This is a genomic window from Lysinibacillus sp. BNK-21, from assembly GCF_048684915.1.
In the GTDB taxonomy this organism is placed as follows: Bacteria; Bacillota; Bacilli; order Bacillales_A; family Planococcaceae; genus Lysinibacillus; species Lysinibacillus capsici.
This window is the reverse complement of sequence record NZ_JBLQTS010000001.1, coordinates 1037001-1498373: the sequence shown is the minus strand read 5'-3', so window position 1 is coordinate 1498373 and position 461373 is coordinate 1037001. Positions and strand designations below refer to the sequence as shown.

The following is a 461373-nucleotide window of genomic DNA, read 5'->3' as shown; positions in this document are numbered from 1 at the left end:
TTTTGTTTACAAGGCTTTAATAGCTTTACACGTTTTGGCTTAGAAGGCATAAAAAAACGCCTTTAGGAAATTCCTAAAGGACGTAGATAAACGTGTTACCACCTTTTTTCGAGAGCTATTCACATAGCTCTCCTCAACAAGTACAGCCATAGCGATACTTTTGCAATGATTACGGATGCAACCCCGTCGTAGCCTACTATAGTTTCGGTACGCAGCTCCAAGATGTATTCACTTTAATATCCCCTTGCGCCTCTCAACAACCGGCTACTCTCTGTCAGTTCCATTAAAGTTACTCGTTCTTTTCGATGCCTTTCACTCTTATACTCCGAAATGCGAAAAACAAATCTTCGTTATGCAGATATTTACACTTATTATAATCGTATCTTGCTATTTGTCAATAAAAAGAAATGTTCAATAAAGTGTATTCACGTTGCATAGTGTTGTAAAACATTGCGAAAGGTGTTTTCTTTAGCATAGGATTCACAAAAAAATTTTATGAATAGTGCTTGAGACTAATTCTTTTTTATCAGCAATAAAAAAGAGAGATCCCTATACGAGATCTCTCTTTGATTATTTAACTGAATCCTGCTTTAAATTACCTGTTTTTTCGTCATAGAAGCGAAGTAAGTCTCCATTAATGATGGCATCAGAATTTTCTAGCTCCATTGTAGCACGATCAGCATAAGACTGACATGGCTCACCATCTATTTCTTCGCCAGTTGCTTTGTCATAGCAAGCTTCACCAGCATAGACGTATTTATCTGTAATAAAACGTCCATCACGGAAGACTACAAAGTCCTCATGCTCTGGAGAAAATAAATCTGCACCCATTTGCATATCTTTTGACGTTTCAACGCCAAGAAGGTGTAAGATCGTTGGACGTAAATCCATTTGTCCTGAAATCTCAGTCATTTCTTTTCCATCGCCCGCTCCTGGGATATGGATGAATAAAGGTACTTCTTGAAGCATTGCATTATCCATTGGTGTAATTTGATCTTTTCCTAAATATTGTGCCATTGCTTTATTATGGTTCTCAGAAATACCATAGTGATCCCCATACATCACAATAATAGAATTATCATAGACACCTTGATCTTTTAACTGTTGGAAGAAATCTTTTAAAGCCTCATCCATGTAACGTACTGTTTGGAAGTAACGATTTAATGTACCTGAATTTGAATCATATTCAGGAATCATAATATCTTCTGGATCCAATGTAAATGGATAATGGTTCGTTAAAGTAATAAGTCTAGAGTAGAATGGCTGAGGCATATCTTTCATTAAAGCAGCTGATTGCTCTAAGAATGGAACATCTTTCATTCCCCAGTTTACAGCTTGCCCCTCTTCCACAGTATATGAATCTATATCGTAGAATTTATTAATTTTTAACGATTGATACATCATGTCACGATTCCAGAATGATTTATTATTAGGGTGCATGACATTTGTAAAGTATCCATTTTCTCCAAGGCGTTCAGCCATTGAATTATACGTATTTCCACCATGCGTGAAGAATACAGCACCTCGACCTAAACCAAACAGTGAGTTTTCAACAATAAACTCCGAGTCAGATGTTTTTCCTAACCCTGTTTGGTGATAGAAGTTACTGAAATAATAGGTATCTTTATCTTTTGTTAAAGAGTTTAAGAATGGCGTAATTTCATGACCATTCATGTCATTATTAATGACAAAGTTTTGTAATGACTCCATCGATACCACAATCAGGTTACGACCTTTATATTTCCCAAACATCTCTGGATTTACAGCAGCCTGATTAGAACGTATATAGTTGTTCACTTCTACTAGTTCACTACCATCGGCTAACGCACGTTGTGCAGATGATTTAGATTGAATATAAATGTCATACAAGTGGTAATTGTACGTACCAATGTTTTTTACTAATAATTCGCGGTCAAAACTACGTGTTAGTAATTGTGGACGCTCAGTTTCTGCTAATCCTAAATTTAAGAATGTCATTGCTATTGCAAGCACAAAGAATGCACGACGGAATTCAATATTCACTTTAAATGCATCTTTCATTTTTGGTAAAAATTTATTCGCTAAGATTAAGATAACGACATCAACGAAATATAATACATCCCAAGGCTCAACAATGGCTGCTACTGATGTTCCTAAGTCACTAAAGTTACTTGTTTGGAATAATACTGGTAGCGTAATAAAATCATTGTAGAATCGATAGAACGCTACATTTCCGTATAAAACAATGGACAAAATAACGCTGACCGTAATCAAATAACGATTTCTAGCTTTTGCTGATTTAAAGAATAGTGATAAACCATACGTAAATAGCAAGAAGCTTAATGGATTAATAAATAAAATAAACTGTTGCATTGCATTTTCAATTTTCATTTCAAAGCTTGTGTGGTAAACAATGACCGTTTTGATCCAAGTTGCTATAATTGCTAGTATCATAAATGAATGTTTAGGCCACTTTATTGATTTCATTCCTAACATCCTCCCTACTTCCTTACAAAAAAATAATAATTTTTTACATTTTGTTACGGAAACAAAATATATCTTAATCCTTTTTTAACAGATAATCAACACATATCTTAGGGAAAATTTTTTCTCCCTGCTCTTTCTATGCACCAGATATCTATATATACGTTTTGCATTGTAAAAAGTTTCGTAAAAACATAAAAACAGCGGAAACCCACTGTTTTTAAGAATATTACATACATGTTACATTAATTTTACAATACCCAATTACATTATATTTCAAACATTACTTTTTATGCTCTTCCATACGAAGTCTTGTTGTTTCTTGTCGAATAAGCAGTAGAGCCATTTGATAATCTTTTATATCTAGTACATTCGCTTTATAGAGCTCACGTATTTCATCCTCCATCAACATCAAATCGCCAATAGGATCACGTGTATAAATATAGGTACCATATGTTTTCAAGAGTTCATAAATATCTAGCATTTTATCCATTTTCATTCGCTCCTCGTTGTGCAACACAGTCAATACGTTTTGTGGGCGTCACAATGATATCTACTGGGCAATCATGTGCTTCAGTAGGAACACAATCAATGATTTGCTCATCAAAGAGCAGCGACATCAGCTTACCCTTATTATAGTTTAATACATAGCGGTCATAATAACCACCGCCATAGCCGATTCGATAACCGTATGGATCAAAAACAACGCCTGGTACAACAATGATATCCATCTCATTTGCGTCAACAAACTCACTTTTTGCTGGAATGGGCTCACGCAAATGCATATATACAGTTTCAAGCTGTGCAAATGATTCAATGGCATAAAATGACATTTCTCTTGTTTTTGGGTGACATTTAGGAACTGCGACCTTTTTACCTAGTTTCCATAATTCCTCAATTATAAGAATTGTGTCGACTTCTGGCTTATTTGAAATGGTCATGCCAATTGTATTTGCTTCTATTATATATGGTTCCTGTAGCACCTTGTTTAACACAGCTAATGATTGACGATGATAGTCTTCATCCGTCATAGTTGCAAGGGCTTGGCGTACCGTGTTTCGTAAAGTTGTTTTATCCATCTAGGCTACCTCCTATATCGTAAAACTTCATATCCTCCTGGAATTGTTACATTGAATGATGTGATAAAATGTAGAAAGCCAAAACCACTTGTGGTTTTGGCTTAATGAGCGATTACTTAGTTTCACGGTGAAGAGTGTATTTCTTCTCGCGAGAGCAATATTTTTTAAGTTCAAGACGCTCTGGATTGTTACGCTTGTTCTTTTTAGAAATGTAGTTACGTTCGCCGCAATCTGTGCAAGCTAAAGTAATATTTACGCGCATCATTAACCCTCCCACTCTATATCAAGAATTTAAATTTGAGCATGATTTATACGACTAACCTATTATAACATAAACTGAAAAAAAATCTACCTTCATTTCATATTAAGTTTGCATATGGTAAAATATCTTATAATTACATACTACATTGAGGTGAAACTATTGGATTTATCCATCGTATTAATGAGTATTGGCATTTTTCTGATCATTGTTTCGTTCTTTTTCAAAAATAGCTCGAAAAAAATCGAACAAGATGTCGAAGAATTATCTATCTCCATCTTCCAAGAAACGAATAATTTAAAACGTCGCCTTAAGATTGTGGAGGAAGAACTTTTACTAGAGCCAGAGTTCCAAGTGAAATCAAAATCAAGTATCCCTCCAAAAGGTCAAGATCCTAAAGTGCACCAAGTCATGCAGGCCGTTCAACAGGCTGCACAGAGTTCAAAAGTTGGACAAACAACAGCACCAGCAAAACCGATTCATCAAATTATTATTAGTCAGGTACTTGAATTAAATAAACAGGGTCTTTCTGTAGCAGATATTAGTATTCGCTCAAATTTAACAGAAGAGCAAGTTCGGCAAGTGATTGCAAACGGGGGGCGTTGATTGATGAATAAGTCTGCCATTCGTGCATTTGGTATAGCCATTTTTCTTGTTGGGGCATTGCTTGCACTCGCAAACCGCTTCGATGTAAATATTGGTCTTCCTACTAAGGAATTTTCCAATCAACAACAGGTAAAAGAACTACAAAACAAACTAAGTAAGGCCAATCAAGAAATTGCCTCGTTAAAGGATCAATTAAAGCAAGTACATACGACTGAAAAAACTTCTACAACAGATGCATCTAAACAAGCTGATGAAGAAGCAGATACAGATGTAACAACGATGTCTCTGCAAATCTATAGTGGTATCACACCGTATAGTGTGGCCCAAAAACTTGAAGACGGTGGCATTATTACCAATAGTGTTGAAATGGAGTTACTACTTGCTAACCCTAAATATGCTAGAAGCTTACAAATCGGCTCCTATGAAGTCAATTCTGCCATGACATTAGAAGAAATAGCTAATTTAATTACAGGTAAGAAACAATAACATAAAAAGCTGTCGCCCATTCATATATGAGGCGACAGCTTTTTTATTACGCTATACTTTCTAGAAAGGCTTGCATCATCATACTGCCTTCTTTTGTGCCGATTGATTCTGGATGAAACTGCAGACCATAAAGAGGATATTCTTTATGTTGAATGGCCATAATCTCTCCGTCATCACCTGCTGTGGCGAGTATTTTAAAATCCTTGTGTAAAGTTTGTTCTTCAATAATAAGTGAATGATATCGCATAACCTCGATATCCCCATCTAATTGGGCAAATAAACCTGTTTGCTCGTATTGTAATGGGGACAGCTTTCCATGCATAATATTTTTTGCCTGTACTATATTTGCGCCAAAAGCCTGACCTATCGATTGGTGCCCTAGACAAATACCTAAAATAGGGAATTTTTGATAGAGTTCCTTGATGACCTCTATCGTTATCCCTGCTTCATTTGGCGTTCCTGGCCCTGGTGATAAAATGATGGCTTCTGGCGATAGTTTTTGAATTTCTTCTATAGTAATGACATCATTCCGTACAACCTTGACGCTTTTTCCAAGCATACTGATTTGTTGAAATAAATTATAGGTAAAAGAATCGTAGTTATCTATGATTAAAATCATTTTTTTACCTCCAATAGGGCACGTGCCTTATTCAGTGTTTCTTCATATTCTGACAATGGAATCGAATCATAAACAATACCTGCTCCTGCCTGTACATGTGCCTTTTGATCCTTAATGAGCATCGTGCGAATCGCGAGGGCCAAGTCCATATCACCAGTTGTCGAAATATAGCCCACTGCTCCCGCATACACCCCACGCTTTACTGGTTCTAATTCATTAATCAATTGCATGGCCCGAATTTTTGGTGCCCCTGACACTGTACCAGCAGGTAAACAAGCACGAAGTACATCCAGTACATGGAGGTCATCTCGCAATTCGGCAATAACCTCAGATACCATATGCATCACATATTTATAGCGCTCAATTTTCATGTATTTGGTTAGCTTGACAGAACCCACTTTTGCAATACGTCCAAGATCATTGCGACCTAAATCCACTAACATACGGTGTTCAGCTATTTCCTTGCTATCCACTAATAGCGCATTTGCGATGGCCTCATCCTGTTCTATTGTCGTGCCACGCGGCTTTGTACCTGCTATTGGGTTGGTTGTCACTTTTCGATTTTTTACTTTCACAAGACTTTCAGGAGATGTTCCTAAAATAATATAGTCACCATAATCCATATAAAACATATAGGGTGATGGGTTAGACGTGCGCAATTGACGATAGAGCGAGAACGGCGAACCTGTAAACGGCGCAGAAAAACGTTGCGATAACACAATCTGGAAAATATCACCACTCAAAATATGCTGCTTAGCACGTTCCACCAAAGCAACAAATCGTTCCTTTGAAATCATAGGCTTAAACTGTAGCTCATCCACCTTTAATACCTCAAAGGTCGTACCTGCACAAAGCTGTTGCTCCATCCTTGTAATAGCAGCTTCCATCTCCTCTAATGAACGCCCATCCTGAAATAGATCAATCGAAGCTAGTGTAATTTCCTGTGTTAGATGATCAAAAACAATAAATGTATCATAGAAAAAAACATGAACATCAGGCATAGCTAAATCATCCTGTAAATAGTCACCTATTTTTTCTGTGTAAAATGCTGTTTCATAGCCAAAGAAACCTATAGCTCCTCCAAAGAAAGCAAAAGGATAGCTTTCTTTATGAAAGGGTATTAGTTCTTTTAATCGATCAAGCACATTGCCCCTAGCCTTGTCATTTTCTGCTCCTTTTGAAAACACGAATTCTTCATTGTTTCCTTTTAGTTCAGCCACTGGATTGATGGCGATAAAGGAATATCGCCCACTTTCCTCATGTTTCGCTGAGGATTCGAACAACATTTTATGCTGCCCTTTCAGTGATTGATACACAGAGATCGGGGTCATCATATCCCCATGTAATACTTTCATAGCATACTTTCTAAGCTCAACTGTCATACTCTTCTCTCCTTCTCTAAGCTCTGCTCATCTACACCTCATCTATCTTTAGCAGCAGAAATCTGCTAAAGGCTTTCTCTTCATTCAGCTAAAACATTTGCCGTCTAAAGAAAAAAATATAAAAAGGCCTTTCCATCACAAAAGGACGGAAAAGCCGTGGTGCCACCTTCATTGGTCTCCTGATAGGAAAACCCTCTCTAAGCCTTGTAACGTAGGCATCCGCTAATCCGTACTTTTTTCAGGATTAGAGCTCCGAAGTCCATTCACTAAACATTTGTACTAGTTTTCACCAACCACTAGCTCTCTATAACAAATTGTACTAGCTACTACTCTTCATCAAAGCTGATTTCTTGGTAATATTGTAAAGCAAACTATCTTACAATTCAATTTATTTTTTATTTCGCAGACTTTCTTCTTCAGGATGGCTAGCTAATGTAATCGATAGCTCCTCCATTATTTGACGAATGGCAAATAAAATATCCTGCCGCACTTCCAGCATAACAGCGGTATCATTTGTGGCAACAAAGAATCGAACAAGCACGCGATACGAATCATGATGAAATTCATCTATAAATACATGAATCATGTCTTTCTCTGTTTTAGCATGTAAATAAATTTCCTTATGAATGGCCGTTAAAGCGCTACGTATGTCTTCCTCATTATTAGCAGCAGCGATATATAAAAATTGCTCACATTTCCGTTTTTCTCGTTTAGATAAATTATAAAGTGGGCGATTCACTAAATAGGAGTTCGGCACATAGACAAGTCCTTTGTCTCCTGTTTGAATTAACGTACTTCTTAAATTGATATCCTCAATCGTTCCTTCAATTTTTTGATCCTCTGTCGCAATCCAATCTCCTATTTGGAATGGATTATCTAAAGCTACGGACATGCCACCAAATACATGCGCTAGTGTATCGCGAATCCCAAAGGCAATCGCCACACCCGTTAAGCCGATTCCAGTTAAAAAGCCATTCAGATTAAAATCCCAAAAGGAAGCAATCGTAAACATAGCAAAAATCATGATAAGTACTTTACCGATTCGTAGAAAAAACGGTAGTAAAACATTCTGATCCTCTTCGCTTGTTAATTCAAATGGTTGTTTCGTATAAAAATTTAAAACATCATAAATCCCTTTAAAAGCAAAAAACACCATAATAGACAATACAAAATTCTTTGTTGATGGATGTGTAAATAAAGGGACTTTTATTAAATAAGATAAGCTTAGCACAATGACCGTCGTCATAAAGGCATAGCCAATTGCTTTACTAAATTGGGCCAGTACATTTGCTTGGAAATTGCGCTGACGATCTTTTAAAAATAGCACAACACGATGAATAATTTTTTTGATGATGAATCGTTGAATAAGCCACCCGACTAAACAAATAATGACAGCAATTAAGCCATCTAGCCAGGTTGGGACTGTAAATTTAGGTAATAACCAATGTAATGAATCCATGTATTTCTCCTTTATAACTACCTATGTATCGCCAGCAAAAAGGAGCCGACCTTCAGTAATGGTTAGCCCCGTTCTTGTTATTGTATGGCATCATCTGCAAAAAAAGCCTTACTAGCAAACCAAAATTGCTGTTTATTAAAGTTATGTTCACGCATGGCAATTACCGAAAATTCAGCATGATATTTTTGCTTCATTTCCTTTAGCATCATTTTTGCTTGCTTGCCAACGAGATGCTGCCCATCAATAGGTGCTCCTTCTGTAAAAATAATGACATCTGCTTCTGTACCTAATTGATTTTCCTGTAGCAATGCTTTCACAAATTGTAAAACAGGTAAAATGGCTGCCTCTCCCTTTGCCTTATATTCGATAAAACTTTTAAAATCAGCTAAATTTAAATGACCATTTTCAAAGCGGTAGTGGACATGAATTTGCCGATCATACGGTACAATGTATAAATCACGGCCTTCTCGATGTGCACTCATAAATAACGCTAAAATCATACTTTTACAAATCTCAGAATAAGCGGCCATTCCTGTCGTTTGTTCTAAACAAATAATCATCGGGCCAGGGTCTTGTTGATAATCATGAAAGGGTACATAGTAAATATTGCCGCTTTTCGTTGTCTGTTGCTTAAGCTTTTGACGTCTAAGCTCTAACCATTTTCGTTCATAATACTGGCGTTGCTCTTTGCCATTTGCTAAGCGTTCTGCCTTCTCAATAGCAGGAATATTCTCTTGGATTTCATGCATGATATCCGTCAATTCCAGAGCAAATGCTGCCATATTTCGTAATGGCTCACTCTTGAAAAAATAATCGATAAAATAATGTTGTTCCCCTTCACTTAACTCCTCTATATGTAGGTTTTCATAGAGAAAACGTAAATAGTCAAGTTGTTCTATTGTCAACTGCTTGTCAAATTGCTTGATGAGGGATTCAATTGCATCTTTCATGTAGCAGCACCTCCTAAGCACCACATTTTTTGGATAATGTCTATAGTATAACCAAAAAAATTTTTTGACAATACAAAAACGCTTGCTATAAAGACGTTACAGCCAAAGACAATGTTGCTGCCACAGGAGATTTTTTTCTACAAATGAAAAAAAGAGCTAAAACGCAGCTCTTCTTTCTTAATTATTTAATTCATAATGTTTGCCTTTTACTAAGTAAAATAGATGTTCAGCAATATTTGTAGCATGATCTGCAGAACGCTCTAAATAGCGGCATATAAATGTTAGGTGCGTAATCTGTGAAATATGGGAGGGGTTTTCTACCCCAGCACGGAGTAAAAGGGTGATCGTTGCCCCGTATAAATCGTCCACGTAATCATCTAACTCTGCAATCTCTTTAGCGCGTACCGTATCTTCCTCAGTAAAGGCCTTCATGATGCTCTCTAGCATTTCTACTGTTTTATTGCACATGGTTTGGAGATTTGTTATTGGAAATATCATCGGCTCCTTACCAATTCGAATTGCTTCTTTAGCTATATTAACCGCATAGTCCCCTACTCTTTCCATATCTGAAGCTGCCTTTACGAGAACCATGAGACGGCGTAAATCTGTTGCTACTGGTTGTTGCTTGGCAATCATTAGGATCACATGGTCATTAATTTCTTCTTCAAGGCGATTAATGATTAAATCGTCCTCCAAAATTTTCAAAGACTTTTCTAAATCCTGCTCTACCAATGCTTCAAAAGCTGTTTTTAATGCAAGGATACTGCTATTAGCAATTGCAAGAAATTGTCCCTGTACCTCTTTTAACTCTTGTTCAAAACGTTCACGTACGATCATTCATTGCTCCTCCTTAGCCGAAACGTCCCGAAATATAGTCTTCTGTACGTTGATCTGCTGGTGTTTGGAAAATAACATCCGTTTTATCGTATTCGACAACCTCTCCACTTAGGAAGAATGCTGTACGATCAGAAATACGTGCCGCTTGCTGCATATTATGTGTCACGATGACAATGGAATAATCCTTTTTCAGTTCTTGAACCAGCTCTTCCACTTTCAACGTAGAAATCGGATCTAAGGCAGATGTTGGCTCATCCATTAAGATGACATCAGGCTCAATCGCTAAGCAACGTGCAATACAAATACGTTGTTGCTGACCACCTGATAATCCGTAGGCATTTTGATTCAAACGGTCTTTTACCTCGTCCCAAATGGCTGCCCCTCTTAATGATTTCTCCACAATTTCATCGAGAATTTTTTTATTTTTAATGCCATGAATTCTTGGTCCATAGGCAATGTTATCATAAATAGATTTTGGAAACGGGTTTGGCTTTTGGAATACCATACCTACACGTGTTCTTAATTCCTCTACCGTATAGTTTTTATCTAAAATATTTCGCTCACGATATAAAATTTCTCCTGATGTACGTACGATTGGTACAAGTTCAACCATGCGGTTTAATGTTTTTAGATACGTAGATTTCCCACAGCCAGATGGTCCAATAATAGCCGTTACCTCATTTTCATAGATGCTTAAATTAACATCTTTTAAACCATGATGATCACCATACCATAAGTTTAAATTGCGTGTATCATAGACAATATTTTTCGCCACATCTGCTATAGGCTTAGTCGTTGCCTGGTTCCGTTTGACAATTGTTTTTTCCTCTTTAAAATCTACTACCATAAGGTCACCTCATTAATAACGTTTTTGGAATTTATTTCGGATATAGATGGCAATCGAATTCATTAGTAGCAGCACTGTCATAAGCACTAAAATACCTGCGGCTGCTACGTATTGAAAGGCTTCTTGTGGTCGTTTTGCCCAATCATAGATTTGCATTGGTAATGCTGTAAATTGACTCAGTAAACCATTCGGTAAAAACTGGAGGATAACTGGAATTCCAATTACAACTAGTGGAGCTGTTTCTCCAATGGCACGAGACAAGGCTAAAATACTTCCTGTCAAAATACCTGGAATGGCAGCTGGCAATACAACACGCAAAATCGTTTGCCATTTCGTTGCACCCATGCCATATGAAGCTTCACGTTGTTCGTTTGGCACTGCACGAATAGCCTCTTGAGCCGCTACAATGATAACAGGTAAAATTAACAAACTCATTGTAAAGCCAGCAGCTAAAATGCTTTTTCCTAGACCCATCATACGTACAAAAATAGTTAATCCAAGTAATCCAAAAACAATGGAAGGAACACCTGCTAGATTCGATATATTCATGCGAATAAAGTCATTTATTTTATTTTTCTTGGCATACTCCTCTAAATAAATCGCAGTACCAACTCCTAAAATAATCGATACTGGTGCTACAACTGCCATTAACCAAAGCGAACCGATTAAAGCAGCTTTGATACCTGCCTTATCCGCAAATCGTGATGCAAAATTCGTCAAGAAATCGATATTTAAGTAATCAATCCCCTGTGTCACAATGCGGTACAGTAAAATAGCTAAAGCAACAAGTGCAAACGTAGTAGCTAAGAAAAAGAGACTTTTCCAAACTTTATTTGCTGTAATACGCTTTGTCATTCGTTTCATGACGACTGTGTCATCCATATAGCGCATGCTAGTAAACCTCCCTGAAGCGTTTCGAAATATAGTGAGCAAGTAAATTCATTACTAGAGTAAAGATAAATAGTGTAAATCCTACTGAATAAATTGAGTAATAAATAGTTGTACCATAACCCGCATCACCAGTTGAAACCTGTACAATGTATGCAGTCATTGTTTGAATAGAGTCTGTCACATTGAGGTCAAATTTCGGTGTTGAACCACCTGCAAGCGATACAATCATTGTTTCTCCAATTGCCCGGGAAATAGCTAACACAACAGAAGCGACAATCCCTGAAAGCGCAGCTGGTAATACTACTTTGATTGCTACTTCAAATTTCGTCGCACCTAGAGCTAAGGCTCCTTCACGCATACTATTTGGTACAGATGACATGGCATCTTCTGAAAGAGATGTAATCATTGGTAAAATCATAATCCCTACAACAATACCAGGACTTAATGCATTAAATAGTTTGAGTCCAGGTACAATTTCTTGTAAAACTGGTGTGACAAATGTTAAAGCGAAGAAGCCATAAACAATTGTTGGCACACCTGCTAATACCTCTAAAATAGGTTTCACTGTACGTCGTGTTTTCTCACTTGCATATTCACTTAAATAGATAGCTGAAGCAATTCCAAATGGTACAGCTACTACAACTGCAATAAGTGTCACTTTTAATGTACCAGCGATTAATGGCAGTATCCCAAATAACGGTTCGTTACCTGAAAACGGTAACCATTTAGTACCGAAAAGGAAATCCGTAATCGACACACGTTTAAAGAATTCAAACGTTTCAAAAATAAGGGTGAAAACAATGCCAAATGTTGTTAATATCGAAATAATAGCTGCAGAAAATAATAGAGCTGGCATGGCTTTTTCCACTATTTTCTTTGTTTTTTGGTTGCGCGAATTTGCAATTAATTGCTGCACAGATGATGTCTTATCTTCCTTTTGAGAAACCATTGGGAGCTCCTTTCAAATAAGTGAGGGAAAGAGCATACATCTCTTCCCCTCTATGCATGTCTTCTTATTTTAAGCCTTCTAAAGTTTTTAAGCCTTCAGTATATTTTTCTTCAGGTAAACGAACATAGCCCACTGCTTCAGCCATATCGCCTGCGTTTTCAAGTGTAAATTTAATGAAGTCATATGCTGCTTCATTGTCCTTCATTGCACTATTTTTTACGTATGTGAATAATGGACGTGAAAGTGGTGTATATTCGCCACCTTCAATTGTTTCATTTGTTGGCTCTACGCCATTTACTTTGACAATGTTTAATTTATCTTTATTTTCAAGGTAGTAAGCATAACCGAAGAAGCCAATCGCATTTTTATCACCAGCTACACCTTGCACTAGCATATTATCATCCTCTGATAATGTTGCTGAGCTTACTAGATCTGCTCCATCTAAAATCACTTCATCAAAGTAATCGTATGTGCCTGAATCAGTACCTGGTGAATAGTAAACGATTTTTTCATCTGGCCATGATGGATCAATATCAGACCATTTTTTCTCTGTCCCATCTTCAATCCAAATTTTTTGTAGTTGTTCTACCGTTAAGTCCTTCGCCCAATCATTTTCTGGGTTCACGACTACTGATAAACCGTCATATGCTAAAGCTAGCTCTGTAAAATCAATGCCCGCTTCTTCTAATTTCGCTTTCTCTTCATCTTTTATATTACGAGATGCATTTGAAAAGTCTGTTTCACCTGCGATGAATTTTTCAAAACCACCACCAGTACCAGAAACCCCCACTGATACTTTGACATCTGGTTGTGTACCTGCATACTCTTCAACAACTGCCTCAATGATTGGTGCTACTGTTGATGAGCCATCTCCAGCTACAGACCCTTGTAGCTTTTCATCAGCAGCTTCTTGTCCTGAGCTTGCTGGTGCATTCGTTTCTGTATTGTTTCCGTTTTGTGCAGAATCGCTACCACATGCACCTAGCATTAATGCAGAACCCATTACCGCTGTCATCGTTAAGTACTTCCACTTTTTCATCTCATTTGCCTCCGTCATGAACTGTTTTATAGTTATTTGTCTTACAATCTTTACTATAATGACTGATTGTTGAAGTCGTATAAACGGTTCGTAAAAGAGATGTAAAGGAATGTAATGCTTTGTAAACGTTTGTAAAGATGAATTTACAATAGGGGAAACTTGCTTCCTATAGGAAAGGTGTTATAATAAGCAATTGTGTCAGGAAATATTTATTTTAATGATAAGGAGAGTTTGACCTTTGTCATGAAACATGCAAAAGTACAAAATGTCGATTATTTTAAAACATATTTATCATTAGTAATGGAACATCGGGACTACACACTTCAAGAGGCGATTGATTTTATGCTTGCTTCTTATTTCTATAACAATATAGAACTTTATGGGGTAAAACCAAGAGAGCAATTTGAATTAGCCATTCAGCAATTATCCGCATAAAGGCACTAAATATCTGAAAGGGGTGTTTTGCTATGCAAACGCCCCTTTCACTACTTAGTTAAGTTTAAATTTCACAACTGATTCAGTTCATCAGCAATTTTGACAAGTACCTCTGAATTGCGCATTTCGTATACATTCCATATTTACTTAAGAATTAGCTTAACATCATTCAAAATTCATAAAAAAGTAAAAATAAAACGGATTTGGAAAATAATTTTTCCAAATCCGTTTTGTATTAGCGCATATCCAATACCCTTTATTCCTGCTCATTCTCTCCAATTTTTTCTTCCGTAATCGCTGGTAAAATTGGCTGTTTTACATTGCTATCAGTTACTTTTTCAGCTTGATATTTTGCTTTTAATTCAAAATACTTATCTAAAGAACGTCTAGCAATGACATTATTTTGATAGTAGTGTGGCGCTAAATTTGTATTAACCCATGGGATCACAACTGCATAGGCAATTTCAGGATTTTCATATGGGGCAAAGCCAACATGCGTTAAATTAATCGTATTTGTGCCGTAGTGCTCACGTAACGGACCATAATACACTACCTCTGCTGTCCCTGTTTTCCCTGCAGCTGTATATGGAGTATCGGCAAATTGTGCTCGTGCTGTACCATGTGAACCAGTATATACACGACGTAGCCCTTGCTTTACATAATCGATCTCTTCTTTAGGATTATCAATTTGATTCAAAATAGTTGGACCTACTTCTGTTACTAACTGCCCTAATTGCTTCCCATCCTGTGATGGGTCTCGAACCTCTTTCACAACATGTGGCTGAATACGATAGCCACCATTGGCAACTGTTGAAATATATTGTGCAAGTTGAAGTGGTGTATACGTATCATACTGACCAATCGCCAAGTCAAGTGTTTTACCACCCATTGTTGGACCTGATGGACCACGCACTCCGCTAAATTCATTTGGTAAATCAATGCCTGTTTTCACACCTAAACCAAATTGCGCATAATTATTACGCATTTTTGAGAACGTATCGTCCTTTAAGCGTAATGGCATACCATAACTATAAGGGGTTCCATTAAGCAGCATCGCAATTTTAAACATATAGGAGTTGGAAGAACGTTCTAATGCTAACAAGTCATTCATCGGGATATATCCAGCCCTGTTAAAAATAGACGTTTTCGGGTCCGTGCCAGCTAATATAATCGGCTCGTCTCCCATTGAAGTACCCATCGAAATAACATCCTGATTGTAGCCAGTGAGGACTGTTGCTGCTTTAACAGATGAACCTGCCTCATAGGCTGTTGTAAACGATCCATATGCATAGTCAATGACTTCATTTTGCCCTGTCTCGGGATTTTTTTCTATTTTCTTACCTACCATCGATAAAATATCGCCTGTATTTGGATCCATCATAATAAGGAAGGCACGGTCTAATAAATAGGAGCCTGGAAGTGCCTTTAAGTTAAGCAGTTCTTCTTCAACAATCTTATCCGTTTCAGCCTGCAGCTCACTATCCAATGAAAGGATTAAGTCTTTACCTGGCTCCCCTTCATAGGTTGTGACTGTATCGACTACTTGACCTTTTTTATTGGTAATATTTTTGACGACTGTTTTTTGACCTTGTAGTAATTCTTCATATTGTGCTTCAATGTAACTTTCTCCCACACGGTCATTACGTGAGTAGTCACGTGCTAAATAGTAATTGAGCTTCTCTTTTGGTATCCCTTTTGTTGGGACCGTTGTACGTCCAAGAATAGATAAAGATGATAATTTGACACGTTTCCAGTCTGTTGTTGTATTAACACCTGGTAGTTCAGTTAAACGCTCAGATACACGAGCAAATTCATCAGCTGATACATTTTCACTTTTAATAATTTGAGGAGATAGATTATAGCCAGACACCATCTCACGATAAATCGCTAATACCTCTAAATCTGCCTCTGTTAATTGTAAAAGTTCTTCGTTTGTGATACGTTCCCGTACCAGTTTATCAATCTCTGCATTAATTTGACTTGTTGTAATATTTTCTTGTGCATTAATTTTTGTTTTTTCTGCCTCTGTGACTTTTTCATAGGCAGCATCGTGATTTTGTAATATCCAAAAATCCTGTTTATCACGCAATGTGACACGCTTTGTTGGCTGTTCAATTAACTGTGCCAGCTTTTTCGCGATATCAAGCATCTCCTCTGTTGTGGTCGTTTGCATTTTCGTATACGTAATGGCATTTTCCGGGTGATTATCCACTAAAATACGACCGTAACGATCATACATGCGTCCCCTTGGTACACTTGTGTTGACAGGAACTTCTTCTGTACGCTCTAAAATACGTACATAATCTTCCCCTTTGACGATTTGCATATAGCCAAGTCTAAAAATTAACATTGAAAATACGATAAATATTGCAAAGAAAAGGATATTCATACGAAATGTTAAGTTAGAATGATGTTTTGCTTTAACACTCGCCGCGCGATTTTTTCCAGGTGCTTTGCGCATATGTATTCCCCTCCTCATCTTCTGATCATTTCAATACACGATACCTAGTATACCATTCGAAGGTATGACAGAAAAGCACGCACTTTCGATTTCTTATGTAAAACATCATTTATTTGACGGTACTTTATGGAGAAAGGTTGCCCTATTTCACGCTCTCCTTATATTTCGTCTTCATTATCCTGATATTTTCAGATTCTATCCCTTAATTTGCTGTTTTATCCAACAAAAAAAGGCTATGCCTCCGTGATTGCTCACTTTAGGCACAGCCAATTATTCGTTATTATTTTGCAGCTTGGAATTTAGCTTCTACTACATCCCAGTTTACTACGTTCCAGAAAGCACCGATGTAATCTGGACGACGGTTTTGGTAGTTTAGGTAGTATGCATGTTCCCATACATCTAAGCCTAAAACTGGAGTTTTCCCTTCCATTACTGGAGAGTCTTGGTTTGGAGTAGACGTAACAGCAACTGAGTCACCATCAACGATTAACCAAGCCCAACCTGAACCAAAGCGAGTTGTAGCAGCTTTAGCAAATTCTTCTTTGAAAGCGTCGAAAGAACCGAATTTAGCATCGATTGCTTTTGCTACTTCACCAACTGGTGTATTTGAACCGCCTGGAGCGATTACTTCCCAGAATAATGTATGGTTAGCATGTCCGCCACCGTTGTTGCGTACAGCAGTTTGTTTGTCAGCTGGAAGAGCATCTAGGTTTGCGATTAAGTCGTTAATGTCTTTTTCTGCAAATTCAGTACCTTCTACTGCTGCGTTTAAGTTTGTTACATAAGTATTGTGGTGTTTAGAATGGTGAATTTCCATTGTTTTTGCATCGATATGTGGTTCTAATGCGTCATAAGCGTAAGTTAATTGTGGTAATTCGTAAGCCATTGTTAAGTTCCTCCCTAAAATAAGAAATAATTAGTACATCCTTAGATTATCAAAATTGGTCAAACCATTCAACGAAAAATACTTCAATTTGAAGATTTCAGCCTTTTGACCGAAATACCGATATGTTTACTATCTTACCCTTTTCTCTCACACACTAAACCTTAAAAGAAAGGCATTAAATGGCGATAAAAAATACAATAATCATAACAATTTGAATAACAGCCTTGACAACAGTAGATGTCAAAAAGCCAATTAAAGAACCTACACCACTTTTCACTGCCTCACTAAATGTACGTTTCTCAACGATTAGTTCCGCAATCACAGCCCCTAAAAATGGTCCAATTAAAATCCCTGCCACAGGGATCACAAATGGACCAATTAATAACCCAATGGTGCTCCCCCACATACCAGCATTGGAACCACCAAACTTTTTGATACCAAACGCATTTGCCACAGTATCTGCCCCAAATAACAACACGACAAATAGTATTTCAATGACCCAAAACCACCAGCTTAGCTCTGCGAATGAGAAAAATAAGCCATAGAGCAAAAACCCACCGACTAAAAACAGTACTCCGGGAATAATTGGATATACTAAACCAATAAATGAAATAATAAAGCAGGCAATCACTAAGATCCAGCCAACAACTTCCATAAAGATTCTCTCCTTTTAACGTGCATTGCCTTTCATACGAAATAACAAAGTGAAAAGTTTCATTAATGACGAATGCCTAAAATAGAATCTGCAATATTTACTGCATGGTCTCCTATACGCTCTAGGTTGCTAACGATATCCATATAAACAATTCCTGCAGCCCCACTACACTCATTTGTGTTTAATCGGGCAATATGCTTTTGACGTAGTTTATCTTCCATATCATCAATCAGGCTTTCTAACTCTGTTACTTCTTGAGCTAAACTTAAGCTAGCGGTATCTAATGCTTCTATACTTTTGCGCACTGCCTCTATGGCTAAACTAAACATACCTATTAAGTCCTGTCGCGCTGATTTACTTAAGCTTACCTCGTGGTGATCCTTGTACTGTAAAAGCTCTAATATATTTTCAAAATGATCCCCAATTCGTTCAAAATCCCTTACATTTGTCAATAAAGTATGATGTCTTACAGAGTCTGCACGGGAAAGAGGCTGCTTAGACACCATTACTAAATAATCAGTAATTTCATTGTCTAGATGATTTAGCCCGACTTCTAGCTGTAGCACCGTTGGAATATGCTCTGTCTCTCCAGATTTCATATATAAAAACGTTTCTTCTAACCCACGCAATGCATGTTCACCCATGCGTAATACCTCTTCTTTAGCTTGACCTAGCGCAATAGCAGGAGAGGAATCAATGAATGAAGGATCTAAATGCTTAGTTGTTACATTGATATGGCCATCATGTCCCGGCAATAGCTTTGTAACTAAGGCTGCGAGTCCAGCAATAAATGGTAGTTGGATCATCATATTAAAGACATTGAATGAGCCATGAGCAATGGCAATCTGCATGCGAGGCTCTAAATGAAATATGCCACTGATCCACTGTACATATTGCATAAACGGTGTGAACAATAACATGAAAATAATCGTTCCAATCACATTAAATAATACATGAGCCGCTGCTGCACGCTTAGCGTAAATAGAAGCACCAAGAGAAGCTAAAACAGCTGTAATGGTCGTGCCAATATTTTCCCCAAACAATATCGGTAAGGCACTATTTAAACCAATTAATTGTTCTGCATATAAACCTTGCAATACCCCCACCGTTGCGGTAGAGCTTTGCACAAGTAATGTGAAAATGGTTCCTAAAAATATGCCTAATATCGGTTGATTGCTTAAATGAAGCGTTAACGATGCAAAATCTGCAAGCTGGTGTAACGCCTGCATACTAGCACTCATCAACTCTAGCCCTAAAAATAAACCGCCAAAGCCAAATAGAATCTGACCAATATGTTGATACGTTGCTTTCTTTAAGAAAAATAAACAGGCTGCCCCAATTGCCAATAAAGGGTAAAAATAGAGTCCAATATTAATACCAATAATAAATGCTGTAATAGTTGTACCAATATTTGCCCCCATGATGACGCCGATTGCTTGACGCAGTGTTAAAAAACCAGCACTCACTAACCCTACAGTGATGACTGTTGTGGCAGAACTTGATTGTATGCAAATTGTTACAAATATACCTACCAGGACACCCATAACAGGGTTTGTGGTAAAGCGATTTAACCATTCACGTAACCGATCATCCGCTGATTTTTGAAGCCCATCCCCCATGAATTTAATGGAAAATAAAAAGACCCCTAGTCCGCCTAAAAACTGAAAGAGAATGCTTTGCCAATCTATTGTCAATTGTTTTCGCTCCAATTCCTACATCTCTACTACCCTCGTTCTAATCATTAAATGATTCCTAACAAAAAGTAAAGAAATCCTTTAACTTCTTTACATAATGTTAACATTTTAACATCAAGACCCTCCTCATTTATACTTCTTTCATATCTTGTCCTCATTGAACATGTTAAAATATCGATTGGAGGAGATAAAGCATGAAACACTCACAGCTTTTTATTGATAGTCTTATACATCCTAAAAAACTAGCAGCCTATCGTTTATTACCTATTGGAAAGGTTATTCAATATACTTTTCTACTGATTACCATTGTGTCCGTATTCTCTTTAGGTCGTTTTGCAGCAGGTATGTCCGTTGATACATTCGATATGGATAGTTTAACTGGTTTAACAGATTACATAGAGGACATTAAATGGCTCTTATATCCATTCACCTTCCTAATGCTTTTCGTCGTGACAACAATGCTTATTTTTGCACAAATTGCCCTTTATGCTTTAGCAGGTTTATTTATCTTGAAAGCGATGAAGCGTCGGGGTGAGTATCGCCATATCTGGAGAACAACTACCTTTGCGATCACTTGGGCTACGTTACTTTCGATGTTAGCAGACTATCTGCCCGTTAACAGTACTGTTATCACTGTACTATCTTTATTTTTAACCATCTCTCTATTAATTGTGGCCTTTACAAAATATCCAAAACAACCAAATATAAAATAATGTGCATGAATCCCCTCTCTTCTCAATATAGTGTAGAAAAGGAGGGGATTTTTTGCGAGCATTCATCTTAACAACTATCATCATTGTAATTGCCTTTGTCGTCAAAGTAGATTTAACAGAAGGGTCCATCCCACTTGCGGCTTTATCCACAAAGAGCTCAGAAAACGGACTTTGTGAACAACAGCGTGAGCCAAATTATATTACTGTACAAACGATTGAAGGAGATACCATTCATAGTTTATTTGCTCTACACCCTGCTAAAGTTCCCATGACCTTTCCAGAACGCTTACAACTTTTTTACAACTTAAACCCACACTTACAATTACAAGCACTAGTTCCAGGTGAAAATATCAAGCTTCCTCTCTCATTTGAGCTTGAAAACAAATGCGGAAAATGAAAAGTTAGCGTTTCTTCCTTGTCCTTATTTTCTTACACTGCTAAAATAAATGACAGTGACGGCTGAAAATAGTGGCCCGAAAAGGAGAGAAAGTTAATGAGTGAAATTTGTCACCGTTCAAATACACGTCCTGTGCGTGTCGGTAACTTAACAATTGGTGGTAGTAATGAATTATTCATTCAAAGTATGTGTACAACCAAAACACATGATGTAGAAGCAACAGTTGCAGAAATTCTTCGTCTTGAGGAAGCAGGCTGTCAAGTTGTTCGTGTTGCTGTACCAGATGAACGTGCAGCGGACGCGATTGCCGAAATCAAAAAACGTATTCATATTCCATTAGTAGCTGATATTCATTTTGATTATAGATTAGCATTAAAAGCCATTGAAAATGGTATTGATAAAGTACGTATTAATCCAGGTAATATTGGTCGTAAAGAAAAAGTGGAAGCTGTTGTTAATGCAGCCAAAGCAAAAGGTATACCAATTCGTATTGGTGTAAATGCCGGTTCATTAGAGCGACATATTTTAGAAAAATACGGTTATCCTACGGCTGATGGTATGGTAGAATCTGCTCTACACCATATTAAAATTTTGGAAGACTTGGACTTCCACGATATTATCGTATCAATGAAGGCATCTGACGTTAACCTTGCCATTGAAGCCTATGAAAAGGCGTCTAAAGCCTTTAATTATCCGCTACATTTAGGGATTACAGAATCAGGAACATTATTTGCTGGTACTGTAAAATCAGCAGCAGGTCTTGGAGCCATCCTATCAAAAGGTATAGGAAACACATTACGTATCTCCCTTTCCGCTGACCCTGTAGAAGAGGTTAAAGTAGCACGGGAACTATTAAAATCCTTTGGCCTCGCTTCTAATATGGCAACTTTGATTTCTTGCCCAACATGTGGACGCATTGAAATTGATTTAATTTCTATTGCAAATGAAGTAGAAGAATATATTTCAAAATTAAATGTACCGTTAAAAGTGGCTGTTCTAGGCTGTGCGGTAAACGGTCCTGGAGAAGCGCGTGAGGCAGATATCGGTATTGCTGGTGCCCGTGGTGAAGGCTTGTTATTCATGAAGGGGAAAACAGTCCGTAAAGTGCCAGAAGAAACAATGGTGGAAGAACTGAAGAAAGAAATTGATAAATTAGCAGCAGAAATGGAAGAAAAACGTGCAGCGGAAGAAGCTCAAAAAGCGAATGCCTAAGGAGGTGCTAGCATGAAAAAGCCCCGCTTTGGTATTGATATTGATGGGACTGTGACATGTCCAAGTACACTCATTCCACATATTAATAAACAGTACAATGTAAATATTACGCTAGATGATGTTTGTGAATATGATTTTTTATCTGCCTTCCCACACCCTATTGACCGAAGTGCCTTTAATACTTGGTTTAAGGAAAATGAACCTTATATGTACGAAGTCTCTGAGGTGGCAAAAGATGCAAAAAATATTCTAAGCGCTTGGAAAAATAATTTTGAGCTGTATTATATTTCTGCACGTGGTGAAAATGTAGCAGACATCACTGTCAATTGGTTTAAATCGCAAGCTATACCTTACGACCATATCGAGCTTCTCGGCAGCCATGATAAACTAGCTGCTGCAAAAAAACATCGTGTAGAAGCTTTCTTTGAGGATAAGCATGATAATGCGGTGATGCTGGCAGAGGAATTAAAAATACCTGTTGTGTTATTTGATACACCTTATAATCGTCTTGCCGTTCCTAATAATGTTGTAAGGGTTTATAACTGGCAGGAAGCGAATCAATTTATTACACAATTTTTCAAATAAGTATTAAGAGCTGTAGGCAAGGTTGGATGAAAATTTCACCTTGCCTACAGCTCTTTTAATTTAATATTGAAATTTAGCTAGTGCTGCCTGTAAAGAGTCCGTCATAGCTGTTAATTGTTGGGCTTTGCTATTGATGTCATGAACCGCTAAATTCTGCTGTTCCATCGTTGCCAATAACTCCTCTGTTCCTGCTGAGGATTGCTGGCTAACAGCTGTCATATTTTCCACTGCACGTACAACCTCCTGCGTCTCCCTTTGAATGACACTGGAGGCAGCTGTCACATTATCGATTTGCGCTACTGTATCGACAATATGGCGTAAAATCGCATCAAGTGCCTGCTTATTGGCATCAATATATTGCGTATTGTTTTCCACAGCTAAGACAACACTTTGCATAGCATCACTAGCCTTTGCTGCTTCCCTAACAACCATATCAATAATGGAGGCGATTTGGCTTGTTGATTTGGCTGATTCTTCTGCAAGCTTTCGTACTTCCTCTGCCACAATCGAAAAGCCCTTGCCGTGCTCACCTGCACGAGCAGCTTCTATCGCCGCATTTAATGCTAATAAATTTGTTTGACCTGCAATAGCATTAATGACTTGTAAAATACGATTAATTTCTGTTGATTGGTCGCTGAGCTGTTGGACGACCATAGCTGTCAGTGACACTTTTTCAGACATCACTTCCATCCCTTGAATAGACTGCTCTGCATGAATTAAACCTTGTTTAGAAGACGCTGTTGTAAGCTGAGATTCCTGAAGCATTTCTTCAATTGCCATTTGAATTGCTTGCAATTTATGCTCAACCTCTTGTGTAACGCCTAAAGTAGTAGAGGCCTGTTCGGCTTGTACGGTAGCACCTGTCGCCAACTCACTTGTTGTTGTTAGCACCTGTTCGATACTGATGCTCATATCATTGGTAGAAGCACGTAATTCTCCGCTGTATACATTCACCTGATTGGAAATATGTGTAGCCGCTTGTAACAGCTCACGCATATTGTCTGTCATATGATTCATTGCATGTGCAAGCTCGCCAATTTCATCCTTCGAACGAACCTGTAACGGCTCCACTGCTAAATTTCCACCAGCAATGGTTTTGACCTGTTCCACTGTCTGAACTACTGGTTTGACGATCCGTTGAGCTATCCAAGTAATGGCACCAACTAATACAATAATACCAATAATAGCTAGTAGTATTGATAACCACATTGCCTCACTTGCGGCTGCCATTACCTCATCAGATGGAATAATTACCTGCAATGCCCACGGTGTCGACGTTTGACCAATTTGGATAGGTGAGACAGCAATAAAAGAAGCTTCCTGTAAATAGGATGAATAATCCTCTACTAGATAGGGTTTGCCCTGTTCAACAGCAGACAAAATTTTATCCGTATTTTTATATTTTTCCATTTCAGTCACTGGTCTATTGACATAATCAGGAGATGGGTGGGAAACAAATGTCCCCTTATGAGACACAATGGCACTATACCCTGTATCATAGAGTACAATTTCATTATTAATGGCAACCAATGTCTCTAAGCTTATATCAATTCCCACAAGACCAACGACTTTTCCATCTATTTGAATAGGTATAGCTGTGGAAGTCATCAATACATCCTGACCGTCAACTGGGTAAGTTAACGGCTCTAAAATAACCTCTTGTTTCAACGTTTTAGGTAATACATAATAATCACTAGTTTCATAGTCTTCTAGAGGAGCAAGCGTCACACCATTGTTGCTGCGTGCCCAATATGGAAGGAAACGACCTGATGCATCATGCCCTTTCAAATTGGCAAAATGAGCATCTTGTCCATCAAAGGCATTTGGCTCCCAAATCGTCCAAACCCCTAGAAAGGTGTCATTGTGTTCGAGTAATTGTTTGAGCATCTCGTTTGCTAAATCACGATCTCCCTTATGATTGGCTACCATTGCTTGGAGATTAGAGGCTACTGTCCTTGCTGTATCCATCGCATAATCAAGTTCCATTTGCATTTTATATGCACTTTCGGACGCCCGCGATTGAGCAAGCTGTCGTGCATCCTCCACTGCTAATGTATTGGTTTTTACAATATTGACACTTAAAATAATGATGAACACAATCATCATTGTAGATAACGTTGTCAGTAAAATTTTATGTAGTAATTTCATATGTATCAGCTCCTGCCTATAGCAACTAAATAAATAATAGCATTTATGCGTCAATAAATAACTAAATATTCAGAAAAATATTTCTAATGGTAATTAACATACAATTTAGCCGTATGTCATCCCGTTGTACAGAAGATGACACGAAGCCTTAGTTCTCTACTAAAAATGGAATTTTGCTAGTGTTTGTTGTAAGGAGTTCGTCATACCTTATAAGCTTTATGCCATATTTTTTGAACCGCGGGATTTTGCTGCTCCATCGTTGCTAATAGCTCCCTTGTTTCTGCTGAGGATTGCTGGCTGACAGCCGTCATATTTTTCCACTGCCCGCACTACCTCTACCATTTCCTTTTAAATTAAAAGAGAGGCAGTTGTCACTTCCTCAATTTGCGCCACAGTAACAACGATATGTCGTAAGAAGACATCAAGTGCTTGTTTATTAAATTTTGAATCTGGTACGCGATATTAGATGTTTCTGCTTGTGCCATTTTTTGAGCTGTTTCTATCGTTAAATTTTTTGTTTGATAAATATTCACAGCTGTTAGAATTACGAATACCTACTGTTCCAATGACAGTTGTGAGAATTTTCCCCAATAAATTCATATGCATCATCCCCTTTAGATAGAAAGTAATAGATAGGTAACCAATTAAGCTAATTATAGCATCATTAGACATGAGTAAAGTATCTCGTTTAAGAGTAAATATGTATTTTTTATAGATAAAAACTCCTGTTTCCAGGAGTTTTTTAAAGTACAGCTCATTATATGTCAAGTATGCCTCGTAGCCAACGCTCCACAAAGTTTTCAAACGTAATCCCATAAGTATCATAAACAGCATGATAAACAAAATATGTTCCTAATCGATCAAGCATTTCATCATTAATTTTCATCACAAACCGCTCCCATTCTTTTGTTTTTTTACTAAATATTCAGACTTATATAATTCTCAAATGCCGAACAATCAAGTGGAGGTCGCATCGTTGCAAAACCGTCACAAACTACCGCCTTCATGCCCTTTCTTCATATTTTTCTTTTCGTTAAGATAGTTATAACAACTTACTAGACTGGAGGGACTACTTGTGAAATGGATGACAAAAGTTGCTTGTATCACATGCATCTGCGCACTACTTTCTGGATGTGGTGGTCGATTTTCAGAAATTAAAGATGCTGCCTCAGGCATCAATTCAGCTGCTAATTCCGCAGCTAGTGCAGTTAGCCGAGATGTCCATGCAATACGTGCACTAGACATTAACTATAAAGATACATCGTTTACGGTTAATGACCTATTTAAAACTATTTTACGTGACATACGCTGGGATTATGACCTTGAAAAAAATGAGCTACATGTGAGAGGTACTTGGCAGCCTCCACTATTTTCTGATCAGGCGTGGAGTGACGATATGAAAGAAAAGCTTACTGAATCAGGCTTTGTGACTGTTACCTGTCAAATAATTGACGACAAAATTGATAGCCAACAAACGAGCATAACACTTACATATAATGATGAAATTCTCTTACAAAAAAATGGTGAGGAAGCACTCCATCACCTATACGATACTTATTTACTTCCTTAAACCTAGGAACGTCTCTACCATTTAATCATGGTAGAAACGTTCTTTTTTTGTAAAAAATCTTATAATTTCGAAATATCAAAGGCTATCATTTGAATAAACTAAAACCATCACGTTATAATCAAAGTATCACGTGATGGTTTGGAGGTGTTTGCATTGGGACAGAAAAATTAAAGATTGGCGAGCTTGCAGAAAAAACAGGCATTACTAAACGAACAATTGATTACTATACAAATATTGGTTTGCTAGATGCAGAACGTTCTGCAGCAAATTATCGCTACTATGACCAAGCCATGATTAAACGGCTTCAATTTATTGAACAGCGCAAACAACAGGGGCTTTCACTTGTACAAATCCAACATGAGTTAAACATCACACCCTATGAAGAAATCGATGTACAGGTGCTTCGTTTAAAAATGCAAGATTTAGAGCATGATGTTACATCTCTGCTCGCACAAATGAACAAGCAAGATGATAAAAAAATTGAAACGATTAAGAAAAATGTTTCACCCGAAAGTATTGCATTAATGCAATCTTTATTATTACTCATTCATAATTAGGAGGTGACGTTCTGTTTTTACAGAACGACTATTTGGAGACCATAATAAACCTATCGATTTTTACCATTCTATTAGCTTTAACAGGCTTTTTCGTGGCAACAGAATTTGCCATTGTAAAAGTACGTTCCTCAAGACTCGATCAGCTGGTTGCAGAAGGCAATAAAAAAGCAGTTGCTGCTAAACATGTTGTTCAACACTTAGATGAATACTTATCAGCGTGTCAATTAGGGATTACTGTAACCGCTCTTGGTATCGGGATGGTTGGTGAAAAAACTTTTGAATTTATGCTTCACCCGCTATTCGAAATAATCGGCATTTCTGATAAATATATGACGATCTTTACAATTGGAACAGCCTTTGCCATTGCTACATTTTTACATGTAGTGGTCGGCGAATTAGCCCCAAAAACAGCTGCCATTCAAAAAGCTGAATCCATTACACTTCTTTTTGCAAAACCCATTATGTTTTTCTATAAGATCATGTATCCATTTATTTGGTTCTTGAACGGTTCTGCACGCGTGTTAGTTGGCTTATTCGGAATGAAACCTGCTAGCGAACATGAGCTATCTCATACAGAGGAAGAATTGCGATTATTACTGTCTGAAAGCTTTAAGAGTGGTGAAATCAATAAATCTGAGCTCAAATATGTCAATAACGTCTTTGAATTTGATGAACGTATTGCTCGTGAAATCATGGTTCCCCGAACAGAAATTATTGGAATTGAACAAAATGAATCTTTTACAAACATTATTCATTACATCGCTTCTGAAAAATATACGCGTTACCCGATCTATGATGGGGACCGAGATAATATATTAGGTTTCATCAATGCGAAAGAACTATTAACGCAGGGTCTACTTGAACAACTTACAGACGACTCCTTAGTTCTAGAAGATTTCATAAATCCTGTCATTCGCGTAATTGAAACAATGCCCATTCAAGAATTACTTGTACGTATGCAAAAGGAACGAATCCATATGGCTATCCTAATGGATGAATATGGTGGTACATCTGGTCTTGTAACGGTTGAAGATATTTTAGAAGAAATTGTTGGTGAAATTCGAGATGAGTTTGATGATGATGAAATTGCGGATATTCGAAAAATTACAGATCATCACTATTTATTAAATGCAAAAATGCTTGTGGAAGATGTAGAAAATCTATTAAACATTACCCTGGATGCTGAAGAAGTGGAAACATTAGGTGGTTGGTTCTTAACTGTGAATAACGGCATTAAAGCATCAAAAAATATTGAGCTAGGCTCCTATATTTTTAGCATCTATGAGCAACAAGGTCATCAAATTCATTATATAGAGGTTCGTCCTCTTCGAAAAAGTCCACCTCTTAAAACAGAGGTTCAATCGTAACAGTAGGAAACAGTATTCCTTATTCCATTATTAGCCATTTCACTATATAATGAATAGAGAAAATGATTTTAGTTGCAGGGGGCCATACACATGACATTATTTAAGCTATATCATTCAGATGGTATTCACATTATTACTGATGTAAAAAAACACAAAACAAATATTGAGTTAAAAACAATCACGGGAGAAGTTCTATTTATTATCGTGGTAACAGATGAAAATTACACAGTCTACGATGATCGGTTTGCAGGAGCTTCCAAGCAATTAAATTCAGTTGAAGCTTTCGATATTGATGGGAGTTTTCGTAGTTTAGATTTCGATAATATGCGCTCTCTATTTAAAGAATCTTTTACAAAGCTTTTACAAGAGATTGCTGTGTGTGTCAAAAATAAAGAGGAGCTTGTGGATATTGATACACTTCGCCATAAAGTCAGCGCACAGATTAAAGGCATCCACTTCAGGGTGATCTCGGATACGAAAAAATATGAAATCTAACATCCAACAGACTGTCCATTAGGGGCAGTCTGTTTTAATTTTACGCGACCTTTGCCACTTCCCAAGGTGAAAGAAAAACACGCTTCTTTACTTTCATGTATAATGGAACTTAACAATCTGAAAATAAGGGGTGTTAGGATGAATCGTGAACAATTAATCACACTCGTTTCAGAAAAACTGAAATTAATCCGTACAGAAAAAGCTTTCACACAGGATCAAATGAGTGATTTACTAGGATTATCAAAAAAAACACTTGTCCAAATTGAAAAGGGCCGTATACTAGCTGGCTGGACAACCACTGTTACAGTTTGCACATTGTGTAGAGACAGTACGATTTTACAGCATGAGCTTGGTGGTGATCCATTAGAGGTTGTAGATTTAATCGCAAATAATGGAACATTGCAGTCAAAAGAGAAAACAATGGGTGGATACATATGGTGGAAAAACATTCAGGAGTATGGTGGTTTTCGACTACAGCAAAACGTCATCAGTCAGCATTATCGCATTTTAGACAGCAATAATTTTCGCCTCATTTCAACATTTGATGAACAAATAGCTAAGCAAGCATGGGAAAAACTACAGATATAATTTTTAAGTCAAACAGTAGGAGCATTGCAATTTGCTTCTGCTGTTACGTTTCAAGCATTTCCCTCCTCTCATCACCCATCTTCTCTAGACAAATGAATAAAGCCATAAAAACATCCTTCATATGATAAACATAGTAGTAAGAGAATTGTTTCTTTAAAAATTCTATGAAAAAAGCTAGGAGAAGCTAGAAAAGTCGAAACTTGTAGAATAATTCTCTATACTTAAGGGTAAAGCTGTACTATTAGAAAGGATGCTCGTAAATGAACCGTATACTAGCAATTAGTGACATACATGGAGAATTAGGGCTACTGGAAGAATTATTATTAAAAGCAAACTATGACCCAATGAACGACCAGCTTTTTCTTCTTGGTGATTATATTGATAGAGGGCCCTCTTCTAGTGGTGTGTTAAATTTAGTGAGTGAATTACAGACAAAAGGTGCACGAGTTTTACTAGGCAATCATGAGGCGATCATGCTCAATGCATGCCGTTCAGGTCTTGCTAAGCCATGGAACCATTGGGTAGGGCTTTGTGGTGGTGAGGCAACATTAGCAAGCTATGGCTATCAGTTGGCAGACTTTGAGGAAGCCATCCAAAGTAATACTCTGCCTAGCTTTATTAAAACGCTCCCTAAGCTTGAAGAACATTTACAGTTAATCGAGACATTTGAAATATATATTGAGTTAGAGGATGCTATTTTCGTCCACGGTGGCGTTGTGCCAGGTGCTGCAATAGCCGAAACTGACCCCATGCGCTTACTTTGGATTCGTGATGAATTCCACGCAGGCTATCAAGGGGAAAAAACAGTAATCTTCGGCCATACCCCTACGTATAACCTGCATCATGATCCAACTGATTATCATGTTTATTTCGGAGAAAATAATATTATTGGCATTGATGGTGGAGCTGTGTTTGGCGGACAGTTACATGCATTCGAGTGGCCTAGCCGCCAAATCATTTCTGTCGACAATAAAAAACCAACAAGTAACGAGTAAACTTGTTGGTTTTTATTTTCGTAATTGTTTTCACACAACTTTATTTTTTTCAGGGCAATTTTTGAAAAATTAATATAACTTAAAAATAACTCCTACTAGCGAGTACACAATAACTGTTGAGAATAGTATAGTCATATGAAATAGGGAAAAAACAAACATTTTGGTAGCCCATTTCACTTGATCTTTATTACTATGATAACCGTAAATACTCATCACTAGCCAAGCAACACTTAAAATCAATGCCACAAGCATGATGCCTACACTTAGCGAGCCAAATAAAAAGCTTGATAGAATCAATAGTATTAAATAGAAATTGGTTTGATAATACGTTCGACGCATCCCTTTGATAACTGGTAGCATGGGTACACTGGCTGCTTCATAGTCTACACGTTTGCGAATGGCAATAGCATAAAAGTGAGGCATTTGCCAAATGACCATAACAAAAAATAAACCAAGTATCGCTGGGTGTGTAATATCTGTAGATACAGCAGACCAACCTATTAATGGTGGCACCGCACCACCAATACTACCGATTTCTGTATTATATATCGTACGACGCTTTGTCCACATTGTATAAGGGACTACATATAGGAATACACCTAATAATCCAAATGCCGCTGCTAAAGGTGAAGCAAGTGCCAGCACAGCTACGCCAATAATTAACATTACAACAGCTAATGATAAAGTAGATTTTGCTGACATTTCACCTGTTACAGTTGGTCTGCTTTGTGTACGAGGCATAATTGCATCAATATCACGATCATAGACATTATTAAAGGCCCCCGCAGCTCCAATGACAAGGGCGGAACCGATTGTTGAAAAAATAATTTCTGGTATATTGTCTACAAATGTCATTTTATTTTTGTACATGCCTAGCGTTAAACCAGCCCACATAGGTATTAAATTGGATTTGATAATCCCTGTCTTGACGGTTTGCGCTAAAATAGAAGAACGTGATGACTTCCCTCTTGTTTTTTCGGAGGATAGTGGTTTATGCTCCGTTTTCAGATTTTGTTCCATTCAGCTTAATTCCTTTTCTCCATAATTTCTACACGCTTTCATCGATAGAAAGCGACAAAATTTGCATCTAGCACATCAAATTATTATTTTACCCCTTTTAGTTCTGTTCTGTCTCTCTTTTCACATAAAGTACATGTTTTTCATCTAACAAAGCACGTTCATTCACAACATCTACTATGATACCACCGACTGACGTGAATTTGAACCTTCTTGCCTCGATTCTTCCAAACACTATTGGAGAAAAATAATTTGAATTACGATAGCCAAAAAAACCGAGACAAATTTTTGCCTCGGATTTCCTTTTATTGAATTTCTTCCTGTAGTTGCTGCGCTAAAAATGCTACTAGATCACGTAGATTATCAGGTGTTACACCATGTCCATCTGGGTATTGTTTAAATGTCACCGTGGCACCAAATTGTTCAAAGATCTCCTTGCTTTCCATTCCCCATTGAGAAGGTATTACATAATCATAATCACCGTGCGAAATAAAAGCATGTAAATGTTCTACAGAACGAATAGCATACTCCTCCGTCACAAACTTTGGCGTATAGCCACTTAATGCAACAATACCCGTCACTAAATTCCCCATCACAAAGGCAAGTGATTGTGCTAAAACCGCACCTTGGCTAAAGCCTAAAACAAATACTTTATGAGGATCGATTTGATATTCTTCAATAGCCTCTAATATAAATCGTTGCAATGCAATCAACACTTTATCGAAGATTGCACGATCTGGTTGCCCCACCTCTTGAATGGTAAAAAAAGCATAGCCGGGATGTTGCGTAATTGGCCCTCGTAAGCTAAATATGTGACATTGCTCTTGAAAATCCTGCACTAATTGTGGTAAATCATCTTCATGGCTGCCCATGCCATGAAGCAAAAAAATAGCAGGGTACTTCTTCGTAGGGTCCATATTTGTTGGTTGTGTATGGTTAAAAGTAAATGGTGTATTCATTTAATCAAATTCCTTTCGCGTGAAGCTTTGTAACAAAATTAGTGTAATTTTGTTTTATTAATTAATCCATCTGTATGGTAGGCAATATAGCCATTGACAATTCGTATCGTTTCTTGTGGATCTGCATCAAAGAGTATTTTTGATTGCTCTGGCGTGGATACAAGCACGGTTAATAAATCCATACGCATGGAATGCCCAGCAGAGCTATAGGCATAGTCATAAATAATCGCTTCCTCTGTCATGCCTTCTGTCTCATATTGCTTATGGAATAAATTCTTTGCAGCATCCAATTGCTCTGCCACTTGTTGACGAATTCGCATCTGATGCATTAATAATTCCTCTTCAAGAGCTGATGGCTTTAGCCACTCCTTAGCTTGAAGCATATTTAGAAATTCCTGCTCCCAAGCCTGTTCATTCTCAGTAAAATAAAGCATATTAATCATCAACATGTCCCAAAAGTCCATAGATGTTGGGGCTGATTGTTTCTGCATAGTAATTGTTTCTTTAAAATGCTCTTCCACTTTTGTAATATTCATATTGCGAACTAAATGATTACATACGTTTTCTATAAACTTATTTGCCGCTTCTTGTGCCATAAAAAATCCGTCCTTTATATCTACAAATCATTTTCTTTCTTATCATACCATGATTGTGAAATATGGCAACGAACCCCACTCACTAGATTTTTAAGTAAAAAGGATGGCTCCATATACTTTGGAGACATCCAATTATCTTATGAGAAAACATAGCTATCCATATTGTCGATTGTATTTTGAATAGCAGCTTTCAACGATTTTTGCTCTTCACCACAAGAAGCTAGCGCATCCTCCAATGTCAGTGCAGCATTCGCTATAAATGGGGCCATTTGCAAATCTTTTGCCAATTGAATAAGTACGAGGGCTCTATTCCATTTCCAACGAGGATTTGTTGGATCTAGCTGAATCGCTTGCTCCAAATAACCGAGGGCATCAAATGGCATCCAGCCAAAGCGGTGCATCGTCTGCCCTGTGATCCCCCAGTAGACAGCCTTATTTGGGTTTTCCTTTACTGCTTGCTGAAAACAGTGAACACTTTCATTGTAATGATGTGCGAATAAGAACAGCTCTCCTTGTGTAAAAAAGGATTGCGCTTTGTCAGCTGATGTTCCAGTTTTTGCGACTTCCTCCAATTGCTGAATACGCTTCGCAAATGCCTCTTCATCTTTTATTGCTCGTATTTCTACAACTAGATCTGATTCTGGATAGCTTTCATCAGCTCGTTCCACATGCTGTACTTCGATATGAGCAGTTGGCTTTGGATAACGATCATATTCATATTCTTCTAATAATCGAATATATTTTTGTGCCAATACTTTGTCCTCTTCGTTTGTCACCTGCTTCGCTAATTCATAGCATTTCATCAGTTCACCATTATAAAAATAATCATCCATTGACATTCATCATACCTCCAGTGTACAACTATTCAGTATTTTTAGTATACACTACAAAAACAAAAGAGACCGTATCTAAATAATTATGATACAGTCTCTTCCTTTTCTATTTATTTAACCGTATTTAAGAACGTTCGTAAATCTTCTTCTTTAAGAGCTCCTACAAAGCGATTTACTTCTTTACCATCTTCGAAACGAATAAATGTTGGTGTTGCTTCAATATTATACTTGTCTGTTAGATCATCGTATTCATAGACATTTAATTGTGCAATATCAACACCTAGCTCTTCTGCAATTGGCATTAACACTGGCGTGAAAGCTTGACAGTGTATACAAATCGGGCTGAAGAAATAAGCATTGACAGGCTCACCAGCTTTTATTTTTTCCTCTAACTTGTCTGGCAACATAATGTTTTGATAGTTTTTGTCATCTACTTGATCGATTGTTTCTTGTTTAAGCTCTTTATCGCCATAAAGTTTTTTTGCGATTTCTAACTTACTTTGATTTGAGACATTGGTAAGGACAATAATTGCTGCAAATAAAACAACAATCACTGAACCAATAATTAATAATTTTTTCACTAAAGTAGTGACCTCCTTTTTTACACTAAAAGCCCTAGTTTTAGTGCATTCGCGATTGATTATAAATTGTTTTGAAAACCTAGTAAACTAATTCGCCTTTAAATGAAGATATTTCACATTTATAACATAATTTCAAGTATATTTGGGAACATACATAGTGAGAGTTCATGCAAATTTGAATGTGGGGTGATTATGATGAAAAACTCGTTCCAGCATGTTTTTCAAATTTATACAAAAGATATCCGTAATATTGTCACAAACTGGGTCGTAGCTGTCATTATAGGTGGACTAATTTTTCTTCCATCTCTTTATGCTTGGCTAAATATTTATGCCTCCATGGACCCTTACGCTCACACCTCTAATATGAAAATCGCGATTGTCAATGAAGATACGGGAACCACGGTAAGAGATGAAGCAATTAATGTCGGAAATGAAGTAATTGAGACTTTACGTACGAATAAAAGCTTTACTTGGAAGCTCGAAACAGAGAAAAAAGCTAAGGAACAATTAAAAAATGGTAATTACTTTGCAGTCATAATCATTCCAAATGATTTTTCGCAAAAACTAACCTCTATTTTAACCGACCAACCAACGAAGGCCCATATTGATTATTATGTAAATGAAAAAAAGAATCCTATTGCCCCTAAAATTACAAGTAAAGGAGCGAGCGTACTTACACAGCAGGTTTCGAATGAATTTGTATCCACCGTCAATGGGACACTTTTTTCTATTTTTAATACAATTGGAATTGAAATGGAACGTGACATTCCTGATTTCCGCAAATTCGAAAATTATGTTTTTACTATCGAACAGCATTTACCTGATATTAATTCATTTTTAACGCAAGCCTCTACTCAAGGAAAGGAGGCAAATCAATTACTTAATCAGGCGCTGACACAAGTTCCACAGGTGGAACAACTAACGACAGATGGTTTAACTACCATTCAAAGGGGTTTACATTTAGTGAATGAAGCAGATGCTTTATTTAATGAACTATCCCCTATCATCAAAAAGGATGTCGCAACTGTTCAAAATATTGCCCAACATTTTACAGAAATCATCAATAAGCTCAATCGTATAAATTTTGACCCTGCCTCCATTACGCAAACGAAAGAGGCACTTAAAAATCAATTGTCAACTTCTAAAGACAACATAAACAAGAGTATTCAAACGCTTGAGGCACTGCAAAAATTAATTCAGGCAGATGCTTCTACTCGTAAGCAATTAGAAGACTCTTTAACAACCATTATTGGTTCTTTACAGGAAAGTAATGCAGAAGCGAATCAACCAATCATCGAACAGCTTACAGCCATTCTCGAAGCTTTGGAACATCCACCAAACTTCATTGATTCTACGTCAAATGCGCTTAACTCATTACAACAATTACAGACTCTACAAGACGATTTACTAAATAAAGTGGATCAATTAAAGCCAATTGATAAAGATGTTATCAAGCAAGACATTACAGCTATTCAGCAAATCGCACAAAATGCTACAGCTAATTTACAAAAATTCTTATCCTACTATAACGAAAGTCTAGAGCCACAAATTCGATCTACCCTTACCAGTGCGAAACAAACTTTAACTAACGCTTCTACCATGCTGACAAATGTAAAACAATTCATACCTCAGGCAACAGATAAATTGACACAGGCCAAAAACACGTTAGGAACAGCAAATCAAGCTATTCAAAAAATACAAACTGAATTTCCAACTTTAAGTGCTAAAATCAAAGAATTAGCGAATAAGCTACGAACTTTAGAAGAAGAAGCGGATCTAGCAGAGATTGTGCAATTACTAAAAAATGATGTCAACGCCGAACGTGATTTCTTTGAGGAGCCTATTAAATTAAAGGAACATCGCGTATTCCCTATTGCGAACTATGGAACAGCCATGACACCGTTTTACACAGTACTATCTATTTGGGTAGGCTGTTTACTGTTAATTTCATTATTGTCTGTGAATCTCCATGGAGATACATCTTATAGTATTCGAGAAATTTACTTTGGTCGACTCTTAACTTTTGCAACTTTCTCGTTTATTCAAACTCTCATTATTACAATTGGAGATATTTTCTTAGTAGACGGCTCCATTCAAGCACCTGCCTACTTTATCTTATTTGGACTTTTTATTAGTCTCGTATTTGTAACGGTTGTCTATACACTCGTATCCGTCTTCGGTAATGTAGGAAAAGCATTGGCGATTGTGATGCTTGTGTTACAAATTGCAGGCTCTGGTGGAACCTATCCAGTCGAGTTATTGCCGAGGTTCTTCCAAATAATCAACCCTTTTTTACCATTTACGTATGCGATTGAAATGATGCGTGAAGCTGTCGGCGGAATTATTTGGTCAACAGTCTGGATGGACCTCATCTTCCTATTTGGTTTCTGGTTCATTTTTATCCTGTTCGGATTCTTCTTAAAAAAATTATTGAGCGAGAAAATGGAACATTTCATGAACAAAACACGTGGATTAGATATATTTCACTGATTTTCAACGAGGCGTCTGTAAATGTTTATGAAAACGATGTTATAATGGAAGTATTGTAAACATGTAGGAGGCGCTATTTTTGAAGAAATCGATTACTATTTTTGTTGTATTGGCGTTACTGTTATTAAGTGCTTGTGGAGAAAATAAAAACAGTGCTGAAACTTCTCCTAAAGCAAATGACGCTTCACATGAAGGTCATGACCATGCAGAGGCATCTGGTGATATCCAAGAAGAAACAGCTTCTGCAGACGTCCTACCAACCTTTTTAGAGGGCAAGCAAGAAAATATACGCTTAGTCTATCAAATCGCTGGACAATCAACAGAGATTCTCGAATGGATGCCATGCTATTGCGGCTGCGGGGAATCTGCTGGCCATAAAAGTAATTTAAATTGCTTTATTCAGGAAAAACGTGAGGATGGTTCGATTGTTTGGGATGATCATGGGACGCGTTGTTTAGTGTGCTTAGAGATTGCTGTCCAATCAGCACAACTGCACAAAGAAGGCAAGAGCTTAAAAGAAATTCGTCAGTTCATTGATGACACGTATAAAGAGGGCTATGCAAAACCAACACCAACGGACATGCCTGCATAAAAAAGCAAAGTCGCACATTCGCGACTTTGCTTTTATTGTTTCAGTTGATTTTTCTTTCGTTTACGAAGGATGATATACAGGATAACTGCAATGACAAGGATGAGCCCAACAAATTCTGCAATTAAAACATAGGATATTTCACCTTTTTTAGCTACTTTCCCGTCTTCCTTATCAGTATTTTGATCAACGGCTACTACAAATTGCCCTTCTTTTGTTTCAATCGCAGCGTCTGTCTGTGAATTCGTCTCTTTCAAGTGAGCATAAAAGTTACCTTTTACAGAGGCATTTTCTAATGAATGAATCCATAATAAAGGCTCTTTAAGCTGCCAAAAATTTTTCGTTATGAACACATATTGGCCAATTGCCTCAGGTAAAAACCCTTGTGAGATAAGCTGCTCCGATGTGTGAGGGATTTTTGAGGATTGCTTGGCAAGCCATATTAGCTGTTCCATTTCTCCCATAAAAATGACTGTTTTTTCATAGTCATCATCCTAATTAAAAGTTATTTACCCATAACGAATTCCCGATTTATAATTATAGTATACAACAAATGGAATGGCTAAGTTTTTATATGAGTAATGTCACACATAATCTAGCCCTAAAATAAAAAAGATGCCCAATAAGTGTCTATAGACCCATTAGACATCTACATTTATTCAATCTAACCCAATTTCTTTGTATATATTTCTCTTGAAAGCAAAATTGTTATTACAATGAATGGAATAAACATACCAATTGTTTCAATTTTAATTTGCGTTATTTAACAAGCTTCAAAATGGTTTTAAAATGTTCATGATCTGCACGTTGTAGTAGTTCATACAAGATCATTTCGGTGCTAGTTGGGTAAATACCAAGCGCATGCATCTTTGTAAGCCCAATTTCTTTATTTGCCTTTGTTCGAGAAGATACTGCATCTACAACAACCTCTACTTCAAATCCTTGTTCTTTCAGGTGTCTTGCCGATTGGTACACACAAATATGTGTTTCGATACCTGTCACAATGAATTGAGTACGTCCATTTTCCTTCATCGCCTCTACAAATGCCTCTTCTTGGCACGCACTAAAGGCCATTTTAGGAATCGGTTGCCCTTCTAAATGCTGAGCAATCTCAAGAGCCGTTCCGCCTAAACGACTTGGATTTTGTTCTAGCCATAAAATAGGTACTTCCAGTGCCTGCATTGCTTGTACGAGCTTTGCCACATTTTCAATTACCATTTCACTGTCATCAACAATTGTTGCTAACTTTCCTTGCACATCTACAACTACTAAACAAGCTTTCTCTACTGTAAACATCCTGAACACCTCTTTTTCTTTTCTTTATAATACTATACAAAAACCTGCTTATCTCTCGTAAAGTAATAAGGAGTTTTCTCTAACAATCGATTTTAATGGTTTTGCTTTAGCCTGTAGGTTTCACACTCCCAAGAAGGAAATACCTGTAAATTAAAACACGAACATTATCGTTTTTATGGTAATAAAAAATATTTAATATACGGAAAATATCACTTAATTTCAATAATAACTTTCTATTTGTTCGTTTTTAATGAAAAATACCTGCTTAAATGTGTACATTTTGTTGCGAGTCTGTCTCCATTCTGCTCAAATATTAAGAATTTTATTTTTTCTCTTGAAAATTAGGTTATAATCCAGTAAAGTTCTGTTATTAACCAAACAAGGAGTGTACCACTTTGACACAACGTGCATACAATTTCAACGCAGGTCCATCTGCTCTACCACAAGAAGTATTAGAAAATGCTCAACAGCAATTAGTAAACTTCCGTGATTCAGGTATGTCCATTATGGAAATGAGTCACCGTAGTGCCATTTTTGATGAAGTACATAACGAAGCCATTACTTTATTAAAAAAACTTTATGCTATTCCTGAAAACTATGAGGTACTATTCTTACAGGGTGGAGCAAGCCTTCAGTTTACAATGGTGCCTATGAACTTCTTAACAACTGAGCAAAAAGCTAGCTATGTATTATCAGGCTCATGGTCTGAGAAAGCTTTTAAGGAAGCTAAATTATTTGGGACACCTGTTGAAGCTGCAAGCACAAAAGAAAACCAATACCGCAATATTCCTGCTTTAGAAGATATTCAATTCAATGAAGATGATGCATATGTTCACATCACATCCAATAATACGATATATGGTACGCAATGGAAAAACTACCCTGATACAGGAAATGTTCCATTAGTGGCAGATATGTCAAGTGACATCCTATCAAAACCAGTTGATATTGAAAAGTTCGGAATCATCTATGCTGGTGCTCAAAAAAACCTTGGTCCTTCAGGTGTAACGGTCGTAATTATTCGCAAAGATTTACTTGAAAAAGCCAATAAAAATATTCCGACGATGCTAAAGTATACAACACATGCTGATAGTAATTCACTGTATAATACACCTCCAACATTTGGGATCTATATGCTAGGCGAGGTGTTAAAATGGGTTGAAGCTAAAGGCGGCGTAGCAGAAATTGAGAAACATAATGAATTAAAGGCTAAAGTCATTTATGATGCCATTGACAATAGTAATGGTTTCTACAAAGGCCATGCCACACCAGAAAGCCGTTCTTTAATGAACATTACATTCCGTGTTGCAGATGAGGAGCTGGAAAAATTATTCCTTGTAGAGGCAAAGGCAGCAGGTTTTGTTGGGCTAAATGGACATCGTTCTGTAGGTGGTTGTCGTGCTTCCACTTATAATGCAGTGCCCCTTGAGGCATGTGAAGCTTTACGAGATTTCATGGTAGATTTCCAACAAAAACATCAATAAACTTCTATTTAAAAGATGAATCTTTACAGAAATGTAAAGACTCATCTTTTTTTCGCGCTTGTAGAAGGAAATAAGAAATCTATCCCCATACCATTAGCTTGATTAGATGTTTATAGCAATATCTCAGCTTAGGGCTTTACACATTGCAAAAGTTTTTGAGAAAAATATAGATTTTTAAGCAGCCTATCGGACATATCGCCAGCCTCTAGCTATGCACCAAACATAGATTATTACTGTAAGGGTTACCCTTACGAAACTAGAGGAAGGGAGGTCTAGACAATGGAAGATAAAAGATATATGTCACATATGAACTGGCAAGGCTGTAAATGTCCTAAAAAAGAGGAAAAATGCTGTCAACGTAAAGTTGAAAAATGTCATTGTAAAAAAGAAGAAAAATGTACACCAAGAATGAGCAGCAACTGTAGAGGCTGTATTTGTCACCAATTAAGAAAATTAGAGCTAGCTACTACACTAGATATCTTCTTATCTGGAGGTATTAGCTTCTTAGGTGTGACTTTCATTTCCTTCGATCCAAGAAATTGCTGTGCATACTTCCTTGAGCCAGGTGCAGCAGCTGCTTCTCCTTTAATCGTAGATTGCAATAAAATTGTTGCGATTCGTCGAGTGGCAGTAGCTTAATCCTTTTAGAGGGTAGCCTTCTATAGGCACCCTCTTATTACATAGAAAAAACTCTGTCAACATTTAATGTGACAGAGTGTCATGCTTACAATCAGGGCACTTACCATATATTTCAAACTTATGATTTTCAATTTCATAATCAGGCAATTTTTCACCTAACATTTCCATTGGACAAAGATTAAGCTCTTTGACGTTGCCACAGTCCATACAGATAAAATGATGGTGATGATGCGCAGATTCACAGTGCATACGGAAATTACGTTCCCCGGATAGCTCTGTTTCTTCTAATATCCCAAGTTTCACAAAAGTAGCAAGGTTACGATAAATAGTATCAAAACTCATTCCCGGAAAATCTTTTTTTAAAACATCCAATAAATCACGGGCTGTTAGATATTTATCTGTTGCTGCAAACATATCTAATATTAACTCCCGTTTATCTGTTTTTTTATAGCCATTTTCCTTTAATATTTCCCACGCTCTTGAAATATTCATTGCGCTACCTCCCCCTGCTTTGCAGCCATTTTAAGTGCTACTTTCTTCCCTAGGATTACAAGTAACAAAATCAGAATAGAAGTGACAACAATCGTGCCTCCTGGCGCTAAATCCATATAAAATGCGCTAATTAGACCAATTAGTACAGCTGTTTCTCCAAAAACAATGGCAAAAATGATGGTTTGTTTAAAGCCCTTTGCCAAGCGCATTGCTGCTGCAACAGGCAATGTCATCAGAGATGATACAAGTAAAATACCAACTATGCGCATACTTGCCGCAATGACAAGTGCTGTTACAATCATAAATAAAAGATGAACCCAACGAGCCGGAAGTCCACTAGCTTTTGCATATTCCTCATCAAAAGACAAAACAAATAATTCTTTAAAAAATAAAAACAAAAAGATAATCACAATGGCAGCAATGCCAATCACTACCCATAAGTCTTGACGAGATACAGCAGAAACCGAGCCGAATAAATAACTCATTAAATCTGTGCTAAAACCACTGGCAAGTGAAATAAAGATGGCGCTAATCCCAATACCACCTGACATGATAATTGGAATGGCAAGCTCCTCATAGTGCTTATACAAACGTCTTAAACGCTCAATCAAGACAGAGCCACTCACAGAGGCTAGTATTCCTAGATAAATAGGATTGAGCATTGCTAAGGCTGTCACTGATTGACTAATGTATAAGCTCCCAGCAATTCCTGCAAGTGTTACATGCGACAAAGCATCCGCAATCAAGGATAGCCTACGTACAACAATAAACACACCCAGCAGGGGCGCAAGTATGCCAATTAATAATCCAGAGAAAAAGGCATTTTGTAAAAATTCATAATGTAAAATTGCTTCAATCATATGCCTGCTCCTTCTAATGAATCTTTCTCACGGAATGGCCATACCAAGCGTCTAGCGCATCCTGAGAAATATTATCAAATTCATTTTTATAGCCGTGGAAGTGAATAGTTTGATTCAAACATGCCACATGGCTGATACGATTCGATACCGTATCGACATCGTGTGTGACAAGAATCATCGTAATTCCTTGTTCCCGATTTAATTTCGCCAGCATATCATAAAATGACTGCACATTCTCGTGATCAATGCCGACAGTTGGCTCATCTAAAATGAGCAATTTGGGATTACTGACTAAAGCTCTTGCAATAAAAACACGTTGTTGTTGTCCACCAGATAGTTCTCCAATGTTGCGATTCATATAAGCATCCATGCCAACTGCCTTTAAAGCTTCTTGAACTTTGTCTTTGGCATCTCGGCCAGGTCTTTTAAAAAGCCCTAATTTTTTCGTTAATCCACTTTTCACGACCTCTTGCACGGTTGCCGGGAAGCCAGAATTAAAGGCATTGGATTTTTGCGAGACATAGCCAATCCATTCACGGTGCTTAAAATTTGCACTTGGTTCACCAAATAATTTTATTTCTCCGGATAAAGGTTTCAGCAAACCTAAAATAATTTTTAATAATGTTGATTTTCCCGAACCATTTGGGCCGAGAAGTGCTAAAAAATCTCCCTCTTCTACACGAAAAGAAATGTTTTTTAAAACTTGCGTATAGTCATATTGAAATGACACATTTTCAATGTCAATAAGTGTTGTTTTCATGCATGATCGCTTCTTTCTAATTCAAAATCATTACGATTTACAAATTGTAAGTATAAAGGAAAGTGCAGTTTTTGTAAAGAAAAGAAGATGGATGCTTTTTCGAATAGCTGATTGCAAGTGTATAAATGATTTCGTGAAAATTAATGAGATAAAGGAGGATTGACTTTGAGTATTCAATTTTTACAGCAATTAGCACAAAGCACGGATAAGGAAATTGTCGCGATTGCTCGTGAAGAAGGCTTTAGCATTACGACTTCTGAAGTAAAAAAACTTCGACCTTATTTGGAGCAATTCTCATTTTCTTGGCTATTTTTAGGGATTCCTAAAGATATTCTTGTTGAAGTGGAGGCCGTTTTAGGAAGAAAGCGCTCTCGTCAACTCATCGCCTTGTTTACAAAATAAAAAAAGCCCGAAATCAGAACTAGCCTGATTTCGGGTTATTTCTGTTAGCCTTTTAAAGCTTCAATATGCTCAGGTTTAAAAGTACCACTTCGTAACATATCGATTTCCACTTTATACGGAGCTACCTTAGATTTAGCGTCACTCTTGAGAGGGACAAAGGGTGTTTCTAAAATTTTAGGAACATCCATTAATTGTGGATGGTGTACTACATAGTTAAGGGCATCAAAGCCAATATGACCAAAGCCAATATTTTCGTGACGATCCTTACCTGCACCGCGCACATTTTTGGAGTCATTGATATGCAATACTTTAATGCGTTCCACGCCTATAATTTTATCAAATTCGTTTAATACACCATCAAAATCTTCCACGATATTATAGCCAGCATCATGTGTATGACAGGTATCAAAGCATATAGAAAGTCGCTCGTTATTCGTTACACCATCAATAATTTTAGCAAGTTCTTCAAAGGAACGTCCACATTCCGTCCCCTTCCCTGCCATGGTTTCTAATGCAATTTGAACGGGATAGTCCTGAGATAATACCTCATTTAAACCTTCAATAATTTTAGCAATACCAGCATCAGCACCAGCTCCTACATGGGCACCAGGGTGTAAAACAATTTGCGTTGCCTCCAGTGCAGCAGTACGTTCAATTTCCGATTGTAGAAAATCTACACCGAGACGGAATGTTTCTGGTTTTTCCGTATTGCCAATATTAATAATGTAAGGTGCATGTACAACAATATTGGTCATCCCATGCTCTTTCATATGCAGGAGTCCATTCATAATGTTTAAGTCAGCAATGGCTTTGCGACGTGTATTTTGCGGTGCTCCAGTATAAATCATAAATGTATTGGCTCCGTATGACAGTGCCTCTTTACTAGAGCCAAGTAGCATTTCTTTCCCGCTCATCGAAACATGTGAGCCAAGTAACATGTAAAAGCCCCCTTATTTTTTACCGCGTGCCTTTAAGCGACGTTCACGTTTTTTAATTTTTTCCATTTCCCACTTCATATTACGTTTATAGCCAGGTTTTACCTTTTTAGGCTTACGTACCAACGCTTTTGCTTTCACATCAATTTCATTCTCTTGCTTCACACGATTTTTACGGGCATGACGCTCTTTTAACTCTGACCATTCGCCATCTTTTACATCTTTTTGTACAAAAGGAATGCCCATTTTTTCTACGCGAACTACTGCATCCTCATCTGATGGCTCAAATAAAGTAATGGCTGTCCCTTTATTGCCTGCACGCGCTGTTCGACCAACGCGGTGAATAAAGAATTCTAAGTCTTCTGGAATCTCGTAGTTAATAACATGAGAAATGCCTTGGATATCAATACCACGAGCAGCTAAGTCAGTTGCTACAATGTATTGGTAGTCAAGATCACGGATTTGCTTCATCATTTTTTTACGATCACGTGGACTTAAATCACCGTGAATTTGGCCACAACGGATACCATGCTCATTTAAATAGCCAGCAACGTGTTCTGCTGTCTTACGTGTGTTGGTAAAGATAACAGCTAAAAAGGGATTAATGCCCTCAATGACTTCTAATAAACGTTTATTACGAGATTTTGAGCGCACTGGTACAAGTACAAAATCGATACCTTCTGCCACTGGTCGTTTATCATTCATATGGACATGCACTGGTGCTTCCATGTATTTCTTTAAAAACGGCTGAAGTTTTTCTGGTATTGTTGCAGAGAAAACATACATTTCAAGCTTTTCGGGCATCTGTGAAGCAAATCCATCAATCTCTTCAATGAAGCCCATATCAAAAGCTAGATCCGCTTCATCGACAACTAAAATTGGTGCTGTATGCACAAATAGCGCTTGTGCTGAAACAAGGTCACGAATACGTCCTGGTGTTCCAACAACAATTTGTGGCTGTGTTTTTAATTTATCAATGGAGCGTTGTTTGTCCGTACCCCCAATAAATAGTTTTGCTTGAATAGCTGTTCCTTCTATTAATTGATTTAATGCATCAAAAATTTGCTGTGCTAACTCTCGTGTAGGAGAAGTAATAACGGCCTGTACTTCCTGTTTTTCTACATCAATACGTTGAACAATTGGAATTAAAAAACTATGTGTTTTCCCTGTTCCTGTATGTGCCTGTCCAATAGCACTTTTCCCTTTTAATAAAAGCGGAATAATTTCTTTTTGAATTGGTGTCGGTTCTGTAAAGCCAAGATTTGCAATGGCGTCCTGCAAAAATGGCTGAAAATTATAATCAGTATATTTTGACATCATTCGTTCCTCCTAACATCTTTTTCATTGTACCATGATTCGAACTTTAAGGTATATTTACGTCCTATTTCTTACTAGCATAAACATATTTTTAATGTTTTATTATCACCGTAACAAAGCCCTTATCAAAGGTACTTGAAATACGCAGAATATGCAATCATAAAAGCGCTGTAACAATGTTCGAAAACGCTTGTAATATGTAATTTTTATGTCAATTTATAGGGAACTAATGATTAGCAGATTCCCCACATGTTATGATAGAGCTGTAAGATATTATGGGAGGTTGGTAGATTATGAAAGCAGCAAGATGGTATAAAGCAAAAGACATCCGTGTAGAAAACATTGAAGAACCAGTCATCGCACCTGGAAAAGTAAAAATCAAAGTACATTGGACAGGGATTTGTGGCAGTGATTTACATGAATACGCAGCTGGGCCAATCTTTATTCCAGTGGAGCAACCTCACTATGTAAGTAAAGACATCGCACCTATTGTAATGGGACATGAATTTTCAGGTGAAGTAGTTGAAATTGGCGATGGTGTTACATCTGTTAAAATCGGTGATCCTGTAGTAGTAGAACCAATCCTTGCATGTGGCGAATGTGCTGCCTGTAAAAAAGGTAAATATAATATTTGTAAACATTTAGGTTTTCACGGTCTTTCAGGCGGTGGCGGTGGATTCTCCGAATATACAATGGTAGATGAAAAAATGGTTCACAAAATGCCAGAAGGGCTTTCTTATGAGCAAGGAGCACTTGTTGAACCAGCAGCAGTCGCTTTACATGCTGTGCGTCAAAGTAAATTAAAAGCCGGTGACAAAGCTGCCGTCTTTGGAACAGGACCAATCGGGCTACTTGTCATTGAAGCATTACGTGCAGCGGGCGCATCAGAAATCTATGCTGTAGAGCTTTCAGCAGAGCGTGCCGCAAAAGCTTTAGAACTTGGTGCAACAGCCGTCATTAATCCTAAAGAGGAAGATGCCGTTGCGCGTCTACATGAATTAACAAATGGTGGTGTAGATGTTGCCTTTGAAGTAACGGGCGTTCCTGTGGTATTACAACAAGCTATTGACTCAACAACTTTTGAAGGTGAAACAATCATCGTGTCGATTTGGGAGTCTACAGCTGCTATCCAACCGAACAATATCGTTCTATCAGAGCGAACAGTCAAAGGAATTATTGCCTACCGCGATATTTTCCCAGCCGTAATGGAGCTGATGACCCAAGGTTACTTCCCTGCAGACAAGCTTGTTACGAAACGAATTGCTCTTGATGAAGTGGTAACAGAAGGCTTTGAGGCATTAATGAAGGAACGTAATCATATTAAAATTCTTGTAAATTCTCAAGCATAAAATACGATCAGGTAGAGAATAAAGCATTTCTCTACCTGATTTTATAGTTATTATTCTTGTCTATTATCCATTTTTTTCATGATAGTTAAATTCGCCATTAGAACGTTCACTTTATTTTCTCCAAAGATTCCTAGTGTTCGTTTCTCCGTATTTTCTTCAATGATTTTTTCAATCTCTTCTTCTGAAAGACCGCTTGCTAGGGCAATGCGCTTCACTTGAATGTTTGCAGCCTTCACACTAATATGTGGATCCAGCCCTGAGCCAGAAGCTGTCATTAAATCTGCAGGTATATCTTGGCGTTTTACTGTTGGGTTTGCAAGTAGAAACTTCTTGATATCTGCTTCAATTCGCTTCTTCAATTCTGGATTAGATGGTGCATAGTTAAAAGTTCCAGAAGTCACACCACTATAATTTAACTGACCATTTTTGTCTGGTACCGTATCATCCTCAGTATAAACATTGTAATGAATGGCTGAAACACGTCCCCAGAAATATGATGGTGCTGAAAAGGATTGACCGATCAGTTCTGAACCAACAGCTTTACCATTGATTTCTAGTAAACTACCATTTGCTTGATGATGGAGTAATCCTTGAGCTAAAGCAGTCACCGCAAAAGGATAGATTAGCCCACACAGTATAAACATTGTTATTGTAATCAGAATTGCTTGCTTTAAGTTCATAAATAGTTTTCGCATGTACCTTCCTCCTATAGCCCAAAACTACGGCATAGTGGACCAACTAGTATGTCAATTAACTTAATCCCAATAAAAGGAGCTATAATACCACCTATACCATAGACTAATAAATTTTTATTCAAAAGTTTTGTAGCACTCATTGGTTTATACGTTACTCCCTTTATTGCAATTGGAATTAACAAGGGAATAATGACTGCATTAAAAATTAAGGCAGAAATAATCGCACTTGTTGAAGAATTAAGTTTCATTATGTTTAATGCGCTCATCTCAGGTACAGCCACCATCAACATAGCAGGTATGATGGCAAAATATTTTGCTATATCGTTAGCGATACTAAATGTTGTTAAAGCGCCACGTGTCATCAGAAGCTGCTTCCCTATCTCTACAATTTCAATAATTTTAGTTGGATTTGAATCTAAATCAACCATATTAGCTGCTTCTTTTGCTGCATTTGTACCTGAATTCATTGCAAGACCAACATTGGCCTGCGCTAACGCTGGTGCATCATTTGTACCATCACCAGTCATTGCTACTACCTTCCCTTGTGCCTGTTCATCCTTAATGACTTGAATCTTATCCTCAGGTTTGCTTTCTGCGATAAAGCTATCTACTCCAGCTTCCTTTGCAATGGCTGCTGCTGTAAGTGGATTATCTCCTGTACACATAATGGTTTTAATCCCCATTTCACGAAGCTGTTCAAAACGTTCCTTTAGTCCAGCCTTGACAATATCCTTTAGATAAATAACGCCTAAAATTTTATCATTCAGTGCTACGACCAGAGGCGTCCCCCCTACTGTAGATACTTGTTGAACCAGCAACTCTAGATTTGAAGGAATACTGTACCCTGCCTTCAAACTCTCTCTTTTTATCGTATCATAGGCACCTTTTCGAATTTTTGTGCCATCCACCCTATCCAAGCCACTCATTCGTGTTTGTGCAGTGAAGGGAATATGTTTACTTGTCTGGATAATGCTTTTTTCACCGTCCGTATTCACCCCTAATTCGCAAGCAAGCGATAAGATAGATTTTCCCTCAGGTGTATCATCTGTTAGAGAACTAAGCCATGCAGCTTGCATTAACTCTTCTCTGGCAACTCCTTTTACTGGTAGAAACTCAGCTGCCATTCGATTGCCATATGTTATCGTGCCAGTCTTATCTAAGATTAATGTATCCACATCTCCACAGGCTTCCACCGCTCTCCCAGACATTGCAATGACGTTAAATTGTGTTACCCTATCCATACCTGCAATACCAATTGCGGATAATAATCCACCAATCGTTGTAGGAATTAAACAAACTGTAAGTGCTATTAATGTTGCGATAGAAATTGGCACATTCAAATACATAGTCATTGGATAGAGGGACACTACCACTAACAGAAAGATAATTGTTAAACTTACTAGAAGTGTATTAAGGGCTATTTCATTTGGTGTTTTTTTACGGCTAGCCCCTTCAATTAGCGTAATCATTTTATCCAGAAATGATTCGCCAGGCAATGAAGTAATTTCAATCATCAACCAATCACTCGTAACCGTCGTACCACCCGTAACGGATGAAAAATCTCCACCTCGTTCTTTTACAACAGGGGCAGATTCACCTGTTATTGCCGATTCATCCACAGTAGCAATGCCATCAATGACTTCCCCATCATTTGGAATTACCTCTCCAGCTTGAACTAATACAATATCTCCTTTTTTTAGGTCATTGGCCTGTTTAAGGATTTCCGTACCATCATGAAGCAACACACGAGCCTTTGTCACTGTCTTTGTTTTTTTTAAAGTTTGAACTTGTGCTTTACCTCTTCCTTCTGCAATTGACTCTGCAAAATTAGCAAATAGAATTGTAACAAAAAGTAGGATAGCAACTATTCCATTGTATAATCGAGCGTGTTCTTCAACTACACTCCCAAACATATTTGGAAAAAGAACTAATAGCACCACAAACAAAAATCCTACTTCTACAACAAACATAACAGGATTTTTTAGCATATAAGTGGGACTAAACTTTTTTAAAGCGTCTATCATTGCATTTTTCAGCATCTTACTTGTCAAAAAACTCTTTCTTACTGTTTCCATATGCTCTCTCCTCCATTAAGAATAAAGTTGTAAATGCTCTGTAATTGGACCAAGTGCTAAAGCTGGTAAAAATGTTAGGGCACCAATCATTAAAACGATAGCCACTAGTAAAAAAGTAAAAGTAGTATTATCCGTTTTTAATGTTCCTATTGAATCACTGTGCCAAAATTTTTTGGCAAGTAGTGACGCAATCGCAAGTTGAATGATAATGGTTAAATATCGTCCAAAGAACATTGCAAGTCCTGTTGTTACGTTCCAAAATGTGGAGTTATCTGCTAACCCTTCGAACCCTGAGCCGTTGTTGGCAGAGGCTGAAGCAAATTCATATAAAACCTGTGATAATCCGTGAGCACCTGGATTCGTTATCCCTGCTATTCCTGTTGGTGTTACAACTGCTAGTGCTGAAAATAGCAAAATAATAGCCGGATGAATCAAAATGCATAGAGCAATTAATTTCATTTCTTTCTCTTCAATCTTTTTACCTAAAAACTGAGGAGATCGCCCAATCATTAAACAGGCAATAAAAATTGTTAGTAGAACATACATCATCATGTTCATCAGGCCGACCCCTTTACCACCAAACACAACATTTAGCATCATATTAAACATCGGTACTAGACCCCCAAGAGGCGTCAATGTATCGTGCATATTGTTAACAGATCCTGTTGTAAACGCAGTAGTGACAGTGGTAAATAATGCTGATTGTACTACTCCAAAACGCATTTCTTTTCCTTCCATGCTCCCTAGCTCCTGTGTTATACCGAGTTCACTTATAATTGGATTACCAGCCTTCTCTGCTATGTACACAGTCACTAATCCGAGTAGAAACAATATACTCATTGCTGCAAAAATAGCTAAACCTTGTTTTCCAAAAATAGTTTTCTTTTTTCTATAAGCAATCATCAAACTAAAGGCAACTACACAAGCGCCCGGCAATAGCATCATCGATAACATCTCCACTATATTTGAGAGAACGGTTGGATTTTCAAAAGGTGTTGTTGAATTGGCTCCGTTAAAGCCCCCACCATTCGTACCTATATGCTTAATCGATTCTAGAGAAGCAACAGGTCCAAGTGCAATATCTTGTAATTTTCCTTCGATCGTTTGTACTGTTTTATTTGCACTTAAGGTTTGTGGTGTCCCTTGAGATACTAAAATAATGGCAACAATGATGGAGATAGGCATTAAAATACGCGTAATAACACGAACAAAATCAATAAAGAAATTCCCAATAGTATCTGTTTTCGCAACAAGGCGACGACAGAACGCCATACAAGCTGCATAACCAGTAGCTGCAGATGTAAACATCATGAAGATAATGACTAGCATCTGTGATAAATAACTGAGTCCAGATTCACCGCTATAATGTTGAAGATTTGTATTGGTTATAAAAGAAATAATCGTGTTAAATGAAAGTGTAGCTTCCATATTGCTAATATTATTTGGATTTAAAAACAGGAATGATTGAATGCGCAACAAAAAATATCCAATAAAAACCATAATTGCATTTGTAAGTATTAATGAAAGTACATATTCTTTACCATTCATATCTACTTGTTTAATGCCACACAATTTATAAATTACTGCATCAACTTTGTCTAAAATAGGATCAAGCCATGTTTTTTGATGTAATGTTACCCGATATAGATAATGCCCAGTTAAGATAACGAGCGGTAAATAAATAATTAATACTATGGCTATTTGCCACATAGTGCATTACCTCCTAACAGCCTTTAATAATTTTCAGGACAAAGTAATGCATGCCCTAGATAACCAAACAAGAATACAAGTACAATCCCGATAAAAATCCACATTCCTATCTCCTCCTTATTGCTCATCCACTAGCTTGAAGCACCATGTAGTTAATGACAAAAGACTTCCGAAGCTTATCAGTAACAATACACCCATATAAAAGTCCATCAATAAAATACCCCTCCTTCATTTAGGTTGTTTTCATCATACTGACTTTCAAATTAATGTAGTGTTAGGAAATCTACTTTTCTATTAAGAAAGCATAAAGAGGCAAAATCTTTATACTTTCTTAATGGGAGTTAACGCTATAATACAAATGAGGTGAACGAGGATGGAAAATACACGTCCAACTCCTGAGATGTTTTTAGCAAGACTTCAACAGGAGCAACAAATTTTAGGGAATTTAAAAATCTTTCTCGGTTATGCTGCTGGAGTAGGTAAAACTTACGCAATGTTAGATGCAGCACATCAAGCTCAAAAATTAGGTAAAGATGTGGTGGTTGGCTATGTAGAACCACATCCTCGTCCAGATACGTTAGCTTTACTAGAAGGGCTTGAGCAAATTCCGACGAAAAAAATAACCTATAGAGGAAAAGCTTTTTATGAATTAGATATTGATGCCGTATTGCAGCGCAAGCCAGAAATTGTTCTTATCGATGAATTGGCACATTCCAATGTTCCAACAATGCGGCACAAGAAGCGTTTTGGAGATGTTGAAGAACTACTGTCAAAGGGGATTCATGTTTATACAACTGTAAATATTCAACATATTGAAAGCCTTCATGACTTAGTAGAAGAAATTACTGACATTAAAGTACGAGAGCGTATCCCTGATTACTTAATTGATCAAGCATCTCAAATAAAAGTTGTAGACATTGAACCAGATGAGCTAATACAACGCCTACAAGAAGGTAAAGTTTATGCAAAGCAACAAGCGGAAAAAGCACTGCATTCTTTTTTCCGTAAACAAAATTTAGTGTCATTACGAGAAATCGCATTACGTAGAGCAGCGGATACAATCAACTATAAACAAATAAACAACCATGAATCTGTCAAACACCCTGTACAAATTGAAGAACACCTACTAGTTGGTATCAGTAGTTCTCCTACAAATGCAAAAGTTATTAGAACCACTGCAAGACTTGCACAAGCATTACACGGTAAATTTACTGCTCTTTATGTGCAAAACCTGCAGGAGCAAGAAGGAAGTAGTGCAAATTCAGAACGATTACAACAACACATTAAACTTGTGGAACAGCTTGGCGGCCATGTCGTCATCGTTCAAGAAGACGACGTAGCAGCAGCCCTTGCTAATTATGCACAAATTAGTGGGGTCACGAAACTTGTTATCGGACGAACAAGTATGAGGAAAAAATGGTGGCGACCAAGCACAAAAATAAGTGACCGCCTGAATGAATTTGTTCCGAACTTAGCCTTACACATAGTACCAGATCAAGAAAATGAACCATTTTATTTTCCTAGTATAAGTAATAAATTATCATTTGAATGGCTTGATTTGTTCAAAATGTTTATCGTATTTTGCTTCATATCAATTGTCGGCTTATATCTATATTCAATAGGTATAAGCGAGTCAAACATCATTACAATTTACATTTTAGGGGTCCTCATCCTTGCTATTTGGTCAACTGGATCGATGATGAGTATTATTAACTCCATTATTGCTGTCTTACTTTTTAATTACTTTTTTACAGAGCCTCGATTTTCATTTGATGCTTATCATCGTGACTATCCAATGACATTTTTTATCATGTTTATCTCTGGCGTAATTACGAGTAGCTTAACAAAAAAGATAAAGGAGCAAACCATTATAGCCATTCGTAAATCTTATCGAATGGAGGTGCTCCTTGAAACAAATCGTAGGCTTCAACATGCTAAGTCTATTGAAGAAATAATAGTTGAAGGCATGTCTCAAATTGTTAAATTAGTAGAAAAGCCTGTACAATTTTTCGAAATAAGTAACCAGGTAATTGAGAAATCATCTTTCTTTCGTACTGAAACAATGTCTAGTAGTGAAAATCAAAAAATAGCTGTACTTTTCGATAATCCAAATGAATGTGGTGTTGTTAGTTGGGTTACAAATAATAGGCATGTAGCAGGTGTATCTACAGACATCTTTCCTGAAGTGAACGCTTATTATATACCTGTTATTTCTAATGGAGATGTGAAGGGTGTTATAGGTATTGCCCTATCTAAAGTCTCCCCATTGCCTGCATTTGAGCGCAATATTTTGCACGCCATTATTAATGATTTTTCATTCGCTTTGGATAAATGGTATTTACAGAAACTTAATGAGGAAGTAGCGCGAGAAGCTGAAATGGAACAGATGCGAGCTAACCTTTTACGTGCAATCTCTCATGACCTTAGGACACCACTCACTGCTATCTCTGGAAATGCAGATATCTTACTCAACAATGCACCACTAATACCAGAGATTGAAAAAAATAAATTGTATGAAGATATTTATAAAAATTCAAAATGGCTTGTACAAATGGTTGAAAATTTACTAGCTGTATCTAAGTTAGAGGATGGGCAATTTGCGTTAGAAATGCAAATTGAACTAGTAGAAGATATTATTCAAGAGGCACTTTCCCATGTTATTCGTCAAAACAATACACATAAAATATCTTATGAAATTAAACCTGAGTTTTTATTTGCTTTAATGGATGCTCGACTCATCATACAAGTTTTCATTAATATTATCGATAATGCATTGACTTACACCCCACCAGGTAGTGCCATTACGATCATAGTGAAAGAATCAGATGGATTCGTAAGTTTTAGTATTTCTGACAATGGGCCTGGAATCGATGACGCTTTAAAAAGTAGCTTGTTTGAACCATTTACAACTGGAAAAGTACAACGCAGTGATAGTAGACGTGGTCTTGGTTTAGGCTTAGCACTCTGTCAAACAATTTTAAAATTACATGGTAGTAGCATAAACGTTTCAGATAATAAACCACAAGGAACGATTTTTAACTTTTCGCTGAAAAAAGGAGTAATGAAATTTGATGAGTAAAAGAATTCTAGTAGTTGAGGACGATGTAGCAATTGCCAATTTAATTAAAATGACATTAGCGACAAACCATTATGAATTCGACATTGCACGTGATGGTAATAGTGCCCTTCAAAAGGCTCTTACCATAAAACCTGACGTTTTTATTTTAGATTTAGGTCTACCAGACATAGATGGCGTAGAACTAATCACAAAAATTAGAAGTTGGAATCAAACACCAATTATCGTCGTAAGTGCTCGTGGAGAAGAACATGATAAAATTAATGCTTTGGATGCAGGTGCAGATGATTATGTAACAAAGCCATTTAGTGTGGAAGAATTATTAGCAAGAATTCGGGTTGCCTTAAGAAGAATGGCCTATGAACAACCACTTGAAAAAGAGAATCCCATTTTCACAAATGGTTATCTTCAAATTAATTATGTTGATCATACAGTATTTGTAAATGGAAAAGAAATACATGTGACGCCGATTGAATATAAACTTTTAATTGTTTTATCCAAAAATGTTGGGAAAGTTCTAACACATAATTATATTTTAAAGGAAATCTGGCAAAACGCTCTTCAATCAGATGTTCCAAGTTTACGAGTTTTTATGGCTACACTTCGAAAAAAAATAGAAGTTAATCCAGCACAGCCCAAACTTATTCAGACACATGTACGGGTAGGCTACCGAATGCTTCGCTATCATGAAGAGGATGAATGAATATGGAGCCTAAGGTCTAGCTGTATTTGGACTTCTACTCTACAAATTCCATATTACATTTTGCTTTTATGTAGCTTTATTGAACCCTCCTATTAGCCTTTGCATATCATAGCTATAGTCAGGTATGTCATCAATGAAAAACAAGTAGAAAGGAGATCATTATGGTATTTCGACCACCTTATCCATACCCAATGTATCCGGGTGGCATGAGAATGCCCATGCCCATGCAAACACCTCCACAGATGTCGCCACAGTCCTTTTTCCCGCCTGGAGGCTTCCCTGTTCAACCACGAATTCCAGGCGGCTTTCCAATGGCTAATGGAATAGGTTCATTTGGAGGGCAAATGCCGATGCCACCTGTGCAAGAAGCTTCGAAAGTCGGTTCATTTTTACAGCAAGCCAACAGTTTATTTAATACAGCCAAAACCTATACCCCTTATATCCAACAAGCTATGCCGATGGTGAAAAATATTCCATCACTTTTAAAATTGTATAAAGGATTCCAAGGACTTCCTTCCGCTGGCGGTGGAGCAACAGAAGCAGCAGGAAGCGATAGTAAGGCTGCTGGAAGTAGACGGTCATCTAGGCAAAGTGCATCATTTACGCCTCCCGAGCCACTTCCATCTAAACCACGTATTTTCCAACCACCAATGTAAATGAACGTTTCTTTGTATTCACTGTCACTGTCCGTTATAATGTAGATAGGTAAGCTTGAAAGGAGTCACAACCACCATGCAAGTATTAAAAATTAATCCACGTGGCTATTGCTACGGTGTTGTGGATGCGATGGTGATCGCTCGTAACGCCGCACTTGATAAAACATTACCAAGACCTATCTACATCTTAGGGATGATTGTGCATAATAAACACGTCACAGATGCGTTTGAAGAGGATGGGATCATCACGTTAGATGGTGATAACCGCCTAGAAATTATTGAACAAGTTGAAACAGGTACTGTCATTTTTACAGCACATGGTGTTTCACCGGAAATTCGTGAGATTGCGAAGCGAAAAGGCTTAGTGTCCATTGATGCTACATGTCCTGATGTAACAGTTACCCACGATTTAATTCGTGAAAAATCAGCAGAAGGCTATGACATTATTTATATTGGTAAAAAAGGACATCCCGAACCAGAGGGTGCTATTGGCGTTGCCCCAGATCATGTCCACTTAGTACAGTCTTCTAACGATATTGATGCTTTACAATTAACGAATGATAAATTACTTGTCACAAATCAAACGACAATGAGCCAATGGGATGTCGCCCATTTAATGGATAGTTTAAAAGAAAAATTCCCACATATTGAGGTACACAAAGAGATCTGTTTAGCTACACAAGTACGTCAAGAGGCTGTTGCACAGCAAGCAGGTGAAGCGGATTTACTTATTGTTGTAGGTGATCCTAAATCCAATAACTCGAACCGCTTAACACAAGTTTCTGTAGAAATTGCAGGAACACCATCCTATCGAATTGCAGATGTTTCAGAGCTAAAAGTAGAATGGTTAAAAGGTATCAACATCGTTGCTGTAACAGCAGGTGCTTCTACGCCAACACCAATTGTAAAAGAGGTTATTAACTTCCTTGATCAATTTGATGAAAATGATCCATCTACACACGAGATTAAGCGTACAGTAACACTAGATAAAATTCTGCCAAAGATTAAGACACCAACACCTGTTGATAAAATCATGCCCTATTAGTTAATCACAAAAAATCCTGATTGTTATTATGACAATCAGGATTTTCTTTATTTACTAAAGTAATAGTTTATAGGACGACCAATGCCACCATAATGGACATCCATTGTGATTTCCTCTTGTTTTTCAAGGTAATCTAAATATCTTCTAGCTGTTACGCGGGCAATGCCAATTCCACTGGCTACTTCTTCCGCTGAGGCACCATCCACCGATTGTAAAAAGTGCACAACTTTTTCAAGTGTTGTACGATTAAAACCTTTTGGGAGATTTTTTTCGGATTTCAATGTAACAGATTGATCCAACATGGTTTGTCCATCACGATAATGAAATAACTGATCTAATTCTCCCTGTGTGAGCTCTCGTTCTGTTTGAGTTTGCTTGTTAAAGCGTAAATAATTGTCAAGTGTCCCTTTAACACGTTCAAAAGAAAAAGGCTTCATAATATAATCAAAAACACCTAGATGCAGTATCTGTTTCACTGTCTCCATATCATTTGCGGCCGTCACGGTAATAACATCTACTGGTAAATCGAGCTCACGTATTTTGCGTAAGCTTGTAATACCATCTTGCTCTGGCATAAAAATATCCATAAAAACTAAATCAGGCTTCAGTTGACAAATTTGCGTAATGCCTTCTAACCCATTAGGTGCCTGTCCAACCACTTGAAAATGCTCTACCTTTTCAATAAATTGACGATTTACCTCTCGTACCATTGGATCATCCTCAATTAATAATACTCTAATCTGTGCCACTGCTAGCCCTCCATCCATTATGAATAATAAAAGGTGATTAAAAAACTTGTTCCTTTGTTAGGCTCACTGATGACTTCGATGTCACCCTGCCCTTTTTCGACAATTTCCTTTATTAAAAATAACCCTATTCCACGGTAGTTTTTCTCTTTTGTAGAATAACCATTATCAAAAATGTGCTGCTTGACCTCTTCCGTCATGCCAACACCATTATCGGTTACTAATATGGCTAATACGTCATCATCTTCATCCACAGAAACATGAATCACCTTCTCCTCGACCTGTACATCCTTTAATGCATCAAACGCATTTTCTATCAAATTACCAAAGAGAATGACGAAATCATGATGATCCAAATTAGCTGGAAATGATGTAAATCGGCTTTCACGGTCAATTTCCAATCGAATTCCTTGTTCCTTCGCATAGGAAATTTTACTGAGCAATAGCCCAGAAATATTTTCATTTTTTATTCGTTCGTTTAAAAAGTTAGTGATTTCATCATGCTCTTCCTTCACTTGTGTTAAGTAAGAAAGTGCCTGTTCATGATGACCTAGCTGTAAAAGACCCGCTATCGTATGCAGTTTATTTTTATGTTCATGTGTTTGTACACGAAGGGCTTGGACAAATGCTCTAACGCCTGTTAATTCTTCGGCAAGCTTTTTCACTTCCGTACGGTCTTTAAACATGGCTACTGCCCCAACAGTTTCGCCATTAACCTGTATCGGAATTCGATTACTCATAATACTATGATTATTAATATACAGCTCACGATTAAATAACGGCTGATCCAGCTCTAAAATTTCAGGAAGTCGTGTATCTGGCAAGACATGAAAGATTTTCTGTCCAATCAATGTAGAGGGTTTTTCATAAACGCCTAAGATATCACAGGCTTTTTCATTAAAAATCGTAATGGTCAAATCATTATCGATAGCAATGATGCCTTCGTGCATGGCATTAAACGTTTCTGTACGTTCTACATACATTTTGGCAATTTCATGCGGCTCTAACCCAAACATTTGCTTTTTCATATGAAGCCCCAATGTTCGTGCTCCCCATACACTAAATAGTAACGATAATAGTACAGTAACCATTAGTTCGGTTTGCATTGTTTGCAGTAACTCCACTACCGTAAGAACACTGTACCCTACTACTGTAACACCTATTTGTTGTCCTTCATGGTTCATAATCGGGACAAACGCACGAACCATATTACCGTGTTCTCCACGTGCAATCGACGTATAGTAATGCTCTGAAAAAGCGGCGTTTAAATCTCCAGATTGAGATATTCGACCAAGTTCCTGGCTATTTGGATGGGAATATTTTCGTCGTTGCATATCAAGAACAACAATATATTTTGCCCCATTGATATCACGGATTTCCTCTACAACAGGATTAATATGCTGTACGGCATCATAGTAATTTTCACTAGCAATATATGTTTTTATTTCAGGAAGCTGAGAGACGGTTTTTGCTACAAGGAGTGCCTGATCACTTAGTTTGGTCTTTTGCTCATTCATGACAAAACCTAACAAAAAAGTACCGCCAATGCTAAAGGAAAGCATGAGAATAAAAAAAGTCAGAGACATAATTTTTCTCTGCATGGATAACTTCTGAAATTTCAACTGACCGCCTCCCTCCTACTATATTTTAGCTTACTCCATATGTTAGAATAACAAAAACATCAGAAAATACGAATTAATTGGGTGTATACAATGAAAAAATTTATTATTGGTACGATTATAACTGTGCTTGTGTTAATCCTCACTATCAGTGTTCAACAAGGATTACTATTCGCCAAGCCACTTCCCTATGATGATGAGCAAAAGGGTTTAGACACACAGATAACAATTCATTTAAGTCATGTCGTCGCTGAAAATACCCCTAAAGGCCAAGCTGCCAACAAATTTGCTGAGCTAGTAGAAGAAAAAACAAACGGGAAGGTCAAAGTACATGTTTACTCCAACTCCTCTTTATTTAATGATGAAAATGAATTTCAGGCATTGCAAAAGGGAGAAGTGGAAATGATCATCCCTACTTTTTCTAAAATGACGGCTTATGTTCCTAATTGGCAGGTGCTTGATTTACCCTTTCTATTTAATACAAATGAGGAAGTAAAGGAAGTCCTAACGGGTTCTATTGGTGAACAATTGGTTAATGAGCTAGAGCCGTTCCATATTAAAGGGCTTGGCTTTTGGTACAATGGGTTTAAGCATCTAACCTCTGTTGAGCAGCCTATTCATACTTTTGAAGATTTACAGGGCTTACGAGTGCGTACGATGCCAAGTAAAACATTAGAAAAGCAATTTGAAGTGGTCAAAGCAACACCTATACCTATTTCTTTTAGTGAGGTCTTTTCGGATTTAGAGAAGCATGCAATAGACGCACAAGAAAATACCGCTTCTAATATCTATTCAAAGGGTTTTTACAAAGTACAAAAGCATATGACTATCACTCAGCATGGGATTTTAGGCTATGCTGTGTTAATGAATGAAACCTTTTGGAATTCTCTACCTATCAAAATTCAGCATCAGTTGTTGGATGCTATGAAAGAAACAACCGATTGGCAATTTGAGCAGGCTGAACTTATGAATGAACAAGATATGGACAAGTTGAAACAGCTAGATGATTTTGATGTGTATACAATGAGTCCCCAAGAAAGACAGCGCTTTAAGGAACAACTTGCACCTGTTTATGATTTTTATAGAGCCCATATTCAAAACGATCAAATCTTAGCAGAGATTGAAAAAATCGTTGATCCCTAATACTTTTGTTCATTAATGAAAAATCCTTACAAAACGTAAGGATTTTTTCTATTGTATTATAATAGATTCGCGAATCTCATAACTACTATAAAACAGCTTAAAACCCTTGATATTACTAGCCTTAATACCCCTTTCTCTCAGAATGAACAAAATGAACAATACAACCATTACGGTCATAAACACTATTGTCGGAAAATTTCAGCTATGATAACCACATGAAAGCGTTCACACAATATTCATAGATGTTGTAGGGGGAGAACTATATGCGGATAAATTTTAAAAACTTAACAGTACAAGTATTGATTGCCATTGTACTAGGGATTATCGTCGGAGCAACATTCCCAGAATTCGGGGCAAAGCTCAAAATCTTGGCGGATATATTTATTAAACTTATTAAAATGTTAATAGCACCAATTATCTTCTTAACAGTCGTAATCGGCATTGGTAGCATGGGGGATGTCAAAAAGGTTGGTAAAATTGGTGGAAAAGCTTTAATTTATTTTGAAATTGTTTCAACTTTTGCCCTTGCAATTGGCTTAATCGTTGTCAATATTGTTCAACCAGGTAAAGGTTTTAATACAGATGCAGCAAGCGGTGCTGATGTTTCACAATATACAGACGCGGCGGCTGCAGAGCATGGTTTAGGTGCATTTATTATGCAAATTATTCCTGAAAATGTAGTTGGTGCTTTAGCAAATGGTGAATTATTACCAGTCTTGTTCTCAGCTGTTTTATTTGGACTAGCTGCGGCGGCGATTGGAGAACCAGCTAAACCTGTTATTAAATTTTTCGAGCAAGTTGCAGATATTTTCTTTAAAATCGTTAACATGGTGATGAAAATTTCTCCTATTGGTGCGTTTGGTGCCATGAGTTATACAATCGGAAATTTTGGACTTAAATCATTAGGAAACTTAGGATTTTTAATGCTATCTGTTTACATTACAATGTTCATTTTTATTGTTGTGATCATTGGATTGATTACCCATTACTTTGGCTTTAGTATTTTTAAATTTATCAAGTACATTAAAGATGAAATCTTTATCGTTATCGGAACATCTTCATCTGAATCTGCATTACCTTCCATGATGCGTAAGCTTGAAAACTATGGTTGTTCAAAGCAAGTGGTTGGGCTGGTGATTCCTACAGGCTATTCATTTAACTTAGATGGAACATCCATTTACTTATCAATGGCTGCTATCTTTATTGCGCAAGCCTATGGTGTGGATTTAGATGTTTGGCATCAAATTACGCTATTAGCCATCTTAATGCTTACTTCTAAAGGGGCAGCTGGTGTAACAGGCTCTGGCTTTATTACACTTGCAGCAACATTAGCAGCCTTCCCGATGATCCCAGTAGAGGGGATTGCCCTTTTAATCGGCGTAGATCGTTTCATGTCAGAAGCACGTGCAGTTACAAATCTAATTGGTAATGGTGTAGCTACAGTGGTCGTGTCAAAAATGGAAAAAGAATTTGATACAGAGCAGGAAAAGCGTGCTCTATCCGGTCATACCCAAATGTCATAAAATGAACAGGCTGCTGAAAGCGGAAATAATTTGCTACTTCAGCAGCCTGTTCTTTTATTTATAAAGAGGCAAGTAGATAAAAAACACCGTAGAGCTAGTTTCTTGAAACCTCATCGACTACCTACTCGTATAAATAATGACTGGAGGTTTCTTTATGACAACTTTTACACTTACCTATCCGAAGGGCTTTAAAAGCTTCACTGATATTCCAATCGTGAATGAACAGAACGAAACAGTATGTGTACTTCAAAAAATGGAGCGTACCTCTGCTGGTAAAGTACTGAATGCTGTCTTGCTGGTAGCTGCACAGCAAACATTACCGTACCGTTATGAGACACGAACTACTTTAGGTGCACCACTTTTTCAAGTACAATCTACCCTGTTAACAAAAGGAGTCAGCCATCAAATTGTTATGCCTGATGGCAGCTTGATACCCATTCAACGGAAAACAGTGCAATTATTAGAATCCTCTTATTCATTTACAATGGACGATTTAGAATTTCGTTTTGAAAAGGATTTTACCTCTACTGCTTATTTATATTGCAATGATGAAAAGATTGCGAGTGCAAGCTCTATTGAGACTGAGCTAGTACAGATAGGTATACAGTTTAAGCTTTTCCATGCGGATGATATGCGCTTTGTTGCACTCCTAGCAACTCTTTATCAAGCTCTCTTTGCAACAACTACATAGCTGCTTTAAACATGTCAAAGGCATCGAGCATTAAAATCTCGATGCCTTAATCCTATGTTATTTTTCTACACAGCTAATTTATTTTTTCTCGTTGGGCATTTAATATGTTAATAACATAGGAAGCATTTTGTGATGCTTTTGCTTGTACAATCTTCTTGATGGCTTCTTCCATCCTTAAAGCTAACTCAAGTGCCTCATGCGTAGCGCCCTTTATCGTTGTTTGTATGGTAATGGTTGTTCGATTTTCAATAACTAAATATTCATATACGTCAAAAGCTTCTAAGCCCGCAATTAAATCTTCCATCAAAAGGTTCATATCATCCCCCATTATCTTGTTGTTATCAAGCAAGGAGGTAAACTCCCATCTTTCAAAAACTATGGGATAGTCCTTTAAGGGAGACGTTTTTAAAGCATTTTTTGCTATGGATTCCATATCTTTTTTAATTGACTGGAAATAGTCTTCTCCGCCTACAACTTGGATTACTAATTCCTTTTCTTCCGTCGTTTTAACGTCAATGCCGACATACTTTTCAAGTAGCTTATCCTTCAATCGAACCAGACTCAACTCTTCATTTGTTATAAGCGATTGAGCCTCTTTATTTGCTTCTGACCTTTTCTCTCCTGCAAATCTATCAAATAGGACCAACATAGATATAATGACTACCAACAGTCCGATGACAAGCCCAAACCGTTTACCCATTGAATCCCTCCTGATAGGAAGGTATGTCCCCTTTTACTACAATATTCGCTTTTCTAGTTTGAAACAGCACATACTTTTCATATTAAAATGCAGTGTCCCTACAGTATCTCCACTTTTCATAATGGAATTTGTATCGCTTATTTTTCCCTATATATTCCGGGACGCGAAATAAATTTGCTTTGTTTTGTCCTTTCTGTGTCATGCTTCTCAAAAAGGAGTACACTTAAGAAGTAGTAATTCTATCATTATGGAGGGTTTTAAATGGCATCAAAAGCAGCGGATATTAAAAATATACTGACATTAAATCTGCTTGTACAAATCTTAGAGGAACGTGGCATTATGACAGATAAAGAACTAAAAGAGCGCCTCACCAATACAGTAAAACTATCTTCGATGGAGAATGATTTAAAGGAAAAAGTCCTTGAAGAAATCAAACATTAATGGATTTTACCTCATCAAAAAACGACCGCTTTCTGAAAGCGGCCGTCTGAATCAAAGCTTTAAGTTTAGGATCGAATTGTTTTCAAAGCAGTTGACCATGGCACAAGCTGATCTAACATTTGATGAACTGAATCTGCTTGCACCTCTTTTGGTTTAAAGACAGAGCCGTTTTCAAAATCAGTAAATAATGATAATGCTGGATGTACTCGAACATCTGCAACTAGCAATTCTCCAAGAATTCCTCGTAGATGCTCTGCTGCACGCGCACCTCCAACAGAACCATAAGAGACGATACCAGCAGCTTTATTGTTCCATTCAACTCGTAAATAATCTAATGCATTTTTTAATGCACCTGTAATGGAGTGATTGTACTCAGCAACAATAAAGACAAAGCCGTCACAAGCTGCTACTTTTTCTGACCATGCAGCTACCCCAGAAGTATCTCCACCTGGTTCCCCTAAAAATGGTAATTTAAATTCAGCGATATCAATTATTTCATATTCCGCATCACGACGTTTTTCCGCAACTTCCTTTACCCAAGCTCCAACTTGTGGGCTTACACGACCTTCTCGCGTACTTCCTAAAATAATACCGATTTTTAACATATGACGCCTCCTCTTATCATCCATTCTTGTGACTCCATCACGGTTTATCGTACGTGTTCGCCACTCGTAACCATTTTGGTCAGAAAAATATCCCTTTATTCATCACCCGTTAATTAGCTCTGAATAGTTAGAATTGAATTATCTCTAATTCAAGATTAAGGTATCATCAACCATTCTTTCCTGTCAAATATTTAATCTAGAGGGATAAAGAGGATTATTTTGTTTTAATGGGCTGCTCCAATGCCTCTAATTCCTCTTCAATAGAGGCGTATTGTCTTTCCACAACATACTTGGCATCTGACAAGGCAGCATTATAAATATAGGGGGCAATATGCTCCTTGATAAAATCTAACATACGTTCAGCTTCAAATTCACTAATGTCTTCATCACGCTGATTATAAAAAAAACGTTGAATATCAGCAAGAATCATTTCCTGCTGATCTTTAGATAAACGAATAAACAAGACAACTCTCTCCACTTCTGTTAATCAATTTTATCTACATCTTATCACTGTTCATAGATTCCTTGCATTCAAAAAGGCTGAAACACTAGTACTGCTAGCGTTCAGCCCCATCTCATTGTTTACATTCAAATGAGTAGCTAGTGGATAAAAAGTTTTTCTCCTTTGCTACAATTGCTTGTCCACCATCATCTTCACATTGCTGTGTCATTGCATCGATTTTCTTATCATTGACCATATTGGTCATCACCGTCATACCAATACCAAAAACAACGATGAATAAACCAATCATGATCCATAGCTTGCCTGCTTTATTACCAGCTGGTCTTTCATTAGCCATATTAGTTCCCTCACTTATACAAATAAAAATGGTTCTGTATGGATCGTTGATTGGATGAATTCAACCAAGTATTTTTTATCCTCACATAGTTCAGCCATTTTTTTTGCTACTCCTGCAATCATTACCTTTTCTACATGATGACCAGGATCTACTATTTGCAGATCAATGGCTTGTGCGTCCTGAGCTGTATGGAAGTACATATCGCCTGTTAAGAAAACATCAGCTCCTGCACGTTTTGCCGCATAGATATATTTATTACCATCTCCACCAACAAGCGCAACCTTGCTGACCTTCGATTGTAAATCACCCACTACACGCACAGCTGGCACATCTAGTTGCTGTTTAACGAATTCAGCAAATTGTTGTAACGTCATGTCCTTTGTTAAGTAACCTACACGCCCTAATCCCATCACATTTGTTTGCTGCTCAAGACGTATCACATCATAGGCAGGCTCCTCATAAGGATGGCTAGTAAGCATGGCCTTTAACACGCGGCCTTTAATGGATTCAGGAAAAACAACTTCTACCTTTACTTCTTCCTCCACATGTAATTCACTAACAGAGCCAACGAACGGATTAGCTCCTGCTAATGCACGGAACCGACCTTCTCCAGTCGTTGTATAACTACATGCTTCATAGTCGCCAATACGACCCGCCCCAGCTTTTGCAAGCGCCTCACGTAATGCTTGTGCATTAGCAGTTGGTATAAAGACTGCCAGCTTCAACAAATTCTCAGCATACGTTTCTTCTAATATTGAACGGTTTTTTAGCTGTAGGGCATCTGCTAATAAATCATTTACCCCACCTTCGGCTACATCTAAATTTGTATGAGCGGCATATACAGCAATATCGTGTTTAATGAGCTTTTCATATAAGCGCCCTGCTGGATGATCTGTGCGGATATTCGCTAGGCGTCTAAAGATTGGTGGATGATGTGCGATAATCAGCTCACAGCCTTTTTCTATTGCCTCATTTGCCACGGCTTCATTGACATCTAACGTCACCAAAACTTTACTTACAGGTTTGTTGAGGGTCCCTATCGCTAGTCCAATTGGATCATTGTCCATACAAGCTAGTTTTTTGGGCGACCATGCTTCGAACACTTGAATAACTTCTTGGCCATTTACCGTTTTCATCTTACAAAACTCCTTCTACTAAATGTATCAGAGCCGTTAACTCTGCACGCTTTTCTTCAATTTCAGGTGTTTGTTCTGCTCCTTCAATGGATTGTAGTACACGTTGCCAATTGTCTTTTTCACGCAACCATTTTTTCGTAAATGCTGGTGATTTACGCAGGCTTAGCTTAGGTCCAAACAAAATCTCTGCTGTAGAGAGCTCCATTTGCCCTCTTTGTAACACAAGGATTTCATAGATTTTATCATCTTCCTCTAAAATCTCTTCATCAAGAATCGCCCATTGATGTGCTAAAGCCCACTCACGGATAACCTTGGCGTGAATATTCGGCTGTAGGATTAGACGTGTGACACCTTGAAGCTTTTCTGGATGCTTCTCTAGAATGGAAACAATTAATGGTCCACCCATGCCAGCTATTGTCACCGTATCCACATGGTCAGCTTCTTCTATCGCTGCTAAACCGTCTGCAAGGCGTACTGTAATTTTTTCAGTTAAGTTTTCCTTCTGTACTTGTCCTACCGCCGATTCATAGGGTCCTTTTACAACTTCCCCTGCTATGGCATATGAGGCAGTCCCTTTGTGAATTAAATAGCATGGTAGATAGGCATGGTCACTACCAATATCCGCCATGACTGCTCCTGTAGGAACAAATTTCGCTACTGCTTCTAATCGCTTTGAAAGTTTTTGTGCGTTCATTTTTATACCGCCTATCTTCAATAGAGTCCATTAATAGTATGGATGATGTCGTGAAAAAAAACAAATGGAGTTGTCTCACATTTCTATGTGGACAACCCCATCTTCATGATGCTTAAATCTAAAAAGTAGCTGTACTATTTCAGTACAGCTACTTGTCAGTTTTACTATTCTAAAGTAGAAATGTATTCAGCGATTGCTTTTGCTTCCTCTTCAGTTTTCATGTTTGGTTGCATTGGAGTACCTTCGATACCCTTTGTTAAAACTTCTACGATATGTGCTTCATCTAAGCCATGTAGATTTGGACCCATACTACCAGTTAAGTCACCACCATGACAACCGATACAAGATTGTACTAGTGCTGAACCATCAGCTTCTGCATCTGTTGTTTCTGTAGTAGTTTCGCCACCACCCTCATGTTCAGCAGCAATTTCTTTCTTGTTATCTGCACCTTGTAAAGACATGAAGAAAATAAGACCAATACCAAATGCCAGAATTAAGATGTAAGGAACGACTGGATTGTTTTTCATAAGTTTCCCCTCCTCATTTTAAGTCTACTTCTATTATAATATAGAATCAGTCAACATCTAATATTGTACTTCATTAACAAAGAAACGAAAAGCCCTATTCGCTAAGTTTTCCTTTGTTTGTAACAAATTCGACATTTCTGTATCTATTGGATAAAATATGTCTTGCCAACATCCAAAATTGGTCAAATTTATCCTTTTATACAATTTCTTTTTCATTATATTTATGCTGTTATCATACCCTTTTCACTCATTGATATACCCAAAATTAAAAAATCTGTACGTTTTTAATTAGCGTACAGATTTTGAATCTTCTGAGGTAAAAACTTTAACATGATACTGACCCTATTATAGATAAATTGTCACAAATTATGGTTTTATATAAACACTAAAGATCAATTAAGTTTCTAACCTGATTTAGTAGATGGAGTTCCTTGTACATCGATAGAAATACCATTTGCTAAATCAGGATAAATTTATGATATAGTACCCAACTAGTGCTATTAATCCTAAAGCACCTGAGACTGTGAAATATAGAAGTTTCATTTTAATACCTGACAAAAGCCAAATGACACAATTTGCTGCAATCAAGCAAAATAAAACCGTATTATTTCCACTAAAATATGTAGTACAAATGCGGATCGACATACTAAATAACAGGATGGCCGCTAGTACATGAAAAATGGGAGCTAGTAGATGTTTTTTTCGAGCCATTTGCCACGCAGCAATAAATAAGATGCATGCACCTACTCCCACGATTACTGTAAAAATCAATGTTAAAGATTGCATTGTAAAATAGAGTGCCAAAACAGCCATTATGGCGATACATAGACCCACTACCAATAGGATCATTTTTCTTTTTTCTGATGGCAAGACCGCTTGTTTAGGATGTTGCACTGGTTCTAACTCCTCTATGTCAGCCCCCTCCGTATAAAGAGCTGCTAAAAAGTCACAATAGTGCTCAGGTAAAAGTTTATTTTGCTTCCAAAACAAAATTTCATTAAGGATTATTTTTTTGCGAGGATTTGTCATAGTGTTAGCTCCAAACATTGCTTAATAATGGTTGTATTACAATTTTATCTCACACTATTTGAAAACACATCTGTATAAAGTCGCAAATCTAGCATTTCCCTCATTCTAATTATCTATGATTGCATAGCATCGATAGGTGAATAGCAAGGCTAATTTCTTTTTGTTGACTTTTCAATTCTATAAAAAAGGAGCTATACCAATTAGTCATTTTCTCACTACTTGGATAGCTCCAGCTATTTTAAATTTTATTCTAAGAAGTCTTTTAAACGTTTACTACGAGAAGGATGGCGTAATTTTCTTAGTGCTTTCGCCTCGATTTGACGAATACGTTCACGCGTTACGCCAAAGACTTTCCCAACCTCTTCTAATGTACGTGTGCGACCATCGTCTAACCCAAAACGTAAACGAAGTACGTTTTCCTCACGGTCTGTTAACGTATCTAGTACATCTTCTAATTGTTCTTTTAACAGTTCATAGGCTGCATGGTCGGAAGGAGATTGTGCTTCTGAATCCTCGATAAAGTCTCCTAAATGGGAATCATCTTCTTCTCCAATTGGTGTTTCAAGAGATACTGGTTCTTGTGCAATTTTTAAAATTTCACGTACTTTTTCAGGTGTTAAATCCATTTCTTCTCCAATTTCCTCTGGAGAAGGCTCACGACCTAAATCTTGTAAAAGTTGACGTTGTACACGTATTAATTTATTAATGGTTTCGACCATATGAACAGGAATACGAATCGTACGCGCTTGGTCAGCGATTGCGCGTGTAATCGCCTGACGAATCCACCATGTAGCGTAAGTCGAGAACTTAAATCCTTTACGATAATCGAATTTTTCAACAGCCTTAATAAGACCCATATTTCCTTCTTGAATTAAATCAAGGAATAGCATTCCACGACCAACATAGCGTTTTGCAATCGATACAACTAGACGTAAGTTCGCTTCCGCAAGGCGTTTACGCGCTTCCTCGTCCCCTTGCTCAATACGTTCAGCAAGTGCAATTTCTTGCTCAGCAGATAATAAATCTACTCGGCCGATTTCTTTTAAATACATACGTACAGGGTCATTGATTTTAACACCTGGTGGCACACTCAAATCATTTAAGTCGAAAGTTTCTTCGTTCGCTTCTTCTTTCATTAGACTTTCTTCTTCAAATTCTTCTTTTCCAATGATTTGAATATCTTTATGCTTTTCAAGATCCTCAGCAAAATGGAAAATTTCTTCGTTTTCCAATTCATAAGGTGTTAGTTTCTCTGAAATTTCTTTCATTGAAATTTCACCCTCTGTTTTTGCTTTTTCTTGTAGGAATTTTTTTGCATCATCTAATGTAATTTCTACTTCTATCTCTTTTGAACGTTCTGACTTGTCCGCCATAAACCTTCCTCCTTCTAAACAACCGAATCGGGTTAAATCGCCGATAACGATTTTCTTAAATGAATAATCTGTTGGGCGATTTCAAGTGCACGTGCATACTCATGCATCTTCTCCGCTTCCTTTGACTCATGCATCTTTTGATAAATTTCTTGCTCAATTCTATATTTTTGAAGCTGACGGATAGAGTCCATAACCTCTGCCTCTGCTTGATCTGGATCTCGCTCAACTAAAGCCGCTTCCATGACAATTTTTCGTAATTCAGCGTCATCCAAAATTTCCACAAAACGTTGATAATCAGGATGACCATACTCCTCATAAAATCCAACTAAGCGAACAAAAACTGCCATATAGGCATCTCGTACAAATGGCTCTTTTTGCTCACTACGTAATACCCTGTCCACTACATCTATATTATGAAGCATATGAGCCAGTAATAAACGTTCGGCACGTTCGGCTGCGTCCATAGGCTTTTGTTGTTGCGTGACTGGCATTGAAGGTATCTGTGTAGGCATTTCTACTTTAGCAGAACGTACCTGATTAGCCTCCAGTTTTCGGAATTGGGCATAAATGGCTTCTTCCGAGATGTTTGTTTCATTTGATAGCTGTCGTATATACAAATCTCGTTCAACTGGTGAAGATCTTCCCACTAGCTGCTCAAGAACTTCTTGAATATATTGAAGCGTATCATTTTCAAATTGAAAGTTCTTATTGCGTCTAGCATGCATCATCATAAAAGCAATATACGCATGAGGTTTTTCCAAAATTTGTTCCTTAAATGCTTGTCCACCTAAAGTGTGAATGTATTCATCAGGATCTAATTTTTCTGGCAACACGGCAATATCGACTTTCAATCGCTCTGTATGCAGTAGCTGCGCCGCTCGTTTCGCTGCATCAAATCCAGCATTATCACCATCATAGCAAATCGTAATTTGCTCTACTAAGCGCTTTAGCTTTGTGATATGCTGATTTGTTAACGAAGTACCCATTGTCGCAACAACATTCATGACACCTACAGAGTTGGCTGCTAAAACGTCCATAAATCCTTCCATCAATACTACTTGACGATTTTTTCTGATAGAAGTTCGTGCTTTATCTAGGTTATACAGCACTTCACTTTTTTGGAAAATTGGTGATTCTGGACTATTTAAATATTTTGCTTCCTCACCATTGGATGAAAGGATACGTCCTGAGAAGGCAATAATTTTACCATTCTCATCTCGAATAGGAAACATGATACGTCCTCTAAAACGATCAAAATAACGCTCTTCTCCCTCTCTTTTGATGATTAAGCCACTTTCGGCAATTTCTTGTAAGTTATAACCTTTTCTTTCAAGCAATATTGTTAATGCATCAAAGCTTGGGAGAGACCAACCAATGTTATTAGATTCGATAAGTTCCCTTGTAAATCCTCTTTCTAGCAAATAATTTAAAGGTTCTTCACCATCTTCTGTATTCAACAGTAAATGATGAAAAAAATCTGCTGCAAAAGCGTGTGCTTCTTTCATCCTTTCTTCCGCTTTAGATATCTTTTTCGTTCCTCCAGGGAAACTTGGCTCAACATCTAAGTGTATGCCAACACGTTCCCCAAGTTTCACAACTGCATCAGGAAAAGAAATGCCTTCAATATCCATTACAAAAGTAATGGCATTGCCCCCTGCACCACAACCAAAGCAATGAAAAATTTGCTTGTCTGTAGATACAGAAAAAGACGGTGTTTGCTCTCCATGAAATGGACAGAGACCAAACCAATTTCGCCCACGCTTAGTAAGCTGCATGTATTCACTAATAACATCAACGATATCTGATTGTGTGCGAATCTGCTCAATTACTTCTTCTGGAATCTTCCCTGCCAAATCCATCACCATCTTTAATATTTGCGTTCTAGAAACACAATTCGCTATTCGTTTTAAAATTCCTTTATTTCTCGACAAAAAATTAGGATTTTTCTCTTATAAATATTTTTACCACAATTTTATTATTATAAAACAAAAATTAGTTTTTATCTATACCATTTTCAAAATCCACTCAAAAAAACCGCCTCTGCTAACCGAGGTGGTTTAAAATTCTATCCTTATTTACAGGTCAAAATATGTTCGATAATCGTATTTGCTGTCTCTTCAACAGCTTTATTTGTCACATCGATAACTTTACAACCTATTCTACCGACAATTTTTTCAAAATGCTGAATCTCATCAAGAATTCTTTCATGCTGTGCATAGATAGCATCATCATTCAAGCCGAGAGACATTAATCTTTCTTTCCGAATTGAGTTTAACTTTTCAGGGGAAATAATCAATCCAAAGCATTTTTTAGGGTCTATCTGTAATAGCTCTTCTGGTGGTTCTACCTCTGGCACTAAAGGTACATTCGCCACTTTATATTTTTTATGGGCTAAATATTGTGATAGTGGTGTTTTAGAAGTTCGTGATACACCAACTAGTACAATATCAGCCTGTAATAATCCTCTTGGATCTCTACCATCATCATATTTTACCGCAAATTCAATCGCTTCAATTTTTTTGAAATAATCATCATCCAGCAGATGAACAATACCAGGCGTTTCCAATGGATTTTCTTCCATAAAAGCTGCCATTGATTGTAAGGCTGGCCCTAAAATATCAACAGCCTGAATTTTTTCTTGTTCACATAAATCATGTAATAATTTACGCATTTCTTGGCGAACAAGTGTATAAACAATGAATGCTCGCTGTTGCGAAGCAAGAAAAACAATTTTACGGATAAGCTCCTCTGATTGAATATGTGGAAATCGACGAATCACAGTATTTTCAAGACCCGGTCGGAACTGGCTAATAACCGCTTTTGCAACTTGATCACCAGTTTCACCGACAGAATCAGATACAACAAATACGCGTAGTCTTTTCATGCAGCTCTCCTTCATTTAGACATTTTGTGCAAGAGATAAGAAAGCCCGTGTAATCGTTGTTTTTGTAAGACGACCAACAATCGTTAAACCACCCTCTTGCGGTTCAACTACTGGTAGTGAATCAACCTCACGTTCAATAAGTTTGTTCGCTGCAACAATTAAAGAATCTGATCTTTCACAGTACGAAATATTTGGCATACGCGTCATAATAATATGTACTGGAATTTTATTTAAATCCTGCGTGCCAATACTTGTACGCAGTAAATCTTTGCGAGATAGTACGCCTGTCAAAAACTCATTCTTATCTACGACAAAGAGTGTACCAACATCTTCTGAAAACATAAAGCAAATTGCATCATAAACCGTCATTGTTTCAGGGACAACTACTGGCCCTGAATGAAAATCCTTCACTTTTAAATTGTGAATACTATCTATTAATGTAACAGATGCCTTCTTACCTGAATAAAAATAACCAACCCTTGGTCTTGCATCCAGAAATCCTGCCATTGTTAGGATTGCTAAATCCGGTCTTAGAGTTGCTCTTGTCAGATTGAGACGTTCGGCAATATGTTCCCCCGTAATAGGGCCATTTTCTTTCACAATTTGTAATATGTCTTCCTGACGTTTATTGAGTTCGATTGGACTCACCGCCTCAAATCTAATAGTGTTATACTTATGCTCAATTATTATATACTATTTTAATAATTATTGCGAATTAAAGAACTACATGCTACAATATTGACACATACGCTTGCTCTATCAGTATTTTCGAGCAAATTGCGTTATACAGGCGATGATGGGAAAAAAGTATCTGTTCCATTCTATAGCGAGTAGAAGATGGTGAAAGTCTACACAGCAACAGAGAAAAGGCACTCCCTGAGCTAACTTTTTGAAAAGAGGTTTTAAACTACTCGTTTAAAACAATCAGGGTGGAACCGCGGGTATTAGCACTCGTCCCTGGGCATACAATGTGCCCGGAGACGGGTGCTATTTTCATTTAGTTGCAACTGAATGAAAAAACTATGGCGTTTTTACCGCTAAAACAACGTATTAAAAATTTAAAGGAGGCTATTTTATGGCTAACAAATCAATGGAAACCATCGTATCTTTAGCGAAGCATCGAGGCTTTGTCTTCCCTGGTTCTGAAATCTACGGAGGTTTAGCAAACACGTGGGATTATGGTCCACTAGGTGTCGAATTAAAAAATAATATTAAAAAAGCATGGTGGCAAAAGTTTGTTCAGGAATCTGAATACAATGTAGGTATTGATGCTGCTATTTTGATGAATCCAAAAGCTTGGGTTGCTTCTGGTCACGTAGGAAACTTCAATGACCCAATGATCGACTGTAAATCATGTAAGGCCCGCCACCGTGCAGATAAAATTATCGAAGACGCTGCATTAGCGAAAGGCGATGAAATCATTGTTGATGGTATGACATTCGACCAAATGAAAGAAACAATGATTAAATATGACGTAGTATGCCCTGATTGCGGAAAGGCTGATTTCACAGATATTCGCCAATTCAACCTCATGTTTAAAACATTCCAAGGTGTAACGGAATCCTCTACAAATGAAATTTATTTACGCCCAGAAACGGCACAAGGTATTTTCGTGAACTTTAAAAACGTTCAACGTTCTATGCGTAAACGTACACCATTTGGTATCGCACAAATCGGTAAATCTTTCCGTAACGAAATTACACCGGGTAACTTCACATTCCGTACACGTGAATTCGAACAAATGGAGCTTGAATTCTTCTGTAAACCTGGTGAAGACCTTGAATGGCATGCATATTGGAAAGAATTCTGTAAAAATTGGTTACTAAACCTAGGCATGAAAGAAGATTCGATGCGCCTTCGTGACCATGAGGATGATGAGCTATCTCACTACTCTAACGCTACAACAGATATCGAATTCAAATTCCCATTTGGCTGGGGAGAGCTTTGGGGTGTAGCAGATCGTACAGATTACGACTTAAAACAACATATGGAGCACTCTGGTGAAGATTTCACTTACATTGATCCTGTATCAAATGAACGTTATGTTCCTTATTGTATTGAACCATCATTAGGCGCTGATCGTGTAACATTAGCTTTCTTGTGTGATGCCTATGATGAAGAGGAACTAGAAGGTGATGATAAACGTACGGTTTTACGTTTCCACCCTGCTCTGGCTCCATTTAAAGCTGCTGTGCTACCACTTTCTAAAAAATTATCTGATGAAGCTACAGATGTTTGGGCTGAACTGCGTAAAGCCTTCCCTGTTGATTTTGATGAATCACAATCAATTGGTAAACGTTACCGTCGTCAAGATGAAATTGGTACACCATTCTGTATCACATATGATTTTGATTCAAAAGAGGATGGCCAAGTAACAGTACGTCATCGTGACTCTATGACACAAGTTCGTATGCCTATTGCTGAAGTAAAAGCATATATTGAAAAACACCTACAATTCTAATCACTTAAAAAAGAGGGGGTAGCCAGCAGGCAACTCCCTCTTTCTTATGCTTTAAATGTTGAAAATAAACGCTCTTGCATTTTTTCCTCGAATGAAAACTTTTTCATGCTCAAACCTATTAAGCTTACTAATAGCTCCTCAATATCCGCTAGTGAGTAATAAAGGAATGTACCTTCTCGCATTGGACGAACCCGTTTGTCAAAAGTTAGTTCATCTTCAATAAAGTAAGCGACATTAACATCACAATGTTCCATCAATTGTGTAATACGTTGATCATCACCTGGGTTTATAAAGAATGGCACAATTTTATCAATATACAAAATACTTTGAACAAGCTTAATGAAGAAATTTTCACGCAACGATGTCTCCACAACTAATATGGTCGTTTGCTCATGTTGATAATCCATATATAAAACGTTTAATTGCTCCTCTAGGAGCGTTTTTAAAATACCAATAGAATTGCGATACTTTGTCATATCCGTTTGGATTTCCCTTGTTAGTAAACGTAAAATACGAAAGGCTGGCAGAAAAATTTTTAAGACAATTTCTTTAGGATGTAAATGGTCAATTAATTTATTAAAATGAATTCTCAGATTATTTTCGTCACAGCGGATTAATTGCTCTACAAATAAGTTGAAAATCTCTTCAAAGCTATTCGCTCGATAGTCGATCATTTTCGTAATTCTCACACTATAGTTCAAAGGAAGATTCATTGATTTTTGCTCATCTAACAATCTTACTTTTGGTAATGTTGGAAATAAATCATAAACAAGTTCTACTTGTGCACTGCGATTATCGGATAACATAACAACAGAGTTTACTGGGTAAATCCCTAAACATTCTACAAATTTATGCATAAAGCTCTCATTATATAAATGTCGATCTCTGTATAAGACAGCTAAAGCATCTGTAGCACCATAGCCAACATGATAGACTCTCTTGGATGTCATCGCTGAATATACATCAACAATTTGTAATAATTGTACACCCTCACTCATATCATCCGCACAAAGTTGATTTGGATAGCCCTTTCCCGCAAAACGTTCATGATGATCTCTTGCCAAATAGGCAATGTCTTCCTCGTTATGTTCCATGAGTAGCTCGTAGCCTTTTGTTGTGTGCGTCTTTACAATATCGAACTCATCTTCAGAGAGTTTACGTTTCAGATTTAATATTTCTTGGGGTATAAAAACCTTCCCGATATCATGGAACAGGTAGCCCCTAGCTAATGTTTCAATATCTGTTAAACCTAGGTATCTAGCAAAAATTGTACCTAATACAAACACATCAAATGAATGGACAAATGAATACTCGTCCCATTCCTTTAAACGCATAAGTAGCTCATAGCGATGTTTTTTTTCCAAAATCTTTTCAAAAACACCTCTTACATAAGCCGTATCCTGTATGCTTTTAAGAATTTGTCCATAGCGTAATTCGTGCACGACATTCTCCAACGTTGTCATAAAAAGCTGACTAACTGTCTCTTTATAATCATCCACAGGATCTCTTTTTTCAATTAATGGGGCAAATAGATCTTCATATTCTCTTGTTCGTTGAGCACTTAAATCATGTACAACTCGAACTGAATTAGATGGCAAATAGACAGATAATTCATCTACTTTACGAAGTTTAAGTAAGGCAATAATTCGCTCCGTTAAAACTAAATCCTTTTTAGCCAATAAACGATACTCTGAAAAAATATCTTCTGCTAATATATCATTTGCTTCAACTTCATGAATACTTAAGGTTACTTTTCGTAGCATATATTTTGCCACATACGCAATGTACTAAGCACTATGTGACTCCCTCCTTCTTCCATAGGACTGCGCTATTCTGATAAACGTATAACAATACGTTTTGCTGATAGAGGCTTTTATATTTCATAGGCATGTCTAAAGTGATCTAGCGTACATCAGTTTCGATGGAGATTAAACGACTTAATTATATTTAAAAAATATAATTACCATTATCTATACCATTTACAATATCATAGGTTAAAATGCCTTTTCAACTAGTATATGGGTCTCGAATGAACAGTTTCTACCACTTATATAATGAAAACTAAACAAAAATACAAATCTTTTTACCTATTAAAATACTTATAAATATATAAATAAATAAAAATATAGATAAATAAGACTTCATATTATTCATTTAAAGACGGAAAAATAACAAATAAAATTAAATTTACGCAATAATTTTATTTTGTAAAAATTGAAATTTATTCATTAAAAAGAAAGGTAATCTAGTTGTATCCTCCTATAAAATCAAAGGTATTTCTTTTTATTTAAAAGATAAAATGAAGCGAGTTCTGTGCTATGCAAGTTAATTAGTTTTAGCTCCCCCTTTTTACATAAGGTATAATCGATTACCGAACAGTCATGATATGGATGAAATTCCCTCTATGCGTTGTTCCATCTTTTTGGTATAAATAAGTTATTATAGTTAGTATTAGCTGTTAAATAATGAATAATTGACAGGCTAAAGACACATCACCTTTTAACATTCATTCGTCCGGAAGTTTGAACTGATACATAGGAAGGTCTGACCAGAAATATATATACTATAAAATTTTCTATTGTACTTTTTGGAGGAATTTAATTGCAGTCTCAACGTTTATTTCAACTAGCTATGGCTTCTGCTTTAGCAACAAGTGCGATTATTATCGCACCACCCGCACACGCAGCATCATTTTTTCCTGATATCAACCCAACCAATGAAGAAGGTAAGGCTATTATTCAATTAGCAGAGCGTGGCATTATTTCAGGCTATATGGATGGGACATTTAAACCCGCTAATCCTATTACACGTACACAGGCTGCGAAGATTTTAGCAGGTATTTTAAAGTTAGATACAGTTCACGTAAAAAATCCCCAATTCAAAGACATCAAACCTGGCGATGAAAACTACGGAGCCATTGCAGCATTAGCAAATGCTGGCATTATTAATGGTGCAAATGGTTATTTCTACCCTACTCAAAATATAACTCGCGAGCAAATGTCTAAAATGATTGCGAAAGGCTTTGGATTAACAAGTACGAGTAACACACAATTACCATTTACAGACGTTAAAAAGGGGAATGAATTTGAGCCTCATATTAAAGCATTGTTTGCAAATGGGATTACCAAAGGAACATCTGCAACCACTTTCGGCCCAAAAAGCAATGTAAAGCGCTCTCAGCTGGCTGCTTTTGTTGTACGAGCTGAAAAGTTGCTAGGCAATGCAACCGTCTATGCAAGTCAATTTAAACAGGACTATATTTTTGCTTCTTATGGTGGTCTTGAGCCAGCAGAGGATATTTTCACATGGAATGAAGAGGAAGATATGACAGAGTCTATCACAATTACCCCTATAAAAGAAGGTACGGGTAAATTAGTGATTACTGGATTGACTGATGATTCAGAGGACTTTATTGACATTTTTTATTTAGTACATGTCAAAAATGTAAATGGTAAGCTGAAGGTAACACTTGAAGAAGTAGAAGAAGATGATTATATCGAAAATTTACCACTCGATTTGTCTGAGAGCAAATTACCATTCATACCAACAGAGGTGACGGTTCAAAACGCGAATGGACAGCCACTCGCTTCAAATTTCTATAACTTTAATCAACAAGATCAAACACTGTCCATTTCGCAAAATGGACAATACATTGTTAGATTTTCAGATGGGACGCAACAACAAAAGATGGCCGCAGATGTGTATTCCTATGATTTTGTTCGCAGCATTGATTTATATCATTTGACAGATGAATTAATACTGACAGCGCAAGAATTACCTTTCGAACCAACACATGTAGCACTCGAAAGCTTTGGTTTTGAGCCAGTGCCTGTAAAAGCGACAATTCTTGACGGGCAACTACATATTACGCCAAAAGCTGAAGGTCTAGCGATTCTCCATTTAACAGGTAAAAACAATGAAACATCATACCTTTATATTGAAAGTAAAAAAATTGCTGGACAGTGGGCCTTTTTAGTGACAGAGGATGAGGATGAATTTTAAATAACGTGAAATGCCAGATGAACATTATGATTCATCTGGCATTTTGTCTTTCGAGCGTATTTGCAGTTCAGGGGTACGTTCTAGTTGCTCTATAAATTTTCTCGTCTTAAACCGAATACCGGTTTGTTCTTCATAGATGGTTGTTATAATTTTTTTAATGAAATATTTTGTTTCTTTTTTTAGTTCTATTTTTCCAATTTGGTCGATAGGAACAGTGTAGAACATCCTGATAAGTTTCAGCTGTGTTGGCGTTAAGCGAATGATATAGGGGTCATGCTGATAACAGCGATGGCATAAGAATCCTCCTTGAGCAAAGGAAAAAGCGAATTCCCCATCTACTGCGCCACACGCAGCACAGGCATGTAAAATAGGTTGTACACCTGTATAGGGCAACATTTTCCATTCAACAAATAGCGTAATAGCTTCAGGATCGTAGCCATCCTCAATTGCTTGTAGTGCATGTAGTAAAACATCGAACGCAAATGGCTCTGGCTTTCCTTCTTCCACAACTCGCTCCACTAATTCCATAATATAGCTAGCATAAGCAGTAGCCATAATATCCTCACGAATATGGCGCATTGAATTTAAATGTTCTCCCTGTTGCAAAGTTCCCATGCCTGTATGATGTTGTACCATAAACATCCCATAGGTAAAGGGTTGCGTGATGGAAGCCAATCTACTAGAAGGTTTTTTTGCCCCTCTAGCCATCGTAGCCACTTTACCAGCTTCCCGAGTTAGCAAAATAACAATCTTATTAGATTCCCCATAAGCGCGAACCTTTAATACAATCCCCTCCCATTTATGAAGCATAATCCCCCTCCTTTCATAAAAGAACTATCCATGCAAAGAGAGCTGCCCAAAATAATTTTGGACAGCTCAAAAATAAAAATGATCAAATACTTCTAGATCCTTTTGTGCCTACAAGAAGAAGTTAACCTAAAACCGTCACGTCAAAATTTGGCGTCTATTCCTGATTCAACGGGCCATGTTCGTCAACGTTACAATTCATTGGCTAAGCCAGTAAAAACTTAATATTCATCATCACGGAATCCAAAATCACGTAAATGTGTAGCTTTATTACGCCAATCTTTTTGCACCTTTACCCATAGCTCTAAATAAACTTTAGACCCTAGAAGCATTTCGATATCCTTTCGCGCACGTGTCCCTACTTCTTTTAGCAAGGCTCCACGTTTTCCAATAACTATCCCTTTTTGAGAATCACGCTCCACAATAATTGTAGCCGCTACATGAATTTTATCCTCATTTTCTTCATCACGACGAATTTTATCAATTACCACCGCGATAGAATGGGGAATTTCTTCACGCGTTAAATGTAGGACTTTTTCACGAATAAGTTCAGATATGATAAATCGTTCAGGATGATCTGTCACTTGATCGGCTGGGTAATACTGAGGTCCTTCTGGTAAATACTTCGCCAATGTCACTAATAAATTTTCAACATTATTGCCTTGTAGCGCAGAAATCGGTACAATCTCCGCAAAGTCATAGCGCTCTTTATAGCTCTCAATAATTCCCATTAGTTCATCTGGATGAATGGCATCAATTTTATTGATGACCAAAAAGACAGGTGTTGGGTTTCCTGCTAGCATTTCTAGAATAAATTCATCACCTTTACCGAGTTTTTGCTCAGCATTAACCATAAACATAATAACGTCTACTTCACGCAATGTGTTTTTAGAAACCTTCAGCATGAAATCGCCTAGTTTATGTTTTGGCTTGTGAATACCTGGTGTATCAATAAAAATCATTTGGCTATCATCTGTTGTTAGTACGCCTTGTACTTTATTTCGTGTTGTTTGTGGCTTATCACTCATGATCGCAATTTTTTGGCCAATGACACGATTTAAAAATGTCGATTTGCCAACATTTGGACGACCAATGATGGAGATAAAGCCTGATTTATAGCCATTTTTAGTTTCCTGCATTCTCTAAATCCTCCGTCGTAAATGCAAACGGTAGTAATTCGCCCACTGACGTTACCGTCACATCACCTTTTAAATTCGTTAAATAAACAGGCATAGTTGGAGCACAAAACTCCATCATGACCTGGCGACATGCTCCACATGGGGCGCATGGTCCGTCTGTATCAGCTACAATGGCAATGGCCTCGAATTCGTAAATCCCCTCCGATACTGCCTTAAAAAACGCTGTACGTTCAGCACAATTTGTCATACTATAGCCTGCATTTTCAATATTACAACCGTGAATAACCTCTCCATCTTTAGTTAGTAGAGCTGCCCCTACTTTAAATTTTGAATAAGGAACATAGGCTTTTTCACGTGCCTTTTTTGATTCTTCTAATAATGCATGCATATCCATTGTCATCTATACTAATTCTCCCTCACATTTATGGTTTATTTTCAATTAGAAGACACTCATTTCCATTAAAACCATTTTGGCAGAAAGATGAGTAATCCGATTATAGCACTGAATAGCGCAAATACAAGCACTGCACCTGCTGCAATATCTTTTGCTTGCTTAGCAAGCGGATGTATCTCTGGGGAAGCTAAATCGACTACCCGTTCGATAGCTGTATTCATCATTTCCAGCGCAAACATTAGTGCTATTAATAGTAGCACAATATACCACTCCATACGAGATAAACCTGTCAAATAACTAGCCAGTATAACAATGATTGCACTTACTATATGTGATTTCAAATTTTGTTCTTTACTTGCAGTTATGATGCCTTCAAAAGCATAGCCAAAAGATCGCAAGTATTTTCGCAAATTCATCTAATCTCGACCTAAGCCAAAAGTTTGGAGAATCTCATCTTGCTTTGCAAACATCACTTTCTCTTCTTCTGGCTCCATATGGTCATAACCAAGTAAATGTAAAAAACCATGTACAGCTAAAAAGCCTAATTCTCGCTCAAAGGAATGATTATATTCCTCTGCTTGCTCTTTTGCACGATCAGTCGAAATAATGATATCACCTAATACACGTGGCATACCTTCAAAAGTTACTTCAATTTCCCCTTCACCTAGCTCCTCTAGTGCAAAGGAAATGACATCTGTTGGTTGATCTTTGCCACGATATTCACGATTAATATCTTGAATTGCCTTGTTCGTTACAAACGTCACCGAAACCTCTGTTTCTGGCTCAATATTTTCTACACTTGCAGCATGATGTAATAGCTTTTCAACAAGTTCGATATGTTGTGCTCCCACTTCATTTGTTTCATCCGTAAAATCAATTGTTAAAATCATAGATCCTCCTACTTATCTGCCTTTGGATATTCAATACGTGAATGGAATATCCCATTCAACGTTTCACAAAGTACTCTCTCTATACATTTTAACTCTTTTATTGAAATATCGCATTCATCAAACTGATTATCTTGGACGCGATCATCGATAATCGCTCGTACTAGCTTCTGAATTTTCTCTGCATTTGGCTCTTTCATAGAACGTACTGCTGCCTCGACACTATCCGCAACACTTATAACAGCTGCTTCTTTTGTTTGTGGTTTGGGCCCTGGGTATCGGAACTTTGCCTCATCAATATTTTTTCCTTCTTCCTTTGCTTTAAACAAGAAGAATTTTAACAAACTTGTGCCATGATGTTGTAAAGCGATATCAATAATTTCTTGGGGCATTTTATAACGTTTTAACATATTGGCACCATCTGTCGTATGGGCGATAATAATCTCTGCACTTGTTTCAGGTGGTAACGAATCATGCGGATTGATGCCCGACATCTGATTTTCGATGAAAAAGGAAGGTCGTTTGGTTTTACCAATATCATGATAATAACAACCTACACGCGCTAATAAACCGTCAGCACCAATCTCTTCACACGCAGCTTCCGCTAAGTTCGCTACCATCACACTATGATGATATGTCCCTGGAGTTTCCATTAATAATTTTTTTAATAATGGATGGTTGGGATTGGATAGCTCAATTAAGCGTAAAGACGAAAGCAAGCTAAACGCCGATTCAAAGAATGGTAAAAGTCCCATCGTTAATGCCCCTGAAAGCAAGGCTGATAACATCGCCGCTATTAAGTAAAATGCTAATTCTGGTAAGCCATAGGATGATTGTGTCATTAACAAATAAAACGCAATAAATGCCATGTTTACAAGGGAAATCACACCAACCGCATGTAAAATATGTGAGCGTTTTTCCACACTACGCAAAAAGAATAGGCTTGCAAACCCTCCGAATATGATATACAGCGTAATTTCCATTTGCATAACTGAGGAATAGCCTTCTTGAAAAATTACCCCTGCTGAAGCAGCCGTCATAACTGTAATTAATACGGCTGCTCGCTCATCTGCTAGCAATCGTACAAGCATCGTCGCTAGTGCTGTCGGAAATAAAAAGGCAATCGTCACATCAAAGCCACTAGAAACTAAGCTAATAAATTTCATTAGCAAAATAGACAAGCTATAAACAATCACTGTGACTAACAGTGCATTACGTTTTTTTCGTTCGTTCGTCTCCCAACGCTCAAATAAAATATACATAAACATCATTTGTAGTAGCGTTAAAATAATAAGCCCTGCTATCGGCTTAAAGGAGGCTTTATTACTAACCATCCCTAATAGCTCTAATTGTCTAAAAGCCTCATTGTCAATAATTTGGCCTTCTTGAACAATAATCTGACCTTGTAAAATTCGTGTCGGCTCTACACTTTCTTTGGCCTGCTGTTTTCGAATCTTTGTTTGTTCTTCGTTAATTGTTTCATTTTCAATAATGCTTGTACGTCCTATTAACACGACTGTATTGAATATTTTATCAGGATATCCTCTTTGTCCACGAATCTTTGTTTCAAAATCATTTTGTGCAACAAAGACGTTCTCTGGTCGGATGGATTTTTGTAAATATTCCTCTACAAATTTAGATAATTGCGTACTTGTTCTAGTTAAATCATCTTCACTTTGTACTAATAGACCTTCCAGCTGAGAATCTGTAAAAATTAACGGCATCTGGTCTTCGTCAATGGATTCAAATTTTTTTCGAAGCTGTGTAACCTGGTCTGCAATAGGAATAGGTTCCTTACTATTTGCAACATCTTTTTTCACTTCCAAAACATAATCAAATAATGATGTTACAATCGCTGCTCTTTGCTTGGCGACATCCTCCGAAAATTGATAGACTGAATCCACTGCATTGGCAGCTTTTTCTCGCTCTAGCTGTGTTTTATAAGTGTCTTCAATCGTTTTAGTAGATCGTACGGTTTCAGGCGCAAGCTGTAATGGTTTGAAATCATATGTAACTCCTTTAACATTGCCATACATGAACCCAAATTGTAGGCCACCTGTTAAAATGAGAATGATGATAAGAAAGTAGCGAAAACCGATAAGCTCTGTAAATTTTCGAAGTTGTTTCTCCATCTGGCACCTCCTCTATCTACCTACTATCATACCAATTCAACATACATTTTTCTCGAAAAATGTATAAGAAAGCAAAAAACAGCTATGCATCTTCGCATAGCTGTCACATTTTTTTCCATATTTTGATTAAATTCGTGGTTTAGGTTTTAACTATATGGATGTTTTAAACCTCGTTGCCCCTGTCGCTTCGCTTTCGGGGCAGACTTTAGAATTGCTACGCAATTCTAAAGTTGCTGTTCTTCGTAGGCTTGAATGATTTTGGCTACGATTGGGTGACGTACGACATCGCCTTGTTCTAGTACTTGGAAATGAATAGATTTAACATACTTTAATGTACGTTCTGCTACAATCAAGCCAGATTCTGTATTTTTGGGTAAGTCGATTTGCGTTTTATCACCTGTGATGACCATTTTAGAGCCGAAGCCTAGACGAGTTAGGAACATTTTCATTTGTTGATGTGTTGTATTTTGTGCTTCATCTAAAATAACAAAGGCATCATCTAATGTACGGCCACGCATATAGGCTAAAGGGGCGATTTCAATCGTTCCGCGTTCAATTAGCCGCTGTGTTTGTTCTGAGCCGTAGATGTCGTTTAAAGCGTCGTAGAGAGGTCGTAGATATGGATCGACCTTTTCCTTTAAATCTCCTGGAAGAAAGCCTAGAGACTCTCCAGCTTCAACAGCAGGGCGAGTTAAAATAATTCTCTTAACATGGCCGTTTTTAAGTGCCTGTGTTGCCATGACTACCGCTAAATACGTTTTCCCAGTACCGGCTGGACCAATACCGAAAACAACGTCTTTATGACGGATTGCTTGTATGTATTCTCGTTGACCAATTGTTTTTGCACGAATTGACTTACCTTTCGTCGTGCGTGCTATTTCTTCATCATATAGTTCTGCAAAATACTCGATTGTTCCTTTTTGTGTCATTTCAATAGCTGTTGTGACATCACGTTGATCAATATTAATTCCTTTGCGAATGACCTTCAATAAAGCATGCAGAAGAAATGTTGCCTGTTCCTTAGCATTTTCTTCACCCGCAAGTTGAATTTGTTCACCACGCGTAATGATATGAACATTAAGTGCTTCTTCAACTAATTTCATATTTGCATCGGAAATACCTAGTAGCATAACCGCTTCATTTGGATTATCCACCTGTAATACAGTTAACTGTTCTGACATAATCATTCTCCTTGTAGGCCTTGTATTGGACTTGCAATGTTTTCATTGACTAAAAATAGAACTTTCCCTTCAACTGTACCATTCCCCCACTTTGCCTGTAAAAGGTTTTCTTTCTTGATGATTGTTTTTGCAGGTAACGAACGTAATACTTTTTCATGCAATAAAGGAATCAGCAATGACTCAATTTTCGATTCATCCAACTCTACTTGCATCGTTTTCGTCTGTTGCTCCTCTACAATTGAAACATAGGGAGATAGCCAATTCGGTAAATCCTTTCTTTGTACATAATCCACCTTTTCCTCATGTATACCCTTTATCAACACTCGCCATTGCTTTTGCTGCAAGGTTTCCACGGTAATTTTTGTTGGAATTTTAAATGAACATTCAAGCCAATAGTCTGCATAAACCTCTCCCTTCGCCCCTACAAAAACTTGATCTGTGCCACTTTCTAATACACCACTTACGAGGACGTCACCCTCGTAGGCTGTATCATTTACTGAAATTTTTCGCTCGCCATGCTGTATATTAAAGTGTGTAATGACACCACTTTTCGTTGCTACTATATGGGAGGCTAATTTATCAGTTGTTTGCTCTGTTTGTTTAGGTGATTCTTGTGGTCTCAAAATTACTCGTCCGCCATGTTTATCAATATGAACCCATGATAGCTCTCGGTGTTGCTCTAACAGCTTTTGTCGTATAACCGTATTGGAAGGTAACTTTTTTTGAGATAAAGGGGTTTCTAATTGAAAGGTTTCATGAAAGGTCTTACCTAAACGCTGCTCTAGTTCTGGTGTTGCGGCTTCTATGTCCACTCGCCATATGACTTGTGCACAAAGAATTGGAATAGCAATCATAAAGGCTAAGCCCAATAAAGTCCAAATTTGCGCTCGAAAAACTTGAAGCTCATCTGCATAAAATACAGCCATTTTTAAGCGAAAACGTCTTCGTACACGGCGAATTTTTGGTAGATAATGCATCGTCGTTTCAAAGGAAACTTCCTGCTCACGAAAGACAACACGCTTTAATGGGACATGTTGAGCGTGCAATGCTTGAATAAAAGGATGAACATTTTCATGGCGCTTTATACGTATAATAATTGGCCGATTATTCCACATTTTTGCTCACACCCATATTCTTTGTCATTTTCATATGAAGCTCCTGTAGATTGTCAACAGTGAGATGTAGCATTTCTTCTTTGAGCGCATTGATTGTCACTGAATCCGCATTGACAGTAATATGATAATCTGCATAGACAAACGAACAGGTCGTCGCATCTGCATGAATAAAACGGTAGGGTCCAATAATTTTTAATGATTCGTATTCTAACAACTCAAGTAGTGGCGTTAATTGAAATAATTTTTTCATAAAAAATGCCTCCTTCTTCGGCAATATATGCATCGAAAAAGGAGGACATGCTAGTTATTTTCTTTTTGATTTCGGTGGCCCTAATATTTCAGCCATCACGATTGCTTGCATAAGATCATTTTTAGATTGAGGTAGTTGTAAAGTCGAATTTGTGCCAACTGATTGCACTTCTTTTTTTCCAGCAGCTAATCGTCCTCGACCTTCTCGATTAGAAGAACGGCTAGGGATATCTGCTGGAATGACAGCTGGAGCAACATAGCTTGGTATTTCCCTTTTCACTTGTTCTTCAACAAATTTTTTAGGCTCCTCGACTTTCTCATTTTCTGGAATCCAATCTCCTATAAATTCTCGTGCAAAATCTTCAAAACTCTGTGCTTTCCCAGTACGATGTGGTGCTTTCTCCGTAACTGGAGGCTCCACCACGGTGTCTTTATTAAAAGGAGGCATCTGCTTCTGAGGCTTTTTATTTTTTGATTTTCCGAAAATAGAGCTGACTATGGCAATTATGGCGAAGATTATTAACTGTTCCATATGTTAGTTTCGCTCCTTTCCGTTATTATTAAGCATTGGGTTCATTTTTTTCTGGTTTATCATTGCTTACTTTTGAGATAGAGTCGCGCATCGCTGTATCTGCTTGGATATTGCGATAGTTCATATAATCCATAATGCCAAGATTACCAGAACGTAAGGCTTCAGCCATCGCTTGTGGTACTTCCGCTTCTGCTTCTACTACTTTTGCCTTCATCTCTTGAACACGTGCAATCATTTCTTGCTCGTTTGCTACAGCCATTGCACGACGTTCCTCAGCTTTTGCTTGCGCAATGTTTTTATCAGCTTGTGCTTGTTCAATTTGTAATTCAGCCCCGATGTTTTTACCGATATCTACATCCGCAATATCAATGGATAAGATTTCAAAGGCTGTTCCTGAATCCAAACCTTTAGATAAAACCGTTTGTGAAATCATATCTGGATTTTCTAATACTTCTGTATGACTAGTAGCCGAACCAATTGTAGAAACGATCCCTTCCCCTACACGGGCAATAACTGTTTCTTCACCAGCACCACCGACTAAACGCTCGATGTTGGCACGCACGGTAATACGAGCCTTTGCTTTTACCTCAATCCCGTTCATTGCTACACCTGAAATGAAAGGTGTTTCAATAACTTTTGGATTAACAGACATTTGAACAGCTTCTAATACATCACGCCCAGCTAAATCGATTGCTGCACAACGTTCAAATGACAGCTCAATATTGGCACGGTGAGCCGCAATTAAGGCATTCACTACACGGTCAACATTACCACCTGCTAAATAGTGACTCTCTAACTGATTAATCGTTACAGGTAAACCTGCTTTATGTGCTTTAATCAACGGATTAACAATTCGAGAAGGGATTACACGACGCAATCGCATCCCAATTAATGTAAAAATGCTCACACGTACACCTGCTGCTAATGCAGAAATCCACAATGCAACGGGTACAAAGGTAAAGAATACCGCAAGCACAATGAATAAAATAACTAGTCCAGCAATAGGACCAATCAAAGCTAAATCAAAACCCATTTTCTATTCCTCCATCTCTTTATCTGTTTGTCTCACAACAATGCGTGAGCCTTCAACTTTAATAATTTCTACATGTTGATTGGCATCGATATAGCCACCTTCTGATACAATATCAATGCGTTCACTACCAAGTACCATTGTTCCAGATGGACGAAGTGGTGTAAGCGTTTTCCCAATTTTTCCTAACAGTTCTGTGCGATTCACATTGGATACATACCCTTCTTCTGTCGTGGTTGCATCCATTAACACAAGCCTGTTTAAGACATGCAGTTTTTTTCCGAAAAATTTCATCAGAATCACCATTCCTATCATCGCTATCACAAGCGCAATGAGAATTGCTACTATCATTTGCATCATATTTGCACCTGCCAGTATCAGACTTAGTACTATTAAGACACCACCTAAAATACCAACAATTCCACCGGGGACAAAAAACTCTGCAATTAAAAGGGCTAAGCCAACAATAAATAACAATAATGTTTCATATCCCGCAAAGCCGGCCACCATATGTCCAAAGAAAAATAAACCAAGTGCTGATAAGCCCATTATACCTGGAACACCAAATCCTGGCGAATAAAGCTCCATCACAAGTCCTAAGCTAGCGATAGACAATAGAATAGGTACAATGATGGGATTTGTAATAAAACGAGCTAACTTTTCAGAAAAGGTTGGTTCAATGGGAACAACATCACTACCATTCAAGTTGGTTACTTCTAAAAGCTCCTGAAAATCTTTAACCGTCCCTTCAGAATATTTAACCTTTGCTGCCTCTGAGGCTGATAGGGTTAACAAATTCTTTCCGCCAGCACGGTATTCTGGTAGTTCATAGTTGGTATCTGCCATTGCTAATGCATACTTAGGGTCGCGCCCTGACGTTTCTGCTGCTGCTTTCATTTGAGCAAGCCAAGCGCTATTGGCCTTTAGGTCGGCTGCATTACCTGCTGAATCGATAACTGCCGCTGCACCGATTGTTCCATTTGGAACCATGTAGATCTCATCCGCATGTAGGGCTAAAAACGCTCCTGCTGAGTGCGCATCCTTATTAATATAAGCAATCGTTTTTATTTGCGTTGCATCCATAAGCATGGCGATATCGCTTGCTGCATTCACAAAACCGCCAGGCGTATGTATTTCTAAGATAATCGCCTCAGCATTGTTTTCTTCAGCCTCTTTAAAAGCTCGTTCTAAAAATGCATGAAGTCCTCGCTCTACTTCATTATGAATCGGAACATGATAAACCTTATTACTGGCAAAAGCCGAAGTTAATGGAAACGCTAACAAAAAAGTCATCCATATCACTAGTAAATAGCTGAGGATTCTCCGTTTTCGCATCTTTTTCCCTCCCTTCTAACATGCCTCTCCTCTGTATATACGGTCAATCATGCGAAAAGTTTCACAAATCTTAAAAAATTTATTAATTATTTATCATTCGATCTAATGCCAATTACTAACACTTAGTATGTGCAAAAAAGCCGAATGAATCAAAGTGATTTCATTCGGCTTTTTCATATGTACGTAAAGTTGAGCAATGTAAAATACCTGAAATTAATCAAAAATGTGATTAATTTCAGGTATAACTTTGTCTGCTCAGTGAATCATACAATTGCGTGTTATGAACGTAGGGATTTTTAATGGGAAATTAAATTACCACTTACGTTTACGTGCAGCTTCTGATTTCTTTTTACGTTTTACGCTAGGTTTTTCGTAGAACTCGCGCTTTCTAACTTCTTGAATTGTACCACTTTTTGATACAGTACGTTTGAAGCGGCGAAGAGCATCTTCAAGCGATTCGTTTTTGCGAACGACAGTTTTTGACATCTCTCTTTCCCTCCCTCCGAACACACGTCAATACACAATTAGGCAAATCACCTTCTGTTGTGTACTAAAAAATTATATCGTATTGTCTAATAATGGTCAATAGAAAGTATGCGAAATTATCAAGTGAATTTTTGGTTTTATTTTTGCTCGAATTATTCACACACAATTCGCCCACAATAAAAATAATTACATTTTCTTAACAATTAAGGGGTTTACAAAAAATAGAATAAGGGCGTAGAATAATCACATTCAATTTCATATCGGCCAAATCTCAACTATTTGAGAACGGAGGAACCAATCTTTTGGGGTTAATTCTGCTTTAGCAGAAGGGATGAGAAAGCTCTTTCGCCATCCTACCCGTCAGCTAACTTCGTCGGCTAAAGCGAAGGAGGTCGTTATTGACCACCATTATTAGCATGCTTTCTACCCTTTTCATGCTCTAATCGTAGGTCTTTTTATTATGCCATCTAACAAACAGTTGTTTACTATTCAGAATTGAGGAAATATTAAATGAACAATTTTAAAAGAGCATTAAATCCTCCCAAAATTCTTGTACTGGGCTTTGCCCTTATCATTGCCATAGGTACGTTTCTTTTAACAATGCCATTTTCTACTGAGGATGGGAAGGGTTTGCCCTTTTTAGATGCTTTATTCACTGCTACATCAGCTACTTGTGTCACAGGTTTAATTGTAGTTGATACAGGTGATACCTTCTCTATTTTTGGCGAAGTGGTCCTTTTATTCTTAATCCAAATTGGCGGTTTAGGATTTATGACATTTGCCACATTATTATTTTTACTGCTTGGAAAGAAAATTTCATTAAAAGAAAGACTGCTGCTTAAAGAAGCATTTAATAATATCTCTATTGCTGGTCTTGTTCGATTAGTGAAAAGAATATTGCTCTTTACAGCATGTATTGAAATAATCGGTGGTCTAATTCTATCGATTCGTTTTTCTTTTGATATGCCTATTGGAAAGGCCCTTTATTTTGGATTTTTTCATGCCATATCCAACTTCAACAACGCGGGCTTCGATTTAATGGGTGGCTTTAACGGAATGACTGCCTATGTTGATGACCCCTTTGTTGTTTTCACCATCTGTGCTCTTATTACAATCGGTGGATTAGGCTTTATTGTGATGAATGAATTGTATGAATATCGTGTAACTAAAAGGCTTTCTGTCCATTCAAAAATAGTCTTAGTAACGACACTTTTGCTCACTGTTAGCGGAACCATTTTGATATTTTTGTTTGAGTATGGCAACCAAAAAACTCTTGGACCATTATCCGAATGGGGTAAAGTATTAGGTTCCCTTTACCAAGCGGTTACACCACGAACTGCTGGCTCCAATACACTGGCTATTGGGGACTTAACGCATTCTACATTATTTTTAATGATTCTTTTCATGTTTATTGGGGCAGGCTCTGGGTCGACTGCTGGAGGTATTAAAATCACAACCTTTGCTGTTTTAGTAGCTACTATGTGGTCACAAATTCGAGGAAAAGAAGATGTCGTTCTCTTTAAACGTAGAATTGTTACTGAAACTATCTTAAAGGCTTTGACGGTTACAATGTGTGGAGGATTAATTGTTGTAGTCGTGACGATTATTCTCAGTATCACGGAACAGCATCATAGCTTTATGATGTACTTATTTGAGGCTACCTCTGCGTTTGGTACTGTTGGTCTTTCGATGGGCCTAACTCCAGAGCTAACACCTGCTGGTCGTCTTCTTCTGATTATTACAATGTTCGCAGGAAGAGTAGGACCATTAACCATTGCTTTTGCCATTGCAAAACGAAGAAAAAAAGAGAGTTTCCGCCACCCAAAAGGAAATATTATGATTGGATAACCAAATGAGAGGAAGACAGAACGCTATGACCATTAAACAATACGCTGTGATTGGCTTAGGTAGATTCGGAACAAGCGTCGCTCGCAGATTGCATGAAGCTGGACAGGAAATATTAGGAATTGACATAAATGAAGAAAGAGTAGAGGATGCCGAACCCTATGTGACTCACGCTGTGGTTGCAGATACAACAGAAGAAAAAGCCTTAAAATCGATTGGTATTGGTAACTTCGATTGTGTTATCGTAGCGATCGGTAATGATATGCAATCTAGTATTTTAACCGTCTCTTTATTAAAAGAGCTAGGGATCAAAAAAGTGATCGCAAAGGCACTTGGTAAAAGACATGGGCAAGTGTTAGATAAAGTAGGAGCTGATTGGATTATTTACCCAGAAAGAGATATGGGTGAACGTGTAGCCAATCAACTCCTATCCCCAAATATGTTGAATTATATCGAATTATCAAAGGAATACAGCATTGAAGAAATTATGATTCCTTCCAAAATGGCCGGACAAAACCTTCGGGATTTAGACTTGCGCGCAAAATATAACGTCAGTGTAATTGCGATTGTGCGCGAAGGTGAAATTATTATCTCCCCTTCTCCTGAGCAAATTATTGAAAAGGAAGATTTATTAGTAATGATTGGTCATCGAAAAGATCTTAGCTTATTCTCAAATATTCAGTAACCGCAAAAAGGCTGTGTCAAGTTCACCTTGATACAGCCTGCCATTTTTGTCTTAGAAAACTTTCTTTTGATCTCTATCATCTTTTAAAATTTCAACAGCCTCTCTAAAGCGCTGGGAATGAACAATTTCCCGTTCACGTAAAAACTTCAAGCTATCATTTAAATCCGTATCATCTGATAAGTCAATAATCCATTGGTATGTGGCACGTGCCTTTTCTTCGGCTGCTATATCCTCATACAAATCCGCGATAGGGTCACCCTTTGCTTGAATATAGGTTGCTGTGAATGGTACCCCCGAGGCGTTTTGATAAAATAGAGCCCGATCGTGATTTACATAATGATCACCCAATCCAGCTTCTTTCAGCATTTCTGGTGTTGCATCTTTTGTTAGCTTATAAATCATCGTGGCAATCATTTCTAAATGTGAAAATTCCTCTGTTGCTATATCGGTCAATAACCCTACTACTTTGTCAGGAATCGTATAGCGCTGATTCATGTAGCGTAGAGCTGCTGCCAGTTCCCCATCCGCTCCTCCATATTGTTCAATTAAAAACTTTGCAAGCATTGGGTTACATGTACTAACTTTTACCGGATACTGGAGTTTCTTTTCATAATACCACAAAGATTTTTCCTCCTAGTCTTTTGTTTAGACTTGCCATGGCCATGGTGTATCAATCCAGTTAAAAGGATAATTCGAATAGCTTCTCCCAAAATTCATGAGTGGTCCATATTTTTGCTCAAAATCAATTTTAAGTTTCATACTTTTCTCTGTATTTTCATTAAATTGCTGAATGGCGTCATAATCGTGTGGATGAGTGTCTAAATAGAGGTTTAATTCAACAATGACGAAATCAATTGCTTGTATTTCTTCTAATTGCTTATAAAATTCGGGCGGCATCTTTTTAGTCATGCTTCCTCCCTCCTTTTAGGGGAAATGGGTATGGGCTAAACAACTGTGGCCATAGTGTTCCTGCCATTAGCGCTTCTCTTGCGGTTGGAAATTGTGGAAGTCCAGGTGGTTGAAAACCCATATATAGTTGTGGGGGTGTTGCATAATACTTAACTTCTATAGGCTTACAAGGATCAAAGGGGCTAATATAGGGCCTCCAAGACTTATACTGTGTAAACATGACATCCTCCTTTCTGTATTTACATTCATCAGTGGAGTATATGTGCATAGAAAATTATTATGCTGATTAAACACAAAGAAGCCATAAGCTCATGTCAATGTACACATGAGCTTATGGCTCTATAAAAAGATAATATTAATAGTTGGAGTCGGCAATTAAACCATTCATAATAGCTACACCAGAGCTAGCCCCAATACGAGTCGCACCTGCTTCTACCATTTTTTTCATGTCCTCTAAGCTACGAACACCACCTGATGCTTTTACACCAAGTTCTGGACCTACAGTTTTACGCATAAGCGCGATATCCTCTGCTGTTGCTCCACCAGTAGAAAAACCTGTAGATGTTTTCACATAGTCAGCACCTGCTGCTACAGCTAACTCACATGCCTTCACTTTTTCTTCGTCTGTTAGTAAGCATGATTCAATAATGACTTTTACAAGTGCGCTATCTTTAGCTGCTTCTACCACTGCTGCGATATCTGCTTGTACAAGGTCATAGTTTTTATCTTTTAACGCACCGATATTAATAACCATATCTACTTCTTTTGCACCGTTAGCAATGGCGTCTTTTGCTTCAAATGCTTTGACTTCTGGTGTATTGGCACCAAGTGGGAAGCCGATAACCGTACAAACTAACACGTCTGTACCCTGTAATAATTCACTGCTTCGCTTTACCCAAGTTGGATTTACACAAACAGAAGCAAAGTTAAATTGTTTAGCTTCAGCACATAATTTTTCAATTTGTTCTTTTGTTGCCTCAGCCTTTAATAATGTATGATCAATCATACGTGCAAAATTTTTTTCCATTGTTGAACGCTCCTTCATTAAACAAGATGTACGTACCTCTTCGAATCATATCATTTTTTCGCGATGGCGTCTAATTTCTTTCTATATAATGAACACCCAAATATAAACATTCCAGAACGAGTCATGTTTATCTGAAGTCCTCAAAAGATTATATAGAAAGTGATAACTTAATTATTTCACAAAAAAATCTTATATGTACTGATTTTATAAGGATTATGTTATCATAAATCACGTATCTAAAATATGTACAACGAAAAACTTATTAAATGTTTGGAAACACAAGGTAATGTGAATTGAAAGGATGATATATATCATGAGTAACGAGCGATCAAAAATCGTGAGTTTTCATACTCTAGGTTGTGGAGTAGTAAACATAAATATGATTGCGTAGGAATGCAGTAATATCAACGTCTCAACGCCTTGGATTTTTCCCTCTAAAATACCTCTTTTTACGACTAAATTGCCTCTCCAATCGTTTTTAATATCCCTAAAAACAGTGGAGACATTTGAATCAATACATAACCCAAACCGCAGTTCATTATTATTGACCAAGCCTTTTCGCCATTCCCAATCATGAACCAAAAGCAAGCTCCAACCATAATTACACTTGCAATCGGGAACGATATTGCGACTAATACCTGGACAACAGGATCAAGAATAGTAGCTATCATTTCTAACGACTTATCAGCAATAACTCCCACTGGTTGCCCTACGGCATTAACAGGCACAACAGAAGGTATTTGAGCAACCACTGGCTCTAATGTTGGCTGTTGAACTGGACTACTTACTGGAAGAAGCGTGGAGGTATAAGAGTCTTTGAAGTTGTTATACATAAGCATCCCTGTTCCAATTGCAGTTACGGTAGGTACAGCTCCAGCAATAGCAACATGTTTCAAGGTTGCATACTTTACATCACCTGGAAACCTCTCTGAAAAATCTGTGTACTCACTTGTTGGAACAACCTCGGTTTTAATTCTCTTTTTAAACATACACATTCCTCCTTAATTAATATCATTTAATGTATAAATTTTATAATTCGGTAATCCTCTACACGCCTCTACTAATTGACTTTTTCTTAATTCGGTTGTGGTCATCCATACTAGCACTGGATAATGACCCAACTGCAAAGCTAAGTTTGGCATTAGCTCTTTATATCTTGCTATCTTTAAACGATTTTCTTGCATCGTTTGTAAATGGTCCACTTCAAGAAAATGAGAAAAACCGCCCTTATTAAACATTGCATCTGCAATAACAGACGTACGTTTATTGTCTATTTTCAACTCGTTCTTCCAATCAGAAGGGCATCCATAATGTAACCACATGTCATTACGCATTATTGTGTGTTCAACATGGCTGCCCTTTTTCCTGACCTTTTCACAACCAACATACATCCTACCGACACGACTTAAATAATAAATACTTTGATAACCATTTCTAACGCATTGTAGATAATTAGATAAATCACTCAACACTCTATTTGTATTTCGTGTTGTACCAAGATTAAGGCATTTATTTATTTGATCTCTTGTAAGAAAATCAAACTTCTGTAAAAGTAACAATATCTTCTCTTGTCTTGTTGATAGAGGTTTCTTTTTCATTGAACTCCCCCTCTTTAATTAAGTGTGGAAGAATAATGGATTGTATTTCATCAGAGGTTATAAGAGGCGTTTGTAGTATTTCACGTTTATCAGCAGTTTGGTAAATAGCTCTGCCTTTAATCATTGGTAACGTTTCTGCTCCTTGTTCATCGAGCACGACCCTTGAAGCAATTGCAGACTGAACTCGAAACGATATTTTAGCATCTGAATTTTGTTTACACTGTCTTGGAATAACATCACCTGTAGGATATTGAGTAGCTAAGATTTGTCGGAAGCCTAACCCTGCCCCAATCCTAGCTATTTGAGACATAATTGATTGACATTGCAGCTTTAGCACTTTTTCCTCTCTTGTTACCGCTTCTAATGGGTTTAATTCACCTACTTCATCTACAATGACAAAATAGCGTTCTTTTATCCCAGCTTCTTGAACATTCTTCTTTCCCTTTTTCCTTAATGAGGTTTGTATTTTACGCATTTGATTATAAGCTAGTTGTAATGTTTGTAAGGCTTCTTCTGGTTCGTATGCTATTGATACGGTTTGCTTGATTTTTTCATAGTCACACAGCTCTACTCCGCCCTTTAAATCCACTAAGAAAAAATGAACATTATCTGAATTGCTATGTAATAAGCTACAAATTGTCGAATTAATGAGGTTACTTTTCCCATACCTTGTTGCACCTCCTAACACTACATGGGGCACTTTTTCAAAGTCATGGTATCTAAAGCTATTCTTTTCTCTTGCAACTCCTACAGGTACTTCCCAGCTCTCTCCTGCATGAAAATCGACTCTTTTAGGCAACGGTTTATCGTAGACCCTTATAATTAAAAATCCATCGAAATCTAATTCTATTTCTTTTTGCTCCGTTAATTTAGACTTCCTTAACTGCTGTAAATTTTTAATTACATCACCTTTCCAATCCATTGTTAATACATCATTAAAATTAATTTGCTTACGCCTATTGTTCAGACCATCTTCTAAAACATTTATTTTGGACAGATAATCATTAAAACTACGCCCTAATGGAATCCTGTATTTATATTCCCATCCCCATTCATATTTTTTCTTTTTCACTAATTGAGTGGTCAATGTATCTTTGCCATCTTTAACATTTAGACCACTCAATGACATAATTCGTTGAATTTTCCCGCTCTCATTTGTAGACAAATTTTTCTTCTTCATAAACGCATGAAATGCAATTCCACCAAACACTGAACTCGTAACCAATTCAAAAAGCATTCATTAACCCCCTCCTAAACTTTCTAAACTTCACGGTTATCTTACGAAGTAAGAGTTGCTGCAATCGAGAACAAATTTTAATGCCATAAAACCTTGCTACACTAAAAAGGACAACTTTCCTGATTAAAAAGTACACTAGAAGGAAATCTGGCATTATATCGAGAACTAATTCAAGAAGGTATTTTGTTTATTGATACATTGTTATGTCGATATTTAAGAATAAATTCCTAACTTGCGATATAAATTATTGATTAGGAGGAAATTTTTTAATGGAAGTACGTTTAAAATTAAAAATGATACTGTTCGAACGAGGAATTACACAAAGAGAATTAGCCGAGAAAACAGGGTTAAGGGAGAATGTAATTAGCGAGATGGCAAATAATCAGAGAAAGACATTTAACCGTGAACAAGTAGCGAGGGTAATTCAATACTTAGAAATCACAGATATGAATGAAATATTCGAAATTAAATAAAACTGATAACCACAGTTATTCTGGTCTGTTATTTTACATGTACATTCTGAATGTTATATTGTAAACTGAAATCACATTTTGGAAATGACTAAATAAACAAGGGGAATAATGGTATGGTGTTTCTAGGTAAAAGCGTTCGTTTCGTCGCAATTACTATAATGGTTATAGTGGCTGTTTGTTTGTGGATTGGTTTCTTTTGGGAGCCAGCATGGTACGTTCCAGGGGTTTTCTTCGGTTCGGTACTAATTATTCTAATCATTTCTTTTTTCATAATGTTTATCATTGAATTTATAGACAAAATAAAAAAAAGACCAAGACAACAATAAAGTTATCTTGGTCTTTTCTGTTATTTTACATTTTTATCATAATAACGTTTCAGCATTGTTGCCATCTGTTCACGAGTTAATGCACCACCAGGATTCATGCTTTTTCCATCACCCTTGATGATGCCCTCTTTAATAGCCCATGCCCAAGCTTCTTTATGGGATGCTCCTACATCCGCAGTAGATTGTAGATTCGCTTTCCCTCCTATAAGTTTTTTTATTTCAGCAAGATCCTTTTTTAATTGTTCATTCTCTTTTTTTAGTTCCTTATATTGGCTCATTGTTAAATCCTCCTCTAATTTAATTCCATTTTTTATATCTAGTTTGAATTGTTCTTCTGTAATACCCATACTTGCTAAATAAGAAAATGGGTCTCTATGATTAGTGCCACCTAAATTATCCGAAATCCAACGATGTGACTTTATTCCATTCCCATTACCATCTAATAAAACTGGGATTCTAGCTGCTTTTGCTAACTCTCTCAAAAGCCAAATATACGCAGCATAATCCTTTTTGAATTGCTCCTTATCAGAAGTTCTTGCTAGCTCTACCTGGGCATAACTATACGGATTCCCTTTTGGACCACAACCATATTGCAGTTTATTGACTGGTGCAACTTGTACAATACGACCACCATCACCTACCCAATGTGAGGTATATGCATTGTCCTTATTCCGATTCATATAGGCAATTTCGTTTTCTAATGCTTTAGGACCTGTATTGTTAGGGTTTCCTGATTCATGGGCAATTACATACCTTATTCCTTTTAATGCATAGTTTGGCAGCCCCGACATTATACGTTTTTCAATAACAAAATTCACTTTACATCACCCTTTGGTTTTTCATATTTTAATGCTTGTTCACTATCATTGACATCACTTGTTGTAGGGTCAACGACAATCCCTAATAAAATTAAAATGCTTAAAATGGTATTAAAAATAGCAGTAGCTTGTTCGCCAACTGCTTCAGGTAAACTGTATCCAAATGCTGCTGTTACTTGTTGAATCAGTAATAATAAAAATGCAAATAGTGATACTAAAAACGGTTTGTGTTTTAATCGTACTTTCCAATTAATTTTCATGATTATTTTCCCTCCACCTTATCTAATCGTTTGTGAAATGATTTTTGTGATTCTTCTACACGTGTAACACGTTCAGATAGCACCTGTACTTGTTTCTCATTAGCTTTAATATCAATCCGAATATCATCTACGCCTTTACTGATGTATTGAAGTTGTGCGCTGACCTCTGCTGATTGTTTTCCATCATCTTTAATACTTTTATTCTTATTAAGCTGATAGCCTTGCACAGCTACAATAAGCGATAAAACCGTTAATACAATACCTAATTCTACCGTCAATTGACATCACCTATCCTTTACATTTTTTAGCCACAAGAATCTCTCCATTCCACTTCTATTACTCTCATAGCCCATAATAAAAACACCTTCTAAATTGAAAGTGTCTAAAGTATCTATATAAACATAAATGGAGCACTCCAAGCGCTCCATTTATGGAAGGTTATATTAATCCGTTACCATTATTTCTGTTGTAATTTTTTCGCTTCTTGACGCTGTTCTTTTTCAACTGCTTTCAAATACTTTTCATAATCCTCTAGCATAATTATTGCTTTATCCAGATTATCTTTATTTAAAACAGCTTTGTCTAAGTCTTTAATAATAGCTTCTTCGGATTTATTTGGCTTGTCACCCTGGGCACGTGCAATCCTTGCCATATCTCTAAGTGCCGTATTAATTGTTTCAATATGGTCTTTTTTAATTTCCTTAGAGAATGATTGACCATCAGCATCTTTTATACGGTCATACATCATTGCATCACGGAGCTTCCTTAATGTTTTCATATCATCTTGTACTTTGCGATATAGCTTTAAATCTTCTGGCGGAGCATATCGAGTACCATTTGAAGCATAGTCCCTTTCTTTTTTATCAAGTTCCTCATAAAATTGTGTAATCGAATTTGTTCCCCCATCATTGATACTAGAAGTGAAGTAACGCTCTGTGTAACTTCGTTTCAATCCTTCTGTATCTGGCTTTTCTACTACACCTGTATTTACAAGTAATTGATCCGCACCCCATAGATAAAATTGTCCCATTTGCCCAAATTGTGCTTTGAAGGTTTCTTCAAGTGTCATTGGCGACTTATCTAACTTCTTCCCTAAAAACTTCATGATTTCTGAAGTGTTTTCGGTATATTGGTCAGGCTTTTGAAGCTTTTGCAGAGACATCGGCACAAATTCCCGTTTAAAATTCAGATTCTTTTCGGTTACGTAAGAATACCAAACGTTAGCAAGTGTCGGCATCATAGTTGGTGTCATTGTAGATAAAGCATTTCCATAGATTTTGTCCCAACTTTGTTTATCCTCACCTTTTTGAGCATCTAAATACTCGCCATATAACTTTTCAGGGATTGTTTTGAAAAGCACACCAATTTCAAATGGTATTGGAATTTTTGCAAATTCACCACCGCCCAGCGGTATTAACCAGTTCATATCCTTTTCCCATGAATCTAATTCCTGATATTCTTCATCGTCACGGTTCATTGCATAGAGTAAAAGCGTCGGTAATGTAAGAAGCGTAAGCGCACGTACAGAAGTACGCAGTTTGTGTTTTGCAAACGTTCGTGCAATATTATCAGGACCTTGCAGAGACACATTGAAGAATAGTGTGATTTTATTAAATTCTCGTGTAGCACTACCGAAACGTTTATAATCTACGTCAGCTTCACGAGAAGCCAGGGCAGCTTTTTGTTTACTACCTGTTTGTTTCTTTACAACTTGATATTCAGCTAACTTCAACGCTTGGTCTAACGTATCATTAAAAGTTTGTAATATCTTAAATGGAAAACTAACCGTTGATTTTGCTAAATACCAATTTAAAGCTTTTCGTTCTTTCCAAGTCCCTTGCCTCATACTACGAAGATAATGTTTAGCTTTCTTATTCAATGCGATTTTATCTAGCTCTCTGTTTAGATACTCTCTTTCTACTGCAATAAACGTAGATTGAGCACCACCAGATTTCCACCATTCAGAAACAGCCTTACTTTCAGGGATTTTTGAATTAACATCTGATAATACTGATTTCAAAACAGACCCCCAAGCTTTCGCTACACGTGCTGGGTGAGTAACATAATTTAACCCTGTAGCTTCTGTTTTAACTAAGATTTGAGCTAGTGAACGCCAAAATGTCCGTACAGTAAAATACGGACTCGCTGTAATACCTGAACGTATAAGGTTGTTTGATTTTTCAAATGGTTTGAAGAAAATTCCGAATGCTTCTGTAACTGCACGGTTATCGTAAGCAATTAAAGCATTATAAAGTAAATCATCATGGACTTTATAAAGTTTCGGTTTCCCTTCTTTCCAAACTAATATTTCGTTATTGGCCGCACTAGGCTTGAACATGGGTTCAAACACTTTGAACGTTTGTTCCATGTCCATATCTTCTAGCATATCCGCTTCTAAGCCTGCATCTAAAAGTGACTTTTGAATTTGCTTAATTTGTCCCTCATAAAGTTTCATTTTACTTGGAATTTCTTCTATGATATCCCTAGTCACCTCTGCGGCAAACTCACTATCAGGATTCGCTAACTCTCCCATTGCGTAGCCAACTGCATTTCGATCAGCTAAACCAAAATAGAGATGCGTGTTACGGATAATACTCTCGATAGGATTTATGATATTTCTTGCTGAACCCGCCTCTGACATACGTTTTATCCCTTGCTGTTGATTAGAAAATTGTTGGCTACTTCCTCCGCCAGAACCACCCTTGCCCTTTTCACCTGTTTCGGTCATTACACGATAAAATGGCACATAATATGGATAGGCTTCTTTCAACTTCCCTGGCAATTCTTCTGGGATTAGATTACCGTCCACTAATACTTGCAATAGGTCTTGTTGATACTGATAAATTCTTTCAGCATGTGCCTCATAACGGCTACCCGACTCTAAATATTGTTTCATTAATTCTGGACTTAAAGGTGTTTTTGATTTCCCCTTTTTTTCAATCAAGTACAGACCATGTTTTGCTACCAGGTAGCGTCCAAATGCTTCAACATCGTCAACATCCTTCAAAATACTTTCTAATGACTCACCTGTACGTTCACCAGTAACACTATTAAAGGTTTCTCTTTTTATAAATGTTGCAGCTCTTGCTACAGTACCACGAGTCAATACCGCCATTTCATAAGCATTGTAACGCCCTTCAAATTTTAGCCCTGTTTCCTTTTCTATTTGTTTTAAGGCACTGTATATTGGATGCTCTTTCTCAAAAACCCTAGAATACCATTTAGTAATAAATTGTTTGGCTGTCACCCGTTGCTTTTTCCCTTGTCCAATGGAAGATACAACCCCACGCAATTCTTGCTCCGCATCACGGTTCATCCAATCCATCATTTTACCCTGTAGACTCTCTAATGGTTTAGACCACTTGCTTTTCTTTAGTCCTTCTTCAACCTTTTGATGTAGGCGGTCACTCAATTCTTGATAATCTACTGTAGCTTCTGTTTCAGCATATAAGTATTGACGGAAATATTCTGCCACACCCTCTTTAGCTCTTTGCAAAGGTGTCATGGACTCTGGAAGTTCTAAATTCGCTTCTGCAAAACGAATCCATTCTTGCTTTAATTCAGGGTCGCTTGACCAACCATGACGAATATCAAAACGGTGTCCCAATTCATGAGCGATAACTTCAAAATCACCATAATCTTTTGTACGGATAATAGAAAATTTGTTCTTATAAATACCCTTTGCTTTTTGACGGAATTTCCCGACATCTAACCGCACTTGGAAATTATCTTTGATGTACTGAATAATTTCCGCCCTTGTTGTTTCACCAGGCTTTATTTTATCTTCTTTCCGTTTCCCTTGCCTTGCACTAACAAAGGTTTCTGTATTCGAACTTCTTCCGCTTGGTTCACTACTGCTACTCTCGTCACTAAACAAGTCCGTTTGCACTTCATCCGTTTCAGCACTAACTTTCTTTAGGACCGCTTCAAATAAGTCATCTTTTACAGGTGCATTTTCTTCAAAGAAACTTATTTGATTAGGATTCCCCGCATTTTGCAATACATCTGCATAAGCTTCTAATAAGCTCTTGTAAGCCTTTGTACTTTTTCTTGCTTTTCCTTCTATCACAACCCCTTTATCAAATAGCTGCAATAATTGTTTCGAAACATTAGAAAGACCATCATCAAATAAAGAAGCTTGATTTAAAAAGGTTTCGACTGTTACACCTTCCTTTCGTAACTCCGAAAACTTTTCTACAGCCGCTACAAAATCAGGTGATATATCTTCGTCGAAATAAGCTCCTGCATCTATGCTTTCTTTCATATTTGCGATAGTTGGAGCTGCTTGCAACATAGCATTCGTTAATGTTTTAACGTTGTTATCATTGGATTCAATCATTAATAACAAGGCATCATTATTACCATAGGCTTTAGCAAGGATTGCATTTTGGACACGTCTTAAACCGTCTTGGCTAAGATTACCGTCAGCAGTCATTAATGACCCTCGTTCGTTCTGCGGTACTACCGATTGTATAAATTGAGATATAAACGCTCGGTTACTCGCTACATTCAAATCACCGTTTTCCGAAGGACTGAACAAGTACATAACTTTATTAGTTAATTTTTTAGCATCCGCAATGGCTTGCTCTGTAGCACTCATAGATGCTACGTTAGATACGTTTGCTTCTTCAACAAACGATTGACGGTTTACATCGTTTGTACGGACACGTACCAAAACAGGTTGTTCCATTTGCTCAATCGCATTTTTGTCCAATCCATATTTTTTAGCATGATCTACTAGATAAGACTTATAATCATTTGCTGTATCATAATTTTCTTGATACATCTTTTGAATTGCAATAGTACGTCCATTTCCGCTTTCTACTGTATAGTCCTTTGAAACGATTGGCGCGCCATCCGAAGCCTTTGCCGATTCACCTACCAATTCAGGATTTAACTTTTGTGCCATTGTAGTAACTTGCTGTTTTGAAGCTTGACGACTTCTATCCCTCGGTTGTAACTCGGCAGGATAGTCAGGATTTGTACGTAAAGCTGTATCATGCGAGGCTATTAAATGTTGTGCATCTACTACTTCATAATTGAATTGAATTTCTGTACCCGCTTCTGTATATGCCTTTCCAGCATTGCCAACAACATTAGAAATCGAAGGTTCTTTTGAATCTTTCTTTACTTGTTGTTCTTTATAATCTAATGGATAAATATAACCAAAAGGCACTCCATTAATCTCTTGCTTACTTTGACTAATGCTAGTAACTTCTTCTTCAACAAAATTATCTTTGCTAATGTAACGCAAAATTTTGTCACCACGTTTAACAACAAATGGCTTCTGGTCAACTCGTTCGATTATAAATGTATCTCGATTGTTTTCTAAAGGCTTATCAATCGTTACTATCCGTGTAGCAACGCCTGTTGAACGTTCACTATCCTTAAAGCTGTTAGGCGGCAGTTGTTCAGATACCCCATCCAAATCCTCTAACCACTCACGGAATGATGATGCCTTTTTATCTCCACGGAAGAATGGTCCTTCAGACATGATAGCTACAATACGCCCACCTGGTTCAAGCAATTCATAAGCATGTCGCACGTGGTCAATATCTTGACCGTTTTCAAATGGAGGATTCATGATAATACGGTCATAGCCCCCTGTTTCATAAGCAAGGAAATCTTCACCGACAACATTGTAATTTGATTCTTTCAAGTAACTTCTTAACTTGCTGTTCCATTCCACTACATCTAACTGACCTTCAGTTAGTTCCTCCTGAATACGAGCAGCTATGTTCCCTTTCCCTGCACTTGGTTCTAAAACCTTCATGCCTGGTTCAATAGATGCCTCAATAAGCATTTGGTCCACAATAGGTTGTGGCGTTGGGAAAAAACCTTCTATTTTGGATTGCGTTAATTCAGCTTCTAGCTTGCGCTGTGCGTCCTTTTTCTTTTGCTCCACATTTTCTCCTACATCATCTACATAACGCAAAAATTCACGCATTCCTGAACGCAAAGAAGGAGTGGTATTAAGCTTCATAGCTTCTAATCGTTTTGTTGTATCAAAAGCAGCCTTTAACGTTTCAGCATAATAACGTTCGTTATCATTTTTTATGGCGAAATCGGCTAGTTTTAATACTTCTTCACGAACATTTGTCGCATTTGCATATTGGTTAGAAAAGTCACTATTAAATTTGTTTTCTTTCAAAAATTTATTCAAACGTATAGCTGCCTTACCAAGACCCTTTGTGCCAGTATTAGCTTGTATAACTTTGTTTAGCTGATATAGACTTATCTCTGGTTTCGGCAATTGAAGTGCATTTATTTCACTTTCTGTAATTGGTTCACTTGCAATTTTTTCACGTTCTGTTGGCGTCAAATAACTATTTGGATTATTTACTTTCAATTCTTTTTCCCTAGAGTCAATTCGATCTCGAATCATTTTGTTTTTAATACGGAGCAAGGTTTCAATATGTGTACGTGCTGTTATATTGTCTAAGAATGTGGCTTCCCCACTTGCAATAGCTTCAGCAATACGGAACATTATTTGTTGCTGACGTTCTAACATATCCGCTTCTTCTCGCATACTTGAATCAATAGCTGCACGTCTAGCCGTATTCGTCAAACGGTTATCGTCCCGTTTTTGGTCAATTGTTTTTTGCATTGCTTCAGCAGTATTACGTAATTTATCAGCTATTAATTGCGCTTGCGTTCCAGAATCATTAGCTATATCCTCGCTTGAATCCTCTTGAACAGAACCTTCAAGTTTTGAAGATGGGTCCGACTTGAACACAAATCCCTTTTTAAAACCACTCCAATAACCACCTAGACCCTTAATATCCTTACGTATCTCCGAAAATTCTTCTTTAGAGACTCTATCATTTAAACGAACAACCCAAATATCTGAACCATCTCTTGTATCAACGTCTTTAATAATTTTGAAATTACCTTTTTTTACAATCTCGTTATTGTTTTTATATGGCTTTTCTTTTTGTCTTTCCCTTTCTCTTAATGCTTGTAATTCATCGTACTTAGCTTGTTCTGTTTCTGTAAGCTTACGTTGTGATGATGCTCGTTGGAAATCTTCTATAGATTGAGGACTTTTAATAGACTCTCTAACCTTATTTTTGGAAGCAATGTGTTTGCCAATCTTGTCATCATCCAAACCATTAATTTTTTCTTCCAATTGCTGTGCTTTTGAAGGTCTTTTTTCTTTTAAGTCAAAAATATTACCGCCAGTATAAGTTATTACATCTGAATCAGCATATGCTAATCGCTCTAATGCCGCATTATAAATATCTTCAACTAATGCACGCTTTGTTTTTTCTTGTTTACGTTTATGTTTCGGATTTTCTTTAACTTGCTTGTAAATATCCTCTTTAATCGTCTCGGCATTATCTCTAAGCCAGATGAATTGATCTTTAATTTCCTGGGCTGTGTAATTTAAGTCATTCATTTTTTTACGCATCCATCCAATACGTTTTATCGTATCAGTAGGAATATCGCCTTTAGCTACGTTCTTTTCCTCTACAACAATCTCACCCTCTTTTATATTAGGTGAATTAACTTCATTAACATTAGAAGGTTGCTGTACATCTTCTACAATACTGTTATTAGTATCAATTTCTACGTCAGCAATTGGGTCAGCTAAAACATTAGCTTCACTTCTTCGCATGTTAATTTGTTCGATAGCAGTACGAGCAACCTTAATAGTTCGACCACTAGGAGTTTCCACTTGAACATGTTTTCCTCCGTCATCTTCTAAAACAGTATAAGTAGTATCTGCCCTTGTCCCTTTTAACTTCACTTCATCCCCTGTTTCTAAATTTTCAATCAATCCTCTAGGTTGCTTAGTGGCATTTTCTTTTAATTGAGAATTATCTTGTTCCTGTACAAGTGCATTTGCAGGGTTAGTTATTGCAGGGACATTTACATTACCAGTCTCTTGTTGTGGCATCTGCTGTTCGATTTGCAAGGGACTTGCTGTCGTTGCAGCAACGTCTTGTGAAGGGACTGTTTGATTATTATTTGGAGCTTGACGTAAAGCTTGTTGTAGCACCTGTAGAGGTGAAGTCGATTGCTGATTTGTAACATTAGGCTGCTGTAATGCCGCTTGCCTAGCACCTGGAATTTCGATTGCTTGCCCTTTTTCAGCTAAAGCAAATGGATTGAATTGATAGTTAGGTGATTCGTCAGCGAATGTATACTCCAATGTATTTCTTTTCTCTTGTTCCTTTAAATTACGTTCCATAGGCGAAACATTATTTAAAGCACCAGATTGACGCTCTAATTCTTTATCAATCATATAATCTCTTGCGCTTTGTCCAGTTGATTCTTGGACATCCTCATACTTACTAGCCATTTCTTCTAAAGCTTCAAGCTGAGCTTCATAAAACGACTTTCCACTTTGCCTTGCAGAATCAACTAACTCGTCAAATTCCGTTCTACGTTCGTCTGACATTGAGTTAATTGTCCGCTGTGTTATATCATCCAATGTATTTCTACTTGTTGCATTATTTTGTGTCCCTGCCTTTTCACCTGTGCCCTGTGAACCGTTAGACTGTAATAGGGACATACTTCCTGTACCTACCCCTCCAAGCAATCCACCGATGACCATTGACTCAACTGTGTTAGGATCAGTCCACTTAAATTCATCACCTAATGCTTCTGTAGATATTTTGTTTTGGAAACCTTCTTGGACACCTTCCGTTAATGCTCCCCCTGCTGTTGCTGCTCCTAATTGACCAACACGACCCAGACCAACTTTAGACAACCCCTTTGTTAAAGGAGTCATAGCAAGAGCTAATTCAAGCGCACTCGTACTTCCAGTTAAAGCTAAATTCTTTTTGAACGTTTCGTCTGCCGCTTCTTTTGCCGCCTTTTCACTCATTCCACGATTCTTTGCTTCTTCATATACTGAACCCGCTTCCATTGCGCTCTCTAAGGTTGTCATAGCTGTTGTACCACCCGCAACCCCCGCAATCGTTCTAGCGATAGTAGGTAATTTAGTTAATGCTGTCGCTCCTTTTATACCTAAACCAACACCACCACCAATAAAAATCGTTCCTAACTGCGGTAATTGTCTAGACACATTCGTTGCATAATATTCAGGGTCCAATAAATTCGACCAAGTAAACTCCTTACCATTTTTATAGGATTCTCCATAACCTTCGGAAATGTTTTCACCAAAATCAGAAACGTTTTTACCGACTTTATCAATACCTACATAATTTAATGCATCACCTATTTGTTTAATAAAATCGCCTGTACCTGCACGTAAGTTAGTTCCTACTTTCGCCTGAAGAGAATCGTTTTTATTACCTTGAACAAGAGTGCCCGCTAACAATGTGTCACTAGGTAAGTTCTCTGTTGTATCCTTCTTCGCAGCATTCCAACCATCGACCATACTTTCCCAAAACGTTTTCTTTTTTTCTTTTTTCTTTCCAGTTTTCTCGGTTTTTCCGATTTTCTCATTTTGTTCTGTTGAATGACTTTTAGAATCTTCCAATAAGGCTCTGGTGTTGGCAGCTCGCCCTCGCTCACCTGGCGTTCTTTCAATCGCTTTTGCTAACTGTCTAGCTGCATGATTTTCGTAAGTAGCATCTCCTAAACCTTGCGATAGCAATTGCGCCTTTGAACGAGTACCGTTCCATTCTTCAAACGAAGGCATCGTAGATGTTGTTGATGCTTTAATGCGTTGATTATCTCTTTTTTTCCATTCTTCATAACTAAATGCCATCCCTATCCCTCCTTCAAAAGAAAAAACGCTAGCAATTCGCTAACGTTTTAACATAGATAAAGCATCATTCAATTCTCTTTGGAAACGATTCTTAACACTATTTTTAATATTTTGTGGTGATGATTTAAAGTAGATATTTACTTTCATACGTTCATTGTAAACCTTCTTTAAAACATCCTCCCAAGACATCCCGCTTTTAACTCCTGCGTTTTTAAAGATTGTAAACGCTCCACCAGCTCCATGCTGAACACCAATAGACCATATCATGTCTTGGATAGCTGCTGGTGCTTTACTAGGGTCTATGCCCGTTGCCTTTTGGAATCTAGAAGCCGCAGGGTCATAATGTGTTTGTTTAGCATACTCATGTTGTGCAGCCTGGAACTTATCAGGATTATTAGAAGCTTCCGCTTTCCACGCTTTGTCAAATGCTGCTGTCCCTGCCTTTAACCCTTTTAATGCACCACCATATTGATTAGCAAACTTTTGAGCATGCCCACTTGCTGTTGTTAATTGATACGTTCCATACGACGCTCCACCTATATCGCCTTTTGTTCGTGCGACTGTACCTGGATTACCGCTAGACTCGTACTTAGCAGAAAGTGAACCTAAACCACTATGAGAGCCTCCGCTCGTGGCGGAGGACTTCTTAGGGAGTACCGTAAACAGAATTACTTGAACCAGAAGATGTGGCAGCGTCTTTAATTCCTGGGAACTTATACTCCAAAGAATCTAATACAGCTTTCACATTGACTCCATTTTGCGACCAGGTAGAAGCTGATTCAGCAATAAACGCTATTGCTTCACCTGCACTTTTTGCCTTTAACGCCTCACCAATGGCTGCATTAGTATTTTGTTCTGCTGTCTTAGCATTAATTTCAAGGTCCGCTAATTGTTGCTTGTACTGTACCTCTGATTGTGTAGCAAAGCGATCAATCTCAATGCGAGCTGCATCTAAATCTAAACCTCTTGATTTTAAATCAGCTTCAATCATTGCTTGCTGTTCCTCGAAATTCATTTTTCTATCAAATGAACTTTCTTCAAAATTCATTTTGCGGTCAAACGAATCACGTTCAAATGCTAATTGGTCTTTCTTCAATCCTAGCTCACTATTGAATTGTCGTGCCGCTTCAGTTTGGGTACTCATACGACTAGCATTAGCAGCCGCTTGTTGCGCTGTTACATTCGCACCGAATAACGCATCTGCATTAATGCCCATCGAGCTTAATTGAGCACGTAGTTGTTGTGCTCTATTTGAATTACCTAGTTTCTCACTCTTAGTGATACCACCTTTTTCATTTTCTTGTTTCAATCGTAGCAATTCGTTCACTAACGATTGAGCACCAGTAGGCGTATAACTACCTGTCATTTCACCAACAGCAAGTGCATTATTGGCTTGCATCTTCTGATTTTCCAAAGTATTCATTCCCGCTCCACCAAGACTGTTTAATGCATTCATAGCTTGGCGATACGAAGAATCAGCACCCAACATGCCAACATTCACGCCTTGTGAAACAAGCAACTGACGAGCTGCATTCGCATCGGCATTTGCCTTTTTACGTTGCTCTAATGGTGTACTAGGGTCCTCTGCTATTCGCTTAGCATTTAAAATGGCTTGTACTGCATCTTGCGCTCCTTGTGTTAGATATTTACCTGTAACCGCTGCTTCATCTAAAGCAAATTGTTTATCATACCGACGCTTATCTTCATCAAAACCTTTATCATAACGAAGATTATCTTCAGCAAAAGTTTGTTGGAACTGCCCTGCACTTATTACTGAATTTAATAGGTTTTGTAATGAAGCTGCATTTTGCGATTGTTTATTATTGAAGTTTGCCGCAAGACTTGGAATTGATGCTAATACCGCATCCGATGCCCCTTGTTTTATTTGTCCTAAACGGTCTGTAGTAACAGCACTATTTAAAATACCTCGTTCGTTAAGTAATTCCATAGCCTGTAATCCTGCCGCATCTGCTTGTTTCTGACTCAATTCAAGCATAGACTTATAAACAGGGTCTTGGTCTGGGTCATAGTATTGAGAGCCACTTGTAGCCCCTGCCAAAGCTTTTTGAATCATATCTGGTGTCATACCTAGATAATCTGGTATTGTCTGCTTAGATTGCCATCGTTCATTGACAGGCGGAGCAGTAGGGACAGGTTGGGCGTTTTGGTTAGGTAATGAGTTATTTATGGAGCTTTGATTATTTGACGATAAACCACTATTAGCACTATTCACTTGCGTTTGTGCCTTTTTTTCTTTAACTTCTTTAAACCTTTGTTGCGCAGCCTTTAAACTATTTTGGATTAACCCCGCATTATTAACGACCATTATGCTCACCTTCCTTTATAATCCTGCTTAAAAATAAAAATAACGCTAAGCATCTGCTTGCGTTTCTTCTTTGTTATCTATAATTGTTTCTCCCTGCACAACTTCACTTTCTTCAACTGTTTTGTCATCATATTCAGCATATTGATAACAACCACGGTTAATTAATATTTCATCATTAACAAGAGCAAACGCTTTTTTATTGATGTCGTTTGTTAATGTATCTAAAATTGTATCTGATTGAGCTGAAGTATAGAAAGGTGTATCTCTTACCACTATTTTAAAGTTTCGGTCAACCGTCTCCGCAATTGAATCCATTTTCACAACCGCAGCAATCAAATTTTTAACCATGCTCTTTTTACCTATTCTGACAGCAATAGATTCTGGTTTATTAATTAACGTTTCTAACATTTTTAAATTTACACCCATAACCTTTACTGGAGCACTATCGTTTAGCATCAATATAACATATTCTTCCATTTTAATAACTCTCCTTTTATGATAGTTTAACTGACCCAACTGTTCTTCCATTTACTTTTACGTATAAGTAACCTCCACCTGAATCTGAATAAGAGATACCAAGACCCGATGACTCTGCTCTTACAACACCCACTAAATTTGTAGTATATGGAATATTCAATGTGCCATAAATAGTGTTGTAGCCATTCATTTCATTGTTAGTACCATTTAATCGGACATTAAGTGAAGATAATTCTAAATAACTGCCGTTGTAGGTTATATTAGAACCCGAACCAAAGTTTACAGATTTAGTACCCCAACCACTATCTACACCAAGATTTAAGTTGTTCCCAATATAAGCATCTCTATTTATTCGAATATCTGTAGAACCTTCAATACTACCATGGACCATTACAGCACCAGTTAAATCAATATTTGCAGCTTGAATTTTAACTGAATATGCCGTCTGATTAATTAAAGATGCGATAGTGTTACCGTTGTAGTCCGTTTGGGACACCTTTTGACTAATTTGCCACGATTGTTGACTTATAGTTGATTCCGCACTACTTACACGTGTCCCTAAATTGGATATAGACGTCGATTGAGATGAAACAGTTGATCTTATTTCATCCGCTTTTTGGTTGACCATAGAAACGTTATAGTTAGTTGTAGCTATATTTCCGTTAATAGTTGTAACCTGTGCTTCAACTTCACTTCTAATGCTACTTGCTGTTTGAGTAATTTTAGATGATAAATTATTTTCTAAATCGACTACACTTGTCTTAATCTGGTTTGATTCAATTGTTAAAGTTGCTATCTGACCATTTATAGATTCTACACTTGCTGTAATTCTATCGTTCGTTACTTCAAACAGAGCACGAGTATCATAGCCATCTTCAAATTCCGTATCCGAACCAATCCTTATATGTTTAGCATTAATACGTCCTGCATTAATAACCTCTGCATTTAGCTCTTTAACATTCGAGGTATCTAACGATTGTAATAGCCAATTAAGCTCTTTCCGTTGCTTTTCTAAAGAATCAACAATTTCCTCTATGTTTGTACCAACAACAGGCGAAAACCCAGGAACAGGCATATTAACCCCCTCCTATTCCAAAACGGAACATTCTCGATTGTCGAGCTATTTCATGAATAACCACTTGCCCTTGCCCTTCAATCTTTATCCGTACCCAATTTGCATAAAAACTTTTATCAACTGGAATATGAATTGGCGTAGCTACAATAGCTGTGTTAGAACTTATTGTTTTAACTAAAGACCAATCTGTATCACCTTGTTCTTTGTTTGATATATATACATTCATGGTTGCTCCAATTGGCACATCTGCTACAATCCATAAGCGATACAATCGAGCATGGGCAGCTAGAGAGCCATATGAAAATGGTTTTGTCTCTAACATATATGGCGTTGCAATCCCTGCATCATTTGTACCGCCCATTTGCAACACCGCATTTTCCCTCACACCAATAACCATATTCCCTTGATTTCTGCCATAAGCAGTCGGAACATGCCCCACGTCCCACACATTCCAAATATCATAAGCAGGGTCATATTCCAGTGTTATGTTCGGTTCTGTTGCATTATCGAGTGGCAGACTAATATAATATCGCTCCCCATCTGTTCCAGCAGCTACAGCAGACCAAGCATTTTTATTAATACGATTTACTATCTCTTGAACTTTTAAAGAAAAATCTCTTTTTGGAACTGCGCCCCCAGCATAACGATAAATGCCGTCATGCGAAAGGAAAAACAAAATTCCTCCTACCATGACGGCACTTTGATGACATACGCATCCTATTTCTTCAGTTATTACTTGTAATCGAAAATTAATCGGTCCTGTTCCATATAATTCGTGCATTGAGTGAGGCAAAAATACAACAATTTTCCCTGTACCTCCTACTACACAACTTATATTCTCTCCACCCTTATTTTCAATTACAATTTGCCCTGATTGGTCTACCGTGTTCCAATCTGTAGGTTTTCTCAAAGCAGAATAATGCAGCTCATTTCTAACAGCACCATACAATCGGTTCTCATGACTCGTTACAAAGTTTAAGCCCGATGGTGCATTTTCTAAGTTAGATAGCGTCGCTCCATCATATACTTTCACGGGATCAATCCCATTGGATGCAATCAGAGCCACATCCGAAAAATTACCTTTGAAATTGGTGAAGCTCCATTTTGCACTACCATTAAGACCTGAAGCTAAATCATTCCATGATGAACCATTCCACCTCTTCCAAACACCACCTGAAATTACATTCAGTTGGTTTTCTTTATGCAAGCCAATCCCCATCACTGGGGCAACTAATGTTCCTAATTTAGTAAATCCAGCACGCACTTTAGCAGCAGGGACACCTTTGGAACTAATGTTTTTATTTTTGACCATTACATTATCATTCAAAGAAAAAGCATCACCTGAACTAAAGCCCCCAAAATGACGGATGATTTCTGGTGATTGAACCCCTTGAATTTCTCCCCAGGCACGTTGAGGATTAACCACCTCCGCCACCTCCTGACATTTCTGAACGATTTTTATATCTTTCTTGCGCCACACTTAATTGACCTCGATAGTCGTTAGCATAATTATTAGCCAGAGTTACATCATTCATTGCTTTAGCAATACGTTCACATAAACCTAATATATATGCATAATGAAACTCCGCTGGCGCATCTGGTTTTGCTGATAAATCGGTTGTTAAATAGATTGACTCCGTTTTTTTGCGATAATTAATTATTGCTTCAGCATTTATAGTTGGTCTTGGGAATAATGTTAATTGATGCGTGTCATCATCTAAATTCCAATAATTGCGACCAGGTTGCACTTTTTCATACTGGATTGATTCGTACATCACAGCTTGATTTCGAACACTCTCAACAGCATGACTTCTGATTGAAGCAGGTAATGCATAGGTGTCTGTTCCTCCATTAACCATGAAACGAAACACTTTCGGAATACGTACTATTTCAAAAAATTCTACGTTAATCTCATTCAACCAAGAAATTTTTTGAGCAGCATCGAACGGATTAGGTACTCGCACGTCTGCTTCCTTGATAATTTGTTGCAAGGTGAGCACTATCACACCCCCATTCTTTTATACATTCTTTATCAATCGTACTGTTATAGTTACAAAAAGTAACCATACGTAAATACTATGTTTGAACGCCATGCATAAAATACTGCATAAACATCACTTTTAACTAAGTTGCAAAACATTGATTTAACAACGTTTTAATAGCTGTTCTAGTTTACATAATTGTACTTTTGGGAAGCTGTATAGAATAAATATTCGCTATTATTCATTTTGAAATTCTATAAGGAACGATTAAACACCTCTAGTATTTGGGATTTGTTCAATATCTGCTCTAAAAGCATAAATTTGCGCAAGTACAAGGTTTTCATTTTCTTCGGATAGTTTATAGCTGTTTAAAACTTCTTGTATATCCGTTTCGCCTCTTGTGTAACGTGTAATACATGCGTTTGCAATAATTCTAACTTTGTAATCAGCTAATATCATCTCCGCCAACTCCTTTTATTTAAAGTACGATTAATTCAGCAATCATTAGTTCTAAGTCTGCTATACGTTGACTCATTTTATCTACATATACATACTGGTCTTTTAAATCAACGACCTCTGGAACTTCATCACCAACTACGTAGGTATTTCCTGCTGCATCCTTCATTGAGTAAATTCGTTGTGTATGATTTCCAATCTCCTCACCGTCATCATTTAGGATTTTCTCCACAACAATCTCTATATCTAGCGTGAGATCTTCTGTGATGATTATGCCAACTTCTTCATCTCTCCACCCTTCCACATAACCGCCAGCATATTCTAATCTGTTGCCATTTAACACAATTATATTGTCGTGAAAGTCATGGATAGTGCTGCTTTCTTTAAGATATAAAATTGCTACTGCCATCAGTGAGCCTCCTTCCTTATAAAATCTGACCACCATTGAGGGCTCGTGTTGGTGTCGTACCTGTGATTGACGATGCCCGTTTTCTACATATTGATAATTCTACGTCGATTCCAATTTTGTTACCCGAACCAGACACTGTATCTAGTACAACATTTGACCCATTATCTAGCTTGATTCCAGCACCAGATGTCTTGCTACTGTAAGTAGACATAGAAATCATACCAGATGATGCCAAGCAGTAGACCCCGTGACCATCCGTTCCATATGGGCTGTTGACATTTTGTATAGAAAAATTATTTACTCCTCGTAAATCAAGACCCATTACGGCATTGAAGTCCCTTAATTGTAGATTGTCAATATGTGAGAACATAACCCAATCTATCACTGTAGTTGCCCCAGCTCCTCTTACAGTAAGAAGCCCACCTCTATAATTAGAGAGGTTAAGGGTCGAATACGTACCTGCGGCTAGTGTTAGAGTCGTTTCATATCCTGACAATCTAGGTAATTTCCCCAGTGCATACCCTAAGGTCTTATATGCATCGGCTCCATTTGACCACCCTTTACCGTCTTCGTCTACGCCATTCACTGGATCAACATAGATGTTGTATAGAGTATCAGTTACCCTAGTCCATGGGTTCCAGTTACCGTTGGCGAATCCTTGTCTGAACCATGTAACTTCTGGTTTGTTTGAAGAACGGGCGAATTGAGTGACCGAGCCTTCACTATATCCACTCCATGCTATTACTTCTACTAGATATGAGGCTGGTCCTGTTGGCGGTAGATTTTTTGCTCCCCACGAGTGCGAACCGTTGTACCACCCAGATTTTTTTAGTAAATTATAGTCTCCGTTGTATTCAGTTGCCTTTCCGTTGACTATCATTTGCGAATTAATTATTTGCTCCAAATGTCCATTAACTACTTGTTGATTTTCATTGACCGTCCGTTGTAAATTTTCTATTTCTTGACTAACTTCTGTAAGGTCAGCGTCCTTACCTGGTGGTCCCTCTGGTCCTGGCGGTCCTTCTGGTCCTGGTGGTCCTTGTTCACCAGGCTCTCCTTTCTCACCAATCATGGTCTCTAACTTCCTTTGCAATGATGGTGAAAATTCGTCCCACGTTGTTTGATTGCCCTTCCATTTCATTCGTTCTTTCACTCCCTTTTTCTCAAATAAAAAAACGCTATAAATTAGCGTTTACGTAACAATATGGAACGATTATTTAGTTAGAGCAGCAATCTCTCGCTCTGCAATTTCTAGCACCACATAATGCTGAAGATCTTCTGGTTTAACATCTTCAACTGTACGTACTTCACCCATGACACTTGTAGCATAAGCTTTGACCAACCGTTTTTTCACTTCTGTTAATCCTTCAAGATGTTTTTCTTCCATCATTGTACAACCCCCAAGTCAGTTAACATGGTTAACATTTTAATTTCTAATTCGGCATTGGCAACTTCTTCAGGTGTAGGTTTTAATGATTCAAGCAATTGTTTTGCTTCACGTTCAGCCTTTTCTTCTTCCGACTCGCCTTCAATCCATTCTGAACCTGTCCATTTTCTTTTCCATAATCCACTAGGATAATCGACTGTAATAAAACCCTGCTTATCTTCATCTAAAATGTTTCCTTCGCTATCCACATCCGCTAAATAAACTTCTTTGAGAAATCCCATTTCGTCTATTTCATATACATGTTTTTTCATATTAAGCACCTACCCTGTAACTAAAATTGAACGATGCGAACGAACTAGCAGTAAGCCCCGAAATTATTAAATAACCATTGACCTGTACTGACATAGTTTTCATACCTACAGGGCTTGTAGTCTGAGGAACTACTACTTGTGTAGCTACTTTTGGTCTGTACCCTACAGGCATCGTAAAAGCTATCATACCTGAACCGTTTGCTTGTGCCTGTCCTTCAACATGTACTCTATCTAAACTGTCTTTGTAGTACGATATGGGATAAGTAGAGTCTTGTGTACCCATGTCTAAAACTGCTCGTATGAAGTTCTCCTGTACTTTGTTTGCTTTTCCAGCTACGTCTTTAAAAAGTGACACTTGTTGAGGGTCAGTGTTAGGTGCCACCTGTGGAGGCTGTAGCTGGAACTCAATAGAGTCTAAGACATCGAAAGCATTTCCGTTGACTGTCATGTATTCAATTTCTATATAAAGTGGTGCAGCAAACCTACGTTTAGTGATAGGTATAACAGGTTGAAAAGTCTGCTGAATAGTAGCTTGACCTAGGATATTGAAACGTGCACTCATATAGGTACTGTAATATAAAATTTCAGGCTCGTTTGGTTCTTGCGTGTTAGTACCAGCGTTCCTCTGAACTTGCAAAGAGTATTCAAAGCCTCCTAAGTCGGCTGAAGCTGGCGTGTTACCTATAGCTCCTCTAACAATAAACTGACCTCTTAGGTCTAAGTCGTCCATGACTAACCATAGCGACTCAGCCGTAGTGTCGTTAGCCCAACCACTAAACACAGGGAAACGTCTGATAGCGTGGTTAGGACTAATAGATTGAGTACCCCTAGCGTTTGCTTTACCGATTTCAATTTCTGACCAATCTGAGCCATTCTTAATTTCTAATTTATCATTAATGTAACGGATGTCATGTGCTCCATCCTCACTAGTTACACTTTGTCCCAAATGTTCAGTAACAACTTCCTGATTGTTTGATACAGTTTGCTGTAAATTTTCCACTTTTTCAGTTATCACTTGTTGATTTTGAGAAACAGTTTGTTCTAAATTCTTTACAGTTTCACTGTTTCCATCAACCTCATTTTTCAATACTTTCCCCATTTCAGCAGATAATACTTTATCAATCCCGCCATCAATTAGGTTATTAACAATTTCAATACTACTGCCATTATTTAAAGCATCTTTAACGTCCTGTCCAAGCTTTTCTAACCCAACCGAGTTAGGTGTTAATAATGCGCCTGAAATGCTCGCAGGAACTTCGCTAGGGGTATTTTTCAGCACGATTATTAATACATTGTTATCTTCAATTTTTAGAATAGGGTTTTCAGGAATTACTAGTGTATATCCTGTACCAGCGTCACCAGTGATTGTCCACGATTCATTGTCTAAGATTCCCCTATTATGGAACACCAGAAGCGAGTCTGTTGCTGCATCGTAACTATTTGCGGGTAAGTCCCATGTCTTTTGATTCTCGATTGTTGCAGATAGAGGATAAGGAATAAAGTAGCTATTACCTCCTGATTTTTTAATCGCATCCTGTACATCTTGAGCCAGTTTTGCAAGGCTAACTGATTCATTTGTTAATTGATCGCCAGACATTTCACCTAAATCGCTAGCAACCAATGTAACTTCCCCTGTACCATCAGGGATTTTTCCATTAACCTTTTGTACAGTACCTTGCTGAATATCTAACTCGACATTGCCGTTTTCATCTGGAAAATTCCCATTAACAGAGCTTACCGCTCCCGTACCATCTACACCTTTTTGAGCAAGACACGTCCAATCTTCTCCCTCTACTGGTACAACACCTTTGTTTGGTCGCAAAGCTTGCCATGTTGAGCCATTATAAGTCACAATATTGTTTTTTTCGTAATATTGTTCTTTATTCCACTGGCGTTTGTTACCCCAACCTTTAATAGATTCAGATGCTTGATTAGCTACCCCTGCTGCATCATTTGCATTTTTTATAGCAGTATCCGTTTGATTTATTTTTTCATTAACTGCATTACTTAAATTATCTTTTGCAGAAATTGCATCTTGTGCAGCTTGTTTTGCACTTGCTGTAGCTGTATTCGATTCACCTATTGCTTTATTGGCATCTTCTATAGATTTATCCAATAGACTTAATGATGAACTTACATTTTTAAGTACGGTTTCTGTTTTAACAACCGCTTCATTCGCTTGATTCACAGCCCTCTTTGCTTCATCTACAGCACCTTGCACATCCGACGCAGCTTCATTAGCCTTGTCAGCAGCACTATTAGCATTAGTTATAGCTTGTTGAACCTCGTCTACATTTAAATAAACGCCATCATACTTAGCTTTAAATTTCAAATATCCGTACATATTTCGATGGTCAATAGGTACACCAATAACACCGTTAGCATCTACTGGTATGGTCCATAATCGCATATAGTTTTCGGCTGGCTCTGTCTCTCCAATAACATAGCCTTTCTCATGCAAAAAGCCTACATAGTACGTTGTGTTGTATTTATTGATACGAAACTCTTTAATAAACGCTCTCCACAGTTGGTCATTTAAAGAAATAATACCCTCACTTAACAAAAGCTTATAAGCATCTACTTTATCAAACGTTAAATCCCCACCATAGATAACATAGTTGTCCAAGAAAAAGCCAAACGACTCTAATCTGACATCGTTTAAGTAACCATTATTTTGTTGATACCTTAGCAACTCTTGTGCTGATTTACTTGTAGCAGCAGCTACCTTTGTCATACTTCTCACCTACCTCCATACTCTTGTTTGTACAACTCTCTTTCGATTATTTGGTCGTAGCTTCTTTTTAGCTTCTTCTTGCAGCCCATACATTTGTTGCTGTATTTGCCCGCTTACATCTAAAAGCTGTAGTGATCGTGCCACTCGAAACGCTACACCATACATTAAAATCTCATGAAAGTCTTTTGGAAATTCAGGTTCTTCTTCTTGCATGTCTAATCGCATATCTCTAGGTTCAGGCTTATATACAATAAATACTTGCTTTTCTTTTACAGGCATAGGATAAAACCAAATGTTATCGTTAATCATCGTCCAACATCTACCTTTTACATCTTCGGTCATAGAAACATAGTCATACTCCAAATCATCAACTGTTACACTTAAAATCCTCTCCCTGGAACAATTATCAGGGAGAGGGTATATGTCTACATAAGGTTGTTGAGCAAAGCCGTAAGATGTATCTGGAAAGCCAAAATCACGATACAATTGCCGTTGCGTTTCATTGAGCCAACGCACTTTAATTTCGTCGCTAATGCTATTCGGAATCATCAAATTTACATCCAGCAAAATATCCTTCAACTTCATCTTCTCACCCCCTCCCTATAGCCAAGCATCTTTTGCAAACATGGATTTTGTTTCACTCGCTACAGCACGTAACCAGTTTTTATAATCCCGTTGCTTTTGTTTTTCGCTCATTTCTTCTTGCTGCTCAATACGTTCGAATATCTTACGCCCGTGTACTTTAATGTCATTGTCGTAAACGTGGTGTAACGTTCTTATATCTAATTCTTTATATGGTATGTTTGTTTGGAATGTGTCTTTAGGAGAAGCAATCATAGGGGCATATTCAAGGCTATGGATTTCAAAAGCCTTTTTTCTTTTATTGAATACAATAAACATATCTTTGTCGTATTCTTCAATGCGGCTAGATATATTGAACACATCATTTTCAATAAGAATTAGGTTATGGTCCTTAAATAATACCGCCTGTATTTGATTTCTTTTTTTCTCTTTCATCTAAAAGCACTCCCTTTGTCTTTCTTTTATGTACAAAATAAAAACGATTGAACATTTTAAGCTCAATCGTTTATCATTTCAGATTCTTTTCTTTTTCTACGTTCCCTTGCTAAAGTCGCAACAGAAATATTAGTCAATGCTTCAACTTCTTTGTAGCTATTGGTATCCAGGAGTTTTAATGCATGGTCAAGCTGCTTCTTTGTAAATTTCTTAGGTCTACCCTCTTTGAAGTCTGCTCGTTGTTTAGCTATTGCCTTACCTTCCTGCGTTCGCTCTATTATAAGATTACGCTCCATTTCTGCAACTGCCAATAGCGTAGTAAGGAAGAAGCGACCCATAGTTGTATTCTCTAGCAGCCCAACATTAAGGACGTGTACTTTCACATTCTTTGCAAATAACTTCTCAATTACCTCAATGCCCTCACGTGTATTACGTGCTAATCGGTCCAACTTGGTCACAACTAACGTGTCACCTTCATTCAACAGTGATAATAAATTGTTGAAAATGGGACGTTCTGTCGTAGTGCCAGTAAATTTCTCTGTGTGAATTTCCTCGCATCCTTCTTGTTGCAATGCTTGTATTTGCGCTTCTAAATCCTGATTAATTGTCGATACTCGACCATAACCATATTTAGTCATATAACCCCTCCCACTTATGATAATAAGTTATGATAACGTTTATACCGCTATCTTATCAGGTCGGAGGTTCATTGTCAAAACTATAAAGTTATGATAATGAGAATATGAAAAAAGGAGAAGGTTTCCCCTCCCCTTTCGCACAAAATTAAGCTTCAGTAATACCACTCATTTTAAATGAGCCAGCAGGCTTACTCATACCTAAATCCATATAGCGCGCCAATGTAGCTGACCATACTGGTTTATTTGAAACACGTGATAAAATTGCTCCATCCTCATCAAACCAAGTCCAATCCATAAGGTGGTACAACTTAAATGTTGACATGTCTAATCCGTATAACACTCCTTCAGGCGCATACTTACTTACAGTCATTGGAATATCGTTATAGAGAAGCGCACTATATCCTCCCTTCAACTTCATTACATCTGTTGTACGCTTAGTTGCAAGTAATAGTTCTTGATAAGCACGACGCACACCATATGATGTTGCCATCAAATCCACTTTTCCAGCAGCACGACGTTCCGCTTTATCAATTGCATCCTGGATTCTCACTTCACTAATCGTACCAACATTTTCGATAACTGTTGGATTGAACCACTTGTTTTTTGTACGGTCAATATTATAAAGGGTGTTGTTTGGTGTGAAAATAGCATCTAACCCTGTTAATTCTAACCCAAAATTCCCTGCACGAGTAACAATATCCGTGCTTGCTGTTGTAACAGGTGCACCTTCAATAGTAATAGTATTACTATCATGGTCAACAGATAGGATTTCTCGATTAGCAGCCAATACAAGCCCTGTTGTAGCTGTTACAATATCAATAATTTGCCCTTCAGCAAAATACTTTGCATCATCAACCTCAACCTCATTAGACGCTGTAGTAACTCCGCATGTCGCCATTTTACCTGTACCATCGCCAAATAATTGACGTTCAATATCATCTTTAGCATCATTCATTGCATCTTCTAATTCTGCTTCTAATAAAGATACAAATGCACCATCGCCACGAGAAGCACGCATTGTTTTGTCGGAAATTTGAATGTGTCCAAAAATATTCTTTGTTTTCCATGCAGCTTGTTTCGTTTGACGAGAGCGAGGTGTTGGTAAATCCCCATCATCAGCACGGTTACCAATCCCACCATGACGGCCATAACGTAAAGCCATACGAATTTCGTCACCGACTACTGATTTTTGGTCGCGATCCATTACTGCTAAAATAGGTGTTGCATTATTTAATTGGTATTGTATACCTGGTAAATAAAAGAGTTTTAAAGCATCTGTTGCACTTTTCATATTTAATACTGTCATTTTATCTTCACCTCTTAAATTATTTGTTTCCTAGATATTTCATGAACGCAGCAGATGCTTCAGCTAACGTCTTTGGACGTTTTTCTCCTAGACTTGTAGGAGTTTGAGACACTTGTTGCGCCATAACTATCGGCGGTTGACTATCCACTTTTGCTTGTTGATAGCTTTGTAAAATCATATTTCGAATTTGTTCATTTTGAATTATTTGTTGTTGGAAACTTGGGTCACTCAAAAGTTGCTCTGGTTGTGGAGCTGTTTGTGCAACACGTCCTTTTGCCATGAAGTACAGATTATCAATAGCGTTTGGTAGCTCTGCTAATTGAGGACTCTCTTGCAATAAAGCCTGCATTGTATCCGTATAATTATCGAAATCTTCATAGCGCTCCTTAGCTTCTGATACCTGTTGGTTAATTTCTCGCTCTTGTTGGATTGGTCCAACTACTTCATTTACCCGTTGTTGTACAAGCGCTTCAATTCGTTGACGCTCCATTTCTTGCACTTCTGGTTGTTCATTCCACCACTTATCCGCTTCAAACTTATTTTCATACATTCGCTCCTGGTATTCTTCATGGAGTTCTTGCATACGTACAGGGTCAATGGCTGTTTGTTGTTGCACTTCTGGTTGCTGTAACGGCTGTTGTTGTTGCATTACCGTTTGGTACTGTGCCAATAACTGGCGAGCTTGCTCTAATTCTTGCGATTGGTTTTGAACAGTTTGACTTAGTTGAGTGTAGTCTCGATGCAATTCCCTTACATCATCGCCATATGCTTTAATTTCATGATCTCCAAACTTCAACACTTCTTCTTGTGGTTGTTGAGATGGTGGTTGTTCTTGTCCGTCACCTAAAATTGGTTGTTGTTCACCTCCTTGCAATATAGGCGTTTCAACTGTTTGAACCTCACTAATCAAAGGATTAGGTTGCTCTGCGAATCGAGAAAATGTGCTACTTTCTTCAGCAGCAAATGGATGTGGCTCTGCTGGCGTAGGGTCTGCCGCAAACCGATGTCCCTCCCCGTCAGCAAAGTATTGTAAATCCAAGTCAAGAAGCGTTTTATAATATCTTTCTAACCAATCTGTTTTCATTGATTTTTACCTCCATTAGTAGTTGTTTGTGACTGTTGCACGGCTATTTGTTGTTGTAACTGTTCCATTTGCCGCATCATGATACGTTGTCTGTGCATTTCAATATGTTCCCTAAGCATTTGGTCAATCTCCATACCTTGGGGCGAATTTAAAATATCTTCATATTCCGCACTCATTCTTAAACGATTATGCATTTCGATATGTAGTACATCATCGTCATAATCATTTATCATAATTGGCTGCCCTTGCTTAAATCGCATATTTTCCCGCTTCGCCTTTTGTTCTTGCAGACGTTGCATCTCCATCATGCTACCTTCCCAGTTACCGTATTCGAGCATTTCAAGTATTTTTTCTCTAGTTGCATTGCTTATAGGGGATGTTTCCTCTTTGTTAAACAAGCCTGCTGTAAGCATGTCGAATACCATTTGTCTACGTTGTGCTGGCGTTTCGGCAAGTGCTGAACTATTTTCGATAATCACATCATCAGACTTCAATTGAGAAACGGTCCAATCGGACACTTCTACATCTCTATCTCGCCCAACTGTACGCAAGACACGTGGCTCTTTAACAAATTGACGATATAATCTCAACCATTGCTTACCCATTAGCTTTATACACTGTGCCAAATTTGAAGCAGTATTACTAATACGTGTATTATCTTGTTCATTAGCAATAGATAACGCCACACCTGACTTAACTCCACTTGGTGCTTGGGAATATCGTGAAAGCTCGGACACACCTGAAATAGCAGTAAATTCGTTTAAAAGTGTCTGTATTTCATTTTCAAAGGATGCTGGTAAGTTAGGGAATGATACAGGTTCAGGTTTTCCTCCATTTACTGGACGATAACGAATAATATTACCTGGTGAATTATCTAACTCAACATCTTCATCTAAAGAACCTTCAGGCTCGTACCATTGTCCCATTGCTACAAGATTTAGATACTCTGCTTTCCGATTACGTAGTGCGTTATAGCGTCGTTGTATAGGTATGATTCGTTCAAGGACTGAACCTCCCCAAAATTGAGCAGGCTTTTTTATTGATCTCGCTAAAACAAACGGAAAATCCCGCTTCCCATCGTCACCAACCTTGTAAGGTAGTTCACTCAAAGACAACACTTTGTTATTTGAGACCACAATAAAACGCCCGTTTGGATACTTCTTTGTCGGGCGTTCATAATATTCTTTTACTATTGCATGATTTTTCAACTGCATAGATTTCCCTCGATAACCACCTACACTATAACCAATACCACCAAGTCCTGCTTGTATCTGTTGCAATGTCATAACATCGACTTTTTCAGGTTCTACTTTGACACCCCATATTTCTTCAATGTCTTTTATGGCATATGCTTTTGCATGTATAACACTATGACACGCCTTTAATGACGATGCGAAATTGTTATCAGGGAAGAATTCAAAAGGCGAAACGACACATACATCCATATCTCCCTCTTTCAATTCAACATCCTCGTATTCACCTTCAAGCAACTGACTTGCATGTTCTGTATCTCCATTTGAAGCCTTATTTTCTTGTTGTTCTTTCGGCACTCTCATTATCATGACTGTTCGACCTTTATCTTTATTCCAGACATTTTTAATAAAAGCTGTTCCCGTTAGCTCCGTCCACGCACATAAATCATCCCAAATTACATCCATATCTTCTTCATGCCACGTTGATTGCAATAGGCTTGATGATACTCTTGCCGCAGAAATATCTCCGTCATCCTGTGACGCTGGACGCACTTTAAGCATCGGTATCGTTCTCGACAACTGCGCAACTCGTGTTTCGTAAATTGTTGCCATTTGATTAAATACTTCTCTTTCCTGATACCAGTACATTGTCGGTATCTCTTGAATAGAAACAGAAGTAGGGTCAATGTCTAAAAATTGATTACCGTTTAGAAATTCGATGTTAAGCCTCCATTGAAGCTCAAATGGCAAACGTCCTGATTTACGACTCTCATATTCTTGATTGACAAAGGCCGCTATTTCTTCGTCATACTTGTCCTCACGACTTTTATCCGTGCTTTTACTTCCAGTAATCATATTTTTAATTACACCTACTACCAATCATCACACCTCCCTTTGTTCTCCTTGTAAACGTTGGTATGATGTATCAATTCGCTTTTTTAGAATGTTAGTGCCTTGCTTTGTTTTGTCACCACTCTCGCCATTTCTAACACCTTTAGTAATGTGGTTATATTCATAGAGATCACGAGCCATTAATCGAGTATATAAGTCTTTCCGCTCTCGGCTATGAATAATCTCTTGTAGTAAGATAACAAGTACCAATACAATAATGACAATATAGTTAATCACCCACATCATCCCTTCATCTTTTTATTCAAAAATTGAATATGACATTCGTTTTAGGTTTACATAATAATGGTTTCAGGAAGTTAGGATTTCCACAAACGCTGTTATATCAACGTTCCTCAAACTACCTTTTTTATTGATTATGCAGGATTTTATACATTGTTGATTTGTCGGGCTTTATAAGCCTTACCCTAAATTATTTCCCAACTTTTAATGCATAAAATTTCTTGGTCTTTTTCACAAAACCAGAACATCATTCCAGCGTTTTTAATATTGCATCCTTCCGTGCTTGGACAGTTGCACCTTCTGCTTTAGTTTGTATTCCTTGCAAACCGTAATCTTTTACAATTTTATCTACTTCGGCATGAGTACGAGCATCCGCAACCGCTTCAGTTAAACCATTCACATCTACATCTGTACGGTTTGCTTCATCCTTTGCCATTTCCACAGGATATTGCTCATGTATTGACTGTACCAACTCACCTATGCACTTATCACATAACACATACGATACATTAAGTGGTGCATCTGGACGACCTACATATTTTGTTGCTCTTTCACCACATCCATATGTAGAGCAGCGATTTTTGTACCCTTTTTCAAATAGTTGAACTTGATTGACCTTCAATCCTAATCCCTCCTAAAACATAAAGAAACACACTAAATCAATCGCTTAGTGTGTTGTTTCCTGTTTTTAATTGCTTGTTTTTTTAGTTTGCTGACCTTACTTTCTTCTTGTGGTGCAGCCTTCGATTTTAATGGTCGAGACATAAGCGAGTACCTTGTTTCATCTACAGCGTGATCTTCTAAGGAGTCATCTAAGTCCTCTACATTTTTTTCATCATAAATCATCATAGGTAAGGTGCGTATTGTGTCTGCACAATTTTCAAAGACCATAAACCAAGGCTTTCCGTCTGGTGCATCTTTAAGATACTCCCTCAATCTTTGCCAACCAACAACACGAGAAATATCAGCTTTTTCTAGCGGTACACCATTTTGTAAAAAGGTTTCAGCAATAGATTCACCTTGTGCATTGTCATTACCTCGCTTCTGCCAGCAATCATGTCCCGCTACCGTATATCGAATTTTTTCACCTTTTGATAGCTCGACAACCTTTTTAGCTATATCAGATGCTAACATTTCACGGACGTACAATTGACGATATTTGTATACATGTCCATCTTCATCTGCCGCATACCAACCAACAGAACAGTTATCATTAAAACCCCAGTCCATAGAACGCCATCTACGCCAATGGTCAGGTATTTCAAACGGTTTAATGACATGTTTTTCACGCATCCATTCCGTAAAGTATTGACCAGAGAATATATCCCAATCCCCGTGCAAGAAAGCACGACGTTCATTTTCAGGCAAGTGCTCTAGTCGCTTTACGTAGTTAGGGTCATTCGCCATTAACACAACGTTGTCATATACAGAGGCAGGAATAAACTGCATTTTCCCGCCCGTAATTGGGTCAATTAGAATTTTTTCTCCATAGTTTGTCCCTAGTACAAAATCTTCTTTAACCCACGCATGACCACGCCCACCAGGGTTACACGTACCTCTAAAACGTGGCGGAAACCCTTTTGGAGAACGTAGACATGACAAAAGAATTTGAATCCAAGCTTTATCAAACTTTGTAAGCTCGTCTACTCCTACAAAATCCATAGAACGCCCTTGATACCTGTCAGCATCTTTCTTGCTACTAATAAATCGAAACATAACTTTTGTGCCATTGTAGAGAGTCGCTATGTGTTTCGATTCGTTATACTTATACAATTCGCTGGGCCACTTAGCTTTCATTTCACTGATTAAATTGGCTTCAAGGTCGTCATATGTCTCACGGAATAGGTATATTTTAGCTCCTGGATACTCAATACCATACGCTAATGCCTCCATGACAATAGCGCATGATTTACCACCACCCTTTGCACCACCATATACGAGTTGGTCAGCGTCAGACGCATGAAAAAGGGCTTGTTTTTCGTTTGGTTCATAATCAATGGTTATGGTTTGTGCCATCCTTTATCACCCCTTCTCACCCTTCTTAGGAGGTCTAGGGATGTTAAACACCACATCTATTGGGCCGCCACCTGAACCAGAAATTTCGTTTTGCTGCTTATCTCGCCATTTATCAGGCTTGCGGTTCTTTAACCAGAAAATTTGAGCTGTTACGTCAGGCGCAACTTCTTTTGTTTTTTCCTCCACCAATACACTTTTAAATTTCGATACGCTCATTTCAACAAGACGTATTTCTTCAAGGGTAGCTTCTGGATGATCTAACTTGTATTGATTAACAGCAACCTGTTTCCTTGCATAATGTTCTTCCTCGGACATTGCCACTTGTCCATACTTTCTCTCAATGTATTCGTAACCTAAAGCCCGCTTCAATAAGGAATTTTCTACCATTATATCAACAACTTCCTTACCTCTTTTAAGGGTGTCCGAAATGTCCGAATACTTCTTTTTCCACTCATTTAAAGTGGAGCGACTAATCCCCATGTTATGGGCAATTTGTTCATCCGTTAAGCCATTTCTAGCCCAACCTTCTATCTTCAATAAACCTTCTTTTGTAAGCCATTCAGTGTATTTACCTCTGGTCTTAACTTTATTCATTTTCCCAATGGCATCACCCTCTTTACGCTATTTGCTCTTTTACTATCTATCAAACGACATTGAGAGTAATCGAGGAACATGTAGGTGATACATTGTCCGTTTCTTTTACTCTCACAACATCACTTACAAATGATTTCACAAGACTAATCAACTAAATGCAAAAGACGGACAACATCATCGCTAGTATGACCATCCCAATTAGGAGCATTTTCCAATTCTTTCACATCAAACATATGCCAATGTTTCAGATGATAATGGTAAGTAAACTGTCCATTCGGTGTATCAATTCCAACAATAAAATAATTGTCGTACATGGTGTCATCATGATGCTTTTTAGATTTCCAACACATTGATTTATTTTTCTTGCAGATAACTGCAAACAAAATCATCCTATGATTGTATAACTCCGCAAACGAATGATAACCGTCAGATGTATATTGTGGCGCATTTTGTGCTGGAACTAATAATTGACCAACCGTTTTATACTTACCACACTTAGAACATTTCAAAATAGTTCTCTTGCCATTAAAAAGATTGATGGCATCTCCAAATATATTAGAGTCCCAATTATAGTCATGAGAACAGAATAATTGTTTAAGCACCTCTTACCCTCCCTTTCTAAATCTTTTGATACAAATTTTTATTTTCAAGAGTAAGTACCGAGTTATCAAGGTAAGGGGTAGACCTTGCTCAATACTCACTCTTCAAAATAAAAATAAAAAGCCATCATGAATGATGACTCTTAATTTCTAGCAATTGATGCATTTGCCCAAAACATAGCAGTTTCTAGATTAGTGATAGCAACTGATCTTTCACGACTGTTTGGACATACTTCTTCAATTAAATAAGCAAGCTCCTTCACCTTTGCACGAATAGCCTCATACTTTTCAGGTTGCCCCTCTTTTGGAGCATGGTACATAAAATTGTTTTCAAGTTGTTGGTTAATAGTTTTGTTTTGTTCTGGCATTATTCAACAACCTCCCAATCTTCAGCTAAAGAATCTGAAGTACTTGGAGACCATGTGGCAACATCATTTTGTGCTGTCTTTAATGCCAGATACTCACGATACGGTACATCTTTTCCACCGAATGCCCTTTTCATTACATCTGTACTTGGGGGATACGATGCAGCAGGTACATAATAAACAAACATACCTTTACCATTCCAACCTTTTCGAGCTACTTTCTTGCCCGACTTTAAAGCTTCAATCGCTTGACCAAAATTCATTGTATTTACCTCCGTTTCTTTTTTAGAACATAATAAAAAGCACTGCAACGAAATACTGTTACAATGCTTTTCTCACAACCTATTTAAGTAAATGAAGTAGACGAGGATTTGCACCTCGTATGGTTAACATCTCATTCGGTTGCGCCTCTCCTGTGCTTTGTATAAAGGTTTATTACCCTTTAAGTCACGTAAGATATTTGAATGGGCAAAAGCAAAGTTAACCTTACCGAACTGTCGAGAGTACTATGTTATCTCTCTAAGCGTCTACCTATTCCGCCACTACTCTTTTACATCAGCCTTACCGTGCTAGGGATAAGGCTTGTCTACTGCGGTAAAAATATTTAATTGTGGTTTGCTCTTTTCTCACAATAAGAGCTAGACATCCTTATTTTGTAAGAAGAAAAATTGTGTTCTTTTATAGTGTATTTCCGTACACTTGTTTCAATAGTAAGTTTAGTAAGTTGACTGAAATAAAATGGAAAGTAAACATAGTTCACATATCAACCACCCCTTTCAGTTTAAAAAGACTAATTTCCTCCGCTACCAGATATACACATTAGTCTTACACTATCATCATACTTTGTTAATAATGAAAATAAAATGAAGTGTTTTTGAAATGACATCTCATTGTTGAAATCGTAGACCATCAACCCCGAAAATCAATACTGTCAAGTCCTCGTAAGCTTTCTTAGCATCATTGTATACAGTTCTTTCGGTCAAAAACTGAAATTCACTTATTTCTGCATGAGTTTTTTTCTCTGGTGCGAGATATAAATGATAGATAGTTTGGTATCGTCTAGCTTCTTCTTCTGATTCCGCTTCCTCACACATCTCTTTATAAACGTTTAGCATTCGGTCCAAAAATTTAATTATGGATAATGTTCGCTTTTTAGAACGTTTTATTGCCTCTACAGCAAAATCATCTGTGTCTAGTTCATTCATAATAAGTTTGCGATCTAATTTCACAATGTCATTTTGTACATCTGAAGCATGTTTGACGAAACTTCGGTAATTACGTAACAATAGCTTCACATTACGTAATCTACGGTCATGTCTTTGTTTTTCTTGGTTTTGTGACTCTTGCTTGTACTGTTCGATTGCTACTACTGCGGCCGCCCTAGTAATAACTTCAATCACTTCAGTTGTTAAAAATGGTGTCTTTTGTTCTGTCATAGTTTTTCCCCCTATGAAACATTCAAATTCTTACCAAACTTTTATTTCAACTTAGATAACTACAACACTTTCTTTTTTATGCTATAATTATCTTGTGTATAGTTTGGCTGAGTAGTAGGTGACTGCTGCTCTTTTTTTATGCCCTTCTTGTTTCCTCATATTCCCTTTTTAATTTCTCGTCATCCAATTTCTCATAGTATTCTGGCACTAATCGCCCAAATGCCATAAGATACGCTAACATTTCTTCTCTTGTCACGCTTTCATTTTCCATAACACCCTACCTTTCTAAATATTGTTCACCCTATTTGTTTTTCTCTTAACTCAATTACTTCTTTCATCAAAAGTAATGTTAGTTGTTGAGAACGGTTATAGCCCTCTGTGATACCATTATTAGCTTGGCTTTTAATTTCACGTTCCAATGCTTCCTTTTCTTCCAAAGCAGCTTCCAGGCTCATTCTCATGTGTTCAGCATTTTGTTCAAGTTCACTTATTGCCTGTTCATATTGCAGATTTTGTGTAAGCAGCTTTTCATTTTCTGAAATCGATTCCTTTTCAAATTTTTGAAGGCGATGAAGTTCATCAAAAACTTTCTTTAAATCCGCTTCTGTTAAAACAGTTTGCGGCTTTGAATGTTGCACCTGGCTTTTTGAAAAATCTTTATTAGTATCCACTGACACACTTGTAGCTTCCTCTGCTTCCCCTTTTTCATTTTCCTTCCTGGACTTTATCAATCCATGCTTCCTTTTCCAATCATTAAAAACTTGGTTATTATAACCAAATTCAGTGATTATCTGTTTATCTGTTTTCCCTTTAGATTTTAATTCTTTATATCGCTCTACAGTCAGTGAAATTACCATTTGCGCCTCCTTCCTTTGCTGCGATAAATTCTCTAACTCTTTTCCAATTGCCAGCAATTCAAAATAATATGTGCAATCACTTTCTTTGCAGTTACCCAAATTCCATTTACTTGTTCCATCTATTTCAGCAGCTACGTTATGGTTCACCTTTAAAGCACAAGACTCACATACTTTTGAAATATCTTCTTCTCGCAATAATAGTCCCATACGTTTTTGGCGAATTTGTTTTTTATTCAACACCAACTTCACCCCGCTATTCATTGAAGCAAAGCGATCATTTGTTGTAAGTACGTGAATTTTGCTTTGACCATCTACGCTCCTTGCTAATCTGCTCTAATTCTTTGCCGATGTTTCTTAATTGCTTATACACCTTACAACCTCTGCATTTTTGGGAAGGTTTATATGCTCTACGTTTTGGACACCCTTTACATCCAAAATAGAAAATGTGGTCCTATTGATTTATCAATTCTGCTCTACGTTTTCTAACTTCTTTACGTATTGCGTTCAACCATCATCACTCCATCTCTATAATTTTGAACTATATGGTGCGCCATATATTTTTTCATAATAAAATTGAGCCATTTCATAATGATACTGAAGCACTGTTCTATGGTTTTTCAAATTAAATTTATCCTTCTTTTTCAAGTGCCAATTAAGAATCCAACCGTATTTTAACAATCGAATAAACTGTTTCATTCCTCCGCCACCTTACTACATATTGGATTATTGATTAAGTTAATAAGTTATATAAGTTATTAACGTATCTATGAAAGTTTTTTTGTAAGCACTCATATGGCGCATCATCCAATCAATATCTTTGTCACCAACTCTTAATTTAAAGAATCTTTTAAAATCCTCTTCACTCAAATTCAAACCGTATTTTTCAGCACATTTTTTAGTTTGACCGAAACACCAGTCTTTATTTTCATCAGTAGCTAATTCTGACTTTAAACGTGCGTAATCAATTTCTTTATGGAATTTGCCATTTCGAAACCACGTAGCTTCTGTGTATTCCCACGCTGCCATTGAAATTTCAATTGCTGATTTATCATTGTCAGCATCACCAAAATTTTTTAAATACTGTTCTAAATTAGGTACTATTTTCGCTAATGTTGCTAAATTTTCTTCGTTGTAGTCAACTAGCACATAGAAAAGTGTTTCTCCATCACCATCCGTTTCAATGATTTCCATACTATTTAATAGTTCTACTTTATCTTCACTTGATAACATTGTTATCTCTCCTTTGCTCAACAATTTATTTCATTTACTGAACAATATCTTTCACATATCCAATAGCTGCTACTGGTTGTCTTTAGCTTCATCGTAGCAATCTTCGTGATACCATAAAGAGTCAGTGTCTAATAATGAATTACCACAATCAATCATTAAATCTTCTTCACCTAACCGCCCACACCATTCACATCTTTGTTTAACTGATTCCATTTTGAACCCCCTAGTATTAATTTGATATTTGTTATTGGTCCAATGACGAATTATTACTACTGCACCTATCTTTCCAGTGATTTCACGCATGTTGTAATAAAGTTTCAAAGCATTCAATGCTGTAATCTTCAATATGGTCACAAATATCGCATTCTGCATAATAAGCGATAGATTGTCCATCACCATTTTCATCAATCTTTTGTACGTGGTGTTCAATAACCTCCTTGCATTGAGGACACTCAATATTTGAATGAAAATCCTCAAGTACTAAACTTGCCATCAGGATACGCCCCTCTCTTTAAGATTGTCTTGCTAAACAATATCTTTCTGAAACGAACACTTATTTTCTTAAATAGAATGAAATACTTCCCTTCACAATCACTTCTAAATATCCTAGTTCAACCAATTCGTTAATCGCTTTTTCAGCATTTGCATAACCACTTCTAAAATTTCGTTGCACCCTATTAGGACCAAAGCTATCCCCCGCATTTGGTGCAACTCGGTCCATAAATTCGATAACTTCTGCTTTTTCCAACTTGTCACCCCTTACAACACAGAATCTTCCTAATATAATTTTCCACCATGTTTATATGGTCGCGTTTTGTTATACGCCATCTTCGCCATGATGATTGATTCTAAGTCGATTCCTTTTGAACCAGCTAAATCGAACACCCTGATACATACATCAGCTAATTCTTCTTGGAATTTCTGTGATTCCCCTTTTCTGTCCGCTTCTAGAGCTTCGCTGACCTCACTGTGTACTAACGCTAAAATTGTGCCCGTCTCACGTTGTTCGTCATACCAGCCCTTTTGAATTGCTGTTTTGTGTGCTTCTTTACATAACCCATTGATTGTCATATCCATGTAAAATCTCTCCTTAAATTTTTCTAATGCTGAACAATATCTTTCAATAAACCACTACTTTTAATTTCCCTTTCTTTGCCATCTTTTGTTGTACTGCCATAAATTTCATAACCGCTTCTTGTTCTGTTTTAGCTGGCTCAATCAGTTTCAATTCAGCAAAGTATTTTGTTATGCTTTTATAGCAACGGATTACTTGATAAACACCCCACTGACCATTTACATTATCAACGACACGTAGCTGCTGTTCTTCAGGTGCTAAGGCTATCTTTATCCCTAGCACCTTTTCAACTTGGCGTACCTGTTCAAATTGTTCTTTCGATACAACAACTTTCACGTACTTTCACCCTCCCAAACTCTCTCATAATCCCAAAACAACTCGCCAGATGAAATTTTTCTCTTTTTCCGTAGACTATCCGAACATGTTTCATAGATTAAGAGACCATCAAAATCTTGATACCAAACTCGAATCAACTCTTTTGTAGCCTCATTTTCAAACAGACAGTTGAAAATTTTTTTAACCTCGATTTTCTCGCCTTTATAACTTAAAACAGGATTATCCATACTACTTCCTCCTGGTTAGTTACTTTCCGCTTCTTTTAAATATCCCAATGACATTAATAGCATTACTGATTAAAACCAATCTTTTTTCTAACGGTAAAGACAACCATTTAATTTTCATCTACTAAGCCTCCACCTTGTTATTGAATTGCATTGGGAACGGTAATTCATCCGGTAATATATTGATTGACATTAATTTCTCCGAAGTTTTCATTGCATCTTTTATACACCCTCGATATAACCCGCTTCCTGAAAACCACTTATCTTTAGCAATTATCTTGTTGCATTCTTCATGAAGATGGAAATTGTTACGCTGTTCATCTTCTTTGGCATTAACGTAAACAGCATTTACACCTTTTTCAATTTCTTCTTCACATCCAAAACACATATGCACCTTTCGAGTTGTAACAATTCGTTTGTCTTTAACCTGTAGCATTATTCCACACTCCCTTTTAATTATTTTTGATTTTCTTATTACGTTTCGATACATTTTGTGGTAATCCATATTTCTCTTTTACTTCTTGACGGGTCATTCCATGTGCTATACGACAATGCGCTTCAGTAATAACATTGCCAATATGGTTACAGTCCTTAACTGGACACTTGATATAACCACCGCCTTGTTTAGCACTCCAATATTCGACCATGTTTAATCAACTCCTACCGCTTCTAAATAGTGAACTGTATATATACCTGACTTAATACGAGGACAATGATCTCGGAAAAATTGAAGTGGTATGGATTTTGAACCACCTTGTTGTCCAGCTACCCAAGCAGTTTCTAATTGCTCAAATTTAAGTAGATAAATTTCAGGTTCGTTTTTCCCTTCTATCCAGAAGCAAATTAATAAAAATGCTTTAGCACCGTTTAAATTCCAAGAATGTAATTGCTCATATTGCTTCTTAGTTAAGTTGTTCAAAGGGAAATTAGTTCTACGACGGATTTCTTTTGCATCAAATATGATGGCTTGCCCTTTATACACACCGCTATAATCCACCCATGACGCACTACCAAATTTACCCTCAACATTTTTTCCTTCTGTCTCAACAATCCTCACTGGCGTTGGCACTTTACGGACGTCAGCAAAGTTGTTATTACGATATTGTTTATTTGTCCCGTCAATTAAATTTTCGAACACTTTCCCTCTGTTCGCATGGCTGCGTGAATAAGATTGCTTTTGTTTTCTCATTGCGCCTCAACCTCTCACTTGATTTTGTAGATTTACTTATTCATTAATTTTTCATTGATAAATTCATAGCATTTTTGTAATTTGAAAATGTTAAAGACTTCTTCAAATTCCGCTTCTTTGGCAACGACATAAAACTTCTCTGTTCGGCTAACTTGGATGTTTCCAATGCGCATGTTACTGCCAATTTGTAACGCCTCCAATTGTCGATAGACGTAATCGTTATTCCGCATATTTACTTCGCAGTCAAACATGCTTAGTTGAACAATTGACATAGCTAACAGCCCCTTACACGTACCTTGAATGCGGTCCATTAAATGAACCGCATTTTTGCTATCTAAGTTTTTTAATGCTCATGATGACGTAATCCTCTGGTATGTCATCCTCTCCACCTTCTTGAAGATAAGTGACTCTTACCTCAACAAATCTCCCCGTGTACACTTGATTGTCATAGTCAAATTCATTTATTTTTAGCTTGTCCCCTACTCGGAAACTTTGATTATTAAAGCCATACATAAAAGTTTTCAATCCTGCTTTTATTGCTTCGAATTGCTTGGAATAGCTGTCTAATTCATGAGTCATAGGTTTTTCCTTTTGCTCGGACTCAATGACTTCTTGCTGCATTTCTTTTGCAACGGCTGGCGTTAAAGGTTTACCTTCCTTAAATTCCTGAACCGCTTCTTGCTGCTGTTCTTCTGGCAACCTCGACATTTCGTAAGCCGTGGTAATATTAATCTTTTCTTCGCTAAATTCTTCTTTAAGTTCAGGTATTAACTTAGTGTTAATGCTGTCCATTCGAGCAATTTGCGTAGGGGAAACATTCATAAGTTGTGCAATGATGTCTCGTTTTCTTCCAGAGAACGGAACACCACTTTTCTTCAGTTCAGTTAGCAGTTCTTTTAGTCTGGCTGCTTGATACGTTTTCTCGTAATCTGTTAATTCACGAGTAGTTGAATTTGCCATAATTAATTGCAATTCAGCCTGTATGTCGTCCATTGATCTTTGAATTTTGCACGGTATACGTTTAAATTCCTCGTTACCTTCCTCATAAAGCTCTTGCATGGCTTTAAAACGTCTATGACCACTAAGTACCTCATAGCCATTTTCGACTTCTCTAACAACTAAATTTTGCTGTAATCCAGTCAGCTCAATACTTGCTTTTAGCTCTGTTATATCTTTAACAACGTACTTATTCATTTCAGATGGAAATAGCTTTTCAATCGGGATAAGGTCTATCTTGAATGCCACTCCGCTTTTTTCTGTCGCTTCTTTAGACTTGTCATTCATTAATTGTTTTAAATTAAAACCCATGTGTCCGCTCCTTTGTGTCCGAAACTATCACATATTTAGATACTCATTTACTAACTCACGATAGTCTTGTCCAGCAGTAGATTTTTTGTAATCTAGCAATGGCTTCCCTGCAAACGTCGTTTCATCTACTTTTACTGTTTTCCGAATCTTTGTGTGGAAAAGTGGATAATCTGTGGATGAAAACAAATATTCGCTTCCTTGCTTATTGACACTATTCTTTTGAAACATCGTTATAAAACACCCACGGAAAGTAAGATTGTCATTAAACTCCCTTACATCCTCTATTTGGTCTACAAGTTGCTTTAAACCATCAAAAGTGAACTGGTCAACTTTAATCGGCACTAACACGTCATCAGATGCAACAAGTGCATTAATAACCGTCATATTGATGTCAGGAGCATTGTCGATAATACAATAATCGTATTCATCATCTAGCTGCGCTAAAGCTTTGCGTAAACGTGTTTGCTGTGCACGTGAAACATCTAACAATATCTCTTTATTGGCACGTAACAGATTCATATTTGCTGTGATAATATCTAGTCCCTCATATTGCGTCTGCTGTATAACGTCCTTAATATCTAAATCACGTACAGTCAGTAATTCCGCAATACCGTCATTATTGTCACCATGTAAACGGAAGAATTTTGATGTGTTTCCCTGCTTGTCATTATCAATAAGCAGTACCTTTTTTCCATGTTCTTTTACAAGCGTATAAGCAATATTGATTGACGAAATGGTTTTAGCCACTCCGCCCTTTAGATTTATAATGCTGATTATTTTCATTCATTCGATCTCCTTTTTGTTTTATTGGTGAGTCTATCCGCTTCATTCGGACATACAAATACGCTCCACTTACAAAATCAGAAAATTGCACTTGCATGTCTTTGAATTGATAGCCTTTGTGCCATGATTCAAATGTTTCTTGCGCTGAAATTTCTTCCTTAGCAATCTTTTCAGCACGTCTACGTGTTAATTTAGTATCTGCAACTGTAACGGTTGGTTGTTTTAAATTCCTTGATGGTGTATACCGCTTCATAGTTTTGTTGCCTTTTTCTTTAGTGATATAGCGAGCCATTCCTTCAAAGCCGAAATCATCACCTTGTAGTCGTCGGGATTGAGTACGCCCCCCACAATTCCACAACTCTTCCGCAATGTCTCTGTCAGGAAAGTTCGTAACCATGTGATGGTGTGCCCTCACTTTATTTCCATCTCGTGTATGCTCTGTGACATAGATGTATTTCAGTTCAAACCCTTTGTACTGCTCCCGCTTTTTCAACCAATTTTTCATTCGTCTGATAAGGTTCGTCATATCCTTCTTTGCTTGCTCAAAATCTGCTGGCATTTTCCCTGGTGGGTATGTGTACGTTAGCCATAAATCCACAAAACTTCTGAAATTAGCGTTAATTAGCCTTGTTACATGTTTTTTTGTATTTTTATCATTCAGATTCTTTTGTGCTTGGCTACTTTCTTCACTCCTTTTTTTCCGTGACTGTGGTATTTTCCAAAACGGATATGCTTCCACTTCCAGAATTGGACCACTCTTAATCGTTTTCACTCGATACCCTGCTAATGAGTCCGAACGTAAACTCTCAATATGAGCTTCACTACTATTCTTTTTTTCTATTGCAAACGATTCCTCATAAGCTGCTAATACATATTTAACCTGGTTCTTTCTTTTACTCATGGCAACTCTCTCCCGTGATGTTGTTAATAATCTATTAGCCTTGTTAAATTTTGAGCATAGTCGTAAATATAATATCTATTACAAGGACGTAATTGACTGGTTGCCATGAAGGTTGCTATACTAGCGTTAAGGTATTTGGCAATAGTCAAATAAAAGCCGTACTTATATGAGGTACGGCACAGAGATTTAGATTGCTAGCTATGTGCAGTAGTTAGCAATTTTTTATTTTGTTGGAGCAGGCACTTTTTTGATGTGCCCCTTTTCTTTGTTTTTAATGTTCCAATACTGCTCGTCCGAAGATACAAATAGCCAGTTTTTACAATTCAGACGCATACTGCTTAGGTACATTTTTTCTGAACGAGTGAATTTTCGTGGACGTTTTACTTTCATAACAATGCTCCTTCCATTATTTTGTCATGCTTGATAGGTTATCCCATCAAGCAGCCTATAAATATTTAGCGCATCTTTATATGACACTTAAAGGGGGAGTTATAGATTTATAGACTGCTTGACGGAAGCGAGTAGACACTCGCACCGTTTCTTGATATACTGTTTTTATTGACTAAACAAATCAGTACATTTAAGCTGCTTGATCGCTCCAACGATTGAGCAGTTTTTTATTGGAGAAATAACCTAAACACCTAATGCGTTGTTTCACCGTCATGTTTTTCCACGCCCTAATTTTGATGCGCATTGAACTTTACCACCTTTGCTTGTACTCCTTTTTCTAAGAGGCTATCAGCAATGTCATAGAATCCTGTTCCGCACTTTCCCTTGATTTGTTTTTCCAAGCTCTCCATGTAATCAACACTGTTTTCTAGTGCCACTATTCGCTCACGAATCGAGTCATAATCTCCATTACGCAAATGTAAATTAATTACTTGCAATACATCCTGGCAACACGCTTTTTGATTTGCTAGTTCAAACTCGGATATTTTCTTTTCACCAGAAACATCTTTATTCGAAAAATCGACGAATACCAAATTTTCTAGCCCTTTGTTGTACGCTTCCTGTAATTGATTAAGCATCCTCATTCCTCCTATATCTTTAAATAACTGCATTGTTTACATTGCTGAAATATCTAACTGAAGTTTGTAAGTAACCAAAATCATGTCGCCAATATTGGATTCACAACTCAAAAAAATTCCCTCGTCTTTGCTATTAGTGATTTTTAAATTCAAATTTTCGAAAACTTGTGGTAATAAAGAAACCACTATCCCCTGCTCTTTCTGACTAATTGCATTTATACCAAGGGCTTCCGCTTCTTTAATTAATTCCGCTCGCAGGTTGTGGTATTCAGAAACAGAACTAAATAAATACATGTCTGTTTCTAATTCAAATAAATACTTAACCGTTTTTTGACTCGCAATTACTCTTTGAACAAATGCTTTAATTGCTTCAAGCGTCACATCATTTGGCATATTGATTCCCCATCTCTTTCCTAGAAGGAACAGGGGAAACCATACATCCAATGTTGAGTGGTGTCATATTTTTGACTGCTGCGTGTAACTGTTCCTCGTTAAAAATCCCATATTTCTCTAGTGCTTTCTTTATCTTTTCCATTTGTGATGTATCTGTACTAGACATTGCTTTTACCTCCTATAAAAATTGCAAAAAATTGACGTTGCTACCGTCTTATAAGCTATAAGTCCGAATTATTTATACCGTCATCGGCTCGGTATCACAGCGCTTCAATACTTTTTTGCTGAAAGTATTTACGAAACCACTTTTTCAACAATATCTTTCTTTTGTTCTTTTGCTTGTTGTTGAGTTAGATAGAATGCATTGGTAGCTCCAACAATAAACATTAATTGGTCGTTATCTAGCATTCTTAGTTTTTCTAGTACATTTGTAATTTCTTCTTCTTTCGCCATGTTTATCACCTCATTGCGTTCTCTTGGGAACAATATAACACCTTTTTCGTGTTCTTTCAAGAACAAAATAATTTTTTTCGGTATATTTCGTTCTTGCAGGAACAAACTATTTTTTGTACCATATAGGAAAGGCGGTGTTTATTTGATGATTGGGGAACGAATACAAGAAATTAGAAAAGAAAATGGGCTTTCACAGGAGGAATTCGGCAAGCGCTTAGCTGTTTCCAGAAATGTAGTTGCGAAGTATGAGAATGGGCTAGTTGAACCACCAGAACTATTCATAAACCATTTGTGTATTAAATTTGGAGTAAGTGAAAATTGGTTAAAAACTGGGGAAGGTGAAGTTTATAGTGCTATTAACGAAGAAGATCTCTTTTCTGAAAAGCTTGGGAAGATTCTAGCTTCAGAAAATGACATGATAAAGGATATTATTTCAAAGGCAAGTGAACTCGATGATGATTACTTATTGATGCTTCACCAGCTTATTGATGGTATGCTTGCTAAACAATTAAAAAAGTAGCTCTTATTCGTCAGAGCTACTTTTTTTTATTGCCGCTTTTACTAAATAAAACAACCTACGTATTAATTTTTCATCATTTAATTCTTCAATCATTTTTATTAAACTTTTCTTCACTCTTACCACCTCTTAGTACATTATACACCGAACTTATGTTCTTACCAATTATATTTTATGTATCTTAAAACAATCCAATAATGACAACATTCGACAATATTGGGTTAATCTTATTTTATATCCATATACCTAATTTTCATAATTATTTTGTACGACTAGCTTCGACATATGAAGAAATATTTTCCTCTATATACATTTCCTCCGTTACCAATTGACTATTTCTTGTCGAATTATGTAAAAATTTGCCAAAATGAAATTACTGTCATTTAACCATTTTTTCAAAGTTTTTACAGCATTTTGTTATAATTAAGCAATTACGTGAAAAAGGTTGAAATCTATTTCCTACCATGACTAATATACAAATATAAAGAGAATGTAAGAATTATGGCTCTTTTGAATGAAAGCGAGGAATTATAGTTGAAGAAAGCAGCTTTATATGTACGTGTGAGCACATTACACCAAATTGACAAAGATTCATTGCCCTTTCAACGCCAAGAGTTGGAAAATTACGCTAAATACGCTTTAAATATAGAAGATGTAGAAATATTTGAAGATGCTGGTTATTCAGCTAAGAATACTGACCGCCCAAAATATCAAGAAATGATGAAGCGTATCCGAAATGGAGAATTTACACATTTACTTGTTTGGAAGATTGATAGAATATCTCGTAACCTCAAAGATTTTTCGGAGATGTACGAAGAATTAAAAGAGTGTAAAGTCACTTTCGTTTCAAAAAACGAACAATTCGATACATCTACAGCAATGGGCGAAGCAATGTTAAAAATAATACTTGTATTCGCTGAATTAGAACGAAAGTTGACTGCTGAACGTGTATTCTCAATTATGTTATCACGTGCTGAAAAAGGATTATGGAACGGTGCAACTGTTCCATTCGGTTATGTATGGTCTGAAGAAGAAAAATTTCCAGTCATTGATCCTGAAGAATCAAAAATTGTTCAATATATCTATAATTTATACGAAACATTACGTTCCACATTGAAAGTGGCATACCGTTTACATGATGAAAATATTGCTACTAAACGTAACGGTCAATGGACAGCCAAGACAGTCCGTGATATTTTACGAAATCCTTTCTATATCGGGACATACCGCTACAACATGCGTGAAAGTGGAGGTAGCAGAAGGCTTAAAAACAAAGAGGAATGGATTGTTGTTGAAAATAACCATCCTGGCATTATCGAAAAGGAACAGTACGAACGAGTAAACAAACTGTTATCTGATAATTATAGAGGTTTAACCGATGTTCAGCGTGCAGATATTCACAAGCATATCTTTTCTAAAATGTTGTACTGTGGCAAATGTAATTCACTTCTTACTTCTGGATTAGATGTAGCACGAAAAGACGGCTATCGTCCTTCTCGATATACATGCGTTACATCGGGTGGTGCAAAACGATGCAGCAATTACGTTAGTGATATTATTATTGGGCCATTTATTTTTAATTATGTCTCTAACCTAATTAGACTACAAGAACGCATAACACCTAAACACTCTTTGCGTGACATGGAAAGAGCCTTACTACGTGGCAATCCTTTTATTGATGTAGTTGGTGTAGATAACGAATCTTTAAAGGAAACCTACTTTGCCCTAACAAACAATATGTCTGGACAAGAATACTCCATTAATACAAAAGATGAAATGGACATGCCTAACCTCGAAATTGAACGTTTACAAAAAGAGAAAGCTAAGTATGAGAGAGCACTTAAAAAATTAGAGGATTTGTATTATTTTGGTGAAGAAGAAGAAGCAATTAGCCAAAAGGATTATATTTTTAAAAAGCGTGATTTTCAAGAACGCTTAGAAGAAATTGACGAAGAAATTAATATATCGAAACAAAAAAGTGAGGATAAAACCAGTGATGTATTCATTGATTACGCACAACATTTTTTAATCACTAAAGAAATGCAACAAGCTCGACAAGTTGATTACCGTGAATTATCCGAAATTGTTGGCAGAGAAGCGTTATCTGATTTCATGCACACCATAATTGATAATATTGTAGTTATTGATAAACGTGTCCAATCCATTACTTTTAAAAATGGTATTACACATACATTTGCGTATAAATCACTTACGCAGAGCAAATCCTCTGCACCAGCTAAGATGCAGTACAAAAATTATGAAGGTGCGGTAATCGAGTACTTGAAAGACAACGGACCCACTTCACGTGCTGATTTGCAAAAGGCTACTAACATAACTCGTGATGGTATCTTTACTTTACTAAGCGAATTAATTGAGCGTGAGATTATTATAAAAACTGGGCAATCTACAGCTACACGTTATCATTACAACGAAAAACAACATAATTAGTAATATTATGTAAATAGTAAAGAGAAGGACAGAAAGCTTCTGACCCTCTCTTTACTTTTTTACTTATATGGACGAGTTTAAAGATTCTTTAAAGTATTGATTTTAAATAGTTTATGTTATCATAATTCAAGTATCGAATATACTCAAAAGTTATTTTAGCACAGTTACAAAGTGCAATTGAAAGGATGAATTAAAACATGAGTTACGAGCTTACGAAAACCGTATCTCTATATACGTTAGGTTGTAAAGTAAATCATTACGAAACAGAAGCAATTTGGCAGCTGTTTAAAGAAGAAGGCTATGATCGAACAGAATTTGATCAACAAGCAGACGTTTACGTCATTAATACATGCACAGTTACGAATACTGGAGATAAAAAATCACGTCAGGTTATTCGTCGAGCAATTCGCCAAAATCCGGATGCAGTTATTTGTGTAACGGGATGCTATGCACAAACATCCCCTGCAGAAATTATGGCAATCCCTGGTGTTGATATTGTTGTTGGAACACAAGATCGTACGAAATTACTTGGTTATATTGAACAATATCGTGCGGAACGACAACCGATTAATGCTGTACGTAATATTATGAAAAACCGAGTATACGAAGAATTAGATGTACCAGCATTTACAGACCGTACACGTGCTTCGTTAAAAATCCAAGAAGGCTGTAACAATTTCTGTACATTTTGTATTATTCCATGGGCACGTGGTTTAATGCGTTCTCGTGACCCACAAGAAGTATTACATCAAGCACAGCAATTAGTAGATGCTGGTTATCTTGAAATTGTCTTAACTGGTATTCATACAGGTGGCTATGGTCAGGATTTAAAAGATTATAATCTTGCTCAATTACTACGTGATTTAGAGGCCAATGTAACAGGCTTAAAGCGTCTTCGTATTTCATCCATTGAGGCTAGTCAATTAACAGATGAAGTAATTGAAGTACTACGTGAATCAAAGATTGTCGTGAATCATTTACACATCCCTATTCAATCTGGTTCTGATACAGTATTAAAACGTATGCGACGTAAATATACAATGGAGTTCTTCGGTGAACGTTTAACAAAATTACATGAGGCTTTACCTGATTTAGCTGTTACTTCTGATGTAATCGTTGGTTTTCCAGGTGAGACAGAGGAAGAGTTTATGGACACATATAACTTTATTCGCGATCATAAATTTTCTGAGCTACACGTTTTCCCATTCTCTCCTCGTACGGGAACCCCTGCTGCACGTATGGAAGATCAAATTGATGAAGACATTAAAAATGAGCGTGTGCATCGACTCATCTCTTTAAACGATCAGCTAGCAAAAGAGTATGCTTCTCGTTTTGAAGATCAAGTGCTAGAAGTTATCCCTGAAGAATTTGTGCATGATGGCAGTGAAGAAGAAGGCCTTCTAACAGGCTATACAGACAATTACTTAAAAATAGTTTTTGAGGGTCCAGAAAGTCTAATCGGACAACTTGTAAAAGTAAAAATTACACAAGCAGGCTACCCTCACTCAAAAGGACAATTTGTACGCGTTTTAGAAACAGTGAAATAAATAATGAAAAAAGGGTTGCCCATTTTATATGGCAACCCTTTTTCCTTTTAATGAAGCTAATCATTCACTTGTATCTGATTTTTCATAATATTGATAAATGCTTTTAAAGATTGACAGCTCCTATAAGAAAATTAGTAGTACAAACAAAATATCCATCTGTACTACCAGCTTTGTTAATATATTATAATATTCTACTGTCCTCTAAACTAGCATTTATCAAGGACTAGGAGGAGGTGTAAGTCCTAAAAGAACAGGCGTTATTACGCTACTGCCAGCACCAAGGCGGATTTGTTGAACTTGCAATACTTTTACAGTAAGTTCTAAGACAATTTTTTCACGTAATGTACTGAATGTCCCTTCAGGAGCCGCCATAATCGGTGAAAAATCAAGTTCAAAGAAGTTGGCAGCTACTAATTCACCAAATGGTTGTTCATTGTATTTAACAAGATTTTGGAAGAAAGCCTTATCTAATCGAGCATCCATTTGTGTTCTTTCGTTAAGGAAGTTCGCTTCAGCAAACTCGGAAATGCCTAAGATTGGTGTTGCGCCTCCAGGTGTTTGTGGGAAAATAAGATCTGTAAAACCAGAAAACGGAACGTCAGCAATTCTATCTCGAAGTGCCCCATTACATGCTGATGAAGCATATTCTATATTTTTCCGAATATGTCCTGCTACAAATAATTTAGCTCTTGTTACTCTAAAGAAATCAGTGCCACCAATACGTGCAAAGCTAACTGGTACAAGTTTCACTTGATTTAGGAAGACATTCTTTTTCACTCGTTTGATTTCTGTAGCAGCAGGGCTAAGTGTAATATCCGACTCAACAACGATTTGCAGTGTTGGTTCTGCCAATACAACTGGAACTTTGATAGTTGGCGTTGTAACTGGAGTAGTGACTACTGGTGTAATCTCATTCGTTAATGGAATTTGTTCAGTTGATGTTACAGGACAAGGTTGAAATTGGCTTTCTAATTGATCGCTCAAAAAATTCCCTCATTTCATTTTTTTAGTATTAGAGAGCTCTCCTATCGCTAGAATATGTAGCATTTAAATCTATACATGGACGTATATATTAGTTTTATATTCATTTTATTTGAATTAAGGGATAAATTTCTATAACCCTCCATTACCTTGCCAGTCAAACAGTACTTTAATTTTTTGTACTTGTAACATTTGGATAATTAATTCTAATACTATATTTTGACACAATCGATTGGGATGAATGGCTGACTTATTTTGCGTATTAGATACCCTATACTCAATATTATGCTGTATGTAGCCTTCTATAAATAAATTCCCCTTTAATACAGTTCTTGTTCCATTTCCCAATGACTGGGATCTATGAATAGGTACAAATCTACAATCGGATAGTACTACCTCATTTGTGATCTCTTTAACCTCTTCAATTCCTTTATCAAAAGCAATTTTTTCCTCCATACATATTTCTATTTTGTATTCCCCTAGCACAACAGGAACTCGTATATGTATAAAAGGCTCAGAGGAGTTAATTTCTCCTTTTTTAATTGCTTGTGAGTTATGTAAGGGAACTACTACTGATTTAAACGGATGCTGCTCACTACCATTTTTTTTATTAGTATCCGTTCTCATTAAAGAAATCATTTGATTAATGTTGGAGCTAACCAAACGACAATCTGGTTGTTCAGGGTAAATCGAAATCGTTTGGAGTAGCTTCGTCTGAAGTTGGGGAGATAGGTTATCATTTAAATCAAGAAAATCAAATATTGTATTTTGAACATTTTCACCATAAATAGGAGCATGAAGAAAATCGTTAATTTCTACATAAGTAGAAAAGGGACTTTTTTGGATAATGGTGCATACTTCTCCTTGTAAAGACTTTGCAATCTCTTTATTACGATTTGGAGGATTGTTTTTCTCCTTTTCTTCTATATCATCCAAATGCATATTATTTTCAGCCTCTGACAGAGCTCTATTGAAAGATTTTGGATTATTGTCTGATTGGGCTGTTGAATTTTGTTCTTCAAGGGAGTTCTCATCACTATCTAGTAGATGGTCAATTTCTACCTTTGTTGGACTGGGTACACTTTGATTGCATGCTATCTGGTCTAAAGTTAATTCCTCTACATGGTTCTCATCCATATGTCGGAAATTTTCTTCGTTCTCCTTAACATTCGCTTCTATAGGTATGGGTATGGACGCTAATTGCTCTATTAAGGTCACTTTTGTGTGACTCTCATCGATATCTAGAGGATGTTCGTTTTCTTGCTCAACATTTGTTTCTTTAGATATAGGTAGATCTTCATTAGATGCTAATAGCTCTGCTAAGCTAGCATCCTCCCTGAAGTTCTCAAAATTTGGGTGATGTTCGTTTTCTTCCTCAATAATCGGCTCCATAGGTTCGGGGAGCTCTTCATTAGAGATTATATGGTCTGTTAAAGTTGATTCCTCTGTAATTGGTTTATCTTCTATTTCATCAAGCAGATTATTATTTCCATTAAAAGTCTGTTCAAATGGAGATTCGTCATCTATTTTAGTTTGATACCTCCACTCAGTGTATTTATTTTGTTTAGAGGATATTTTTTTCATCTCTCTAAAATTAATCCATGGAGTTGCCATTCATTCACTCCCAAATAATGATTTGACAAAAAAAGCATAACAATCAATTTTTAATCCATTAGCTAATTCTTCTGATGCGATTATGTTAGGACAATTGAAAATCTACAATACTAATTACAATCCATATTATGCAATATTTTTACTTTTGTCACAGTCCCCACCAAGAGATACAATTGGAAAGCGCATGTCCTTATCTTGCCAAAAAAAAGCAGTTAAAAGTTCGAGTAAAAGTGAACTTTCAACTGCCCAACAACATATTTGATTTTATATCAGTATTATTGTTACAATTTTTGCTCCACTACATAAAAAAATTAACAAGGCTCAGTAGGCGGAATCATATCAGGAACAATTGGTGTTGCTGGTGGAGTAAGCCCTGGTAGAACAGGTGTTACTACACTACTTCCAGCGCCCAAACGGATTTGTTGAACTTGCAATACTTTTACAGTAAGTTCTAATACAATTTTTTCACGTAATGTGCTGAATGCTTCTTCAGGAGCTGCCATAATCGGTGAAAAATCAAGTTCAAAGAAATTGGCTGCTACTAATTCACCAAATGGTTGTTCATTGTATTTAACGAGATTTTGGAAGAAAGCCTTATCTAATCGAGCATCCATTTGTGTTCTTTCGTTAAGGAAGTTCGCTTCGGCAAACTCAGAAATGCCTAAAATTGGTGTAGCGCCTCCTGCTGTTTGCGGAAATATAAGATCTGTAAAACCTGAAAACGGAACATCAGCAATTCTATCCTGAAGGGCCCCATTACATGCTGATGAAGCATATTCGATATTTTTCCGAATATGTCCTGCTACAAATAATTTAGCTCGTGTTACTCTAAAGAAATCAGTGTTAGCAATACGTGCAAAGCTAACTGGTACCAATTTCACTTGATTTAGAAAGACATTCTTTTTCACTCGTTTAATCTCTGTCGCTGCAGGACTAAGTGTAATATCGGACTCGACAACGATTTGCAGTGTTGGTTCTGCCAGTACAACTGGAATTTTAATAGTTGGCGTCGTAAGTGGTGTAGTAACTAGTGGTGTAATCTCATTCGTTAAGGGTATTTGTTCAGTTGATGTTACTGGACAAGGTTGAATCTGATTAAATTGTTCACTCAAAAAATTCCCTCATTTCAATATAGTATTAGTGAGCTCTCCTATCGCTAGAGTATGTCGCAATTAAATCTATGTATGGACATTGAACTTGTTCTTTTACATATTTTATTTGGAATGTTTGAGGTTGTGATTTTCCCGGTTGATCTTACACAATGGGCTAAAACTCCATTTAAGCAGGGATTTAACGCAGACCCCCTTCAAATATGATTTACGTAAAAAAACCACTTAATAATATTAAGTGGCTTTCTCTAAGTTATGTTGATAATAAATTATACATAGCTGTTATTCAAATTCATAGGATATGGCAGACAGTGCGTATAATGGCGCTGTTTCTGCTCGTAAAATTCTCGGTCCTAATGACATCGTTTGAGCGCCTGCTTGTAATAGCGCTTCTGATTCTTGACGAGAAATGCCCCCCTCAGGACCAAAGATAATAAGCATTGATTTCGACTTCATATCATACACGTTTTTTAGCTTCTCCGCAAACCTTGTGCGCTTTTCAGCCTTTGCATCCTCTTCATCAGCAATAAAAACGGCATCGAAATGATCTATTTGTTGTACTAGCTGTTTAAATGATATAGGTTCAAAAACTGTTGGAATATGCGTACGGTGAGCTTGTTCCGCAGCTTCCTTAGCAATTTTCTGTAATCTTTCTTGCTTTTTTGCTCCTTTTTTCTTGTCCCATTTCACAATGGAGCGCTCAGCTTCAAAGGGTAATAAAGCAAACATTCCTAGCTCTGTGGCTTTTTGGGTAATAAGCTCCAGCTTATCACCCTTCGGTAAACCACATGCTACTGTTACTTGAATGGGTAACTCTGGGGAAGGGATTGTTTGTCCAGTCGCTTCAATGACAACCTCATCCCCTTCAAATCCTTCAATTGTGCATATATACGCAGTGTTTTGTGCAACAACTACAATGTTGTCGCCTTGCTTCATACGCATCACTCGTTCAATATGCCGTGCATCTTCTCCACTAATACGTGCATTTTCGATAGCTGTCTCAATAAAATAACGTTGCATGCCACACAGTCCTTTCTAGCAAGAAAGGAAAACGCCAAATCACAAGCACACGGCTCACGATTTGGCGCTTCCTCAGTCATGTTATAGTGGACGACGGGCAATAATGGCTACCCAATCTTCCATTAATAATACTTCTTCAATCACAAAGCCTGAAGCTTCTAGTGCTACTTTCACATCATCTCGTTTTGCACCGATGATGCCCGAAGTGACATATAATCCACCTGGTTTTACAATTGTATACGCGTCATCTGTGAAGGACATGATGATTTCAGCCAAAATATTAGCGACTACTACATCTGCTGGTTCTTTTACAGTATCCAATAAGTTACCATGGAACACTGCCACCTTATCTTCCACTTTATTTAATGCTACATTTTCTCGCGCTGAACGTACAGCTACCTCATCTAAATCAAGCGCATGCACACTTTTGGCACCAAGTAATGCTGCACCAATAGACAATACACCCGATCCTGTACCGATATCAACAACTGTATCCCCTTCTTTAATGACCTTTTCAAGTCCTTGTAAACACATTACCGTTGTTGGGTGGGTACCTGTACCAAATGCCATACCAGGGTCTAATTCAATAATTAGTTCATCTGTTGAAACAGGTGTGTATTCCTCCCATGTCGGTACGATAGTAAAGCGTTCAGAAATCTTAACAGGATGGTAGTATTGCTTCCAGGCCGTTGCCCAATCTTCTTCATTGACTTCCACAATGGATACCACATTTTCACCGATATCAATGTTAAAGTTCGTTAAATTTGTGATAGCTGCTTTTATTTCTTCGACTGTTTCATTTAAAAAACTAGACTCTGATAAATAAGCTTTAACAATCACGCCATCTTTCGGAAAATCATCTTCATTTAGCGCATAAATTTCACCATATTGATCTTCACGTGGCTTCGCAAACTCTGCAGAATCTTCGATGACAACACCACTTGCACCTGCTTCATGCAAAATATTCGAAATTGCTTCTACCGCATCATTTTTTGTATGAATGGATAATTCTGACCACTTCACGTAGCTCTTCAGCTCCTCTAATTATTCACCTTGGAATTTTTTCTTAATTTTATCGAATAGTGAACTACCTTGTTCTTCAGGGATATCGCCACTAATTTCTGCAAATTCTCGTAGTAATTGTTTTTGTCTTTCCGTTAATTTTTCTGGGGTCATAACTTTTACTGTCACATATTGATTACCCATACCATAACCATGAACATTTTTAACACCTTTATCTTTTAGACGGAATTGAGCACCTGACTGTGTTCCAGCTGGAATACGTAATTTTACTTTCCCATGGACTGTTGGTACTTCAATTTCATCCCCAAGTGCTGCTTGAGGGAATGTTAATTTCAACTCGAAGTAAATATCGTCTCCATCTCGTTCAAAATCCTTGTGACCTTGAACGCGGAACATAATATATAAATCCCCTGCAGGTCCACCGTTTATACCTGGTTCACCTTGACCAGATACACGAATTTGTTGTCCATCATCCACGCCTGCTGGAATCGTCACTTTAATTTTCTTACGTTTTTGGACTTTTCCTTCTCCACGACAAGTCGTACATTTTTCTTTAATAATTTTACCTGTTCCATGACATGTTGAGCATGTACGACGATTCATCATACGACCAAATGGTGTATCCACTGCTTGATTGATTTGACCTGCACCTTTACATGTCGAACATGTTTCTGGTTGCGTGCCTGGTTTTGCTCCTGAACCGTGACATGTTTCACACGTTTCATCTTTTGGGATTTCTATTTCTGTTTCTTTTCCAAAAATAGCTTCCTCAAATTGGATGTTCATACGATATTGCAGATCATCCCCTTTACGTGGAGCATTTGGATCTTGACGGCGACCACCTCCGCCAAAGAATGAACTGAAAATATCCTCGAAGCCGCCAAAGCCGCCCCCTCCAAAGCCACCACCAAAACCAGCATTCGGATCCTCATGACCAAATTGGTCGTAGCGTGCTTTTTTCTGGTCGTCACTTAATACTTCATATGCTTCAGCGATTTCTTTGAATTTTTCATCTGCACCTGGCTCTTTATTAAGGTCAGGGTGATATTGTTTTGATAATTTACGGTATGCTTTTTTAATCTCATCTTTTGTAGCCGATTTTGTTAAACCAAGCACCTCGTAATAATCGCGTTTCTCCATGATTCACACTCCGCTCTGTTTGCATAAAATCTATTGTAACATGCAGTTGAAAAAACTGCCTCATTTTTTCGATTAAAGGTTCTATAAGTTCCAAAAATGAAGATACCCACTTCCTAGCAGCTAACGTATGCAACTATCCCATAAATGGTGCATTTACGTGAAGTGACCTCACATCATGACAAAAGCCAAAGCCGCAAGCGGTCTTTGGCTTTTTCACTTTACTGTGTTACTTCTTATTTATCATCTTTTACTTCTTCGAATTCAGCGTCTACAACACCGTCATCTTTTTTACCAGCGCCAGTGTCTGCACCTGCATCGCCACCTTGAGCTGCTTGAGCAGCTGCTGCCGCTTGTTCGTAAACTTTCATCACTAGTGGCTGTAATACGCCCTCTAGTTTTTCTTTAGCTGCTTTAATACCTTCTAATTCACCAGCTTCAAGCGCTTTTTTCAATTCATCACGAGCATCTTCCACAGATTTTTTCTCGTCTTCAGTAATTTGCTCACCAAGGTCAGCAATTGTTTTATCCACTTGGAATACTAATTGGTCTGCTTCGTTACGAAGATCTGCTTCTTCTTTACGTTTAGCATCTGCTTCAGCATTAGCTTCAGCGTCTTTTACCATGCGTTCAATTTCTTCCTCTGATAAACCAGAATCAGATTGAATCACAATTGTTTGCTCTTTGTTCGTACCAAGATCTTTTGCTTTTACAGATACGATACCGTTTTTATCAATATCGAATGTTACTTCGATTTGAGGTACACCACGAGGTGCTGGTGGAATATCTGCTAATTGGAAGCGACCTAATGTTTTATTGTCAGCTGCCATTGAACGCTCACCTTGTAGAACATGAATATCTACTGCTGGTTGGTTATCAGCTGCTGTAGAGAAAACTTGAGATTTTGAAGTAGGAATAGTTGTGTTACGGTCGATTAATTTTGTGAACACGCCACCCATTGTTTCAATACCAAGTGAAAGAGGTGTTACGTCAAGTAATACAACGTCTTTCACATCACCTGTTAATACGCCACCTTGTACTGCAGCACCCATTGCAACAACTTCGTCAGGGTTAACACCACGGTGAGGCTCTTTCCCTGTTTCTTTACGTACTGCTTCTTGTACTGCTGGAATACGTGTAGAACCACCCACTAAAATAACTTGGTCAATTTCAGAAGTTGACAGACCTGCATCAGATAATGCTTGACGCACTGGTCCTACTGTACGATTTACTAATGGTAAAGTAATTTCGTCAAATTTCGCACGCGTTAAAGAAATTTCTAAGTGTAATGGACCTGCTTCTCCAGCTGTAATGAATGGTAGAGAGATTTGAGTTGATGTTACACCAGATAAATCTTTTTTCGCTTTTTCAGCTGCATCTTTTAAACGTTGCATCGCCATTTTATCTTTTGATAAGTCAATGCCATTTTCTTTTTTGAATTCAGCTACTAGATATTCGATAATTGCGTCATCGAAATCATCTCCACCTAGTTTGTTATCACCAGCTGTAGCTAGTACTTCAAAGACACCGTCACCTAACTCAAGGATAGACACGTCAAACGTACCGCCTCCAAGGTCAAATACTAATACTTTTTGATCTTGATCTTGTTTATCTAATCCATAAGCAAGAGCTGCAGCAGTTGGTTCGTTGATGATACGCTCTACTTCTAGACCTGCGATTTTACCAGCATCTTTAGTTGCTTGACGCTGTGCATCGTTAAAGTAAGCAGGAACTGTAATAACTGCTTTTGTCACTTTTTCCCCTAAGTAGTCTTCAGCATAGCCTTTTAAATATTGAAGAATCATTGCAGATACTTCTTGTGGCGTGTAGTCTTTATCTTCTACTGTTACTTTTTCAGCCGTACCCATTTTTGATTTAATAGAAATGATTGTGTTAGGATTTGTTACTGATTGACGTTTCGCCACTTCACCAACTTGACGTTCACCATTTTTAAAGGCAACAACAGATGGCGTTGTACGGTTTCCTTCTGGGTTTGGAATTACTTTTGGTTCTCCACCTTCAAGTACAGAAACGCAAGAGTTTGTTGTTCCTAAGTCAATACCAATAATTTTGCTCATTAAAATTTCCTCCTATTATGTCAACGCAAGGGATGCGTTTTCTAACTAATTTTAATTGACTAAATAGTGCAAAGACTATTCGTTCACAGATACCATTGTTGGGCGTAATACACGATCCTTTAAGATATACCCTTTTTGTAGTTCGCGTAAGACGATACCCGTTTCTTTTTCACTATCTTGTTCTTGCATAACAGCTTGGTGAATCGTTGGATCAAATTGCTCACCTTCAGCTTTAATCACTTGCAGACCTTCTTTTTCTGTTGCTTCAATTAAAGAGCGATACACCATTTCAATTCCTTTAATGATCGATGCAGTCTCTTCAGAAGTTGTCTCTACTTGTAAAGCACGTTCAAAATTATCAAGGACTGGTAATAGATCAGATAATAAGCTTTGGGCGCGATACTTTTCAGCTGCCTCACGGTCTAACTGATTACGACGACGCATATTATCGAAGTCAGCACGTAAACGTAGGTGACGATTTTCTTCGTCAGCCAGCTTTGCTTGTAGTTCAGCCAGCTTAGCCTCATACTGTTCTTCAATTGATAACTCTACTTCTTCCAGAACTTCTGTTTGCTCTACTTCCTCAGTTGTCGTTTCAGCTTGTACATCTTCTTGTACTAAATCTTTGTTTTCCGTTGTTTCCGTCACTTGAATCCTCCTCATTATCATTCACTACGATTCTTCATAAAGGCTTGTGTTAAATCCAAGCGCATTACGTCTAATAAAGCCACAACACGCTTATAATCCATACGTGTAGGGCCAATAATAGCAATGGCTCCCTGTTGATCATCACCAATAGAATAGGTAGTGGTAATGACACTGCAATTTTCCATTTCTAGTTGTTTATTTTCTGAGCCTATCCGAATATGAATACCTGATTCATTCGGATGGAAAAGTGACTGCACTTGGCTAGTCGTCTCCATTAAGTCCAAAATCATTCGGACTTTATTTAAGTCATGGAATTCTGGTTGGTTGAACATATTCGTTTTCCCACCATAGAAAATTTTACTTTCTGAATTATGCATTGTTGCTGTGATAAGTGCGCGAATAAAATCATCCGCTGATCGAACATGTTGCTGTAACACTGCTAGCACTTCAGCCTCAAGGCTTTTATGGAGATCTTCTAATGAAACTCCAATAAGGCGATCATTTAAGATATTTACCATTTTCTCTAAATCAGAAGCGGTAAAGTCAGGTGGTAGATTGAACATGCGGTTTTCTACATGCCCATTATTCGTCACGATAATCGCTACTGCTGTGTCGCTAGAAAGAGGGACAATTGAAAACCGTTTAACACGATGCCTTTGGACATCAGGTCCTAAAAGTATGGAAGTATACGATGTCAGCTCTGATAAAATGTTGGCTGACTTTCGGATAATATGCTCTACTTCTACTAGTCGATCATTAAAAATTGATTGAATTTGTTGAATGTCCTTGGAATTGATACCTTGAGGACTCAACAAATGATCTACATAAAATCTGTAACCCTTTTCCGAAGGCACTCGACCAGAGGAGGTATGCGTTTTTTCTAAAAAGCCTAATTCCTCTAAATCCGCCATTTCGTTTCGAATAGTGGCTGGACTAAATGTAATCCCTTGTTTTTTGGAGATTTGGCGAGAACCTACCGGCTGCGCAGACACAATAAAGTCGTCTACAATGACTTGCAATATCTGTAACTGCCGATTTGTTAGCATGATTATCACCTCTGTTAGCACTCAACTAAGAGGAGTGCTAATACTATTATTAAGTTATCAAATCCCACATTTTATGTCAACGATATCGCTCAATCTTCTAGCAAAAATTGTTGAAATACTTCATTGCCCACAAAACGCCCTTTTCTTGTCAAGCGAACACCAAGCTCATCCTGTTCTAAAAGCCCCTTTGACACTAGATCTTTTATTACCACGTCATAATGCGCAGACATAGGTGTTTTAAATTTCTCTTCATATATAGAGTGCATAACACCCTCTGTTTTTCTTAGCCCTAAAAACATTTGTTCTTCTCTTTTTTCCACTTGTGATACTTCATGTGCGTGGACAATTGGTAGCTCATTTCCCTCAACAGCTTCCATATACTTTTTTAATGGACCGTGATTAGAATAGCGTATACCTGCTAAATACCCATGAGCTCCTGCGCCAAACCCCGCATATTCATCATTATCCCAATAAATCTTGTTATGCTCTGAATGATACCCTGGCTTTGCAAAATTACTGATTTCGTATTGTTGAAGCCCATGTAAGGCCATTTGTTGCATCAGCACATCATACATATCCGCTTCTAAATCTTCTGTCGGTAAATACAGTTTCCCTTTAGCGTACTGATTATAAAAAATCGTTTTGGGTTCCACAATAAGAGAATAGGCAGAGAAATGTGGCAAATCAAGAGTAAAAGCTTTGGCTAATGAATCCTTCCATTGCGCCATCGTTTGCCCAGGTAAACCATACATTAAATCAATGCTGATATTACGGAAGCCAATTTTTCTAGCCAAGTCGATTGTTTCATAGACATGATCATTACTATGAGTGCGTCCAATCTTCTGTAGCAATCCCTGGTCAAAAGATTGTACACCCATGCTTAAACGATTAACACCACCGTCGAACAACACCTGCAATTTGGCTGCAGACAATTCATCTGGATTTGCCTCTGATGTAAATTCTGTCACACTATTCATTGGAATATACGTATGAATAGACGTTAGTAGTTTGTCCAATTGCTCAGGAGATAAGGCTGTCGGTGTTCCGCCACCAAGAAAAATCGTCTCGATGTTACGGAATGTTTCAGGATGTTTTTCGGTTGTCAGGGCCATTTCTTTTCCAAGTGCTTCTATATATTCATCCACTGGTTGATTTTTAAAATAAAATTTATTGAAATCACAATAATTACAGATTTGATGACAGAAAGGAATATGAATGTAAACACCTCGTGCCATAGCAATCCCTTCTTTCGCGTTAAGTCTTTTCCATTTCTACATTATAACGAATCGATAGAAGGAACGCTATGAAACCTCACAGGTACTTTTAATGAATATTGATTCTGTAATGACAAAACAAACTGCACCTCCGATTATTAGTTAGAATCTAACAATCGAAAGTGCAGATTTTTCATGTATAAAAAATGACGCCCACAGCAATTCCTAACAGCACCAATAAATAAGGCTGTATTTTCCATCGAATTAAACACCATAAAAAGACAGCTACTATGAAAATATCTAACGTGCTGATGATGGTTTGTGTCACAATGGGATGTACAAAAGCAGCGGCTAGAATGCCAACGACTGCCGCATTTGCGCCTGCCATCGCACCTCTAAGTCGTGCAATTCGACTTAGGCTAATCCAAAATGGTAGCGCTCCAACCACTAGCAAAAACGCTGGTAAAAATATTGCGAAAGTAGCAATAATAGCTCCCGGAACGCCAGCAATGACCATACCGATATATGCAGCAAATGTAAATAAAGGTCCTGGAACTGCCTGTGTCATACCATAGCCAGCTAAAAAATCTGAGGTACTTATTTGACCACTTTGAACAAATTGTGTTTCCAGTAAAGGTAAAACAACGTGTCCGCCACCAAATACTAGGGCACCTGCAAGATAAAACTTCTCTATCATAGAAATCCACTCATAATGCCATAAAGCGGCTAATATAGGTAAACCTAGGAGTAGCACGAAAAAAAGTACTAGTAAAACAATGCCCGTGGTTTTTGAAATGGGTATATGAACTAATTTTGAGGTATTACCCTCATCACTTTTTTTCAGTAGTTGAAAGCCTAAACAAGCAGCGATCAATATTGCTACGATTTGTGCCAATGGATTTAGCCATGTCAATACTGTTATCAATGTCAATAAAGCAATCAACCAATGCCATTTTGTCGAGAGCAGTTTTTTGCCCATATCAAAAATAGCATGAGCGACAATCGCCACTGCTACTAACTTCAAACCATGAATCCAATCCATCTTTAACTCTGTATACTTGGAGAAATAGGCAAAAAGTATAAGTATCAGAACTGATGGTAAGGTAAAACCAAGAAATGATAGAAAGCTTCCTAGTACTCCTCCTCTAAGTAAACCAACCCCCATCCCCACCTGACTAGATGCAGGACCAGGCAAAAATTGACTTAACATAACGAGTTGACCATAATCATGTGCAGAAAGCCATTTACGTTTCTGTACATATTCCTGTTGAAAATAACCTAGATGAGCTGTTGGGCCTCCGAATGAGGTACAGCCCAATTTTAAAGCAACAAAAAAAATCTCCCAAAGCCTTCGCAAACTCTCAACTACTTTCCATATCTTTTATTTCATCTTACACGGAAAGCAGTTTTTTTTAGATTAAGAGTTTGTAAAATTTACTTCATTATTCATCTCTCTTTATTTTAATTGCAGAACCTACTTTACTACCCTCTTTATTGATTGGAATTAAAGTGTATTTTTTTTCTGTTAGATAGAGTGCATCTACACGACTTCCCCACCTTGTACCCTCTTTATTTAATGGATAGGGTGCTGCAAAATCCCATGATTGTCCAGATTTTGATTGGATTTTAAAGTGTAACGCATCATTGACAACACTTTCCTCAGCATGAAAATAAATCGTTGTGGAAATAGGTGTGGAGACAACTTTGTCAATGGTTATTTCCTGCTGATCAACATGCTTCACTTTTTTATCAATGGAAAAGATTTCACGATCTTGTTGTAATTGCTCTTGTGAAGCATCTACCTGAAATTCCCATGGCTTCTCAATTGGTGTTTCAACATTCCAATCTTTATAACGAATAACTAATTCTAATTGTTCATCAGCCGGAAAATCATCCATTTTAATACTATTATATATCGTATAGACGTTGGCAGACTTTGCTATGGACTGTCCTCCATTACGAACCATATAATCTTGCCCATTGACAAGAATTTGCGGAAAGAAAAATACTTGATGGTCTGGCTTAAACTCTTTTCCAGGTTCGAAAGTTGCATTTAGTAAAATTTGATTGTCATCTATAATCACTTCATTTAATGTTAACCGTCCTAAGCTATTGCTAGCTGTTTTCCCTACATCCGTTTTATAGGCTTCAAAATTCACATCCTGATCCCACCACAAATACAGCGTCGATCCACTAGCAATCATTAATAAAAGGATCACAACAATAAGCCACTTCTTACTTCTCCGATTTTCCTTATCCAAATCCACAACTCGAATCATATCATTGGACAACCGTACACCTCATTTTTATAAAAATCATTATGATTCATTGTAGTGCTCAATCATGCATTATATAACCTTCTATGTTGAAGATTCATTTATGTATAAAAGGATATTACATCCCTTTATGTAGATGACGACCTTTATTGACTTCACGCATTAAATAGTCCACAAAGAGATCATCTCTTACTAGCCATGCTTGTTTATTTCGCTTTAAAAACCACTCCGCTTCATTAAAACTCGCAAAGGATTGTGTCAGTAGCATGTTATTTTTTTCAATTATCCAATCAACCTCATCGTTTGAATAGAGCATAAACATTTCATCTTGCTGATTTTTATAGAAAGTTCCAAACGTAGACCCTTTTACATTATAACGATTTCTTTTTGCATCCTCTGGAATAGGCTCTATATGGAATGTTGCCACTACATACTGCCTGTAAGCTTCCTCTGTTAATGAGCAGCCAGCAGCCTTTTGATGTCCACCTCCACCATATTTGGCAGCAATAGCTGACACATCAATATGATCATGGATTGTACGAAAGGATATCTTTTTACTGCCCATATTAATCATCGCAATATAATCAAGATGCGGATTTTCCTTTCCCAATTCATTGCCAAGCTCAGAAAGATAGGATTCTGCATAGACAACCCCAGCATAGTATTCTCCCAAAGTAGTTTGAATAAGCTCCCGTTTCTTACGCCGAATGTAACGCTCTGTTTTTTCTTCTTCCATGCTTAAAATTTTCTTTTCAAAATCATCAAAGTCAAAGTGATCACTTGTTTTTAAACGCTCAAGCATTTTCTCTTCAAATTCTTCAATAGACACTAGAAAAAAGAGTGCATTTAATCTTTGTGCTTGTAAATTGCCGTTCTTTTCCCATTCCCATGTATCGTATTGTCTTACTAACTCTACAAATTCAGAAACGGCTTCTGTTTTTTCTAATAGTCCATGGATAACCAGGTATTGATAATATAAAGATGTAGCTGACGTTAAAAAGCCTTGCTCATCCTCAATTAATACCTTTCCCCATTCATATTGATTGAAATGGAGTGCTGTCTTATGATGGTCCAACAATTGCACATTACCAGTCGCCTGATAATAATCATGAATCCTTTTTTCATTCTCTTCATTTGGAGAAAGATCTGTAATAAACAAAAATGTTTTCTGTTGATCATTCTCCAAAAAGAATTCGATTTCGCGATCAAGTGCTGTAATGGAATTGTAGCGTATCTTCACCTTATCGTTAAAAGCAAGCTTGGCTAAAATCCCACACCCTACTCCATCTAAATCGTTATGTGATAATAATTTATACATGTTCTCACCTCCATTGTAGTATGGGTATTTTTTTGGTATTCAAACAGCTAATGACGTTCAATACGTAACACCATTGATATTGTTTTTCAGATAACATACATTAAAACCATACATCTTTAGGATGAAAGGGAGGACACAGTGAATGAAAAGGAAACTAGCTTATAGTGGAATCGGATTTATTTTGTCTTTGTTTTAAACCTTTGTAATTGTAATTAAATTCTTTTATTCTTGCGAAATTTTCTCCAATTGGGCGATCACTTTATCGTATGTTGCCAATTTAATTTGTTCTAGCACTTTAATCTGAGCCTGTTGTCTTTCAGCTTCCATCATTATCAAAGTTGTTTCTACATTCATTTCCCTCTGCTCCTTCTACATTAAAATAGGTTATTTAGAATCTCTATTCAAAATCTCCTTGATTAACCCAAAATATTTCATCCAATGTCGCATTCACTGTATAGCAAATCAGTAAACAAAGCTTCAAGGATGGATTAAAACTCCCCTTCTCTATCCGTAGTACAGTCTGTCTTGATATTCCTACTGCATCGGCTAATTGTTGTTGTGTCAAATCTGCTTTGACACGTGCAATTTTTACATGATTTTTCATATATTAACCTCCATATATATGGAGTAAAATATAGTTTACTTTATGTAAATTATATATCACATATATTTTAAAAATAATATCTAATGTTACACCTATTTAGTAGAACAGAATATACTTCGTAGTATAAAAGAAAATAAAATAATTGGTATATTTATGGTAATTAAATATTTTTTATGTTAGAATTTTCCATGAATGGTTTTTGTATATCAACCGTTCCCGAAATATCAGAAAAGAATGGGGGTCTTAAATGAAAAAATCAGTCCTACTTAGAGTATTGGCATTTATAGCCGTATTGCTTATCCTTTTTTCAGATGGGATACAAACCTATGATTTTCTTATCCTATTGTTTGCTGTTTTCTTTATAGGTACCCCGTGGTACAAATTTTTCAAAAAAAAGTAAATTTAAATTTAGGAGGAATAGTAAATGAAGAAAAAATTGATCTTTTTTGTAATGGTTATGTTTTTAGCATTTCAACCCCTATCTGTAAATTTAGGTGCTTTAGCTAAAGAAAAAAATGAAACTACTGACACTACTGATTGTAATAGTTGCTCACAACAAGCACCTTTGCAAATTGAAAAGAATGGTTTCCTTAATGACTCAGTAGTTGTAAATGAAGTGAAACAGGATTTAGATATTGCAGAGAATTTCACACATAGTGAATACAGTAGAGAAGACTTTGATTGGCAAAATACTGAGTATATGGATTACGGTAAGAATAAAGATGGTTTGATGATTCCTTATAAAAAGAACAATGAAAGTTTTGATATTCGATTATTGACTACTTATGATAAAACCACTGGTGAAGTTGGCGAATTTATCATTATGAAATCAACTTTAGATATAGAGAATAATGAAATCAATGTTACTTATGCAACATTAAACAATGAAGACATGCTTGGTATGACTCTTGAAGTAGGTACAAATAAAGTAATTGATAAACAAGTTTATTTCGATGAAAATTCAGAAGTTTCCCTTTTATCAACTAATAGTGCTAAAGCAGGTTATTGGAGTGATTCATGGGAATGCTTAAAAAACTATTGGTATGATGCCCCTGAACTAACAAAACAAATTTGTAGTGCCGCATGTGCGTCAGTAATATTTGGTGGCAATGTTGTAGGTGCTGTTGCGTGTGCTAGTTGTTTAGGTTCTCATGTTATGGTATGTCTAATCCATTAATAGTTAATTAAAAATCCCCTTCTATGGACGTTTAAAAGGTAAACCGATAATAAAATTGTTTAATATTATTATAAAAATATAAGAGCCTTGCTACACTCTAGCGTGTAGTAAGGCTCTTTAAAGTTGTTTAATTCTTATTGAACTAAAGCACCCTGTTAGTTGAAGAACTAATTTTACGAAATAATTCCTTTATAATTGTTGTATAGTACTATATTATTCCGCATGTTCTTTCATTATTTTATCAAGTGCTTTAAGATAAGCATCTTTATTTTCCTTACTTAACTCATAAAGTGCATTATCCCAATTTTCCCCATCTACACCCGATAAATGTGGAGTACTTTTTAGTACAGCTTCTTGCATATTCGGTTTATCCTCTTTACTAGCGTCTTTAATAAGCTTTGTTGCTTTTCTTGCATCTGTAACCCCTACTTGTATGTCTTTGTGAATGTCTTTGTATTTAACAGGAACATTTATATATTCCATATTGTCTAAAATCTTATCCATCTTGATTGCTGTTTTTAAAATATCTTTTTCTTTTTCTTTGTCTTCCATAGCTTTCATCGAGTTTACTATGAATATCTTAAAAATATCACTCAAGCATTTGCCAACTACTCTAAGCAATCATGGAATATTGGCAAAATGGCTCAGATGAATAATCGTTTTTTAATTAGCCTGAGAAATAAGTTATTAACATTAACACCCCAAGTAATGATTCAAAAACAAGCACAGCATGTCTATAATTTTGAAACCACAAAATAAACAAACTATAACGAAATTCTTAAAATCTGCACTTTCTTTGAGCAGATTTTTTCTTTTAACTAGTCAAATAGATAAAAAGTAATAGCTCTTAAAGTTTTTCTTATAATAATATCATCATCCTTTTTCATTTTAAGATATTTCTTTAAAAATCAAGCTACAGTAACATAGTTAGAATTTGTCAATAAAACTTAGATTTTTCAGAAATGTCTATAAATATTTTTTCAGTAAAATATAATCACCATCTCTGCTAAAATATGCTATTATACTTTTAGTATAATGTCCTATTTTTATCAAAGTAAAAATAGAGGAAATATGAACTACAAAAGGATGATGAATATGCAAAATATCCAACAATTATTCCAGAGCGAAGATGGAAATATCCAACAAAGAGAGAATTTTTTGTCCCTATTAGAGAAAATTGTTTCCTCATTAGATGAATTAAAGAACCCAAATAAGACAACTCTTGGTCCAATGAAAGAGCGATCTGCTAATTTTTATCAAGAGCTTATGCAAGAGCATCAAGTGCCAACAACTGGGATCGGACTCGATCAAGTTGTAAAAGAATTGACACATTTAATGCAAGGACACCCTTATCATACACGTAACTTTGTAACAAATGTTTTACCGATGGCAAGTATTCCTGGAGTGTTAGGACAGTTTACAAATGCGCTATTGAATGGCAATAATTTATGGGATGTTTATGGTCCCGCTGCTGCTGAGTGTGAGGTTAAAGTAGTAGCAATGATGTCTAAATTAGTAGGCTATGATTATACGAAAAGTTTTGGCTATACTACATGGGGTGGACAAGGTGCTGTTTTTAGTGGACTTCGTCTTGCCATTGCAAAACAATTCCCTCAAGCAAAAGAAGATGGTGTTCCTACTAATTTATATTGCTTTGCTTCAGAGAATGCCCATTACAGTCTTTTAAAATCAGTAGAAGCCGTGGGTATCGGCAGTAAACATTTAGTGCGTGTAAAAGCAGGTAAAGATCATTCGATGGATGTAGAAGACTTACGTGCACGTATGACAGACGTCATCGAAAATGGCGGTATTCCTGTTTATGTAGTAGCGACAACAGGTGCTACTGATCAATTTGGTATTGATGATGTCCAAGCCATCAAAGAAGTCACAACAACCCTTGAGAAGAAATACAACTTACAACCAGTACATATTCATGCTGATTCGGCTTTAGGTGGTTTTTATGCCTTCTTTAATGATTATGATTTTAATAAAAACCCACTCCAATTCGAGTCAGAGGTTTTACAGGGATTAGCACAAATCCGTGAACGTATGCAACATCTAGCCATTGCGGATAGCCTATGCTTTGATTTCCAAAAGCTTGGCCAAACACCTTATTTAACTAGTCTATTTTTAATTAAGGAAGGTAAAAGTTTACAGCTACTAGATATTGAGGACTTTGATACGCCATATGTAGGCAATCGTGGTTATGGCTCTTATCATACTGGCTATACATTAGAATGCTCTCGAATGGGTAGCTCCATTGCTATTTTTGCTGCATTGCAGGCATTTGGTAAGGAAGGCTATCAACAACTATTAGCTAATTATGTACGTGTGAATTTAGCATTCCGTGCTCAATTAGCTGCGAAAACGCCAATGCTACAGGTGGTTAATGAATCCAATATTGGGCCAGTCACAGCGTTTCGTTTATATCCAGACGGCATGAATTGGCAAGCTGAACAAGCTGGTCACTATACACAAGACCAAATAGAACACATAAACGGTATCAATGCTTCATTCTTTGAAATTATTGGAGAAGGTCGAGACGAAGTATTCTTTGGTGACACAACGCGTGTTTGCACGGTTAGTACTAGTGATACAACACAACAAGTACCAGTTGCAGCGGCAAAATTTTTCTCTATCTCACCTTATACGGAGACAGAACACATCTCTAATATGATTCATTTCTTACAGCAAAAGCTTAAAGTACTGGAGGCGTCCCACATTGCGTATCGTCACTAAATTTAAGAGTTCTTTACTCTACAAATATATTGCCAGTTTCACCATTCCAATAGCAATTATTTCCTTGCTCTTTAGTATTGTGTTATTTGCCGTTTCTTACCGCATTATTGACAACTTTGTTATTAAACAATTTGAATCTACTTTAGAGATTACATCGACAACAATTTTTGAAGATATTGAGAAAAATGATGTAAAGGCAGCGGATAATGGTAGCCCTGACAAATACAAAAAGCTTTTAGATCAATTGAATGCAACGGTTAAAAAATATGATGTTGAAAACGCCTATATCCTTTCTAAAGCAAATGGTAAGGAACATATCGTCGCACTAAGTAATACCGACAATCATCAGCAAGATTATGTATTTAGTGAAGAAATGCATGAAGCCGTAGCTACTGGTAACACACAAACAAGTGATATTTATAAGGATGAGTATGGTATCCACAAATCCATCTTTATCCCATTTAAAGATACAGATATTATTTTCGGTTTAGATATGGATGCCTCCTTCATCGCTGAACTTCAAACGGAAACACTATGGATCTGTATTATTCTTACAGTTATATTTATTATTTTTGGCGTGATCGTTGCTTACTTTATTAGTGTAGGCATTACGAAGCCAATTAAAAAAATGACACGTTATGTTGGTCAAGTTGCACAGGGAGATTTGGCTGTTGAACCTCTTCACATAAAAGGTTCCAATGAAATTGCACAGCTTTCATCAGGCATTGAAAACATGACGGAAGATTTGCGTTCGTTAATTAAACAAATCGCTCAAAATGCTGAACAAGTGGCCGCAATGTCGGAGGAATTAACAGCAAGCTCTGAACAGACAAGTGCATCCATTCAGCAAATAACCTCTTCTATGCAAGAGGTTGCAGCAGGTTCAGAAAAACAAACTTCTTCGATTGAAGAAGTGGATAGTCATATTACAACCATCTCTAACAAAATGTCAGAGGTAGTGACAAGTGTAACCGATGTAACAGATAAGGCATTCCAAGCATCTGCTATATCAGAAAAAGGCAACACAACAATCCAAGATGCTACTGAAAAAATGGCCGTAACATCTCAGGCTATTCAAGAGTCAGCAGCTGTAGTAGAACGTTTAAGCACATACACAAATGAAATTGGGGATATTGTGACATTGATTACCCAAATTACAGATCAAACGAATTTACTTGCATTAAATGCTTCGATTGAGGCAGCGCGTGCAGGCGAACACGGTAAAGGCTTTGCAGTTGTAGCGGAGGAAGTCCGTAAATTAGCCGATCAATCTTTAGAGGCAACTAACAGTATTCGTACACGCATTGAAACGATTAAAGAAGAATCTGCACAAGCCGTCAAATCAATGGCTATCAGTAGCAGTAATCTTGCCGAAAGCTCAACAACATTCAATGCATCCGGAGAGGCATTTGCAGAAATCTATGCCCAAGTCACTGCACTGACGAGAGAAATGGACCATGTCAATAACGTGATGTCCAATATCAATGAAGGTGTTAGCAGTATTGCTAATTCTGTTGAACAAGTGGGGGTCGTAGCTGTTCAAGCTTCAGGCAATATTCAAAACGTAGCTGCTGCCTCTGAGGAGCAATCTGCAAGTATCGAAGAAATAACAGCTTCCTCTAATAACTTAGCTGAAATGGCTCAACAGCTCCGCAATATCATTCAAAAATTCCAGTTATAAAAATAACAAATCCGCTATGCACATTTTCGGCATAGCGGATTCTTCTTTCCATAAAAACTCTCCTACAAAAATGGTAAAAGTTTAGGCAATAATATTTTTCACAACTTTTGAAATAACGGCACCTTCAGCCTGACCTGTCAGCAATGGTTTTGCAATTTTCATGGCTTCTCCCATGTTCATTCCTTTTCCAACACCCGCTGCCACTAATTTCTCTGCAATTTCTTCTTCTGATAATTGCTTTGGTAAAAAGGATCTCAAAAGTGTCAATTTGGCTTCCTCTTTTTCAATCAGGTCTGCTCGCCCAGCCGTTTGTGCACCTTCTAAAGCCTGATTTGTTTGTTTGACCTCTCGATTAATAATAGCTATTTCTTCGTCAGCTGTTAAAGCCTCTCCCTTTTCTTTTTCAGCTGAATCTAATGCTGACTTTAAAAGAGATAATACACCCTTCGCTAACGTATCTTTTTCTCTCATTGCCGTTTTTAATTGTTCAAATACTTCTGTTTTTAACAATGATCTCACTCCTTCTAACCGTCTATATCAAAAAAATTATATCATAAAAATCATGAAGGATTATAGTTCGTTGCATCTGCTAACTTTACTTTATAGTGTAATATTCCCTTTAACTCACCTTCATAAGAAAAAATGCCTTGCTGAATTAATTGACGCAGACGATAGTCGATCCATTCAGCCTCTCTCAATTCTTCCATATGCCCCAGTACCTCTCCAATTAACCTAGCTGCAACTTCGTAATGAATTTCCTCTTGTTCTTCCTGTAAACGTTTAGCACAGGTAATGATCAAGTCATCCTCTCTATCCTCATTATTATTTCCCCAAAGTTCATGATATTTCCATGTATGTATGCAATCGTAATCATCCATTAACAGATTTAGCCCTTCTTTGCATAGGGAGTGCCTCAATGCTTCTTTTAATGGCCATCTTTGGAAATGTTCATAAAAGTAAAGTAAATCCTCTGTGCTGACCTCTCCAGTCGATCTTGGATAATGATCCTCTGCTAACTGTGGTAAAGTATATAACTCATGAAATAACTGAAAAGTATCTAATACATAGATATCATTTGTTTTCTGTTCGAGCATCGCCAAAACGAGTCGAAGCCCTATTTGCTCATGAGCATTTTGACAAGTCCAAATCAGTATATCCTGATGAGGGGGGATATTTTTAATTTTCTCTATTGCTTCCTTCATCTCCCGCTCACATATGATCAATCCATCATCTTCTATTAGATAGCGCTGTTCCAACCATTGAAAACGAGCTTCAATTCCGTCCCTTGTATGTACATCTTTTAAAGGACCAACAGAAAAATTACCTGGCACAACAATAATCTCCTCGGACTTAGCATAGTCAGGATTACGAAAGGCTGCTTTCAAGCTCCCCCCAGGTGAATGACCGAATACAATATGCACTGTTTGTACCGTTGAAGCATCCCGCTCCTCAGCTTGCTGTAATAAAAACTGTAACATGCTATCTCTTGACTGTTCATTTATTAAAGTTAAAAGAAGCATCGACTTCGCATCAGCTTCACTCAATCGTTGTATTGACTGTTTTAGTTGGTTGATCTTCTCCATCATCTGTACTCCTTTATTTAAAAACACCTAACCTTATCATACCTCTTTATTACCTCAAATTACTAATTTAGTTAGTTTTAAAGATATGTTACTACTATTGCTAGTGAATTCTTTAATCTGGGCGGAGGCTCACTTCTTTTGAGCGACTTGCTCACTTTTTGGAGCAGGACAATGTATGAACTATATTCTCCAGAGCTAAAAACACTCATGTCCCTATAAAAAAACATACTACACGTAGTAGCTCAACTACGACGGTAGTATGTTATTTAATTAACATTCGTTAAAAATACTTTTCCTTTTTTAGTTCCCTCAACAGCATCGATTGCCTTATGGATATCCAATAATGGAAAACGAGCATGTACATTCATCATTTTTAAGGAGCCTTCCTGTACAAGGTGTATAAGTTGTTGCATCGTTTGTTGCCATTTTTCAATTGACGTCTGACGTTGCCAATGGCGTAAATGAAACATCCTCGCTTGTACCTTTGCTTCCTTCACAATGTTTGTCCAATTTACCTGAATACCCGATAAAAGACCAATAGCTAAAAAAATACCCTCGGGCTTTACGCAGAAGGCAAGCTGATTGCCAGCCTCTCCACCAATCGAATCAATTGCTGCATCTGCTCCCCTACCATTTGTTAATGCCATAACGGTTTCGTAAAGTGGCATATGAGAGGTATCAATGACAAAAGCTGCACCAAGTTGCAGTAATTCTTCAGTATGCTGATTACTTCGTGTCACAGCAATAAGTTGATAGCCTAGCAATTTCGCAAGTTGAGCATAGAGATGTCCAATGGCAGAGCCACAAGCATTTACTAATAAGACATCGTTTGATTGTAAATTAAGTACCTCTGAGCATGTTACGAAGGCTGTAATTGGATTAATATACATTTGTGCTGCTGTAAAATCATTCATCGTGTCAGGAATAGTCACTGCAAAATCTGCTTGCGTTTTCACTACTTCCTGCCAAGTTCCCTCTCCCCGTAACGGTAATACGCGCTGACCAATAAGCCTTGGTGAAACAAGCGGTCCAACAGCTTCTATTATTCCTACTCCCTCATAGCCAGGGATAGTTGGTAAAGTGATTCTATGAGCATATTTCCCCCATATTGGTATTAAATCTGAGGGATTAATCGGTCTGGCTAGCATGCGAACAAGAATTTCTTGACCTTGAGGAGGCTCGATTGTTTTATTCTCTAGCCTTACAACCTCTTGTGGATTTCCAAATTCATAAATTTTTAGGCATTTTGCTTTCAACGATTCTAGCTCCTTTATTCATTCTGTATAGAACAACATCATACCAGGAGCATCTATTTCACGTTCCTTAAATCCAAGCTTCTGATAGAAAGGTTGTTTACCTTTGGCACAAAATAATTGAACCCATTTTATATTTTCTTTCTGACATTGCTCTAAAAGAGCATCCATCACCATTGTGCCAACTCCTTTTCGTTGATAATCAGGGTCCACCATCACATCACAGATAAATGTTTGATAGATACCATCAGAGATAATACGTCCATAGCCAATTAGATTGCCTTCATCATATATAGATGTACTGAACCAGCTATTACAAATAGCCTTGTATAATTGTTCATACGTATACTGCCCTTTTGCATTCCAGCCAGTTGTTTGGTGCAATGCTTTATAGGAGTCTATCGTCGGATTTGTTTCTTTGATTATATACATATAACACCCTCCTTATTTTGAATAAATATACAAAATAACATATATTTAATCAACAATAAGTTTATGATGTTAGAGTTGCAGAAGCTTTAATTGCCCTTCTTCATCCATATTTAATTGTAAAGCTTCGTCTATTTCAATACTAATCGGGCTGATAACTGCTTTCTTATCAGAAAAATACCACAGACGTCCACTTGGTCCTAATAGGATATTGGCTCCGTCTTCATAGTTTCCTAGAAAATTAAGGCCATCCAGTTGAATTTCCTTGTTTGCTATAGGGTTTATAGCATACTTCTTTAATTTTTTAGCAATTGTTTGAATGTCATCTGACGTTAAATTGATTTCTCCAATATGTAACACTTGCTCTACAGAAAAATTAACTTCAGCATGTTTCGGATTTATTTCCTGTCTTGCAATAAGCTCTACTATATTGCCTTCTGGATCGTAGAAATAGCATGCATATGCTTTTAAAAACTCAAAATAGACTTCATCCTGCCCCTCTGAATCCAGCAAGCCTACATGCTCTTCTGCCCAAATCTTTGCCTGTTGAAATAAGTTACTAGGAATATTTAATGCAAAATGATACTGCTTTGGCATTTTAGAAGGCATCTTTTCAAATGTCATCCTGCTTTCTCCCACGGCTATTGTAAAATAGTCAGCTGTTCTTTCTAACAAAGTAAAACCTAACAAATCAACATAAAATTGCTCCATTTTTTGCATATCATGAACATATAATTTTACCTTCGTAATCTTCATCTTTAAGCACCCCTTTACACTCCCTACTATACAAGTAGCTGATTAGAATGGCTTCATGCAAAAGAATGAAGTTTACTTTCGTATAGTTAGAGAAGCTCTCGATCTCCCCTGCTATTTGGCTGCGATATCACGAGGAATTCTACATCTTCTTGTGAATCATTTCGCATTTGATGTGGTAAATTTGGAGGTACTTCAATTCCCTCATGTTGCTTTAACTCAATTCTTTGGTCATTCAGTTCTATTGTAGCTGTGCCTGAAAGAACAAAGAAAAACTGCTGTGCATGATGGTGATAATGATTTACCTCAGCTGTTTGAGCAGGCATCCGCTCATGTATCACACTAAGCTCCCTATTTTGTACAAGATGCCAGCCATCACACTGTGCTCCCCATTGATAATGTTGTGCTAATGCTTTGTTAATTTTCATCCTTACACTTCCTTCCCTGCTTTAGAGGAGGGATATCCATCATTCTTGTTAATTTCCCTCATCCAATAAATTCAGCTAAGCTAATTTTCCTTTTTTGAAAATCTGCACGGATAGCTTGTAACTCAGCTTCTAACTTTAAGGCACCTGCTTCCACTCCCCTATAAATTACTAGCGGGGGCTGTTCTAAAGCCTTTCTCGCTTGTGAATAATCATAAGATAATAATTTTTTTAGCAACAATAATGTCTTTAGTTTATCTTTTCCTTCCCCAGTAATAGTTAGTTCATAGTACGCTACAGAACTTTCTTCAGGCAACATTTCTTCTAAACTAGGTGGAATCAGTACACTTTCAAGGAACAAAATTAAATTGTCATAAGCCATTGAAAAATGCCAATTGCCTGTCCCATGGGGAGCGGTAAAAACAGCCGTATCACCTCTTGATAGATCCAGACAATAGGGATCGCCTTCATCTGTTGCAATGACTAAATAATCATGTGGCCAATCCTCAATCATCTCATCTGTCACTGGATTATAATTATAGCCCTCCTGCCCACGTATTAAATCTCTTGCGCCATAGATATTTAGATTAATATAATCACCTGTAGCCCATGTAACCCTTTCAACAACATAATGTCTCAAAAAATAAACATACTCTGCTGGCAATGACCACCCACCATCCACAAATTGGCTAATATCCTCTTCTGATTGATGATAAAAAACCATGGGATAGGCTGACTCCCGCTCCTGAAGCTCATCAATAAAATCACGCATTTGCTGTAATACTGCATCGAGTTTCTTTTCTAAATCTTTCAATGGAATTCTCTCCTTTTGATGACCAAGTGTCTTTCTTGCATTTTAACATACCCCATCATTAACCAAATAAGGGGAACATGTTATAATCATTAAAATAGACTGGTAGTATGCATAACGTGAACAAAAATAACGGATGGGAGCGATCTGTCATGCAACATACTAATGAACAGATAATACAGCAAGCCAACACGGAATTTTTGAAAGCACTTCGCTATTTAGATTATGGCAAGGTAAAACAAGGGGAAGCATGTCTCAAACAAGCCACCCATTTGGCAAATCTGCTGAATGACCATATCACATTTATTCGTGCTGCCATTTGTTATGGAGAGTTGCTATGGCACGCTGAAAAATATGATGCCTCCGATCATTGGTTACAGCTGGCACTTGATCGATTGACCGCAGTACAGCAAGATATAAATGACTTACTAGATGTGGATGTGCAACGAGCTCGATCCCTACTAAACCACCAACGACATCCATTATAAGGAGCAAGCAATCATGAAATTACTTATTAGACGTCCAGAACAGTCGGACATCCAGGCGTTACACGAATTCTTTGATCTTGTCATTCGGGATACTTATAAAAAAGAAGGAATTGCCGAGCTAGTGGACGATCAACAGGATGAATGGGAAACGAAAAAACAGTATGTAGCAATGGACTTAGAAAGCCAGGGCAAAAAAAGATTTTTCTGGTTAGCTTTAAATGAAGAAACCAATGACATAATAGGCACTATCGAATGCGGTGAAGCCAACGAAATCATTCAACAAACGATCAAAGAGGAACTATTCAATTGTCTAGAAATCGGTACCGTTTTTATTCATCCTGACTATCAAAATCGTGGGATCGGCACCATGCTACTACAGAAAATGCTCCTAACGTTAGAAAATCGAAGGGTTCCTAGTTTTTGTTTAGATAGTGGATATAAACAAGCGCAAATGATCTGGCAGAAGAAATTTGGACAGCCTGATTTTGTCCTTGAAAACTATTGGGGAGCAAATAGTCACCATATGATATGGAAACGAACACTACCATTTCGAATATAGAAGTAAAAAATGCTCTATCAGATTACACAAGAACCTCAATGTAAAAAACAAATCTTTAGTCAATAACATGCTTTATGCATACAATATAAAACACTTTCCCAAATGATTTACAGGGTGTTATTAGGAATTACACATAAGGTTCGTGGTTTAGGGTATGACAAATTACAATGAATACTCAGTATGATTTCCACTTAGCTTTCAAGTGTTACCATCTAATGAAAATATCCTAATAACAATTTACGGGACTCTCGATATGTGGGATAAGACTCTAAAAAAGACTTTAGATCAGTATGATGATTGGTAAGCAATAAAGAGATTATAAATGCTAATACTTATTATGTTTGGAGGGGAATGAAATGTTAAAATTCATTGATGATTTAGCTGGTGCGGTTTTCGATGTTTTTATGTTGTTTTGTTATTTCTTTGCAGGCGTAATAATTGTAGGAGTCCCCATTTTTTTATTAGCCAAGTTTTTCCTATTGTTTCACTAAACTTCAAACAGGTTGGTCGCACTATAAAAGGAATCACTATAAATAGTGATTCCTTTTATGACGAATACACTCAATATTAGGCTAAATATTTTGCTGCTAGTTCTCAGGTACTTATGGGCGAGACAATGCTATTATTTAATAAATTTATCATAGAACCGTTTGAGCATCGTTGCCATTTGTTGTCTTGTGAGTGGATCTGTAGGATTCATACACTTGCCATCGCCTCGTATAACTCCCTCTTCAATGGCCCACTCCCAATCTTCTTTATGTGCTGGTGATACCATAGCATTTGATTTTATCCCAACTAATAACTCTTTCATTTCAGTAAGTTCCTGTTTTAGTTGTTTATTTTCTTTCTTTAATTCTTCATACTGAGACAATGATATTTCCTTCTTCTTATCAGTATCTGTGAACCAGGATAAAGACTTAGATCCATTTAATTGGTTTAAATCTACAGTTCCTTTAATACCTGCTACAATCCCTTTGTCTGTGTACTGCCATAAGTCACAGGCAAAGTTTGGCTTTAGTCCAGGTGAGCTAGAGCCACTATAGCGAGGAATCCATAGGAAATCATAATTTTTAACGGTATCCATCAGATAAGGTTTGTAAAAATGATGGCCTGTATATAGCCCGACTTTTACAGCCTTACTTTTTAAATAATCAATAAACACCTGTGTGCCTTGTACGATATTTTGGACACTAGCACCAAAGCTTTCTTCGATATCTACAACATAAAATAGCGGATTATAGTTTTTTGCTCTGTTATAGAAGTCTTTTGCTTGTTCCAATGCCTCAGTACCATTTTTAAAGGTAACATAAATATAAACCCCAAAAGGTACCTTGTACTTCATACATGCTTCTATATTTTGAACGTATTTACGGTCAATTGTGCTTGTACCATATTGTGTGCGGATGATAGCCAAATCAACATCTTTAACCGCTTCAGACCAATCAATATCTCCTTGATGATGTGAAATGTCTATGATATAACTCATACAATTTTCTCCTCCCTAAAAATAGTAAATAAATTATGAATAGCGACAAACCCATTGCTTCAAGCATTATTTAGAATCATTCATTAAATAAAGTTATGTAGATTATTTTAGTCCTTATAGGTTCTTCATTTACCGATTTTTAGTGGTCAGATAATTAATAAGACAGAGCACATTTCACATAGTCGAATTCACTCTAAAAAATTAGCGGCTTTATATCAAATATTTACTTTGTAATTAAGTGCTAATTCATCCCCAGGTAACCCTCTTATTCCCCAATTATGTTTAGGCGTTTCAAAAATTGTAATTTCAACATCTTGAGGTGAAATATTTAATTTGTTATTTATGCGTTCAAATAGTAGCTTTACTAATTGTTTTTTAGCTTGAATCGTTCTACCTTCAAACATACTAATTTCTATTATTGTATATGATTCAGTTCTTTCACTTGCAAAATAAAAATCCTCTTTGTCCATAGGAAAAAAGCGATGAAATTTCTTATCTAATGGATATTCAAGTGCGTCCACCATACAAGAATGGATAATATTCGATAATGTTTCCTTAATGGGATTTAACCTTCTCTTAACACCATAAATTTTAATTTGTCCCAACGACCTCTCACCTTTCTTGACTTACTAATCTAAACTCAACTACCAAATACTGTTCTATAACGATATTATAAAATTCTTCAACATGACCATCAAGCTAATTCTATGCTTGGTTTCATTTAAACAATCACCCAATTTATTCATGAAACAAATGTGAACTATTTAAACCAACAATTCCAAAATAATAACTCTACTTAACTGTGACCATAATTAACTGCAATACGCTGCAAGCTCAGATAGAAACAGTTATCCAAATAGTACACATTCTGTTGTTCCAATCTGATAAAGAAATAGATATAAAATATATTATCGTTGATGACAAACTAACGTTTGAAGTTGTGGGTGCCTATATACCTTAAAGCTCCAGGAAATGAAAGAGAGAGTGAGAGAAGCTCAGGACATACTGTTGCTTCGTTAGTTTCTACACCACTACATTTAAATAAATGAAAAGGAAGAACCTTAAATTACTAAAAATTAACTACTCAATTTTAAATGAGCACCTCATCTTTACTATTCAATTTCAAAAATGACCCAAACTTTATATCTACCTTCAATACTATTTTCTGTATAAACTCTACACTCTTTTATAGAAGCTAATCTAAAAGCAAGCGAATAGGCTATTTTGTAATCTGGTGTATCATATCCGTTATAAATTCTTCCATATATTTCATTTGCAATTGAATCTGCCCAGGTGTCAGCTTCATATAGAGTATCGAAAAGTATTTCTTCTCTGTTCCATTTAATAGTCATGTCATAAACTCCTACATAGTAATAGAAATAATCTAGATGAATGTATTGTTAGGGATTTGAATTCCATATTTCAAAGCAAGTAGCTACGGAGCGTTTCGAAAATCTTTATATTGCACTTTGATAATAATTTGATTTTTCCAAAAATTGAAGAGATTGCAATTACAAAGGGCTATTAATATAAAATTATATGAAAGTACTATAAAATTATTTCTAATATTGAGAAAAGGTGGAAGTAATATGATTTCAATATACAAATCATTCATATTAGCGGTGGTAATAGGGTTATACGTATATATAGCCAGTAAAAGTGAAAATAGCGTGCTTCTAAATTTTGTCATACTTTATATTATAATTTCAATAGTTTATTTATTATTTAGAAAAATTGAAAAAGAAAAAAGTAAGGAAAAATAACTTAATTAAAAGTAGGAGATTCGAGACCTTTGAAAAGATTCACTGTAAACTATCTGAAAAAAAGCAGAGGATAGTAGCCAAAACAAAAAATGCCCAAGTACTCAATAAAAACGAGTAACTGGGCATTATTATGACTAATTACTACGTTGTGTATGTATTATACCATTTCGAATAGTTAAATAAATGTTTTTTTGGAATCAAAGGAAGCACCAAATTTTATTCCGAAGTTCCTCATTCTTTAAATGCATTTATCATATTACCGATTACCATTTTAGATAAGCTCGCAGAAATGCTCATAATATTTTTCTTTATCTCTTAGTAGGCTCTGAACACTGTGACATGAAGGTGGAAGAAAACATTGAAGCCCCCCATAACAGAGTGGTCTTAATTGGCAGGTTTCTAAACATCATTTCCATGAATAATTCAAGATTTTTATCAAATTCTTTTATTAATTTATGACCTCTTTAAAGCCTATTCGATGTATGATAAGACGATAGCCAGAGTATCCTTCTTCGTCTAGAAACTCCTCAAATTCTCCATAGACAATTATAGGTGTATTGTTTTTATAAGCGTTCTGCATGTTTCTGATAATTTTTTCTTTCACGTCAGGGTTAGCGCTCTGAAAGTGACAATTTATAAGCTCAGAGTATTTACTTAGATAAAAAGATAGAGTGCCATCACTATGTTTTTCGAGTCCATCTGGAGGATTACCGGCTGTCCACAATAAAGTTTTACGCATTGCATAATAAGCTTTCTCCATTCCTAGTTCTGTAAGCATGACATTTATATATGTATCTTGCTCCTCAAAAGTAGAGTCCAGCTCTAACGTATCAAGACGTATTTCTCCTACGTTGTCATAATTTTCAAAACTAGAATCTTCTCCGTCTAAAATGTCCGACTCTTTAAGTTCTACTACAGTTGATTGATTTTCTCCGATAGCAGTATGCTCAGGTGGTGGAATCATATAAACTGAGCCGCCCCGTTCCTCTATTCTTTCTTTCGCTGCCTCCAGGCTGTCCTCACTGAACATAGACTCTACTAGTTCTTGCGTATGAATTTCCTTTTCAACTTCGCCCATAGACTCTTCTTCTGTCTCTGAACTACACCCTGCAATAATTACAAATAAAAGTGCGACAATTGTTATAATAACGCTTTGTATTTTCATATTACATACTCCTCCCTCTAGTTCAATTTTGTTCGAACTCTTTTAATAATACCTCAAATAAAGTTTATTTGGATAACTATTTCCATTTATTATAAAAGCCAATTCTCCAAATTAGGTCTATTTATATTTTTTGGAATACTATCACTTATATTTAATCAATTATTAAAAGTTACTGAACGTTTTTTATATGGGGTTTCTTTTATATGAAATGCATGATTAGACTTCATATTAGACCGCTTCCCAGCCTTGCTATAGGTTTGATGGGGAAAAATTTAAGACCACCCATTTTGGAGTGGTCTTTTATGGTGTATTTAATTAAAGCATTCCGTTAGTTGAATAAGTAAATCTGTCTTGCGTAGGAATCCCAATCTTTATTATCAGTATTTATTTCAATTGTAGGTATGATTGAATTTTCAGCTTGACTCCTATACTCTTGTTGTTGGTCTAATAATAATTCACACGCTAATTTCTTTTCTTGCATGGTTTTCCCTTCCCATTCATTGGGATTTCTACTACTTATTCTTTCCTCTAAATTCTCTGGTGATACAGTTAACAAAGTACATCTTGCTCCCATTCCAAGTAACTGGGCTTCTAATTCCTTAATTTCATCTGATATTGAATGAGAAAATGCTACTCGATGATTTAAATGAAACCTTTCCAAAATAAAGAATAAGCCTTTTGAACGTTGAGTTTGTCCAATTTCTCTTGACCAATTATTTAACATTTTCAACATCGTGACTCTTTCTCTTAAGACTTGTAAGTGTTCCTCTCGACTTAACGACTTTAATTCACCATTTACTTTGTGTAATACTTGCGAATAATGCTCACTGAGAACTATGACACTACGTTCGGCATCATCACTTGCGTGAAGTTGTTTCAACGCTTTTAAGACTGATGTTTTTCCAGCATTCGAATAGCCTTCTAAGATTATCCCTCTAAAATCACTCATTTTCTCCCCCTAATTAATGTAATCTCTATCTAAATAAGGACTGTAGAATTATTTACGGTTGTTAAACTAACCTGCTCCGTTTGCCATCCATGTAACACAAAATCAATACAACACCATAGAAAATGTAAGATTTTCACGTTCTTTCATTGGAGTTTAACAACACTTCTTTCTTTATGTATGACTCTCTGAAAAACAAAAATAACGGTAATGCCAGCGATAAACCAACTGTAAACAAAGTTAATAGACATATCCACTTTTCTTTAATGTTATACTTTCTTGACTCATTAAACATAAAGATTATAAAAACAAAGCATGAAATAAAAAAGTCAACAGCGAAGAAGGTCGATATCGAGTTTGCAAATAATAAATCTACTAATAACCCTAAATCAAATCCGTTTTTGTTCAAGAATTGCACCAAAAAATAATACGGGAATACTGTGCCGATAATCGCAAATAACAAGTACACTTTTCTCATTTAAATTAAACTTCCCCTCTTTATATGATTTTCACAAATAATATACTTCTTAATTAAACTCTTTCAGTTTAATCATACCTCATAAAAAATAATTTAAATATAAATATAAATATTTCCATTTACCATTCCAACCAATTGTCTTTTAACTATTCCTAAATGGTTAAATGATGCTGCTGAAAATGAAAATATAAATTTCTCTCAATTACTTCAGTTCGTCATAAAAGAACGCTTAGGAATCATTAGAAAAGAACAATAAACAAAAAAAGACCAGGTACTCACTTTCAAATGAGCGCCTGGTCTTTATTTTGGTAACTGATTAAAAATTATTCAACTTTTATATTAAAGGCTTTATTATGTTCTATTTGTTAAATATCCTACTACATTGATTTTTATTATAAACTCAAAAGCTATTTGCCTCTGATATTAGGGTCTCTACAAATTCGTTAATTTGCTCCATTTTCACTTTTAAACATAGTGCAGGCCCAGTTTCTGATGCACTATGATTATTTCTCTCCCCAGCATCTAACACAAAAATTAGTCTATAATAAGGTTCCCATTCGTCTCTTTCATGTTCAGGTACTTGAAGAAAACCATGTCCAGGGTAATAATAAGAACCAAATAGTGGGATATGATAAATACATAAACCAGGATCATGGGCCTCTAACATACTTAGATGTTTAGTATCAATTTGTCTTAGATCTTCTAATAATTTAAAAAAGTCTCTTCTCATACAAACTATTTCAGAACTTATTTCAGGAAAACTATGACCTGATCGAAATAGAATATTAAATTTCACACTAGATTCATTAACTAAAACTAAATTTATTTCAACTTCACAATTAGGTTGATCACTATAATCTTTTAATAAAGCCATAATTTAAACCCCTTTACACTATTAGCAATAGTTATATTAACTAAATTACAACAATCCACAGTGACTATACCATGGATTGTTGTAATGTTATATATGAATTACCTTTATACTGGATCTCCCGTAGTGCTTTTTTTACTTTATATCTCCTTTGTACTGCCAATTGCTTTTTAACCATTTCAATTTCTTTTCTTTTTGATTATATACTGTATCGATAACATCAGTATTTTTATTAAGTAGGACTGTCGTTTAAAATATAGTAAGTTTTATCAAAAGGATTCTGAACATGATTATGTATGTAAAAAAAAATGGCGAACATTGTACGCCAAGTGTAATTAAATATAATACTAGAAAAATAAGCGAAAAGTTAAATATTAGTTTTAACTATCATTCCTTACGCCACACACATGCTACAACTTTAATCGAAAATGGTACATCTGTTAAAACAGTACAAAAAAGATTAGGACATAGTCGAGCTACTGTAACAGAAGATCGCTATGTCCACCTCACTGAGAAAATGGCTAGAGATGTTGCGAACATCTTTGACTCATTTGCTCAAGATATATAAGAAAAGAATTTCTAACTTATTTTTTTATGGTGGGGAATTGGTGGGGAACCCCACCAAATTGATATAAAATCAATTATTAAAAACCCCTATAAACCCTGTTATATCAATATTACTTCGAATCATCCATCTTCAGCACAGCCATGAATGCCTCTTGAGGGACTTCGACTGAGCCTACTTGTTTCATACGTTTTTTACCTTCTTTTTGTTTATCAAGAAGTTTTCGTTTACGGGAAATATCTCCACCATAACATTTCGCTAATACGTTTTTACGGATGGCTTTAATTGTTGAACGCGCCACGATTTTTTGTCCAACTGCTGCTTGAATTGGTACTTCAAATTGTTGGCGTGGGATTAATTCTTTTAATTTTTCTACGATGATTTTGCCTCGATCGTAGGCAAAGTCACGGTGTACGATAAAGCTTAGGGCATCGACTTGCTCACCATTTAATAAAATATCCATTTTCACTAATTTCGATGGCTGGTAACCAATAAGTTCATAGTCGAATGATGCATAGCCCTTTGTATTTGATTTTAAATAGTCAAAGAAATCATAGACAATTTCTGATAATGGCATTTCATAAATAATACTTACACGCGATGTATCAATATAATCCATCGTCATGAAATTACCACGCTTCATTTGACAAAGTTCCATAACCGCTCCCACATAATCATTTGGTACCATGATTGTTGCTTTCACATATGGTTCCTCGACACGATCGATTTTTTGAGGGTCTGGCATAAAGGATGGATTATCGACTTTCAGCTCAGTACCATCTGTCATATGAACATTGTAAATTACGGAAGGTGCTGTTGTAATTAAGTCGATATTAAATTCACGCTCAATACGCTCCTGAATAATTTCCATATGTAGTAATCCTAAGAATCCACAGCGGAAACCAAAACCAAGTGCTTGCGATGTCTCTGGCTCATATTGTAGCGCAGAGTCATTTAACTCTAGTTTTTCTAACGCTTCACGTAAATCATTGTATTTGGCTGTATCGATTGGATACAAACCACAGTAGACCATTGGGTTTAAGCGACGATAACCAGCTAATGGCTCAGCTGCAGGACGGTTTGCATAGGTTACAGTATCCCCTACACGTGTGTCACCTACATTTTTGATAGATGCGGTTAAGTAACCTACATCACCCACTGTTAATTCAGCCTGTGGCACAACTTTTGGTGTATGTACCCCAACTTCAATAACTTCGAATTCCGCACCTGTTGCCATCATACGAATTTTATCGCCAGGCTTGACAGTACCATTGATGACACGAATCGAAATGATAACACCTTTATAGGCATCGTAAACAGAGTCAAAAATTAAAGCTTGTAGTGGTGCATCTGGATCACCAGTTGGCGCTGGTACCTTCTCTACGATTTGCTCTAAAATATCCTCGATACCAATACCTGCTTTCGCAGACGCTAATACTGCTTCAGATGCATCTAATCCAATAACGTCTTCTACTTCTTGACGTACACGTTCAGGGTCAGCTGCAGGTAAATCAATTTTATTGATTACAGGTAAAATTTCTAAATCATTGTCTAGTGCTAAGTAAACATTTGCTAGTGTTTGTGCTTCAATACCTTGTGCTGCGTCCACAACTAAAATGGCACCCTCACAAGCAGCTAAACTTCGTGATACTTCATATGTGAAATCGACGTGTCCTGGTGTGTCGATTAAATGAAATGTATACACTTCGCCGTCTTTTGCTTCGTACTTTAATTGAACTGCATTTAACTTAATTGTAATGCCTCGCTCACGCTCTAAATCCATTGAGTCGAGGAGCTGTGCCTTCATCTCACGGGAAGTTAAAGATTTTGTTTGCTCTAAAATACGGTCAGCAAGCGTTGATTTCCCATGGTCAATATGTGCAATAATAGAGAAATTTCGTATATTCTCTTGTCGTTTTAAACGTGCTTCTCGGTTCATCTTTTCCACTCCTAATTAAACTATAATGAATTATACTATGAACATAACGCAAAGTACAACAGCAACTAGACTTGAAAGCCTATAATATCAATACTTTCAGTGTTTCATGTCGTTTTTAAATTTTACAGTATTAAGTATATAAATGCAGACAAATCAGCTATAGTAGTACTCGATGTGTAGCAGTTGAAATGAAAATGCGTCTACTCGACATGAGGAGAGGTTCGATGGATGAATCTTCGCCTGATCAACCAAGAAAAGCACGCTATCTCCAAAAGATATCATCATCCATATTGCTAAAAAGCGTGAACACAATCCCATTTTTATAAACCTAAACTATGATTAGTAAAAGAAAGAATGGACATCGCACCATCTTCCATATAATGGAACAGATCAAATATCAAGCTTACCATACAGGAACAACTAATAGATGTAGAGCAAATAGCTCCCTTTCTAAGATATAGAAAAAGTCAGCTACGCAGATAAAACTGTGTATACTGACCTTTTTTATTTTATTTGTTTAAGGATTGTTGAATGAGCTTTGTTAAAACTTCTATCCCTTTTTTCTCTAAATGTACACCGTCAGGGGCAAAGTATTCAGGGTGATTGATTGCTGCTGCATGCCAGTCAATTAGTGTTATTCGCTCATGTTCCTGTGCTTTTTGCAGTAAAGCTTCATTCACCTTTGCTTCCCAAGATCGCGGCACACGTGTATTCACTAAATAAATATCGGCATTTGAAAAAGCTTCAAGGAGTGCATCCATTTGGTCAGTCGTAAAATAACCATTTGTCCCCAATTGTAGAATGACTGCATGATTAGGTTGATTAAAACTTGCATAATTTGGTGCAAGTTTTACAGCTTGCGAAACTTGACGGCCTATTTTTCCATCGATTGTAATAGTCGGATACATATTATGTAAGCTCGGTGCAATATCAATCATTAGGGAGTCACCAATGGCTAGTATGCCACGATAAAACTCATCCTTTTCAGGCTCTATAATGGTGTTATTTTCTTCTTGCTTAGGTGTTTCTATCTTCTGAACATCCTCTACTCCCTCATCCTTACTTTGAGAAGGCTTGTCGGTAGAGGCTTCAGCTTGTTTGTCCTGCTTGTTCAGATTGGCTGTAGGCTCTTCGCCATTAATTTTTATCGTTGTTGGCAGCGTTTTAGATGGGTTTTGCTGACTTTCACCCACTACACCCGTCATGCCTGTGAAAAATACAAGCAGAAAAAGAGGAACCATAACCGTTGATATTTTTCGTGGAAAAGTAAGGCTTCCCCACTTGTTTTTATTACAAATCAGATATTTTTGACAATAGACTCGGAACCCTTCTTTCCGGATGGGCATCTCAATGAAGCGATAGGATAGCTCTGCAATCATCAGGATTAGTAAAAGCTGCAGGAATATTCGCCAATAGGAAGGATTACCAATTTCATGAATGGGTGTCCCTAAAACCATGACAGGATAATGCCATAGATAAATGCCGTAGGAACGAGAGCCTATCCAACATAATGGCTTCCATGCTAATATTTTTCCTAGTATGCTGACCGGATGAGAAATACATGCAATCAAAACGACAGCATTCAAGCAAAATAAAAACATGCCTCCTCTATAAAGAAAGGATTGATATTCATCCACATACACTATGCTTACTAAAAAAATAGTAAGTGCAATGAAACTCATAATATTTAGTTTCTTCACATGGTTCGCTGATAATTTTTGAGAAGATAGTCGTTTCATTGGCCAAACGAGTGCTAGCCAACAGCCTATTAATAATTCAAAACAACGTGTGTCCGTTCCATAATAAACACGACTAGGATCAGCGCCTGGCTGATAGAGTAACGCCATTACGAATGCTGAACAAAGGGCACCACAAAAGATGATATTTGCTAGTTTATTTTGTTTTTTAACAACAAAAAGTCCAATCATTAAGAGCAATGGCCAAATCAAGTAAAATTGTTCTTCAATAGCTAATGACCATAGGTTTTTTAAAGGTGATGGAGAACCGAAACTATCAAAATAAGAGAGTTTATGAAAAATGAACCACCAATTACTTGAATAAAAAATGGAGGACAATGCATCCCCGCGCAAAGTATGGAGAAGCTCTTTATGAAAGAGCATTGCCCAAACAAATGATGTAACAATCATAACGTAGGCAGCTGGTAGTAGCCTTCTAAATCGTCCCACCCAAAATTTCTTTAGGCTGACTGTTAATTGATTGCCCTTTAAAGGTAAGATGGTAGAGGTGATTAAATAGCCCGATAATACAAAGAAGATATCTACTCCTAAAAAGCCACCTCTAGCCCAACTGAAGTTAAAATGATAAGCAATAACTGCTAATACAGCCAATGCTCGAATCCCGTCTAGTCCAGGAATATAACGATGATTTAATGACTTGCCTGACATACTATTCCTTCCTTCAATAATCTCTCAATTTCGTTTCGGTATAATGTGTTGGTTTTTTCTAGCTGTACAAAGTAGAAGTCAATCTAAAAGCGCTGTCACAATCTGTAATAACCGCACACGGCTTTGGTTAAATGATGTTAGTTACATCCAAATGCTACAAGGAGTATCGCTTTTTGAAGGTATTCCCTTCTGCATCAAGATAAAACCTGTTGTCACGTAATAGAACCTTTTGGATTGATAACCATCCCCTCTCTATTATTTTTGCTTATTCACTTATATGTTTGACGATTGAAATACGATAAAAGTTTGAGAGAAAAATGAAACGTTATCATTTTTAGTCTTCTAAAAATTCATATGTATATTTGCTATAGAGGCATCCCCAAAAATGGTATATACTCCAAAAGTAAGTTTGCTTTATTTGCATATGCCTTCATTTAACGTTTTATCATGAAATTCGCGAGCCAACTTGAAAATTATAAGACAAGAATGGAGCAATGGAAAGACAATTAATGAGAATTATTTCTGGAAATTTTATTATCATTCAATATAAAAAAAAGTGAGCCCACAAGAGTCCCACTTTTTAATATGATTAGTCTATTTTGTTGAATCATTGACAAACGCTTTTGATATTGCCTTACCAATTACAGCAATCGTACGATTAACCTCTTCCTCAGTATTACCAATTCCACCAATCTCAATAATCATCATTTGCTTTGCTAAATCCTGATTGTATCGCCCATCAACCCCATCACCACTTTTAGAAATAACCCCTTTAGAAATTTTTGGAACGATGGCATTTAGTGTGGATGATAAACTTTCAGCATAGGCTGTATTCCAACGGTAATTAGCATGTTCTGCCCCAACAACAATAGCGATTTTCGCATAATTTTCCCCATTATATGAGATCGTTGTAAGATCATGTTTTAATGAGTCACGATGTAAATCAACTATTAAATCATAATTATTTGTTTCTAAATGCTTACTTAAATATGGCCTCATCACATTATAAGATTCATGATAGCCTTTACCTTCTTCTTGTAATTTCTTCATAATATCTACATCAAGAACATCCGTCTTTAAACCATTTACATTAAAATGATTCACAATCTTATCCTTCAGGCTCATAATATTGACCGTTTCATGAGAAGTCGCTACCTTACCACTCACTGCTTTCACCATAGGTTCATATGCTTCATGCGTATGGGTAAATAACACTAACACTTTAAATGGGTCCGGGTCTAGGGCTTGATCTGGTTCAGGTTCTTTCGTTTGTTCCAGTACACTTTGTTCAGCTAAATTGGTAGCAGCAAACACGACTTGCTTATCTTCTGATTGTTTGATCGGAGTCGATGCTTGCTTGTTGAACGGAAGTTGCCCAGCAATGACAGGTAATACGAAAAAGAACAATAATATACCAAATGACCATTGTAGTTTTTTTAGCAAAGTCACACCCTCCTCCCCATATCGTATGGAGGGGGGATGTTAATTAGAACGAAAATAAATTTCTTGTTTTACGCATAAATAAGCGTGTTTTAGAAGGACTACTCTAAGCGTTGTTTCTTCATTATTTTATAAATCACTTGCCCAATTCATTAGCATAGAAGCCACTAATTTTGCATAGCGATCAATCCAATAGTCTGCTTCTTTTGGTGTAACCATCAGTTGTGTGTGGGAGCCAGCGAAGGTTTCCTCAAACAGCTGCTGCCGCTCCTCTTTCGTCCATGTCGCCCATTCTCCAAATATAGGTTGTACTAATGTCATATCCAGTTCCTTGTTGATATCTGGTTGCCATGAGGATAATGAAAGCTTCGATGACGGTTTACTGCGTTCAGCCACACGAGCAGCTATCGAACGGAGCATAGTTTCTACCGCATCCGCAATTAATACAGGTGCATCTACTACAGTAGGGATCCCTATTGCTGTTACGGGAATGCCAAGCATCTCATAGGAAATCTCTTGCCGTTGATTGCCTACTCCTGAACCTGGATGTATGCCTGTATCTGTTAATTGAATCGTTTTACAGAGTCGATTACTCGCTCTTGTAGCAAGTGCATCTACTACAATGATTAATTTCGGTTGCAGACGTTCAGCAATAGCAGCCACAAACTCACCTGTTTCGTAGCCTGTTTGTCCTGTTACACCAGGAGCATACATGACAAATTTTTCATCAATGACATCTAAACTATGCAAATGGTCAATTAAATAGGGACCTATTGCATCGGGTGTAATAGTGCGATTTCCTAAACCGACTATTAAAATTTTATCGTCTTCTTGCCAAGAAAGTGCGTCATGCATTTTTTTGAAATTTACAAGCAATTCTTTTTCAAGTTGTGCAAAGCCTTCTTGATCTTCTAATGTTAGTGTCGGGACAGAAAGGGTAATATATTGCCCTTCTTTTTTACCAATTTGCTTTTCCCCTTCAGCATCTACAAGAACATCTGTAATTTTTACTCTACCAGCATTCCGATCTTCAATTTGAATGCCACTTGATTGTTCAAGCTTTTCTTTTTGCTCTTTGGTCTGATGGACAACTACCTCTTCTGATTCATCGATTAAATCTGTTCGTTGCCAATTAAAATTTTGCATACAGTTCACCTCAAGCTGTAGTTTGTTCAAACTGTCAAGTAAATATTCTTTGCATTTATCTATTGCAATTTGGCCAAGCGTTTGTTAAAATGATTTTTGTTGTATTGACACAAGAAATCAATGAGAAGATATCATCTCGTACCTAATTTAGGAGGTGAAATATATGCCAAACATTAAATCTGCGATTAAACGCGTAAAAGTTAACGAAAAAGCTAACATTGCTAATTCTCAAGCTAAATCTGCAATGCGTACTACAGTGAAAAAAGCTGAAAACGCTGTTGCTGCTAACGCTGAAAACAAACAAGAACTTTTACAAGCAGCTTTCAAATCTTTAGATAAAGCAGCTTCAAAAGGACTTATCCACAAAAACGCGGCGGCTCGTAAAAAGTCTCGCCTTGCTAAAAAAGCGTAATTGTTTAAAGGATCAGATACTCTATTAGGAGTAGCTGATCTTTTTAATTTTATAGAGAACATAAAAAGCTGTCCTTATTGGACAGCTTTCTTTGCCTATAGTTGGCGCAATAAAAATAGCTCTAGATAGCGCTCTCGATTTCCACCAGACGATTTTAGCTGTAAATCAACCTCTGCTAATTGATATAATGCCCGTAGCAAATTTTCTTCTGAAGGCCGATGCCGTTGCTCAATCATAAGTTTGACGCGATACGGATGAATTTTTAAATTTTTAGCGATTTGTTGAGGGTGATAACCTTTTTTCAATAAATAAAAAACATTTGACATAGTACGAACATTGGATGCTAGCAAGCCCACTAACATAATAGGTTCTTGTTTTTGTCGCAATAAATCATGATAGATAGACAAGGCTCCGACAGAGTCATTTGCCAAATATGCGTTAAGCATTTTAAAGGCATCTTGCTCTAATGTTTTTGCCACCAAATCCTCCACTAAAGAAGTTGTAATTTCGCCACCATCACCTAAATAAAGGGTTAGCTTGTCAATTTCCATCTGTAATTGTAGCATGTTGGCTCCGACCATCGTAACAAGCAATTCAATAGCATCTTGTGTAATGCTATTACCTTGTGTTTTGACAATGCCTTGAATCCATAAGGCTAAATCCTGCTCTTTTGGTGTTTCTGCTTGTACAAATAATGCATGCTCTTTCATCATTTTAGTCACTTTTTTGCGCTCATCCAATTTTTCATAAGGAGCAATAAAAACCGTTACGGAAAAATCAGAAGGATTCGACAACCATGTTTCCAATCGTTTCACATCATGATCGATTTTTTCCTTCCCTTTCTCGGTTGCTTTTAAAAACGAAGCATTTTTAGCAATAATAAGCTTACGTTCTGAGAAAAAAGGAATGGTATCTGCTTCATCCATGACTGCATCTACTGGTACTTCTTCTAAATCAAATGTGGACATCTCCAGATCTTCTTCTGGACCCAATGCCTCTTTTAAACGTTTAATGGTTTCATCTATAAAATAGCTTTCTTCACCAACAAGCAAATATACTGGTGCAAGCTCACCTTTTTTTATTGTATTCCAAACCGTTGAAATCATAATTTCCCCTCCATCTAGCAATACTATTAGTATACATGATTTCATAGTCCTTTGTGTCTTTGACCGAATTGTGTCGATTCCTTGCCAGACGGGGAAATCACCTTTTCGATATAGCTTTTATGACCATGTTGTCTTATAATAAATAACAGAATTGGAGGGATAACAATGAATCCATTTGAAGGAAAAAACATACAATGTCGACGTAACGATGCCATCGATTCTGGTGTTGGCTTCGGTGTATCATTTGGCGTTTTCACGCTTATGTTTATTATTGCAACTATAGTAGAATTTGTATCACAGTAATTGGACTTATGCAGGAGAAGGGCCTTGGTCATTGGACAAGGCCCTTTTCATTTACGCTAACGGACCAGCGATTATCACGAATACGTATTTCGATTGATCCATTCACCCCTGTTGTCCATGTCACTAAATCTCTACTGACAAAACGTTGTACTACTTCTTCATGTGGATGACCATAACGATTATGGAGACCTGCACTAAAAACCGTTAATTGGGGCTGTAGCAGCTCGACAAAAGCTTCTGTGCTTGATGTCTTACTCCCATGATGCCCTGCCTTCAGCAATGTGAGATTGGCCAATAAAGGTCCATAACGCTTGATCAGCTGTTGTTCGCCATATTGCTCCAAATCCCCTGTAAATAACGCTGTAAACGCCTTTTGCTGCATGTACAGGACAAGAGAATCATCATTTCCCTCATACAAGGCGTCATCAGGCCATAAGTAATAAAAATCTGTATCCCCTACATGCCACGAAGTCCCCTTCATTTTTTCTTTAATAGGAATATGTCGCTTATTTGCTTCTCGCAATAAATCATCCATTAAAGGCTCATTCAATGAACCAGGTGTAACGTGTATTTCCTTCATGTTAATCTCTTGTAAGACTTCCTCTGCTCCTTCAATATGATCTGCGTCTGCATGCGAAGCAATAAAAATATCGATAGTTCGTATTCCCTTGCCTTTTAAAAATGGGACGACAACTTGCTTCCCTACCTCATATGGACTATCTGCTTTCTTCCACGATTCCTGCTCAAAGCGCAATACTCCACCTGTATCTATAACATAGACAGCTCGTCTAAAAGGCAATTCAATGACAATACTATCTCCTTGCCCTACATTTAAGAAGGTAATCTTTGTTTCGTTATACAACATGGGTGCCAAATGAATCCAAATAACAGGGATGACAAGGATCAAAATAGCTTTCCTGAATCTTTTTATTTCCAAATAATAGAAGCTCACTAAAACACTTAACATCGCCACGCAGCTCAGCCAAATAGATGGTTTGCCTGGTGACCATAATTGCCAAGGAAGCTCTTGCATATAAAAGATTACTTCGGTCAGCCAATTACGCAGCGGTTCATAGCCAGCAAATAGGACATTAGCAAGTGGTAAAGAAAGATAAGATAGCACAAAGGCAATCATGTTAAAGGGTAATATAATAAAGGAAAACAGTGGAACAAAAACAATATTGACAAAAAACGAGGATAAAGATAATTCATAAAAATGATGGAGTAATAGTGGGTAAACGAGCAGTTGGCACACGAATGTGATAAAAAAAGAACGACCTAGCCAAGTTCTTGTCTGCTTAAAAATAATACCAGAATAAAGAAGACTAGCGGTTGCTAAATAGGATAGCTGGAAACCAATTTGGAAAATAACACCTGGCTCAAGCAAAACAAAGCCTATAAAGCTAATAGCTAATGCATCATCGATCGAAAGAACCCACTTAAAAAAGCGCAGTAACATCATCAATTCTACTACAGAAACAGCACGCCATACGGAAGGTGCTCCCCCTGCAATAACTCCATAAACCGGTAAGAGGATCAATAGCACGATAGTAGCCATTTCCTTGCGAACTCTTATTCTAAGTAATCCTTCAAAAAAGAGCCAAGACATCAGCGCGACATGTAGCCCAGAAATCGCAAATAAATGGGTAATACCAAGCTTTTGATAGGCACGCTGCAGTTCATCCTCCATCTGATCTTGCACCCCTATTAAAAGTGCTTGAGCCTCTGCTACAAGTGATTTTGGAAAAGTCCTCTCTATATGCTTTTTCATTTTGTGTCTTACTTCGGCAAGAATAGTGAAGATGGAGGTTCGTTTTCCTACATAATGCCAATTCGTGATTTCAACAACGCCTGTTGCTCCTTTGCTCGTTAAATAGTTTGACATGGAAAAGGCATAAGCATGTGCAGATGGAGAGGGAGTCACGAGTTCACCTTTTGCAGAATACGTCATTCCAGTTAATGAGGTATTTTCATAAAAATTTTTCTCTTGTTCCGAGGAAAAAGTATAAACTACGTAAAGTTTTTGGCCATTTGTTGTTGTAGCAAACCCACGGAGTTTTTGCCCGTTTATTTTATAGTCACTTGACCAAGTTATAGGGAAGGTTGACGGTAAAGGGGAAGGTTCCGTCAGATGATTGATAGAAAGGAAAAAATAAGTTAGTAGACCACTAGTTAGCACAAAAATTGCAAGAAAACGTGACTCACCTTTTATGGTGAGCCACAGGACTAGTAGCAGTAAAAAAATGAGTAGCCATGCTGATTTGTATACTGCAATAGCAGCTATCAATACAGCAAGAGCTACCATAATCCATCTATGCTTTAAAGCTTGATGCCAAATAATGCACTCACCTTCTGTTCATATGGGAGCAATTTTTCAGCAGATACCCCACTCTCGCGAAGCTCGTGCAGCATTTCTGTATACAAAGCTAGTTTGTCATCTCGTAAAAAATCAATTTTACGTTCATCAAAGGGTACATGAACTACTTCCACTCCAGCTTTTGCAAATAACTCCTGTGCATATGGATTATTTTTATAATCCGTTGCGTAATACACACGTTCTATGCCAGCTTGAATGATAGATTTTGTACATGGTAAACATGGAAAATGTGTTACATACAAATCAGCACCTTTTGTCGGTGTTCCATATTTAGCACATTGCAGTAAGGCATTCATTTCAGCATGCACGGTACGGACGCAATGATTATCAACCACATAGCACCCTTTTTCGATACAATGCTCGTCCCCTGTAATGGAACCGTTATAACCACCTGCAATGATGCGTTTGTCCCGTACAACAGTTGCTCCTACAGCTAGTCTTGTACATGTACTACGTAATGCGAGTAAATGGCTTTGTGCCATAAAAAATTGATCCCAAGTAATTCGCTCCATATGACTACCTCCAAAAATTGTCTAACTAATTAACTTTCTCTTGCTTTTCTACTATAGTGTAGCCCTTTTAGAAAAGGGGCGTCAATATACCATCCTGTAAAAGCATTACTTTACAGTAATAGCATCCTTTAGCTTTTCAAATGTTTTATCACCAATACCACTAACATTTTTTAAGTCATCTATGGTTTGAAACTGCCCATTTTCCTCTCGATACGTAAGGATACTTTGTGCTTTAGAAGGACCGATTCCTGGCAATGTTGCTAACGTTGCTACATCAGCTTTATTGATATTAATCTTTTGCTCCTTATTAGTCTCAGTAGGTAACGTTAACAGAGAAGAGGATCCTTCCTCTAGCTGTTCGCCCATGATAGGAATATAGATTACCATTTCATCCTGTACCTTTTGGGCATGATTGATAAATTGTGTGTCAGCATTCTCTGTATAGCCACCAGCAAGCTGTACAACATCTTTTATACGTTGGTCTTGCTCAAGTTCATAAACGCCTGGATACATTACAGCACCCTTTATTTCCACAAATACCTGCTGCATAACCGCTTCCTCAGCAGATTCACTCAAATTTTTTTCTTCAATAGGTTGGATTGTTTCGATGAGCTCTTCTTGGGGAGGTGAAGAGTCAGAACTCGAAAAATAGAAGTAACAAAGTCCACTGACGACTAGTATGCTGGGGAATAACATACTTTTTTTGTACTTTTGCCATAAAGATTGTAGCACAGTACCATCCTTTCCTTGCGAAAGGTCATCATATGGAGTTATATATATCTTACACTATGGATGGGTGGTTGAAAATGATAAAAAAACGTCAGAAGTTTCAATTTACCTGTTGAAGAGAGCTATCTTCTTAGTTATATCCAGTTTTATCCGACAATTTAGCCTCTTTATCCGCCTGTTTAAATGTTCTATCCGCTACTTTAATCTTTCTATCCACTACTTTAGCTTTTCTATCCATCAAAAAAGCCACACTGCGTATTACACAGTGTAGCTCCCTTTTCTTTATTTCAGCGCACGAATAAAAATGCGTTCACTTTCCTCGTCAGGTGCCTCATCTGTAAAGTCTGCTGTAATTTCCACATGACTAAAACCGATGGCATGCAACCAAGCCATATACTGCTCGATAGTGTAAGTACGTTGCACGTGCTCCTCATCAAAGCGTTCATATAATTCACTTGCGTCATCTCGTACATAAAAGGTCATTTGATGAATAACCGAATGTTCAAAGTCGGCAGGCTCCGTATGCCATATATAACTAATGTCACCATCATCATATGTGAACGGACCATCTAAAAAAATCTCATTCATTTTAAATAACGAGTGAACATCAAAAAACAGCTGACCTCCATCACGCAACGCTGCATAGATACGTTCTAATGTCGTATAAACAGAGTGCTCCTCTACCACATAATTCAAGGAATCAATTGTGATTGTGACTACATCGATTTCCTCAAAGCCATCTAGTTCGACCATAGACATACAGTATAATGGTGCATGGTAGCCTGCACCAGCAAAGCGTTCTGCGGCAATGGACAGCATCTCTTCTGATAAATCGATTCCACTGACTTGATAACCAGACTTTGCAAATAACAAGCTAAGTACACCAGTGCCACAACCAATATCCAACAGTTTTGGGTACTGGCTGCTTGGTGCATGCTGTACAACCCAATCTACATAAAGATTGTAAGGAATATCCGTTTGCAGCTCATCATAGACATGAGCAAAGCGTTCGTAACTCACTTAGGCCTCTGGCATGTCTAGTTGCGGTGCATCGCCCCAAAGACGCTCTAAATTATAATAAGCACGCTCATCCTTATGGAATACATGTGCCACAACATCGCCTAGGTCAACTAGTACCCAACGAGCTCCATCAAATCCTTCGACACGGCGAATTTCATAGCCTTGTTGTTCAGCTACATCCTGTAATTCGCGTGCAATGGCTTGCACTTGGCGATCTGAGTTACCATGAGCAATAATAAAATAATCTGCTAAAAGGGAAATTCCTTGCATATTTAAAACGACAATATCCTCACCATGTTTGTCGTCAATTGCTTTGTACGCTGCTTGTAATAAAGTTGAAGTCATCCTTCACTATCCTCTCTGTTCATCATATCGTTATAACATTCTATAGATAAAGGATAAATCGGCTGCTTTGTGTCAATTAAAAATGCCAAAGTATGGCGTACACATGCACTCATCGCCTTATCCAAATTTTTTTGTGCTTTTTTGCGCAGACGATCAACTCCATCAAATCGACGGTTCGGTTCAATCATATCTGCGACAAAAATAATTTTTTCTAAACGGCTCATATTAGCCCGCCCAGTTGTATGGAAACGAATAGCATTCAACAGCTCTTCGTCTGTGATACCAAACTCACTTTGTGCTATATATGCACCTACTGGACCATGTAGTAATTCACTACCCCATCCAATTAGTCTTTCATCTAATTTTTCATCACGAACGATATTTTCCATCCACTCAATATCAGCATATTTAGCAATATCATGGAGGATAGCTGCTGTTTCAGCTTTTTTTACGTCCTCGCCATATTTATGAGCTAGGTTGATGGCCGTTTCCATCACTCCGACTGTATGAATATAACGTTTTTCAGGCATTCTTGGCTTAATCGCCGCTAAATACTGTTCGCGTTCCATAAAGACCTTCCTCTCGTATGAACGTCTCTACAGCTTCTGGTAGTAGAAATGTGACCGTTCCTCCTGTAGCCAGGCGTTCACGAATCAGTGTGGACGATAAATCGATTTGAGGTATTTCCACCATACGTATAGGGTACTCTGTTGCCGCGGCTGTCCCTGGACGCTTTACTCCGACAAACTGAACAAGTTTCACTAAATCATCTATACAATGCCATGTATGTAGCGAATCAATCATATCGCCACCGATGATAAAGTAAAATTTCACATTGGGCTCTCTTCTACACAATGTAGAAAGTGTCTCATAGGAATAGGATACGCCACCCTTCTCAAGCTCATACGACTCTACTGAAAAATAAGGAAATGGACGAATCGCACGTTTTACCATTTCAAGTCGTTCAACATTACTAGCATCAAAACGTGCATGCTTATGTGGTGGGATGGCATTAGGCATAAAGCGGATTTCATCAAGTTCTAGCGCATGAAATACTTCATTTGCCATTAAAAGATGACCCATATGTGGTGGGTTAAATGTACCTCCAAGTAAACCGACCCTTTTCATCGTCTCACCTTATTTCGTTACTTTTGGTAATACAATCTTTTTATGATTGCGTGACTCTTTATATAAAACAACTGTCAGACCGATTAATTGGACAAGCTCCGCATGAGCGCCTGTGGCTAATGCTTCTGCGACTTCATGTTTATCCTCTTCACAGTTATCTAAAATACGTACTTTAATCAATTCACGTACTTCTAATGCCTCGCGAATTTGCTTTGTCATTTCATCATTAACGCCACCTTTTCCCACTTGGAAAATAGGTGTTAAATGGTGTGCTTCTGCACGTAAAAAACGTTTCTGTTTACCTGTTAACATAAAAATTAGTTTCCTCCTAATTGCGCCTTCAGTTGCGCAATCATTGAATTTGTATTTGGATAGTTTCCTAACCAGTGTTCAAAAGCGATGGCTCCTTGATGGACAAACATTCCTAAGCCAGTGACAATCGTTGCTCCTTTTTCTTCAGCCGCTTGTAAAAAAGGCGTCATTAATGGATTATACACAATATCCGCAACAATTGCTTCTTTCATCAGCCGATCTAATGAAAATGGCATTGAAAAATTGCCCGTGGAAAGGCCAGCTGATGTCATTTGCACAATAATGCTGAAATCAGCTAGCGTTTCTTCCGCTTGTTGTAATGAAATGGCACGTCCCATACCCATTTCATCAATAATCATTTGTGCATTCGTCACCGTACGATTGGCGATGGTTACATGACGATAGCCTTGTTGCTGCATAGCAAAGGCAATGCCTCGAGCAGCACCTCCAGCACCAACAAGTAATACAGGCTTGTCTTTATGAGAAAACCCAACGGCTTCTTCCAGTGATCGAACAAATCCAATACCATCTGTATTATAGCCTTTCAGCTTTCCTTCTGTTGTTCGTACGACTGTATTCACTGCGCCCATTTTTTGTGCCAGCTCATCTAGCTCGTCTAGATACGGAATGATTGCTGTTTTATGAGGAATGGTCACGTTCCAGCCACTTGCCCCTAATGTCTTCAAACCAGCAACAGCAGATTCTAATTGATCAGGCGTTACATGTAAAGGAATATATGTCGCATCAATTGACATGTCCTCAAACCAAGCATTGTGCATGGCAGGTGATTTTGAATGTTCAATTGGATCACCCATAACTGCAAACCATTTCTTCATTTCCTAGTCCCTCTCTCTACTATGTCCTCCATTTAGATCAGCGAAGGACGAATTGAAACTTGTACACCTTTTGGTGCGTAAGCTGCTACTACTACATTCGCATGTTGAACGGTAATCCAGCCAAGCCCAGAAAATACTACATCTGTTTTCGCTTCTTTGATGGAAAATTCGTGACGAACCAATGGCGGTAACTGGTCAATAAAGTCCGCAGTTGGGGGTGCCAATAATTCTCCTTTATGCTCTTCATATAACGCATCTGCCTTCTCAAGCTTTGTACGATGAATTGGTAAATCATTTGCCACATGGATGGTAAAGGCAGAACGATCACCCTGAATAAAATCAAATCTTGCTAATGCACCAATAAATAGAGTTTGCCCAGCATTTTGTTGATACACTTTCGGCTTAATTTCTTTTTTCGGCATAATATATTTTAATTCACTGGCATCAATATGATGAGCCATTTGATGATGATTAATAATACCTGGCGTATCATATAATGCACTACCATCATCCAATGGAATATCAATCATGTCTAAAGTAGTACCTGGGAAATGTGAGGTTGTAATCACTTCACCCTCACCTGTTGCCTGCTTAATAATTCGGTTAATGAACGTAGATTTCCCAACATTTGTACAGCCAACAACATATACATTTTGTCCTTTACGATATTCATCGATGGCTTCCATTGCTTCTGCCATCCCTTTGCCTTTATGGGCACTGACTAATAGGACATCGACAGGCTGTAGTCCAAGAGCCTTTGCTTCACGTTTCAGCCAGTTGATAACTTTTTTTGGCTTCACAGAATTTGGTAATAAATCAGCTTTGTTGGCAATCAATAGGACAGGATTCTTCCCTACAAAACGATGAAGCCCTGGTAGCCAACTTCCATTAAAATCAAATATATCAACAATTTTTACGATTAAGCCTTGCTGTGTGCCAAGACCATTTAAAATACGTAAAAAATCGTCATCTGTTAACGATACTGGTTGAATTTCATTGTAATTTTTCAAACGGAAGCAACGCTGGCAAATGACCACATCCTTTTCTAATGATGATGGGGGTGCATACCCAACTGCTGTTTTATCTTCTGTTTGAATTGTTGTACCACAGCCAATACAATTTGGCATTTCAATCATTCTTGTTCCTCCCAAGTTATAATTCCTTTTCGTTTCAAATCATTAAATACGCGACGTTCAATGAAACGATTCAATTTTGTTACAAGCCCATCTGATTGTGCAACAGGCTTCACGAGCACTGTGTGTAAGCCTAAGCGATTTGCGCCCATTACATCCGTAAGGAGTTGATCTCCTACCATTACTACTTCATTTGGACGTAAGCCTAGTTGAATCAGTGCATTATAAAAAGCATTACGAAGTGGCTTTTTCGCCTTGTGAATATAAGGGATACCTAACGGCTCAGCAAAATGCTTTACACGAGCTTCCTTGTTATTTGACGCAATAATAACACGAATACCTGATTCTTTCATAATGCGTAACCAAATGATTAGCTCTTCTGTTGCATCTGGACGATCCCATTCAACAAGCGTATTATCTAAATCCGTAATGATTCCTCTAATCCCTAATTCTTGTAACTTTTCCGGCGTAATTTCAAAAATATTCGTCACAAATTCGTTCGGTAATAAAAAATTATACAAAATAGCGACCCCTAATCTTAACGTATTATTCGACCATTATAGCATATTTGCAAAGGCTTCACCCATTCGAATTGGGCTTCCTTTTACAACATTATCCGTAAATTTAATTGTATCCTTTTCAAACAGCATAACAACAGTGGAACCAAATGAGAAATAACCAACTTCCTGCCCTTTCTGCCATTTCGTTGTTGTATTGGTAAGTACAATGGAATTCACAAAGGTTGCACCTACTTTGATAAATGCAACATGCTGATTATTTGCTGCTTTCAGCTCAGTCACTAAACGATAATTATGAGAAATTGGTTTTTTACCGTATGTAAGACCTAACTGATTCACAGGATAAGATTTCTGACCAAGTGTATATTGTCGTAAGACTTCTCCATCTATCGGGCTATGGATACGATGGTAATCAGCAGGACTTAAATAAAAAACAATAAAATGTCCGTCTGCATATTGTGCAGCTCGTTCTGTATTGCCGAGTAAATCTTGTAATGCATAAGGCTTACCCTTCACAAGAAATGTCATATCCCATTCAATACGTCCAAAGGATTCCACTTTTGCGTCCACTGGGCTGGCATAGACAGTTGGATTTTTTTCAATAGGTCGAGCTTCTTCAATAAGTTCTCTTGTAAAAAAATCATGTAAACATGAAAATTGTTGTTGTTTTTTTGAAACTTCTTCAAGGTTAATATCGTATAACTTCATGTAGCTTGGTATTATACGTTTACTCCACTTCGCTTTTGCTATTGTCTGCAAAAGATGGGAAGATTGCTTACCATTCGTTAGTTCTATCAAGCGTTGATATAGTTTTTCTTTCATACAGTAAAACCCCTATCCATTAATTTAGACTGTCAATTTTTTCGCATTCGAAGTATAATGGTACAATATCTTAAGTGCAAAGGAGTGATCCCCCTTGTTTTTTTATCACAAGTTGGTGGATACCACGGTTAAGAAAATGAAATCGCACGCAGCTAACTTCATAACAATTAGTAATATGTCCTTTGGAGGCGCGGCTATTATGGCCACTCTACATGAATACTATAGCTATAGTGTCTTGTTTATCTTTATAGCAGCTCTTCTTGATCGCTACGATGGTAAGGTAGCGAGAGCGCTCGGACAAGTGTCAGAATTAGGTAAACAATTAGATTCTATGAGTGATATTATATCATTTGGTGTGGCGCCTGCATTATTAATGTATGAAGTTGTTCTAGTTGATTTTGGTTTTGTCGGCATGATGATGGCCGTATTATTTATCGTCTGTGGCGCGATGCGTTTAGCTCGCTTCAATATTAGCGAAGCGAACGGTTATTTCACAGGTTTACCAATTACAGCCGCAGGTACGTTCTTAACTTTAACGTATTTCGCAGCTTATACGTTCCATCCGGCATTTTATCTTTTCCTTTTCCCCATTTTAGCTTTACTCATGATTAGTACATTTACGTTAAAAAAAGTGTAACAGCACATTTGCTGTTGCACTTTTTTCATTTCCCACGGCTTTTAAACATATACTGTCGAAAAATGGGGAAAGGATGAAATCATTCAATGAGCGGAATTTTTACATCGATGTTGCAGTTATGGCTTGAAATCCCTGCGTTGCTTGGCTATTTAAAGGGGCAAACATTCCATAAACCCTTTTCAAAAGAAGAGGAAGCTGCTTGTATTGAACGATTTTTAGGTGGCGATGAGCAGGCGCGTCTTGATCTAATAGAACGTAATATGAGGCTTGTCGCACATGTCGTTAAAAAATTCCATCCAAAACATGAGCAACTCGATGATTATATTTCTATTGGAACAATTGGACTAATGAAAGCCGTTGAGAGCTATACCCCTGATAAAAAAACTAGACTTGCCACATATGCAGCTCGTTGCATTGAAAATGAGATTTTAATGCATCTACGCACCCAAAAGAAAGTGCAAAAAGACGTTTCGCTATTTGAGCCGATTGGAACTGATAAAGATGGGAACGCACTGCAAATTCGCGATTTACTTCAGTGTGATGAAGAAAGTGCCACAGAGAAGCTAGAGCATAAAGAGCATGTAGCACAACTATACCACTATTTGCATATGCTCGATGAACGTGAGCTCGAAATTGTGACACTCCGTTATGGCTTAAATCAACAGGATGCACTTACGCAAAAGGAAATTGCAGCACGCTTAAATATTTCACGTAGCTATGTATCTCGCATTGAAAAACGGGCACTTATTAAACTCTATCAACTATATAAACGAGACCAAAAAACTATTGAATAATATATTGTAAAATGGTTATGAAAAAAATTCAATCCTTCAATGACGGAAGAATATGCCTATTTCATGGCATATAAAAAGCTCCCCTGCGACATGACTATGTCGCAAAGGAGCTTTCCCGTCATACTAGTGTGCTGATTCAGAGAGTTCTGCTGAAATCAACGTACCTATTAAAGTTGTAATAATCACTACACCTGCTGTTAAAAATAACATCATGAATGCCTCCCATTCTATTATGAAGAGATTTATTAATGTCAGTGTAGCATTTGTTTTTTGTATCAACTGTGATTTTTCTCACAGAATAAACCACACATTTTGACCATTCTGTGTAGTTTATAGTGAGGAAATTGCTTTTAATACGACTTGTGTCGAATGTTTTGCAGCAACTGGTAAAAATTCATCAAAGCTAATATTCGATTCTTTACCTGCAATATCTGATAATGCACGAATGACTACAAAAGGTGTAGCAAATTGATAACAAACTTGTGCAACTGCAGCCGCTTCCATCTCTACAGCTTTCATTTGAGGGAAATGGCGACGAACAGCCTCTACACGTTCAGGATCATTCATAAAAGCATCCCCAGAGCAAATTAAACCAACGCCATACTGGTGCTCTCCAACTGCCTTTACAGCCTCCTCAGCTACCTTCATCAATTTCTCATCTGATTTATATGCTGCTGGCATACCGGCCATTTGTCCAATTTCATAGCCAAAGATTGTGACATCCACATCGTGGTGACGAACTTCATCAGAAATAACGACAGCGCCTACCTCAAGAGCTTCATCATATCCACCTGCAGAGCCTGTATTAATGACAACATCTGGTTTAAACTCATGTAAAAGAATTGTCGTAGACATAGCAGCATTTACTTTACCAATACCGCTTTTTAATAATACGACTTCCTTGCCTTCAAAAGTTCCTGTTGTATACTCACTACCTGCAATCGTTGTGCTGTGTGCATCGTCTAATGCTGCTCTTAGAAGCTCCACTTCCTCTTCCATTGCGCCAATTACTGCAATTTTCATGTACTGTTACTTCCCTTCTTTTATCAACTCTATTAAAAATAATCAAAAGAGTGATTTTCGTCAATAGGCGCCTTCTAATGTATTTAGTTGCTCTAGCTTCACAGGCTTCCACCCTTCATTATCAACCCATTCCATGCTTACACGATACATTTGAGATTTATCATTGGTCGAAACAGTTGCAATGGATGAATTAGGACCACCATTATTTTGCATACGCCAGATGATCATATTGCTTTGGTCAATACCTGTCACAGTAGATACTGTTGCTACTTTCTCAGCCCAGTCTACAGACGTGTCGTCATATGAAGACACATGCTGACCTGTTTGAGTTGTAGGTGTTGGTTGCCAATTTTTATTCGTGATGACCTTCTCAACAATAGGATTATCTGATGCTGATTCTTCTGCTGTGCCTTGTTCTTCCTGGGATGTCTCAGGTTCTGATTCTTCTTCTGAAGGTTTATCTTCTTCTACAGCAAGATCTTCTTTTTCTTCATCCGTCGGTTCTTTTTCTACTTCTTTTTCATCATCACCGCTCTGTTCTTCTTGAACGGGTTCCTCTTTCACTGCTTGATCTGCATCATCTTGCCATTTAAACACATAGGTTGCTGTGATAATAATGAGTACAACCACAACACCAATTAGAACATTCAATAGTTTATCTAGCTTTTTATTACGAGATGGCTGCAAATGACGACCACTTCGAGTTTGTCGTTCACTCATAATGTCTCCCCCTCTCTAGGCAATATTCTATCAAGTTCGACAGCACTTGCAAAATAATTCTACTCACTATTTTACTACATAGTTTTCACGCTAAAAATGGTACAAGCAGTCAGCCAAAGGCTAACTGCTTGTACATATACATATTATTTAATTGAGACAATTTTCACTTTCATTTCGCCGCCAGGTGTTTGAACGACAACCTCTTCACCTTCAGCACGACCAAGTAGACCTTTTGCAATCGGTGATTCATTCGAAATACGGAATTCCATAGGATCTGCCTCAGCAGAACCAACAATTGTATAAGATTCTTCATCTGTTGATGGCTTACCATTGATGATTTCTACGAATGTAACCGTTTTCCCTAGTGATACTACACTGTTATCTGTCTCGTCTTCAGAAATAATCACTGCATTGCGAATCATTGATTTTAATGTTGAAATACGACCTTCTAAAAAGGCTTGTTCTTCTTTAGCAGAATCGTACTCAGCGTTTTCAGAAAGATCTCCAAAATCACGTGCTATTTTAATGCGTTCAACGATTTCTTTTCGTGTTTCAGTTTCTAATTTTACTAATTCTTCTTCTAATTTACGTTTTCCCTCAGCTGTCATAGGGTACTGTTTTTCATTTGCCAAAGTCCTTCACTCCTTGTTTCTTCAATATAAAAACATAAAACTCGACTAAATGCACGGAAGATGCATTTAATCGAATTTTATTATTTTTAAACGTTTTCAAATTACGCTTTGACCTAATAGTATGCATGCTTTTTCAAAATATGCATGTAAATATTGTCAATACCACTCTATCTTATTACAATACGTTGTCGGTTTCAAGAATAGTTTTAATTTTCGTTACCATTAAATCAATCGCCACCTCATTATCCCCACCTTCAGGAATAATGATATCAGCATAACGTTTTGTTGGTTCAATAAATAAATTATGCATCGGTCGAACCGCTGATAAATACTGCTCAATCACCGAATCCGTTGTACGTCCACGCTCTTTAATATCACGCATAATACGGCGAATAATACGTAAATCTGAATCTGTATCCACAAATAATTTAATATCCATTAAATCACGTAAATCAGCATCCTCAAGGACTAGAATACCTTCTAGTATAATAACATCTACTGGTTCAACATGTATAACTTCTTCTGCCCTTGTATGCTGGACATAATCATACACAGGTTTTTCAATTGGTTGACGCACTAGCAACTTTTTTATGTGCTCAATTAATAAATCATTATCGAAAGCTAACGGATGATCATAGTTAGTTCCTAAACGTTCTTCAAATGTTAAATGACTTTGATCCTTATAATAAAAATCTTGTTCAATTACCACAACAGAATGCTCACGGAAAACATCATAAATGGCGCGCGTCACACTCGTTTTTCCCGAGCATGAGCCACCTGCGATTCCGATGACAACAGGGCGCTTCACTGCCATTAGTTATTCTCCTTTCGCATCATGTTATGCGGCTTCAATGGTGTATCACATTTAAATTTTACAATTTGTAATGGATGACGAGCTGCATCTAGGCTATTGCCATCCTCGTCCCAAATTTCACCCATTGTTAAACTGAAATTCTCAATTTCAGGACCAAAGAATTCTACTTCGTCACCAGGTTTAAAATAATTACGCTGTTGCATTGTCACTATTTTTGTCTCTGGATCATGCTCTAAAATAAGTCCAGCAAATTCATAGGTTGTTTTACGACCATGCACACCAAACATCTGCTCCTCAAAGCCAGGTGCATCATGGAAGAATGCTTCAGCCGTATCACGGTTAGCACATTTGTCTAATTCCTCTAGCCATTCACGTTTAATTTTAAAGTTATCAGGATCTGCACAATAAGCATCAATCACTTTACGGTACACAGAAACAACTGTCGCTACATAGTGAATGGATTTCATACGACCTTCAACTTTTAACGAGTCGATACCTAGCTCAATCATATGAGGAATCGCTTCAATTAATTTTAAATCTTTTGGACTCATCGCAAATGGTGCATGACTCTCATCGAAAAGTGCTTTTTCTTCCCCATCTTCTAATTCATATAGATCGTAGTCCCAACGGCATGATTGGCAGCATCCCCCTCGGTTTGAGTCACGAGCCGTCATATGATTAGAAAGAACGCAACGACCAGAGTAGGCAATACACATTGCTCCATGAACAAAGGCCTCAATTTCAATGTCGACCTTTTCCTTCATCAGCTTCATTTCTTCTCCGCCCACTTCACGTGCTAATACAACACGATGTAAACCTTCTTCTTTCCAGTACTGCACGGCCTTCCAGTTGGACAATGATTGCTGAGTAGAAAGGTGAATTTCAAGCTTAGGTGCTGCTGTACGACATGTTTCAATAATGAGCGGGTCTGCTACAATAATACCAGTTACGCCCACTGATTCAATATCCTTTAAATAACGCTCTAAGCCATCCATATTTTCATTGTGGGCAAAAATATTTGTTGTTACATATATTTTCGCACCATATTGATTGGCAAATTCTACACCTTCACGCATCTCTTCAATTGAAAAGTTATCCGCATTCGATCGTAGACCAAACTCTCGCCCACCGATAAATACAGCATCTGCTCCGTAATGGACAGCTATTTTTAATTTCTCTAAGCTACCAGCTGGTGCAAGTAGCTCTGGTTTTTTTGTAATGACACGTTTACCGTTGACAATCTCACGGATTTTGTCATTTTGCTCTAACGCTAATGCCATGTTATTGTCCCCTCCTAGTAAACTGTTTCCTTGAAGATAAAGCCCGTATCTAATGGTCTAATAGCTGGTTGAATATCTTCAATTTTTGCTAATAAATCGTCTTTTATTTCTTCATATGCCTCTTCTGATTCGTCAAAATACGTATCGATCGCTTTTCGATAAGCTTCTGTTACCGCGACTACATAGTCTGGCGTTTGAAGTACACCTTCAATTTTCAGAGCATCGATGCCACCTTCAAATAATTCGCCTAGTTCATCAATAATACACATATCATTTGGACTGAAAATATGTGTACCATTTACATCTTCATATATTGGATATTTGTTATTTCGTTCATCATCATGTAGGAACATATTACGATTTTCCTGGCGATTTTCAATAGCCATTACTTTATCTTGATATAAGAAATAATGGCCGAGTAATGGACGTTTTGATTGGAACATACATGTCATGCCATGTACTTGTACTTCAATTTCCATTTCGGTATTTTCTTTAATTTCTAATACTTCATCAAGAGAAAGCTCACGCGCTAACACTGCACGCGTTGCACCACGTTTCCCCCAGTAATTAGCCGTAAACCAGTTTGTAGCTGTCGTTTCTGGATTCCAATGTAACGGAATCGTAACACCTTGCTCTCTACGAATAATGAGAACCGCTGGATCACCGTAGATTAAACGGTCCACACCGATACGTTGCATTTCATTTAAATAATCAGCAAGTGCCTCTAGCTTCTCATTATGGAAAAGTGCATTGACTGCAACATATACCTTTTTACCCGCTTCATGAATAAGCTTTGTCGCTTCTTCTACTTCTTCAACGGAGAACTCTCCTGCTAGACGTAGACCAAATTGTTGTTCACCAATAACAAAAGCATCTGCTCCAGCGACTAAAAGTGCTTTTATATGTTCTAATGATTGTGGTGTCACAAGCAATTCTGGTTTTTTCATAGTAGTCACCTCTTCAAACATAGTAATAAACCATCACCGACTGGTAAAAAAGCACTTGTATAATCTGGGTGCTGCATAATCCAATCCGTGAAGTTTTTTAAATTGCGAATCATTGTTCGCTTACGACGTGGAACATCCTTCAACTCTAAATCAGACAAACCATGCATGTACATATTATCGATATACAATACCCCACCTGATTTTACTAAAGGTGCATATTTTTCAAAAAAGCGTTGGTATTGTCCCTTCGCAGCATCAATAAAGACCGCATCGAATGTTGTGTTAATGGCCTCGTCATCCACTTCTAAAGCGTCACCCTCAATGACCGTAATTCGATCGGATACAGTCGACCGTTTAATATAGGCTTTTGCCCTTGCTACACGATCTTGATCACGTTCAATTGTAACAATTTGGACATAAGGCAATGCCTCTGCCATACGAATAGCAGAGTAACCAATTGCTGTACCTATCTCTAAAATTTTTGACGGATTTTGAATACGCAACAGTTGATTTAATGCATCAATACCTGCCAGCTGCATGATCGGTACGTGATGCTCCTCCGCAAATGCTTCCATTTCTAAAAGCAATTCATTACGTGGCTGTATAAATGATTGTATATATGCATCTGATAATTCCATTGTTTCCACCCTCATTTAAAAGGCAACGAGCGTTTGCCGTTGTCTGTACTTCATCATTTAACAACAAAAAGAAAAAGACCAAACGTGATGTCTTGGTACTTTGCCATACAAAAATGAGCAATTGCTTCGATATGCTCAAACAATTGCCACCACGCATATTTGTCCCGCATAAATGAACGGATTGATCAAAAATCACACTTTATAATAGCATGAAAATAGAAGGAAAGCTATTTTTCTTTCCTTCTATCCATCTGTTTGCTATATGATTTTTGCTCTCTTCCTATACGTTTACTCTTCTTTTCGTAAATATTTTTCTACCTTCTGCAAATGCTCATCATAGGTTTTTGAGAAGTGGTTGACACCCTCTTTATCTGCTAGGAAGTAGAAATAATCTGTTTGACTTGGATTTAATGATGCCTCAATCGAAGTTTTACCTGCACCTGCTATTGGACCAGGTGGTAGACCTTTATTTTTGTAAGTGTTATAGGCATTATCCACTTCTAAATCTTCATATAGAACACGATCCTTGTGATCACCCAGTGCATAGAGCACGGTTGGGTCTGTTTGGAGTGGCATCCCTTCATTGATTCGATTATAGAAGACACTTGCAATAGTCTCTCGATCCGTTTGAGCAGTCGCTTCTTCTTCCAATAATGACGCAAATGTTAACAGCTGATGTACGGACATTTGTTTTTCAGCTAATACATCACTATAGTTCTTCACTACATTGTTCATGGCTGCTATCATCTCTTCTACAATCGCTTGTAAAGATGGTTTTTCTTCATAATAAGAATACGTAGCTGGATATAAATAGCCCTCTAAGTCATAGCGAATATTGTCAGCTAAAACAGCCTCTGTAACTAGCTCAGGATAATTAGCCATCATTTGCTGAACAAATGTGTCACTCGTCACAAGATCCATAAATTCTTTTTGTGTGTACGGTGTTTTCTTTTCAATCACTTTCCCAATTTGTTCAAGTGTTAAGCCTTCTGGGACTGTCATCGTAAAGACAGGCTTACGATATACCTTCCCTGTTTTCAAGCTTTCAATGAGTTCATCAAATGTCATTGCCTGTGTTAAATCATAATTTCCCGCTTGAAATTGTGATTCATTTTTAAATTTTGCATAGTATTTAAAAACACGTGCATCTTTTATGACACCTTTTTTCTCTAGTAGTGTTGAAATGGAGGACAAACTAGAGCCAATTGGTACTTCTACTGCAATTGTTTTCGTTGCATTAGGGTCTAATGGTTTTAAAGCACCTTTTACATAATTGTACCCAAATAAACCAACAACTCCAATTATTAGTACGAAAACAATGGCAATAATTGCGACGATTTTTCTCACCATTTTTACCTCAGATTTTCTTTCTTGCATTTTTGAAAACATTTCTTGTTTTTTTGAACCGTTATCCACGGGTTTCCCCCCTATCACTATTCAATATCATACTAGAAATCAACTTTCACGACAAACAGAAATCGACAATTCAGTAGAAATTACATATGTAAAAAATCTGCCAACAACTTTCGTTAGCAGATTTTTGAGGATTCTAGAAATAGTTTATCCTATAAAGTGTTTAATACTTCTTCTACAAATTCCCATTCTTCATCTGACTCAATCGGGTATAACTCTTCAATCTGGCCTTCATTTCCAGCTATATATTGGGCTGCAAAAATATCACGCTCATCAATCGGTTCATCTGTTGCTGGCACATATAATACATACGATTTACTGAATTGCTCAGATGAAAATGTATGAATGACTTCGCACACTTGATCTTTTCCTTCTTCGTCTGTCACAGTAATTAGCTGTGGTTCTTCTTCAAATTCATCAAGTAATGTTAACACCACTTCATTAATCATTTCCCATTCGGCATCTGTTTCAACAGGCTGTAAATTTGTCATCTCACCTGTATTGTCATCATAATCAAAAGTCATCGCAGAAAGGTCTCCTGGAATTTCTTGACCGGTTTCATCTAGAAGGGAAAATAACACATAGGACTTGTCCTCCGCATCAAAGGTAAAGACCACACGACACTGCTGTTCCTTACCATCTTTCCCAATGATCATAAATTCTTGCGTTTCTTCATTCATTCTGTTTCCTCCTTTATGACAATTTGATGTCATTTATTAAATCGTTTTTTTGAGGTTAGACACTTTAGAATAGCTTCTCCTATTTTGAGCAAGTTTTCCCTGCATTTCTTCTCTACCTTTGAGCAGGTTCTCGATGTTTGGAGTGGGGCTTGGAGGTTACACTCTATTTCTAAACGAATCCACAAACTTTATGAACGTTTCCCAACAATTGTGGATCAAATTCACACATCTACAATGCATTCATTCTTCAATTTAACAATCCTTCTACATTAGAAAAGCTTCAATAAAAAAGGAACAAGGACTGCAAGCTGCGATCCTTGTTCCAAGCTTTGAGTTAGAAGATTAGTCTTCGTTTTCATCCTCTAAAGCGTTTAAAACGTCCTCTACCATATCCCACTCTGCTTCAGTTTCGATTGGTGTTAATTCACCATCTTCACCATTTTCAGATGGTACAAATGAAGATACAAAGATTTCAACTGAGCCATCTTCATCTTCCTCTGCGCCTACCATTGAGTAAAACACATATGATTTGCCAAACTCTGGAGATTCATGAACGTGAATCACTTCACAAAGCTGCTCGTTTCCGTTTTCGTCAATCACTGTAATGTGTTGAACATGTAATTCTTCTTCATGGTTATGCTCGTGTGCCATGCATAGTCACCTCATCAATTAATTTTTGCTATCTAAGTAGCCTTGTAAAATCATCACAGCTGCCATTTTATCAATGACCTGCTTGCGCTTTTTGCGACTCACGTCCGCTTCGATCAGCATACGTTCAGCAGCCATCGTCGTTAAACGTTCATCCCATAATTTGACCGGTAGTGAGAAATGCTCTTCTAATAGCTTTTTATAGTTCTCAGAAGCCTCTCCACGCGGTCCAACCGTATTATTCATGTTTTTTGGAAAACCTACAACAAATTCTGTTATAGTATATTCCTTTACTAGCTCAGCGATACGGTCAATACCGAACTCACCATTAGCTTCATCAATTTTTACGGTTTCAATACCTTGGGCGGTCCAACCAAGGGCATCACTTACAGCAACACCCACAGTTTTTGACCCAACGTCTAATCCCATAATTCTCATTTCTAGTCCTCGTTATTCTTTTTGATATAAAATTTAACAAGCTCCTCTAGAATTTCGTCACGCTCAAGCTTGCGAATTAAATTACGAGCATCCTGATGGCGAGGAATATACGCCGGATCACCAGAAAGTAAGTAACCAACAATCTGATTGATAGGGTTATATCCCTTTTCCTCTAATGAAGAATGAACTTTCAACATTACCTGCTTGACTTCCTGTTCCATTGATTCTTCTGGAAAATTAAATTTCATCGTTTGATCAAATGAACTCATGACCAGCACCTCGCTTTCAGAAATAAGGAGATGTGCAAACAAGCTCATCTCCAATTTCTCTTTATTATAACATGTTTTGGTGAATTAATTAAATGGATTTAACATAATCATACACAGAAAGTAGTGCTTCATCAAGTTTTGATGCATCTTTTGCACCTGCCATCGCCATATCTGGACGACCGCCACCTTTACCACCACATGCTTCCGCAACCATTTTCACAATATTCCCTGCATGGTAATTGCCACCAACTAATTCTTTTGAAACACCAGCACATAACATAATTTTTTCACCATCAACTGCTCCAAGAACAATGACTGCTTTTGGCATTTTTGCTTTCAGGTCATCCATCATTTGACGGAGTTGATTGTTATCCTTCGCTTCCACTTTTGTAGATAGCACTGTCACATCTCCAATTGTTTGAGCGGCATCAACAACTGCCCCTGCCTGTGCATTGGCGATTTTTTGAGATAATGCTTCGTTTTCACGTTGTAATTCTTTGTAGTCTGCTTGTAATGCCTGTACTTTTGTGACAATATCTTTAGCATTTGCTTTTAATAATGTCGCTGCATCATTTAATAATGCTTCTTCTTCTTTTACTGCTTCATAAGCAACTTTTCCTGTAACAGCTTCAATACGACGAGTACCTGCACCGATACCACCTTCTGAAACAATTTTAAAGAAGCCAATTTCAGAAGAGCGTTTAACATGGATACCACCACATAGCTCAATCGAATAATCTCCGATGGATACTACACGTACAACATCTCCATATTTTTCACCGAATAATGCCATAGCACCCATTGCTTTTGCTTCATCAATACCTTTTTCTTCAATAACGACCTCTATATCATCCCACACTTTTTCATTTACAATACGTTCAATTTGCTGTAGTTCTTCTTTTGTAACTTGACCAAAGTGAGAGAAATCAAAACGTAAACGATCAGGTCCTACATATGATCCAGCTTGGTTCACATGATCACCGAGCACATCTTTTAATGCACGTTGCATAATATGTGTTGCCGTATGGTTTTTAATGATTAAATTACGGTCATCACGATTGACCACTGCTTGCACTGCATCTTCCACATGCATTTCCCCAGATTCAACTACTACTGTATGAAGCGGTTGACCATTCGGTGCTTTTTGAACATCTTTTACAACAGCTGTAAAGCTATCATTTGAAATAGTACCACTATCAGCAATTTGACCACCCATTTCAGCGTAGAATGGTGTCTTCGCTAAAATAACCAATGCTTCCTGACCTTCCGAAGCGACTTTCGCAACTTGACCATTGACGATCATTGCAGCGATTTCAGTATTAACACTTAACGTATCATAGCCAACAAATTCACTTGCAACCGTTAAGTTTGCTAATACTTCATTCTGTACTTGCATCGAATCAACATCTTGTCGTGCAGCACGCGCGCGTTCACGTTGCTCTTCCATCGCTGCCTCAAAACCTTCATGATCTACTTTCATGCCTACTTCCTCTGCATATTCTTCCGTTAGCTCGATTGGGAAACCATAAGTATCATATAAACGGAAAGCATCTGCTCCTGGGATGTAATCATGACCAGCTGCTTTTTGAGATTCCACTACTTCATTAAAGATAGCTAAACCACCATCTAATGTTTCATGGAAACGAATTTCTTCATTTTTAATGACACGTTGAATAAATTCGCATTTCTCTGTAACTTCTGGATAGAAGTCTTCCATAATTTTACCCACAGTTGGTACAAGTTCAAACATAAATGGTTTTTCAATACCAATTTGTTTAGCATAGCGAACGGCACGACGTAGTAAGCGACGTAATACATAGCCACGGCCTTCATTTGAAGGCAGGGCACCATCGCCTATAGCAAATGCTACTGTACGGATATGGTCTGCAATCACTTTAAATGGTGTATTAATATCTTCATCTGAGCCAAAGATTTCATTTAAGTCTACTTCGCCAGGTCGTTTATATTTACGATTGGCAAACTCCTCGATTTTTTCAATAATTGGCATAAATAAATCAGTATCAAAGTTTGTTGGTACATTTTGCACGACGGACACAATACGCTCTAAGCCCATACCTGTATCAATATTTTGCTTTGGTAGTGGCGTGTAAGTGCCATCAGGATTATGGTTAAATTGAGAGAACACAAGGTTCCAAATTTCTAGGTAACGCTCATTTTCTCCTCCTGGATACATTTCAGGGTCATTTTCATCTGAGCCGTATTCTACGCCGCGATCATAAAAAATCTCTGAGTTCGGACCAGATGGGCCTTCTCCTATATCCCAGAAGTTCCCTTCTAAACGGATTAAACGTTCTTCTGGAATACCGATTTCCTGATGCCAAACATCATATGCTTCCTGGTCTTCTGGGTGAATCGTGATGGATAATAACGCTGGATCAAAGCCCATCCATTTTTTATCTGTTAAAAACTCCCAAGCATAATGAATTGCTTCTTTTTTAAAGTAGTCACCAATAGAGAAGTTTCCTAACATTTCAAAGAATGTATGGTGTCGAGCTGTTTTCCCAACGTTTTCAATATCGTTGGTACGAATCGATTTTTGTGCATTTGTAATACGTGGATTATCAGGGATAATACGGCCATCAAAATATGGTTTCAAAGTTGCAACACCTGAGTTGATCCAAAGAAGTGATGGATCATTTATTGGCACAAGTGGTGCTGATGGCTCATGATGATGCCCCTTTTCTTTAAAAAATTCCAAATACATACGGCGAATATCTACTGCTTTCATTGGATAAATTCCTCCTATTTTATATTGTAAAATTACGATACGAATCCTGCGATTTACCGAAGAAAATAAAAAAAGCCCTCATCCCCAAAAAGGGACGAGGACTTGTCATTAGTCTCGCGGTACCACCCTAGTTGTAAGTAAAAAACCTTACTTACCTCTTTAGCACTTGTAACGTCAGTGAACGGCAGGGATTAGCTGCACTCTGGAGTAGCTTTCGGCATTTGCTGTTGTGAGGATTTTTTCAGCCTAGAAATCCCTTTCTTGTGCACACACAAATACGTACTTTTTCCATCATCGTTTTTACTTTTTCTATCGAAAATTATAAAAAAAATCTATTGCGCTGTCAATTAGTACTAGTCTGACTAACACTAACTAAGCAATCATTTTTTTGAAATATATCCACATACCCCATGTAAAGATAACTAAGAAGGCGCTAATTGCAATAGTTGTATAAGGGGTATCTTGATAAGGTAAAGGCACATTCATTCCAAAAAAACTAGTAATTACTGATAGTGGTAACATAATTGTCGAAATGACCGTTAATAAATTCAGCTTTTCAATGGATTTCCCACTGATAATTGAAAAATACGTATCAAGCGTGCTGTTCACTAAATCGCGATATGTCTCTGTGGAGTCGACAATACGCTCTAGATGGTCATTCAAATCTTTATAGAATGGAATATTTTCTTCTTGAATATCAAATTTCCACTGGCCATTGATTGTAGAAAAAATTCTTCTTTGTGGCATAATGGCCTGACGAATTAAAATAATTGTCCGCTTCAATGCAAGAAATTCCTCTGTCACCACTTTTGGTTGATAATCATAAATTTCTTCTTCTAGTTCATCTATACGTGCGCGAATTCGTTCTAATACTGGGAAGTATTCGTCAGTAATACCGTCAATAATTGTATGCAATAAAAAATCAGTACCCTTTTCCAAAAATCTTGGGCTATTGACACAAACATTTTCCATTTTTCCTAGCCATTGCAACTTTTGTTTATGCACAGTCACAATATAGTTTGGTCCCATAAAAATATTTAACTCAACGGTTGTAATTTCATTGTTACTTTTCTCATTATAAATTGGTGCATGGAGCACAAAAAATTTATAATCACCATAACTATCCATTTTTGGACGTGAGCCTTCATGTAAGCAATCTTCAACTGCTAGTGGATGAAAGCCAAATACATCAGCTATATTATTCAATTCATTATAACTATAGGCATATAAATCTACCCATAATAAATCTTCGTTATGAATAGGGAGTTGTAAATCAATCATATTGAAATCATGTTGGGCTGTCTTGCTGCTGCTATTATAATAGTGGATTTTAATCATTGCATTTCACCTCGTGTTTGTTATTGAGGGAAACAAAAGGTCATCCTTAATCACCCTTTGTCTGCATCGGTGATCAGAAATCGATGACTTTTTATGTGTTTCCCTTTGCCTAAATGATACTTATTCGGTTCAGGACTACTATCCATTTCTCATCACCTTCCTTCCATAACAAAAACACGCCTTCTACGAATGAAGGCGTGTTGAATACACATATCAAAAAAATAGCAATAAAATACATTGCATGCTTGTTACCTTCAAACGTTGAGTTTTAGCACTATGCGGCATAGGAATATGTCCAGCTACGTTAAAAAACACCTTATTTCGATGATTTCTGTTGACCCATTGGCGTCTCTCGACATTTTTGGGTAGTAGCGTATCTCCAGCATAGGAGCCTCACCTAACGAAGGGAGTCTTATTTTTTTATTCCTGTAAATGATAACGGATAGTTTCACAATTGTCAAACTTTCTATCAATCATTTTTCAAAAAGTCTTCCACTCTTTGCACTAAATGCTCTCGTTGATAAGATTGATAGAGTAAGCTAGATAAACGTACAGGATCACCAAAGAAAAAGCGTTCATACAATGTCTGTCTTGTGCCAAAACTACTCATTGTTAAATCCCAAGCTAAACGGAATTTCTTTACTCGCTCTTCCCCTTTGTCTTGAAATGATTGCAGATAATGATCAAGATCCCCATCATCCGTTGCAAATGCTTTTGCACTCGGTATGGACATTAATCCACTTGCTCCCAGTTGCTGGATGATATCTGTAAAGGTAGGATATACTTTCGGGAAGATATGAATAGCGACCTGTAATGTGGATTGGTCTGGTCTGATAAAGCCAAAGGAATCCCTTTGTGCCTCAATTTCTGATTTTAATTGCAATGCTTTCATCGTTTCTAATGCTACGATGACATCTACCACTTTTTGATGGACATGTTGGTAATCCCCAATATTTATGGAATCCACAATCATTTGTACAACCCCTAGGATGAATTCCGTCTTAGCAATTTGACGTGACAGCACATGATGCAAAGTATACGCTTGGAAGCCACTAACATTCATAAATTGATTGGCCACTTCAACATTTTCGTAATAAAATACTCGTTCCCACGGGACAACTACATCCTCAAACACAACGATTGCATCCATTTCTTCAAAACGTGCACTTAACGGATAATCAAAGGTAGAATCTCCCCCTACAAATGATTGCCGACATAAAAACTTTAAGCCTTTCGTGTTACTTGGAATAGAAAACCCGAAACCTTTTCCTTCATCATAGCCATTTGTTGATAAAACAAGAAGCTCATCTGTTATGCCACCCTGTGTCGCTAGTAATCTTGCCCCTTTAATGACTAAGCCCTCACTTGTTTTCCCAATGATTTTAGCTGCAATGGTTACTTCTTCATCCTCATAGTAAAAGCGCTTGCGATTTACCTGTGGTTCGATAAAGGTATGTGTCATCGTAATATCATTCTCGCGAGCATACTCATAGAACTTCAGCAAATGCTCTGGGAAACAATTTGGCTTCTCTTTTAAAAAATCTGACGCTGATGCAAGGGCCATTAATGTTGTATTCATATAATCAGGGCTTCTCCCCATAAAGCCTTGAGAAGATAATGCCCATTCCCTTGCCGCTTGGCGCCTTTTCACAAGATCTTCTGGCGTCAATACTTGAAGAAATGACATGCCAACTTTCTGTTTACTAATTGGCGATTCATAGGTCATTTTTTCAAGAAGTGCCTCTTGATGTTGTAAATCAAAAAGTTTCGCTTGACTCTGGATAATTCCTTTAAAGGCAGGATGTTCTGACACCTTTCCTGTCACGACTTTCCCATCTATCGAAATATACGTTTTTAAAGCATCAATTCGTTCAATATACTGCTGCCCTGTCATTATTGGCATGCTGTCACCCCTATACATTCCCTATGTTTTTGTACTCATCTAGTATATGAAATGTCCAAATATTAGGTGACGATACATCAATTAGAAAAAACCGATTAGACAGTCTAATCGGGAATATATATTTTAGTCATCCAAAAAATCATATGGAGAGACATCATTCATACCAATCATTGGATGAATATAAGGGGCTGTTTCTACTGTTAGCTTTGGTTCAACGGAAACCGGCTCCTGCATCCCTTCATTTTCTACTGGCACTGCCTCGACTTCCACAAGTTCTTCCTCAATTTCCATTGGGTTAAGTCTTGCACGTAAAGAGGTGAAACGCTGAAGGTCATCTGTACGTTGTAAACCATCCGCAAGCACATCTGGTTCACCGCATAAAATCAAAAAGTTTTTAGCACGTGTAATACCTGTGTATAAAAGGTTACGCCGTAACATTTTGGAATACCCTCTAACCACTGGCATAATGACCGTTTGAAACTCAGAGCCCTGTGATTTATGGATGGAGCAACAATAAGCTAGTGTCAATTGATTGAGGTCGCTTCGTTGATAGGTCACTTCAATGCCATCAAAGGATACGATCAGTAAATCTTGTTTTTCGATCGTCTCTTTCGCCTTAATAATACTAATGACCTCACCCATATCTCCATTAAAGACATTGCTTTCAGGTTGATTGACAAGCTGAAGAACTTTATCCTTTATTCGATAGGTGACATCCCCAAAGACTAGCTCTTTTCGTGTGCCAGTATCATTTGGGTTAATAAGCTCTTGAATCATTTTATTTAATTTATCTATACCAGCTGGTCCTTTATACATGGGCGCCAACACTTGAATATTACGGATTTCCTGGCCCTTTGCGACAGCACTTTTGACAACTTGAGTAACAACGTTGGCAACTTGGTCTGCTGAAGCCTTAATAAACGAACGATCAGAGGTTTTAGCTGTTAACTCTTGTGGAATCGTTCCTTTTTTTATTTGATGCGCAAGTTCAATAATCGTTGAGCCTTCTGCTTGTCGGTAAACATCTGTTAGCTCGACAGTTGGTAGCTGCTTGGATGCTAATAAATCCTTTAACACCTGTCCTGGACCTACTGGTGGAAGCTGATCCTGATCTCCAACAAAGACAACTTGAACATCTTCATGTAAAGCTTTTAATAATTGATGGGCAAGCCATGTATCAACCATTGACATTTCATCCACGATAATCAGCTTACCTGTTACTTCCCGCTCTGTTTCTTCCTCTTTTTCTTGCCCTGTAAAACCGAGCAGTCGATGGATGGTCATCGCAGGAAGCTCTGTTGATTCGGCTAATCGTTTAGCAGCACGTCCAGTCGGCGCACAAAGAATAATCGGAAAAGGCTCCTCTTTTTGAGCATACTCTTTTGGATTTAAGGATAGCCCATGAAGCTTTGCATAAACTTCTACGACCCCACGTACAACAGTGGTTTTCCCCGTACCAGGACCACCCGTTAAAATCATAACAGCTGAATTTAAAGCCTGTTCGATGGCATTCGCTTGTGTTTCTGCATAGGTAACATTGAGTAGCTCCTCTGTTTCTCCAATGGCTTTTCGAATTTCATCTTTACTAAAATGTTCAGCCTTATTATTCCGCTCGATAAGCGATAAGATTTTCGATGCAATCCCTACCTCTGAAAAATAGAGTGATGGCAAATATAACCTTGTCTCTTCACCACAAATTTTGCCTTCTTCACGGAGTCTGATACAGGCTTGAGAAATATCCTCGAATGGTATCTCCTGTCGTTGGCTTTGTTCAAGCATTTCCTTAACGAGCGGTAAAACCTGTTCTGCATCTAGATAAACATGTCCATCCGATAAAGCTGCTGTATTTAAAATATGTAAAATCGCTGCTTTGACACGATCAGGATGTTTACCAGTTATACCTAATTTCGCACCTAGCTCGTCGGCTCGAAAGAAACCCACTCCTTCCACATCTTCAATCAAGCGGTATGGATTTTCTGTCAGTAATTCAATGGCTTCTGTTCGATAGGTTTGATAAATCTTCATCCCAAGCTGTGGACCAAATCCCCACTCATTCAATTGAATCATGACCCGCTCTAAGCCTAAGTTTTGCTCAATGGTGCGGTGAATGACTTCTTTTTTTTCAGCGGATAGACGCGGAACAGCATCGAGGGCACTAGGATCTTCTAAAATAACACGGAGTGCATTAGCACCTAGTTTTTCAACAATCGTTTCAGCTGTTTTTTTCCCGATCCCTACGAAGAGGTCACTAGATAAATAATGAATAATTCCTTGCTCAGTTGCAGGTACCTCTTTTGTAAATGTCTCAATTTGAAATTGAGCACCGTATTTAGGATGCTGTTTTAAAATACCAGTAAATCGATATTGTTCATCCATTTGTAGTGGGGGAAAATAACCAACAACAATAATCTCTTTATCTTCATATTGCAAATTCGTCTCTTGAATTTTCACACGTACAATCGAATACATATTTTGCGCATTATGAAAGATAGAGACGATCGGACGTCCGAGTATAAAAAATTTATTGAGTTCAAATAAATCTAAATGATCTGTCATGTTCGGTCCGTCCTTTCTTATAGTTTTCAATCTTTTTATTTTACCATAGCCACATGAAAATATCGCAGACAAAAATATATCCACTTTGTTATTTTTACATTATTTTGACAAATGACAATTCTCTGCCTTTATCCTCCGTTCCATGCTATGATTAATATGAATTAGTTGCACGGAAGGATTGTGAAATTATTGGAATTTAGACCTTGCATCGATTTACACGATGGCAAAGTAAAGCAAATTGTAGGTAGCACTTTGGGATATACAAATCAAGCAGTTGTAGAAAACTTTATTTCTCAACATGACGCTAGCCACTATGCACAAATGTTTGCCCAAGATCGTTTAACAGGTGGACACGTTATTATGCTAGGCTCTGGTAATGAAGAAGCTGCCCTATCCGCTTTAACAGCCTATCCTCAAGGCTTGCAAATAGGTGGCGGCATTACGGCTGACAATGCTCAAAAGTATATTGACGCAGGCGCTTCGCATGTCATTGTCACATCCTATATTTTTCATGATGGTCAGCTCGATTTAGCGCGTTTAAAGCGCTTAAATCAATTAATTGGTAAAGAACACCTTGTTATCGATCTCAGTTGTAAGATGCGTGACGGAAAGTGGTTTGTCATGACAGATAAATGGACTACATTTAGTCATTTCGAAGTCAATGCTGCGTCGATTGCCTATATTGAAGACTTTTGTGATGAGCTGTTAATACATGCTGTCGATGTTGAAGGAAAAAAGGGTGGTATGCAGGAAAGCTTGGTACAGGATTTAGCTGCCTGGACATCTATTCCAACTACCTATGCAGGTGGCGTTCGTTCAATCGAAGACTTAGAAAAATTTAATCAATTAGCCCACGGAAAACTTCATGTAACCATTGGAAGTGCGCTCTCAATTTTTGGTGGCGATTTACCTTATACAGATGTAGTCGAATATTGTAAAAAAGGCGGGATCTTGTGAAGCTCATTTATAAAGATTATGTTTTTCCATTTCAAGAAACTAATTTAGAGAGAATCATAGATGGTAAGTATTTTAAAGTGAATAAAAAGGATCATTCTCTTGCAATTCATGTACAACTTGACAACGAACAAATGTTATTGGAATTTTCAAAATCACTAAAGGCAACATGTGGGTTCTTACGCGATCAAGAAACAGAGCCTTATATTGGAACCTATATTGATTTACAAATTTTCGTTGATGAGTTTAATAAGCGCTATAACTTAAATGCTGAAATTATTAGTTAAAACAAGGGGACAAATGGTTCCCTTTGTTTAACCTCAAACCCTCTTCTGCATTTCTTCCTTGCCCCTATTTCTGAAACCTTTTCATTGTCATGTGAGTTATATATTGTATAGCATAAACCACAGGGGGCTTTCATGACTAAACTACATATTTTTTTCCTACCTTATTTTTATGCTTTCCGCTCTTCTTATAGAGATGATCACCGTGATCCCCTATGGTGTAGGCTTTCATAGTGGATACAGAACATGGTGGATAACTTTTGGTCCGTTTAATTTTTATATAGCTCGTATTAGTTTGCCTATATTAATTGTTTATTTATGGAAGCTTTCAATCAATAAAAATTTATCATTGACGATAGGATTGAAGTTCCTCATAGAAGGTATATTATTAATGAATCAGATGCAGGGCAAATCATTACGTTTGCTTGTGCATCAAACATTCTTTTATGGAGAGCTATAGAAAATTCCATTTGGAAGTATCTCGTTGCCCATCACAGCTATACAAAAAATAAAAATCGAATAAACCGTAAAAGAAAGGATTTACAAACGATGAAAACTGAACTAGAAGTAAACACTTTAAAATCTTTTCAAACTGAATTAACACGCTTCTTTTTAGCTTACAAATTTGCTCTACAGGAAGTGGAAACGAAAATTAATATATTACAAGAAGAATTTAAGTTAATTCATGAATATAATCCAATTGAGCATGTTTCTACACGTGTAAAATCACCTAAAAGTATTTTAACGAAGATGATGAAAAAAGAGCTTCCTCCATCAATAGAGGCCGTGCGTGAAAATATCCGCGATATAGCTGGTGCTCGCATCACCTGTTCCTTTGTGGAGGATATTTACAAGGTAAGTGCCATGTTACAAGCACAGCATGACATGGAAGTTGTTGAGGTGAAGGATTATATAGCCAATCCAAAAGAAAATGGCTACCAAAGCTTACATCTTATTATTAAAATTCCTATCTTTATGTCAGACCATATGGAAAAGGTCTATACAGAGATCCAAATTCGTACAATTGCAATGGATTTCTGGGCAAGCTTAGAACACAAAATTTATTATAAGTATAACAAAGAAGTACCTGAGCATATTCGACATGAATTAAAGGAAGCCGCACTACAAGCAGCTGAATTAGATCGAAAAATGGAGCGACTGAATAAGGAAATCAATATTTTAAAAGAAAATGAAGCCGAGCCTTCATTGCTAGACAGTACCCCCATCGCACATTTAGCGAAATACTTAACGGAACTACCTGGCAATCAAATAATTGATGACACTCTATTCAAAAAGTAAATTTATTCTATGGTTTAGTTGTCAAATGAAAAACCCACCTCACACGCTGCTTGATCACAGAATGTGAGGTGGATTTTACTTTTTATTCACTATTGCGCTTTCCTTGTAGATTTCGTTGCTACAAAAAAGGAGAAAATAAGAGCACCAATAGCAAAAATAAAGGTAGCTATATATACATAACTGACGCCATTCGCAATAGTATCCTTTAAAAAGCTTACTTCTTCTAATTTAAACCCACCTTTTGCAAATTCACCATTTAATTGAATTTCACCTTTTCCTAATGAAGCCATTTTTTCACTCGTTGCCAGGTTGAAAATCATACCAAATAGCGCTGCACCAATCGCTTGGCTAAATGTATTTGTAAAAGAGTTCAAACCAATTGAAATACCAAGTTGCTTTGGATCTGCCACCTTTTGTATGGAAATCATCAACATCGGCATAATAAAGCCCATCCCTAGCCCTATTAACGATGATGCGAAATAAACGCTGAAATCACTAGAATCTGAAGATAGTCTTGCCAACAATAGTGTACCCGTAACAAGTAAAATCGTACCCATTTGGATAATGCGTTTATTTGTTAAACGACCGATTAAATAACCTGCCATAATCGAGTTCACCGTCCAAAAAATAGACATTGGTGTTAATAATAAACCAGCCTGCGTTGCATTTTTGCCTAAAACACTTTGAGCAAATATAGGAATATAAACGGTTACACCAATGACAATAGACATACCGCTTAAAGTTAATGCATTAATGACCATTAGTCGTCCATTTTTAAACAGTGTTAACGGAATAATTGGCTCCTCTGCTCGTAACTCCACCCAGATAAAAATACTTAAGAATACAAGAGCAACACCATACATTAGCAGCGATTGACCTGATAACCAGGTTTGTGTTTTACTGTTTTCGATAATAACAAACAGTAACGCAACCATGCCAATTGTAAAAAACACTGCACCTAGGTAGTCAATTTTACGCTTCACTGCCTCTAGTTGTTCTTTATAATGTTTAGCAATTAAATAAATAGAGGCTAAACCAAACGGTACATTAATGAAGAAAATAAAATGCCAAGATACTTGGTCAACTATAAAGCCTCCAAATAACGGACCTACTACACCAGAAACGCCCCATACCATACTTAAATAGCTTTGTCCTTTGGCACGCTCTTTTTCAGTCTTAAACAATTCACCAACCATTGTTAATGTAATCGGTAAAATTGAACCTGCGCCAATACCTTGAATTGCTCGAAAAACAATTAATTGCTCCATGGATTGAGCTAAACCACATAACATAGAACCTACTAAAAAAATAATGATACCAGTAATAATCATCCGTTTACGACCAAATAAATCGGCTAATTTACCAAAAATAATCGCCGCTATGGCTGAAGCTAGTAAATAAGCAGAATAAATCCAGCTTATTAAGTCTACACCTAATAAATCAGCCGTAATACTCGGAATAGCAGTACTAACAATAGTTCCCTCAATTGCAGCAAGTGCTGTTACAAGTAATAGTGCAATAAAAACTTTATTCATTCTGTCACCTTTTCCTTTCCTGCATGACATACATTACCAAGTTTGAACTAGAATTAAAAGAGAAAGAGATTCAATTTATGAAAAAATAAACAATTTTTTCTGTATTACTAGATAAAATCAATAAAAAAGCAGCAAGAATGTTAATCAACATTCACTCGCTGCTTATTATCTATCAGTTAAATCGTTGAGCAATCATATCGTAAATATAACGTGCTTGGTCATATTCAGGTTGTAAGGTAAAGGCTTGTTTCAAATGATACATTGCATCCTCTGTTTGTTCGGTAGACACGGCATATAGTACGCCTAAATTATAATGTGCATCTGCATTATTCCAATCCTGTTCAATTAAGAGATCTAGTTCCTTCTTCCCTTCCTCAAACATTTCTAATGCACATAACACTATCGCATAGGCTAAACGAATCTGTGTATCCTCTGGAGCAATTTCTACCGCACGTTGTAAATATGGTAATGCCAATTTTGAGTTATCCAACCGTTCAAAGCATTTCCCCATCATATAATAGACATCGGCACCTTCAATATGATGTTTTAGCGCTTGCTCATATAGCTTCACGGCCTCGGCATAGCGTTCAGCATTGTAATATAAATTCGCTAGACCGTAATAGGCTGTAGCTGCTGATTCATCTACAGTGATTGCCTTTTGGAAGAAACGTTCTGCACGTTCAGTATCCTCTAATACGGCTAATAAATTGCCGAAATTTACATACCCAATAGCATTTTCAGGCTCTGCCTCTATTGCTTTTGTAAATAGTTGAGCAGCATCCTCATAACGTTTTTCTTGAAATGCTTGGATGCCCTGTTCATTATAATTCATTTGTTCTTCACCTCTATGTAGCGAAAGACTGCTTTTAGGAAGCCAAGAGGCCATAAAAGCAGTCTTAACGCAATTTATCCAACATATGTTAGTTTTTCATTACTTTTAAAGACTTCATCAATCGTTCCGCCACCCATACATTCTTCTCCGTTGTATAGCACTACAGCTTGGCCAGGTGTAATTGCACGTACAGGTTCTGCAAATGTAATGTGTGCACGGCCATCTGGTAAAATTTCAACTTCTACTGGTGTATCAGTTTGACGATAACGGAATTTTGCTGTGCAAGAAAATTTCCCAGGCAATTTTTTTGTCGAAGTATAGCTCATTTTCACAGCTGTTAATGATGTTGAATACGAATATTCATTGTCAAAGCCTTGTCCGACAAGTAGAACATTACGCGCTAAATCTTTTCCTAGCACAAACCAAGGCTTGCCGTCCCCACCAATACCAAGCCCGTGTCGTTGACCAAGTGTATAGTACATTAAACCATCGTGTTGGCCCATTACAACGCCATCCATTGTTTCCATTTTCCCAGGTTGCGCTGGTAAATATTGACTCAAGAACTCCTTGAAATTACGTTCACCGATAAAGCAAATGCCTGTTGAATCTTTTTTCTTTGCCGTAGCAAGGCCAGCTTCTTCTGCAATTTTTCGTACTTCTTTTTTCTCTATATCACCAATTGGGAACATTACATGCGCCAATTGCTCTTGGGATAATTGATTTAAAAAGTATGTTTGATCTTTATTATCATCAACGCCACGTAACATTCTAACTTCACCATCACCACTACGATCAATTCGTGCATAGTGACCTGTCGCTAAATAATCAGCACCAAGGTTCATGGCATGCTCTAAAAATGCTTTAAATTTAATTTCTTTATTGCACATAACATCAGGATTTGGTGTACGCCCTGCTTTATATTCTTCTAAAAAGTATGTGAAAACCTTATCCCAATATTGTTTCTCGAAATTGACAGCATAGTATGGGATCCCAATTTGATTACATACTTTTATTACATCGTCATAATCTTCCGTTGCCGTACAAACACCGTTTTCGTCTGTATCATCCCAGTTTTTCATAAAGATCCCGATTACTTCATACCCTTGTTGTTTTAACAAGTATGCCGCCACCGATGAATCTACCCCACCTGACATGCCGACAACAACTCGAATTTGAGAGGGGTCACGTGTTTCTTTCATTGTGGTCACCTTTTCTTTTATCTAATTACAGTTTATGTTTCAATATTTTAACGAAACATAACATAAGTATTTTGCAAATTATTTTTTAGCTAGTTTTTTCACAATTTGAGCCGTTTTTTCTGCTGCATCTTGTATATCCTTTTCCGTTAAACCCTGCCCAAAGCTGAATCGGATTGAATTTCGTAGCTCCTCTGCACTTTGTCCAAACATTGCTACTAACACATGAGAAGGATCAATCGATCCTGCAGTACATGCCGAACCACTCGAAACATAGATACCTGCCATATCAAGGTTCACTAAAAATGATTCTACCTCCATGCCTGCAAAGCTAATATTTAAGACATGAGGCAACGAATCCACCTCATCACCATTTACATGGAATGCTAGCTTTTCCTGTGAAAAAACAGCAAGCATAATTTGCTTAAAGTGATTGTATAGTGAACGCTTTTCTTCACGCAACTCATTTGCAACTTGCACTGCAGTCGCAAAAGCAATAATGGCAGGTATATTTTCAGTACCTGCACGACGTTTTTTCTCTTGTGCGCCCCCAAGAGCATAACTTGCTAACGGTGTTCCTGCTTTTTGATAAAGGAATCCAACACCTTTTGGACCGTTGATTTTATGAGCAGATACACTCAATAAATCCACCTGTAATTCATTTACATCAATGGACTCTAAGCCATAAGCCTGAACCGCATCTGTATGGAATATGGCACTATGCTCACGCAATAGCGCGCCAATCTCAGCAATTGGCTGTATCGTTCCAACTTCATTATTTCCATACATAATTGTCACTAAAATGGTATCATCACGAAGGGCTTTTTGGACATCCTCAATCGCGACACGCCCTTTTTGATCAACAGGTAAATAGGTCACCTCAAAGCCATCACGTTCAAGTTTTTCACACGTATGTAATACTGCATGATGCTCTACTTGCGTTGTTATGATGTGTTTTCCTTCATTTGCACGGGCATAGACAGTTCCTAAAATTGCCATATTGTCAGCTTCTGTGCCACCACTTGTGAAAATAATTTCCCCTGCTTGCGCACCAATTGATTTCGCCAATAGCTCACGTGCATCATCTAGATATTTCCTTGCTTCTCGACCTGCTTTATGAATACTCGATGCATTGCCAAATACCTCTTGCATAGCAGTCGTCATCGCTTCTATTACTTGGCCATTCATTGGAGATGTGGCCGCATGATCGAGATAGATATATGAATTCATGTTGAAAACTCCTTTTTAAACTCTGTGACATCCGCCAGAGGCTTTCGCTTGATTCAGTTAATGCTTGCAAAAAAATAAAAGTGTTCTTCGCTCCTCTATAAGTGGGGAGTCTCCCGTACTTAGTGGTTCATTTTAGTACAAAACATTTGCTGAATCGAGATAAAAGCACAAAACCCACATCACTCATCGTAAAAATAGCCATTGAGATGTGAATAGTTCACAATCTCCCAAAAAAATGAAGTGAATGCAGGAGTAGCGCTTTAGCTTAAACTATTTTAAATATAGAACATGTAGCCTTCCACTACATTTTCTTCTGTATATTGTGCTAAATCTTCAATTGTCGTTGTATCTAACACGTTTTTTACTGCATCACGAATACGTAGCCATAACTCACGTTGCGGGGCTTCTTCATTTTCAATACCCTCTACTGGTTGAATCGGCCCTTCTAGCACACTAATAACATGGGCTGCTGAAATTTCGCTAGGTGGATTTGCTAGCATATAACCACCATAAGCACCACGTACACTTTTTACTAAGCCTGAATTACGAAGCGGAGATACTAATTGCTCTAAATATGCCTCTGAAAGTTCCTTTTCCGCCGCAATTTTACGCAAGGGAATTGGCCCTTCCCCATAATGCTTTGCTAATTCAATCATAATTGTAAGCCCATAACGGCCCTTTGTTGAAATTTTCATTTTATCACCCTCAATTAGTCTAGTCAAAATACTACCAACAGTATATCATAATCTCCTCTTGATGAACTCGGAAATACACCTAGAAGGATATGATATACTAATTAAAGCGATTCATAGTCGTTCAAAATCCATATGAGTGCTTTATTTTAGCGTAAAAAAATGTATGAAGCAAAAAATGACAACGACAGAAAGGGGAAGTTATTTTGCACAATGAACCACTCGCTTTTCGAATGCGACCTTTAACCCTTGATGAGATTGTTGGTCATCAGGATTTCATTGGTCCCAACACAGCCCTTTATAAAATGATTCAAAATGAACATGTCCCTTCCATGTTGCTATATGGAGAACCTGGTATCGGTAAAACATCCATTGCCAATGCCATTGCAGGAAGTTCCAAGCTCCCTTTCTTCGCACTTAATGCTACACGAGCTGGCAAAAAAGATGTGGAAGATATTGTACAAGAAGCAAGAATTTCAGGGAAAGTAATACTTTTCCTAGATGAAATTCATCGTTTCAATAAATTACAGCAAGATACACTGTTACCACATGTAGAAAATGGATCAATTGTATTAATTGGTGCCACGACAGAAAATCCCTATCATGATGTTAATCCAGCGATTCGTTCACGCTGTGGCGAAATTTACCAGCTAAAACGCTTAACGAAGGAAAATTTAATCGAGCTAGTTGAAAAAGCACTTGCTGATGAAAGACGCGGACTAGGTAAATATCATTTTGCCTTAACACCATCACAAATTGAACAAATTGCAGCCGCAGCAAATGGAGATGCACGAAAGGCGTTAACTTTGCTAGAATCCATTTACTATGCCAGTGATGAGGTGGATGGACAAACGGTTGCTGCCGACCATGTCATTGAACATCTCATTAGTCGAATTGGTGTGTATGGCGATAAAAAAGGATCACATTTTTATAATTTACTATCAGCTCTGCAAAAGTCTGTGCGTGGCAGTGATACCAATGCTGCTCTGTATTATCTAGCGCATTTATTGGAAACAGGCGATTTAGTGGCTGTCAGCAGACGCCTACTTGTTATGGCCTATGAGGATATTGGTCTAGCTAATCCCGAAGTCGGACCTCATATATTAGCTGCTATTCAAGCAGCTGAACGACTAGGATTACCAGAGGCACGTATCCCACTTGCCAGTGCTGTCATTGAAATGTGCCTTGCCTCAAAATCCAACTCAGCCATTGTGGCAATTGATGCTGCCATTAAGGCTATTCATGAAGGCAAAACAGGTGATATACCTCATCATTTGCGAGATGCTCATTACGAGGGTGCAAAAGATTTAGGACACGTTGGCTATCAATATCCTCATAACACACCGATCGGTACTTTTGGTGGTTGGGTAGACCAGCAATATTTGCCAGACGAACTTGTAGGAACTGAATTCTACAAACCTGTTATTGCTGGTGAGGAAAAGCGCATGGCTGGCATCTACGACAAACTAAAATCATTTCAAGATAAGAAATAATAAAACAAAGCAAAGTCACTATCTTAAGTAATTGAAATGACTTTGCTTTTTATATAACAACAGGATAGGCTACTCTAGCAATCATCCTGTAAAGCTCGGGTTATTTGTTGTATATCGTTCTTGGTAAAACAAATTTAATGGTTCTGCCAAATGTCGAAGTGATGGCAAAATGGACTCTTTCACATCTCCTTCATTTGCCTTACTATGCAAAAAAACAATCAAATTATACGACTGATACAACAAGCTGGCGAACTCTTGATTGTTTTCTCTTACCTCAAAGCGAATTGCTTTTACAGCAATTGCTTGTGCAATTTTTTGTTCTCTTGTTTCACAGGAGGGCTCCTTACTTAATTCATCATCCGACACTCTGTATAACCGTTTTAATGCACCATATACCTCTTTATTTCCACTAAATCGATCTTTTAACCATTGCAAGACAAATTGCAAAAGAATAACTGCATAGATAAGGGAAAGACATTCATCGCCACGTGATTTTTTTGCTAAGCGTTGGAAATATTCTGCTTGTGTGACTAGTTCAAAAAGAATTAAACGTATTGGATAAAGCATGGCATGACCGCTATTGACGTAAAGCTTTTCTCGATCTCTATACATAGCCAACCAAATATCTTTGACCAATGAAATAGATTTCCTTGTTGAGAGCGCTAATTGACATTGAATAAGCTCCTGTTCAATTGTCGGTTGGATAAGCTGTAGAAATAAAAGTTCATCTTCCTCACTAACTAATAAAAGCGGCTTTTCCAAATTCGCCAAATCTATTTCTATTCCATTTACAATCATTGCTTAGCCCCCTTCCAATAAGTTCTTTCAGCTAAGTTCTTACAGCGTGAGCACATATATTACCAATTTTCTAACTATAATTCGACAAAAAAACATAAATACCTTTCAAGAAAATATGCCTTTTTACTTTCGTCACAATAAAAAAGAACCCACGCTACTAAAAGAGGCAAATAAATCACTCTCTTTCCACATCGAACATTGTAGAAAAAACTGATTTAAATCCCAATAAGTTACGTAGATTCTTGACGTATAGGCTATTTTCAGAAAATAGATAGTCTATTATTGTCTAAGGTTTATGCAGGAAGTTCTTGTTCCACAAATAATTTAAATTGTTGAAGACATTGCTTCACTTCACCTTTTTGTGACAGTACTTCGTTGCGTATGTTTGTTGCTTTTTCTTCATCTTCTAGCACTTCAGTTAAAAGAGCCATGATATCTTCTAATAATTGCTCATTCTCTTCCTGCTCAATACTCGGTAAGGAATAGGCTGCTATTTTTAATAAATGCTCTACTTTTTCAGGCGTTTTTTGCAAAGCATTCGAAGAATAATAGGTCGATGCAGCTAAAAAGTAGCATAATTTTGCACAACAATCGATAAATAAATGCCAATACGTATTTGCTTTCGGTAATTCCCCTGCCCGCTGATTAACATATTCCTTATAATAGGTAGTGACTTGTATATATAAAGGATTCAATTCTCTCATGGCTTTCGGATAGTTGTTGGATGTATCCAAATAGTCAAATACAATGGCATTCATTTTCTCTTGAAGTTTAACAATATCTAAATGATCACGAATTACTTGAATTTCCATTTTCCCACTCTCCCATATGTCATTTGCTGTTTAGCTTTCTGGCTATTCACTGAGTAGCACCAAGCATCTCAAACAAACTGATCGATTATCTAATGGATGATTCAAATTATAGCAATAAACCATATGAAGTAGTGTGGACATGAAAAAAATAAGACAATTTCGTGAATTAATAGCATTTTATGTACATAAGAGGAACTATTTTGGTAAAATTATACCCTTTGTACATAATCATCAAATAAGCATGGTTCGTTTGCTCGATCGATAATTTCAATAATACTTCCATGCACATATTTTTTAATGCGCTTTTGAGGTATATAAAAATAAGCATTGTTCATAATTAACCATTCACTTAATGTTAAATCACTACCTGATTGTTGATTCGTTAAGATTTTTTTGTGTCGCAGAACATCAGCCATTTTATAAAAACCATCTGACAATTCGTAGGCTGATACATCAAAATTAAAAATGGGGCTGACAACCTGTCCAACATCAAAAATATGTATAGTTTGGTTTTCTTCATCTATAGCTAACTCTACTGTGCTAATCTCGTCGAAAAGATTTAAACCTCTATACTCCATTTGATAAATTTTTTCCATTTGTATACGCCTCCTTTTTTACAACGGTCTAATTGTAACATAGAAAAAGTAGCTACCTCTAAATACAATTAAGGCAGCTACTTCTACGAAAATGAACATTTATGCTGTTTTTTGACTATTACCAAAGCACCGTATTTGGTATTAACCTTGTACGCGCGTAATTTTCACATCTTTTAGGATGGTATTGACTACCCAGCTTGCTGCAATTAAACCTGCTACTGACGGTACAAAAGCGTTAGATGAAGGTGGCATCTTTGCTTTTCGAATTGCTGCATCCGGCTTACCTACATGTTCGACAACATCTGGACGTACGACAATTGGACTTTCATCTGAAAATACAACCGTAACACCCTTATGAATACCTTCTTTACGTAGCTTAGTACGAATGATTTTAGCCAATGGGTCTGTATGTGTTTTTGAAATATCTGCAATTTGGAAGCGAGTAGGGTCCATCTTATTTGCTGCACCCATGCTTGAAATAATAGGAATATTACGCTTTAAACATTCCTTCATTATATGAATTTTATACATCACTGTATCACTTGCATCGATTACATAATCAATGCCTTGTGCAAAAAATTCTTCATAAGTTTCTTCCGTATAAAACATGTGCATGTCAATCACTTCACATGCTGGGTTAATATCTGCAATACGCTCTTTCATGACAGCTGATTTTGATTGACCAACTGTTGATAAGTATGCAACAAGTTGTCTGTTGACATTTGTGATATCTACATTGTCCTTATCGACTAGAATAATACGGCCGATTCCGCTTCGTGCACATGCCTCAGCCGCGAATGAACCGACACCACCCACACCAAGAATGGCAACCGTTGTATTTTTTAATTTCTCGAGACCCTCTGTTCCTATTGCGAGCTCGTTACGTGAAAATTGATGTAACATCCTGACACTCTCCATCTATGAAATTTTATTAGTAAACCTAGTTATATACTAAGATAAAATCAAAACCTATCTTACATTTTATCATGTTATTGTTCAAGATAAAAATATAAAGAAAAAGTCAAAATTGTCTACTTCAATCCTTTGAGATAATAATCCATAAAAAAATTCCATCCAATTCTGCTATATATGGTAAAATGGCACATTAAAATTAGTTCATTATTCAGGTAAATCTTATATAACATTATGCTCAACCACATAAAGAAAAAGAGATTGATGACTCAATCTCTTTCTCACTCTTCTTTACTTTGTAAAACCAAATGATGCCCATGGTTGAATGCATGTTAATAAAAATAGTTCTTCCTCGACAATGCTAGCTACGACATTACTCGATCCTGTATTCGGAATGTCCTTTAGCACAATCTGTAGCTCTCCCTTATAACGAACATCTAAATTATTATCAATCGTGACATTTCCTCTTTTTAATGGCCGTATATCATGCACAGGAAAATCTCCATTTTTATATTTGACGCGAGATTGGGTGCTCCGAATCACGTATTCAGACACATCACCCCGATTAAAATGAGGCTCTTTATAAAGAATCGTCTCCTCTAAAATGCTTGTGTCTTCAGACTGGACAACCCTTAACTCAAGCTTATTACGATTTAATTGTCCTAATGCACGTAGTTCTTCCTCAGAAGCAAACATATTGCCAATAATACAATCGTCAATTAACCCTGTATGCCATAAATCTTTCGCCTGTACAGTGATTGGGAGATAACGGTGTTCCTCTAATGTAGGTAACCCGTGCTCTGTTTGCTCCCAAGGTCCATATTGACCATGTTGTGAGGAGATCATTGCTGCTGTTCTCACATTGTGCGCTTTAAAGTGTTGTGACGTTTGTAAAAAATGCTGACGAGATAGCCCCGTAAATCGTTTTGGATAAAAATTATGACAGCCGATAATGTTCTCTTTATTGGGCTGATAAGAGATAATATTATCTACATACTTCGTACCATTACTAATGTTTAATTCTATTTTTAGATGACTTGCATCGAGTGACATCAACGCTTCTTCTTGACCTGAAAATCCCATATCTAAACGTAAGGCTGCCAAATAATAATGTTCTTTTAAATAGCCAATATCCCTATAAGTTAAGCCTAAATCATCAAAAACACCTGGTGCAATATCGGCGGATATGTCAAAGCCGAGGCGTTGCGCAAATTCGTTGATTTGTTGTAATTTTTGACGCTCCTCATCCTGTTTTAAGGACATTAGGCATGTGAATATACGATCAAAGCCATTATCATGAGCCACCTGAACATAGCGCTTCATCTCCTCTAGCGTACTATGCTGCGGATATAGCGAGATTCCTAATCTTTTCACTTCAAACCCTCCGTTAATTGATGCTTATACTTCCACTTTTTGTCCTCTGGATTCCACTACAGATTCCTCACTCTGTGCCGCTAAAGCAGCTTTTTGCTCATTCTGCCTTGCCATACGGTTCGCCATCGAGATAAATGGCAGATAAATACAAACAGCAATGATAATTAAGACCATACTCAAAACAGCACCACGCCAAGATTGAGTTGCTAAAAAGCCATTAATAATCGGCGGTGTTGTCCAAGGCGGTGAAACGGTAGCGGCTGGCACCCAGCCCCATTTCGTTGCAAAGAATGCAATTGTTACGTTTATCATTGGTGTCAAAATGAACGGAACAAATAAAACCGGATTTAATACAATTGGTAACCCAAAAAGTAATGGCTCATTGATATTGAAAATCCCAGGTGCTGCGGATAATTTCCCAACTGTATTATATTGCTTATTCTTTCTCGCAAATATGAAAATCGCAATAATAAGTGCTATTGTTGTACCAGAGCCTCCCATATTAATAAAAGCATCAAAGAATGGTTTATTGACAATGTAAGGCGCAACTTTACCAGCAGAGATTGCTGCAACATTTTCATTAATAGCTGGTAAATTAATCGTTTGCATGAATGGTTCGATGATATTTGCTCCATGTACGCCAAGTGTCCATAAAAATGTAGGTATAAATGCCAAAATTAAAGCAGCAAGCCATGTATTTGTAAGACCCATAAATGGCTCTTGAATCGCAGAGTAGAAGGACCCGACAATATCTGGTATATCAAAACCTGCTGAAATAATTGTACGTACTAAAGCAAATATTCCAATCGTAATAATGGCAGGAAGTAACGCAGCAAATGATTTGGCAACAGCTGGTGGTACACCAGTTGGCATTTTGATTAGTAGTTTAGGATTGCCAGACAATCTACAAAACAATTCTGTAGAAAGTAGTGCAACAATCAGAGCAATAAATATACCACCCGTGCCTGTTGTTAAGCCGGTTAATCCGCCTTCCCCGAAAGTCCCAAACGTCATGTAGCTTGATAAACTAATTACTCCAGCAGACAGACCATCTTTTTGATAACTTTTAGCAAGATGATAAGCAACAGTAAAGGCAAGTAGCAGTGAAATGATATTAAATGTAGCACTCCAAATATTACCGCCAAATTGAGTCCATGTCTCATGTTTCCAGATGGCATCGAGTGTATTTTGATAAAATTTGATAGGCAAATTGTTAATAAGTACAGCCAAAGATCCCACAATCGTTAAAGGCATAATCGTAATAAATCCGTCACGAATGGCAACTAAATGACGCTGATTCCCTACCCTAGCAGCAACCGGTACAAACTTTTCTTCTAAAAAACGGAACACTCACATACACTCCCTTTGCTTTTTATTGATAACATCAAAATTTGATGTTACTCCCCTTGGATTCGTTCATATAGCTCAATCATTTCCTGTGCTAAATCTCGAAAAGTAATAGCATTCATTAAATGATCCTGGGCATGAATTAATAACATCGAAACCTCTACCTTTTCTCCCCTTGCTTCTTGAGAAAGTAACCCCGTTTGAGCATGATGCGCTTCAATTAATGACTCATTCGCTAATTTGATTTTTTCTTTTGCTGCCTCAATTTGCCCCTTTTTTGCTAGCTGAATAGCTTCCATACACTCACTTTTCGTATTTCCACTATGCACAATCAGTCCCATAATGGATGCCATTAATGCTGTATCTTCCATTCCCCATTGCCCCTTCTTTTATCCAATTAGTTGTAGAGCCTGTTTCAGGACATTTTCACCGTTCATCATGCCGTAATCCGCCATATTGATCACATCGATTGGAAAGCCTTTATCCTTATATTTTGTTTCAAATGAACCTTTCAAATAACGAACCTGTGGGCCTAATAAAAGAACATCAGCCTTCTTTGTCGCTAAGATCTTTTCCACCTCTCCTTCAGCAATGGCGTAAATATCGGCGTAAATATTTTGCTCTTGCGCTGCTTTTTGCATCTTCGACACTAATAAACTAGTACTCATACCTGCTACACACACTAACATGATGTTTTTCATTCGATACACTCCTTTTATTTTCTTCGATTGTGTAATCGCTTACTTATTTTGAGAATAGCACCTATTGGTATATACCACAATATAAATTTTACATTAAATTTATTTATATCAAGTTATTTACAAAATTGGGCTATATCAATTTTGTCGTGAAATTAATGATTATAATCAACTGGTATAGTCCAGAAAAAAAGCCAAAAAATTTTTAAATTTTCTTATTATTCAATACCTAGAAATACTCATAAAATGCTGGCTTTTCAGTAGGGATTGCCCATTGCCACTGTTCGATCACCTTTTCTACCGTAGGTTGATTAGCATAGACAACTGTTTCTTTGACAGAAAGATAACCTACCATCATCGCAGAAAAAAGATTAATTGGTAGTGTTAACATATGCTTGTCAGAGACTGAACTTGTCTCAATTATTGCGACCTGACCATTTTTATTTATTTGATAAATATGCTCATTCCAGAGACAAAATGGATCTTCAATACGAATCGTTAATGTTTCTTGAATATCCTTCCACGGATACTGCTGCATAAATGCATAAACATCTACTACTCTAATCATCACATCCTGTATGACTTCCCTTTTGAATTGTGGCTCCTTGAAATAAAAGCCAAAAGGATAATGATTACTAGTAACTCCCGTTATGCTACTGACACTTGCTGCATGAGATGTCATATAACGCCACATAGCTTGTTCAGCTAAGAGATTTGCTACAATAAAGTCTTGGATAGTAAATGTCCCATCTCGAATCGTATAACGAATATAGCCTTCTATGTTACTGCCTTGAAAATAGGCAGCAAAGTGACTATCTGGACTCCTTCTTTCAAGTCTTTTCCACCATCCATCATCCCTTACCATGCCACCATTTCGAATGATTGCCTGTGCATTATGAAAATCCTTAATCATCTGAAAGAGCACAGGATCTAACCACTCAAAGCTCATCCTTTTCATGTCGTCTACTTGTTTCCCTAAAGAGGGAAACATAGTTTGAGGGATTGTATAATGGAGCTTCTCAAAAAATAATTCCCAGCCAAAATAACGATAGAAGGACACAGAAAATGGCGCTAATACTGAAATCGTTTGTCCATTGTCTCGCATTTTTTGCAGCGCTTCTGTCATAAGCCTTTTGATAATACCCTGTTGTCGATACTCAGGATACGTTGCAACAAAGCCAATGCCTCCCATTTTAAATGAAACTCCATGCACTGTAATATTTAGCGGTAATATTAATAGCTGCCCAACAATTTTTTTGTCATCATAAGCACCTAAGGTCGTGCTTTGCTCAATCCAATAATGAAAATCCTCTCGACGAGCCCCTGAGTACTTATTTGGAAAGCAATAGTCTCTCAATCGATGAATCTGCCCATAATCATTAGGCGAGACGATGTGAATGTCCATTTAACCACCCCTTAAATTCCCAATATTCAGATAATTATTCATAAGATTCTTTTACAGTGGCATAATCACAACCACTGCAAGAATCTTTTATCCCTCTTGCCATTCTTCTCCTATTGCTTTAGACAACATGACTTCAGTAATAGTTTGAAATAATGTTGCTACATCTGGCCCATCTGCTGAAATTTCCACTACACTTCCTTGTTTAACACCTAATGACATCACGCCCATAATAGACTTTAAATTAACGAATTTTTCTTCGTATGTTAATTTAATATCACTTTGAAATGGTGTCACTGCAGTTACGAGTAATGCAGCCGGTCTGGCATGAATACCTTCAGTAGATGTAATTTTATACATTTTCTTCATTTACATACCTCCACTCTTTCACGTGAAATTAATCCGATGTTGATATTTGGCAATCATTTTCTCATTATGTGACCAATCCGAATCAACATTATTGCTGACAAAAATCGGTAACTCTATTGAGGACTTTGCTAGTGTTTCTATGATTTCACTGAACAAAGCATTTAATAGTAATGAACCAATAACAGTAGATGCTGGCGCATACTGTATGTCATGTATAGTTAGTACACCATCACCAATCGGTATATGGGTATTAATTACAAAATCTACCACATCTTCTAGCCGCAGCCCACTGTGATGACGTGTAGTCTGTTCCTTATAGTGGAGCGATTGGAGGGATAGCACAAATATCCCTGAGTCCTTTGCTAATAAAGCGGCGTCAATAGGTGCTGCATTTCTCCCTGAGGTTGAAATGACGATGCAAACATCATTTTCACGAAAGTCAAACTGTTCCTTATGCTGTTCAATAATAGTTGAATCTTTCTCATTGATTGAAGAAGCTAATGCTCCAGCATGTAAAGCTAATGGTTCAATAAATATAGGACGGACAGGTACTAAACCACCTGCTCGATAAAATGCCTCCTGTGCCAATAGCTGTGAATGACCACAACCAAATAATTGAATTATCCCACCTTTTTGGAGACGTTGGACAATGATTTGAGCCACATCACTTATATGTGATGCCTCCTTTTCCTTCACAACCTGGATAAGCTTTTCGATTTCAGAAAAATATGCATGCATAAAATCACCTTTTAATTTCACTTATGAATTTATAACGATCAGCTCGATACGTACTGCGTACAAGCTCAAAGGGCTTACCATCTGATAAATAACTTGTACGTTTGATAATTAAAACTGGTGCTGTTTGATTAATTTGTAGAAACTTACTGTCCTCTTTCGATACGATGGCTGCCTCCATCTGTTGTACCGCATTTCCTATTTTTTGATGGAACTTTGCTTCGATTAAGGCATAAAGCGAGCCCATTATTTGCTTCTCATCCAACTCCGGATAAATTTTAACTGGGATATATGTTCTTTCGATTGCCATTGGTTGCGCATCTGCATTTCTTATGCGCACTACAAAAAATACTTCTTCGCCAGACTCTATCATCAAATCTCTTGCAATATCCACCGGTGGTATGATTTTCTCAAATCGTAATACCTTACTGCTTGGTTCCATTCCTCTTGCCCGCATATCTTCCGTGAAACTCGTTAAGCCTTTTAACGGTTGCTCTAATTTTGGATTTGCAACATACGTTCCTCTCCCTTTTTCTCGATATAATAGACCACTATTTACTAGATTGGTAATGGATTGACGAACAGTCATTCTACTTACATCAAATTGTGCAGAAAGCTCTCGTTCTGATGGGATAGTCTCACCAATTCTGTATTCTTCTAAATAAATTCGTTGTTTAATAATCTCTTCTATTTGTATATAAATAGGTATATGAGAATTTTTCTCTAACAATTCTTGCACCTTCCTTATCGCCTTTATGATTTCTCCATACAACTTTACCTCGTTAGATCGGTTTTTGTATTTCGCATGATTAAACAAAGCTAAATGATATCCACTATAACAGTGTGAAAAGGACATATTTACTCGTCGCTTGATGTGGTAACTTTCTCACTATCATTGTAGCATCTGAGCTCAATCATTGTACCATTATATTCTCAACTGACTAATCATCGTCTCGTAATTTTGATCCAATTTGCCTTCTTTTCAATAGGCTCTTCCCTCATGTGTTTTGTATCAATCACAATTAAAACGCTTTCAAAATCATTTAAATAAAGTGTTTATCCTCGTAATATCTGCCTAAAGATATAATGTATCTTTTCCTTTAGCGGATATAGCTTCTCAAAAGGTATAGTTGTCTATACCAATTATATGCTGCTTCATCAGAAATAAAAAGTAATTTTTCATATTTTCTAAACATTCACTTAAAACCTCTACTAGTTCTTGTTTAATTCTATGTAAAAAAAGGAGCTATTAATAAGCTCCTCTCAATCCTATGTATAGGACGAATCCCAATTGTGCCGTAATGCCAAGAAACATTCGTTTTGAACCCGCAATTTGCAGGTGGGTGCCCGCTTTGCAACTTTAAACGTCCCGCTTTGTTAGGGGCATGTTTGCGACTACAAAATGAAGGCTCCCGATTCTATAATGTTCGGTCAAAACTGTGAAGTAGAGTTAGCAGTTAGACAAACACATCAGGATTCGTATTACAGTTATCATAACACCACTTTTCTGATAATTCAAACGATTTTCTCTAATAATCTATAATTTCTTACGAAAACGCAAAAAATACCTAGATTCCCAACAGTATTTGCTAGGTAATCCAGGTATTTTGAATTATACATTATTTTCTAAATGGTTTGATAGCCAGGCTTAGTTCACTTAGTTGCTCAGGAGATACTTCGCTTGGTGCTTCTGTCATCAAGCAGCTTGCACTAGCTGTTTTAGGGAATGCGATTGTATCGCGTAAATTAGTACGACCTGCTAATAGCATAACGAAGCGATCAAGACCAAAGGCAAGACCTGCATGTGGTGGTACGCCGTATTCAAACGCTTCTAATAGGAAGCCAAATTGTGCTTGTGCTTCTTCTTCTGAGAAGCCAAGTAATTCAAACATTTTCTCTTGTAGGTCACGTTCGTAAATACGTAATGAACCACCACCAAGTTCATAGCCGTTTAAAACGATATCATATGCTTGTGCACGTACTGCTGCAGGGTCTGTGTCCATTAACGCTATATCTTCATCAAACGGGCGTGTGAATGGATGGTGTGCTGCATAGTAGCGTCCATCTTCCTCAGAGTATTCGAATAATGGCCAATCAGTAATCCAAAGGAAAGCAAATTGTGATTCATCGATCAGATTTAAATCTTGTCCTAATTTTGTACGAAGAGCACCTAATGAAGCTGCTACAACATCGGCTTTATCTGCTACAAATACTAGAATATCGCCAACTTCTGCTCCCATACGCTCGATTAAGGCTGCTGCTAATGCCTCGTCAAAGAATTTCGCAATTGGTCCGTTTAAGCCTTCTTCTGTTACCTTTAACCAGGCAAGACCTTTTGCTCCGTAAATCCCAACGAATTTTGTTAACTCGTCCATGTCTTTACGAGAATATTTGTCAGCTGCACCTTTAATATTGATACTTTTCACTTGTTTTCCTTGTGCAACCGTATCTGCAAATACTTTGAAATTACAGCCTTCAAAAATATCATTTAACGCCACAAGCTCTAATCCAAAACGTACATCTGGCTTATCTGAACCATAACGATCCATTGCTTCTTGGTATTTCATGCGCTGGAATGGTGCAGGAATATCAATTCCTTTTACTTCTTTCATAACCACTTGAATTAAGCGTTCGTTCATTTCTAATACTTCTTCTTGTGTTAAGAAGCTCGTTTCAATGTCCACCTGTGTAAACTCTGGTTGACGGTCAGCACGTAAATCTTCGTCACGGAAGCAACGCGCAATTTGGAAGTACTTTTCAAAACCAGCAACCATTAATAATTGCTTAAATAATTGAGGTGATTGTGGTAAGGCATAAAATTCACCTTCATGTACACGTGAAGGAACTAAATAGTCTCGAGCACCCTCTGGCGTTGATTTTGTTAAAATTGGTGTTTCAACTTCTAAGAATCCTTCATTTTGTAGGAAGTTACGAATTGTACGTGTCACATCAGAACGCATTTTGAAAGTATCGAACATTACGGGACGACGTAAGTCTAGATAACGATATTTTAAACGTAAATCTTCTGATACATCTGTACGATCTTCGATTTGGAATGGCGTTGTTTTTGCCGTATTAATTACGACTAATTTTGTAGCTTCCACTTCAATTTTACCGTTTGGTACATTCGGGTTGATTTGATCCTCTGTACGAAGGATGACTGTGCCTTCCACTTCGATCACATATTCACTACGCACTTTATCCGCTAATGCGTGTGCTTCTGCAACATCTGGACTAAACACAACTTGCGTAATACCTGTACGGTCACGCAAATCAATAAAAATTAAACCACCAAGGTCACGACGACGCTGTACCCAACCTTTTAATACGACTTTTTCGCCTTGTAACGCTTCTGACAGCTCGTTACTAGCATGTGTTCTTGTAGCCATTGTTAAATTCCTCCAAAATATCTTCAATTTATGTAGCATTTCCTAGAAATGCCCTCTGTCTATTTTTAAGCTTTTTGTGTTAAATAGTTCACTAGCTCTGAGAACGCCACTTTGTGCTGCTCCCCAGATTCCATATGTTTTACAGCCGCTGCTTGCTCTTCAAGTTCTGTTTCGCCAAGAACAAGCGTATATTTTGCACCTAGTCGATCCGCTGATTTCATTTGAGCTTTCATTTTACGGTCTAAATAATCCATCTCTGTCGCAAGTCCCTTCGCTCGGAAAGTGCTTGTCAGCTCAACAGCCTTTTGCTTCGCTTCATCGCCCATTGCAATAATGTAAACATCTAGCCCTGAAGCTGTGTCTAATTCAACACCCTCCGCTTCAAGTGCCAGCAACAAACGCTCAATACTTAATGCAAAACCTATACCTGGTACATCTGGACCGCCAATTTCTTGCACTAATCCATTGTAGCGTCCACCACCACATAATGTTGTAATAGCACCAAAGCCTGATGCTGTGGACATAATTTCAAAAGTTGTGTGATTATAATAATCAAGTCCTCGTACAAGATTTGGATCGACCTCATATGAAATACCCAATGTATCTAAGTATGATTTCACTTGAGCGAAATAAGCAGCTGACTCTTCTGTTAAGAAATCAGTTAACGCTGGAGCCGTTTGCATTAATGGATGCTCACGATCTACCTTACAATCTAAAATCCGCAATGGATTCTTTTGTAAACGATTTTGACAGTCTGAGCAAAATTCATGAATATGTGGCTCAAAATGCTGTAATAAAGCAGTACGATGTGTATCACGTGTTTCTTTATCGCCAAGAGAATTAATCACTAATTTTAAATCCTTTAAACCCGCTGATTCGTAGACGTCCATAGCAAGAGCAATGACTTCTGCATCAATCGCAGGATCTGCTGAACCAATTGCTTCTACTCCAAACTGTACAAATTGACGATAACGACCAGCCTGTTGGCGCTCATAGCGGAACATTGGTCCTAAATAAGAAAGCTTAACCGGCTGATCAGGAGCACCAAACATTTTATGCTCCACATAAGCACGTACGACACCAGCCGTATTTTCTGGACGTAGTGTTAATGAACGCCCTCCACGATCTTCAAATGTATACATTTCCTTTTGTACAACATCAGTTGTTTCCCCAACACCACGTGCAAATAGATCCGTTTGCTCGAAAATTGGTGTGCGAATTTCGTTATAGCGATAAACACGACAAATATCACGAATAATCGCTTCAACTTTTTGCCATTTTTCAGATTGACCTGGCAAAATATCTTGTGTCCCTCGTGGCACTTTAAAACTCATGTAATTCCCTCCTATATTGATTGCTTATGATAGAGCAGCTGTAGTCCCACTTTGAGCGAATGCATGCTTTGGTTGAGCAAATTTTTGTCCGGTTGGAGCGGGTTACAGCCTTGATGAGCGCTTTTCATACTAATTAGAGCGCCTTCCCCTCTTTTCTGAGCAAAAACAACAATCCCTCTTAAAAAACTCATTACTTTTTGAACAACAAAAAAGCCCTCGTCCCTTGCAATAGCAAGGGACGAGAGCTGTATAAGCTTCCGCGGTTCCACCCTAGTTGACACAAATGATTACATGTGTCCTCCTCTTAATCGGATAACGGCCGATTCCGTTTTTTCCTACTAGGCACTGCTTTTCAGAAAAAAGCCTCTCAAGTGTTATTCACGTAATACATTTTTGTAGGAAAGATTGCAGCCTAAGTCTTTCCCTCTCTTTTCCAATAGTGGTATACGCTACTTGCTTGGTCATAAGCGATTAATCATTTTTCGATTACCCTTTATGTTAGTCACTAGCCAAAGCAATGTCAACTATTTTTGTATTTTTCATCAGTCTATGTTGAAAATAACTAATTCTGTTACCATTTTACCACGAATTTTATGATAAAAGCATGGTAAAATAGCACAAGGAATAGGAGGAATCTGATGAGGACAAAAATTTTACATAGTATAATCATCTTCGTACTAATGGTAACGATGGCGATGCCAAATAAGAACTTTGTTCAAAGAGCTTCCGCTGACACCAGTGATCTAAAAGTCGCTGGAACGATTCTTCATTTGCGAGAGGGTCCTGGATTGTCTTATCCCATTATTACGACTTTAGAAGAAGGTGACCCTTTAACCTCAATCGGTCGAGAAGGTGATTGGTACCAAGTCAAAGCAGGTAATTACGAAGGATGGGTTGCCTCTTGGCTGACAGCACCTACTAATGCTAAACAAGTGATCGACAAAACCGTCATTTCACAAGTTGACCGTTTAAATATTCGAACAGAGCCAGATATCTCTTCAGCTGTTCTTGGTCAACTTTCTACTGGTAACCAAGCAAACCTTGTTGAAGAAAATGGAGAATGGGCAAAAGTCGATTGGAATGGACTAACAGGATGGGTATCAAAGGATTATGTCACGATCAACGATAACCCTAAAAAAGAAACAGAGCCCAAAGAAGATGCTGTAGAAGTAACCACTACAACCACGGCACCCGCTAACAAAGATACAACCTTCACCATTTTAGTGGACACCCTTAATGTTCGTAAGAAGCCAGATTTGAATGCTAAAAAAATCGGCACAGCAACAAAAGGACAAGCCTTTAAAGTCCTCGCACATGAGCATAATTGGGTACAAATTCAGTACAATGATAAAAAAGTAGGTTGGGTCTATAGTTTTTACGGTACATTCTCCAATAAAGTAAAAAGTACCTCAAAAACATCAACTTCCAAAGAGTTAGAGTCTGTTACGATTATTTATAATGGGACAAACCTACGAACGGATGCCTCAACAGCAGCAGAAGTGGTTGAACGTGTAGATGCTGGTGTAAATTACCCGATAGTAGGCGTTAAAAATGATTTTTATGAAATACAAATAGACGACGAAAAAACAGCTTTTGTCGCGAACTGGGTGGTCACAACAAGTTCCAATAAAGCGACAAGTCCACAGAAAGAAAAGGAAGAGCCTCGCAAAAAAGGTACTTTAACTGGGTTAACGATCGTTGTTGATGCTGGTCACGGTGGAAATGATCATGGCACAACTGGTCAACGAGGTACAGAGGAAAAGGGCATTACTTTAAAAACGGCTACTTTGCTTGCTTCCAAGTTAAGTGCTGCTGGCGCAAACGTTGTCATGACGAGAGAATCGGATGAATATGTGGCATTGCGTAAGCGTGTATCGATTGCCCATCAATATGAGGCAGATGCCTTTATTAGCCTTCATTATGATGCGACAGATGATAGCTCCATTAACGGCTTCACATCCTATTATATGAATAGCAATCAAAAAGGGCTTGCTGAAGCAATTCATGATGGTCTTTCCAGTAAACTAGATTTAAGAGACCGTGGTACACAACAAGGGAATTATTTAGTTTTACGAGAGAATCGTCAAAAGGCCGTCCTTATTGAGTTAGGCTTTTTAAGTAATTCCAGTGAGGAGCGCGTCATTACAACAGCTAAATTCCGTGAACAAGCGACTCTTGGTATTTATCAGGGAATTCTCAACTACTTTAATGAACAAGATGAATAAGCAAAAAAAAGCTGCGGATGATGATAACATCCACAGCTTTTTTATATTTTAAGATATTCCTAATGCTACCGCAGCAATTAGCGCCAGACAGGCAATCAATGCCCACCCAAGAATCATCTTCCAGATAAACTTAATCCACTTTTCATATGGGATACCTGCAACAGCTAGATACGCCATTAATGCAGACGAAGTAGGAATAATAGAGTTCGTTAAGGAATCCCCATATTGGAAGGCTAAAACAGCCACTTGTCGCTCTAATCCTAGTAAATCAGTGATTGGAATCATAATCGGCATTGTTGCAGCTGCCTGTCCACTACCAGATGAAATAAATAAATTCAAAAGAGCTTGGATAAATAACATGCCGATTGCACTGATAGCATGTGGCAAATGTCCAATTGTTTCTGATGCTGCATAAACGATTGTATCAATAATTTTCCCCTGCTCTAAAACAACTGTAATAGCACGGGCAAAACCTACAATTAAAGCACCAAATGTTACGGCCTTGGCTCCCTCAATAAAGGAATCAAAGATAGTAGCAGGTTTTAAACCACCAATTAATCCTGCAATTAACCCCATTATTAAAAAGGATGCAGTTAGCTGCGTTAAGAACCAGCCCCAGTTAAAGACACCATAAATATTAAAGCCAATCCCACAAGCCATGACAATAAATACGAATTTATGCTTGCCTGTTAATGCAGGAATGTCAATCGCTGAAACATTGGATTTAGCTTTTTGCTCAATATCGTAAATAACGCTTGCTTGAGGATTCTTTTTCACCTTAAAAGCATAGCGAGATACATAAAAAATAGCAAAACTTAATACAAAAACATAGACAACAGCACGGAAGCCAATCCCTGAGAATAATGGTACATCCGCTAAGGATTGTGCTACACCTACCGTAAAGGGATTAAGCATTCCTCCAAAAAATCCACTGGCGGCACCAAGTGTAATCATGGCTGTTCCTGTTACAGCATCAAAGCCCATCGCGCGTGCAATGGCCACACCAATTGGTACGAAAATAATAGTTTCTTCCGCCATCCCCATTGTAAAACCACCAACAGAGAATAAAATCATCGATAAAGGAATCAGTAATTTCTCTCTGCCCTCTAAAGCTTTTACTCCTTTATAAACACCAGCCTCAATAGCACCTGTAGAACGAATAATACCAAATACACCACTGACTAAAAAAATGTAGAAAATAATTTGAGCCCCTTTTTCGAGACCCATTGGAACCGCTGTAAACATTTCAAAAAAGGAAACTGGCTCACTCTCAATATGATGATAGCTTCCATCTACAACGAGCATTCGCCCTTCTTCATCCTCTACACGTTCAAACTCACCCGCTGGTATAATATAGCTTGCAATACCTGCTAAAAAAATAATAGCAAAAATAATCGTATATGTATGAGGTACTTTCAACCAGCTTTTCTTCTTGACCCCCTGTTCATTTTCCATTAAATCACGCTCCTTTTTCTGATTTAGACATTAGCAGTATATTGTCGCTATTTGTCGCTAATTGAAAATAAATATACATGAGTTTAAATTTATTGTAAAGTATTAATTTTCTATTATTTCTGAAAGCACACGCTATCTTTCCTAATTAAACCTCTTGTTCCTCTTCTATAAACATGGAAAATTTTATACACATACTCAAATAATAATGGGCATTTTCAACGTTATTTTTTGTTTTCCAAAATAATAATTTCATCGTATATGACGAATTGTTTTTATTAAGGCAGGAGCAATATGCAGCGGTGTTAGAAATGATAAAGTTTGTATGGATTGTCCTTAAATGCTTTTTATTCATGAACTTCATAAAGATCCCCTTATTACTGGGATGAAAGACATCAAAGGTTGTAAGTAGAATGGAAATCGTAGGTTAACTATCCATGAGGAATCAAATGGACTTTCTTACATATCGTTTATATTTTTTTAAAAAAATAATATTCAAAGAGTAGAAACTGTTTTAATAGTTTTTATCTCTTCGAAATAAATTTGCTATTTAGGTATTTTTATTTGCCCTAAACAAATAAAAAAACCTTCTATCATTTATTATGATTTGAAGGTTCATATTTTCTCATTTTTTTGTAGTTTCCAATGTAACCCATACAATTTCCTCCATCCGAATGAAGAAAGGCGTACGATTTTTCTCAAGAACCATATGGTCAGGTAGTATGGATAATAAAATACCTTGTTGAATATTTTTTTCTGTTTGCACAACTACTGCCTGACCAATCATCATGTTAAGAGTTTCGTATAAATATGGATTTGTTATACTTCTCGTCTGCGTCATGTTTAAGACACTCCTTCCTATAAAACTAACCATACTCTTTAGTATATGAAGGAATTATAGGAAATGTTCCATTATTTTGACTCTAGAAGAATTGTGACTGGACCATCATTAATTAGTGCTACATCCATCATGGCACCAAAAATACCTGTTTCCACATGTAAGCCCTGCTCGCGTAAAGCTTGATTAAAAGCCTCCCACAGTGGCTCAGCTGCTTCTGGTCTAGCTGCATTGATAAAACTTGGACGATTCCCTTTTTTTGCATCCCCATACAATGTAAATTGTGAGACGGATAAAATAGCGCCCCCATGCTCTAAGATCGAATGATTCATTTTTCCATCTGCATCTTCCCAGAGACGTAAATTGGCTACTTTTTTTGCTAAATAGGCAACATCCTCTTGTGTGTCTTCATGTGTGATTCCCACTAAAAGAACATAGCCGTGATCAATGGCTCCTGTAACAGTTCCGTCCACTGTTACAGAGGCAGCTTTACTGCGCTGTAATACTACTTTCATGTACTAAACCCCAATTCTATATTGCCTATCAATTAGTTAATGACACGTTGCACCGAATAAATATCAGGTGTTTGTTTAATTCGCTCAACTACTTTATGCAAATGTGAAATATTCGAAATAGAAATTGTTAAATGAATTGTTGCCATTTTATCACGGTCAGCACGACCACTTACTGCTAAAATATTCGTTTTCGTTTCACTAACAATTTGCATGATTTCATTTAAAATGCCAGGTCTATCAAAAGCTGAAACCTCAATATCAACAGGGTATTCCTTTTTCTCAGGAATGACACCATGCTCCCATTCTACTTCAATTAAGCGCTCCTGCTCATCCTCAATTTGAATATTTGGACAGTCCTCACGATGGACAGAAACACCTCTACCCTTCGTAATAAAACCTACAATATCATCACCAGGAACGGGCGTACAGCAGCGAGAAAGTCGAATGAGCATATTATCAATACCCTTTACAATAACACCCGATTCCGTACGTTTTTGTGGAATTGGATTTTTCATTTTTTGTTCAATTTTCTCTAGTGCTTCTTCCTGCTCACGTTCTTTACGACGTTTTTCAGCTAAACGATTTACGACCTGTTGCGCAGTAATCCCATTCACACCAACTGCAGCATACAAATCTTCTTCATTCGTATAGTTAAATTTGTCGCATACCCGTTTTAGGTTTTCGGAGGACATCGTTTCCTTTAAATCGAAATCCTGAGCACGGATTTCTTTTTCTATCATTTCTTTACCTTTGACAATATTTTCTTCACGCAGGTGTCGTTTAAAGAATTGCTTTATCTTATTCTTCGCCTGCGAGGATTGAGCTATTTTTAGCCAATCGCGACTCGGACCAAAGGATTGTTTAGAAGTTAAAATTTCAATGATATCGCCCGTTTTTAATGGTGTATCAAGCGGTACCATCTTCCCATTGATTTTCGCTCCAATCGTACGATTTCCCACTTCGGAATGAACACGGTAGGCAAAATCAATAGGAACAGAACCTGCTGGCAATTCAATGACATCACCTTCAGGTGTAAAGACATAAACCATATCAGAAAATAAATCAAATTTTAAGGATTCCATAAATTCTTCTGCGTTGGAAGATTCATTTTGAAATTCTAAAATTTCACGGAACCACGTTAATTTTTGGTCGACATTCTGCTTTTGATGATCAACGTTTTTGCCTTCTTTATATGCCCAGTGCGCCGCAATCCCGTACTCTGCAATTTTGTGCATTTCCTTTGTACGAATCTGTACCTCCAACGGATCACCATATGGTCCAATAACAGTCGTGTGTAGGGACTGGTACAGGTTTTGTTTTGGCATAGCAATATAGTCTTTAAAGCGTCCTGGCATTGGTTTCCAAAGTGTATGCACAATCCCTAATACGGCATAGCAATCTTTAATACTATCGACAAGAACACGAATGGCTAATAAATCATAAATTTCATTAAACTGTTTCTTTTGTAACACCATTTTTCGATAGATACTGTAAATATGTTTTGGTCGACCATAGACATCTGCGTCAATTTCAACCTCATTCAGTTGTGATTTCATCTCAGCCATCACATTTTCTAAATAAGCTTCACGTTCATCACGTTTTTTCTTCATCAGACTGACAATACGATAATATTGTTGTGGGTTTAAATAGCGCAGTGCTGTATCTTCAAGCTCCCATTTTACAGTCGAAATTCCAAGACGATGAGCAAGTGGTGCAAAAATCTCGAGCGTCTCTTTTGAAATGCGTCGTTGCTTTTCAGCAGGTAAATGCTTTAACGTACGCATATTATGAAGACGGTCTGCTAGCTTAATGAGGATGACACGAATATCTTGCGCCATAGCCACAAACATTTTCCGATGATTTTCTGCCTGCTGCGCCTCTTTAGATAAATATTTAATTTTCCCTAGTTTGGTAACACCATCAACAAGCACGGCCACCTCTTCGCCAAATTCACGTACCAAATCATCCCGTGTAAAATCCGTATCTTCGACAACATCATGTAAAAAACCTGCCGCTACAGTTTCTGGGTCCATTTGTAATTCAGCTAGAATACCTGCTACTTGTACTGGGTGAATAATATACGGTTCACCAGAGCTACGGAATTGCTCAATATGGGCATCCCTTGCTAATTCATATGCTTTTTTCACGAATGCGACATTTTCATCATTCATGTAGGATTTGACTAACTCAAAAACGTCCTCAGGAGTCAAAATTTGCTCTTTCGCCATAACATGTCCACCTTGCTCGTCAAATTTTTCAGATTAGATATAAACTTAATTGTATAAAATATTGTGGTCTATTGTAAAGAGACTGTATCATTTAGTTTAGTTAATCTCGTGAACAGTTCGAAAAATGGAAAAAATATTCTTCTTTTTAATAAAAAAGACCCTCTGCGACTTCACGTCACAAAGAGTCCTTGTTTCGACAAATTGATTAATGTAATTGATTGTAAGCTACAGCAATTTTCGCGCCGACTACTGCATTGTTTTTCACTAATGCAATGTTGGCATCAAGACTTTTACCTTCTGTTAATTCTTTAACTTTGCCAAGTAAGAATGGTGTAACATTTTTACCTTGAATGCCATTCTCTTCAGCTTCAACTAAAGCTTTTTCAATAATGTTTGTAATAAATGCATGCTCTAATGCTTCAGACTCAGGAATTGGATTTGCGATGACAGCCCCACCTTTTAAGCCTAATTGCCATTTCGCAGATAGCATTTCTGCAATTTCTTCTGGCGTATCTAATTGGAAGTTTACATCAAATCCACTTTGACGTGTGTAGAATGCTGGTAATTCATTCGTACCATAACCAACCACTGGCACACCTTTTGTTTCAAGATATTCTAATGTAAGACCGATGTCTAAAATAGATTTTGCACCCGCACAGATAACGGCAACATTTGTTTGTGCTAATTCTTCTAAATCAGCAGAGACATCCATTGTTGTTTCCGCACCACGGTGTACACCACCAATACCACCTGTAACAAAGATTTCAATACCTGCAAGCTCTGCACAGATCATTGTCGCTGCAACTGTTGTAGCACCTAATTTTTTCGTTGCTAGTAAGTAGCCTAAGTCACGACGTGAAGCTTTTGCAACACCTTGAGCATTACCGAACATTTCTAGTTCTTCATCTGATAGACCAATTTTAATTTTTCCATCAATTAATGCAATTGTTGCTGGGACTGCACCATTATCGCGAATAATTTGCTCAACTTCACGCGCAGTTTGCACGTTTTGTGGGTATGGCATACCGTGTGAAATAATTGTTGATTCTAACGCAACGATTGGTAGACCTTTTGCTTGTCCTGCTTTTACTTCTTCTGATAATACGATGAATTCTTTCATGTTGTTATTCCTCCATTTCATTTTTCAACAAATCTACTGATAATTCAGGTCTTACTGTATAAGGAGATGCCAATGTATTTTTTGCATTGGTTAATCCAGCATCAATACATGTCTCAAAAGATTGTCCAGTCAGCCAACTGTGAATAACAGCGCTAACAAAGGCATCTCCTGCTCCTGTCACATCTTCAATTTTGTCAATCACTTTAGCGGCAACATGACAAGGGGCAATCGTTGTAGATGCTGCATAAACGCCCTTGCTACCAGCCGTGATAATGACATGCTCCGCACCTAATTGTAGGAGCTGTTGTAAAGCTTTTTCATAATGGGTAGCGTTTTCAATTTTATGTCCAACAATCGTTTCCGCTTCATCTGTGTTACAAATAAACCAAGTTACGCCTTGTAATGTTTCAGGTAGTCGATTCATTTTTGGCGAAGATACTGGCACAATGACAAGTGGAATATCACGAGCAAGGGCTACTTGCTGGATATACGCCACTGTTTCTTTTGGACAGTTTAAATCCAAAATAAAACAGCCCGCGTTTACAAGCATTGTTTCATGTTTTTTCAACAAGCTCGGTAACAGAAGGTCGTAAACTTCCATATTTGCTACAGCTAGTGCTAGCTCACCCTGTTCATCCATGATGGCAGTATAAGAACCTGTGGAAGCCTCTGCAAGCTGCTCTACATAACGTAGATTCATAAAGGATTCCGAAGCCTCTTGGATCACTTGCCAATCAGCATCCTTACCTGCCGTTGTCAGTAACGTCACTTGGTGGTTTAATCTGCCTAAGTTTTCAGCAATATTTCGACCAACGCCACCTACACTAAAGGAAGAACTGGCAGGGTTAGATGTTCCAAATTGAACATTGCCCTTGACATGGAATTTGCGGTCTAAATTAGCTCCACCGATGCAAATAATTTCATTTTCCTCGGGTAATATATAAGCACGACCTACAATTTTCCCTTGCTTCGTTAAACTAGACACTAAATTAGCAAGCACAGGACGCGACAGATTCATTGCATCTGCCATTTCTTGCTGAGACATAAACGGATTCTGGCGAATTAAAGCAAGCACCGCCTGTTCTCTTTCATTCATAGCATCACCTTTTATTATATTTGTTTATATTATAAACTTTTGTTTGTGTTATGTCAAAAGATTCTTTATTAAAAAAGTTGAACCTCATCTTACTGAGGTTCAACTTTTTTTGTTTATGCTTGCTGAGGTGTTTGTTTTTTAACAATGATGACGAATAAACTGGCCATTGCACAAAACATTCCTGCAAGAAAAAAAGCCCATGTATAAGAGTTAAAAAATTTATAAATTAACCCTCCACCATACGCTGCAACCGCCGCTCCTGCTTGATGTGAAGCAAATATCCACCCATAGATAATACTGCTTTTTTGCATACCAAATATTTGTCGTGTAATACTGATGGTTGGTGGCACTGTAGCAATCCAATCTAGTCCGTAAAAGATCGTGAAAATCGTTAATAAAACAAATGATCCTTGTGCAAGTGCATAAGGGAGCAATAATAGAGATGCGCCTCTTAACAGGTAATACCAAAACAATAACCACCGATTATCGAAGCGATCAGATAACCAGCCAGACGCAGTTGTGCCTAATAAATTAAAAATGCCCATAAAAGAAAGGAATGAGGCGGCAGTGACTAAAGGAACGCCAAAGCTAATACAATAAGAAACAAAATGAGTACCAATTAATCCGCTTGTCGATAGCCCACAAATAAAAAAGCTACCTGCTAAGAGCCAAAATGCTTTAACCTTAATCGCCTCAAATAAACCTTTAAAAGCCATAGCTATTGGATTCTTCTTTTGCTGTATTTGTTGTTCCTCTATAGCCTCCTCTTGTCCATAAGGAGTTAACCCCATATCCTGAGGTCTATTTTTTATAAAAAGCGCAATCATGAAAAACATTATGATACTAAGGAGTAGCATTAATGTGATAGCCCATCGCCAAGAATAGTGTTCAATAATGATAGCTAGAACTGGTAATAAAATTAACTGGCCCGTGGCTGTACTTGCCGTTAAAATACCAACCGCTAATCCTCTGCGTTTTACAAACCAATGATTCGCAACATATGGGCTAAGGACAGTTAAAAAAAGACTTGCTCCAAGACCAATAATGCCCCCCCAAATAACGATTAGCTGCCAGGATTCACTCATCAAAAATGTTAAAGTCATTCCTAATACTAAAGTTGCCATAGCACCTAGCATCATTTTCTTTAAGCCAATGACTTCAAGCAACGCAGCCATAAATGGTCCAGATATGCCATATAAAAACAAACTTACAGCAAAGGCTAAAGCAATGGTTGAACGATCCCAGTGAAATTCTTTTTCAAGAGGGTCGATAAACACGCCAGATGATGACATTGTAATTCCTGCGACAATTATCGAGAAAAATGTGACGATTAAAATAAACCAACTATAATGAACACGCTTCACCTCAACACCTTCTTTTCTTTGATAGACTACAAAACATGTATATACATGTTTAAGTCTGCTTATTTCATTTATATGTATATACATGTATAATCATAGTAATCGTTCATAAAGCTGTCAAGAAGGAATTTCTAGTTATTGGGTGTATACTTATAATTAGTAGAATCCCCTTAAAGGAGTACTGTCGATGAAGAATCAACTTAAAAATATTGATTATACACAAATTTGTGTTTGTGCAAACCTTAGAAAAAAAACAAGGGTTGTCACACAATTATATGATAAGCTGCTACAGCCTACAGGTTTAAAAGTTACACAATATTCAATGCTTGCACATATTGACCTTCAACAAGCTGTCTCAATCAGCCGTTTAGGTGAAATTTTACAACTGGATCAAACCACTATAACACGTAATATTAATCTATTAAAGCAACATGGCTATGTTGAGTTAAAGCGAGATACCAATGATGCTCGTACCAAAAAAATAACGCTCACTGAAAAAGGTTTAGAAAAGCTGCATGAAGCAGCACCTATTTGGCAAGGCATTCAAGATAGAATTATCGAGGATATTGGAACCGAAAAATACGCAGATTTCTACGATACCTTGCGAACAATGCAAAAAATTATTCAAGCCTATGACGAAGTATAAAAAAAGCGCCCACAGTATAGGGCGCTTTTTGCCATGCTCTTAATATTGAATAAGTGTTTTAATATTTAAATCGCCAAGCTTTTCGCGACCATTTAATTCTAGAAGTTCAATCAGGAATGCACAGCCTACTACCTGACCACCTAATTGTTCTACTAAACGAACCGTTGCTTCAACTGTACCACCAGTCGCTAGTAAATCATCACAGATTAAAACTTTTTGACCAGGCTTAATTGCATCATGATGCATTGTTAACGTATCTTTACCATATTCAAGACCGTAGTCTGCACTAATTACCTCACGTGGTAATTTACCAGGTTTACGAACAGGGGCAAAGCCGATTTCAAGTGCATAGGCAACTGGACAACCGATAATAAAACCACGTGCCTCAGGGCCAACAATAATTTCAGCGCCCACTTCTTTTGCATATTCTACGATTTGGTCTGTTGCATATTTGTATGCAGGACCATTATCCATAATTGTTGTAATATCTCTGAAGGTAATGCCCTCTTTCGGCCAATTTTCAACCGTTGTAACGTATTGCTTTAAATCCATGTTATTGCGCCTCCTACGAAACGTTATTCGTCCGCTGATGTTAAACGTTCATCAAACCATTGTTTTAATTCTATATAAGGAGCATAGACAAGCTTTTGCTCCATTTCAATCTGTTCTGAACGTTGTTTGTAAGACGGTGCCTCTGTTAGTGCTTGTTTTGGAGCATTCACGTTGACAGTCGTCAGTCCACTCTCCATTTTAACAAAATCAAGCTCAAAAAACACCTGTGTCATAAATTTTAGTGTATCTAATGGCCACCCCGTATGCTTCGCTAAATCTGCGATATGCATATCAAGCGGAAAGGCTGGTCGATTTTTCAAGAACTTATAATACCAAGCAAATTGCTCACGAGTAGGTAGACCACTGAAGTATTGCGAGTCAGGCATATAAAAATGAGCATAAATACGTGAAGGGGCTGTCTTCTGTAAAACGTCCTCTAGCTTTTGAACATTGTGTGGCAAGTCTAAGAGCACGATGTAATCACTTTGTTCAATATTTGAAAGGGCTGGGTCAACCAGTGTAATAGGTTCACCGATTAATGATTGATAATAGGTCATCGTTTCTGGACGAAAGGCGATAAACCGGGCCACGTCCTTCGGTACCGTATTCAGCCATCGAGCTGTTTGACGGATACCACGAATATCAAATAACTGCCATTCTGTAGTTTGGACATCCTCGATCATAAATTGGGCTTTTTTACGTCCCTGCCATTCGTTAATTTGCAAATCGCCTATAAAGGAAACTTTGATGCCATACGTTAATTCATCATGTAAATGCCCTTTGTTAAAACCAACACTATCCAATTTATCATAGCCGTTTGTTATTTCCATTTTAATATGATTCTCGCCCGCTCCAATTTTACGCATGGAGGCGATTTCTACATCCTCCAGCACATACACAGGCTTAGGGAAATCTGTGCCAAATGGTCCTAGTGTTGAAATTTCCTCAATAGCATCCGCTGAAATTTCATCTATGCTGAGCGGTATATCAATATGCACTACAGGTGTTAATTGCTCCTCTGTTAAACAGGCTCTTGCCTGAGCATCTAAGCGAGTACGTAGTTCATCCACATGTTCTAATGATAAGGTCATACCTGCAGCCATAGGATGTCCACCAAAATGCGGTAAAATATCTCGATTTTTAGCTAGTTCATTATATAGATGAAAACCTTCAATACTTCGAGCAGAACCTTTTGCTATGCCCTTTTCGGGATCGAGTGACAGCACAATCGTTGGACGGTAATACAGTTCAACGAGACGTGAGGCTACAATTCCTACAACACCTGCGTTCCAGCCCTCGCCAGCAACAACAAGAACTAAGGAATTGCCGATTTTTTCATCTGCTTCAATCAGTGCGATGGCTTCATCTGTAATACTTTTCACAATATCTTTGCGCTCGGTATTGCAGGCATTTAGCTTTTTTGCCAATGCGGTTGCTTTAGCATTATCCTCCGCCATTAATAATTCGACACCAGGAGCTGCTTCACCTAGACGACCAACAGCATTCAATCGTGGACCAAAATAAAAGCCAATCGTTTCTTCTGTAATTTTCATCTGCTCTGTACTGGCTATGTCACACATCGCTTGTACCCATGGACTAAGGGAACGACGCATTTCTTGTATGCCCCTCTTCACGAGATAGCGATTTTCATCCACCAACGGAACCAAATCTGCTACAGTGCCAATCGCCACAAATTCTATTAGATGGCTTGGTAGTTCACCATAAAGAGCATGTGCCAGCTTAAAGGCTACCCCTACTCCTGCTAGCTCGCCAAATGGATATTGCCCTTCTGGTATTCGGGGATGAAGAATAATATCTGCTGGTGGTAGCTCCTCACCTGGCTCATGGTGATCTGTCACAATGACATCCATACCAAGCTCCTTTGCTACTCGAATAGGCTCAATACCAGATATACCATTATCCACTGTAATGATTAACTGTACACCATCTTCATAGGCCTCCCGAAATAGGGCTTCATGCGGGCCATAGCCATGGATAAAACGATTCGGAATTTTAAAGGAGACGTCTGCTCCAAGATCTAGTAAAACATGTAACATAACGGTTGTGCTTGTCACACCATCCGCATCATAATCACCATACACTAAAATTTTCTCACCATTTTCTAGTGCTTGTTCAATTCGTGCTACCGCTTCAGCCATACCATGCATAAGAAATGGGTCATGGATATTTGCCTCAGTCATATTTAATAAGCTTTCTGCCTCAGCCGTTGTTTCGCAGCCTCGTGCTGCTAAAATTTTTGCTGCAATCGCAGAAAGTTGTAAGTCATTTTGTAATGCTTGTACAAGTGTTGCGTCAGGACGCTCCACCTGCCATCTTTTTTTCGATAGAATCATCTGCTCACTTCCTTACGAAAGCTATTATACCGAATTTCTATAGGTTGCGCACTATCCGTTAGATTGATAGTTTTATCCATCGATTTTTAATTTCTATTCGTCACTTTTCCATTTCTTTCATCATCAAAAAAGCCTACTCTTCTAAAGAGTAGACTTTTCTAACATACCTTTCGAGGCGGCTACTAATGCTTCCACCGTTGCCAAATCTCCTTGATGCAATGCCGTCACAATGGCACTACCGACAATTACACCATCTCCCAAAGCCCCCATCTTTTTCACTTGCTCTGGTGTTGAAATACCAAAGCCTGCAAGCACAGGGATTGGACTTGCTTGACGTAAGCTTGCAAAATGCTGTTCTAAATTATCAGCAAAACGCGATCTTGCTCCTGTGATCCCATTAACGGTCACTGCATAAACAAAACCCTGACTAGCTGCTGCGATGCGTGCTATACGCTCTGGAGGGCTTGTCAATGAGATAAGCTGTACCACATCAATGCCATATGGATTTAATGCATCACGTAACAACTCGCTCTCTTCCAAAGGGACATCTGGTACAATTAATCCCTTAACTCCTCCAGCTACACAGGCTTGCGCAAAAGACTTTAAGCCATATGCTAATACTGGATTGAAATAAGTCATGACTACGAGAGGCACTGTTATTTCATCTCTAAATGACGCGAGTGTTTGCAACACTTTTCTTAATGTCACACCAGCTTTGAGTGCACGTTCTCCTGCTCGTTCGATTGTTGGACCATCGGCAACAGGATCTGTAAAAGGAATCCCTACTTCAATAGCAGTTACCTCTAATTGCTGCAGTTTTAAAATAGTTGGCTTAATGGTCTCTAGCCCTCCGTCACCTGCCATGATATAAGGTATAAAAGCTTTATGACCTTCAGCTTTTGCCTGATCGATCGCTTGCTGTAAAGTTGTCATTTTACATCCCCTCCTAGTGCTGCTCGAACTGTGTGAACATCTTTATCTCCTCGACCAGATAAGCACACAACAATGATCTGATCTTTTGACATGGTCTTTGCAAGTTTTGCCGTATAAGCAATGGCATGAGAACTTTCAAGTGCAGGCAGTATCCCTTCTGTTCGGCTTAATAATTGTAGTGCCTCCAGTGCTTCAGCATCTGTGATGGAGTCAAATTGAGCTCGACCAATATCATGTAAATAACAATGCTCTGGTCCTTTCCCTGGATAATCTAACCCAGCTGAAATAGAATGTGCTTCTTGGACAAAGCCGTTTTCATCCTGTAATAAATACATATAGGCGCCATGTAATACACCTAATTGTCCACCTGCGATGGCCGCAGCATGCTTCCCAGTTTCAAGACCACTTCCTGCTGCTTCAACACCGTATAAGGCAACTGATTCATCATCAACGAATGGGTGAAACATACCGATTGCGTTACTGCCACCTCCAATACAGGCAACAACTGCATCAGGTAAACGCCCCTCTTTTTGCACGATTTGCCTTCTTGTTTCTACTCCAATGACACGCTGAAAGTCCCGAACAATTTTTGGGAATGGGTGAGGACCTAAGGCAGAGCCTAAAATATAGTGGGTATCCTCAACATTTGTCACCCAGTAACGTAGGGCAGCGTTCACAGCATCCTTTAATGTTTTAGAACCACTTTCCACTGATTGAACCTTTGTGCCAAGCAACTCCATACGAAAGACATTTAACTGCTGACGTTTTATATCTTCTGCTCCCATAAATACAACACATTCTAGATTTAATAATGCACATGCAGTAGCTGTTGCCACACCATGCTGCCCAGCTCCTGTTTCAGCAACGATTTTCTTTTTACCCATGCGTTTGGCTAGAAGTGCTTGCCCAATCGCATTATTAATTTTATGTGCACCTGTATGGTTTAAATCTTCACGCTTTAAATAAATCTTTGCTCCATCTAGCGCCTTCGTTAAATTTTCTGCGTAATAGAGCGGTGTTTCGCGGCCAACATAGTCTTCTAAATAATAGGACAGCTCCTCTGTAAATGCAGGGTCTAGTAATGCTTGCTCATAAGCAGCTTCTAATTCAAGCAAGGCTGTCATTAATGTTTCGGGCACAAACCGACCACCAAATTGTCCAAAACGCCCTTCTTTTGTCGGTACACTATTTGCTATTGATATTCCCATCATCTGCTCCCCCTCTTTACTGCCTGTAAAAAAGCTTGTATTTTGGTAGAATCCTTGCTTCCATCTGTTTCTACACCACTTGAAACATCCACCATAAAAGGCCCTACATCCGTAATAGCCGCTTCAATATTGTCTACATTGAGACCACCCGCTAATAGTAATTTTTCTTTGGGAATCCCTACTTGCTCAAGGAGTGTCCAATCAAAAGTGTGACCACTCCCGCCTTTAAACTCTGTACCAGGCGCGTCAAATAAATAATAATCTACCTGATAGCTAGCAGCCGCTTGAACATCCTCTTTTTCTCGTATCGATAATGCCTTTATGGCGGGATAACCTTGCTCCTGAATAAATGCTGGCGTTTCCTCCCCATGATATTGCACATAATCTAAGGGCACTCGCTCTACTGCTTCCTTTAATTCGGCTGACGTTGGATTCACAAAGACACCTATTTTTAAAACGCCTTGTGGTACATGCTTCGCTAACTGTTGGGCTTGCTCAATGGATACACGGCGTTTACTCGGTGCAAAAACAAACCCTATAGCATCTGCACCAGCATGAACAGCTGTTTTGACATGTTCTTGCTCCTGTAGACCACAAATTTTGACCTTTGTCATACCGATGCCCCCTCTTTACTTACTTGCAAATCTCGTAGTGCTTGCCCCGCATCTCCACTCCTCATCAAAGCTTCACCTACCAGGACACCACTAGCCCCCATCGAGGCTACTAGCTTCGCATCGTCCTGCGTCCATATACCGCTCTCACTAATTAATACTCGATTCTCATCAAATGGAAACACATTAGCAATTTCTCTGGTACGCTCTAGGCTTACTTCGAAGGTACGTAAATCACGATTATTAACGCCAATTAACTTTGCATCTACCGCAAGAGCGCGTTCAAGCTCTTCACAATCGTGTACTTCCACTAAAACCTCTAGGCCTAAGCCCGTTGCATAGCTATATAAATCACGTAAGGCATCGTCTGTTAGGGCTGCCACAATTAATAAAATAATGGATGCACCTGCCGCCTTGGCAAATCGAATCTGCACTCGATCAATCATAAAATCCTTACAAAGAAGTGGGGTATCTACAGCAGCAGCAACTGCTGCTAAATCTTCAAAGGAGCCTTTAAAAAATTCCTTGTCTGTTAAGACCGAAATAGCTGCTGCTCCTGCTAGTGCATAGACTTTTGCTTGAGCAACTGGGTCTGCTCCGCCAGCTATTAACCCTTTTGAAGGGGAAGCACGCTTCATTTCCGCGATGACTTGCAGTGTATGAGCTTGACACAATGATTCAATGAACGAGCGACGTGGCGTTTCTGTAAAGTTTGCTAAAGGATCTGGCTGCTCTAATAAAGCACCTACCTCAATCTTTTTTTGCAGTAATATTTTATTGAGTATATTCATTACCCTACCTCCACTTCTTTAATTTGCATGCTATATGTTACAACCGCCTCTAATTTTTGTTGTGCTCTCCCGCTAAAAATACTTTCCTTTGCCATAGCTACACCCTCTTTGATGGTTTCCGCTTGACCATAGCCAAATAAGCCGATGCCAGCATTTAATAGTACTGTATCTAAATAAGGACTCCGTTCCCCAGCCAATATTTTTTGCATAATCACCGCATTTTCATCTGCATTGCCACCACGGATGGCCTCTAAAGGGGCCATTTGAAGACCGACATCTTCTGCATTTAGGGAAAAGGGAATTAAATCTCCTTTATCTACTAAAACCAATGTATTTTGACCTGCTAATGAAGCCTCGTCTAAGCCTTGTGGTCCTGAGACGACAATGGCCCGCTCACGTCCAAGCATTTGTAAGACTGAGGCATATTCCATGACAAAATTCGGTCGATTAATGCCTGTAAATTGTGTGGATAATGGGACCGGATTTGTTAAAGGACCAACAAGATTAAAGATTGTCGGTTTTCCTAATGAACGGCGAACTTCACCAATTCTCTTTAATTTCGGATGAACATTCGGTGCATAAATAAAAGCGATTCCCTCTCTCTCTAGCAAATGGGCTGTTTGTGGGATGGAAATAGCTGTATGAATACCTAGTGCCTCTAGCACATCTGAGCTACCAGAGGAGGAAGAGATTTTACGGTTCCCATGCTTGGCAATTTTGACACCTGCCCCAGCTAATACGAAAGCAGAAGCTGTACTGATATTAAAAGTATGAAGACCGTCTCCACCTGTACCGCAATTATCCATATAGCTACCTTCTTTTACGGCTATATCAAGAGCAAAAGATCGCATAATAGTTGCTAATGCGGCTACTTCATGTGCAGTTTCTCCCTTCGCAGCTAAAGCTGTTAAAAAGCTTGCTATTTCTTCTTTAGGAGTATCATCCTGAAATAACCATTGCGCTGCCTGTAGCATTTCTTCGTACATGAGATGTGTTCCCTGCAGTACTTTCCCTTGTAATCTTTCCATTAGTTTTGCCCCCCATTGCTCACCAGTAACTGTAAAAATGCCTGTTCTTCCTCTTGCACTTGATGTAAAACGTTTTGCACATTTGTATATTTGGTAACAGTTATTGTTGCTTGCAAATGCATGGTATCCTGTTTAACTACAATAGATTGACCTGTTAAGGCAAAATCCAAATGACCATTAAATCCAATAAAGCCGAGAGCACCAAAATAACCAGCTGCATACGGATGCTCCGTTGCTGAAAGTGGGGATATGGTTGCTGCTAAAACATCCAGGGCATGAAGCATTGGTAAAAGCTTTCCTTCCACCCTAGTCGTCATGTGCAGTGCCTTTTTGGACCGCTGGATACGCATAGCCTCCATGACCTGAACAGAATCTCGGAAACAAACCGACTGTAATTCTTGCTGAATAGCCCTAACAAGAAGTGCATGTGATTGCCTAATGCTTTCATGATTGTATAATTTACGTTCATTTTCTAGTTCTTCATTTTTTGTTTCCCCTCGCGGATATGTTCCCTCTGTAGGAGTCGCAATAACGCTTTCACCTTTTACTCGGATTAGACTTTCAGGAGAAGTACCTAACACAACATGATCCTCAAATTCAATATAATACATATAGGCTGCAGGCTTTTTTTTACGTAGCTGTCGATACAAAGCCAACGTATCACCTTGAAAGTTGGCTACATGGCGGTTCGGCAAAACTACCCTTGTTATGTCATCATGTAAGTTGGCTTGCATTGTCTGTAAAACCGTTGCAAATGATTCATTTGTTGTAGCATCAAGCGGTTGATAACGATAAGATGCTTCGTCACTGATATGCCCGTTTACTATTTGTTGAGCCAATTCTTCCAAATCAGGTTCCTGCTTTTCTGCATCTATATTTGTATGAATCAATGTCACTTCATCTGTTTGATGATCGAAGACAATAATCGTTTCATAGACATGAAAATAAGCATCAGGCAGTTCTATTTTTTTATCTACGAACATCGTTGTACCGCCAAAGCCTATATATCCAACGGCACCACCTGAAAATGGAAATTGCGTCGTATTAGAAATACGTGGCATGAGGCGTTTAAGAAGAACAAAAAGTTCCCCTTGATGCACGTATGTTTTTCCTGTTTTATAGGAAACCTCTTGGATTTCTTGGCCCACACCTTTATATGTTTTTCGTGGATTAGCACCAATGAAGGAAAATCTTCCAGCTCCTTCGTGTTGGGCAGAACTTTCCAATAAAAATTTATGTTTTCCCTGTAAACGCCTAAAAATCAAAATAGGTGTTAAAGAATCGCCATTGATCGTTTTCATTTTTGTTCTTGAACTCGTTATTTGCATAGCTATTTGCTCCTTTTTCAAAGATTCCTTTAGCTAATGTCTAGACGAATGCTGAATGAAAATAAAAAAGCCCTCTGCAAAAAGGATTATTCCTAATTGCAGAGGACGATTATGACCGCGTTGCCACCTCATATTAGAGCATATGCTCTCACTTTTGTGCTTTACATCATGGCAATGGTAAACCATACCTTGAAAGCACCCCTATAACGTGGGGAATCACGTTCGCTTTTTTATAAGCGACTCTCATAAGTCCATTCACATAAGCTGTAAATCAGTTTACACCAGCCACTGACTCTCTTTATTACACACTTAGGCTACTACTCTTATTCAACAATTTCTCAGCTATTCTCATCTAAACTCAGCTCATCTGTTCTGTGGCTGACCTCGCTCCCGAGATCTTCTACCTTGACCGAACAAAAAGTTAGCCTTAATTCTATGCCAATCCAATACTATTGTCAATCAATTCTGACGAAAAAAGTTGAAATTCCTATTTTATTAGAGGAATCAAAAGTAGGTATATTATCCTTCTATAAAAACTTATTGGAGAATAAGATTTCCTACGATTGAAAATTCCTTGACTATTGACCATGTAAATATATCAAGTTATAGTAATTTCAGAACATCAATTTTTTCCATATAATAAAAGAAAGTAGGAAGTTTATGTCCGTTCGCAAAAAATTAAATATAGGATTCATTTCCTTAACATGTTTACTTTTTATCTCAAGCATCGTATCATTTATTCAATTTAAAACAACACAGAATGATTTAGAAGAAGTATTGAAGCATCGGATGGTGCAAATCCAATTAACAGATAAAATCCAACAACAACTTGCGTCTCAAGGTTTATTTTTACGCTCCTATATTTTAAATAAGAAGGACGATACAGCTAAGGCCAATTTAGAGCGCTATGAAAAGTTGTTACCTGAAACAGTTCATGAACTTTCTACTATTGTTCGATCAGATTATACAAAAAATATTATGCAGCAAATCACGGAATTGCAAAAAGAGTTACTGTCAAATTCACAGAAAGCTTTACAAGCGTTTAATAGTGGCAACACGGATCTAGCACTCTCTATCATCAATAATGATGTTACAAAATACAATAAGGACATTTTTAAGTTAACAACTGAATTATTAGCTTATCACGATGAACAGCTTCAAAATGTTGACCAATCTGTTAATCAAACCGTTTCACGCGCTATTATCATTGCTATTAGCCTTCTCCTTGCAAGTATTATTATTGGTTTATATTTTATGCATATGGTCAAAGCCTCCATTGTCCTGCCCCTACGCAAGGTTATTGGAGCAGCAGATACATTAGCACAAGGTGATTTAACAATTGCTGAGCTTGACCATCAATCAAAAGATGAGATCGGTACACTTGCCAATGCAGTCAATACATTAAAACAAAATCTAGCTGGTTTAATGACTAACATTCAAGATAGTGCATCCCATTTATCGGCTGTTTCAGAAGAGCTTTCTGCTAGCACTGAAGAAGTAACTGCAACTTCCGATAATATTGCTCAACGAATTCAAAATAATGTAACACATATCACTTCTTCTGCTAGTGCCTCTCAGCAAAGTGCTGTGGCAATGGATGAAACTGCATCAGGTGTCCAACGCATTGCGGAGGCGACTCAAAGTCTTCATCACAATGCAGAAAATCTGACTCAGCTTGCCCATACAGGTGGTGCAACGATTGCAACAGCAAAAGAACAGATGAATATGATCGCACTAGCAACTTCTGATATTGCAACATTAACGCAAAAACTAAGTAAGCAATCAGAAGAAATTGGGCAAATTACAACAGTGATTACAGCAATTTCAGAACAAACAAATTTACTGGCACTAAATGCAGCTATTGAAGCAGCAAGAGCAGGAGAACATGGGAAAGGCTTTGCAGTCGTAGCGGATGAGGTACGAAAACTTGCTGAGGAATCGAATCAATCTGCCAATCAAATCGTTGCTATTACAAAAGAAATTCTAACAGATACACAAAATGTTGCAGCATCAGTAAATAATGGTTTAGCTTCTGTAAAGGATGGTGTAGCCAAAATTCATGAGGCTGGAGATGCTTTCTACTCCATCACCTCTGCTGTTGCAGCATTCACAGAGCAAATTGAAGAAATTTCTGCCACATCTGAAGAAATCTCTGCTAGTGCAGAGCAGGTTGCAGCTTCTGTCACGGAAATTGCCAATGTTTCTAACGAATCAGCAACGAATTCTCATATGATTGCAGAATCTGTTGACGAGCAAGTTGCGACCATGCAGCAGGTAAATACTGTCGCAGAAGAATTAAGTGAAAATGCGCAACAGCTACAAGGCTTAATCCAGCAATTTAAATTGTAAATACTATATGAAAAATCTGCTGCTTTTTATAAAAGGCAGCAGTTTTTTTGCATGAAAAAAGCAAAGAATAGAAAACCATATGTTTTCCATTCTCTGCTCATTATATTATACAGTAGGCTCGTCTGTACCCCATTGTTTCTTCTCTTTTTTACGTAGCTTCCCATCTGATTTTTTCATTTCACGAATTTTTAATGAATACCAGATTTGAGCTGCGATACAGATTGAAGAATACATACCTGTAATCAAACCAATCAATAACGCGATAGAGAAGTTTTGAATAGATGGTGCACCAAAAATTAATAGGGCTACAACAACGATAATTACAGTTAATACTGTATTAACCGAACGACCCATTGTTTGGCGTAGCGATTTATTCACGATATTCGCCAATACTTCACGGTCATTAATTGTATCATAACGATCTAAGTTTTCCCGCATACGGTCAAAGGTAACAATCGTATCATTGATGGAATACCCAACAATTGTTAATACAGCCGCAATAAACGTAATATCTACTTCTAAACGCATGAAGCTAAAGACGGCAACAATTAAGAATACATCATGCAATAATGAAACAATTGCACCAATACCCATGCGCCATTCAAAACGAACTGCTACATAAATGATAATCCCTATTGCTGCAAGAGATAAAGCCTTAATTGCATTTTTTACAAGTTCCTTACCAACTGTAGGCGATACAGTACTTACAGCTGGTTCATGACCATATTTTTCGCCAGCTTCTTTTTTAAATTCTAAAATTTCTGCTTGTGTAAGGTCATCTTTATAGCGAATGACTGCTGTATTACTTTTCTCACCAGAGAGTATGATATCTTCTGATGAAAAATCAATGCTATCTAGATATTTGGACACTTCTTCTTTTGTTAATGTTTGATCCGATTCAATTTGGACACGAGTACCGCTTGAGAAATCGATACCTAGGTTAAGGCGGAAGATGCCAAGAACCACTAAACCAGCCACTAGAATGGCTAATGAGAACGTATAGAATTTCTTACGGTTGTGAACAAAGTCAAATCGATCGAATTTCGTTGATAAATCTAATGTACCAATATTTTCATCTAGACTATGCTGTTTAGATTTTGCAATACCAAACCATGCAGGACTGTTGAAATAGCCACTGTTTACAAGTAGTCCTAATAGGACACGTGAGCCCCAAACTGCTGTTAAGAAGCTCAATAAAATACTAATAATTAATGTTGTAGCAAATCCTTTAACAGAGCTTGTTCCCCATTGGAACAATACTGCTGCAGCTAATAAAGTTGTCAACTGCGCATCGACAATGGCTGATAAAGATTGTTTAGAACCAATTTGGAAGGCTTGTTTAGCGGAATAACCCACCCGTAGCTCTTCACGTATACGTTCTGCCGCTAAAATATTGGCATCTACTGCCATCCCTATACCCAGAACAATGGCCGCAATACCTGGGAGTGTTAATACCGCATTAATCCAGTCAAAGACCACTAATACTAGGAATGTAAACACAACCAGTGTAATGATGGAAATAAAGCCTGGTAAACGATAGTAGAATAGCATAAATAAGAAAATAACTATTACGCCGACAATACCAGCAAAAATAGTACTTTTCAGTGCTGCATCACCAAATTGAGCACCAACAGAAGTTGAATAAATTTCATCTAGCTTTACAGGCAATGCCCCAGCATTTAAAATATCTGCTAAATTTTTTGTTTCTTCAACAGAGAAATTACCGCTAATCATAACATCTGTTGTATTTAATGTTTGACTAACTGTTGCTGCAGATGCATAGCGAGGCTTTGCTTTTTGTGATTCCGCTTTATAGGAATCGACACCCTCTTCAAAGTCTAACCATACAACCAGTAAATTTTGACCTGCGGGTTTTGCCGCAATTTTACTTGTTATATCAGCAAATTTTTTCGCATCTTTTAAAGTTAAGGATACAATCGGACGATTTTGTTGGTCAAAAGAGCCTTTAGCACCGTTAGCTTTCAAATCGTCTCCATCTAATAATAAATTATCATCAACATCACGGAATGTTAAATTCGCAGAAGTAGACAATAACTTACGTGCCGATTCCTGATCCTCAACACCAGCTAATTGCACACGAATACGATTTTTGTCCTCAACCTGAATACTCGGTTCACTAACCCCCATCGTATTTACACGTTCACCAAGTGCAGTGGATGTTGCTGTGACAATTTCTGGTGTAATTTTTTGTCCTTCTTTTAATTCATTTACCTCGTAAAGCACTTCAAACCCGCCCTGTAAGTCAAGACCAAGCTTGATGTCCTTTAAGACGCCGTTTACAGTCGTACTAATACCTGCTGCCAATAGCACGATAATCAGTAGAAATGCAACTATACGACTTTTTAGTTTCATCAATAAATCCTCCTCGAATTGGTGTAAGGGCTGTCCTTACACGCCAAACAAGTAACTAGCAATACCTTTTGAAACGTTTAATCCTCCTTTTCATCTAGAATCGTGTTACCTGTGCTTCAAAAAGGTTGCTTTACTTATTTCAATCGTTCATAACGCGCAAGTTTATCTTAGTATTATTAGGTACTAGCCTTCTAAATGTCAATAAAAGCAATGAAGACTTATGTAAGTAAGAACTTATTCAAAATAAAAAAAGCGCAACACACTTATTATGAAACAGGTTGCGCTTGGTGTCAATTCAACACGTATAGGATTCTTAGAATTATTGTAAAATTTGACACATCATTGATTACGTTCTGACTGGACCAAGCAGTAATTGTAACTCGTCTGTATTGACTTCTTCAAACCAATTATTACTTTGTAAAAACTCTACTTGATTAAATGAGACGATATCAGATGGTGATACCGAAAAAATGGTAGAAATGACTTCATGTAAACGTAGTTGCTCAACTTTCTTTTTACGCCATTTTTTTTCAATACAGTAGCGCCAGAGTTCTTCGGCTGTAATAGCATTATATTGATAATGCTGGAACTCTGCTATCTTACTATCAATTGCCGGACGAATCTTTTCAAATAGTTGCTCATATTGCATACTCATTTTGAATCATCTCCAATCAAAGTCGTAACGTAAGACATGCTTGCATACAAATAGTGTAAATGAATTTTTGCGGCTTGAGAAGGGACGGATGGCATGAGTTCTTTTGTACGAGGTACATTATTTTTAATGTTTGTGATTTTTTTATCTAAACTTTTTGGCTTCTTTTATAGAATGCAATTTATGCGGATTGCTGGTGAAGAGGCTGTCGGTATTTATATGACCGTCTATCCAGCGTTTATTTTCTTCATCTCACTCATTCAACTAGGACTACCTATCGCTGTGGCTAAAATAGTGGCTGAATTACTAGCAAAAAATAAACGTGAGAACATCTTTGGTGTCATGCGTACAGCCATTCTTTGGTCATTCATTGGCATGATCATTTTTATGCCACTCGTTGCACTAACAATACCATATATTTCAACAACTCTATTACATAATGAACAGACAACATTTACATTATGGATTGCACTCTTTGCTGTACCAGTATCAGTTGGATCTGGCTTATTACGTGCCTATTTACAAGGTGTTGCAAAGATTACACCGACAGCATGGGCACAAATGATCGAACAAATTGTACGTATTAGCTTCATTACTTTAATGCTACCCTATGTGGCTAATTACAATAATGCTGCTGTCACGGCTGCGGCGGCAATGGGCATTACACTGCTAGCCGAAGTTGTAGCATTCTTGTATTTATGGCTACACTATATCGTTTCCAAAAAGAAATTATTGACACGAAAAACTAAAATTGAAGGGTATCCTGCATCACCAATGTTGCGTATTGCCCTTCCCTCTGCAGGCAGTAAGCTTTTTGGTTCTTTCACTTGGTTTTTAGAGCCGATTATCTTTTTAAAGGCTTTAACTGTGGCCGGTTTAACCGCTTCTGCTGCCACTATTTTATATGGTGTCATCTCCGGTGTTTTGGTGCCACTACTGTTATTTCCTGCGTTTGTATCAACAGCCTTATCGATTGTGCTCATTCCAGCTGTTAGTGATGCCGTCGCTCGTCAGCACACCCCGCTATTACAGGAACGAATTTCGGTGTCCCTTAGATTGTCTTCGCTAGTGGGGTGCTTTGCTGCTACGTATTTCTTTGTGCATGGAGATGAATTAGCGATGAAGCTTTTCCATTTAGAAGAAAATCGTGGGTACGTTAAAATTTTAGCACCTATTTTTTATTTTTATTATATTCAAAGTCCTCTACACTCCATCTTACAGGCAATTGGTGAGGCAAGAGCTGCCATGATGAACTCCATCTATGGTGGGCTAGGTAAACTTTTCGTGATGTTTGTACTTGCCTCTCAACCAGGTATCCAAGAAAAAGGAGCCGTTGTAGCTATTGGCTTTGGGGTATTACTAACGTCATTCTTGCATATAGCAACAGTTAGACAACGTAAAAACCTGCGTGCTGGCTTTAGAATGTTTGTCGTGCCTTATAGTTGTTTTATTGCTGTTTGCGTCGCCCAGTATTTCCTTATTCCAATACTATCACTACCATTTATTTTAAGTAGTGGTGTGACATTATTTTTGCTATTTACCTTTTTATTATTTACCAATCAGTTGCGTATTACAGATTTCCGTTACATTAAAAAATTGGCGAAGAAAGTTTAGGATTCCTTTAATTGGATATGCAGCTTATTGTCTTCCCAAATACAAAAAAATACCGTTTCACTGTCAGTAATATTATTTTTTGCTAGCTCACCCATTAGCCAATCCACATCTTTATGCATGGTAAATAAATGTCTCTCTTGGATATCACCGTCGATAATCAATGGATACACAAAGGCTTTTTCATCTTTTTTATAGACAGAAAGATTGCCTGAAGGCTCTAAATACGCAAAGGCTACATCTGTCACAGATGCAATTCCGTTTTCTCGTAATTGCTGACATAAATCATCTAAATTATAGCGGTGTTTTCTCATCTCACTCTCTAAAATAACACCGTCTTTTACTAATAAAGCAGGGTCACCATCCACTAGGTCACGTATTTTTTTGAACTTTAATGACAAAAAGGCACTTAATATTTGAATAAAGAGCAAAATAATGATAGGTAGTATGGCATTAAAGAGAGGATTTTTATAATCGTCTAGCGCAAAGGCCGCTACTTCTGCAATTAATACAAATACGACCAAATCGATGACTGATAATTCACCTACTTCTCGTTTACCCATTAAACGGAAAACGATGATGATAAACACATACAAAAAGCAAGTTCTAAAAATAATATGGTAATATTCTTCCATATAAACACCCCCATACTATCAAGGTGACCTTACTTATTGTTTTTTATACAGTTTTCAAGGAATAGTCCCTACTTGTTCGTACACACTAACATAGAGCTTAGATGCTTATCACAATAAACATGCAAACAAGGTGAGGACATGACAAAAAAAATAATCGTTTTCGTTTTTGTTTATATCCTTTTTCTTATTAGACCTTATCCTATTTACGGGTATCAGGAACAGGAAATACCTATTCTTATGTACCATCATTTAGAGGACAATATAAACAATACTACTGTTATTTCACCCAAAAGCTTCGAAAATCAAATGAAATTACTTAAAATGGAAGGCTATCAGGCCATTTCTGCTCAGCAATTATATGATTACTTAAACGACCAAGCGCCGTTACCTCAAAAGCCCGTGTTAATTACTTTTGACGATGGGTATTTTAGTAATTATGAAAAAGCTTACCCGATATTGAAAAAATATGATATGCATGCAGAAATCTTTGTGATTGCAAGCCGAATCTTAGAGATGAATGGAAACAATTACCATCCAAATGAAACAGCAAAGATGAGTTGGGATCAATTAAAGGAAATGAAGGATTATATTACAATCCAGAGTCATACTTGGGACTTACATTATAAATTACCTTCAAAAAATGGTAAACTAAATGGCGCAGTATTTGGTCCTAGTATTGTAAATGGGCAACTAGAGAGTCAGGTTGAATATGAAGAAAGAGTAAGAAATGATTTTATTCATTCAAGAAAAATAATCAAAGAAAAGTTAGGATATGAACCAATAGCAATAAGCTATCCTTATGGGATTTACTCACCCTCCACCATCAAATTAGCCAAGGAAGCTGGCTTTAAGATGGCCTTTGTCATACAAAATAAACATGTGAAAAAAGGCGATTCCCTATTTACGTTAAGCCGAATAACGATTAATGGCAATGATACTGGTGAGGCATTCATTCATAAATTAAAAACTACAACTGCAAAAAACATCTAAACACTGCCTTCTAATATTGTATAAAAAAGACTTACAATATAGCTATCGCCTATTGTAAGCCTTTTCTTCTTTGTTACTGATTGTCATTGACAATTCGTCCAATTGCTTGACGGTCAAATTTCACTCGTACATTGTCAGCAATTTTTAATGTCACTGCTGTGTCTTCAATTGCATCAATAACACCGTGTAAACCACCAATCGTAATGACTTTATCTCCACGTTGCAAACTACTTTGCATATTTTGTGTTTCCTGCTGTCTTTTTTTAGCTGGACGGATTAAGATAAACCACATTGCAACGAACATTAATAATATTGGTGCTAATCCTAATAATTGATCCATAATAGCATCTTGCCCCCTTTCCAAATCTCACTTTTTTAGTATAGACTATTCCACCATTAAAAAGCGATGGACAAGCCCAAAAATTTTCTCAATTACTAATATTTTTTCTATGATTGACAATATTTTGCTAGAAATATTCACTTTTTACAAAGTTTTGAATGATTTGCAAAACTATTGCTATTGATTATGGACATTAGGGGATGCCTAATGTCCTTTTTTTAATTTAGCGCATGAATGATCCTATTCGTCTAGTTTAAAAGTTTTTTGCATCTGGCCCATTAAAGCCGTATTTTTCAAAGAACTCTTCACGGAAATCACCAAGGCGATCTTGACGAATTGCCTCACGTACTTGCTCCATCAATTTTAATAGGAAGTGTAGATTATGATAGGATGTTAAACGAATACCGAACGTTTCTTCCGTGCGAATAAGGTGACGAACATAGGCACGAGAATAATTTTTACATGTATAGCAGTCACAGTTCGGATCAATCGGCCCAAAGTCACGTGCATATTTTGCATTTTTCACTACTAGACGTCCTTCTGATGTCATCAGTGTTCCATTACGTGCAATACGTGTTGGCAGTACACAGTCAAACATATCGATCCCACGAATTGCCCCATCAATTAAAGAATCTGGTGAGCCAACACCCATTAAATAACGAGGTTTATTTTCAGGCATCATTGGCGTAGTAAATTCTAAAACACGGTTCATCACATCTTTCGGTTCTCCAACGGATAATCCACCAATTGCATAGCCTGGGAAATCTAGTTCTACTAACGCTTCTGCTGAGCGGCGGCGTAAATCTTCGTACTCTCCACCTTGAATAATGCCAAATAAACCTTGCTCCTCTGGACGCTGATGTGCTTCCTTACAGCGTTTTGCCCAACGAGTTGTACGATCAACTGATTTCAGCATATAGTCATGTGTCGCAGGATATGGTGGACATTCATCAAAGGCCATCATAATATCAGAGCCTAAATCATTTTGAATTTCCATTGCCTTTTCTGGGCTCAAAAATAATTTATCTCCATTGAGATGATTACGGAAATGAACTCCTTCCTCTTCAATTTTTCGGAATTGACTAAGTGAAAATACTTGGAAACCACCTGAATCCGTTAAAATTGGACGATCCCAGTTCATAAATTTATGAAGTCCGCCTGCTTCTTTGACAATATCATTACCTGGACGAAGCCATAAATGGTACGTATTGGACAGAATAATACCGGCATTCATCTCTTTTAATTCTTCTGGTGACATGGTCTTCACCGTTGCTTGTGTGCCAACAGGCATAAATGCTGGTGTTTCAAAGGAACCATGTGGTGTATGAACGATGCCAAGACGTGCTCCTGTTTGTTTACATGTATGAAGTAGTTCATATCGAATTGCTGGTTGTGTCATAAAATAAATAATCCTTTCTTATCTGAAGTAAAAACAGTACTCCGATTTTATCCACTATTATTTTTTGGGACGTATAAACATTGCATCACCAAAACTAAAGAAGCGATATCTTTCTTCTACAGCTTGCTGATAAGCACTTAAAATGGTCTCACGAGTAGCTAGCGTACTAACAAGCATGACTAGTGTTGATTTTGGTAAATGGAAGTTTGTGATTAACCCATCCACCACCGTAAAATTGTAGCCTGGATAGATGAAAATAGACGTCCAACCTTGTTCTGCTCGCACTTCTCCCTCATATTTAGAACCAATTGTCTCTAATGTACGAGTAGAGGTTGTCCCAACAGCTATTACCTTGCCGCCGTTACGCTTTACGCGATTAATTGTATTTGCTGCTTGTTCTGTAACACTATAGAATTCTGCATGCATTTCATGGTTCTCAATCGAGTCTACACTAACGGGACGGAAAGTGCCAAGACCGACATGTAGGGTAATAAAGACAACCTCTACGCCTTTAGCCTTCACTTGAGCTAATAGCTCCTCTGTAAAATGCAGCCCAGCTGTAGGCGCTGCAGCAGAACCACGCTCTTTGGCATAAACGGTTTGATAACGATCCTTATCCTCTAGTTTTTCACGAATATAGGGAGGTAATGGCATTTCACCAAGTTGCTCTAATATTTCATAAAAAATACCATTATACTGAAATTCAAATGTACGTCCGCCATGTTCAAGCTCACCTGTACATGTAGCTGTTAATAAACCGTCACCAAATGTGATGACTGTTCCTACTTTTACACGCTTTGCTGGTTTTACAAGTGTTTCCCACTCATCTGTACCAGCCATTTGCTTCAGTAGCAATACTTCTATATGTGCACCTGTTTCTTCTTTTACACCCATTAAACGAGCAGGTAAAACTCTTGTATCATTTAGTACAAGACAGTCTCCAGCATGTAGCTCGTCTAATACATGGGCGAAATGGTGGTGCTCCACTTTATTTGAGCCCGGTGTCACGACCATTAATCGACTTGCTGTACGATCCACTAATGGTGTTTGGGCAATAAGCTCCTCTGGTAATTCAAAATCAAAATCTTCTACACGCATGAAAATAACTTCCTTCTTTATGTTTGTTGGGGATACTCATATCCAAAATGTTCGTAGGCTAAATGTGTGGCTACTCTTCCTCTCGGGGTACGTTGAATAAGGCCAATTTGCATCAAATAAGGCTCGTATACATCTTCTATCGTAACCCGTTCCTCACCAATTGATGCAGCAAGAGTATCTAAGCCTACTGGGCCTCCTCGGAATCGCTCAATCATATTGGTTACAAGTTTATGGTCAATATGATCAAGCCCTCTAGGATCTACTTGTAACAGCTCTAATGCTTGCTGTGCAAGACCCTCCGTTATCATACCATCTCCAAGCACTTGTGCATAATCTCGCACTCGTTTCAATAAACGATTGGCAATTCGAGGTGTTCCACGTGAGCGTCTCGCCATTTCCATTGCTGCTACTTGCTCTATTTCTACCTCAAATAAATGTGCACTTCTCACAACAATTTCTGCAAGCGATCGGTCATCATAATATTCTAGGCGCAGCAACACACCAAAGCGATCTCTTAGAGGAGCTGATAAAGCACCCGCTCTTGTTGTTGCACCTACAAGGGTAAAGGGAGGTAAATCAAGTCGTACAGAACGTGCTTCAGGACCTTTTCCTACCACAATATCTAAGCAGAAGTCTTCCATTGCTGGATATAATACTTCTTCAATAGCACGGGGCAGTCGATGAATTTCATCAATAAATAAAACGTCCCCAGGCTCTAGTGAACTTAAAATAGCTGCCAAATCTCCTGGACGCTCAATCGCAGGGCCACTTGTCATGCGTACGTTAACATTCATCTCATTTGCGATAACAGACGCTAAGGTCGTTTTACCAAGTCCTGGAGGTCCATATAACAACACATGATCTAAACTTTCTTGGCGAAGCTTTGCCGCTTCAATGAATATTTGTAAGTTTTCCTTTACTTTATGTTGCCCAATATACTGTGCTAATTTTTGAGGACGTAAAGATAACTCAAACTGCTCATCATAGCTCCCTGCTTCACTTGCCATCATACGTTCAGACATGCACCTTTCCTCCTTTCCTTATTTTAATTTTAGCAGTAGTTGCAATGCTTGTTTCATAAAGGCATCTGTCGTTTCAAGTTTATCGTTATCCTCTAGCTGTGGTTTAATTTTTTCTAGCTCTTTTTCAGAATAGCCAAGAGCCATTAAGGCAAGTAGGGCTTCTTCTAATTCATGTTTATAGGCATTCACACCAAATAAAGGTAATTCATCTTCTGCACTAGGTAATTCAAGTGTATCTAATAATGAACCAAGTTTGCCCTTCAAGTCGAGGATCATTTGACGTGCTGTTTTTTTACCAACTCCAGGGAACTTCACTAAAAACGCTTCGTCCTCCCGCTCAATTGCGCTAATAACCTGTTGTGGATTACCTGTAGCTAAAATCGCTAAAGCGCCCTTTGGTCCTATTCCTGACACTAAAATAAGCTTACGGAATAACTCACGCTGATCTAGGTTAGGGAAGCCATATAAAACTTGCGCATCCTCTCGCACATGCAAATGAACATATATCTGTTGCTCAAGGGCAGATGTTCGAAAAGCAAATGGATTGGGCGTATTAAGTTGCCACCCAATCCCCTGTTGTTCCAGCACAATAAATTCAGGTGTAATACGAGTAATTTGTCCTTTTAAATAATCATACATCTATAATCCCTCACAATCATCGTCTTCGATTATAGCATATAGCGAACGAATGCTCGACAAAAAGTAGCGTCTAAACTCCATTCGCAGACAAAAATGACCGCCCAAAGAAGCGTCCACTTAGGAATTGAAGAAAAACTTAAATGAACAGCTTCAAGCGGGGCAAAAAATGAAAAACCAGTAACACCTAAGCATAATGCTTGGTGAGGCTGGTTTTTTACATAAAGAACAGTAATCTCTAGGTATTCTGTAATAACACAATTTTGGATAGAATTTTTTCCTCCACTTCCATTTCTAAAGATTTTAGCATTTTCGTCCTAAATGTTTTTAAATAATTACTTTCAAAAACATAATCACAACAAAAACTAACCGCTTTATCAAACCCGCTTCGGCATCTTCCGAAATCTGCAAGATAGTTATAGATAGGAACTTTCTTTTCTCCAAAAAGACCTTGCTTCCAGGTAATACTTTCATTCACTTCGTAATCTACATCTGAGTAAGTAAAATATTCACTTTTATTTAATACCCCACCCCACCCAATAATTTTATCATCTATGAATTTTCTAATATCCCAGTTGATATTTGAACTAACGTCTTCATAACTTGTTATATCCATACTGATTCTGTACTTATCACAATCAATATCTAGAGTTGTAATTGGATATGCCATATCATATTTATCATATATTTCCTGTAGCTTAGTTTTAAAAGTATTCATAATCCCTTCAAATTGATTTTTGTAATTACTTGCTAAATCTTCACTTATTCTATCACCGTAACCTGTATCCAAGTAATTGGAACATGAATTATAAAATCGATCTGTTCTATTTCCAGCGGCTTCACTGGCTTTACTATACGAAGAAAACCTGAAAGAACTATCATAACTCCAATCCACACTATGATAAACAATTTCTTTCTTTAATTCAGTCGATTTTATTTCGCTAAGTAGTGAATTAATATCTCTAATCAAATCTGCCTGCTTTATTTCCACAGAATCATCAAACATGGAACATCTTTTGAGTTCTGTCTTTAATAATGATAGTTTCTCATTTAGTGTTTTCTTAAATACTTCGCAATATTTTTTATATGTACTATCAATCGCTTCATCCACTCTATCTGAAAGTTGCATGTATAATCCATAAACAATATACTCTCTAAATGTACTCTCTACTTCATATAGTGAATACTTATATTCCTCACAATATTCTTCAACATTGATATATGTTCTATAAAAATCTTCATCTTTCATCTTACTAGTCCAGTCTATTTGCTCTAAGTTGCGTAATGCCCACGCCCATGTATCACCATCAAAACCTTTATCTGGTCCAACCTCAAAATCACAAAAATTAACTGGTAGATTCATTTTATTGCTCGATATAGCTTGCCCTAGTGTTACAGCTTCTTCTAACATTTTTGATATTTCCATATTGGTATCGTAGTAATAATTGCCTTGTTCTTTTTCATAGTAAGCAAACTTCTTTAATTGTCTTGTTTTATATTCAACACACACTGCCTGAATTAGCGCTTTCTGTTGGGAATACATTGTATTTTTAAACACATAAAATCCTTCATTATTAGCCTTATCATATGATTTATATGTAGTTTTGGATAATCCTTGAGATATTAGCGATGGAGCTTCATAATTTTTATCATTAAAATCAAATTCTTCACTCTTAGGATAAGGAACTTTGAAATTCTTTATTTTTTCGTTTATCATAGTTTTCAATTTTATAATAGCTTCTGACCCATCTAGAGCTGATATCAATTCATCTTCAACAGAAATGGCATTTACTGGACAGTCATTTACAACTTCTTGAAATTTTATATACTGCTCAGCCGTAATCAGTCCAGGTTCCTTTGGTATTGCACGACCATCAGGAGTTTCCATCAGAAATTCAGAATTTACAACACACACTCCACAAGCAATACATTTATCTGATACAAATATTTTCTTCATTTTTTCATCCCCTAAAATTGAACACTTTTATTGATCTTCTTTAAAAAGATTTCTCCAGTTTCTATTACCTCAAGAGATTTTTTTGTTATTTCACCATTCTTATCAAGTAGTGGAACATCTAATATATCCTTTATTCCTTTAGCAAAATTGAAGCATACCATTATCATTTCTCTATCTTTTAAGGTGTACTTGTTTCTATCAATTCCATTTCTTTCAACTATTTTGCGAGAGTATTTTAGTGACTTCATAAAAAGTGCATTCAGATTCTTTAAAATTTCTGCCATACGTTCTGAACGTTGACAAACCGCATCAAGTGCAATACAAATATTTTCTGATTGTTTTTCTATCAATTCGGCATGATGCCTTCTTATTTTTGCTGTCGAAAGATTCATTTCTGCTTCCTTCTTTATAAGTCCGGAAATGCCAGTAAAAATGTACGTTGTAACCATCTGTGAGTCAGACAAATCACTTCTTGATACTCCTGCCATATCTTTCATCTCTTCTATTGCTACAGTTGTAAGGGAAGTGGCGCTAAGTTCCTTTAGACCTTCTCCTTCTTCAAAATTTATGTTTTGCAAGTCCTTATATAATTCCAAAAATGTTGCTATTGAAGTTTGGTAAATACCTCGTTTTCGATTTATAAGTTTTGACATGCTTGCTTGAGTTTTTTCATTTTGTTTTCTAACTTTCTCTTCTGCTTCAGCTGCTCTCTCAAAAGCTCGAACATTAATTTTTTCAGCCTGCGCATTAAGTTTATCAGACTGAACCATTTTAGATACTGTGCTAATAGCACCACCTATTAATATACCTTCCAATATCATTGGTTCTCCCCCTACATATTGAATACAGAGTTATTATCAAAAAACAAATCATCAAACTCTTTCTGGCTTTTAAAAGCAATATCTTTAGAAAATACCGATAGAATACAACTTAAACCTTGATTAATAGTGGCCGTTGAATCTTCTATCGTCCCCGTATATATCATTTCATAGCCTTTATTGAACTCCTCGTCCCATTCATAAAATTCCTCTTTTATCAGTTGCTTAAGAATTTCTTGCTGTCTATTCATCTCTGTCAAGGCATCAGAAGCCAACCCGGAAACAGAATTTTCAATTTTCTGAAACTCATTTAGAGTTCTAATAGACTTATATAAATCTAAGCAAACAGTAGAAACTATCATTGAACCGATAGCCGCCCCAACTACAGGGATTGGTATTAATGCTTGTCCTGCGATTGCACCAATTGTACCAGTTAGCATACCTACACCTTTTTCCCCGATTTCCTCAAAAAAGTGTTTGCTATCAATTTCTCCATTAACATATTTTATAACTGAATCTTTTACGATAAGTGAAACTGTAATTACTTGCATTACTTGATTGGAATTTGCAACTTTTTTCAATGCCTCTTTTCCGCTATTCTTCATTAAGTTTGTTACCCCAGTTGATACAACTCGAATAGTTCCTCCTGAAACGGCTACCGACATTGTAAGCTTTCCCATATCTTTTGCTGCTTCATTAAACTCTTTTTCTCCATTAGCAACTTTACAAAGATTACTCACGCCTTCAACAATTAAAGGTACTACAGAAGCCTCTAACGAAAATACTGCACCTTCAGTAAATTCTGTTCCTACATTTTTAACTGTTCTTGCAGCAAATCTAGTAGTAATACTGGCCTCGGCTCCTAACTTTTCTTTTACAAGTTTTGCTCGTCCATCTTTAGATATTTCATTATGTTTATCAAATGCAAACTCAAAATCACTTTTCTTTCCTTTTGATGCATTAAAGGATTTTGATGTAACCCTATAGTTATCTGGATTATTTGCTACTTCCTTAACATCTGCATCCGATAAAAACGGATTACTTTTTACTCTATTATGAATTTCCTTTAAAGGAACTATATGATCTGTTTCTGGCGAATGGTTTGCCCAAGCAGTTGAAGAATTTTCTCCAAATTGATTCTTCATATGGTATTTGTTTTGGGCAGTTTTTTGAGTGGAGTGTAATTTCTGACCACTAACAGGATCATCAAATATCTTCCTACCCTTAAATATTGATTCCCTAAACTCTTTCTTGTCACGGGTTGAATCCCATAATTTGTATCTATTTACACTATTGTATTCCTGCGTAATACCATAACCATTATTGCTAATATCCTTCATCTCTGTTAAGGTTGGATTCGCTACAAATTGCTCTAAAATCCTACTTGTTTTTTCATCCATATCCCTCTACCTCCGCTCAAGAACTTTAATACTATCCCCTTGGCTTCTTAACCACATATCAATTCCATTTCCATAAACTTCTGTACTAATTGTAAATACTCCATTTTTCTCAGCAACAACCTCTGCTGTTGGTAGTCTATCCAGTACTGCCTCTATCGAAGGTCCCCTAAATTCAAATACTATTCTTCTTAATTCCCCGGAATACATAAACTGTACTCTCTTTCTAAACTCACCATCATTAAATTTATCCTTATACGGAATATAAAAGTGCTGTTTGATACCTTTTAAATTAGCAATTCTATCTATACGAAAAGTAGTAGGGAAATCCTTATTTCCATCTGCCATATACGCTGCTAAATAGAAATAATACTCTGAAAACATTATTGCTACTGGTTTAACTAACCTTTCCTTATTTTTGCCATCTTGACGAGTATAGTCAAACCGTACAATTTCATTATTGATTATGTACTGTGATAGCTCCCAAAGAATAGAAAGTAGATGTTTTCCATGTCTTAATGGTACATAATGATGTTGTTCGCTTCTTATTATATTTTCTATCTGTTTACGATCATCAGGAACTACTTGCATTAGTAGTTTACTGATAAGGCTATTTAATTCTTCTTTACAAAAAGCACGACTTTCTAGGAGAATTTTACATAGAGCCATTATCTCTTGATTAGTCAACCACTCTCTTTCATATCTTACTAGATAATAAACATTTCTGCTCTTGTCATACTTTATCGCAACTTCAGTCTCGGTAAAATGTGTCTCTGCCAAATACGCACGTAGGTCATCAATATCTCTTTGAATAGTCTTTTGAGTAACACCAAATAACTCTGCAAGCTGTGCCTTATCTACAATATTACCTTTATTCAGTCTTTCATATAAACTCAGTAACCTAAATCCTTTATTTCCGTTATAATCAATACCAAAATTCACTGTTCTCACCACCGATTTCTTACCTGTTATTTTAATTATATTTATCATGATGGACACATAATGGGGTTTTCATAATTTTTTTTAATGTATTTAATTCACCACTTTATTTATTACCACTATCATATTGACTCTAATATATCGGAATATATTTCCATTATAGATGTAATTGCTCAATATTTGTATTAAAAAAATAATAAAATTGGCAACTTGAAGGTTGCTTCAAATCAGCCATTTCAGTGATTCGATATCTTTTTCCTTCACGTTTTAAATTCCTAGTCAGCCTTGCTTATATAAGAAGTTGTTATTGTAAATCATTCAATTTAATATCAAAATCATCGGGGTATTGTAATTTTCTTCATTAAATACAAGTAGCTATGTTTTTTCTGTAAAGTTGAGAGAAAGAGTGTATGTGGTATTTGAAACATATAAGTTTTTAGCTAAGGATATCAGCAAGAAAATCCGAGCTGTGTTCAAATCCAAAGGATAGTCTGGCAAGCCCACTCTACACCAATCTGCCTTACGGATATATTAAAGATCCTGAGGATAAATTGCACTGGATTATAGAGGAGGAAGCCGCCGAGGTAGTCAGAGATATTTTCCGGCTGTGCATGGAAGGCTTTGGATCCACGCAGATAGCAAAGCAACTTGAAAAGTGATGCATTGATACGCCAACAGTTCACCTTCGCAAAATGGGTATTAATACTCCTGCAAGACGACCGAAAACCCATATGCTTGGTCAACCCGTTCCGTAGGAGACATTCTCGCAAAAAGGGAGTATCTCGGTCACACAGTTAATTTCAAGACTTCTAAAAAGTCCTATAAGAGCAAGTCAAGATATAGAACAATCCGAAAGATTGGATGATTCCCAAAAATACCCCTGAAGCAATTATTGACGAAGGAAACGTGGGAAACAGTTCAGAAAATCAGAGATAGCAAGCGAAGACCATTACTATTAGTTGAAATGTGCATACTTTCAGGTATGATGTTCTGTGCTGACTGCGGGGCGAAGCTGTGTCAGATCAGAGGAAAAGTCTGGACACACGACAAGGAATACTTCGTCTGTGCTACCGACCGCAAGAAAAAAGGTATGTGCAGTTCGTACCAGATACGAAATGTTGTGGTGGAACAGCTTTTGCTGGAGGACTTAAGGCGTGTAATGTCTTTTGCCAAAGACCATGAACAGGGTTTCATCCGTGTAGTCATGAATAATTTAGAAAAGGAATTGGCAAAAGAACTCAGCCTCAATCAGAAGGGGTACGAACAGGCACAGGGGCGAATCATTACCCTCGACAAAATCATCCAGAAGTTATATGAGGACATGTGTTGGGTAAAATCTCGGAGGAACGTTTTTACAAGATGGCGGCTGAATATGAAGCCGAACAGAAAGCTCTTGAGGCAAAGGTGGCTGTGTTAAAGCAAACCATTGATACCGCAAAAGTAGATTCCCTCAATGCCGACCGCTTCCTTGCACTTGTCAAAAAGTACAGAGATTACAGAACTGGATGCAGAAATTATCCGAGAGTTCATTGACAAGATTATCGTGTTCAAAGCTGAAAAGGTGAGGGACGTAGAACCCAGAGGATTCAGATTTTCTATAACTGCATTGGTGCTATAGACTTGCCAAATTAAAATGAAAAACGGCATAGCCACAAATAAACGACTATGCCGAATTTTTCAGAAATTATAAATCTCTATCTGAACGCTCCTAATGACGGTCATTTCTTGACAAATCTATCAATATCGTACCACAGTTTTGGCCAATAGGTGAGGGCTCGTTTTGTAAATGGTACTAAATAATCTAAAAATACTAGCTGTTGCTCTAGTGGTAAATCTATAGCAAACAGCCATTCTCGTAATAACTCATTCGGGTATTTCAAGCGATGAAGCTTTCTTTTATCCAGTCGTTTCAGCTCAGGTAACTCTGCAAAAATCTTTCCAAGATCATAATCTACAGCAGGTAACACACGATGTAACCATAAAATATACTCGTCATCCGCTTCACCAAGGTGTGCTAAATCAAAATCAATTAAACGTAATTGTCCATCGGAGCACCATAAAAAATTATGATGAACTACATCCCCATGCAATAGCGTAATCTCTTTTTCAGGTGCATCTTCCAATGCAATCAATTGTAATGACTTATCACTATAATGCAATATTTGATCAATTTCTTCTTTCGTTAAAAATGTTCGAAACTCATTTCTTCTACTTTTAAAACGCATATGACGCATTTGCCATTTTAAAAGCTGTGAGTAGGTATGCAAGCCTGGCACGCGCTGCCAAGCAATCTTTTTATGTGTGTCATGTAAAGCGATTAATAGTCTAAGAGATTCATTACGATCTTTTTTATGCGCAAAGTTAGCCCCGTGGCTTCCTTCTTGCCACATTTGCACAATTAACTGCTCATCATCGCTCTGAACTAATGGTAGGATCAAAGAAGGTTCCATACGTCCTAATTGGCGATGAATGGTTCTTACCTTCTCCGCAATTTCCACTTGCTTTGCACGTTTGACAAAATAATTTTTCGATCGATATTTATATTTCCAAATATTTGGCTTTACTTCTTCTACAATATACGCTTTTTCACCATCGATAAGGCGTCATCCCGCCTGGGAAATAATGCGGAGACATCCAAGGACCTGCTGCTGATGGGCATGGTGGTGGACAATGTGTCGGACATGGTGGTGGCGGGCAATGACAAGGGTCCATTTGCCAATTTGGCATCATCATTGGTTGTGTGCCACAGCCACAAGATTGACCCATGTTCATATCAGGCATCATCATTGGTTGTGTGCCACAACCACAGGATTGCCCCATATTCATATCGGGCATCATATCCATTTGTGGCTTTTGGTGATCTTGCGTATGGAAGAATGGTGATGTGGACTCTAAAAAGTCTTCCATTCCACCTACTTTATGATCTGGCATGTCATAGGACATTGGCTGCTGTGGCATCGTATAATGCTCGACCTGCGGCTGCATTGGCATCGGCCACCACATCTGATGATAGATTGGCTGATGGCAACTTGAACAATGTGGTACGGCAGGCATTTGTGGCATGATATGCATTGGTGGATGTGGTGCTGGTTGTGGCATTGGCATTGGCTTTGGTTTAGCTACAGGCGGTGGTGGCGGTGTAGGTGCTGGCGGTGGTGGTGGCTGTATTTGTACAGGTGGTGTTGTAACATTTTGCTCCATTTGTGGCATCACCAATTGCTGGTGCCAATTCATTTCCACAGGCTGCGGTACCCACATCGGCTGTTGTGGCATCTGCATTGGCATTGGCATCGGTATTGGTATCGGTATCATTTGTGGTTCTGGCATTGGCATAGGAGCTGGTGGTGGCGGTACAATTGGCGGTGGTGGTGGCATTGGTCGCTGTACCTCTTTTTTAGGACTTTCCTTTGGTGTCTCCTTATGCACTTGTGTTTCCTTTTTCGGCATTTCTTTATGTGAATCTCTATGCGGCTCTTTGTTTATTTTTTCAGGCAATATAATTTCCATGCCTGGAACAATATAATCTGGGTTGGCAAGATGGACATTGAGCCGCTTCAAATCTTCAAACGAAATGCCGTACTCTTTCGCAATCTTCCACAATGTATCTCCCTTTTGAACAATATGAATACGCAATTTTTTCCTCCCTTCCTCTCTACGTATCATATGTTCAATGTTTCATTTGGATACAAAAATTTCAGCAAGTTAGAAAAGCTTCATGGTACACTAATTCATAAGGAACGCTGATTCCTTTATTACGAGCAGGGGTGATCTCTTATGAAAAAAATGTTAGGCGAAGAACGCCGACTGCAACTATTAGCGCAATTAAAAAAAAATAAAGCACCTATAACTGGGACAGACTTAGCAAAGTTCGCCAATGTTTCTAGACAAGTAATCGTCAATGATATGACTTTATTAAAGGCAAGAAATGAGCCCATTATTGCCACAAGCCAAGGTTATCTTTATATGCATCAAGAACAAATACAGCAAACCGTTGAACGAACATTCCCTTGCTTACATACATCAGAGCAGACGGAAGATGAATTAATGACGATTGTAGACTGTGGCGGAACCGTCAAAAATGTCATTGTCGAACATCCAATATATGGTGAACTGACAGCCTCTATCATGGTATCCAACCGCCATGAGGTGAAACAATTTATCGAACGTGTGAATGCCACACAGGCCAACTATTTATCTGCTCTCACTGGCGGCATCCATCTACATGTCATCACAGCACCCTCTGTTGAAGTTTTAACATTAATTGAGCGAGCTTTACAAAAAAAGGGCTACTTAGTGTCAGATCAATGAATAGTAAAAGCACCGTCTGAAAAATTGATTTCAAACGGTGCTTTCTGTTTTTTAATGCTGGTATTGTCTCGTTAAGCGCGGGCTTCCGTCCGCAGCTATTGTATTGTTCCCTTAAAGGCGAGTATTTCCCTATCAGGAAAGAAATCTTTGACGTTGAGCAGGCGTAGGCAATAAGCATTCACTTTTTTTTCCAAACAAACGATAGCGTTGCTTTGCAAATAATCGATATAATGCATTGCGAATAAATGGTGGTACAAGAATGAAGGCGTAGAAACAAGGCCACAATCCATCAAATTTACGGCAAATGTTTAACGCAGCGGTAGATTCAACAGACACTTTCCCTTGTTCAATAAGAATTACACTATCTATATTCTTTGGTATATGATATTGAGTGAGAAGCGATTGACCAGCCTCGCTTTGCAGCGATGCAAATTGAAAATAGCCAGCTTGATCATGTTTGATGATAAATTGAACAGTGCTATCACAAAAATTACAGACACCATCGAATAAAATAATCCCACCCATCTCTTTCCTCCTCCTCCTTCACATTACTATGATTCGTCTGATGTTACATAAGTAAAATAGGTACCCAGAGACTTTACTTTGCAACCTAGCGCAGCTAATTCTTCCATTGCCCCACGCATCATCGGTTCCTTTTCATCTGCTAATACATCAATCATAAAGAAATAATCACCTAATCCAGTTTTTAATGGACGTGATTCGATTTTACTTAAATTTAGCTGACGCCATGCAAAAACAGAAAGCACCTGATGTAATGCACCTGAACGATCTGTTGGTAAGGTAATCATAAATGTTGTTTTTGCTTGCCCATCTGATAGCTCTTGTGGCAATCGTTTATTTTGCTTAGACAGTACAAAGAATCGTGTATGATTAAAATGAAAATCATGGATATTCTGCTCCACTATTTCAAGACCATATTTTTCCGCTGCTGCTGCATTTCCGACTGCCGCTATACACTCTTGTGGATTCTCTGATACATATTTCGCTGCTGCTGCAGTTGAAGTTGTTTGGTGTAATGGGACATGACTAAAACGATAAAATAAATATTTATGACATTGAGCTAGTGCATGCGGATGAGAATAAACACCTTCGATTGACTGCCAATCATCCTTCTGCGCTTTATTGACCATTAAATGCTGCTGAATTTTCAGCAATAACTCTCCAGTTACATAAAGTGTTGCCTCATGGAATAAGTAATCTAATGTTAATGATACAGAGCCCTCTAGAGCATTTTCTAGCGGCACGACAGCTAAATCTACCTTTCCCTCTGCAACAGCCTCTATACATTCTGGAATCGTGGCACACGGTACGAGCCACTCATTTGGAAAAGTAGCCTTTGTTGCTAAGTATGTAAATGATGCTTCTGGTCCTAGATAGGCGATTCGATTTTCCCATTGTTGCTTTGTCATTGCAAATACCTCCTTTATGGCACAATAAGGAGCAGTCCCTCGTGATGAAAAACGCTTGGGACAGCTCCTTATTTGAGCTTTGTTATCGTATCTTTACCCATTGGGGTTATTCAACACGATGTTTGTCATTTTGTCAAAAATTAAAGGATTGAACACTCTCTGTGATTATAATGCTCCAGAACTAATCACTTCCGCTGATTCCACAAAATCTAAGCGTTTTAATTGCTGGATAAGATCATCAAGATCACAAGTCATGCTTGTTACATCTAATGACAATGTAACATTCGCACGTCCCTGAATAGGGATTGTTTGATGAATCGTTAAGACATTACAATGTGTAATTGTCACAGTTTCTAAAAGCTTGGCAAGTGTTCCTTTTCTATCTTGAAGCTGTAAAAAGACTGTTAAAATGCGTTCCTGCACAATTGAATGAAAAGGAAAAACCGCATCACGATATTTGTAAAACGCACTTCGCGATAAATCCACCTGCTTTACCGCATCCCAAATGGAAGATACTGAACCACTTGATAGTAAGTGTTTCGCCTCCAAAGTTTTTTGCATTGCATCCGTTAAAACATCCTCACGAACTAAATAATATCGCTGATTCGCAACATTCTTCATACGCTTCCCCCTAAAACTCATGTCTTAATCGACAAATTCAAATTCAAACTCTTGTAGGCGTACTGTATCGCCATCTTGTGCTCCACGCTCACGCAGAGCCTCGTCCACACCCATTGCACGCAATTGACGAGCAAAACGACGTATACCATCCTCACGGCTAAAGTCTGTCATTTTAAATAAACGCTCAATTGCATAACCACTAATAATAAATGTACCATCATCATCACGTGTGATTTCGAAATCTTCACCTTTTGCCTCATGCTTGTACATTACGGTTGCGTCTGATTGCTCCTCTAGATCATCATATAGTGGGAATTCAGGCGTTACTTCTAATAGATCGGCAATGGCAAAAAGTAGCTCTTTTAAACCTTGACGTGAAACAGCAGAAATTGGGAAAATTTGAACGTCTTCTCCAACCTTTTGACGGAATGCTGTTAAATTCTCTTCTGCATCTGGCATATCCATTTTATTGGCTACGATAATTTGTGGACGCTCTGTTAAACGAAGATTATATTGTTTTAGCTCTTCATTAATTGTTAAATAATCTTCATATGGATCGCGGCCTTCCATCCCTGACATATCAATGACATGAACGATAACGCGTGTACGTTCGATATGTCGTAAAAATTGATGACCTAATCCAACTCCTTGATGTGCTCCCTCAATAAGCCCTGGTAAATCAGCCATCGCAAAGCTTCGATGGTCATCCGTTTCAATCATGCCTAAGTTCGGTACAATTGTTGTGAAATGATAAGCACCAATTTTTGGCTTAGCCGCGGAAACAACAGATAAAAGTGTTGATTTACCAACACTTGGGAAACCAACTAACCCTACATCTGCTAAAACTTTTAACTCTAATATAACATTTAATTCTTGTCCTGGCTCACCTTTTTCAGAAAGTTCTGGCGCCGGGTTGGCAGGTGTAGCAAAGCGAGAATTACCTCGTCCACCTCTGCCTGCTTTCGCAATAACTGCTCTTTGCCCATGCTCGACTAAGTCAGCAATAACGGCATTTGTTTCTTCATTCATAACCACTGTGCCTGGTGGTACTTTAACAATTAAATCCTCCGCATTTTTACCATGCATGCCTTTACTCATCCCATGCTCGCCACGAGGTGCTTTAAAATGGCGTTTATAGCGGAAATCCATTAATGTTCGTAAGCCCTCTTCTACTTCAAATACAACGTTACCACCGTGTCCACCATCTCCACCAGCTGGACCACCATTTGGTACATATTTTTCACGGCGAAAGGCTACCATACCATCTCCGCCATCGCCACCTTTAACATAAATCTTTACGTGATCGACAAACATTTAGTTCACTCCCTATTTGCACTCAAGACATATTGCCAGCGTGTAGTTGTCTGCTCAATTGTTTGAATGTCGAATTGTTTCAAACCTTTTTCGGTGAATGCATCAGCACTCCATAACCCATTTAGCGTGAATGTCACGGCAAATGTATGATCGTCAACACGTACATCAAGCGTTAGGATCTGCTCTGTAAATGGATCTAATGTATCATAAACATGCATAACTGTTTTGTTTAAATAATCTACAACTTCCTGATCAATATCATTGGTCACAGGCTTTTTTATCTCACCGCTTAGCTTCCAAGCTAATGATGGGTAACGCCATCCTGCTGTTTGAAGCCATTCAATTGTTTGTGGTAATTGTAGTCGATTGAGGATAGAAAATACTCGTAATTGTTCTGAATAATGTTGAATAAGTTTTTTCGATTCCTCGATTCTACCTAAATCTAAATTCATGCGAATCAGTTGCAGTTGATTCACATAATCATGATTTGCAAAACGTAATACTTCACTAATGGTTAGTGATTGATTGTTCATCCCATTCACTCCAATAAAGTTATCCTTACTAGTATAACAAGTTTTGCTGTATTTTTCCCTTAATTCTTTAATCAATTATACCTTGGTGTCATTGCGTCCAATCGGCTTTTTTGAAATTTAGCCAAAAAAAGGACTGCAATAAATGCAGTCCTCCGCTTTATGTTATCTTATAAAAGATTAAGCTTCTTGTGTTGTTGGATAAACAGATACTTGTTTGCGATCGCGACCTAAACGTTCAAATTTAACAACGCCGTCAACTTTAGCAAATAGTGTATCGTCACCACCACGACCTACGTTTGTACCTGGGTAAATTTTTGTACCGCGTTGACGGTAAAGAATTGAACCACCTGTTACGAATTGGCCATCAGCACGTTTTGCACCAAGTCGTTTAGACTCAGAGTCACGTCCGTTTTTAGTAGAACCTACCCCTTTTTTCGATGCAAAAAGTTGAAGATCTAATGCTAATAATAATTTCATCGAGTTCCACCTCCTACTTGGTTGTAGTTGATTTGGATGTATTGTCCGTAATTTTGCACCATAGAATACACTTGGGCAGTCATTACTTGAACAATTAACTGTAGTTTTGCATCTACTTCAGGCTCTATGTCTGATGGTAAATCTACCTTGAGATAGCCTCCACCTTCAGCAGCTTGTTCGATTTCTGGCTGAATTTGTAATAATGCATAAATAGCATTCACTGTACCAATGGCTATAGTTGATGCTCCTGCACATACTAAATCCTTACCAGATTCATCATAACCAGCATGTCCTGAAAATTCGAATGCTGACACATGTCTATTTTCATCGTGATGAATCGTAACTTGTATCATTCGCTATACCTCACAATTAAGCGTTGATTGCTTCAACAACTAATTTTGTGTAAGGTTGACGGTGACCTTGTTTACGACGGTAGTTCTTTTTAGCTTTCAATTTGAAAACAACGATTTTTTTCGCACGGCCTTCTTTAACAACTTTAGCTGTTACAGTAGCGCCTTCTACGAATGGAGCGCCAACTTTAACGTTTTCGCCACCTACGAATAAAACTTTATCAAAAGTTACAACCTCATCAGCTTCTACGCCTAATTTTTCAACATAGATTTCTTGACCAGCTTCTACTTTGACTTGTTTACCACCAGTTTCAATAATTGCGTACATTTTACTGCACCTCCTCTTAGACTCAGACTCGCCTGTTTCATAAGGTGATCTTACTAGACACTTAAACCTTTACAGAGCGGTTGTAGTAGCACGGGTGCTACAAACAATAACATTAAAATATTACCACACGAATTTTTTCAAGTCAATCTATTCATAACATATTTTTCAAAAGCAACTCGATATTTTCGATAACGCCATTCTTTCAACACTTGCAACCAAATGAATAAATTTATGATGGCTAAAAAAATAGATTGTGGCAAGAACTTGAAAGTGACAAGTAATAGTATAGTAGCTACGATGAATGATAACCAATAATATAGCTCTATCACGTGAGCTCTTGGATATTTTAAAAATAGGCAGGCTAACAATATCCTTCCACCATCTAACGGTATGATGGGTACAATATTTACAGCCAATAACACGAGTTGTACATTTATAAGCTTAGTAGCGAGTAAATCAGGCATAAAAAAAGCGAGGCCAATCCCAATAATCGTAGCGATTGGCCCTCCTAATGCAATCCATAGGAGTGACGAAGCTTGCACAACCGCTGGATTTTCAAATTGAATTTCTCCCCCGTATGGTGTAATTACGCAGGATTTCACCTTCACTCCACACATTACTGCCGCAACTAAGTGACCAGCCTCATGCCACAGTAAGGAAAACAGAATGATCGCGTAATAGGCTAACTGGCCACTAAAAATCATGACAAATACGAGAGGGATACACAGAAGATGTAATTTAATCCTCATTTGTCTCCGTCGTTTCAAGCCATTGTACAATTTGCTCTAAATCATAATGGGCATCTCCCTTTTCGATGGACACATAAAGTTGACCCGCTTCTTTCATGCCAATTAAATCATTTGCTTGAATAGATGTGTATGGTAGTTGAGCTAAACTATCTAACATACCATAGGAAACGGTTGTACCATCTTCATAGCTGATGGTCATGGTCTTACCTGTGTACTTTGTATGGCCAGTAAAAACGACTAATCCATTTTGACCAGCATAGATAGGTAAGCCAACATCATACTGCAATAGATAGCCTTCTTTAAATACTTGGGCATTCGCAAATGTTAAAAGATCTGCTTGCCCTACATCACTAGAAACCATGATGGTCTCTTTTTCTTTTTCAAACCAGCTTTGCCCGAGCTCACTTAAATACGTTAAATCAGCAGAGGTTGTAACAAGCTTCCGAACAGGTGTATCCACTACACCCTGGTCCTCTAAACGAATTACAAGCATGATCGCCGCCACAAGAAGTATCGTGACAAACCATTTCCATTTTTTAAACAAGCCCTCATCCTTTTTTCCTCACTATATGTGATTGCATGTCCAAACATGCACAAGAAAAAACCTTCTCGTACAATTGCACGAAAAGGTTTTAATTTATTTTGAGAAAAGGGCTTTAAGTTTTGAAAACATCCCTCTTTGCTCATCTTGTATAGCCATTAATGGCACTGATTCACCAAGAATACGACGGGCAATATTTCGATAGCCTAATGACGCTTTATTTGAGGGGTCCATTACAATTGGTTCACCTTTATTAGAAGATGAGATGACGCCTTCACTGTCTATAATAATGCCTAATAAATCAATAGATAAATGAGTTGTAATTTCATTGACATCCAGTGTGTCACCACTCTTCATCATATGTTGTCGAATACGATTAATGATGAGTTTAGGTGCTGTTATCTCTTCCTGCTCCAGTAAACCAATAATACGATCTGCATCACGAACAGCAGAAATTTCAGGTGTTGTGACAACAATCGCATGATCTGCACCAGCAACAGCGTTACGGTAGCCTTGCTCAATTCCCGCTGGGCAATCGATTAATACATAATCATAGTCTCTTTTCAATTCCTCTACTAAGCTCTTCATTTGCTCAGGGGTAACAGCATTTTTATCTGTTGTTTGAGCAGCAGGTAATAAAAATAGTTTCTCATCTACGCGTTTATCCTTAATCAATGCTTGATGAATTTTACAGCGTCCTTCCACCACATCAACTAGGTCATAAATAATACGATTTTCAAGGCCTAAAATCACATCTAAATTACGTAGGCCAATATCTGTATCCACTAAACATACTTTTTTACCTTGTAGAGCCAATGCAGTCCCAAGGTTAGCCGTTGTCGTTGTTTTACCGACACCGCCTTTACCTGAAGTTATGACGATCGCTTCTCCCACACTAGCTTCCTCCCTTAGACACATTTAACAATGGTCGAATATTTTTTAAGGCATGAATTTGATCGTACGTAATGCGTCCATCGTAGCCAATAAATGCACAAGTCATTTCTACTTGATTAATCGCTTTTACATGTTCATCTGACATTACCTGAACTTGATCGGCAATCATGATATGCGTGGCTTCAAATCGAGATGCTGCAATGATTGCTTCTTTATTACCTTGCATACCAGCATGTGCAATCCCTTTAAGTCTACCTAGGACATATACATTACCTCCAGCCTCAACACGACCGTTTGGATTGACATTTCCTATGATGGTAATATCCCCGGATGAACGCAGAATTTGTCCTGATCTGACCACTCCTATATATGTATCTTGTTGGCTTTCAAACATCTTCTGGTTGCTTTCGTGGACAGTCAGTACTTCACTTTGCACCTTTGATACAATAAGCTGTTCTGTTTCTTCTATAATTTTTATAAGTTCATTTAATTGTTCTTCAGTACAGTATCGATAGCCTAAGTATAATTGTACATCAACTTTACCATCGATACCGCCCTCTAAAACCTTATTCTTTAATTCTTCCACTAGTTCACCATACGCACATTGGTCGTCTAGGCGTAGTACAAAACCGTCCTTCGTTCCCTTCATATTAACTAACTGTTTTTTCATGAATGCCTCACCTCACGTTGTTCTTTGTTAAGAAACCTCACGTGCTCTCTGTAAGACACGCGCATTAATTAGATACTTGAAGGCCCACCCAAGAATCATTAAAAATAAAGCATTCGCAATGATTGTTGGTAGTAGTCGTGAACGTAAGAAATCCGCTAAAGGAATTGCTGTAAAATCGATTAGGAAAAAGAATTGATAGAGAATAAATTCTAAAATCGCTACTAGTACAACTGAAATTGTAGTTGTTACAACTAAGTGCTGATGTATAACTTTCACGATAGACCCTGCCAAAAAACATATAAGTGGATAAAGTACTGAATATAATCCAATAATATCAATGTAAAACACATCATACAAGACACCAAAAAAAAGTCCATACATTACCGCACGTTGACGGCTGTAATAGATGGATATAAAAATAAGGTATAAGATTAAAAAACGCGGTACCAGAAAATAGACTTCCCCTTTAATTTCAATCGGGGAAAGCATAGCAAATTCTGGTTCTAACAGGAATAGTAAAACCGCTACAGAGGGGATGAGAAATCGAACCATCACTCCGCCTCCTCTTCACTTGCCTCTTGCGGATTCGATAAATCCTCATTCGTTGCATTGCCATCTGATCCATCAATACTTGTGGATGTTCGCTTGGCAATCACAACATGCTCTAAAATTGAAAAATCAGCAGATGGTTTGACATACGCCATTTTCGTTAAACCAAAGTCATCTGTACTAACTTCCGTAATTTCTCCTATCGGCACTCCCTTAGGGAAAATACCACCAAGACCTGAAGAAACTACTTGCTCGCCTTCTTTCACCTTCATGCTAGAATCGATTCGCTTCATAATGAGTTCATTACGTTCTTCATCAAAGCCCTCGATTAAACCGTATGCTTCTTTTTCTCCTAGCACCATCGCGGAAACACGATAGTTTGGATTATTTGTATTTAAAAGCTCTACCTCAGATGTGAAAGGTGTAACTAGGGTAATTTTCCCCACTAACCCTTTCGCGGTCATAACTGCCATATTTTTTTTGACTCCATGAGAAGACCCTTTATCTAAAATAATTTTCTCTTCCCACTGGTCAGGATTTCTAGCAATCACTGTTGCTTGAATTGGATTAAATGCCTTTAAGCTCTCAGTTTTATCCAAAAGCTCTCGAAGCTTGTTATTCTCTGATTTTAAATCCGTAGCCTCAGCTTGTACAACTGCAAAATCTTCTAAGCGTGCTTTTAAACGTTTATTTTCTTCGTACGTGTTTAAGAGGGAGTCAATACTATTAAAAACACCATTAATATAATTCGCCGGCTTCGCAACAAGCGATTGTGCGAAACCGACAGTATCTTTAATAATTTGCTCTGGTAAAGTTGCATTCGTCCGATCACGTAATGAGAAGCTAATCAATGCCACAAGAAAAACCATGCCTATGAGCAGCAAAATTACTTTCTTATTGAAAAAAAAGTGTGGCATTGCCTAAACCTCCTTACCCTTTAACTTGTTGTTGACGAATTAAGTCGATATGATCTAATGCCTTACCTGTACCAATCGCTACACAGTCTAAAGGATCTTCTGCAATGAATACTGGCATATTTGTCTCTTGACTGATTACTTTGTCTAAGTTTGTTAGCAGTGCCCCACCACCAGTTAATACAATACCGCGCTCCATTACATCAGCAGATAATTCTGGAGGTGTTTGTTCTAATGTTTTACGAACACCGTCAATAATAGAGGAAACCGCTTCACGTAATGATTCAGAAATTTCCTGTGAAGAAATTTCGATTGTTTTCGGTAAACCTGTTAACAGGTCACGTCCTCTAATATCCATTCGTGATTCTGGTCCTTCTGCCAATGCCGTACCAATTTCCATTTTTACGGCTTCCGCTGTACGTTCACCAATTGTTAAATTATACGTTTTACGGATATACGAAATGATGGATTGATCCATTGCATCACCACCAACACGTACTGATTCACTCGTTACAATACCACCTAAAGAAATAACGGCAACTTCTGTTGTACCTCCACCGATATCAACAACCATTGACCCTGTAGGATCCCATACAGGAAGATTTGAACCGATTGCTGCTGCAAATGGCTCTTCGATTGTGAACGCCTCTTTTGCACCTGCTTGTCGTGCAGCATCAATAACAGCACGCTGCTCCACTGAAGTAATACCATAAGGTACACAAATCATAACATTTGGTTTTTTCCAGTTGCCTCCAGAGTTTTTACATGCTTCTTTTAAATAATACTCAATCATTGCTGTTGTAATATCGAAGTCAGCAATAACGCCATCTTTCATTGGACGAATCGCTACGATTGAGCCAGGTGTTCGACCAATCATATTTTTCGCATCATTACCAACGGCAACAATATCCCCTGTTTTTGTATTTTTTGCTACAACTGAAGGTTCACGTAATACGATTCCCTTTCCTTTAATAAACACTAATGTATTCGCTGTGCCGAGGTCAATCCCGACATCTTTGCTTCCTAGTCCAAACAAATTGTGTACTCCCTTTCTATATAAGCCATACTTTCGTTGACATCCAATATATTTGACGACAATGTATAGGAAATTGAATTGTGTAAATACACAATTGACTCCTTTCAACGTCCATAACACCTGTCAAATTTTTTTATCTCCATCAGTTGGTAGTTTACACCTATGAAAAAACTACACACTCATTCACCTCACCACCAATTTTGATGGGAGTCCTCCCTGAATAAAGATAAAATTCATACCGTTCATTATAACGGAAAAACGCAAGAATTTGTAGTATCACATACTTCATCTCACAGAAAAGATACTATTTTAATTCCCTCTTAAACTAAAAATAGTACGTATAGATTAGCATATAATTTTTATTCCCATAAGACAATGTGTATCAGGCTACCAATTTTTGTGAAGATAATTGCTTTTCTATGAATACATTAACGTTATGTAAGAAAAAAGGTTCGCCAATATACCACAAAAAAATACAAAAATTTTATGACTGGTTATAATTAAGGTCATTTATAGTAATAGAATCTTCTATACAACAAATTGGATTCATCATAAAAAACTCTGCATATTGTATGCAGAGTTAAAAATATCCTTTTTCCTTTAAACTAATATATTGATGGTCGCCGATGATGACGTGATCAATTAACTCTATCCCTATAATATAGCCTGCTTCAACAATTCGCTTTGTTACTTCAATGTCCTCCGTGCTCGGTGTTGGCACCCCACTTGGATGGTTGTGGGCACATATAATAGAAGCGGCAGACCTTTTGACAGCTTCTCGAAATATTTCTCTAGGATGAACGATGGATGCATTTAAACTGCCAATGAAAATCGTTTGCTTATGAATAATTTGATTTTTTATATTTAAAAAAAGCACAACAAAATGCTCCTGATTAAGCGAGGTCATATCAGGCATTAAGTAAGTTGCTGCATCTTGTGGAGAACGTATTGTGAATTTCTCATCATTATGTTTTTGAGCCAGTCTTCTACCAAGTTCAACAGCAGCCATTAATTGAATGGCTTTCACCTCGCCTATTCCTTTAATAGCCATCATTTCTTCGATGGTTGCATGCTTCAAATGATGGAGTCGTTCAAAAACATTTAACACCCTATTTGCAAGAACAAGCACAGATTCTTCCTTTGTGCCTGTCCTCAATAAAATAGCGAGTAGCTCTTGATTCGATAAACTCTCAGCTCCTTGTCGTAATAGCCGTTCACGGGGACGATCCTCTATATTGACATCTCGTATCATCAAAGTTGGTAAAGCGTCTTCTAGCAAAAATATTCACTCCTTCGCAAATTGGACTATCTGTAGATCCACCAATTGCGAAAACAAAGTTGCAAGTGGTAAACCTACAACATTGTTATAATCTCCTTCAATTCTTTTAACTAATAGTGTACCAATCGTTTGAATGCCATAACCACCCGCTTTATCAAAAGGATCTCCTGAATCTACATAAGCTTCGATTAATTCCTGCGATAGACGGTGGAAAACAACTGTAGTCTCTTCCACAAAGGTCGTTTCCTTTCCATTCGGTTCGATTATAGCGACCGCAGTCATCACACTATGTTTGTTATTTGACAAACGTAATAAGTGAGAAATAGCTTCCTCACGCGTTTTAGGTTTATGTAGTAGCTCTTGATTGTAAACAACGATTGTATCTGCACCAATAATCGTGGCATTAGCTGCTTTTTTGGCTACATCACGCGTCTTCAATAAAGCTACTCCTTTTACATAATCCTGCATTGTATGAGCTTGTACACTTGTTTCTTCCACTTCACTTGTCAAGACTTCAAACGGGAGTGCTAGCATGTTAAGCAATTCCTTGCGCCTAGGGGAAGCAGAAGCAAGGACAAGCTTATGATTTGTTTTTAACATTATCTGATCATTCCTCCTTATCCTTATGATACAGAAGAATGCACAATTTGAAAATTTTCAAAAAAACAAGATAATGAAGATTTCATTATTATTTATTGTTAAAACTTCACTTGAAGACACGTATTTTTAGATTGGTAATGTGCAAAAACATGCAGACGAATGATGTTGATATCGTTGGAAATAGTAGAGGCCGCTGCGCCAATGGACTGCCAATCCTCAGGTAGCGTTGAGTCCTTGCCATTTTCCTTAAAATTTAATTTTGCGGCATTTTTATCTGCTAATGCAGTTGGTAGTTCTGCCAAGGTAGGTTCTTTACAGCTTTCACCACTGACGCTAAATGCCTTTTTAAAGGTTGCGGGGTCCTGTAAAAATTTTAGCTGACTTTCCTCCGTCACCATGCTTGTCCACACATAAAACTTGTCATCAACTTGAACGATCGCGCTCTCTTTTAAGGCAGGATACTCAGCAACAAATGAACTTGCGCTCTCATAGTTTGAATACACGCCAGCTTGGCTTGCATAAAACATCGATGCATTAGATGTATTGGTTGTCTCCCCGGCAGTTGGAATCGTTTCTGTTTGTGATTGATTATTTGCCACTTCACTACCATTTTTCTTTAAAGGTAACTGTGTGCTGGCTTGTAAAACGCCCAGAAAAATTGCTACACCTAATAGACCAACAAATCCACCAATAATCATTGCTCGAAATATTTGTTTTTTCATCACATGACTTACAATTTTCATTCAACTATCACCTCATCCTTCCACCTATCTATGCCAACATCATATGATATTATATGTACATTCCAAAGGGTAAATGCGAATTTATTATTTTTTGATACGGAACTCATTGCAATCCTAAATTTGCAGCCATAAAAAAACTAGGACTCACTATTAAGAGCCCTAGTTATTTCATTGTTTTAATCTATGACGAACCTCTGTTAATAAATATAACGAGCCTGCTACAATGGTTCTCTGCTGTCTATGTGATTGTGCCTGTATAAAGGATGCATAGTCAAGCAAGGTTGTTTTCGATGTTGCATGAGAAAGTTTGACCATTTGATGTGCTGGCATTGCTCGTGAATTAGCAAAATCGACGAAGTAAAAGTCATCACTCACCTGCTCTAGAATTCCGAGAATCTGCTCAACATCTTTATCTGCTAGTATGCCAACGACAAATGTTATCTGCTCATTTGGATATTCACACTGAATCGTTTCTATTAATTTTTCAGCACTTGCAGGATTATGCGCACCATCCAATATAACGAAAGGCATTATTTCTTCAAAGCGTCCCAAAATAGAGGCCTTTTGCACAGCTTGACGAATAGCTGTTTGATCAATAGACACGTCTAATTCTGACGCCACTTCAAAAAATGCTGTAATGGCGAGAGCCATATTGTTTCCCTGATGTGTCCCCTTCATAGAACGATTCAGGTTCGCAATTTGGAACTGCTGTACGTCATTCATATAGCTTTCTCCATCAGTTGTTTGCTTAATGGCAAAATGCTGACCTAATGCAAATAGAGTGGCTTTTTTTCGAACGGCTGCTGCATCCACAACTCGCTTCGCCTCATCAGGCAAATCACCAATAATAACTGGACGTTGTTGTTTAATAATACCTGCTTTATGGTGTGCAATGCTTTCAAGCGTATCCCCTAAAAACTTTGTGTGCTCTAAAGCAATACTTGGGATAATAGAGACAATAGGTGTTACCACATTTGTACTATCCAATAAACCACCCATTCCCGCTTCAATCAGCGCAATATCCACCTGCCCATTGACAAAATGTAAAAATGCCGCCACCGTCAGCAATTCAAAATTGGTTAGTTTGCCACTCAGCCCAGCCTCATGCATCTGTTGGAAAACTTGATCCATTTCAGCCTCTGTTATAGGTTGACCAGCTATTTGAATTTGGTCATGAACATCAACGATACATGGTGACATAAATTTGCCCACGCGTAAGCCATGTTCTTGTGCAATTGCCTCTAGAAATGTTAACGTAGAGCCTTTGCCATTTGTGCCCGCTAAGTGGACAACACGCAAAGTTTGCTCAGGATTACCTAAATATGATAAAGCCTCTTCAATCGCTGTAAGACCTGGTTTAATGATATCCTCACTTTTAACCTGCCATTTCTCTTTATAATGATCAAAGTTTGGGATCATCGTCCTTCCTCCTGTAGCCACTGTCGAGCTTGTGCTATAAAATATAATGAGCCTGTAATGACAACAATATCCTCTTTTTGGCGTTCTTGTAATACTGTTTGAAGGCTTTTTAGCCATTCTATATGAACCGTTTTATTTGCATGAGTCGACAACATCGCTAAGCTTTCAGCAGGCATTGCATTTGGTAGGTCTATTTGTGTAAAAGTGATCGAGGTGGCAACAGCATCCATTAGTTCTATACTGTTACCATGATCCTTATCTGCTAATGCCGCGTAAATAAAGTGATAATTGTTTCTTGGATAGACATTTTTTAGTGTTTGGATCAGAGCAGCTGTCCCTTCTGAATTATGAGCACCATCTAGCACAATTTGATTCGGCCATTGCTCAAAGCGGCCTGCCCATTGCGCACATTGTAGACCTTGACAAATAGAATCATCAGTAATGACAATTGCCCCCTGCTCACGTAATGTTAGTATGGCTGTGATGGCCAAACTTGCATTATTTATTTGATGTTGACCAGCCATTTTTAATGGTACATCCTTCATCAAGACATGAGCCTTTTCATATGTAAAGTGCTGATAGTCAGTGCTCTGCCAACTATTTGTCACTGTGAAGTCTTGTCCTAAAACAAAGCATGATGCATGTCGTTCCTCTGCAGTAGCTTTAATGACAGCCAATGCCTCCTCATTATGAACACCTACAACAACTGGTATGCCTTCCTTGATGATGCCAGCTTTTTCTGCGGCAACCTTTGCGAAAGTGTCGCCTAAAAAGGCTGTATGCTCTAACGAGATCGTTGTAATAATAGCTAAAAGCGGTGTTACGACATTTGTCGCATCCAAACGCCCTCCAAGCCCTGTCTCAATAAGCGCTATATCTACACCTTCATGTGCAAAATACTGAAACATAATGAGTGTAACTACCTCAAAAAAGCTTGGAAATTCACCATTGTAGTGTTCTTCTATAATTTTCGCAAGTTTATTGAAATAGTAGAGAAATTGCTCATCCGAAATTTGGTGGCCGTTAATGGTCATACGTTCATTAACTCGCTCTAAATGTGGAGACGTAAATGCCCCTACAGTGTAGCCTGCATGTTGAAGCATTTCTCTTAATGCGTTCACCGTAGAACCTTTACCATTTGAACCTGCTACATGGATTACTCTTAGCTTATTGTGAGGTTCATCTAAATGTCCTAGTACTTCCCGCATAAGGACAAGTGGCGCACGTTTATGATCAACTGCTTTTAATGTAAAAATAAATTTTGTACATTCGTTCATTGTGTTAAACAAAAGAAACACTCCTTCTTACTGCAATATCTTTATTTTAGTACAAGTAACGTTTAATAACATAGCAAAATGACAAAATACAAAAAACACGCAGCTAGCAACTGCGTGTTCGTATTAATATTATTTTAGTGTACTTTGTGAGCACATAATAAAGCACCCATATTATTTAAAATGGTTTTTGCATCACTATTTAATAATGGATGAACATCTGGGCGTTGCACTAAGTCAAAAGCATTTTTTAACGTTCTTTTTAGCATCGATATATCAAAATCTGAGCAATATTCATTAATTTTTTGGATCGTTAATAAATCTGTTCGTGATAATTTAGTGCTATCCTGTTGGGGATTACTATTTGCTAATATGTGCTTAATCAGGACACGGCCACTTGTATTCAATAAACGATAATACTTTGCTTCGGATAATTTTAAGAGATTCGTTTCGATCAATACTCTCGCGCTTACAAAGTCTAATTCATCACATGCTTTGTTGACTTTTGTAATAATGGTTGCAATATTTCCTGACATTCTCAACACCTCCATTGGCTCTTATTTTCTTTACTAATAAAGACTGTCTATCTAAAAAACCATCTATTTAGATTTGGTTTTTCACGGCTAAATAACATGAAATTAGGTTTTGTTTCCTATTAGTTCAGCGCTGCACATCATCTATTAGACCAATTTATTTAAAATAATACTATATATTTTTTCCTAATTCAATGTATATCTTTAGCTCTACATAAAAAAAGCAATGGATGACTTTTTCGTCATCCATTGCTTCGTCTTTACATATTTTTTAATTCTTCTAAACGTTTTAACACAACTGCATGCTTGCTTTCGTAATCTGCTAATTTCTCACGTTCTGCGTTGACTAACGCTTCCGGTGCTTTCGAGACAAACTTCTCATTCGATAATTTACCTGTAACAAGCTTTACTTCTTTTGCCCATTTCTCTAATTCTTTTTCAAGACGGGCAATTTCTTCCTCAAGATTGATCAGTCCAACAAGAGGCAGGAATACCTGTGCTCCTGTCACAACAGCGGTCATTGACTGTCCTGGGGCCTCTAAACCTTCACCAATTGTTAAAGTGTCAGGATTACAGAATTTTTCTAGATATGCTTGATTATCTTTAAGTACAGCTGCTGTTGCTGCATCTTTCGCTGAAATAAACAACGGTACTTTTTTGCTCATCGGTGTATTTACTTCCGCACGAATATTACGTACTGAACGTATAATATCCATTAGGAGCTTCATATTATCTGCTTCATCAGCAAAATGAAGATCTGTGCGTACTGTTGGCCATGCTGCCACTGTAATAGATTCACCTTCGTGTGGTAAGTGCTGCCAGATTTCTTCTGTAATGAAAGGCATAAATGGATGTAAAAGACGCATTGTTTGATCTAGTACGTAAGCTAAAATAGATCGAGTTGTCTTTTTAGCTGCTTCATCCTCACCGTAAAGTGGTAATTTTGCCATTTCAATATACCAAGAACAGAAATCATCCCAAATGAAATTGTATAATTCACGGCCAACTTCGCCGAATTCATAACGCTCTGCAAGAGAGGTTACTCGTTCAATCGTTTCATTTAAGCGCGTTAAAATCCATTTGTCAGCTACAGATTTTTCACCAGTTAAATCGATCTCATCATATGTCATACCATCCATATTCATAAGCGCAAAACGTGATGCATTCCAAATCTTATTGGCAAAGTTCCATACTGCTTCAACTTTTTCAGTTGTATAGCGTAAATCTTGACCAGGTGATGAACCAGTAGCTAAGAAGTAGCGTAATGAATCTGCACCGTATTGTTCAATGACATCCATTGGATCAACACCATTGCCAAGTGATTTACTCATTTTACGCCCTTCACCATCACGTACTAAACCATGAATTAGCACATCTTTAAATGGACGTTGATCTGTAAACTCAAGGCCTTGGAAAATCATTCGAGAAACCCAGAAGAAAATAATATCATAGCCTGTTACTAATGTATTTGTTGGATAGTAACGTTTATATTCTTCATTTGCTTCATCTGGCCAACCCATAGTAGAAAACGGCCATAGTGCTGAAGAGAACCATGTATCTAGTACATCTTCATCTTGCGTCCAGTTTTCTGCATCTGCTGGGGCTTCTTTACCTACGTATATTTCGCCTGTTTCATTATGGTACCAGGCTGGGATTTGATGGCCCCACCATAATTGACGAGAAATACACCAATCGCGTATATTCTCCATCCAGCGGGAATATGTGTTTTCAAAACGAGCAGGAACAAAGTTTACTTTCCCTTCTTCGTCCTTTTGCAGCTCTAGGGAAGCATCAGCAAGTGGTTGCATTTTAACGAACCATTGTGCTGAAAGATATGGCTCAACAACAGCACCAGAACGTTCAGAGTGTCCTACTGAATGCATATGCTCTTCAATGCGAATTAACACACCTGCTTCTTGTAAATCAGCAACAATTTGCTTGCGGCATTCGAAGCGATCCATTCCTTTATATTTGCCAGCAAGATCATTCATTGTGCCGTCTTCATTCATTACTAGAATGCGCTCTAGATTATGACGATTACCAACTTCAAAGTCGTTCGGATCATGGGCTGGTGTCATTTTTACAACCCCAGTACCAAATTCCATATCAACGTACTCATCAGCAACAATTGGAATTTCGCGACCTACAATCGGTAAAATAACGTTTTTACCAATTAAGTGCTGGTAACGCTCATCGTTCGGGTGAACAGCTACCCCAGAGTCACCAAGCATGGTTTCGGGACGTGTTGTAGCAACTTCTACATAGCCAGAGCCATCAGCTAATGGATATTTCATATGATAGAAGGCACCTTGCACATCCTGATAAATTACCTCGATATCAGATAATGCTGTTTTTGCTGCTGGGTCCCAGTTGATAATACGTTCACCACGATAAATTAAACCTTTTTCATATAACTGAACAAAAACTGTTTTTACGGCATCTGAAAGACCTTTGTCTAATGTGAAACGTTCACGTGTATAATCTAATCCAAGACCAAGCTTTGCCCATTGATCACGAATATGTCCAGCATACTCTTCTTTCCATTCCCATGTTTTTTCGAGGAATTTTTCACGTCCTAAATCATAACGTGTAATATTATCCTCACGCAGCTTGGCTTCTACTTTTGCCTGTGTTGCTATACCAGCATGGTCCATACCTGGCAACCATAGGGCATCATAGCCTTGCATGCGTTTCATACGAATGAGAATATCTTGCAATGTTGTATCCCAAGCATGACCAAGGTGTAATTTACCTGTTACGTTCGGTGGTGGAATAACGATTGAATAGGGCTTTTTCCCACTTTCAGGCTGTGCCTCGAAGAACTTCCCTTGTAACCACCATTCATAGCGACCAGCTTCAATGGACTGTGGGTCATATTTAGTTGGCATTGAAATGTTTTCTGTCATATTGACTCCTCCTATTGTTTGAAAACTGTTGGTAAAGAAATACTATTTATTTTTTACCCAATAAAAAAACTCCTCTCGTCTAAAAGGACGAAGGAGTTTTAGTTCGCGGTACCACCTTTAATTCCAGCAGGGTTAAGATAAATATTAAATAACATATTTTCTCAGCCTATTCTACTGGCTCTCAATTCGGTAACGGTGTTTAACCGGCTTTAACTACTATTAGTTCACTAAAGCTGCTCAAGGGCTACCTTCAATTTCGTACAAATAGAAACTTCTCAGCTACCGTTTCCTCTCTGAAAATGTAGTCAAAATTTACTCTTCCCTATCATAGCATCTGTATTTGATTTTCCTTATTGTACCGCAGGATCGTGTCATTTTTCAAGTGATTTAGTCATCTTTTAGTAAGAGGAAAGTAAATAGAAAAGGAAGTGACAATTCAAATGCGACGACGCAAGTATAACCCTTGGCTTTTACCACCTTGGCTACGACAAGTTCGTTTTTATTGCAGAACCATCATCGTGCCGATTTGTGCTTTTCAGTTTATCCGTGTCATTATTGTGCCAACATCAGGTGATTTAGTCTTCTTATTACTCCTGCTTCTTCTCTGCTATTTACTTTTGAAAGACATCATTTGAAACACGAACTTTAAGCGGTGTATATTCTTCTGTTAGATCCCAAATCATAGAAGGCACTTCATGCCAAGTACTGGATTCGCGTACAACAATATGGCTTGAGGATTCTCTTAATACAGCTTTTTGGTCAACTGTTGTAGAATTCTCTTGGCGTGAAGCTGCTGCTACTGCGGCAGGTTGTTTCACTTGAACACTTTCTTCAATTGCAGCCAATGTCTCCTCTTGTTCGAAAGCATGTGTTGATAGGTGCGGATTGTCTAACACATCTTTTTCAACAACAGGTTCATATTCATTGAAAGCACTTGTGACTGTCCACTCAAGCTGACACATCTGATTTGTTAGACTAGGGCGAATATCCTTGACCATTAAATCTTTGACATCTGATTCTTTTGGTAAATCCACATGTAAAGGAACGGCATACTCAAAATAACCAGTATCTCCTTGAATATCAAGGGCATCAATTGTAATTAAATCTTCATTTTCCGCAAATGCTTGCATATCTTGAAAATCAAAGCGAACGTGTGCGGTGATATGATAGATGCCCATAAGTCGCAAAGAATCCTCTAACTGCATTGCCTGCCACTGTGGCTTAATTTGAACAGCTGCTATTTCAGTTGGGCAGCCATATCCAGGAAAACAAAATGTTTCGCGCATATTCCAAGTTTTGTGTTCGATAATAATCCCTCCCTTTGCATCATATGACGATTTGAAGGATAGTATGCTAGGATGTTGCCATTTGAACAGAGTTAAAAATAGATACTACTAAAAAAATGGCATGCTAGAAGTAATAGTCTAGCATGCCATTCCCATGGATGTTCATTAAACATTTACTAATTTAATTTTATTAGCTACACGATCTGTTAGCATTTGTGTTGCCTTTGGTACGATCGGTTTAAAAATTGGATTGAGAACAGGGCCAGCTAACCCGCCTGCAATGACTTCTAAGAATCCTGTCATTTTAGTATTTTCAGCGTCGATACTTTCTGCGAGGAAATAGCCATTTCCTGTGAAGTTATCAGAAAGCCCCTTTAATTCAAATGTAACTTTTGATGGTGCTATCCATTCTAAGATTGTAATTTCTACTTCAACTGTTTTTTTCAAAACGCCAACATTGCCTTTAAAAGTCCAAGTGGAGTGTTTCTCATCAATCATTTCATGTGCATTATAACCAGGGACAAGCTTTGCCCATTTTTCCATATCACTAACGAAATCCCATACATGTTCAATCCCTACGGGTACTTCGACCGTGTGTGTGCCTGTTGCCATATCAATTCACTACTTTCTTTTATGAATAGCTATATTATAAACGATATCGCCCACAATTTGGCTATGCTGAAAGATGTAATTTTGACAAAAGCAGGTCCTTCATCCAGTATAGTTGAGCTTACTTACTAGTAAATATATGCTATTGTTCCTTTTTACTCATGTATTCCTCAAGCACTATAATGCCTTCTGCTTAATCCATTAAAAAAGGTAATGTCAATGGGATATAAAGCAATTTTACAAAGCGAGGGTTTATTCCGTTCCGCTAGCATCCTTTCCAGGGGGGCGTTCGTGAGTGACAACACCTCTACATAAAATGAGTAGTGAACACTTTTACTTTATTTGAAAACCTTGCTATTAAGAATCATTTTTATGGGGTGAAGTGGAAGGTGCTTGAATCCCTTGGGATAGCTAAAGAGGTGAGCCACAGGAAAGCAAGTAGCCTACAACGGAAACCATTTTCACCTTTCGCAAAAATTCTAGTGATGGTTTTGTTTTCAACAGCAGAAGAGCATGCTAGAAATAATTCTAGCATGCTCTATCAAATTTTATTGCGCTAATTGCGCAAATACTTTATGGAATGCTGCCACTGTTGTCGCAATGTGCTCTTCCGTGTGAGCTGTTGAGATGAATAGTCCCTCGAATTGAGAAGGAGGTAAGAAAATACCTTCCTCTGCCATTAGACGGAAATATTCAGCGAATAATTGTAAATCTGATGTTTTAGCAGAAGCAAAATCAATGACATCTTCATTCGTGAAGAAGAAGCCAATCATAGAGCCTGCACGATTAACAGTGTGCGGGATATTATATTTAGTTGCTGCTTCACGGAAACCAGCCTCAAGCTGATCCCCTAATTTTTTAAAGTAATCATACGTACCATGGTCTAAACGGGATAACGTTTCATAACCAGCTGTCATCGCTAACGGATTCCCCGATAATGTTCCTGCTTGATAAATTGGTCCAGCTGGTGCTACTTGCTCCATAATTTCTTTTTTCCCAGCGAATGCGCCTACAGGGAGACCACCTCCGATGACTTTACCTAAAGTAGTCATATCAGGCGTTACCCCAAAATACCCTTGTGCACAGCCATAATCTACGCGGAAACCTGTCATGACTTCGTCAAAGATTAATAATGCACCGTGCTCTGAAGTAAGTGCACGCAAACCTTCTAAGAAACCTGGTTGTGGAGGTACAACACCCATATTTCCTGCTACTGGCTCCACAATGACTGCAGCTAACTCTGTGCCAAATTTCTCAAAAATCACTTTTGCCCCTTCTAAATCATTATAGGCAACTGTCAACGTATTGCGGGCGATATCTGCAGGTACGCCAGGGCTATCAGGTAGGCCTAATGTGGCAACACCAGAACCAGCTTTAATCAATAAGGAGTCACCGTGACCATGATAAGACCCTTCAAACTTTAAGATCTTATCACGTCCTGTCACACCACGTGCTACACGTAATGCAGACATAGTAGCCTCTGTTCCAGAAGAAACAAAGCGAATCATTTCCATTCCTGGTAAACGGTCTAATACTAATTGAGCTAAGCGATTTTCTGTATAGCTTGGAGCACCGAAGGAAGAACCCTTCGCAGCTGTATCTGCAATTGCTTTCACTACCTCTGGATGTGTATGTCCTAAAATTAACGGACCCCAAGACAATACATAATCAATATATTCATTGCCATCAATGTCTTTAATGATTGCCCCATGGCCAGATTCCATGAAAATCGGGTCCATATTTACTGATTTAAATGCACGTACTGGGCTACTTACACCGCCCGGCATTAATTGAACAGCTTCAGCATAGGCTTGTTTTGATTTTTCGTAAGAACGTGTCATTTATTTCTCCTCCAACCAACGTGCAGCATCTTTTGCATGATACGTAATGATTAAATCAGAGCCTGCACGTTTCATGCCTAATAATGTTTCAAGCACAACTTTTTTCTCTTCAATCCAACCATTTATAGCAGCCGCTTTAATCATTGCATATTCACCTGAAACGTTATACGCAACAAGCGGTAATGGATAGTTATTTTTCATGTCTCGAATAATATCTAAATAGCTAAGGGCAGGCTTGACAATTAGGAAATCTGCGCCCTCTTCGATATCTGACTCTGCTTCACGGAATGCCTCTAGACGATTTGATGGATCCATTTGGTAGGATTTACGATCACCAAATTGCGGAGCACCATCTGCAGCATCACGGAAAGGTCCATAGTAACTGGATGCATATTTGACTGCATAGGACATAATCGGGATATGTTCAAAACCAGCTTCATCCAGACCAGCGCGAATTGCCGTTACAAAGCCATCCATCATATTTGATGGAGCAATGATATCAGCGCCAGCTTTTGCTTGTGATATCGCCGTGCGAGCTAAAACATCTAATGAAGGATCATTCAAAATTTGATCGCCCTCAATTAAGCCACAATGTCCATGATCCGTAAATTCACATAAGCATGTATCCGCGATGACTAACAACTCAGGATGACGTGTTTTAATGAGTCGAGTCGCTTCTTGCACAATGCCATGATCATGAAATGCACCTGTTCCAACCGCATCCTTTTCAGCTGGCAAGCCAAATAAAATAACTGCAGGAATACCTAATGCTACAACCTCATCCACCTCTGCCTCTAGTTTATCTAATGAAAATTGAAAAACGCCAGGCATTGAATGTACTTCATTTTTAATATTTTCGCCTTCTATTACAAAAATAGGATAGATCAGGTCCTCTTTATGTAAGTATGTTTCTTTTACCATTGATCTCATCGTTGCATTGGCACGCAAACGACGGTGTCTTTGAAATTGTAGTTTTGTCATGATTTGTCCCCTACTTTCATAATTTCTTCGATGACTGCTTGCATTGTATAAACGCTTGGCATAATATCCACAGTAGCACCGTATTGTTCAAGAGCTGCTTCCGTAATATGGCCGATGGCTGCAATGCGAGCTGCTTCCCAGCCAATATGTGGAACAACTTCCATTGCATACACGTCAACTGCTGAAGGACTAGCAAAAATCACTGTAACATTTTGATATTGCTGGATGCAACTGACAATAACAGATGTTTGATCATGTCGTTCTATCGTTTCATAGACTGTCCATTCTTTTAATTCAAAAGGCAATCCATCCTTCAGCGTACTTTTCGCCTTTTCTCCTCGAATAAACAGACATTTCGGTTGATCACCCGCTACACTCGGAAATTCTTTAACGAAAATATCAGCACTAAATATGGAAGGCATAAAGCTCACTTGAAATCCTAAATTTTCTAATGCTGTTGTTGTTTTAGTTCCAATGGAAGCTATTTTTCCTTTGAAATGACTTGCATTAAATTGATGTCGAAGCATTTTACTAGCAAAAGCTTCTACAGCATTTTGACTAGTAAAAATCAACCAATCATATTGCTTAGCGCGGTTCAATAGTTCAGGATCCTTGCTATCTAATCGTTCACAAGTTTCAATTAATGGGGCTACGATGGCATGTCCACCTAAAGCTGTTATATTTTCGACAATGGTTGTTGTCTTAGATGTGCCTGTTAAAAGTATGGTTTTACCCTTTAGAGGTAAATTACTGGGCATCTTGCTCTGCCTTTACACGCTGAATTAAATCGAAAGCTCCCTGTTTTGTTAAACTAGCAGCTAGTTCTTCTCCAATTTTTTGTGCATCTGTGCCAACTACTGTTTCCTTATACACAACAGATGCATCTGGAGCAGCAACAAGGCCTGTTAATGTAATTTCTTCCCCATTTGAAGTGGCATAACCAGCAATCGGAACTTGACAACCACCATCCATTGCAGCTAAAAATGCACGTTCTGCATGTGCTTCTTGCCAAGTGAATGAATCAGTCAACTTACCTAATTCGGCTAAAAGCTCCGCATCATCGGCACGACATTCAATGCCAAGAGAACCTTGCGCTACAGCTGGTAGACATTGTTCGACAGGTAAAAACTCAGTGACTACATCATCACTCCACCCAAGGCGTTTCAAACCAGCCGCTGCTAAAATAATGGCATCATATTCTTCTGTTTCAAGCTTAGCTAAGCGTGTATCAACATTTCCACGAATCCATTTAATTTCGATATCAGGACGTACTGTTAAAAGCTGAGCACTACGACGTAAAGAACTTGTCCCAACGATTGCTCCCGCAGGAAGGTCAGCAAATTTAACATGCCCTTTCGAAATAAATGCATCACGAGCATCTTCACGTGGTGGAATACAACCAATCACTAGCCCATCTGGCAATACAGCAGGCATATCTTTCATAGAATGAACAGCAAAGTCAATTTCTTTATCGTAAAGGGCTTGTTCAATTTCTTTTACAAACAACCCTTTCCCACCTACTTTTGAAAGCTGTACATCTAAAATTTGGTCACCTTTTGTTACAATCTCTTTTACTTCAAATTCGAATGGTGCACCAGCCGCTTTTAATTCATTAATGAACCAATTTGTTTGCGTTAGCGCTAATTTACTTCTCCTAGAACCTACAATAATTTTTCTCAACAGTCTCCAACCTTTCTTCTAATACCATAAATGGAATCGCGATAAACTACTACCTAAGAAGAAGTTTACAACAACTAATAGATAGGCATAAATATGTACCCATGCATAAGTTGTACCTGTCAGCTTGCTTTTGCGATTCACATATAGGATAAAACAATACAAAATTAAAATAATGAAGGACCCTATGATTTTCGCATCGAAAATCGAAAGACTCTCTAATGTTAATAGTGCCCATTCAAACCCTAATATTAAACTTATAAATAACATCGGAATTCCAATGAAAAATGAAATATTCATCCAGCTGCTTGTCTGCTGCAAGGAAGGCAATCTAGTCCATAAATGCGACCACTTTTTCTTTTTCAGCAATCGATATAGAACGAGATACAAAATGGCAAACACAAATGTTAATGTAAACGCTGCATAAGACAATATTGCAAATGATATATGAATAAAAAGCATCTCTGAAATTAAAGTATCCCCGACAGCTCCTGTAGGACGTTTCGGCATAAAAGTAAATATACTAGCGAATAAAAATCCTAGTATATTAATAATAAACACAGGTAAATCCACCCTTGCTATGCAATGAAGGATAATGGATAACGTCACGAGTAACCAGGAATAAAAAAGTATTCCCTCAGACAAGGATAAAATCGGAAAACGCTTCGTTTCCACAAACGTTAAAATGATAATGGCACTTTGAATCATCCATACAAATGAAACAAGCCAAAAAGCAATGCGTCTTGCACGTACTTGCTTATAAAAATAATCAGTAAAGTAAAAAACTAGACTGATCGCATACAAGACGATCATCACTTCATAGAGCCTCGTCATGGTCAAATCAGCCAATAGACATCCCTTCTTTGTCGTGAAATTAATAAACTATTTTAGCATAGAAAACAAAAAAACGTTTTCGTATCCTTAGTTTACCATACAGATACGAAAACGCCTCATGTAATATCAGTAGAAAATCCAATTGCGCGTAACACCCATGTACAATCACAGCTTTCTACGTGAGCGCAATAGATAATTTAGAAAGAGTACTTTGGTTCAGTAGAAGTCTGAGATACCTGTGCGCGTTCTTTGCGCTCAAGCTCTTGCTTTGTCATCTCATGAACTTCAGCTTCCACAGCATCCTCTATACCAAAAATTTGTTGGAATAAACGTAACTGTTCATTTGCTTTTGGAGAATTAGCCATTTCTTTAGCTTGCAAGATTGGCTCTTTTAACAATTGATTGATAATAGATTTTGTATGTTTGCTTAAAATTTTACGTTCACGTTCCGTTAAATCTGGCATTTTATTTTCGATACTTGTCATAGTCTCTTGTTGAATACGATTTGCTTTTTTACGTAATGCTGAGATGACTGGCACTACCCCAAGAGTAGCTACCCAGTCTTTAAATTGCACAACTTCTTCGCCAATCATATTAGTAATATCAGCAGCAGCACGTTCACGCTCTGCTAAGTTCGCTTCGACAATACCTTGTAAATCATCAATATCATATAGGAATACATTTGGTAGGTCGCCAACTCGTGGGTCAATATCACGAGGAACCGCTATATCTACCATGAATAATGGTTTTCCTTTACGTAAACGTTCCACAAATTGCATTAGCTCGTAATCAATAACATAATCAGTAGCACCTGTTGAAGTAATTAAAATATCCGCTTCTAACAAAGAACATTGTAATTCCTTCATTGATTTAGCTTCACCATGGAATTTAGCTGCTAAGCTTTCTGCTTTTTCAAATGTACGGTTAATGACAGTAACTTTCCCTACACCACTACCGTAAAGGTTCTCAATTGCAAGTTCCCCCATTTTTCCTGCACCTAAAATAGCTACATGCTTGCGTTGTAATGAGCCAAAAATTTTCTTTGCTAATTCTACGGCCGCATAGGAAACGGATACCGCATTCTCACCAATCGCTGTTTCATTATGAGCACGCTTTGCAAATGTTACTGCTTGTTTAAATAGCTGATTGTATACCGTTCCTGTTGTGCCAATCTCTTGTCCACTTAAAAAGCTTTTTTTTACTTGCCCTAAAATTTGTGTTTCACCTAGAACCATTGAATCGATTCCAGCTGTCACTTTAAATAAATGTTCGACTGCCTCATCTTCTTCACGAATCGTTAAATACGAAGAAAATGTCTCCACAGGCAAATCAAACCAGTTGGCTAAAAATTGTTTCACAAAATGACGTCCAGTATGCAATTGATCCACAACAGCATATATTTCTGTACGATTACATGTCGAAACAATTACGTTCTCTAATATACTTTTTTGCTTTTGCAGCGCTTCCATTGCTTGTGGCAGTTCACTCTCAATGAATGATAACTTCTCACGTATTTCAACAGGCGCTGTTTTATAATTCAAGCCTACTACGATGGTATGCATGAATAACACCTCACACGTTCTAATTCACAAATCTCATTATAGCACAGTTCGACAAGAGTTCATCAATAATTTGTGAACATGTCATGAAGAACTGCAATTCGTCATCTACATTAGAATTATTATAAACTAAGTGTAACAAATTATACGTGTTGTTTCAAATTAAAAAACTGCCCCCATTATCGGAGGCAGTTTTCTCATTAATTTGTTATTGTAACAGTCTTTATTGCAATCATATTTCCATCTTTATCGTATGCTATAAACTCAATCTCATCATTGACTTTAAAGTCCTGCATAGTTTGAACAGTTTTTGTTAACATATACACTTGATCACTACGCTTTTGCAAATCAAACTGGACATCTCCACTGATTGAATTAAAACGTACATTCATCTTCGCAACGTTTTGACAGTTACCATCAACTCGAGCACTCATTGTAATATAACCTTTTCGTAGCGAAACACTTGTCTCTTCAAATAAATCTTCTGGGTTGATACAGCTTGAAGCTTGCGTTTTACATAAAATTGTATCAATTAACTTCTGGAAGACTTGATGCAATTGCAAATTATCAATTGCATGGAAGTACGTTCCGCCCGTTTCTGAAGATAATTGCATTAAAGTAGCGTCATTTACTTGTGATTTTTTGCCCATACTTACTGTGTATACTTTGACACCTTGCTTTTTCGCTTCATTTATAACTTTTGTCATTTTTGATTTACTCGTTTTACCATCAGATACAACGACAATAGCTTTGGATGTTTTCGAATCGTTCGAGAATTTTGTTAAAGCAATATCGATGCCTGCAAAAATATCGGTTGCACCCTTATCTTTCGATGCTTTATAAAGATCTTTTTTCAACACATTTTCTGTTGTACCTTCTCCAAGTACTGTCGCTTTTGTATTGGTTTCAATGACTATGTTATTTTTAGCCTTTAATTGATTGATTAGTTCAATCATTTTCTTCCCACGATAATTTGTTGGATCAACAGCCTTCATGGAAGAAGAATAATCCACTACATAGGCAATTTCTGTTGCTAAAGAACAAGAGTTTTTACTGAAGTATGGATTCGTAAAAATATCTTTCGTCACTGTTTTATCTTTTAAACCCTTCAAGGACGTTGCATAGCGAGGGTCTATTGGATTGACAAGTCTTGCTTCCACTTTAGATTTGCCATATATAACTGAATCAAAGTAGGCTACAGCAGTACCTGGATTCCCTGTGTTATTTAATGGATCAGAAGTGTTCGTAATGAATGAAGCTGTTTTTTCTACTCCGTCATACTTAATTTTGACTGTCCCTTGATAATCTGTAATAGGCTCTCCACCAGGACGCACTAAAGTCACCATTACTTTTGTATAACGATCTTTTCCTGATGGTCTTGATGCAGCATCCGCACTTTCCTTGAGGGCCTCTACTCGTTTTTTAAACGCCTCTACTTGTCCAAGTAATTTACCGCCTTGGTATTTTAATAATACCGTGCGGTCATAGTTACTTAAGTTAGTGAAGATCGAATAAATCTTCATAACACTATCATAATGTTCTAATGTTAAATCTTTTTCGTCTGGCATTTCTTTCATAAGCTGAATAATGGCGCCGACTGGATTAATGTTCTCTACCTGTGAGGCAATATCATCATCAATGCCCTGAACGCGATAAATAGGACGACCATCGTCAGCAATTAAATACATTATTTCCGTTTTAGCTGGCGTTGTAACAGAGTTCTCAAAACGTGTCTTTAAAAGTTCCTCAAATAAGTGAACAGAAATATCATAGTTTTCAAATTGAAGAATAGCATTTTCATAACCTAATGCCGGATATTTAGGATCAGATCCACCGTAACGCAAATAGATGTTTTGCACATTCCCTAAAACGTCCTTCACATTTGTTTGCTGCCCAATACTAAATAATTTTTTATCTGAATTAGCATTTAGAGGAACTGGGCTATAAACATCAATTAAGTTTTGCGTAAAGAACTCTGGAATATCTTCACTTTTTGGAAATTCAGGAATCACGCTCCCATTATCATCTGTATTTGCTGGGTCGTATACTTGGTAATCAATACGCAATTCAGGCTGTGGTGCATAACGCACTTCTGCGTTTAGTTTCTCACCAACAAGACACTTCATTGCTGGATCCGTATTATTAATCAGCTCAAAAGTTATTGTATCACGTACTGATTTAGTTAATTTTGGTGCTACCACTATAGCAGATACCGTTGAACCATCCGATTGGACAATGTCAACTGCTTCACCTGAAGTATCAACAATATTTCCGTAGGATGCCTTCACGCGGAATGAATAAGATTTATCATCAGCGATAGGATCACCATTACAAGCTTTTAAAGAAACTGTAACTAGTGTTGTATCCACATTATTTGCAATTAAATCAGGCTTTTCCACCAAGATACTCTGCAATGCATTATTAACATTATTTGGTCCAGTAAAATCATTTGAATTATCCTTTGGCTCTTCAAAATCAGCACTACTAGATCCCATAAAACCAGGTGGTAACGTAATGCTATCATTATCACGACCAGCTGGACTACGTTTTAATCCTTGTACTGCGAAAGTGCTATTTTGAACAGCACGATAGAAAAATACAGCAACATCACCCCGTGTTAGTTTTGTGGATGGATTAAAGCTAGCGAAAGTGTTTTTGCCTGTAGAGCTTGTAGATAAATCATTTGAATATAAATATTGAACTGCCTGTGGCTCATCTAAATCTAAGCCTTTAAAAGCCGCGTAAATTTGGGCAAATTGGCCACGTGTTACAGCTTTTGTTCGATTCGTATTTACATGTGTACCATTAAATGGTAAATAAAAATCACTATAGAAATTATAAGCAACACTATCAATATAAGATAAAGCATAGTTACGATCTAGTTTGGCAAACATCAGAACAAGATCGCGATCTGTCACTTGATCATTTGGTAAAAAGTTACTTGCACTATTTAAGGACATCAGGTCATTATCGACCGCCCATGAAATAGCTTTATAATTATTGCTATTTGTTGGAACATCTCTAATTGTTGTAGCTGCTTGCGTAACAGTAGGTGTAGCTGTCATCAGTAGAAGCATGAAGCAAAGCATAGCAAGCAATGCTTTTTTTACATATGTCATTTTTGTTCCATCCTTTCTTTAGTTAAAGAACAATATGTCATCACGATAGTTTTGTTTTAAGTCATCCTCTAAATATTTCAAGAATCGTTCTAAAACAACTGACGCCTCTGCACGCGTTAGTGGTTTATTTGGATTAAAACGACCAGCAGCATCACCAATCATTAAGCCAAGTTCATTCGCTATATAGATGCCATCTCTCGCATAATTTGGAATCTGTTTGTCATCTGTAAATTTAGTTAAGTAACCAGGATCAGGTGCTCTATTTTCAAGTCCTAAGGCACGGACAAAGATAGTTGCAGCCTGTGCGCGATTAATAGCATTATCTGGCTTAAAGTAGTCAGCTGATACACCTTTGATTATCCCTTTATTTAACGCTGATTCAATATAACCGTAATCTTTGATAGAACGCTTCAAGTCTTTAAAAACACTTGTAGTAGGTGTCTTTTTTGATTTCTTTTCTTCAAACACACGTAAATCAACCGCTTTACCAATAGCCGTCGTAAAATCAATACGTTTCATTGGTGTATTAGGAGAAAAGAAGTTACTTGAATCTGAGTAAATACCTAGAGAATAAAGTTTTTCAATTGCTTCTTTCGCATAATGGGTTGTTAAATCTCTGAATTTAGGAATGATAAGACGTTCAATTGTCGGCATGTACTCTGTATCTAAATCAAGTGTACCTTTTTGTCCTGAAGATAGGTCGTATGTATATTCAGAAATAACATCCTTTTCACTTACGACTGCATATCCACCTTCAAAACTCCCTAAGCTACCGAGATTTTCCTCATAATTTAAAACACGTGATTTACTTGTAGATAAACGATTTTTCACATGACTTGTTTTACCATCACTATAAGAATAAACAGATTCCGTGATTTGAGTTTCTGTCGCACCCCAGAAGTTCTCATAGCCTGCATGTCGACTATCTGTTTCAATTGTTACTGTGTTTTGAACAGCATTTTTTCCTTTTCCTGTTTCAAAAGCATAGGTTTTTCTAGAAATAATATTTCCTGAGTAATAATCAGAGGCTGCACGATTATCAGTAACTGTTCCTTGTGAAAATTGATAATCGACTAAGGAATAAGTAATGGCGCCAATTGTGATTTTTTCAGTGTATTTCTTCACTTCACCATTGGATGTTTTTTGACCAAGAACTGCATAATCCACTACATCTGATTCATAGGCAATATTTCTTGTCAATGTTGCGCCATTGCTTGCTGTTAACTTCATGCTATACGTTTCAGTTAATTTACCTTTTGATTCTTTTTGAGCAATTTTAATATCTTTACTTGTTCCTTTAAAAATAACAGGTGTCCCTGAAAGGAACACAGCTTCTTCATATGTATATTCGTTTTTTACAGCACCTGTTGTTTCTAATGAAGCGGCTGATGCATTGAATGGAATAGTTGTTCCAATCAAAAAGACAGCAAGGACTAGAAACATTATTTTAGATAATTTTTTTTGCATTCGCTTTTCCTCTCTTTCACTGTGCATTTGCGTGCATAATGAAGCTTGTTTCTAATACAACTAAAAAATCTGCTCGTCTTGCGAATATATACACAATTTAGCCTATTCGAAGTAACTTCTTCATCTTTCGATTATGAAACATATTCGCATGAGACTCGCAGATTTTTTAGTTTAATATTTATGCTAATCTACCAAAATAAAATGAGCTTTAACAAATCGATCTGATAATACAACTAAACGATCAGATGGCTGTAAGTCAGAAGCTTGAATCACCTTACCTGCTTTAATCAGTGTCGCTTGGTCAATATTCATATTAACCATTTCACCCGCTTCATACCAACGACCATTTTGCCATTGACTAACACTCTTGACATTAATGACTGCAGGATACGTAGATTTTACAGACTGTAGTTTCCCTGCAAGCATTAGAGGGGCAACAGGTTTAGCCTTGTCTAAAATATGAAGAGCTTGTACATGGCCTTCCTTCACATAGAAATAACCATAATCTCCCTCAGATAAGTAAAGTTCAATATCTGGCATGACACTATATGTTTTATTGCCGTCATCTACCATGGCTTTCGTTGAATTACTAACTGACAGTACAGTACGATCTGCTTTCTTGAAAACATTTGATTCAATCTTCATCGCATCGTCAATTTCAATTACATATCCATCTGCTTGAGATAAGCGTCCATAATATAATTCATGACCTGCGAGATTAGGTGACATGAAGCTATCACTTGTAACTTGTATTACTTGGGCATAGTGATCACGAGTAGCACCATCAGCCACGACAAAAGCAGTACCATATGCCATAAGACCAGTAGGTTCAATTAATCGTCCATTTCGAATTAAAATAGTTCCATTATGGAAATACATTGTTCCTGCTGTTTTCAGTTTCAGTAGTTGGTAATCTGTATCAACAGACAGCATTGGTTCGTAATATGTTCTTTCATTATTTTTTAATACGACAATTTTCTCGATTACTTCCTTACCAAATTGTTTAACGGTCGCATAGTATGCTTCGCTACCTATATAATTTTTCAGCTGACCTTTCTCGACTTTTGTATTCCCAACATAGATTGGTACTTTGGATGTAAAAGGCATAGTTGAAAGATCATTTGTTGTTTGAGAGCCAAACTGCCAGTTAACAAAGGCATGCTGATTTTTCACGGTAAGCTTGTTGGCATTAGGATTGACCGCTTGTATCTCGCCTTTATATAAGTTTTCAACGAGCGTACCTGTTTCACTGATAGCTACCTTTGATATGATTGAGGAAGTTTTATTTTTGAAACTTAATTTAACTCGATCCCCAACGTATAATGCACTAATATCTGTTGCTGAAGAACCTTTTTGATAATTGGTTTCTTTGTTTAAATAGTATGTCGTTTCTGCGCCAACATCTGGTTTTACCATGATAAATAAACCATTTGGATCAATACTCGTGACGACACCAGCAGTTGTTTTACCGTTACTGCTTCCTGTTGATGGTACATTTGTTTCTGTTGGTGTATGAGAGGTACCGCGAAGTTCAACAACACTTCTAAGAGAAATTTCAGCCTCGACTTCCATCCCCATCTTAAAACCCTCAATCGTTGTAGACGTATTATTAATATATAATCTAGTATTTTTATTAATATTAAAGGTTACTGTTCGTCCACGATCATTTTCCAATGTAATTTTACTAAGTTGCTTTTCTATCGTACCATCAGGCTTCGTATATTCCGAAAACGTTACATCAACAAATGTCCCTGTCACTAGTTGGGCTGCTTTAGCAGATTGATTAAAGGAAAAACCAACTATCATCAGTAACGTAATCATCAGTATGTATAAATATTTTTTCAAAAAACCTGCCTCCTTACTAATTATTAGTATATCGTATTATTGGTAGTTTTTCTTATTCGAAAAGTTACATTTTAGGCCTTCTTGAATTTATTTCTAAAAAACAAAAGTTGAGGTAGCTTTTAACTTCAAGCTACCTTGCCTACTTCATACTTGAATATCAATTGTATGTCCGGCTGCTGGATGTGGAGCATCTAACATTTCAACTAACTGTTCTGTATTTTGCTGTTGCATTTCCATTGCCTGTTTCGTAACAGCTAAAGATACATTTTGCATAAGTGTTGCTTGGTTCATTGCCATCGATAAAGCTGCGATATCCATCTAGTCCACCTCCTATCTAATTTATCGGACAAATAGTTTCATCATCAAGTATTTTCCCTAATTTTCTACACCACTCGATTGAAAATACAAAAACATCTATTGTCCTAACGGTTTAGATACAATAGATGTTTTTTATTACATTTTATTTTCGATTGTTTTCCAAGCTTCCTCAAAGCCAAGACCCGTTTCTGATGAGAAGACAATAAGTGAATCACTTTTTTCCATCTCCAGTGTCTCTTTGACAATTTTCTTATGTTTATCCCATTTACCTTTTGGAATTTTATCTGCCTTCGTTGCAATGACAATGCAAGGAATATTGTAATGCTTTAAAAAATCATACATCATACGATCATCAGCTGTCGGAGGATGTCGCAAATCTATAATTTGTACGACTGCTTTTAACTCCTGACGTCCTGTAAAATAGCGCTCGATCATTTTTCCCCATGCCTCACGCTCTGTTTTAGAAACCTTTGCATAACCATACCCTGGAACATCTACAAAAAATAGCTGTTCTTCAATCTTATAAAAGTTAAGGGTTTGTGTTTTACCAGGCTTAGATGAAATACGTGCTAAAGCTTTACGTCCGATCATTCGATTTATGAAGGAAGACTTTCCTACATTCGAACGACCTGCTAATGCAAATTCTGGCAGTCCATCTTCTGGATATTGGTCTGGTCGTACCGCACTAATGACCATTTCGACATTATGGACTTTCATTTTTTTAAAAACCTCCGTCCAGCGCATAGGCTAAAACTTCATCAGCCGATGTCACTAGTTTAAATGTTAGTTGCTCACGTACACTATCAGGAATATCCTCTATATCACGTTCATTATCCTTAGGACAAATGATTGTCGTTAATCCTGCACGGTGAGCGCTTAATGTTTTTTCTTTTAAGCCGCCGATTGGCAATACACGGCCACGCAAGGTAATCTCACCTGTCATACCTACCTCGCGGCGAATCGGGCGATGTAGAATAGCCGAAACGATAGCAGTTGCCATTGTAATACCAGCTGATGGTCCATCTTTAGGTACAGCGCCCTCTGGTACATGGATATGAATATCGTGAGTATCAAAAAATTCTGCATCCACATTAAGGTGTTCCATCTTCGTACGAACATAGGATAAGGCTGTTTGAGCCGATTCCTTCATTACTTCACCAAGCTTACCAGTTAGTTGTAACTTCCCTTTACCTGGTGTTAAAGAAACTTCAATTTGTAATGTATCTCCACCAACTGTTGTATAAGCAAGTCCAGTAGCGACACCCACTTGATTTTCCTTTTCAGCCTGTCCATAGCGGAAACGATGTTTACCTAGTAAATCTTGTAATGATTTTGAGCTAACCGTTACGCGTTTTTTCTCACCAGATACAATTACTTTGGCAATTTTACGGCAAAGCGTAGCGATTTGTCGTTCTAAACCGCGAACTCCTGCTTCCCGAGTATAATAACGTATAATATCAGTGACTGCTTCATCTTTGATTACCACTTGCGTTTTTTTCAAGCCATGCTCTTTAAGCTGCTTTGGTATAAGATGATTTTTTGTAATTTGAGCTTTCTCGATTTCAGTATAGCCTGCAATAGATATTACTTCCATACGATCTAATAATGGTCCTGGGATGCTACTTAAATCATTGGCAGTTGCAATAAATAACACATTAGATAGATCATATGGTTCCTCAATATAATGATCACTAAATGTATTATTTTGCGCAGGGTCTAAAACTTCAAGCATGGCTGCTGCAGGGTCACCTCTAAAATCATTCGACATTTTATCGATTTCATCTAATAAAAATACTGGATTAATGGTACCTGCTTTTTTCATTCCTTGAATAATACGTCCTGGCATTGCACCAACATACGTACGTCGATGTCCGCGAATTTCCGATTCATCTCGAACACCACCTAAAGAAATACGAATAAACTTTCGATCTAAACTTTCGGCAATGGAGCGAGCTAATGATGTTTTACCAACACCAGGAGGCCCTGCTAAGCATAAAATAGGTCCTCGCAGTGAATTTTTCAGCTGACGTACTGCTAAATATTCTAGAACACGTTCTTTGACTTTTTCTAATCCATCATGATCTCGGTTTAAAATATTTTCAGCATGGGCAATATTCATGCGATCCTCTGTAGCATTTGTCCATGGTAATGAAATAAGCCAATCAATATAATTGCGAATAACACCGCTCTCTGCACTAGCTCCAGGTATTTTTTCATAGCGATCTAATTCTTTCAGTGCTGCTTCCTTTGTTGTTTCTGGCATACCAGCTTCGTCGATACGCTTCCGTAATTCTGCAACTTCTCCAGTTTTCCCTTCGCGATCTCCCAGCTCCGTTTGGATAGCTTTCATTTGCTCACGTAAATAATATTCCTTTTGCGTACGCTCCATTGACTGCTTTACTTTGGAATTAATCTTCTTTTCTAGATCCAATACTTCCTGTTCATCATGCAAGCGAATAATTAAATGATCTAGTCGTTTTTTAACGCTTAGCATTTCCAATACTTCTTGCTTGTCGGCAATTTTAAACGGCAAATGAGAAGCAATAATATCAGCTAAACGGCCAGGCTCTTCAATATCCGTTACAGTATTGATCGTCTCAGTTGTAATTTTATTGGAGGATTTTGCATATTTTTCAAAATACGTCAACAATGTCCGCATCAATGCTTGTGTTTCTACATCTTTTTCCGTTGACTCCTCTTTAATTTCAATATCGACAACCGTATACTTCTCTAACGCACGATAGTTTTTCCACGTTGCACGAGCAACTCCTTCTACAAGGATACGTAACGTGCCATTTGGTAATTTAAGCATTTGTTTGACATAAGCAATTGTACCAACTGAATACAAATCTTGCTCTTCAGGTTGTTCATCGTGCATTTCTTTTTGTGTTACCAATAAAATCATTTGGTCCTCTAACATTGCCTGCTCAAGCGCCGCTACAGAACGATTTCTACCCACATCAATATGTAACACCATCGATGGGAATACTAAAAGTCCACGCAAAGGCAATAATGGTACATTTGTTGTTTTTTGTATTGTCACCATGCGGGCATTCACCTCCGTCAAAATTTTCATGTTAACATCCCGCGCTACTAGTATGTGTTTAAAAAATTGATTCACACTAGATATTGAAGCGAGCCAAAAATTTCTTCAAGTTACAGCTGGCTTTATGTAGGAATGAATAAAAAGCTGACTGTCGATATGTGCGAATATTGCACAATCGAAGTCAGCTAATTACTCTCTATCTCACAACGGTAGACAGCCACGTCTATTCATTATGCTGAAGTTTTAGTGTCGCTACCTTCATCGAGTTCAGTGCCATCTTCAAGAAGCAATTTCGGTTTTTCTTTATCCGTAATTGTTTTTGCTGTAATGATACATTTTTTCACGTCTTCACGTGAAGGTAATTCGTACATTACATCAAGCATTGTTGACTCAATAATTGAACGAAGACCACGCGCACCTGTTTTACGTTCAATTGCTTCCTTAGCAATTGCCACAAGAGCATCTTCATCAAATTCAAGCTCAACGCCATCTAATTCAAGCATTTTTTGATATTGCTTGGCTAGTGCATTTTTCGGCTCTGTTAAAATTTGTACTAGTGCTGCTTCGTTTAATTGCTCCAGACTCGCAAGTACAGGTAATCGACCAATGAACTCTGGTATTAAACCAAATTTCAATAAATCCTCAGGAATCAGCTTGGACATGATAGAACCTTCATCTACATCTACTTTATTCGGATCTGAACCGAATCCTATTACTTTTTCACCCTGACGTCGTTTAATGATGGTTTCAATGCCATCAAATGCACCGCCAACAATGAAAAGAATATTGGTTGTATCGATCTGTAAGAATTCTTGATGAGGATGTTTTCGTCCTCCTTGTGGTGGAACACTTGCAACTGTTCCTTCAAGAATTTTTAGGAGTGCCTGCTGAACACCTTCGCCAGAAACATCTCGTGTAATAGATGGATTTTCCGACTTACGTGCAACCTTGTCAATTTCATCAATATAGATAATCCCTTTTTCAGCGCGTTCGATATCATAATCAGCTGATTGGATTAACTTTAATAAAATATTTTCAACGTCCTCACCAACATAACCTGCTTCAGTTAAGGAGGTAGCATCCGCAATAGCGAATGGAACATTTAAAATACGTGCTAACGTTTGAGCTAATAAAGTTTTACCGCTACCAGTTGGGCCGATTAACACAATGTTCGATTTTGCTAATTCAATATCATCAATTTTACTATTCGTATTGATACGTTTATAGTGATTGTAAACTGCGACTGCCAATGCTTTTTTAGCACGCTCTTGTCCAATTACATACTCATCTAAAATCGTTAAGATTTCTTTCGGTTTTGGGATATCTTGGAATTCGATCTCCTCTTCTACACCTAGTTCCTCTACAACGATCTCTGAACAAAGCTCGATACATTCATCACAAATATAAACACCTGGACCTGCAACTAATTTACGCACTTGTTCTTGTGGTTTTCCACAGAATGAGCATTTTAAATTGCCTTTTTCATCATTAAATTTGAACAATATGTTTCACCCCTATTCAAGCAACAATCTTACAAGATTATTGAACCTTTATCAAATAAATTGTCTGCATCATTTACGCCTCAGTAATTATGCATGTGTAGATTATAACGCATCGTCATGTACTTTACTTCATTTGTCTTTCGAAGCATGCTATAGGAACCTGCTTACTTCGCCACCTTATACTGCTATAAAGTTACATTTATTCACTTCCGACACACTACAAACTACTGATCTCTATTTATAAATCTACTACATTCATCAACCAAGGGTATATCACTCAAAAAATAAATTTTATTTAGTTAGAACCTTTCTGAATGAAGTTAAGTTTAGCATCGTATCAATTTCGCCTTGACTCTAATAGCGCCAGGACTTCAATCTAAATCCTTGCCGCATGCCAGCAGGCACTATCTTCATTCAGTCGTGGTTTAAACACACACTAAAAAGGTTAAAAGGCTTACAGCTCGCCATCTATGTGAGATGGTAGTTTTTTGTACCTGACATTATACTTTGGATACAAAAACATCTGCTGAATGAAGATAAAAACTAAAACAATACTATGTATAAGTGAAGTATAAAGTGAATTAAATGTTAAGGGGACTGATTGCTAAGAGTTTATGTGATAAAACAAGGCACGGAAGAATGCCGTACCTTGTTTTTTTGGGTATCTAATTACACAAAATCTTATTCAGTAATTTTAGCGTTTTCTACTAAAAATTCAACTGTTTTTTGGATTTTGATGTCATTTTCAAGTACTGCTGTTCCACCTAAAGCACTTGTGATTTGATCTTTTGTCATGTTAAATTGAGCAGCCATTTTTTCTAATTCTGCTTCAATATCAGCTTCAGATGCTTCAATTTTTTCAGCTTCAGCAATTGCTTCAAGTGTTAATGATACACGCACACGGCTTTCAGCTTCTTCTTTCATTTGGCCACGTAAGTCTTCTTCTGATTGACCAGAGAATTGGTAGTAAAGGTCTAGATTCATACCTTGCATTTGTAAACGTTGACCAAATTCTTGTAACATACGATCAGTTTCAGAGTTGATCATACCTGCTGGTACTTCAAAGTCGGCATTTTCAGCTGCTTTTTCTACAAGCTCATCACGAAGAGCTGCATCTGATTCTGTTTCTTTTTGAGCTGCAGTTTGTTCTTTAATTTTAGCGCGTAAAGCTTCAACGCCTTCAACTTCTGGATCTAATTCTTTTGCGAATTCATCATTTAACTCAGGAAGAACTTTTGTTTTAACTTCTTTCACAGTTACTTTGAAAGTAGCTTCTTTACCAGCTAATTCAGCTGCATGATATTCTTCTGGGAATGTAACAACAACATCTTTAGATTCGCCAGCTTTAACACCAACTAATTGCTCTTCAAAACCTGGAATGAATGAACCTGAACCGATTTCTAGTGGATAGTCTTCACCTTTACCACCTTCAAAAGCTTCTTCGCCAACGAAACCTTCGAAGTCGATCACAGCTGTATCACCTTCTACGATTGCTTCGTCTTCTTTGATTTCAAGCTCTGCTTTACGAGCTAATTGATCTTGAATTTGTGCATCTACTTCTTCATCCGTTACTTCTACTGGAAGTTTAGATACTTCTAGACCTTTATAGTCTCCTAGCTTTGGTTCTGGTTTCACTGTTACTTGTGCAGTGAATGTGAAATCTTGACCGTGTACAAAGTTTTCTGTACCAGCGATTTCTGGGTAATCAACTGGCATAATTCCAGCTTCATCAATTGCTTTTGCATAAGATTCAGGAACGATGATTTCTAATGCATCTTGGTATAGAGATTCGATACCAAAACGTTGTTCAAACATTTTACGAGGCATTTTACCTTTACGGAAACCTGGTACGTTAATTTGTTTTACAACTTTTTTGAACGCTTGGTCCATTGCTGCGTCGATTTCTGCAGCAGGTACTTCGATTGTAAGAGTACCGATATTACCTTCTTGTTTTTCCCATTTTGCTGACATGTATAAATACCTCCAAATAAATAATCAAGTTTAGATGTTAGACAATTCATTCGTAACTACGATTTTGACAACCATTTTAGTATAACATAGATGTGTATAGTTTCAACTTATTTCATACCTAATGTAGTTCTGTTAGCTTTTCTAACATTTGTAAAAAGTCAATAATTTCATAGTCCATTTCTTGTACATTTCCAAGCATCGCTAAGACAAAATCAATATAACTATAGGCAACATCATCTGCTTCGAACGGGTGCCATTCAAATGGATACGTTACAATGGCATGCTTTGCCATTAAATATTGTACCATTTCCAAAGTCGATGGGTCTTGTTCTAGCTTCACTTCTAGTATATTTTTTATTTCTCCATACTGCGGTAGCTGGTTAGGCAATACTAATTCAGTAGGATTAACAACTTTGGTTTGATTGAATTTGGCTACTGTAACATTGATAGCTACTTCTTGTTCTACTAATAATATAAGCGCTAGACTCTGGACAAACGGATGGATCGTGGAACATTCAATAATCTCTTTCAACGGCTCTTTTAATTGTCTTACATTTGTATCCATAAGTCGATGTAAGCGAATGGATTGCTCATTTGGACTAAGTGCCCTAAATTTCTCAAGGTCATATTCCTGTTCTTCTATTAAACGTTGTGCATTTTCTTTTTTTTCTAGATTCTTAGACACTTCACTATTCAAATTTTTTAAGCGTTCAAATTTTTCAATTTGATCCTGAGGCAAAACATTTTCTTCAAGTAGCGTTGAAATTAATGACTCTACTTGATGGTATTCTTTTAACTGCATGCATACGGTAATGTACAATTCCATGATTTCTACATAAAATGACGTACCCATTGAAAATAATTGCTCACAAACATCCTTTGTCTTGCTATAGTCCTTTAATTCATACAAAGCGAAAGCATAGGCACTAAGAGCAAATTCATCTCCAGCTTCGTACACAAATGCCTTTTCAAAGCTTGCCACCGCTTTTTCATACTGAAAATTTTCAGCAAACATATGTCCTTCACGTATTAATGTTTGGACAGCGCCCGGAAAAACAACAACATTGTCATGTTTAATGACATGACGCTTTCTTTTTGTCATTTTTCTCACCTCATTATTCTAATTTTTCATTTCTGCTATTTACTAAAAAAATCCAAGTTTCTTGTTTTTAACAAAAAATTATTGCTTTTGCATTCATATTTTGTAATAAATTGTATTATAATTAGAATAGTCTAAAATTTATCACAATTCGCAGACGCTTCCCCTTTGTTGTCTGCATCAAGAAAATCAAGTTCTTAACAAGGAGTGGAATCCATGCAATTACTTGATACAATTACAGAATTTGATCATTGTATCTCATCTGCATTCGAGGCATTATCGATTAAAGTCATTTCAATTTCTACAACGGACGGCCCTTTTCAAGATAAGCCGATAGAATTTGAACTTTTAACACGCACCAAAATAGATGTCTACACACAAGAAGCCAGCACCTATATTTTAAAAATTCAAGGGTGTATTCCTGGATCTATTGCACTTGGTCATCAAAACGAGTCTCTTTCCATTATTCCTCAAAAAGTAAACATTGAATGTAACTACAAGCTGCTACATGTTGATAAAAAAGATATGCAGCAGATTTTACAACATCCTGAACCAAATCGTCACTATAGTGAATGGCTCATTGATGCAATCAAAAATGCCAATATTCTTGTCGAGTTAAAGACAAATCAACACACGCTAACTGAATGGCCAATTGGCATTAAATCAGCAGTCATTATTTAGCTAGACAAAGACATACTTAAATAGGTATGTCTTTTTTATTGTTCACATTTTAGTTTTACCATTTTATTGCGTTTCTATCATAACAACTTTCTATAGTTTCTGGAAATAATATTGTAAACATTATGTTATAAAGAGGACATTCTAACTGTGCTTAATTAAAATGAAGGTTTCAAATTTATCCCTTCGAAATGAAATGGCGCTATAATATAAAATACAAAAATAAGTTGGGGGCTTTTTTTTACATGGATATTAAAGAAACATTACAGTCTTTTTCTACAATGACACTGTCTGAGCGTCAGACATTTATGTTCGAACATAGTGATTGGCTATTACAGGAGATGTTAACCCATATTGGCTCAGTTGATGCCGAATTACGAGACCAGCTCATTTATCGCACCTTTGTTGATTTACTAAGTGATAATTTATTGAGTTCTCAACAACTTCAATATTTGTTTGATACAGTTACAGGTGAGGATTTTTTATATTTACATATCGGAGATAAAACAGAGGATAGTGTCTTTACTCGTTCTTTTTCTGCTTTACTAGTTGCAGGTCTTCTTGCAAAGGACGCTGAATTACTTGTTTTAAGAGATGAAGACCTACAAGTGTTCTTTAAAAAAATTGGCCGTTATTTGTTATTAGAACAGGATATGAGAGGATATGTTCAGGGAAAAGGATGGGCACACAGTATTGCACATGGTGCAGATTTAGCTACAACAACAATAAAACATCCAAAATTCGATTTACAGTATGCACCATCCATTTTACATGCATTAAAACTTGTCACTTGGAAAGAAACAGTCTTTGTTAACGATGAAGAGGAACGTTTAATTAATATAGTGGATGCATTATTACTTCAAAATTACTCAGAGGAAGCACTGATCGAATTTGTTGAGCAGGCTTTTGATAAATTTGAAATGCATTTAATGACACAAGGTTATAATGAGCTCTTCTTTAGTGGAAGAACTTGTACCTTAAACTTTATGAAAACACTGTATTTTTCTTTGAAAATGAATAATAAAGCTCCACAGCTTCAAAATACGATTTATGGACAAGTAGCCAAATGGCTGAAGCTTGGTGATTGACAGGTAATTTTAAAAATGCTGAATTACACCGCTTAATTCTTGATAACATAAATTTTTTCTAAAATACTAGCAAACTAAGAACTGGCTTAGTTTGCTTTTTACTTTTCAAATAAAACAAATGAAGTAAAAATATGGATATTAAAGAAAACCAGTTATTATATTAACATAATTAATATTTCGCTCCATTTATTCCCTCCTCGCTCATTCCTTTCATTGAAAATTCAACCTATTGTTTCCATAAAACGTCATTGCATCTACTCCTTTTTTGGATAAAAGGCAAATAAAAAATCCCAATAGGTCTGGTATGACAATGATTTTATTACAAAACAGCGTCTAAAATGTGAAATACCATTTTTCACATTTTAAATTATTTACTTAGGTAAACATCAGGAATGCAGTATTTTCAACGTTTACACAGTGTTTAATAAACAAAACCTATAAATACCAATACTAAAATAACGATTTTTGTTCAAAAAATGTTCAAATTCAATACCGCTATACTATCTTTTTCATAACAAAATTATGTTTTTTCTTAAAAACAGGGCGTATAATCCAATGTGCAAACAACGAGAGATTGTGACAATCGTAGTTAACCAAGTATTTATTTAAACGATTGCGCAAATCATTGATTTTGCTAACGCTTGCATCAGATCAATCAACACTAGATTTTATGTTTCATATTGAACCATGCCATTGTAATTTCTTAAGTTGTTGATTGATACGCCAAGATAAAAGAGGTGACCTCAGTATCAACTATTTGTAAATGTGACACTGACAAAAAACACATGAATTTTATGAATAGCCGTTCTATAGAAAGGAGTCAAACATGAAGAAAAAATTAAGTTTAATGTTAGTAGCATTGAGTGCGATTGCTCTTCTTGCTGGATGTGAACCATTAACAGTGTTCAATCCAAAAGGACCTAATGCTGAAACATTATCAAACACAATTATCTTATCCATTATTACAATGGCCTTTATATTGCTAGTCGTGTATGTGCTTTTAGCCTTTATGCTTACAAAATATCGTGCATCAAAAGCAGCTGCAGATTATGAGCCTCCTCATGAAGAAGGAAGTCATCTGCTTGAAATTACATGGACAGTAATTCCAATTATTATCGTAGCATTTTTAGCTGTAGTGACAGTAAGAACAACATCTACAGTAGAAGCTCAACCAGCAGGTTATGACGATAAGGAGCCTTTAGTGATTTATGCATCATCATCAAACTGGAAATGGCACTTTAGTTATCCAGAAGAAGGTGTTGAAACAGTTAACTATGTAAACATTCCGGTGGATCGTCCAATTGAATTTAAGCTTTACTCATTTGGTCCAATTACAAGTTTCTGGATTCCTCAATTAGCAGGTCAAAAATATGCTATGAGTGATATGTTAACAACAATTCACCTTGCAGCAGATGAAGTTGGTTCATTTATGGGACGTAACTCTAACTTTAATGGACGTGGCTTTGCAGAAATGGAATTTGAAGCACAATCTATGACACAAGAAGACTTCGATAAATGGGTTGCTGATGTTAAATCGAAAGAGGCACCATTAACAGAAGAAAAATTTGATGAGCTTTTAGAGGCAGAACATGTTGGGCGCCAAAGCTTCTCATCTACACACTTAGACTTTAGACCAGCTCCAATGGAACATGGTAAACACATGAATATGGATGAAATGGATCATGGGGACATGTCTGAAGAAGACATGAATAATGAACATTCTGGTCATTAATTTGATTTTATCGTTGAACGAATCGAGACATTAATTTTTAATTCTGAAAGGAGCGCATCCAATGAGTATGGAAGAATTATTCCATCCAATGCAAGAACCGATGATTTTAGCGGCAGCTATTAGTATCGTAGTTGGTGCAGTGGTTATCGTAGCAGGCCTTACTTATTTCAAAAAATGGGGCTATTTCTACAAAAACTGGCTATCAACTGTTGACCATAAAAAAATCGGGATTATGTATATCGCAGTAGCTTTATTAATGCTATTCCGCGGTGGTATCGATGCACTATTAATGCGTGCACAAACAGCCGTTCCAGATAACGGACTTCTTGATGCACAACACTATAATGAAATTTTCACAACACACGGTTTATTAATGATTCTATTTATGGCGATGCCATTTGTTATCGGCTTAATGAACATTGTCATTCCACTTCAAATCGGTGCACGTGACGTTGCTTTCCCACGTCTAAACGCTGTCAGCTTCTGGCTATTTGCAGCAGGTGCTGGTTTATTAAACTTATCATTCATTATCGGTGGTTCACCAGACGCTGGTTGGACAGCCTACTTCCCTCTTGCAAGTACGGATTTTAGTCCGACTGTAGGGAATAACTATTATTCTTTAGCCCTTCAATTATCAGGTATTGGTACTTTAATGACAGGTGTTAACTTTATCACGACGATCATTAAAATGCGTGCTCCTGGTATGACATTAATGAAAATGCCAATGTTTTCTTGGTCAATTTTAATTACAAACATTATTATCGTATTCGCGTTCCCAGTATTAACTGTAGCGCTTGCTCTTATGATGTTTGACCGTCAATTCGGCACAAAATTCTTTGCGATGCAAGACGGTGGTATGGATATGCTTTGGGCCAACCTTTTCTGGGTTTGGGGACATCCTGAGGTTTATATCGTTATCCTACCTGCTTTCGGTATTTTCTCAGAAATCATTGCAACATTCGCACGTAAAAACTTATACGGTTACAAATCAATGGTGATGAGTATGGTGGTCATTTCCCTACTATCATTCGTAGTTTGGGCCCACCACTTCTATACAATGGGTCATGGTGTAATGGTAAACAGTGTTTTCTCTATTACAACAATGGCAATCGCCGTTCCTACTGGGGTTAAAATATTCAACTGGCTACTCACAATGAGGCACGGGAAAATTCAATTTACAACACCGATGCTTTATGCACTTGGCTTTATTCCTATCTTCACAATTGGTGGGGTTACAGGGGTAATGCTAGCGATGGCAAGTGCTGACTACCAATATCATAATACGATGTTCTTAGTTGCCCACTTCCACTATGTATTAATTCCAGGTACAGTATTTGGTGTCCTTGCAGGTTACCACTACTGGTGGCCAAAAATGTTCGGTTTCCGTCTAAATGAAAAATTAGGGAAAGCTGGTTTCTGGTTCATTGCCATCAGCTTCAACGTAACGTTCTTCCCACTATTCATTTTAGGTTTAGATGGATATGCTCGTCGTATGTACACTTATTCTGAGTCTACTGGTTATGGTCCATTGAACATGTTATCGTTCGTTGGTGCTCTAGGTCTTGCAGTCGGCTTTGCATTAATCGTCTACAATATTTACTATAGCTGGAAGCATATGCCTCGTAATGAAAAGGCAGATGTTTGGGATGGTCGTACACTTGAGTGGGCTACTCATTCTCCAGTACCAGAATATAACTTTGCCGTAGTGCCTACCGTTACTCGCTTAGATGAGTTCTGGTTCGCGAAAAAAGAAGGTCGCGATATTACTGCAGGTACAATCGAAAAAATTCACATGCCAAATAATACAGGCACACCATTCTGGATGAGTGGATTCTTCTTCCTTGCAGCATTCTTCGCTGTATTTAATCTATGGATTCCAGCCATCATCAGTATGCTTGGTGTATTTGGCTTCATGATCCATCGTTCATTTGAAAAAGATCATGGTCGTTACATTTCAGTTGAGGAAGTAATGGCAACTGAGAAAAGCTTGAGAGGTGATAAATAATATGAAAATCGATTCTTCACTTCCATTAGAATATAGTACAGAGGAAAACCGTCTAAAAATCTTTGGTTTTTGGATTTTCCTTGGCGCCGAAATCGTGTTATTTGCCACTTTATTTACTGTGTATTTCACACTTCATACACGTACAGGTAGTGGACCAGATGGTGCCGAGATTTTCGAATTAACTCCCGTTCTATGGGAAACATTCTTATTATTAACAAGTAGTTTCACAATTGGTCTTGGTGTTCATGCAATGCGTATTGGTCGTAAAAAAGCGATGATGACATTCTTTATCATCACTCTATTACTAGGCCTTGGCTTCTTAGCTATTGAGATTGATGAATTTGTCACATATGTACACGAAGGTGCGACGATTCAAACAAGCGCATTCTTATCGTCATTAATGACTTTACTTGGAACGCACGGTGCCCACGTAACATTTGGTTTCTTCTGGGGCGTAGCTATTTTAATCCAAGTAGCGAAACGTGGCTTAAACCCACAAACGGCTAATAAAGCGTTTATCTTCTCACTGTACTGGCATTTCCTAGACGTTGTTTGGATTTTCATCTTCAGCTTCGTCTACTTGAAAGGACTGATTAGCTGATGAAGGAATTATTCCCAAAACAACATGTGATGGGCTTCGGCTTCTCACTATTACTAACAATCGTAGCTTTAGCAGTTGTAAAATTTGATATGTCTCTTAATATGGCATTTGGAATTTTACTAGTAACTGCTCTTGCACAGGCAACTGTACAATTAGTATTATTCATGCACATCGGTGAATCTGAAGATAAAAAAACGTTATATACAACAATTTTATACTCAGTATTCGTAGGTGTTGTGACAATCATTGGTACATTATTTGCTATGATCTGGGGTTATAATTGATCCATTACACTATGGTGTAAGCAAAAGGCTGTCTGTACTTATCGTCCTTGTACGATAAGTTCATGACAGCTTTTTTGTTTTATCCCTATTCATTTGATAATTATCGCGTTTAAAGATTACAAAAGTAGGAGTAATGTTATTTTTTTAATAAAAAAGTAGTTCTTTTCTAACAATTTATGAAACTTTTCCTTTTTTAGTGCGTATAGTAGTAGATAGTGTTTTTTACCAAGAATAGGAGATGAAAGTAATGAAGAAAATTTTTAAAGTATTAGCAGTCGGAACACTAGCGTTGACACTTGCCGCTTGTAATTCAAGCGCTACGCCTACGAAAGACACAACTAATAAAAGCAAACTCACTTTAGAACAAGTGTATGACAAAGCAGTAGATCGCCAGGCTGATATTCAAAGTGCAAGTGCTAAAATGGATATGACACAGGTGACAAAGGTTGGGTCTGGTGAAGAAGCAATGGAGTTTTCAATCGACTCCAAAATGGAGATGGATATCATCGTTGATCCACTTGCAATGCATTTATCAGGATCTATGACAATGCCTGATATGATGAATGAAGGTAAAGAAACAATGGACATGCCAATTGAAATGTATATGAAAAAAGATGCAGGCTTATTTATGAAGGATTCGACAACAGATAGCTGGTTAAAGCTCCCTGATGAGAACTTTGATGCTATATTAGATCAAACGGCGGCTTCTGCTGATGCGAAGGAACAGCTAGAACAATTGAAAAAATTCATTAAGGACTTTACATTTGAACAAACGGATGATGAATACGTCCTTACATTAGATGCAAAAGGCGATAAATTCAAAGAACTAATCGATTCTGAGATTAATAAGTCTATGCAAGAAATGGGTCTAGAAGAAAATCCAATGGATCAACTATCAATTGAAAAAATTAACTACGTACTACACATCGATAAAGAGACTTTCGATACGAACAAAATGGATATGAATTTTGACTTAAAAATGGCCGTAGAAGGTGACGAATTGTTAATGAATACAAAATCAGTCGTTACGTATACTGAATTTAATCATCTAAAAACAATCGATATACCTCAAAGCATTATTGATAACGCTCAAACATTCCAATAAAAAAAGAGCCTGCTTGTCTACTAGCACAAGCAGGTTCTTTTACTCTAAACTATTTTAACAACTAACGAACAATCAACACATCACAAAGCGCATGACGTACGACTTTCTCTGCCACAGAGCCTAACATCATTTTCTCCATACGATTTAATCCAGTTGCACCGCAAACAATTAAATCAACCTGAGGTAACTGTGTTAAAATACCTTTTGGTGAACCTGTTTCTACAATGGATTCGACCTCTTTGACTCCTGTCTGTAATGCCTCTTTTTCTAGCTTTTCCATTTTAAGAATGTTTTCCTTCTTCAATTCCTCGGCATATTTTAAGTCATATGCTGAAACTGCTCCAAACGATTTTGTATCAATGACATTCACCAATTGCAAAATAGCATTGTGTTCCTTTGCTAATTGACTAGCTCTATCCAATGCTTTTAATGATTGTTCTGAGAAATCAATTGCTACTGCGATCTTAAGATAGTTTGCCATGTTTGTCCTCCCCATTCATCCTACCATTCCATGTTTTCTCAAATATTATATCACAATGGCGTTCGATATAGTTTATCATCCTGAGGTTGCGGATTTCCACGACCATCTGTATTATTGCTAATAAAATAAAGAAATTTTTCATCCACAAAGACATCACGAATTCTACCAAATTCTGATAGTAATTCATTGTGTTTGTTCTTATTTATATCAAAAGCTAGGACTGCTGTGCCTCTTAAGGCAGCGACATATAATTGATCATTTACAATAGCAATGCCTGATGGTGCCCATGTGTTAGAAGAACCGGATGTAAAAAGAGGTGTTATCATCCCCTGCTCTTTCTCCATTCCTTCAATAAGAGGCCAGCCATAATTCTTCCCCTTCTCAATGATATTAATTTCATCATTTCCTGCATTGCCATGCTCACTGGCATACATCGTACCATCATTAGACCATGTTAAGCCTTGTGGATTTCGATGTCCATAGCTGTATATATAGGATTGAGGAAAAGGATTATCATTCGGTATGGTGCCATCCAAATTGATGCGCAAAATTTTCCCTTCTAAAGCTTCCACATCCTGTGCTAAAGAAGGTTGTGTTGCATCTCCTACCGTTGCATACAGCTTGCCGTCAGGACCTATTTTCAAACGTCCCCCATGATGGTATGTACCACTCTTTATTCGATCCATAATAAGATTCTGTTCGAGCCATTTATTATCGTTAAACGTTAACGTAACAATTCGATTAAATTGTTCCTCTTCCTCGACATACGTATAATACGCATAAGCAACTTGACTAGTAGGAAAATTAGGTGCTAACACAAATCCCAACATACCAGCTTCTGGAGCAGTTGATAGCTCCTTTTTCAGGATAACCTGCTGCCTATCAACGCCCCCTTCCGCAATCTTGACAATACTTCCTGGCCTTTCTGCTATATAAAAGACATCTCCACTTTTTTGAATCGACCAAGGTGTCTGCAATTGATCTGCTATTATTTCAATAGAGGAATTCATGGCATCTTTAGCATGATTTTCCTCACTTTCTAACCTATTATCGTTATTATCCTTCGTTGACGTACAAGCAACACATAGAATCATCATTAGCAGTATTAAAGGTATGTAACGTCCCATGATTAATCATCCTCTCATTTATGAAAAATAGAAAGAGACGCCACCTAGACGCCTCTCTTACTTTTTATACTTTCAAACAGGATTATTTCACCAAATGTTCTTGTTTTCTCTAACACCTCTAGAAAGGCTTCTTTACGATGGATGAGTCGTTCTTGGTGCAATTTCTGATAGGAATGCTGAAAATCATCTATAGCTATTTTATCCATAAACTCACCTCATATAGTAGTACGTGCTAATATCATTATAATGTTGGAAAATTCTTACGACAATTCTATTTATATTTTTGATTATATGTTCCCAAAATAATAAGGATAAAAGACATATAATTTCTTGTAGCAGCTATTTAAATTTATCTAACTAATGAATGAAAAATGGTAGTACTTTTTCTTCCACAGCTTGTTCACCTGCTTGAATCCATCTACTTTTATCATGAATGTATCCATCTTTATCAAGCGGAGTTTGAAATTGACTAGCACCAGTTGCATCTAGTAAGGAGCCCTCATCATAATCTAGACCAATATTCTCAACATGCTTAATGACAAATGGCTTTTGAAAACGAATTTGAGCATCTTCATTATCAAGCTCTCCTGATGTGACGATAAAAGGGACACGTAAATAAATAGTTTCTCCTGCCTCTTTCCATAATACCGAGTCAAAGCTACCTTTATAGTACTCCCAATTCCCGCCAATCGTGAAACCCCGATCGGCAATTTTATCTCGTAAATAGCCAAACCCTATCTCTTTTCCAACAATTTTTGAATCAAATTGTAACAATTTATCTTCTCCTCCTTTCACTCGATAAAAGTTTAACCTAAAAGACGATATTACAAACTAGCTAAAAGATCATTTTGCTGAACAAAAAAATCCCGAAACCTGAGTAGATTATGGTTTCGGGATTTTCGTAAATTTTTTATAAAGGCACTGAAATATTTCGATGTAACACATATTTAGCAGCTTCTACATACTCTGTGACAGCTCTTTGACTGACTGCGGCTGTAGGAACAATACTCTCAAAGCCATGATAGCAGCCTGGGTATAAGTGGAATTCAACATCTACTCCAGCCTGACATAGCTTGGTTACATATTGTAAAGTCTCATCACGAAATGGATCAAGTTGACCAACACATGTATAAGTAAATGGTAAACCTGATAAATCATCCGCTCTAGCTGCGGCAGCATATGGTGGTACATTGTCGCTACCATTTTCTCCATTCAAATACATTTCCCATCCCTTTTGATTGAGTGAGTGGTTCCAGATCATATGTCCCGTAATTTCTAATGAAGATGGGGTATTATTGCGATCATCAATCATTGGATAGAGCGGCATTTGGAAACTAAGCTTCGGATAATTTCGATCGCGTGTAAGTAGTGCAAGTGCAGCTGTGAGCCCACCACCAGCACTTGCTCCAGCAATCCCTAAACGGGTAGGATCTATCCCTAATTCAACCGCATGATCTGCTACCCATTTTAACGCTGTATAGCAATCTTCAAGCGGAGCTGGATAAGGATGTTCAGGCGCAAGTCGATAGTCTACAGATACTACAACACAATTCGCTTCATTGACAAAACGCTGACAAAGCACATCATCACCCTCTGGTGCTCCTAAGACATAGCCTCCACCATGAATCCATAGCAGGCCTGGGTATATTTCCTTTTGCTCTTTTGACTTATAAATACGAAGACGAAGAGAATCATTATTATCAGGCCCTTGAATGACTTTATTTTCTACTATGATGTGCTCTTCAATTGAAGCTGGCACAGCAACGGCTGCCATTCCGTCTCTTGTAGCTTGTACATTATCCAAATCTAATGGGGGAAAAATTGCTAACGTTTCTTTTAGTTCTGAATCAATACGATGTTCCATTAAAATCCTTCCTCTCTTATTTAAAATGTTTTTACGATGTTAAACCGCCATCAATTGGGACGACAGCACCATTCACATAAGAAGCTTCATGCGAAATTAAGAAAGCGATTACATTTGCGATTTCAGTAGGGTCTGCTAATCTACGTAATGGTCCATCTTCTTCTGGACTCGATGCCAATCCCTTTGTCATGTTTGTCCTCACGCCACCGGGACAAATTGCATTCACTCGAATCCCTTTAGGTCCATATTCCATGGCCGCCGTTTTAGTTAATCCAATTACACCATGCTTACTTGCCGCATAACCACCTAGATAGGGTTGTCCCTGTATACCAGCTGCTGAGGATGTATTCACAATGACACCTGATTGCTGTTGCTCCATTTCTTTTAATACATACTTTAAGCCGAGAAACGTCCCTTTAAGATTGACCGAGATTATTCTATCAAACGTTTCCTCTTCTAAATCTCCCAGTAGTGTAGGTGGGCTTAAAACACCTGCATTATTGATAAAAGCATCAATCCTGCCAAATGTTTCTTTTGCAGCGTCCACATATTTTTTGACATCATTGCTTTGTGAAATATCAGCTTGGACAAAAATTGCTTGTTGGTGATATTCCTTAACAGCATGTAGTGTGTCTTGTCCACTTTTTTCATCAAAATCCACTAAAACTAATGCTTTGCCCATAGTGGCAAGCAATTTTGCAGTCTCTCTTCCTATACCACTTCCAGCACCTGTAATAATGACTACTTGTTGCTCCATATTGATATATGCTCCCCTCTCACAAACTATGATATTGATTTTAATTTCATTAACTTAAAGCCTACATAATTGTTTTGAGCCACCTCATTACAATGTTTTGTGTAATAATCAAATCCTCCTAGATAGATTAAAAAACTTCGAGGTTTGCCCTCAATATTGGCTCCCGTATACCAGGAATCACCTTTGACGTAGAGTGTTGCATTAGCGACATCTCGACAATGTGTGCTCCAAGCTTCCTCTGCTTCTATTGTTGGTTCCACAAGATCAATGTCATGCTCACGCAAATAATGCATGCACTCGGCAATCCATTCGACATGCTGCTCAATAGCAATCGGCATGTTCACGAGAACAGAAGGGCTTTCTGGTCCCGTAATCATAAATAAATTAGGAAAACCTGCTGTTGTGAGTCCAAGATAGGTTTGAACAGCTGCCCCATCCTTCCACTTCTCTTTTAATGACACGCCATTCCTTCCTCGGATATCAATCTTAAATAATGGCCCTGTCATGCCATCATAGCCTGTCGCAAAAATGATGATCTCTAAATCAAAATGGTTATCCGCCGTTTGAATACCTTCTCCTGTTATTTTTTGAATAGGTGATTCTTTGACATCAACCAGTAAAACATTCTCCCTATTATAGGTTTCAAAATAACCGCTATCTAAAACCTGTCTTTTCGTGCCATACATATACTTAGGACATAGTTTTTCTGCAACCACAGGATCTTTCACAATCTGTCGTATTTTGGAGCGAATAAATTCTGCCGCTTTTTCATTGGACTGTTCATTCGTTAACAAGTCATGATAAGTAGCTGAGAAGGCAAAGCCACCTTGTGCCCAAGCTTTCTCAAAAACCGCCTGCCTCTTATCATCAGGTTCTTCCATTGCAGATTGCTGATTTTGTGCAAAAGGTGTACCTGAAACCGAATTTCTCATGGAACGTTTTATCGCTTCAAAATTTTTCTTCGTTTCTTTGATAAAGTCCTCTTCATATGCATGGTTACGAGCGGGAATCGTATATTGTGGAGTGCGTTGAAACACCGTTAACTGCTCTGCTTCTTTTGCAATAACAGGTATTGCCTGAATCCCGCTTGAGCCTGTCCCAATAATTCCTACACGCTTCCCAGTAAAATCAACCTTTTCATGTGGCCAATGCCCCGTGTGATACCATTTTCCGTTAAATTGTTGCAACCCCTGGATGTTAGGAACATTTGCTGCAGATAGACAGCCTATTCCTGTAATAAAGTACCTTGTTAAAATGTACTGCCCATCGTTTAGATGAATCATCCATTTATGTTGTTTTTCATCAAAATGAGCTGCAGTGACTCTTGTGTTAAATTGGATATCTGATCGCAATTGAAAACGATCGGCTACGTAATTTAAGTAGCGTAATATTTCCGCTTGCTCTGGAAATCTAGATGTCCAAGTCCATTCTTCATATAATTCTTTTGAAAATGTGTAGTTATAATAGACGCTTTCAATATCACATCTAGCACCAGGATAACGATTCCAATACCAAACACCACCTACACCATCTCCAGCCTCGTATACAATGGTTGAAAAGCCTTTACTCCTCAACTGATGTAGCATATACAGACCTGCAAATCCAGCACCTAGAACAACTGCATCCACCTCTTTAATTGTTTGACTACTCACCTGTTGCTCCTCCTTACGCCAAAATAGAGAAATATGGCTTTACTTAGCTTAAATACTACAACTTACAGAAAATATTGAAAATTCCTTATTTTAAGCGTAGTATATACTTAAAAAAGGGGATAGGTCATGTCCAATCTTTATACCATTCAAAAACGTTTCAACACAGTACAAAGTTATGCCAACCATGAAGAGCTGTTGATACACATTTTGCAGGTATATTTAGATGCTTTTCCTATCAAGGATGCCTATTTATTGAGGTATTCTCCAATAGGCTTTGTAGCAGAAGGGCTTTCTGAGCAAGCGTGAATTAGAGGTAATGAGACAGGTAGCGCAGGGAGATAGTACAAAGGAAATAGCAGATGTTATGCAATTAAGTGAATTAACCATTACACAATATGTAAAATCTGCTATCAAAAAATTGCGTGCCAAAAATCGCTCTCATGCCATTAGCATTCTTTATCAAGAAGGAATCATTCTTTAAAAAATCAGGGGAGCACGCTACTCCCCTTTTTTAGTAACCCACAATTGTCTTCGCTTTAACAATTTTATTACGCCCAGTAGGCCTTCATTAAATCTATTGACCACGCTGGCTGTTTAACATCCTCTTTAGGTAAAAATTCTTTCATTACAGGCTTTATATCTAGTATAGGTGTGCCATCTATGGCGTCTAGCCCTTGAACGATTAATCCTCTTGATTTGACCTCTAACAAGGCAACGATTGTACTTCCTAATTTATTGGGTCTATTTTTACCTCTTTGTGCGAAAATGCCAACCTCTGGATAATCATGATTATTTCTCGGATGTCTTGTCTCATATTGAATTTGATCGTCTGAAACCTTATCAAAATAAAAAATAATTTCTAGATGAGAAAAATCTTCTATTCCTTTTAAGGACGCCTCTTGGATATGATCAGCAAGTTCAATAGTTGAAATAATCTCTCCCCAATGATCATCTTTTAACATTTGCCGATTGTTACGAGCGGTAGCGATTGATTGAATAGTATATTGCATGTCTTTTATCCCCCATCTTTTCGAATATCTACTATATGTCCTTTCATTCCAGAATAGACTAACTGGACAGAAAAAAAGATGATTAACGATGTTAATCACCTGACGTGCCATAATCCTTAATGGAAACATTCACTTCACATGTAATAGGAACCTCACTAAACGTTTGATCCCATTCTTTTTTTCTTTTTTGCCATACTTTCGGGTAATCGATTCTTAGTTTATTGTCAAATCCAGAAACATCTGTTTGAAATTCATGTTGCGTTTTATCTAGTGCTTTCCTCACTAATTGTTCTATCTCTTTTTCAAATAATTTCTCTGCTTTTTTCAAAAATTGATTGTCAAATGCTTTATCGGAGAGAACCCAATGTTCAGCAATTCTTCCCTCTGATTGAATTTTTATCGTAAAGGAGATTTGATCGCCTTTTACATGTGGAATAATTTTACTTTTAGCTGAAATAATTTCATACACAATGGGTGCTCCTGACTCCTCATCAAAGCCTTTGACAAGACCACCTTTCGCATCGCCAGACATCCATGCAATTCCTTCTAGGTCACTCTCATTTAAAAATCCTCGTAGCTTTTTGGTTTTTCCTTCAATGATAGCAGCGCCTGCAAATTTTACTTCTCCATTTTCCGTACTCACATTTTGCAATAAAAAGCTAGAGTCTGAATACAGCTTCCCCTCTAGTTTGGCTACGGTCATCGGAGGCAAAATTTTAGTCGTCCTTTCATGTCCCTCCATCATTTCTACTAATTGAAAGGCAGGAATTTTAGTTGGTTCATTTGTTTCCAGTGCCTGACTTGCCTGATCCCGAGCAATAAAGAGCAGTCCACTTGGCCGTATTTCTAATTCTCTTAGAAAAAAATCCAACGTTTGCTGGAGATTGATAGTACTAGCCAATTCCTCACCAATAATAATTACTTTGGAATGTTCAGCAAAGGAACGTTTATCCACCTTTAACAGCATATTTCGTAAAGTTGGTAACACCGCATCACCTGTCTCAGAAACATTTTTATACGCTTTTCCTGGCAATGCTCCCTCTTTTGTTCCAGAAACCGTTGTCTCTGACGTAACAAATTGATTGGTAATTGTTAGCAACTGTCTGTTTGCATACCTAGCATCTTGTTGCTCTTCAGAGGAAACATCACCCGTCTCTAAATCCAATGATGTACCTACAATAAGGCCTAAATCCTCTATCTCTTTACTACTCCAACATCCAGTAAGAAGTAAGGTTACCGTCGCAACTAGAAGTAAACGTACACAGCATTGTATTCGCTTCATGCTTTCTTTCCTTTCAATTTCGAAATAAGGAGTAAGGTTATCGGTACTAAACCAAATAAAATTAATGCAGCATGACCAATCTTATCGCCAAATGTAAAAAGATCATTAATATTTTTAGGTGTCATCGCAATAATGTAGATAATTGGCAGTAATCCATATAAGAAAGGATGCATATTTTTCTTAAACAGTTGGGCTAAACCTAAAGTGGCCGCATAATAAGTAATCGTAAAGGTAGCAAAGATTTGCATAATCCAAATTACAAGAAGAAATGACTCAAAGCGTTCAAAAATTAAACCAGGGATTTCAAAACTTCGCATTAATTCAATCGTTGGCCAAGTCCTTGTCATAACACCTTCAATAGATAGAGCACCAATGACCATCACAACCGTGATGACATAAAAGAGCAAAGGTATGGCAATACCCGCCAGTACAACCTTTACGGCTTTTGATTTATCTGATGGGTACATAAATGCCACAAGTAGTAGCATAATTTCAGGCCCTAAAAATGCCAGGGTCGCTGTTTTTATTCCCTTTAACATCGGAACAACGCCCAGACCGAGTACTGGTCTCAAATTATCGATTTCAAAAATCCCTAAGCTTAAAAAAGCCACAAGTAAAAAAATAACAAAGGTAATAGGAAAAATGATTTCAAATAAGCGAGCAATTGTATTGATGCCACCGCTTATTAAGTAAAGCCCAACCCATAAAAAGGGCAAAATAATCGCCCAAGTGGGGGTCCCTTCTAATAAGAAGAGAGAGGTTACTTCAGCCATGATGCGAACTTCAAAGGCAGAAATGGTAAAAAAGTAGGCAATTACACACGCACTTATAAACCACCCTAACCACTTTCCTATGATATCTTGATTATATTGATAAAATGTTTTGTCAGGGTATTGTTGGCTTAGCTTCACAATGATTACACCTGCAATCATTGCAACGACACCACCTAAAAATACACTAATCCAAACATCTGGCGTTTTTACCTTTTCAACAGATGCACGAGGTAAAGTAAGAATCCCAGTGGCAAGAATATAGTTAATAATAATAACAACTGCTTGTGATGTCGTTATTTTATCTTTCATACTGCTGTTCATGGCTGTTTTGCTCCCTTTCTCTTATTCCCCTTTGCGGACCGAATCTTGTGGCTTTAACAATTTAGGACGATGCTTCATCATCTTTAACGGCATTCGTACCATAAAATCTTTCCAATCACCTGCTCGATACGGAATAGTTGGGCTCAAATATGATACACCGAAGCTCTTTAGCTTTACTAAATGACTGCAAAGGAATAAGAAAAATAGAATGATGCCATATAGTCCAAATAAAGCTGCGGAAAACATCGCCACAAAACGTAGCATTCTTAGCGTGATACCAGCATTATATTGAGGGATAGCAAAAGAGGAAATTGCTGTTAATGCCACCACAATGACCATGATTGGACTAACAATTCCTGCCTGTACGGCGGCTTCTCCAATAACAAGTCCCCCAACGATCCCCATTGTCGGACCAATCGGCTTCGGTAGACGAAGTCCTGCTTCTCGTAATATCTCAATAGCGACTTCCATAATGAGGGCTTCAATCAATGCTGGGAACGGTACTCCCTGCCTTGTTGCCATCATGGACAGCGCTAGTTTAGTGGGGATTAAACCTTGATGAAAAGATACAAAAGCAATATACAGGGATGGGCCAAATAAAGAGATGCCTGCAGCAAAATAGCGAAGCAAGCGAATAAGAGAGCTCGACAACCAACGTTCATAGTAATCTTCTGGTGATTGCAGTAGCATATTAAACGTGACTGGCACAATTAATACAAAGGGAGTTCCATCTAAAAGAATTGCGACTCGTCCCTCTAATAAAGCAGCAATAACCCGATCAGGACGTTCGGTACTCTGCACTTGCGAAAATGGACTGAGGTAATTATCCTCCATCAATTGCTCAATATATCCCGATTCAGCAACATCATCCAAATGAATTGTTTCAATTCGTTCCTTCACCTCTTTGACGAGATTAGGCTGTACAATTTCATCTATATAGGCTAAAACCAACTCTTTTTTCGTACGTTCGCCTACTTCCATCTCAATAATCGACAAATTTCGATTCTCACCATGCTGCCTTAATAAAGAGGTATTCACACTTAATTTTTCTGTGAAGCCCACTCTTGGTCCACGTACCATTGCTTCAGAAACAGGCTCCTCAAGATTTCGAGTTTTGCCATGTGCCGTGCCAATGATAAATACATTCTGTATGCCATCCACAATTAATACAGTGGAACCAGTTAATACTTTGCCAACAGCTTTCATGACTTTCGATTCCTCTAGCAGATCACTCACTGGTAGGATTTCATTTCTAATTGAATGTTGTAGTTCATGACCTCTTAAAACAGACGACTTTTCTGTATGTCCATTCATTAATGATTTCAAAATATGTTTGTCAATTAATTCTTTATCGCATAAACCTTTTAGAAAAACGATTGCTGCACGATTATCCGTATTTCCTATTTGAAATTCTCTAAAATGAATATCCCAATTATGGCCAAGTTCTTTCCTCATTTGTAAAAGATCTTTATTATAATCCCCTGTAAATTGTTCTAACGTTTTTTGAACAGGGATGTGTACACTCTCACCTTGTTCACTTTTTTCTTTCATCTCAATTTTGCCATTGCTCTTATTAACAAATAAAAAAACATGAAACAATTTATAAATTAAATATGGAATAAAAAAAGCTAAAAAACCTTGTAAAAAAACTTGCCAATGTGGCATGTAGGAAATCACCTTTTCCCACATATTGATCACCCTCTTTAGTACTCTTGTACAGAGTATCTCTACATGTTTTTATCTTTATCTAAGCAGCAGTATTTTAAACTTCCAATCCTCAACATTCTTTCATAACAAGACACTAACATTCGGTGACCATAAAAAAACCAGCCTCAAATGAGTACTGGTACTTATAAAAGCAATCTTTAGCTTATGGTATACTAGCTACTATGAAAAATTAGAAGGTGAAATTTATGCTAGAAGTCAGTGAAAGTAAATTAGCACAATATAGTCTGCATTTTTTGAGTGAGACGCTTATTTTAGGAGAAGAAGTTTTTACACAACCTGAGGTCATGTTAGAAGCAGCCTTTACACAGCTCGCTTTTAGTAAAATTGATTTGGAACAGCAATATGCATTTTTCCATGAAAGCTCTATTGCACTCAATGAAGTTTTTACGTATTCGAGCGCCATTTTCGAACAGGAAAGTAACTTCCAAGAACATTCACAAAATATTGCCAAGCACTTACATAGTGTGTCACAGCATCCTAATATTAAAAGCGGAGAACTGTTTATTGGCCTTTTTGAAAATTGTTTACTATTAGATGAGGCAAAAAAGATTCTCGCTATTGTCAAAATCGATGAAAAAGAAATGTTTTTAGATGTGAAAAATGAACACAATCAAATGATCGTGAACGGCGTGGATGGCATTAACGTTAAGAAAATTAATAATATGGCTATTATTGTTGATATGGGACAGGATCAATCTCCTGCTGTTTATATTAAAACAAAACGTAAAGAAGATATTGTTTATTGGCAAGAACGATTTTTAAAAATTAAGGCAGCGGATGAGCATTATTATAAAACCAATTTAGCATTAACAGAATGCAAAAAATTCATTTTAAAGGAAGAAAATTATACTAGCACAGAAAAACTTGGGCTCTTGAATAAAACACTGGATTACTTTAGAAATGAAGAGGAGTTTCAGGTAAATCATTATATTGAAACTGTTTTTGAGCAAGCGGACACTACTCAAAAAGATATCATCATTAATTCGGTCAAACCCTATGAGACTGTCATTTCTGATAGTGCGCTAGAAAAGGCTGAAAAGAAATACAAACGTAAAATCAAACTGGATTCCAATATTGAAATCCAAGTAAATATTCAACATATCGACCAAATAGATGAATTAATTGAAGTTGGCTATGATGAGGCAACAAATCGCAAATTCTATAAAATCTATTTTCAGGATGAGCAGTAGAAGAGCTTGGATTAAACGGAAGTGTCTGCAAATTATCTTATAAGATTAATCATTAGAATGACAGCGTCTCTCCTAAAATCTTCAATTAGGAGTAAAGAGCTTAAAATAGTATAAGCTGCAATAACGCCTTAGTTCGTGCCCATGAAATTTCTCTAGAAGCACTGTAATCCTTGTAAATCTTTCTTCGATAATTAACCCTTTACATGGTGTGAACTGTAAATAATAGCTATTTTCCAAAGACTTCAGATACTAAAACAGTGGTCCTTATCATGAATCCTCCACTCTTTAATTATTTGAATTTTTTTTCAAAAAGCTAAAACTTTTTCAGTTGGTAAAACGTCTAATAATTGGTAACAGAAGTTAACCTAAAGGAGAATTGATAAATATGAAAAAACCTGCTAAAAAAACATGGCTATTAGCTTCAGCATTAACACTCGGGATGGCTGTATTAACACCGCTTCAAGCCGGTGCAACAGCTGTTGATACAACAAATAATGTAACGATTCAAATAGAACAAAAAATAACAGGTACCATTAAATATTTTGATGGTGGCAGCATTACCCTTAAAGGAACAGATGGAAAAAACTACTACATCGGTTTACACAATTTCTCAGATAAACAAATTGAGCAGTTAAAGCTAGCAGAGGGGCAAGAAATTTTAGTTGAGGGTAGTATTGTGAAAGATTACTCAGATTTCTTTACCTTTGCCGTCTATAAAAAAAGCTTACCTAAAGAAGTAACAAAAGAAGAATTAGTCCAACTAGAGAAACTCTTTTCTGACATGAAAAAGGCTGAAAAAGTAGAGAATTATGAGGAAATGGAACGAATCTATGAGGCGATGGATAACATCACAAGACCTTACGAATTAGCAAATTGGCAACCTGAGCCTTTTGAAGAATTTATTAATGAAGCTGCATTCGCTGAAAAAAATATTGTTATCAAAGCACAAGATAAAGAACAGCTAAAAACACTTTATAGTAACTGGATTAAGTATGTAAAAGAAAATAAAACGGATGAGGCATCAGCAAACATTGATAAAATTTTCACTATTCTTGAACCTTATTACCAAGAATTATATCCACCTTTAACTTTTGAAGAGTATATGGCGGATATGAACGTCGATTTAACAAAAGAGGAACTTGCAAAACTTAAAACGCTCTATGAAGAGGCACAAAAAGCTGAAAAAGATAAAGACGAAGAATTGGCCATGAAGAAATGGGATGAATTCTATGAAATACTTCGCCCACACTTTAAACCAGTTCCCTTCGAGGAATATATGGCAGATATCGAATTCAGCATTAGTAATGCGGATTACGCAAAATTAAAACAACACTATGAAGAAGCAGTTGCCCTTGAACAAAAGGGTGAAGATGAAAAAGCTGGCGAGCAATGGGAAGCCTTTTATAAAGTTTTAGACCCTTACTATGAAGCGAACAGAGAAATTCTTATCTCACCATCTAAATTAACATTTAACGGTCAAGATTTTACGCCAGAGCCAGAAACAAATTAAATAAAATTTTAAGGGCCCTCCTATTGGTTTTAGGAGTGGCCCTTTTTGAAGTGACAATTTTGTCATGTTATCCCGGAAAAAGTCATGTTAATCGATGGTTTACTCTTATTTTTCTTGTTACAGTAAACCATGTTGTCACAAGCACATTACGTTCTAAGGAGAAAAACAACATGACATTATTCATGAAGAAATCGGTGATGATGACAGTAATGTTACTATTTTTTACGTTCACACCCGGATTTGGACACGCAGCATCAAATGATACAATTAGTAAAATTGATCAGTTTATTAAGGAGCAGCAAACCATTAGTAAAATCCCAGGAATTTCAGTAATTATTGTTGATAAAGGGAAAACCGTCTATCAACGGGGCTTTGGCTTTGCAGATACGAAAACAAAAACGCCTGTTACCTCTGATACTCTTTTTGAGTTGGGCTCCACGTCTAAGGCATTTACAGGACTCGCTATTTTACAATTAGAAAAACAAGGTTTGTTAAAACGATCAGATGATGTCCGAAAGTATATCCCTTGGTTAACATTATCCTATAATGGCGAGGATCAAGCTGTGACAATACAGCAGCTATTGTCTCATACTAGCGGAATTCCCTCAAATTCCATTACTCGAATTCCAGAAAGCACAGCAGATAATGCCCTTGAATTAACAGTTAAAACACTGCTGGATCAATCACTAAATCGTCAACCAGGGAGTTCTTTTGAATATGCAACCATCAACTATGATGTCTTAGGCCTCGTCATTGAACAAGTTGCAAAACAGCCATTCGATCAGTATATTCAACAGAAAATTTTACAATCTGTTGGTATGCATCAATCTTTTGTAGGAATTCACCAAGTACATTCCACACATATGGCTTCTGGCTATAAAATAGGTCTAATGAGAGAGCAGCGATACATACCACCTATCTATCGTGGCAATATCCCCGCTGGTTATATCATCAGTAACGCTAATGATATAGCCAGATGGTTAAAATTACAGGTAGGAAACAGTGATATCTATTCAATCAGTAACAATTTAATTCAAGAATCGCATACTCCAGATCTAACAGTGGAGCCTTTTGATACGAATACTTACTATGCAAACGGTTGGGCCGTTGTGAAAAAGGACACAAAGTCATATATATACCATGCTGGTGAGAATCCAACCTTTTCCTCGTATTTCATTTTGCAACCTGACGAACAAATCGGCGTGGCTATTTTAGCCAATATGAATACAAGCTCTACAACAGCGATTGGACAAGGTGTCATGGATTTATGGGAGGGCAAAACGATTGACGTGCAACATATCAGCAGCTATCAAAAGCTAGATAAAATTGTAACAATCATATGTGCTATCATCATCGCAATCAGCATTATTTTCTGTTATCTATTCGTTCAAAATATACGTAACCTTTATAAAAAACAACGTAGTATGGCAAATCTAAATTACAAAAGAATATTGTTATTATCTGCCCATACTATACTTGTGGCGACAATGCTGACAGCACTATTTATCACGCCTAACATAGTACTTGGCGGCTTAAATTGGACATTTATTAAAGTTTGGGCACCAACTTCTATTACATTCCTGTTGTATAGCTCCATTTCGGCCAGTCTTCTATATTTATTAATAGGCTTTTTGATGATTGGTACTAAAAGGAATAATTAAAAATTTAATAGTTTAAAAGATATTTAGCTACAATTAATAGCTTTATTTTGACTGAATACTGCGTAATATGAGCTAAAGGTAAAGATACTGACCTGTATCATTCATTGCAACTACATCCATCTTTGAAGGTAAGAATTGATTCCTTCAGCACTTTGGAAAGAAGTTGTAGGAACAGACCATATCATTTTAGAGAAATATTAATACTTGGGAGCGGAACAAGCTCTTTCCGCTCTAATGTTTTTTCATCAACAATTCTTATAGTTGGCGTAATGATTAGCGTTCGAATAGTAGAATCAGGTATAAAAACCTCAACATAACCATTTACTCGCCCAGAACCGCTTTTAATAGTTGTTGTTCCTACATTTTCATATACATTTCCAAGATTATCTTTTATGTCTACCATTAAAAATTCTGTCTCCCAATCAAGATTTCCCTCAAAATAAAGAGTGGTTATATATTTTCCCTCTGTTATTTGATTATAAAATAACTGGTATTGATCATTACCAAATGGTATATTTACTTTTCTTGAATAGGCTCGGGTTGGTGTAAGTTCTAACTGAAAATCCCAAGCTCCTTCTACAAGAGTCGTATTTTCCATACCTATAAAATCTTGAGGACGCCATTGAACATTTACCTTTTCATCCATTACTTTGTCTGAAATTCTCGCTGTAAACATACCAATCCAAGTAGCCTCATTCTTTTTAACGATTTGATGACTAAGTACGTCTAACTTGTTTCCGTTGACTTCTAAATCGCCCTTCCAAAATAGAGGGGGTTCATCTATCGATTGTTCGTGTTTCATTTCATAACTAACCGATACAATCGTTCCATCGAAAAAAGCCTCAGCTAATTCAATGGAGGTTCCGTTACTTTCGTCTATTTGATTGATGATTGATGCATTATCACTAAATACTTGTAATTGGGGATTATCATTGTTATTTAATAGTTGCTGTACAATTGGTACTCGATTAGCCACTACAGGTAGCCAAATGCTACTACTAGTAAAAATAAATGTGAGCATGGCGACAATACTAACCCACTTCCATTTTTTAAATACATACTTCTTGGTTGAAGATGACCGTAAAACACTTTTTTCAATATTAATCTTTTCCCAATCAGATAATTCAATTGGTTCAATCTCTTCAATATCTATTTCGATGAAGTCCTTTTCGTTCATTTAGATACCTCCCAGCTCTTCTGTTAACTTTAACTTGCCTCGATATAAACGATTTTCTACAGCTGATTTAGATAGACCAAATATCTCAGCGATTTCTCCGTTGGAATATCCTAAGTAGTATTTCAAGAGAAAAATTTCCTGATCGTTTTTACTTAAATTTAAAATACTGATAAATAGTTGCTCTTTTTGTACCTTTTGTTCGACGATTCTTTCTGGTAGATCCTTGCTATTTGAAATTGATGAAAGTAACTCGACTGTTTTAGGCTTATTTTGAAGGCTTCTATATGTATCAATCGCTTTATATTTTGCAATAACGCCAATCCATTTGTTAAAATCAATCTCATCGCCAGTAAACTGAATACTCTTTTGCCAAATGGTTAGAAATACATCGTTGATACATTCTTCAATAGCTGTTTGATTGGGCTGTAACACTTTCACTACAATGGCTTTAACATAACCTCCATATTTGTTAATCACTTCTCTTAAAGCTTGTTCATCCTTTTTTTGTAGCTGATTAATTAATGAATACACGAAGTTAGAAAACCTCCTTTCCTTTCTTCTCTACAAGTAATAACGAGCAAATGAAAGAAAACTCTCACATTATTTAAATAAAAAAACAAATGATTCCTTTCCGCAACACATTGTAGCTAAAAATAGAAACGGAAAAACATAGACTTACTGTTTCAAAACCGCTCCATCATCATGCATCAAAAAATTATTTTTTATCTTCTGGACTGGATTGACAACTAATCATCAGGCTGTAACAAGCACCTTTGAGTTTCATCCTATCAAGTGTTTAGTGATACTCATCCTTCACCCAAGATTCTCTTTAAAATTACCTAAATACGATTCATTAGACGAATACCCTTTTCTCTTTCAACGGCATTCATACAATAAACTGAAGAAAGGAGAGATCTTGATGGGATACTTTGGAAACATGGGTAATTTCAATTGTTGTTATGGAGGCTATGGTAATGACTATAGCGGCGGTTATAGTATGGGTTGTTGTGGCATGGACTATGGCGGCAAAAACAATAGTTCAACATTCGTTTTAATCGTTGTGCTATTCATTCTTCTGATTATTGTCGGAGCAACATTCGTGCAAAAAGAATATTAATATTTATTGATAAACATGAAAAAGAGATGATCTTCATTAATAGCAGCTCACATTAATGTCGATACATCCACAGCAAAGAGGGTCACTTCCAGCCTATGTGACCCTTTTTTAAACCTGCTTGTCTTTCACCTTATTTAATTTTAAATTCTCCATTTCCCACATTTGCGGTAATACACATCGCTAAAGAAATATAATAAGCCAATATTTTTACTCCCATTTACGCCCCATATCCGCTTTTACATCATAAAGTTTTTTAAAAATGAAACCACCTAAAGCCATGAATCGTATACTTACTTAAGAAAAGCCAGCACTTTTTTGTAAAAGGGGTCGAGTAATGTGAGAGAATGGTTGCAAGGAAGGAAAAACAAAAAGAGAAGAGATAAGAGACGTAAAGATCAATATTCATTAATTGACTTATTTCTTGATGTACTAATTTGGATACCAGAATTACTTTTCCTCCCATTTAGAATCATTTATTGGTTGTTGAGAGGAGTTGGAAGGTTTATTGGAGAAGGTTTTAATTAAAAAACTGCTCAAAAGGATATCATTTGATTTTTTGTACCAATACGATTGAGGCAAAGGAAAATTTTGTTGGGCATTCAAAAGGGATAAAGTCATTTAGTTGAGGCGCTGACCCTATCCCTCTCCAAGTGGCATTCTCCTTTAAATTAGATTAATTGGAGATAAACGGTGCTTTTTGTACATACTTTTGATTTTCTATTTGGTTAATGATGAATGTAGCTATATCCCGATTTGTTATTTTTGTACCCGGCATATCTCTAAGATTTTCCTTTATGAACCCTACTTCATTTCCCTCTACTATAAATGGAAGCCGAATTAGTGTCCATTTGATAACTTGATTATGGCTAAGGAGATGCCATTCTTTTTTCTTATCCACCATCATTTTTGAATAAATAATTTCAAATATCTTTGCACCCATTCTATTTATAATACTCTTTGTATCTCCAGCAATGGTTAGCGATCCACCCGTTACCCCAATATAACGATCCATATGTAAATCAGACATGACTCCAAATATACTTTCCGTTACTTTACTATAAATCGGTTTTTCTTTCATTGGTTGACCAAAAGTATTGATAACGATTTGACAATCTTTTAATAGCTTTTGAAGATCCTCGATATTTTGTACATTTCCTTCTATTACCTCAATCCTACTGTCTCTGAAAACTAACTTTTCTGGGTTTCTAACAAGCATCCGTACGTGATACCCTTTCTCTAATGCTTTAGAAGCAATGTAACGCCCCGCTTTACCTGTTCCACCGATAATTGCTATCTTTTTATAAACGTCCATGATGCCCCCCTAATTATCATAATAATATGTATACGGGAAAATCACGGTTTAGATTCAATTATTCACGTCTCTTAATCAAATGAGATAAAGGAATAGTAATTTTGTTCATTCTAGCTAGAGCTTTTGTCTAAGCAAAAGAAAAAGAACCACTCCCTTAAAAGAAAATGGCACTTCAACGCCTCATCGTACTAACTTGATAATACGCTTTTTAGGTGTATTCAACTTAACTCTTGTGTAAAAAAATAGATCAGTGGTTTACATTATTTACTAAGTCTTTATTATAGGCAATCCACTTCTCCATTTCTCTCTCGACAGCTCGGTTTTGCCATTCAAACCAAATACCTGTACATTCACTGCAGTGACTATCTACACCCTTTTTTTCATGTGTATCTTTACATGTAAATACAGTCTTTTTACGACAACTATAACAGTAAATGACTATGTCTTTATAAAATTCCATCCCGATCAACTCCTCAAATTTACACCTATTTCTTTCCTTTTTTCATCTAAATTATTCTTTAAAAAGAAATAAGTAAGGATGATGAGTGCCATCATGTTTGTTCCTCTCCTTACTAATAAAAGCGATTCAACCCCTTACTATTAAAGGATTGAATCGCTTTTTCAGTTAGTCCAATTTTCTATTTGAACCTTAAGGAGAATATAAAATCTTGGTATTGCCATACTTATTCAAAATGACCAATAAAAAAGCAATTCAAGGTAATGGTATGATATCCTATAGACTTTGATATCGTACACAATTCCTTGAACTGCCTTAAATTATTTAGACTCTACGTTCTCATCAGGAGAGTAATTATATTGAGAAGGATCAACTGGCGTATAACCTGTTGGCGTATAGAATCTCAATAAGTCACCATTTACGACTCTATCAGATAACGCCAATTTATGATCTACTTCATTTTTAATCGTCTTTGCTTCCTCTAATTGACTGTCGTCTAATGGTAAGCCTGTTTTATTATCATAATATTTTTCATTAATTGAATAAATAGTAGGACTGACAAAATCGCCATTTCTAAATGGTACAATTTCATCATGCTCTTCTGATAATAAGTCTGAACCAAATTGAACAAATTGTTGTGAATCAATTCCTAGTAAATGCAATAACGTTGGCAGTAGGTCTGTTTGGCCACCATAGCTATGGTTGATCCCACCTTGTATGCCTGGAACATGTATAAATAATGGTACACGTTGTAAATTAGCACTTTCATATGGTGTAATCTCTTTTCCAATGACTTGTTCCATCGCTTTATTATGATTATCGGAAATACCGTAATGGTCACCATAAAGAACAATCATTGAATGATCATATAATCCTGATTCCTTTAATTGCTGGAAGACCTGTTGAATTGCTTCGTCTGCATAACGAGCTGTTTGGAAATAATTATCAACGCTTGCATCGCCTGTATTAGCTTTATCAATTGTCACTAAGTCTTGATTCATTTTATATGGATAGTGATTCCCTACCGTAATTAATTTTGTATAAAAAGGTTGTGGTAAGGAGCTTAAAAGACTTTGAGATTGTTCAAAGAATGGTTTATCTAACAAACCATATTCAGCCATGTCCTCTGAAGTACCTGTGTTATAGTAACTAGCATCGAAGAATTTGTCGAAGCCAAATGATTTATAAATTACATTTCTATTCCAGAAGCTTCCGTTATTACCATGGAATACAGCTGATGTATAACCATAATCTTTTAAAATACTAGGAGCTGCCTGATACGTATTTTGTGCTTTTGTAATATAAGCAGATCCTTGTGGTAATCCAAATAAAGAATTTTCAAGCATAAATTCTGCATCAGATGTTTTCCCTTGACCTGTTTGATGGAAGAAATTATCAAAATACAATGTATTCTTATCTTTTGCTAATGAATTTAAAAATGGTGTTACTTCTTCACCATTTAATTTATAGTCGATTAAAAAGTTTTGGAATGATTCTAAATGTAAATAGATAACGTTCATTCCCTTTGCTGCACCAAAATATTGGGCATTCGGTTTGGCGTAGTTTGACTTTGTATAGTTAATTACTTCAGTAATATCACTACTATCTGCCAAAGCTCTCTGAGAAGAGGCTTTCATCGTTTCAATTGAGTCATAAATCGTATAGTTATACATCCCTAGATATTTCACAATATAGTTTCTATCAAAACCTCGTGTTAATAGTTGAGGACGATTAGTTTCAGCTAGTCCTAAATTAAGAATTGATACCGCTAATGCAAAGGCAATGATTGCCATTCCTTTTTTATAGCCAAAACGTTTGGTATCTTTTTGGATTTTTTTAGAGAATCGTAGATAAAACATAACCATTACATCCACAAAGAACAAGATATCATAAGGCTTTAATAAAGAAAGAACACTGCCGCCTAAATCTCCAAAGTTCTGCGTTTGAGAAAGTGTAGGTAATGTAATGAAATCACTAAAGAATCGGTAATAGACAATATTGGCATATAAAACAATAGACATCAAAGTGTAGACAACAACGAGTGATGTGTATTTTCTTTTTCCTTTAAATAAAAATGAAAATCCTAGAAATAGCATTGCTGAGCCCAGCGGATTTATTAGTAAAAGGAATTGTTGAATGATTCCTTCTACACCTAAGTCAAATTGTGATAGTTGAGAGATGTATGTTTTAATCCATAACATTAATACTGCTACTATATAAATTCCTAAAAAGTTTTGTAATAGGTTATCTTTTTTATTTGCTAGATTTTTCATTTTTGCACCTACCTTTTACTGATTAAATTAAAATCTAGATATATATGAACTTAACTGATAAGTACTGTATGGCACTTTAAAAAATGTTACGTTACAATAGCTTTTTTCGCGACCAATGTATAGTACTCCCCATTTAAACTTCTGTCAAGTTGTTAGCTATTCTTCATATAAATATTTCTAATTAACCTATATATTGTCCAAAAAATACCCAGTAAACATTAGTTTTTAACTAATGTTTACTGGGTATTTTACGCCATAATAGAGATGGTTGGTTCTTTAAATATCTATATGAAATTTACCTCGCAATTTCTCTTATTTGGGCATCAAAAAATCTTCCATTTCAAATGAATTGGAAGATTTTCTGGAACACTATTTAGACGTTTCTATATTTATTTGAGCACCTACTGAATTTTTCAATGATGAAGAAAGACCTCGTCTGATTAGATTCGCTGAAACAGGCGCTCTCCCCATCTCCCTTGCCCAAATTGATAGTTGTCCTATATGGTGAATTTCATGTGCAATGGTATGACGAATGATCTCACCCCATGTATGCGTTTCAATCCTGCCATCTGCCATCGGATTATGAAGTATACGCTCTTCCATACTTTCTTCCCATTGATTTACAAAGCTTTCTACTTCTAAATGAAATGCAGCTTCCAATTTACGAACCTTTTCCAAGCTATTATATTCATTAAAGCTCTCCTGAAAATCTGTTTTCCCTTGTAATAGACGAATCCAACTCCATTCAACATCAATGATATGGAAAAGTGTGTGTAATATACTGCCCACTCCACCAGTTCGGTTTTGCAAAAGTTCTTCTTCAGTCAACTCTTCACACCAACGAAACCAATCTTCCCGAACTAGCCAATTATATTTAAAAAATGTTTGCAAAAAAGCACCTCCGTAGTTGTTGAATATTATAACTCACAATTTCTTCATATAAAGTGAGGATTCCTTCTTTACTCTTTTCACATATCCAAATAAGCACTAAAAGTAACATAAATATAGCAACATTTCTAAGGCTGAAATCTGGTAATTACCATTTCTGGTTACCCTTATGGATTTTTCTATAAACGTAATCTGCATTATCCAGGTTTTTCCAACTACTAATAAAATTCAAAATCAGCATAAAAATTCCAAATAAAATAAATGCCACCATATATTTACCTACGAAAAATAAAACAAACGTTGCAACCAAAAGTAATATCATTAAAATTATTACGAGGATTTGTAATTTCCCCTTCTTCTTCTCATCCACCTGTTCAACCTCCAATCAAAGCGCCGGTACTTTTCTAAAATGTTTTCTTTGGTTTATTTTACCATAATATATATAAATGCTCCATAATTAACCTTATTGAATTCATTTATTTCTAAATAATCAATTATTTTATATAAAATCCAAACATCAGAAATTTCCTACTAAATTTACCTTACATAGTCTTGGGGTGATCTGAAATTTTAAGGATGAAATAGAAATAAACAAGGGATATTTTATTGGATAAGATAAATAATATCTTGAGGAGGTGTCGACATGAAACGAGACAAAAAAAATACAGAATTTGCAACAGACGAGCCAACAAAACAAGCATTTGCTAGTGGAGTAGACCCAAAAAAACCTAATGGGCGCAAAGAATATACTGAAGCCCCACGCCCACAACGTGAAGAAGACCTTATTATGGATGAGAAAAAAGGTAAGTCAACTTCATTATAATGTAAGAATGATTATTATTTTATCTATTTTGACCACCCAATAATGGAGTGGTCTTTTATTGTGCTTCTATCTTTCGCTTTGTTTAGCGAGCACAGGAAATAATGCGATTAATGTCACCCAAAATTGTTTATGATGCAAACTTACTTTCCAGTTAATTTTCATATTACATCAGTACTCCTTTAATAATCAAAGCCAATCTTGCACTTACAAGACCGTCAATAAGCAGCCTTAATATCCAAGTTGTATTATCTTTATTCCGCCTATATCTTTGCGAATTTCCTTAATATTTGATTCAGCAACAGCAAGCCGTATTTTCACATCGGTCATGTCATTTTCTAATCTTCCCATTTGTTGCTCCATGTGAACCACCTCATCAATAAAAATAGCACTGCTCGGAACAGTGCATAGCTTAGGTCTTGTTGTATAAAAATGACCCTCCACAGATGATTGTGGAAGGCTGAAAGTATATTCGTCTTTAAAGTTATTTTTCTAAAGCAGTAACTATTCTTTTTAAATAAACTATTATTTCATCAAGTTTTTCATCAATATTATTAGTTGTAGCTGATTCTTTTTCTGATGAACTTTGATCTACAGTTACTCCAAACACTTCACTAAGACCATGTTTCATAGCATTTTCCCACTTTACGTTATTTTCATAGTGTAGTTTTTGAGCAATATCCCATGCTGGTAAAAAGGCCTCAGTCAATAACTCATGGTTTTGAATTAAATTAAATTCCCTAGCAAATAATCTGAAAGCCCGAATATTGGCTACTTTTTCACCCACTTGATCTGCAAATTCTTCAGCAGAGTACATCTTTTGAAATTTCATTACATCCACCCCTATAATTGTATTTTAATTACATCTTAATTGTACTCCAATTATAGTTTAATTACAATAATAAAATTCAATTGAAGTAACTCTGACATTATTTCAACAACCTCTTTTCGAATAAATTCAACCAAAAAAATATTTGTTTACTTCAAAAATAATAGGCAATAAATTTATGATTGTGTTCAACTTCTTCTGACTAAGCTCTTGTTTAATCTTTTGAATCAAGGTTGGCCTATCATTACCAAACGTAGCTTTAATACTAAAGCATGTACCTCTTTGATTTCAATGATACGCGATAGATATTAAAAAACAACACTTGATCACTATCCACACGTATTAAAAGAAATGGAAGAACGAGATGAAGAAATAGCGATTAATGTTTATTCTTCTTAATTTTTTTGCTCACCATGTTTACAATTTTGTTTACCTAATTTATTTTTTATATGTTATTCTGCGGTTATTAAAATTATCTATATAAACAAAAAACGCTTAAAACCTAATATTGATAAGGTTTCAAGCGCTTTTTAATTTGGTTAAAAATTAACCTTTGATTTGTTATTGACGTCCCAGGAGGGATTCGAACCCCCGACCGACGGCTTAGAAGGCCGTTGCTCTATCCAGCTGAGCTACTGAGACATGATGTCGTTTCTTATGTATTCCATAGGAAGGACAATATTTATTATATGTACTTTATAGCATAATGTCAACATTAATTTTACTATGCAGGCAAGGTTTCCCTCATATATTTTATCATATGTTGCTACAGCATCCATTATACCATTTCTTCACCCTCTTAACAGGACGGATAGCAAAATATTTGCTACACTATTGGCGATAAAAAAGTAGGAGGTTTGTGGATGTTTAAAGATTTAGTCGTTATGGTCACAGGTGGTGCACAAGGGATTGGTAAGGGTATTACGCTTGCATATGCACAACTAGGTGCAAAAGTGGTGATTGCTGATTTGAATGCAGGCTTAGGTCAACAGTTAGAACAGGATATGCTTGCTCAAGGCTACTCTGCATTATTTGTGCCAACGAATGTGACAAAGGAACAGGATATCATCAATTTAATGCAGCGAGCTGTTGAGCAATATGGGACCATTCATATTTTAATTAATAATGCTGGGAAGTTCCAGCATCAATCTCCCTATGAGGTGACGTTTGATGAGTGGCAGGATTTGTTGCAGACGAATTTAACGGGTACCTTTTTCTGTGCCAGGGAGGCTGCAAAAGTGATGCGGCATAATGCAAAGGGTGGTTCCATTGTTTCGCTGGCCTCAACGCGAGCTGAAATGTCAGAGCCTCATACAGAAGCTTATGCGGCTACAAAGGGTGGTATCATAGCGTTAACACATGCTTTAGCGCGATCTTTAGGGCCAGATCAAATTACAGTGAATTGTATTTCACCTGGATGGATTGAAACAGGTGATTATGAGGCACTACGGCCAATCGATCATGCGCAGCATTTGTCAGGAAGGGTTGGTCTGCCTGAAGATATTGCACAGGCTTGTCTCTATTTAACAAACCCGATCAATAACTTTGTGACAGGTATTAATCTTACAGTTGATGGTGGCATGACGAAGAAAATGATGTATGAAGCGTAATTTTGTCGTCTCTCTTCTTTTCTTTCTTGTTCTTCATACTCCGAGATTCCTTAGAGTATGCTACTGTAGGAGAAAGAACAAGAAGGAGTGAAGCCTTGTACCCCTATTCAAATGGTTTTTCATTAAGCCAGCTGTATCATGCTCCCTATACGCAGTATACGGCTCCGATTCGTCACTTTTTACAGTCAAATGATTACCGACGCTGTATTAGTAAAGGCGAAGCAGACTTTATGGCTATGAACCGCTTACTTTGGATGGAGCATGTGAATTGGACACGGATGACTATTATAAGCATTGTGTTTAATTTGCCTGATTTACCCTTTGTGCAGCAGCGTTTGCTACGCAATGCAACCGATTTAGGGAATTGTTTACGCCCCTTTTATGGTGACTCCGTGGCGGATCGTTATGCAGCTTTAATTAAAGAGCATCTGGTAATTGCGGCTCAATTAGTGACAGCTGCTGCGAAAGGTGACGCTACCACAGCGGAAGCTAAAGAGAGGGAATGGTATCGTAATGCAGATGATATTGCTTTCTTTTTGCATACAATCAATCCATACCTAAGTAGAGAGGCCGTACAAAAAATGTTTTATACGCATTTAGCTTTAACGAAAAATGAAGCTGTCACGATGATACAAAAAGATTATCAGGCTGATGTAGAGGTATTTGATGAAATTGAAGCAGAGGCACTTGCGATGTCAGATATGATAGCCAGCGCCATCGTTATGCAATTTTGTTACCTCTTTTAATGCAAAAATCTTGATGGATTTATGATCATTTTATGCTCAACTGCTGGAGGAAAAACTCTCGCTGTTTTGTTTTTAGCATAATGAGCACGAGGCTGCATGCCCTGAAGTTTCCCCTTCATAAAAGAGGCTAATGTATTGCTTTCAATCGTTACGTTGGCTCTTTTTAATTCCCATGGGGAGTGGTGAATATCAATGCGAAAAAGTGTATCCTTCCATTTCGCCCATGAATGGTAGCGCTCTACAATCCATCGGTCAAAATTAGTATTGGTCTTGTCTCCTATTGTATAAATAACCCTCAATCTTTCGTCACATGCTTTGTAATGGCTTGTGTATGAATAGTGATTCCCTCTTTGTTTTACTAGGATGTTGGAATGGCGATATGGCAAGCTACCTATTGCCGTAATTTTTGATAAGAAATAATTCGTCACATCTAAATGAAAAAAATAGATGCCTTTCATGCCGTTATACTCCACATATGTTCGGACATTCAATTGTAAATAGGTATTCATCCCAGGAAGAGGTGGTAGAAAGCGTAGCCGATGTCGATAAACTTTAAAAAGGACAACACTAAGCCAGGCATTTTGTTCAAAGAGATCGAGCTTCAGTTCTTTAGGTACATGTTTTTCAAGTTCTTGAGGGGCTATCGGCCAATGTAAAAATAGAACATCTTGCCATGTTTGAGTCATCATCCACATAGTAAAACTCCTTTCTAATCACTAGTTTTTCCTAGAAAGGAGTTCTTCAAACAAACGGTCTATTGATTTTGCTCAGCAGACTCTATTTCGACATAACGATAATATAAGTTTCGTAATTCAGATTCTTTATATAAGCCTAAATGACTTTTAAATTGAGGATGAACCATTATTCCATGAGCACGTAAAACTTTGACAAACCAACCCTTTGAATACTTATGCACCGACCCTATTCTCCTTTATTTTTATTCATACATAGAATATGCGTTTGAATACGGTAGAGTGCCTTTATACAAATAAAAAACGAGAGAATAAATAACTCTCGTTTTTTACTTATGTGCCACAAAACGTACGATATGGTTGATTAGTGTGTTCAGGTAATGAAGCGTATTCTTGTTGTTCTTTCGCATGAGCATAAGGCTGAGCTAGGACTTTTAGTAGGTTGTTCATCACACTATAATCGCCTTGTTCTACAGCCGCTTCCAAAGCTTCTTCTACCCTGTGGTTACGCGGAATAACAGCTGGATTATGTTGGCGCATTAATTGTTGTGACATGTCTTTGTTTTGCTGCTGTCTTGCTAATCGAGCTTGCCATTTGTGATACCAGTCCTTAAAAGCTGGTGCGTTAAATAATGGGGAATCCTCCAATTGCTCAAACGATAAGGCGATAAATGTATTCGTATAATCTGCTTGATATTGCTGCATAAGCTGAAGAAGCTCTTCAACAAGCTGGATGTCTTCTTGCTCCTCATTAAAAATGCCTAGCTTTGCACGCATTCCTTTCAACCAATTTTCTACATATAATTTTGGATACTGTTTTAGCGTTTCTTGTGCCAGTTGAATGGCCTTTTCTTGATCATCATCAATTAAAGGTAGTAAGGACTCTGCTAAGCGCGTTAAATTCCAGCCACCGATATTGGGCTGATTTCCATAAGCATAGCGTCCTTGGTGATCAATCGAGCTAAACACAGTCGCAGGATCATAGATGTCCATGAATGCACAAGGACCATAATCAATGGTTTCACCGCTAATGGTCATATTATCGGTGTTCATGACGCCATGAATAAAGCCCACTAACTGCCACTTTGCTATAAGGGAGGCTTGTTTCTTTATGACTTCATTTAACAAATAAAGATAACGATTTTGATTGCCAATATTAGCTGAGTAATGCCGTTCTATTGCATAATCAGCTAAAAGCTGTAGCTCCTCATCTGTCCCCCATTGCGCAGCATATTGAAATGTCCCTACCCGCAAATGACTACTTGCAACTCTTGTGACAATAGCGCCTGGTAGTTCCGTTTCTCGAATAATCATTTCACCTGTAGTGACTACTGCTAGACTACGTGAAGTTGGAATCCCTAGTGCAAACATCGCTTCACTAATAATATACTCCCTTAGCATTGGACCTAATGCGGCTCGCCCATCTCCACCCCGAGAATAAGGTGTTCTACCTGATCCTTTTAGAGCAATATCATACCGTTCCTTTTGGGGTGTGATTTGCTCCCCATATAATAGAGCCCTACCATCACCTAGCATATTAAAATGACCAAATTGATGCCCTGCGTAAGCCTGTGCAATCGGTTCGCCACCTTCTGGGATTGTATTACCAGCTAAAACGGCTAATGCTTCCTCACTCTTTAAAGCCTGAATGTCTAACCCAAGTGAGGCTGCAACTGATTCATTTAATAAGATCAATTTTGGTAAACGAACAGGATTTAACGATATGTCGGAATAAAAAATACTTGGTAGTTGAAGGTAACTATTATCAAAATGCCAGCCAATTGTTTTTTTCATGTTTTCTCCTTTATTGCCTTTACGATTTATTTTTGCTATTTCAGCATGAATCATTCATAGGCAATTTTACCATTATCAGTAGCCCAAATAAAAATCCGCATACTTTACTAGTTATGCGGATTTTCTCTATTATTGTCGATCAAATGTATATGTAGCCATACATTGATTATCATCTGTCATGCAATCAACTTTAAAAGATGTCGCATTGATTTCCACAACAGCAAAGCTTTTCTCTTTACGACCACGTGGTTTTAATAAGCTGCCTGGATTTAAAAATAGGATATCATCCATCATTTCGGCACCAAGAATATGTGAATGACCAAAGCAAACGATCTGTGCACCTACTTCTTTAGCACGATAGGATAATGATAAGATGGAATTTTTCACATTGAATAAATGACCGTGTGTCACAAAAATCTTTACATCATGAACCATGAACATTTCTTCTTCAGGGAAAGCCTTCTCACGATCACAGTTTCCACGTACTTTTTTCAATCCTTCTAATGCCTCATGTGAATAGGGAAGTTCACTATCTCCACAATGAACCACAATATCTATTTCAGGATAAAAACCTTTAACCTTTTCGATGACATGGCTGTCACCATGTGTATCGCTCATAACAAGCATTTTCATGGATATCACCTCTTATTTGATAAGATTCGGTAATTGCTCCTTTAACTTGCGAATTGCATTGCCTCGGTGAGAAATAGAACCCTTTTCCTCTGGTGAAAGCTCAGCCATCATTCGATTTAAGCTTGGCACAAAAAAGATTGGATCATAGCCAAAGCCATTCGTTCCACGCTTTTCATGGGCAATGACGCCTTCACATGTACCAAATACCGTTGTTGTTGCGAAATCAGGTCCTGCAATTGCAATACAGCAGCAAAAACGTGCTGTACGTTTGTCATCTTCGACACCTTGTAAATTTTCTAACAGTTTAATCATGTTTGCTTCATCGTCATGGTCACCAGCATAGCGAGCGGAGTACACACCTGGCTCACCATTTAATGCATCTACTGCTAAACCACTGTCATCTGCAATAACAATGGTATTAAGCTCCTTCGCCAATGCTTCTGCTTTTAAGATGGCATTTTCTTCAAATGTTGTTCCTGTTTCTTCTATTTCCATATCTGGTGCCACTTCAAACATTGTTACGACTTCATAACCAAGTGGTCCAAATAATGCTTCAAAATCTTTTGCTTTTCCTTTATTTTTTGTGGCGATGACTACTTGTTTCATATTATTGATTCCCTCCAACTTTGTGTGCCAGTTCACCAAGCGTTATTTTTTGAAGCTCAACTAATTGTTGTATGCCTTTTTCACCTAATGCTAACAATTCATTTAGTTCTTCACGAGAAAAAGTAGCTTCCTCACCAGTACCTTGTAATTCAACAAATCGTCCTGCGCCTGTCATCACAATGTTCATATCAACAGCTGCAGCCACATCTTCTACATAATTTAAATCAAGAATAGCGCCTTGTTCTTCAACGATCCCAACACTTGTAGCTGCTAAAAAGTCTGTTACTGGGAATTTTTCAAATGGCTTTTCTTCAGCAAATTTAGCAATGGCCTGTGTCATGGCAACAAATGCTCCCGTAATGGATGCTGTACGAGTACCGCCATCCGCTTGAATGACATCACAGTCAATCCATACAGTACGTTCGCCTAGCGCCTCTAAATCGACTACAGCACGCAATGCACGCCCAATCAAGCGCTGAATCTCCATTGTACGACCATTGACTTTCCCACGAGAGGATTCACGTGGTGTACGTTGAGCGGTTGCACGAGGCAGCATGGAATACTCGGCTGTAATCCACCCTTTCCCTTGCCCACGTAGAAAACCAGGTACCTTGTCTTCAATCGTTGCGGTGCAAATTACTTTTGTATTGCCTACTTGAATTAATACGGAGCCTTCAGGGTGTAATAGATACTCACTATCTATTTTCACAGGTCGTAGCCCATCTGCATTTCTACCATCATATCTTGTCATATATTTCGTTCCTCCTAAAAACTTTCGCGCCCTCATCTTATCATAATTTGTGCCATCAAAAAAGTACTCGGTGGCTTATGTACAATGCTGAAAACGGCAAAAATCAGCCTAGCCTGTTGCTAAGCTGATTTTTTATTTTAATGTGATACGTTTTATGTCGAGAGTACCTTGCTCTAACCAATTCTCAGCAATCGAACGGAAAATTGGGACAGAACCAGTTGCAAAAAATCTATGAGCAGGCACCGCATTTGCATTTGCTAAAGTGCCATTATACGCTAACATTTCCTGTACATCCTTTGCTGTTTCCTCCGCAGAAGATAAAACATTCACATCTTCTCCGACAACAGCTTCAATTTGTTTTTGTAAAATAGGATAATGTGTACACCCTAAAATAACCGTATCAAATTGTCGATTTTTCAACGGCTTTAAGCCTTCTGCTATTAAATTATTTGCAAAGTCACCTTTATATTCGCCACTTTCTACAAGTGGTACGAATGTGGGACAAGCTAGTGGAATAATATGTGTTGACGTATTAAGTGACAATAAGGCTTCTTCATACGCCCCACTTTTAATTGTTCCTTCTGTTGCAAGCACAACGACTTCATGTCGCTTCGTTTTTTTTACAGCTGCACGTGCGCCAGCATTGATAACACCTAGTACTGGAAAAGGCATATTTCTTTGTAAACTTTCGAGTGCTACTGCAGTCGCTGTATTACAAGCTATAACGAGCATCTTAACATTCATTTTTTCGAGTGCTTTTGCCATTTGCCAAGTAAAATTCCGTACTTCCTGACGACTTCTTGGACCATACGGACACCTTGCTGTATCGCCAATATAATAAATCGTTTCGTTTGGCAATCGCTTCATGATTTCTTTTGCTACGGTTAAACCGCCTACTCCTGAGTCAATAACGCCTATCGGGGCATTCATACTTTCCGCCTCAATCCTGTTTCATGTGTACATGTAGTTTTTCTAAATAGCTTGATAATTGCGCGACTTCTTGTTCATTAAAACCAACAAGCATCTCTTGCAAATATTGCTGTCTTTTTTCAATAACTTCTTGAATGATACGTTCGCCCTTTTCGAGAAGATGAACGACAACGACACGGCGATCATTTTCATCACGCACACGCTTGACTAATTCATTTTTCTCCATTCGGTCCACTAAATCTGTTGTCGTGCTAAAAGCTAAATATAAACGGTTTGATAATTCGCCAATTGTAATATCACCAAGCTCTTCTAACCACTGTAATGCAACAAATTGTGGCGGCGTAATCGCATAATCGGAAACAATTTCTCTTCCCTTTTGTTTCACGATGGCCGCTATATAGCGTAATTCCTTTTCAACCGTTGCAACGGTTTCAGGTGAGTGCTTTGTTACTTCATCCGACATATAACTATTTCACTCCTAAAAATACGTTGAATAGTTCTATTTTGTCGTTTTTTTCACGAAATAGCAAGTGTCCATTAGTCTAATTTAAATTCTTCCAAGCGTAACAGCTCAATTAACGCCTGAGATCGATTCGTTACACCTAGCTTTTGAATTGTATTGGAAATGTGATTTCGCACTGTTTTTTCACTAATACCAAGCTGCTCTGCAATATCTCTCGTTGTTTTTTCAGCTAATAAAAGCGCAAATATTTCACGTTCTCGGTTTGTTAAAAGAGAACGATGATGAGAGCCATTCATTCAGTTACACCCTCCTCCCCCGCACGTATTGTAACTTATGTTAAGGGGCAGGAAGCGGTGACGGCTATTTGCATGATTATTCCATGTTTCCTTAAAAATTTCGAAAATTACATTGTTACATTCATAAATTTTACGTAAAAAGCAAAACCTACTATTTCAATAAATTCACATATACTTATATGTTGAACTAGTGAGGCAGAATGGCCAACTGAATGAATTTCGTTTTTTCTTCCTCTGAAATCGGCACACTTTTACCTGTACGAGGATCCATTTGTACAATTGTCCCACGACCAGTGAAACAGATTTCGTCCTTTTGATTTTTTGCTAGATAGTGAATGTCCATCGACGAATTCCCAACTTGCGCGATTTTTGTATAGATTCGTAGTACGTCATCAAAGAATACCTGCTTTACATAATCGCATTGTAAATCGGCTACAATAGGTATAGATTTCACATTCTCTTCTCCAACTGGGGGCATTAAAATTCCTAAATGTCTGAAGTAATCAATTCTTGCTTGCTCAAAATATGTAAAGCTAATCGTATTGTTCATATGACCATACATGTCTGTTTCTGAAAATCGCACTCGTACCTCGCTAAAAAATGAAAAACCTTTTTCCCACTCTTGAAAATTATCGATATAATTTGCCTTCATGATATACCATCCCCTGTCATGTAATTGCACGTCTTTTATCAATCAACGGCAAACAAAATGAATACATATTCATTATAAAAGAAAATGCTATATTATCATAGAAAAAATGTAAATAAACAACTTGATAAATTTCATTTCTATAACTATAAAAAACTCCCTTACACTTCGTGTAAGGGAGTTCAGCTTGTCCGTATATTAGTCTACGTAGTGGTCAGAACCGAAGAAGTTACGGAACATTTGCACTGTAGTTGCACGGTTTAATGAAGCGATGGATGTTGTTAAAGGAATACCTTTTGGACATGCAGCAACACAGTTTTGAGAGTTACCACAGTTTGCAAGGCCACCATCACCCATAATCGCATTTAAACGTTCATCTTTAATCATAGCACCAGTTGGGTGAGTGTTGAAAAGACGTACTTGTGATAATGGAGCTGGTCCGATGAATGAAGCTTTTTCAGACACGTTTGGACATGCTTCCATACATACACCACAAGTCATACATTTAGATAGTTCATAAGCCCATTGACGTTTACCTTCTGGCATACGTGGACCTTCACCTAAATCATACGTACCATCGATTGGTACCCATGCTTTAACTTTTTTAAGTGCGTTGAACATACGTTCACGGTCAACTTGTAGGTCACGAATAACAGGGAATGTTTTCATCGGCTCCAATTTAATCGGCTCTGTCAATTGGTCTACTAGTGTAGAACATGATTGACGTGGACGGCCATTGATCACCATTGAACATGCACCACAAACTTCTTCTAAACAGTTCATATCCCATGATACTGGTGATGTGTTTACACCATCTTCAGTAACAGGATTTTTTTGAATTTCCATTAAAATTGAAATTACGTTCATACCATGACGGTAAGGCACTTGGAATTTTTGCCAGTAGCTATTGCCGCCTTGTGTATCTTGACGTAAGATTTCCACTTTGACCATTCTTCCAGTATTAGCTGCGATTTGCATAACTTTTAGTCTCCTTTCGCAGAGTAGTCGCGTTTACGTGGTGGGATTAATGAAACGTCGACTTCTTGGTACGTGATGATTGGATTACCAGTAGCTGGGTCAAACTTCGCCATTGTTGTTTTTAAGAAGTTCTCATCATCACGGTTAGGGAAATCAGGTTTATAGTGTGCACCACGAGATTCATTACGTAATAGTGCACCTTTTGTCATTACTTTTGCAAGCACTAACATATTTTTAAGCTGACGTGTAAAGTGTGCGCCTTGATTGCTCCATTTTTGCGTATCATTGATGTTGATGTTGTTCCAACGCTCAGTAAGCTCATCAAGTTTTTTCAATGTATCTTCAAGCTGATCATTGTAACGTACTACAGTCATTGTAGCAGTCATCATTTCACCAAGCTCTTTATGCAGTAAGTAAGCGTTTTCTGTGCCTTCCATTTTCATGATAGCATCCCATTTCGCTTGTTCCTCTTTTACACGAGCATCGTAAATCTCTTGTGGAAGATCTTCAGCATGCTTTTTAAGGTGTTTTACATAGTCTACTGCGTTTGGTCCTGCAACCATACCACCGTAGATAGCAGATAATAATGAGTTTGCACCAAGACGGTTTGCACCATGTTGAGAGTAATCACATTCACCTGCTGCAAATAGACCAGGAATTTCAGTCATTTGATTGTAGTCAACCCATAATCCACCCATTGAATAGTGAACTGCTGGGAAAATTTTCATTGGTAATTTACGTGGGTCATCCCCTACGAATTTTTCGTAGATTTCGATGATACCACCAAGTTTAACGTCCAATTCATGTGGATCTTTATGTGAAAGATCTAGGTATACCATGTTTTCGCCATTGATACCAAGTTTTTGGTTTACACAAACGTCGAAAATTTCACGTGTCGCAATATCACGTGGTACTAAGTTACCATAAGCTGGGTATTTCTCTTCTAGGAAGTACCAAGGTTTACCGTCTTTATAAGTCCAAATACGACCACCTTCACCACGAGCTGATTCTGACATTAGACGGTTTTTGTCATCTCCAGGAATCGCTGTTGGGTGAATTTGAATGAATTCACCATTCGCATATGAAGCACCTTGTTGATAAACGATAGAAGCAGCAGAACCTGTGTTAATAACAGAGTTTGTTGTTTTACCGAAGATAATACCAGGGCCACCAGTCGCCATAATAACAGCGTCTGCACGGAATGATTTAATTTCTTCTGTACGCATATCTTGCGCTACGATACCACGACAAACGCCGTCTTCATCGATAATAACACCAAGGAATTCCCAGTGTTCATATTTATTTACTAAACCAGCTACTTCATGAGAACGAACTTGCTCATCTAGCGCATATAGTAATTGTTGACCTGTTGTTGCACCAGAGAAAGCTGTACGGTGCATTAAAGTACCACCAAAACGACGGAAATCTAAAAGTCCTTCTGGTGTACGGTTGAACATAACACCCATACGGTCCATTAAGTGGATAATGCCAGGTGCTGCATCACACATACCTTTAACTGGTGGTTGGTTCGCTAGGAAGTCCCCACCATAAACTGTATCATCAAAGTGGATCCATGGAGAATCCCCTTCACCTTTAGTATTTACCGCACCATTAATTCCGCCTTGCGCACAAACAGAGTGTGAGCGTTTTACAGGAACTAATGAGAATAAATCAACTTCAGTACCAACTTCAGCTGCTTTAATCGTTGCCATCAGACCGGCAAGACCACCGCCGACAACAATTATTTTGCTTTTCGCCATGATTATTTCTCACTCCTCTTAAAAAATTGCAATGATTGCATGTGCTCTATCGTAGCTTCTATTGAATTATACGAAAGCTAAAATAGCAGCCACACCAACTACACTTAGAATTACGAAAAGAATGTTTGTTACGTAAGTAGCGATCTTTTGAGACTGAGGAGATTGTGTAATACCCCAGCTTACTAGGAATGCCCATAAACCGTTAGATAAGTGGAAAGTTGCTGATAAAATACCAACAATGTAGAATCCAAGCATGAATGGATTAGCAACAATATTCGCCATCATGTCGTAATCAACGTGTGTGCCAAGTGCTTTTTGAATACGAGTTTGGAAAATATGCCATGCAATAAATATCACTAAGAATACACCAGTAAAACGTTGTAAAGAGAACATCCAGTTACGGTACGTGCTGAAACGTCCTGTGTTTGGTGTAGCAGTGAATGCAATGTAGACACCATAGAATGCGTGGAACATTAATGGAATATAGATGACAATCCATTCAACTAGGATAAGGAATGGAATCTTTTCCATTACTGCGGTAGCATCGTTGTAACTTTCTGCCCCGCCTGTTGCTGTAAAGTTAATGAACAGGTGCATCGTTAAAAACAGACCTACTGGAATGATCCCAAGTAGAGAATGTAAGCGACGCCATAAAAACTCTCGATCTTTCGACAAGACTGTTACCCCCCTTAGTACTTAAAATAGCACAACAAAAGAAGTCATCATTTTGTAAATGATACTTCATTGACTGTGTATTTCATCATGGTACAATATTATGACATGTTTATTGTACTCTCAAGAGCTACGAGCGTCAAGGCAACTCGGAGTTTTTCATAGAGCTTATTAAAGAACTAATCTAGTACATGATGCGTCGTTTTTTCTCGAAAAATCTATCATTACTTTATTACCGTTAAATTTTAAGAAAATTCTAAGAAAGAAGGATAACAATGTTAAACACTCCATCTCCTACAATCTCATCATTTGGCTATGAGATCATTCGTGATCATATTCTATCTTCTATACTCGGTAAACATGAAGATGACGTCCTTTATTGGGCAGGTAAAGAGCTTGCTCGCAAGTTCCCATGTAAAAGTCAAGATGAACTTATCGCATTTTTCGCAGATGCCTGCTGGGGTACATTAGAACTCATAAAGGAATCAAAAGATGGACGTATTTTCCATTTGACAAATGACCCTGAAATTCTTCAAATAAAGCAGCGTAGCTTTAAACTTGAAGCAGGATTTATAGCAGAGCAAATTCAACTAGCTAAAGGCTACCTGACAGAATGCTATAATGAAAAACGGGAAAAGCAACAATACGTCATGTTTACAGTCAAATGGGACGTTAAAGAACGTATTATGAATACCATTCCCTCAGAATAATTAAAAAGGATTGTTTCCCATTAAAGAATGGGATGACAATCCTTCTTTTTTCTTCCTTTTATTTCGGTCAATTACATAAAATGCTGTTTCTTCTATTATTATATGTAAAGTGCTTGCTCTAAATTAAACTCATCATGGAGAGCATTAGCTGCTTGGATCATATCATCCTGTGGTACAACAACGGACACTTTTATTTCAGAAGTACTAACCATTTTTACAGGGATATTTTCACGACGTAACCGATCAAACATACGAGCAGCAACGCCTGGATTGGAAGCCATGCCTGAACCAATAATAGAAACTTTTGCTAGTCCAATTTCGAAGTCAGCAAAACTAAATCCAAGTGATAATTTACTATCCTCTAAAACACGTAATGCTTCCGCAAATTCCTCTTTTAAAATGGAAAACGATACAGTTGGCTTCAACCCATCAATAATGGCTTGGACAATAATATCTACATTAATACGGTTCTCTGCAAGAACCGTAAATATATCTGCTAATGAAGCATTGGAAAAAGCATCATACCCTACTGTTAAACGAATAATATCTGATTCAAATGCAACACCACGAACGACTAAATTTTTTTCCATTTCCACTTCCTCCTTCAATAAAGTGCCTACTGATTCTATTAAACTTGAACGTATAATAACAGGCATTTGAAATTTCTTCGCTAACTCCACCGCACGAGGATGTATGATATGAGACCCTAAATTCGATAATTCCAACATTTCATCATAGGAAATTTCTTGAAGCTTTTGGGCATTGGGAACATATCGTGGATCTGCTGTATAAACACCATCCACATTTGTATACATATCTACTCTCTCCGCTTCCAATGCTATGGCAAGTGCAACAGCAGCTGTTTCAGCTCCACCTTTTCCAAGCGTGGTGATATTGTGCACTTCGTCAATCCCTTGTTCTCCAGCAATAACCACAATTTGTCCCTGTGCAAAATGTTCTTCCATACGACTAATATCTATATAGTCGATACGAGCATGTCGATACATACCATCCGTATGTATACCAGCTTGCCATCCAGTTAGAGACACAGCCTCATAGCCTGCTTCCTGCAAAGCGATGGTAAATAAAGCACTAGATAATTGAGAGCCAGTTGACAAAACTGCATCTAATTCTCTTTTCGACACATCGTCAGTTAGTTGGTGTACCATCATTTTCATCTCTTTCGCAGTGTGTCCCATTGCTGCAACGACCACTACTACATCCAATCCTTTGTCCTTTTCAGCAATCGCTTTCCTAGCAGCCTCTTGGATTTGTTCAGTAGAAGCTAATGCAGCTCCTCCAAACTTCATCACGATTTTAGCCATTTCTTTCGTTCTCCCTTCCAGTTCATGTATTTCACCAAATTATGGGGGGTAAAACCGTTTCTAGAAAACTAAAAGGCAGCCTCCACATAACGTGAAAGCTGCCTATAACATGTACAATAATCGTAACTTGCGCATGTGTGATAGCTCTCCGAAACGTTTAGAATCGACAGTCTTACATTTCTTAAATGCAAAACCAGTACAGCAATGGAACAACAATACTGTACTTCGGCAAGCTCCCCTTTCACACAATATCTCTGGACTTGTCCATCCTCCATCGTGTTACTCTTGAATCTTGCACCTCTATCATCACTTTAAAGTGAATGTATTCAATTCATTAAGCCTTAGCGTAAACAAACTAGTCACGCAGTTGGCTCTCCATAACATTGAAAACAATGTTATTTATAACCATAGCACATGCCTATTCCTTTGACAATGATTGTTGCTGAAAATAGCTAAAAATTTGGCTTGCTAAATTAGCGGGCATCCCAGCCTCCTGTAATGCTAGCTCGCTCGCCTCTCGAATTTTTTTGACTGAACCGAAATGTTTAAGCAGCTGTTGCTTTCGTTTTGGTCCTACCCCTTCAATATGATCTAATACAGATTGAATGGCATGCTTCTCATGCTGTTGACGCAAGAAGGTAATAGCAAAGCGATGGACTTCGTCTTGAATTCGTTGTAATAAATAAAAGCCATCACTTGTACGTTTTAAGCTAATCACTTCTGGTGGATCACCAAACAAGAGCTGAGATGTATTATGCTTATCATCCTTGGCTAAACCAGCAATCGGTATAACAAGACCAAGCTCATCTTCTAGTACTTCACGGGCTACTTCCATTTGTCCCTTACCACCATCAATTAAGACTAAATCTGGTAATGGTAGTCCTTCCTTTAAAACACGTATATAGCGACGACGTATAACCTCCTGCATTGCACCGTAATCATCATGCTTGGCTGCTGTACGCGTTTTATATTTTCGGTACTCCTTTTTCGCAGGCTTCCCATCAATGAAAACAACCATAGCAGATACTGCATCCGTTCCATGCATATGACTATTATCAAAAGCTTCAATTCGTAAAGGTGTACTAATGCCCATTGCTTCACCAAGTGCCTCACAAGCACCAATCGTACGTTCTTCCTGACGCTCTATTAGCTGGAATTTAGCTGCCACAGCAATTTCAGCATTTTTGGTAGCTAATTCAACCAATTCCTTCTTTTGACCTCTTTTCGGTGTGAGCACTTTAATTTCTAATAATTCTGTTAAGATAGCTGCATCAATGGCTTGTGGAATAAAAATTTCTTTTGGCTTAATATGCTCTGGCTTTTCATAAAAGCGCCCAACAAATGTTAAAAATTCTTCCTCTGCATCTTGATAGATGGGAAAAATTGAGACATCGCGCTCAATCAGCTTTCCTTGACGCACAAAGAAAACCTGAACACACATCCATCCTTTTTCAACAGCATAGCCAAATACATCTCGATTTGTAGTATCACTTGAAACTATTTTTTGTTTCTGCATAACCGTATCAATATGGGCAATTTGGTCTCGGAATTCCTTCGCTCGCTCAAATTCTAGGTTTTCTGCAGCTGCTAGCATTTTAACTTCAAGCTCTTTTTTGACTGCCTCCACACCACCATTTAGAAACTTCGTCATATCCTCAATCATTTCTTGATAAACCTGACCATCAATTTCCTTCACACAAGGTGCTAAGCATTGACCCATGTGATAGTACAAGCAAACCTTGGAAGGTAATTGTACACATTTGCGCAGCGGATACAATCGATCCAATAGCTTTTTCGTTTCACTTGCTGCATAGGCATTCGGATAAGGACCAAAATATTTTGCCTTATCCTTTTTTACCTTCCGTGTCGTAATCAGACGAGGATGTTTTTCATTCGTAATTTTTAAATATGGATAGGTCTTATCATCCGTTAACATGACATTATATTTTGGATCATGTAATTTGATGAGATTCAGCTCTAAAATAAGTGCTTCAATATTTGATGACGTTACAATATACTCAAAATCTTCTATTTCACCTACAAGCCTTTGCGTTTTCCCTTCATGTGTTCCAGTAAAATAAGAACGTACACGGTTTTTTAGAACTTTTGCTTTACCGACATAAATGATAGTCCCTTGTCGATCCTTCATCAAATAGCAGCCAGGTTGATCTGGTAAAATATCCAGTTTTCGCTTTATTAAATCGTTCATTACCTACCTGCCCCCCTAAGTAAAAATTCCCCTCATTAGAATAATGTTAGTTATTTTCTTTATTATATAACGAAAAAAAGCCGAACACATCAATTGATGGCTCGGCTTTGTGAACTTCATTCATTACGCATGTTTTGCGATAAATGCTTCTAAAGCTTCTTTTGGTTGGAAGCCTACTGTTTTGTCAACTAATTCTCCATCTTTAAATAATAGTAAAGATGGGATTGACATAATTTGATACTGAGCTGCAGTACCTTGGTTATTGTCAACGTCAACTTTTACAATTTTAGCCGCACTACCTGCTGCGTCCATTTCTTCAAGAACTGGCCCAATCATTTTACATGGTCCGCACCAAGCAGCCCAAAAGTCTACTAGTACTAACCCTTCTTTAATATCGTCCTGGAACGTAGCATCTGTTGCATGTACAATTGCCATTTGAAATCCTCCTTAAACTTACTATGCTTGTAGTATAGCATGGATAAATTCACTTGAGCGAACAATCTGCCTACAATGTATTTTTTATGCAAATCTGTGTCGAAAAATCAATACACAGTCATTAATTGACTTGATAACGCCCCTTCAATACATAGGTTAACGTAATAAAAAGGTAAATAGCTAACGTAATGCCTGTCACAATAATAGATGTGGTGAAAATAATTCCGATGAGAATCGCACTTAACGCCAATATAGCTATCCAAGTCGTATAAGGGAACCATTTTACTTCATAGGCACTTGTGTGTTCTGCTTGTTTTTTACGTGATTTTAAATGTGCAATCGCAATAATTAACCAAATAAATAACACAGTATAACCAAGTGATCCCATTAGAAAATCAAATGTTTTGCTTCCCGCATATAAAGATAAAATGACCCCTAAATACATCGCTAAAGTACACATTAAAATAGCATATACTGGTACTTTTCGTTTCGATAAATAAGCAAAGATTTTAGGCACACGTCCATCTACAGCCTGTGTATATAGTACGCGTGATGAACCATACAGTCCTGAATTCATTGATGAAATAATGGCAAGTAAAACAACAGCGTTCATAATATGGTCTGCCCCTGGAATACCAACCATTTTAAAAACCATGACAAACGGGCTTTCAGGAACCCCATTTACTTCATTCCAAGGAATCAAGCTTACGATAATAAAGAATGGCAGTAAATAAAAAGTAACAATACGTACTAATGTACTGCGAACAGCTTTTGGCACTACTTTTTCCGGATTTTTCGTTTCAGCTAATGTAATCCCGATGATTTCTGTCCCTCCATAGGAGTAGATAACTACAAGCATTGCAGCAATTAATCCCGTCGAGCCATTAGGGAAGAACCCACCATGCTCCGTTAAGTTAGCAAAACCAACAGCACTATGATTTCCAAACGTCACAAGCAATAAAATAAGTCCTGCAATGATAAAGACAATAATAACAGTAATTTTGATTAATGCTAGCCAATATTCTGTTTCTGCAAAGATTTTTACGGATAATAAATTAATCGCTGTTACTAACACAGAAACAGATAGTGCCAGTATCCAAATTGGATATTCTGGTAACCAATATTGAATAAAGATAGCAGCCACGACAGACTCTGCTGCAATATTTAAAACCCACATTTTCCAGTAGATCCAATCTAGGAAATACGCAGGGTATTTACCTAACACGGATTGCACTAAATCTCTAAAGGTTCTTGCTTCTTTATTACGCACGGCCATTTCTGCTAAGCCTTGCATAACAAATAATAAAATAATGCCGCCGATTAAATACGCAATCAGCACAGATGGTCCTGCCATATCAATGGCTGCACTACTTCCTTTAAATAATCCCGCGCCAATGGCACCACCTAACGCCATCATCGTGATATGACGCGAGGTCATTGTTCTTGTTAATTGTTGCTTGTTTTTTTCCACTTTCTTACCTCCTAAATATCAAAAAAGCATACCATCTATTCCTTCATCATCAAATGAAAGAAGAGACGATATGCTATCAGCAAACCGCGGTACCACTCTAATTGGCTCTTGAGAACCCAGCTTAAAAAACCTTGTAACGAAGGTTAACCGTCAAACAAATAGAATAATCTGATAATTCTATTTGTGTTACCACTCCTAGGCAAGTTCAAAGTCTTATTGGTCTGCGTTGCACCAACCCGCAGCTCTCTACACCGAATAACGAGCTTTTACTACTCCTAATCTTTGCGTTTCAAATCATTAATGTATCCATCACTATAATGTCTATCGTTAATTATGTCAATATTTTATTTTGCAATAATTTTCAAATAGTACTTTTTAAAATGGAAAGCAATATAAAAAAGCAGGAAGGGTTATCCCTTCCTGCATCTGTATTATGCATTCACTTTTAATGCTTTAAATTCTTCAATTAGCAGCGGAATAACTTCAAATAAATCTCCTACGATACCATAATCCGCTACTTTGAAAATATTTGCTTCAGGATCTTTATTGATAGCAACAATGACTTTTGAATTGGACATTCCAGCTAAATGCTGAATTGCGCCCGAAATACCTGCTGCAATATAAAGATCTGGTGTTACAACCTTACCTGTTTGTCCGATTTGAAGCGAGTAATCACAGTATTCAGCGTCACATGCACCACGTGATGCACCTACTGCACCGCCTAGTAAATCAGCTAGCTCTTTTAATGGCTCGAAGCCTTCTTCTGACTTCACGCCACGACCACCTGCAACAACTACTTTCGCTTCTGAAAGATCTACACCTTCTGAAGATTTACGAACAACTTCTTTAATAATTGTGCGCAGATTTGTAATCTCTACAGAGATGGCAGACACATCACCTGTTTTACCTTCTGCTTTTTCTAAAGGTGTAATGTTATTAGGACGAATAGAAGCTAAGACAACGCCTTCTTTAACTTTTACTTTTTCAAAGGCTTTACCAGAGTAAATTGGTCGGATGAATACCACATCATCGCCTGCACCTTCAATAGCAGTGACATCAGATACTAGACCTGCTTGCAATTTGCTTGCAATTTTTGGCGATAAATCTTTCCCATTTGCTGTATGACCAAAGACAATACCTGCTGGTTGTTCTTGCTCGATAATAGCTAATAGTGCTTGACTATAGCCATCAGATGTATATTGTTTTAAATGCGGGTGTTCCACTGTTACTACTCGATCAGCACCATATTCAAATAATGGACCTGTTAAACCTGCTACAGCATCCCCTAAAAGTACCCCAACAACTTCGCCACCATCAGCGATTTGTTTTGCAGCTGCTATTGCTTCGAAAGAAACATTACGTAAGCTTCCTTCACGAACTTCACTTAATACTAATACTTTTTTTGACATAGCATATTCCCTCCGTTACCCTTTAAGATTCGATTGACATCAAATAATTAAACAACTTTTGCTTCCGTGTGAAGTAGATTTACCAGTTCTTTTGCTTGTGCAGAAAGGTCGCCTTCTAAAATACGGCCTGCTGCTTTTTGAGCTGGTAAGAAGATGTCTACTGTTTCAATCTTCACTTCTACATCATCTTCATCGATATCTAAATCATCTAACTCAAGCTCTGCAAGCGGTTTCTTTTTCGCTTTCATAATACCTGGTAGAGATGGGTAACGAGGCTCATTTAAACCTTGCTGAGCAGTTACTAATAACGGTAAAGAAGTTTCAATTACCTCTGAATCCCCTTCGATATCGCGAACAATTTTCGCAGATGTTCCGTCAATTTCAAGTTTTGTAATCGTAGTTACATAATTCATATCCAATAAATCAGCAACACGTGGACCAACTTGCCCTGAACCACCATCAATCGCAACATTTCCTGTTAAAATTAAATCTGCATCTTTATCTTTTAAGTATTCTGCTAGTAGATAAGCTGCTGCATGTTGGTCCAGCTCATCTAAATCATCTTCTGTATTAATAAGCACTGCTTCGTCTGCTCCCATAGCAAGTGCTGTACGTAATTGCTTCTCTGCATCCTCGCCACCAATTGTCACGACTGTTACCTTACCACCAGCAGCATCGCGAACTTGGATTGCCTCTTCAATGGCATATTCATCATAAGGGTTGATAATGAATTCTGCGCCGTCCTCTTGGATTTTACCACCCGACACAACGATTTTTTCTTCTGTATCAAATGTGCGTTTAATTAATGCAAAAATGTTCATATATCCATACCTCCTGGAACGTTTTATAATTCTAAGTAAACTTATAAATATTATATATTTTCAGTTTCGATAACGCCGATAACATACTGAACGTTGCTATCGACATTTGGAAAATTATTTGCCAGTAAACACAGGCTCACGCTTTTCAATGAATGCTTGAATTCCTTCTTTGGCATCTTCTGTGACAAATACTGTCCCAAAGGATTTAGCCTCTGCTTCAATGCCTTCATAGAATGATGCATGCTTTGCATATTGCAATGTTTGAATAGCTGCTTTTAAAGCAATTGGGCTTTTCTTAGCAATGCTCTTAGCAATCTTTAACGTTTCTTCTAGCAATGCTTCGTCTGAGAATGAACGGTTTGCTAAGCCCCACTGAACAGCTTCATTACCAGAGATTGGTTCACTTGTAAACATCATTTCAGCAGCCTTTGCTACTCCAACATAGCGTGGTAAGCGCTGTGTACCACCAAAACCAGGAATAAGCCCTAATTGTAATTCAGGTAAACCTAATTTTGCTGATTCAGTGACAAATCGCATATGACAGCTCATTGCTAACTCAAGCCCTCCGCCTAATGCCGCACCATGGATGGCTGCAATTACAGGCTTAGAAAACGATTCAACACGCTCAAAAACCTGCTGCCCGTTGCTAGCTAGCTTTGTAAATTCCTCACCAGATTCTACCCCAATAAATTCTTTAATATCTGCCCCTGCAGAGAAGAAACGGCCTTCACCATGAAGTACAAGGACTCTTACAGCATCATCGTGTTCTACAGCATCAAGCACAGCGTTAACTTCTGCAATAATACCGCGAGATAATGCATTTGCTGGTGGACGTGCAATTGTAATAATCGCTACTCCATCTTCTACTTTCCAACTTAGAAATTCCATTTCTCCACATCCTTTTAAGCTTTAATGCCGTTCAGGATTAATGCCTGAACCTTTGGAACCTGTTCCATCAAATCATATCGATAGTCATTCATAACCCACGACGTAATAGTTTCATCAATTGTTCCAAAAACCATTTGTCGAGCCAAGCGTACATCCATCGTCTGATTGAACTCACCTGTAAGCATACCCTCGATTAAAATTTGATCAAGTAGCTGTAAATACTCGCGCAATACGGAATTAATTTTTAATCGTAAGTCTTTGTTTGACTGGCGAAGCTCCAATTGTGTGACAGTTGCTAGGTATCGATCTGTCGCTAGAACATTAAAATGATTTTCAATCATTCGTGAAAGTTTGTCTTTAGACGTACTCCCCTTTTCTATTATATCTTGTAATGACTCTACAAAAACAGCCATTTTTTCATTAAAGACAGAAATTAATATATCTTCTTTATTTTTAAAATATAAATAGATTGTTCCATCGGCCACCCCTGCCTGTTTGGCGATTTTCGATACTTGCGCTTGGTGATACCCATTTTCCGCAATAACGATGACAGCTGCATCAATAATTTGTTTATATTTTGGCTTATCTCGTTTCACTTTTATATCACCACCTAAAAAACATGCGCACGTCGATATGACGTGTAAACCTAAAAAAATATGAAAATATGAATGGTCATTCATTCATATTTTCATATTATATTTTACAGCATTGCTTGTCAATACTTTCATACGTATTTATTTCGCTTCTTTATTCGCTAATTTTGTTTTTTCTTCTTCAACTAACGTACGACGCAAAATTTTTCCTACAGCTGTTTTTGGCAGCTCTTCTCTAAATTCATAATAACGCGGAACTTTAAAAGCTGCTAGATGCTGACGGCAATATTTATTTAATTCGTCCTCAGTAATCGAATATCCTTCTTTTAATACAATATAAGCTTTAACTGTTTCACCACGATACGGATCAGGTATGCCTGCTACTACGCACTCTTGGATCTCTTCACGTTCATATAACACTTCTTCTACTTCACGTGGATAAATATTAAAGCCGCCTGCTATTATTAAATCTTTTTTACGATCTACTACATAGAAGAAGCCTTGCTCATCCATATAACCAAGATCACCTGTTAAAAACCAACCATCAGCAAATGTCGCAGCTGTATCCTCTGGACGGTTCCAGTAGCCCTTCATTACTTGTGGTCCTTTAACAGCAATTTCACCAACTTCACCAATAGGTAGCTCTTCTGTATCACCTGTACGTAAAATAACCGCTTCTGTATTTGGCCAAGGTAAACCAATCGAGCCAATCACCCGCTTCCCCCAAATTGGCGTAGCATGTGTTACAGGTGAGGTTTCTGTTAACCCATATCCTTCTACTAGCTTTCCACCAGTCACTGCCTCAAACTTCTCTTGCACTTCAATTGGCAATGAAGCAGAGCCACTTAGGCATGCCTTAATGGATGATAAATCATAATTCGCAATATCTGGGTGATTTAAAAGGCCGATGTATAAGGTTGGTGCGCCGGGGAACAGTGTTGGTTTTTGTTTATCAATCGTCTTTAATGCCGTTTCAGCATCAAACTTCGGTAAAAGCACCATTCTATTTTGAGTAAATACAGATAAAAGCATAACAGTTGTCATGCCATAGACGTGGAAGAATGGTAGAATGCCCATAATGGTTTCTTCACCATGAACACATTTATACATCCAAGCATCACACATTGTCGTATTGGCAATTAAATTTTTATGGGTCAGCATAACGCCTTTTGGGAAACCTGTTGTCCCACCCGTATATTGAAGGAGTGCTAGGTCTTCTTCAAAATCAAATGGCATATTGTCAATTATCTTAATTGGTGCTGAACGCATTATTTCTGAAAACAGATGATTTTGGCCGCTATGTTCAACCTTGACACTAAAGCCATACTGCTTTTTTTGAATAAATGGATAGACTAAATTTTTTGGGAATGGTAAATAATCTTTAATAGCTGTCACAATGACATTTTCAAGAGCTGTCTCTTTCATAATTTTCATGACTCTCGGATATAAAATATCCATTACGAGAATAACCTTTGCTCCTGAATCAGCCATTTGATATTGAAGCTCACGTTCAGTATAAAGTGGATTTGTTTGTACTACAACAGCACCTGCATACATGGCACCATAGTAAGCGATTACACTTTGTGGCGTGTTAGGCAGCATAATTGCTACTCGATCTCCCTTTTCCACACCTAGTGCTTGTAAATAGTTTGCGAACCTTAAAGCTGACTCATATAGCTCGGTGTACGTCAAATCCTTTCCCATAAAATGAATCGCTACTTTGGATGGATTCTTTTTATAGGCACGTGTCAAAAACTCTTGCACTGGAATTTCCTCAAACGTTAAAGACGATGGTACTTCTTCAGGATAATTTGCTAGCCATGGTTTTGCTGTCATACGTCCTCTCCCCTTTGTCCCAAACTTTGTCAATTCTTATATTTATTATAATGAAAAAGAAATACAGTTTCAAACAGAAAATAGAAAATAAATGCATTTTCGATTAATTATTATGCAATTAACAACATTAATATGATTGATATTTATCGGGATTTATTTGAATACACCTTATGAATGCTCGTTCATTATTGAGTTACTCCATAAAAAAACAATCAGCATATTCCTATATTATAAAAATAATTTTTCTACCCTTTAATAGAGTTTTATGAAAGAAAGTTAATAGGTTGTAGTAGAAATTTATGCTATGTACAATTAACAAAAAACGCATCCTCATAAAGAGAATGCGTTTTTTATTTAAATCGTTAACATATAGTAGACACCTACTGCCAAAAATGCAATACAGACAACGATTAGTACTTTTGCTAATTTTTCCATGTCATGACACTCCTATGCAATACTTGCCCCAATTACAAACGAAAGACCGACTGAAATGGTAAAGGAAATGAAACCAACTGAGCGATTATCATTGGCAATCTCTTGATCAACGTTAAAACGAGGTGTCATAAATTCAAATAAGAAATACGCTACAATCAATAATGTAAAGCCAAAAAGGCCCCAACCGATCATTTCACTTAATGTGCTATGACGTGCAATGGAAAAGCGGAAGATATTACAAATCCCTAGTATTTTTCCACCTGTTGCAAGAGCCACAGCGACATTACCTTTTTTAATTTCTTCCCAATTTTTATATTTCGTAACGACTTCGAACAATGCCATCGAGACGACTAAACATAATACTACAACACTAAAATATCCTGCCGTTTCGATAATTGGATATCGCCAAAAGCCAGAATTCAGCATTTTTCTCCGTCCCCTTTATAGCTTATTTCAATTCAACAATTGTGACGCCTAAGCCCCCTTCACCGGCTTCACCAAAACGGAAGGATTTTACGCGCTTATGCTTTTTCAAATAGCTTTGAATTCCTTGACGTAAAGCCCCTGTACCAACTCCATGAATAATGGACACACGACCATAATTAGAGAGTAATGCATCATCAATATATTTCTCTGTTCTTACGATTGCATCCTCATAACGTTCACCACGTAAATCTAATTCTAGTTTCACATGACTATTTCGATTTTTCACACCAGCTGTTCGTAATACAGGCTCTTTTTCAGGTTTAATATATTCCAAATCACTATCTGAGATTTTCATTTTTAAAATCCCCATTTGGACAACCCATTCAGTATTCGACACCTTTTCTAACAAAGTACCTCGTTGACCATAGCTTAACACCTTTACCTCGTCTCCGACAACTAAGTTTTGTGCACGAGCTTTGACTTGTGCCGCCTTTTTTAGCACTTTATTGTCTTCAAGTGGTGTTGCTTCTTCCAAGCGTTTACGTGCTTCAATCAATTCATGCTCCTTGACAACTTGATCAGCATTTTTACGCATTTCTCGAAGCTCTGCAATAATCGCTTCTGCTTCACGTTTTGCTTCATCAACAATTTTACGCGCCTTTTCCTTCGCCTTCTTATCAAGCGCCTCTTTACGCTCCTCATAGGCTTGCAATTTATCTTGAAGCTCTTTACGTAATGTTTCTGATTCTAATAGCAATGCATGCGAACGCTCTGCATCATCTTCAGATTGGCGACGTGTTTCTTCCAATGAGGCAATCATCGATTCAACCTCATGTCGATCGGTTCCAGTAAAGCCTTTAGCACGATCAATAATGGATTCAGGTAAACCAAGACGACTGGAAATTTCAAATGCATTTGAGCGCCCAGGTACACCGATAAGTAGACGGTAGGTCGGGCTCAAAGTTTCAATATCAAATTCTACACTGGCATTGGCTACACCTGGTCGATTATAGCCATAAGCTTTTAGCTCAGGATAGTGAGTTGTAGCCATTACACGAGCACCGCGCCCATGTACTTCGTCTAAGATTGAAATGGCTAAGGCTGCCCCTTCCTGTGGGTCAGTACCTGCCCCTAACTCATCAAAAAGAACAAGTGATTCGTGATCAAATTTTTGTAGGATGTCAACAATATTAACCATATGGGACGAGAACGTAGAAAGTGACTGCTCAATTGATTGCTCATCACCAATATCGGCAAATAATTGCTCAAATACAGCAAGTTCTGAGCCATCTAATGCTGGCACTGGTAATCCCGCTTGTGCCATTAATGTACACAGACCAACCGTTTTTAATGTCACCGTTTTACCACCTGTATTAGGACCTGTAATGACAATAGCTGTAATGTCTTTACCAAATTCAATGTCATTTGGAATAGCTGATTCTATTGGTAGTAGTGGATGACGTGCACGTATTAGTCGGATATAGCCATCCTGATTCATTTTAGGCATTGTACATTTATTGGTTTGGCCATATTTGCCCTTTGCTAAAATGACATCGATATCGCCTAATACCTTCACTAAGTTAAATAAATCTGATGCTACTTCTTGCACCATTGCACTTAATGCTAGTAAAATACGTTCAATTTCAGCCTGCTCTTTCATTTTCAAGCGATGAATTTCATTGTTTGCTTGGACAACAGAATCTGGCTCAATAAATAAGGTTTGACCAGAAGAAGATTGGTCATGGACAATCCCACCATAGTGGTGACGATATTCCTGCTTTACGGGAATAACAAAGCGATCATTACGAATTGTCACAAGTGTATCAGAAAGCATTTTCGCTGCATTACTTCCCCGAATTAAACTTTCCAGCTTAGAGCGGACTTTCCCTTCTTCAGCACGCAAAGATTGGCGAATAGAGCGCAATGTTTGACTAGCAGAATCTAAGACAGCTCCATTGTCGTCAATACAGTTATTAATTTCATGTTGCAATCCTGTTAGGACAGGCATTGCTTCCTTTTTGGAGATGAAATGGGGAATATCAATCACTTCATCGGCTTCTAAATCTTCAATAAAATTGCGTAGAATTCGGCTTGCTCGAATCGTGCTCGAAATTTCCATTAGTTCTACTGCTGCTAACATGCCTCCTATTTGAGCACGTCTGGCAGAGGGACGGACATCAAAAATTCCGCCCATTGGTACATTGCCCTTCACACGCAAAATGGAAAGTCCCTCATCCATTTCCTCTAATAATTGTACTACTTTATCAAAATCTGTTTGTGGCACAAGCTCCTCAATGGCAGATTTACCAATGGAAGAAGTACAATAGGAAGCCACTTGTTGCCTAACTTTATCGTATTCTAGTGTTTTCAATGCGCGTTCTGCAATCACTGAGAACACCTCCTCAGCCTATTTATTTCGTTGTATGAACGCTTCAAACTGTTCACGCGTCCATGTATTCACAATCATATCTTTCGGTAACCATGCTCTATTTGCATAGCGAACCCCAATATCCATAAAACGTAAATGTGCAATATCATGCGCATCTGTGTTGATGGCTACTGGCACACCTGCAGCGCATGCCATTTCTAAATGTTCTACACATAAATCGAGACGATATGGATTTGCATTTAACTCTAAAATTTTACCATATTCCTTTGCCCAGGCAATTAACTGTTTCATATCAGGATTATAACCATCGCGATCTTCAATAATTCGACCAGTCGGATGGGCAATCATATGAACATAGGGATTTTGCATAGCTGTTAGTAAACGTGCCATAATTTTATCTTGTGATTGTGTAAAACTAGAATGAATGGAAGCAATAACAAAATCGAGCTCTTTTAACACCTGATCTTCGAAATCAAGTGAGCCGTCTGGTAAAATATCCATCTCCGTCCCTTTAAACAAATGAAAATCTGGATGTGCTGCATTAAATGCCTCAATTTCTCCACGCTGCTTTTCTAAACGCTCCGGTGTTAATCCATTTGCTACTTTTAGGAATTGCGAATGGTCTGTAATAACGCTATATTGATAGCCCCGTGCTAGTAACGCCTCGCCCATTTCTGCAACAGAGTATGCACCATCTGACCATGTTGTATGCATATGCAAATCAGCTTTAATATCCTCTAGTCGAACTAAGTTTTGAATTATGTTTGTTTTGTCAAATTCTGCTGTTCCTGTCCGTAAGCTCGGTGGAATCCAAGGTAGATCAAAATGAGCGAAAAATGCTGCCTCGTCTTGGAACGTTAAAACGGTACCATCTTCCTGTTCCACTCCATATTCACTTATTTTTTCACCACGGGCTTTGGCAATTTGCCGCATACGAACATTATGATCTTTTGAACCTGTGAAATGATGCAACGCAGTCGCATATTCATTGTCTTTCACTAAACGGAAATCAACGCTAACTGGTTCATCTAAGTCTAAAATCACCGAAATTTTTGTATCCCCTGCCGCCACGACTTCTTGAATGGCCAAGCTATTTAACAAGTTTTCGCGTACTTCCTCAACTGCTTCTGTCACAACAATAAAATCAATATCTTTGCTAGTTTCTAACGCTCGACGGAAACTCCCAGCAACTGAAAACCGGTCTACTTCCTTCATACTACCTAGAAGCGCCTCAATTTGTAAAACCACAGGCTCAAGCTGCCAAATTGGTAGTCGTTCTGAACGATTTGCTAAATTGGCTAGCTCCTTTAAAATCTTCTCCTCAGTTTTTACAGCAAATCCAGCTAATTCACGTACTTTTCCTGCCTCACAAGCTGCCTTCAAGCTTTCTGCAGAGTCAATACTAAGCTCTTGGTGTAGTTTCGCAATTTTTTTTCCTCCCAAGCCAGGTAATTTTAGCAATGGCAGTAACCCTTTAGGTACAACCTCTTCTAACTCCTTTAACAAACTCGATTCACCTGTTAACATTAAGTCCTCTATTACAGCCGCAGTACCCTTGCCAATACCTTTGAGTTTTGTTACATCATCCATTTCGCTTAATGAACGTTCGTCCCCCTCTAGTGCTGCCGCAGCCTTTCGAAAGGCTGATACCTTGAATGGATTTTCTCCCTGTAGTTCCATATATAAAGCAATTTTTTCGAGTGTGCGAATAATTGTTTTTTTATTCATTGGTAATTCCTCCTATCGTAAAAACACTTCCCTCAAGACAGAGAGAAGTGCACAGTTACTATTGCATATAAATATACCACCAGTTTTGGAACATCTTTGTAATAATTGGTGTATGCTCCAACATCAGACCACTTAACAATGACTTCGACATTAAATTTTGTATGGCATCTACTGGTAATAAAGCGCACACATATAGCAAAATAAACATAATTAAATAGTTTTCAATCATGCCAAGTAACGCCCCAAGCCAACGATTCACTGTATTTAGCACAGGCAAATACGCGATAAAGTCAAATATCGATGCCACGATTTGCAACGTTATTTTTACTGCAAAGAAAATAACAGCAAAGGCAATTACCCGATAAAAGGTGCGGTCTAAATCTAGACTATCAATGACAACGCCAAGGCTACCTGTGTCAGTGACACCTGGATACGGAACCCAAAATACAAATTTTTGTGCTAATGGCTTATAATAAATATACGCAACAATTAGGGCTACTACAAAGCTGACAATATGCATCATCTGTACAATAAAACCTCGTTTTGCACCGACGCCTATACCAGCTAACAGTACCACTAATATGATTAAATCTAACATTCTCTTCAACCCTTTAACTTTTTCAATTCTTCTTCTAATTGCTCCATTCGTTCTTTTAATAGTAAATAATCATGAACTGTATTTACTGCTGTCAGAACAGCAAGTTTTGTGCTATCAAGTGAGGGATTATGTACGTTCATCTCGCGCATACGGTCATCAACAATCGAAGCAACAAGTCTCATATGGCCAATGGATTCAGAGCCGACCATTTTATATGTATGACCATATATTTCAACAGAAATTTTATTCTTTTCTTGTTTTTCCATAGTCGCACCCTCCTATAAATTCGATGCACACACGATTTTAGAGGCTTGTGAGCACCATCACACAAAAAAGCTATTTATTATCATACCATGAAAGGTATAAAATTGTGAACAACGAGGACAGAAAGGAACGATTAAATGGCAAATATTGTGCTTTCCATTTCAACAAATATTCAAAAAGAGGTGATGGCTTACTATGCATCTCACTTTATAGAACGAAAGGCTCCGGGAGTCATTTTTGCGGCAAAACTACCAGATACAGCCATAACTATGTATAAATCAGGCAAATTAATGTTTCAGGGGGGCGGTGCTGAACGCGAGGCAGCACGTTGGGGAACTGTTGAAAAAACCGCTACTCCACTCTCCACTATCGGGGCAAAAGGGGATGTACTGCCTAACAATTTCGCAACCATGTCTGTCTTAGGCTCAGACGAAACAGGCACAGGTGATTATTTTGGTCCAATCACTGTAGCAGCAGTGTATGTGCCTACTTCCAAAATCGAACTCATGAATGAGCTTGGCGTAAAAGATTCAAAAATGCTAACAGATGACTATATGAGGAAAATTGCACCTGATTTGCGTGCAGCCTGTGTCCATAGTGTTCTCGTCTTACGCAACGAGAAATATAACAACTTACAAGCGAAAGGCTATTCCCAAGGTAAAATGAAAGCCATGATGCATAACAAGGCACTACAAAACACACTATCAAAAATGGCACCTGAAAAACCTGAATTTATCTTAATCGACCAGTTTGCTGAACGTGGTGTCTATTACAATTATTTAAAAAATGAACGTGAACTTGTACAAGAGAATGTCTACTTTTCTACTAAAGCAGAACAATTACATGTAGCTGTGGCTACAGCATCTATTTTAGCTCGTGCTGCCTTTTTAAAGGAAATGGATCGTTTGAGTGACATTACAGGGCTTACATTAATGAAGGGCGCCTCTAACAAGGTAGATGTGCAAGCAGCCCGAATCTGGCGTAATCAGGGCGAAGAATTTCTACGCTCCATCACAAAATGGCATTTCGCCAACACTGATAAAGCACGGAAGATGAAGTAAATCATACTATTGGTTGCTTAAAAAAGCTTTTTTGGGGTTCCTGATGAGCGTGAGACGCATTAGGAACCTTTTTGAGCGCTTTCCTCATTTTATGGATCATTCTTTCTTCACCTTTTGGATCATCATCTTCACCATTCTCAAACAAAAAAAGACTGCCTCGTAAGACAGTCTTTTTTCATATATTAGCGTACTTCTGTGCCTGCAATCGTAGCAATGGCTTTTAACACTTTGTTATGTGCGGCCACTACTTCTTCGTCTGTTAAAGTACGTTCTGGATCAAAGTATGTGAGTGAGAAGGCAACCGATTTTTTACCTGGTTCCATTTTCTCCCCTTCGTAAACATCGAATACGCGGATATCTTTTAATAGTTTCACACCCGCTGCATCAATAGCTTCCATTACTTCGCCCGCTGTTGTTGTACAGTCCATTATAAGAGCGATATCGCGAGACATAGCTGGGAAACGAGGTACTGGTGTATAGGCAAGTGGTGCTTCTTGTGCCGTTGCACTTAATAGCGCCACTAAATTCATTTCCATTACATACGTGTCTTTTACACCCCATGCTTTTTGCTCTGCTGGGTGAAGTCCACCAATGATGCCGACTTGCTTGCCATCCAATAAAATGCTAGCCGTACGACCTGGATGTAAGCCATCCACTTGTGATTTCACAAATGTCATGCGATTTGCTAAGCCAAGTTTGCCAATGACACCTTCGATGATACCTTTTAGCACAAAGAAATCTACAGCTTTTTTCTCACCTTGCCAAGCATGGTCTAGCCATTTGCCAGTTAGTACTGCTGCCACATGTTCTTCCTCATATGGTTGCCCCTCATCTGATTGACCAAGGAACACGGAACCAATTTCATATAAAGCCACGCCTTCAGCTTGACGTGCAACATTATAAGCCGCCGCTTCGATTAAATGTGGAATAAGGCTTTGACGTAATGTAGAACGCTCCTCACTCATTGGCATAAGCAAGCGAGTTACCGGCTCTGCTTTCAAAGCAAAACGTTGTGACAATGCATCCGACGTTAACGAATAAGTTACCGCTTGATACAGGCCAGCCCCTTCCATGTAATGACGAACAACACGTCGATTTGCTTGGTAAGGTGATAAATTACCTACTTGTGTTGCACCCTCTGGTAATGTCATTGGAATTTCATCATAACCATAAAGACGAGCAATTTCCTCCACGATATCCTCTTCAATTTTAATATCTTGGCGACGTGTTGGTGCATCAATAATTAATAAACCATTTGCTGCCTCTACACCAAATTTTAAACGCTCTAAAATAGAAAGCATATCTTCTAATGCAATCTTCATACCTAAACGTTCATTAATAAAATCTGGGGAAACGACTACTCGCGCTGGTGCTTTATCTAACTCATCTACTAAACATGTACCTTCTAATACTTCGCCTCCTGCTAATTCAGCAAGTAGAGCAGCAGCACGTTCAGCAGCTGGTAAGACACGATTTGGGTCTACCCCTTTTTCGAAACGAGCCGATGCATCTGAACGTAGGCCAAGATGACGAGACGTTTGACGCACTGTTAAACCATCAAAATAAGCTGATTCAATGACAACAGTCGTTGTTGAATCTGTTACCTCTGAATTAGCACCACCCATTACACCAGCAATGGCTACTGGCTCTTTGCCATTTGTAATGACTAAATCTGAAGCTTTTAATGTACGTTCTTGGTCATCTAATGTTGTAATTTTTTCACCTTCTGTTGCTTTACGAACAACGATTTCACCCGTTGCTAGGCTATCATAGTCAAAAGCATGTAGAGGTTGACCATATTCCATTAATACATAGTTCGTTACATCTACGACATTATTGTGTGGACGTACTCCCGCAGCCATTAGACGATTTTGTAGCCACATTGGTGATTCACCGATTTTTACGTTTTTCACAACTTTTGCTACATACATAGGATTTGCTTGTAAATCTTCTACATGAAGCTTCAGGTAATCCTGTGCTTTTTCACTAGCAGTTTGATAGGAAATTTCTGGATATTTAATTTCCTCTGAAAGAATAGCACCTACTTCATACGCTACACCTAGCATTGAAAGAGCATCTGAGCGGTTTGGTGTTAGTCCTAACTCCAGCACTGTATCACGTAGGCCCAATATAGCCAGTGCATCTGCCCCTACTTCTGCATCTGCTGGTAGGACAAAGATACCTTCTGAATACGCCTTAGGAACAAGCTTTCCTTCGATTCCAAGCTCTTGTAAGGAACAAATCATTCCGTTCGATTCATGACCGCGAAGTTTTGCTTTTTTGATTTTAATGCCACCTGGTAAATGTGCACCTGGACGAGCAACAATGACTTTCTGACCAGCATCAACATTCGGTGCACCACAAATTATTTGTTGGGGCTCTGCTTCGCCAACGTCAACTTGGCAAATATTTAACTTATCAGCCTCTGGATGTTTCTCCTTAGAAACTACATAACCAACTACAACTTTATCCATAGCATTAGCACGATCAATTACTGCATCTACTTCGATCCCAGAGCGTGTAATTTTTTCTGCTAATAGCTCAGGTGCTAAGTCCTGCGTATTGATATAATCTTTTAACCATTCTAATGATACTAACATGTTTTATCCCCCTTACGCTTCTGTTCGCTCGAATTGTGATAAGAAGCGAGTGTCACTTGTATAGAAATGACGAATATCGTCAACACCATATTTCAACATCGCAATACGTTCTGCACCAATACCAAATGCAAATCCAGAAACTTTCTTTGGATCATAGCCAGCCATTTCTAATACGTTTGGATGCACCATACCTGCTCCTAGAATCTCAATCCAGCCAGTGCCCTTACATACGTTACAGCCTGCTCCACCACATTTGAAACAAGAGATATCCATCTCTACTGATGGCTCAGTAAATGGGAAGAAGCTCGGACGTAGTCGAATTTCGCGGTCCGCACCAAACATTTTTTTCGCTAACGTATCTAATGTTCCTTTTAGGTCACTCATGCGAATATTTTCGCCAATGACTAAACCTTCAATTTGCATAAACTGATGTGAATGTGTTGCATCATCATTATCACGTCGGAATACTTTACCAGGACAAATTATGCGAATCGATTCACCTTTTTTGGCTTCCATCGTACGAGCCTGTACTGGTGAAGTATGGGTACGTAATAATATTTCCTCGGAAATATAGAACGAATCTTGCATATCACGAGCTGGATGACCTTTTGGTAAATTTAGTGCTTCAAAGTTATAGTAATCCTTCTCCACTTCTGGACCTTCAGCAATTTCATAGCCCATTCCAATAAATAAATCTTCAATTTCTTCAATGACACGTGTTAAAGGGTGACGGTTCCCCACTTTAATTTCACGACCTGGTAAAGTGACATCAATCGACTCACTCGCTAATTTTTCAGCAATGGCTGCCTCTTCCAACACGGTAATCTTTGTTTCTAATACTGCCGTTACATTTTCACGAACATTATTCACTAAAGCACCCATTTTCGGACGTTCTTCAGCTGATAATTTGCCCATCCCTTTTAGTAAATCAGTGATAGGTCCTTTTTTTCCTAAATACGCAACACGTACTTCATTCAATTCTTTTAAATTTGCAGCTGCTTCAATTTTAGCAAGTGCTTCTTGCTCTAATTGTTTTAATTGCTCTTCCATGTTAAAACCTCCTCAGAAAATAAATGCCTGCTTTTTAGGCATAAAAAAACTCGCCCCTAAAAAGGGACGAGGACATTTTCGCGGTACCACCCTAGTTATTGCAAAGCAAAGCCTTACAATCACTTCATTGACATAACGACTTGATAAAGCCGGCTTACCTTTACAGCAGTACACTGGTCCCGGTAGCTGCTCGCGGGCTGAATTCAAAACTGCATTGATACGGCGTTGGCTCTCAATCTCTGGCCTACGCTCCCTGTCGTCCATTCACAATCTTTACTACTTCCCGGTCAAAGCATTTATTATTTAAACATACATTTTAGAATAAATTATACAATAATGGACTGTAGCAAATCAAGAGACAACTGCCTCAATCCCACAATGAGCAATTAATTATTTGGCAAAGCCATATAAAACAATACCTGTTGCTACTGCGACGTTTAATGATTCGGCCTGTCCAAAAAGAGGAATGATCATATTTTGATCTGTCATCGCTAATAACTGAGGCTGAATGCCACTTCCTTCATTCCCCATAATAATCGCAAATGCACCCGTATGCTGAATATCACTATACGGCACCGCTTCCTCATCTAATGCAGTACCAAATACTGGTACACCTTGATCCTGTAATATATCTATCCATTCTGCTAAATCTCCACGCACTACCGGAATATGGAAATGCGAACCTTGAGCAGCACGTAGTGTTTTAGGGTTATAAAGATCGGCACAGCCTTTTCCTAAAATTACAGCATCTAAACCTGCAGCATCTGCTGTACGAATCATTGTTCCAATGTTACCAGGATCTTGGACAGCATCAATTAATAACACTTTTCGCCAAGTAGTCATCACATTATCTTCTAAGACGGGCTGTTTACATACAGCAAAAACACCTTGGGAAGTTTCTGTCTCCGCAAAATCCTTCGCTACCGCAGTCGATACCTCTACAATAGCTATATCATCGATTGGCCATAACATTGGCAAATCGATACCTTCACGCACTATAATTTGTAATACTTGGTTTTTATTTTTTAATGCTTCTTCAACAAGATGAAAGCCCTCTACTAGGAATTCACCCGAACGTTCACGCTCTTTTCTTGTTGTCGCCAACTTTTTCCAATATTTCACTAACGCATTTTGCGTAGATTCAATTCTCTTCATCGCTACCTCTTACCGCCTTTTTCCTATATATTGACCACTATTATACCCTACGAAATAGCAAATTTCATAGCTAAGTAAGAAAACTGTTATTTTCCAGTGGTGGCAAGTGACGTACAACTTAAACATGCTATAATCATACATATCTAACGAAGACACAAAGTGAGGTATATAAATGAAAAAAACAATACATGTAGTAGGGGCTATAATTGAAAATGAGCAACAAGAAATTTTCTGTGCTTTAAGAAACCCCCAAATGGTATTAGCAAATTATTGGGAATTCCCTGGCGGTAAAATAGAGCAGGGTGAAACACCAAAACAGGCACTTTCTCGAGAAATTCTTGAGGAATTTAACTGTACGATTCAAGTAGGTAAACAAGTGGCTGTAACACTCCATGAATACGAACAATTTTTCGTTCATTTAGAAACATACAAAGCTTCAATTATTAAAGGCACACCTCAAATTCTAGAACATGCTGAAGCAAGATGGGTTCCCCGCAACCAATTGCTTGACCTTCCATTTGCTCCAGCAGATCTTCCTTCTATTCAAAAATTAATGGCGGAATTGTAAAGGCTAGTCACTTTATCTCATGAAAATGAGTGACTTTGTTTCGTCCGTGCTCTTTCGATCCATACAATGCTTTATCTGCTTTTTTTATCAATGTCGTCTCTGTATCTTCTGAAGTTACTGTGGCAATTCCCATACTGATCGTAAGACTGCCTGTTGGCCAACCATCCTGCTCCACGGTGTGTCTAATTTTTTCGCCGATTTCTTTGGCCGCAGGTATCTCGGTCTCAGGTAGGATGATAATAAACTCCTCCCCACCATAACGAGCGACGATATCTTCTAGACGTACTTGTATTTGTAATAGTTGTGCCAATTGTACGAGGACATCGTCTCCAACTTGATGACCATATGTATCATTGACCTTTTTGAAATGATCGATATCTAAAATGCATAACGAAAAAGTTTCTGCTGTCTCATGAAAATGATTAAAATGTTTTTCGAGTTGTTCCTGGAAAAATCTCCTGTTTTTCAAGCCGGTCAGTTTATCAGTCATTGATAATTCTACTAAAGCAGCATTCATTTCCAATAATTTCGCCTGCTGATGTTCTATTTCTACATGAATTTGCTCCAAATTAGCTAATGCACGATCCTTTTCTTGATAGGCAGCCTCAAGTAGTTTTTTGGCTGATCGTAATTCTTGTTCATAATCTATGCGCTTTTTCATCTTTACTAAAATACAATCAATGCGCTCTACCAAATCCTCTTTGTACAATTTGGCATTCATTAAAAACGGAACCGACATTCCGTCCTTCTGTTTGAGATGAATGAATAATTCCTCTACTTGCCCCTCTAGATTAATCATAGGATAAAAATAAGAGTGAAAAATCATCTTATTGGGCGTAGATAGAAGAATTTCTAGATGCATATGTAATAATTCCTCTTGCTCATAGCCGATCCAATCTAGCAGGGTTCGATTGATTTCTGAAATAAGCCCTTCATGTGTGATGGAAAGAAATCCACATGGTGCATTGTTGAGTCGTTTTTCCATTGTTGAAAATCCTTTCATTTTTCCCTACAAAAAATCTGCAATACATTGTATCGTTTCATTTGGGTGACTAATATGTGGATAATGACCTTTTGCTTCCATTAATTGTAACGTGCTATTTTTGAGATGCTGATGCAAATAATCTCCAACACTACTTGGCACAATACTATCTTCCGAGCATTGGATAATTAACGAAGGAACAGAGACCTTTGGTAATTCACTTCGATGATCAGATAAAAATGTGACCTCAGCAAATTCCTTTGCAATGATAGGGTCTGCTGCTATAAAGGTTTGCTTCAATTCCTGTGTTAATGCTGGCTGTTCAGGATTACTCATTGCAATAGGTGCCATATAGCTAGCCCAACCTGTAAAGTTCATTTCCATCATGTCTAGTAACTCTGCTATATCACTTCGCTCAAATCCCCCTCGATAACCATCATCATTTAAATAACAGGGAGAAGGACCAATCATAATCAATTTCTTAAAATAGTCAGGGTGCTGGATAGATGCGAGCAGTCCTATCATGGCACTAATGGAGTGCCCTACAAAAATACTGTTTTGTAATGATAGCGTTTCAATAATGTCCAATAAATCTTGTACATAGCCCTGTAACGATTGATATTTTTCTGATGAATAAGCATTTATATCTGAGTTACCTGAGCCTACATAATCGAATAATATAATCTTATATTTGTCCATAAATGCAGGCGTAATGAAACGCCACATATTTTGATCACAGCCAAATCCATGTGCAAAAATAAGCGGTTGGTCCCCTTGTCCGAGTATTGTTACATTATTACGAACAACAATATTTTCCATTCCAATCAATCCTTTTAGAAATATATGTAATAGTTTTATTGTGACCCCTTAAACAGTATTTATCAAGCTAAAACGTGAAAATCAAAAAGGAGCAGGAGTGCCGCTTCACCTGCTCCATTCTCCAGCTACAACCACTTCCTAATAGGTGGGATACTCTGCTGAAATTGAAATACATTATACGGATCATATTTTGTTTTCACTTCACGAAGCCTTCTAAAATTACGTCCGTAATAGGCTGTATGCCAGTCCTTAATATATCGATCTGGAAAATTCACATAATCACCAGACGTATAAGGTGATAAAGCTTGACGTAAATTTTCTACCCACTTAATATTTTGTTCTTCCTCTTTCGGTTTTTTCCAGGAAGTATTATATTCTTGAGCTATTATCGCATTGCGATAGTAATAGGCTGTATGCTGGGGAGCAATTTCACCTACTGCTCCTCTTAAAGACTGTTGCCATATTGTTGTATTTGAATTAGGTGCATGGGCTAAAAATTCTTTCATCCTCTGAATCGCCTTATATGGAAACGGTCTCTCCAAAAATGACCCTGATCTTTTTCGATACGCAGGCTGATTACCGCTTGGTAAATCAAAAAATTCTATTGCCTTGCTATATGGCACTTCCTTTATCCAAATACTTGTTGGCAAGCCTGTATTTCTAAGAGGGCGAAGCAATTTCTTTAATTCAGCTGCTGTTCCTATAAACTCACCTTGTGCGACTATCTCACCTACTTCCTTTGTTTTTAGCTCAATCTGTGAGGTTAGACGCTTATCTGTATAGGGAGCCCATTTTTGCCATGCATCAAAGGCCACTTCAAAGTCATCCCATCCCCATGTAATAGAGAACAGTGATACCTCATTAATCGCATGAAGCTTGAATGTCAAAGAAGTGACTATACCAAAATTGCCTCCTCCTCCACCACGACTTGCCCAAAACAAATCATGATGTTGTTGCTTATTCGCTCTGATTACCTGAGCACCCTCATGTTCACTAGCTACCACCGTTTCGATTTCAATAAGATTGTCACAAGTTAATCCAAATGGTCGTGATAGCATCCCAATCCCACCACCAAGGGTCAAACCGACCACCCCAACACTACTTTCTGTACCAGCAGGAATGGTAACACCATGCTCCCATAATGTACGGTATACGTTTCCCATATTAGCTCCAGCATCAATCCTAGCCGTCATTTCTGAGAGATTTACCGAAATATCATTCATATCACTTACATCAATGACAAGCCCTTTATTTACTAAAGAAAAATTTTCATAGCTATGACGACCGCTTCGAATTCTGAAAGGCTCATTGTTTTCTCTAGCCCATTTTAAGGCATTAACCACATCTTTCGTTTTTTGACAAAACACAATGACACTCGGATATTTGGGATTATTTAAATTATTATTCGTTCTCGCTTGTTCATAATCCGAATCTTCAGGCGTGACGATTCTTCCTGTGAGCTTCGCCTTTTTCAACATCAAGCCCCTTTCTCACAATGATACTTATCCTATGCAACTTATTGAGAAAGAATTTGAAATTTCAGCTTTTTTCTAGAATCACACTAAAATACTCTTTTTCACACTTGAAACATATGATGCACTAATAACAACAACGTGTTGGAGGTGTTCTATGCTTATCCATGTGGTAAGTGCTGGCGAAACACTGTGGCAAATCGCTAATCGTTATGCTGTACCCGTTCAATCTATTAGCCAATTAAATGCATTAGCTACTCCTGATCAATTAGCCATCGGACAATCACTGGTTATCCCTTCTCCTTATACAATTTATACCGTTCAAAAAGGAGATACGTTATGGTCAATCGCACAGAAATTTAGCGTTCCCTTGCAATCTATCATATTAGAAAATCATCTAACGAATCCCGATCAATTAACACCAGGAACGAAATTAATTATTCCACCCATTGTTCATATCGTGCAGCCAGGAGAAACTTTATGGCAAATAGCACAGCGCTATGGTACGACCGTTCAAGCCATTGCTATAGAAAATAAACTAAACAATCCCAATATGCTTTATGTTGGTTCACAATTGATGATTCCAAGAAAATTACCAACGATTGAAGTCAATGCTTATTCCTACCAACCTTCAGATGAAGCTGTAGACTCCATTAATGCTATTGGTCATCTACTAACTTATTTTAGTCCTTTTGCTTATAAGATGAAGGAAGATGGGACATTACAGCCCATTAATGATGAAAATATGATAGCGGCAGCAAAGGCTAAACATATTATCCCAATGTTAACGCTCACTAATTTTACTTCTACAGAAGAAGGCTCTAATTTAGCACATGTCGTCTTGTCCAGTCCAGAGTTAAGTAAAAAGGTCATGAATAATGTATTACAGGTGATGCAAGATAAAGGTTATCAAGTATTAAATATTGATTTTGAAAATGTTTTACCTGCTGATCGCGAAAATTTCAATGCCTTTATTCAATTGGCTGTGGATACCCTTCATCCAAAAGGTTATTTAGTTTCAACAGCGCTCGCACCTAAAACAAGTGCTTCACAAACTGGGACATTATATGAAGCGCATGATTACGAAGCACATGGGAGAATAGCAGATTTTGTTGTATTAATGACATATGAATGGGGCTATCGTTTTGGCCCTCCACAAGCTATTTCCCCGATTAATGAGATGCGAAGAGTCGTGGAGTATGCTTTAACTGAAATACCAGCTGATAAAATCTTATTGGGTTTTGAGTTGTATGCGCGTGATTGGCTCCTACCTCATGTCAAAGGCCAAGAAGCCGAAACGTTTAGCCCGCAGGAAGCGCTCAATAGGGCCATCAAGTACGGGGCAACAATCCAATATGATCCAACAGCACAATCGCCTTTTTATCGATATGTTGATGAGCAAGGAAGGCAGCACGAGGTATGGTTTGAAGATGCGAGAAGTGCACAAGCCAAATTTGACATGACTAAACATTACAATTTACGTGGCATTAGTTATTGGGCATTAGGATTCCCGTTTCCTCAAAATTGGGTTTTATTAAACGGTAATTTTTCTGTTAAAAAATCTTAATACTCATTATTGTTCGCAATAAACAAAGAGCTATGCGAATTTTTCCTTGTGAAGTGCGATCTGTGCTGACGGGATAAAAAGTTCATTTCAAAGCCATATTAATTTATATCAACAGGAAAGGAGCAACTCACATGGGAAGAGACAATAAACAAGGTCAAAGCAATAATAAAGGCTCATTACCTCAAACGCCAAAAAACCAAAAGATTGCACCAAACAAGGTGAGTGAGGAATTTTCTCAAGAGTTTATGGAGCTAATTAACACAGTCACGCAAAATAAGAATAAGCAGAAAAAATAAGGGGGGCTTCAGTTGGATTTTCAACGTGCACAAGAAATTGTCGCCTCACCTTTAGAATTTGAAGTGAGCTATAATGGCGTTTCCATCTGGATCGATCAGCTCCACGATGATGAAAAAACAGCCACAGTTCACCTACGCCGTTCTTTAGAAGAGCGATCTGAAGTAGCTATATCCGAATTAAAAGAAGAATATCTCGTTCACTAAACAGCAAGAACCTGCTTACTCAATAGCAATAAGCAGGTTCTTTTTTTAAATACTATAATCTTCAATATATTGAAGTTGTGTTAATACTTCCTCCACACGATGATGTAAATCTTTATAGGTTTCCGTAATTTGCTGTGGGGATATTGGCTTACTGAATAGATAGCCCTGAATATAATCACAGCCACCATCTATTAGAAAAGATAATTGCTCCACTTCTTCAATGCCCTCTGCCACAACCTTCAAACGTAAATGTTTAGCCATCGAAATAATCATGGAAACAAGTGCTTCATCATTTGGATTATGTGGCACGTTTCTCACAAATGTTCGGTCAATTTTTAAACAATCAATTGGGAATTCCTTTAAATAAGATAGAGAGGAATAACCTGTTCCAAAATCATCTACAGCAATTTGGATGCCTAATGCCTTTAACTCATGTAATAGCTGTGTCATTTGATCAATATTCATCGTCATACTTTCTGTAATTTCTAATTGTAAAAATGACGGATCTAAATTGGTACGATGTAAAATATCTTGTACCATTTCTACTAAATCCTGTTGAAATAACTGGCCAAGTGATAAATTCACTGCCACTTTCATCGGAGGTAAGCCTTGTTTCTCCCATATTTTCGCTTGAGTGCATGCGTTTTCTAAAATCCATTTACCTAGCGGGATAATAAGGCCACATTCTTCAGCAATAGGAATAAAGACATCAGGTGGAACAAATCCCCGAGTTGGATGACGCCAGCGAACCAAAGCTTCGACCGATTCAATGGTGCCTGTTTTTAAGTTGACCTGTGGTTGATAGTCTAAATAAAATTCATTATTGGCTAACGCATTATGTAAGTCTTGCTCTAACAATATTCGATCTGCAATACCTTTAGACATGTATGGTTTATAAAAAAGAAATCTTTGAGGTATTTGTCTAGCTTCTCGCATCGCTAACTGTGCATGCATTAATAGCTCTTCACCAGTCCATTGCTCCTCATAAAGAGCAATCCCAATATTTAGACTGCCATTCAATGAAAATAATTGGACCTGTAAAGGATCTGCCATGGCACTTTTAAGATTTAAGCAAAATTGTAGTAGTTCCTCAATCGTCTTTACATGGTCAATATAAATAACAAATTGTCCTTCACGCAGTTTAGTTGCAAAATAATGTGGAGGTACAATCGATTGAATTCGCTCTGCAACAAGTTTCATCATTTTATTAGAGTTACTAATCCCAATGGACGAACGAATCGCCGCAAAGCGATCAATTTCTATGGCAATGATAGCCTTTTGCGCTTTATGTTCATGTAAATTTTCTTTTAACGTCTTAAGTAAAAAATGTTCATTTGGCAACAATGTAATATCATCATGATAAGCTTGAAATCGAAGCTCTTTTTGAGATTGTTCAAGATCCTTTTTAATTTTCAACAGCTGCTGAAAGGGTTTTTCCACAGATGTATAATAAATCGCCTTTAGGAAAAAATAGAATGCTAAAAACTGATAGATCAGTGCTGAGAAATCCCATATCGCATTTTGATCTTGACTAACAATAAAGAAGACATCACTCACAATAAGGGAAATAGCTGCGCTAATTAGCCACATGGAACGCTTTGGTAATTTTTTTACATATGTATTAACAATAGCAATGGTTAAAATTTGAAGAATAATAGCAATTAAGTGTACCATATTATCAATCGTATCTAACCAATTTTTAGGCAATACTTTGGGCGAATAATAAGCCAGAAAAACGCTTCCTAGAACGAAAAGCATCGAACAACCATATGTCAGTATCCGATGATTCATGGTTAATCGCTTTTTAGGGTTTAAAATAATAAGTATAAATCCAATGGCTAAGTATAAACGTATTAATATATGTAGGGGCTCGTTCATAAAGTTCCATTCTCTAGATTGGCTAAAAAACAAGCTAACTAATTCTAATAAGGCAATAATGAAAAACATGTTTCCTATGTATAAAGTTTGATTGGATAATAAGTGTGAAAATACTAAATAGGATTGGATCGCAATTGCCATTGTAAAAACAATGATTAATATTTGTATCACCAATTTTATATCTTGATACATGTTACCTTGGAAAACACCATATATTTGATTGCTAAAGCTCAGTAATGGTATGACAAGTAATAAGGGTAATACCATGTACCAAATTTCTTTTTTCTCTATCTGATTAAACCATCTCTCCACTCCAAACCCTCCATACTACTATATAAACATTCACTAGGAAATTTTATCTATCTATATCGATTATTTAAATTTGAATTGTATATTTCTTTGACTTCTTACAAATCATAACACTTTTATCGGAATTTGTATGCACCTATGTGAAGTATGCTAATATTCATTTTATTTCAATATTAGCATACTTTTGATATTTTTAGTTCTTTATTCCACCCTGGAAAGTTGATGTTTCAATCTCTGGATGATTCTACCTCTTCTTTTTTTAATAGCAACAGCGGATAAGCCTAATGCATTAGCTATTTCTTGATCACTGTAACCTTCTACATAATAAAGTAGTAATATTTCTCTTTCTATCTGCTTAAGCTGAGACAACTTAATTTCAAGTAAGCTAGGATTTTTTTGATTGTCCCATCCCTCCAAGTCACTAAGAATAAAATTGAGTGTTTCACCATCAACAACCGTTATTCGCTCTGAATAGTTTTTTTCCTTTGATAATTCATTTAGAATCTCACCTTTTATCGAGGAATAAAGATAAGCAGAAAATTGTCCCTTTGCTGGATCTGCTTTTAGCCATGCCCTCCATACCGCAATAGAAGCAAAATGACGATAGTAATCAAAATCCTTGTAAATATGAAGCTGCGTAAAAATGGCTGTAATCATTGGTTGCACAGCCTCTAAAATTTCTTCAAAAGATTGTGTTAATGAAAGCTTGTGATTGTTGCGAATAGACATACCACTCTTCCTGTCAACTGTGCACAGTTCAATATTCCTAGGTAAGACAATCTTAGACTGTCATGTTGCTTGAGAGCTAATGCCCATTTTCAACATTTCAGCGCGCAGAAAGAATAAAATGCCTGGCATATTTAGTCATAATTCCTCCAAAGTTATTGCAAAAATTATCTATTTTCTTTGGTATTTCATACATATTTAAACGATAGTTGGACAAATTACTACTAAGGAGGCGATATAGATGAATTTTCAAATAAGAGATGCAATTACAGCGAATGTACATGGTCAATCTGCCGCAGAATTCAAAGACATTGTGGAAGATGCTATTAATCGCGGAGAAGAGCATTTACTACCAGGGCTTGGGGTGTTTTTTGAAAAATGGTGGAAGCAATCCAGTCCATCAGAACAAGATGAATTTGTTCAAAAACTAGAAAAAGTATTTGCTAACTGATTTTTAATGAACTGTGCATTCCATTTCCAATAAATGCGTGATAAAGTTTTACTTATCAGAAAATTTTGGAGGGATTGGAATGACTGTTGCAGTAGAATTACTTGTCAATCAACTCAAACAGGTTTTATTAGAAGAACAAGTGTCAACAAACGAAACGGTACGACAGCTACATGGAAAGGATGAATCTCATCATATGATGAGATTACCTGATATCGTTGTCTTTCCCCGTTCCACAGCTGATGTCAGTGCCATCTTAAAAATTGCACATGCACAACGTGTACCAGTTGTACCATTCGGTGTTGGCTCCAGCTTAGAAGGAAACGCGATTCCTATTGCACATGGTATTTCTATTGATTTCTCTGAAATGAATAAGATTTTAGAAGTTCGACCTGACGACCTTCTTGTAAAAGTTCAGCCTGGCGTCACGCGCTCTCAACTGAATAAGGAGTTAAAAAAACATGGTCTACAATTCACAGTGGATCCAGGTGCAGATGCAACACTAGGTGGCATGGCTGCGACGAATGCTAGTGGTACGACTGCTGTGCGTTACGGTGTTATGCGTGATCAGGTTCGTGATTTAGAGGTTGTCCTTGCAGATGGCTCTGTCATCCATACAGGTAATTTAGCCGCGAAATCCTCTTCTGGTTACCATTTAAATGGTCTATTTGTCGGCTCTGAAGGAACACTTGGCTGCTTTACGGAGTTAACGTTAAAAGTGTATGGTATACCTGAATTTGTGACAGCGGGGCGAGCTGTTTTTGACACAGTTGGAGATGCTGTTAGTGCTGTTACCGCCTTATTACAGGCTGGTATTTCAATTGGTCGAGTGGAATTGGTCGATGAATCCTCTATGAAGCAGGCCAATGTCTATAACGATACATCCTTTAGCGAAAAACCAACATTGTTTTTAGAATTCCACGGAAACGAAGCGGGTATGCATGCGGACATCGCATTTGCTACAGAAATTTTTGAGGACTACAGCTGTCTATCCGTCGAATTCGAGCAAGATAATGCTGCTCGTAATAAGCTTTGGGAAGCACGACATTCTTTAGCCTATGCATATATTCATGCTTATCCTGGTAAGAAGCTCATGTCAACGGATGTCTGTGTACCAATCTCTGTGCTTGCTGAAACCATTTTATATGCACGAGAACAGCTTGATCATGTTGGACTCGCAGGTGGGCTTGTGGGCCACGTGGGCGATGGAAATTTCCATGCACTTTTAATGTTAAATCCAAATGACGCCGAGGAGCAGGCAAAAGCGGATCGCTTCAATGAACAAATTGTGCAATATGCATTACTTCGAGGTGGCACATGTACGGGCGAGCATGGTGTTGGCATTGGCAAAATGAAATACCAAGCCACTGAGCATGGTACCTCTTTAGTCGTCATGAAAAGCATAAAAGCAGCGCTTGATCCACTTAACATTATGAATCCAGGAAAGATTTTCACACTATAATTAACATTAAAACCCGCTGATTGACTAGAGCATCAGCGGGTTTATCATTATAAATCATAACGGAAGCTCTTGACTAATATATCTCCCTTGTAAAATTCCTTCGACTCATCTCGCACAAAACCTAATGATAAGTAAAGATTTATGGCAGCCTGCATCATATCACCTGAGTGTAAATAAAGTGCCTGATCCTGTCTCTTTCTAGCAAAGGCAAAACTTTCATTTAATAATTTCTTAGCAACCCCTTGTCCTCTGCCTTTTGGATGCACACCTAATAAGCGCACAATCGTCGATTGAATATTTAGCTCCGGCAAGCCATACGCTTTCCCTGCATCTGTAAATAGTTGTAATCCACCTAATATGTCATCTCCGCGTTTTGCAATTAGAATTGTTTCTGCATTCGGATTACCAACCGAAGCACGGATATCACTTAAATATGATTGCCAGCGCTCTGGGTCTTCATAGTCCTTTTCATATTGCGCATAGCTCTCAACTAAAACTTCAAGATAGCTTGCATAATCTTCCTCTTGTAAATGTTCAATCACAATGTTCGCTACTGTCACTCTAATTTCCCCTTTCTATGATGAAAAACCGCCTTTACTATAGGCTGTTACTCTTTTTTCAATACGGTGTGAAACCCATTCTACTATGATTGAAATTCCCCAATAAATAAGACCAACAGCAATAAATGACTCTAAAAACTTTAAGTTCATGGAAGCAATAATATTTGCCACACCGGTCAATTCTTTAATGGATAGGAAAAATGCTAATGATGTAGCATGTAAAAAACCAATAAAAACATTCGTCAAGTTGGGAATAGATTGCCCAAATGCTTGTGGTAAAATATAACGTCGCATCGCTTGAGGAAATGTTAATCCAATCGCATATGCTGCTTCTAATTGTCCTTTAGGTACAGCTAATATCCCTGAACGAATAATTTCTGAGGCATAAGCCCCTGCACTAAGTGTTAAGGCTAGTATGACAAAAAATAATATAGGAATAGAATTTGATTGTATCTTTAAATGAAGCAAATTAGCTACACTATCAACTAGCATTGGCAAGCCAAAATAAACGAGCATGATATGCATAATGATAGGTGTTCCTCTGAAAAATGAAACATAAAAATTAAGTACAGATGAGACTATTTTTATCTGTTGAATGCGCACGAAAGCTACAATTATGCCAATAACGATTCCTAATAAAACAGGTGTAATAGTCATGAATAAGGTTAACGGTATTACTTTACTAATTTCTCGTAATGCTTCTACTATAAAAGCGATATCAATGGTCATAGCATATTCCCCCTATTGTGAAGCAAGCTCCTTTGGCATATAGCGATTAAAATAGCGTTCATTAAATTTAAATACTTTTTCAAGGATTATCACGATGACATAGTAAACAATTGACAAAGCTACATAGATTTCAAACGCTCGTGTCGTAGAAGCAATCAAGGTTTCTCCCCTCCCCACCATATCCATTACACCGATGGAGAATGCTAACGATGTATCTTTTAATGAACTAATCATTGTATTTGCTATATTTGGAAAAGCAACACGTATTGCCTGTGGAAAAACGATTCGCATAAAAGCCTGTGATCCACTTAAGCCTACTGAATAGGCCGCCTCCATTTGACCCCGATCAACGGTTAAAATTGCTGCACGAAATATTTCGGCAAAGGCTGCCGCATTGCTGAATGTGTACGTAATAATAACAAAATACATTGCATCCATTCGTGTCACATCAATATGAATGAGCTTTAACAATGCGGGTATACCGTAAAATACTAAGAACAACTGCACTAAAATGGGTGTACCACGAATAAAGGATATATAGATTGTAATAATTTGCTTCAATATCGGTATGTGAAGTAGCTTTGGTATGGCTAGCACAATCCCAAGCATCATACCAAAAAGTATGGAGAATACTAGAATCTCGAAAGTTATGGGTAAATACTGAAGCAATGTTGGAAGTACTCTCGCAATTAGCACGACATCAAAGTTATTTTCCATACTGCCATCTTCCTTTCCTGTTCATTAGAAGTCTACTGTATAATCATCACCCAACCACTTTTTACTAAGCTCACTCACTACCCCCTCATTCTTTAATTCAACGATCGCTTCATCTAAGCGCTCCTGTAACTTCACTTCATCTTTATTGAGTAAAAAGTAGACCTTTGAATTTAATAATGCATCACCTACAACCTTTTGCTGTGCCTCATTGCTTTCGTTATAGTATCGAACAGCAAACGGTGTGGTAATAATAGCATCAATTCGTCCCGTTGCAAGTTGATTATTAACATCGACAGAGCCAGAAGAATAAACGATATTTGCTCCTAAATTATGCTCTTTATTATACTTTTCAATAAAAACAGCAGAATTACTTGTTGGTGAAACACTCACATTTTTCCCTTTTAAATCCTCAATGGATTGAATTGCATTATTTTTCTCGTTGACTGTCACCTTTAATGGGAAAACATTATACGGCTCTTTATTAAATAAAAACTTCTCTTCACGCTCACTATTAACTTCCATTTGATGGGCAATAAAATCTATTTTTCTTGTTTCTAAACTTAGTAATAAATTGGAGAATTCCATTGTTTTAAATTCAAACTCATATTCTGGTAGCTTCTCATCAATTGCACGAACAAGCTCTACATCATAACCAGTTAAATTTCCCTTGTCATCTAAAAAACAGATGTTTGGAAACTGAGTTCCCGTACCAACTATAATTTTTTGAACATCCTTGCCACTCTGTGCTGTTTTTTGAGCACTTGCGTCACCAACTGTTTTTTCTGAGTTTGCACACGCAGTTAATAGCGCTGCTAGCACAAGTAGCAAATAAAATGATATTTTTTTCATAAGATTCCTCTCTCCTTCTGTTATGCATATGAGGGTAGATTCACAGCAAGTGCCTTCTGTAGATGCTCTAAACCAATTGCTGTTACGGCTCTATAGATACCTGTTTCACTTGAACCAATTTCTACAACGGGTACATGTCGAACACCATACTTTATATCAAGGATGTCTCTAAAATTATCATTAGACGTGACATCAACTGTTTTGTAGGAAATATGTCGTTCTTGTAGATATGCTTTTATTTCCTCGCAATAACTACAACCTTGCTTCGACCAAATGATTATATCTAAACTTTTTGTCATATCATGACCTCCCTTAGATTACCTTCACCTTTTGCTGTAACTGCAAATGGACAGGACTTAAAAGCTCAAACGAACGTTGACGTTCAAATTCCTTCAAGATGGGCGTATGCAAAATAAATTCATCAATTTGGAATCGTACATGGTAGTCATCTAAATTGGCTCTAATGTCTTCTGCTGTACCGTATAAAATATCAGCCTCATACTGCTCCACCGTGTATTCCTCTCCAGATTCCTGACCAAATTTCTCTGCTAGCTCTACTGATTGTAGCGTCAGGCTTCTGCCACTTGCTAAATGCACTTTTGTAATTTTTTGATCTCCTATTAGCTTTTTCGCTTCCTCTTTACTTGGAGCAGCAAGTGCAGCAATGGAAATTGCAAAAGTACCGTTTGGATGATGACTGCGATAGATTGTAGCCGCTTGCGCCAAAACATCATTATCACTATTAATAAATCGAGCAAAGACAAATGCAATGCCGAGTTTTCCTGCAAGAGCAGCACTTTCAGGGCTAGCGCCAAGCAAAAATAATGTCGGCTTTGCCTTTGGAATCGGCGTTGCTTGTATGCCATATAATTCGTGCTCTTTTGGTATGGATTGCTCAATTAATTGCTGTAAAAATATTAGTCTCTCTTCAAAATCTTCCCCTTGATTGAGTGTGCCATATTGTAGAGCCTTCGTGGAAAGTGGCAAGCCACCAGGGGCTTTACCGATTCCTAAATCTACACGTCCTGGCTCCAATGATGCTAGAACATGGAAATTTTCCGCTACTTTATAGGGGCTATAATGCTGTAGCATAACCCCACCTGATCCAATTTGAATGGATTTGGTTTTAGCAAGTAAATAAGAAACCAATACTTCTGGAGAAGAACCTGCTAATGACTCTGTATGATGATGCTCCGATACCCAAAAACGTGAATAGCCTAACTGCTCAGCTCGTTGTGCTAAAGCCACCGTTTTTTGTAATGTTTGTTCATTGCTTGCTCCTTCAATAATAGGGCTTTGATCTAATATCCCTAATGTATAACTCATACAATCCCTCCTAATTTCTTTTATTCAAATAAATTTACTAGGTTTTTAGACAGACTGTTTAACATAGCGACTTTCCTTGAATGGTAAACCTAAATTCCCACGCAAAGTATCTGTCTCATAATCTTTACGATATAGCCCTCTTGCTTGTAAAATTGGCACTACTTTATCAACAAAATCTTCAAGAGCACCAGGTACTGTCACGCCAATAATAAAACCATCTGCTGCTTCCTTTTCAAACCATTCTTGTACAAGATCTGCTACTTGCTCAGCTGTCCCAAAAAAGGCTGTTTTTGGTGTCGCCTCGCGTAAAGCGACTTGACGTAATGTCAGACCCTCCTGCTTAGCATAACGTTTAATATAATCGGTTGTGCTTCTAAAGCTATTCGCTCCAATATCCCCTAGATCAGGAAACGGTGCATCCACATCGTATTGGGTAAAATCATGATGGTCGAAGTAACGTCCAAGATAAGCAAGAGCACGGTCTATGGAAACTAACTCAACAATTTCTTGATATTTCGCCTCTGCTTCCTCCACCGTATCGCCAATAATTGGTGATATACCTGGAAAAATCTTTACTTCTTCGGGATTTCGTCCAAATGTTGCCACCTCTTTTTTTACTCTCGAGTAAAATTTCTGTGCCTCTTCAATAGATGCCCCATGTGTGAAAATGGCATCTGCATCTTTTGCAGCTAATCGAATGCCTGCATCAGACGACCCAGCCTGGAAAATAACGGGCTGGCCTTGCTTTGTTCGACCAATATTGAGTGGTCCTTGGACTGAAAAATATCGCCCTTTATGATGTAATGTGTGTAATTTTTCTGGATCAAAAAATTGATCTTTGTTGACATCTGCAATAAACGCATCATCATCCCACGAGTCCCATAAGCCTTGGACAACCTCTAAGTATTCTTCCGCAATGAGATAGCGTTCTGCATGGCTAGGATGTTGGTCGATTGTTTTGTTATAGTTCAAAGCAGTACTTTCTAATGGTGTCGTTACAACATTCCATCCAGCACGCCCAGCACTAATATGATCTAATGAAGCGAATTGGCGTGCTACTGTAAATGGTTCGCTATAGGAAGTTGAGACTGTTCCAACTAACCCAATGTTTTTCGTCGCTACTGCTAAAGCCGATAAGATTGTAATAGGTTCAAATCGATTTAAAAAATGAGGGATGGATTTTTCGTTAATAAATAAACCATCCGCAATAAATGCTACATCAAATTTTCCCTGCTCTGCTTTCTGAGCCTGCTGAATATAGAAAGGTAAGCTTACACTTTGATTGCTCGCCACCTTTGGATGACGCCAACCAGAAATATTTCCTCCTACCCCATGAATAATTGCTCCAAATCGAATTTTATCCTGTCTAGCCATGTCAATTCCTCCTCAATCTTTATTTTACTAAACATAGTGGTTAAGTATGTTTTGTTGGATTGAGAATGATATTACCGTTCCTTTAGACGATATGCAATAGGTACAGTAATAGAAAAAATTTTATGTGGTGATAAAATTTTTTATCAATACGTGTCTCCTATGCTTTCAAAATGCTTAGCTGTTTCACAAATTGTCTGCCAAAAGGCTGATGGCAACGTCTCTTTCTCTTTATAGGTTAAAAATATATGTTGATTCATATCCAGCAAATGCTTAACGTCTATCTCCACAAATTCACCGCTTTCCAGTTCCTTTTTAATGCATAGATGTGGTAAAAAGCTTAGATAGTCTTTTGTCCGAATAAACTCTTTGGCAACTTCTAAATGATCTGTTCGTACCTCAATATTGGCTGCTACTCCCTCTACCTCGAACATTTTATGCACATAATTCCAATCAAACGCGCCACATTCAAAAAACACCATTTTCTGTTGAGCTAATTCTTTTGCTTGAATAAGTTGATTTAGTTGTAATGGGTGATCACGGTGTTTGACAAGTTTCACTGTATTGTTCAATAAAAGCTCGTTCTCAATGTCATCCCCATGTACATATTGAATAAAGCCTAGATGAATTTGGTGGCTTTGTAGCTTTTCTAAAATGTTTGTTGTGGAACCTGTAAATAATTGAAAACGCAAATAAGGAAATTGCTCTTTCCATTTAGGCAATGCATAGGCTAAAAAATACTGGGCTGTTACACCGTTTGCACCAATACATACCTCATCGGTCTCCTGCGTTTCTTCTAATTGCTTCTTTCCTTGCTGAAATGTTTGCACAATTTGCGTGGCAAATGGTAAAAAATCTTTCCCTTTCTCTGATACGCTCACACTTCTTCCATCTCGGTAAAATAACTCAACACCTAGCTCTCGTTCTAATGATTTAATACGTGCAGTTACAGTCGGCTGTGAAAGAAATAATGCATTGGCTGCTTTATGGATACTTTTGTAATGGACAACATATAAAAATGCCTCGATATGGTCTATATTCACGAGGAGTTCACTCCTTCATTACTTATTTAACCTATTATATAAATAATTCCTTGTATTCTCTATAACTTATAAGAAAACTATGTTTTATATTTTTGACAAAGAAAAAAAGTAACCCAGCGTCTCCCAGGTTACTTTACTATGTAGCGATGTAGCCATCCATCTTGACAACAAACATCGCACGTGGTGAACATCCCTCTGTCTGCCTACCACTTTTATGTTATTCACATGAACACCCTCTGTTGTCCATGTAAACTCTATCTATCGTACTTCTCAACTCGAGAAAGCATATGTCTCAATTTAAGCTAAAATCGATGCTAATACAGCTTTTTGAGCATGCAATCTATTTTCGGCTTGCTCAAAGATGTAAGAATTAGGTCCGTCAATAACTGAAGTCGCAACCTCTTCCTCACGATGTGCTGGTAAGCAATGTAAGAACATATAATTTGGTTTTGCATAGGCTACTAGCTCATCATTAATTTGATAGCCAGCAAAATCTTGTAAACGTTTTGCTGTTTCTTCCTCTTGACCCATAGATGTCCAAACATCAGCATAGACGACATCTGCATTTAATACTGCTTCAACAGGATCATTCGTGATCATAATCGTACTGCCATTTGCTGCCGCAATGGCCTGTGCTTTAGCGATGACTTCCCCATCACATTCATACCCTACAGGTGTCGCAACAGCTACATTCATGCCAACGTGTGCTGAAGCTACTACGAGTGAGTGTGCTACATTGTTGCCATCACCTACATAGGCAATTTTAAGTCCTTTTAACATGCCTTTATTTTCTGCAATCGTCTCTAAATCAGCTAATGCTTGGCAAGGATGATAAATATCCGTTAATCCATTGATGACAGGGATTGCTGCATGCTCTGCAAGCTCTTTGACCATTTTGTGAGAGTTTGCGCGAATCATAATGCCATCTAAATAGCCAGATAATACATGCGCTGTATCGTAAATTGATTCACCACGACCAATTTGCAAATCACGCGCATGCATAAACATGCTTTTCCCACCTAATTGATTCATACCAACTTCAAATGAAATACGTGTACGAGTTGAATGTTTCTCAAAAATCATACCAAGCGTTTTACCTTCTAGTAATCTTGGACATTTCCCCTCTTTTGTAATCATCTTAAGCTGTGTTGCTAATTCAATAAGATCCTGGACCTCTTGACTTGTATAGTCTAGCAAAGTTAGTAAATCTTTTCCCTTTAAACTAGACACTAACTTTAACTGTACTTCTTCGAGTAATTTCATAGCCTTCGCTCCTTATATCGTTGCTGTTGAAATTAGTATAACATGCATAAATATAAAATCAACTGAATTTTTATAATTAATCTTAATTATTATTCATTTGTTATTAAATGTGTCAAAAATTCGTCAAAGCGAATATTTATACATGTTTTCTTTTTTACTAAACATTCATATTCTTAAATAATTGCATTATAGTTTATATATATTTATAATTAATATACATTAACTATTGAGGCGGTGAAAAAAATGGAAAAAGAGCTGATACAGCTGGTCAAAGAGCTGAACCAAGTAGAATATGAAACAAATGTGATGCTAACAGAAGAATTCTCCACCCTATTAGATGAAACATTAACTACAAAGCAGGCACTATTTTTAAGTCTTCTTCAAACACATGGCCCTTTGCAAACCTTCGAATTAGCAAAGTTGATGGGGACATCTGCTAGTGCTGTAAGTCAATTAGTAGGAAGATTAGAACAGGAGAGCTTTATAAAAAGAACCATAAATAAAAAGGACCGTAGAGAGATCATCATCGAGTTAGATACGCGGGGCTTTGATTATTTTCAAAAACAGGAAGAAATTGAACTAGCCATTATCAATAAATACTATTCACAGCTCTCTAAAGAGGATTTACTGCAATTAAAAGAAATATACACGAAACTCCATGCTATCGTCTCTAACGATCAAAAAAATTAGAGATTGAAAAGGAGGAATATTTGTGGATTTAAATGATTTAAAAAAGGATATTTTTAAAATTGCTTATCCTTACGTAAAGACTCGTCCGAATGTAATCCTATCCATTGGTGTTATTTGTCGTAATCTAGATGCTGCTTTTATATTCAACGGCTCAAATGTCACATATGATAAAAAACCCTATGTCTATGAAATTGGGTCAATCTCTAAAGTTTTAACAACATCCATGTTTGGGGAAATGATTCAAGAAGGAATCGTGAAGATAGAAGATTCTATCGCCAAATACTTTTCTGAAATTCCCGATAATCACCCTGTAACTTTGAGGCATTTGGCAAATCACACATCTGGTCTACCAGGAATTGGTGTACTGAAGAACATCTATAATCTTTTTGATAGCCAAACACCTCGTGACCCCTTTTGTCCCTACTCATTGAATGAGGCCATACAGTATTTTAAAACCCATACCCAGGAGCCTAAAGTTAAGTTTAGATATTCTAATGTAGGAATGGGCCTTTTAGGATATTTATTAGCAAATGAACTTCACACTGACTTTGAAACAGCCATTACTCGTAGAATCGTAGAACCTTTAAATTTAACGAATACCTTTATTTCTATCCCCCCCTCTAAAGAAAATACCGTATTGAAGGGATATTCTGTTCGGGGACATAACAAGCCCCCACTTGAAATGAATGAATTTATGGCAGCTGGCGCTATACGATCCACTGTTGATGATTTATTAAAATTTTTAAAAATACACATTGGCAATCAAAATTCAGGCTATCTATTAACACATCAAGCTACTCATACTATTTCAAAAGATGTAAGGATCGGATTAGGATGGGTACTTGAAGACGATATTATTTGGCATAACGGATCAACGAAAGGCTTCTCTAGTTATCTAGGATTTAATAAAAAACAGCAAACAGGTGTCGTGATTCTATCCAATTATCGATCCTCTATACTAGCAACAAACCCTCTTGAAATGGGGAAAAATATTCTACAGCTTTTGCAAAATTCTTTATAGCGAAAATGGGGTGTTTCTTGAATGGTATAAACGGGAATACCCTATTCTTCACAAGAACTACTTGTAGCTCCTATACATAGCTTGAAACCTGTCAACCTTTACTCATTCTTAATAGTTCTATGCTTGTTAAACGCTTCTAGAAGCTAGCAATGATTCTTGTCATAAGCTAACTTAACATGGGCTGTTGCTCAGCACAGCAACAATCAATTTACTTGCAGATATTTTCCATTAACCTACAAATTAATACTTCTCTATATTTTGATTTCTATAAGAGTCTTACTCACTAATAAGAATGGGACTTGTGTTTAATTACTATTCATATTAGCAAGTCTAATTGTCTTGGAATGAGTAAAAAAGCCTCCTAACATTTTGTTAGAAGGCAAAATCATGCTATATCTATTTAGCAGTATCAGTCAAAAGTAATTTTATTGACTGCATCACGGTCTAATTTTTTAATGACTTCTACCATTAATTTAACGGCATTATCATAATCATCACGATGTAGGATACCTGCATGTGAATGAATATAGCGTGTTGCAATACCGATTGATAGTGCTGGTACACCATTTGCTGTTACGTGGATGGAGCCAGCATCTGTACCACCGCCAGCCATCGCTTCAAATTGATATGGAATATTGTGCTCATCTGCTACATCTAATACGAATTCACGTAAGCCACGATGTGAAACCATAGATGCATCATACACAACGATTTGAGGGCCTGCACCCATCTTACTCGTTGATTCTTTTGCTGTAACTCCAGGAGTATCTCCTGCTACACCTACGTCCACTGCAAATCCAATATCTGGTTGGATTTTATGTGTAGCAGTTTTTGCACCGCGAAGTCCAACTTCTTCTTGTACATTCCCTACAGAATAAAGAATATTAGGGTGCTTTTCATTTTGTAACGCTTTCATAACATCAATCGCGATTGCACAGCCGATACGGTTATCCCAAGCTTTAGCTAATAGATACTTATCATTTTTCATTACATTAAATTCAAAGTACGGTGTTACCATATCGCCAGGACGTACGCCCCACTCAAGTACTTCATCTTTAGAAGCTGCACCAATATCAATAAACATATCTTTAATGTCTACTACCTTATTACGTACATCCGCAGGTAAAATATGAGGTGGCTTTGAACCAATAACCCCAATCACTTCATCGCCCTTACGTGTAGTAATCGTTACACGCTGTGCAAGCATAACTTGGCTCCACCAGCCACCCACTGTTTGGAATTTGATAAAGCCTTTGTCATCAATTTGTGTAACCATGAAGCCTACTTCATCTAAATGTCCTGCTACAACAATTTTAGGACCGTTTTCATCGCCAACTTTTTTAGCAATGACACTACCTAAGTTATCTGTTTCTACAGTATCTGCATATGGTGCAATGTATTTTTTCATGACCTCACGCGGTGCACGTTCATTACCTGCGATACCATTCGCATCTGTTAAATCTTTAAACATTTGTAATGTTGGATCTAGTTGTGTCATCCTTTTGCCTCCTACTTCTTGTATCTATTTTATTATACTTCGTTTATCGAAATATTCCTAGCTTAATCGTCTGAAAATTGGTGTATTTCTTAATTTAATAACCTGAACGCTGCCGATGATAATTTTCATGATTTTTTTCAAGATAAGCACCAACTACATCCTCAAATGTAAAACCGAGATTATACGCTAGTAATCCATAGTATTGCCAAATAGCTAAATAACGCTCCTCTGTAGGTTGATGAATAAATGCTAAAATAACACTTTGTGTTTCTAAAAAAGTAGCTGTTAAATCTTTGTTTTCTTCTACGAAAGGCCACATTTCAATCGATGTATAGCCCTTTAATAAGCCCAGAGATAAGATAAAATGAATCGAATCTACATATTCTTCTAAAATGACTTCACGTGCTGATGGTCCCTTTGTGCTCCAAAATTTAAAGCAACGTGTTTCATTAGCAAGCTCAGCTAGTTCCACTAGTAAGGCTAAGCCCTTTTCCTGAAACACATCTTGCTGAATATTTTGTGTTTGCTCGATAAAATCATCAAGCTCTTTTTGCATGGTAAACAATTGTTGTAAATTCATTTTTTTCTCCTAAATTTCTAAAAAATTTTTTATAAAAAGTGAAACTATTTGACCCTTCTAATCGTATAGGAAAGAATAACCTTTCTTCAAGGGGGAAATTTAAACATGTTGCCGTTACTAATTCGACTTGCTGTAATAGCGCTTATTATTTATGTATTTTACAAAGCGATTCGTTATATAACTGATCCTAAACGCAAACTTGATGAAGCCTATGAAAAAGGCCAGTATTATTTCTATGATGACGTTAAAAATGTCCGAAAAAATTTCTTTATTTCCTATAAGGGTGCTCTTTTTGAAGGTGAAAAATACCTAGGCACAACAGAGGATGCATTTGAGGTTGTAACCATTTTCGTCGGTGCGCGCGATGCTGCAACATTACAAGGCTTCAGCAAAAGCGACTTTGAATATTTGCAGCAAGAAATATTATTGAACTATCCAAGCGCCAAAATCAATTGGAAGCAGCCCATTGAACAGCTTATGCGAAACACATCCCCATCATGAGGATGTGTTTTAATTATTCTCATTTATGTCCAGAGCTGCACAATGATAAAAATTTGTATGGCTGCAAGTAGGGGAAAACCAAATGCAAAACGATTATGACGTGTTTTGTGGCGGAATAAATACATACCCAATACACCCCCAGCTGCCCCTCCTGCTATGGCTAGTGTAAATAATGTACGCTCTGCTATACGCCATTCATGATTCTTTGCGCGTGATTTATCCATCCCCATTAAAATGAGCAATACAATTGATACAATGCTCATATAAGCTAATAATGCTTGTCCCATTTCTTACTCCTTTAAAACCGTGATACTATTAATCTAACACAAAAAAGACTGATGGAAAAACCCATCAGTCTTTTTATTGCACTTATGATATTTCACACCTGTCGCTAAGCTTTCGGTGCAGAAATAATAGTGAATGTTGTCAGCTATTATTTAGCTACTGCTTTTTTAGCAGCGTCTGCTAATTGAGTGAATGCTGCAGCATCAGTTACTGCAAGGTCAGCTAACATTTTACGGTTAACTTCAATACCAGCAACTTTTAAACCGTGCATTAAACGGCTATAAGAAAGACCGTTCATACGAGCAGCTGCGTTGATACGAGTGATCCATAATTTACGGAAATCACGTTTTTTCTGACGACGGTCACGGTATGCATATTGACCTGATTTCATTACTGCTTGGTTAGCAACTTTGTATAATGTATGTTTTGAACCATAGTAACCTTTAGCTAATTTCAATACTTTTTTACGACGTTTGCGCGTCACTGTTCCGCCTTTTACGCGTGGCATATGAATTACCTCCTGCTTTTCATTAAAAAATGAATGTTAGTATTTTTTTGTAGTCAATTATTTCATGTAAACAAGTAAAGATTTGATGCGTTTGAAGTCACCAGATGATACGATGTTCGCTTTACGTAGGTGACGTTTTTGTTTCGTAGATTTGTTTGCGAATAAGTGGCTTCCATAAGCACGGTCGTATTTTAATTTACCTGAACCCGTTTTTTTGAAACGTTTCGCAGCTCCACGGTGAGTTTTCATTTTTGGCATGTCGAATTCCTCCTAAACTGTTCGTCTAATATTATTTCTCGTTCTTTGGTTGAAGAACTAAGAACATGCTTCGGCCTTCCATCTTCGGTTTTTGTTCTACCGTTGATACTTCAGCACAAGCTTCAGCAAAACGATCTAACACACGTTGACCAATCTCTTTGTGTGTGATCGCACGACCTTTGAAACGTAGGCTACATTTTACTTTATCGCCTTTTTCAAGGAATTTAATCGCATTACGTAACTTCGTTTGGAAATCATGCTCATCGATTGTTGGGCTCAAACGAACCTCTTTCATTACGATGACCTTTTGATTTTTACGAATTTCACGGTCTTTCTTTTGCTGTTCAAACTTAAATTTACCATAGTCCATGATACGAGCGACTGGCGGCTTGGCTTGAGGGGCCACAAGGACAAGATCCAAGTTTACACGAGCGGCGATTTCTAGCGCTTCATTACGTGTCTTTACACCAAGCTGGTCACCATTGTGATCGATTAATCGAAGTTCACGTGCGCGAATGCCTTCGTTTACATACATGTCTTTGCTAATAGTAATCCACCTCCAAGTAGTTGTCGCGAATACATGGTTTGGGCAAAGCCTTGCCCGGTTGAACGGTACATCCTCTCGTCATGTCCATAAAAAAAGGACGGACATTTTTGAAGATGTCCGCCCGCTATATGTGCATGCGCAAGTCTACGCAAAACAATTCAACGTGTCATACCTGTTCACAGCCTTTAAAGCGTTGTATCAGGTGAGAAGCGGGCAGCCTCTACTTCAACCACAAACTTTGTATTCATTAACCTTAATTATATTAGCATGTATATGATAAGCTGTCAAATATTTATTTTCTTATCTGTGCTAACATAACCAAAATGAAGCTATTCTATACAAATGCAAGATTTATTTTATACAGAAACCCTCACTTTGGCAAGCGAGGGTTTCTAGTTAAAGCTTATTTTGTAATTTCTGTTTTTATAGCTGCTAGGAAATCCTCAAAGCTAATTGTTTCGGAATCTTTCGAGCCATAACGTCGAACATTTACGCCATTTGCCTCAACCTCTTTATCCCCGATAACAAGCATATAAGGAATCTTTTTCATTTGTGCCTCACGGATTTTATAGCCTAATTTCTCTTCACGATCATCCATTTCCACACGTAAACCAGCCGCTGTAAGTTGCTCTTCAATTTGCTTTGCATAGTCGAAGTGAGCTTCATTCGATACTGGAATAACTTCAACTTGTACCGGTGCTAACCAAGTTGGGAATGCTCCTTTGTATTCTTCAATTAAGAAGGCAACAAAACGTTCCATTGTTGATACAACACCACGGTGGATAACAACTGGACGATGAGGCTTACCATCTTCCCCAACATAAGTTAGGTCGAAGCGTTCTGGTAATAAGAAGTCTAATTGAACTGTAGATAAAGTCTCTTCTTTACCAATCGCTGTTTTTACTTGAACGTCAAGTTTAGGACCATAGAATGCAGCCTCACCTTCCGCTTCAAAGTAGTCTAAGCCAAGTTCATCCATTGCTTCTTTTAGCATACTTTGTGCTTTTTCCCACATTGCATCATCATCGAAGTATTTCTCAGTATCTGCTGGGTCGCGATAAGATAAACGGAATGAGTAATCATTAAGGTCGAAATCTTTATAAACCTCTAAAATTAACTGTACTACTTTTTGGAATTCCGCTTTAATTTGATCTGGGCGAACAAAAATATGGGCATCATTTAATGTCATCCCACGAACACGTTGTAAGCCTGAAACAGCCCCTGACATTTCGTAACGGTGCATAGTGCCAAGCTCTGCAATACGCAATGGTAGGTTACGATATGAATGCATGCTGTTTTTGTACACCATCATATGGTGAGGACAGTTCATTGGACGCATAATTAATGTTTCATTATCCATTTCCATTGGTGGGAAAATTGAATCTTGATAATGATCCCAGTGACCAGAAGTTTGATAAAGCTCCTTAGAACCTAATACTGGTGTATAAACGTGCTTATAGCCAAGTGATAATTCTTTATCGACAATATAACGTTCAATAACACGACGAATTGTTGCACCATTTGGTAACCAAAGTGGTAAACCTTGGCCAACCTTTTGGGAAGTTGTAAACAGTTCTAATTCTTTTCCGATTTTACGGTGATCACGTTCTTTTGCTTCTTCTAGCATTTGAAGGTGGTGTTTTAATTCCTCTTTTTTGAAGAACGCTGTACCATAAATACGTTGTAACATTTTGTTATCAGAGTTCCCTCTCCAGTAAGCACCCGCTAATGATAAAAGCTTGAATTCACGAAGTTTACCCGTAGATGGTACGTGGATACCACGGCAAAGATCAAAAAACTCGCCTTGATAATAAATAGATACTTGCTCATCTGCAGGAATGGCTTCAAGTAATTCTAATTTATACTCATCGCTAATTTCTTCATAAAGGGCTTGTGCTTCTGCACGGCTTACATTTTTGCGTTCTACCTCAAGGTTTTCAGCAATAATTTTCTTCATTTCTTTTTCAATGGCTGGTAGATCTTCAGCAGTGATTGGTGTTGGTGAGTCGATATCATAGTAGAAACCACCTTCAATTACTGGACCAATACCAAGCTTTACATCTGGGAATAGACGTTTAATAGCTTGCGCTGTTAAATGGGCAGTTGAGTGACGTAAAATTTCAAGTGCTGCCTCATCATCTTGTGTAATGATTGCAATTGTTGCATCCTCTTCAATTGGTGTTTTTAAATCTACTAACACACCATTAATTTTACCTGCATACGCTTTTTTCCGTAAGCCAGGGCTAATAGATAATGCTACGTCATCAGTTGATGTGCCTTTTGCAAATTCCTTTACAGCGCCATCTGGGAAAGTTAATTTAATCATTTCTGACATATCCTTTGCACTCCTTTGTTTTTGATAAATACATAATGCTTGATGATTGGCTGGAGCAATGTTTGTGTGACTCTACGGCTTGGTTTGAGCGGAGTCATTGCTTTTTTAAGCATTTCTCTGTTCAATCGGAGCGGCATCTTCATGTTTCTGAGCGGTTTCTTACTCTCTATGAGCGAATTTACCACTTTCGCGAGCGACTTATCTCCCTATATGAGCGGAGCCACCACTATTTCAATGAAATCTGAGAAAAATAAAAAAAGCTCCGTCCCTCACAAAAGGGACGAAGCGTATGCTCGTGGTTCCACCCTTCTTCCTTCCGACTTACATAAAGTCAGACGAAGCTCAAGGCTAGCTAACGGGCTAGGGACCGGCGAAAGATTATCCCTTTCGCTGCTCAGTAGGTAGTAAATAATGTGCCCATACTAGGAAGTTTTCAGCCGATGACTTCCCTCTCTAAAAGCTGATACACAAAATTCATGTCCTCATCAATGCATATTGATATTAAGTATATGAGTCAGTATACGCTCGATTGTCGAAAAATGCAACTATCAATGTTACATCCGACGATTTTTGCCTCGCATTTCGATTGGCACTGTTAGGGCTTTAATTCGCTCCATAATTCGTCCCGCTTTGACAACCTCAATATCACCTTTTTGTGACTGAGCTAAGTGATGCTCTAATTCTTCATAGTTAAAATTAGACGTAATAAAAGTTGGCAATTGCTCTGCCATCCGATAATGGAAAATAGTCCCCAATATTTCATCACGTGTCCAGGCAGTCATTGTCTCCGCACCTAAATCATCTAGCATTAAGACAGGAGCCTTTTTAATATAATCTATTTTCTCATTCAATGTATTATCACCAATGGCATTTTTCATTTCTCGTAAAAATTCTGGAACGAAAACTACCACAGAGCGGATTTTAATAGATGCTAATTCATTGGCCAATGCCCCAAGTACAAAGGATTTCCCTACACCAAATTTACCATATAGGTAAAAACCTTTTGCAGGTAATTGACCAGTTTCTTTTGTTATTTTAACAAATTGAGCTGCTTTTTGTGCAATCGCCACACGTGATTCATCATCAATACTTAAATCATGAATTGTTGCTTGTAGCACATCTTTTGGCATATGCATACTTGCAATCATATTCGCAACATCCCGGCGTTCTTCTTCCCTAATCTTTTGCTCACAGCGCACATAGTCCATTTCAATAGAATTCCGAACAACCCTTAATGTCGGGATGAATCCTTTTAAATAGTTTGTACAATGTTCGGTATTATCACACCCACAGCACTCAGTAGATTGACTAATAAACTCATGCAGTTTAGGTAAATTTCGCTCAACATTGTCATAGTTTAATTCATCTGCATGCTGCGCTAAAAATTCCTGCACATGCGGGTGCTCTAAAATTTCACGTCGCATGGCTTCATAGCGTTCTTGGAACGAGGGTACATTAATTGCTCGCTTTAGTGGTCCATTTATAGGTTCGATTACTGCTCACCTTCTTTACTATTCGCTTTTTCCTAGCATCTCTAATATTTTTTGTCGCTCTTTTTCAAAATCTATAGTACTAGAGGTAGATTCCTCTTGATTGTCATTTCGTTTATAGAACCATTCAGGCACTTTTTCTTCACGTTGATATCTTGAACGTCCTTTAGTCTGTTGACTCGTTTTATTGGACGTTTGCGGCTTGTTTTTCCAAGCTGTATATTTATCATGCTCTTGACGTGCAAGTTCCATTGCTTCCTTAGCGGTCTGGACATTTTTTCGTACCCAATGATCAGCAATCGTTTCCACATATTTCTTAGGGAGCTTCATATCTGTTGTTAGCATAACGTATTCTAACAATGCATTAACCACTCCAATTGGCATGCCATGTTGAACGATTAAATTTTCTGCAAGTTGGACTGAGGTTTGTAATGGTTCTTTACCATTATTTATATCTCTTAAAACTTGGACAGGTGCCGTTGTTTCTAAATAGTGTTGAAGTTCCTGATCCTTGGTTTTTTGTCCCGCTTCTGCTACTGGTAGAGGATCGGTGACACGGGCAAGTTTTGGCGGCTCCTTGGATACGGTTAATTTATAAAAATCAGCAGCAGCCTTTCGTAAACGTTCCTGAGAAATTCCTAAATCATCATCTAAAGCAAGTATGACTACTTTTTGCATATCAAGGGCTGTTAAATGATATAAAAATGCCAACTTGGCTATAGCTTCACGCACTTCAAATGTCAACAAATTGGAAGGTACCAATTGCTCAGACAAACCAGCTTGCAATAAATCAAAATCGAATTGCTCCAAATAAAAAGGATATACTTTTTGTTGTTTATCCTTATGACTCGTATCCACTTGTAAATCTGATGGGATATTGGCATGAACAGGCTTATAGACATCAATAAAAGCACGAGATACATCCTTAAACGCCGAGTCCTTTACAGGTGACATAAAGCGCTGACGTAAGTTGCGATAAGCCTGCTCTCCAATTTTACTAAACAAAAACATCGACAGCAGCGGGTCTTTCATAAAGCTATCTGCATCTAATGGGCGCTGTAGCTCATATAAAAAACTACGCTCACCAGCATTTTCTTTTTTCCATGTACGCAGCAAACCAATAGCTTCTAAAGCAATACGAGCCTCAAACACTTTACCAATTGGTAGCCCTAGCACATTCATTAAATAATAATGTGTCATTTGCTGCTTTGGCATTTGCTCTGCTTCTGCCCATAATGTTAAATAGAGGCTAACTGGCTCTGATCCCGTTAATGGTTGATAAAATAATGTAACTAATTGACGCTCTTGTGTAGAAAATGCATGAGGTAGACGAATGTCGAAAGGATCGCCAGGCTGCAATTCCTTATATAAATGAATCAACGTCATTCATCCTCTCTGTTTGCTATGATTTCTTCTCCGTTTGACGTTGAATAATGTCCTTTATTTCTTCAATAAAGACATTGATATCTTTAAACTGACGGTAGACCGACGCAAAACGCACATAGGCAACCTCATCAATTTTGGCTAAGCGGTCCATGACCATTTCGCCAACATCTTCTGAGCGTACTTCCGAATTTCCAATACGACGAAGATCTTTTTCAATGGACAGAACAAGTTCCTCCAGCACATCAAGTGCCACTGGACGTTTTTCACAAGCACGAATAAGCCCACGAAGTACCTTCTCACGGCTAAACTCTTCTCGTGAACCTTCCTTTTTCACAACGACTAATGGCGTCTCTTCAATTTTTTCAAACGTTGTAAAACGGAAGCCACATGACTCACATTCACGACGTCTACGAATTTCTTTATTATCATCTACTGGCCTCGAATCCACAACACGCGTTCCGTTAAATTGGCAAGATGGACATCTCATATAATTACTCTCCTGGTTTACAACAATTTAATATATCTATTATAACAAATTTCCTACATGTAAGAAAAGTGCATTCACGTTTGTGGGCTCATGATAAATCTAAAGCACCTGAAGTACAAGAAAAGTTTCTGTAAAAAAAGAGCACATTGAAACCTTTTCGATTTCAATGTGCTATCTATAGAAATTATTACGCGTTTACCGTTTCTAAAGCATTTGCCACTTTTTTCACAAGGTCAACAACGCGTGCAGAGTAGCCCCACTCGTTATCATACCAAGCAAGTACTTTTACTTTGCGGTTGCCTAACACCATTGTAGAAAGTCCATCAACTGTTGAAGAATAAGTTGTTGTATTGTAATCAGAAGATACTAATGGCTCAACAGAGAAATTAAGGATACCCTTCATTGGACCTTCTGTTGCCGCTTTTACAAATGCTGCATTAACTGCATCAACTGTTACATCTGTATTTAAATCTACTACAAGGTCAACTAAAGATACGTTTGGTGTTGGAACACGAAGTGCCATACCATGAATTTTACCCTCTAATTCAGGTAACACTAATTTTAAGGCTTTCGCTGCACCTGTAGATGTTGGGATAATGGATTGGGCGCATCCACGTGCACGACGTAAATCTTTATGCGGATTGTCTAAGTTCTTTTGGTCATTTGTATAAGCATGAACTGTTGTCATTAAACCATTCTCAATACCAAATGTGTCATTCAATACTTTTGCTACTGGCGCTAAGCAGTTTGTTGTACAAGAAGCATTTGAAATAACATCATGTTTCGCAATATCCAATTTGTCATCATTTACACCTAAAACAATTGTGACATCCTCGTTTTTACCTGGTGCTGTTAAGATTACTTTTTTCGCGCCTGCTGCTAAGTGCATTGCTGCTTTATCACGCACATTAAATTTTCCTGTAGCTTCAATAACGATATCTACACCCATTGTAGACCAAGGTAATTTTAAAGGATCACGTTCACTAATAATTTGAACTCGTTTACCATTTACAACTAAAGCATCGCCTGCTGGTTCTACCGTACCTTCAAATGTTCCGTGATTTGTGTCATACTTAATCAAATGTGCTAACGTTTCTGCAGGATAGCTAGCGTTAATTGCAACGATGTTTAAATCTTGTTGTACGATAGCCTGGCGGAAAACCATACGTCCGATACGCCCGAAACCATTAATAGCAATTGATACTGTCATTTATAATATCCTCCTGTGAGTACATACTCAGATTAATTAATTATATACTTTATGGTGATTAGTATAACACAATTTTAAAAAAGATGAACATTATATATTGAGAATATAAAAGTTCTTATTTTCTGAAAAATTATTCTTTATTATGGCGTTTCCCCATAAAAAAATGCGTAGCAAGGTCGGCTTGCTACGCATTATAAAAGAACTCATGAAATAACACCCCAATAATGCAGGATTTTTTTTAATTGTTCTTCTGTACTTTCTATATTTTTATTATTATAAATGACCGCATGTGCACCCTTTTCTTTGACAGACATCGGCAGTTGAGAGTGCATACGTGCCAATGCATCTTCTTTAGATAAATTATTACGTTCCATTAAACGTCGAAGCTGAACTTCTTCACTGACCGATACCACAATGATACGTTCCACAAAATGTTGAAGCTTACTTTCAAATAACAAAGGAATGTCCATCACAACATGTTCATGTCCTGCTTCTAAATAAGCATCACGCTGACGTAACATTTCTTTTCTGATTGCTGGATGCATGATATCATTTAACGTTTTGCGTTTGGCAGGCTCATGAAATATGATATCTCCCAGCATAGTTCGATTTAAATTGCCGTCCTCAAGCAAGATAGCTTGTCCGAAGCTTTCAGCAATCAATGCTAATGTCTCAGTTCCAGGTTCTACGACATCTCGTGCTACAACATCTGCATCAACAATCGGTAAACCCAGTTCGCTCATCATTTTAGCTACTGTACTTTTTCCACTTGCAATACTTCCTGTTAGTCCGATAATCATTGCTAAATCCCCTTTAATGTTGACAATTTGGGCAATATACAGAGGTACGCCCTCCAATTGTCATTTGACTTGTTGCCGTTTCACATGCTGGACATACCTTTTTCCCATACATTTTTAATCGATTCTGCATACTCCCTGCTTCCCCATTAATATTTCGATAATCAGAAATAGTTGAACCACCCGCTTCAATGCTTTGACGTAGGACAGCAACAATCTCCTCAAATAATGCTCGCTTCCGCTTTTCACTAATGCGGCTCATTTTGCGTGCAGGGTGAATTTTCTGAGCAAACAATGCCTCTGTTGCATAAATATTGCCACAGCCCGAAATGACTTGCCCATCCATAATTACTTCTTTTACGGCTTTATTTTCATATTTCGGTAGCTTAGATTTTGTTATAAAAAAATCACATGCATGCTCATCAAATGGCTCTGGTGCCATTTTTGTCAATGGTGCATGATCTTCAATTTTTGTCAGAAAACGAAGTTCACCGAATCGACGAATATCTGAATAAATCAAGTATCCCCCATCTGCCATTTCAAATGTCGCATGGATATGCTTTTGAAATTTCGCCTCATTGATTTCTTCGGGTGAATTCACAACAAACCAAGCACCTGTCATCCCTAAGTGACTAACAAGAACATATGGAACATCATCCTTCAGCAAATGAAAGAAAATATATTTTGCTCTTCGTTCAATTTTGGTAATGGTCATCTGGGACAAAGTACTTTCAAATGCATCAGGCGCTGCTTGTTTTACAATACATTGTTTACCCTCACTAAAAGAGAAATGTACTCGTTCAGAAAGCTGAACCTGTTGAATGGTACGTCCTTCAACTGTTGGCTTCAATGCCTGGACGACACCCTCTACCTCTGGTAATTCAGGCATTTGAATCCCTCCTTATTTTGCCTCGTACCAAGTTGAGCCATGGTTAAAATCTACTTTAAGCGGTACAGCAAGCTCAATAGCGTTTTCCATGACTTCAGGTACAATTTTTTCGAGTAAGGCAATCTCTTCCTTTGGTGCCTCAAAGATTAGCTCATCGTGCACTTGAAGTAGCAGTTTTGCCTGCATCTTTTCTTTTTTCAATCGAGCATCCATATCAATCATTGCCTTTTTAATGATATCAGCTGCACTACCTTGAATTGGCGTATTCATCGCCGTACGCTCAGCAAAGCTTCTTAAATTAAAGTTTGAGCTTGTTATATCCGGTAAATAACGGCGTCTATTTAATATCGTTGTCACATAGCCATTAAATTTTGCATTTTGTACAATGTCATCCATGTACTGTTTTACACCAGGGAAACTTGCGAAATACTTTTCAATAAAATTAGCCGCTTCCTTACGCGTAATATCTAAGTTTTGTGATAGACCATAATCACTAATACCGTAGACTATTCCAAAGTTAACAGCTTTCGCTGCGCGACGCATATTACTATCAACCTCATCTTCTGACACATGAAATACATCCATAGCTGTACGTGTATGAACGTCCATTCCTTCACGGAAAGCCTCAACAAGGTTTTTATCTTCTGACATATGTGCAAGAACGCGTAATTCAATTTGCGAATAGTCAGCAGAAAATAATATCCAATCCTCTTTTGAAGGTACAAAGGCTTGACGAATTTTGCGGCCCTCCTCCAAACGAATTGGGATGTTTTGTAAATTCGGATCTGTTGAGCTTAAACGCCCTGTTGCAGTTAAAGCTTGCTGGAAGCGCGTATGCACTTTACTATCTGATACATGAATCTCCTTTAGTAAGCCTTCAATATATGTGGATTGTAATTTTCCAAGTTGGCGATACAACAGAATATGTTCGATGATAGCATGCTCTGACTGTAATTTTTCTAGGACATCTGCAGCAGTTGAATAGCCTGTCTTAGTCTTTTTAATCACAGGTAGCCCTAGCTTATCGAATAGAATCACACCTAATTGTTTTGGTGAATTAATATTAAAGGTTTCTCCAGCTTCTGCATAAATTTCTTGCTCAATTACTACAAGTTTATCATTAAGCTCTTGCCCCATTTTCTCTAACGTAGCGCGGTTAACCGTAATCCCTTCGCTTTCCATTTCACCTAAAATTCCTGCCAATGGTAGCTCTAGGTTTTTATAAAGATCGAATTGTTCATTTTCCTTTAATAAGGCTTCCAGTTTCGGCTGTAATGACCATACTGCAAAAGCTTTACGGCTAACATGCTGTGCAAGTTGGTCCAAATCAGGTATTGCACGCTTGGCACCTTTTCCATATACCGCTTCATCTGCTTGGACATCATAGTAGCCTAATTCCCTTGCAAGTGTTGCGATATCATCGCCACTTAATGCTGGATTATTAATATAAGAGGCAAGTAGCAAATCAAAGTCAACGCCAGCTAATTGAATCCCAGCTCGCTTTAATGATGCTTGAGCTGCCTTAGAATCGGATATATATTTTATTTTTGTGGCATCTTCTAGCCAACGACGGAGAATATCTGATTTTGCTGCTTTATCAAATGGAATATATTGCGTCTTTACGCCATCTGATAAGGCAATTCCCAGCTGCTGACAAGTATGATAGTGCTCGTTTTCAAGCTCTACATGCACAGCCATCACGTCTTTTAAATCCTCAGGTCGAACTTCCTGGACAAGGTCATAATCGAGAGGCGCCTGTTCTTCTTCTTGCACTGTAAAGTCACTTTTATCAAGCAGCGATTTAAAGCCAAGCTCACGCCACACATTGATTAATTCATCTTCTTTTGGCCCATTATATGCAAGATCAGCCAGTGAAATGGTGATTGGAGCATCCGTATAAATCGTTGCCAGCTTCTTACTCATGATGGCTTGCTCTTCATTAGCTACAAGCTTTTCCTTCATTTTAGAAGCTTTCAATGTATCCATTGCTTCATAAAGTGCTTCAACGGAGCCATGCTCTTTTAATAATTTTACAGCCGTTTTTTCCCCGACGCCTGGTACACCAGGAATATTATCGGAGGAATCCCCCATCAAGCCTTTCATATCAATAATTTGGAGCGGCGTTAACCCATACTTTTCCGCAATAAAGGCTGGTGTATTTTTCTCTATTTCCGTAATACCTTTTTTCGTTATATAAACGGTTACTTGCTCTGTCGCCAGCTGAGTTAAATCACGGTCTCCAGAAACGATGATAACATCCATATCCTGCGACGAAGCCTCTTTAGCAAGCGTTCCGATAATATCATCCGCTTCATATAACTCCTGCTCATATTGCTTAATACCATACGCATCAATGAGCTTTCGTAAATAAGGAAATTGCTCTGATAATTCTGGTGGTGTCTTTTGACGTCCTCCTTTATATTCTGTAAAGGTTTCATGGCGGAATGTTGTTTTCCCAGCATCAAAAGCAACCAATATTTTGGTTGGCTGTTCTTCCTCTAATATTCTTTGTAGCATTGTTGTAAAGCCGTATACAGCATTAGTATGAATGCCACTATCATTCGTTAGCAATGGCAACGCAAAAAACGCGCGATACGCTAAACTATTACCGTCCAATAATAGTAATTTTTCCTTGGTCATGATTTTATCCTCCTGCGTTGTCTTCTTCTTCTACTTTATCATAACAATACATTTCAAGTAAAAAAAGCAGGCGTCCACCCTCAAGGTTATCCATTATTTTTAATGGTTTATCCACCACTTTTAAGACTTTATCCGCTACTTTAGCAATCCTATTCATTCAAAAAAGCCAACCGCGCGCAGCGGTTGACTTGTTTAAAATATTTTAACTCCTTAACGCATATTACCTATAATAGATGAACGACTATCCTGCATTTTTTTTACAAAATTAGTCATTACATCAAAAGCCTCATTTCGTTTACTATTCATGCTTTGTAAACGGAGCATATCCATTTGACCTTGCTGTGCATTCCAATCAGCTAGCTGTTGATTTCGTTGTTGAACATCCTCTAGTTGATCCTTAAGCTGATTTTCTAACAGCTGGGCTCGCTGTGATTGGACTGCCTGTAATGCTGATTCTAGATCCATGCCTTGAATATCAATTGGTTGAATTAGGCTATTAGCAGAGGATTGCCCTGCCCCACTAAATAATAATCCGACTGCTAAAGCACTTCCAAACACGACCTTTTTCATCTTTATTACCTCCTATTAAAATGAATCTTTGCTTATCATACATACTAAAGGTTAAAACTAGGTTAAAAAATTCAATATGGTATGTATGCATCTGCCTATCAAGTTTAGTCATTGACTATTCTCAATAACTTGACTGTACTACAGATTAAATAAGGGCAATACTGACAAATGTTAATAATTTACGTATTTACAAGGCATAAGACGTATTACATCCATTACTAAAAAGCAAAAACTTTCATTCAAGGACAAGTCTCCTGTAAATGAAAGTTCTTAATAGTTATTATTGATTTGAAGTACGATAAAAAACTTCTTCATAGATGACAGTTAATATAAATGCATTCATAAAAGCAAACACAAGAAATAACGGCATGCCGCCTAATTGTGGATATGTTAGCTCTTGATTAAATACCATTACTGTACTAATTTGTGCCAAAAAGAAGATTAAGCCAATTCCAACTTGCCAAATAGGACGCTTGACCTTTCTTTTTTCATACCAAAATAATTTCTTAAAAAGGTTTCTTACATCATCTGCAATAATGATACTGATTAAAAAGATACAAACAAAAAATACTGGTATATGATAAACACTTTTCGTCACCCACGAAAAATCGGATAGACGGTAGAAAAGTGTTAATATCGAAGCTATACTACAAGCAATCCCTAAATTTTGGAGCCATTTGCTAATTTGTAATTTCAAAGCCTTTACCCCCAACTATTCTTTTTTAAACATTATCATTCTATCAAATTATAGCTGATTCGGGAATACAAACTTATAAATTTCTATTATTTTCATACTATAATAATTCGATTTCATGGATAGTTATAATTTGTGCAACAAAAAAGTCGTCTCCTTCAAGACAGAGACGACTTTAAACTGCGTTTATTTAATATAACCAGACAAGATGTTGGCATATGGTGAAGTAGCTGGCAAGATAATAACCGTATCTTCCCCAACCGTTTTCTTATAGGATTCTAATGTGCGGTATAAAGAATAAAATTCAGGATCTTGAGAGAAAGATTTATTGTAAATCTTTGCAGCCTCTGCTTCTCCTTCAGCTTGAATTAAAGCAGCTTCTTTACTTGCTTTAGCAAGCATTTCTTGTACGTGTTGATCCGTTTGTGCCTCAATACGACGTTTCTGTGCATCTCCCTCTGAAAGATACTTTTGTGCAATTGATTCACGATCTGAAATCATATTCGTAAAAACGGATTGTTCATTTTCAGTTGGTAAATCAATGCGACGTATACGTACATCTACTACTTCAATACCATAGTTATCATTGGAAAGAAGTTCATTAACACGTTCAGTTACTTGATCATTTATGCTGCCTCGAGAAGAATCCTCATCATTTATAATCTCCGTATAGTTAATTCGGCCAAGTTCAGAGCGAATAACAGAATAAATGAACTCTTCCATACGTGATTCAACTTTTTCTATCGTACCAGCATTCGAAATCAATAGCTTAGGATCCGTAATACGCCATACAGCATAATTATCAATAATAATTCGTTTTTTATCCTTTGTATTAATTTCTTCTTCCGAAATCTCATATGTCATTTGGTTTTTTGGTAACTTTGTGACACTTTGAATAAAAGGAATTTTCATATTTAAACCTGGTTCACGCTCAAATTTAACAACCTCTCCAAACTGCCGAACAACAGCATACTCTGATTCTTTAACTATATAAATATTCGTTAATAAAGTAATCACTAGAGCGAATATGACCGTTAAGGTTACAGCTAGAGAGATATATTTTTTAGGATTCTTCGGTCCTTTCTTCGACATTTTAACTACATTGTCTCCCGAATCACCTTCTGAAGGAGCAGCTTTTTTACTTTTGCCAGATAAGAAATTGAGGAATTTTTCTAGATCCTTATTTTTTTGGTCCATTAGTTACCGCTCCCCTCTTTTTTCTCTGTTTGTGTCTGTTGAGGCTGTAGTTGCTGAAGTGGTAAATACTTCATCGTACTACCATCATCATTCATAATGTAAATTTGTGCTTTCGGTAGGACATTTTCAAGCGTCTCTATAATTAACCGCTCTCGTGTAATTTGCTGATTGCCCTTGTATTGCTCATACATTTTATTAAAGACCGCTACATCCCCTTGTGCTTGCTCGATACGGGCTGTTTTAGTTCCTTTTGCTTTCGACATAATAGCATCACGTTCGCCTTCAGCTTCACTAATGCGTTGGTTTTCATATTTTTCAGCTTCATTTATTTTTGTATTTTTCATTTCACGTGCATCTGTTACAGCAGTGAATGCTGCACGCACATCTTTATTTGGCAATTCTACATCTTGCAATTTCACACCTAAAACGCTTATTCCAATATCGTATTTTTCAATAAGAGAAACTAATAATTGGCGAGTATTTGCTTCGATGTCAGCTTTACCTTCTGTTAACGCTGCATCGATAGAAGAGCTTCCGATTATAGAACGAATGGCACTCGATGTCGCGCTATGTAATATTCTTTCTGGATCCTGCGAATTAAATAAAAACTTGTTAGGCTCTGTAATTTTCCATTGAACAACAAGGTCTGTTAAGACAATATTTTCATCCCCCGTAATCATTTTTGTTTCGGCATCGTATGCCTCTAACTCACCTGCTTTATTTTGTTTATAACCAAATTGCAGACTAAACGTTTCTTTTGACAAAATTTCTACGGATTGGACGGGCCAAGGTAATTTAAAATGAAGACCTGGATTTGTTACTGTATCATCGGCACGACCAAATGTAATAACCACAGCTTGCTCTGATTCATCTACCGTGTACCATGAAGTAAAAACTGTAATAAGTGCAATAATTCCAAATATTCCAAGTCCAACAATCATTAGTGTCCTTTTCACACTCATGTCTGTTCCTCCTTTTGCTTAGTACTATTGTTTACGGTGAACCCTTATAAAAAGTTTCAAAATATTTTCATATAATGATTGTAAAGGACAGAATCCTCTGTTTCTCACTTAACAAAAGCTTATCAATGCAAAAAAATCCTGTTACCTTTTAGGGCAACAGGATATTGATAACCAGATGTTCAAATACTGGGAAAATGGTAGTGGATAATACAATACTAATTAATGCAGCAACGATCATCGCTAGACTAGCAAATGTGCCTTCTAGCTCTCCAAATTCAAATGCTTTTGATGTACCCGTTCCATGAGCACCCATACCAAGCATTAATCCTCTAGATGAAGGTCTGTGAAAACGACATACTTTGATAACGATTGGTGCTAACAAGCTTCCTAAAATACCAGTCGTCATAACGAAAACAGCTGTAAGCGTAGGAGAACCACCAATCATATTAGAAATATCCATCGCAATAGGTGTTGTTACAGAACGTGGCACTAAACTATGCACCAACTCATCATTTAAGCCCACCAATAAAGCCATCATAAAGGATGACACAATAGCAACCGCTGAACCAACAGCAATGCTGATGAAAATTTCAAATGCGTGTTTTTTTAATAGGTTGACATTTTTATATATAGGAACGGCAAACGCAACGGTTGCTGGTCCTAGTAAATTTGTTAAGACACTCGCTCCAGAATTGTAGGATTTATAAGATATACCTGTCAGTAGTAAAATACCTATAATGACTAAAGGTGTAATCAGCATAGGGGTCAGCCATTCTTTTTTATATTTTTTATAAAACATTTTACAAATATAAAAAATAGCAACGGTCCCAAGTAAGCTGACAATGGCGATTAATAAAGTCATATCGCATCACCCTTCTTTCGCTGCTCTAGCCATTGTGCTGTATACCCCGTTACAAACATTACCACAATGGCACTCACAACAATGACCAGCACAACCTTCATTCCCTGCACACCAAATAAGGCATGATAATCAATAACACCAATGGCAGATGGAATAAAGAATAATAAGAGTTCACTTAATAGTACGGCTGCTCCTAATTCAATCCATTCAAGCTTGATTATATGAAACTGTAACAGTAAAAATAATAGGACAAGTCCTATTATACTCCCTGGAATCGGCAAGTGAAGTAGGCGTGCAATAGTATTTCCGATTAATAATAGGATATAAAGATAGCCGATTTGCACGATACTTTTGACGATTTTCATGGTCATCCTTCTCTCATTTTTTTCTCTGCCTCAACAGTCAGGAAAACACGATTCGAATGATAAGAAGGTTGATTCACTGACTGTCAAAGCGTTCGTCTAACAGACAATCGCGGGTAAGATGGTTGTTAAACTTTATGCTACTATACTTTACACCTATTTACGTTCCCTGTAAAACAGAAAAAGAACCTAGTGTCTAAAAAACACTAAATTCTTTCTGTGGGGAATATAAAGCAGTTAAAAATCTTCTATTAGATTTTTATGGTCATCGTCTTAACAATCATATTGGGGGTTTCTAGAAATAAGTATAGTGCCCAAATATGAATGTAACATGTTGTTCATGTAAAGGATTTGTTAATTTTTCGGAATCATGACAATCATTTTAGTTCCTATGCCGACTTCACTCTCTACTTGAATTCGGCCATGATGCGCCTCGACTAAATGCTTAACAATCGCTAAGCCTAAGCCTGTTCCACCAGAATTACGACTTCTCGCTCGATCCACCCGATAAAATCTTTCAAAAACGCGCGCTATTTCATGTTTTTCAATACCAATTCCTTGATCCTCTATTTCGATAATGCCATGTGTTTCATTTTCCTTTAATCGAATAGAAACAGTCGTGTTTTCAGGTGAATATGTAATCGCATTGGTAATTAAATTCGTCACAATCTGAATGATACGATTGGCATCCCCCATAACCTGGACATCTCGTTCGATATCCACCTGGAAGCTCATATTTTTTTCATCCAATCGCGGAGCTGTCAATTCTGCTCCACGAATTAGAACATCCTGTAAGCCCATCGGCATAATATTGACAGTAAAACCATGCTGCTCGATCTTTGAGAGCTCTAGTAAATCTTGAATCAGCATTTGAAGTCGATTACTTTCTTTATATATAATCTCCAAAAAGGAAATCAGCATTTTTTCGTCTTTATAGGCCCCATCCAATAAAGTTTCTGAAAAGCCTTTAATAGATGTAATAGGTGTGCGTAATTCATGTGATACATTCGCAACAAAGTCTTTCCGAATTTGTTCTAATCGAACTAGTTCAGTTATATCATGCATAACGATAACAACGCCTAGCCATCGTCCGTGGTCCCCGATGACCGGTGCCCCATAAACTTCTTTGTTATAAAGTTCTTGCTGTACTTCCATTTTAATTTGTTGTCGATAAGGCATTTCTGTCAGAAAAACATGATCGATAAATTGTTCTAATGATTTAGGTAAGCCTATTGTACGAAAAACCTTTCCTTGTACATCATCAAGCTGCATTCCAAAGCGCTCCAGAAATACTCGATTTACAATGGAAATATTCCCCTCACGACCAATCATCATAAGGGAGCTCCCCATATTTTCAATTAAGGTTTTCAGTCTTTCTTCCTCTACTTCACGTATCGTTGTAATATCTTGCAAATTCCGTGCCAATATGTTTATGGAATGACTCAGTGGTATCATCCGTTCATGCTCATTTTCTTGAGCACGTGCACGATAGTTACCCTTTGCAAGCTCAAGGGCAGTGTCTGTCACATTATCAATCGGTGCAGTAAAGTTACGTATCATATAACGACTTATAATTGCTATTAATATCAACGTGATGGTAAAGAGAATAGCCAGTACTCCGTAAAGGCGAGCACGCACATAGTTCAATAAGGATTCGTCTCGTTCCATAGCCTGAGCTGCGTACAAAGCTTCCTGATCTTCCTTCGTTAAATCCATTTTGCGTTCATCGATTACTTGGTCCATTGATGTCCGTATCTCAGTGGTTGCTTGCTCGTTATATTGCTCGATATAAACAGGAAAAAGCTGACCTATAACAATCATTAGGACAGCTAGTATCGTTCCAAGTAAAAGCATGAATGTCAAGAATAAGCGGTTGCTCATCGATTTCATGTCGTTTTCGGCTCCTCAAATTTATAACCAAGACCTCTAATTGTTTTTATAAACATCGGCTTACGGCTATTTTCTTCAATTTTATCGCGAAGGTGGCTAATGTGTACATCCACAATTCGAGTATCGCCAGCAAAATCATATTTCCATACAGCACTTAATAGCTGATCACGTGTTAATACACGATTTTTATTTTCAAGTAAATAGATGAGTAGCTCAAACTCTTTTGGTGTAAATTCCAGTGCCTCATCCTGTAAAAATACTTCAAATCGCTCTGGGTACACTCGCAATTGTCCAAACTCATACATTTTTTCCTGCGCCTCATCCTTATCATCTGCGACAACATTTTGCGTGAAACGTCTTAATACAGCCTTGACACGCGCTAAAACTTCACGAGGACTAAAAGGCTTTGTCATGTAATCATCTGCTCCCAACTCAAGACCAAGAACTTTATCAAATTCGTCATCTTTAGCAGTTAGCATAATAATTGGCGTATTCATACGTTGTTGTCGTATTTGTTTACAGACCTCCATGCCATCTAGTTTTGGAAGCATCAAATCTAAAAGAATTAAATTTGGCTGTAAGTCGATTGCTTTTTCAAGCCCTTCCTGACCATCAGCAGCCGTTTCCACTACATAGCCTGCCTGTTCTAAATTATATTTCAATAATGTTGCAATCGAAAATTCATCTTCAATTACTAAAATCGTTTTTGTCATGTCTAATGCCTCCGTTAGTGATTTGAAACCCCCATTTCAAATCTCAAGACGTCTATAGCGCAAGTGGTGGAGTCACAAGCAATAAACCTTCAATTACAAGCTGCTTCTGCTCATTATATGAGTGGACAGATACAGTGATGGTATTGTCATATTTATTGATTGCTGTAACCTCTAATAGCGTATCGAACAATTCATAATGATAGAGAGGTCCTAAATATTTCAAATGTTGCTCAATAATTCGTGCACCTGGTCCTGGAATATACTTTGACACAGCTGATGTAATAATACCATTTAACATAATTGTCGGCACAATTGGCTTTTGAAAAGGTGTCATAGCTGCATAATCATGTTGAATATAAAGCGGGTTACTATCGTTTGTAAGGCCTAAATAAAGCAATAGATCCCTATCTTCAATTTTTTCAGTGATATGGATTTTCTCGCCAACTGTAATTTCATCGATTGTGAGACCAAGTTTACTATTTTTTTGAAGCAAAGATACGCCAACCCCTTTTCTATCATACTACATTCATAGTATCAATTTTATGCTAAAAGTACAATGAAAAGCAGAAGAACCTTACCTTTCTCAACCCTGGAAACATAAAAAAACGAGCAGGAACATTCCCTACTCGTTTTAAGACTTAGACTGATATTCTACACTAAAATTTTCATCACATTACGAACTGCTTCTGCCGATTGATCTAAAGCTGCTTTTTCTTTGTCCGTTAATTCTAGCTCAAAGATTTTTTCAATACCGTTTTCGCCAAGTAATGTAGGAACACCTAAGTATAAATCATGATAGCCGTACTCGCCTTCTAAATAAGCAATAGATGGTAAAATACGTTTTTGGTCTTTTACAATAGCTTCAGCCATCTCTATTAGTGCCGCAGCAGGCGCATAATAGGCAGAGCCGTTACCAAGTAAGTTGACAATTTCTGCTCCACCATTACGCGTTCGGTCAACAATTTCTTCTAAACGTTCAGCAGAAATAAGTGTTTCTAACGGAATACCACCAGCAAATGAATAACGTGTTAACGGTACCATTGTGTCACCGTGACCACCTAATACAAAACCAGTAATATCTTTCACTGAAATCTTAAGTTCTTCTGCCACAAATGCACAGAAACGAGCCGTATCAAGAACACCTGATTGACCAATTACACGGTTTTTAGGGAAGCCAGTTTCTTTGTATACTGTGTATGTCATGGCATCAACTGGGTTTGTCAGTACAAGGATTGTAGCATTTGGTGAATGCGTAGCAATCTCTTTTGAAACAGTTTTCATAACACTCTGATTGATTTGAACAAGGTCATCACGGCTCATACCTGGTTTACGTGCAACACCAGCGGTAATGATCACTACGTCAGAATTCGCCGTATCTGCATAATTGGAAGTACCTTGCACATAAGAGTCAAACCCTTGTATTGGTGCTGCCTCCCACATATCTAGCGCCTTACCCTTTGTTGGGTTTTCTGCTTGTGGAATATCCACTAATACGACGTCACCAAGTTCTTTCTGAGCTGCTAAAAATGCTGCAGTAGCGCCTGTAAAACCGCCACCGATAACTGAGATTTTTTTTCGTTTCAGAGACATTTGAATACGCTCCTTTAAAATTAGGTTATATATTTTAAAAGAGGGAGGAGACTTCCATCTCACTCCCTCAATTAAACAAGTTTATCGTAAATATTCAATTAAAATTTACTGTCACCCTAATTATATCGGCAGAAAAAAGCATCCGCTTTAGCGATAAATTCTATTGTAGAATAGAAAATTATAGGTTTTTGATTAACTCATTAGCGAATTCTGAACATTTCACTTCTGTAGCGCCGTCCATTAAACGTGCGAAGTCATAAGTAACAACTTTAGAAGAAATTGTTTTCTCAACAGATTGAGTGATCATGTCAGCAGCTTCTTGCCATCCTAAGTGTTCAAGCATTAATACACCTGAAAGTAATACTGAAGATGGGTTTACTTTATCTAAACCAGCATATTTTGGAGCTGTACCGTGAGTAGCTTCGAAGATCGCATGGCCAGTAACATAGTTAATGTTAGCTCCTGGAGCGATACCGATACCACCAACTTGTGCAGCTAAAGCATCAGAAATATAGTCACCATTTAAGTTCATTGTAGCTACTACATCGAACTCAGTTGGACGAGTTAAGATTTGTTGTAAGAAGATATCAGCGATAGAATCTTTCACTAAGATTTTGCCAGCTGCTAAAGCATCAGATTGAGCTTTGTTTGCTGCTTCTTCACCTTGTTCAGCTTTGATAGCATCGTATTGGTTCCAAGTGAAAGTTTGATCAGCAAATTCTTTTTCTGCTAATTCATAACCCCATTTTTTGAATCCACCTTCAGTGAATTTCATGATGTTACCTTTATGAACTAAAGTAACAGATGGGCGTTTATGTTTAATTGCGTATTCGATAGCAGAACGTACTAAACGCTCAGTACCTTCTTTAGATACAGGTTTAACACCGATACCAGAAGTTTCTGGGAAACGGATTTGATTTACACCAAATTCAGATTGTAGGAAGTTGATGATTTTTTGAGCTTGTTCTGAACCAGATTCGAATTCAATACCAGCGTAGATGTCTTCAGTGTTCTCACGGAAGATAACCATATCAACGTCTTCTGGGCGTTTAACTGGAGAAGGCACTCCATCAAAGTGACGTACTGGGCGTAAGCATACATATAAGTCAAGTTGTTGACGTAATGCTACGTTAAGAGAGCGGATACCACCACCGATTGGTGTAGTAAGAGGACCTTTGATTGCAATTAAATATTCATTAATTTTGTCTAAAGTTTCTTGTGGTAACCATTCACCAGTTTGGTTAAATGCTTTTTCACCAGCTAAAACTTCTAACCATTCAATTTTCTTTTCACCGTTATAAGCTTTTTCTACTGCTGCGTCAATTACGCGTGATGCTGCTGCCCAGATATCTGGACCAATTCCATCACCTTCGATGAAAGGAATTACTGGATTGTTTGGTACATTAAGTACGCCATTTTCAACTACAATTTTGTTTGACATTCTGTTGCCTCCTAAATTCATAATCATAGGACTGTGTTAGTGATAACACAGTCCCAAACATTCTAGCATATTTTCCAAATTAGCGCTCGCTGATTGGAACATATTTTTGCATGCCTGGTCCAACATACTCAGCACGTGGACGGATTAGGCGGTTATTAGCATATTGCTCAAGGATATGTGCCACCCAACCTGAAGTACGTGATACTGCGAAAATTGGTGTGAACAGGTCATGATCAATACCTAAAGAATCATACACTGACGCAGAGAAGAAATCTACGTTTGCAGGTAATTTCTTTTGTTCTACGATCATGTCATGGATTTTAACTGACATTTCGTAAAGCTCTGGTTTACCAGTTAGCTCAGTTAATTTTTTAGACATTACGCGTAAATGCGGAGCACGAGGGTCGCCTTTACGATATACACGGTGACCGAAGCCCATGATTTTTTCTTTGTTGTCTAATTTATTTTGAATATAAGATTCAACATTTTCAAGTGAGCCAATTTCAGTTAACATTTTCATAACTTGCTCATTTGCTCCACCGTGAAGTGGTCCTTTTAATGCACCGATCGCTGCAGTTACACCTGAATAAACGTCAGATAATGTAGCTACACATACACGTGCAGTGAATGTAGATGCATTTAACTCATGGTCAGCATGTAATACTAATGCTTTGTCGAATGCTTCAATTTCAATATCTGCTGGCTCTTCGCCTTTAAGCATGTATAAGAAGTTTGCCGCATATCCTAGTTCAGGTTTTGGTGAAACTGGTTCTAAACCTTTACGAACACGTGCAAAAGCAGTTACTACTGTAGCAATTTTAGCTTGAAGACGAATTGCTTTACGGTAGTTTGCTTCTGGATCCATAACATCCGCTTCTTCATCGAATACACCAAGTAAAGATACTGCAGTACGCAATGCAGCCATTGGATGTACAGTTGAAAGTGGGTATGTTTTAAATTGGTCGACAATCGCTTGCGGAATTGACATGTTGTCTGCCAATTGTTGTTTTAATTCAGCTAGCTCGTCCTCTTTTGGTAAACGAGTATGCCATAACAGGTAAATTACCTCTTCGAATGACGCATTTTCTGCTAAATCATCAATGTTGTAACCAACATATGTAAGTGTGTCATCGATAATTGAACTGATTTTAGATTCCGCTGCTACGATACCTTCTAAACCTTTAGTTGCTGACATAAATTATCGCTCCCTCATACTTATTTTTTTGTTGCAAATGCGTTTTTTATGTTGCATTTACGAATTTTGCTCATATGAACCATTAAGTAAATCGCTTACATTGCTATTATAATCATTTTTGACAGCTTTGTGAATGAAAATCCTCCAAATAAAGAAAAAGACGTCCGAACGACTATATAATTGTCCTAAAGAGATTTTTTTGTATATTTTGACATTAATTTATCAATTGGTTGGGGGTGAATTTGTAAAAATGAGGAATTTAAAGTATTTTTCATACGAAAGAACTACGAGCGTTTTGCTATTTATTTTTTATTTAGTCATACTTTGGTTTGTATTACCTGTGTCACTCGCAATTTTTTTATCATTTTCGACGTATCCTATCATAAATTTTTTATACAAATATTGTAGGATTGCGTATTGGATTGCAGCAATTATTGTGGAAGTATTAATATTAACCTGTATTTTTCTACTAGTTGTCATATCTATTAACAGTATTATCGTCATTTTCCCAGAAATTCGAGAGACTTTACAAAATTTCCCGCTTTTCAGTGAATATGAATCCATGTTTGTACAAGTTTTAAAAGAAAAATCACTGTCCATTTTCGATTCCATCATCGTATATACAGCAGATCTTTTCCAATTATTAATGAAGCATGTCATTGAGGTTTTCATCTTTTTAGTCGCTTATTACTTTGCGCTTCTAGAAACACGTAAATCACGCTATTGGTTCTTTCAATATGTGCCTAAAAAATATCGTCAAGAGTGGCAATCTCATTTTGCAAAAATCATGCAACTTTTTCATTATTTCTTATTTGTAGAGTTTCAATTATTTACGATTACCCTACTCATTCTTTGTGCTGGCTTTATGATCCTTCAATTTGAACAAGCCATTATTAAAGCATTTATTGTAGCATTTGCAGATGTACTACCGTTTTTCGGAATTGGCGTTTTTCTTGTGCCAATGAGCATTTATTTTTATTTCAATGGCAATACCTTTTTATGTGTGGCCATTTTACTACTCTATTTATTTGTACAATTAACAAGGCAGCTAGCCGATTCGATGCTTTGGTCCAATACGCTTCAGCTACGCACATTCCATACATTCTTTATCAGCGCTGCCTCTATTCTATTATTTGGCTTTTATGGTATATTACTGAGCCCTATCTTTTTATTTCTAGCTGTAAAACTGAAAGAAAACTCTATCTTTGAACGATGATGAATTGACCTTTTTTCATTTTTTTACGCATCCAGTAATAGACAATAGGTTGGAACATTTTTCGAGAAAATGGCATGAGTAGGAATAAACCTAGGACATCTGTTAAAAATCCAGGTAACGCTAAAAGCAAACCACCACCAAAAGTTAAGAAAGTATCCACTAATGCAGCTCCTGGCGCTTCTCCGCGTGCCAATGTATTTTTCACATTTTGAACAGAGTTCATACCTTTATTTTTCATGACATAAATCCCAATCACACTCGTAGCAATAATGAGCAATAATGTACTTAAAACACCAATATTTTGTCCAATGACTATTAATAACGTCAATTCGGCTAATGTGTAGACAATGAAACCAAGAAAAATTTTTCGCATATTTTTCTCCTTTCTACTTGAAAAGCTATACCTTTTATACGTTATTATAGCCCGTTTAGTTTCATAAAAAAATGAATAGACCTATTTTATGAGAAAGCAACTTCTGTTAAAGGAAGGAATTAATAGTTTCCATAAAGTGTGTGTAAAACCTTTATGGAAAAGCTCTAGTACAACAAACCGCACTAGAGCTTTTTGTTAATTATTAAAGAACGCTTGCATGTCCTTTGTAAATCACACCTGTTTCAGCGTCCATTGTAATTTCTTGACCATGACGGATTAATGTAGTTGCTTCCTTTACACCAACGATTACTGGAATACCTAGGCTTAACCCTACAACTGCTGCATGGCTAGTAAGTCCACCTTCTTCAGTAATTAGGCCAATACAATTTTCTAAAGCAGGCATCATATCACGATCTGAACCGACTGTAACAAGAATGCATCCGTCTGTATCGTAGGCAAGTGCCTCAGCAGCATTTTTAGCAACCACTGTTTTACCAACAACTGATGCTTTTCCGATCCCTTGTCCGCGTGCAAGTAAATCTCCAATAATGTGAACTTTCATTAAGTTTGTTGTACCCGCTTCACCTACAGGTACACCTGCTGTAATGACAACTGCGTCTCCATGTGTAACAAAACCATGCTTCAAGCTTTCATCCACAGCTAGTTCTAAAATTTCATCTGTTGTTGTCACACGTTGACACACAATTGGGTATACGCCCCATACTAGTGTTAATGTATGAGCTGTATTTGTAGAGCCTGTTACGGCAACAATTGGCACTCCTGGTCGATATTTCGCAATCATTCTCGCTGTATTACCACTTTCAGTTGGAGCCAATACGGCTTTCACCCCTAAATTGATAGAAGTATAAGCTACAGCTTGTGAAATTGCCTCTGTCATATTTGCTTCTTTCTCACGACTACGTGTAGAAACAATTGATCGATAATCTAATGAATTTTCAGTACGTTGTGCAATTTTATTCATCGTTTGTACCGATTCAACTGGATAAAGACCTGCGGCAGTTTCACCAGATAACATGATAGCATCTGTTCCATCAATAATTGCGTTGGCTACATCACTGGCTTCTGCACGTGTTGGTCGTGGGTTACGCTGCATGGAATCTAACATTTGAGTTGCCGTAATTACCGGTTTACCAACTTGATTACATTTTAGAATTAATTTCTTTTGTACAAGTGGTACTTCTTCTGCAGGAATTTCAACACCAAGATCTCCACGAGCAACCATTAAACCGTCAGATACTAGGATGATTTCATCGATGTTATCGACACCCTCTTGGTTTTCAATTTTTGGGATGATTTGAATATGACTACCACCATTTTGTTCAAGTAATTCACGAATTTCAAGAACATCTTTTGCACGACGAACAAATGAAGCAGCAATAAAATCAACACCTTGTTCGATACCAAATAAAATATCTTGTGCGTCTTTTTCTGTGATACCTGGTAGTTGTACAGAAACACCTGGTACGTTAACACCCTTTTTATTTTTTAGTACGCCAGCATTTTCAACAATTGTATGAATTAATCCTTTTTCCATATCCGTTGCTAATACACGTAGTTGAATTAGTCCATCATCAAGTAAAATAATTGAATTTTGCTCAACGTCTTCAATTAAGCGCTCATATGTGACAGAAAAGCTCGTCTCAGTACCTTCTACTTCTGTCATTGAAATATCAATTACTTGACCTGCTGACAAATGAAGCTCGCCATTTTTCATGTTATGTGTACGAATTTCTGGTCCCTTTGTATCAAGTAAAATTCCCACTGGTTTATTTAATTTTTGTGCCACTTCACGAATTAAATGAATACGCCCTGCATGTTCCTCATGTGATCCGTGTGAAAAATTCAAGCGGGCTACATTCATACCTGCTTCGATTAATTTTTCTAAAATTTCTGGTGACTCACTTGCAGGTCCAATTGTACATACGATTTTTGTTTTTCTCATTTTTGCCCACTCCGTTTTATAACAAATTATATTGATAGTTCTTTCATTAGTGTATATAGGCTTACATCAGCCTCATGATTCTTTTCAAAAGCCTCTGGCATATCATAATCAATGACTTGATGATTGCGAATACCTACTGCTCGACCAGCCTTGCCTTCCATAAGTAATTCAACTGCATGTGCGCCAAACTGACTCGCTAATACGCGATCTCTTGCTGTAGGTGATCCACCACGTTGGATATGACCTAATACTGAAACACGTGTTTCTTTTCCTGTTTTTTCTTTTAACAGTTTTGCCAGTTCACTTCCTGACATAACACCCTCTGCCACAATAATAATACTATGCTTTTTACCACGTGCTGCACCACGATCTAAGCGTGCGACAATATCATCTAAATTATAATCTTCTTCTGGAATTAAAACTGTTTCAGCACCAGCAGCAAGACCTGCCCATAAAGCGATATCTCCTGCATCACGTCCCATTACCTCTACAATGAAAGAATTTTCATGAGATGTAGCAGTATCTCGGATTTTATCAATGGATTCTACTACTGTATTTAGGGCTGTATCAAAGCCAATCGTATATTCAGTTCCAGGAATATCATTGTCAATTGTTCCAGGTACCCCTACAACTGGGAACCCTTTTTTCACCAAATCCATGGCACCTCGATAAGATCCATCACCACCAATGACAACAAGTCCTTCAATACCAGCAGCTCGTAAATTCTCAATACCTCGTTGCTGAACAGCATCTTCTTTAAATTCTGGGCATCTTGCCGAATTCAAATGCGTTCCACCACGTTGAATAATACCACCAACTGCACCTAAATCAAGTTCTTCCATAAATCCTTTTACTAAGCCTTCATAACCATGCTTAATTCCGACAACATCAATTCCATGAAATGCTGCCTTACGAACGACCGCTCGAATAGCAGCGTTCATTCCAGGCGCATCTCCACCACTAGTTAATACAGCAATTTTTTTCATTGTCGAACCTCCTGCAGTTACTATTATTATTCACATTAACATGAAAAAACAAACTATGTAAGGGTTCTGGGGATACAAAAACATAACTTTTACATAAAAAATGAAAAGAATGCGCTTTCACACACTCTTTCCACCTAAAAACATCCTAAATCTAACATTTTTTCAAGAAGTCTGGCGTTTATTATGCGCTATTATCTTCTTTAATTTTTATAGCTTTTTAATATGTTAAGAAACAAATTTTGTCTCTTAACGAGCAAATATATAGCTTTTAAATTTTATATCCTATTAAAGTAAACAACATTCGTCTTTTTACAAACAGATTTACACTTCTGTATACTGTCCAATTTTTTTAAATTTTTCATAGCGATCTTCAACTAATTGTTCTCCATTTAAAGAATTTAATGCATGAAGTGTGTCACTAATGCATTCTTTAATAGAAAGGGCCTGCTTTGCTACATTGCGATGTGCTCCACCAATAATTTCAGGAATAATGCCATCAATTACACCAAGTTCTTTCAAATCAGGTGCTGTGATACGCATGGCTTCTGCTGCCTGCTTAGCCAGACTACCATCACGCCATAAAATAGATGCCGCTCCCTCTGGCGAAATAACAGAGTAAGTCGAGTTCTCAAGCATAAAGACACGGTTTGCTACACCTAATGCTAATGCACCACCACTTCCTCCTTCACCAATAACGATACTAATTACAGGCACAGTTAAGCCAGCCATTTCTACAAGGTTTCTAGCGATTGCTTCACTTTGACCACGTTCCTCAGCAGCTTTCCCTGGGTAAGCACCTTTAGTATCAATAAAACAAATAATTGGTCGTTTGAATTTTTCAGCTTGCTTCATCAAGCGTAGTGCTTTTCGATACCCCTCTGGATGAGGCATACCAAAATTACGACGGATATTTTCCTTAGTAGACTTACCACGTTGATGTCCAATTATTGTTACTGGTTGCCCTTCGAAAATGGCAATCCCACCAAGAATGGCTGCATCATCACCAAATGTACGATCACCATGTAATTCAATAAAATTTTCACACATTGCTTCAATATATTGAAGCGTTGTAGGTCTTTCTGGATGCCTTGCTACTTGCACACGATCCCACGGCTTCATATTGGCATAAATCGATTGCTCTAATTGTGATAAACGTGTTTCAAGCTTCTCGATTTCACCAGACATATCAACTTCTGCTTCAGCAGCAATTGTTTTTAATTCATCAATTTTCTCACGTAATTGTACGACTGGTTCTTCAAATGCTAAATTTTTAGACATGTTGTACGCCGCCTTTCGTATGCATTTTTACAAGTAAAGAAACTTGTTTACGTAAATCTTTGCGATGGAAAATGGCATCAAGCTGACCATGCTCTAATAAAAATTCTGCTGTTTGGAAATCACTTGGTAGTTTTTCTCGTACAGTTTCTTCAATTACACGTCGCCCTGCAAAGCCAATCAATGCCTGTGGCTCTGCAATATTTATATCACCAACAGAAGCAAAGCTTGCTGAAACTCCGCCTGTTGTTGGATGCGTTAAGATGGAGATGAACAATAAGCCTTGATCACTGTGGCGTTTTAATGCGACACTAGTTTTCGCCATTTGCATTAATGATAATACGCCCTCTTGCATACGAGCACCACCACTAGCGGTAAAGATAATAAATGGTACACCTAGTTCAGTTGCCTTCTCTACTGCTCGCGTAATTTTTTCACCGACTACAGAGCCCATTGACCCCATACGGAAGTGCGAATCCATAATCGCTACGACAATTTCTTCCCCATCTATTGTACCAACGCCTGTTAGGACAGCCTCATTCAAGCCTGTTTTCTCTTGGTCTGCTGCAATTTTTTCAACATACGCTGGGAAATTAAGGGGATTACTTGTTTGTAAATGATCATCCATGGATTCGAATGAGCCTTCATCTAAGAAATAGTCCACACGTTCTTGAGCAGTCATTTTGAAATGATGACTACATTTTGTACATACTTTATGATTTTTTTCTAATTCTTTTGTTAATTGAATGTGACGACATTCAGGACATTTTGTCATTAACCCTTCTGGAAATGCCTTTTCTTGCCCGTCCTCTTTCTTTTTTCGATTACCACTAAATAAGCTACGTATTGCCATGTTCGACTCCCCCTTTGTTGTTGTCTAAATGTTCTGTACAGTACTCATCCACTGCTCATAAGCTTTTAATGCTTCTTTTTCGTAACCCAGCTGCATCGATTTCAACATCGTTTGAATGATTAATTTTTCATCTTCTGTTGAGTTTCGATTTAAACGGTCGCCATCATAAGCTGCTAATTGAAACCAGATTTTTAATGAAAGACGATTACCTGTCGTAATTAATAGTTCTCTTAAAATATCTCGACAATTAATTGTACCTTCTATTTCTAGTTTCACAAAAAAACTATCCCACACAGGTAGTGTGCGAAGAATCTCTGTACAACTTATTACGCGGATTGCTTCCATTTCATGAATTTGTCGCGTTAATTCGACATCTTTTTTTGATTTTTCATCTTCTAATATAAACATCGACAGTATTTCTACGAGCTGATGCTTATGTGTGGACGCAAGAAAAGTACCACCACCATGTCTCGTTTCAATAAGCCCTAGCAACTCTAAGCTTCGCAAAGCCTCTCTCACAGAGGATCGCCCGACACCTAGACGCTCTGATAGAACTCGTTCGGAAGGTAGCTTCTCACCTGCTTGAATTTTTTCCATTTTAATGAGTTGACGTAGTTGTTGGACGATTTCTAAAAACACTTTTTTTTGTTCGGTTTTTTTATCCATACGACTAACTCCCCTTATCAAAAAAGTGGTCTGACCACTTTTTAACGTTGACTCTAGCTTACAAAATAACTGTGCAAAAGTAAAGAAAAAACTGCATAAAATTTAATGCAGTTTCTAATTTCTTGTTTCATTTTATATCTTTTTCGTCGTTTGCGCATGTTTTACTTTGATTTGCGGCTTGCCAAAACGTCTTTCTAAAACACCTTCAATCCATAACATTTCCTCCTCTACCAGCAGGTCTTGGACCAACTGAAAGGTTTGTGGAAAAAATGTAGTGGAAACTGTTCCAAACTCATCCTGTAGCTGAACAAAAGCCATTTGCTCACCTTTTTTCGTACGGATTTTCTTCACTTCTTCAATCAGACCAATCATTTTTATAGAGGTACCATCACGCTTCTGCTTCAACTCTCGACAGGTACTATTGATATCCGCCCAGAAGAGTCTTTCCTGTGCAACTGGATGGGTAGAAATATAAAAGCCCAAGCTCTCTTTTTCATGCATCAATTTTTCCTTCTGGGACATTGCTTCTGCCTGCATATATTTTGGTTTACCAAAACTAAATGCCATTGCTGATGCTAAATCAATATCTTCAGTTGGCCTTAAAAGTTCTGCGTGTTTCAAAGCTGCCTCGACTGTCATGATGAGGACGGCTCTATCTTTTTCTAGATAATCAAGCGCCCCAGCATATATCAATGATTCCAACACTTTTGGCTTAAAATGCTGCGCACTTAAGGCAACAGCTAGATCAAATAGGTTATTTAATACCTCTGGATTTGTTTGACGGAGTCCATGTATTTTTTCTATAAATGTATGAGGCACACCTTTAATTCCTAATAAGCTGTAGCGAATGCCTTCCTTTTCCACCGTAAAATATTTCGTACTACTTTTTAATGAAGGTGGATAAAATGGGATGCCCTTATCTTTTGCCTCATGGACAAATTGTTGAATCTTTTCTACATTTCCCGTGGCATTTGATAATAAGGCTGCATAAAAGTTTTGAGGAAAATGCGCCTTTAAATAAGCCATTTGATAGGAAATAACACTATAGGCCACAGCATGACTTTTAGGGAAACCATAATCCGCAAAGCGTACAATCAGTTCGTATACTTCTTCAGCTAAACGCTGATCAAAGCCTTGGCGTAGCGCCCCCTGAACAAATGCTGTGCGTTGCTCCTCTAAAACTTGTCGATTTTTTTTACTCACTGCTCGGCGAAGCAAATCTGCCTGTCCCATTGTAAAGCCTGCCAGTACTGATGCAATTTTAATAATTTGTTCTTGATAAACGATCACACCAAAGGTCTCTTGTAAAATAGGCTCTAGCACTGGATGTGGCATCGTTACCATTTCTCTGCCAGCCTTCCGTTTTGCATAGACAGGAATAAAATCCATTGGACCTGGGCGATAAAGTGCATTTACAGCCACAATATCTAAAAAGGTTGTAGGACAGATATCACGCAAGGCTTGCTTCATACCGTCTGATTCTAATTGAAAAATCCCCAGCGTATCCCCTCTTTGTAATAGTTGAAACGTCTTGTCATCATGCATTGGGATTCGCTCGAATTCTATCCAAGGACCACCAGCTTTATAAATTGACCAACGTATTTGCTCTAAAATAGTGAGATTGCGCAAGCCTAAAAAATCCATTTTGACGAGACCACATGCTTCAATATCTCCCATTGGCCATTGCGTACTATAAATACCATCATGCCCTTCTTCAATCGGTACAGTATTCACTAAAGGCGATGGAGCGACGACAATACCAGCTGCATGTATAGACGAGTTTCTTGGTAGGCCCTCCAATTTTAACGCCACCTCGTACCAACGCAAATGCTTATCATTCTCCGCTAACCAGCCTTGAAAGTCCTGTGACTCTGCTACAGCTCTTTGTAATGTAATTCCCGGCTTATTTGGAATCATCTTCGAAATTTTTTCTAGCATTTCTGCATCAAAGCCAAATACCCGTGCAACATCCCTGGCAACTGCTTTTGCAGACAATGTACCAAATGTAATAATTTGTGCAACATTTGCTTTGCCATACTTTTGGGCAACATACTGAATGACTTGATGCCTTTTACTATCAACAAAATCGATATCAATATCAGGTAAGGTAATTCTTTCAGGATTTAAAAAACGTTCGAATAATAAACCATAGGCAAGTGGATCTACTTGGGTAATCGAAAGACTATATGCCACAAGCGAACCTGCTGAGGAACCACGTCCAGGTCCCGTCAAAATTCGATTTTCTTTTGCATATCGCATAAAATCCGCCACAACCAAAAAATAGTCAGCAAAGCCCATAGAGCAAATAATTTCTAATTCATACTGTAATCGTTCATGGTAAGCACCGGGTATTGCCAGTTGCTTGAATCGCTCTTCTAATCCAGTAAATGCTTCTTTAACAAGCAAGCTTTCAGCTGTTTCACCTTCAGGTACAGGAAATTTAGGCATTTGCACAGGCATTTTTGGTAAATCAGCTTTACAGCAAGCAAGCATTTTCGTACTGGCATCAAGCCAATCTGGACGATCCGCAAACCAATTTTGCCATTCGAATGCTGTTGGGGCAAAATAGCCCTGTACATCAGCTGTTTGCATAGTATTACCAAGCTTTTCTCCTGTATCAATTGCTCTTGCTACTTCATAAGCAAAATGATCTTCTGGACGCAAGAAATAACAGCTTTGAGAGGCTACAAGTGCAATAGCATGTTCTTCACACCAAGAAACGAAATCATCTTCTTGTTCAGCTTTTATCCCTCCAGGTCTAGCAATCCCCATATAGAGGTGATGGTTAAACAGTTGGACCAAAGCAGAAACCATTGCCTGCCAGTCATCTACATCTGTTAAATCGTCTGAAGAAAGTAGCGCTATACAACCTGCTGAATATCCCTCAAGCCATTTCCAAGGCAGCATATCATCTTGTCTAATTGAAATCGCACTACTAATCTTTAATAAATGTTGATAGCCCTCCTGTGTCTGCGCATACAGGACGAGGGGAAGCGTTTTATCATGCCACTGAACGTTAACCGAAAGCCCTATAACCGCATGGATATTTACTTGCTGCAATGCTTTACAAAAAGGCAAAAGCCCGTACAATTTCGTATTAACGATTGCACAGGCTTGTGTCTTTTGTTCTTGTAAAAAAGGAATCAATTGCTCAAGCCGAATTGTGCTTTTCAATAAATCCGCGCTCGTATGCATCTTTGTATATACATGTGTCAAATGAATCCCTTCCTTTTCTCTGTTAATGATACGCTTTACAAATCTCTTTTAATCTTGCAATAACGAGGTCTGCTTCTTCCCATGAATAGGCAGTAGCACCAGATGCAAGCGGATGTCCGCCACCGTTAAATTCTTTTGCTAATGTATTGATAATGGGACCCTTCGAACGTAATCGTACACGGATCTGATCCCCTTCTTCAATGAAAACAACCCATGAGCATATATCTTTAACACTGCCTAGGCAGCCTACTAATAAAGAAGCCTCAGATGGCACAGTGTCATGCTCTGCCAGTAATTCTTTTGTTAGCTTCACATAGGCAGCTCCATGCTCATCCATTGTAAAGTTTTGATAAATATATCCCTGTAAATTAAGTAATTTTTGCTCCATTTCGTACATGCCATCAAATAGTTGGTTTCGATCAAAATCATATGTAATCAGATCCGCAGCAACTTTAAATGTTTTAGCTGTTGTACTTGGGAATTGGAATCTGCCTGTATCGCCCACTATTCCTGCAAATAATAAGCGTGCAGCAGCATCTGAAAGTTTCCAGTTTGCTACTTCCTTGCCTTCTTCATATAATTCATAGATCATTTCACTACAAGAGCTTGCTGTCGTGTCCACCCATAAAAGATCACCATAAGCATCATCATTTGGATGATGATCAATTTTTATCACCATTTTTCCTTTTGTGTAGCGTTGGTCGTCAACACGTTCTGTATTAGCCGTGTCAGTGACAATAACTAAAGCATTTTCATACACTTCATCCGCTATTTCATCAGGCTGTGCCATAAAAGATAAAGAAGCATCATGTTCCCCTACAGCAAAAACCTTTTTATCAGGATAATTGGCTAAAATAATCTCTTTTAAGCCTTGCTGTGAGCCATAAGCATCAGGATCAGGACGTACATGACGATGGATAATAATGGTTTCATTGGCCTCAATTGTGTCGATGATTTGTCTTTTCACAATAATTTCCCCCAAAATGATAGTAAGAACCGTTAGCATTTTTACATAATTATCGTTACAATAATGTCTAGTTATGCTAGGAGGTTTACTATGCTCAATTTAATATTTGTGTTTGCGATTATCATATCTTTTGTTTTTTATTTTTATTTTAAAACAAAACAATTCCGTTCTCCATTACCTATTGCTAAAAACTGGTATAAAAGCAAAGCGAACATCGGCTTAGGTTCCTTAATATTGTCATTTGCTTTAAATCAAGCTTATTTATTCCCGAGCTTATTTACATTTATTATTGTAGCAATTCTTGCCGCGCTCGGCATCTTAGTTATTGTAGAAAATATAAAAAAAGCACGTCATTATGGACAATTTGTTGAGGAAGAATTCCGCATTAATCAATAATATATGTAACAAAGGGATGACCAAGCAATTGCGCTAGGCCATCCCTTTTCAATACTTAACGTTCTAATAGTTGGAACATCATCATTGCCTTACCAACAAGCATTTGTTGATTATACACTTCAAAATCCATCTTCACAAACTTACGACTCATATCTAAAATCCGAGGCTTAACAGTTAGCGTACTTTCCATTTGGACTGGTTTAATAAAGTAAATAGTCATATTCTCTGCCACTGCATCTCCACGTTTACGTCGTTTTAATGCGAATGAACCGACCTCAGCTAGTAAAGTTGTAAAAGCACCGTATGAAATTGCTCCATATTGATTAGTCATTTGTGGTGTGACTTTAAATTCAACGATGAGTTCTTCATCACCTAATACCTTCATTTCATTTTTCACTAAATCATCAATCGTTTCACCATGCTGTGGCTGTCTTTGTGCTAATTGCAACGCCTTCAGTACATCTTGACGGCTAATAACACCCTGTAAAATATTGTCGTCATCTACAATTGGTAAGAGATCAATCCCCTCCCAAATCATTCGATGTCCTGCCGAAGCAACACTCATTTTCATGGAGCCAGCAATTGGGTTTTTCGTCATTACTTTTTCAATAAGCTCGTTTTCTTCACGACCAATGACGTCTTTTACGGTAATCATACCGACCAATTTATTTTGGTGGGTAACTACAGGAAATGCACCATGGGTTGTACGTTCATTCAGCTTCTGGAAATGATGAATTGTTTCATCATTTTTTAATGCTGCAGTGTCAGTCATCGGTACATAAATGTCTTCGATAAAAAGAATATCTTTTTTAATCAATTGGTCATAGATTGCCCGGTTAATCATTGTTGCTACTGTAAACGTATCGTAGCTTGTTGAAATAATTGGTAAATCTAATGAATCTGCAAGCAACTTATTATCTTCCGTAGTATCAAAACCGCCGGTGATTAAAACAGCTGCCCCCGCTCGAAGGGCATTCTCATGTGCTTTAATACGGTTACCAACAATTAATAAGCTACCTGCATCAGTGTAACGCATCATGTCCTCTAATTGCATAGCTCCAATAACAAATTTTGTTAGTGTTTTATGTAGACCTGATTTACCACCTAAAACTTGGCCATCTACAATATTAACAATTTCTGCAAAAGTTAAGCGCTCAATATTTTCTTTCTTTTTTTTCTCAATACGAATTGTTCCAACACGTTCAATAGAACTTACTAAGCGACGATTTTCAGCTTCCTTAATTGCACGGTAAGCTGTTCCTTCACTCACTTGCATTTCCTTTGCTATTTGCCGTACTGAAATTTTATCGCCCACGGGTAGTGATTCGATGTATTGTAAAATTTTCTCATGTTTTGTAGACAAAATATCACCTATTTCCTAAGCTTCAATTCTGCTCTTAGTGTACCATATTTTTTATGAAAATATTTAATATAAAGTGATGAAATTGTTTAACTTTCCCCATCATTTCAACTACCAGCGTGGTGTCAATTCATATAGTACAGCATTACCAACGATTAGAAACAGTTTACTTTTTCGCCAGCTTTCAAAATTTGAACTTCTGTATTTTGTACTAAATCTGCAAAAATCTGTGGATCTTGCTCGATTGGTGGGAATGTATTGTAATGAATCGGTACGACAATTTTCGGCTTTAAAAACGAAACTGCACACGCTGCATCCTCTGGCCCCATTGTAAAATTATCACCAATTGGTAAGAATGCAATATCAATTGGATGTCGTTCACCAATTAGTTTCATATCACCAAAAAGAGCTGTATCGCCCGCATGATAAATTGTTAATCCTTCAATAAATAATAAAATTCCAGCAGGCATTCCCATATAAATTATTTCGTTATTTTCTGTTACATAAGAAGAGCCATGAAAGGCTTGTGTAAACTTTACTTTACCGAAGTCAAATTCCTTTGCACCACCTATATGCATTGGGTGTGTTTTTACACCTTGCCAAGAAATCCAATTAGCCAGTTCATTTGGCGCAATGACTAGCGCATCTTTTTTCTTCGCTAATTCTACTGTATCTCCAACATGATCATTATGGCCATGTGTAAGTAAAATAATATCTGGCGCTTCGTCAGCCACTTTTAAGTCTGTTTGCCCATTGCCATTAATAAAAGGGTCAATTAATATCGTTTTTCCATTTGTTTGAATTTTGACAACTGAATGTCCATGATAACTTATTTTCATCTTAACATCCTCCTCGATTAACAAAGTACAGTCCAACATTTTAATTCGCTACCCATGCGCTTTTTCCCTTTTTTTGATATGCTTGTACAGAGAATAATGGTAGTATTCTCTAACAGCTTTATACCCTGTTAGAGCATAATTATTCAGTACTCGATAAGAAACCTCGCTACTTTTTTCGGCAGTCGAAGCTTTCTTACGTAAAAAATTTTCCATGCACTAAAAGGAGGACATATTAATGTCAAAGGTTGAAGAAATCCAACGTTACTTGCAGCAAAATCATATCGATGCAGCATTCGTAACAACACCTGACAATGTTTTTTACGTTTCAGGCTTTAAAAGTAATCCACATGAAAGATTACTAGGAGTCATGATTTTTAAAGATGCGGAGCCTTTTCTAATTTGTCCACAAATGGAGATTCCAGATGCAAAGGCTGCTGGTTGGTCTTATGAGGTAATTGGTCATCAAGATACAGAAAATTCGATGGAAGTTCTTGCTCAAGCGATTGTAGCACGCCAAATCACCCCAGCTACATTTGCTATTGAAAAAGCACAACTCATTGTTGAGCGCTTGGAAGCTTTACAGCAATCTTTCCCTCAAGCTAGCTTTGTGCGTCTTGACGAAAAAATTAATGCGATGCGCGTAATCAAAGATGAAAGTGAATTAGAAAAATTACGTAAAGCTGCTGAATTGGCCGATTATGCAATTGAAATCGGTTGCAAGGAAATTGCTGAAGGTAAAACAGAAATGGAAATCCTAACAGCAATCGAAAGTGCCATTCAAGATAAAGGCTGTAAAATGTCTTTTGAAACAATGGTATTGAGTGGTCCAAAAACTGCCTCTCCTCACGGGAAGCCAGGTGCACGTAAAATTGAAAAAGGTGATATGGTACTATTTGACCTTGGCGTTATTTACGATGGCTATTGCTCAGATATTACACGTACTGTAGCTTTTGGGGAGCCTAGTGAAGCACAAAAAGAAATTTATCAAACTGTTTTAGCTGCCAATACAAATGCTGTCGCAGCAGTAAAACCAGGTGTTCGTGCGATGGACTTAGACAAAATTGCGCGTGATACAATTACAGAGGCTGGTTATGGTGAATATTTCACGCACCGCCTTGGACATGGTCTTGGTATTTCTGTGCATGAATTCCCATCTGTTACAGGTGCCAATGAGATGACGATGGAAGAAGGTATGGTCTTTACGATTGAGCCTGGCATTTATAAATCAGATGTAACAGGCGTACGTATTGAGGATGATGTTGTCGTTACAAAAGATGGCGTTGAAGTATTAACAAAATTCCCGAAAGATTTAATCATTCTATAATGCAAAAAAGGAAGCAACTAGTGTGCTTCCTTTTTCTCTGTCTAGCAAAGTTTATTGAATTAACTCATCCACATTGACAAATGGTAGTCCTTGCGAATCTGCCACTGCTTTATAAACAAGTTGTCCATCTAATGTATTCACACCTTTTTTCAGTGCTGCATTATCAAGGCAAGCTTGTTTGTAGCCTTTGTTGGCAATTTGAAGTGCATATGGAATTGTATTATTTGTTAAAGCAATTGTAGAAGTACGTGGTACCGCACCAGGCATATTTGCAACTGCATAGTGTACAACGCCATGCTTCACATATGTTGGATCATCATGTGTTGTCACACGATCAGATGTTGCAAAAATACCACCTTGGTCAATTGCAATATCAACTACAACAGAGCCGGCTTGCATTGATTGAATAATTTCTTCCGATACAAGTTTCGGTGCTTTTGCGCCTGGAATTAATACAGCACCAATAACTAAATCTGAATCTTTCACTGATTCTGCAATATTATATGGATTAGACATTAATGTTTGAACATCGCGTCCAAACATATCTTCTAATTGACGTAAACGTTCTGGGCTTAAATCGATAACTGTCACATCAGCACCCATGCCAACAGCAATTTTTGCAGCATTTGTACCCGCAATACCACCGCCAATTACTGTCACTTTTCCACGTTGTACACCCGATACACCACCTAGTAAAATACCTTTACCAGCATGGTTTCTCTCTAAGAACTGTGCACCAATTTGTGTAGCCATTTTACCAGCGACTTCACTCATTGGTGTTAACAAAGGTAATGAACCATTTGCTAATTGTACTGTTTCGTAGGCAATTCCTACAACTTTTTTATTTAAAAGTGCCTGAGTTAATTCAACCTCTGGCGCTAAGTGTAAATAAGTGAATAAAATTTGACCCTCGTAGAAGTAATCATACTCAGAAGCTACAGGTTCTTTTACCTTCATAATCATTTCTTGGGACCAAGCTTCTTTAGCTGTTTGAACAATATGAGCACCTGCTGCAATGTAATCAGCATCCGTAAAGCTTGAACCTAGCCCCGCTCCTGTTTCAATGTACACTTCATGCCCTGCATGTGTTAAAGTGACAACTCCTGCTGGTGTCATTGCTACACGGTTTTCATTGTTTTTAATTTCCTTTGGAATACCAATCTTCATTGTTTCCTATCCCCTTCCATAACGTAAGAAATAAGCATCATTTATGTAACTAAACTTGATGCACCCCTTGCACTTCCATATTACCAAACAATTGCAAAAAAAGCTTTAACTAATGCAAATACAGATAAAATTTATAAGATTTCCAAAATAACAAATATTCAAACGTTGTATATCATTATAAATTACTATATTTAAAAACTAAAAAGGAGTATAGGTAGCAGTTAATGGAGCTGATTCATGTGTAGTTGAAACCAATCAAAAGACGTTTACACACTGCAAATAGTGGGAATTAGATATTTATAATTAATTAACATTTCTACATGAAATGCCTTCACATTTTCATAATTTTTCTTGCGGAAAGTATTTCCTTTAGAAAATCATTTGGTATAATCAACATATACAAATCAGGGAGGTTTTTCAAATGGCTAATCATTATAAAAGCATTGTTGTTGCAGTAGACGGTTCAAAAGAAGCTGAATACGCGTTTCGTAAATCAATTGATGTTGCAAAACGAAACGAAGGTGCAGTGTTAAATCTAGTAAATGTAATCGATACTCGTTCATTTGCTGCTATCGAAGCATATGACCGTTCCATTGCAGAGCGTGCTCAAGCATTTTCTGAAGAACTATTAAATGGTTACAAAAAGCAAGCTGAAGATGAAGGTTTAACGAATGTTAATCTTATCATCGAGTATGGCTCTCCAAAAAATATCATAACAAAAGAGCTTTCTAACATCGTAGACGCAGATTTAATCATTTGTGGTGCAACTGGTCTAAATGCAGTAGAACGCTTCCTAATCGGTTCTGTATCTGAGGCTATTGTACGTTCAGCTAAATGTGACGTACTAGTTATCCGTACGCCTGAAAACTAATTTGTAATACATAAAAAGGTATCCTTGTATAGGATACCTTTTTACTTGCACTCAAGAGCAATTACTTGCCCTCTTTCCACATCTTCACTTTTTCAAAGAATAGCGCAAGTGCCTGCTTATTCTGCATATTTGGTACTTTAGCTAATAGGACTTCTTTAGGTGCTTTCAATTCCTTCGATTGTTTTTGTAAAATCACAATGCTCTTCTCTAATGATTTATTTGCAAACATCGAGTCAGGTAATTGAATAATCGCTTGAATCCACGCATGTTTTTGAATGTATTTGTGTAATTGCTTAGACTGCTCTGACTCAAACAGATGAGATGGTGCAAGGAAAAATAAATAGCCGCCATCCTTTGTATAATTCATTGATTGCTCGATGAATAAATGATGGGCATAACTCATCCCCTCCGCTGGACATAATTCATAATCGAGCGCCACTTCTTCATTTGGATAATAACCTACAGGTAGATCACAAACAACGGCATCCACTGGATTGACCAATAAATCTTCTAAGGCATCTTGACGGTATAAAGAAATAGGTTGTTCTGTTAAGTCAGCAGTTGCCGCAGCAAGACGAATAAGTAGCTCATCCACCTCTACACCTGTTGCTTCCACTTTTCCATCTAATAAATTCATAACCGTCAGTAATAAATTGCCCGTGCCTACTGCTGGGTCCATGATCGAGATCTTTTCATTTTCAAGACGCTCTGCAAAAATCTGCTCCACAAAGTAGCCCACTAATAGCCCTAACGTGTCAGGAGTCATTTGATGATTCGGCTGTGAGCCTTTGCGCATCCCTTTTAAAATAGCAATTTGAATAGCTTTACGAATATCCTCTTTTGTTGCATCTTTTTGAGAAAAATCAACTTCGC

The 461373-nt window shown here is 37.5% G+C and carries 465 protein-coding genes, 1 tRNA gene, 1 other RNA gene, 2 pseudogenes, 3 riboswitches and 9 other annotated features (1 of these 481 cut by a window edge); of the genes and pseudogenes, 92 read left to right on the top strand and 377 right to left on the bottom strand.

Annotated elements, in window-relative coordinates:
- Positions 1 to 73 precede the first annotated feature (73 nt).
- Positions 74 to 315, bottom strand: a binding site (T-box leader).
- A gap of 255 nt (positions 316 to 570) precedes the next feature.
- From ACMGGO_RS07555 to rpmG, 4 genes are all read right to left on the bottom strand, one after another.
- The gene (locus ACMGGO_RS07555) at positions 571 to 2466 is read right to left on the bottom strand and encodes an LTA synthase family protein (RefSeq protein WP_048392681.1); all 1896 of its coding nucleotides are present in this window, start codon (positions 2464 to 2466) and stop codon (positions 571 to 573) included.
- A gap of 280 nt (positions 2467 to 2746) precedes the next feature.
- Positions 2747 to 2956 carry a YqgQ family protein gene (locus ACMGGO_RS07550; RefSeq protein ID WP_004231021.1) on the bottom strand — a complete coding sequence of 70 codons (210 nt, stop codon included), beginning with the start codon at positions 2954 to 2956 and terminating at the stop codon, positions 2747 to 2749.
- Positions 2949 to 3542, bottom strand: coding sequence for a 5-formyltetrahydrofolate cyclo-ligase (locus ACMGGO_RS07545; protein WP_048392254.1), 594 nt, complete (start codon positions 3540 to 3542; stop codon positions 2949 to 2951). The genes ACMGGO_RS07550 and ACMGGO_RS07545 overlap by 8 nt, the downstream gene beginning before the upstream one ends.
- Positions 3543 to 3654: 112 nt before the next feature.
- Complete coding sequence (gene rpmG, locus ACMGGO_RS07540) at positions 3655 to 3804, bottom strand: 50S ribosomal protein L33 (protein WP_008408521.1); 150 nt, start codon at positions 3802 to 3804, stop codon at positions 3655 to 3657.
- 150 nt (positions 3805 to 3954) lie between these two features.
- On the opposite strand from rpmG, the gene ACMGGO_RS07535 reads away from it, so the two are divergent.
- Positions 3955 to 4407: a hypothetical protein gene (locus ACMGGO_RS07535; RefSeq protein ID WP_231595624.1), complete on the top strand. Its 453-nt coding sequence runs from the start codon at positions 3955 to 3957 to the stop codon at positions 4405 to 4407.
- Positions 4408 to 4410: 3 nt separating this feature from the next.
- Positions 4411 to 4893, top strand: coding sequence for a hypothetical protein (locus ACMGGO_RS07530; protein ID WP_103118431.1), 483 nt, complete (start codon positions 4411 to 4413; stop codon positions 4891 to 4893).
- A 46-nt stretch (positions 4894 to 4939) separates the two neighbouring features.
- Here ACMGGO_RS07530 and ACMGGO_RS07525 read toward each other — a convergent pair whose 3' ends face one another.
- The 9 genes from ACMGGO_RS07525 to ACMGGO_RS07485 all read right to left on the bottom strand — a co-directional run bounded on the left by ACMGGO_RS07525 (position 4940) and on the right by ACMGGO_RS07485 (position 13866).
- Complete coding sequence (locus tag ACMGGO_RS07525; protein ID WP_054549137.1) at positions 4940 to 5512, bottom strand: anthranilate synthase component II; 573 nt, start codon at positions 5510 to 5512, stop codon at positions 4940 to 4942.
- The gene (trpE, locus tag ACMGGO_RS07520) at positions 5509 to 6894 is read right to left on the bottom strand and encodes an anthranilate synthase component I (protein WP_420281740.1); all 1386 of its coding nucleotides are present in this window, start codon (positions 6892 to 6894) and stop codon (positions 5509 to 5511) included. Before trpE ends, ACMGGO_RS07525 begins: the two co-directional genes overlap by 4 nt.
- Before the next feature lie 138 nt (positions 6895 to 7032).
- Positions 7033 to 7243, bottom strand: a binding site (T-box leader).
- A 39-nt stretch (positions 7244 to 7282) separates the two neighbouring features.
- A complete protein-coding gene (locus ACMGGO_RS07515) occupies positions 7283 to 8353 on the bottom strand; it encodes a mechanosensitive ion channel family protein (protein ID WP_048392250.1) in 1071 nt (356 codons plus the stop codon).
- 77 nt (positions 8354 to 8430) lie between these two features.
- Positions 8431 to 9303: a hypothetical protein gene (locus tag ACMGGO_RS07510; RefSeq protein ID WP_305192936.1), complete on the bottom strand. Its 873-nt coding sequence runs from the start codon at positions 9301 to 9303 to the stop codon at positions 8431 to 8433.
- A 177-nt stretch (positions 9304 to 9480) separates the two neighbouring features.
- Entirely contained in the window at positions 9481 to 10140 is a 660-nt protein-coding gene (phoU, locus tag ACMGGO_RS07505) for a phosphate signaling complex protein PhoU (protein ID WP_048392248.1), read from the bottom strand.
- Positions 10141 to 10153: 13 nt separating this feature from the next.
- On the bottom strand, positions 10154 to 10987 hold the full coding sequence (gene pstB, locus ACMGGO_RS07500; RefSeq protein WP_112118240.1) for a phosphate ABC transporter ATP-binding protein PstB: 834 nt from the start codon (positions 10985 to 10987) through the stop codon (positions 10154 to 10156).
- Between the two features lie 12 nt (positions 10988 to 10999).
- Complete coding sequence (pstA, locus tag ACMGGO_RS07495; RefSeq protein ID WP_328024349.1) at positions 11000 to 11878, bottom strand: phosphate ABC transporter permease PstA; 879 nt, start codon at positions 11876 to 11878, stop codon at positions 11000 to 11002.
- Between the two features lies 1 nt (position 11879).
- Entirely contained in the window at positions 11880 to 12827 is a 948-nt protein-coding gene (gene pstC / locus ACMGGO_RS07490) for a phosphate ABC transporter permease subunit PstC (protein ID WP_048392245.1), read from the bottom strand.
- A gap of 64 nt (positions 12828 to 12891) precedes the next feature.
- Positions 12892 to 13866 (bottom strand): PstS family phosphate ABC transporter substrate-binding protein, encoded by a 975-nt coding sequence (locus ACMGGO_RS07485; RefSeq protein WP_004231003.1) that lies wholly within the window; start codon positions 13864 to 13866, stop codon positions 12892 to 12894.
- A gap of 243 nt (positions 13867 to 14109) precedes the next feature.
- On the opposite strand from ACMGGO_RS07485, the gene ACMGGO_RS07480 reads away from it, so the two are divergent.
- Positions 14110 to 14301, top strand: coding sequence for a hypothetical protein (locus ACMGGO_RS07480; protein ID WP_009370174.1), 192 nt, complete (start codon positions 14110 to 14112; stop codon positions 14299 to 14301).
- Positions 14302 to 14557: 256 nt separating this feature from the next.
- On the opposite strand, the gene ACMGGO_RS07475 is transcribed toward ACMGGO_RS07480, so the two are convergent.
- The 4 genes from ACMGGO_RS07475 to ACMGGO_RS07460 all read right to left on the bottom strand — a co-directional run bounded on the left by ACMGGO_RS07475 (position 14558) and on the right by ACMGGO_RS07460 (position 19997).
- Entirely contained in the window at positions 14558 to 16762 is a 2205-nt protein-coding gene (locus ACMGGO_RS07475) for a peptidoglycan D,D-transpeptidase FtsI family protein (RefSeq protein ID WP_048392244.1), read from the bottom strand.
- A gap of 280 nt (positions 16763 to 17042) precedes the next feature.
- On the bottom strand, positions 17043 to 17648 hold the full coding sequence (locus ACMGGO_RS07470; RefSeq protein ID WP_016995356.1) for a superoxide dismutase: 606 nt from the start codon (positions 17646 to 17648) through the stop codon (positions 17043 to 17045).
- A gap of 175 nt (positions 17649 to 17823) precedes the next feature.
- The gene (locus ACMGGO_RS07465; protein WP_004230999.1) at positions 17824 to 18303 is read right to left on the bottom strand and encodes a DUF456 domain-containing protein; all 480 of its coding nucleotides are present in this window, start codon (positions 18301 to 18303) and stop codon (positions 17824 to 17826) included.
- Positions 18304 to 18365: 62 nt separating this feature from the next.
- Positions 18366 to 19997 carry a Na/Pi cotransporter family protein gene (locus tag ACMGGO_RS07460; RefSeq protein ID WP_279495591.1) on the bottom strand — a complete coding sequence of 544 codons (1632 nt, stop codon included), beginning with the start codon at positions 19995 to 19997 and terminating at the stop codon, positions 18366 to 18368.
- A 194-nt stretch (positions 19998 to 20191) separates the two neighbouring features.
- Here ACMGGO_RS07460 and ACMGGO_RS07455 point away from each other — a divergent pair, with 194 nt between their 5' ends.
- The 4 genes from ACMGGO_RS07455 (at position 20192) to ACMGGO_RS07440 (ending at position 22904) form a co-directional block, all read left to right on the top strand.
- A complete protein-coding gene (locus ACMGGO_RS07455) occupies positions 20192 to 20710 on the top strand; it encodes a DUF1189 family protein (protein WP_420281739.1) in 519 nt (172 codons plus the stop codon).
- Between the two features lie 52 nt (positions 20711 to 20762).
- Complete coding sequence (locus tag ACMGGO_RS07450) at positions 20763 to 21107, top strand: hypothetical protein (RefSeq protein ID WP_004230996.1); 345 nt, start codon at positions 20763 to 20765, stop codon at positions 21105 to 21107.
- Between the two features lie 96 nt (positions 21108 to 21203).
- Positions 21204 to 22319, top strand: a complete 1116-nt coding sequence (ispG, locus tag ACMGGO_RS07445) for a flavodoxin-dependent (E)-4-hydroxy-3-methylbut-2-enyl-diphosphate synthase (protein WP_004230987.1) — start codon at positions 21204 to 21206, stop codon at positions 22317 to 22319.
- Between the two features lie 12 nt (positions 22320 to 22331).
- The gene (locus ACMGGO_RS07440) at positions 22332 to 22904 is read left to right on the top strand and encodes a 5' nucleotidase, NT5C type (protein WP_048392241.1); all 573 of its coding nucleotides are present in this window, start codon (positions 22332 to 22334) and stop codon (positions 22902 to 22904) included.
- A 60-nt stretch (positions 22905 to 22964) separates the two neighbouring features.
- On the opposite strand, the gene ACMGGO_RS07435 is transcribed toward ACMGGO_RS07440, so the two are convergent.
- Positions 22965 to 25052: a methyl-accepting chemotaxis protein gene (locus tag ACMGGO_RS07435; protein ID WP_305192939.1), complete on the bottom strand. Its 2088-nt coding sequence runs from the start codon at positions 25050 to 25052 to the stop codon at positions 22965 to 22967.
- A gap of 757 nt (positions 25053 to 25809) precedes the next feature.
- Positions 25810 to 25938 carry a hypothetical protein gene (locus tag ACMGGO_RS07430; RefSeq protein WP_255349862.1) on the bottom strand — a complete coding sequence of 43 codons (129 nt, stop codon included), beginning with the start codon at positions 25936 to 25938 and terminating at the stop codon, positions 25810 to 25812.
- A gap of 198 nt (positions 25939 to 26136) precedes the next feature.
- Between ACMGGO_RS07430 and ACMGGO_RS07425 the strand changes: the two genes are divergently transcribed.
- The 6 genes from ACMGGO_RS07425 (at position 26137) to ACMGGO_RS07400 (ending at position 30624) form a co-directional block, all read left to right on the top strand.
- Positions 26137 to 26622 carry a hypothetical protein gene (locus tag ACMGGO_RS07425; RefSeq protein ID WP_231595623.1) on the top strand — a complete coding sequence of 162 codons (486 nt, stop codon included), beginning with the start codon at positions 26137 to 26139 and terminating at the stop codon, positions 26620 to 26622.
- A gap of 152 nt (positions 26623 to 26774) precedes the next feature.
- On the top strand, positions 26775 to 27179 hold the full coding sequence (locus tag ACMGGO_RS07420; protein ID WP_308339959.1) for a MerR family transcriptional regulator: 405 nt from the start codon (positions 26775 to 26777) through the stop codon (positions 27177 to 27179).
- A gap of 32 nt (positions 27180 to 27211) precedes the next feature.
- Entirely contained in the window at positions 27212 to 28546 is a 1335-nt protein-coding gene (locus ACMGGO_RS07415; RefSeq protein WP_103118437.1) for a hemolysin family protein, read from the top strand.
- 90 nt (positions 28547 to 28636) lie between these two features.
- Entirely contained in the window at positions 28637 to 29041 is a 405-nt protein-coding gene (locus ACMGGO_RS07410) for a hypothetical protein (RefSeq protein ID WP_004227282.1), read from the top strand.
- Between the two features lie 138 nt (positions 29042 to 29179).
- Positions 29180 to 29629 carry a helix-turn-helix transcriptional regulator gene (locus ACMGGO_RS07405; protein ID WP_420281738.1) on the top strand — a complete coding sequence of 150 codons (450 nt, stop codon included), beginning with the start codon at positions 29180 to 29182 and terminating at the stop codon, positions 29627 to 29629.
- A 260-nt stretch (positions 29630 to 29889) separates the two neighbouring features.
- A complete protein-coding gene (locus ACMGGO_RS07400; protein WP_269898104.1) occupies positions 29890 to 30624 on the top strand; it encodes a metallophosphoesterase in 735 nt (244 codons plus the stop codon).
- A 69-nt stretch (positions 30625 to 30693) separates the two neighbouring features.
- On the opposite strand, the gene cyoE is transcribed toward ACMGGO_RS07400, so the two are convergent.
- From cyoE to ACMGGO_RS07375, 5 genes are all read right to left on the bottom strand, one after another.
- The gene (cyoE, locus tag ACMGGO_RS07395; protein WP_326140786.1) at positions 30694 to 31644 is read right to left on the bottom strand and encodes a heme o synthase; all 951 of its coding nucleotides are present in this window, start codon (positions 31642 to 31644) and stop codon (positions 30694 to 30696) included.
- Between the two features lie 302 nt (positions 31645 to 31946).
- Complete coding sequence (locus ACMGGO_RS07390; RefSeq protein WP_066036432.1) at positions 31947 to 32600, bottom strand: alpha/beta hydrolase; 654 nt, start codon at positions 32598 to 32600, stop codon at positions 31947 to 31949.
- A 38-nt stretch (positions 32601 to 32638) separates the two neighbouring features.
- A complete protein-coding gene (locus tag ACMGGO_RS07385; RefSeq protein ID WP_420281737.1) occupies positions 32639 to 33196 on the bottom strand; it encodes a hypothetical protein in 558 nt (185 codons plus the stop codon).
- Between the two features lie 137 nt (positions 33197 to 33333).
- Positions 33334 to 34035, bottom strand: a complete 702-nt coding sequence (locus ACMGGO_RS07380; RefSeq protein ID WP_054548534.1) for a tetratricopeptide repeat protein — start codon at positions 34033 to 34035, stop codon at positions 33334 to 33336.
- Between the two features lie 104 nt (positions 34036 to 34139).
- Positions 34140 to 34610, bottom strand: a complete 471-nt coding sequence (locus ACMGGO_RS07375; RefSeq protein WP_066036434.1) for a thioredoxin family protein — start codon at positions 34608 to 34610, stop codon at positions 34140 to 34142.
- A 195-nt stretch (positions 34611 to 34805) separates the two neighbouring features.
- Here ACMGGO_RS07375 and ACMGGO_RS07370 point away from each other — a divergent pair, with 195 nt between their 5' ends.
- Both ACMGGO_RS07370 and ACMGGO_RS07365 read left to right on the top strand, forming a co-directional pair.
- Positions 34806 to 37100, top strand: a complete 2295-nt coding sequence (locus ACMGGO_RS07370) for a YhgE/Pip family protein (RefSeq protein WP_420281736.1) — start codon at positions 34806 to 34808, stop codon at positions 37098 to 37100.
- Between the two features lie 79 nt (positions 37101 to 37179).
- Complete coding sequence (locus tag ACMGGO_RS07365) at positions 37180 to 37692, top strand: PCYCGC motif-containing (lipo)protein (RefSeq protein WP_066036436.1); 513 nt, start codon at positions 37180 to 37182, stop codon at positions 37690 to 37692.
- Positions 37693 to 37724: 32 nt separating this feature from the next.
- On the opposite strand, the gene ACMGGO_RS07360 is transcribed toward ACMGGO_RS07365, so the two are convergent.
- Positions 37725 to 38144, bottom strand: a complete 420-nt coding sequence (locus ACMGGO_RS07360) for a hypothetical protein (RefSeq protein WP_420281735.1) — start codon at positions 38142 to 38144, stop codon at positions 37725 to 37727.
- A gap of 304 nt (positions 38145 to 38448) precedes the next feature.
- Complete coding sequence (locus ACMGGO_RS07355; RefSeq protein WP_054548538.1) at positions 38449 to 38985, bottom strand: hydrolase; 537 nt, start codon at positions 38983 to 38985, stop codon at positions 38449 to 38451.
- A 395-nt stretch (positions 38986 to 39380) separates the two neighbouring features.
- On the opposite strand from ACMGGO_RS07355, the gene serC reads away from it, so the two are divergent.
- Entirely contained in the window at positions 39381 to 40469 is a 1089-nt protein-coding gene (serC, locus tag ACMGGO_RS07350; RefSeq protein ID WP_054548539.1) for a 3-phosphoserine/phosphohydroxythreonine transaminase, read from the top strand.
- A gap of 279 nt (positions 40470 to 40748) precedes the next feature.
- Positions 40749 to 41108, top strand: coding sequence for a hypothetical protein (locus tag ACMGGO_RS07345; RefSeq protein ID WP_420281734.1), 360 nt, complete (start codon positions 40749 to 40751; stop codon positions 41106 to 41108).
- Between the two features lie 63 nt (positions 41109 to 41171).
- Here ACMGGO_RS07345 and ACMGGO_RS07340 read toward each other — a convergent pair whose 3' ends face one another.
- Genes ACMGGO_RS07340 through ACMGGO_RS07330 form a run of 3 tightly spaced genes read right to left on the bottom strand, consistent with a single transcriptional unit; the run spans position 41172 to position 43220 of the window.
- Positions 41172 to 41600, bottom strand: a complete 429-nt coding sequence (locus ACMGGO_RS07340; protein WP_048392220.1) for a Fur family transcriptional regulator — start codon at positions 41598 to 41600, stop codon at positions 41172 to 41174.
- Positions 41597 to 42460, bottom strand: a complete 864-nt coding sequence (locus ACMGGO_RS07335) for a metal ABC transporter permease (RefSeq protein ID WP_048392219.1) — start codon at positions 42458 to 42460, stop codon at positions 41597 to 41599. The genes ACMGGO_RS07340 and ACMGGO_RS07335 overlap by 4 nt, the downstream gene beginning before the upstream one ends.
- A 13-nt stretch (positions 42461 to 42473) precedes the next feature.
- The gene (locus ACMGGO_RS07330; protein WP_048392218.1) at positions 42474 to 43220 is read right to left on the bottom strand and encodes a metal ABC transporter ATP-binding protein; all 747 of its coding nucleotides are present in this window, start codon (positions 43218 to 43220) and stop codon (positions 42474 to 42476) included.
- 165 nt (positions 43221 to 43385) lie between these two features.
- Here ACMGGO_RS07330 and ACMGGO_RS07325 point away from each other — a divergent pair, with 165 nt between their 5' ends.
- Positions 43386 to 43622, top strand: coding sequence for a Nif11 family protein (locus tag ACMGGO_RS07325; protein WP_004227236.1), 237 nt, complete (start codon positions 43386 to 43388; stop codon positions 43620 to 43622).
- Between the two features lie 44 nt (positions 43623 to 43666).
- Here the strand turns inward: ACMGGO_RS07325 and ACMGGO_RS07320 are convergent, their stop codons facing one another.
- Both ACMGGO_RS07320 and ACMGGO_RS07315 read right to left on the bottom strand, forming a co-directional pair.
- Entirely contained in the window at positions 43667 to 44560 is an 894-nt protein-coding gene (locus ACMGGO_RS07320) for a deoxyribonuclease IV (protein ID WP_048392217.1), read from the bottom strand.
- Positions 44561 to 44572: 12 nt separating this feature from the next.
- A complete protein-coding gene (locus ACMGGO_RS07315) occupies positions 44573 to 45874 on the bottom strand; it encodes a DEAD/DEAH box helicase (RefSeq protein WP_048392216.1) in 1302 nt (433 codons plus the stop codon).
- A gap of 293 nt (positions 45875 to 46167) precedes the next feature.
- Here ACMGGO_RS07315 and ACMGGO_RS07310 point away from each other — a divergent pair, with 293 nt between their 5' ends.
- Complete coding sequence (locus tag ACMGGO_RS07310) at positions 46168 to 47223, top strand: 2,3-butanediol dehydrogenase (RefSeq protein WP_048392215.1); 1056 nt, start codon at positions 46168 to 46170, stop codon at positions 47221 to 47223.
- A 50-nt stretch (positions 47224 to 47273) separates the two neighbouring features.
- Here the strand turns inward: ACMGGO_RS07310 and kdpC are convergent, their stop codons facing one another.
- Genes kdpC through kdpA form a run of 3 tightly spaced genes read right to left on the bottom strand, consistent with a single transcriptional unit; the run spans position 47274 to position 51703 of the window.
- Positions 47274 to 47918, bottom strand: coding sequence for a potassium-transporting ATPase subunit KdpC (kdpC, locus tag ACMGGO_RS07305; protein WP_115674097.1), 645 nt, complete (start codon positions 47916 to 47918; stop codon positions 47274 to 47276).
- A gap of 11 nt (positions 47919 to 47929) precedes the next feature.
- Positions 47930 to 49993, bottom strand: coding sequence for a potassium-transporting ATPase subunit KdpB (kdpB, locus tag ACMGGO_RS07300; protein ID WP_420281733.1), 2064 nt, complete (start codon positions 49991 to 49993; stop codon positions 47930 to 47932).
- A 15-nt stretch (positions 49994 to 50008) separates the two neighbouring features.
- Positions 50009 to 51703 carry a potassium-transporting ATPase subunit KdpA gene (gene kdpA, locus ACMGGO_RS07295; protein WP_054550105.1) on the bottom strand — a complete coding sequence of 565 codons (1695 nt, stop codon included), beginning with the start codon at positions 51701 to 51703 and terminating at the stop codon, positions 50009 to 50011.
- Positions 51704 to 52076: 373 nt separating this feature from the next.
- Here kdpA and ACMGGO_RS07290 point away from each other — a divergent pair, with 373 nt between their 5' ends.
- The 4 genes from ACMGGO_RS07290 (at position 52077) to ACMGGO_RS07275 (ending at position 57183) form a co-directional block, all read left to right on the top strand.
- A complete protein-coding gene (locus tag ACMGGO_RS07290; RefSeq protein ID WP_349531916.1) occupies positions 52077 to 54782 on the top strand; it encodes a sensor histidine kinase KdpD in 2706 nt (901 codons plus the stop codon).
- Positions 54775 to 55482, top strand: a complete 708-nt coding sequence (locus tag ACMGGO_RS07285; RefSeq protein ID WP_004227221.1) for a response regulator transcription factor — start codon at positions 54775 to 54777, stop codon at positions 55480 to 55482. Before ACMGGO_RS07290 ends, ACMGGO_RS07285 begins: the two co-directional genes overlap by 8 nt.
- Before the next feature lie 161 nt (positions 55483 to 55643).
- The gene (gene vrrA, locus ACMGGO_RS07280) at positions 55644 to 56138 is read left to right on the top strand and encodes a VrrA/YqfQ family protein (protein ID WP_004227219.1); all 495 of its coding nucleotides are present in this window, start codon (positions 55644 to 55646) and stop codon (positions 56136 to 56138) included.
- A gap of 76 nt (positions 56139 to 56214) precedes the next feature.
- On the top strand, positions 56215 to 57183 hold the full coding sequence (locus ACMGGO_RS07275) for a 4-hydroxy-3-methylbut-2-enyl diphosphate reductase (protein ID WP_048392210.1): 969 nt from the start codon (positions 56215 to 56217) through the stop codon (positions 57181 to 57183).
- Between the two features lie 47 nt (positions 57184 to 57230).
- Here the strand turns inward: ACMGGO_RS07275 and ACMGGO_RS07270 are convergent, their stop codons facing one another.
- Together ACMGGO_RS07270 and ACMGGO_RS07265 are read right to left on the bottom strand one after the other, a co-directional pair.
- Complete coding sequence (locus ACMGGO_RS07270) at positions 57231 to 57932, bottom strand: response regulator (RefSeq protein ID WP_016993520.1); 702 nt, start codon at positions 57930 to 57932, stop codon at positions 57231 to 57233.
- 17 nt (positions 57933 to 57949) lie between these two features.
- Complete coding sequence (locus ACMGGO_RS07265; protein ID WP_167444839.1) at positions 57950 to 59491, bottom strand: ATP-binding protein; 1542 nt, start codon at positions 59489 to 59491, stop codon at positions 57950 to 57952.
- 150 nt (positions 59492 to 59641) lie between these two features.
- On the opposite strand from ACMGGO_RS07265, the gene ACMGGO_RS07260 reads away from it, so the two are divergent.
- The 3 genes from ACMGGO_RS07260 to ACMGGO_RS07250 all read left to right on the top strand — a co-directional run bounded on the left by ACMGGO_RS07260 (position 59642) and on the right by ACMGGO_RS07250 (position 62905).
- Positions 59642 to 60691 carry a TRAP transporter substrate-binding protein gene (locus tag ACMGGO_RS07260; RefSeq protein WP_016993522.1) on the top strand — a complete coding sequence of 350 codons (1050 nt, stop codon included), beginning with the start codon at positions 59642 to 59644 and terminating at the stop codon, positions 60689 to 60691.
- 263 nt (positions 60692 to 60954) lie between these two features.
- Entirely contained in the window at positions 60955 to 62214 is a 1260-nt protein-coding gene (locus ACMGGO_RS07255) for a dicarboxylate/amino acid:cation symporter (RefSeq protein WP_048392206.1), read from the top strand.
- 154 nt (positions 62215 to 62368) lie between these two features.
- On the top strand, positions 62369 to 62905 hold the full coding sequence (locus ACMGGO_RS07250) for a hypothetical protein (protein ID WP_048392205.1): 537 nt from the start codon (positions 62369 to 62371) through the stop codon (positions 62903 to 62905).
- A gap of 73 nt (positions 62906 to 62978) precedes the next feature.
- On the opposite strand, the gene ACMGGO_RS07245 is transcribed toward ACMGGO_RS07250, so the two are convergent.
- Entirely contained in the window at positions 62979 to 63605 is a 627-nt protein-coding gene (locus ACMGGO_RS07245) for a hypothetical protein (protein ID WP_066036443.1), read from the bottom strand.
- A gap of 261 nt (positions 63606 to 63866) precedes the next feature.
- On the opposite strand from ACMGGO_RS07245, the gene ACMGGO_RS07240 reads away from it, so the two are divergent.
- Entirely contained in the window at positions 63867 to 64046 is a 180-nt protein-coding gene (locus tag ACMGGO_RS07240; protein WP_054550103.1) for a hypothetical protein, read from the top strand.
- A 65-nt stretch (positions 64047 to 64111) separates the two neighbouring features.
- Here the strand turns inward: ACMGGO_RS07240 and ACMGGO_RS07235 are convergent, their stop codons facing one another.
- The 11 genes from ACMGGO_RS07235 to ACMGGO_RS07185 form a co-directional block, all read right to left on the bottom strand.
- On the bottom strand, positions 64112 to 64651 hold the full coding sequence (locus ACMGGO_RS07235; RefSeq protein ID WP_048392202.1) for an NADPH-dependent FMN reductase: 540 nt from the start codon (positions 64649 to 64651) through the stop codon (positions 64112 to 64114).
- Positions 64652 to 64865: 214 nt separating this feature from the next.
- Complete coding sequence (locus ACMGGO_RS07230) at positions 64866 to 65114, bottom strand: DUF2164 domain-containing protein (RefSeq protein ID WP_048392201.1); 249 nt, start codon at positions 65112 to 65114, stop codon at positions 64866 to 64868.
- 112 nt (positions 65115 to 65226) lie between these two features.
- Positions 65227 to 65451: a hypothetical protein gene (locus ACMGGO_RS07225; RefSeq protein WP_048392200.1), complete on the bottom strand. Its 225-nt coding sequence runs from the start codon at positions 65449 to 65451 to the stop codon at positions 65227 to 65229.
- Positions 65452 to 65465: 14 nt separating this feature from the next.
- Complete coding sequence (locus ACMGGO_RS07220) at positions 65466 to 66587, bottom strand: Nif3-like dinuclear metal center hexameric protein (protein WP_374805260.1); 1122 nt, start codon at positions 66585 to 66587, stop codon at positions 65466 to 65468.
- 1 nt (position 66588) lies between these two features.
- Complete coding sequence (locus tag ACMGGO_RS07215; RefSeq protein WP_048392198.1) at positions 66589 to 67281, bottom strand: tRNA (adenine(22)-N(1))-methyltransferase; 693 nt, start codon at positions 67279 to 67281, stop codon at positions 66589 to 66591.
- Positions 67282 to 67445: 164 nt separating this feature from the next.
- On the bottom strand, positions 67446 to 67808 hold the full coding sequence (gene cccA / locus ACMGGO_RS07210) for a cytochrome c550 (RefSeq protein WP_016993532.1): 363 nt from the start codon (positions 67806 to 67808) through the stop codon (positions 67446 to 67448).
- A 462-nt stretch (positions 67809 to 68270) separates the two neighbouring features.
- On the bottom strand, positions 68271 to 68837 hold the full coding sequence (locus ACMGGO_RS07205; RefSeq protein WP_004227167.1) for a hypothetical protein: 567 nt from the start codon (positions 68835 to 68837) through the stop codon (positions 68271 to 68273).
- A 245-nt stretch (positions 68838 to 69082) separates the two neighbouring features.
- Positions 69083 to 70210 carry an RNA polymerase sigma factor RpoD gene (gene rpoD, locus ACMGGO_RS07200; protein WP_004227165.1) on the bottom strand — a complete coding sequence of 376 codons (1128 nt, stop codon included), beginning with the start codon at positions 70208 to 70210 and terminating at the stop codon, positions 69083 to 69085.
- A gap of 32 nt (positions 70211 to 70242) precedes the next feature.
- A complete protein-coding gene (gene dnaG / locus ACMGGO_RS07195) occupies positions 70243 to 72075 on the bottom strand; it encodes a DNA primase (RefSeq protein WP_083225209.1) in 1833 nt (610 codons plus the stop codon).
- A 206-nt stretch (positions 72076 to 72281) separates the two neighbouring features.
- Positions 72282 to 73094, bottom strand: a complete 813-nt coding sequence (locus ACMGGO_RS07190; protein ID WP_066036445.1) for a pyruvate, water dikinase regulatory protein — start codon at positions 73092 to 73094, stop codon at positions 72282 to 72284.
- A 15-nt stretch (positions 73095 to 73109) separates the two neighbouring features.
- Positions 73110 to 73742, bottom strand: a complete 633-nt coding sequence (locus ACMGGO_RS07185; protein WP_004227151.1) for a helix-turn-helix transcriptional regulator — start codon at positions 73740 to 73742, stop codon at positions 73110 to 73112.
- Positions 73743 to 74169: 427 nt separating this feature from the next.
- Between ACMGGO_RS07185 and ACMGGO_RS07180 the strand changes: the two genes are divergently transcribed.
- A complete protein-coding gene (locus ACMGGO_RS07180) occupies positions 74170 to 75555 on the top strand; it encodes a glycine--tRNA ligase (RefSeq protein ID WP_004227145.1) in 1386 nt (461 codons plus the stop codon).
- A 44-nt stretch (positions 75556 to 75599) separates the two neighbouring features.
- On the opposite strand, the gene ACMGGO_RS07175 is transcribed toward ACMGGO_RS07180, so the two are convergent.
- Positions 75600 to 77318, bottom strand: a complete 1719-nt coding sequence (locus ACMGGO_RS07175; protein WP_054550114.1) for an HD-GYP domain-containing protein — start codon at positions 77316 to 77318, stop codon at positions 75600 to 75602.
- A gap of 838 nt (positions 77319 to 78156) precedes the next feature.
- On the opposite strand from ACMGGO_RS07175, the gene ACMGGO_RS07170 reads away from it, so the two are divergent.
- Complete coding sequence (locus tag ACMGGO_RS07170) at positions 78157 to 79557, top strand: S-layer homology domain-containing protein (protein WP_048392195.1); 1401 nt, start codon at positions 78157 to 78159, stop codon at positions 79555 to 79557.
- 24 nt (positions 79558 to 79581) lie between these two features.
- On the opposite strand, the gene recO is transcribed toward ACMGGO_RS07170, so the two are convergent.
- The 13 genes from recO to rpsU form a co-directional block, all read right to left on the bottom strand.
- Complete coding sequence (gene recO / locus ACMGGO_RS07165) at positions 79582 to 80367, bottom strand: DNA repair protein RecO (RefSeq protein WP_048392194.1); 786 nt, start codon at positions 80365 to 80367, stop codon at positions 79582 to 79584.
- Positions 80368 to 80585: 218 nt separating this feature from the next.
- Positions 80586 to 81503: a GTPase Era gene (gene era, locus ACMGGO_RS07160; protein WP_004227129.1), complete on the bottom strand. Its 918-nt coding sequence runs from the start codon at positions 81501 to 81503 to the stop codon at positions 80586 to 80588.
- A complete protein-coding gene (locus ACMGGO_RS07155) occupies positions 81490 to 81903 on the bottom strand; it encodes a cytidine deaminase (RefSeq protein ID WP_081011012.1) in 414 nt (137 codons plus the stop codon). Before ACMGGO_RS07155 ends, era begins: the two co-directional genes overlap by 14 nt.
- 59 nt (positions 81904 to 81962) lie before the next feature.
- On the bottom strand, positions 81963 to 82313 hold the full coding sequence (locus ACMGGO_RS07150) for a diacylglycerol kinase family protein (RefSeq protein ID WP_048392193.1): 351 nt from the start codon (positions 82311 to 82313) through the stop codon (positions 81963 to 81965).
- A complete protein-coding gene (ybeY, locus tag ACMGGO_RS07145; RefSeq protein WP_066036447.1) occupies positions 82314 to 82787 on the bottom strand; it encodes an rRNA maturation RNase YbeY in 474 nt (157 codons plus the stop codon).
- A gap of 8 nt (positions 82788 to 82795) precedes the next feature.
- Positions 82796 to 84916, bottom strand: a complete 2121-nt coding sequence (locus ACMGGO_RS07140) for an HD family phosphohydrolase (RefSeq protein ID WP_004227107.1) — start codon at positions 84914 to 84916, stop codon at positions 82796 to 82798.
- Positions 84917 to 85140: 224 nt separating this feature from the next.
- A complete protein-coding gene (locus ACMGGO_RS07135; protein WP_016994096.1) occupies positions 85141 to 86097 on the bottom strand; it encodes a PhoH family protein in 957 nt (318 codons plus the stop codon).
- Between the two features lie 2 nt (positions 86098 to 86099).
- Positions 86100 to 87212 carry a sporulation protein YqfD gene (locus tag ACMGGO_RS07130; RefSeq protein ID WP_048392191.1) on the bottom strand — a complete coding sequence of 371 codons (1113 nt, stop codon included), beginning with the start codon at positions 87210 to 87212 and terminating at the stop codon, positions 86100 to 86102.
- The gene (locus ACMGGO_RS07125) at positions 87202 to 87462 is read right to left on the bottom strand and encodes a hypothetical protein (RefSeq protein WP_048392190.1); all 261 of its coding nucleotides are present in this window, start codon (positions 87460 to 87462) and stop codon (positions 87202 to 87204) included. Before ACMGGO_RS07125 ends, ACMGGO_RS07130 begins: the two co-directional genes overlap by 11 nt.
- A gap of 54 nt (positions 87463 to 87516) precedes the next feature.
- Positions 87517 to 87993, bottom strand: a complete 477-nt coding sequence (locus ACMGGO_RS07120; RefSeq protein ID WP_054550098.1) for a hypothetical protein — start codon at positions 87991 to 87993, stop codon at positions 87517 to 87519.
- 28 nt (positions 87994 to 88021) lie between these two features.
- Positions 88022 to 89026 (bottom strand): flotillin-like protein FloA, encoded by a 1005-nt coding sequence (gene floA / locus ACMGGO_RS07115; RefSeq protein ID WP_016994103.1) that lies wholly within the window; start codon positions 89024 to 89026, stop codon positions 88022 to 88024.
- Positions 89027 to 89029: 3 nt separating this feature from the next.
- Positions 89030 to 90358: an NfeD family protein gene (locus ACMGGO_RS07110; protein WP_048392188.1), complete on the bottom strand. Its 1329-nt coding sequence runs from the start codon at positions 90356 to 90358 to the stop codon at positions 89030 to 89032.
- Positions 90359 to 90670: 312 nt separating this feature from the next.
- Complete coding sequence (gene rpsU / locus ACMGGO_RS07105; RefSeq protein ID WP_004227078.1) at positions 90671 to 90844, bottom strand: 30S ribosomal protein S21; 174 nt, start codon at positions 90842 to 90844, stop codon at positions 90671 to 90673.
- Between the two features lie 252 nt (positions 90845 to 91096).
- Positions 91097 to 91238, top strand: a riboswitch (cyclic di-AMP (ydaO/yuaA leader).
- Positions 91239 to 91354: 116 nt separating this feature from the next.
- On the opposite strand from rpsU, the gene ACMGGO_RS07100 reads away from it, so the two are divergent.
- Positions 91355 to 92692, top strand: a complete 1338-nt coding sequence (locus ACMGGO_RS07100) for a TrkH family potassium uptake protein (RefSeq protein ID WP_115674109.1) — start codon at positions 91355 to 91357, stop codon at positions 92690 to 92692.
- Positions 92693 to 92717: 25 nt separating this feature from the next.
- On the top strand, positions 92718 to 93374 hold the full coding sequence (locus ACMGGO_RS07095; protein ID WP_004227067.1) for a potassium channel family protein: 657 nt from the start codon (positions 92718 to 92720) through the stop codon (positions 93372 to 93374).
- Positions 93375 to 93425: 51 nt separating this feature from the next.
- Here ACMGGO_RS07095 and ACMGGO_RS07090 read toward each other — a convergent pair whose 3' ends face one another.
- From ACMGGO_RS07090 to ACMGGO_RS07060, 7 genes are all read right to left on the bottom strand, one after another.
- Positions 93426 to 93995 carry a manganese catalase family protein gene (locus ACMGGO_RS07090; protein ID WP_004227065.1) on the bottom strand — a complete coding sequence of 190 codons (570 nt, stop codon included), beginning with the start codon at positions 93993 to 93995 and terminating at the stop codon, positions 93426 to 93428.
- 24 nt (positions 93996 to 94019) lie between these two features.
- Positions 94020 to 94283 (bottom strand): spore coat protein CotJB, encoded by a 264-nt coding sequence (locus tag ACMGGO_RS07085; protein WP_016994107.1) that lies wholly within the window; start codon positions 94281 to 94283, stop codon positions 94020 to 94022.
- Positions 94276 to 94503, bottom strand: a complete 228-nt coding sequence (locus tag ACMGGO_RS07080) for a spore coat associated protein CotJA (protein ID WP_004227061.1) — start codon at positions 94501 to 94503, stop codon at positions 94276 to 94278. Before ACMGGO_RS07080 ends, ACMGGO_RS07085 begins: the two co-directional genes overlap by 8 nt.
- Positions 94504 to 94638: 135 nt before the next feature.
- Positions 94639 to 95310 carry a deoxyribose-phosphate aldolase gene (deoC, locus tag ACMGGO_RS07075; protein ID WP_281216138.1) on the bottom strand — a complete coding sequence of 224 codons (672 nt, stop codon included), beginning with the start codon at positions 95308 to 95310 and terminating at the stop codon, positions 94639 to 94641.
- Between the two features lie 455 nt (positions 95311 to 95765).
- On the bottom strand, positions 95766 to 96299 hold the full coding sequence (locus tag ACMGGO_RS07070) for a hypothetical protein (protein ID WP_420281732.1): 534 nt from the start codon (positions 96297 to 96299) through the stop codon (positions 95766 to 95768).
- Positions 96300 to 96311: 12 nt separating this feature from the next.
- Positions 96312 to 96908, bottom strand: coding sequence for a replication-relaxation family protein (locus ACMGGO_RS07065; RefSeq protein ID WP_420281731.1), 597 nt, complete (start codon positions 96906 to 96908; stop codon positions 96312 to 96314).
- Positions 96847 to 98145, bottom strand: coding sequence for an FtsK/SpoIIIE domain-containing protein (locus ACMGGO_RS07060; protein ID WP_420281730.1), 1299 nt, complete (start codon positions 98143 to 98145; stop codon positions 96847 to 96849). The genes ACMGGO_RS07065 and ACMGGO_RS07060 overlap by 62 nt, the downstream gene beginning before the upstream one ends.
- Positions 98146 to 98414: 269 nt before the next feature.
- Here ACMGGO_RS07060 and ACMGGO_RS07055 point away from each other — a divergent pair, with 269 nt between their 5' ends.
- On the top strand, positions 98415 to 98618 hold the full coding sequence (locus ACMGGO_RS07055; RefSeq protein ID WP_420281729.1) for a helix-turn-helix domain-containing protein: 204 nt from the start codon (positions 98415 to 98417) through the stop codon (positions 98616 to 98618).
- A gap of 346 nt (positions 98619 to 98964) precedes the next feature.
- Here the strand turns inward: ACMGGO_RS07055 and ACMGGO_RS07050 are convergent, their stop codons facing one another.
- The 52 genes from ACMGGO_RS07050 to ACMGGO_RS06795 all read right to left on the bottom strand — a co-directional run bounded on the left by ACMGGO_RS07050 (position 98965) and on the right by ACMGGO_RS06795 (position 142017).
- Positions 98965 to 99762: an N-acetylmuramoyl-L-alanine amidase gene (locus ACMGGO_RS07050; RefSeq protein ID WP_420281728.1), complete on the bottom strand. Its 798-nt coding sequence runs from the start codon at positions 99760 to 99762 to the stop codon at positions 98965 to 98967.
- Entirely contained in the window at positions 99759 to 100022 is a 264-nt protein-coding gene (locus ACMGGO_RS07045; protein WP_420281727.1) for a phage holin, read from the bottom strand. Before ACMGGO_RS07045 ends, ACMGGO_RS07050 begins: the two co-directional genes overlap by 4 nt.
- A 2-nt stretch (positions 100023 to 100024) precedes the next feature.
- Positions 100025 to 100300 carry a hypothetical protein gene (locus tag ACMGGO_RS07040; RefSeq protein WP_420281726.1) on the bottom strand — a complete coding sequence of 92 codons (276 nt, stop codon included), beginning with the start codon at positions 100298 to 100300 and terminating at the stop codon, positions 100025 to 100027.
- Positions 100301 to 100479: 179 nt separating this feature from the next.
- Entirely contained in the window at positions 100480 to 109704 is a 9225-nt protein-coding gene (locus tag ACMGGO_RS07035) for an LPD38 domain-containing protein (protein ID WP_420281725.1), read from the bottom strand.
- Positions 109705 to 109743: 39 nt separating this feature from the next.
- A complete protein-coding gene (locus ACMGGO_RS07030) occupies positions 109744 to 110370 on the bottom strand; it encodes a hypothetical protein (RefSeq protein WP_420282318.1) in 627 nt (208 codons plus the stop codon).
- Complete coding sequence (locus ACMGGO_RS07025; RefSeq protein WP_420281724.1) at positions 110351 to 112030, bottom strand: hypothetical protein; 1680 nt, start codon at positions 112028 to 112030, stop codon at positions 110351 to 110353. The genes ACMGGO_RS07030 and ACMGGO_RS07025 overlap by 20 nt, the downstream gene beginning before the upstream one ends.
- Before the next feature lie 45 nt (positions 112031 to 112075).
- Positions 112076 to 112507 (bottom strand): hypothetical protein, encoded by a 432-nt coding sequence (locus tag ACMGGO_RS07020; RefSeq protein ID WP_420281723.1) that lies wholly within the window; start codon positions 112505 to 112507, stop codon positions 112076 to 112078.
- A 16-nt stretch (positions 112508 to 112523) separates the two neighbouring features.
- A complete protein-coding gene (locus tag ACMGGO_RS07015) occupies positions 112524 to 113582 on the bottom strand; it encodes a hypothetical protein (protein WP_301254036.1) in 1059 nt (352 codons plus the stop codon).
- Position 113583: 1 nt separating this feature from the next.
- Positions 113584 to 115008, bottom strand: a complete 1425-nt coding sequence (locus ACMGGO_RS07010) for a hypothetical protein (RefSeq protein WP_420281722.1) — start codon at positions 115006 to 115008, stop codon at positions 113584 to 113586.
- Entirely contained in the window at positions 115001 to 115582 is a 582-nt protein-coding gene (locus ACMGGO_RS07005) for a hypothetical protein (RefSeq protein WP_420281721.1), read from the bottom strand. The genes ACMGGO_RS07010 and ACMGGO_RS07005 overlap by 8 nt, the downstream gene beginning before the upstream one ends.
- 249 nt (positions 115583 to 115831) lie before the next feature.
- Positions 115832 to 116023, bottom strand: coding sequence for a hypothetical protein (locus tag ACMGGO_RS07000; protein ID WP_420281720.1), 192 nt, complete (start codon positions 116021 to 116023; stop codon positions 115832 to 115834).
- A gap of 19 nt (positions 116024 to 116042) precedes the next feature.
- A complete protein-coding gene (locus tag ACMGGO_RS06995) occupies positions 116043 to 116429 on the bottom strand; it encodes a hypothetical protein (RefSeq protein WP_420281719.1) in 387 nt (128 codons plus the stop codon).
- A 16-nt stretch (positions 116430 to 116445) separates the two neighbouring features.
- Positions 116446 to 117570 (bottom strand): pyocin knob domain-containing protein, encoded by a 1125-nt coding sequence (locus ACMGGO_RS06990; RefSeq protein ID WP_420281718.1) that lies wholly within the window; start codon positions 117568 to 117570, stop codon positions 116446 to 116448.
- Positions 117571 to 117642: 72 nt separating this feature from the next.
- Positions 117643 to 117819 carry a hypothetical protein gene (locus ACMGGO_RS06985; RefSeq protein WP_420281717.1) on the bottom strand — a complete coding sequence of 59 codons (177 nt, stop codon included), beginning with the start codon at positions 117817 to 117819 and terminating at the stop codon, positions 117643 to 117645.
- Positions 117816 to 118127: a hypothetical protein gene (locus tag ACMGGO_RS06980; protein ID WP_420281716.1), complete on the bottom strand. Its 312-nt coding sequence runs from the start codon at positions 118125 to 118127 to the stop codon at positions 117816 to 117818. The genes ACMGGO_RS06985 and ACMGGO_RS06980 overlap by 4 nt, the downstream gene beginning before the upstream one ends.
- Before the next feature lies 1 nt (position 118128).
- On the bottom strand, positions 118129 to 120861 hold the full coding sequence (locus tag ACMGGO_RS06975) for a hypothetical protein (protein WP_420281715.1): 2733 nt from the start codon (positions 120859 to 120861) through the stop codon (positions 118129 to 118131).
- 9 nt (positions 120862 to 120870) lie between these two features.
- Positions 120871 to 121446 carry a hypothetical protein gene (locus ACMGGO_RS06970; protein ID WP_420281714.1) on the bottom strand — a complete coding sequence of 192 codons (576 nt, stop codon included), beginning with the start codon at positions 121444 to 121446 and terminating at the stop codon, positions 120871 to 120873.
- A 15-nt stretch (positions 121447 to 121461) separates the two neighbouring features.
- Positions 121462 to 121878: a hypothetical protein gene (locus ACMGGO_RS06965; protein ID WP_420281713.1), complete on the bottom strand. Its 417-nt coding sequence runs from the start codon at positions 121876 to 121878 to the stop codon at positions 121462 to 121464.
- 62 nt (positions 121879 to 121940) lie between these two features.
- Positions 121941 to 122516, bottom strand: coding sequence for a recombinase family protein (locus ACMGGO_RS06960; protein ID WP_301254024.1), 576 nt, complete (start codon positions 122514 to 122516; stop codon positions 121941 to 121943).
- Positions 122517 to 122661: 145 nt separating this feature from the next.
- Positions 122662 to 123822 carry a phage major capsid protein gene (locus ACMGGO_RS06955; protein WP_420281712.1) on the bottom strand — a complete coding sequence of 387 codons (1161 nt, stop codon included), beginning with the start codon at positions 123820 to 123822 and terminating at the stop codon, positions 122662 to 122664.
- A gap of 19 nt (positions 123823 to 123841) precedes the next feature.
- Positions 123842 to 124906, bottom strand: coding sequence for a hypothetical protein (locus tag ACMGGO_RS06950; protein ID WP_420281711.1), 1065 nt, complete (start codon positions 124904 to 124906; stop codon positions 123842 to 123844).
- Positions 124903 to 126978 carry a portal protein gene (locus ACMGGO_RS06945; protein ID WP_420281710.1) on the bottom strand — a complete coding sequence of 692 codons (2076 nt, stop codon included), beginning with the start codon at positions 126976 to 126978 and terminating at the stop codon, positions 124903 to 124905. Before ACMGGO_RS06945 ends, ACMGGO_RS06950 begins: the two co-directional genes overlap by 4 nt.
- A 3-nt stretch (positions 126979 to 126981) precedes the next feature.
- The gene (locus ACMGGO_RS06940; protein ID WP_420281709.1) at positions 126982 to 127227 is read right to left on the bottom strand and encodes a hypothetical protein; all 246 of its coding nucleotides are present in this window, start codon (positions 127225 to 127227) and stop codon (positions 126982 to 126984) included.
- Positions 127228 to 127477: 250 nt separating this feature from the next.
- Positions 127478 to 127852, bottom strand: a complete 375-nt coding sequence (locus ACMGGO_RS06935; protein ID WP_420281708.1) for a hypothetical protein — start codon at positions 127850 to 127852, stop codon at positions 127478 to 127480.
- A gap of 32 nt (positions 127853 to 127884) precedes the next feature.
- Positions 127885 to 129246 (bottom strand): phage terminase large subunit, encoded by a 1362-nt coding sequence (locus tag ACMGGO_RS06930; protein WP_420281707.1) that lies wholly within the window; start codon positions 129244 to 129246, stop codon positions 127885 to 127887.
- 6 nt (positions 129247 to 129252) lie between these two features.
- Positions 129253 to 129840: a helix-turn-helix domain-containing protein gene (locus ACMGGO_RS06925; protein WP_420281706.1), complete on the bottom strand. Its 588-nt coding sequence runs from the start codon at positions 129838 to 129840 to the stop codon at positions 129253 to 129255.
- Positions 129841 to 129983: 143 nt separating this feature from the next.
- Complete coding sequence (locus ACMGGO_RS06920) at positions 129984 to 130442, bottom strand: hypothetical protein (RefSeq protein ID WP_420281705.1); 459 nt, start codon at positions 130440 to 130442, stop codon at positions 129984 to 129986.
- 140 nt (positions 130443 to 130582) lie between these two features.
- Positions 130583 to 130807 carry a DUF7681 family protein gene (locus ACMGGO_RS06915; protein WP_420281704.1) on the bottom strand — a complete coding sequence of 75 codons (225 nt, stop codon included), beginning with the start codon at positions 130805 to 130807 and terminating at the stop codon, positions 130583 to 130585.
- Positions 130807 to 131067, bottom strand: a complete 261-nt coding sequence (locus ACMGGO_RS06910; RefSeq protein WP_420281703.1) for a DUF2829 domain-containing protein — start codon at positions 131065 to 131067, stop codon at positions 130807 to 130809. The genes ACMGGO_RS06915 and ACMGGO_RS06910 overlap by 1 nt, the downstream gene beginning before the upstream one ends.
- Positions 131068 to 131691: 624 nt before the next feature.
- Entirely contained in the window at positions 131692 to 132240 is a 549-nt protein-coding gene (locus ACMGGO_RS06905; RefSeq protein ID WP_420281702.1) for a hypothetical protein, read from the bottom strand.
- A 136-nt stretch (positions 132241 to 132376) separates the two neighbouring features.
- On the bottom strand, positions 132377 to 132511 hold the full coding sequence (locus ACMGGO_RS06900) for a hypothetical protein (protein WP_420281701.1): 135 nt from the start codon (positions 132509 to 132511) through the stop codon (positions 132377 to 132379).
- 25 nt (positions 132512 to 132536) lie between these two features.
- Positions 132537 to 133334 (bottom strand): hypothetical protein, encoded by a 798-nt coding sequence (locus ACMGGO_RS06895; protein WP_420281700.1) that lies wholly within the window; start codon positions 133332 to 133334, stop codon positions 132537 to 132539.
- A gap of 288 nt (positions 133335 to 133622) precedes the next feature.
- Complete coding sequence (locus ACMGGO_RS06890) at positions 133623 to 133793, bottom strand: hypothetical protein (RefSeq protein ID WP_420281699.1); 171 nt, start codon at positions 133791 to 133793, stop codon at positions 133623 to 133625.
- 39 nt (positions 133794 to 133832) lie between these two features.
- Complete coding sequence (locus tag ACMGGO_RS06885) at positions 133833 to 134327, bottom strand: hypothetical protein (protein WP_420281698.1); 495 nt, start codon at positions 134325 to 134327, stop codon at positions 133833 to 133835.
- Positions 134328 to 134396: 69 nt separating this feature from the next.
- On the bottom strand, positions 134397 to 134540 hold the full coding sequence (locus tag ACMGGO_RS06880) for a hypothetical protein (RefSeq protein ID WP_420281697.1): 144 nt from the start codon (positions 134538 to 134540) through the stop codon (positions 134397 to 134399).
- An 82-nt stretch (positions 134541 to 134622) separates the two neighbouring features.
- Positions 134623 to 134820, bottom strand: a complete 198-nt coding sequence (locus ACMGGO_RS06875; protein WP_420281696.1) for a hypothetical protein — start codon at positions 134818 to 134820, stop codon at positions 134623 to 134625.
- A gap of 60 nt (positions 134821 to 134880) precedes the next feature.
- The gene (locus ACMGGO_RS06870; protein ID WP_420281695.1) at positions 134881 to 135075 is read right to left on the bottom strand and encodes a hypothetical protein; all 195 of its coding nucleotides are present in this window, start codon (positions 135073 to 135075) and stop codon (positions 134881 to 134883) included.
- 29 nt (positions 135076 to 135104) lie between these two features.
- Entirely contained in the window at positions 135105 to 135404 is a 300-nt protein-coding gene (locus ACMGGO_RS06865) for a MazG nucleotide pyrophosphohydrolase domain-containing protein (RefSeq protein WP_306431970.1), read from the bottom strand.
- A 43-nt stretch (positions 135405 to 135447) separates the two neighbouring features.
- Entirely contained in the window at positions 135448 to 135738 is a 291-nt protein-coding gene (locus ACMGGO_RS06860) for a hypothetical protein (protein WP_420281694.1), read from the bottom strand.
- Positions 135735 to 135965, bottom strand: a complete 231-nt coding sequence (locus ACMGGO_RS06855; RefSeq protein WP_420281693.1) for a hypothetical protein — start codon at positions 135963 to 135965, stop codon at positions 135735 to 135737. Before ACMGGO_RS06855 ends, ACMGGO_RS06860 begins: the two co-directional genes overlap by 4 nt.
- 121 nt (positions 135966 to 136086) lie before the next feature.
- Positions 136087 to 136398 (bottom strand): hypothetical protein, encoded by a 312-nt coding sequence (locus ACMGGO_RS06850; RefSeq protein ID WP_420281692.1) that lies wholly within the window; start codon positions 136396 to 136398, stop codon positions 136087 to 136089.
- Between the two features lie 16 nt (positions 136399 to 136414).
- On the bottom strand, positions 136415 to 136609 hold the full coding sequence (locus ACMGGO_RS06845) for a hypothetical protein (protein WP_420281691.1): 195 nt from the start codon (positions 136607 to 136609) through the stop codon (positions 136415 to 136417).
- Positions 136610 to 136611: 2 nt separating this feature from the next.
- Positions 136612 to 137151 (bottom strand): Holliday junction resolvase RecU, encoded by a 540-nt coding sequence (locus ACMGGO_RS06840; protein WP_420281690.1) that lies wholly within the window; start codon positions 137149 to 137151, stop codon positions 136612 to 136614.
- Positions 137152 to 137183: 32 nt separating this feature from the next.
- A complete protein-coding gene (locus tag ACMGGO_RS06835) occupies positions 137184 to 137423 on the bottom strand; it encodes a hypothetical protein (RefSeq protein ID WP_420281689.1) in 240 nt (79 codons plus the stop codon).
- 58 nt (positions 137424 to 137481) lie between these two features.
- Complete coding sequence (locus ACMGGO_RS06830; RefSeq protein ID WP_420281688.1) at positions 137482 to 138459, bottom strand: ParB/RepB/Spo0J family partition protein; 978 nt, start codon at positions 138457 to 138459, stop codon at positions 137482 to 137484.
- Between the two features lie 27 nt (positions 138460 to 138486).
- Entirely contained in the window at positions 138487 to 139242 is a 756-nt protein-coding gene (locus tag ACMGGO_RS06825; protein ID WP_420281687.1) for a ParA family protein, read from the bottom strand.
- On the bottom strand, positions 139199 to 140143 hold the full coding sequence (locus ACMGGO_RS06820; protein WP_420281686.1) for a rolling circle replication-associated protein: 945 nt from the start codon (positions 140141 to 140143) through the stop codon (positions 139199 to 139201). Before ACMGGO_RS06820 ends, ACMGGO_RS06825 begins: the two co-directional genes overlap by 44 nt.
- 222 nt (positions 140144 to 140365) lie before the next feature.
- On the bottom strand, positions 140366 to 140533 hold the full coding sequence (locus tag ACMGGO_RS06815) for a DUF6906 family protein (RefSeq protein WP_301254000.1): 168 nt from the start codon (positions 140531 to 140533) through the stop codon (positions 140366 to 140368).
- A gap of 287 nt (positions 140534 to 140820) precedes the next feature.
- On the bottom strand, positions 140821 to 141171 hold the full coding sequence (locus ACMGGO_RS06810; protein WP_420281685.1) for a hypothetical protein: 351 nt from the start codon (positions 141169 to 141171) through the stop codon (positions 140821 to 140823).
- A 36-nt stretch (positions 141172 to 141207) separates the two neighbouring features.
- Positions 141208 to 141564 carry a hypothetical protein gene (locus tag ACMGGO_RS06805; RefSeq protein ID WP_420281684.1) on the bottom strand — a complete coding sequence of 119 codons (357 nt, stop codon included), beginning with the start codon at positions 141562 to 141564 and terminating at the stop codon, positions 141208 to 141210.
- Positions 141554 to 141730, bottom strand: a complete 177-nt coding sequence (locus ACMGGO_RS06800; protein WP_420281683.1) for a hypothetical protein — start codon at positions 141728 to 141730, stop codon at positions 141554 to 141556. Before ACMGGO_RS06800 ends, ACMGGO_RS06805 begins: the two co-directional genes overlap by 11 nt.
- Positions 141731 to 141858: 128 nt before the next feature.
- Complete coding sequence (locus tag ACMGGO_RS06795) at positions 141859 to 142017, bottom strand: hypothetical protein (RefSeq protein ID WP_349531973.1); 159 nt, start codon at positions 142015 to 142017, stop codon at positions 141859 to 141861.
- A gap of 145 nt (positions 142018 to 142162) precedes the next feature.
- Between ACMGGO_RS06795 and ACMGGO_RS06790 the strand changes: the two genes are divergently transcribed.
- From ACMGGO_RS06790 to mtaB, 3 genes are all read left to right on the top strand, one after another.
- Complete coding sequence (locus ACMGGO_RS06790; protein ID WP_420281682.1) at positions 142163 to 142537, top strand: helix-turn-helix domain-containing protein; 375 nt, start codon at positions 142163 to 142165, stop codon at positions 142535 to 142537.
- Positions 142538 to 143068: 531 nt separating this feature from the next.
- Entirely contained in the window at positions 143069 to 144982 is a 1914-nt protein-coding gene (locus ACMGGO_RS06785) for a recombinase family protein (protein ID WP_420281681.1), read from the top strand.
- 197 nt (positions 144983 to 145179) lie between these two features.
- Complete coding sequence (mtaB, locus tag ACMGGO_RS06780; RefSeq protein ID WP_420281680.1) at positions 145180 to 146529, top strand: tRNA (N(6)-L-threonylcarbamoyladenosine(37)-C(2))-methylthiotransferase MtaB; 1350 nt, start codon at positions 145180 to 145182, stop codon at positions 146527 to 146529.
- Positions 146530 to 146745: 216 nt separating this feature from the next.
- Here mtaB and ACMGGO_RS06775 read toward each other — a convergent pair whose 3' ends face one another.
- From ACMGGO_RS06775 to ACMGGO_RS06705, 15 genes are all read right to left on the bottom strand, one after another.
- Complete coding sequence (locus ACMGGO_RS06775; protein WP_054550096.1) at positions 146746 to 147513, bottom strand: CsxC family protein; 768 nt, start codon at positions 147511 to 147513, stop codon at positions 146746 to 146748.
- Positions 147514 to 147642: 129 nt separating this feature from the next.
- The gene (locus ACMGGO_RS06770) at positions 147643 to 149124 is read right to left on the bottom strand and encodes a BC_2427 family protein (RefSeq protein ID WP_374805243.1); all 1482 of its coding nucleotides are present in this window, start codon (positions 149122 to 149124) and stop codon (positions 147643 to 147645) included.
- 311 nt (positions 149125 to 149435) lie between these two features.
- Entirely contained in the window at positions 149436 to 150236 is an 801-nt protein-coding gene (locus ACMGGO_RS06765) for a CsxC family protein (protein WP_048392182.1), read from the bottom strand.
- A gap of 279 nt (positions 150237 to 150515) precedes the next feature.
- Positions 150516 to 151253 carry a 16S rRNA (uracil(1498)-N(3))-methyltransferase gene (locus ACMGGO_RS06760; RefSeq protein ID WP_279495606.1) on the bottom strand — a complete coding sequence of 246 codons (738 nt, stop codon included), beginning with the start codon at positions 151251 to 151253 and terminating at the stop codon, positions 150516 to 150518.
- Between the two features lie 81 nt (positions 151254 to 151334).
- Complete coding sequence (gene prmA / locus ACMGGO_RS06755) at positions 151335 to 152276, bottom strand: 50S ribosomal protein L11 methyltransferase (protein ID WP_004227050.1); 942 nt, start codon at positions 152274 to 152276, stop codon at positions 151335 to 151337.
- Positions 152277 to 152297: 21 nt separating this feature from the next.
- The gene (gene dnaJ, locus ACMGGO_RS06750) at positions 152298 to 153416 is read right to left on the bottom strand and encodes a molecular chaperone DnaJ (RefSeq protein ID WP_016995416.1); all 1119 of its coding nucleotides are present in this window, start codon (positions 153414 to 153416) and stop codon (positions 152298 to 152300) included.
- A 233-nt stretch (positions 153417 to 153649) separates the two neighbouring features.
- Positions 153650 to 155491: a molecular chaperone DnaK gene (gene dnaK / locus ACMGGO_RS06745; protein WP_048392179.1), complete on the bottom strand. Its 1842-nt coding sequence runs from the start codon at positions 155489 to 155491 to the stop codon at positions 153650 to 153652.
- A 75-nt stretch (positions 155492 to 155566) separates the two neighbouring features.
- Positions 155567 to 156139, bottom strand: coding sequence for a nucleotide exchange factor GrpE (grpE, locus tag ACMGGO_RS06740; RefSeq protein ID WP_054550093.1), 573 nt, complete (start codon positions 156137 to 156139; stop codon positions 155567 to 155569).
- A 17-nt stretch (positions 156140 to 156156) separates the two neighbouring features.
- A complete protein-coding gene (hrcA, locus tag ACMGGO_RS06735) occupies positions 156157 to 157185 on the bottom strand; it encodes a heat-inducible transcriptional repressor HrcA (protein WP_004227036.1) in 1029 nt (342 codons plus the stop codon).
- A gap of 89 nt (positions 157186 to 157274) precedes the next feature.
- Entirely contained in the window at positions 157275 to 158420 is a 1146-nt protein-coding gene (gene hemW / locus ACMGGO_RS06730) for a radical SAM family heme chaperone HemW (protein ID WP_420281679.1), read from the bottom strand.
- Between the two features lie 172 nt (positions 158421 to 158592).
- Entirely contained in the window at positions 158593 to 159777 is a 1185-nt protein-coding gene (gene chrA, locus ACMGGO_RS06725; protein WP_420282317.1) for a chromate efflux transporter, read from the bottom strand.
- A 64-nt stretch (positions 159778 to 159841) separates the two neighbouring features.
- Positions 159842 to 160690 (bottom strand): DUF4179 domain-containing protein, encoded by an 849-nt coding sequence (locus ACMGGO_RS06720; protein WP_048392177.1) that lies wholly within the window; start codon positions 160688 to 160690, stop codon positions 159842 to 159844.
- Between the two features lie 103 nt (positions 160691 to 160793).
- Complete coding sequence (locus ACMGGO_RS06715; RefSeq protein ID WP_054550091.1) at positions 160794 to 161993, bottom strand: DHH family phosphoesterase; 1200 nt, start codon at positions 161991 to 161993, stop codon at positions 160794 to 160796.
- A gap of 222 nt (positions 161994 to 162215) precedes the next feature.
- Positions 162216 to 162347, bottom strand: coding sequence for a hypothetical protein (locus ACMGGO_RS06710; protein WP_255501587.1), 132 nt, complete (start codon positions 162345 to 162347; stop codon positions 162216 to 162218).
- Between the two features lie 43 nt (positions 162348 to 162390).
- Positions 162391 to 162597 (bottom strand): helix-turn-helix transcriptional regulator, encoded by a 207-nt coding sequence (locus ACMGGO_RS06705; protein ID WP_054550090.1) that lies wholly within the window; start codon positions 162595 to 162597, stop codon positions 162391 to 162393.
- Between the two features lie 424 nt (positions 162598 to 163021).
- Here ACMGGO_RS06705 and ACMGGO_RS06700 point away from each other — a divergent pair, with 424 nt between their 5' ends.
- Positions 163022 to 163774 carry a hypothetical protein gene (locus ACMGGO_RS06700; RefSeq protein ID WP_227744900.1) on the top strand — a complete coding sequence of 251 codons (753 nt, stop codon included), beginning with the start codon at positions 163022 to 163024 and terminating at the stop codon, positions 163772 to 163774.
- A 213-nt stretch (positions 163775 to 163987) separates the two neighbouring features.
- Here the strand turns inward: ACMGGO_RS06700 and ACMGGO_RS06695 are convergent.
- Positions 163988 to 164323: pseudogene (locus tag ACMGGO_RS06695) on the bottom strand (hypothetical protein); the annotation flags it as partial.
- Between the two features lie 546 nt (positions 164324 to 164869).
- On the opposite strand from ACMGGO_RS06695, the gene ACMGGO_RS06690 reads away from it, so the two are divergent.
- Both ACMGGO_RS06690 and ACMGGO_RS06685 read left to right on the top strand, forming a co-directional pair.
- Positions 164870 to 166513 (top strand): pyridoxal phosphate-dependent decarboxylase family protein, encoded by a 1644-nt coding sequence (locus ACMGGO_RS06690; RefSeq protein WP_054550089.1) that lies wholly within the window; start codon positions 164870 to 164872, stop codon positions 166511 to 166513.
- On the top strand, positions 166497 to 168194 hold the full coding sequence (locus ACMGGO_RS06685) for a methyl-accepting chemotaxis protein (protein WP_374805231.1): 1698 nt from the start codon (positions 166497 to 166499) through the stop codon (positions 168192 to 168194). Before ACMGGO_RS06690 ends, ACMGGO_RS06685 begins: the two co-directional genes overlap by 17 nt.
- An 81-nt stretch (positions 168195 to 168275) precedes the next feature.
- Here ACMGGO_RS06685 and ACMGGO_RS06680 read toward each other — a convergent pair whose 3' ends face one another.
- The 7 genes from ACMGGO_RS06680 to ACMGGO_RS06650 form a co-directional block, all read right to left on the bottom strand.
- Positions 168276 to 168704, bottom strand: a complete 429-nt coding sequence (locus ACMGGO_RS06680) for a GatB/YqeY domain-containing protein (RefSeq protein ID WP_048392170.1) — start codon at positions 168702 to 168704, stop codon at positions 168276 to 168278.
- Positions 168705 to 168754: 50 nt separating this feature from the next.
- Entirely contained in the window at positions 168755 to 169777 is a 1023-nt protein-coding gene (locus tag ACMGGO_RS06675) for a DUF1835 domain-containing protein (RefSeq protein ID WP_259948140.1), read from the bottom strand.
- Positions 169778 to 170043: 266 nt separating this feature from the next.
- On the bottom strand, positions 170044 to 171033 hold the full coding sequence (locus ACMGGO_RS06670; RefSeq protein ID WP_374805228.1) for a zinc-dependent alcohol dehydrogenase family protein: 990 nt from the start codon (positions 171031 to 171033) through the stop codon (positions 170044 to 170046).
- Positions 171034 to 171051: 18 nt separating this feature from the next.
- Positions 171052 to 171462 carry a GNAT family N-acetyltransferase gene (locus tag ACMGGO_RS06665; RefSeq protein WP_374805226.1) on the bottom strand — a complete coding sequence of 137 codons (411 nt, stop codon included), beginning with the start codon at positions 171460 to 171462 and terminating at the stop codon, positions 171052 to 171054.
- Between the two features lie 69 nt (positions 171463 to 171531).
- Positions 171532 to 172215: a VOC family protein gene (locus ACMGGO_RS06660; RefSeq protein WP_374805224.1), complete on the bottom strand. Its 684-nt coding sequence runs from the start codon at positions 172213 to 172215 to the stop codon at positions 171532 to 171534.
- A gap of 86 nt (positions 172216 to 172301) precedes the next feature.
- Complete coding sequence (locus ACMGGO_RS06655; protein ID WP_054550083.1) at positions 172302 to 172640, bottom strand: cupin domain-containing protein; 339 nt, start codon at positions 172638 to 172640, stop codon at positions 172302 to 172304.
- A 58-nt stretch (positions 172641 to 172698) separates the two neighbouring features.
- The gene (locus ACMGGO_RS06650) at positions 172699 to 173451 is read right to left on the bottom strand and encodes an SMI1/KNR4 family protein (RefSeq protein ID WP_115674123.1); all 753 of its coding nucleotides are present in this window, start codon (positions 173449 to 173451) and stop codon (positions 172699 to 172701) included.
- A gap of 149 nt (positions 173452 to 173600) precedes the next feature.
- On the opposite strand from ACMGGO_RS06650, the gene ACMGGO_RS06645 reads away from it, so the two are divergent.
- The 3 genes from ACMGGO_RS06645 to ACMGGO_RS06635 all read left to right on the top strand — a co-directional run bounded on the left by ACMGGO_RS06645 (position 173601) and on the right by ACMGGO_RS06635 (position 174986).
- Positions 173601 to 173936, top strand: coding sequence for a hypothetical protein (locus ACMGGO_RS06645; protein ID WP_103118461.1), 336 nt, complete (start codon positions 173601 to 173603; stop codon positions 173934 to 173936).
- A gap of 13 nt (positions 173937 to 173949) precedes the next feature.
- Entirely contained in the window at positions 173950 to 174495 is a 546-nt protein-coding gene (locus ACMGGO_RS06640) for a GNAT family N-acetyltransferase (RefSeq protein ID WP_374805219.1), read from the top strand.
- Positions 174496 to 174851: 356 nt separating this feature from the next.
- A complete protein-coding gene (locus ACMGGO_RS06635; RefSeq protein WP_004226973.1) occupies positions 174852 to 174986 on the top strand; it encodes a hypothetical protein in 135 nt (44 codons plus the stop codon).
- A 131-nt stretch (positions 174987 to 175117) separates the two neighbouring features.
- On the opposite strand, the gene ACMGGO_RS06630 is transcribed toward ACMGGO_RS06635, so the two are convergent.
- The 6 genes from ACMGGO_RS06630 to ACMGGO_RS06605 form a co-directional block, all read right to left on the bottom strand.
- On the bottom strand, positions 175118 to 175981 hold the full coding sequence (locus ACMGGO_RS06630) for a GH25 family lysozyme (RefSeq protein ID WP_048392162.1): 864 nt from the start codon (positions 175979 to 175981) through the stop codon (positions 175118 to 175120).
- A gap of 215 nt (positions 175982 to 176196) precedes the next feature.
- A complete protein-coding gene (locus tag ACMGGO_RS06625) occupies positions 176197 to 176586 on the bottom strand; it encodes a tautomerase family protein (protein ID WP_066036462.1) in 390 nt (129 codons plus the stop codon).
- A gap of 507 nt (positions 176587 to 177093) precedes the next feature.
- Positions 177094 to 177333: a hypothetical protein gene (locus ACMGGO_RS06620; protein WP_036076270.1), complete on the bottom strand. Its 240-nt coding sequence runs from the start codon at positions 177331 to 177333 to the stop codon at positions 177094 to 177096.
- Positions 177334 to 178192: 859 nt separating this feature from the next.
- Complete coding sequence (locus tag ACMGGO_RS06615) at positions 178193 to 178909, bottom strand: hypothetical protein (protein WP_048392161.1); 717 nt, start codon at positions 178907 to 178909, stop codon at positions 178193 to 178195.
- Between the two features lie 328 nt (positions 178910 to 179237).
- Positions 179238 to 179858, bottom strand: a complete 621-nt coding sequence (locus ACMGGO_RS06610; protein WP_036076269.1) for an AAA family ATPase — start codon at positions 179856 to 179858, stop codon at positions 179238 to 179240.
- Between the two features lie 133 nt (positions 179859 to 179991).
- Complete coding sequence (locus ACMGGO_RS06605; protein ID WP_081011009.1) at positions 179992 to 180333, bottom strand: DUF2834 domain-containing protein; 342 nt, start codon at positions 180331 to 180333, stop codon at positions 179992 to 179994.
- Positions 180334 to 180475: 142 nt separating this feature from the next.
- Here ACMGGO_RS06605 and ACMGGO_RS06600 point away from each other — a divergent pair.
- Positions 180476 to 180589, top strand: a pseudogene (locus ACMGGO_RS06600) (type II toxin-antitoxin system HicB family antitoxin); the annotation flags it as partial.
- Positions 180590 to 180733: 144 nt separating this feature from the next.
- Here ACMGGO_RS06600 and ACMGGO_RS06595 read toward each other — a convergent pair.
- Positions 180734 to 181207, bottom strand: coding sequence for a hypothetical protein (locus ACMGGO_RS06595; RefSeq protein WP_259948156.1), 474 nt, complete (start codon positions 181205 to 181207; stop codon positions 180734 to 180736).
- A gap of 283 nt (positions 181208 to 181490) precedes the next feature.
- On the opposite strand from ACMGGO_RS06595, the gene ACMGGO_RS06590 reads away from it, so the two are divergent.
- The gene (locus ACMGGO_RS06590; protein ID WP_259948159.1) at positions 181491 to 181772 is read left to right on the top strand and encodes a tyrosine-type recombinase/integrase; all 282 of its coding nucleotides are present in this window, start codon (positions 181491 to 181493) and stop codon (positions 181770 to 181772) included.
- A 109-nt stretch (positions 181773 to 181881) separates the two neighbouring features.
- On the opposite strand, the gene lepA is transcribed toward ACMGGO_RS06590, so the two are convergent.
- The 4 genes from lepA to gpr form a co-directional block, all read right to left on the bottom strand.
- Positions 181882 to 183708 (bottom strand): translation elongation factor 4, encoded by a 1827-nt coding sequence (lepA, locus tag ACMGGO_RS06585; protein WP_004226914.1) that lies wholly within the window; start codon positions 183706 to 183708, stop codon positions 181882 to 181884.
- Between the two features lie 509 nt (positions 183709 to 184217).
- Entirely contained in the window at positions 184218 to 186113 is a 1896-nt protein-coding gene (locus tag ACMGGO_RS06580; protein WP_374805213.1) for an acyltransferase family protein, read from the bottom strand.
- A 594-nt stretch (positions 186114 to 186707) separates the two neighbouring features.
- Positions 186708 to 187562, bottom strand: a complete 855-nt coding sequence (spoIIP, locus tag ACMGGO_RS06575; RefSeq protein WP_225340378.1) for a stage II sporulation protein P — start codon at positions 187560 to 187562, stop codon at positions 186708 to 186710.
- Between the two features lie 120 nt (positions 187563 to 187682).
- Positions 187683 to 188699: a GPR endopeptidase gene (gpr, locus tag ACMGGO_RS06570; protein ID WP_048392158.1), complete on the bottom strand. Its 1017-nt coding sequence runs from the start codon at positions 188697 to 188699 to the stop codon at positions 187683 to 187685.
- Between the two features lie 163 nt (positions 188700 to 188862).
- On the opposite strand from gpr, the gene rpsT reads away from it, so the two are divergent.
- Positions 188863 to 189111 carry a 30S ribosomal protein S20 gene (gene rpsT / locus ACMGGO_RS06565; RefSeq protein ID WP_004226906.1) on the top strand — a complete coding sequence of 83 codons (249 nt, stop codon included), beginning with the start codon at positions 188863 to 188865 and terminating at the stop codon, positions 189109 to 189111.
- A gap of 95 nt (positions 189112 to 189206) precedes the next feature.
- Here rpsT and holA read toward each other — a convergent pair whose 3' ends face one another.
- Positions 189207 to 190217: a DNA polymerase III subunit delta gene (gene holA, locus ACMGGO_RS06560; protein ID WP_066036468.1), complete on the bottom strand. Its 1011-nt coding sequence runs from the start codon at positions 190215 to 190217 to the stop codon at positions 189207 to 189209.
- Positions 190218 to 190382: 165 nt separating this feature from the next.
- On the opposite strand from holA, the gene ACMGGO_RS06555 reads away from it, so the two are divergent.
- Complete coding sequence (locus ACMGGO_RS06555; RefSeq protein ID WP_004226902.1) at positions 190383 to 190520, top strand: YqzM family protein; 138 nt, start codon at positions 190383 to 190385, stop codon at positions 190518 to 190520.
- A 28-nt stretch (positions 190521 to 190548) separates the two neighbouring features.
- Here ACMGGO_RS06555 and ACMGGO_RS06550 read toward each other — a convergent pair whose 3' ends face one another.
- From ACMGGO_RS06550 to ACMGGO_RS06495, 12 genes are all read right to left on the bottom strand, one after another.
- Complete coding sequence (locus ACMGGO_RS06550) at positions 190549 to 192825, bottom strand: DNA internalization-related competence protein ComEC/Rec2 (protein ID WP_374805209.1); 2277 nt, start codon at positions 192823 to 192825, stop codon at positions 190549 to 190551.
- Between the two features lie 14 nt (positions 192826 to 192839).
- Positions 192840 to 193409 (bottom strand): ComE operon protein 2, encoded by a 570-nt coding sequence (locus tag ACMGGO_RS06545; RefSeq protein ID WP_004226897.1) that lies wholly within the window; start codon positions 193407 to 193409, stop codon positions 192840 to 192842.
- Between the two features lie 105 nt (positions 193410 to 193514).
- Positions 193515 to 194141: a helix-hairpin-helix domain-containing protein gene (locus ACMGGO_RS06540; protein WP_288583661.1), complete on the bottom strand. Its 627-nt coding sequence runs from the start codon at positions 194139 to 194141 to the stop codon at positions 193515 to 193517.
- Positions 194142 to 194420: 279 nt separating this feature from the next.
- Positions 194421 to 195158, bottom strand: coding sequence for a class I SAM-dependent DNA methyltransferase (locus ACMGGO_RS06535; protein ID WP_115674130.1), 738 nt, complete (start codon positions 195156 to 195158; stop codon positions 194421 to 194423).
- Positions 195159 to 195503 (bottom strand): ribosome silencing factor, encoded by a 345-nt coding sequence (gene rsfS / locus ACMGGO_RS06530; protein WP_004226890.1) that lies wholly within the window; start codon positions 195501 to 195503, stop codon positions 195159 to 195161. It lies immediately after the preceding gene.
- Positions 195500 to 196072, bottom strand: coding sequence for a bis(5'-nucleosyl)-tetraphosphatase (symmetrical) YqeK (gene yqeK, locus ACMGGO_RS06525; protein WP_048392153.1), 573 nt, complete (start codon positions 196070 to 196072; stop codon positions 195500 to 195502). The genes rsfS and yqeK overlap by 4 nt, the downstream gene beginning before the upstream one ends.
- Positions 196041 to 196631 carry a nicotinate-nucleotide adenylyltransferase gene (locus tag ACMGGO_RS06520; protein ID WP_115674132.1) on the bottom strand — a complete coding sequence of 197 codons (591 nt, stop codon included), beginning with the start codon at positions 196629 to 196631 and terminating at the stop codon, positions 196041 to 196043. The genes yqeK and ACMGGO_RS06520 overlap by 32 nt, the downstream gene beginning before the upstream one ends.
- A gap of 9 nt (positions 196632 to 196640) precedes the next feature.
- Complete coding sequence (gene yhbY, locus ACMGGO_RS06515; RefSeq protein ID WP_048392151.1) at positions 196641 to 196943, bottom strand: ribosome assembly RNA-binding protein YhbY; 303 nt, start codon at positions 196941 to 196943, stop codon at positions 196641 to 196643.
- 5 nt (positions 196944 to 196948) lie between these two features.
- On the bottom strand, positions 196949 to 197779 hold the full coding sequence (aroE, locus tag ACMGGO_RS06510) for a shikimate dehydrogenase (RefSeq protein ID WP_420281678.1): 831 nt from the start codon (positions 197777 to 197779) through the stop codon (positions 196949 to 196951).
- A 32-nt stretch (positions 197780 to 197811) separates the two neighbouring features.
- Entirely contained in the window at positions 197812 to 198915 is a 1104-nt protein-coding gene (gene yqeH / locus ACMGGO_RS06505; protein ID WP_420281677.1) for a ribosome biogenesis GTPase YqeH, read from the bottom strand.
- Positions 198912 to 199433, bottom strand: coding sequence for a YqeG family HAD IIIA-type phosphatase (locus ACMGGO_RS06500; RefSeq protein ID WP_016994153.1), 522 nt, complete (start codon positions 199431 to 199433; stop codon positions 198912 to 198914). Before ACMGGO_RS06500 ends, yqeH begins: the two co-directional genes overlap by 4 nt.
- 36 nt (positions 199434 to 199469) lie before the next feature.
- A complete protein-coding gene (locus ACMGGO_RS06495) occupies positions 199470 to 200252 on the bottom strand; it encodes a phosphatidylserine decarboxylase (RefSeq protein ID WP_048392148.1) in 783 nt (260 codons plus the stop codon).
- 136 nt (positions 200253 to 200388) lie between these two features.
- Here ACMGGO_RS06495 and pssA point away from each other — a divergent pair, with 136 nt between their 5' ends.
- Complete coding sequence (gene pssA / locus ACMGGO_RS06490) at positions 200389 to 200889, top strand: CDP-diacylglycerol--serine O-phosphatidyltransferase (protein WP_048392670.1); 501 nt, start codon at positions 200389 to 200391, stop codon at positions 200887 to 200889.
- 86 nt (positions 200890 to 200975) lie between these two features.
- Entirely contained in the window at positions 200976 to 201683 is a 708-nt protein-coding gene (sigK, locus tag ACMGGO_RS06485) for an RNA polymerase sporulation sigma factor SigK (RefSeq protein ID WP_004226867.1), read from the top strand.
- 123 nt (positions 201684 to 201806) lie between these two features.
- On the opposite strand, the gene ACMGGO_RS06480 is transcribed toward sigK, so the two are convergent.
- The 17 genes from ACMGGO_RS06480 to ACMGGO_RS06400 all read right to left on the bottom strand — a co-directional run bounded on the left by ACMGGO_RS06480 (position 201807) and on the right by ACMGGO_RS06400 (position 219731).
- Positions 201807 to 201962, bottom strand: a complete 156-nt coding sequence (locus ACMGGO_RS06480; protein ID WP_026023469.1) for a hypothetical protein — start codon at positions 201960 to 201962, stop codon at positions 201807 to 201809.
- Positions 201963 to 202013: 51 nt separating this feature from the next.
- Positions 202014 to 202706, bottom strand: a complete 693-nt coding sequence (mtnN, locus tag ACMGGO_RS06475) for a 5'-methylthioadenosine/S-adenosylhomocysteine nucleosidase (protein ID WP_016994157.1) — start codon at positions 202704 to 202706, stop codon at positions 202014 to 202016.
- Positions 202707 to 202766: 60 nt separating this feature from the next.
- Entirely contained in the window at positions 202767 to 203426 is a 660-nt protein-coding gene (locus ACMGGO_RS06470; RefSeq protein ID WP_048392147.1) for a YrrS family protein, read from the bottom strand.
- 143 nt (positions 203427 to 203569) lie between these two features.
- On the bottom strand, positions 203570 to 204058 hold the full coding sequence (greA, locus tag ACMGGO_RS06465) for a transcription elongation factor GreA (RefSeq protein ID WP_016994160.1): 489 nt from the start codon (positions 204056 to 204058) through the stop codon (positions 203570 to 203572).
- A 175-nt stretch (positions 204059 to 204233) separates the two neighbouring features.
- A complete protein-coding gene (udk, locus tag ACMGGO_RS06460) occupies positions 204234 to 204872 on the bottom strand; it encodes a uridine kinase (RefSeq protein ID WP_004226858.1) in 639 nt (212 codons plus the stop codon).
- Positions 204872 to 206152, bottom strand: a complete 1281-nt coding sequence (locus ACMGGO_RS06455) for a peptidase U32 family protein (protein ID WP_048392146.1) — start codon at positions 206150 to 206152, stop codon at positions 204872 to 204874. The genes udk and ACMGGO_RS06455 overlap by 1 nt, the downstream gene beginning before the upstream one ends.
- Positions 206153 to 206166: 14 nt before the next feature.
- On the bottom strand, positions 206167 to 207099 hold the full coding sequence (locus ACMGGO_RS06450; RefSeq protein WP_115674133.1) for a peptidase U32 family protein: 933 nt from the start codon (positions 207097 to 207099) through the stop codon (positions 206167 to 206169).
- Between the two features lie 5 nt (positions 207100 to 207104).
- Positions 207105 to 207737, bottom strand: a complete 633-nt coding sequence (locus tag ACMGGO_RS06445) for an O-methyltransferase (RefSeq protein ID WP_054550064.1) — start codon at positions 207735 to 207737, stop codon at positions 207105 to 207107.
- A gap of 288 nt (positions 207738 to 208025) precedes the next feature.
- Positions 208026 to 209153, bottom strand: coding sequence for an endolytic transglycosylase MltG (gene mltG, locus ACMGGO_RS06440; RefSeq protein ID WP_048392143.1), 1128 nt, complete (start codon positions 209151 to 209153; stop codon positions 208026 to 208028).
- Positions 209154 to 209302: 149 nt separating this feature from the next.
- Positions 209303 to 209830 (bottom strand): DUF1292 domain-containing protein, encoded by a 528-nt coding sequence (locus ACMGGO_RS06435; protein ID WP_420281676.1) that lies wholly within the window; start codon positions 209828 to 209830, stop codon positions 209303 to 209305.
- A 342-nt stretch (positions 209831 to 210172) separates the two neighbouring features.
- Positions 210173 to 210481 carry a DUF1292 domain-containing protein gene (locus tag ACMGGO_RS06430; protein WP_004226842.1) on the bottom strand — a complete coding sequence of 103 codons (309 nt, stop codon included), beginning with the start codon at positions 210479 to 210481 and terminating at the stop codon, positions 210173 to 210175.
- Between the two features lie 18 nt (positions 210482 to 210499).
- A complete protein-coding gene (gene ruvX / locus ACMGGO_RS06425; protein WP_004226840.1) occupies positions 210500 to 210916 on the bottom strand; it encodes a Holliday junction resolvase RuvX in 417 nt (138 codons plus the stop codon).
- Positions 210917 to 210918: 2 nt separating this feature from the next.
- Positions 210919 to 211185 carry an IreB family regulatory phosphoprotein gene (locus ACMGGO_RS06420; RefSeq protein WP_004226839.1) on the bottom strand — a complete coding sequence of 89 codons (267 nt, stop codon included), beginning with the start codon at positions 211183 to 211185 and terminating at the stop codon, positions 210919 to 210921.
- Between the two features lie 88 nt (positions 211186 to 211273).
- Complete coding sequence (gene alaS / locus ACMGGO_RS06415) at positions 211274 to 213934, bottom strand: alanine--tRNA ligase (RefSeq protein WP_420281675.1); 2661 nt, start codon at positions 213932 to 213934, stop codon at positions 211274 to 211276.
- A gap of 87 nt (positions 213935 to 214021) precedes the next feature.
- Positions 214022 to 214238: a binding site (T-box leader), on the bottom strand.
- Positions 214239 to 214306: 68 nt separating this feature from the next.
- The gene (corA, locus tag ACMGGO_RS06410) at positions 214307 to 215272 is read right to left on the bottom strand and encodes a magnesium/cobalt transporter CorA (RefSeq protein ID WP_420281674.1); all 966 of its coding nucleotides are present in this window, start codon (positions 215270 to 215272) and stop codon (positions 214307 to 214309) included.
- Between the two features lie 246 nt (positions 215273 to 215518).
- Positions 215519 to 215684: riboswitch (M-box (ykoK) riboswitch) on the bottom strand.
- 57 nt (positions 215685 to 215741) lie between these two features.
- Positions 215742 to 217175 (bottom strand): 4-hydroxyphenylacetate 3-monooxygenase, oxygenase component, encoded by a 1434-nt coding sequence (gene hpaB, locus ACMGGO_RS06405; protein ID WP_420281673.1) that lies wholly within the window; start codon positions 217173 to 217175, stop codon positions 215742 to 215744.
- 123 nt (positions 217176 to 217298) lie between these two features.
- On the bottom strand, positions 217299 to 219731 hold the full coding sequence (locus tag ACMGGO_RS06400; RefSeq protein WP_420281672.1) for an ATP-dependent RecD-like DNA helicase: 2433 nt from the start codon (positions 219729 to 219731) through the stop codon (positions 217299 to 217301).
- 189 nt (positions 219732 to 219920) lie between these two features.
- Between ACMGGO_RS06400 and hisA the strand changes: the two genes are divergently transcribed.
- The 3 genes from hisA (at position 219921) to ACMGGO_RS06385 (ending at position 222268) form a co-directional block, all read left to right on the top strand.
- Entirely contained in the window at positions 219921 to 220688 is a 768-nt protein-coding gene (gene hisA / locus ACMGGO_RS06395; RefSeq protein ID WP_048392137.1) for a phosphoribosylformimino-5-aminoimidazole carboxamide ribotide isomerase, read from the top strand.
- Positions 220685 to 220972: a hypothetical protein gene (locus tag ACMGGO_RS06390; protein WP_048392136.1), complete on the top strand. Its 288-nt coding sequence runs from the start codon at positions 220685 to 220687 to the stop codon at positions 220970 to 220972. The genes hisA and ACMGGO_RS06390 overlap by 4 nt, the downstream gene beginning before the upstream one ends.
- 546 nt (positions 220973 to 221518) lie before the next feature.
- Complete coding sequence (locus tag ACMGGO_RS06385) at positions 221519 to 222268, top strand: GTP pyrophosphokinase (protein ID WP_048392669.1); 750 nt, start codon at positions 221519 to 221521, stop codon at positions 222266 to 222268.
- Positions 222269 to 222357: 89 nt separating this feature from the next.
- On the opposite strand, the gene ACMGGO_RS06380 is transcribed toward ACMGGO_RS06385, so the two are convergent.
- The 5 genes from ACMGGO_RS06380 to cymR form a co-directional block, all read right to left on the bottom strand.
- A complete protein-coding gene (locus ACMGGO_RS06380; RefSeq protein ID WP_066036483.1) occupies positions 222358 to 223803 on the bottom strand; it encodes an MDR family MFS transporter in 1446 nt (481 codons plus the stop codon).
- A 172-nt stretch (positions 223804 to 223975) separates the two neighbouring features.
- On the bottom strand, positions 223976 to 224635 hold the full coding sequence (locus ACMGGO_RS06375) for a tetratricopeptide repeat protein (RefSeq protein ID WP_048392133.1): 660 nt from the start codon (positions 224633 to 224635) through the stop codon (positions 223976 to 223978).
- Between the two features lie 74 nt (positions 224636 to 224709).
- Positions 224710 to 225834, bottom strand: a complete 1125-nt coding sequence (gene mnmA, locus ACMGGO_RS06370) for a tRNA 2-thiouridine(34) synthase MnmA (RefSeq protein WP_420281671.1) — start codon at positions 225832 to 225834, stop codon at positions 224710 to 224712.
- A gap of 78 nt (positions 225835 to 225912) precedes the next feature.
- Entirely contained in the window at positions 225913 to 227061 is a 1149-nt protein-coding gene (locus ACMGGO_RS06365; protein WP_054550056.1) for a cysteine desulfurase family protein, read from the bottom strand.
- Between the two features lie 275 nt (positions 227062 to 227336).
- Entirely contained in the window at positions 227337 to 227756 is a 420-nt protein-coding gene (cymR, locus tag ACMGGO_RS06360; RefSeq protein WP_004226809.1) for a cysteine metabolism transcriptional regulator CymR, read from the bottom strand.
- 203 nt (positions 227757 to 227959) lie between these two features.
- Between cymR and ACMGGO_RS06355 the strand changes: the two genes are divergently transcribed.
- Positions 227960 to 229246 carry a replication-associated recombination protein A gene (locus ACMGGO_RS06355; RefSeq protein ID WP_131520511.1) on the top strand — a complete coding sequence of 429 codons (1287 nt, stop codon included), beginning with the start codon at positions 227960 to 227962 and terminating at the stop codon, positions 229244 to 229246.
- A gap of 81 nt (positions 229247 to 229327) precedes the next feature.
- On the opposite strand, the gene ACMGGO_RS06350 is transcribed toward ACMGGO_RS06355, so the two are convergent.
- From ACMGGO_RS06350 to hisS, 15 genes are all read right to left on the bottom strand, one after another.
- Positions 229328 to 230044 carry a hypothetical protein gene (locus ACMGGO_RS06350; protein ID WP_279495616.1) on the bottom strand — a complete coding sequence of 239 codons (717 nt, stop codon included), beginning with the start codon at positions 230042 to 230044 and terminating at the stop codon, positions 229328 to 229330.
- A gap of 293 nt (positions 230045 to 230337) precedes the next feature.
- Positions 230338 to 230856, bottom strand: a complete 519-nt coding sequence (locus ACMGGO_RS06345) for a hypothetical protein (RefSeq protein WP_048392128.1) — start codon at positions 230854 to 230856, stop codon at positions 230338 to 230340.
- A 209-nt stretch (positions 230857 to 231065) separates the two neighbouring features.
- Positions 231066 to 231452 (bottom strand): hypothetical protein, encoded by a 387-nt coding sequence (locus ACMGGO_RS06340; protein ID WP_112118171.1) that lies wholly within the window; start codon positions 231450 to 231452, stop codon positions 231066 to 231068.
- Between the two features lie 141 nt (positions 231453 to 231593).
- Positions 231594 to 232355, bottom strand: a complete 762-nt coding sequence (locus ACMGGO_RS06335; RefSeq protein ID WP_048392126.1) for a tRNA threonylcarbamoyladenosine dehydratase — start codon at positions 232353 to 232355, stop codon at positions 231594 to 231596.
- A gap of 300 nt (positions 232356 to 232655) precedes the next feature.
- Positions 232656 to 233738 carry a DUF871 domain-containing protein gene (locus tag ACMGGO_RS06330; protein ID WP_374805175.1) on the bottom strand — a complete coding sequence of 361 codons (1083 nt, stop codon included), beginning with the start codon at positions 233736 to 233738 and terminating at the stop codon, positions 232656 to 232658.
- Between the two features lie 24 nt (positions 233739 to 233762).
- Positions 233763 to 235088: a PTS sugar transporter subunit IIC gene (locus ACMGGO_RS06325; RefSeq protein WP_112118169.1), complete on the bottom strand. Its 1326-nt coding sequence runs from the start codon at positions 235086 to 235088 to the stop codon at positions 233763 to 233765.
- 47 nt (positions 235089 to 235135) lie between these two features.
- The gene (locus ACMGGO_RS06320) at positions 235136 to 235456 is read right to left on the bottom strand and encodes a PTS lactose/cellobiose transporter subunit IIA (RefSeq protein WP_004226783.1); all 321 of its coding nucleotides are present in this window, start codon (positions 235454 to 235456) and stop codon (positions 235136 to 235138) included.
- 18 nt (positions 235457 to 235474) lie between these two features.
- Positions 235475 to 235786, bottom strand: coding sequence for a PTS sugar transporter subunit IIB (locus ACMGGO_RS06315; RefSeq protein ID WP_420281670.1), 312 nt, complete (start codon positions 235784 to 235786; stop codon positions 235475 to 235477).
- Positions 235787 to 236012: 226 nt separating this feature from the next.
- On the bottom strand, positions 236013 to 237188 hold the full coding sequence (locus ACMGGO_RS06310) for a GNAT family N-acetyltransferase (protein WP_420281669.1): 1176 nt from the start codon (positions 237186 to 237188) through the stop codon (positions 236013 to 236015).
- Positions 237189 to 237275: 87 nt separating this feature from the next.
- Positions 237276 to 237554, bottom strand: a complete 279-nt coding sequence (locus ACMGGO_RS06305) for an HPr family phosphocarrier protein (RefSeq protein ID WP_420281668.1) — start codon at positions 237552 to 237554, stop codon at positions 237276 to 237278.
- 18 nt (positions 237555 to 237572) lie between these two features.
- Complete coding sequence (locus tag ACMGGO_RS06300; RefSeq protein ID WP_103118484.1) at positions 237573 to 238292, bottom strand: sugar isomerase domain-containing protein; 720 nt, start codon at positions 238290 to 238292, stop codon at positions 237573 to 237575.
- 4 nt (positions 238293 to 238296) lie between these two features.
- Positions 238297 to 239019, bottom strand: a complete 723-nt coding sequence (locus tag ACMGGO_RS06295; RefSeq protein WP_004226770.1) for a GntR family transcriptional regulator — start codon at positions 239017 to 239019, stop codon at positions 238297 to 238299.
- 550 nt (positions 239020 to 239569) lie between these two features.
- Positions 239570 to 239769, bottom strand: a non-coding RNA gene (ssrS, locus tag ACMGGO_RS06290) — 6S RNA.
- 139 nt (positions 239770 to 239908) lie between these two features.
- Positions 239909 to 241678 (bottom strand): aspartate--tRNA ligase, encoded by a 1770-nt coding sequence (gene aspS / locus ACMGGO_RS06285; RefSeq protein ID WP_112118166.1) that lies wholly within the window; start codon positions 241676 to 241678, stop codon positions 239909 to 239911.
- 65 nt (positions 241679 to 241743) lie between these two features.
- Positions 241744 to 243012, bottom strand: coding sequence for a histidine--tRNA ligase (gene hisS, locus ACMGGO_RS06280; protein WP_054550047.1), 1269 nt, complete (start codon positions 243010 to 243012; stop codon positions 241744 to 241746).
- Between the two features lie 231 nt (positions 243013 to 243243).
- Positions 243244 to 243486, bottom strand: a binding site (T-box leader).
- Between the two features lie 164 nt (positions 243487 to 243650).
- On the opposite strand from hisS, the gene ACMGGO_RS06275 reads away from it, so the two are divergent.
- Positions 243651 to 245237 (top strand): SH3 domain-containing protein, encoded by a 1587-nt coding sequence (locus ACMGGO_RS06275; protein WP_257960622.1) that lies wholly within the window; start codon positions 243651 to 243653, stop codon positions 245235 to 245237.
- A 48-nt stretch (positions 245238 to 245285) separates the two neighbouring features.
- Here the strand turns inward: ACMGGO_RS06275 and ACMGGO_RS06270 are convergent, their stop codons facing one another.
- The 7 genes from ACMGGO_RS06270 to ACMGGO_RS06240 form a co-directional block, all read right to left on the bottom strand.
- Entirely contained in the window at positions 245286 to 246692 is a 1407-nt protein-coding gene (locus ACMGGO_RS06270; RefSeq protein ID WP_054550044.1) for a YfcC family protein, read from the bottom strand.
- A gap of 622 nt (positions 246693 to 247314) precedes the next feature.
- Positions 247315 to 247530 (bottom strand): DUF2642 domain-containing protein, encoded by a 216-nt coding sequence (locus tag ACMGGO_RS06265; RefSeq protein ID WP_048392116.1) that lies wholly within the window; start codon positions 247528 to 247530, stop codon positions 247315 to 247317.
- A 71-nt stretch (positions 247531 to 247601) separates the two neighbouring features.
- Entirely contained in the window at positions 247602 to 248042 is a 441-nt protein-coding gene (dtd, locus tag ACMGGO_RS06260) for a D-aminoacyl-tRNA deacylase (RefSeq protein WP_048392115.1), read from the bottom strand.
- Between the two features lie 32 nt (positions 248043 to 248074).
- Positions 248075 to 250270: a RelA/SpoT family protein gene (locus tag ACMGGO_RS06255; protein ID WP_048392114.1), complete on the bottom strand. Its 2196-nt coding sequence runs from the start codon at positions 250268 to 250270 to the stop codon at positions 248075 to 248077.
- Between the two features lie 205 nt (positions 250271 to 250475).
- Positions 250476 to 251390 (bottom strand): pseudouridine-5'-phosphate glycosidase, encoded by a 915-nt coding sequence (locus ACMGGO_RS06250; RefSeq protein ID WP_115674142.1) that lies wholly within the window; start codon positions 251388 to 251390, stop codon positions 250476 to 250478.
- Between the two features lie 4 nt (positions 251391 to 251394).
- Positions 251395 to 252486, bottom strand: coding sequence for a carbohydrate kinase (locus ACMGGO_RS06245; RefSeq protein ID WP_009373750.1), 1092 nt, complete (start codon positions 252484 to 252486; stop codon positions 251395 to 251397).
- A gap of 113 nt (positions 252487 to 252599) precedes the next feature.
- A complete protein-coding gene (locus ACMGGO_RS06240) occupies positions 252600 to 253850 on the bottom strand; it encodes an MFS transporter (RefSeq protein ID WP_048392111.1) in 1251 nt (416 codons plus the stop codon).
- Between the two features lie 184 nt (positions 253851 to 254034).
- On the opposite strand from ACMGGO_RS06240, the gene ACMGGO_RS06235 reads away from it, so the two are divergent.
- Positions 254035 to 254493, top strand: a complete 459-nt coding sequence (locus ACMGGO_RS06235; RefSeq protein ID WP_009373748.1) for a MarR family winged helix-turn-helix transcriptional regulator — start codon at positions 254035 to 254037, stop codon at positions 254491 to 254493.
- 39 nt (positions 254494 to 254532) lie between these two features.
- Here ACMGGO_RS06235 and ACMGGO_RS06230 read toward each other — a convergent pair whose 3' ends face one another.
- The 8 genes from ACMGGO_RS06230 to ACMGGO_RS06195 form a co-directional block, all read right to left on the bottom strand.
- Entirely contained in the window at positions 254533 to 255045 is a 513-nt protein-coding gene (locus tag ACMGGO_RS06230; RefSeq protein ID WP_004226730.1) for an adenine phosphoribosyltransferase, read from the bottom strand.
- A gap of 23 nt (positions 255046 to 255068) precedes the next feature.
- Complete coding sequence (gene recJ, locus ACMGGO_RS06225) at positions 255069 to 257399, bottom strand: single-stranded-DNA-specific exonuclease RecJ (RefSeq protein ID WP_420281667.1); 2331 nt, start codon at positions 257397 to 257399, stop codon at positions 255069 to 255071.
- Between the two features lie 141 nt (positions 257400 to 257540).
- Positions 257541 to 258332, bottom strand: a complete 792-nt coding sequence (trpA, locus tag ACMGGO_RS06220; RefSeq protein ID WP_103118488.1) for a tryptophan synthase subunit alpha — start codon at positions 258330 to 258332, stop codon at positions 257541 to 257543.
- Positions 258329 to 259540: a tryptophan synthase subunit beta gene (gene trpB / locus ACMGGO_RS06215; RefSeq protein WP_103118489.1), complete on the bottom strand. Its 1212-nt coding sequence runs from the start codon at positions 259538 to 259540 to the stop codon at positions 258329 to 258331. The genes trpA and trpB overlap by 4 nt, the downstream gene beginning before the upstream one ends.
- Positions 259540 to 260154 carry a phosphoribosylanthranilate isomerase gene (locus tag ACMGGO_RS06210; protein WP_054550039.1) on the bottom strand — a complete coding sequence of 205 codons (615 nt, stop codon included), beginning with the start codon at positions 260152 to 260154 and terminating at the stop codon, positions 259540 to 259542. The genes trpB and ACMGGO_RS06210 overlap by 1 nt, the downstream gene beginning before the upstream one ends.
- Positions 260151 to 260942: an indole-3-glycerol phosphate synthase TrpC gene (gene trpC, locus ACMGGO_RS06205; RefSeq protein ID WP_048392105.1), complete on the bottom strand. Its 792-nt coding sequence runs from the start codon at positions 260940 to 260942 to the stop codon at positions 260151 to 260153. The genes ACMGGO_RS06210 and trpC overlap by 4 nt, the downstream gene beginning before the upstream one ends.
- Entirely contained in the window at positions 260942 to 261970 is a 1029-nt protein-coding gene (gene trpD, locus ACMGGO_RS06200) for an anthranilate phosphoribosyltransferase (protein WP_103118491.1), read from the bottom strand. The genes trpC and trpD overlap by 1 nt, the downstream gene beginning before the upstream one ends.
- Positions 261970 to 263298, bottom strand: a complete 1329-nt coding sequence (locus ACMGGO_RS06195; RefSeq protein ID WP_420281666.1) for a chorismate-binding protein — start codon at positions 263296 to 263298, stop codon at positions 261970 to 261972. The genes trpD and ACMGGO_RS06195 overlap by 1 nt, the downstream gene beginning before the upstream one ends.
- Positions 263299 to 263396: 98 nt before the next feature.
- Positions 263397 to 263638: a binding site (T-box leader), on the bottom strand.
- 320 nt (positions 263639 to 263958) lie between these two features.
- Here ACMGGO_RS06195 and ACMGGO_RS06190 point away from each other — a divergent pair.
- A complete protein-coding gene (locus ACMGGO_RS06190; protein WP_420281665.1) occupies positions 263959 to 265647 on the top strand; it encodes a methyl-accepting chemotaxis protein in 1689 nt (562 codons plus the stop codon).
- Positions 265648 to 265752: 105 nt separating this feature from the next.
- Here the strand turns inward: ACMGGO_RS06190 and secDF are convergent, their stop codons facing one another.
- Positions 265753 to 268020, bottom strand: a complete 2268-nt coding sequence (gene secDF, locus ACMGGO_RS06185; RefSeq protein WP_281216109.1) for a protein translocase subunit SecDF — start codon at positions 268018 to 268020, stop codon at positions 265753 to 265755.
- Between the two features lie 346 nt (positions 268021 to 268366).
- Entirely contained in the window at positions 268367 to 268675 is a 309-nt protein-coding gene (locus ACMGGO_RS06180) for a post-transcriptional regulator (RefSeq protein WP_004226703.1), read from the bottom strand.
- A 93-nt stretch (positions 268676 to 268768) separates the two neighbouring features.
- On the opposite strand from ACMGGO_RS06180, the gene ACMGGO_RS06175 reads away from it, so the two are divergent.
- Positions 268769 to 270286: a putative polysaccharide biosynthesis protein gene (locus ACMGGO_RS06175; protein WP_048395180.1), complete on the top strand. Its 1518-nt coding sequence runs from the start codon at positions 268769 to 268771 to the stop codon at positions 270284 to 270286.
- Here the strand turns inward: ACMGGO_RS06175 and ACMGGO_RS06170 are convergent.
- Entirely contained in the window at positions 270283 to 270918 is a 636-nt protein-coding gene (locus tag ACMGGO_RS06170; protein ID WP_066036504.1) for a DUF421 domain-containing protein, read from the bottom strand. The two genes, ACMGGO_RS06175 and ACMGGO_RS06170, sit on opposite strands and share 4 nt — an antisense overlap.
- A 138-nt stretch (positions 270919 to 271056) precedes the next feature.
- Here ACMGGO_RS06170 and ACMGGO_RS06165 point away from each other — a divergent pair, with 138 nt between their 5' ends.
- Positions 271057 to 271908, top strand: a complete 852-nt coding sequence (locus ACMGGO_RS06165; protein WP_048395178.1) for a polysaccharide deacetylase family protein — start codon at positions 271057 to 271059, stop codon at positions 271906 to 271908.
- A gap of 73 nt (positions 271909 to 271981) precedes the next feature.
- Here ACMGGO_RS06165 and yajC read toward each other — a convergent pair whose 3' ends face one another.
- The 9 genes from yajC to ACMGGO_RS06120 form a co-directional block, all read right to left on the bottom strand.
- Positions 271982 to 272248 carry a preprotein translocase subunit YajC gene (gene yajC / locus ACMGGO_RS06160; RefSeq protein ID WP_004226696.1) on the bottom strand — a complete coding sequence of 89 codons (267 nt, stop codon included), beginning with the start codon at positions 272246 to 272248 and terminating at the stop codon, positions 271982 to 271984.
- Between the two features lie 253 nt (positions 272249 to 272501).
- The gene (gene tgt / locus ACMGGO_RS06155) at positions 272502 to 273647 is read right to left on the bottom strand and encodes a tRNA guanosine(34) transglycosylase Tgt (RefSeq protein WP_016991901.1); all 1146 of its coding nucleotides are present in this window, start codon (positions 273645 to 273647) and stop codon (positions 272502 to 272504) included.
- 57 nt (positions 273648 to 273704) lie between these two features.
- Entirely contained in the window at positions 273705 to 274745 is a 1041-nt protein-coding gene (gene queA / locus ACMGGO_RS06150; RefSeq protein WP_281216108.1) for a tRNA preQ1(34) S-adenosylmethionine ribosyltransferase-isomerase QueA, read from the bottom strand.
- A 17-nt stretch (positions 274746 to 274762) separates the two neighbouring features.
- Positions 274763 to 275767, bottom strand: a complete 1005-nt coding sequence (gene ruvB, locus ACMGGO_RS06145; protein ID WP_420281664.1) for a Holliday junction branch migration DNA helicase RuvB — start codon at positions 275765 to 275767, stop codon at positions 274763 to 274765.
- Positions 275768 to 275785: 18 nt separating this feature from the next.
- A complete protein-coding gene (ruvA, locus tag ACMGGO_RS06140) occupies positions 275786 to 276406 on the bottom strand; it encodes a Holliday junction branch migration protein RuvA (RefSeq protein WP_004226690.1) in 621 nt (206 codons plus the stop codon).
- Between the two features lie 235 nt (positions 276407 to 276641).
- Positions 276642 to 278360 carry a ferredoxin gene (locus tag ACMGGO_RS06135; protein WP_374805153.1) on the bottom strand — a complete coding sequence of 573 codons (1719 nt, stop codon included), beginning with the start codon at positions 278358 to 278360 and terminating at the stop codon, positions 276642 to 276644.
- 11 nt (positions 278361 to 278371) lie between these two features.
- Positions 278372 to 279181: a hypothetical protein gene (locus ACMGGO_RS06130; RefSeq protein ID WP_328024263.1), complete on the bottom strand. Its 810-nt coding sequence runs from the start codon at positions 279179 to 279181 to the stop codon at positions 278372 to 278374.
- A gap of 11 nt (positions 279182 to 279192) precedes the next feature.
- Positions 279193 to 280578 (bottom strand): hypothetical protein, encoded by a 1386-nt coding sequence (locus ACMGGO_RS06125; protein ID WP_374805150.1) that lies wholly within the window; start codon positions 280576 to 280578, stop codon positions 279193 to 279195.
- 6 nt (positions 280579 to 280584) lie between these two features.
- On the bottom strand, positions 280585 to 281517 hold the full coding sequence (locus tag ACMGGO_RS06120) for a helix-turn-helix transcriptional regulator (RefSeq protein WP_328024260.1): 933 nt from the start codon (positions 281515 to 281517) through the stop codon (positions 280585 to 280587).
- Positions 281518 to 282478: 961 nt separating this feature from the next.
- Here ACMGGO_RS06120 and ACMGGO_RS06115 point away from each other — a divergent pair.
- The 3 genes from ACMGGO_RS06115 to ACMGGO_RS06105 are packed head-to-tail and all read left to right on the top strand — an operon-like array spanning position 282479 to position 283132.
- Positions 282479 to 282931: a zinc ribbon domain-containing protein gene (locus tag ACMGGO_RS06115; protein ID WP_374805148.1), complete on the top strand. Its 453-nt coding sequence runs from the start codon at positions 282479 to 282481 to the stop codon at positions 282929 to 282931.
- A complete protein-coding gene (locus ACMGGO_RS06110) occupies positions 282841 to 283047 on the top strand; it encodes a hypothetical protein (protein ID WP_328024364.1) in 207 nt (68 codons plus the stop codon). Before ACMGGO_RS06115 ends, ACMGGO_RS06110 begins: the two co-directional genes overlap by 91 nt.
- Positions 282968 to 283132 (top strand): DUF4368 domain-containing protein, encoded by a 165-nt coding sequence (locus ACMGGO_RS06105; RefSeq protein WP_328024257.1) that lies wholly within the window; start codon positions 282968 to 282970, stop codon positions 283130 to 283132. Before ACMGGO_RS06110 ends, ACMGGO_RS06105 begins: the two co-directional genes overlap by 80 nt.
- Before the next feature lie 100 nt (positions 283133 to 283232).
- Here ACMGGO_RS06105 and ACMGGO_RS06100 read toward each other — a convergent pair whose 3' ends face one another.
- Together ACMGGO_RS06100 and ACMGGO_RS06095 are read right to left on the bottom strand one after the other, a co-directional pair.
- Positions 283233 to 284066 carry a phosphotransferase gene (locus ACMGGO_RS06100; protein WP_081011008.1) on the bottom strand — a complete coding sequence of 278 codons (834 nt, stop codon included), beginning with the start codon at positions 284064 to 284066 and terminating at the stop codon, positions 283233 to 283235.
- 34 nt (positions 284067 to 284100) lie between these two features.
- A complete protein-coding gene (locus tag ACMGGO_RS06095; protein ID WP_048395169.1) occupies positions 284101 to 285147 on the bottom strand; it encodes a LysM peptidoglycan-binding domain-containing protein in 1047 nt (348 codons plus the stop codon).
- Between the two features lie 141 nt (positions 285148 to 285288).
- On the opposite strand from ACMGGO_RS06095, the gene ACMGGO_RS06090 reads away from it, so the two are divergent.
- Positions 285289 to 285822: a transcription repressor NadR gene (locus tag ACMGGO_RS06090; RefSeq protein ID WP_054550028.1), complete on the top strand. Its 534-nt coding sequence runs from the start codon at positions 285289 to 285291 to the stop codon at positions 285820 to 285822.
- 132 nt (positions 285823 to 285954) lie between these two features.
- On the opposite strand, the gene ACMGGO_RS06085 is transcribed toward ACMGGO_RS06090, so the two are convergent.
- The 39 genes from ACMGGO_RS06085 to ACMGGO_RS05895 all read right to left on the bottom strand — a co-directional run bounded on the left by ACMGGO_RS06085 (position 285955) and on the right by ACMGGO_RS05895 (position 328139).
- A complete protein-coding gene (locus tag ACMGGO_RS06085; protein WP_048395166.1) occupies positions 285955 to 286347 on the bottom strand; it encodes a thiol-disulfide oxidoreductase DCC family protein in 393 nt (130 codons plus the stop codon).
- A gap of 26 nt (positions 286348 to 286373) precedes the next feature.
- The gene (pheA, locus tag ACMGGO_RS06080; protein WP_326140739.1) at positions 286374 to 287252 is read right to left on the bottom strand and encodes a prephenate dehydratase; all 879 of its coding nucleotides are present in this window, start codon (positions 287250 to 287252) and stop codon (positions 286374 to 286376) included.
- A 165-nt stretch (positions 287253 to 287417) separates the two neighbouring features.
- Positions 287418 to 287873, bottom strand: coding sequence for an ACT domain-containing protein (locus ACMGGO_RS06075; protein WP_004226679.1), 456 nt, complete (start codon positions 287871 to 287873; stop codon positions 287418 to 287420).
- A gap of 24 nt (positions 287874 to 287897) precedes the next feature.
- Entirely contained in the window at positions 287898 to 289187 is a 1290-nt protein-coding gene (gene obgE / locus ACMGGO_RS06070) for a GTPase ObgE (RefSeq protein ID WP_066036507.1), read from the bottom strand.
- A gap of 5 nt (positions 289188 to 289192) precedes the next feature.
- The gene (locus ACMGGO_RS06065; protein ID WP_048395160.1) at positions 289193 to 289720 is read right to left on the bottom strand and encodes a Spo0B domain-containing protein; all 528 of its coding nucleotides are present in this window, start codon (positions 289718 to 289720) and stop codon (positions 289193 to 289195) included.
- Between the two features lie 177 nt (positions 289721 to 289897).
- Positions 289898 to 290197 (bottom strand): 50S ribosomal protein L27, encoded by a 300-nt coding sequence (rpmA, locus tag ACMGGO_RS06060; protein WP_016991892.1) that lies wholly within the window; start codon positions 290195 to 290197, stop codon positions 289898 to 289900.
- Positions 290194 to 290550, bottom strand: a complete 357-nt coding sequence (locus tag ACMGGO_RS06055; RefSeq protein WP_016991891.1) for a ribosomal-processing cysteine protease Prp — start codon at positions 290548 to 290550, stop codon at positions 290194 to 290196. The genes rpmA and ACMGGO_RS06055 overlap by 4 nt, the downstream gene beginning before the upstream one ends.
- A gap of 16 nt (positions 290551 to 290566) precedes the next feature.
- Positions 290567 to 290875 carry a 50S ribosomal protein L21 gene (rplU, locus tag ACMGGO_RS06050; protein ID WP_004226667.1) on the bottom strand — a complete coding sequence of 103 codons (309 nt, stop codon included), beginning with the start codon at positions 290873 to 290875 and terminating at the stop codon, positions 290567 to 290569.
- Between the two features lie 14 nt (positions 290876 to 290889).
- Positions 290890 to 290967 (bottom strand) — a sequence feature (ribosomal protein L21 leader region).
- A gap of 45 nt (positions 290968 to 291012) precedes the next feature.
- Positions 291013 to 291624, bottom strand: a complete 612-nt coding sequence (locus ACMGGO_RS06045; protein ID WP_048395158.1) for a stage IV sporulation protein FB — start codon at positions 291622 to 291624, stop codon at positions 291013 to 291015.
- Positions 291614 to 292168 (bottom strand): peptidoglycan DD-metalloendopeptidase family protein, encoded by a 555-nt coding sequence (locus ACMGGO_RS06040; protein WP_016991889.1) that lies wholly within the window; start codon positions 292166 to 292168, stop codon positions 291614 to 291616. The genes ACMGGO_RS06045 and ACMGGO_RS06040 overlap by 11 nt, the downstream gene beginning before the upstream one ends.
- A gap of 93 nt (positions 292169 to 292261) precedes the next feature.
- Complete coding sequence (gene minD / locus ACMGGO_RS06035) at positions 292262 to 293059, bottom strand: septum site-determining protein MinD (RefSeq protein ID WP_004226660.1); 798 nt, start codon at positions 293057 to 293059, stop codon at positions 292262 to 292264.
- Between the two features lies 1 nt (position 293060).
- Complete coding sequence (minC, locus tag ACMGGO_RS06030; RefSeq protein ID WP_004226657.1) at positions 293061 to 293729, bottom strand: septum site-determining protein MinC; 669 nt, start codon at positions 293727 to 293729, stop codon at positions 293061 to 293063.
- Positions 293730 to 293756: 27 nt separating this feature from the next.
- Positions 293757 to 294281: a rod shape-determining protein MreD gene (gene mreD / locus ACMGGO_RS06025; RefSeq protein ID WP_004226656.1), complete on the bottom strand. Its 525-nt coding sequence runs from the start codon at positions 294279 to 294281 to the stop codon at positions 293757 to 293759.
- Positions 294281 to 295195, bottom strand: coding sequence for a rod shape-determining protein MreC (mreC, locus tag ACMGGO_RS06020; RefSeq protein ID WP_048395155.1), 915 nt, complete (start codon positions 295193 to 295195; stop codon positions 294281 to 294283). The genes mreD and mreC overlap by 1 nt, the downstream gene beginning before the upstream one ends.
- 13 nt (positions 295196 to 295208) lie before the next feature.
- Positions 295209 to 296228 carry a rod shape-determining protein gene (locus tag ACMGGO_RS06015; protein ID WP_403018337.1) on the bottom strand — a complete coding sequence of 340 codons (1020 nt, stop codon included), beginning with the start codon at positions 296226 to 296228 and terminating at the stop codon, positions 295209 to 295211.
- Between the two features lie 580 nt (positions 296229 to 296808).
- Entirely contained in the window at positions 296809 to 297480 is a 672-nt protein-coding gene (gene radC, locus ACMGGO_RS06010) for a RadC family protein (protein ID WP_175400705.1), read from the bottom strand.
- 33 nt (positions 297481 to 297513) lie between these two features.
- Positions 297514 to 298107, bottom strand: a complete 594-nt coding sequence (locus ACMGGO_RS06005; protein WP_066036508.1) for a Maf family protein — start codon at positions 298105 to 298107, stop codon at positions 297514 to 297516.
- 98 nt (positions 298108 to 298205) lie between these two features.
- Positions 298206 to 298850 (bottom strand): hypothetical protein, encoded by a 645-nt coding sequence (locus tag ACMGGO_RS06000; RefSeq protein WP_004226648.1) that lies wholly within the window; start codon positions 298848 to 298850, stop codon positions 298206 to 298208.
- Positions 298851 to 299018: 168 nt separating this feature from the next.
- Positions 299019 to 300269 (bottom strand): bifunctional folylpolyglutamate synthase/dihydrofolate synthase, encoded by a 1251-nt coding sequence (locus ACMGGO_RS05995; protein WP_279495629.1) that lies wholly within the window; start codon positions 300267 to 300269, stop codon positions 299019 to 299021.
- Positions 300266 to 301546, bottom strand: coding sequence for a bifunctional folylpolyglutamate synthase/dihydrofolate synthase (locus tag ACMGGO_RS05990; protein WP_279495630.1), 1281 nt, complete (start codon positions 301544 to 301546; stop codon positions 300266 to 300268). Before ACMGGO_RS05990 ends, ACMGGO_RS05995 begins: the two co-directional genes overlap by 4 nt.
- A gap of 134 nt (positions 301547 to 301680) precedes the next feature.
- The gene (locus tag ACMGGO_RS05985) at positions 301681 to 302079 is read right to left on the bottom strand and encodes a hypothetical protein (protein ID WP_279495631.1); all 399 of its coding nucleotides are present in this window, start codon (positions 302077 to 302079) and stop codon (positions 301681 to 301683) included.
- Between the two features lie 257 nt (positions 302080 to 302336).
- Complete coding sequence (locus tag ACMGGO_RS05980; RefSeq protein WP_048395142.1) at positions 302337 to 304982, bottom strand: valine--tRNA ligase; 2646 nt, start codon at positions 304980 to 304982, stop codon at positions 302337 to 302339.
- A gap of 80 nt (positions 304983 to 305062) precedes the next feature.
- Positions 305063 to 305320: a binding site (T-box leader), on the bottom strand.
- 273 nt (positions 305321 to 305593) lie between these two features.
- Complete coding sequence (locus ACMGGO_RS05975) at positions 305594 to 306268, bottom strand: valyl-tRNA synthetase (protein WP_175400699.1); 675 nt, start codon at positions 306266 to 306268, stop codon at positions 305594 to 305596.
- Between the two features lie 165 nt (positions 306269 to 306433).
- The gene (locus ACMGGO_RS05970; protein WP_048395138.1) at positions 306434 to 306880 is read right to left on the bottom strand and encodes a CoxG family protein; all 447 of its coding nucleotides are present in this window, start codon (positions 306878 to 306880) and stop codon (positions 306434 to 306436) included.
- Between the two features lie 545 nt (positions 306881 to 307425).
- Entirely contained in the window at positions 307426 to 308718 is a 1293-nt protein-coding gene (gene hemL, locus ACMGGO_RS05965) for a glutamate-1-semialdehyde 2,1-aminomutase (RefSeq protein ID WP_048395136.1), read from the bottom strand.
- Positions 308719 to 309699, bottom strand: coding sequence for a porphobilinogen synthase (hemB, locus tag ACMGGO_RS05960; protein ID WP_048395134.1), 981 nt, complete (start codon positions 309697 to 309699; stop codon positions 308719 to 308721).
- Positions 309696 to 310457, bottom strand: a complete 762-nt coding sequence (locus ACMGGO_RS05955) for a uroporphyrinogen-III synthase (protein ID WP_420281663.1) — start codon at positions 310455 to 310457, stop codon at positions 309696 to 309698. Before ACMGGO_RS05955 ends, hemB begins: the two co-directional genes overlap by 4 nt.
- Complete coding sequence (hemC, locus tag ACMGGO_RS05950) at positions 310447 to 311379, bottom strand: hydroxymethylbilane synthase (RefSeq protein ID WP_112118090.1); 933 nt, start codon at positions 311377 to 311379, stop codon at positions 310447 to 310449. The genes ACMGGO_RS05955 and hemC overlap by 11 nt, the downstream gene beginning before the upstream one ends.
- Before the next feature lie 18 nt (positions 311380 to 311397).
- Positions 311398 to 312225 (bottom strand): cytochrome C assembly family protein, encoded by an 828-nt coding sequence (locus ACMGGO_RS05945; protein ID WP_004226624.1) that lies wholly within the window; start codon positions 312223 to 312225, stop codon positions 311398 to 311400.
- 182 nt (positions 312226 to 312407) lie between these two features.
- Positions 312408 to 313772 carry a glutamyl-tRNA reductase gene (gene hemA, locus ACMGGO_RS05940; protein WP_048395129.1) on the bottom strand — a complete coding sequence of 455 codons (1365 nt, stop codon included), beginning with the start codon at positions 313770 to 313772 and terminating at the stop codon, positions 312408 to 312410.
- A 197-nt stretch (positions 313773 to 313969) separates the two neighbouring features.
- A complete protein-coding gene (locus ACMGGO_RS05935) occupies positions 313970 to 316888 on the bottom strand; it encodes a vWA domain-containing protein (RefSeq protein WP_103118504.1) in 2919 nt (972 codons plus the stop codon).
- Positions 316889 to 316906: 18 nt separating this feature from the next.
- Positions 316907 to 318355, bottom strand: a complete 1449-nt coding sequence (locus tag ACMGGO_RS05930; RefSeq protein ID WP_004226619.1) for an S-layer homology domain-containing protein — start codon at positions 318353 to 318355, stop codon at positions 316907 to 316909.
- A gap of 183 nt (positions 318356 to 318538) precedes the next feature.
- Positions 318539 to 320200, bottom strand: a complete 1662-nt coding sequence (locus ACMGGO_RS05925; RefSeq protein ID WP_054550016.1) for a hypothetical protein — start codon at positions 320198 to 320200, stop codon at positions 318539 to 318541.
- A gap of 144 nt (positions 320201 to 320344) precedes the next feature.
- The gene (locus ACMGGO_RS05920) at positions 320345 to 320518 is read right to left on the bottom strand and encodes a YjfB family protein (protein ID WP_420281662.1); all 174 of its coding nucleotides are present in this window, start codon (positions 320516 to 320518) and stop codon (positions 320345 to 320347) included.
- 135 nt (positions 320519 to 320653) lie between these two features.
- The gene (gene yihA, locus ACMGGO_RS05915) at positions 320654 to 321235 is read right to left on the bottom strand and encodes a ribosome biogenesis GTP-binding protein YihA/YsxC (RefSeq protein WP_048395121.1); all 582 of its coding nucleotides are present in this window, start codon (positions 321233 to 321235) and stop codon (positions 320654 to 320656) included.
- A 4-nt stretch (positions 321236 to 321239) separates the two neighbouring features.
- On the bottom strand, positions 321240 to 323564 hold the full coding sequence (lon, locus tag ACMGGO_RS05910) for an endopeptidase La (protein WP_048395119.1): 2325 nt from the start codon (positions 323562 to 323564) through the stop codon (positions 321240 to 321242).
- 230 nt (positions 323565 to 323794) lie between these two features.
- Positions 323795 to 325066: an ATP-dependent protease ATP-binding subunit ClpX gene (clpX, locus tag ACMGGO_RS05905; RefSeq protein ID WP_036075657.1), complete on the bottom strand. Its 1272-nt coding sequence runs from the start codon at positions 325064 to 325066 to the stop codon at positions 323795 to 323797.
- A 681-nt stretch (positions 325067 to 325747) separates the two neighbouring features.
- Entirely contained in the window at positions 325748 to 327037 is a 1290-nt protein-coding gene (gene tig / locus ACMGGO_RS05900) for a trigger factor (protein ID WP_048395116.1), read from the bottom strand.
- Positions 327038 to 327155: 118 nt separating this feature from the next.
- A complete protein-coding gene (locus tag ACMGGO_RS05895) occupies positions 327156 to 328139 on the bottom strand; it encodes a hypothetical protein (RefSeq protein WP_048395114.1) in 984 nt (327 codons plus the stop codon).
- A 213-nt stretch (positions 328140 to 328352) separates the two neighbouring features.
- Here ACMGGO_RS05895 and ACMGGO_RS05890 point away from each other — a divergent pair, with 213 nt between their 5' ends.
- From ACMGGO_RS05890 to ACMGGO_RS05860, 7 genes are all read left to right on the top strand, one after another.
- Entirely contained in the window at positions 328353 to 328817 is a 465-nt protein-coding gene (locus tag ACMGGO_RS05890) for a hypothetical protein (protein ID WP_103118506.1), read from the top strand.
- Positions 328818 to 329059: 242 nt separating this feature from the next.
- On the top strand, positions 329060 to 329902 hold the full coding sequence (locus ACMGGO_RS05885; protein ID WP_420281661.1) for a DUF2785 domain-containing protein: 843 nt from the start codon (positions 329060 to 329062) through the stop codon (positions 329900 to 329902).
- A gap of 826 nt (positions 329903 to 330728) precedes the next feature.
- Positions 330729 to 331634 carry a cytochrome aa3 quinol oxidase subunit II gene (gene qoxA / locus ACMGGO_RS05880; protein ID WP_048395109.1) on the top strand — a complete coding sequence of 302 codons (906 nt, stop codon included), beginning with the start codon at positions 330729 to 330731 and terminating at the stop codon, positions 331632 to 331634.
- A 61-nt stretch (positions 331635 to 331695) separates the two neighbouring features.
- On the top strand, positions 331696 to 333639 hold the full coding sequence (gene qoxB / locus ACMGGO_RS05875) for a cytochrome aa3 quinol oxidase subunit I (RefSeq protein ID WP_048395108.1): 1944 nt from the start codon (positions 331696 to 331698) through the stop codon (positions 333637 to 333639).
- 1 nt (position 333640) lies between these two features.
- Complete coding sequence (gene qoxC / locus ACMGGO_RS05870; RefSeq protein ID WP_016991860.1) at positions 333641 to 334240, top strand: cytochrome aa3 quinol oxidase subunit III; 600 nt, start codon at positions 333641 to 333643, stop codon at positions 334238 to 334240.
- On the top strand, positions 334240 to 334524 hold the full coding sequence (gene qoxD, locus ACMGGO_RS05865) for a cytochrome aa3 quinol oxidase subunit IV (protein ID WP_004226585.1): 285 nt from the start codon (positions 334240 to 334242) through the stop codon (positions 334522 to 334524). Before qoxC ends, qoxD begins: the two co-directional genes overlap by 1 nt.
- Positions 334525 to 334771: 247 nt before the next feature.
- The gene (locus ACMGGO_RS05860; RefSeq protein WP_048395106.1) at positions 334772 to 335629 is read left to right on the top strand and encodes a DUF6612 family protein; all 858 of its coding nucleotides are present in this window, start codon (positions 334772 to 334774) and stop codon (positions 335627 to 335629) included.
- A 61-nt stretch (positions 335630 to 335690) separates the two neighbouring features.
- Here the strand turns inward: ACMGGO_RS05860 and ACMGGO_RS05855 are convergent, their stop codons facing one another.
- The 7 genes from ACMGGO_RS05855 to ACMGGO_RS05825 form a co-directional block, all read right to left on the bottom strand.
- Positions 335691 to 336110 (bottom strand): universal stress protein, encoded by a 420-nt coding sequence (locus tag ACMGGO_RS05855; protein ID WP_054550012.1) that lies wholly within the window; start codon positions 336108 to 336110, stop codon positions 335691 to 335693.
- A 50-nt stretch (positions 336111 to 336160) separates the two neighbouring features.
- A complete protein-coding gene (locus ACMGGO_RS05850) occupies positions 336161 to 337237 on the bottom strand; it encodes a PQQ-dependent sugar dehydrogenase (protein ID WP_066036518.1) in 1077 nt (358 codons plus the stop codon).
- A gap of 44 nt (positions 337238 to 337281) precedes the next feature.
- Positions 337282 to 337443 (bottom strand): hypothetical protein, encoded by a 162-nt coding sequence (locus tag ACMGGO_RS05845; protein WP_167444838.1) that lies wholly within the window; start codon positions 337441 to 337443, stop codon positions 337282 to 337284.
- 151 nt (positions 337444 to 337594) lie between these two features.
- Positions 337595 to 338011, bottom strand: a complete 417-nt coding sequence (locus ACMGGO_RS05840) for a YugN family protein (protein ID WP_054550010.1) — start codon at positions 338009 to 338011, stop codon at positions 337595 to 337597.
- 136 nt (positions 338012 to 338147) lie between these two features.
- Complete coding sequence (locus ACMGGO_RS05835; protein ID WP_420281660.1) at positions 338148 to 339101, bottom strand: alpha/beta hydrolase; 954 nt, start codon at positions 339099 to 339101, stop codon at positions 338148 to 338150.
- Positions 339102 to 339132: 31 nt separating this feature from the next.
- Positions 339133 to 339864 carry an SDR family NAD(P)-dependent oxidoreductase gene (locus ACMGGO_RS05830; protein ID WP_420282316.1) on the bottom strand — a complete coding sequence of 244 codons (732 nt, stop codon included), beginning with the start codon at positions 339862 to 339864 and terminating at the stop codon, positions 339133 to 339135.
- Between the two features lie 20 nt (positions 339865 to 339884).
- A complete protein-coding gene (locus ACMGGO_RS05825) occupies positions 339885 to 341510 on the bottom strand; it encodes a flavin-containing monooxygenase (RefSeq protein ID WP_420281659.1) in 1626 nt (541 codons plus the stop codon).
- A 126-nt stretch (positions 341511 to 341636) separates the two neighbouring features.
- On the opposite strand from ACMGGO_RS05825, the gene ACMGGO_RS05820 reads away from it, so the two are divergent.
- Entirely contained in the window at positions 341637 to 341816 is a 180-nt protein-coding gene (locus tag ACMGGO_RS05820) for a hypothetical protein (protein WP_420281658.1), read from the top strand.
- 10 nt (positions 341817 to 341826) lie between these two features.
- Positions 341827 to 341991: a response regulator transcription factor gene (locus tag ACMGGO_RS05815; RefSeq protein WP_420281657.1), complete on the top strand. Its 165-nt coding sequence runs from the start codon at positions 341827 to 341829 to the stop codon at positions 341989 to 341991.
- Between the two features lie 67 nt (positions 341992 to 342058).
- On the opposite strand, the gene ACMGGO_RS05810 is transcribed toward ACMGGO_RS05815, so the two are convergent.
- The 4 genes from ACMGGO_RS05810 to ACMGGO_RS05795 all read right to left on the bottom strand — a co-directional run bounded on the left by ACMGGO_RS05810 (position 342059) and on the right by ACMGGO_RS05795 (position 346585).
- Positions 342059 to 342520 (bottom strand): SAM-dependent methyltransferase, encoded by a 462-nt coding sequence (locus ACMGGO_RS05810; protein WP_404803711.1) that lies wholly within the window; start codon positions 342518 to 342520, stop codon positions 342059 to 342061.
- Between the two features lie 91 nt (positions 342521 to 342611).
- Positions 342612 to 343802, bottom strand: a complete 1191-nt coding sequence (locus tag ACMGGO_RS05805; RefSeq protein ID WP_004226561.1) for a Ger(x)C family spore germination protein — start codon at positions 343800 to 343802, stop codon at positions 342612 to 342614.
- Positions 343799 to 344896, bottom strand: coding sequence for a spore germination protein (locus ACMGGO_RS05800; protein WP_004226558.1), 1098 nt, complete (start codon positions 344894 to 344896; stop codon positions 343799 to 343801). Before ACMGGO_RS05800 ends, ACMGGO_RS05805 begins: the two co-directional genes overlap by 4 nt.
- Positions 344897 to 344917: 21 nt before the next feature.
- On the bottom strand, positions 344918 to 346585 hold the full coding sequence (locus tag ACMGGO_RS05795) for a spore germination protein (RefSeq protein WP_004226556.1): 1668 nt from the start codon (positions 346583 to 346585) through the stop codon (positions 344918 to 344920).
- Between the two features lie 224 nt (positions 346586 to 346809).
- On the opposite strand from ACMGGO_RS05795, the gene ACMGGO_RS05790 reads away from it, so the two are divergent.
- The 3 genes from ACMGGO_RS05790 (at position 346810) to ACMGGO_RS05780 (ending at position 350985) form a co-directional block, all read left to right on the top strand.
- Entirely contained in the window at positions 346810 to 347814 is a 1005-nt protein-coding gene (locus tag ACMGGO_RS05790) for a hypothetical protein (protein ID WP_004226553.1), read from the top strand.
- Positions 347815 to 348199: 385 nt separating this feature from the next.
- A complete protein-coding gene (locus ACMGGO_RS05785; protein ID WP_420281656.1) occupies positions 348200 to 349324 on the top strand; it encodes a hypothetical protein in 1125 nt (374 codons plus the stop codon).
- 170 nt (positions 349325 to 349494) lie between these two features.
- On the top strand, positions 349495 to 350985 hold the full coding sequence (locus tag ACMGGO_RS05780) for a serine hydrolase domain-containing protein (RefSeq protein ID WP_420281655.1): 1491 nt from the start codon (positions 349495 to 349497) through the stop codon (positions 350983 to 350985).
- A 181-nt stretch (positions 350986 to 351166) separates the two neighbouring features.
- Here the strand turns inward: ACMGGO_RS05780 and ACMGGO_RS05775 are convergent, their stop codons facing one another.
- Positions 351167 to 352162, bottom strand: a complete 996-nt coding sequence (locus ACMGGO_RS05775) for a DUF4179 domain-containing protein (protein ID WP_420281654.1) — start codon at positions 352160 to 352162, stop codon at positions 351167 to 351169.
- Positions 352163 to 352693, bottom strand: coding sequence for a sigma-70 family RNA polymerase sigma factor (locus ACMGGO_RS05770; protein ID WP_115674162.1), 531 nt, complete (start codon positions 352691 to 352693; stop codon positions 352163 to 352165).
- 388 nt (positions 352694 to 353081) lie between these two features.
- Between ACMGGO_RS05770 and ACMGGO_RS05765 the strand changes: the two genes are divergently transcribed.
- The gene (locus ACMGGO_RS05765; RefSeq protein WP_048395072.1) at positions 353082 to 353279 is read left to right on the top strand and encodes a YjcZ family sporulation protein; all 198 of its coding nucleotides are present in this window, start codon (positions 353082 to 353084) and stop codon (positions 353277 to 353279) included.
- Between the two features lie 336 nt (positions 353280 to 353615).
- The gene (locus ACMGGO_RS05760; protein WP_048395071.1) at positions 353616 to 353804 is read left to right on the top strand and encodes a hypothetical protein; all 189 of its coding nucleotides are present in this window, start codon (positions 353616 to 353618) and stop codon (positions 353802 to 353804) included.
- Between the two features lie 148 nt (positions 353805 to 353952).
- Here the strand turns inward: ACMGGO_RS05760 and ACMGGO_RS05755 are convergent, their stop codons facing one another.
- From ACMGGO_RS05755 to ACMGGO_RS05735, 5 genes are all read right to left on the bottom strand, one after another.
- A complete protein-coding gene (locus tag ACMGGO_RS05755; protein ID WP_420281653.1) occupies positions 353953 to 354591 on the bottom strand; it encodes an NAD(P)H-binding protein in 639 nt (212 codons plus the stop codon).
- 247 nt (positions 354592 to 354838) lie between these two features.
- Positions 354839 to 355051 (bottom strand): hypothetical protein, encoded by a 213-nt coding sequence (locus ACMGGO_RS05750; RefSeq protein ID WP_054549999.1) that lies wholly within the window; start codon positions 355049 to 355051, stop codon positions 354839 to 354841.
- A 317-nt stretch (positions 355052 to 355368) separates the two neighbouring features.
- Positions 355369 to 357321 carry an LTA synthase family protein gene (locus ACMGGO_RS05745; RefSeq protein WP_420281652.1) on the bottom strand — a complete coding sequence of 651 codons (1953 nt, stop codon included), beginning with the start codon at positions 357319 to 357321 and terminating at the stop codon, positions 355369 to 355371.
- Between the two features lie 369 nt (positions 357322 to 357690).
- Positions 357691 to 358212, bottom strand: coding sequence for a DinB family protein (locus tag ACMGGO_RS05740; protein ID WP_420281651.1), 522 nt, complete (start codon positions 358210 to 358212; stop codon positions 357691 to 357693).
- A gap of 145 nt (positions 358213 to 358357) precedes the next feature.
- Positions 358358 to 358579: a hypothetical protein gene (locus tag ACMGGO_RS05735; RefSeq protein ID WP_279495644.1), complete on the bottom strand. Its 222-nt coding sequence runs from the start codon at positions 358577 to 358579 to the stop codon at positions 358358 to 358360.
- Positions 358580 to 358852: 273 nt separating this feature from the next.
- Here ACMGGO_RS05735 and ACMGGO_RS05730 point away from each other — a divergent pair, with 273 nt between their 5' ends.
- Positions 358853 to 359032 (top strand): hypothetical protein, encoded by a 180-nt coding sequence (locus ACMGGO_RS05730; RefSeq protein WP_054549995.1) that lies wholly within the window; start codon positions 358853 to 358855, stop codon positions 359030 to 359032.
- Between the two features lie 228 nt (positions 359033 to 359260).
- Here ACMGGO_RS05730 and ACMGGO_RS05725 read toward each other — a convergent pair whose 3' ends face one another.
- The 3 genes from ACMGGO_RS05725 to ACMGGO_RS05715 all read right to left on the bottom strand — a co-directional run bounded on the left by ACMGGO_RS05725 (position 359261) and on the right by ACMGGO_RS05715 (position 360500).
- Positions 359261 to 359392 (bottom strand): hypothetical protein, encoded by a 132-nt coding sequence (locus tag ACMGGO_RS05725; RefSeq protein ID WP_269897611.1) that lies wholly within the window; start codon positions 359390 to 359392, stop codon positions 359261 to 359263.
- A gap of 121 nt (positions 359393 to 359513) precedes the next feature.
- On the bottom strand, positions 359514 to 359861 hold the full coding sequence (locus ACMGGO_RS05720) for a hypothetical protein (RefSeq protein WP_016995033.1): 348 nt from the start codon (positions 359859 to 359861) through the stop codon (positions 359514 to 359516).
- A 565-nt stretch (positions 359862 to 360426) separates the two neighbouring features.
- Positions 360427 to 360500: transfer RNA gene (locus ACMGGO_RS05715), tRNA-Arg, on the bottom strand.
- A 221-nt stretch (positions 360501 to 360721) separates the two neighbouring features.
- Between ACMGGO_RS05715 and ACMGGO_RS05710 the strand changes: the two genes are divergently transcribed.
- Entirely contained in the window at positions 360722 to 361468 is a 747-nt protein-coding gene (locus tag ACMGGO_RS05710; protein WP_420281650.1) for an SDR family NAD(P)-dependent oxidoreductase, read from the top strand.
- A 95-nt stretch (positions 361469 to 361563) separates the two neighbouring features.
- Positions 361564 to 362214: a hypothetical protein gene (locus tag ACMGGO_RS05705; protein WP_112116280.1), complete on the top strand. Its 651-nt coding sequence runs from the start codon at positions 361564 to 361566 to the stop codon at positions 362212 to 362214.
- On the opposite strand, the gene ACMGGO_RS05700 is transcribed toward ACMGGO_RS05705, so the two are convergent.
- The 13 genes from ACMGGO_RS05700 to ACMGGO_RS05640 all read right to left on the bottom strand — a co-directional run bounded on the left by ACMGGO_RS05700 (position 362211) and on the right by ACMGGO_RS05640 (position 372441).
- Positions 362211 to 362909 carry a YqjF family protein gene (locus ACMGGO_RS05700; protein ID WP_315056490.1) on the bottom strand — a complete coding sequence of 233 codons (699 nt, stop codon included), beginning with the start codon at positions 362907 to 362909 and terminating at the stop codon, positions 362211 to 362213. The two genes, ACMGGO_RS05705 and ACMGGO_RS05700, sit on opposite strands and share 4 nt — an antisense overlap.
- A gap of 59 nt (positions 362910 to 362968) precedes the next feature.
- Positions 362969 to 363130 carry a DUF2639 domain-containing protein gene (locus ACMGGO_RS05695; RefSeq protein WP_016991537.1) on the bottom strand — a complete coding sequence of 54 codons (162 nt, stop codon included), beginning with the start codon at positions 363128 to 363130 and terminating at the stop codon, positions 362969 to 362971.
- Positions 363131 to 363239: 109 nt separating this feature from the next.
- Positions 363240 to 364700 carry a protein adenylyltransferase SelO gene (locus ACMGGO_RS05690; RefSeq protein ID WP_420281649.1) on the bottom strand — a complete coding sequence of 487 codons (1461 nt, stop codon included), beginning with the start codon at positions 364698 to 364700 and terminating at the stop codon, positions 363240 to 363242.
- A gap of 129 nt (positions 364701 to 364829) precedes the next feature.
- On the bottom strand, positions 364830 to 365333 hold the full coding sequence (locus ACMGGO_RS05685) for a metallophosphoesterase (RefSeq protein WP_009373890.1): 504 nt from the start codon (positions 365331 to 365333) through the stop codon (positions 364830 to 364832).
- Positions 365334 to 365345: 12 nt separating this feature from the next.
- The gene (locus ACMGGO_RS05680; RefSeq protein WP_004226443.1) at positions 365346 to 365939 is read right to left on the bottom strand and encodes an XTP/dITP diphosphatase; all 594 of its coding nucleotides are present in this window, start codon (positions 365937 to 365939) and stop codon (positions 365346 to 365348) included.
- Position 365940: 1 nt separating this feature from the next.
- Positions 365941 to 366690, bottom strand: a complete 750-nt coding sequence (gene rph, locus ACMGGO_RS05675; RefSeq protein WP_112116289.1) for a ribonuclease PH — start codon at positions 366688 to 366690, stop codon at positions 365941 to 365943.
- A 132-nt stretch (positions 366691 to 366822) separates the two neighbouring features.
- Positions 366823 to 367620: a glutamate racemase gene (gene racE, locus ACMGGO_RS05670; RefSeq protein WP_004226440.1), complete on the bottom strand. Its 798-nt coding sequence runs from the start codon at positions 367618 to 367620 to the stop codon at positions 366823 to 366825.
- A gap of 10 nt (positions 367621 to 367630) precedes the next feature.
- Complete coding sequence (locus tag ACMGGO_RS05665; RefSeq protein WP_016991542.1) at positions 367631 to 368083, bottom strand: MarR family winged helix-turn-helix transcriptional regulator; 453 nt, start codon at positions 368081 to 368083, stop codon at positions 367631 to 367633.
- 74 nt (positions 368084 to 368157) lie between these two features.
- Positions 368158 to 368379 carry a helix-turn-helix domain-containing protein gene (locus ACMGGO_RS05660; protein WP_004226437.1) on the bottom strand — a complete coding sequence of 74 codons (222 nt, stop codon included), beginning with the start codon at positions 368377 to 368379 and terminating at the stop codon, positions 368158 to 368160.
- A gap of 187 nt (positions 368380 to 368566) precedes the next feature.
- Positions 368567 to 369031: an acyl-CoA thioesterase gene (locus ACMGGO_RS05655; protein WP_066037526.1), complete on the bottom strand. Its 465-nt coding sequence runs from the start codon at positions 369029 to 369031 to the stop codon at positions 368567 to 368569.
- Positions 369032 to 369226: 195 nt separating this feature from the next.
- Positions 369227 to 370006, bottom strand: a complete 780-nt coding sequence (sdhB, locus tag ACMGGO_RS05650) for a succinate dehydrogenase iron-sulfur subunit (protein ID WP_004226431.1) — start codon at positions 370004 to 370006, stop codon at positions 369227 to 369229.
- Between the two features lie 5 nt (positions 370007 to 370011).
- Complete coding sequence (gene sdhA, locus ACMGGO_RS05645) at positions 370012 to 371766, bottom strand: succinate dehydrogenase flavoprotein subunit (protein WP_004226429.1); 1755 nt, start codon at positions 371764 to 371766, stop codon at positions 370012 to 370014.
- Positions 371767 to 371832: 66 nt separating this feature from the next.
- The gene (locus ACMGGO_RS05640) at positions 371833 to 372441 is read right to left on the bottom strand and encodes a succinate dehydrogenase cytochrome b558 subunit (protein ID WP_004226428.1); all 609 of its coding nucleotides are present in this window, start codon (positions 372439 to 372441) and stop codon (positions 371833 to 371835) included.
- 272 nt (positions 372442 to 372713) lie between these two features.
- On the opposite strand from ACMGGO_RS05640, the gene ACMGGO_RS05635 reads away from it, so the two are divergent.
- On the top strand, positions 372714 to 373148 hold the full coding sequence (locus tag ACMGGO_RS05635; protein ID WP_315056444.1) for a YslB family protein: 435 nt from the start codon (positions 372714 to 372716) through the stop codon (positions 373146 to 373148).
- Positions 373149 to 373246: 98 nt separating this feature from the next.
- Here the strand turns inward: ACMGGO_RS05635 and ACMGGO_RS05630 are convergent, their stop codons facing one another.
- The 14 genes from ACMGGO_RS05630 to zapA form a co-directional block, all read right to left on the bottom strand.
- Complete coding sequence (locus tag ACMGGO_RS05630) at positions 373247 to 374473, bottom strand: aspartate kinase (RefSeq protein WP_066037528.1); 1227 nt, start codon at positions 374471 to 374473, stop codon at positions 373247 to 373249.
- Positions 374474 to 374606: 133 nt separating this feature from the next.
- Positions 374607 to 374784: riboswitch (Lysine riboswitch) on the bottom strand.
- A gap of 107 nt (positions 374785 to 374891) precedes the next feature.
- Positions 374892 to 376682, bottom strand: coding sequence for an excinuclease ABC subunit UvrC (gene uvrC / locus ACMGGO_RS05625; RefSeq protein WP_237898408.1), 1791 nt, complete (start codon positions 376680 to 376682; stop codon positions 374892 to 374894).
- Positions 376683 to 376805: 123 nt separating this feature from the next.
- Entirely contained in the window at positions 376806 to 377117 is a 312-nt protein-coding gene (trxA, locus tag ACMGGO_RS05620; protein WP_004226420.1) for a thioredoxin, read from the bottom strand.
- A 121-nt stretch (positions 377118 to 377238) separates the two neighbouring features.
- Entirely contained in the window at positions 377239 to 378555 is a 1317-nt protein-coding gene (locus ACMGGO_RS05615; protein WP_284705897.1) for an amino acid permease, read from the bottom strand.
- 91 nt (positions 378556 to 378646) lie between these two features.
- Positions 378647 to 378880, bottom strand: a binding site (T-box leader).
- Between the two features lie 139 nt (positions 378881 to 379019).
- Positions 379020 to 379997, bottom strand: a complete 978-nt coding sequence (locus ACMGGO_RS05610; protein ID WP_048393670.1) for an electron transfer flavoprotein subunit alpha/FixB family protein — start codon at positions 379995 to 379997, stop codon at positions 379020 to 379022.
- Positions 379998 to 380044: 47 nt separating this feature from the next.
- Entirely contained in the window at positions 380045 to 380818 is a 774-nt protein-coding gene (locus ACMGGO_RS05605; RefSeq protein ID WP_004226415.1) for an electron transfer flavoprotein subunit beta/FixA family protein, read from the bottom strand.
- Positions 380819 to 380932: 114 nt separating this feature from the next.
- Positions 380933 to 381706 carry an enoyl-CoA hydratase gene (locus tag ACMGGO_RS05600; RefSeq protein ID WP_004226413.1) on the bottom strand — a complete coding sequence of 258 codons (774 nt, stop codon included), beginning with the start codon at positions 381704 to 381706 and terminating at the stop codon, positions 380933 to 380935.
- 14 nt (positions 381707 to 381720) lie between these two features.
- Positions 381721 to 382386: a TetR/AcrR family transcriptional regulator gene (locus tag ACMGGO_RS05595; protein WP_371824156.1), complete on the bottom strand. Its 666-nt coding sequence runs from the start codon at positions 382384 to 382386 to the stop codon at positions 381721 to 381723.
- Positions 382387 to 382440: 54 nt separating this feature from the next.
- The gene (locus ACMGGO_RS05590) at positions 382441 to 384135 is read right to left on the bottom strand and encodes an AMP-binding protein (RefSeq protein ID WP_048393666.1); all 1695 of its coding nucleotides are present in this window, start codon (positions 384133 to 384135) and stop codon (positions 382441 to 382443) included.
- A gap of 447 nt (positions 384136 to 384582) precedes the next feature.
- A complete protein-coding gene (locus ACMGGO_RS05585; RefSeq protein ID WP_008179180.1) occupies positions 384583 to 384996 on the bottom strand; it encodes a DUF350 domain-containing protein in 414 nt (137 codons plus the stop codon).
- 22 nt (positions 384997 to 385018) lie between these two features.
- Complete coding sequence (locus ACMGGO_RS05580; protein WP_374805088.1) at positions 385019 to 387385, bottom strand: endonuclease MutS2; 2367 nt, start codon at positions 387383 to 387385, stop codon at positions 385019 to 385021.
- An 18-nt stretch (positions 387386 to 387403) separates the two neighbouring features.
- On the bottom strand, positions 387404 to 389113 hold the full coding sequence (gene polX / locus ACMGGO_RS05575; protein WP_374805086.1) for a DNA polymerase/3'-5' exonuclease PolX: 1710 nt from the start codon (positions 389111 to 389113) through the stop codon (positions 387404 to 387406).
- Positions 389114 to 389171: 58 nt separating this feature from the next.
- Positions 389172 to 389711, bottom strand: a complete 540-nt coding sequence (locus ACMGGO_RS05570) for a CvpA family protein (RefSeq protein WP_004226395.1) — start codon at positions 389709 to 389711, stop codon at positions 389172 to 389174.
- Positions 389712 to 389716: 5 nt separating this feature from the next.
- Positions 389717 to 389977, bottom strand: a complete 261-nt coding sequence (gene zapA / locus ACMGGO_RS05565; protein ID WP_016991554.1) for a cell division protein ZapA — start codon at positions 389975 to 389977, stop codon at positions 389717 to 389719.
- Between the two features lie 135 nt (positions 389978 to 390112).
- Here zapA and rnhC point away from each other — a divergent pair, with 135 nt between their 5' ends.
- A complete protein-coding gene (rnhC, locus tag ACMGGO_RS05560; protein WP_103118620.1) occupies positions 390113 to 391036 on the top strand; it encodes a ribonuclease HIII in 924 nt (307 codons plus the stop codon).
- A 182-nt stretch (positions 391037 to 391218) separates the two neighbouring features.
- Here the strand turns inward: rnhC and pheT are convergent, their stop codons facing one another.
- The 3 genes from pheT to ACMGGO_RS05545 all read right to left on the bottom strand — a co-directional run bounded on the left by pheT (position 391219) and on the right by ACMGGO_RS05545 (position 395841).
- Complete coding sequence (gene pheT / locus ACMGGO_RS05555) at positions 391219 to 393636, bottom strand: phenylalanine--tRNA ligase subunit beta (protein ID WP_259948410.1); 2418 nt, start codon at positions 393634 to 393636, stop codon at positions 391219 to 391221.
- A 12-nt stretch (positions 393637 to 393648) separates the two neighbouring features.
- Positions 393649 to 394686, bottom strand: coding sequence for a phenylalanine--tRNA ligase subunit alpha (gene pheS / locus ACMGGO_RS05550; RefSeq protein WP_004226385.1), 1038 nt, complete (start codon positions 394684 to 394686; stop codon positions 393649 to 393651).
- Positions 394687 to 395076: 390 nt separating this feature from the next.
- Positions 395077 to 395841, bottom strand: coding sequence for a TrmH family RNA methyltransferase (locus ACMGGO_RS05545; protein ID WP_403018272.1), 765 nt, complete (start codon positions 395839 to 395841; stop codon positions 395077 to 395079).
- A gap of 172 nt (positions 395842 to 396013) precedes the next feature.
- On the opposite strand from ACMGGO_RS05545, the gene ACMGGO_RS05540 reads away from it, so the two are divergent.
- The gene (locus ACMGGO_RS05540) at positions 396014 to 396409 is read left to right on the top strand and encodes a (deoxy)nucleoside triphosphate pyrophosphohydrolase (protein ID WP_048393654.1); all 396 of its coding nucleotides are present in this window, start codon (positions 396014 to 396016) and stop codon (positions 396407 to 396409) included.
- 7 nt (positions 396410 to 396416) lie between these two features.
- On the opposite strand, the gene ACMGGO_RS05535 is transcribed toward ACMGGO_RS05540, so the two are convergent.
- The 3 genes from ACMGGO_RS05535 to ACMGGO_RS05525 form a co-directional block, all read right to left on the bottom strand.
- Positions 396417 to 397394, bottom strand: coding sequence for a sensor domain-containing diguanylate cyclase (locus ACMGGO_RS05535; protein WP_259948419.1), 978 nt, complete (start codon positions 397392 to 397394; stop codon positions 396417 to 396419).
- Positions 397395 to 397418: 24 nt separating this feature from the next.
- Positions 397419 to 398210 (bottom strand): alpha/beta fold hydrolase, encoded by a 792-nt coding sequence (locus ACMGGO_RS05530; protein WP_048393651.1) that lies wholly within the window; start codon positions 398208 to 398210, stop codon positions 397419 to 397421.
- 125 nt (positions 398211 to 398335) lie between these two features.
- Positions 398336 to 399685 (bottom strand): FAD-binding oxidoreductase, encoded by a 1350-nt coding sequence (locus ACMGGO_RS05525; protein WP_103118626.1) that lies wholly within the window; start codon positions 399683 to 399685, stop codon positions 398336 to 398338.
- 154 nt (positions 399686 to 399839) lie between these two features.
- Here ACMGGO_RS05525 and ACMGGO_RS05520 point away from each other — a divergent pair, with 154 nt between their 5' ends.
- From ACMGGO_RS05520 to ACMGGO_RS05510, 3 genes are all read left to right on the top strand, one after another.
- Positions 399840 to 401249: a LysM peptidoglycan-binding domain-containing protein gene (locus ACMGGO_RS05520; RefSeq protein WP_420281648.1), complete on the top strand. Its 1410-nt coding sequence runs from the start codon at positions 399840 to 399842 to the stop codon at positions 401247 to 401249.
- Positions 401250 to 401380: 131 nt separating this feature from the next.
- Complete coding sequence (locus tag ACMGGO_RS05515) at positions 401381 to 401545, top strand: YfhD family protein (protein WP_004226371.1); 165 nt, start codon at positions 401381 to 401383, stop codon at positions 401543 to 401545.
- Positions 401546 to 401557: 12 nt separating this feature from the next.
- Complete coding sequence (locus ACMGGO_RS05510; protein ID WP_004226369.1) at positions 401558 to 401749, top strand: H-type small acid-soluble spore protein; 192 nt, start codon at positions 401558 to 401560, stop codon at positions 401747 to 401749.
- 45 nt (positions 401750 to 401794) lie between these two features.
- Here ACMGGO_RS05510 and ACMGGO_RS05505 read toward each other — a convergent pair whose 3' ends face one another.
- Complete coding sequence (locus ACMGGO_RS05505) at positions 401795 to 403939, bottom strand: EAL domain-containing protein (RefSeq protein WP_420281647.1); 2145 nt, start codon at positions 403937 to 403939, stop codon at positions 401795 to 401797.
- Positions 403940 to 404137: 198 nt separating this feature from the next.
- Positions 404138 to 404665 carry an RNA polymerase sigma factor gene (locus ACMGGO_RS05500; RefSeq protein WP_420281646.1) on the bottom strand — a complete coding sequence of 176 codons (528 nt, stop codon included), beginning with the start codon at positions 404663 to 404665 and terminating at the stop codon, positions 404138 to 404140.
- Between the two features lie 238 nt (positions 404666 to 404903).
- Here ACMGGO_RS05500 and sspI point away from each other — a divergent pair, with 238 nt between their 5' ends.
- Both sspI and ACMGGO_RS05490 read left to right on the top strand, forming a co-directional pair.
- The gene (sspI, locus tag ACMGGO_RS05495; RefSeq protein ID WP_004226361.1) at positions 404904 to 405113 is read left to right on the top strand and encodes a small acid-soluble spore protein SspI; all 210 of its coding nucleotides are present in this window, start codon (positions 404904 to 404906) and stop codon (positions 405111 to 405113) included.
- 79 nt (positions 405114 to 405192) lie between these two features.
- Positions 405193 to 406572: an FAD-binding oxidoreductase gene (locus ACMGGO_RS05490; protein ID WP_257960580.1), complete on the top strand. Its 1380-nt coding sequence runs from the start codon at positions 405193 to 405195 to the stop codon at positions 406570 to 406572.
- Between the two features lie 47 nt (positions 406573 to 406619).
- Here ACMGGO_RS05490 and ACMGGO_RS05485 read toward each other — a convergent pair whose 3' ends face one another.
- The 9 genes from ACMGGO_RS05485 to argF all read right to left on the bottom strand — a co-directional run bounded on the left by ACMGGO_RS05485 (position 406620) and on the right by argF (position 414430).
- Positions 406620 to 407132, bottom strand: coding sequence for a GNAT family N-acetyltransferase (locus ACMGGO_RS05485; protein ID WP_009373866.1), 513 nt, complete (start codon positions 407130 to 407132; stop codon positions 406620 to 406622).
- A gap of 15 nt (positions 407133 to 407147) precedes the next feature.
- Positions 407148 to 407861: an amino acid ABC transporter permease gene (locus ACMGGO_RS05480; RefSeq protein WP_066037537.1), complete on the bottom strand. Its 714-nt coding sequence runs from the start codon at positions 407859 to 407861 to the stop codon at positions 407148 to 407150.
- Positions 407862 to 407873: 12 nt separating this feature from the next.
- Positions 407874 to 408578 carry an amino acid ABC transporter permease gene (locus ACMGGO_RS05475; RefSeq protein WP_048393635.1) on the bottom strand — a complete coding sequence of 235 codons (705 nt, stop codon included), beginning with the start codon at positions 408576 to 408578 and terminating at the stop codon, positions 407874 to 407876.
- 24 nt (positions 408579 to 408602) lie between these two features.
- On the bottom strand, positions 408603 to 409427 hold the full coding sequence (locus ACMGGO_RS05470) for a transporter substrate-binding domain-containing protein (RefSeq protein WP_048393633.1): 825 nt from the start codon (positions 409425 to 409427) through the stop codon (positions 408603 to 408605).
- A gap of 20 nt (positions 409428 to 409447) precedes the next feature.
- The gene (locus ACMGGO_RS05465) at positions 409448 to 409726 is read right to left on the bottom strand and encodes a glutaredoxin family protein (RefSeq protein WP_004226351.1); all 279 of its coding nucleotides are present in this window, start codon (positions 409724 to 409726) and stop codon (positions 409448 to 409450) included.
- A 13-nt stretch (positions 409727 to 409739) separates the two neighbouring features.
- Complete coding sequence (locus ACMGGO_RS05460; protein ID WP_387255628.1) at positions 409740 to 410753, bottom strand: LLM class flavin-dependent oxidoreductase; 1014 nt, start codon at positions 410751 to 410753, stop codon at positions 409740 to 409742.
- 45 nt (positions 410754 to 410798) lie between these two features.
- Complete coding sequence (locus ACMGGO_RS05455; protein WP_259948437.1) at positions 410799 to 412127, bottom strand: LLM class flavin-dependent oxidoreductase; 1329 nt, start codon at positions 412125 to 412127, stop codon at positions 410799 to 410801.
- A 143-nt stretch (positions 412128 to 412270) separates the two neighbouring features.
- Positions 412271 to 413167 carry a LysR family transcriptional regulator gene (locus ACMGGO_RS05450; RefSeq protein WP_259948439.1) on the bottom strand — a complete coding sequence of 299 codons (897 nt, stop codon included), beginning with the start codon at positions 413165 to 413167 and terminating at the stop codon, positions 412271 to 412273.
- Between the two features lie 297 nt (positions 413168 to 413464).
- On the bottom strand, positions 413465 to 414430 hold the full coding sequence (gene argF / locus ACMGGO_RS05445; protein WP_048393624.1) for an ornithine carbamoyltransferase: 966 nt from the start codon (positions 414428 to 414430) through the stop codon (positions 413465 to 413467).
- Positions 414431 to 414673: 243 nt separating this feature from the next.
- Between argF and ACMGGO_RS05440 the strand changes: the two genes are divergently transcribed.
- Both ACMGGO_RS05440 and ACMGGO_RS05435 read left to right on the top strand, forming a co-directional pair.
- Positions 414674 to 415120 (top strand): MarR family winged helix-turn-helix transcriptional regulator, encoded by a 447-nt coding sequence (locus tag ACMGGO_RS05440; RefSeq protein ID WP_315056358.1) that lies wholly within the window; start codon positions 414674 to 414676, stop codon positions 415118 to 415120.
- Positions 415121 to 415142: 22 nt separating this feature from the next.
- Positions 415143 to 416141, top strand: a complete 999-nt coding sequence (locus ACMGGO_RS05435) for a serine hydrolase domain-containing protein (RefSeq protein WP_420281645.1) — start codon at positions 415143 to 415145, stop codon at positions 416139 to 416141.
- Positions 416142 to 416550: 409 nt separating this feature from the next.
- On the opposite strand, the gene ACMGGO_RS05430 is transcribed toward ACMGGO_RS05435, so the two are convergent.
- Together ACMGGO_RS05430 and ACMGGO_RS05425 are read right to left on the bottom strand one after the other, a co-directional pair.
- Entirely contained in the window at positions 416551 to 417639 is a 1089-nt protein-coding gene (locus ACMGGO_RS05430; RefSeq protein WP_016994857.1) for a M42 family metallopeptidase, read from the bottom strand.
- A 94-nt stretch (positions 417640 to 417733) separates the two neighbouring features.
- On the bottom strand, positions 417734 to 418219 hold the full coding sequence (locus tag ACMGGO_RS05425; RefSeq protein WP_259948446.1) for a dUTP diphosphatase: 486 nt from the start codon (positions 418217 to 418219) through the stop codon (positions 417734 to 417736).
- A gap of 105 nt (positions 418220 to 418324) precedes the next feature.
- Between ACMGGO_RS05425 and ACMGGO_RS05420 the strand changes: the two genes are divergently transcribed.
- Positions 418325 to 418720 (top strand): hypothetical protein, encoded by a 396-nt coding sequence (locus tag ACMGGO_RS05420; protein WP_004226335.1) that lies wholly within the window; start codon positions 418325 to 418327, stop codon positions 418718 to 418720.
- Between the two features lie 23 nt (positions 418721 to 418743).
- Here the strand turns inward: ACMGGO_RS05420 and ACMGGO_RS05415 are convergent, their stop codons facing one another.
- The 25 genes from ACMGGO_RS05415 to citZ all read right to left on the bottom strand — a co-directional run bounded on the left by ACMGGO_RS05415 (position 418744) and on the right by citZ (position 443028).
- Positions 418744 to 419007 carry a DUF1294 domain-containing protein gene (locus ACMGGO_RS05415; protein ID WP_048393614.1) on the bottom strand — a complete coding sequence of 88 codons (264 nt, stop codon included), beginning with the start codon at positions 419005 to 419007 and terminating at the stop codon, positions 418744 to 418746.
- Between the two features lie 146 nt (positions 419008 to 419153).
- The gene (gene rplT, locus ACMGGO_RS05410; RefSeq protein WP_004226314.1) at positions 419154 to 419513 is read right to left on the bottom strand and encodes a 50S ribosomal protein L20; all 360 of its coding nucleotides are present in this window, start codon (positions 419511 to 419513) and stop codon (positions 419154 to 419156) included.
- 57 nt (positions 419514 to 419570) lie between these two features.
- Positions 419571 to 419771, bottom strand: a complete 201-nt coding sequence (gene rpmI / locus ACMGGO_RS05405; RefSeq protein ID WP_004226312.1) for a 50S ribosomal protein L35 — start codon at positions 419769 to 419771, stop codon at positions 419571 to 419573.
- Positions 419772 to 419802: 31 nt separating this feature from the next.
- A complete protein-coding gene (gene infC, locus ACMGGO_RS05400; RefSeq protein ID WP_016994853.1) occupies positions 419803 to 420306 on the bottom strand; it encodes a translation initiation factor IF-3 in 504 nt (167 codons plus the stop codon).
- 95 nt (positions 420307 to 420401) lie between these two features.
- Positions 420402 to 420550: a sequence feature (ribosomal protein L20 leader region), on the bottom strand.
- A 171-nt stretch (positions 420551 to 420721) separates the two neighbouring features.
- A complete protein-coding gene (gene thrS / locus ACMGGO_RS05395; protein WP_259948449.1) occupies positions 420722 to 422653 on the bottom strand; it encodes a threonine--tRNA ligase in 1932 nt (643 codons plus the stop codon).
- Between the two features lie 554 nt (positions 422654 to 423207).
- Entirely contained in the window at positions 423208 to 424137 is a 930-nt protein-coding gene (dnaI, locus tag ACMGGO_RS05390; protein ID WP_255349866.1) for a primosomal protein DnaI, read from the bottom strand.
- Between the two features lie 27 nt (positions 424138 to 424164).
- Positions 424165 to 425529: a replication initiation and membrane attachment family protein gene (locus tag ACMGGO_RS05385; protein ID WP_048393607.1), complete on the bottom strand. Its 1365-nt coding sequence runs from the start codon at positions 425527 to 425529 to the stop codon at positions 424165 to 424167.
- Positions 425530 to 425545: 16 nt separating this feature from the next.
- On the bottom strand, positions 425546 to 426016 hold the full coding sequence (nrdR, locus tag ACMGGO_RS05380; protein ID WP_004226277.1) for a transcriptional regulator NrdR: 471 nt from the start codon (positions 426014 to 426016) through the stop codon (positions 425546 to 425548).
- Positions 426017 to 426203: 187 nt separating this feature from the next.
- Positions 426204 to 427226, bottom strand: coding sequence for a glyceraldehyde-3-phosphate dehydrogenase (locus ACMGGO_RS05375; RefSeq protein WP_259948452.1), 1023 nt, complete (start codon positions 427224 to 427226; stop codon positions 426204 to 426206).
- A gap of 203 nt (positions 427227 to 427429) precedes the next feature.
- On the bottom strand, positions 427430 to 428026 hold the full coding sequence (coaE, locus tag ACMGGO_RS05370; protein WP_281216071.1) for a dephospho-CoA kinase: 597 nt from the start codon (positions 428024 to 428026) through the stop codon (positions 427430 to 427432).
- Positions 428027 to 428039: 13 nt separating this feature from the next.
- A complete protein-coding gene (mutM, locus tag ACMGGO_RS05365) occupies positions 428040 to 428912 on the bottom strand; it encodes a bifunctional DNA-formamidopyrimidine glycosylase/DNA-(apurinic or apyrimidinic site) lyase (RefSeq protein ID WP_048393602.1) in 873 nt (290 codons plus the stop codon).
- A 12-nt stretch (positions 428913 to 428924) separates the two neighbouring features.
- On the bottom strand, positions 428925 to 431552 hold the full coding sequence (gene polA, locus ACMGGO_RS05360) for a DNA polymerase I (protein ID WP_048393600.1): 2628 nt from the start codon (positions 431550 to 431552) through the stop codon (positions 428925 to 428927).
- 4 nt (positions 431553 to 431556) lie between these two features.
- The gene (locus tag ACMGGO_RS05355; RefSeq protein ID WP_155483385.1) at positions 431557 to 431709 is read right to left on the bottom strand and encodes a hypothetical protein; all 153 of its coding nucleotides are present in this window, start codon (positions 431707 to 431709) and stop codon (positions 431557 to 431559) included.
- Positions 431710 to 431762: 53 nt separating this feature from the next.
- A complete protein-coding gene (locus ACMGGO_RS05350; protein ID WP_054549958.1) occupies positions 431763 to 432122 on the bottom strand; it encodes a hypothetical protein in 360 nt (119 codons plus the stop codon).
- 280 nt (positions 432123 to 432402) lie between these two features.
- Complete coding sequence (locus ACMGGO_RS05345) at positions 432403 to 432819, bottom strand: hypothetical protein (RefSeq protein ID WP_048393595.1); 417 nt, start codon at positions 432817 to 432819, stop codon at positions 432403 to 432405.
- Between the two features lie 183 nt (positions 432820 to 433002).
- Entirely contained in the window at positions 433003 to 434013 is a 1011-nt protein-coding gene (gene hflC / locus ACMGGO_RS05340; RefSeq protein ID WP_048393593.1) for a protease modulator HflC, read from the bottom strand.
- Positions 434013 to 434975 (bottom strand): FtsH protease activity modulator HflK, encoded by a 963-nt coding sequence (hflK, locus tag ACMGGO_RS05335; RefSeq protein ID WP_054549957.1) that lies wholly within the window; start codon positions 434973 to 434975, stop codon positions 434013 to 434015. The genes hflC and hflK overlap by 1 nt, the downstream gene beginning before the upstream one ends.
- A gap of 148 nt (positions 434976 to 435123) precedes the next feature.
- Positions 435124 to 435837: an LrgB family protein gene (locus ACMGGO_RS05330; RefSeq protein WP_004226253.1), complete on the bottom strand. Its 714-nt coding sequence runs from the start codon at positions 435835 to 435837 to the stop codon at positions 435124 to 435126.
- Positions 435834 to 436202 carry a CidA/LrgA family holin-like protein gene (locus ACMGGO_RS05325; RefSeq protein WP_048393586.1) on the bottom strand — a complete coding sequence of 123 codons (369 nt, stop codon included), beginning with the start codon at positions 436200 to 436202 and terminating at the stop codon, positions 435834 to 435836. The genes ACMGGO_RS05330 and ACMGGO_RS05325 overlap by 4 nt, the downstream gene beginning before the upstream one ends.
- A gap of 351 nt (positions 436203 to 436553) precedes the next feature.
- Entirely contained in the window at positions 436554 to 438089 is a 1536-nt protein-coding gene (gene pnpS / locus ACMGGO_RS05320; RefSeq protein WP_048393584.1) for a two-component system histidine kinase PnpS, read from the bottom strand.
- Positions 438086 to 438802 (bottom strand): response regulator transcription factor, encoded by a 717-nt coding sequence (locus ACMGGO_RS05315; protein WP_016993215.1) that lies wholly within the window; start codon positions 438800 to 438802, stop codon positions 438086 to 438088. Before ACMGGO_RS05315 ends, pnpS begins: the two co-directional genes overlap by 4 nt.
- Before the next feature lie 52 nt (positions 438803 to 438854).
- Positions 438855 to 439295 (bottom strand): MaoC/PaaZ C-terminal domain-containing protein, encoded by a 441-nt coding sequence (locus tag ACMGGO_RS05310; RefSeq protein ID WP_004226245.1) that lies wholly within the window; start codon positions 439293 to 439295, stop codon positions 438855 to 438857.
- Positions 439296 to 439453: 158 nt separating this feature from the next.
- The gene (gene mdh, locus ACMGGO_RS05305; protein WP_004226243.1) at positions 439454 to 440392 is read right to left on the bottom strand and encodes a malate dehydrogenase; all 939 of its coding nucleotides are present in this window, start codon (positions 440390 to 440392) and stop codon (positions 439454 to 439456) included.
- A gap of 178 nt (positions 440393 to 440570) precedes the next feature.
- A complete protein-coding gene (icd, locus tag ACMGGO_RS05300) occupies positions 440571 to 441833 on the bottom strand; it encodes an NADP-dependent isocitrate dehydrogenase (protein WP_048393581.1) in 1263 nt (420 codons plus the stop codon).
- A 79-nt stretch (positions 441834 to 441912) separates the two neighbouring features.
- The gene (gene citZ / locus ACMGGO_RS05295) at positions 441913 to 443028 is read right to left on the bottom strand and encodes a citrate synthase (RefSeq protein WP_048393579.1); all 1116 of its coding nucleotides are present in this window, start codon (positions 443026 to 443028) and stop codon (positions 441913 to 441915) included.
- 250 nt (positions 443029 to 443278) lie between these two features.
- Here citZ and ACMGGO_RS05290 point away from each other — a divergent pair, with 250 nt between their 5' ends.
- A complete protein-coding gene (locus ACMGGO_RS05290; protein WP_420281644.1) occupies positions 443279 to 444244 on the top strand; it encodes an AI-2E family transporter in 966 nt (321 codons plus the stop codon).
- Here the strand turns inward: ACMGGO_RS05290 and ACMGGO_RS05285 are convergent.
- The 8 genes from ACMGGO_RS05285 to ACMGGO_RS05250 form a co-directional block, all read right to left on the bottom strand.
- The gene (locus tag ACMGGO_RS05285) at positions 444228 to 444617 is read right to left on the bottom strand and encodes an FxsA family protein (RefSeq protein ID WP_054549955.1); all 390 of its coding nucleotides are present in this window, start codon (positions 444615 to 444617) and stop codon (positions 444228 to 444230) included. The genes ACMGGO_RS05290 and ACMGGO_RS05285 overlap by 17 nt on opposite strands.
- Positions 444618 to 444819: 202 nt before the next feature.
- Complete coding sequence (gene pyk, locus ACMGGO_RS05280) at positions 444820 to 446580, bottom strand: pyruvate kinase (RefSeq protein ID WP_048393575.1); 1761 nt, start codon at positions 446578 to 446580, stop codon at positions 444820 to 444822.
- 26 nt (positions 446581 to 446606) lie between these two features.
- On the bottom strand, positions 446607 to 447566 hold the full coding sequence (gene pfkA / locus ACMGGO_RS05275) for a 6-phosphofructokinase (protein WP_048393573.1): 960 nt from the start codon (positions 447564 to 447566) through the stop codon (positions 446607 to 446609).
- Between the two features lie 321 nt (positions 447567 to 447887).
- Positions 447888 to 448844, bottom strand: coding sequence for an acetyl-CoA carboxylase carboxyltransferase subunit alpha (locus ACMGGO_RS05270; protein ID WP_054549954.1), 957 nt, complete (start codon positions 448842 to 448844; stop codon positions 447888 to 447890).
- Positions 448837 to 449694 carry an acetyl-CoA carboxylase, carboxyltransferase subunit beta gene (accD, locus tag ACMGGO_RS05265; RefSeq protein ID WP_048393568.1) on the bottom strand — a complete coding sequence of 286 codons (858 nt, stop codon included), beginning with the start codon at positions 449692 to 449694 and terminating at the stop codon, positions 448837 to 448839. The genes ACMGGO_RS05270 and accD overlap by 8 nt, the downstream gene beginning before the upstream one ends.
- Before the next feature lie 24 nt (positions 449695 to 449718).
- Positions 449719 to 450360, bottom strand: coding sequence for a FadR/GntR family transcriptional regulator (locus ACMGGO_RS05260; RefSeq protein ID WP_420281643.1), 642 nt, complete (start codon positions 450358 to 450360; stop codon positions 449719 to 449721).
- A gap of 132 nt (positions 450361 to 450492) precedes the next feature.
- Positions 450493 to 453576, bottom strand: coding sequence for a DNA polymerase III subunit alpha (dnaE, locus tag ACMGGO_RS05255; protein WP_420281642.1), 3084 nt, complete (start codon positions 453574 to 453576; stop codon positions 450493 to 450495).
- Between the two features lie 22 nt (positions 453577 to 453598).
- Positions 453599 to 454543, bottom strand: coding sequence for a DHH family phosphoesterase (locus ACMGGO_RS05250; RefSeq protein WP_083225370.1), 945 nt, complete (start codon positions 454541 to 454543; stop codon positions 453599 to 453601).
- 90 nt (positions 454544 to 454633) lie between these two features.
- Here ACMGGO_RS05250 and ACMGGO_RS05245 point away from each other — a divergent pair, with 90 nt between their 5' ends.
- Positions 454634 to 454939, top strand: coding sequence for a YtpI family protein (locus ACMGGO_RS05245; protein WP_048393558.1), 306 nt, complete (start codon positions 454634 to 454636; stop codon positions 454937 to 454939).
- A gap of 55 nt (positions 454940 to 454994) precedes the next feature.
- On the opposite strand, the gene ACMGGO_RS05240 is transcribed toward ACMGGO_RS05245, so the two are convergent.
- Entirely contained in the window at positions 454995 to 456302 is a 1308-nt protein-coding gene (locus tag ACMGGO_RS05240) for a DRTGG domain-containing protein (RefSeq protein ID WP_004226205.1), read from the bottom strand.
- 152 nt (positions 456303 to 456454) lie between these two features.
- Complete coding sequence (locus tag ACMGGO_RS05235) at positions 456455 to 457138, bottom strand: metal-dependent hydrolase (protein ID WP_016994815.1); 684 nt, start codon at positions 457136 to 457138, stop codon at positions 456455 to 456457.
- A 235-nt stretch (positions 457139 to 457373) separates the two neighbouring features.
- Between ACMGGO_RS05235 and ACMGGO_RS05230 the strand changes: the two genes are divergently transcribed.
- A complete protein-coding gene (locus ACMGGO_RS05230; protein WP_004226198.1) occupies positions 457374 to 458462 on the top strand; it encodes a M24 family metallopeptidase in 1089 nt (362 codons plus the stop codon).
- Between the two features lie 51 nt (positions 458463 to 458513).
- Here the strand turns inward: ACMGGO_RS05230 and ald are convergent, their stop codons facing one another.
- Entirely contained in the window at positions 458514 to 459629 is a 1116-nt protein-coding gene (ald, locus tag ACMGGO_RS05225; RefSeq protein ID WP_420281641.1) for an alanine dehydrogenase, read from the bottom strand.
- Between the two features lie 421 nt (positions 459630 to 460050).
- Here ald and ACMGGO_RS05220 point away from each other — a divergent pair, with 421 nt between their 5' ends.
- Complete coding sequence (locus tag ACMGGO_RS05220; RefSeq protein WP_004226191.1) at positions 460051 to 460500, top strand: universal stress protein; 450 nt, start codon at positions 460051 to 460053, stop codon at positions 460498 to 460500.
- Positions 460501 to 460561: 61 nt separating this feature from the next.
- Here ACMGGO_RS05220 and ACMGGO_RS05215 read toward each other — a convergent pair whose 3' ends face one another.
- On the bottom strand, positions 460562 to 461373 hold the 3' portion of the coding sequence (locus ACMGGO_RS05215) for a class I SAM-dependent methyltransferase (protein WP_259419417.1). The gene runs 118 nt beyond the window's last position; 812 of the gene's 930 nt are visible here — the last part of the coding sequence; its start codon lies off the right edge, out of view; it ends in the stop codon at positions 460562 to 460564.

Coding starts and splice junctions, on each gene's coding strand:
- ACMGGO_RS07440 (WP_048392241.1), top strand. CDS start 22,332: ATGAAAAAGCCCCGCTTTGGTATTGATATTGATGGGACTGTGACATGT.
- ACMGGO_RS07035 (WP_420281725.1), bottom strand. CDS start 109,704: ATGGCATTTAGTTATGAAGAATGGAAAAAAAGAGATAATCAACGCATT.
- ACMGGO_RS07265 (WP_167444839.1), bottom strand. CDS start 59,491: ATGCTTTCCTTTAGCATTGGCGGTACTTTTTTGTTAGGTTTTGTCATG.
- ACMGGO_RS05690 (WP_420281649.1), bottom strand. CDS start 364,700: ATGAAAAAAACAATTGGCTGGCATTTTGATAATAGTTACCTTCAACTA.
- ACMGGO_RS07140 (WP_004227107.1), bottom strand. CDS start 84,916: ATGGAGAAACAACTTCGAAAATTTACAGAGCTTATCGGTTTTCGCTAC.
- ACMGGO_RS05600 (WP_004226413.1), bottom strand. CDS start 381,706: ATGGAATTTCTAAGTTGGAAAGTAGAAGATGGAGTAGCGATTATTACA.
- ACMGGO_RS05765 (WP_048395072.1), top strand. CDS start 353,082: ATGGGATACTTTGGAAACATGGGTAATTTCAATTGTTGTTATGGAGGC.
- ACMGGO_RS06885 (WP_420281698.1), bottom strand. CDS start 134,327: ATGTTATCAAGTGAAGATAAAGTAGAACTATTAAATAGTATGGAAATC.
- ruvB (WP_420281664.1), bottom strand. CDS start 275,767: ATGTCTGAACGTATGATGGCAAGTGAAGCAGGGAGCTATGATGAGCAG.
- ACMGGO_RS07255 (WP_048392206.1), top strand. CDS start 60,955: ATGCGGATAAATTTTAAAAACTTAACAGTACAAGTATTGATTGCCATT.
- ACMGGO_RS06850 (WP_420281692.1), bottom strand. CDS start 136,398: ATGCTACAGGTTAAAGACAAACGAATTGTTACAACTCGAAAGGTGCAT.
- ACMGGO_RS05610 (WP_048393670.1), bottom strand. CDS start 379,997: ATGTCAAAAAAAGTATTAGTATTAAGTGAAGTTCGTGAAGGAAGCTTA.
- ACMGGO_RS06445 (WP_054550064.1), bottom strand. CDS start 207,737: ATGGAATTATCAGATGCATATATACAATCATTTATACAGCCACGTAAT.
- ACMGGO_RS06470 (WP_048392147.1), bottom strand. CDS start 203,426: ATGAGTGAACGACAAACTCGAAGTGGTCGTCATTTGCAGCCATCTCGT.
- yhbY (WP_048392151.1), bottom strand. CDS start 196,943: ATGTTAACAGGTAAACAGAAACGTTTTTTACGTGCAGAAGCACACCAT.
- racE (WP_004226440.1), bottom strand. CDS start 367,620: ATGAATGCCCCGATAGGCGTTATTGACTCAGGAGTAGGCGGTTTAACC.
- ACMGGO_RS06855 (WP_420281693.1), bottom strand. CDS start 135,965: ATGGATAATCCTGTTTTAAGTTATAAAGGCGAGAAAATCGAGGTTAAA.
- deoC (WP_281216138.1), bottom strand. CDS start 95,310: ATGGAAAAAAATTTTGCACGTATGATTGATCATACATTATTAAAGGCT.
- ACMGGO_RS06315 (WP_420281670.1), bottom strand. CDS start 235,786: ATGAAAAACATCATGTTAGTGTGTGTAGCAGGTATGAGTACTAGTTTA.
- ACMGGO_RS06760 (WP_279495606.1), bottom strand. CDS start 151,253: ATGCAACGTTATTTTATTGAGACAGCTATCGAAAATGCACGTATTAGT.
- ACMGGO_RS05220 (WP_004226191.1), top strand. CDS start 460,051: ATGGCTAATCATTATAAAAGCATTGTTGTTGCAGTAGACGGTTCAAAA.
- yqeH (WP_420281677.1), bottom strand. CDS start 198,915: ATGATTGAAATGCCAAATTGTATTGGCTGTGGTACAACAATTCAAACA.
- uvrC (WP_237898408.1), bottom strand. CDS start 376,682: ATGAACGATTTAATAAAGCGAAAACTGGATATTTTACCAGATCAACCT.
- vrrA (WP_004227219.1), top strand. CDS start 55,644: ATGGTATTTCGACCACCTTATCCATACCCAATGTATCCGGGTGGCATG.
- sdhA (WP_004226429.1), bottom strand. CDS start 371,766: ATGGCGAAAAGCAAAATAATTGTTGTCGGCGGTGGTCTTGCCGGTCTG.
- ACMGGO_RS06130 (WP_328024263.1), bottom strand. CDS start 279,181: ATGATATTGGAAGGTATATTAATAGGTGGTGCTATTAGCACAGTATCT.
- ACMGGO_RS05515 (WP_004226371.1), top strand. CDS start 401,381: ATGGGAAGAGACAATAAACAAGGTCAAAGCAATAATAAAGGCTCATTA.
- ACMGGO_RS05785 (WP_420281656.1), top strand. CDS start 348,200: ATGAAAAAACCTGCTAAAAAAACATGGCTATTAGCTTCAGCATTAACA.
- hpaB (WP_420281673.1), bottom strand. CDS start 217,175: ATGCCAATAATGACAGGGCAGCAGTATATTGAACGAATTGATGCTTTA.
- ACMGGO_RS07515 (WP_048392250.1), bottom strand. CDS start 8,353: ATGGATTCATTACATTGGTTATTACCTAAATTTACAGTCCCAACCTGG.
- ACMGGO_RS05685 (WP_009373890.1), bottom strand. CDS start 365,333: ATGAAAATGCTTGTTATGAGCGATACACATGGTGACAGCCATGTCATC.
- hflK (WP_054549957.1), bottom strand. CDS start 434,975: ATGAGTGTGAAAAGGACACTAATGATTGTTGGACTTGGAATATTTGGA.
- ACMGGO_RS05660 (WP_004226437.1), bottom strand. CDS start 368,379: ATGAATGGCTCTCATCATCGTTCTCTTTTAACAAACCGAGAACGTGAA.
- ACMGGO_RS05820 (WP_420281658.1), top strand. CDS start 341,637: ATGTCCAATCTTTATACCATTCAAAAACGTTTCAACACAGTACAAAGT.
- ACMGGO_RS07335 (WP_048392219.1), bottom strand. CDS start 42,460: ATGATTGAAGCAATTTTACATTATGAATTTTTACAAAATGCCTTTTTC.
- ACMGGO_RS06520 (WP_115674132.1), bottom strand. CDS start 196,631: ATGAAAAGGGTCGGTTTACTTGGAGGTACATTTAACCCACCACATATG.
- ACMGGO_RS06655 (WP_054550083.1), bottom strand. CDS start 172,640: ATGAAAATTAACAAAGCATTAGCACAACATTATCAATGGGGAGCACAG.
- pssA (WP_048392670.1), top strand. CDS start 200,389: ATGAAATCGCACGCAGCTAACTTCATAACAATTAGTAATATGTCCTTT.
- ACMGGO_RS05920 (WP_420281662.1), bottom strand. CDS start 320,518: ATGGATATCGCAGCTTTATCGATGGCAATGAACCAAGCAACACTTATG.
- qoxC (WP_016991860.1), top strand. CDS start 333,641: ATGAAAATCGATTCTTCACTTCCATTAGAATATAGTACAGAGGAAAAC.
- ACMGGO_RS06045 (WP_048395158.1), bottom strand. CDS start 291,624: ATGAGGATTAAATTACATCTTCTGTGTATCCCTCTCGTATTTGTCATG.
- ACMGGO_RS06660 (WP_374805224.1), bottom strand. CDS start 172,215: ATGAAGATTACGAAGGTAAAATTATATGTTCATGATATGCAAAAAATG.
- ACMGGO_RS06210 (WP_054550039.1), bottom strand. CDS start 260,154: ATGACAAAGGTCAAAATTTGTGGTCTACAGGAGCAAGAACATGTCAAA.
- ACMGGO_RS07330 (WP_048392218.1), bottom strand. CDS start 43,220: ATGAAAACAACACTTATTGACATTGAAAATGTGTCATTTCAATATGAC.
- ACMGGO_RS07360 (WP_420281735.1), bottom strand. CDS start 38,144: ATGGAACAGCTAATATGGCTTGCCAAGCAATCCTCAAAAATCCCTCAC.
- ACMGGO_RS06180 (WP_004226703.1), bottom strand. CDS start 268,675: ATGAGTATGCAATATGAGCAACTATTTGAAAAGATTCGTCCGGCAATT.
- ACMGGO_RS07380 (WP_054548534.1), bottom strand. CDS start 34,035: ATGTCAATGGATGATTATTTTTATAATGGTGAACTGATGAAATGCTAT.
- ACMGGO_RS05745 (WP_420281652.1), bottom strand. CDS start 357,321: ATGAAAAATCTAGCAAATAAAAAAGATAACCTATTACAAAACTTTTTA.
- ACMGGO_RS07250 (WP_048392205.1), top strand. CDS start 62,369: ATGACAACTTTTACACTTACCTATCCGAAGGGCTTTAAAAGCTTCACT.
- ACMGGO_RS05710 (WP_420281650.1), top strand. CDS start 360,722: ATGTTTAAAGATTTAGTCGTTATGGTCACAGGTGGTGCACAAGGGATT.
- ruvA (WP_004226690.1), bottom strand. CDS start 276,406: ATGTATGATTATTTAAAAGGACAAATTACTCGTATTACACCTGAATTT.
- ACMGGO_RS07315 (WP_048392216.1), bottom strand. CDS start 45,874: ATGTCAAAATATACTGATTATAATTTTCAGCCATTTTTGCAGGACGCC.
- ACMGGO_RS06995 (WP_420281719.1), bottom strand. CDS start 116,429: ATGGCAGTAGCAATTTTATATCTTAAAGAAAGCAGCACTATCCATGAC.
- polA (WP_048393600.1), bottom strand. CDS start 431,552: ATGACCAAGGAAAAATTACTATTATTGGACGGTAATAGTTTAGCGTAT.
- hflC (WP_048393593.1), bottom strand. CDS start 434,013: ATGGACCAAAAAAATAAGGATCTAGAAAAATTCCTCAATTTCTTATCT.
- mnmA (WP_420281671.1), bottom strand. CDS start 225,834: ATGAAAGAAACACGTGACCCCTCTCAAATTCGAGTTGTTGTCGGCATG.
- ACMGGO_RS05615 (WP_284705897.1), bottom strand. CDS start 378,555: ATGACCTCGCGTCATATCACGATGATGGCGTTAGGTGGTGCCATTGGC.
- pheA (WP_326140739.1), bottom strand. CDS start 287,252: ATGACAAAGCAACAATGGGAAAATCGAATCGCCTATCTAGGACCAGAA.
- ACMGGO_RS06675 (WP_259948140.1), bottom strand. CDS start 169,777: ATGGAGAAGATCAACCAACTAAAACAGTCAATACAACGATTGAGTGAA.
- ACMGGO_RS06880 (WP_420281697.1), bottom strand. CDS start 134,540: ATGGAATCAGTTAAACAAAGATGTGAATGGTGTGGGCGGTTAGGTGAA.
- ACMGGO_RS06545 (WP_004226897.1), bottom strand. CDS start 193,409: ATGGAGCGAATTACTTGGGATCAATTTTTTATGGCACAAAGCCATTTA.
- ACMGGO_RS05730 (WP_054549995.1), top strand. CDS start 358,853: ATGAAACGAGACAAAAAAAATACAGAATTTGCAACAGACGAGCCAACA.
- phoU (WP_048392248.1), bottom strand. CDS start 10,140: ATGATCGTACGTGAACGTTTTGAACAAGAGTTAAAAGAGGTACAGGGA.
- ACMGGO_RS05595 (WP_371824156.1), bottom strand. CDS start 382,386: ATGAATGACCATTCATATTTTCATATTTTTTTAGGTTTACACGTCATA.
- ACMGGO_RS06000 (WP_004226648.1), bottom strand. CDS start 298,850: ATGAAAATTGTAAGTCATGTGATGAAAAAACAAATATTTCGAGCAATG.
- ACMGGO_RS05995 (WP_279495629.1), bottom strand. CDS start 300,269: ATGATCCCAAACTTTGATCATTATAAAGAGAAATGGCAGGTTAAAAGT.
- coaE (WP_281216071.1), bottom strand. CDS start 428,026: ATGATTATCGGACTAACAGGAAGTATTGCAAGTGGAAAAAGTACAGTA.
- ACMGGO_RS05805 (WP_004226561.1), bottom strand. CDS start 343,802: ATGAAGCGAATACAATGCTGTGTACGTTTACTTCTAGTTGCGACGGTA.
- ACMGGO_RS06105 (WP_328024257.1), top strand. CDS start 282,968: ATGCCGACCGCTTCCTTGCACTTGTCAAAAAGTACAGAGATTACAGAA.
- pstA (WP_328024349.1), bottom strand. CDS start 11,878: ATGCGCTATATGGATGACACAGTCGTCATGAAACGAATGACAAAGCGT.
- ACMGGO_RS05655 (WP_066037526.1), bottom strand. CDS start 369,031: ATGAAGGCAAATTATATCGATAATTTTCAAGAGTGGGAAAAAGGTTTT.
- dnaJ (WP_016995416.1), bottom strand. CDS start 153,416: ATGGAGAAACGCGATTATTACGAGGTGCTTGGTTTAACAAAATCGGCT.
- ACMGGO_RS05260 (WP_420281643.1), bottom strand. CDS start 450,360: ATGGATAAAAAAACCGAACAAAAAAAAGTGTTTTTAGAAATCGTCCAA.
- ACMGGO_RS06090 (WP_054550028.1), top strand. CDS start 285,289: ATGAAAAAAATGTTAGGCGAAGAACGCCGACTGCAACTATTAGCGCAA.
- rplT (WP_004226314.1), bottom strand. CDS start 419,513: ATGCCACGCGTAAAAGGCGGAACAGTGACGCGCAAACGTCGTAAAAAA.
- ACMGGO_RS05680 (WP_004226443.1), bottom strand. CDS start 365,939: ATGAAACAAGTAGTCATCGCCACAAAAAATAAAGGAAAAGCAAAAGAT.
- ACMGGO_RS05520 (WP_420281648.1), top strand. CDS start 399,840: ATGCTTATCCATGTGGTAAGTGCTGGCGAAACACTGTGGCAAATCGCT.
- ACMGGO_RS07220 (WP_374805260.1), bottom strand. CDS start 66,587: ATGAAAACGGTAAATGGCCAAGAAGTTATTCAAGTGTTCGAAGCATGG.
- ACMGGO_RS06555 (WP_004226902.1), top strand. CDS start 190,383: ATGAATCCATTTGAAGGAAAAAACATACAATGTCGACGTAACGATGCC.
- ACMGGO_RS05755 (WP_420281653.1), bottom strand. CDS start 354,591: ATGGACGTTTATAAAAAGATAGCAATTATCGGTGGAACAGGTAAAGCG.
- ACMGGO_RS05475 (WP_048393635.1), bottom strand. CDS start 408,578: ATGGAAAATAACTTTGATGTCGTGCTAATTGCGAGAGTACTTCCAACA.
- holA (WP_066036468.1), bottom strand. CDS start 190,217: ATGATTTCAACGGTTTGGAATACAATAAAAAAAGGTGAGCTTGCACCA.
- ACMGGO_RS05245 (WP_048393558.1), top strand. CDS start 454,634: ATGCTCAATTTAATATTTGTGTTTGCGATTATCATATCTTTTGTTTTT.
- qoxD (WP_004226585.1), top strand. CDS start 334,240: ATGAAGGAATTATTCCCAAAACAACATGTGATGGGCTTCGGCTTCTCA.
- gpr (WP_048392158.1), bottom strand. CDS start 188,699: ATGCAAAATTTTAATTGGCAACGAACAGATTTAATCGATGAATCAGAA.
- ACMGGO_RS05470 (WP_048393633.1), bottom strand. CDS start 409,427: ATGAAAAAAATATCATTTTATTTGCTACTTGTGCTAGCAGCGCTATTA.
- ACMGGO_RS05990 (WP_279495630.1), bottom strand. CDS start 301,546: ATGAACGAATGTACAAAATTTATTTTTACATTAAAAGCAGTTGATCAT.
- ACMGGO_RS06710 (WP_255501587.1), bottom strand. CDS start 162,347: ATGAATGTAGAAACAACTTTGATAATGATGGAAGCTGAAAGACAACAG.
- ACMGGO_RS07545 (WP_048392254.1), bottom strand. CDS start 3,542: ATGGATAAAACAACTTTACGAAACACGGTACGCCAAGCCCTTGCAACT.
- ACMGGO_RS07425 (WP_231595623.1), top strand. CDS start 26,137: ATGACAAAAGTTGCTTGTATCACATGCATCTGCGCACTACTTTCTGGA.
- ACMGGO_RS05850 (WP_066036518.1), bottom strand. CDS start 337,237: ATGGGACGTTACATACCTTTAATACTGCTAATGATGATTCTATGTGTT.
- ACMGGO_RS05985 (WP_279495631.1), bottom strand. CDS start 302,079: ATGTCAGGAAATATTGCAACCATTATTACAAAAGTCAACAAAGCATGT.
- ACMGGO_RS07285 (WP_004227221.1), top strand. CDS start 54,775: ATGAGTAAAAGAATTCTAGTAGTTGAGGACGATGTAGCAATTGCCAAT.
- ACMGGO_RS05790 (WP_004226553.1), top strand. CDS start 346,810: ATGCTAGAAGTCAGTGAAAGTAAATTAGCACAATATAGTCTGCATTTT.
- ACMGGO_RS06310 (WP_420281669.1), bottom strand. CDS start 237,188: ATGGACATTCACATCGTCTCGCCTAATGATTATGGGCAGATTCATCGA.
- ACMGGO_RS06960 (WP_301254024.1), bottom strand. CDS start 122,516: ATGACTAAATATGGTTATGGTCGAGTATCGACAATTAATCAGGATTTA.
- ACMGGO_RS05935 (WP_103118504.1), bottom strand. CDS start 316,888: ATGACATATGTAAAAAAAGCATTGCTTGCTATGCTTTGCTTCATGCTT.
- ACMGGO_RS06590 (WP_259948159.1), top strand. CDS start 181,491: ATGATTATGTATGTAAAAAAAAATGGCGAACATTGTACGCCAAGTGTA.
- secDF (WP_281216109.1), bottom strand. CDS start 268,020: ATGAAACTAAAAAGTCGTATAGTTGCATTTCTACTGATTATCGTGCTA.
- ACMGGO_RS07470 (WP_016995356.1), bottom strand. CDS start 17,648: ATGGCTTACGAATTACCACAATTAACTTACGCTTATGACGCATTAGAA.
- ACMGGO_RS06990 (WP_420281718.1), bottom strand. CDS start 117,570: ATGAAATGGAAGGGCAATCAAACAACGTGGGACGAATTTTCACCATCA.
- ACMGGO_RS06770 (WP_374805243.1), bottom strand. CDS start 149,124: ATGGCAACTCCATGGATTAATTTTAGAGAGATGAAAAAAATATCCTCT.
- ACMGGO_RS07060 (WP_420281730.1), bottom strand. CDS start 98,145: ATGCTTTTTGAATTGGTTACGAGTTCAGTGTTTGGTGGAATTGCATTT.
- ACMGGO_RS06825 (WP_420281687.1), bottom strand. CDS start 139,242: ATGAAAATAATCAGCATTATAAATCTAAAGGGCGGAGTGGCTAAAACC.
- ACMGGO_RS05980 (WP_048395142.1), bottom strand. CDS start 304,982: ATGACAGAAAACATTTCAATGCCAACTAAATATGACCCACAGTCCATT.
- mreD (WP_004226656.1), bottom strand. CDS start 294,281: ATGGTTCGATTTCTCATCCCCTCTGTAGCGGTTTTACTATTCCTGTTA.
- ACMGGO_RS06805 (WP_420281684.1), bottom strand. CDS start 141,564: ATGCCAAATGATGTGACGCTTGAAGCAATTAAAGCATTTGTTCAAAGA.
- ispG (WP_004230987.1), top strand. CDS start 21,204: ATGAGTGAAATTTGTCACCGTTCAAATACACGTCCTGTGCGTGTCGGT.
- ACMGGO_RS06005 (WP_066036508.1), bottom strand. CDS start 298,107: ATGTTAAAAACAAATCATAAGCTTGTCCTTGCTTCTGCTTCCCCTAGG.
- ACMGGO_RS06605 (WP_081011009.1), bottom strand. CDS start 180,333: ATGAGAAAAGTGTACTTGTTATTTGCGATTATCGGCACAGTATTCCCG.
- ACMGGO_RS05795 (WP_004226556.1), bottom strand. CDS start 346,585: ATGTGGGAAAAGGTGATTTCCTACATGCCACATTGGCAAGTTTTTTTA.
- ACMGGO_RS07065 (WP_420281731.1), bottom strand. CDS start 96,908: ATGAAAAAGAAACCTCTATCAACAAGACAAGAGAAGATATTGTTACTT.
- ACMGGO_RS06385 (WP_048392669.1), top strand. CDS start 221,519: ATGAAAACTGAACTAGAAGTAAACACTTTAAAATCTTTTCAAACTGAA.
- ACMGGO_RS07530 (WP_103118431.1), top strand. CDS start 4,411: ATGAATAAGTCTGCCATTCGTGCATTTGGTATAGCCATTTTTCTTGTT.
- ACMGGO_RS07120 (WP_054550098.1), bottom strand. CDS start 87,993: ATGGAACAGTTAATAATCTTCGCCATAATTGCCATAGTCAGCTCTATT.
- ACMGGO_RS05490 (WP_257960580.1), top strand. CDS start 405,193: ATGACTGTTGCAGTAGAATTACTTGTCAATCAACTCAAACAGGTTTTA.
- ACMGGO_RS06345 (WP_048392128.1), bottom strand. CDS start 230,856: ATGGAAATTCAAGTAATTCGTGATCATTTAGATATTGTTAAACTTCAA.
- ACMGGO_RS07555 (WP_048392681.1), bottom strand. CDS start 2,466: ATGAAATCAATAAAGTGGCCTAAACATTCATTTATGATACTAGCAATT.
- ACMGGO_RS05890 (WP_103118506.1), top strand. CDS start 328,353: ATGCAATTACTTGATACAATTACAGAATTTGATCATTGTATCTCATCT.
- ACMGGO_RS06400 (WP_420281672.1), bottom strand. CDS start 219,731: ATGACAGATCATTTAGATTTATTTGAACTCAATAAATTTTTTATACTC.
- lepA (WP_004226914.1), bottom strand. CDS start 183,708: ATGAACCGAGAAGCACGTTTAAAACGACAAGAGAATATACGAAATTTC.
- ACMGGO_RS05845 (WP_167444838.1), bottom strand. CDS start 337,443: ATGGATAAAATAGCTATAGATGATTTTCAGCATTCCTATCAGAAATTG.
- ruvX (WP_004226840.1), bottom strand. CDS start 210,916: ATGAGAATTATGGGATTAGACGTTGGGTCAAAAACTGTGGGTGTTGCT.
- hrcA (WP_004227036.1), bottom strand. CDS start 157,185: ATGCTAACAAATCGGCAGTTACAGATATTGCAAGTCATTGTAGACGAC.
- ACMGGO_RS06865 (WP_306431970.1), bottom strand. CDS start 135,404: ATGGATATGACAATCAATGGGTTATGTAAAGAAGCACACAAAACAGCA.
- hemW (WP_420281679.1), bottom strand. CDS start 158,420: ATGGCACGAGGTGTTTACATTCATATTCCTTTCTGTCATCAAATCTGT.
- minC (WP_004226657.1), bottom strand. CDS start 293,729: ATGAAAAAACAGTTAGTTAATATGAAGGGAACGAAGGACGGTTTTGTA.
- ACMGGO_RS06165 (WP_048395178.1), top strand. CDS start 271,057: ATGACAAAAAAAATAATCGTTTTCGTTTTTGTTTATATCCTTTTTCTT.
- kdpB (WP_420281733.1), bottom strand. CDS start 49,993: ATGGAAACAGTAAGAAAGAGTTTTTTGACAAGTAAGATGCTGAAAAAT.
- ACMGGO_RS05885 (WP_420281661.1), top strand. CDS start 329,060: ATGGATATTAAAGAAACATTACAGTCTTTTTCTACAATGACACTGTCT.
- ACMGGO_RS06665 (WP_374805226.1), bottom strand. CDS start 171,462: ATGTATATAATCAAAGAAACAAATCCGACGATAGACTCCTATAAAGCA.
- floA (WP_016994103.1), bottom strand. CDS start 89,026: ATGGGTTTTGATTTAGCTTTGATTGGTCCTATTGCTGGACTAGTTATT.
- ACMGGO_RS07070 (WP_420281732.1), bottom strand. CDS start 96,299: ATGTTTAAAAAGAGAATTAAAACCGAGGTTGTTCCAACAAGTGAGTAC.
- ACMGGO_RS05285 (WP_054549955.1), bottom strand. CDS start 444,617: ATGCGAAAAATTTTTCTTGGTTTCATTGTCTACACATTAGCCGAATTG.
- ACMGGO_RS07245 (WP_066036443.1), bottom strand. CDS start 63,605: ATGGGTAAACGGTTTGGGCTTGTCATCGGACTGTTGGTAGTCATTATA.
- ACMGGO_RS07125 (WP_048392190.1), bottom strand. CDS start 87,462: ATGAAAAAATTATTTCAATTAACGCCACTACTTGAGTTGTTAGAATAC.
- accD (WP_048393568.1), bottom strand. CDS start 449,694: ATGGCAATACGTAGCTTATTTAGTGGTAATCGAAAAAAGAAAGAGGAC.
- ACMGGO_RS05955 (WP_420281663.1), bottom strand. CDS start 310,457: ATGCCCAGTAATTTACCTCTAAAGGGTAAAACCATACTTTTAACAGGC.
- ACMGGO_RS07150 (WP_048392193.1), bottom strand. CDS start 82,313: ATGAATTTGCGAAAATACTTGCGATCTTTTGGCTATGCTTTTGAAGGC.
- ACMGGO_RS06275 (WP_257960622.1), top strand. CDS start 243,651: ATGAGGACAAAAATTTTACATAGTATAATCATCTTCGTACTAATGGTA.
- ACMGGO_RS05800 (WP_004226558.1), bottom strand. CDS start 344,896: ATGAACAGCAGTATGAAAGATAAAATAACGACATCACAAGCAGTTGTT.
- ACMGGO_RS07175 (WP_054550114.1), bottom strand. CDS start 77,318: ATGCTACGAAAAGTAACCTTAAGTATTCATGAAGTTGAAGCAAATGAT.
- ACMGGO_RS05415 (WP_048393614.1), bottom strand. CDS start 419,007: ATGGGACAAGCATTATTAGCTTATATGAGCATTGTATCAATTGTATTG.
- ACMGGO_RS06245 (WP_009373750.1), bottom strand. CDS start 252,486: ATGAATGAAAGAGAACAGGCGGTGCTTGCTTTAATTCGCCAGAATCCG.
- ACMGGO_RS05635 (WP_315056444.1), top strand. CDS start 372,714: ATGTTAAACACTCCATCTCCTACAATCTCATCATTTGGCTATGAGATC.
- ACMGGO_RS06580 (WP_374805213.1), bottom strand. CDS start 186,113: ATGTCAGGCAAGTCATTAAATCATCGTTATATTCCTGGACTAGACGGG.
- kdpC (WP_115674097.1), bottom strand. CDS start 47,918: ATGCGAAAACTATTTATGAACTTAAAGCAAGCAATTCTGATTACAATA.
- ACMGGO_RS06250 (WP_115674142.1), bottom strand. CDS start 251,390: ATGAAAGAATTCATCGTATTATCAGAAGAAGTAAAAGCAGGACAAGCA.
- ACMGGO_RS06175 (WP_048395180.1), top strand. CDS start 268,769: ATGAGTTCTTTTGTACGAGGTACATTATTTTTAATGTTTGTGATTTTT.
- ACMGGO_RS05530 (WP_048393651.1), bottom strand. CDS start 398,210: ATGGAAAATATTGTTGTTCGTAATAATGTAACAATACTCGGACAAGGG.
- pnpS (WP_048393584.1), bottom strand. CDS start 438,089: ATGAAATCGATGAGCAACCGCTTATTCTTGACATTCATGCTTTTACTT.
- aspS (WP_112118166.1), bottom strand. CDS start 241,678: ATGGCTACAAGAACACATGCTAGTAACGAGCTGTCAGAAGCGTTACAA.
- ACMGGO_RS05590 (WP_048393666.1), bottom strand. CDS start 384,135: ATGACAGCAAAACCATGGCTAGCAAATTATCCTGAAGAAGTACCATCG.
- trpA (WP_103118488.1), bottom strand. CDS start 258,332: ATGACAACTTTACAGCAAGCGATCGATCAGGCAAAAGCTGAAGGTCAT.
- pheS (WP_004226385.1), bottom strand. CDS start 394,686: ATGGAAGAGCAATTAAAACAATTAGAGCAAGAAGCACTTGCTAAAATT.
- ACMGGO_RS05545 (WP_403018272.1), bottom strand. CDS start 395,841: ATGAAGAGAATTGAATCTACGCAAAATGCGTTAGTGAAATATTGGAAA.
- ACMGGO_RS06910 (WP_420281703.1), bottom strand. CDS start 131,067: ATGAATTTTGGTCAAGCGATTGAAGCTTTAAAGTCGGGCAAGAAAGTA.
- cccA (WP_016993532.1), bottom strand. CDS start 67,808: ATGAAAAACAATCCAGTCGTTCCTTACATCTTAATTCTGGCATTTGGT.
- cyoE (WP_326140786.1), bottom strand. CDS start 31,644: ATGGAACAAAATCTGAAAACGGAGCATAAACCACTATCCTCCGAAAAA.
- ACMGGO_RS05835 (WP_420281660.1), bottom strand. CDS start 339,101: ATGGAACATCGTATTGATTCAGAACTAAAAGAAACGTTAGCAATTTTT.
- yqeK (WP_048392153.1), bottom strand. CDS start 196,072: ATGGAACGCGAACAGTATTTAGCGGCGATTAAGCCAAGAATGCCTGAA.
- sdhB (WP_004226431.1), bottom strand. CDS start 370,006: ATGCAAATCGCAGCTAATACTGGAAGAATGGTCAAAGTGGAAATCTTA.
- ACMGGO_RS06900 (WP_420281701.1), bottom strand. CDS start 132,511: ATGGAAAATGAAAGCGTGACAAGAGAAGAAATGTTAGCGTATCTTATG.
- ACMGGO_RS07080 (WP_004227061.1), bottom strand. CDS start 94,503: ATGTTTACACAGTATAAGTCTTGGAGGCCCTATATTAGCCCCTTTGAT.
- ACMGGO_RS07095 (WP_004227067.1), top strand. CDS start 92,718: ATGACCATTAAACAATACGCTGTGATTGGCTTAGGTAGATTCGGAACA.
- pstB (WP_112118240.1), bottom strand. CDS start 10,987: ATGGTAGTAGATTTTAAAGAGGAAAAAACAATTGTCAAACGGAACCAG.
- ACMGGO_RS07205 (WP_004227167.1), bottom strand. CDS start 68,837: ATGACAAATCCTCGCAAAAAAATAATCCTTAATGAAATTTTGTTTTGG.
- ACMGGO_RS05425 (WP_259948446.1), bottom strand. CDS start 418,219: ATGAATTTACAACAATTGTTTACCATGCAAAAAGAGCTTGATGATTTT.
- trpC (WP_048392105.1), bottom strand. CDS start 260,942: ATGAATATACTCAATAAAATATTACTGCAAAAAAAGATTGAGGTAGGT.
- ACMGGO_RS05975 (WP_175400699.1), bottom strand. CDS start 306,268: ATGCGCGAAACATTTTGTTTTCCTGGATATGGCTGCCCAACTGAAATA.
- ACMGGO_RS06950 (WP_420281711.1), bottom strand. CDS start 124,906: ATGAAAACAGATTGGTTAGAAAGATATTATAAAACGCTTCTTGACTTG.
- ACMGGO_RS05815 (WP_420281657.1), top strand. CDS start 341,827: ATGAGACAGGTAGCGCAGGGAGATAGTACAAAGGAAATAGCAGATGTT.
- ACMGGO_RS06915 (WP_420281704.1), bottom strand. CDS start 130,807: ATGCCAGAACAAAACAAAACTATTAACCAACAACTTGAAAACAATTTT.
- ACMGGO_RS06630 (WP_048392162.1), bottom strand. CDS start 175,981: ATGAGTTATATCATAGACATTTCACATCATCAAGGAGATATTGATTGG.
- ACMGGO_RS06845 (WP_420281691.1), bottom strand. CDS start 136,609: ATGGTCGAATATTGGAGTGCTAAACAAGGCGGTGGTTATATCAAGTGT.
- ACMGGO_RS06810 (WP_420281685.1), bottom strand. CDS start 141,171: ATGCTTAATCAATTACAGGAAGCGTACAACAAAGGGCTAGAAAATTTG.
- ACMGGO_RS05605 (WP_004226415.1), bottom strand. CDS start 380,818: ATGAACATTTTTGCATTAATTAAACGCACATTTGATACAGAAGAAAAA.
- tig (WP_048395116.1), bottom strand. CDS start 327,037: ATGTCAGCAAAATGGGAAAAACAAGAAGGTAATATCGGTACTCTTACA.
- ACMGGO_RS05855 (WP_054550012.1), bottom strand. CDS start 336,110: ATGGCAAACTATCTTAAGATCGCAGTAGCAATTGATTTCTCAGAACAA.
- thrS (WP_259948449.1), bottom strand. CDS start 422,653: ATGTCAGAAATGATTAAATTAACTTTCCCAGATGGCGCTGTAAAGGAA.
- era (WP_004227129.1), bottom strand. CDS start 81,503: ATGCAGGAAACTAAAAATGGCTATAAATCAGGCTTTATCTCCATCATT.
- pstC (WP_048392245.1), bottom strand. CDS start 12,827: ATGGTTTCTCAAAAGGAAGATAAGACATCATCTGTGCAGCAATTAATT.
- ACMGGO_RS06305 (WP_420281668.1), bottom strand. CDS start 237,554: ATGAAGAAAATGTATAAAATTACATCTACTGAAGGTATTCATGCCAGA.
- ACMGGO_RS05720 (WP_016995033.1), bottom strand. CDS start 359,861: ATGAAATTTCAAAAGATGTACTCTGCTGAAGAATTTGCAGATCAAGTG.
- ACMGGO_RS06955 (WP_420281712.1), bottom strand. CDS start 123,822: ATGACAGTATTAAATATGAAAAGTGCAACAGATGCTTTAAAACTCTTT.
- dtd (WP_048392115.1), bottom strand. CDS start 248,042: ATGAAAGTAGTATTACAGCGCAGTAAAGCTGCCTCTGTAACAGTGGAC.
- ACMGGO_RS05355 (WP_155483385.1), bottom strand. CDS start 431,709: ATGAATAGGATTGCTAAAGTAGCGGATAAAGTCTTAAAAGTGGTGGAT.
- ACMGGO_RS06255 (WP_048392114.1), bottom strand. CDS start 250,270: ATGGCGAAAGAGCAAATTTTGACTCCTGAGGACGTTTTTGAGTTAGTC.
- ACMGGO_RS07465 (WP_004230999.1), bottom strand. CDS start 18,303: ATGGAAGTTGTTGGCTGGATCTTAGTGATTGCCTGCTTTATTATTTCA.
- ACMGGO_RS06640 (WP_374805219.1), top strand. CDS start 173,950: ATGAAATTACTTATTAGACGTCCAGAACAGTCGGACATCCAGGCGTTA.
- ACMGGO_RS07045 (WP_420281727.1), bottom strand. CDS start 100,022: ATGAAAATTAATTGGAAAGTACGATTAAAACACAAACCGTTTTTAGTA.
- ACMGGO_RS07320 (WP_048392217.1), bottom strand. CDS start 44,560: ATGTTACTTGGCTCACATGTTTCGATGAGCGGGAAAGAAATGCTACTT.
- ACMGGO_RS05385 (WP_048393607.1), bottom strand. CDS start 425,529: ATGACGTTGATTCATTTATATAAGGAATTGCAGCCTGGCGATCCTTTC.
- ACMGGO_RS07340 (WP_048392220.1), bottom strand. CDS start 41,600: ATGAATATTTCAAGAGCGTGGGAAATATTAAAGGAAAATGGCTATAAA.
- corA (WP_420281674.1), bottom strand. CDS start 215,272: ATGATTAAAATCCACTATTATAATAGCAGCAGCAAGACAGCCCAACAT.
- rpmI (WP_004226312.1), bottom strand. CDS start 419,771: ATGCCAAAAATGAAAACTCACCGTGGAGCTGCGAAACGTTTCAAAAAA.
- ACMGGO_RS07405 (WP_420281738.1), top strand. CDS start 29,180: ATGAATCGTGAACAATTAATCACACTCGTTTCAGAAAAACTGAAATTA.
- ACMGGO_RS06065 (WP_048395160.1), bottom strand. CDS start 289,720: ATGAACAATCAATCACTAACCATTAGTGAAGTATTACGTTTTGCAAAT.
- ACMGGO_RS06430 (WP_004226842.1), bottom strand. CDS start 210,481: ATGGCACACGAGCATAACCATGAAGAAGAATTACATGTTCAACACATT.
- ybeY (WP_066036447.1), bottom strand. CDS start 82,787: ATGATTTTAACAATTGATTTTACGGATGAAACAAATGAAGTGGGAGCA.
- ACMGGO_RS05375 (WP_259948452.1), bottom strand. CDS start 427,226: ATGACAGTATCAATTGCTATTAATGGTTTCGGGCGTATCGGACGTATG.
- ACMGGO_RS06375 (WP_048392133.1), bottom strand. CDS start 224,635: ATGAATTATAATGAACAGGGCATCCAAGCATTTCAAGAAAAACGTTAT.
- ACMGGO_RS06455 (WP_048392146.1), bottom strand. CDS start 206,152: ATGGCATTAGCGTTAGAGCAAAATGACAAAATCCGTGAGATTGTCAAC.
- ACMGGO_RS05540 (WP_048393654.1), top strand. CDS start 396,014: ATGAAAAAAACAATACATGTAGTAGGGGCTATAATTGAAAATGAGCAA.
- ACMGGO_RS07390 (WP_066036432.1), bottom strand. CDS start 32,600: ATGAATACACCATTTACTTTTAACCATACACAACCAACAAATATGGAC.
- hemL (WP_048395136.1), bottom strand. CDS start 308,718: ATGACACGTTCTTACGAAAAATCAAAACAAGCCTATGCTGAAGCTGTT.
- ACMGGO_RS06795 (WP_349531973.1), bottom strand. CDS start 142,017: ATGGCGAAAGAAGAAGAAATTACAAATGTACTAGAAAAACTAAGAATG.
- ACMGGO_RS06985 (WP_420281717.1), bottom strand. CDS start 117,819: ATGATGGAAGAAAAACATCTTGAAGGATTAACAGAAGTGAAAAAACGG.
- ACMGGO_RS07110 (WP_048392188.1), bottom strand. CDS start 90,358: ATGCGAAAACGGAGAATCCTCAGCTATTTACTAGTGATATGGATGACT.
- ACMGGO_RS06715 (WP_054550091.1), bottom strand. CDS start 161,993: ATGTATAAATTATTATCACATAACGATTTAGATGGAGTAGGGTGTGGG.
- ACMGGO_RS07130 (WP_048392191.1), bottom strand. CDS start 87,212: ATGTGGAATAATCGGCCAATTATTATACGTATAAAGCGCCATGAAAAT.
- ACMGGO_RS05585 (WP_008179180.1), bottom strand. CDS start 384,996: ATGCTGAATTCTGGCTTTTGGCGATATCCAATTATCGAAACGGCAGGA.
- ACMGGO_RS05630 (WP_066037528.1), bottom strand. CDS start 374,473: ATGGCTAAAATCGTGATGAAGTTTGGAGGAGCTGCATTAGCTTCTACT.
- ACMGGO_RS07020 (WP_420281723.1), bottom strand. CDS start 112,507: ATGGAAGAATATGTTATATTGATGCTAAACGATAGTGCTCCAGTAAAG.
- ACMGGO_RS06620 (WP_036076270.1), bottom strand. CDS start 177,333: ATGACTATTAAATGGAACAGAGAAGAAATACTTTTCGATACTCTATAT.
- ACMGGO_RS07525 (WP_054549137.1), bottom strand. CDS start 5,512: ATGATTTTAATCATAGATAACTACGATTCTTTTACCTATAATTTATTT.
- ACMGGO_RS05420 (WP_004226335.1), top strand. CDS start 418,325: ATGTTGCCGTTACTAATTCGACTTGCTGTAATAGCGCTTATTATTTAT.
- ACMGGO_RS05350 (WP_054549958.1), bottom strand. CDS start 432,122: ATGAAAAAGGTCGTGTTTGGAAGTGCTTTAGCAGTCGGATTATTATTT.
- ACMGGO_RS06340 (WP_112118171.1), bottom strand. CDS start 231,452: ATGGAAAAAATTTATCAAATGGAGTATAGAGGTTTAAATCTTTTCGAC.
- ACMGGO_RS06970 (WP_420281714.1), bottom strand. CDS start 121,446: ATGAAGTTGAAGGATATTTTGCTGGATGTAAATTTGATGATTCCGAAT.
- ACMGGO_RS07385 (WP_420281737.1), bottom strand. CDS start 33,196: ATGGCACAAGAAGCGGCAAATAAGTTTATAGAAAACGTATGTAATCAT.
- rplU (WP_004226667.1), bottom strand. CDS start 290,875: ATGTACGCAATTATTGAAACTGGTGGTAAACAAGTCAAAGTAGAAGCT.
- tgt (WP_016991901.1), bottom strand. CDS start 273,647: ATGACACAACCAGCAATTCGATATGAACTACTTCATACATGTAAACAA.
- ACMGGO_RS06905 (WP_420281702.1), bottom strand. CDS start 132,240: ATGACAGAACAAAAGACACCATTTTTAACAACTGAAGTGATTGAAGTT.
- trpE (WP_420281740.1), bottom strand. CDS start 6,894: ATGACAGTTGAGCTTAGAAAGTATGCTATGAAAGTATTACATGGGGAT.
- ACMGGO_RS06840 (WP_420281690.1), bottom strand. CDS start 137,151: ATGAGAAAACAAAAGCAATCTTATTCACGCAGCCATGCGAACAGAGGG.
- ACMGGO_RS06420 (WP_004226839.1), bottom strand. CDS start 211,185: ATGAGTTCATTTGATCAAACGATGAAATTTAATTTTCCAGAAGAATCA.
- ACMGGO_RS06300 (WP_103118484.1), bottom strand. CDS start 238,292: ATGCATGCATATTTTTCTGAAATCGAAAAGCTTATCCAGGTTGTGAAG.
- polX (WP_374805086.1), bottom strand. CDS start 389,113: ATGAATAAAAAAACAATTATTCGCACACTCGAAAAAATTGCTTTATAT.
- ACMGGO_RS06380 (WP_066036483.1), bottom strand. CDS start 223,803: ATGAATAAAGTTTTTATTGCACTATTACTTGTAACAGCACTTGCTGCA.
- aroE (WP_420281678.1), bottom strand. CDS start 197,779: ATGAAGAAATGGTTTGCAGTTATGGGTGATCCAATTGAACATTCAAAA.
- ACMGGO_RS07190 (WP_066036445.1), bottom strand. CDS start 73,094: ATGAAAAGACTACGCGTATTTGTTGTATCTGATTCTGTCGGTGAAACT.
- sigK (WP_004226867.1), top strand. CDS start 200,976: ATGAGCGGAATTTTTACATCGATGTTGCAGTTATGGCTTGAAATCCCT.
- ACMGGO_RS05290 (WP_420281644.1), top strand. CDS start 443,279: ATGAGGAATTTAAAGTATTTTTCATACGAAAGAACTACGAGCGTTTTG.
- ACMGGO_RS07345 (WP_420281734.1), top strand. CDS start 40,749: ATGGAAGATAAAAGATATATGTCACATATGAACTGGCAAGGCTGTAAA.
- ACMGGO_RS07135 (WP_016994096.1), bottom strand. CDS start 86,097: ATGTCAGAACAGTTAACTGTATTACAGGTGGATAATCCAAATGAAGCG.
- recJ (WP_420281667.1), bottom strand. CDS start 257,399: ATGATTCTATCGAAAAAAAGATGGCAGGTGGAGCGTCCTGACGCAACA.
- obgE (WP_066036507.1), bottom strand. CDS start 289,187: ATGTTTGTCGATCACGTAAAGATTTATGTTAAAGGTGGCGATGGCGGA.
- ACMGGO_RS06125 (WP_374805150.1), bottom strand. CDS start 280,578: ATGGATGAAAAAACAAGTAGGATTTTAGAGCAATTTGTAGCGAATCCA.
- ACMGGO_RS07455 (WP_420281739.1), top strand. CDS start 20,192: ATGAAACACTCACAGCTTTTTATTGATAGTCTTATACATCCTAAAAAA.
- sspI (WP_004226361.1), top strand. CDS start 404,904: ATGAATTTTCAAATAAGAGATGCAATTACAGCGAATGTACATGGTCAA.
- radC (WP_175400705.1), bottom strand. CDS start 297,480: ATGATACGAGATGTCAATATAGAGGATCGTCCCCGTGAACGGCTATTA.
- rpmG (WP_008408521.1), bottom strand. CDS start 3,804: ATGCGCGTAAATATTACTTTAGCTTGCACAGATTGCGGCGAACGTAAC.
- recO (WP_048392194.1), bottom strand. CDS start 80,367: ATGCTTCATAAATGGGAGGGGATTGTATTAAAGGTTCGCGCTTATGGG.
- ACMGGO_RS05895 (WP_048395114.1), bottom strand. CDS start 328,139: ATGACAAAAAGAAAGCGTCATGTCATTAAACATGACAATGTTGTTGTT.
- pheT (WP_259948410.1), bottom strand. CDS start 393,636: ATGTTAGTATCATTAGAATGGTTAAAAGATTATATCAATACGCAGGAC.
- ACMGGO_RS06190 (WP_420281665.1), top strand. CDS start 263,959: ATGTCCGTTCGCAAAAAATTAAATATAGGATTCATTTCCTTAACATGT.
- ACMGGO_RS05725 (WP_269897611.1), bottom strand. CDS start 359,392: ATGGAGCAACAAATGGGAAGATTAGAAAATGACATGACCGATGTGAAA.
- ACMGGO_RS05665 (WP_016991542.1), bottom strand. CDS start 368,083: ATGTCGGATGAAGTAACAAAGCACTCACCTGAAACCGTTGCAACGGTT.
- ACMGGO_RS05570 (WP_004226395.1), bottom strand. CDS start 389,711: ATGTTAGATTTAATCATATTAGTGGTACTGTTAGCTGGTATAGGCGTC.
- ACMGGO_RS07155 (WP_081011012.1), bottom strand. CDS start 81,903: ATGACAATGGATATGCATGCATTATTAGAAGAATCAAAAAAGGCACGT.
- alaS (WP_420281675.1), bottom strand. CDS start 213,934: ATGAAAGCAGTAGATATTCGCCGTATGTATTTGGAATTTTTTAAAGAA.
- argF (WP_048393624.1), bottom strand. CDS start 414,430: ATGAAATTACTCGAAGAAGTACAGTTAAAGTTAGTGTCTAGTTTAAAG.
- udk (WP_004226858.1), bottom strand. CDS start 204,872: ATGGCAGTGAAGCGCCCTGTTGTCATCGGAATCGCAGGTGGCTCATGC.
- ACMGGO_RS07100 (WP_115674109.1), top strand. CDS start 91,355: ATGAACAATTTTAAAAGAGCATTAAATCCTCCCAAAATTCTTGTACTG.
- ACMGGO_RS07310 (WP_048392215.1), top strand. CDS start 46,168: ATGAAAGCAGCAAGATGGTATAAAGCAAAAGACATCCGTGTAGAAAAC.
- ACMGGO_RS05970 (WP_048395138.1), bottom strand. CDS start 306,880: ATGGCAACAGGCACACACACGGTCGAAGTACCCGTAGGGATTGAACAT.
- ACMGGO_RS05700 (WP_315056490.1), bottom strand. CDS start 362,909: ATGTGGATGATGACTCAAACATGGCAAGATGTTCTATTTTTACATTGG.
- ACMGGO_RS06135 (WP_374805153.1), bottom strand. CDS start 278,360: ATGAAGAAAATATTTGTATCAGATAAATGTATTGCTTGTGGAGTGTGT.
- trpB (WP_103118489.1), bottom strand. CDS start 259,540: ATGGGAATATCAATAGCAAATAGTGTACCGACAAAAGAAGGGCGTTTT.
- ACMGGO_RS06925 (WP_420281706.1), bottom strand. CDS start 129,840: ATGAATAAAGTTAAGACCAGAGGTAAATACACTGAATGGCTTACAAAA.
- ACMGGO_RS07550 (WP_004231021.1), bottom strand. CDS start 2,956: ATGGATAAAATGCTAGATATTTATGAACTCTTGAAAACATATGGTACC.
- rpsU (WP_004227078.1), bottom strand. CDS start 90,844: ATGTCAAAAACTGTCGTTCGCAAAAACGAATCGCTTGAAGATGCTCTT.
- ACMGGO_RS05750 (WP_054549999.1), bottom strand. CDS start 355,051: ATGGAATTTTATAAAGACATAGTCATTTACTGTTATAGTTGTCGTAAA.
- ACMGGO_RS07475 (WP_048392244.1), bottom strand. CDS start 16,762: ATGCGCAAAGCACCTGGAAAAAATCGCGCGGCGAGTGTTAAAGCAAAA.
- ACMGGO_RS05930 (WP_004226619.1), bottom strand. CDS start 318,355: ATGCAAAAAAAATTATCTAAAATAATGTTTCTAGTCCTTGCTGTCTTT.
- pyk (WP_048393575.1), bottom strand. CDS start 446,580: ATGAGAAAAACAAAAATCGTATGTACAATTGGACCTGCAAGTGAGTCA.
- ACMGGO_RS07400 (WP_269898104.1), top strand. CDS start 29,890: ATGAACCGTATACTAGCAATTAGTGACATACATGGAGAATTAGGGCTA.
- yajC (WP_004226696.1), bottom strand. CDS start 272,248: ATGGATCAATTATTAGGATTAGCACCAATATTATTAATGTTCGTTGCA.
- ACMGGO_RS06235 (WP_009373748.1), top strand. CDS start 254,035: ATGAAGAATCAACTTAAAAATATTGATTATACACAAATTTGTGTTTGT.
- ACMGGO_RS07015 (WP_301254036.1), bottom strand. CDS start 113,582: ATGCCTGTTCCTGGGTTTTCGCCTGTTGTTGGTACAAACATAGAGGAA.
- ACMGGO_RS06830 (WP_420281688.1), bottom strand. CDS start 138,459: ATGGGTTTTAATTTAAAACAATTAATGAATGACAAGTCTAAAGAAGCG.
- ACMGGO_RS07290 (WP_349531916.1), top strand. CDS start 52,077: ATGGAAAATACACGTCCAACTCCTGAGATGTTTTTAGCAAGACTTCAA.
- hisS (WP_054550047.1), bottom strand. CDS start 243,012: ATGAGTTTTAAAGTGCCACGAGGGACACAAGATATTTTGCCAGGTCAA.
- ACMGGO_RS06550 (WP_374805209.1), bottom strand. CDS start 192,825: ATGGTAGCTCTTGCTGTATTGATAGCTGCTATTGCAGTATACAAATCA.
- ACMGGO_RS07480 (WP_009370174.1), top strand. CDS start 14,110: ATGAAACATGCAAAAGTACAAAATGTCGATTATTTTAAAACATATTTA.
- mtnN (WP_016994157.1), bottom strand. CDS start 202,706: ATGAAAATTGCAGTAATTGGCGCAATGGAAGAGGAAGTGGAGCTTCTA.
- ACMGGO_RS06700 (WP_227744900.1), top strand. CDS start 163,022: ATGAAGAAAAAATTGATCTTTTTTGTAATGGTTATGTTTTTAGCATTT.
- ACMGGO_RS06335 (WP_048392126.1), bottom strand. CDS start 232,355: ATGTTACATCAATTTTCACGTAACGAGCTCGCAATAGGAACAGAGGGT.
- qoxA (WP_048395109.1), top strand. CDS start 330,729: ATGAAGAAAAAATTAAGTTTAATGTTAGTAGCATTGAGTGCGATTGCT.
- ACMGGO_RS05780 (WP_420281655.1), top strand. CDS start 349,495: ATGACATTATTCATGAAGAAATCGGTGATGATGACAGTAATGTTACTA.
- ACMGGO_RS07180 (WP_004227145.1), top strand. CDS start 74,170: ATGGCTAACAAATCAATGGAAACCATCGTATCTTTAGCGAAGCATCGA.
- ACMGGO_RS06265 (WP_048392116.1), bottom strand. CDS start 247,530: ATGACGCAGACGAGAAGTATAACAAATCCATATTTATACGAAACTCTT.
- zapA (WP_016991554.1), bottom strand. CDS start 389,977: ATGGAAAAACAAGAAAAGAATAAAATTTCTGTTGAAATATATGGTCAT.
- ACMGGO_RS06195 (WP_420281666.1), bottom strand. CDS start 263,298: ATGCAAATAACGAGTTCAAGAACAAAAATGAAAACGATCAATGGCGAT.
- ACMGGO_RS07225 (WP_048392200.1), bottom strand. CDS start 65,451: ATGGCTAATGAAAGACCAGCTGGTAATAAAGCAGGCAAGCTATGGATC.
- ACMGGO_RS07510 (WP_305192936.1), bottom strand. CDS start 9,303: ATGAAAGATGCAATTGAATCCCTCATCAAGCAATTTGACAAGCAGTTG.
- ACMGGO_RS07370 (WP_420281736.1), top strand. CDS start 34,806: ATGAAAAACTCGTTCCAGCATGTTTTTCAAATTTATACAAAAGATATC.
- ACMGGO_RS05270 (WP_054549954.1), bottom strand. CDS start 448,844: ATGTCTAAAAATTTAGCATTTGAAGAACCAGTCGTACAATTACGTGAG.
- dnaK (WP_048392179.1), bottom strand. CDS start 155,491: ATGAGCAAAATTATTGGTATTGACTTAGGAACAACAAACTCTTGCGTT.
- ACMGGO_RS05230 (WP_004226198.1), top strand. CDS start 457,374: ATGTCAAAGGTTGAAGAAATCCAACGTTACTTGCAGCAAAATCATATC.
- ACMGGO_RS06820 (WP_420281686.1), bottom strand. CDS start 140,143: ATGAGTAAAAGAAAGAACCAGGTTAAATATGTATTAGCAGCTTATGAG.
- ACMGGO_RS06815 (WP_301254000.1), bottom strand. CDS start 140,533: ATGAAAGTAAAACGTCCACGAAAATTCACTCGTTCAGAAAAAATGTAC.
- ACMGGO_RS05325 (WP_048393586.1), bottom strand. CDS start 436,202: ATGAAAATCGTCAAAAGTATCGTGCAAATCGGCTATCTTTATATCCTA.
- ACMGGO_RS06930 (WP_420281707.1), bottom strand. CDS start 129,246: ATGGCACAAACCATAACCATTGATTATGAACCAAACGAAAAACAAGCC.
- ACMGGO_RS05455 (WP_259948437.1), bottom strand. CDS start 412,127: ATGGCTAGACAGGATAAAATTCGATTTGGAGCAATTATTCATGGGGTA.
- trxA (WP_004226420.1), bottom strand. CDS start 377,117: ATGGCAATTGTACATGCAACAGATGCTACGTTCCAGGACGATATTAAA.
- ACMGGO_RS05430 (WP_016994857.1), bottom strand. CDS start 417,639: ATGACACAACTAGATCCAACATTACAAATGTTTAAAGATTTAACAGAT.
- ACMGGO_RS06835 (WP_420281689.1), bottom strand. CDS start 137,423: ATGTCAATTGTTCAACTAAGCATGTTTGACTGCGAAGTAAATATGCGG.
- ACMGGO_RS06645 (WP_103118461.1), top strand. CDS start 173,601: ATGCAACATACTAATGAACAGATAATACAGCAAGCCAACACGGAATTT.
- yihA (WP_048395121.1), bottom strand. CDS start 321,235: ATGAAAGTCCATAATGTCGAAATGGTCATTAGTGCGGTACGACCAGAC.
- queA (WP_281216108.1), bottom strand. CDS start 274,745: ATGCGTGTAGAAGATTTTGATTTTGAATTACCAGAGGAGCTTATTGCC.
- cymR (WP_004226809.1), bottom strand. CDS start 227,756: ATGAAAATTTCAACAAAGGGCCGTTATGGGCTTACAATTATGATTGAA.
- ACMGGO_RS07485 (WP_004231003.1), bottom strand. CDS start 13,866: ATGAAAAAGTGGAAGTACTTAACGATGACAGCGGTAATGGGTTCTGCA.
- kdpA (WP_054550105.1), bottom strand. CDS start 51,703: ATGTGGCAAATAGCCATAGTATTAATTATTTATTTACCGCTCGTTATC.
- ACMGGO_RS06980 (WP_420281716.1), bottom strand. CDS start 118,127: ATGAAAAAACATGTATATGAAATAGACGAAATGGGATTTCTCAAAGAA.
- ACMGGO_RS06890 (WP_420281699.1), bottom strand. CDS start 133,793: ATGAAACAGTTTATTCGATTGTTAAAATACGGTTGGATTCTTAATTGG.
- ACMGGO_RS05860 (WP_048395106.1), top strand. CDS start 334,772: ATGAAGAAAATTTTTAAAGTATTAGCAGTCGGAACACTAGCGTTGACA.
- ACMGGO_RS07275 (WP_048392210.1), top strand. CDS start 56,215: ATGCAAGTATTAAAAATTAATCCACGTGGCTATTGCTACGGTGTTGTG.
- ACMGGO_RS06800 (WP_420281683.1), bottom strand. CDS start 141,730: ATGTCTAGTACAGATACATCACAAATGGAAAAGATAAAGAAAGCACTA.
- ACMGGO_RS07055 (WP_420281729.1), top strand. CDS start 98,415: ATGGAAGTACGTTTAAAATTAAAAATGATACTGTTCGAACGAGGAATT.
- ACMGGO_RS06595 (WP_259948156.1), bottom strand. CDS start 181,207: ATGGCTTTATTAAAAGATTATAGTGATCAACCTAATTGTGAAGTTGAA.
- trpD (WP_103118491.1), bottom strand. CDS start 261,970: ATGGAAAGATTACAAGGGAAAGTACTGCAGGGAACACATCTCATGTAC.
- ACMGGO_RS05465 (WP_004226351.1), bottom strand. CDS start 409,726: ATGACAAAAAGTTTAGATATAATCATTTGGTCGAAGCAAGGTTGTAGT.
- ACMGGO_RS06270 (WP_054550044.1), bottom strand. CDS start 246,692: ATGGAAAATGAACAGGGGGTCAAGAAGAAAAGCTGGTTGAAAGTACCT.
- ACMGGO_RS06365 (WP_054550056.1), bottom strand. CDS start 227,061: ATGAATTCATATATCTATCTCGATCATGCGGCCACATCTCCAATGAAT.
- infC (WP_016994853.1), bottom strand. CDS start 420,306: ATGTATGTAAACGAAGGCATTCGCGCACGTGAACTTCGATTAATCGAT.
- mtaB (WP_420281680.1), top strand. CDS start 145,180: ATGAGTTACGAGCTTACGAAAACCGTATCTCTATATACGTTAGGTTGT.
- ACMGGO_RS06635 (WP_004226973.1), top strand. CDS start 174,852: ATGTTAAAATTCATTGATGATTTAGCTGGTGCGGTTTTCGATGTTTTT.
- rsfS (WP_004226890.1), bottom strand. CDS start 195,503: ATGACTTCAACTTTATTACAAGCAGCGTACAAAGCAATTGACGACAAA.
- ACMGGO_RS07260 (WP_016993522.1), top strand. CDS start 59,642: ATGAAAAAATTTATTATTGGTACGATTATAACTGTGCTTGTGTTAATC.
- icd (WP_048393581.1), bottom strand. CDS start 441,833: ATGTCAAACAAAATTGTAGTTGAAAATGGCGTACTTAATGTACCAAAC.
- ACMGGO_RS07000 (WP_420281720.1), bottom strand. CDS start 116,023: ATGATATTAGCTGATTACAAAGTTAGAATTATTGCAAACGCATGTATT.
- ACMGGO_RS05330 (WP_004226253.1), bottom strand. CDS start 435,837: ATGACTTTATTAATCGCCATTGTCAGCTTACTTGGGACCGTTGCTATT.
- rpmA (WP_016991892.1), bottom strand. CDS start 290,197: ATGAAATTATTATTAGCATTAGATCTTCAACTTTTTGCATCGAAAAAA.
- mreC (WP_048395155.1), bottom strand. CDS start 295,195: ATGCCACACTTTTTTTTCAATAAGAAAGTAATTTTGCTGCTCATAGGC.
- ACMGGO_RS06170 (WP_066036504.1), bottom strand. CDS start 270,918: ATGGAAGAATATTACCATATTATTTTTAGAACTTGCTTTTTGTATGTG.
- dnaG (WP_083225209.1), bottom strand. CDS start 72,075: ATGGTGATGGATTTGGCAGGGAAGATTCCAGAAGAAGTAATTGAGCAG.
- ACMGGO_RS06495 (WP_048392148.1), bottom strand. CDS start 200,252: ATGAAAGAAAAACTATATCAACGCTTGATAGAACTAACGAATGGTAAG.
- ACMGGO_RS06965 (WP_420281713.1), bottom strand. CDS start 121,878: ATGAAAGAGAAAAAAAGAAATCAAATACAGGCGGTATTATTTAAGGAC.
- hemA (WP_048395129.1), bottom strand. CDS start 313,772: ATGCATACCATCGTAGTAGGCTTGAATTATAAAACAGCGCCTGTTGAA.
- ACMGGO_RS06975 (WP_420281715.1), bottom strand. CDS start 120,861: ATGACAAAGGTAGCTGCTGCTACAAGTAAATCAGCACAAGAGTTGCTA.
- ACMGGO_RS06875 (WP_420281696.1), bottom strand. CDS start 134,820: ATGGCAAGTTTAGTACTTGAGGATTTTCATTCAAATATTGAGTGTCCT.
- citZ (WP_048393579.1), bottom strand. CDS start 443,028: ATGTCAGCAACTAAAGGTTTAGAAGGTATCGTAGCAGCGGAATCTAAA.
- ACMGGO_RS06450 (WP_115674133.1), bottom strand. CDS start 207,099: ATGAAAAAACCAGAATTGCTTGTGACACCACAATCATTAGAACATATA.
- rpsT (WP_004226906.1), top strand. CDS start 188,863: ATGCCAAACATTAAATCTGCGATTAAACGCGTAAAAGTTAACGAAAAA.
- qoxB (WP_048395108.1), top strand. CDS start 331,696: ATGAGTATGGAAGAATTATTCCATCCAATGCAAGAACCGATGATTTTA.
- ACMGGO_RS05440 (WP_315056358.1), top strand. CDS start 414,674: ATGGAAAAAGAGCTGATACAGCTGGTCAAAGAGCTGAACCAAGTAGAA.
- ACMGGO_RS05480 (WP_066037537.1), bottom strand. CDS start 407,861: ATGACCATTGATATCGCTTTTATAGTAGAAGCATTACGAGAAATTAGT.
- ACMGGO_RS07025 (WP_420281724.1), bottom strand. CDS start 112,030: ATGGTCGTTAATAATGCGGGGTTAATCCAAAATAGTTTAAAGGCTGCG.
- ACMGGO_RS05775 (WP_420281654.1), bottom strand. CDS start 352,162: ATGAACGAAAAGGACTTCATCGAAATAGATATTGAAGAGATTGAACCA.
- ACMGGO_RS06705 (WP_054550090.1), bottom strand. CDS start 162,597: ATGAAAAATCATGTAAAAATTGCACGTGTCAAAGCAGATTTGACACAA.
- ACMGGO_RS06615 (WP_048392161.1), bottom strand. CDS start 178,909: ATGAAAATACAAAGCGTTATTATAACAATTGTCGCACTTTTATTTGTA.
- ACMGGO_RS07355 (WP_054548538.1), bottom strand. CDS start 38,985: ATGTTTACAGTAGAGAAAGCTTGTTTAGTAGTTGTAGATGTGCAAGGA.
- ACMGGO_RS07435 (WP_305192939.1), bottom strand. CDS start 25,052: ATGAAATTACTACATAAAATTTTACTGACAACGTTATCTACAATGATG.
- ACMGGO_RS07430 (WP_255349862.1), bottom strand. CDS start 25,938: ATGAAAATTAATGATGAAATGCTTGATCGATTAGGAACATATTTTGTT.
- mutM (WP_048393602.1), bottom strand. CDS start 428,912: ATGCCTGAATTACCAGAGGTAGAGGGTGTCGTCCAGGCATTGAAGCCA.
- ACMGGO_RS06075 (WP_004226679.1), bottom strand. CDS start 287,873: ATGAAGAATGTTGCGAATCAGCGATATTATTTAGTTCGTGAGGATGTT.
- ACMGGO_RS06350 (WP_279495616.1), bottom strand. CDS start 230,044: ATGATTGTAAATGGAATAGAAATAGATTTGGCGAATTTGGAAAAGCCG.
- ald (WP_420281641.1), bottom strand. CDS start 459,629: ATGAAGATTGGTATTCCAAAGGAAATTAAAAACAATGAAAACCGTGTA.
- ACMGGO_RS07410 (WP_004227282.1), top strand. CDS start 28,637: ATGACATTATTTAAGCTATATCATTCAGATGGTATTCACATTATTACT.
- ACMGGO_RS07215 (WP_048392198.1), bottom strand. CDS start 67,281: ATGAACGCACAAAAACTTTCAAAGCGATTAGAAGCAGTAGCGAAATTT.
- ACMGGO_RS07240 (WP_054550103.1), top strand. CDS start 63,867: ATGGCATCAAAAGCAGCGGATATTAAAAATATACTGACATTAAATCTG.
- hemB (WP_048395134.1), bottom strand. CDS start 309,699: ATGACAAAACTACAATTTCAAAGACACCGTCGTTTGCGTGCCAATGCA.
- ACMGGO_RS06790 (WP_420281682.1), top strand. CDS start 142,163: ATGATTGGGGAACGAATACAAGAAATTAGAAAAGAAAATGGGCTTTCA.
- lon (WP_048395119.1), bottom strand. CDS start 323,564: ATGGTGACAATACAAAAAACAACAAATGTACCATTATTGCCTTTGCGT.
- rnhC (WP_103118620.1), top strand. CDS start 390,113: ATGGCAAATATTGTGCTTTCCATTTCAACAAATATTCAAAAAGAGGTG.
- ACMGGO_RS05500 (WP_420281646.1), bottom strand. CDS start 404,665: ATGTCTATTCGCAACAATCACAAGCTTTCATTAACACAATCTTTTGAA.
- ACMGGO_RS06115 (WP_374805148.1), top strand. CDS start 282,479: ATGTGCATACTTTCAGGTATGATGTTCTGTGCTGACTGCGGGGCGAAG.
- ACMGGO_RS05235 (WP_016994815.1), bottom strand. CDS start 457,138: ATGAAAATAAGTTATCATGGACATTCAGTTGTCAAAATTCAAACAAAT.
- ACMGGO_RS06055 (WP_016991891.1), bottom strand. CDS start 290,550: ATGATACAAGTTACGATTCATCACGATGAAAATAGACATGTGTCAGCA.
- ACMGGO_RS06435 (WP_420281676.1), bottom strand. CDS start 209,830: ATGAATGAAGAAACGCAAGAATTTATGATCATTGGGAAAGATGGTAAG.
- ACMGGO_RS05315 (WP_016993215.1), bottom strand. CDS start 438,802: ATGACAAAAACGATTTTAGTAATTGAAGATGAATTTTCGATTGCAACA.
- nrdR (WP_004226277.1), bottom strand. CDS start 426,016: ATGAGATGTCCATCTTGCCAATTTAACGGAACGCGTGTTGTGGATTCG.
- pfkA (WP_048393573.1), bottom strand. CDS start 447,566: ATGAAAAAAATTGCTGTATTAACTAGTGGTGGAGATGCGCCTGGAATG.
- rpoD (WP_004227165.1), bottom strand. CDS start 70,210: ATGGCGGACAAGTCAGAACGTTCAAAAGAGATAGAAGTAGAAATTACA.
- ACMGGO_RS05535 (WP_259948419.1), bottom strand. CDS start 397,394: ATGGAAAAACGACTCAACAATGCACCATGTGGATTTCTTTCCATCACA.
- ACMGGO_RS06320 (WP_004226783.1), bottom strand. CDS start 235,456: ATGGAAGATACAGCATTAATGGCATCCATTATGGGACTGATTGTGCAT.
- ACMGGO_RS06230 (WP_004226730.1), bottom strand. CDS start 255,045: ATGGATTTAAAGCAATACGTTACAACGGTTGAAAATTGGCCGAAAGAG.
- mdh (WP_004226243.1), bottom strand. CDS start 440,392: ATGTCTCTGAAACGAAAAAAAATCTCAGTTATCGGTGGCGGTTTTACA.
- ACMGGO_RS07085 (WP_016994107.1), bottom strand. CDS start 94,283: ATGACTAAAAAGATGCCGCCCGAATTTTATAAGCAATTAGAAGAAATA.
- ACMGGO_RS07235 (WP_048392202.1), bottom strand. CDS start 64,651: ATGTTAAAAATCGGTATTATTTTAGGAAGTACGCGAGAAGGTCGTGTA.
- ACMGGO_RS05810 (WP_404803711.1), bottom strand. CDS start 342,520: ATGCAATATACTATTCAATCAATCGCTACCGCTCGTAACAATCGGCAA.
- rph (WP_112116289.1), bottom strand. CDS start 366,690: ATGACAAGATATGATGGTAGAAATGCAGATGGGCTACGACCTGTGAAA.
- ACMGGO_RS06610 (WP_036076269.1), bottom strand. CDS start 179,858: ATGAGTGATTTTAGAGGGATAATCTTAGAAGGCTATTCGAATGCTGGA.
- ACMGGO_RS06085 (WP_048395166.1), bottom strand. CDS start 286,347: ATGGGTGGGATTATTTTATTCGATGGTGTCTGTAATTTTTGTGATAGC.
- ACMGGO_RS05460 (WP_387255628.1), bottom strand. CDS start 410,753: ATGAGTTATACATTAGGGATATTAGATCAAAGCCCTATTATTGAAGGA.
- ACMGGO_RS06690 (WP_054550089.1), top strand. CDS start 164,870: ATGCAAAATATCCAACAATTATTCCAGAGCGAAGATGGAAATATCCAA.